At 60.4% G+C, this 461,373-nt stretch carries 403 protein-coding genes, 13 tRNA genes, 6 pseudogenes and 1 riboswitch (2 of these 423 cut by a window edge); of the genes and pseudogenes, 186 read left to right on the top strand and 236 right to left on the bottom strand.

What is annotated here, in order from left to right; translation table 11 throughout:
• The 4 genes in view from crcB to QF043_RS10460 are tightly spaced (at most 54 nt apart) and all read right to left on the bottom strand, a layout consistent with a single transcriptional unit that may run on beyond the window.
• Positions 1–292, bottom strand: partial view of a fluoride efflux transporter CrcB gene (crcB, locus tag QF043_RS10475; protein WP_003232122.1) — the 5' portion only. Its footprint begins 83 nt before the window's first position; 292 of the gene's 375 nt are visible here — the first part of the coding sequence; the start codon lies at positions 290–292; its stop codon lies off the left edge, out of view.
• Positions 292–1,614 (bottom strand): replication-associated recombination protein A, encoded by a 1,323-nt coding sequence (locus tag QF043_RS10470; protein ID WP_017137500.1) that lies wholly within the window; start codon positions 1,612–1,614, stop codon positions 292–294. The genes crcB and QF043_RS10470 overlap by 1 nt, the downstream gene beginning before the upstream one ends.
• 23 nt (positions 1,615–1,637) lie before the next feature.
• Complete coding sequence (lolA, locus tag QF043_RS10465) at positions 1,638–2,261, bottom strand: outer membrane lipoprotein chaperone LolA (protein WP_017137501.1); 624 nt, start codon at positions 2,259–2,261, stop codon at positions 1,638–1,640.
• 54 nt (positions 2,262–2,315) lie between these two features.
• The gene (locus tag QF043_RS10460) at positions 2,316–4,721 is read right to left on the bottom strand and encodes a DNA translocase FtsK (RefSeq protein ID WP_056861706.1); all 2,406 of its coding nucleotides are present in this window, start codon (positions 4,719–4,721) and stop codon (positions 2,316–2,318) included.
• 494 nt (positions 4,722–5,215) lie between these two features.
• On the opposite strand from QF043_RS10460, the gene aat reads away from it, so the two are divergent.
• The 3 genes from aat (at position 5,216) to infA (ending at position 6,979) form a co-directional block, all read left to right on the top strand.
• Entirely contained in the window at positions 5,216–5,896 is a 681-nt protein-coding gene (aat, locus tag QF043_RS10455) for a leucyl/phenylalanyl-tRNA--protein transferase (protein ID WP_307418413.1), read from the top strand.
• A 56-nt stretch (positions 5,897–5,952) separates the two neighbouring features.
• Positions 5,953–6,660 (top strand): arginyltransferase, encoded by a 708-nt coding sequence (locus QF043_RS10450; protein ID WP_056861704.1) that lies wholly within the window; start codon positions 5,953–5,955, stop codon positions 6,658–6,660.
• Between the two features lie 100 nt (positions 6,661–6,760).
• A complete protein-coding gene (gene infA, locus QF043_RS10445; protein ID WP_002553999.1) occupies positions 6,761–6,979 on the top strand; it encodes a translation initiation factor IF-1 in 219 nt (72 codons plus the stop codon).
• 219 nt (positions 6,980–7,198) lie between these two features.
• On the opposite strand, the gene clpA is transcribed toward infA, so the two are convergent.
• Positions 7,199–9,469, bottom strand: a complete 2,271-nt coding sequence (clpA, locus tag QF043_RS10440) for an ATP-dependent Clp protease ATP-binding subunit ClpA (protein ID WP_056861703.1) — start codon at positions 9,467–9,469, stop codon at positions 7,199–7,201.
• A gap of 29 nt (positions 9,470–9,498) precedes the next feature.
• Positions 9,499–9,867 carry an ATP-dependent Clp protease adapter ClpS gene (clpS, locus tag QF043_RS10435; RefSeq protein ID WP_005789091.1) on the bottom strand — a complete coding sequence of 123 codons (369 nt, stop codon included), beginning with the start codon at positions 9,865–9,867 and terminating at the stop codon, positions 9,499–9,501.
• Positions 9,868–10,092: 225 nt separating this feature from the next.
• Between clpS and QF043_RS10430 the strand changes: the two genes are divergently transcribed.
• Complete coding sequence (locus QF043_RS10430; protein WP_307418412.1) at positions 10,093–10,404, top strand: cold shock domain-containing protein; 312 nt, start codon at positions 10,093–10,095, stop codon at positions 10,402–10,404.
• Positions 10,405–10,480: 76 nt separating this feature from the next.
• Here the strand turns inward: QF043_RS10430 and icd are convergent, their stop codons facing one another.
• Positions 10,481–11,737: an NADP-dependent isocitrate dehydrogenase gene (gene icd, locus QF043_RS10425; protein ID WP_065931181.1), complete on the bottom strand. Its 1,257-nt coding sequence runs from the start codon at positions 11,735–11,737 to the stop codon at positions 10,481–10,483.
• Positions 11,738–12,245: 508 nt separating this feature from the next.
• Between icd and QF043_RS10420 the strand changes: the two genes are divergently transcribed.
• The 24 genes from QF043_RS10420 (at position 12,246) to QF043_RS10305 (ending at position 39,360) form a co-directional block, all read left to right on the top strand.
• Positions 12,246–14,471, top strand: a complete 2,226-nt coding sequence (locus tag QF043_RS10420) for an NADP-dependent isocitrate dehydrogenase (protein WP_307418411.1) — start codon at positions 12,246–12,248, stop codon at positions 14,469–14,471.
• Positions 14,472–14,681: 210 nt separating this feature from the next.
• Positions 14,682–15,128 carry an NUDIX hydrolase gene (locus QF043_RS10415; RefSeq protein WP_056861700.1) on the top strand — a complete coding sequence of 149 codons (447 nt, stop codon included), beginning with the start codon at positions 14,682–14,684 and terminating at the stop codon, positions 15,126–15,128.
• A 59-nt stretch (positions 15,129–15,187) separates the two neighbouring features.
• Positions 15,188–16,312 carry a tRNA 2-thiouridine(34) synthase MnmA gene (gene mnmA / locus QF043_RS10410; protein ID WP_056861699.1) on the top strand — a complete coding sequence of 375 codons (1,125 nt, stop codon included), beginning with the start codon at positions 15,188–15,190 and terminating at the stop codon, positions 16,310–16,312.
• Positions 16,309–16,932: a high frequency lysogenization protein HflD gene (gene hflD / locus QF043_RS10405; protein ID WP_017137510.1), complete on the top strand. Its 624-nt coding sequence runs from the start codon at positions 16,309–16,311 to the stop codon at positions 16,930–16,932. The genes mnmA and hflD overlap by 4 nt, the downstream gene beginning before the upstream one ends.
• Positions 16,933–17,056: 124 nt before the next feature.
• Positions 17,057–18,427 (top strand): adenylosuccinate lyase, encoded by a 1,371-nt coding sequence (purB, locus tag QF043_RS10400; protein WP_017737156.1) that lies wholly within the window; start codon positions 17,057–17,059, stop codon positions 18,425–18,427.
• 84 nt (positions 18,428–18,511) lie between these two features.
• Positions 18,512–19,678 carry a cupin domain-containing protein gene (locus QF043_RS10395; protein WP_305454046.1) on the top strand — a complete coding sequence of 389 codons (1,167 nt, stop codon included), beginning with the start codon at positions 18,512–18,514 and terminating at the stop codon, positions 19,676–19,678.
• The gene (locus QF043_RS10390; protein WP_056861697.1) at positions 19,671–20,093 is read left to right on the top strand and encodes a GNAT family N-acetyltransferase; all 423 of its coding nucleotides are present in this window, start codon (positions 19,671–19,673) and stop codon (positions 20,091–20,093) included. Before QF043_RS10395 ends, QF043_RS10390 begins: the two co-directional genes overlap by 8 nt.
• A 212-nt stretch (positions 20,094–20,305) precedes the next feature.
• A complete protein-coding gene (locus QF043_RS10385; RefSeq protein WP_307418410.1) occupies positions 20,306–21,043 on the top strand; it encodes a secretin N-terminal domain-containing protein in 738 nt (245 codons plus the stop codon).
• A gap of 494 nt (positions 21,044–21,537) precedes the next feature.
• Positions 21,538–22,863 carry an isocitrate lyase gene (aceA, locus tag QF043_RS10380; RefSeq protein WP_003219577.1) on the top strand — a complete coding sequence of 442 codons (1,326 nt, stop codon included), beginning with the start codon at positions 21,538–21,540 and terminating at the stop codon, positions 22,861–22,863.
• Between the two features lie 658 nt (positions 22,864–23,521).
• Positions 23,522–23,935, top strand: coding sequence for an NADH-quinone oxidoreductase subunit A (locus tag QF043_RS10375; RefSeq protein ID WP_003219575.1), 414 nt, complete (start codon positions 23,522–23,524; stop codon positions 23,933–23,935).
• Positions 23,936–23,945: 10 nt separating this feature from the next.
• Complete coding sequence (locus QF043_RS10370) at positions 23,946–24,620, top strand: NADH-quinone oxidoreductase subunit B family protein (protein WP_012724951.1); 675 nt, start codon at positions 23,946–23,948, stop codon at positions 24,618–24,620.
• Between the two features lie 72 nt (positions 24,621–24,692).
• Entirely contained in the window at positions 24,693–26,477 is a 1,785-nt protein-coding gene (gene nuoC, locus QF043_RS10365) for an NADH-quinone oxidoreductase subunit C/D (protein ID WP_017137515.1), read from the top strand.
• Between the two features lie 2 nt (positions 26,478–26,479).
• Entirely contained in the window at positions 26,480–26,977 is a 498-nt protein-coding gene (gene nuoE, locus QF043_RS10360; protein ID WP_056861694.1) for an NADH-quinone oxidoreductase subunit NuoE, read from the top strand.
• Positions 26,974–28,329 (top strand): NADH-quinone oxidoreductase subunit NuoF, encoded by a 1,356-nt coding sequence (nuoF, locus tag QF043_RS10355; protein ID WP_017137516.1) that lies wholly within the window; start codon positions 26,974–26,976, stop codon positions 28,327–28,329. The genes nuoE and nuoF overlap by 4 nt, the downstream gene beginning before the upstream one ends.
• A 135-nt stretch (positions 28,330–28,464) precedes the next feature.
• Entirely contained in the window at positions 28,465–31,179 is a 2,715-nt protein-coding gene (nuoG, locus tag QF043_RS10350) for an NADH-quinone oxidoreductase subunit NuoG (protein ID WP_307418409.1), read from the top strand.
• Entirely contained in the window at positions 31,176–32,183 is a 1,008-nt protein-coding gene (gene nuoH / locus QF043_RS10345) for an NADH-quinone oxidoreductase subunit NuoH (RefSeq protein ID WP_017137518.1), read from the top strand. The genes nuoG and nuoH overlap by 4 nt, the downstream gene beginning before the upstream one ends.
• A gap of 11 nt (positions 32,184–32,194) precedes the next feature.
• Positions 32,195–32,743 carry an NADH-quinone oxidoreductase subunit NuoI gene (nuoI, locus tag QF043_RS10340; RefSeq protein ID WP_003174725.1) on the top strand — a complete coding sequence of 183 codons (549 nt, stop codon included), beginning with the start codon at positions 32,195–32,197 and terminating at the stop codon, positions 32,741–32,743.
• Positions 32,744–32,752: 9 nt separating this feature from the next.
• Complete coding sequence (nuoJ, locus tag QF043_RS10335; protein ID WP_017137519.1) at positions 32,753–33,256, top strand: NADH-quinone oxidoreductase subunit J; 504 nt, start codon at positions 32,753–32,755, stop codon at positions 33,254–33,256.
• Positions 33,257–33,258: 2 nt separating this feature from the next.
• Positions 33,259–33,567: an NADH-quinone oxidoreductase subunit NuoK gene (gene nuoK, locus QF043_RS10330; protein WP_017137520.1), complete on the top strand. Its 309-nt coding sequence runs from the start codon at positions 33,259–33,261 to the stop codon at positions 33,565–33,567.
• A complete protein-coding gene (gene nuoL / locus QF043_RS10325) occupies positions 33,564–35,417 on the top strand; it encodes an NADH-quinone oxidoreductase subunit L (RefSeq protein ID WP_305454052.1) in 1,854 nt (617 codons plus the stop codon). Before nuoK ends, nuoL begins: the two co-directional genes overlap by 4 nt.
• A 46-nt stretch (positions 35,418–35,463) precedes the next feature.
• On the top strand, positions 35,464–36,996 hold the full coding sequence (gene nuoM, locus QF043_RS10320) for an NADH-quinone oxidoreductase subunit M (protein WP_017137522.1): 1,533 nt from the start codon (positions 35,464–35,466) through the stop codon (positions 36,994–36,996).
• A gap of 7 nt (positions 36,997–37,003) precedes the next feature.
• On the top strand, positions 37,004–38,467 hold the full coding sequence (gene nuoN, locus QF043_RS10315) for an NADH-quinone oxidoreductase subunit NuoN (protein ID WP_017137523.1): 1,464 nt from the start codon (positions 37,004–37,006) through the stop codon (positions 38,465–38,467).
• Between the two features lie 238 nt (positions 38,468–38,705).
• Positions 38,706–39,056, top strand: coding sequence for a toxin (locus QF043_RS10310; RefSeq protein ID WP_122527046.1), 351 nt, complete (start codon positions 38,706–38,708; stop codon positions 39,054–39,056).
• The gene (locus tag QF043_RS10305; RefSeq protein WP_017137525.1) at positions 39,046–39,360 is read left to right on the top strand and encodes a DNA-binding transcriptional regulator; all 315 of its coding nucleotides are present in this window, start codon (positions 39,046–39,048) and stop codon (positions 39,358–39,360) included. The genes QF043_RS10310 and QF043_RS10305 overlap by 11 nt, the downstream gene beginning before the upstream one ends.
• 317 nt (positions 39,361–39,677) lie before the next feature.
• On the opposite strand, the gene QF043_RS10300 is transcribed toward QF043_RS10305, so the two are convergent.
• Entirely contained in the window at positions 39,678–40,430 is a 753-nt protein-coding gene (locus QF043_RS10300) for an outer membrane beta-barrel protein (RefSeq protein WP_056861692.1), read from the bottom strand.
• 124 nt (positions 40,431–40,554) lie between these two features.
• Positions 40,555–41,388: an arylamine N-acetyltransferase gene (locus tag QF043_RS10295; protein WP_307418408.1), complete on the bottom strand. Its 834-nt coding sequence runs from the start codon at positions 41,386–41,388 to the stop codon at positions 40,555–40,557.
• A 120-nt stretch (positions 41,389–41,508) separates the two neighbouring features.
• Here QF043_RS10295 and QF043_RS10290 point away from each other — a divergent pair, with 120 nt between their 5' ends.
• From QF043_RS10290 to QF043_RS10280, 3 genes are all read left to right on the top strand, one after another.
• Entirely contained in the window at positions 41,509–41,745 is a 237-nt protein-coding gene (locus QF043_RS10290; RefSeq protein WP_017137532.1) for a DUF6555 family protein, read from the top strand.
• A gap of 1,107 nt (positions 41,746–42,852) precedes the next feature.
• Positions 42,853–43,146, top strand: coding sequence for a transposase (locus tag QF043_RS10285; RefSeq protein WP_307418407.1), 294 nt, complete (start codon positions 42,853–42,855; stop codon positions 43,144–43,146).
• The gene (locus QF043_RS10280) at positions 43,143–44,000 is read left to right on the top strand and encodes an IS3 family transposase (RefSeq protein WP_307421355.1); all 858 of its coding nucleotides are present in this window, start codon (positions 43,143–43,145) and stop codon (positions 43,998–44,000) included. The genes QF043_RS10285 and QF043_RS10280 overlap by 4 nt, the downstream gene beginning before the upstream one ends.
• Before the next feature lie 136 nt (positions 44,001–44,136).
• On the opposite strand, the gene QF043_RS10275 is transcribed toward QF043_RS10280, so the two are convergent.
• Positions 44,137–44,337 (bottom strand): DUF6021 family protein, encoded by a 201-nt coding sequence (locus QF043_RS10275; RefSeq protein WP_307418406.1) that lies wholly within the window; start codon positions 44,335–44,337, stop codon positions 44,137–44,139.
• Between the two features lie 15 nt (positions 44,338–44,352).
• The gene (locus tag QF043_RS10270) at positions 44,353–44,529 is read right to left on the bottom strand and encodes a hypothetical protein (protein WP_307418405.1); all 177 of its coding nucleotides are present in this window, start codon (positions 44,527–44,529) and stop codon (positions 44,353–44,355) included.
• 117 nt (positions 44,530–44,646) lie between these two features.
• Between QF043_RS10270 and QF043_RS10265 the strand changes: the two genes are divergently transcribed.
• Positions 44,647–45,168 carry a DUF3087 domain-containing protein gene (locus QF043_RS10265; protein WP_307418404.1) on the top strand — a complete coding sequence of 174 codons (522 nt, stop codon included), beginning with the start codon at positions 44,647–44,649 and terminating at the stop codon, positions 45,166–45,168.
• On the opposite strand, the gene QF043_RS10260 is transcribed toward QF043_RS10265, so the two are convergent.
• The 10 genes from QF043_RS10260 to QF043_RS10215 all read right to left on the bottom strand — a co-directional run bounded on the left by QF043_RS10260 (position 45,169) and on the right by QF043_RS10215 (position 53,359).
• Positions 45,169–46,296, bottom strand: a complete 1,128-nt coding sequence (locus QF043_RS10260; protein ID WP_056858533.1) for an MFS transporter — start codon at positions 46,294–46,296, stop codon at positions 45,169–45,171. It lies immediately after the preceding gene.
• Between the two features lie 66 nt (positions 46,297–46,362).
• Positions 46,363–47,727, bottom strand: a complete 1,365-nt coding sequence (locus QF043_RS10255) for an MFS transporter (RefSeq protein WP_307418403.1) — start codon at positions 47,725–47,727, stop codon at positions 46,363–46,365.
• Positions 47,728–47,910: 183 nt separating this feature from the next.
• Entirely contained in the window at positions 47,911–48,663 is a 753-nt protein-coding gene (locus QF043_RS10250) for a DNA-binding domain-containing protein (protein WP_307418402.1), read from the bottom strand.
• A complete protein-coding gene (locus QF043_RS10245) occupies positions 48,660–49,484 on the bottom strand; it encodes a DUF692 domain-containing protein (RefSeq protein ID WP_307421353.1) in 825 nt (274 codons plus the stop codon). The genes QF043_RS10250 and QF043_RS10245 overlap by 4 nt, the downstream gene beginning before the upstream one ends.
• Positions 49,485–49,598: 114 nt before the next feature.
• Positions 49,599–49,871: a hypothetical protein gene (locus QF043_RS10240; RefSeq protein ID WP_017137586.1), complete on the bottom strand. Its 273-nt coding sequence runs from the start codon at positions 49,869–49,871 to the stop codon at positions 49,599–49,601.
• A 39-nt stretch (positions 49,872–49,910) separates the two neighbouring features.
• On the bottom strand, positions 49,911–50,672 hold the full coding sequence (locus QF043_RS10235) for an alpha/beta fold hydrolase (RefSeq protein ID WP_307418401.1): 762 nt from the start codon (positions 50,670–50,672) through the stop codon (positions 49,911–49,913).
• Positions 50,673–50,693: 21 nt separating this feature from the next.
• Complete coding sequence (locus tag QF043_RS10230) at positions 50,694–51,098, bottom strand: DoxX family protein (RefSeq protein WP_056858528.1); 405 nt, start codon at positions 51,096–51,098, stop codon at positions 50,694–50,696.
• Positions 51,095–51,367: a DUF2282 domain-containing protein gene (locus tag QF043_RS10225; RefSeq protein ID WP_307418400.1), complete on the bottom strand. Its 273-nt coding sequence runs from the start codon at positions 51,365–51,367 to the stop codon at positions 51,095–51,097. The genes QF043_RS10230 and QF043_RS10225 overlap by 4 nt, the downstream gene beginning before the upstream one ends.
• Before the next feature lie 361 nt (positions 51,368–51,728).
• On the bottom strand, positions 51,729–52,604 hold the full coding sequence (locus QF043_RS10220; RefSeq protein WP_307418399.1) for a Dyp-type peroxidase: 876 nt from the start codon (positions 52,602–52,604) through the stop codon (positions 51,729–51,731).
• A complete protein-coding gene (locus QF043_RS10215) occupies positions 52,601–53,359 on the bottom strand; it encodes a helix-turn-helix transcriptional regulator (RefSeq protein ID WP_307418398.1) in 759 nt (252 codons plus the stop codon). The genes QF043_RS10220 and QF043_RS10215 overlap by 4 nt, the downstream gene beginning before the upstream one ends.
• 128 nt (positions 53,360–53,487) lie before the next feature.
• On the opposite strand from QF043_RS10215, the gene QF043_RS10210 reads away from it, so the two are divergent.
• The 3 genes from QF043_RS10210 (at position 53,488) to QF043_RS10200 (ending at position 57,463) form a co-directional block, all read left to right on the top strand.
• A complete protein-coding gene (locus tag QF043_RS10210) occupies positions 53,488–54,558 on the top strand; it encodes an MFS transporter (protein ID WP_307418397.1) in 1,071 nt (356 codons plus the stop codon).
• Positions 54,559–54,636: 78 nt separating this feature from the next.
• Positions 54,637–56,253 (top strand): NADP-dependent glyceraldehyde-3-phosphate dehydrogenase, encoded by a 1,617-nt coding sequence (locus QF043_RS10205; protein ID WP_305454072.1) that lies wholly within the window; start codon positions 54,637–54,639, stop codon positions 56,251–56,253.
• Positions 56,254–56,401: 148 nt separating this feature from the next.
• Positions 56,402–57,463, top strand: coding sequence for an FUSC family protein (locus QF043_RS10200; RefSeq protein ID WP_307418394.1), 1,062 nt, complete (start codon positions 56,402–56,404; stop codon positions 57,461–57,463).
• Positions 57,464–57,528: 65 nt separating this feature from the next.
• On the opposite strand, the gene QF043_RS10195 is transcribed toward QF043_RS10200, so the two are convergent.
• Together QF043_RS10195 and QF043_RS10190 are read right to left on the bottom strand one after the other, a co-directional pair.
• Positions 57,529–61,347 carry a hypothetical protein gene (locus QF043_RS10195; RefSeq protein WP_307418393.1) on the bottom strand — a complete coding sequence of 1,273 codons (3,819 nt, stop codon included), beginning with the start codon at positions 61,345–61,347 and terminating at the stop codon, positions 57,529–57,531.
• A gap of 174 nt (positions 61,348–61,521) precedes the next feature.
• Complete coding sequence (locus QF043_RS10190; RefSeq protein ID WP_056858521.1) at positions 61,522–62,274, bottom strand: TetR/AcrR family transcriptional regulator; 753 nt, start codon at positions 62,272–62,274, stop codon at positions 61,522–61,524.
• Positions 62,275–62,634: 360 nt separating this feature from the next.
• On the opposite strand from QF043_RS10190, the gene QF043_RS10185 reads away from it, so the two are divergent.
• The 4 genes from QF043_RS10185 to QF043_RS10170 are packed head-to-tail and all read left to right on the top strand — an operon-like array spanning position 62,635 to position 67,249.
• Positions 62,635–63,342 carry an ABC transporter ATP-binding protein gene (locus tag QF043_RS10185; RefSeq protein ID WP_065931033.1) on the top strand — a complete coding sequence of 236 codons (708 nt, stop codon included), beginning with the start codon at positions 62,635–62,637 and terminating at the stop codon, positions 63,340–63,342.
• Positions 63,339–64,538: an ABC transporter permease gene (locus tag QF043_RS10180; protein WP_307418391.1), complete on the top strand. Its 1,200-nt coding sequence runs from the start codon at positions 63,339–63,341 to the stop codon at positions 64,536–64,538. The genes QF043_RS10185 and QF043_RS10180 overlap by 4 nt, the downstream gene beginning before the upstream one ends.
• Positions 64,531–66,012: a TolC family protein gene (locus QF043_RS10175; RefSeq protein WP_307418390.1), complete on the top strand. Its 1,482-nt coding sequence runs from the start codon at positions 64,531–64,533 to the stop codon at positions 66,010–66,012. The genes QF043_RS10180 and QF043_RS10175 overlap by 8 nt, the downstream gene beginning before the upstream one ends.
• The gene (locus tag QF043_RS10170) at positions 66,002–67,249 is read left to right on the top strand and encodes an efflux RND transporter periplasmic adaptor subunit (RefSeq protein ID WP_307418389.1); all 1,248 of its coding nucleotides are present in this window, start codon (positions 66,002–66,004) and stop codon (positions 67,247–67,249) included. Before QF043_RS10175 ends, QF043_RS10170 begins: the two co-directional genes overlap by 11 nt.
• A gap of 15 nt (positions 67,250–67,264) precedes the next feature.
• Here QF043_RS10170 and QF043_RS10165 read toward each other — a convergent pair whose 3' ends face one another.
• From QF043_RS10165 to QF043_RS10115, 11 genes are all read right to left on the bottom strand, one after another.
• A complete protein-coding gene (locus QF043_RS10165; protein ID WP_307418388.1) occupies positions 67,265–68,659 on the bottom strand; it encodes an FAD/NAD(P)-binding protein in 1,395 nt (464 codons plus the stop codon).
• A 12-nt stretch (positions 68,660–68,671) separates the two neighbouring features.
• Entirely contained in the window at positions 68,672–69,439 is a 768-nt protein-coding gene (locus QF043_RS10160; protein ID WP_307418387.1) for an ABC transporter ATP-binding protein, read from the bottom strand.
• A gap of 3 nt (positions 69,440–69,442) precedes the next feature.
• Positions 69,443–70,783, bottom strand: a complete 1,341-nt coding sequence (locus QF043_RS10155) for an ABC transporter substrate-binding protein (RefSeq protein WP_058421777.1) — start codon at positions 70,781–70,783, stop codon at positions 69,443–69,445.
• 22 nt (positions 70,784–70,805) lie between these two features.
• A complete protein-coding gene (locus QF043_RS10150) occupies positions 70,806–71,855 on the bottom strand; it encodes a branched-chain amino acid ABC transporter permease (protein WP_058421776.1) in 1,050 nt (349 codons plus the stop codon).
• A gap of 4 nt (positions 71,856–71,859) precedes the next feature.
• Positions 71,860–72,741, bottom strand: coding sequence for a branched-chain amino acid ABC transporter permease (locus tag QF043_RS10145; RefSeq protein WP_058421775.1), 882 nt, complete (start codon positions 72,739–72,741; stop codon positions 71,860–71,862).
• Positions 72,741–73,511, bottom strand: coding sequence for an ABC transporter ATP-binding protein (locus tag QF043_RS10140; RefSeq protein ID WP_307418386.1), 771 nt, complete (start codon positions 73,509–73,511; stop codon positions 72,741–72,743). The genes QF043_RS10145 and QF043_RS10140 overlap by 1 nt, the downstream gene beginning before the upstream one ends.
• The gene (locus QF043_RS10135; protein WP_307418385.1) at positions 73,508–74,419 is read right to left on the bottom strand and encodes an AMP-binding protein; all 912 of its coding nucleotides are present in this window, start codon (positions 74,417–74,419) and stop codon (positions 73,508–73,510) included. Before QF043_RS10135 ends, QF043_RS10140 begins: the two co-directional genes overlap by 4 nt.
• Before the next feature lie 1,460 nt (positions 74,420–75,879).
• Positions 75,880–77,259, bottom strand: coding sequence for an LLM class flavin-dependent oxidoreductase (locus QF043_RS10130; protein WP_307418384.1), 1,380 nt, complete (start codon positions 77,257–77,259; stop codon positions 75,880–75,882).
• Complete coding sequence (locus QF043_RS10125; RefSeq protein ID WP_307418383.1) at positions 77,259–77,585, bottom strand: acyl-CoA dehydrogenase; 327 nt, start codon at positions 77,583–77,585, stop codon at positions 77,259–77,261. The genes QF043_RS10130 and QF043_RS10125 overlap by 1 nt, the downstream gene beginning before the upstream one ends.
• Positions 77,586–77,597: 12 nt before the next feature.
• A complete protein-coding gene (locus tag QF043_RS10120; protein ID WP_307418382.1) occupies positions 77,598–78,794 on the bottom strand; it encodes an SfnB family sulfur acquisition oxidoreductase in 1,197 nt (398 codons plus the stop codon).
• 154 nt (positions 78,795–78,948) lie between these two features.
• On the bottom strand, positions 78,949–79,512 hold the full coding sequence (locus tag QF043_RS10115) for a helix-turn-helix domain-containing protein (protein ID WP_017137542.1): 564 nt from the start codon (positions 79,510–79,512) through the stop codon (positions 78,949–78,951).
• A gap of 92 nt (positions 79,513–79,604) precedes the next feature.
• Here QF043_RS10115 and QF043_RS10110 point away from each other — a divergent pair, with 92 nt between their 5' ends.
• The 7 genes from QF043_RS10110 (at position 79,605) to QF043_RS10080 (ending at position 86,843) form a co-directional block, all read left to right on the top strand.
• Positions 79,605–80,534, top strand: a complete 930-nt coding sequence (locus QF043_RS10110; RefSeq protein WP_307418381.1) for a DMT family transporter — start codon at positions 79,605–79,607, stop codon at positions 80,532–80,534.
• A gap of 245 nt (positions 80,535–80,779) precedes the next feature.
• Entirely contained in the window at positions 80,780–83,701 is a 2,922-nt protein-coding gene (locus QF043_RS10105; RefSeq protein ID WP_056858505.1) for a monovalent cation/H+ antiporter subunit A, read from the top strand.
• Positions 83,701–84,045 carry a Na+/H+ antiporter subunit C gene (locus QF043_RS10100; RefSeq protein ID WP_003192163.1) on the top strand — a complete coding sequence of 115 codons (345 nt, stop codon included), beginning with the start codon at positions 83,701–83,703 and terminating at the stop codon, positions 84,043–84,045. The genes QF043_RS10105 and QF043_RS10100 overlap by 1 nt, the downstream gene beginning before the upstream one ends.
• Positions 84,042–85,724 carry a monovalent cation/H+ antiporter subunit D gene (locus QF043_RS10095; protein ID WP_236373071.1) on the top strand — a complete coding sequence of 561 codons (1,683 nt, stop codon included), beginning with the start codon at positions 84,042–84,044 and terminating at the stop codon, positions 85,722–85,724. The genes QF043_RS10100 and QF043_RS10095 overlap by 4 nt, the downstream gene beginning before the upstream one ends.
• Complete coding sequence (locus QF043_RS10090; RefSeq protein ID WP_307418380.1) at positions 85,721–86,209, top strand: Na+/H+ antiporter subunit E; 489 nt, start codon at positions 85,721–85,723, stop codon at positions 86,207–86,209. Before QF043_RS10095 ends, QF043_RS10090 begins: the two co-directional genes overlap by 4 nt.
• On the top strand, positions 86,206–86,484 hold the full coding sequence (locus tag QF043_RS10085; protein ID WP_056858502.1) for a K+/H+ antiporter subunit F: 279 nt from the start codon (positions 86,206–86,208) through the stop codon (positions 86,482–86,484). The genes QF043_RS10090 and QF043_RS10085 overlap by 4 nt, the downstream gene beginning before the upstream one ends.
• On the top strand, positions 86,481–86,843 hold the full coding sequence (locus QF043_RS10080) for a Na+/H+ antiporter subunit G (RefSeq protein ID WP_307418379.1): 363 nt from the start codon (positions 86,481–86,483) through the stop codon (positions 86,841–86,843). The genes QF043_RS10085 and QF043_RS10080 overlap by 4 nt, the downstream gene beginning before the upstream one ends.
• Before the next feature lie 22 nt (positions 86,844–86,865).
• Here QF043_RS10080 and QF043_RS10075 read toward each other — a convergent pair whose 3' ends face one another.
• Positions 86,866–90,441, bottom strand: coding sequence for a hypothetical protein (locus QF043_RS10075; protein WP_307418377.1), 3,576 nt, complete (start codon positions 90,439–90,441; stop codon positions 86,866–86,868).
• 723 nt (positions 90,442–91,164) lie between these two features.
• Positions 91,165–91,833, bottom strand: coding sequence for a signal peptidase I (gene lepB / locus QF043_RS10070; RefSeq protein ID WP_307418376.1), 669 nt, complete (start codon positions 91,831–91,833; stop codon positions 91,165–91,167).
• A 146-nt stretch (positions 91,834–91,979) separates the two neighbouring features.
• Between lepB and QF043_RS10065 the strand changes: the two genes are divergently transcribed.
• The 3 genes and pseudogenes from QF043_RS10065 to QF043_RS10055 all read left to right on the top strand — a co-directional run.
• Complete coding sequence (locus tag QF043_RS10065; protein WP_307418375.1) at positions 91,980–92,531, top strand: dihydrofolate reductase family protein; 552 nt, start codon at positions 91,980–91,982, stop codon at positions 92,529–92,531.
• A gap of 18 nt (positions 92,532–92,549) precedes the next feature.
• Complete coding sequence (locus QF043_RS10060) at positions 92,550–93,236, top strand: peptidase E (protein WP_307418374.1); 687 nt, start codon at positions 92,550–92,552, stop codon at positions 93,234–93,236.
• Positions 93,236–93,415, top strand: a pseudogene (locus QF043_RS10055) (DUF6124 family protein); the annotation flags it as partial. The gene QF043_RS10060 and the pseudogene QF043_RS10055, both read left to right, overlap by 1 nt.
• Before the next feature lie 215 nt (positions 93,416–93,630).
• Here QF043_RS10055 and cysS read toward each other — a convergent pair.
• Positions 93,631–95,019 carry a cysteine--tRNA ligase gene (gene cysS, locus QF043_RS10050; RefSeq protein ID WP_307418373.1) on the bottom strand — a complete coding sequence of 463 codons (1,389 nt, stop codon included), beginning with the start codon at positions 95,017–95,019 and terminating at the stop codon, positions 93,631–93,633.
• Positions 95,020–95,040: 21 nt separating this feature from the next.
• The gene (locus QF043_RS10045; RefSeq protein WP_058421795.1) at positions 95,041–96,741 is read right to left on the bottom strand and encodes a glutamine--tRNA ligase/YqeY domain fusion protein; all 1,701 of its coding nucleotides are present in this window, start codon (positions 96,739–96,741) and stop codon (positions 95,041–95,043) included.
• A gap of 249 nt (positions 96,742–96,990) precedes the next feature.
• On the opposite strand from QF043_RS10045, the gene QF043_RS10040 reads away from it, so the two are divergent.
• Together QF043_RS10040 and lpxH are read left to right on the top strand one after the other, a co-directional pair.
• Complete coding sequence (locus QF043_RS10040; RefSeq protein ID WP_307418372.1) at positions 96,991–97,494, top strand: peptidylprolyl isomerase; 504 nt, start codon at positions 96,991–96,993, stop codon at positions 97,492–97,494.
• Positions 97,491–98,240, top strand: a complete 750-nt coding sequence (gene lpxH / locus QF043_RS10035; protein ID WP_307418371.1) for a UDP-2,3-diacylglucosamine diphosphatase — start codon at positions 97,491–97,493, stop codon at positions 98,238–98,240. Before QF043_RS10040 ends, lpxH begins: the two co-directional genes overlap by 4 nt.
• 154 nt (positions 98,241–98,394) lie before the next feature.
• Here the strand turns inward: lpxH and QF043_RS10030 are convergent, their stop codons facing one another.
• The 7 genes from QF043_RS10030 to QF043_RS10000 all read right to left on the bottom strand — a co-directional run bounded on the left by QF043_RS10030 (position 98,395) and on the right by QF043_RS10000 (position 110,344).
• Complete coding sequence (locus QF043_RS10030; protein ID WP_307418370.1) at positions 98,395–99,930, bottom strand: DHA2 family efflux MFS transporter permease subunit; 1,536 nt, start codon at positions 99,928–99,930, stop codon at positions 98,395–98,397.
• Entirely contained in the window at positions 99,930–101,126 is a 1,197-nt protein-coding gene (locus tag QF043_RS10025; protein ID WP_305454112.1) for an efflux RND transporter periplasmic adaptor subunit, read from the bottom strand. Before QF043_RS10025 ends, QF043_RS10030 begins: the two co-directional genes overlap by 1 nt.
• Positions 101,127–101,141: 15 nt before the next feature.
• Complete coding sequence (locus QF043_RS10020; protein ID WP_307418369.1) at positions 101,142–102,599, bottom strand: efflux transporter outer membrane subunit; 1,458 nt, start codon at positions 102,597–102,599, stop codon at positions 101,142–101,144.
• Positions 102,596–103,069 carry a MarR family winged helix-turn-helix transcriptional regulator gene (locus QF043_RS10015; protein ID WP_236374396.1) on the bottom strand — a complete coding sequence of 158 codons (474 nt, stop codon included), beginning with the start codon at positions 103,067–103,069 and terminating at the stop codon, positions 102,596–102,598. Before QF043_RS10015 ends, QF043_RS10020 begins: the two co-directional genes overlap by 4 nt.
• A 1,149-nt stretch (positions 103,070–104,218) precedes the next feature.
• Complete coding sequence (locus QF043_RS10010; RefSeq protein WP_307418368.1) at positions 104,219–107,902, bottom strand: translocation/assembly module TamB domain-containing protein; 3,684 nt, start codon at positions 107,900–107,902, stop codon at positions 104,219–104,221.
• Entirely contained in the window at positions 107,902–109,629 is a 1,728-nt protein-coding gene (locus QF043_RS10005; protein WP_307418367.1) for an autotransporter assembly complex family protein, read from the bottom strand. The genes QF043_RS10010 and QF043_RS10005 overlap by 1 nt, the downstream gene beginning before the upstream one ends.
• Before the next feature lie 64 nt (positions 109,630–109,693).
• The gene (locus QF043_RS10000; protein WP_138814865.1) at positions 109,694–110,344 is read right to left on the bottom strand and encodes an N-acetyltransferase; all 651 of its coding nucleotides are present in this window, start codon (positions 110,342–110,344) and stop codon (positions 109,694–109,696) included.
• A gap of 168 nt (positions 110,345–110,512) precedes the next feature.
• On the opposite strand from QF043_RS10000, the gene xthA reads away from it, so the two are divergent.
• Together xthA and QF043_RS09990 are read left to right on the top strand one after the other, a co-directional pair.
• Entirely contained in the window at positions 110,513–111,325 is an 813-nt protein-coding gene (gene xthA / locus QF043_RS09995; RefSeq protein ID WP_307418366.1) for an exodeoxyribonuclease III, read from the top strand.
• A 198-nt stretch (positions 111,326–111,523) separates the two neighbouring features.
• Positions 111,524–112,852 (top strand): phosphate ABC transporter substrate-binding/OmpA family protein, encoded by a 1,329-nt coding sequence (locus tag QF043_RS09990; protein ID WP_307418365.1) that lies wholly within the window; start codon positions 111,524–111,526, stop codon positions 112,850–112,852.
• Positions 112,853–112,984: 132 nt separating this feature from the next.
• Here the strand turns inward: QF043_RS09990 and QF043_RS09985 are convergent, their stop codons facing one another.
• Positions 112,985–114,214 (bottom strand): acyl-CoA dehydrogenase, encoded by a 1,230-nt coding sequence (locus QF043_RS09985; protein WP_307418364.1) that lies wholly within the window; start codon positions 114,212–114,214, stop codon positions 112,985–112,987.
• A 166-nt stretch (positions 114,215–114,380) separates the two neighbouring features.
• Between QF043_RS09985 and QF043_RS09980 the strand changes: the two genes are divergently transcribed.
• The 3 genes from QF043_RS09980 to QF043_RS09970 all read left to right on the top strand — a co-directional run bounded on the left by QF043_RS09980 (position 114,381) and on the right by QF043_RS09970 (position 116,810).
• Positions 114,381–115,316, top strand: coding sequence for a LysR family transcriptional regulator (locus tag QF043_RS09980; RefSeq protein ID WP_017136514.1), 936 nt, complete (start codon positions 114,381–114,383; stop codon positions 115,314–115,316).
• A 184-nt stretch (positions 115,317–115,500) separates the two neighbouring features.
• Positions 115,501–115,893, top strand: a complete 393-nt coding sequence (locus QF043_RS09975) for a MerR family DNA-binding transcriptional regulator (RefSeq protein ID WP_058420934.1) — start codon at positions 115,501–115,503, stop codon at positions 115,891–115,893.
• Between the two features lie 17 nt (positions 115,894–115,910).
• A complete protein-coding gene (locus QF043_RS09970) occupies positions 115,911–116,810 on the top strand; it encodes a hydroxymethylglutaryl-CoA lyase (RefSeq protein WP_307418362.1) in 900 nt (299 codons plus the stop codon).
• A 674-nt stretch (positions 116,811–117,484) separates the two neighbouring features.
• Here QF043_RS09970 and QF043_RS09965 read toward each other — a convergent pair.
• Positions 117,485–119,123 (bottom strand): annotated as a pseudogene (locus tag QF043_RS09965) (AMP-binding protein).
• Between the two features lie 149 nt (positions 119,124–119,272).
• On the opposite strand from QF043_RS09965, the gene QF043_RS09960 reads away from it, so the two are divergent.
• The 4 genes from QF043_RS09960 to QF043_RS09945 are packed head-to-tail and all read left to right on the top strand — an operon-like array spanning position 119,273 to position 124,798.
• On the top strand, positions 119,273–120,436 hold the full coding sequence (locus tag QF043_RS09960) for an isovaleryl-CoA dehydrogenase (RefSeq protein WP_099486962.1): 1,164 nt from the start codon (positions 119,273–119,275) through the stop codon (positions 120,434–120,436).
• Positions 120,437–120,447: 11 nt separating this feature from the next.
• Entirely contained in the window at positions 120,448–122,055 is a 1,608-nt protein-coding gene (locus tag QF043_RS09955; RefSeq protein WP_307418361.1) for a carboxyl transferase domain-containing protein, read from the top strand.
• A 14-nt stretch (positions 122,056–122,069) separates the two neighbouring features.
• A complete protein-coding gene (locus tag QF043_RS09950) occupies positions 122,070–122,876 on the top strand; it encodes a gamma-carboxygeranoyl-CoA hydratase (protein WP_307418360.1) in 807 nt (268 codons plus the stop codon).
• Entirely contained in the window at positions 122,873–124,798 is a 1,926-nt protein-coding gene (locus QF043_RS09945) for an acetyl/propionyl/methylcrotonyl-CoA carboxylase subunit alpha (RefSeq protein ID WP_307418359.1), read from the top strand. The genes QF043_RS09950 and QF043_RS09945 overlap by 4 nt, the downstream gene beginning before the upstream one ends.
• Here QF043_RS09945 and QF043_RS09940 read toward each other — a convergent pair.
• Positions 124,795–125,430, bottom strand: coding sequence for a LexA family transcriptional regulator (locus QF043_RS09940; protein ID WP_307418358.1), 636 nt, complete (start codon positions 125,428–125,430; stop codon positions 124,795–124,797). The genes QF043_RS09945 and QF043_RS09940 overlap by 4 nt on opposite strands.
• A gap of 130 nt (positions 125,431–125,560) precedes the next feature.
• Between QF043_RS09940 and QF043_RS09935 the strand changes: the two genes are divergently transcribed.
• Together QF043_RS09935 and QF043_RS09930 are read left to right on the top strand one after the other, a co-directional pair.
• On the top strand, positions 125,561–125,911 hold the full coding sequence (locus QF043_RS09935) for a DUF6124 family protein (protein WP_307418357.1): 351 nt from the start codon (positions 125,561–125,563) through the stop codon (positions 125,909–125,911).
• 467 nt (positions 125,912–126,378) lie between these two features.
• The gene (locus tag QF043_RS09930) at positions 126,379–127,530 is read left to right on the top strand and encodes a M14-type cytosolic carboxypeptidase (RefSeq protein ID WP_056858475.1); all 1,152 of its coding nucleotides are present in this window, start codon (positions 126,379–126,381) and stop codon (positions 127,528–127,530) included.
• Positions 127,531–127,548: 18 nt separating this feature from the next.
• Here the strand turns inward: QF043_RS09930 and QF043_RS09925 are convergent, their stop codons facing one another.
• Both QF043_RS09925 and QF043_RS09920 read right to left on the bottom strand, forming a co-directional pair.
• Positions 127,549–128,088, bottom strand: coding sequence for a cytochrome b (locus tag QF043_RS09925; protein ID WP_065931077.1), 540 nt, complete (start codon positions 128,086–128,088; stop codon positions 127,549–127,551).
• Positions 128,085–129,167, bottom strand: coding sequence for a catalase family peroxidase (locus tag QF043_RS09920; RefSeq protein WP_307418355.1), 1,083 nt, complete (start codon positions 129,165–129,167; stop codon positions 128,085–128,087). The genes QF043_RS09925 and QF043_RS09920 overlap by 4 nt, the downstream gene beginning before the upstream one ends.
• Before the next feature lie 167 nt (positions 129,168–129,334).
• Between QF043_RS09920 and QF043_RS09915 the strand changes: the two genes are divergently transcribed.
• Complete coding sequence (locus tag QF043_RS09915) at positions 129,335–129,841, top strand: RNA polymerase sigma factor (protein WP_307418354.1); 507 nt, start codon at positions 129,335–129,337, stop codon at positions 129,839–129,841.
• A complete protein-coding gene (locus tag QF043_RS09910) occupies positions 129,838–130,575 on the top strand; it encodes an anti-sigma factor (RefSeq protein WP_307418353.1) in 738 nt (245 codons plus the stop codon). The genes QF043_RS09915 and QF043_RS09910 overlap by 4 nt, the downstream gene beginning before the upstream one ends.
• 138 nt (positions 130,576–130,713) lie before the next feature.
• Here QF043_RS09910 and QF043_RS09905 read toward each other — a convergent pair whose 3' ends face one another.
• From QF043_RS09905 to QF043_RS09875, 7 genes are read right to left on the bottom strand one after another with little or no spacing between them, the layout of a single operon-like run.
• Positions 130,714–131,703 (bottom strand): spore coat protein U domain-containing protein, encoded by a 990-nt coding sequence (locus QF043_RS09905; RefSeq protein WP_373460673.1) that lies wholly within the window; start codon positions 131,701–131,703, stop codon positions 130,714–130,716.
• Between the two features lie 16 nt (positions 131,704–131,719).
• Entirely contained in the window at positions 131,720–134,125 is a 2,406-nt protein-coding gene (locus tag QF043_RS09900; RefSeq protein ID WP_307418352.1) for a fimbria/pilus outer membrane usher protein, read from the bottom strand.
• A gap of 43 nt (positions 134,126–134,168) precedes the next feature.
• Positions 134,169–134,954, bottom strand: a complete 786-nt coding sequence (locus QF043_RS09895) for a molecular chaperone (protein WP_307418350.1) — start codon at positions 134,952–134,954, stop codon at positions 134,169–134,171.
• 26 nt (positions 134,955–134,980) lie between these two features.
• The gene (locus tag QF043_RS09890) at positions 134,981–135,481 is read right to left on the bottom strand and encodes a spore coat U domain-containing protein (protein WP_307418349.1); all 501 of its coding nucleotides are present in this window, start codon (positions 135,479–135,481) and stop codon (positions 134,981–134,983) included.
• A gap of 5 nt (positions 135,482–135,486) precedes the next feature.
• On the bottom strand, positions 135,487–136,020 hold the full coding sequence (locus QF043_RS09885; protein ID WP_056858544.1) for a spore coat U domain-containing protein: 534 nt from the start codon (positions 136,018–136,020) through the stop codon (positions 135,487–135,489).
• 18 nt (positions 136,021–136,038) lie between these two features.
• Positions 136,039–136,581: a spore coat U domain-containing protein gene (locus QF043_RS09880; RefSeq protein ID WP_305454136.1), complete on the bottom strand. Its 543-nt coding sequence runs from the start codon at positions 136,579–136,581 to the stop codon at positions 136,039–136,041.
• Complete coding sequence (locus QF043_RS09875) at positions 136,575–137,066, bottom strand: spore coat U domain-containing protein (RefSeq protein WP_170875857.1); 492 nt, start codon at positions 137,064–137,066, stop codon at positions 136,575–136,577. The genes QF043_RS09880 and QF043_RS09875 overlap by 7 nt, the downstream gene beginning before the upstream one ends.
• 224 nt (positions 137,067–137,290) lie before the next feature.
• Here QF043_RS09875 and zapE point away from each other — a divergent pair, with 224 nt between their 5' ends.
• A complete protein-coding gene (gene zapE, locus QF043_RS09870; protein WP_307418348.1) occupies positions 137,291–138,385 on the top strand; it encodes a cell division protein ZapE in 1,095 nt (364 codons plus the stop codon).
• 40 nt (positions 138,386–138,425) lie between these two features.
• Positions 138,426–139,730: a protein kinase gene (locus QF043_RS09865; protein ID WP_307418347.1), complete on the top strand. Its 1,305-nt coding sequence runs from the start codon at positions 138,426–138,428 to the stop codon at positions 139,728–139,730.
• Positions 139,731–140,441: 711 nt separating this feature from the next.
• Here QF043_RS09865 and QF043_RS09860 read toward each other — a convergent pair.
• Together QF043_RS09860 and QF043_RS09855 are read right to left on the bottom strand one after the other, a co-directional pair.
• A complete protein-coding gene (locus QF043_RS09860) occupies positions 140,442–141,149 on the bottom strand; it encodes a YebC/PmpR family DNA-binding transcriptional regulator (protein ID WP_056858461.1) in 708 nt (235 codons plus the stop codon).
• Positions 141,150–141,347: 198 nt separating this feature from the next.
• Complete coding sequence (locus QF043_RS09855; protein ID WP_307418346.1) at positions 141,348–142,205, bottom strand: LysR substrate-binding domain-containing protein; 858 nt, start codon at positions 142,203–142,205, stop codon at positions 141,348–141,350.
• Positions 142,206–142,319: 114 nt separating this feature from the next.
• Here QF043_RS09855 and QF043_RS09850 point away from each other — a divergent pair, with 114 nt between their 5' ends.
• The 3 genes from QF043_RS09850 to QF043_RS09840 all read left to right on the top strand — a co-directional run bounded on the left by QF043_RS09850 (position 142,320) and on the right by QF043_RS09840 (position 144,994).
• Entirely contained in the window at positions 142,320–143,429 is a 1,110-nt protein-coding gene (locus QF043_RS09850; protein ID WP_307418344.1) for a 2-aminoethylphosphonate--pyruvate transaminase, read from the top strand.
• A gap of 29 nt (positions 143,430–143,458) precedes the next feature.
• On the top strand, positions 143,459–144,286 hold the full coding sequence (gene phnX, locus QF043_RS09845) for a phosphonoacetaldehyde hydrolase (protein ID WP_056858455.1): 828 nt from the start codon (positions 143,459–143,461) through the stop codon (positions 144,284–144,286).
• 114 nt (positions 144,287–144,400) lie between these two features.
• Positions 144,401–144,994, top strand: a complete 594-nt coding sequence (locus QF043_RS09840; protein WP_307418343.1) for a cytochrome b — start codon at positions 144,401–144,403, stop codon at positions 144,992–144,994.
• 61 nt (positions 144,995–145,055) lie between these two features.
• Here the strand turns inward: QF043_RS09840 and QF043_RS09835 are convergent, their stop codons facing one another.
• Complete coding sequence (locus QF043_RS09835) at positions 145,056–145,946, bottom strand: 1-aminocyclopropane-1-carboxylate deaminase/D-cysteine desulfhydrase (RefSeq protein WP_307418342.1); 891 nt, start codon at positions 145,944–145,946, stop codon at positions 145,056–145,058.
• 56 nt (positions 145,947–146,002) lie between these two features.
• On the bottom strand, positions 146,003–148,042 hold the full coding sequence (locus QF043_RS09830; protein ID WP_307418341.1) for an NADPH-dependent 2,4-dienoyl-CoA reductase: 2,040 nt from the start codon (positions 148,040–148,042) through the stop codon (positions 146,003–146,005).
• A 211-nt stretch (positions 148,043–148,253) separates the two neighbouring features.
• Here QF043_RS09830 and QF043_RS09825 point away from each other — a divergent pair, with 211 nt between their 5' ends.
• From QF043_RS09825 to QF043_RS09815, 3 genes are all read left to right on the top strand, one after another.
• On the top strand, positions 148,254–149,384 hold the full coding sequence (locus QF043_RS09825) for a carbon-nitrogen hydrolase family protein (RefSeq protein ID WP_307418340.1): 1,131 nt from the start codon (positions 148,254–148,256) through the stop codon (positions 149,382–149,384).
• 4 nt (positions 149,385–149,388) lie between these two features.
• The gene (locus QF043_RS09820) at positions 149,389–150,423 is read left to right on the top strand and encodes an AraC family transcriptional regulator (protein ID WP_058420907.1); all 1,035 of its coding nucleotides are present in this window, start codon (positions 149,389–149,391) and stop codon (positions 150,421–150,423) included.
• Positions 150,424–150,754: 331 nt separating this feature from the next.
• Positions 150,755–151,756 (top strand): pyruvate dehydrogenase, encoded by a 1,002-nt coding sequence (locus tag QF043_RS09815; protein WP_307418339.1) that lies wholly within the window; start codon positions 150,755–150,757, stop codon positions 151,754–151,756.
• Between the two features lie 126 nt (positions 151,757–151,882).
• On the opposite strand, the gene QF043_RS09810 is transcribed toward QF043_RS09815, so the two are convergent.
• The gene (locus QF043_RS09810) at positions 151,883–152,356 is read right to left on the bottom strand and encodes a MarR family winged helix-turn-helix transcriptional regulator (protein WP_307418338.1); all 474 of its coding nucleotides are present in this window, start codon (positions 152,354–152,356) and stop codon (positions 151,883–151,885) included.
• A 145-nt stretch (positions 152,357–152,501) separates the two neighbouring features.
• Between QF043_RS09810 and aceE the strand changes: the two genes are divergently transcribed.
• Positions 152,502–155,162 carry a pyruvate dehydrogenase (acetyl-transferring), homodimeric type gene (aceE, locus tag QF043_RS09805; RefSeq protein ID WP_307418337.1) on the top strand — a complete coding sequence of 887 codons (2,661 nt, stop codon included), beginning with the start codon at positions 152,502–152,504 and terminating at the stop codon, positions 155,160–155,162.
• Position 155,163: 1 nt separating this feature from the next.
• Here the strand turns inward: aceE and QF043_RS09800 are convergent, their stop codons facing one another.
• Together QF043_RS09800 and QF043_RS09795 are read right to left on the bottom strand one after the other, a co-directional pair.
• Positions 155,164–156,006 (bottom strand): DUF2242 domain-containing protein, encoded by an 843-nt coding sequence (locus QF043_RS09800; protein WP_307418336.1) that lies wholly within the window; start codon positions 156,004–156,006, stop codon positions 155,164–155,166.
• Between the two features lie 92 nt (positions 156,007–156,098).
• Entirely contained in the window at positions 156,099–156,995 is an 897-nt protein-coding gene (locus tag QF043_RS09795; RefSeq protein WP_307418335.1) for a LysR family transcriptional regulator, read from the bottom strand.
• A 116-nt stretch (positions 156,996–157,111) separates the two neighbouring features.
• Here QF043_RS09795 and QF043_RS09790 point away from each other — a divergent pair, with 116 nt between their 5' ends.
• From QF043_RS09790 to nhaA, 3 genes are all read left to right on the top strand, one after another.
• A complete protein-coding gene (locus QF043_RS09790; protein ID WP_307418334.1) occupies positions 157,112–158,326 on the top strand; it encodes an MFS transporter in 1,215 nt (404 codons plus the stop codon).
• Between the two features lie 22 nt (positions 158,327–158,348).
• A complete protein-coding gene (locus QF043_RS09785) occupies positions 158,349–159,650 on the top strand; it encodes a chloride channel protein (protein ID WP_307421347.1) in 1,302 nt (433 codons plus the stop codon).
• Between the two features lie 122 nt (positions 159,651–159,772).
• On the top strand, positions 159,773–161,101 hold the full coding sequence (nhaA, locus tag QF043_RS09780) for a Na+/H+ antiporter NhaA (RefSeq protein ID WP_307418333.1): 1,329 nt from the start codon (positions 159,773–159,775) through the stop codon (positions 161,099–161,101).
• Between the two features lie 66 nt (positions 161,102–161,167).
• Here the strand turns inward: nhaA and QF043_RS09775 are convergent, their stop codons facing one another.
• The 6 genes from QF043_RS09775 to tig form a co-directional block, all read right to left on the bottom strand.
• Complete coding sequence (locus tag QF043_RS09775) at positions 161,168–163,042, bottom strand: SurA N-terminal domain-containing protein (protein ID WP_058420899.1); 1,875 nt, start codon at positions 163,040–163,042, stop codon at positions 161,168–161,170.
• Positions 163,043–163,273: 231 nt separating this feature from the next.
• A complete protein-coding gene (locus QF043_RS09770; RefSeq protein ID WP_003174819.1) occupies positions 163,274–163,546 on the bottom strand; it encodes an HU family DNA-binding protein in 273 nt (90 codons plus the stop codon).
• Between the two features lie 148 nt (positions 163,547–163,694).
• On the bottom strand, positions 163,695–166,091 hold the full coding sequence (gene lon / locus QF043_RS09765) for an endopeptidase La (protein ID WP_017136465.1): 2,397 nt from the start codon (positions 166,089–166,091) through the stop codon (positions 163,695–163,697).
• Between the two features lie 199 nt (positions 166,092–166,290).
• Positions 166,291–167,574, bottom strand: a complete 1,284-nt coding sequence (gene clpX / locus QF043_RS09760; protein ID WP_017136464.1) for an ATP-dependent Clp protease ATP-binding subunit ClpX — start codon at positions 167,572–167,574, stop codon at positions 166,291–166,293.
• Positions 167,575–167,686: 112 nt separating this feature from the next.
• A complete protein-coding gene (gene clpP, locus QF043_RS09755) occupies positions 167,687–168,322 on the bottom strand; it encodes an ATP-dependent Clp endopeptidase proteolytic subunit ClpP (RefSeq protein ID WP_003174822.1) in 636 nt (211 codons plus the stop codon).
• Positions 168,323–168,413: 91 nt separating this feature from the next.
• A complete protein-coding gene (gene tig, locus QF043_RS09750) occupies positions 168,414–169,724 on the bottom strand; it encodes a trigger factor (protein ID WP_056861394.1) in 1,311 nt (436 codons plus the stop codon).
• 222 nt (positions 169,725–169,946) lie between these two features.
• On the opposite strand from tig, the gene QF043_RS09745 reads away from it, so the two are divergent.
• Entirely contained in the window at positions 169,947–170,207 is a 261-nt protein-coding gene (locus tag QF043_RS09745; protein ID WP_307418331.1) for a hypothetical protein, read from the top strand.
• Between the two features lie 224 nt (positions 170,208–170,431).
• Here QF043_RS09745 and QF043_RS09740 read toward each other — a convergent pair.
• The 4 genes from QF043_RS09740 to QF043_RS09725 form a co-directional block, all read right to left on the bottom strand.
• A tRNA-His gene (locus tag QF043_RS09740) sits at positions 170,432–170,507 on the bottom strand.
• A gap of 76 nt (positions 170,508–170,583) precedes the next feature.
• A tRNA-Leu gene (locus QF043_RS09735) sits at positions 170,584–170,668 on the bottom strand.
• Between the two features lie 55 nt (positions 170,669–170,723).
• A tRNA-His gene (locus tag QF043_RS09730) sits at positions 170,724–170,799 on the bottom strand.
• A 32-nt stretch (positions 170,800–170,831) separates the two neighbouring features.
• Positions 170,832–170,908: transfer RNA gene (locus tag QF043_RS09725), tRNA-Arg, on the bottom strand.
• 276 nt (positions 170,909–171,184) lie between these two features.
• On the opposite strand from QF043_RS09725, the gene folD reads away from it, so the two are divergent.
• Together folD and pbpG are read left to right on the top strand one after the other, a co-directional pair.
• Positions 171,185–172,039 (top strand): bifunctional methylenetetrahydrofolate dehydrogenase/methenyltetrahydrofolate cyclohydrolase FolD, encoded by an 855-nt coding sequence (gene folD / locus QF043_RS09720; RefSeq protein ID WP_056861391.1) that lies wholly within the window; start codon positions 171,185–171,187, stop codon positions 172,037–172,039.
• 209 nt (positions 172,040–172,248) lie between these two features.
• Positions 172,249–173,172 carry a D-alanyl-D-alanine endopeptidase gene (gene pbpG / locus QF043_RS09715; protein ID WP_065931109.1) on the top strand — a complete coding sequence of 308 codons (924 nt, stop codon included), beginning with the start codon at positions 172,249–172,251 and terminating at the stop codon, positions 173,170–173,172.
• Between the two features lie 131 nt (positions 173,173–173,303).
• Here the strand turns inward: pbpG and QF043_RS09710 are convergent, their stop codons facing one another.
• Complete coding sequence (locus QF043_RS09710) at positions 173,304–173,966, bottom strand: peptidase C39 family protein (protein WP_069788300.1); 663 nt, start codon at positions 173,964–173,966, stop codon at positions 173,304–173,306.
• Positions 173,967–174,163: 197 nt separating this feature from the next.
• Here QF043_RS09710 and QF043_RS09705 point away from each other — a divergent pair, with 197 nt between their 5' ends.
• Positions 174,164–174,325 (top strand): hypothetical protein, encoded by a 162-nt coding sequence (locus QF043_RS09705; RefSeq protein ID WP_164488410.1) that lies wholly within the window; start codon positions 174,164–174,166, stop codon positions 174,323–174,325.
• On the opposite strand, the gene QF043_RS09700 is transcribed toward QF043_RS09705, so the two are convergent.
• On the bottom strand, positions 174,322–174,732 hold the full coding sequence (locus QF043_RS09700; RefSeq protein ID WP_058420894.1) for a hypothetical protein: 411 nt from the start codon (positions 174,730–174,732) through the stop codon (positions 174,322–174,324). The genes QF043_RS09705 and QF043_RS09700 overlap by 4 nt on opposite strands.
• A gap of 225 nt (positions 174,733–174,957) precedes the next feature.
• On the opposite strand from QF043_RS09700, the gene QF043_RS09695 reads away from it, so the two are divergent.
• From QF043_RS09695 to QF043_RS09685, 3 genes are read left to right on the top strand one after another with little or no spacing between them, the layout of a single operon-like run.
• Positions 174,958–178,179: an efflux RND transporter permease subunit gene (locus QF043_RS09695; protein WP_307418328.1), complete on the top strand. Its 3,222-nt coding sequence runs from the start codon at positions 174,958–174,960 to the stop codon at positions 178,177–178,179.
• The gene (locus tag QF043_RS09690; protein WP_307418327.1) at positions 178,169–179,335 is read left to right on the top strand and encodes an efflux RND transporter periplasmic adaptor subunit; all 1,167 of its coding nucleotides are present in this window, start codon (positions 178,169–178,171) and stop codon (positions 179,333–179,335) included. The genes QF043_RS09695 and QF043_RS09690 overlap by 11 nt, the downstream gene beginning before the upstream one ends.
• Positions 179,319–180,737 (top strand): efflux transporter outer membrane subunit, encoded by a 1,419-nt coding sequence (locus tag QF043_RS09685; protein WP_307418326.1) that lies wholly within the window; start codon positions 179,319–179,321, stop codon positions 180,735–180,737. The genes QF043_RS09690 and QF043_RS09685 overlap by 17 nt, the downstream gene beginning before the upstream one ends.
• Positions 180,738–180,889: 152 nt before the next feature.
• Here the strand turns inward: QF043_RS09685 and QF043_RS09680 are convergent, their stop codons facing one another.
• Both QF043_RS09680 and QF043_RS09675 read right to left on the bottom strand, forming a co-directional pair.
• Complete coding sequence (locus QF043_RS09680) at positions 180,890–181,303, bottom strand: hypothetical protein (RefSeq protein WP_307418325.1); 414 nt, start codon at positions 181,301–181,303, stop codon at positions 180,890–180,892.
• 16 nt (positions 181,304–181,319) lie between these two features.
• On the bottom strand, positions 181,320–181,703 hold the full coding sequence (locus QF043_RS09675) for a polymorphic toxin type 44 domain-containing protein (RefSeq protein ID WP_244657823.1): 384 nt from the start codon (positions 181,701–181,703) through the stop codon (positions 181,320–181,322).
• Between the two features lie 293 nt (positions 181,704–181,996).
• Here QF043_RS09675 and QF043_RS09670 point away from each other — a divergent pair, with 293 nt between their 5' ends.
• Positions 181,997–182,245 carry a DUF6124 family protein gene (locus QF043_RS09670; RefSeq protein WP_307418324.1) on the top strand — a complete coding sequence of 83 codons (249 nt, stop codon included), beginning with the start codon at positions 181,997–181,999 and terminating at the stop codon, positions 182,243–182,245.
• 119 nt (positions 182,246–182,364) lie between these two features.
• Here the strand turns inward: QF043_RS09670 and QF043_RS09665 are convergent, their stop codons facing one another.
• Both QF043_RS09665 and QF043_RS09660 read right to left on the bottom strand, forming a co-directional pair.
• Positions 182,365–183,648, bottom strand: a complete 1,284-nt coding sequence (locus QF043_RS09665) for a Zn-dependent hydrolase (RefSeq protein ID WP_307418323.1) — start codon at positions 183,646–183,648, stop codon at positions 182,365–182,367.
• A gap of 157 nt (positions 183,649–183,805) precedes the next feature.
• Positions 183,806–185,293 carry an NCS1 family nucleobase:cation symporter-1 gene (locus tag QF043_RS09660; RefSeq protein WP_307418322.1) on the bottom strand — a complete coding sequence of 496 codons (1,488 nt, stop codon included), beginning with the start codon at positions 185,291–185,293 and terminating at the stop codon, positions 183,806–183,808.
• A gap of 592 nt (positions 185,294–185,885) precedes the next feature.
• Between QF043_RS09660 and hydA the strand changes: the two genes are divergently transcribed.
• The 3 genes from hydA (at position 185,886) to preA (ending at position 190,129) form a co-directional block, all read left to right on the top strand.
• Entirely contained in the window at positions 185,886–187,325 is a 1,440-nt protein-coding gene (gene hydA, locus QF043_RS09655; RefSeq protein WP_307418321.1) for a dihydropyrimidinase, read from the top strand.
• A gap of 162 nt (positions 187,326–187,487) precedes the next feature.
• The gene (locus QF043_RS09650) at positions 187,488–188,855 is read left to right on the top strand and encodes an NAD(P)-dependent oxidoreductase (RefSeq protein ID WP_307418319.1); all 1,368 of its coding nucleotides are present in this window, start codon (positions 187,488–187,490) and stop codon (positions 188,853–188,855) included.
• On the top strand, positions 188,855–190,129 hold the full coding sequence (gene preA, locus QF043_RS09645) for an NAD-dependent dihydropyrimidine dehydrogenase subunit PreA (protein ID WP_307418317.1): 1,275 nt from the start codon (positions 188,855–188,857) through the stop codon (positions 190,127–190,129). Before QF043_RS09650 ends, preA begins: the two co-directional genes overlap by 1 nt.
• Positions 190,130–190,286: 157 nt before the next feature.
• Here preA and QF043_RS09640 read toward each other — a convergent pair whose 3' ends face one another.
• Entirely contained in the window at positions 190,287–190,907 is a 621-nt protein-coding gene (locus tag QF043_RS09640) for a TetR/AcrR family transcriptional regulator (RefSeq protein ID WP_065931121.1), read from the bottom strand.
• Positions 190,908–191,095: 188 nt separating this feature from the next.
• Between QF043_RS09640 and QF043_RS09635 the strand changes: the two genes are divergently transcribed.
• The 11 genes from QF043_RS09635 (at position 191,096) to QF043_RS09585 (ending at position 200,951) form a co-directional block, all read left to right on the top strand.
• Positions 191,096–191,959, top strand: coding sequence for a GGDEF domain-containing protein (locus tag QF043_RS09635; RefSeq protein ID WP_307418315.1), 864 nt, complete (start codon positions 191,096–191,098; stop codon positions 191,957–191,959).
• A 75-nt stretch (positions 191,960–192,034) separates the two neighbouring features.
• Positions 192,035–192,478 (top strand): GNAT family N-acetyltransferase, encoded by a 444-nt coding sequence (locus QF043_RS09630; protein ID WP_305454178.1) that lies wholly within the window; start codon positions 192,035–192,037, stop codon positions 192,476–192,478.
• A 17-nt stretch (positions 192,479–192,495) separates the two neighbouring features.
• Positions 192,496–192,861 (top strand): copper homeostasis periplasmic binding protein CopC, encoded by a 366-nt coding sequence (copC, locus tag QF043_RS09625; RefSeq protein WP_307418314.1) that lies wholly within the window; start codon positions 192,496–192,498, stop codon positions 192,859–192,861.
• A gap of 3 nt (positions 192,862–192,864) precedes the next feature.
• Positions 192,865–193,716: a copper homeostasis membrane protein CopD gene (gene copD, locus QF043_RS09620; RefSeq protein ID WP_307418313.1), complete on the top strand. Its 852-nt coding sequence runs from the start codon at positions 192,865–192,867 to the stop codon at positions 193,714–193,716.
• Positions 193,717–193,989: 273 nt separating this feature from the next.
• On the top strand, positions 193,990–195,252 hold the full coding sequence (locus QF043_RS09615) for an OprD family porin (protein ID WP_305454181.1): 1,263 nt from the start codon (positions 193,990–193,992) through the stop codon (positions 195,250–195,252).
• Positions 195,253–195,483: 231 nt separating this feature from the next.
• Positions 195,484–196,302, top strand: a complete 819-nt coding sequence (locus tag QF043_RS09610; RefSeq protein WP_307418312.1) for an NAD(P)-dependent oxidoreductase — start codon at positions 195,484–195,486, stop codon at positions 196,300–196,302.
• A gap of 30 nt (positions 196,303–196,332) precedes the next feature.
• Positions 196,333–197,208, top strand: coding sequence for an SMP-30/gluconolactonase/LRE family protein (locus tag QF043_RS09605; RefSeq protein WP_307418311.1), 876 nt, complete (start codon positions 196,333–196,335; stop codon positions 197,206–197,208).
• 51 nt (positions 197,209–197,259) lie between these two features.
• On the top strand, positions 197,260–198,222 hold the full coding sequence (locus QF043_RS09600) for a TRAP transporter substrate-binding protein (protein WP_307418310.1): 963 nt from the start codon (positions 197,260–197,262) through the stop codon (positions 198,220–198,222).
• 64 nt (positions 198,223–198,286) lie between these two features.
• The gene (locus tag QF043_RS09595) at positions 198,287–198,814 is read left to right on the top strand and encodes a TRAP transporter small permease (protein ID WP_307418309.1); all 528 of its coding nucleotides are present in this window, start codon (positions 198,287–198,289) and stop codon (positions 198,812–198,814) included.
• A complete protein-coding gene (locus QF043_RS09590; RefSeq protein WP_307418308.1) occupies positions 198,814–200,094 on the top strand; it encodes a TRAP transporter large permease in 1,281 nt (426 codons plus the stop codon). The genes QF043_RS09595 and QF043_RS09590 overlap by 1 nt, the downstream gene beginning before the upstream one ends.
• On the top strand, positions 200,094–200,951 hold the full coding sequence (locus tag QF043_RS09585) for an aldose 1-epimerase (RefSeq protein ID WP_307418307.1): 858 nt from the start codon (positions 200,094–200,096) through the stop codon (positions 200,949–200,951). Before QF043_RS09590 ends, QF043_RS09585 begins: the two co-directional genes overlap by 1 nt.
• A gap of 120 nt (positions 200,952–201,071) precedes the next feature.
• Here QF043_RS09585 and QF043_RS09580 read toward each other — a convergent pair whose 3' ends face one another.
• The 5 genes from QF043_RS09580 to QF043_RS09560 form a co-directional block, all read right to left on the bottom strand.
• Positions 201,072–202,217, bottom strand: a complete 1,146-nt coding sequence (locus QF043_RS09580) for an HlyD family secretion protein (RefSeq protein ID WP_307418306.1) — start codon at positions 202,215–202,217, stop codon at positions 201,072–201,074.
• Positions 202,214–203,860: an MFS transporter gene (locus tag QF043_RS09575; RefSeq protein ID WP_307418305.1), complete on the bottom strand. Its 1,647-nt coding sequence runs from the start codon at positions 203,858–203,860 to the stop codon at positions 202,214–202,216. Before QF043_RS09575 ends, QF043_RS09580 begins: the two co-directional genes overlap by 4 nt.
• A gap of 1,196 nt (positions 203,861–205,056) precedes the next feature.
• Positions 205,057–205,863: a sulfite exporter TauE/SafE family protein gene (locus QF043_RS09570; RefSeq protein WP_307418304.1), complete on the bottom strand. Its 807-nt coding sequence runs from the start codon at positions 205,861–205,863 to the stop codon at positions 205,057–205,059.
• Complete coding sequence (locus tag QF043_RS09565) at positions 205,864–207,108, bottom strand: FAD/NAD(P)-binding oxidoreductase (protein WP_307418303.1); 1,245 nt, start codon at positions 207,106–207,108, stop codon at positions 205,864–205,866. It abuts the gene before it with no gap.
• A 51-nt stretch (positions 207,109–207,159) separates the two neighbouring features.
• The gene (locus tag QF043_RS09560; RefSeq protein ID WP_017136253.1) at positions 207,160–207,495 is read right to left on the bottom strand and encodes a helix-turn-helix transcriptional regulator; all 336 of its coding nucleotides are present in this window, start codon (positions 207,493–207,495) and stop codon (positions 207,160–207,162) included.
• Positions 207,496–207,589: 94 nt separating this feature from the next.
• Between QF043_RS09560 and QF043_RS09555 the strand changes: the two genes are divergently transcribed.
• The gene (locus tag QF043_RS09555; protein WP_307418302.1) at positions 207,590–208,453 is read left to right on the top strand and encodes an MBL fold metallo-hydrolase; all 864 of its coding nucleotides are present in this window, start codon (positions 207,590–207,592) and stop codon (positions 208,451–208,453) included.
• 119 nt (positions 208,454–208,572) lie between these two features.
• On the opposite strand, the gene bkdR is transcribed toward QF043_RS09555, so the two are convergent.
• On the bottom strand, positions 208,573–209,061 hold the full coding sequence (gene bkdR / locus QF043_RS09550; RefSeq protein ID WP_056861361.1) for a Bkd operon transcriptional regulator BkdR: 489 nt from the start codon (positions 209,059–209,061) through the stop codon (positions 208,573–208,575).
• A gap of 195 nt (positions 209,062–209,256) precedes the next feature.
• Here bkdR and QF043_RS09545 point away from each other — a divergent pair, with 195 nt between their 5' ends.
• From QF043_RS09545 to QF043_RS09525, 5 genes and pseudogenes are all read left to right on the top strand, one after another.
• Positions 209,257–210,492, top strand: a complete 1,236-nt coding sequence (locus tag QF043_RS09545; protein ID WP_307418301.1) for a 3-methyl-2-oxobutanoate dehydrogenase (2-methylpropanoyl-transferring) subunit alpha — start codon at positions 209,257–209,259, stop codon at positions 210,490–210,492.
• A 1-nt stretch (position 210,493) separates the two neighbouring features.
• Positions 210,494–211,552, top strand: coding sequence for an alpha-ketoacid dehydrogenase subunit beta (locus tag QF043_RS09540; RefSeq protein ID WP_017136257.1), 1,059 nt, complete (start codon positions 210,494–210,496; stop codon positions 211,550–211,552).
• Positions 211,553–212,819, top strand: a pseudogene (locus QF043_RS09535) (dihydrolipoamide acetyltransferase family protein).
• A 3-nt stretch (positions 212,820–212,822) separates the two neighbouring features.
• Positions 212,823–214,202, top strand: a complete 1,380-nt coding sequence (gene lpdA, locus QF043_RS09530; RefSeq protein ID WP_099487534.1) for a dihydrolipoyl dehydrogenase — start codon at positions 212,823–212,825, stop codon at positions 214,200–214,202.
• Positions 214,203–214,427: 225 nt separating this feature from the next.
• Positions 214,428–215,447, top strand: coding sequence for a branched-chain amino acid aminotransferase (locus QF043_RS09525; protein WP_200432463.1), 1,020 nt, complete (start codon positions 214,428–214,430; stop codon positions 215,445–215,447).
• Between the two features lie 140 nt (positions 215,448–215,587).
• On the opposite strand, the gene QF043_RS09520 is transcribed toward QF043_RS09525, so the two are convergent.
• Positions 215,588–216,481 (bottom strand): GNAT family acetyltransferase, encoded by an 894-nt coding sequence (locus tag QF043_RS09520; protein ID WP_307418300.1) that lies wholly within the window; start codon positions 216,479–216,481, stop codon positions 215,588–215,590.
• A 283-nt stretch (positions 216,482–216,764) separates the two neighbouring features.
• Between QF043_RS09520 and ctlX the strand changes: the two genes are divergently transcribed.
• From ctlX to QF043_RS09485, 7 genes are all read left to right on the top strand, one after another.
• Positions 216,765–217,691, top strand: a complete 927-nt coding sequence (gene ctlX / locus QF043_RS09515) for a citrulline utilization hydrolase CtlX (protein ID WP_307418299.1) — start codon at positions 216,765–216,767, stop codon at positions 217,689–217,691.
• A gap of 11 nt (positions 217,692–217,702) precedes the next feature.
• Positions 217,703–218,749, top strand: a complete 1,047-nt coding sequence (locus QF043_RS09510; RefSeq protein WP_307418298.1) for an ornithine cyclodeaminase — start codon at positions 217,703–217,705, stop codon at positions 218,747–218,749.
• A 226-nt stretch (positions 218,750–218,975) separates the two neighbouring features.
• Positions 218,976–219,755, top strand: coding sequence for an ABC transporter substrate-binding protein (locus tag QF043_RS09505; RefSeq protein ID WP_305454196.1), 780 nt, complete (start codon positions 218,976–218,978; stop codon positions 219,753–219,755).
• A gap of 189 nt (positions 219,756–219,944) precedes the next feature.
• Entirely contained in the window at positions 219,945–220,646 is a 702-nt protein-coding gene (locus tag QF043_RS09500) for an ABC transporter permease (RefSeq protein WP_307418297.1), read from the top strand.
• Positions 220,643–221,356, top strand: a complete 714-nt coding sequence (locus QF043_RS09495) for an ABC transporter permease (protein ID WP_307418296.1) — start codon at positions 220,643–220,645, stop codon at positions 221,354–221,356. The genes QF043_RS09500 and QF043_RS09495 overlap by 4 nt, the downstream gene beginning before the upstream one ends.
• Before the next feature lie 3 nt (positions 221,357–221,359).
• Complete coding sequence (locus tag QF043_RS09490) at positions 221,360–222,190, top strand: ABC transporter ATP-binding protein (RefSeq protein WP_307418295.1); 831 nt, start codon at positions 221,360–221,362, stop codon at positions 222,188–222,190.
• A gap of 4 nt (positions 222,191–222,194) precedes the next feature.
• On the top strand, positions 222,195–222,692 hold the full coding sequence (locus QF043_RS09485) for an Lrp/AsnC family transcriptional regulator (RefSeq protein WP_056861351.1): 498 nt from the start codon (positions 222,195–222,197) through the stop codon (positions 222,690–222,692).
• A 122-nt stretch (positions 222,693–222,814) separates the two neighbouring features.
• Here the strand turns inward: QF043_RS09485 and QF043_RS09480 are convergent, their stop codons facing one another.
• The 4 genes from QF043_RS09480 to QF043_RS09465 form a co-directional block, all read right to left on the bottom strand.
• Positions 222,815–223,648, bottom strand: a complete 834-nt coding sequence (locus QF043_RS09480; protein WP_099487526.1) for a TIGR03915 family putative DNA repair protein — start codon at positions 223,646–223,648, stop codon at positions 222,815–222,817.
• Positions 223,645–224,865: a putative DNA modification/repair radical SAM protein gene (locus QF043_RS09475; RefSeq protein WP_056861349.1), complete on the bottom strand. Its 1,221-nt coding sequence runs from the start codon at positions 224,863–224,865 to the stop codon at positions 223,645–223,647. Before QF043_RS09475 ends, QF043_RS09480 begins: the two co-directional genes overlap by 4 nt.
• 66 nt (positions 224,866–224,931) lie before the next feature.
• Entirely contained in the window at positions 224,932–226,269 is a 1,338-nt protein-coding gene (locus QF043_RS09470; RefSeq protein ID WP_307418294.1) for a lysine N(6)-hydroxylase/L-ornithine N(5)-oxygenase family protein, read from the bottom strand.
• A 119-nt stretch (positions 226,270–226,388) separates the two neighbouring features.
• A complete protein-coding gene (locus tag QF043_RS09465; RefSeq protein ID WP_056861347.1) occupies positions 226,389–226,871 on the bottom strand; it encodes a sigma-70 family RNA polymerase sigma factor in 483 nt (160 codons plus the stop codon).
• Positions 226,872–227,127: 256 nt separating this feature from the next.
• Between QF043_RS09465 and QF043_RS09460 the strand changes: the two genes are divergently transcribed.
• The 15 genes from QF043_RS09460 (at position 227,128) to QF043_RS09390 (ending at position 244,314) form a co-directional block, all read left to right on the top strand.
• Positions 227,128–228,300, top strand: coding sequence for an efflux RND transporter periplasmic adaptor subunit (locus QF043_RS09460; RefSeq protein ID WP_307418293.1), 1,173 nt, complete (start codon positions 227,128–227,130; stop codon positions 228,298–228,300).
• 1 nt (position 228,301) lies between these two features.
• Complete coding sequence (locus QF043_RS09455; RefSeq protein ID WP_307418292.1) at positions 228,302–230,275, top strand: MacB family efflux pump subunit; 1,974 nt, start codon at positions 228,302–228,304, stop codon at positions 230,273–230,275.
• Complete coding sequence (locus tag QF043_RS09450) at positions 230,268–231,671, top strand: efflux transporter outer membrane subunit (protein ID WP_307418291.1); 1,404 nt, start codon at positions 230,268–230,270, stop codon at positions 231,669–231,671. The genes QF043_RS09455 and QF043_RS09450 overlap by 8 nt, the downstream gene beginning before the upstream one ends.
• Before the next feature lie 100 nt (positions 231,672–231,771).
• A complete protein-coding gene (locus QF043_RS09445) occupies positions 231,772–232,530 on the top strand; it encodes an alpha/beta fold hydrolase (protein ID WP_307418290.1) in 759 nt (252 codons plus the stop codon).
• A gap of 109 nt (positions 232,531–232,639) precedes the next feature.
• Complete coding sequence (locus QF043_RS09440) at positions 232,640–233,407, top strand: FadR/GntR family transcriptional regulator (protein WP_307418289.1); 768 nt, start codon at positions 232,640–232,642, stop codon at positions 233,405–233,407.
• A 244-nt stretch (positions 233,408–233,651) separates the two neighbouring features.
• Positions 233,652–234,854 (top strand): ABC transporter substrate-binding protein, encoded by a 1,203-nt coding sequence (locus tag QF043_RS09435; protein WP_058422319.1) that lies wholly within the window; start codon positions 233,652–233,654, stop codon positions 234,852–234,854.
• Between the two features lie 57 nt (positions 234,855–234,911).
• A complete protein-coding gene (locus QF043_RS09430) occupies positions 234,912–235,772 on the top strand; it encodes a branched-chain amino acid ABC transporter permease (RefSeq protein ID WP_056861341.1) in 861 nt (286 codons plus the stop codon).
• 1 nt (position 235,773) lies between these two features.
• Positions 235,774–236,784 (top strand): branched-chain amino acid ABC transporter permease, encoded by a 1,011-nt coding sequence (locus tag QF043_RS09425; RefSeq protein WP_307418288.1) that lies wholly within the window; start codon positions 235,774–235,776, stop codon positions 236,782–236,784.
• Entirely contained in the window at positions 236,781–237,530 is a 750-nt protein-coding gene (locus tag QF043_RS09420) for an ABC transporter ATP-binding protein (RefSeq protein ID WP_307418287.1), read from the top strand. Before QF043_RS09425 ends, QF043_RS09420 begins: the two co-directional genes overlap by 4 nt.
• On the top strand, positions 237,530–238,225 hold the full coding sequence (locus QF043_RS09415; protein ID WP_307418286.1) for an ABC transporter ATP-binding protein: 696 nt from the start codon (positions 237,530–237,532) through the stop codon (positions 238,223–238,225). Before QF043_RS09420 ends, QF043_RS09415 begins: the two co-directional genes overlap by 1 nt.
• 14 nt (positions 238,226–238,239) lie before the next feature.
• Entirely contained in the window at positions 238,240–239,508 is a 1,269-nt protein-coding gene (locus tag QF043_RS09410; RefSeq protein ID WP_307418285.1) for a Zn-dependent hydrolase, read from the top strand.
• Positions 239,505–240,905: an amidase gene (locus QF043_RS09405; RefSeq protein ID WP_307418284.1), complete on the top strand. Its 1,401-nt coding sequence runs from the start codon at positions 239,505–239,507 to the stop codon at positions 240,903–240,905. The genes QF043_RS09410 and QF043_RS09405 overlap by 4 nt, the downstream gene beginning before the upstream one ends.
• Positions 240,906–240,973: 68 nt before the next feature.
• On the top strand, positions 240,974–241,249 hold the full coding sequence (locus tag QF043_RS09400; protein ID WP_307418283.1) for a hypothetical protein: 276 nt from the start codon (positions 240,974–240,976) through the stop codon (positions 241,247–241,249).
• A gap of 1,138 nt (positions 241,250–242,387) precedes the next feature.
• Positions 242,388–243,251, top strand: coding sequence for a LysR family transcriptional regulator (locus QF043_RS09395; RefSeq protein ID WP_307418282.1), 864 nt, complete (start codon positions 242,388–242,390; stop codon positions 243,249–243,251).
• Positions 243,252–243,309: 58 nt separating this feature from the next.
• Positions 243,310–244,314, top strand: coding sequence for a LacI family DNA-binding transcriptional regulator (locus tag QF043_RS09390; protein ID WP_307418281.1), 1,005 nt, complete (start codon positions 243,310–243,312; stop codon positions 244,312–244,314).
• Here the strand turns inward: QF043_RS09390 and QF043_RS09385 are convergent.
• The 6 genes from QF043_RS09385 to QF043_RS09360 form a co-directional block, all read right to left on the bottom strand.
• Positions 244,311–245,036: an SDR family oxidoreductase gene (locus QF043_RS09385; RefSeq protein WP_307418280.1), complete on the bottom strand. Its 726-nt coding sequence runs from the start codon at positions 245,034–245,036 to the stop codon at positions 244,311–244,313. The genes QF043_RS09390 and QF043_RS09385 overlap by 4 nt on opposite strands.
• A 137-nt stretch (positions 245,037–245,173) precedes the next feature.
• Positions 245,174–246,706, bottom strand: coding sequence for an FGGY-family carbohydrate kinase (locus QF043_RS09380; protein WP_307418279.1), 1,533 nt, complete (start codon positions 246,704–246,706; stop codon positions 245,174–245,176).
• Between the two features lie 3 nt (positions 246,707–246,709).
• Positions 246,710–247,789 (bottom strand): alcohol dehydrogenase catalytic domain-containing protein, encoded by a 1,080-nt coding sequence (locus QF043_RS09375; protein WP_056861332.1) that lies wholly within the window; start codon positions 247,787–247,789, stop codon positions 246,710–246,712.
• 26 nt (positions 247,790–247,815) lie between these two features.
• On the bottom strand, positions 247,816–248,808 hold the full coding sequence (locus tag QF043_RS09370) for an ABC transporter permease (RefSeq protein WP_056861430.1): 993 nt from the start codon (positions 248,806–248,808) through the stop codon (positions 247,816–247,818).
• Positions 248,774–250,282 carry a sugar ABC transporter ATP-binding protein gene (locus QF043_RS09365; protein ID WP_307418278.1) on the bottom strand — a complete coding sequence of 503 codons (1,509 nt, stop codon included), beginning with the start codon at positions 250,280–250,282 and terminating at the stop codon, positions 248,774–248,776. The genes QF043_RS09370 and QF043_RS09365 overlap by 35 nt, the downstream gene beginning before the upstream one ends.
• 63 nt (positions 250,283–250,345) lie before the next feature.
• Complete coding sequence (locus QF043_RS09360; protein WP_099549975.1) at positions 250,346–251,269, bottom strand: substrate-binding domain-containing protein; 924 nt, start codon at positions 251,267–251,269, stop codon at positions 250,346–250,348.
• A gap of 837 nt (positions 251,270–252,106) precedes the next feature.
• On the opposite strand from QF043_RS09360, the gene QF043_RS09355 reads away from it, so the two are divergent.
• A complete protein-coding gene (locus tag QF043_RS09355; RefSeq protein ID WP_307418277.1) occupies positions 252,107–252,778 on the top strand; it encodes a sterol desaturase family protein in 672 nt (223 codons plus the stop codon).
• Between the two features lie 2 nt (positions 252,779–252,780).
• Positions 252,781–253,881, top strand: coding sequence for an SMP-30/gluconolactonase/LRE family protein (locus tag QF043_RS09350; protein WP_307418276.1), 1,101 nt, complete (start codon positions 252,781–252,783; stop codon positions 253,879–253,881).
• 50 nt (positions 253,882–253,931) lie between these two features.
• Here the strand turns inward: QF043_RS09350 and QF043_RS09345 are convergent, their stop codons facing one another.
• The 7 genes from QF043_RS09345 to QF043_RS09315 all read right to left on the bottom strand — a co-directional run bounded on the left by QF043_RS09345 (position 253,932) and on the right by QF043_RS09315 (position 261,456).
• Positions 253,932–255,374 (bottom strand): hypothetical protein, encoded by a 1,443-nt coding sequence (locus QF043_RS09345; protein WP_307418275.1) that lies wholly within the window; start codon positions 255,372–255,374, stop codon positions 253,932–253,934.
• Between the two features lie 124 nt (positions 255,375–255,498).
• On the bottom strand, positions 255,499–255,693 hold the full coding sequence (locus QF043_RS09340) for a hypothetical protein (protein WP_307418274.1): 195 nt from the start codon (positions 255,691–255,693) through the stop codon (positions 255,499–255,501).
• A gap of 100 nt (positions 255,694–255,793) precedes the next feature.
• Complete coding sequence (locus tag QF043_RS09335; RefSeq protein WP_307418273.1) at positions 255,794–256,150, bottom strand: hypothetical protein; 357 nt, start codon at positions 256,148–256,150, stop codon at positions 255,794–255,796.
• Between the two features lie 2 nt (positions 256,151–256,152).
• The gene (locus QF043_RS09330; protein ID WP_307418272.1) at positions 256,153–257,142 is read right to left on the bottom strand and encodes a hypothetical protein; all 990 of its coding nucleotides are present in this window, start codon (positions 257,140–257,142) and stop codon (positions 256,153–256,155) included.
• A 139-nt stretch (positions 257,143–257,281) separates the two neighbouring features.
• Positions 257,282–258,346, bottom strand: a complete 1,065-nt coding sequence (locus tag QF043_RS09325; protein ID WP_307418271.1) for a lipocalin-like domain-containing protein — start codon at positions 258,344–258,346, stop codon at positions 257,282–257,284.
• A complete protein-coding gene (locus QF043_RS09320; protein ID WP_307421345.1) occupies positions 258,336–260,798 on the bottom strand; it encodes an FtsX-like permease family protein in 2,463 nt (820 codons plus the stop codon). The genes QF043_RS09325 and QF043_RS09320 overlap by 11 nt, the downstream gene beginning before the upstream one ends.
• Before the next feature lies 1 nt (position 260,799).
• On the bottom strand, positions 260,800–261,456 hold the full coding sequence (locus tag QF043_RS09315; RefSeq protein ID WP_065931168.1) for an ABC transporter ATP-binding protein: 657 nt from the start codon (positions 261,454–261,456) through the stop codon (positions 260,800–260,802).
• A 274-nt stretch (positions 261,457–261,730) separates the two neighbouring features.
• On the opposite strand from QF043_RS09315, the gene QF043_RS09310 reads away from it, so the two are divergent.
• From QF043_RS09310 to QF043_RS09300, 3 genes and pseudogenes are all read left to right on the top strand, one after another.
• A complete protein-coding gene (locus QF043_RS09310; RefSeq protein WP_307418268.1) occupies positions 261,731–262,405 on the top strand; it encodes a histidine phosphatase family protein in 675 nt (224 codons plus the stop codon).
• A 187-nt stretch (positions 262,406–262,592) separates the two neighbouring features.
• Positions 262,593–264,253 (top strand): annotated as a pseudogene (arnT, locus tag QF043_RS09305) (lipid IV(A) 4-amino-4-deoxy-L-arabinosyltransferase).
• A 26-nt stretch (positions 264,254–264,279) separates the two neighbouring features.
• Positions 264,280–265,797 (top strand): glycosyltransferase family 39 protein, encoded by a 1,518-nt coding sequence (locus QF043_RS09300; RefSeq protein WP_307418267.1) that lies wholly within the window; start codon positions 264,280–264,282, stop codon positions 265,795–265,797.
• 21 nt (positions 265,798–265,818) lie between these two features.
• Here QF043_RS09300 and QF043_RS09295 read toward each other — a convergent pair whose 3' ends face one another.
• The 6 genes from QF043_RS09295 to QF043_RS09270 form a co-directional block, all read right to left on the bottom strand.
• Entirely contained in the window at positions 265,819–266,532 is a 714-nt protein-coding gene (locus QF043_RS09295; RefSeq protein WP_307418266.1) for an AAA family ATPase, read from the bottom strand.
• The gene (locus QF043_RS09290) at positions 266,532–267,275 is read right to left on the bottom strand and encodes an ABC transporter permease (protein ID WP_307418265.1); all 744 of its coding nucleotides are present in this window, start codon (positions 267,273–267,275) and stop codon (positions 266,532–266,534) included. The genes QF043_RS09295 and QF043_RS09290 overlap by 1 nt, the downstream gene beginning before the upstream one ends.
• A 146-nt stretch (positions 267,276–267,421) precedes the next feature.
• Positions 267,422–268,483: a YcaO-like family protein gene (locus QF043_RS09285; protein ID WP_307418264.1), complete on the bottom strand. Its 1,062-nt coding sequence runs from the start codon at positions 268,481–268,483 to the stop codon at positions 267,422–267,424.
• Complete coding sequence (locus QF043_RS09280) at positions 268,470–269,276, bottom strand: SagB/ThcOx family dehydrogenase (RefSeq protein WP_307418263.1); 807 nt, start codon at positions 269,274–269,276, stop codon at positions 268,470–268,472. The genes QF043_RS09285 and QF043_RS09280 overlap by 14 nt, the downstream gene beginning before the upstream one ends.
• Positions 269,273–270,130 carry an McbB family protein gene (locus QF043_RS09275; RefSeq protein ID WP_307418262.1) on the bottom strand — a complete coding sequence of 286 codons (858 nt, stop codon included), beginning with the start codon at positions 270,128–270,130 and terminating at the stop codon, positions 269,273–269,275. Before QF043_RS09275 ends, QF043_RS09280 begins: the two co-directional genes overlap by 4 nt.
• Before the next feature lie 791 nt (positions 270,131–270,921).
• Entirely contained in the window at positions 270,922–271,764 is an 843-nt protein-coding gene (locus QF043_RS09270) for a hypothetical protein (protein WP_307418261.1), read from the bottom strand.
• 493 nt (positions 271,765–272,257) lie between these two features.
• Between QF043_RS09270 and QF043_RS09265 the strand changes: the two genes are divergently transcribed.
• Together QF043_RS09265 and QF043_RS09260 are read left to right on the top strand one after the other, a co-directional pair.
• Complete coding sequence (locus QF043_RS09265; RefSeq protein ID WP_307418260.1) at positions 272,258–272,560, top strand: DUF6124 family protein; 303 nt, start codon at positions 272,258–272,260, stop codon at positions 272,558–272,560.
• 703 nt (positions 272,561–273,263) lie between these two features.
• On the top strand, positions 273,264–273,566 hold the full coding sequence (locus tag QF043_RS09260) for a DUF6124 family protein (protein WP_307418259.1): 303 nt from the start codon (positions 273,264–273,266) through the stop codon (positions 273,564–273,566).
• Between the two features lie 203 nt (positions 273,567–273,769).
• Here the strand turns inward: QF043_RS09260 and QF043_RS09255 are convergent, their stop codons facing one another.
• Positions 273,770–280,027 (bottom strand): non-ribosomal peptide synthetase, encoded by a 6,258-nt coding sequence (locus QF043_RS09255; RefSeq protein WP_307418258.1) that lies wholly within the window; start codon positions 280,025–280,027, stop codon positions 273,770–273,772.
• 504 nt (positions 280,028–280,531) lie between these two features.
• Here QF043_RS09255 and QF043_RS09250 point away from each other — a divergent pair.
• Positions 280,532–281,326 (top strand): helix-turn-helix transcriptional regulator, encoded by a 795-nt coding sequence (locus tag QF043_RS09250; protein WP_307418257.1) that lies wholly within the window; start codon positions 280,532–280,534, stop codon positions 281,324–281,326.
• A complete protein-coding gene (adeC, locus tag QF043_RS09245) occupies positions 281,326–282,795 on the top strand; it encodes an AdeC/AdeK/OprM family multidrug efflux complex outer membrane factor (RefSeq protein ID WP_307418256.1) in 1,470 nt (489 codons plus the stop codon). Before QF043_RS09250 ends, adeC begins: the two co-directional genes overlap by 1 nt.
• A gap of 26 nt (positions 282,796–282,821) precedes the next feature.
• On the opposite strand, the gene QF043_RS09240 is transcribed toward adeC, so the two are convergent.
• From QF043_RS09240 to QF043_RS09215, 6 genes are all read right to left on the bottom strand, one after another.
• On the bottom strand, positions 282,822–283,217 hold the full coding sequence (locus QF043_RS09240) for a RidA family protein (RefSeq protein WP_236373994.1): 396 nt from the start codon (positions 283,215–283,217) through the stop codon (positions 282,822–282,824).
• A gap of 117 nt (positions 283,218–283,334) precedes the next feature.
• A complete protein-coding gene (locus QF043_RS09235) occupies positions 283,335–284,228 on the bottom strand; it encodes a pyridoxamine 5'-phosphate oxidase family protein (RefSeq protein WP_307418255.1) in 894 nt (297 codons plus the stop codon).
• 76 nt (positions 284,229–284,304) lie between these two features.
• Positions 284,305–285,192 (bottom strand): LysR family transcriptional regulator, encoded by an 888-nt coding sequence (locus QF043_RS09230; RefSeq protein ID WP_307418254.1) that lies wholly within the window; start codon positions 285,190–285,192, stop codon positions 284,305–284,307.
• Positions 285,192–286,112, bottom strand: a complete 921-nt coding sequence (locus tag QF043_RS09225) for a LysR family transcriptional regulator (protein WP_307418253.1) — start codon at positions 286,110–286,112, stop codon at positions 285,192–285,194. The genes QF043_RS09230 and QF043_RS09225 overlap by 1 nt, the downstream gene beginning before the upstream one ends.
• A gap of 178 nt (positions 286,113–286,290) precedes the next feature.
• Complete coding sequence (locus QF043_RS09220) at positions 286,291–286,923, bottom strand: glutathione S-transferase family protein (protein WP_307418252.1); 633 nt, start codon at positions 286,921–286,923, stop codon at positions 286,291–286,293.
• Between the two features lie 104 nt (positions 286,924–287,027).
• The gene (locus tag QF043_RS09215) at positions 287,028–287,900 is read right to left on the bottom strand and encodes a LysR family transcriptional regulator (protein ID WP_307418251.1); all 873 of its coding nucleotides are present in this window, start codon (positions 287,898–287,900) and stop codon (positions 287,028–287,030) included.
• Positions 287,901–288,193: 293 nt separating this feature from the next.
• Here QF043_RS09215 and QF043_RS09210 point away from each other — a divergent pair, with 293 nt between their 5' ends.
• Together QF043_RS09210 and QF043_RS09205 are read left to right on the top strand one after the other, a co-directional pair.
• Positions 288,194–288,967, top strand: coding sequence for a glucose 1-dehydrogenase (locus tag QF043_RS09210; protein ID WP_307418250.1), 774 nt, complete (start codon positions 288,194–288,196; stop codon positions 288,965–288,967).
• 13 nt (positions 288,968–288,980) lie between these two features.
• On the top strand, positions 288,981–290,027 hold the full coding sequence (locus QF043_RS09205) for an L-idonate 5-dehydrogenase (RefSeq protein WP_307418249.1): 1,047 nt from the start codon (positions 288,981–288,983) through the stop codon (positions 290,025–290,027).
• A 261-nt stretch (positions 290,028–290,288) separates the two neighbouring features.
• On the opposite strand, the gene fetB is transcribed toward QF043_RS09205, so the two are convergent.
• Positions 290,289–291,083 carry an iron export ABC transporter permease subunit FetB gene (gene fetB, locus QF043_RS09200; RefSeq protein WP_307418247.1) on the bottom strand — a complete coding sequence of 265 codons (795 nt, stop codon included), beginning with the start codon at positions 291,081–291,083 and terminating at the stop codon, positions 290,289–290,291.
• Positions 291,080–291,763, bottom strand: a complete 684-nt coding sequence (locus QF043_RS09195) for an ATP-binding cassette domain-containing protein (protein ID WP_307421344.1) — start codon at positions 291,761–291,763, stop codon at positions 291,080–291,082. The genes fetB and QF043_RS09195 overlap by 4 nt, the downstream gene beginning before the upstream one ends.
• A gap of 174 nt (positions 291,764–291,937) precedes the next feature.
• Here QF043_RS09195 and QF043_RS09190 point away from each other — a divergent pair, with 174 nt between their 5' ends.
• Positions 291,938–293,143 carry a DUF1835 domain-containing protein gene (locus QF043_RS09190; RefSeq protein WP_307418246.1) on the top strand — a complete coding sequence of 402 codons (1,206 nt, stop codon included), beginning with the start codon at positions 291,938–291,940 and terminating at the stop codon, positions 293,141–293,143.
• 7 nt (positions 293,144–293,150) lie between these two features.
• On the opposite strand, the gene QF043_RS09185 is transcribed toward QF043_RS09190, so the two are convergent.
• Positions 293,151–293,672 (bottom strand): chemotaxis protein CheY, encoded by a 522-nt coding sequence (locus tag QF043_RS09185; RefSeq protein ID WP_307418245.1) that lies wholly within the window; start codon positions 293,670–293,672, stop codon positions 293,151–293,153.
• 194 nt (positions 293,673–293,866) lie between these two features.
• Here QF043_RS09185 and QF043_RS09180 point away from each other — a divergent pair, with 194 nt between their 5' ends.
• The 10 genes and pseudogenes from QF043_RS09180 to QF043_RS09135 all read left to right on the top strand — a co-directional run bounded on the left by QF043_RS09180 (position 293,867) and on the right by QF043_RS09135 (position 309,191).
• Positions 293,867–294,550: a molecular chaperone gene (locus QF043_RS09180; RefSeq protein ID WP_307418244.1), complete on the top strand. Its 684-nt coding sequence runs from the start codon at positions 293,867–293,869 to the stop codon at positions 294,548–294,550.
• Positions 294,551–294,573: 23 nt separating this feature from the next.
• Positions 294,574–295,557 carry a fimbrial protein gene (locus QF043_RS09175; protein ID WP_307418243.1) on the top strand — a complete coding sequence of 328 codons (984 nt, stop codon included), beginning with the start codon at positions 294,574–294,576 and terminating at the stop codon, positions 295,555–295,557.
• 59 nt (positions 295,558–295,616) lie between these two features.
• A pseudogene (locus QF043_RS09170) lies at positions 295,617–298,416 on the top strand (ATP-binding protein).
• The gene (locus tag QF043_RS09165; RefSeq protein WP_305454248.1) at positions 298,403–299,596 is read left to right on the top strand and encodes an EAL domain-containing protein; all 1,194 of its coding nucleotides are present in this window, start codon (positions 298,403–298,405) and stop codon (positions 299,594–299,596) included. Before QF043_RS09170 ends, QF043_RS09165 begins: the two are co-directional and overlap by 14 nt.
• Before the next feature lie 83 nt (positions 299,597–299,679).
• Positions 299,680–302,853 carry a response regulator gene (locus QF043_RS09160; protein WP_307418242.1) on the top strand — a complete coding sequence of 1,058 codons (3,174 nt, stop codon included), beginning with the start codon at positions 299,680–299,682 and terminating at the stop codon, positions 302,851–302,853.
• Between the two features lie 23 nt (positions 302,854–302,876).
• Complete coding sequence (locus tag QF043_RS09155) at positions 302,877–303,524, top strand: response regulator (protein ID WP_056861299.1); 648 nt, start codon at positions 302,877–302,879, stop codon at positions 303,522–303,524.
• A 194-nt stretch (positions 303,525–303,718) separates the two neighbouring features.
• Positions 303,719–304,321 (top strand): fimbrial protein, encoded by a 603-nt coding sequence (locus tag QF043_RS09150; RefSeq protein ID WP_138814730.1) that lies wholly within the window; start codon positions 303,719–303,721, stop codon positions 304,319–304,321.
• A gap of 75 nt (positions 304,322–304,396) precedes the next feature.
• A complete protein-coding gene (locus QF043_RS09145; protein ID WP_307418241.1) occupies positions 304,397–305,137 on the top strand; it encodes a molecular chaperone in 741 nt (246 codons plus the stop codon).
• A gap of 85 nt (positions 305,138–305,222) precedes the next feature.
• Positions 305,223–307,733, top strand: coding sequence for a fimbria/pilus outer membrane usher protein (locus QF043_RS09140; protein ID WP_307418240.1), 2,511 nt, complete (start codon positions 305,223–305,225; stop codon positions 307,731–307,733).
• A 621-nt stretch (positions 307,734–308,354) separates the two neighbouring features.
• Positions 308,355–309,191, top strand: coding sequence for a 5'-nucleotidase, lipoprotein e(P4) family (locus QF043_RS09135; RefSeq protein WP_307418239.1), 837 nt, complete (start codon positions 308,355–308,357; stop codon positions 309,189–309,191).
• Between the two features lie 15 nt (positions 309,192–309,206).
• Here QF043_RS09135 and QF043_RS09130 read toward each other — a convergent pair whose 3' ends face one another.
• Positions 309,207–309,695 carry a type VI secretion system tube protein Hcp gene (locus QF043_RS09130; protein ID WP_307418238.1) on the bottom strand — a complete coding sequence of 163 codons (489 nt, stop codon included), beginning with the start codon at positions 309,693–309,695 and terminating at the stop codon, positions 309,207–309,209.
• A 185-nt stretch (positions 309,696–309,880) separates the two neighbouring features.
• Between QF043_RS09130 and QF043_RS09125 the strand changes: the two genes are divergently transcribed.
• Both QF043_RS09125 and QF043_RS09120 read left to right on the top strand, forming a co-directional pair.
• Positions 309,881–310,795, top strand: coding sequence for an NAD synthetase (locus QF043_RS09125; protein WP_307418237.1), 915 nt, complete (start codon positions 309,881–309,883; stop codon positions 310,793–310,795).
• Positions 310,792–311,358 carry a hypothetical protein gene (locus QF043_RS09120; RefSeq protein WP_307418236.1) on the top strand — a complete coding sequence of 189 codons (567 nt, stop codon included), beginning with the start codon at positions 310,792–310,794 and terminating at the stop codon, positions 311,356–311,358. Before QF043_RS09125 ends, QF043_RS09120 begins: the two co-directional genes overlap by 4 nt.
• A gap of 32 nt (positions 311,359–311,390) precedes the next feature.
• Here QF043_RS09120 and QF043_RS09115 read toward each other — a convergent pair whose 3' ends face one another.
• The 12 genes from QF043_RS09115 to QF043_RS09060 all read right to left on the bottom strand — a co-directional run bounded on the left by QF043_RS09115 (position 311,391) and on the right by QF043_RS09060 (position 326,727).
• Positions 311,391–312,572 (bottom strand): EAL domain-containing protein, encoded by a 1,182-nt coding sequence (locus QF043_RS09115; protein WP_307418235.1) that lies wholly within the window; start codon positions 312,570–312,572, stop codon positions 311,391–311,393.
• A 323-nt stretch (positions 312,573–312,895) separates the two neighbouring features.
• Positions 312,896–313,318, bottom strand: coding sequence for a RidA family protein (locus tag QF043_RS09110; RefSeq protein WP_065911881.1), 423 nt, complete (start codon positions 313,316–313,318; stop codon positions 312,896–312,898).
• A gap of 11 nt (positions 313,319–313,329) precedes the next feature.
• Positions 313,330–314,916, bottom strand: coding sequence for an FAD-dependent oxidoreductase (locus QF043_RS09105; RefSeq protein ID WP_307418234.1), 1,587 nt, complete (start codon positions 314,914–314,916; stop codon positions 313,330–313,332).
• A 10-nt stretch (positions 314,917–314,926) separates the two neighbouring features.
• Positions 314,927–315,850: an ABC transporter substrate-binding protein gene (locus tag QF043_RS09100; protein ID WP_307418233.1), complete on the bottom strand. Its 924-nt coding sequence runs from the start codon at positions 315,848–315,850 to the stop codon at positions 314,927–314,929.
• Positions 315,851–315,868: 18 nt separating this feature from the next.
• A complete protein-coding gene (locus QF043_RS09095) occupies positions 315,869–316,642 on the bottom strand; it encodes an amino acid ABC transporter ATP-binding protein (RefSeq protein ID WP_307418232.1) in 774 nt (257 codons plus the stop codon).
• Entirely contained in the window at positions 316,635–317,600 is a 966-nt protein-coding gene (locus QF043_RS09090) for an amino acid ABC transporter permease (protein WP_307418231.1), read from the bottom strand. Before QF043_RS09090 ends, QF043_RS09095 begins: the two co-directional genes overlap by 8 nt.
• Positions 317,601–317,625: 25 nt before the next feature.
• Entirely contained in the window at positions 317,626–320,019 is a 2,394-nt protein-coding gene (locus QF043_RS09085; RefSeq protein WP_307418230.1) for a TonB-dependent siderophore receptor, read from the bottom strand.
• A gap of 351 nt (positions 320,020–320,370) precedes the next feature.
• Positions 320,371–321,162, bottom strand: a complete 792-nt coding sequence (gene fecE / locus QF043_RS09080) for a Fe(3+) dicitrate ABC transporter ATP-binding protein FecE (protein ID WP_307418229.1) — start codon at positions 321,160–321,162, stop codon at positions 320,371–320,373.
• Between the two features lie 4 nt (positions 321,163–321,166).
• Positions 321,167–322,135 carry an iron ABC transporter permease gene (locus QF043_RS09075; protein ID WP_307418228.1) on the bottom strand — a complete coding sequence of 323 codons (969 nt, stop codon included), beginning with the start codon at positions 322,133–322,135 and terminating at the stop codon, positions 321,167–321,169.
• On the bottom strand, positions 322,132–323,121 hold the full coding sequence (fecC, locus tag QF043_RS09070) for an iron-dicitrate ABC transporter permease FecC (protein WP_307418227.1): 990 nt from the start codon (positions 323,119–323,121) through the stop codon (positions 322,132–322,134). Before fecC ends, QF043_RS09075 begins: the two co-directional genes overlap by 4 nt.
• A 2-nt stretch (positions 323,122–323,123) precedes the next feature.
• Positions 323,124–324,038: a Fe(3+) dicitrate ABC transporter substrate-binding protein FecB gene (locus QF043_RS09065; protein ID WP_373460778.1), complete on the bottom strand. Its 915-nt coding sequence runs from the start codon at positions 324,036–324,038 to the stop codon at positions 323,124–323,126.
• Positions 324,039–324,321: 283 nt separating this feature from the next.
• Entirely contained in the window at positions 324,322–326,727 is a 2,406-nt protein-coding gene (locus QF043_RS09060; RefSeq protein ID WP_307418225.1) for a TonB-dependent receptor, read from the bottom strand.
• Positions 326,728–326,893: 166 nt separating this feature from the next.
• Here QF043_RS09060 and QF043_RS09055 point away from each other — a divergent pair, with 166 nt between their 5' ends.
• Entirely contained in the window at positions 326,894–327,523 is a 630-nt protein-coding gene (locus QF043_RS09055) for a CatB-related O-acetyltransferase (protein WP_307418224.1), read from the top strand.
• Between the two features lie 5 nt (positions 327,524–327,528).
• Here QF043_RS09055 and QF043_RS09050 read toward each other — a convergent pair whose 3' ends face one another.
• From QF043_RS09050 to thrS, 10 genes are all read right to left on the bottom strand, one after another.
• Positions 327,529–328,170, bottom strand: coding sequence for a glycoside hydrolase family 25 protein (locus QF043_RS09050; protein WP_307418222.1), 642 nt, complete (start codon positions 328,168–328,170; stop codon positions 327,529–327,531).
• Positions 328,171–328,381: 211 nt separating this feature from the next.
• Positions 328,382–328,458, bottom strand: a tRNA-Pro gene (locus tag QF043_RS09045).
• Between the two features lie 90 nt (positions 328,459–328,548).
• Complete coding sequence (locus QF043_RS09040; RefSeq protein WP_003174972.1) at positions 328,549–328,905, bottom strand: MerR family transcriptional regulator; 357 nt, start codon at positions 328,903–328,905, stop codon at positions 328,549–328,551.
• On the bottom strand, positions 328,886–329,188 hold the full coding sequence (gene ihfA / locus QF043_RS09035; protein ID WP_002553164.1) for an integration host factor subunit alpha: 303 nt from the start codon (positions 329,186–329,188) through the stop codon (positions 328,886–328,888). Before ihfA ends, QF043_RS09040 begins: the two co-directional genes overlap by 20 nt.
• Before the next feature lie 3 nt (positions 329,189–329,191).
• Positions 329,192–331,570, bottom strand: a complete 2,379-nt coding sequence (pheT, locus tag QF043_RS09030) for a phenylalanine--tRNA ligase subunit beta (RefSeq protein ID WP_307418221.1) — start codon at positions 331,568–331,570, stop codon at positions 329,192–329,194.
• A 26-nt stretch (positions 331,571–331,596) separates the two neighbouring features.
• Positions 331,597–332,613: a phenylalanine--tRNA ligase subunit alpha gene (gene pheS / locus QF043_RS09025; protein WP_034117607.1), complete on the bottom strand. Its 1,017-nt coding sequence runs from the start codon at positions 332,611–332,613 to the stop codon at positions 331,597–331,599.
• A gap of 109 nt (positions 332,614–332,722) precedes the next feature.
• Positions 332,723–333,079, bottom strand: a complete 357-nt coding sequence (rplT, locus tag QF043_RS09020) for a 50S ribosomal protein L20 (protein WP_003174975.1) — start codon at positions 333,077–333,079, stop codon at positions 332,723–332,725.
• Between the two features lie 27 nt (positions 333,080–333,106).
• A complete protein-coding gene (gene rpmI / locus QF043_RS09015) occupies positions 333,107–333,301 on the bottom strand; it encodes a 50S ribosomal protein L35 (RefSeq protein WP_002553160.1) in 195 nt (64 codons plus the stop codon).
• Positions 333,302–333,360: 59 nt separating this feature from the next.
• Positions 333,361–333,912, bottom strand: coding sequence for a translation initiation factor IF-3 (infC, locus tag QF043_RS09010; protein WP_015884933.1), 552 nt, complete (start codon positions 333,910–333,912; stop codon positions 333,361–333,363).
• Positions 333,912–335,834, bottom strand: coding sequence for a threonine--tRNA ligase (gene thrS / locus QF043_RS09005; RefSeq protein WP_056861278.1), 1,923 nt, complete (start codon positions 335,832–335,834; stop codon positions 333,912–333,914). The genes infC and thrS overlap by 1 nt, the downstream gene beginning before the upstream one ends.
• Before the next feature lie 365 nt (positions 335,835–336,199).
• Here thrS and QF043_RS09000 point away from each other — a divergent pair, with 365 nt between their 5' ends.
• Together QF043_RS09000 and QF043_RS08995 are read left to right on the top strand one after the other, a co-directional pair.
• Positions 336,200–336,523 (top strand): hypothetical protein, encoded by a 324-nt coding sequence (locus QF043_RS09000; RefSeq protein WP_307418220.1) that lies wholly within the window; start codon positions 336,200–336,202, stop codon positions 336,521–336,523.
• Between the two features lie 289 nt (positions 336,524–336,812).
• Entirely contained in the window at positions 336,813–337,025 is a 213-nt protein-coding gene (locus QF043_RS08995) for a cold-shock protein (RefSeq protein WP_003234260.1), read from the top strand.
• Positions 337,026–337,098: 73 nt separating this feature from the next.
• Here QF043_RS08995 and QF043_RS08990 read toward each other — a convergent pair whose 3' ends face one another.
• Positions 337,099–337,419 (bottom strand): I78 family peptidase inhibitor, encoded by a 321-nt coding sequence (locus QF043_RS08990; protein ID WP_017138776.1) that lies wholly within the window; start codon positions 337,417–337,419, stop codon positions 337,099–337,101.
• A gap of 143 nt (positions 337,420–337,562) precedes the next feature.
• Positions 337,563–337,871, bottom strand: coding sequence for a hypothetical protein (locus QF043_RS08985; RefSeq protein WP_307421342.1), 309 nt, complete (start codon positions 337,869–337,871; stop codon positions 337,563–337,565).
• Between the two features lie 172 nt (positions 337,872–338,043).
• Here QF043_RS08985 and QF043_RS08980 point away from each other — a divergent pair, with 172 nt between their 5' ends.
• The gene (locus QF043_RS08980) at positions 338,044–338,256 is read left to right on the top strand and encodes a hypothetical protein (RefSeq protein WP_056861277.1); all 213 of its coding nucleotides are present in this window, start codon (positions 338,044–338,046) and stop codon (positions 338,254–338,256) included.
• Positions 338,257–338,289: 33 nt separating this feature from the next.
• Here the strand turns inward: QF043_RS08980 and QF043_RS08975 are convergent, their stop codons facing one another.
• The 7 genes and pseudogenes from QF043_RS08975 to QF043_RS08945 form a co-directional block, all read right to left on the bottom strand.
• Positions 338,290–339,318, bottom strand: coding sequence for a nucleoside hydrolase (locus tag QF043_RS08975; RefSeq protein ID WP_017138773.1), 1,029 nt, complete (start codon positions 339,316–339,318; stop codon positions 338,290–338,292).
• 26 nt (positions 339,319–339,344) lie between these two features.
• The gene (gene rbsD / locus QF043_RS08970) at positions 339,345–339,749 is read right to left on the bottom strand and encodes a D-ribose pyranase (protein WP_056861276.1); all 405 of its coding nucleotides are present in this window, start codon (positions 339,747–339,749) and stop codon (positions 339,345–339,347) included.
• A complete protein-coding gene (rbsK, locus tag QF043_RS08965; RefSeq protein ID WP_307418218.1) occupies positions 339,746–340,663 on the bottom strand; it encodes a ribokinase in 918 nt (305 codons plus the stop codon). Before rbsK ends, rbsD begins: the two co-directional genes overlap by 4 nt.
• Before the next feature lie 23 nt (positions 340,664–340,686).
• On the bottom strand, positions 340,687–341,709 hold the full coding sequence (locus QF043_RS08960; protein WP_099487414.1) for a LacI family DNA-binding transcriptional regulator: 1,023 nt from the start codon (positions 341,707–341,709) through the stop codon (positions 340,687–340,689).
• Between the two features lie 3 nt (positions 341,710–341,712).
• Positions 341,713–342,692: pseudogene (locus tag QF043_RS08955) on the bottom strand (ABC transporter permease).
• Entirely contained in the window at positions 342,689–344,242 is a 1,554-nt protein-coding gene (locus tag QF043_RS08950) for a sugar ABC transporter ATP-binding protein (protein WP_065911833.1), read from the bottom strand. Before QF043_RS08950 ends, QF043_RS08955 begins: the two are co-directional and overlap by 4 nt.
• Before the next feature lie 57 nt (positions 344,243–344,299).
• Positions 344,300–345,259 carry a sugar ABC transporter substrate-binding protein gene (locus QF043_RS08945; protein WP_307418217.1) on the bottom strand — a complete coding sequence of 320 codons (960 nt, stop codon included), beginning with the start codon at positions 345,257–345,259 and terminating at the stop codon, positions 344,300–344,302.
• A 495-nt stretch (positions 345,260–345,754) separates the two neighbouring features.
• Here QF043_RS08945 and QF043_RS08940 point away from each other — a divergent pair, with 495 nt between their 5' ends.
• From QF043_RS08940 to QF043_RS08930, 3 genes are all read left to right on the top strand, one after another.
• Positions 345,755–346,843 (top strand): asparaginase, encoded by a 1,089-nt coding sequence (locus QF043_RS08940; protein WP_056861272.1) that lies wholly within the window; start codon positions 345,755–345,757, stop codon positions 346,841–346,843.
• 186 nt (positions 346,844–347,029) lie between these two features.
• Positions 347,030–347,278 carry a DUF1654 domain-containing protein gene (locus QF043_RS08935; RefSeq protein ID WP_017138765.1) on the top strand — a complete coding sequence of 83 codons (249 nt, stop codon included), beginning with the start codon at positions 347,030–347,032 and terminating at the stop codon, positions 347,276–347,278.
• Between the two features lie 4 nt (positions 347,279–347,282).
• A complete protein-coding gene (locus QF043_RS08930; RefSeq protein ID WP_307418216.1) occupies positions 347,283–347,972 on the top strand; it encodes an endonuclease I family protein in 690 nt (229 codons plus the stop codon).
• Positions 347,973–348,003: 31 nt separating this feature from the next.
• Here the strand turns inward: QF043_RS08930 and QF043_RS08925 are convergent, their stop codons facing one another.
• The gene (locus QF043_RS08925) at positions 348,004–348,369 is read right to left on the bottom strand and encodes an SPOR domain-containing protein (RefSeq protein ID WP_069786629.1); all 366 of its coding nucleotides are present in this window, start codon (positions 348,367–348,369) and stop codon (positions 348,004–348,006) included.
• 262 nt (positions 348,370–348,631) lie between these two features.
• Here QF043_RS08925 and csrA point away from each other — a divergent pair, with 262 nt between their 5' ends.
• The 3 genes from csrA to QF043_RS08910 all read left to right on the top strand — a co-directional run bounded on the left by csrA (position 348,632) and on the right by QF043_RS08910 (position 349,690).
• The gene (csrA, locus tag QF043_RS08920; protein WP_003192511.1) at positions 348,632–348,826 is read left to right on the top strand and encodes a carbon storage regulator CsrA; all 195 of its coding nucleotides are present in this window, start codon (positions 348,632–348,634) and stop codon (positions 348,824–348,826) included.
• Between the two features lie 209 nt (positions 348,827–349,035).
• Positions 349,036–349,299 (top strand): hypothetical protein, encoded by a 264-nt coding sequence (locus tag QF043_RS08915; RefSeq protein ID WP_307418215.1) that lies wholly within the window; start codon positions 349,036–349,038, stop codon positions 349,297–349,299.
• 94 nt (positions 349,300–349,393) lie between these two features.
• Positions 349,394–349,690: a hypothetical protein gene (locus QF043_RS08910; protein WP_307418214.1), complete on the top strand. Its 297-nt coding sequence runs from the start codon at positions 349,394–349,396 to the stop codon at positions 349,688–349,690.
• A gap of 19 nt (positions 349,691–349,709) precedes the next feature.
• Here the strand turns inward: QF043_RS08910 and QF043_RS08905 are convergent, their stop codons facing one another.
• Positions 349,710–350,387 carry an HAD family hydrolase gene (locus QF043_RS08905; RefSeq protein WP_307418213.1) on the bottom strand — a complete coding sequence of 226 codons (678 nt, stop codon included), beginning with the start codon at positions 350,385–350,387 and terminating at the stop codon, positions 349,710–349,712.
• A 230-nt stretch (positions 350,388–350,617) separates the two neighbouring features.
• Here QF043_RS08905 and QF043_RS08900 point away from each other — a divergent pair, with 230 nt between their 5' ends.
• The 4 genes from QF043_RS08900 (at position 350,618) to QF043_RS08885 (ending at position 353,870) form a co-directional block, all read left to right on the top strand.
• Positions 350,618–351,388: an alpha/beta fold hydrolase gene (locus tag QF043_RS08900; protein ID WP_219268818.1), complete on the top strand. Its 771-nt coding sequence runs from the start codon at positions 350,618–350,620 to the stop codon at positions 351,386–351,388.
• 110 nt (positions 351,389–351,498) lie between these two features.
• Positions 351,499–351,759, top strand: a complete 261-nt coding sequence (locus QF043_RS08895; protein WP_307418212.1) for a DUF2790 domain-containing protein — start codon at positions 351,499–351,501, stop codon at positions 351,757–351,759.
• Positions 351,760–351,801: 42 nt separating this feature from the next.
• Positions 351,802–352,473, top strand: coding sequence for a heavy metal response regulator transcription factor (locus tag QF043_RS08890; RefSeq protein WP_065911817.1), 672 nt, complete (start codon positions 351,802–351,804; stop codon positions 352,471–352,473).
• Positions 352,470–353,870: a heavy metal sensor histidine kinase gene (locus QF043_RS08885; protein ID WP_307418211.1), complete on the top strand. Its 1,401-nt coding sequence runs from the start codon at positions 352,470–352,472 to the stop codon at positions 353,868–353,870. The genes QF043_RS08890 and QF043_RS08885 overlap by 4 nt, the downstream gene beginning before the upstream one ends.
• Positions 353,871–353,885: 15 nt before the next feature.
• Here QF043_RS08885 and pcp read toward each other — a convergent pair whose 3' ends face one another.
• The 6 genes from pcp to QF043_RS08855 form a co-directional block, all read right to left on the bottom strand.
• Positions 353,886–354,527 carry a pyroglutamyl-peptidase I gene (pcp, locus tag QF043_RS08880; RefSeq protein ID WP_307418210.1) on the bottom strand — a complete coding sequence of 214 codons (642 nt, stop codon included), beginning with the start codon at positions 354,525–354,527 and terminating at the stop codon, positions 353,886–353,888.
• Positions 354,528–354,534: 7 nt separating this feature from the next.
• Positions 354,535–355,485, bottom strand: coding sequence for a DUF979 domain-containing protein (locus tag QF043_RS08875; protein WP_138451949.1), 951 nt, complete (start codon positions 355,483–355,485; stop codon positions 354,535–354,537).
• Positions 355,482–356,198: a DUF969 domain-containing protein gene (locus QF043_RS08870; protein ID WP_305454298.1), complete on the bottom strand. Its 717-nt coding sequence runs from the start codon at positions 356,196–356,198 to the stop codon at positions 355,482–355,484. Before QF043_RS08870 ends, QF043_RS08875 begins: the two co-directional genes overlap by 4 nt.
• Before the next feature lie 242 nt (positions 356,199–356,440).
• Positions 356,441–356,866, bottom strand: coding sequence for an N-acetyltransferase (locus QF043_RS08865; protein ID WP_307418209.1), 426 nt, complete (start codon positions 356,864–356,866; stop codon positions 356,441–356,443).
• Positions 356,867–356,925: 59 nt separating this feature from the next.
• Positions 356,926–357,555 carry a flagellar biosynthesis protein gene (locus QF043_RS08860; protein ID WP_307418208.1) on the bottom strand — a complete coding sequence of 210 codons (630 nt, stop codon included), beginning with the start codon at positions 357,553–357,555 and terminating at the stop codon, positions 356,926–356,928.
• A 596-nt stretch (positions 357,556–358,151) separates the two neighbouring features.
• On the bottom strand, positions 358,152–359,273 hold the full coding sequence (locus QF043_RS08855; protein ID WP_307421339.1) for an NADH:flavin oxidoreductase: 1,122 nt from the start codon (positions 359,271–359,273) through the stop codon (positions 358,152–358,154).
• A 100-nt stretch (positions 359,274–359,373) separates the two neighbouring features.
• Between QF043_RS08855 and QF043_RS08850 the strand changes: the two genes are divergently transcribed.
• On the top strand, positions 359,374–359,778 hold the full coding sequence (locus tag QF043_RS08850; protein ID WP_307418207.1) for a helix-turn-helix domain-containing protein: 405 nt from the start codon (positions 359,374–359,376) through the stop codon (positions 359,776–359,778).
• Positions 359,779–359,906: 128 nt separating this feature from the next.
• On the opposite strand, the gene QF043_RS08845 is transcribed toward QF043_RS08850, so the two are convergent.
• Positions 359,907–359,983, bottom strand: a tRNA-Val gene (locus tag QF043_RS08845).
• 184 nt (positions 359,984–360,167) lie between these two features.
• On the opposite strand from QF043_RS08845, the gene QF043_RS08840 reads away from it, so the two are divergent.
• Positions 360,168–361,451 (top strand): FAD-binding oxidoreductase, encoded by a 1,284-nt coding sequence (locus QF043_RS08840; RefSeq protein ID WP_307418206.1) that lies wholly within the window; start codon positions 360,168–360,170, stop codon positions 361,449–361,451.
• 220 nt (positions 361,452–361,671) lie between these two features.
• On the opposite strand, the gene QF043_RS08835 is transcribed toward QF043_RS08840, so the two are convergent.
• The 19 genes from QF043_RS08835 to leuC form a co-directional block, all read right to left on the bottom strand.
• Positions 361,672–361,748: transfer RNA gene (locus tag QF043_RS08835), tRNA-Asp, on the bottom strand.
• 105 nt (positions 361,749–361,853) lie between these two features.
• A tRNA-Asp gene (locus QF043_RS08830) sits at positions 361,854–361,930 on the bottom strand.
• A 55-nt stretch (positions 361,931–361,985) separates the two neighbouring features.
• Positions 361,986–362,061, bottom strand: a tRNA-Val gene (locus QF043_RS08825).
• A gap of 107 nt (positions 362,062–362,168) precedes the next feature.
• Positions 362,169–362,933, bottom strand: coding sequence for an SDR family oxidoreductase (locus QF043_RS08820; protein ID WP_058419757.1), 765 nt, complete (start codon positions 362,931–362,933; stop codon positions 362,169–362,171).
• An 11-nt stretch (positions 362,934–362,944) separates the two neighbouring features.
• A complete protein-coding gene (locus QF043_RS08815) occupies positions 362,945–364,156 on the bottom strand; it encodes an O-succinylhomoserine sulfhydrylase (protein ID WP_307418205.1) in 1,212 nt (403 codons plus the stop codon).
• A 65-nt stretch (positions 364,157–364,221) separates the two neighbouring features.
• Positions 364,222–365,727 carry an amidophosphoribosyltransferase gene (gene purF, locus QF043_RS08810; protein WP_017138746.1) on the bottom strand — a complete coding sequence of 502 codons (1,506 nt, stop codon included), beginning with the start codon at positions 365,725–365,727 and terminating at the stop codon, positions 364,222–364,224.
• 41 nt (positions 365,728–365,768) lie between these two features.
• Entirely contained in the window at positions 365,769–366,326 is a 558-nt protein-coding gene (locus QF043_RS08805; protein ID WP_003212681.1) for a CvpA family protein, read from the bottom strand.
• 292 nt (positions 366,327–366,618) lie between these two features.
• A complete protein-coding gene (locus QF043_RS08800; RefSeq protein ID WP_305454302.1) occupies positions 366,619–367,293 on the bottom strand; it encodes an SPOR domain-containing protein in 675 nt (224 codons plus the stop codon).
• The gene (gene folC / locus QF043_RS08795; RefSeq protein ID WP_307418204.1) at positions 367,277–368,584 is read right to left on the bottom strand and encodes a bifunctional tetrahydrofolate synthase/dihydrofolate synthase; all 1,308 of its coding nucleotides are present in this window, start codon (positions 368,582–368,584) and stop codon (positions 367,277–367,279) included. Before folC ends, QF043_RS08800 begins: the two co-directional genes overlap by 17 nt.
• Positions 368,581–369,501: an acetyl-CoA carboxylase, carboxyltransferase subunit beta gene (accD, locus tag QF043_RS08790; protein WP_307418203.1), complete on the bottom strand. Its 921-nt coding sequence runs from the start codon at positions 369,499–369,501 to the stop codon at positions 368,581–368,583. The genes folC and accD overlap by 4 nt, the downstream gene beginning before the upstream one ends.
• Positions 369,502–369,746: 245 nt before the next feature.
• Positions 369,747–370,379, bottom strand: coding sequence for a phosphoribosylanthranilate isomerase (locus QF043_RS08785; protein WP_307418202.1), 633 nt, complete (start codon positions 370,377–370,379; stop codon positions 369,747–369,749).
• A gap of 64 nt (positions 370,380–370,443) precedes the next feature.
• Positions 370,444–371,268: a tRNA pseudouridine(38-40) synthase TruA gene (truA, locus tag QF043_RS08780; RefSeq protein ID WP_307421336.1), complete on the bottom strand. Its 825-nt coding sequence runs from the start codon at positions 371,266–371,268 to the stop codon at positions 370,444–370,446.
• 226 nt (positions 371,269–371,494) lie between these two features.
• The gene (locus QF043_RS08775) at positions 371,495–374,068 is read right to left on the bottom strand and encodes a FimV/HubP family polar landmark protein (RefSeq protein ID WP_307418201.1); all 2,574 of its coding nucleotides are present in this window, start codon (positions 374,066–374,068) and stop codon (positions 371,495–371,497) included.
• 161 nt (positions 374,069–374,229) lie between these two features.
• The gene (locus tag QF043_RS08770; RefSeq protein WP_307418200.1) at positions 374,230–375,240 is read right to left on the bottom strand and encodes an aspartate-semialdehyde dehydrogenase; all 1,011 of its coding nucleotides are present in this window, start codon (positions 375,238–375,240) and stop codon (positions 374,230–374,232) included.
• Between the two features lie 239 nt (positions 375,241–375,479).
• Complete coding sequence (gene asd / locus QF043_RS08765; protein ID WP_005789767.1) at positions 375,480–376,592, bottom strand: aspartate-semialdehyde dehydrogenase; 1,113 nt, start codon at positions 376,590–376,592, stop codon at positions 375,480–375,482.
• 64 nt (positions 376,593–376,656) lie between these two features.
• Positions 376,657–377,739: a 3-isopropylmalate dehydrogenase gene (leuB, locus tag QF043_RS08760; protein WP_056861237.1), complete on the bottom strand. Its 1,083-nt coding sequence runs from the start codon at positions 377,737–377,739 to the stop codon at positions 376,657–376,659.
• A gap of 53 nt (positions 377,740–377,792) precedes the next feature.
• Positions 377,793–378,557, bottom strand: coding sequence for a class I SAM-dependent methyltransferase (locus tag QF043_RS08755; protein WP_307418199.1), 765 nt, complete (start codon positions 378,555–378,557; stop codon positions 377,793–377,795).
• A gap of 129 nt (positions 378,558–378,686) precedes the next feature.
• Positions 378,687–379,331, bottom strand: a complete 645-nt coding sequence (gene leuD / locus QF043_RS08750; RefSeq protein WP_003234333.1) for a 3-isopropylmalate dehydratase small subunit — start codon at positions 379,329–379,331, stop codon at positions 378,687–378,689.
• Between the two features lie 10 nt (positions 379,332–379,341).
• Complete coding sequence (gene leuC / locus QF043_RS08745; RefSeq protein WP_305454308.1) at positions 379,342–380,760, bottom strand: 3-isopropylmalate dehydratase large subunit; 1,419 nt, start codon at positions 380,758–380,760, stop codon at positions 379,342–379,344.
• A 140-nt stretch (positions 380,761–380,900) separates the two neighbouring features.
• Between leuC and QF043_RS08740 the strand changes: the two genes are divergently transcribed.
• Positions 380,901–381,791 (top strand): LysR family transcriptional regulator, encoded by an 891-nt coding sequence (locus tag QF043_RS08740; protein ID WP_307418198.1) that lies wholly within the window; start codon positions 380,901–380,903, stop codon positions 381,789–381,791.
• 67 nt (positions 381,792–381,858) lie between these two features.
• The gene (locus QF043_RS08735) at positions 381,859–385,167 is read left to right on the top strand and encodes an EAL domain-containing protein (RefSeq protein WP_307418197.1); all 3,309 of its coding nucleotides are present in this window, start codon (positions 381,859–381,861) and stop codon (positions 385,165–385,167) included.
• Here the strand turns inward: QF043_RS08735 and QF043_RS08730 are convergent.
• The 13 genes from QF043_RS08730 to uvrB form a co-directional block, all read right to left on the bottom strand.
• On the bottom strand, positions 385,153–387,162 hold the full coding sequence (locus tag QF043_RS08730) for a hypothetical protein (protein ID WP_307418196.1): 2,010 nt from the start codon (positions 387,160–387,162) through the stop codon (positions 385,153–385,155). The genes QF043_RS08735 and QF043_RS08730 overlap by 15 nt on opposite strands.
• Positions 387,163–387,258: 96 nt before the next feature.
• Positions 387,259–387,996 carry a hypothetical protein gene (locus tag QF043_RS08725; RefSeq protein ID WP_307418195.1) on the bottom strand — a complete coding sequence of 246 codons (738 nt, stop codon included), beginning with the start codon at positions 387,994–387,996 and terminating at the stop codon, positions 387,259–387,261.
• A gap of 362 nt (positions 387,997–388,358) precedes the next feature.
• Entirely contained in the window at positions 388,359–389,858 is a 1,500-nt protein-coding gene (locus QF043_RS08720) for a hypothetical protein (protein ID WP_307418193.1), read from the bottom strand.
• A gap of 575 nt (positions 389,859–390,433) precedes the next feature.
• Positions 390,434–391,393 carry a tRNA-dihydrouridine synthase gene (locus QF043_RS08715; RefSeq protein WP_307418192.1) on the bottom strand — a complete coding sequence of 320 codons (960 nt, stop codon included), beginning with the start codon at positions 391,391–391,393 and terminating at the stop codon, positions 390,434–390,436.
• Between the two features lie 55 nt (positions 391,394–391,448).
• Complete coding sequence (locus tag QF043_RS08710) at positions 391,449–391,883, bottom strand: thioesterase family protein (protein WP_305454314.1); 435 nt, start codon at positions 391,881–391,883, stop codon at positions 391,449–391,451.
• A 37-nt stretch (positions 391,884–391,920) separates the two neighbouring features.
• Entirely contained in the window at positions 391,921–392,754 is an 834-nt protein-coding gene (locus QF043_RS08705) for an alpha/beta hydrolase (RefSeq protein ID WP_307418191.1), read from the bottom strand.
• A 13-nt stretch (positions 392,755–392,767) separates the two neighbouring features.
• Positions 392,768–393,307 (bottom strand): TetR/AcrR family transcriptional regulator, encoded by a 540-nt coding sequence (locus QF043_RS08700; RefSeq protein ID WP_307418190.1) that lies wholly within the window; start codon positions 393,305–393,307, stop codon positions 392,768–392,770.
• A 184-nt stretch (positions 393,308–393,491) separates the two neighbouring features.
• A tRNA-Glu gene (locus QF043_RS08695) sits at positions 393,492–393,567 on the bottom strand.
• 80 nt (positions 393,568–393,647) lie between these two features.
• Positions 393,648–393,723, bottom strand: a tRNA-Ala gene (locus QF043_RS08690).
• A 50-nt stretch (positions 393,724–393,773) separates the two neighbouring features.
• A tRNA-Glu gene (locus tag QF043_RS08685) sits at positions 393,774–393,849 on the bottom strand.
• 78 nt (positions 393,850–393,927) lie between these two features.
• Positions 393,928–394,003, bottom strand: a tRNA-Ala gene (locus tag QF043_RS08680).
• 147 nt (positions 394,004–394,150) lie between these two features.
• Positions 394,151–395,632, bottom strand: a complete 1,482-nt coding sequence (gltX, locus tag QF043_RS08675) for a glutamate--tRNA ligase (protein ID WP_056861228.1) — start codon at positions 395,630–395,632, stop codon at positions 394,151–394,153.
• A gap of 190 nt (positions 395,633–395,822) precedes the next feature.
• Positions 395,823–397,838 (bottom strand): excinuclease ABC subunit UvrB, encoded by a 2,016-nt coding sequence (uvrB, locus tag QF043_RS08670; RefSeq protein ID WP_056861227.1) that lies wholly within the window; start codon positions 397,836–397,838, stop codon positions 395,823–395,825.
• Between the two features lie 343 nt (positions 397,839–398,181).
• Between uvrB and QF043_RS08665 the strand changes: the two genes are divergently transcribed.
• Both QF043_RS08665 and QF043_RS08660 read left to right on the top strand, forming a co-directional pair.
• A complete protein-coding gene (locus tag QF043_RS08665) occupies positions 398,182–399,378 on the top strand; it encodes an amino acid aminotransferase (RefSeq protein ID WP_058420170.1) in 1,197 nt (398 codons plus the stop codon).
• Between the two features lie 101 nt (positions 399,379–399,479).
• Positions 399,480–399,689, top strand: coding sequence for a hypothetical protein (locus QF043_RS08660; protein ID WP_005789784.1), 210 nt, complete (start codon positions 399,480–399,482; stop codon positions 399,687–399,689).
• 288 nt (positions 399,690–399,977) lie between these two features.
• Here the strand turns inward: QF043_RS08660 and QF043_RS08655 are convergent, their stop codons facing one another.
• Entirely contained in the window at positions 399,978–400,850 is an 873-nt protein-coding gene (locus tag QF043_RS08655) for a LysR family transcriptional regulator (RefSeq protein WP_307418189.1), read from the bottom strand.
• 102 nt (positions 400,851–400,952) lie between these two features.
• Between QF043_RS08655 and QF043_RS08650 the strand changes: the two genes are divergently transcribed.
• A complete protein-coding gene (locus QF043_RS08650) occupies positions 400,953–402,344 on the top strand; it encodes an aldehyde dehydrogenase family protein (RefSeq protein WP_307418187.1) in 1,392 nt (463 codons plus the stop codon).
• 719 nt (positions 402,345–403,063) lie between these two features.
• Here the strand turns inward: QF043_RS08650 and QF043_RS08645 are convergent.
• The gene (locus QF043_RS08645) at positions 403,064–403,693 is read right to left on the bottom strand and encodes a hypothetical protein (protein WP_307418186.1); all 630 of its coding nucleotides are present in this window, start codon (positions 403,691–403,693) and stop codon (positions 403,064–403,066) included.
• Positions 403,694–403,801: 108 nt separating this feature from the next.
• The gene (locus tag QF043_RS08640) at positions 403,802–404,665 is read right to left on the bottom strand and encodes a M24 family metallopeptidase (protein WP_307418185.1); all 864 of its coding nucleotides are present in this window, start codon (positions 404,663–404,665) and stop codon (positions 403,802–403,804) included.
• 60 nt (positions 404,666–404,725) lie between these two features.
• Positions 404,726–404,920, top strand: a riboswitch (cobalamin riboswitch).
• Positions 404,921–405,034: 114 nt separating this feature from the next.
• Here QF043_RS08640 and QF043_RS08635 point away from each other — a divergent pair.
• The 3 genes from QF043_RS08635 to QF043_RS08625 are packed head-to-tail and all read left to right on the top strand — an operon-like array spanning position 405,035 to position 407,807.
• The gene (locus tag QF043_RS08635; protein WP_307418184.1) at positions 405,035–406,045 is read left to right on the top strand and encodes an ABC transporter substrate-binding protein; all 1,011 of its coding nucleotides are present in this window, start codon (positions 405,035–405,037) and stop codon (positions 406,043–406,045) included.
• Positions 406,042–407,046: an iron ABC transporter permease gene (locus QF043_RS08630; protein WP_056861222.1), complete on the top strand. Its 1,005-nt coding sequence runs from the start codon at positions 406,042–406,044 to the stop codon at positions 407,044–407,046. Before QF043_RS08635 ends, QF043_RS08630 begins: the two co-directional genes overlap by 4 nt.
• Entirely contained in the window at positions 407,043–407,807 is a 765-nt protein-coding gene (locus tag QF043_RS08625; RefSeq protein WP_307418183.1) for an ABC transporter ATP-binding protein, read from the top strand. The genes QF043_RS08630 and QF043_RS08625 overlap by 4 nt, the downstream gene beginning before the upstream one ends.
• A gap of 221 nt (positions 407,808–408,028) precedes the next feature.
• On the opposite strand, the gene QF043_RS08620 is transcribed toward QF043_RS08625, so the two are convergent.
• From QF043_RS08620 to QF043_RS08595, 6 genes are all read right to left on the bottom strand, one after another.
• Entirely contained in the window at positions 408,029–408,526 is a 498-nt protein-coding gene (locus QF043_RS08620; protein ID WP_307418182.1) for a GNAT family N-acetyltransferase, read from the bottom strand.
• Positions 408,523–408,747 (bottom strand): hypothetical protein, encoded by a 225-nt coding sequence (locus QF043_RS08615; RefSeq protein ID WP_307418180.1) that lies wholly within the window; start codon positions 408,745–408,747, stop codon positions 408,523–408,525. The genes QF043_RS08620 and QF043_RS08615 overlap by 4 nt, the downstream gene beginning before the upstream one ends.
• A gap of 85 nt (positions 408,748–408,832) precedes the next feature.
• A complete protein-coding gene (locus tag QF043_RS08610; protein WP_307418179.1) occupies positions 408,833–409,372 on the bottom strand; it encodes a hypothetical protein in 540 nt (179 codons plus the stop codon).
• A gap of 65 nt (positions 409,373–409,437) precedes the next feature.
• Positions 409,438–410,382, bottom strand: coding sequence for an alpha/beta hydrolase (locus tag QF043_RS08605; protein WP_307418178.1), 945 nt, complete (start codon positions 410,380–410,382; stop codon positions 409,438–409,440).
• On the bottom strand, positions 410,382–410,822 hold the full coding sequence (locus QF043_RS08600; RefSeq protein WP_058422481.1) for a TspO/MBR family protein: 441 nt from the start codon (positions 410,820–410,822) through the stop codon (positions 410,382–410,384). Before QF043_RS08600 ends, QF043_RS08605 begins: the two co-directional genes overlap by 1 nt.
• 58 nt (positions 410,823–410,880) lie before the next feature.
• Entirely contained in the window at positions 410,881–411,450 is a 570-nt protein-coding gene (locus QF043_RS08595; RefSeq protein ID WP_307418177.1) for a nucleotidyltransferase family protein, read from the bottom strand.
• Between the two features lie 127 nt (positions 411,451–411,577).
• Between QF043_RS08595 and QF043_RS08590 the strand changes: the two genes are divergently transcribed.
• Positions 411,578–412,183 (top strand): hypothetical protein, encoded by a 606-nt coding sequence (locus QF043_RS08590; RefSeq protein ID WP_307418176.1) that lies wholly within the window; start codon positions 411,578–411,580, stop codon positions 412,181–412,183.
• Between the two features lie 524 nt (positions 412,184–412,707).
• Positions 412,708–412,947, top strand: coding sequence for a DUF6124 family protein (locus tag QF043_RS08585; protein WP_058422484.1), 240 nt, complete (start codon positions 412,708–412,710; stop codon positions 412,945–412,947).
• A 37-nt stretch (positions 412,948–412,984) separates the two neighbouring features.
• Here QF043_RS08585 and QF043_RS08580 read toward each other — a convergent pair whose 3' ends face one another.
• On the bottom strand, positions 412,985–413,284 hold the full coding sequence (locus QF043_RS08580) for a hypothetical protein (protein WP_307418175.1): 300 nt from the start codon (positions 413,282–413,284) through the stop codon (positions 412,985–412,987).
• 75 nt (positions 413,285–413,359) lie between these two features.
• Positions 413,360–413,593 carry a hypothetical protein gene (locus tag QF043_RS08575; protein ID WP_307418174.1) on the bottom strand — a complete coding sequence of 78 codons (234 nt, stop codon included), beginning with the start codon at positions 413,591–413,593 and terminating at the stop codon, positions 413,360–413,362.
• A 247-nt stretch (positions 413,594–413,840) separates the two neighbouring features.
• On the opposite strand from QF043_RS08575, the gene QF043_RS08570 reads away from it, so the two are divergent.
• Positions 413,841–414,794, top strand: a complete 954-nt coding sequence (locus QF043_RS08570) for a restriction endonuclease (protein ID WP_307418173.1) — start codon at positions 413,841–413,843, stop codon at positions 414,792–414,794.
• A 365-nt stretch (positions 414,795–415,159) separates the two neighbouring features.
• Here the strand turns inward: QF043_RS08570 and QF043_RS08565 are convergent, their stop codons facing one another.
• The 4 genes from QF043_RS08565 to QF043_RS08550 form a co-directional block, all read right to left on the bottom strand.
• Positions 415,160–416,086, bottom strand: coding sequence for an adenylate/guanylate cyclase domain-containing protein (locus QF043_RS08565; RefSeq protein ID WP_179609150.1), 927 nt, complete (start codon positions 416,084–416,086; stop codon positions 415,160–415,162).
• A gap of 2 nt (positions 416,087–416,088) precedes the next feature.
• Positions 416,089–417,441 carry an adenylate/guanylate cyclase domain-containing protein gene (locus QF043_RS08560; RefSeq protein WP_307418172.1) on the bottom strand — a complete coding sequence of 451 codons (1,353 nt, stop codon included), beginning with the start codon at positions 417,439–417,441 and terminating at the stop codon, positions 416,089–416,091.
• 13 nt (positions 417,442–417,454) lie between these two features.
• A complete protein-coding gene (locus QF043_RS08555) occupies positions 417,455–417,988 on the bottom strand; it encodes a Pycsar system effector family protein (protein WP_307418171.1) in 534 nt (177 codons plus the stop codon).
• Positions 417,989–418,330: 342 nt separating this feature from the next.
• Positions 418,331–419,071, bottom strand: a complete 741-nt coding sequence (locus QF043_RS08550; protein WP_307418169.1) for a BPL-N domain-containing protein — start codon at positions 419,069–419,071, stop codon at positions 418,331–418,333.
• A gap of 125 nt (positions 419,072–419,196) precedes the next feature.
• Here QF043_RS08550 and QF043_RS08545 point away from each other — a divergent pair, with 125 nt between their 5' ends.
• The 3 genes from QF043_RS08545 (at position 419,197) to QF043_RS08535 (ending at position 420,100) form a co-directional block, all read left to right on the top strand.
• Positions 419,197–419,652, top strand: coding sequence for a VOC family protein (locus QF043_RS08545; protein ID WP_307418167.1), 456 nt, complete (start codon positions 419,197–419,199; stop codon positions 419,650–419,652).
• Between the two features lie 67 nt (positions 419,653–419,719).
• Positions 419,720–419,848, top strand: a complete 129-nt coding sequence (locus QF043_RS08540; protein WP_307418165.1) for a hypothetical protein — start codon at positions 419,720–419,722, stop codon at positions 419,846–419,848.
• A 6-nt stretch (positions 419,849–419,854) separates the two neighbouring features.
• Positions 419,855–420,100, top strand: coding sequence for a LysE family translocator (locus tag QF043_RS08535; RefSeq protein WP_307418164.1), 246 nt, complete (start codon positions 419,855–419,857; stop codon positions 420,098–420,100).
• Positions 420,101–420,142: 42 nt separating this feature from the next.
• On the opposite strand, the gene QF043_RS08530 is transcribed toward QF043_RS08535, so the two are convergent.
• Both QF043_RS08530 and QF043_RS08525 read right to left on the bottom strand, forming a co-directional pair.
• On the bottom strand, positions 420,143–420,637 hold the full coding sequence (locus QF043_RS08530) for a hypothetical protein (RefSeq protein ID WP_307418163.1): 495 nt from the start codon (positions 420,635–420,637) through the stop codon (positions 420,143–420,145).
• A 15-nt stretch (positions 420,638–420,652) separates the two neighbouring features.
• The gene (locus tag QF043_RS08525; protein WP_307418162.1) at positions 420,653–421,405 is read right to left on the bottom strand and encodes a hypothetical protein; all 753 of its coding nucleotides are present in this window, start codon (positions 421,403–421,405) and stop codon (positions 420,653–420,655) included.
• 214 nt (positions 421,406–421,619) lie between these two features.
• Here QF043_RS08525 and QF043_RS08520 point away from each other — a divergent pair, with 214 nt between their 5' ends.
• On the top strand, positions 421,620–421,970 hold the full coding sequence (locus tag QF043_RS08520; RefSeq protein WP_307418161.1) for a hypothetical protein: 351 nt from the start codon (positions 421,620–421,622) through the stop codon (positions 421,968–421,970).
• Between the two features lie 183 nt (positions 421,971–422,153).
• On the opposite strand, the gene QF043_RS08515 is transcribed toward QF043_RS08520, so the two are convergent.
• The 9 genes from QF043_RS08515 to QF043_RS08475 all read right to left on the bottom strand — a co-directional run bounded on the left by QF043_RS08515 (position 422,154) and on the right by QF043_RS08475 (position 436,468).
• Positions 422,154–423,734, bottom strand: coding sequence for an ABC transporter ATP-binding protein (locus tag QF043_RS08515; protein ID WP_307418160.1), 1,581 nt, complete (start codon positions 423,732–423,734; stop codon positions 422,154–422,156).
• Positions 423,735–423,749: 15 nt separating this feature from the next.
• Complete coding sequence (locus QF043_RS08510) at positions 423,750–424,772, bottom strand: ABC transporter permease (RefSeq protein WP_305454353.1); 1,023 nt, start codon at positions 424,770–424,772, stop codon at positions 423,750–423,752.
• Entirely contained in the window at positions 424,772–425,836 is a 1,065-nt protein-coding gene (locus QF043_RS08505; RefSeq protein ID WP_058420990.1) for a microcin C ABC transporter permease YejB, read from the bottom strand. Before QF043_RS08505 ends, QF043_RS08510 begins: the two co-directional genes overlap by 1 nt.
• Positions 425,823–427,679, bottom strand: a complete 1,857-nt coding sequence (locus QF043_RS08500) for an extracellular solute-binding protein (protein ID WP_307418158.1) — start codon at positions 427,677–427,679, stop codon at positions 425,823–425,825. Before QF043_RS08500 ends, QF043_RS08505 begins: the two co-directional genes overlap by 14 nt.
• A gap of 162 nt (positions 427,680–427,841) precedes the next feature.
• A complete protein-coding gene (locus QF043_RS08495; RefSeq protein WP_307418157.1) occupies positions 427,842–430,739 on the bottom strand; it encodes a TonB-dependent receptor in 2,898 nt (965 codons plus the stop codon).
• Between the two features lie 105 nt (positions 430,740–430,844).
• Complete coding sequence (locus QF043_RS08490) at positions 430,845–433,784, bottom strand: TonB-dependent receptor (protein ID WP_307418156.1); 2,940 nt, start codon at positions 433,782–433,784, stop codon at positions 430,845–430,847.
• A gap of 192 nt (positions 433,785–433,976) precedes the next feature.
• Positions 433,977–434,930, bottom strand: coding sequence for a FecR domain-containing protein (locus tag QF043_RS08485; RefSeq protein ID WP_307418155.1), 954 nt, complete (start codon positions 434,928–434,930; stop codon positions 433,977–433,979).
• Positions 434,927–435,439, bottom strand: a complete 513-nt coding sequence (locus QF043_RS08480; RefSeq protein ID WP_307418154.1) for a sigma-70 family RNA polymerase sigma factor — start codon at positions 435,437–435,439, stop codon at positions 434,927–434,929. Before QF043_RS08480 ends, QF043_RS08485 begins: the two co-directional genes overlap by 4 nt.
• Positions 435,440–435,586: 147 nt before the next feature.
• Positions 435,587–436,468: a hypothetical protein gene (locus QF043_RS08475; protein WP_307418153.1), complete on the bottom strand. Its 882-nt coding sequence runs from the start codon at positions 436,466–436,468 to the stop codon at positions 435,587–435,589.
• A 359-nt stretch (positions 436,469–436,827) separates the two neighbouring features.
• Between QF043_RS08475 and solA the strand changes: the two genes are divergently transcribed.
• On the top strand, positions 436,828–437,997 hold the full coding sequence (gene solA / locus QF043_RS08470; RefSeq protein ID WP_307418152.1) for an N-methyl-L-tryptophan oxidase: 1,170 nt from the start codon (positions 436,828–436,830) through the stop codon (positions 437,995–437,997).
• Positions 437,998–438,065: 68 nt separating this feature from the next.
• Here the strand turns inward: solA and QF043_RS08465 are convergent, their stop codons facing one another.
• From QF043_RS08465 to QF043_RS08425, 10 genes are all read right to left on the bottom strand, one after another.
• Entirely contained in the window at positions 438,066–438,692 is a 627-nt protein-coding gene (locus QF043_RS08465; protein WP_307418151.1) for a glutathione S-transferase family protein, read from the bottom strand.
• Positions 438,693–438,810: 118 nt separating this feature from the next.
• Positions 438,811–441,372, bottom strand: coding sequence for a hypothetical protein (locus QF043_RS08460; RefSeq protein WP_307418150.1), 2,562 nt, complete (start codon positions 441,370–441,372; stop codon positions 438,811–438,813).
• Positions 441,344–444,766 (bottom strand): dermonecrotic toxin domain-containing protein, encoded by a 3,423-nt coding sequence (locus QF043_RS08455; RefSeq protein ID WP_307418149.1) that lies wholly within the window; start codon positions 444,764–444,766, stop codon positions 441,344–441,346. The genes QF043_RS08460 and QF043_RS08455 overlap by 29 nt, the downstream gene beginning before the upstream one ends.
• Before the next feature lie 90 nt (positions 444,767–444,856).
• Complete coding sequence (locus QF043_RS30745; RefSeq protein WP_371919064.1) at positions 444,857–445,549, bottom strand: methyl-accepting chemotaxis protein; 693 nt, start codon at positions 445,547–445,549, stop codon at positions 444,857–444,859.
• A 241-nt stretch (positions 445,550–445,790) separates the two neighbouring features.
• Positions 445,791–446,915, bottom strand: a complete 1,125-nt coding sequence (locus QF043_RS30740; protein WP_373460666.1) for a hypothetical protein — start codon at positions 446,913–446,915, stop codon at positions 445,791–445,793.
• A gap of 373 nt (positions 446,916–447,288) precedes the next feature.
• Positions 447,289–448,281, bottom strand: coding sequence for a hypothetical protein (locus QF043_RS08445; protein WP_307418148.1), 993 nt, complete (start codon positions 448,279–448,281; stop codon positions 447,289–447,291).
• Between the two features lie 173 nt (positions 448,282–448,454).
• Positions 448,455–448,754: a DUF3144 domain-containing protein gene (locus QF043_RS08440; protein ID WP_307418147.1), complete on the bottom strand. Its 300-nt coding sequence runs from the start codon at positions 448,752–448,754 to the stop codon at positions 448,455–448,457.
• Between the two features lie 93 nt (positions 448,755–448,847).
• Positions 448,848–449,387, bottom strand: a complete 540-nt coding sequence (locus tag QF043_RS08435) for an ATP phosphoribosyltransferase regulatory subunit (RefSeq protein WP_307421334.1) — start codon at positions 449,385–449,387, stop codon at positions 448,848–448,850.
• A 298-nt stretch (positions 449,388–449,685) separates the two neighbouring features.
• Positions 449,686–450,381: a tRNA (adenine(22)-N(1))-methyltransferase TrmK gene (locus QF043_RS08430; protein WP_307418146.1), complete on the bottom strand. Its 696-nt coding sequence runs from the start codon at positions 450,379–450,381 to the stop codon at positions 449,686–449,688.
• Positions 450,382–450,394: 13 nt separating this feature from the next.
• Positions 450,395–451,105 (bottom strand): FadR/GntR family transcriptional regulator, encoded by a 711-nt coding sequence (locus QF043_RS08425; protein ID WP_056861199.1) that lies wholly within the window; start codon positions 451,103–451,105, stop codon positions 450,395–450,397.
• Positions 451,106–451,455: 350 nt separating this feature from the next.
• On the opposite strand from QF043_RS08425, the gene QF043_RS08420 reads away from it, so the two are divergent.
• Both QF043_RS08420 and gudD read left to right on the top strand, forming a co-directional pair.
• Positions 451,456–452,817, top strand: a complete 1,362-nt coding sequence (locus tag QF043_RS08420; RefSeq protein ID WP_307418145.1) for an MFS transporter — start codon at positions 451,456–451,458, stop codon at positions 452,815–452,817.
• A gap of 18 nt (positions 452,818–452,835) precedes the next feature.
• Positions 452,836–454,161 carry a glucarate dehydratase gene (gene gudD / locus QF043_RS08415; protein WP_307418144.1) on the top strand — a complete coding sequence of 442 codons (1,326 nt, stop codon included), beginning with the start codon at positions 452,836–452,838 and terminating at the stop codon, positions 454,159–454,161.
• On the opposite strand, the gene QF043_RS08410 is transcribed toward gudD, so the two are convergent.
• The 4 genes from QF043_RS08410 to QF043_RS08395 all read right to left on the bottom strand — a co-directional run bounded on the left by QF043_RS08410 (position 454,130) and on the right by QF043_RS08395 (position 456,954).
• Positions 454,130–455,080, bottom strand: a complete 951-nt coding sequence (locus QF043_RS08410) for a DHH family phosphoesterase (RefSeq protein ID WP_307418143.1) — start codon at positions 455,078–455,080, stop codon at positions 454,130–454,132. The two genes, gudD and QF043_RS08410, sit on opposite strands and share 32 nt — an antisense overlap.
• Positions 455,081–455,213: 133 nt before the next feature.
• Complete coding sequence (locus QF043_RS08405; protein WP_307418141.1) at positions 455,214–455,588, bottom strand: addiction module antidote protein; 375 nt, start codon at positions 455,586–455,588, stop codon at positions 455,214–455,216.
• A gap of 1 nt (position 455,589) precedes the next feature.
• Positions 455,590–455,892, bottom strand: coding sequence for a type II toxin-antitoxin system RelE/ParE family toxin (locus tag QF043_RS08400; RefSeq protein WP_307418140.1), 303 nt, complete (start codon positions 455,890–455,892; stop codon positions 455,590–455,592).
• A gap of 138 nt (positions 455,893–456,030) precedes the next feature.
• Entirely contained in the window at positions 456,031–456,954 is a 924-nt protein-coding gene (locus QF043_RS08395) for an ABC transporter substrate-binding protein (RefSeq protein WP_307418139.1), read from the bottom strand.
• A 273-nt stretch (positions 456,955–457,227) separates the two neighbouring features.
• On the opposite strand from QF043_RS08395, the gene QF043_RS08390 reads away from it, so the two are divergent.
• Both QF043_RS08390 and QF043_RS08385 read left to right on the top strand, forming a co-directional pair.
• Positions 457,228–458,469 carry an acyl-CoA dehydrogenase family protein gene (locus tag QF043_RS08390; RefSeq protein WP_307418138.1) on the top strand — a complete coding sequence of 414 codons (1,242 nt, stop codon included), beginning with the start codon at positions 457,228–457,230 and terminating at the stop codon, positions 458,467–458,469.
• A 526-nt stretch (positions 458,470–458,995) separates the two neighbouring features.
• Complete coding sequence (locus QF043_RS08385; protein WP_307418137.1) at positions 458,996–459,319, top strand: DUF6124 family protein; 324 nt, start codon at positions 458,996–458,998, stop codon at positions 459,317–459,319.
• 174 nt (positions 459,320–459,493) lie between these two features.
• Here the strand turns inward: QF043_RS08385 and msrA are convergent, their stop codons facing one another.
• Together msrA and QF043_RS08375 are read right to left on the bottom strand one after the other, a co-directional pair.
• Entirely contained in the window at positions 459,494–460,000 is a 507-nt protein-coding gene (msrA, locus tag QF043_RS08380; protein ID WP_307418135.1) for a peptide-methionine (S)-S-oxide reductase MsrA, read from the bottom strand.
• 108 nt (positions 460,001–460,108) lie between these two features.
• Positions 460,109–461,373 carry the 3' portion of a hypothetical protein gene (locus QF043_RS08375; RefSeq protein ID WP_307418134.1) on the bottom strand. Its footprint extends 70 nt past the window's final position, so only the last 1,265 of its 1,335 coding nucleotides appear in the window; its start codon lies beyond the right edge, outside the window — the gene reads right to left on this strand; its stop codon occupies positions 460,109–460,111.

Genomic DNA, 461,373 nt, shown 5'->3' with positions numbered 1-461,373 from the left:
AAGCCTGCCCGCTTTCCAGCAGGCGCAGCGTATCCAGTGAAAAGGATGAAAAGGTCGTAAGACCGCCTACAAAGCCGACAATCAAGCCGGCGCGAATCTCAATCGGCACTTCGGGGCGCAACAGGAACCAGCCGTACAAAAGGCCGATAATCAGGCAACCCACCAGGTTGACCGCCAGGGTCGCCGCATAAAAATGCTTCGGCCAGTTGGCGCTGACCCAAGTGCCGGTGGCGAAACGCAATAATGTACCAGCGATACCCGCGGCGGACACGGCAAGAATGGTCTTGAGCACTACTTTCTCCGCTGTTTTGGGCTGAGACGGTCGAGTTGGGCCAGGTGATTGAGTTTTTCACCGATTTTCAGCTCCAGGCCACGGGGCACCGGCTGGTAAAGCGGCAAGGGCTCAAGCTCATCGGGGAAGTAGTCTTCGCCGGCTGCGTAGGCGTCCGGCTCATCGTGGGCATAGCGGTACTCGTCGCCATAACCCAATTGTTTCATCAGCTTGGTCGGCGCATTGCGCAGGTGCATCGGCACTTCGAGGGAGCCGTACTCGGCAGCGGCGCGCAGGGCGGATTTGAAGCCCATGTACACCGCGTTGCTTTTTGGCGCACAGGCCAGGTAGGTGATGGCCTGGGCCACGGCCAACTCGCCTTCCGGGCTGCCGAGGCGCTCCTGCACATCCCAGGCGGCCAGGCACAGGCTCAGGGCGCGCGGGTCGGCGTTGCCGATGTCTTCGCTGGCCATGCGCACCACGCGGCGCGCCAGGTACAGCGGGTCGCAGCCGCCGTCGATCATGCGCGCAAACCAGTACAACGCGCCGTCGGGGTTGGAGCCGCGCACCGATTTGTGCAGCGCCGAGATCTGGTCGTAGAAGGCTTCGCCGCCCTTGTCGAAACGGCGGCGCGTGTCGCCAAGCAGGCTTTGCAACAGGTCGACGCCAATCTCGTGGCCGTCTTCGGCCAGGTCCGAGGCGTTCTCCAGCAGGTTCAGAAAGCGCCGGCCATCGCCATCGGCGGCGGCCAGCAGAATCTTGAAGCCTTCTTCGCTGACACTCAGCTGGCGCTTGCCCAAGCCTTTGTCTTCGCTCAGGGCCCGGTGCAGCAGCTTTTGCATCGCCGCTTCGTCCAGGCTCTTGAGCACATAGACCCGCGCTCGCGAGAGCAAGGCGTTGTTGAGTTCAAACGACGGGTTTTCGGTGGTCGCACCAATGAAAATCAGCGTGCCATCTTCAACGTACGGTAAAAAAGCATCCTGCTGCGACTTGTTGAAGCGATGCACTTCGTCGACAAACAGGATGGTGCGTTTGCCGTATTGCCCGGCCTGCTGCTTGGCGACTTCTACCGCCTGGCGAATCTCTTTGACCCCGGCCAATACCGCCGAAACCGTTTCGAAGTGTGCATCCGAGACTTTCGCCAGCAGCCGCGCCAGGGTGGTTTTACCCACGCCCGGCGGCCCCCAGAAAATCATCGAGTGCAGCGCCCCCTGCTCCAGGGCTTCGCGCAGTGGTTTGCCGCGAGCGAGCAGGTGTTCTTGCCCGACGTACTCGTCCAGGTTGGTGGAACGCAAGCGCGCCGCCAGGGGTTGAGCAATCGGGTCACTTCGAAACAAGTCCATGGGCAGCGTTTGAAACCTCTAGTTTATTCCTGGATCACGTCAGCACCCTTGGGGATGACAAACTTGAACTTGGATGCGTCCACCGGCTGGTTAGCCTTGACGCCGGAGAACAGGATATCGGTGCGTTGGCCAACACTGTCGATCAGGCGCATGTTGTTGATCACGCCGTTGCCGAACGACAGGTTCAGGCTGTCAAACAGCGTGTCCTTGGATTTGGGCTTGAGGGTGAACTCGATCACGTTGCTGGTTTGCTTGGAGGTGATGTCGAAGCTGTCGTTGATCTTCGACACATCACCCGACAGCAGCAGCGCCGGCGTCTGGTTCAAACGCGGGTCGAGCTTCTTGATGGTCGCCTGTTCCAGGTCCGGGTCCCACAGGGTGACCTTCTGGCCATCGGAAACGATGGTCTGCTCGGCCTTGCCTTCGGTGTGCCAGTAGAACAGCCCAGGGCGCTGCACAGCCATTTCGCCTTCGGTTTGCTGCAATTGGGTACCACCGGCATCCAGGGTCAACTGGGAGAAGCGCGCGGTCAGGGTCTTGGATTTGTCCAACAGGTTGGTCAGGCTGGCCACGGAGGCCGGATCAGCGTGGGCCGAAACAGCAGTCAGGGCCAGTGCAGGCAACAACAGCATGCGGATAAAGCGCATGGGAATCCTCATTGAGTCGTCAGGACGCGCCGCGTGTTGCCACGCAGCACGGGGTCAGTCGCGCATCTGCCCGGGGGCGATGACTTCACGCGAACCGTTGGTGTTCATGGCGGTCACGACGCCGGCATTTTCCATGGATTCGATCATGCGGGCGGCGCGGTTGTAGCCGATTTTGAGCTTGCGCTGCACCGCAGAGATCGAGGCGCGACGGCTTTCGAGTACGAATGCCACGGCTTCGTCGTAAAGCGCGTCGGTTTCGGCATCGTCATCACCGCCGCTGCCGCCGTCGAAGCCGCTGCCGGCCTCTTCCACGCCCGCGAGGATGTCGTCGTTGTATTCCGGCGCGCCACGCAGTTTCCAGGCTTCAACCACGCGGTGTACTTCGTCATCGGAGACGAACGCACCGTGCACGCGAATCGGCAGGCTGGTGCCCGGCGGCATGTAGAGCATGTCACCGTGGCCGAGCAGTTGCTCGGCGCCACCCTGGTCGATGATGGTGCGCGAGTCGATCTTGCTGGAGACCTGAAACGCCATCCGCGTTGGAATGTTGGCCTTGATCAAGCCGGTGATCACATCCACCGACGGCCGCTGGGTCGCGAGGATCAAGTGAATACCGGCCGCACGCGCCTTTTGGGCGATACGCGCGATCAGTTCTTCAACCTTCTTGCCGACGATCATCATCATGTCGGCAAACTCGTCGACCACCACCACGATGGTCGGCAGCTTGGTCAGCAGCGGCGCTTCATCGTGGATGCTTTCGCGCTTGTACAGCGGGTCGGTCAGCGGTGTGCCGGCGTCCTGGGCTTCCTTGACCTTGGCATTGAAGCCCGACAGGTTACGCACGCCCATCTTCGCCATCAGCTTGTAGCGGCGCTCCATCTCGGCGACGCTCCAGCGCAGGGCGTTGGCGGCGTCCTTCATATCGGTCACCACTGGGCACAGCAAGTGCGGGATGCCTTCGTAGATCGACAATTCGAGCATCTTCGGGTCGATCATGATCAGCTTGGCGTCATCCGGGCCGGACTTGAACAGGATCGACAGGATCATCGCGTTCACGCCCACCGACTTACCGGAACCGGTGGTACCGGCCACCAGCAGGTGCGGCATTTTCGCAAGGTCGGTGATCACCGGCTTGCCGCCGATGTCGTGGCCGAGGGCCAGGGTGACCGGCGATTTGAAGTTGTCGTATTCCGGGGTCGACAGCACCTCGGAGAACCGCACGATCTGGCGGTCTTCGTTGGGAATCTCGATGCCGACGGTGGTCTTGCCGGGGATCACTTCCACCACACGCACACTGGTCACGGCCAGGGAGCGGGCCAGGTCTTTGGCCAGGTTGGAGATACGGCTGACCTTGACGCCGGCGGCCGGCTGGATTTCGTAACGGGTAATCACCGGGCCTGGGTGGATCGAATCCACCGAGACTTCGACGCCGAATTCCTTGAGCTTGATTTCCAGCAGATGGCCAACCGCCGCCAGGGATTCAGGGGAATAATTGAGTTGTTTCTTTTCGGCCGGGTCGAGAATCGAGATCGGCGGCAGCGTGCCTTCGACGGCGCTGTCGACAAACAACGGCGCCTGCTTCTCTTTCTGCACACGATGGCTCGGCTCGGGCGCTTTGGGCGGTGCCGGGGCAATCACCGGCGGCACTTGCTTCTCGCGGTCCGACATGTGCTTGCTCAGGGCCTGCTCGCGCTCGATCAAGCGCTCCTTGACCTTGGCCTGCTCGCGGCGGTCCGGCGTACTCGGGGCCACCACTTCGTTAACGCGGGTGTCCACCTCGCGCAGTTGCGCGACCATGCGTTTGCGATCGACTCGGGCCGACCACCAACGGTTGGCCGCGCCCTGGAACAACTCGAGCAGGTCCAGGGTGATCTTGCCGGTCACGTCCATCACCTTGAACCACGACAGGTCGGTGAACACGGTGAGGCCGAACAGGAACAGCGCGATAAACATCAAGGTGCTGCCCTGGATGTTCAGGGTCTTGCGCGCCAGGTCGCCGAGGCTTTCGCCCAAGGCCCCGCCCGCGCCCGCCGGCAGGCCGGTAGGTGCATGGAAGTGGATGTGCGCCAGCGCTGCGCCGGACAACACCAGGAACACCAGGCCGATCAGACGCCAGGAGAACAGCCAGCCGCTCCACTGCCACGGTTCGTGACGCTGGCGGAAGATCTGCCAGGTCTTGATCGCCAGCAGCAGCGGGAAGATATACGCGAAGTAGCCCAACACCATAAACAGGATATCGGCGCTGTAGGAACCGGCGGGGCCGCCGAAGTTCTGCACGTCTTCGATCTTGCTGTTGTGGCTCCAGCCCGGATCGTCCTTGCCATAGGTAAGCAAGGCCATCATCAGGAACAGGCACAGGGCGCCAATAGCGATCAGCGCGCCTTCCTTGAGTCGATAATGCAGGTGCTGGCGCCAGGCCGGCACGACTGCTGCTTTAGGTGTTGCGGCGGATTTCTTCAAAACGGGTCTATTCCTGCGCCTTTAGCGCGTCCATCTGTTGAATGACTGCACACTGCTCAATCCGAGCAGCTGAAAAATGAACGAATGTCGCTGAAACTACTTTTAACATTGGGTGATGAACAGGTGAAAGGGCGATAACGCCACAATGCCCGCATTGTACGGGTTTGCGTCGGCGATGCCACGTACTTGCCCTCACCCGACGGCCTGCACAGATAATGTGTCACAGCCTGTTCAATTTGAGCATGCATTGCCTTTGCTGACAAAGGCTTATGCGCTGTTTTTATCAAAGCAGGCAAGCTTGGCAATTGGCCTGCATGGCCCAGACCCGATTACGACCGCGCCTGTGGGGCAGAGTTGCAGAAACACCCGCTAACGCTATTGCGCGCCGATGCCCGATTCGGGCTGGCCCCACAGCGCCTTGTCGACAATAATCACCCCACATGCGGCAGGCGTCATACCTGCCACTCCCCTCCCCTACCGTAAGCCTGGATGCCATGCTGACCTGGTTGCAACGCGATTCCCTGACTTTCCCGCCGCTGGCCAAGGCCATGCGCGAACCCAATGGCTTGCTGGCTGCCGGCGGCGACCTGTCGGCCGAACGACTGATCCAAGCCTATCGCCATGGCTGCTTCCCGTGGTTCTCCGACGGCCAGCCGATCCTCTGGTGGTCTCCAGACCCACGTACGGTGATATTCCCCGACGAACTGCACGTATCACGCAGCCTGGGCAAACTGTTGCGCCAGCAGCGCTACAGCGTGACCTTCGACCAGGACTTCGCCGCCGTCATCCAGGCCTGCGCCGCGCCACGCGCTTATGCGGACGGCACCTGGATCACCGAAGGCATCCAAAGTGCCTATCTGGAGCTGCACCGGCGCGGTTACGCGCACTCCGTTGAAGTGTGGGATGACGGCACGCTGGTAGGCGGCCTGTATGGCCTGGCCATGGGCCAATTGTTTTTTGGCGAATCGATGTTCAGCCGCGCCGACAATGCCTCCAAGTTCGGCTTTGCCACGCTGACCCGCCAGTTGCAGGCCTGGGGTTTTGTACTGATCGACTGCCAGATGCCCAATGACCACCTGCACAGCCTCGGCGCCCGCGCCATACCACGCAGTGAATTTGCCGATTTCCTGCGCAACCATTTGGACCAACCCAGCTCTGGCCCGTGGGTTTCCTAGGCGACTTCCTCGTACCTGGCTTACACTTATTTCAAAGCTTAACCCGAGGGTTTGTCATGACCGAGCTGGCGCGCTTGAAGTTTTATGCCACTCAAGCCCACTCTTGCAGCTATCTGCCTGACGAGCAGGCCACCACACTGTTCCTCGACCCCAGCCAGCCGATGGACGTGCATGTGTATGCCGACCTTTCGGAGATGGGCTTTCGGCGCAGCGGCGATCACCTGTACCGACCCCATTGCCAGAATTGCAATGCGTGCGTGCCTGCGCGCATCCCGGTTGCGCAGTTTTTGCCGGACCGTAACCAGAAACGCATTCTCAAACGCAACGCCGACCTGACGGTCACGGCCACCAAGCCACAGTACAGCGAAGAATATTTCGATCTTTACCAGCGCTACATCGAACAACGCCATGCGGATGGCGATATGTTCCCGCCCAGCCGTGATCAGTTTTCGACCTTCCTGGTGCGCGACCTGCCCTTCTCACGCTTCTATGAGTTTCGCCTGGACGGCCGCCTGCTGGCGGTGGCGGTGACCGACCTGCTGCCCAACGGCCTGTCGGCGGTCTACACCTTCTATGAACCGGCCGAGGAACGCCGCAGCCTTGGGCGCTTTGCGATTTTGTGGCAAATCGGTGAAGCCCTGCGCCTGGAACTGGAGGCGGTGTACCTCGGATACTGGATCAAGAACTGCAAAAAGATGAACTACAAGACCCAATATCGGCCCATTGAGCTACTGATTAATCAAAGATGGGTAACGCTTAACTAGAACCCCTTGGCTTAAACACCCTTTTTCGGGCACAATGCACGCCGCTTTTGCCTGGCGCAGTTGCACCGGGCCATTCACTGGATACCGAGGGCTTTACTGCATGTCGAAAGAAGACAGCTTCGAAATGGAAGGCACTGTCGTCGACACCCTGCCCAACACCATGTTTCGTGTGGAGTTGGAAAATGGGCACGTCGTAACCGCGCATATCTCCGGCAAGATGCGCAAGAACTACATTCGTATTCTTACCGGTGACAAAGTGCGCGTCGAGCTGACGCCCTATGACTTGAGCAAAGGGCGCATCACTTACCGCGCTCGTTAAGCAAGTCAATACAAAACGCCCGGTTATGCCGGGCGTTTTTGTGTGTCCGTTATTTATGCAGCACCACAAATACCTGTGGGAGCTGGCTTGCCTGCGATAGCGGTGTTTCTGCTGGTGCATCTCTAGCTGACCCACCGCTATCGCAGGCAAGCCAGCTCCCACAGGGGGGACAGCAAAAAGGCGCCTTTCGGCGCCTTTTTGCTGTGTTGCGATCAGCTATCAGGCCATTTCGGCCGTGGTTTCGAACTCGAAGGTCAGCTCGCCATCCTTCAGGTCGATATGCACCACGCCGCCATGGTCGGAAAGCTCGCCAAACAGGATCTCTTCGGCCAGCGGCCGCTTGATCTTGTCCTGGATCAGACGCGCCATTGGGCGAGCGCCCATTGCCGAGTCGTAGCCGCCTTCGGCCAGCCAGTTGCGCGCCGCATCCGTCACTTCCAGCTGCACGCGCTTGTCTTCCAACTGCGCTTGAAGCTCGGTAAGGAACTTGTCCACCACGCTTTTGATAACCTCATGGCTGAGGCGACCAAACTGGATAATGGTGTCCAGACGGTTGCGGAACTCCGGCGTGAAGCTCTTCTTGATCACTTCCATCGCGTCGGATGAGTGATCCTGATGCGTAAAGCCAATAGAGGCCCGCGCAGCAGTCTCGGCACCGGCGTTGGTGGTCATGATCACGATGACGTTGCGGAAGTCCGCCTTGCGCCCGTTGTTGTCGGTCAGGGTGCCATGGTCCATGACCTGCAGCAGCAGGTTGAAGACTTCCGGGTGGGCCTTCTCGATTTCATCGAGCAGCAACACGCAGTGCGGCTGCTTGGTGATGGCTTCGGTCAGCAGGCCGCCCTGGTCGAACCCGACATAGCCCGGAGGCGCGCCGATCAGGCGCGACACGGTGTGGCGCTCCATGTATTCGGACATGTCGAAGCGTACCAGCTCGATACCCATGGCCTTGGCCAATTGGCGCGCAGCTTCGGTCTTGCCGACGCCGGTCGGGCCTGCGAACAGGAACGAACCGACCGGCTTGTCCGGCGACTTGAGGCCCGCACGCGACAATTTGATCGCAGTGGACAACGCGTCGATAGCCGCATCCTGACCGAACACCGTGAGCTTGAGGTCGCGCTCCAGGTTACGCAGCAGCTCCTTGTCGGAACTGTTGACGTGCTTAGGCGGAATACGCGCGATCTTGGCCACGATGTCCTCGACTTGAGGCACGTCGATGCGCTTCACACGCTTCTCGACCGGCTGCAGGCGCTGGTAGGCACCCGCCTCGTCGATCACGTCGATGGCCTTGTCCGGCATATGCCGGTCATTGATGTAGCGCGATGCCAGCTCAGCAGCGGCACGCAGGGCTTCATCGGTGTACTCGATGCCATGGTGGGCCTCGAAGCGCCCTTTGAGGCCGCGCAGAATGCCGATGGTGTCTTCCACCGAAGGCTCGGACACGTCGACTTTCTGGAAGCGACGCGCCAGGGCACGGTCTTTTTCGAAGATGCCGCGAAATTCCTGGAAGGTGGTCGAACCGATGCAACGGATATCACCCGACGACAGCAGCGGCTTGAGCAGGTTGGAGGCGTCCATCACCCCACCCGACGCCGCACCGGCACCAATGATGGTGTGGATTTCATCGATAAACAGGATCGCCTGCGGGCGTTTTTTCAGCTCGCCGAGCAGCGCCTTGAAGCGTTTCTCGAAATCGCCACGGTACTTGGTCCCGGCGAGTAACGCGCCCAGGTCAAGGGAGTAGACGACGCTGTTGGCCAGCAAATCCGGCACCTGGTTATCCACGATGCGCTTGGCCAGGCCTTCGGCAATCGCGGTTTTACCCACGCCCGCCTCGCCCACCAGCAATGGGTTGTTCTTGCGACGACGCGCGAGGATCTGCGCCACACGCTCAACCTCAAGCTCACGCCCGACCAGCGGATCGATCCGCCCCTGGCGCGCCAGCTCGTTAAGGTTGCTGGCATAGGCATCCAGTGGATTGCCCGAAGAAGAAGACTCACCGCCCTCGTCGTCCTGCATATCCTGCTCACCCTCGGAATGATCGCCGTGCCCTGGCACCTTGGAGATACCGTGGGCGATGTAGTTGACGACATCAATACGGGCAACGCTCTGCTGCTTGAGCAGGAACACTGCCTGGCTTTCCTGCTCGCTGAAAATCGCCACCAGCACATTGGCGCCCGTGACCTCACGCTTACCGGAGCTCTGTACGTGGAAGACAGCACGCTGCAACACTCGCTGAAAGCCCAGGGTTGGCTGGGTCTCACGGTCCTCGTCATGCACGGGGATCAGTGGCGTGGTGGAGTCGATAAACTCCTGCAGGTCATGCTTGAGTTTGTCGAGGTTGGCGCCGCACGCACGTAGAACGGTGGCGGCAGCTTCGTTATCCAAAAGTGCCAGCAGCAGGTGTTCGACGGTCATGAATTCATGACGCTTCGAACGAGCCTCCTTGAAGGCAAGATTGAGGGTGACTTCGAGCTCGCGGTTTAACATAGCTTCACCTCATACCCAAGTGGTCGGCGTTAACCGTCCTTCTCGATTTCACAGAGTAGCGGATGCTGGCTTTCCCTGGCGTACTGGTTGACCTGCATGGCCTTTGTCTCGGCGATGTCACGGGTAAACACTCCACATACTGCCCGTCCTTCTGTGTGAACGGCCAGCATTACCTTGGTCGCCAGCTCGCGGTTCAGGTTAAAAAACACCTCGAGCACTTCGACGACGAAATCCATCGGTGTGTAGTCATCATTAAACAAAACCACCTTGTACATCGGCGGCGCCTGTAGAGCAGGCTTCGCTTCCTGGACAGCAATGCCTGCAGAACCGTCGTCATCGTGTTCCTGATCCGGGCGATCCTGATTGAATGTTAGTCGAATCTGGCTGTTTGCATGCATGGAAAGAAAGGTTCGTCAGTGGTTCAAATACAGTGGTGGGGGCGACCTGTCAGATTTTCAACTACTGACCGACTGGTCGCCTTGACTATCGGCGAAACGGTGTTACAACCAATAGAACCCACAGTGGGTAAAAAAGGTCCGCGCAGTCAACCTTATTTATTCGGGTTAGGACGGATAAACTGGATGATACTCCAGTGATGGAGTCTGGTGCAGAGGGATATGGGTATGTCTGGCGTCAAGATCAGTGGCAAGGTCAAATGGTTTAACAATGCCAAGGGCTATGGGTTCATCAATGCGGATGGAAAATCCGGAGAAGACCTCTTCGCGCATTTTTCAGCGATTACCATGGATGGGTACAAGACCCTAAAAGCGGGCCAGCCTGTGGAGTTTTTAATCATCCAAGGGCCGAAAGGGCTGCACGCCGTCGAAATTTGTGCAGCCTGCGCAGCTACACCAGGAACAATCCACGACGAAACGCACGAAACAAAGCCCAGGACAAGTCAGGCCACCCCATCAAAAAAGAAACAAACGGCCTGATAACGCTTTAGCAAACAGCACAAAAAAGCCGGCCATTCTGATCAATCAGAATGGCCGTTTTTTTTACAGCAGCGCTTTACATATGCGAAATCAACGCATCACCAAACCCTGACGACGACACCAGCTTCGCGCCCTCCATCAAACGCTCGAAGTCATAGGTCACGGTCTTCGCCGAAATCGCACCATTGGTGCCCTTGATGATCAGATCCGCCGCTTCAGTCCAGCCCATATGCCGCAGCATCATTTCCGCCGACAGGATCAACGAACCCGGGTTGACCTGATCCTTGCCTGCATATTTAGGCGCGGTACCGTGAGTGGCTTCGAACATCGCCACGGTGTCGGAAAGGTTGGCCCCCGGCGCAATACCGATGCCACCTACTTCCGCCGCCAGCGCGTCAGACAGATAGTCACCGTTAAGGTTAAGCGTGGCAATCACATCATATTCCGCCGGCCGCAGTAGAATCTGCTGGAGCATGGCGTCGGCAATCGCGTCCTTGACCACCACATTCTTGCCGGTCTTCGGGTTTTTGAACTGCATCCACGGGCCGCCGTCGAGCAGGGTCGCGCCAAATTCTTTTTCGGCAATACCGTACGCCCACTCTTTGAAGGCACCTTCGGTGAACTTCATGATGTTGCCTTTGTGCACAATGGTCAGTGAATCGCGGTCATTATCCACTACATATTGCAGGGCTTTGCGCGCCAGGCGCTCGGTGCCTTCTTTGGAAACCGGCTTGATGCCAATCCCGCAGTCCTGGTCGAAACGGATCTTGGTAACACCCATTTCTTCCTTGAGGAACTTGATCACCTTGATCGCTTCCGGCGAACCGGCCTTCCACTCGATACCGGCATAAATGTCTTCGGAGTTTTCGCGGAAGATGGTCATGTCCACATCGCCAGGCTTCTTGACCGGGCTGGGCACACCTTCAAACCAGCGCACCGGGCGCAGACAGACATACAAATCGAGCTGCTGACGCAGGGCCACGTTCAGCGAACGGATGCCGCCGCCAACCGGCGTGGTCAGCGGGCCTTTGATGGAAACCACGTAATCCTTGACCGCATCCAGGGTTTCCTGGGGCAGCCAGGTGTCCTGGTCGTAGACTTGAGTCGCTTTCTCGCCGGCATACACCTCCATCCAGGAGATTTTGCGCTTACCGCCGTAGGCCTTTTCAACAGCTGCGTCGACCACCTTGATCATCACCGGGCTGATGTCGACGCCAATACCGTCGCCTTCTATATAAGGGATGATAGGTTGGTCAGGAACATTGAGAGAATGGTCTGCATTGACGGTGATTTTGTCGCCGACTGCCGGAACCTGAATCTTCTTGTATCCCATGCTGAACTCCATCTATGGATTGAACATCTGGCTGCGTTCGAGCCTACTCCAGATAAATGGCGACTGAAACCTCACGCCATGCTCATTTGCATCGAAAACAGCATAATTTGTCGCCTACAAGCCTGAAAGCAAAGACAAAATCGCCAATCTTGAGCACATCGTGCGACTTTGGTCGCACTCTGGGCCCTGCGACCTTTAGACCAATGGACGACACACCTTTTGTATGAAGGCTCGGCGTAAGCATAGCGACCTATGTATAATGCCGCCGCTGACCAAAGAGTCACGACGGTTGACCGCTCCTGCACTTGTAAACAGTGTGTGTAGCCCTCAACCAGAAAGCAGGACCATTACCATAGTCCAAACGCTTGACGCTCGACTGATGCAAACCAACATCACCGCGAAGAAACCTCGACATTTCGCTCATGGATGACTTTGAACGAACGCGCTCCACCCGGCGCATCTCGAGTTTCTGCGCACGCTTTCAGCAAAGAAGAGAGTTAATCCGAATATGCCCACCCGCTCGAAGATCATCTACACCTTCACCGACGAAGCCCCAGCCCTCGCCACCTATTCACTGCTGCCTATCGTAGAGGCCTTCACCGCTTCCGCTGATATTGCTGTGGAAACCCGCGACATTTCCCTGGCCGCGCGCATCCTCGCAAGCTTCCCCGAGCAACTGGGCAACAAGGCAATCGCGGACCACCTCGCCGAACTGGGCGACCTGGCCGTTACGCCTGAAGCCAACATCATCAAGCTGCCTAACATCAGCGCCTCGACCCCGCAGCTGCAAGCGGCGATCAAGGAACTGCAGGCCCAGGGCTACGCCCTGCCGGACTACCCGGAAACCGTAACCACCGACGCGGAAAAAGAAACCCGTGCACGTTACGACAAGGTCAAGGGCAGCGCCGTGAACCCGGTACTGCGCGAAGGCAACTCCGACCGCCGCGCACCACTGTCGGTCAAGAACTACGCGCGCAAGCACCCGCACAAAATGGGCGCCTGGGCTGCCGACTCCAAGTCGCACATCGCACACATGAGCAACGGCGACTTCTACGGCAGCGAAAAAGCCGTGCAGATCGAAGCCGCTGACGCCGTAAAAATCGAACTGATCGCCAAAGACGGCACTGCGACCGTCTTGAAAGAAAAGACCTCGGTACAAGCAGGCGAAATCATCGACACCGCCGTGCTGAGCAAAAAAGCTCTGCGCGCGTTCATTGCCGCTGAAATCGAAGACGCCAAGCAGCAAGGCGTGCTGCTGTCGGTTCACTTGAAAGCCACCATGATGAAGGTCTCCGACCCGATCATGTTCGGCCAGATCGTTGCCGAGTTCTATAAAGACGCCCTGGCCAAGCACGCTACCGTGCTGGAACAGATCGGCTTCAACCTGAACAACGGCATCGGCGACCTGTACGCTCGCATCAAGGCGTTGCCAGCCGAGCAACAAGCGCAGATCGAAGCTGACATTCAGGCGGTCTACGCCGCTCGCCCTTCCCTGGCGATGGTCAACTCCGACAAAGGCATCACCAACCTGCACGTGCCGAGCGACGTCATCGTCGACGCTTCGATGCCAGCCATGATCCGTGACTCCGGCAAAATGTGGGGCACCGACGGCCAGTTGCACGACACCAAGGCGGTGATCCCGGATCGCTGCTACGCCACCATCTACCAAGCCGTCATCGAAGACTGCAAGGCCCATGGCGCTTTCGACCCAACCACCATGGGCAGCGTGCCAAACGTTGGCTTGATGGCCAAGAAAGCCGAAGAGTACGGTTCCCACGACAAGACCTTCCAGATCAAGGCTGACGGCGTAGTCCGCGTCACCGACAGCAAGGGCGCCTTGCTGATGGAACAGGCTGTTGACGCCGGCGACATCTTCCGCATGTGCCAGACCAAAGACGCGCCGATCCAGGATTGGGTCAAGCTCGCCGTCAACCGCGCTCGCGCCAGCAACACCCCGGCCATTTTCTGGCTGGACCCACAGCGTGCGCACGATGGCGTGGTGGTCGAGAAAGTTCAGGCCTACCTGAAAGACCACAACACCGAAGGCCTGGACATCCGCATCATGTCGCCGGTCGACGCGATGAAGTTCACCCTGGAGCGCACCCGCAAGGGCCTGGACACCATCTCGGTGACCGGTAACGTACTGCGCGACTACCTGACCGACCTGTTCCCGATCATGGAGCTGGGCACCAGCGCCAAGATGCTGTCGATCGTGCCGCTGATGAACGGTGGCGGCCTGTTCGAAACCGGCGCCGGCGGCTCGGCGCCGAAGCACGTGCAGCAACTGGTTGAAGAGAACTTCCTGCGCTGGGATTCCCTGGGTGAGTTCCTGGCCCTGGCCGCATCCCTTGAGCATTTGGGTGTTACTTACAACAACCCGAAAGCCCTGGTGCTGTCCAAGACCCTCGACCAGGCCACTGGCCAGTTCCTGGACAACAACAAGTCGCCATCGCGCAAAGTCGGTAACATCGACAACCGCGGCAGCCACTTCTACCTGGCGCTGTACTGGGCGCAAGCCCTGGCCGCCCAGACTGAAGACGCTGCACTGCAAGCGCAGTTCGGCGAACTGGCCAAAACCCTGGCCGACAACGAGGCAACCATCGTTGCCGAGCTGAACGCCGTACAGGGCAAGCCAGTGGACATCGGCGGCTACTACGCGCCGAACCCGGAGCTGACCAGCAAAGCCATGCGCCCAAGCAACACCCTCAACGCGGCGATTGCCAAGTTGAAGTAAGGTTGTAAGGATGCAAAGAAGCCCCGGCCATGTGCCGGGGTTTCTGTTTGCACCCTGGTTTCACTGAACACCCCCGATCAAATGTGGGAGCTGGCTTGCCTGCGATAGCGGTGGTTCAGCTGCATCGGTGTCAACTGACAGACTGCTATCGCAGGCAAGCCAGCTCCCACACTGAACGAGTTTCTTCAGTCACTACACATCGAGGCACCCATGACCTGGCAACCCCACATCACCGTCGCCACTATCGTCGAAGACAACGGCCGCTTCCTGATGGTCGAGGAGCTCAAGGGCGGCCGCGCCGTACTCAACCAGCCGGCCGGCCATCTGGACCCGCATGAAACCCTCACCGAAGCGGCCGTGCGCGAAACCCTCGAAGAAACCGGCTGGGACGTCGAGGCCACCGGCATTGTCGGCATCTACCTGTACACCGCGCCCAGCAATGGCGTGACTTATCAGCGCGTGTGCTTTACCGCCAAAGCCTTGAAACATCACCCCGACTACACGCTCGATGAAGGCATCGTCCGCGCCCGCTGGCTGACCCGTGAGGAGCTGATGGCGCTGCGCGACGACTGGCGCAGTGAGCTGATCATCCGCTGTATCGATGATTATCTGGCCGGCCAGCGCCATAGCCTCGAATTGATCCGCCCTTCTCTTTAGCCTTGCGGGCGTGAGCCTGTTAGAATCGCGTCCTTTTTCAAGACACCCGTTGAAACCCTATGCGTGATCCAGCCCCTTCTGACACACAAAAGAAGCGCGTCATCGTCGGCATGTCCGGCGGCGTGGATTCTTCCGTTTCCGCCGTTCTGCTCATGGAGCAGGGTTATGAGGTGGAAGGCCTGTTCATGAAGAACTGGGAAGAAGACGATGGAACGGAATATTGCACCGCCATGGACGACCTGGCCGACGCCCAGGCCGTGTGTGACAAGATCGGCATCAAGCTGCACACCGCCAACTTCGCCGCCGAGTACTGGGACAACGTGTTCGAGCACTTCCTCGCCGAATACAAGGCCGGTCGTACGCCGAACCCGGACATCCTGTGTAACCGTGAAATCAAGTTCAAGGCGTTCCTCGACTACGCCATGATCCTCGGCGCCGACCTGATTGCCACTGGCCACTACGTGCGCCGTCGCGACGTCGACAACCGCACCGAACTGCTCAAAGGCCTGGACCCGAACAAGGACCAGAGTTACTTCCTGCACGCCGTCGGCGGCGAACAGATCGCCAAGACCCTGTTCCCGGTCGGCGAGCTGGAAAAACCCGAAGTGCGCAAGATCGCCGAAAAACACGGCCTGGCCACCGCCAAGAAAAAGGATTCCACCGGGATCTGCTTTATCGGCGAGCGCCGTTTCAGCGACTTCCTCAAGCAATACCTGCCGGCACAACCGGGCGAAATCAAAACCACCGACGGTGAAGTGATCGGCCGCCACCATGGTTTGATGTACCACACCATCGGCCAGCGTCAGGGCTTGGGCATCGGCGGACTGAAAGACGCCGGCGAAGAGCCGTGGTACGTACTGGTCAAGGACCTGGAAAACAATGTGCTGGTCGTCGGCCAGGGCAATGAGCACCCACTGCTGTTCTCGGGCGCGCTGCTGGCGTCGGAAATCTATTGGGTCAACCCTATCGACCTGAGCACGCCACGCCGCCTGACCGCCAAAGTGCGCTATCGCCAGAGCGACCAGCCCTGCACCCTGGAAAAAACCGCCAGCGGCTACCGCGCCACCTTCGATGACCCGCAACGCGCGGTCACGCCGGGCCAATCGGTGGTGTTCTATGACGGCGAAATTTGCCTGGGCGGTGGCGTGATTGAAGTCGCCGAAGCCTGGAGCAACCCGGCATGAGCCCGACCCAGGAGCAATTGACGGCACTCGGCGGGGTCTTCCTCGCCGCCGTGCTGGTCGACAAGATCGCCAAGACCGGCCAGGTGACCGAAGCAGGCCTGACCTGCATGCTCGGCAGCCTGCTGATTCGCGACCCCAAGGACACCCTGGAAGTGTATGGCGGTGACGACCTGGCGCTGCGTGAAGGTTACCGCGCGCTGATCGGCGCTCTGGAGCGCGACCCAAGCACCTTGCAACGTGAGCCGCTGCGCTATGCGCTGTCGATGCTCGGCCTTGAGCGGCAACTGGCCAAGCGCGACGACCTGCTCGAAACCATCGGCAAACGCCTGCCGCAGATTCAATCCCAGGTGGAACACTTCGGCCCGGCCCACGAAAACGTGATTGCCGCCTGTGGTGCGCTGTACCAGGACACGTTGAGCACCTTGCGCCAGCGCATCCAGGTGCACGGCGACATGCGCAACCTGCAGCAACCGAACAACGCTTCGAAAATCCGCGCCCTGCTCCTGGCCGGTATTCGTTCGGCGCGGTTGTGGCGTCAGTTGGGCGGTCATCGCTGGCAGTTGGTGATCAGCCGACGCAAATTGCTCAAAGAGCTTTACCCGTTGATGCGCAACGAATAAGTCGCAGCAACCCGCTTTTTTATAGCCTCACGCGTAATACGCCGGTCAGTTGGCGACGGACCGGCGAATTTTTTCATGTATGATACGCGCCCCATTTCGTTGCCCGACTGTCCGAGAACACCCCATGCAGCTCTCTTCGCTCACTGCGGTTTCCCCTGTTGACGGCCGCTACGCCGGCAAAACCCAGGCCCTGCGCCCTATTTTCAGCGAATACGGCCTGATCCGTGCTCGCGTTCTGGTTGAAGTGCGCTGGCTCCAGCGCCTGGCCGCTCACCCTGCCATCAGCGAAGTGCCGGCGTTTTCCGCCGAAGCCAACGCTGTATTGAACACCCTGGCGGAAAACTTCTCCCTGGAGCACGCCGAGCGCGTGAAAGAGATCGAGCGCACCACCAACCACGACGTCAAAGCCATCGAATACCTGCTCAAAGAGCAAGCGGCCAAGCTGCCGGAACTGGCCCAGGTCAGCGAGTTCATCCACTTTGCCTGCACCAGCGAGGACATCAACAACCTGTCCCACGCCCTGATGCTGCGCGAAGGCCGTGATGACGTGATGCTGCCACTGATGCGCCAGACCGCCAACGCTATCCGCGAGCTGGCCATCCGCTTCGCTGACGTGCCGATGCTGTCGCGCACCCACGGCCAACCGGCTTCGCCGACTACCTTGGGCAAAGAACTGGCCAACGTGGTGTATCGCCTGGAGCGCCAGATCGCTCAAGTCGCGGCCGTGCCGCTGCTGGGCAAAATCAACGGCGCCGTGGGCAACTACAACGCCCACCTGTCGGCCTACCCGGAAATCGACTGGGAAGAAAACGCCCGCGCCTTTATCGAAGACGAGCTGGGCCTGGGCTTCAACCCCTACACCACGCAGATCGAACCGCACGACTACATCGCCGAGCTGTTCGACGCGATTGCGCGCTTCAACACCATCCTGATCGATTTCGATCGCGATATCTGGGGTTACATCTCCCTGGGCTACTTCAAGCAGCGCACCATCGCCGGCGAGATCGGTTCGTCGACCATGCCGCACAAGGTCAACCCGATCGACTTCGAAAACTCCGAAGGCAACCTCGGTATCGCCAACGCCCTGTTCCAGCACCTGGCCAGCAAGTTGCCGATCTCGCGCTGGCAGCGCGACCTGACCGACTCCACCGTACTGCGTAACCTCGGCGTGGGCTTTGCCCACAGCGTGATCGCCTACGAAGCCAGCCTCAAAGGCATCAGCAAGCTTGAGCTCAACGCGCAGAAGATCGCCGCTGACCTGGATGCGTGCTGGGAAGTATTGGCCGAGCCGATCCAGACCGTAATGCGCCGCTACAACATCGAAAACCCGTACGAGAAGCTGAAAGAGTTGACGCGCGGCAAGGGCATCAGCCCTGAGGCGCTGCAAACTTTCATCGATGGCCTGGACATGCCAGCCGCTGCCAAGGCCGAGCTGAAACTGCTCACCCCGGCCAACTACATCGGCAACGCGGTAGAGCAAGCCAAGCGCATCTGATCAGCGCGCGACCCTTTGAGACGCCCGGCCGCGCCGGGCGTTTTTATTCCTGTCTTAAAAGTGCTTTCTTTCAATAGGTTACACATGAATCCTGACATTCCTCTTCAACTTCTGGGCGGCATCACGGCACGGGAATTCCTGCGCGACTACTGGCAGAAAAAACCGCTGCTGATCCGTCAGGCCATCCCTGATTTCGAAAGCCCGATCGACGCCGACGAACTGGCCGGCCTGGCCCTGGAAGAAGAAGTTGAATCGCGCCTGGTGATCGAACACGGCGAGCGTCCATGGGAACTGCGCCGCGGCCCGTTCGCCGAAGATGCGTTCAGCACGTTGCCAGAGCGCGAGTGGACCCTGCTGGTGCAGGCCGTCGACCAATTCGTACCTGAAGTTGCCGAGCTGCTGGGGCACTTCCGCTTTCTGCCCAGCTGGCGCATCGACGATGTGATGATCAGCTTCGCCGCCCCCGGTGGCAGCGTTGGTCCGCACTTCGACAACTACGACGTGTTCCTGCTGCAGGCCCAAGGCAAGCGCAACTGGAAAATCGGCCAGATGTGCAATTCCGAAAGCCCGCTGCTGCAACACGCCGACCTGCGCATCCTGGCGGAATTCGAACAGAGCGAAGAATGGGTGCTGGAACCGGGCGACATGCTTTACCTGCCGCCGCGCCTGGCGCACTTCGGCATCGCCGAAGATGACTGCATGACCTATTCGGTGGGCTTCCGCGCACCGAGCGCTGCCGAAGTGCTGACCCACTTCACTGACTTCCTCAGCCAGTACCTGACCGATGAAGAGCGCTACACCGACGCCGACGCCCAACCGGTCAGCGACCCACACCAGATTCAGGCGGACGCACTCGACCGCCTCAAAGGCCTGCTGGCCGAGCACATGAGCGATGAGCGCATGCTGCTGACCTGGTTCGGCCAGTTCATGACCGAGCCGCGCTACCCGGAACTGGTCGCCGGTGAAGAGCTGGGTGAAGAAGACTTTATCAGCAGCCTGGAAAACGGCGCGATTCTGATCCGCAACCCGAGCGCGCGTATGGCGTGGTCTGAAGTGGACGATGACGTACTGCTGTTTGCCAGCGGCCAGAGCCGTTACCTGCCAGGCAAACTGCGCGAGCTGTTGAAACTGGTCTGCTCGGCCGACGCCCTGCACAGCGAAAACCTCGGCACCTGGCTGGCCGACGAAGACGGTCGTGACCTGCTGTGCGAACTGGTCAAGCAAGGAAGCCTGGGATTTGCCGATGAATAAGATTCACGTAAGTGTCGCGGACTGGCAAAAGGATATCGCTGAGATTCGGCGCATTCGTGAGGCGGTGTTTATCGCTGAACAATCGGTTCCACCGGAGTTGGAGTGGGATGCGGACGACGCCGACGCGATGCATTTTCTTGCATTCGAAGGCGATTTTCCGATTGGCACCGCTCGCCTGCTGCCCAGCGGCGAGATTGGTCGCGTGTCGGTACTCAAGGACTGGCGCGGGCTCAAGGTCGGCGACAAACTGATGGAAGCCGTGATCGGCGCGGCCGAGAAACGTGGCCAGACCAGGCAGTTCCTGAGTGCGCAGGTGTACGCGGCGCCATTTTATGAGCGGCTGGGTTTCACGATCGTCAGTGACGAATTCCTTGAAGTCGGAATTCCGCACGTCGATATGGTGCGCGAGGGTTAATTCGAGACCGAGTCGCCCCTATCGCAGGCAAGCCAGCTCCCACATTTGGAATGCAATCCCCTGTGGGAGCTGGCTTGCCTGCGATAGCGATGTAAGCAACACCCCAAATGCCCTGCCTGCCAGGGCATTTTGCCGTCTACGATTCAACTTGCGACCTGCCAGGCCGACAAACTGGCACTATCACGCTTAATTGACTCGCAGAGATAACGGACATGTCCCTACGCACCCTGCTCACCGCCCTCCTCCTCAGCGCCAGCGCCTGCGCCATGGCCGACACCGAAGTCGTCAACCTGAGCAATCGCACCAGCGCCGACCTGCTGCCCGTCGCGCAAAACTTTATCGGCAAGGACGGCACCGTCAGCGCCTACGGTAACCAGCTTATTGTTAAAGCGGACCCCGGCAAGATCCAGGACCTGCGTGCTTTGCTTGCACAGCTGGATACACCCGCCAAGCGCCTGTTGATCACCGTCGACAGCAACGAGAGTAACCAGCAAAACAGCGGCGACAGCCAAACCCGCATCATCAGTTACGGCACCGCCAGCCGCGACGGCGGCATCCAGCAGATTCAGGCCAGTGAAGGCGTGCCCGCGCTGATCCAGGTCGGCCAGAGCGTGCCACTGACCACCACGCAGCCAGACGCCTACGGCCGCCCGCAAAACCAGACCCAGTATCGCAACGTCACCCAGGGTTTTTACGTGACTGCGAGCGTCACTGGCGAAACCGTACACCTGGCCATCAGTACCAACCGTGACCGAATGAGCCAGGAACGTCCCGATGTAGTGAATGTGCAAAGTACCGACACAACGGTCAGTGGCCGCCTGGGTGAATGGATACCACTGGCGGGCATCAACCGCGAGACCCAGGCCGATAAATCCTCTACAACCCGCAGCTACTCTACTCAGGGCCGCGATGACCTGACTTTGCGGGTCAAGGTCGATACGCTGAACTAAAGCACCAAAAACTGACTGGCGAGTCGCATTAGACTAAAGATGTAGTGCCTTGAAAAAAGCACTACAAAACATTTGACGAGCCAAAAAAGCCTGTGCATGATGGCCTCGCTCCCGCTAATCAGGGGCCCTGGCAAGGGCCTTCGGATCGCCGCTCTAAGCTACCCACCTGAGCCGATTCGTGTCTGTACCGCCCACAAGGTGTGTTTGACGTTGGTTGCGACTGGAACGAAGTTGTCCCGAGGGACGGAAGCTAACCAGGTAACCCGGCTACACACTGATGGATCGTACCAAGGCCCACGATGCCCGAAGACTGTTCGCAGTTTGCCCTTACCTGCTCAATTCCTCCTCTCGCAACGCGTTCATCCCGTCGCCTACCCCGTCGAACCTGACTTGGCCGCCCAAGCTTCTGGTCAGCGAGCAGCCACAACCACGCAGTTAATACGTGGCTGGCAAATGGAATTCTCCACTAGACCTATGCGACGAGGTTTTTCCCCATGGCACTGACACGCGAACAGCAAATTGCAGCCCTTGAAAAAGACTGGGCTGAAAACCCACGCTGGAAAGGCGTAACCCGCGCTTATTCCGCTGCTGACGTCGTCCGCCTGCGTGGCTCGGTTCAACCTGAGCACACCTTTGCAAAACTCGGCGCCGAGAAGCTGTGGAAGCTGGTCACCCAGGGTGCCAAGCCGTCCTTCCGTCCCGAAAAAGATTTCGTCAACTGCATGGGCGCCCTCACTGGCGGCCAGGCAGTTCAACAGGTAAAAGCCGGTATCCAGGCGATCTACCTGTCCGGCTGGCAAGTGGCTGCGGACAACAACTCCGCAGAATCCATGTACCCTGACCAATCGCTGTACCCGGTGGACTCCGTGCCGACCGTGGTCAAGCGCATCAACAACTCGTTCCGCCGCGCCGACCAGATCCAGTGGAAAGCCGGTAAAGGCCCGGGCGATGAAGGCTACATCGACTACTTCGCGCCAATCGTGGCTGACGCAGAAGCCGGTTTCGGCGGCGTACTCAACGCCTACGAACTGATGAAGAGCATGATCGAGGCAGGCGCTGCCGGCGTGCACTTCGAAGACCAATTGGCGTCGGTGAAAAAATGCGGCCACATGGGCGGCAAGGTACTGGTTCCAACCCAGGAAGCCGTACAAAAGCTGACCGCAGCACGCTTGGCGGCTGACGTTGCCGGCACCCCGACCATCATCCTGGCGCGTACCGACGCCAACGCGGCCGACTTGCTGACCTCCGACTGCGACCCGTACGACCAACCATTCGTGACCGGCGAACGCACCCAGGAAGGCTTCTATAAAGTACGCGCCGGTCTCGACCAGGCGATCGCCCGTGGCCTGGCCTACGCGCCGTACGCTGACCTGATCTGGTGCGAAACCGCCAAGCCGGATCTGGACGAAGCGCGTCGCTTTGCTGAGGCGATCAAGAAGGAATACCCGGACCAACTGCTGTCCTACAACTGCTCGCCTTCTTTCAACTGGAAGAAGAACCTGGACGACGCGACCATCGCCAAGTTCCAGCGCGAACTGTCGGCCATGGGCTACAAGCACCAGTTCATCACCCTGGCCGGCATTCACAACATGTGGCACAGCATGTTCAACCTGGCGCACGACTACGCCCGCAACGACATGACTGCCTACGTGAAACTGCAGGAGCAAGAGTTCGCTGACGCCGCCAAGGGTTACACCTTTGTGGCGCACCAGCAGGAAGTGGGCACCGGCTACTTCGACGACATGACCACCGTGATCCAGGGCGGCACCTCGTCCGTGACCGCGCTGACCGGCTCGACCGAAGAAGAGCAGTTCCACTAAGCAGCGAGTACACGGCCAGTGCGGCCCCACGGAAGACCTAACCGCACTGCCGCTTGATCTGACGCCCCGACTGGTTCGGGGCGTTTTTTTGCCCGAAAGAAAATCTCCCTGACACAAAGGAGATCAAAAATGTGGGAGCGGGCTTGCTCGCGAATGCGGTGTATCAGTCAAAGATATGCTAGCTGACCCACCGCATTCGCGAGCAAGCCCGCTCCCACAGGGGAATGCATATAGCCTCAGCAGGATTTTGCGCAAAACATTGACCCAGAGCGGTATTTGCCTGAATCAAATCGGTTAAAAGATCCCCTCCAGCAACTAGCAGCAATCAAGCAAGTAACAATAACTCCCGCGCCACACGAGAAACATTCGCTTAAACCCCACGCAAACAATATTCATTATCATTTAGCCGATAAAAACTTCTTTACCGCTTAAACAAAACACATTTGATTAAATGCCCGCTAATCCCCGGCCCACAAGGGCTACAGCCCCAAGAAGGTGCACTATGTGCTTATTCCATCGAATAATTTCGCTATAGGAATTTTACTTGCCCGGTGTTTAGCCATAAAATCACCGCGATTGATTGCGCTGCGACATATCGTCACTGCATCGTTACTTTTTCGAGCTCAGAGACCTTTGCTCTCTGTTAAGGATTTCCAGCATGACCGAAGCGACAGGACTCATGGCCCACAACTGGGGCTTTGCCATTTTCCTCCTCGGTGTTGTCGGCCTTTGCGCCTTCATGCTCGGCGTCTCCAGCCTCCTTGGGTCAAAAGCCTGGGGCCGCAGCAAAAATGAACCGTTCGAGTCCGGCATGCTGCCTACAGGTGGCGCCCGCTTGCGGCTCTCAGCCAAATTCTATCTGGTCGCGATGCTGTTCGTGATCTTCGATATCGAAGCCCTCTTTCTCTTTGCCTGGTCTGTGTCCGTCCGCGAAAGCGGCTGGACCGGATTCGTCGAAGCCCTCGTTTTCATAGCAATTCTGTTGGCAGGCCTTGTCTACCTATTCCGAGTGGGCGCCCTTGACTGGGCTCCGGAAGCTCGTCGTAAGCGGCAAGCGAAGCTGAAACAATGAGGCTTTGGCGATGCAATACAATCTCACCAGGATCGACCCGGATGCTCCTAACGATCAGTACCCTATCGGCGAACGGGAAACCGTCTCCGATCCGTTAGAAGATCAAGTCCACAAAAACATCTACATGGGCAAACTCGAAGACGTGCTGAGTGGCGCGGTCAACTGGGGGCGTAAAAACTCCCTGTGGCCGTACAACTTCGGCCTTTCGTGCTGCTACGTGGAAATGACCACCGCCTTCACGGCGCCCCACGACATCGCGCGCTTTGGCGCCGAAGTTATCCGGGCATCACCGCGCCAGGCGGATTTCATGGTTATCGCCGGCACCTGCTTTATCAAGATGGCGCCGATCATTCAGCGTCTCTACGAGCAAATGCTCGAACCAAAGTGGGTTATCTCCATGGGTTCGTGCGCCAACTCCGGTGGCATGTACGACATCTACTCCGTCGTTCAAGGGGTGGACAAGTTCCTGCCCGTGGACGTCTACGTGCCTGGCTGCCCGCCCCGCCCTGAAGCTTTTCTGCAAGGCTTGATGCTGTTGCAGGAGTCGATTGGCAAGGAGCGTCGTCCGCTTTCCTGGGTGGTCGGTGATCAAGGCGTTTATCGCGCCGAGATGCCGTCACAAAAGGAACAGCGCCGCGAACAGCGAATCGCAGTCACCAACCTGCGCAGCCCCGACGAAGTCTGATCCAGCACCGCTTCTTTTATAGAACGAAAACCTGGCTTCATTCTTTACGTTGACCGAAAGCGATAAAAAACCATGACTACAGGCAGTGCTCTGTACATCCCGCCTTATAAGGCAGACGACCAGGATGTGGTTGTCGAACTCAATAACCGTTTTGGCCCTGACGCCTTCACCGCCCAGGCCACACGCACCGGTATGCCGGTGCTGTGGGTGGCGCGGGCCAAGCTCGTCGAAGTCCTGAGCTTCCTGCGCAACCTGCCCAAGCCGTACGTCATGCTCTATGACTTGCATGGCGTGGACGAGCGTCTGCGTACCAAGCGTCAAGGCTTGCCGAGCGGCGCCGATTTCACCGTGTTCTACCACTTGATGTCGCTGGAACGTAACAGCGACGTGATGATCAAGGTCGCGCTGTCCGAAAGCGACTTGAGCATCCCGACCGTCACCGGTATCTGGCCGAACGCCAGCTGGTACGAGCGTGAAGTCTGGGACATGTTCGGCATCGACTTCCCGGGCCACCCGCACCTGACGCGCATCATGATGCCGCCGACCTGGGAAGGTCACCCGCTGCGCAAGGACTTCCCGGCGCGCGCCACCGAATTCGACCCGTTCAGCCTCAACCTCGCCAAGCAGCAGCTTGAAGAAGAGGCTGCACGCTTCCGTCCGGAAGACTGGGGCATGAAACGCTCCGGCACCAACGAGGACTACATGTTCCTCAACCTGGGCCCGAACCACCCTTCGGCTCACGGTGCCTTCCGGATCATCCTGCAACTGGACGGCGAAGAAATCGTCGACTGCGTGCCGGACATCGGCTATCACCACCGTGGTGCCGAGAAGATGGCCGAGCGCCAGTCCTGGCACAGCTTCATCCCGTACACCGACCGTATCGACTACCTCGGCGGCGTGATGAACAACCTGCCGTACGTGCTGTCGGTCGAGAAGCTCGCCGGTATCAAGGTGCCGGACCGCGTCGACACCATCCGCATCATGATGGCCGAGTTCTTCCGGATCACCAGCCACCTGCTGTTCCTGGGTACTTATATCCAGGACGTTGGCGCCATGACTCCGGTGTTCTTCACCTTCACCGACCGTCAACGCGCCTACAAGGTGATCGAAGCCATCACCGGTTTCCGCCTGCACCCGGCGTGGTACCGCATCGGCGGTGTGGCCCATGACCTGCCGAACGGCTGGGAGCGCCTGGTCAAGGAATTCATCGACTGGATGCCCAAGCGTCTGGACGAGTACCAAAAGGCTGCGCTGGACAACAGCATCCTCAAGGGCCGTACCATCGGCGTCGCGCAGTACAACACCAAAGAAGCCCTGGAATGGGGCGTCACCGGTGCTGGCCTGCGTTCCACCGGTTGCGACTTCGACCTGCGTAAAGCACGCCCTTACTCGGGCTACGAGAACTTCGAGTTCGAAGTGCCGCTGGCGGCCAATGGCGATGCCTACGACCGCTGCATCGTGCGTGTCGAAGAAATGCGCCAGAGCCTGAAGATCATCGAGCAGTGCATGCGCAACATGCCGGCAGGTCCCTACAAGGCGGATCACCCGCTGACCACGCCGCCGCCCAAAGAGCGCACGCTGCAGCACATCGAAACCCTGATCACGCACTTCCTGCAAGTTTCGTGGGGCCCGGTAATGCCGGCCAACGAATCCTTCCAGATGATCGAAGCGACCAAGGGTATCAACAGTTATTACCTGACGAGCGATGGCGGCACCATGAGCTACCGCACCCGGATTCGTACCCCAAGCTTTGCCCACTTGCAGCAGATCCCTTCGGTGATCAAAGGCGAGATGGTCGCGGACTTGATTGCGTACCTGGGTAGTATCGATTTCGTTATGGCCGACGTGGACCGCTAAGCATGAACAGCACGCTTATCCAAACAGATCGTTTCACCTTGAGTGAAACCGAGCGCTCGGCCATCGAGCACGAGCTGCATCACTACGAAGACCCGCGCGCGGCGTCGATCGAAGCCTTGAAGATCGTCCAGAAGGAACGTGGCTGGGTGCCGGACGGCGCCCTCTACGCCATCGGCGAGATCCTCGGCATTCCCGCCAGCGACGTTGAAGGGGTGGCCACGTTCTACAGCCAGATCTTCCGTCAGCCGGTCGGCCGTCACATCATTCGCGTGTGCGACAGCATGGTCTGCTACATCGGTGGCCACGAATCGGTGGTCAGCGAGATCCAGAACAAGCTGGGCATCGGCCTCGGGCAAACCACTGCGGACGGCCGCTTCACGCTGCTGCCGGTGTGCTGCCTGGGCAACTGCGACAAGGCGCCGGCGTTGATGATCGACGACGACACATTCGGTGACGTGCAGCCTGCTGGCGTCACCCAATTGCTTGAGGGCTACCCATGACCCTTACATCTTTCGGCCCGGCCAACCTGATCAAGCGTTCGCCTGAGACCCACCCGCTGACCTGGCGCCTGCGTGACGACGGCGAGCCGGTATGGCTCGACGAGTACCAGGCCAAGAACGGTTACGCGGCGGCGCGCAAAGCCTTCGCCGACATGGCTCAGGACGATATCGTCCAGACCGTCAAAGACGCCGGCCTCAAAGGCCGCGGCGGTGCAGGCTTCCCAACGGGTGTGAAGTGGGGCCTGATGCCCAAAGACGAATCCATCAATATCCGCTACCTGCTGTGCAACGCGGACGAGATGGAGCCCAACACCTGGAAAGACCGCATGCTGATGGAGCAACTGCCCCATCTGCTGATCGAAGGCATGCTGATCAGCGCCCGCGCGCTGAAAACCTACCGGGGCTATATCTTCCTGCGTGGCGAATACACCACCGCCGCCAAGCACCTCAACCGTGCTGTGGAAGAAGCCAAGGCCGCCGGCCTGTTGGGCAAGAACATCCTCGGTTCGGGTTTTGACTTCGAACTGTTCGTGCACACCGGCGCCGGACGTTACATCTGCGGTGAAGAAACCGCACTGATCAACTCCCTCGAAGGCCGCCGCGCCAACCCGCGCTCCAAGCCGCCCTTCCCTGCCGCCGTCGGCGTGTGGGGCAAGCCGACGTGCGTGAACAACGTTGAAACCCTGTGCAACGTGCCGGCGATCATCGCCGACGGCGTTGACTGGTACAAATCGTTGGCCCGTGAAGGCAGCGAAGACATGGGCACCAAGCTCATGGGCTTCTCCGGCAAGGTCAAGAACCCTGGCCTGTGGGAGCTGCCGTTTGGCGTGACCGCACGCGAGCTGTTCGAGGACTACGCCGGTGGCATGCGCGACGGCTACACCTTGAAAGCCTGGCAGCCAGGTGGCGCCGGTACCGGCTTCCTGCTCCCTGAGCACCTCGACGCACAAATGTATGCCGGCGGTATCGGCAAGGTCGGCACCCGTATGGGCACCGGCCTGGCGATGGCGGTGGACAACACCGTGAACATGGTTTCGTTGCTGCGCAACATGGAGCAGTTCTTTGCCCGTGAATCCTGCGGCTTCTGCACCCCGTGCCGTGACGGCTTGCCCTGGAGCGTCAAGCTGTTGATGGCGATCGAGAACGGTGAAGGCCAGCCAGGTGACATCGAGACCCTGCTGGGTCTGGTCGGTTTCCTCGGCCCGGGCAAGACCTTCTGTGCTCACGCACCGGGCGCCGTGGAGCCATTGGGCAGCGCAATCAAATACTTCCGCTCGGAGTTCGAAGCCGGCATCGCGCCTGTCAGCGCCGCCGTCCCGCCTCTGGCAAGGCCGATCGTAGTCGGCGCGTAACGCTTTAAAAGGCGAAGGGTCCGTGCCCTTCGCTTTCTCATGGGCTGACGCCGTAAAGGCTGTGTTGATGCCCATGAATAACAAGATTCCATTAGCCACGCCCGCTGACAACGGGCCAACGAAGAACTTTGAACCATGGCCACTATCCACGTAGACGGCAAAGCGCTCGAAGTCGATGGGGCAGACAACCTGTTACAGGCATGTCTCTCACTAGGCCTCGACATCCCGTATTTCTGCTGGCACCCCGCGCTTGGTAGCGTCGGTGCCTGTCGCCAGTGTGCGGTCAAGCAATACACCGACGAGAACGACACCCGTGGTCGTATCGTCATGTCCTGCATGACCCCAGCCACCGACAACACCTGGATCTCCATCGAAGATGAAGAATCCAAGGCGTTCCGCGCCAGTGTCGTCGAGTGGCTGATGACCAACCACCCACACGACTGCCCGGTCTGTGAGGAAGGCGGTCACTGCCACCTGCAAGACATGACGGTGATGACCGGCCACAACGAGCGCCGTTATCGCTTCACCAAACGCACGCACCAGAACCAGGACCTCGGCCCGTTCATTTCCCACGAGATGAACCGCTGCATCGCCTGCTACCGTTGCGTGCGTTTCTATAAAGACTACGCCGGCGGCACCGACCTGGGCGTATTCGGCGCCCACGACAACGTGTACTTCGGTCGCGTTGAAGACGGCGTGCTCGAAAGCGAGTTCTCCGGCAACCTCACCGAGGTCTGCCCGACCGGTGTGTTCACCGACAAGACTCACTCCGAGCGCTACAACCGTAAGTGGGACATGCAGTTCTCGCCGAGCATCTGCCACGGTTGCTCCAGCGGTTGCAACATCTCCCCGGGCGAGCGCTACGGTGAGCTGCGTCGGATCGAAAACCGCTTCAACGGTTCGGTCAACCAGTACTTCCTGTGCGACCGGGGCCGTTTCGGCTACGGCTATGTCAACCGCGAAGACCGCCCACGCCAGCCGCTGTTGGCCGGTGGCGCCAAGCTGAGCCTGGACGACGCGCTGGATAAAGCCGCCGACCTGCTGCGCGGCCGCAACATCGTCGGTATCGGTTCGCCGCGTGCCAGCCTCGAAAGCAACTACGCGTTGCGCGAGCTGGTCGGTGCCGAGCACTTCTACTCCGGTATCGAAGCCGGTGAGTTGGAGCGCATCCGTCTGGTCCTGCAAGTGCTGAACGACAGCCCGCTGCCAGTGCCGAACATGCGCGACATCGAAGACCACGATGCGATCTTCGTCCTCGGCGAAGACCTGACCCAGACCGCCGCGCGTATTGCGCTGTCGCTGCGTCAGTCGGTCAAAGGCAAGGCCGAAGACATGGCCGACGCCATGCGCGTTCAGCCTTGGCTCGACGCCGCCGTAAAAAACATCGGCCAGCACGCGCTGAACCCGCTGTTTATCGCGAGCCTGGCTGAAACCAAGCTCGACGACATCGCCGAAGAATGCGTTCACGCCGCACCGGATGACCTGGCCCGCATCGGTTTCGCCGTAGCCCACGCCCTCGACGCCAGCGCGCCTGCCGTCGAAGGCCTGGACACTGAAGCCGTTGAACTGGCCCAGCGCATCGCCGACGCCCTGCTCGCGGCCAAGCGCCCATTGATCATTGCCGGCACCTCGTTGGGTTCCAAGGCGCTGATTGAGGCTGCTGCGAATATCGCGAAGGCCTTGAAGCTGCGCGACAAGAACGGTTCCATCAGCCTGGTCGTGCCGGAAGCCAACAGCCTCGGCCTGGCGATGCTCGGTGGCGAGTCCCTGGACGCGGCCCTGCAAGCGGTGATCGACGGCAATGCCGACGCCATCGTGGTGCTGGAAAACGACCTGTACACCCGCACCGATTCGGCCAAGGTCGACGCTGCGCTGGACGCCGCCAAAGTACTGATCGTGGCCGACCACCAGAAGACCGCCACCAGCGAACGTGCCGACCTGGTACTGCCAGCCGCCACCTTCGCCGAAGGCGACGGTACGCTGGTCAGCCAGGAAGGCCGCGCCCAGCGTTTCTTCCAGGTGTTCGACCCGAAATACATGGACGCCAGCATCCTGGTGCACGAAGGCTGGCGCTGGCTGCATGCCCTGCGCGCCACCCTGCTGAACCAGCCGATCGACTGGACCCAGCTCGACCACGTAACGGCTGCCGTCGCCGCAAGCGCGCCGCAACTGGCACGTATCGTCGACGCTGCACCGTCGGCCGCGTTCCGCATCAAGGGCATGAAACTGGCCCGTGAACCGCTGCGTTACTCCGGTCGTACCGCCATGCGCGCCAACATCAGCGTGCACGAACCGCGTACCCCGCAAGACCCGGACACCGCGTTCGCCTTCTCCATGGAAGGTTACTCGGGTTCGGTCGAGCCACGTCAGCAGGTGCCATTTGCCTGGTCGCCGGGCTGGAACTCACCGCAAGCCTGGAACAAGTTCCAGGACGAAGTCGGTGGTCATATCCGCGCTGGCGACCCGGGCACCCGCCTGATCGAAAGCACCGGTGACGCGCTGAACTGGTTCGCTGCGGTACCGCGTCCGTTCAACCCGGCCCAGGGCACCTGGCAGGTTGTGCCGTTTTTCCACCTGTTCGGCAGCGAAGAGACCTCTTCCAAAGCCGCGCCGGTGCAAAGTCGCATTCCTGAAGCCTACGTGTCGGTGGCCAAGTCCGAAGCCGACCGCCTGGGCGTCAACGACGGTGCCCTGCTCAGCCTGAACGTGGCCGGCCAGACCCTGCGTCTGCCGCTGCGTATCAACGATGAGTTGGGTGCGGGCCTGGTTGCACTGCCAAAAGGCCTGGCGGGTATTCCGCCTGCGATTTTCGGCAAAACCGTTGACGGTCTGCAGGAGGCAGCGCAATGACTTGGTTCACGCCGGAAGTAATTGACGTGATCATTTCGGTGGTCAAGGCCATCGTGATCCTGTTGGCCGTGGTCGTTGCGGGCGCCCTGCTCAGCTTCGTCGAACGTCGCCTGCTGGGCTGGTGGCAGGACCGTTACGGTCCGAACCGCGTTGGCCCGTTCGGCATGTTCCAGATCGCCGCCGACATGCTGAAAATGTTCTTCAAGGAAGACTGGACCCCGCCGTTTGCCGACAAGGTGATCTTCACCCTGGCACCGGTCGTGGCCATGAGCGCCTTGCTGATCGCCTTCGCGATCATCCCGATCACCCCGACCTGGGGCGTGGCGGACCTGAACATCGGCTTGCTGTTCTTCTTCGCCATGGCCGGTTTGTCGGTCTACGCGGTGCTGTTCGCCGGTTGGTCGAGCAACAACAAGTTCGCCCTGTTGGGCAGCTTGCGGGCCTCGGCCCAGACCGTGTCCTACGAAGTGTTCATGGGCCTGGCGCTGATGGGCATCGTGGTGCAGGTCGGCTCGTTCAACATGCGCGACATCGTCGAGTACCAGGCGCAGAACCTGTGGTTCATCATTCCGCAGTTCTTCGGCTTCTGTACCTTCTTCATCGCTGGCGTCGCCGTGACTCACCGTCACCCGTTCGACCAGCCGGAAGCGGAACAGGAACTGGCCGACGGTTACCACATTGAATACGCCGGCATGAAATGGGGCATGTTCTTCGTGGGTGAGTACATCGGCATCATCTTGATCTCGGCCCTGCTGGTCACGCTGTTCTTCGGCGGCTGGCACGGTCCGTTCGGCATCCTGCCGCAGTTGGCGTTCTTCTGGTTCTTCCTGAAGACCGCGTTCTTCATCATGTTGTTTATCCTGCTGCGCGCTTCCATTCCGCGTCCACGATACGACCAGGTGATGGATTTCAGCTGGCGCTTCTGCCTGCCGCTGACCCTGATCAATTTGCTGGTGACGGCTGCCGTTGTGTTGTTGAACACGCCAGCCGGCGCGGTTCAGTGAGGATTTGACCCATGTTCAAATATATTGGCGACATCGTTAAGGGTACCGGTACCCAGTTGCGAAGCCTGGTGATGGTGTTCGGTCACGGCTTTCGCAAACGCGACACCCTGCAATACCCGGAAGAAGCGGTGTACCTGCCGCCGCGTTATCGCGGCCGCATCGTACTGACCCGCGACCCCGATGGCGAAGAGCGTTGTGTAGCCTGCAACCTGTGCGCCGTGGCGTGCCCGGTGGGTTGCATCTCCCTGCAGAAAGCTGAAACCGAAGACGGTCGCTGGTACCCGGACTTCTTCCGCATCAACTTCTCGCGCTGCATTTTCTGCGGCCTCTGCGAGGAAGCTTGCCCGACCACCGCGATCCAGCTGACACCGGATTTCGAGATGGCCGAGTTCAAACGTCAGGACCTGGTGTACGAGAAAGAAGATCTGCTGATCTCTGGTCCCGGTAAAAACCCTGATTACAACTTCTATCGTGTTGCAGGTATGGCCGTTGCCGGTAAGCCGAAGGGCGCCGCACAAAACGAAGCCGAGCCGATCAACGTGAAGAGCTTGCTGCCTTAAGGAAGAAAGATGGAATTCGCTTTCTATTTCGCGTCCGGTATTGCAGTGGTGTCCACGCTTCGCGTGATCACCAACACCAATCCTGTGCACGCCCTGCTCTACCTGATCATTTCGTTGATCGCCGTGGCCATGACGTTTTTCAGCCTCGGCGCACCGTTCGCCGGTGTGCTGGAAGTGATCGCCTACGCCGGCGCCATCATGGTGCTGTTCGTGTTTGTGGTGATGATGCTCAACCTGGGGCCGGCTTCGGTCGCCCAGGAACGCGTCTGGCTCAAGCCCGGCATCTGGCTCGGCCCGGTCATCCTGGCAGCCTTGCTGCTGGGTGAACTGCTGTATGTGCTGTTCGCTCACCAGAGCGGCCAGGCCATCGGCCACACCACCGTAGACGCCAAGGCCGTGGGCGTCAGCCTGTTCGGCCCGTACCTGCTGGTGGTCGAACTGGCTTCGATGCTGCTGCTCGCCGCAGCCATCACCGCCTTCCACTTGGGCCGCAACGAAGCCAAGGAGCAATGACGATGCCTGCTATCCCTTTGGAGCATGGTCTGGCGGTCGCCGGCATCCTGTTCTGCCTTGGCCTGGTCGGCCTGATGGTTCGCCGTAACATTCTGTTCGTGTTGATGAGCCTGGAAATCATGATGAACGCCGCGGCACTGGCGTTCGTTGTCGCAGGTAGCCGATGGGCGCAGCCGGATGGGCAAGTCATGTTCATCCTGGTTATCAGCCTGGCAGCCGCCGAGGCCAGTATCGGCCTGGCGATCCTGCTGCAACTGTATCGTCGCTTCCACACGCTTGATATCGACGCTGCCAGTGAGATGCGCGGATGAACATGATCTTTCTGACTTTCGTATTTCCCCTGATCGGTTTCCTGCTGCTGTCGTTCTCCCGTGGACGCTGGTCGGAAAACCTGTCTGCCCTGATCGGTGTGGGTTCCATTGGCCTGTCGGCCATCGTGGCCGCGTACGTCATCTGGCAATTCAACGTGGCGCCGCCGGAAGGCGGTCACTACACCCTGGTGCTGTGGCAGTGGATGTCGGTGGACGGCTTCAAGCCCAACTTCGCCCTCTACGTCGACGGCCTGTCGATCACCATGCTCGGCGTGGTGGTGGGTGTAGGCTTCCTGATCCATCTGTTCGCGTCCTGGTACATGCGCGGTGAAGCGGGCTACTCGCGCTTCTTCTCGTACACCAACCTGTTTATCGCCAGCATGCTGTTCCTGGTACTCGGCGATAACCTGTTGTTCCTGTACTTCGGCTGGGAAGGCGTGGGCCTGTGCTCGTACCTGTTGATCGGTTTCTACTACAGCAACCGCAACAACGGTAACGCGGCACTCAAGGCCTTTATCGTGACCCGCATCGGCGACGTGTTCATGGCTATCGGCCTGTTTATCCTGTTCCAACAGGTGGGCACGCTGAACATCCAGGAACTGCTGGTGCTGGCACCGCAGAAATTCCAGGTCGGCGACTTCTGGATCACCCTCGCAACCCTGATGCTGCTGGGCGGCGCCGTGGGTAAATCGGCGCAACTGCCGCTGCAAACCTGGCTGGCGGACGCGATGGCCGGCCCTACGCCGGTGTCGGCGCTGATCCACGCCGCAACCATGGTGACCGCCGGTGTCTACCTGATCGCCCGTACCCACGGCCTGTTCACCCTGGCGCCGGACATCCTGCACCTGGTGGGCATCGTCGGCGGCGTGACCCTGGTACTGGCCGGCTTCGCCGCGCTGGTGCAGACCGACATCAAGCGTATTCTCGCCTACTCGACCATGAGCCAGATCGGCTACATGTTCCTGGCCCTGGGCGTTGGCGCCTGGGACGCGGCGATCTTCCACCTGATGACCCACGCCTTCTTCAAGGCCCTGCTGTTCCTTGCCTCCGGTGCGGTGATCGTTGCCTGCCACCACGAGCAGAACATCTTCAAGATGGGCGGCCTGTGGAAGAAACTGCCGTTGGCCTACGCCAGCTTCATCGTCGGCGGTGCCGCCCTGGCAGCCCTGCCGTTGGTGACCGCAGGTTTCTACTCGAAAGATGAAATCCTCTGGGAAGCCTTCGCCAGCGGTAACCAGAACCTGCTGTATGCAGGCCTGGTGGGCGCGTTCATGACCTCGCTGTACACCTTCCGCCTGATCTTCATCACCTTCCACGGTGAAGCCAAGACCGAAGCGCACGCAGGCCATGGTATCTCCCACTGGTTGCCACTGTCGGTGCTGATCATCCTGTCGACCTTCATCGGCGCCATGATCACCCCGCCGCTGGCCGGTGTACTGCCGGAAAGCGCTGGCCATGCCGGTGGCGCTGCCAAGCACAGCCTGGAAATCGCCTCGGGCGCCATCGCCATCGCCGGTATCCTGCTGGCCGCGCTGCTGTTCCTGGGCAAGCGTCGCTTCGTGACGGCTGTGGCCAACAGTGGCATTGGTCGCTTCCTCTCGGCCTGGTGGTTCGCTGCGTGGGGCTTCGACTGGATCTACGACAAACTGTTCGTCAAGCCATACCTTGCGATCAGCCACCTTCTGCGCAAAGACCCGCTCGACCAGACCATCGGCTTGATCCCGCGCGCCGCCAAGGCCGGTCACACCGCCCTGAGCCGCAGCGAGACGGGCCAATTGCGTTGGTATGCAGCTTCCATGGCCGTCGGTGCCGTGCTGGTGATCGGCGCCATCGTGGTGGTAGCGGTCTGACTATGTCTATGTACTTTGCGAACTTGCGAAAGGAAACGAGCCCGTCATGATTCTGCCCTGGCTAATCCTGATCCCCTTTATCGGCGGCCTGCTCTGCTGGATGGGTGAACGCTTCGGCGCCACCCTCCCCCGCTGGATTGCGTTGCTGACCATGTCCCTGGAACTCGCGCTTGGCCTCTGGCTGTGGGCCCATGGTGACTATTCATTCGCTCCGGCACCGGGTGTCGATCCCACCTTCGCGCTTGAATTCAAGCACGTGTGGATCCAGCGCTTCGGCATCAACGTGCACCTGGCCCTCGACGGCCTGTCGTTGTTGATGATCCTGCTGACCGGCTTGCTGGGTATCCTCTCGGTACTCTGCTCCTGGAAAGAAATTCAGCGTCACGTGGGCTTCTTCCACCTGAACCTGATGTGGATTTTGGGCGGCGTTGTCGGCGTGTTCCTGGCGCTGGACCTGTTCATGTTCTTCTTCTTCTGGGAAATGATGCTGGTGCCGATGTACTTCCTCATCGCGCTCTGGGGTCACAGTTCTTCGGACGGCAAGAAAACCCGGATCTACGCGGCGACCAAGTTCTTCATCTTCACCCAGGCTTCCGGCCTGATCATGTTGGTGGCGATCCTGGGTCTGGTACTGGTCAACTTCAACAACACCGGCGTGATTACCTTCAACTACGCCGACCTGTTGAAAACCAAGATGTCCCTGACCACCGAGTACATCCTGATGCTGGGCTTCTTCATCGCCTTTGCGGTGAAGCTGCCGGTGGTGCCGTTTCACTCCTGGCTGCCTGACGCTCACGCCCAGGCGCCGACCGCAGGTTCCGTCGACCTCGCCGGTATCCTGCTGAAGACTGCTGCTTATGGTCTGCTGCGTTTCGCCCTGCCGCTGTTCCCGAATGCCTCGGCCGAGTTCGCGCCGATCGCCATGACCCTGGGTCTGATCGGGATCTTCTACGGTGCGTTCCTGGCTTTTGCGCAAACCGACATCAAGCGTCTGATTGCCTTCTCGTCCGTTTCCCACATGGGTTTCGTACTGATCGGCATCTACTCCGGTAGCCAACTGGCGCTGCAAGGCGCGGTGATCCAGATGTTGGCCCACGGTGTTTCGGCCGCCGCACTGTTTATCCTCAGTGGTCAGCTGTACGAGCGCCTGCACACCCGCGACATGCGTGAAATGGGTGGCGTGTGGTCGCGCATCGCGTACCTGCCGGCCATCAGCCTGTTCTTCGCCGCCGCATCCCTGGGCTTGCCGGGCACCGGTAACTTCATCGGCGAATTCCTGATCCTGATGGGGTCGTTCGTCCACACGCCGTGGATCAGCGCCATTGCTACCTCGGGCCTGGTGTTTGGTTCGGTCTACTCGCTGATCATGATCCACCGCGCCTACTTCGGCCCGGCCAAGTCCGACACCGTCCTGCAAGGGATGGATGCTCGCGAACTGATCATGGTGCTCGGCCTTGCGGTGCTGCTGATCTACATCGGTGTGTACCCGCAACCGTTCCTGGACACTTCTGCCGCGACGATGCATGGCGTGCAGCAGTGGATCGGCACCGCCTTCTCTCAACTCGCTTCGGCCCGGTAAGAGCGCTATGGAATTCACGATCCAACACTTTATCGCGCTTGCGCCGCTGCTGATTACCAGCCTCACCGTTGTGGCGGTGATGCTGGCAATCGCCTGGCGCCGCAATCATTCGCAAACGTTCCTGCTGTCTTGTGCCGGTCTTAACCTGGCCCTGCTGTCGATCATCCCGGCACTTAAGGTCGCGCCATTGGCCGTGACCCCGCTGATGATGGTCGATGACTTCGCGCTGCTGTACATCGCGTTGATCCTGGTTGCCACCCTGGCCTGCGTCACCCTCGCCCACGCCTACCTCGGCGAGGGCGGCACTGGCTACCCAGGCAACAAGGAAGAGCTGTACCTGCTGATTCTGCTGGCTGCGGCCGGTGGCATCGTGCTGGTCAGCGCTCAGCACCTGGCCGGCTTGTTCATCGGCCTGGAACTGCTGTCGATCCCGACTTACGGCCTGGTGGCCTACGCCTTCTTCAACAAGCGCTCGCTGGAAGCCGGCATCAAGTACATGGTGCTGTCGGCTGCCGGTTCCGCGTTCCTGTTGTTCGGTATGGCCCTGCTCTACGCCGAAGCTGGCAACCTGAGCTTCACCGGTATCGGTCACGCCCTGGCGGCCACCAACATGCCCGCGCCGATTGCCCAACTGGGCCTGGCGATGATGTTGATCGGGCTGGCGTTCAAGCTGTCCCTGGTGCCGTTCCACCTGTGGACCCCGGACGTGTACGAAGGCGCCCCGGCGCCAGTGGCTGCGTTCCTGGCCACCGCGTCGAAGGTTGCTGTGTTTGCGGTGATGGTGCGTTTGTTCCAGATCTCGCCTGCGGCCAACACCGGCGTACTGAGCACCGTGCTGACCGTGATCGCCATTGCGTCGATCCTGTTCGGTAACCTGCTGGCCCTGACCCAGAACAACCTCAAGCGTCTGCTGGGTTACTCGTCCATCGCGCACTTCGGCTACCTGCTGATCGCCCTGGTGGCGAGCAAAGGCCTGGCCGTGGAAGCCATGGGCGTGTACCTGGTCACCTACGTGATCACCAGCCTCGGTGCATTCGGCGTGATTACGCTGATGTCCTCGCCGTTCAAAGGCCGTGACGCCGACGCCCTGTACGAATACCGCGGCCTGTTCTGGCGCCGTCCGTACCTGACCGCCGTGCTGACCGTGATGATGCTGTCCCTGGCCGGTATCCCGCTCACCGCAGGCTTCATCGGCAAGTTCTACATCGTGGCTACCGGTGTTGAGGCCCACGAATGGTGGCTGGTAGCTTCGTTGGTACTGGGCAGCGCCATCGGCGTGTTCTACTACTTGCGCGTGATGGTCACCCTGTACCTGATCGAGCCAAACCTGCGCCGCGTAGACGCCGAGCTGCACTGGGAACAGAAGGCAGGTGGCGTGATGCTGCTGGCCATCGCCCTGCTCGCGTTCTTCCTGGGCGTATACCCCCAACCGTTGCTCACCCTGGTGCAGCACGCGGTGCTGGGCGTTTGATCGCTTAGCGTAACGCGGTAAACAAAACGGCGCCTTCGGGCGCCGTTTTGCGTTTCTGTGGATCAATTCTTTTGCCTGCTCATACTGTAGAAATTTCCTTCCTCCTCTACCTATTCGTCTGGCATCTACTCGCTGAAGGCGGCCTTATGGTGGTTGCGTTTTAGGAAAGTTCCCACAGCCCGGTCACTTGACCCAAGGCGCGTGGGCCACCACACTATACGCAGGCTACGTACAGAACATGGATGCTCTATTTATCGAATTGCCGGCCTTTGAACGGCATCGCAGGGACTATCTGAGTGACGAGCTATTCCAAGGCTTTCAACAGGAGTTAATGAAGAATCCGCAAGCGGGCGACGTCATCGAGGGAACCGGAGGGTTGCGCAAGGTCCGTTTCGTCGATGAGCGACGCAACAAAGGCAAACGCGGAGGCTTGCGCGTCATTTACTACTGGTGGTCGGGCGGCACGCAGTTCTGGTTATTCACCCTGTACGGCAAACACGAACAGGATGACCTTACCCCCAACCACAAGAAAGCCTTAAAACACCTGCTGGACAGGGAAATCAAAGCGAGAACACATCATGAAACGTGAAATCTTTTCCGAACTGGTCGAAGGCTTCGACGCCCTGGCCGAAGAACGCCAAGGCAAAGTCACCCTGCGGACCCACAAGGTCCATCTCAACAACCTGGCCCCGCTGAGCGCCGAAGAAGTGGTCGCCGTGCGCCAACAGCTCAACCTCTCGCGCTCGGTGTTCGCCATGTACCTGCGCACCAACGTGCGCACTCTGGAAAACTGGGAACAAGGCCGAGCCAAGCCCAACGCCCAGGCCACCACCTTGATCCGGCTGGTGGCACGCTTTCCGGAAACCGTGGCGCAGCTTGCTGCACTAGGCTAAAGAAGCACCTCGTGGTGATCCGGCTTGCAGTGCTGAACGGCTGGTTGTGGCGAGCGGGCTTGTTGCTGTGAGCAGACTCGTTGTGCCGAGTGGGCTTATAGTGGCGAGCGGGCTTGCCCCGCGTTGGAGCGCCCAGCGCTCCCAGCAAAACACAAAGTCACCCTGCTCGTGGGTAATGCCCAACCCGATCGGCACAACCCTAAGCCGGTTATCACGTGCGTACCAGGCAATCGGCGCGCTTTTTAATACGCCAAAAAGCAGGGCTTGGGCGGGCAATCGAATGCGGGGCGTTGGCCGCCCCGCATTCAGGCGTGCGCTTAGAACGCGATACCGACTTTAAAACCGTACTCGTCGCGCTTGAGCTTGGTGTTGTCGGCGACATAGGAGTCGTCGTCGAGCTTGTATTCGGTGCGGGTGTAATACAGGCCCGCCATCACCGGCAAGTCTCCTTTCTGGTTCATCAGCAGGCTGACTTCGGCATACGGGTTGGTGCGGTCCTTAAGGTCCACCGTGTCGCTGCCCAGGCCATCGACCTTGAGCTTGGCCCGGCCGTCGATGGTGCGGCGGGCACCCGCTTCGACGCGCAGGGTCATGTCATCGAACTGATGGTTGTAACCCAGCGCGGCCTTGGCGAACGGCGATTTGTTGGTGAGCTTGACGTCGTAATCGTTGGTGTCCGGCTCGTAACGGGTCCAGCTGTAGCCACCACCGACGATCACGTCGACGAAGTTGCGCGCGTCCAGCGCGGCACGCCAGCCAAGGTCGAGGTCAGCCTGGCCTTCCTTGAGTTTATTGCTACTTTTTTCGCCGTATTTGGCTTCGATACCGGCTTGGTAAATAAAGCCGGACTCGGCGGTGAGCTTGTTGCCAAAGTTGTAGAACAGGCCCGCTTCGGGCATGTGGTCCTTGTCGCTTTCGCTGCCACCTTCGAGTTTGAAGTCGTTATAGCTGCCCTGCAGGCCCAGGACGGAAATCGGGCCAGTGGGTGCTGCGGCGAACACCACAGCAGGCGCGGTGACCAGCGCCAGCAACGAGGAACCCTTGAGGAATTTTCCGAATAGCTTTGACATCGTTTTACATCTCCTTGTCTGGTGAGCAAATTATTCAGGAAACGGTTCGAACCTCGGCGTTTGCCAAAGGTTCGAATTAATTTGCATTGACATGAAGGTAAAACGGTTCAGCGAAGGCTCTAGCTCAAGGCTCCCTGGAGTTTGCCATTACTAAGCCATCAAGGGCTTGGCGAAGTTGCGGATGCTTCGGCAAACGAATACCGAAGGTGCCCTGCAGCAATTCCAGTAACTCATCGGCACTTTCGACTGCGCGTTTTTCGCTGGGCTGGTCAAGGCAATGAACCGCGTAATTGGCATTGGCCAAGGTATGCCGTTTACCCGGCGCCAACCGCGCCGCTTTCAGTTGCCCGACGAAGACAGAGGCCGGGTGCGTCGACACGTACCAATTGCCGATGGTGTAGTCGATGTCGGCCTGCACTTGCAGGTCGAACACATACAAGCCACGCCATTCCTCGCCCACCTGCGCCCACAGGGTGTAATCGGCACCGTTGAAGGTCAGGCGATAAGGTTCATGGGCGGTGGCCTGGGGCACCTCGGTGTCCAGCTGCAACGGACTGCTGGGCACCATGCCACCAAAGCCGACATCGGTGACATAACGCACGCCGTCCAGGGTCACCAGGCTCAGACGATGGGTGCGCCCGGTGCGCGCATCAGGCGGCCCGCCCATCACCACCCAGCCGGTAAGCCCGCGGGCGTCGAAGCCCAGCTCCTGCAACAGCGCCAGGAACAGATAGTTAAGCTCGAAACAGTAACCACCACGCCCGTCCAGCAGGACCTTTTGCTCGATGCTGGGCAGATCGATCGGCACCGGCGCCTGCAGCAATGTCGACAGGCTCTCAAAGGCGAAGGTGCAGACGTGCCGCAGCTGCAGGTCCTGCAGGGTTTTGAGCGTGGGCGGCGGGGGCGAGTCGTAGCCCAGACGCTGCAGGTAGAGCTGGCTGTGAGTCAATCGGGACATGGCGCGATCCTTGGTCGCGTGACGAGTGCGTCACTATGCCGCGCCAGCGTACGACTTGTCATTTTGAGTGAACCTTTTTGAAAGCCCACCTATCCATCTATAACAAGACAGGGAGGCAACATGAGTACCGCAAAAATCTACACCATTCACTATCAACTGCACGGTCAACCGAAGTCCTTTGTGGTGCGCGCCGAGGTGATGAATAACGCTGAAGCGTGGCATTGGGCGGCGGTCGACGCCGATATTGCCCATGTCAGCCGCATAGGGCGCGTGGGGCATGAGCAGGTCAAGAAAACTACCCGGCCTTGGGCGGAGAAGTTTGGGATCAGCGAGGTTACCTGGGTGCCGCCCAAGTAGGTTTCGTTTGGATGTGATCAGGCCCCGCTTTTGCGGGGTTTGGTTTTTGGGGGTGTTGGGGGTGTTGGTGCTGGTGGTGTACATATCCGTTATTTAGGTAACGGCGGCTTATGGTTCCGCTCTTACAGCGGCTCACTTTTTGAGGGACCAAAAAGTAAGCAAAAAGTCCTCGCCCCAACACTCGGTGCCTCGCTGTGGCTCGGCATGCCCGCAATCCGACACTGATTTGGGGGGCCGCCGCCACGCGCCATCCATGGCGCGGGGCGGCTAAACCGGCATCCCTGCCGGTTTACCCCCCAAATCACTGTCAGATTCCGGCCATCGTGTTTGACGGGGCGATTTCAGATCAAGATCAAGATCACAAGCGCAGATCAAAAGACCGCTGACTTCGTCATCGAAAAGGATGTAAGGGCCAGAGCAACAGCAACAGCAACAGCAACAGCAACAGCAACAGCAACAGCAACAGCAACAGCAGAGCCATACTCGGTCAAAGGTGGGAGCTGGCTTGTCGAGTCGTCGCACCGCTGCGATGGCATCAACTCTGTGTACCTGGCACACCGAGGTGTCTGCATCGCAGGCAAGCCAGCTCCCACAGAAAAGCAGCGCTTCAGTGCATGCAAATCCGCTTAAGGTTGGATGCGGTCAACTGTGGGAGCGGGCTTGCTCGCGAATCCGGTGGGTCAGTCAATTCATCTGTCTCTGACACACCGCCTTCGCGAGCAAGCCCGCTCCCACATTTAGACCGCGTTGCATCAGGCAGAGAGGCTTTTGCTTCGCACTTGATCTGGCTCTTGCTTCAACCACTCAGGTCGGCTTTCAGGCCGCCGTGCTCTGCTTTTGATCTTGATTTTGATTTTGATCTGAGGCGCCCCGTCAACCACGATGGCCGAACGCAGGCTTGAATCCGTGGGTAACCCGGCAGGACGCCGGGTTAGCCGCGCTGGGCCAAGGATGGCCCATCGCGGCGGCCCACGGATTCAAGCCGGAGTGAGGGCATGCCGAGCCTAGGCGAGGCACCGAGTGGTGGGGCACAGACCTTTTGGTGGACTTGTTCCCTCGCAGCGGACGCCAAGAAGCGATATTTTAATCGCAACCTTGGAGGCACCTATGTCACAACAACCCCGCCGCAGTTACACCGATGATTTCAAAGCTCAGGCAGTGACACTCGCTGAAAGCATTGGTCGAGGAGAAGCAGCCCGACAGTTGGATATCTCGGTCAAAACCCTAGGTAATTGGCTGGACGCCGCACGCAACGGGCGTCCTCTCAGTTCTCCCGCCCGGCATCCGGTTTCTGACCTGGAAAGCGAGCTGGCCCGGCTTCGAGCTGAAAATGCCACGCTTAAAATGGAACGGGAAATCCTAAAAAAAGCGACGGCGTTCTTTGCCAGAGAGTCCAACTGAGATACGCCTTTGTCGCCCGTGAACGGATTCGCTTTCCAGTCAGGTTGTTATGTCGAGTGATGGAAGTCTCGGTGTCGGGCTTTCACGGCTATTTGAAACGCCGGCAACGTCCTGATCCAGACGCTGAGATTCGCCTGGAAATTCGTGCGATTCATCATGCCAGTCGCGGCACTTATGGGCGCCCGCGGATGGTCAAGGCACTTCATAACCGGTCTTTTTCAGTTGGGCATAAGCGAGTGGCCCGGTTGATGCGAGAAGAAATGTTGCGAGGGAAAATCAAGGCTCGGTTCAAACACTCGATGGATAATCGGTATATCCAGCCAATTTCCGACAACGTGTTGAAACGACGTTTTTCTGTGACAAGCCCAACTCCCGCGTGGGTGGGCGATATCACCTATATTTCGACGCGTCAGGGGTGGCTATATTTGGCCGTAGTGCTGAGCATCCAAACACGCCAGGTACTCGGTTACAGCCTGTCGGAACGGATGCCTGAGGGTCTAGTGCAGCAGGCTTTTTTGAACGCCTGGACGAATACACCAGTTGATCAGGGTGTAATTTTTCACTCTGATAGAGGTCGGCAATACACGGGCAGCGGTTTTCGCAGCATGATCTTGGACAGGGGTTTTGTGCAAAGCATGAGCCGTAAGGGCAACTGCTGGGATAACGCTGTAGCAGAGAGCTTTTTTGCCACACTCAAGAAGGAAGAAGCTACCGGTGTGTATCCCAGCAAAGCACAGGCTCACGCATCTATCGCGAGCTACATCCATGGTTTTTACAACCCGACACGGCTGCACTCGGCGCTGGGATACAGCTCACCTAATGACTACGCAAAGCAACTGAAGCAAACTGCTTAACGCTCGCTTTATGGCGTACGTTTTGAGGGAGCAAGTCCATGGTTACTTTTGGGGCGTTTGCCAAAAGTGACCCGCTGTAAGAGCGGAACCATAAGCCGCCGTGACCGCAGCAACGGATATGCACACCAAACCAACATCACCCAGGCTTCTTAAGATCCCCCAACGGATCATAATCCACCTTTTTGCGCTGCGCCTTGTCCTTATCCAACGGCGCAATCGCCGGCCCAATGGGATCAACCTGCGGGTCCGACACATCAGGCGAATCCGGATCAAACCCCAGTTCATCCTCGCCGCTGGCATGCTCGCCCGAATCCGGGCCTTTTGGATGATTACTCACAGTCACCTCCTGAACCTATAGTGGGCGCGCCCTGTCATGCAGGTTTTCGAGATCTTCCTCAACCTGCTCCACATCATCGTCCTGACGCTCGGCCGGGTCATTGGGCCGCAACGCATCGTTGTCACGCTCCTCCTCTCCCGGCGTACGGTCAGGGTTGGGTGTACCCGGCGGCGGTTGCTTGTACTCAGACATGATGGCTTACCTCAAATGGGCTACACAGATTTAGAGAAACCACCCCAAGCCATGGTTCAACTTGTTTGCCCAAAGCATGCGAAGATGCCACCCCGCCTTTCTTGAGACCTGACCCGGATGTTCGAGCTCAAACCCTGCGACCCCACCCCCTTCCGCCAACAAACCCGCCGCAGCACGCTGATCATCGCCGTGCTGTTCATGGCCCTGGCCATGCTGCTGTCGACCCTCGCGGTGATGTTGTTCGGCGAACCCGGCGGCGATAATTTTCGTTTCAACGTCGGCGGCGTATTTGCCGGGGTATTGATCACCGTCGCCCTGGTGCGCGGCCCATTCTGGACCCAGCCATGGCTGGCGCCTGCAGTGTATGGCTGGCAGCTCAAGCGCAACCTGATGCGCGTGACCAATGTGATGCACACCCTCAAAGAACGCGTACAGGCCAACGACCCCACCGCCCTCAAGGTCCTGCGTTTTTACCACTTGGGGCTGACGCAGATGCATGAGCTGGACGCCAACTCCAGCGCCCAGGCGCAACTGGTCGGCGAGATGGAAGCCCACAGGGCGAAAATGCAGGCGCTGGGGATCGACACCGACCAAACCCGCTTCGACCCCAACTGGCTGGAAGGCCTTAAAAACCCATAATCAGCTGGAAACCTTCGCGCGCCAGCAGAATACGGCGCTGACGGCAATCGCGGCGCCCGCCAGGCCAAACACCCACGGCGCCGACGCAACCGGTAGCAGCAACCCCGCCATCAGCGGCCCAAGGCCGGCGCCGACGTCACGCCAGACCGCGTTGGAGGCCAGCGCCGAAACACGCATCGAGCCAGGGTTGCGCTCGGCCACCAAGGTGGTCACCAGTGGCAGTTGCAAGGCGCGCAGCACCAGCACCGCGGCCGCGCCGACGATCACCCAATAACTGCCAAATGCCGTGAGCGCCAAGGCACTCAAGAACGAAAACAACAGCAGCATCGAGGTGGCGCCAAACCGCTGCGCCGCACGCCCACCCAGCGGGCTCAGGAGCATCTCCGAGGCATAGCGCAGGGCCATCAGGCCGCCGGCGATCAATACCGCATCGCCGCCAAGAATCTTCTGCGCCTGGATCGACAAGCCGAAGATAAACAGCCCGTCCAACGCCACGCCTTCAATAAACGACCACACCGCCACGCTGTCCGGCCACTTGAAGCGCCGCCCGGTGCTGTGCAAATCATGCCCGGCGGTGGGCAAACCACGCGCCACCCACAGGCCTGCCAGGCAGCAGCCGGCCAGAATCAGGAAGATAGGTCGCGGCCCGGCCCACAGGGTCAGCCAGCCACCCAGCGGCAGCGCCAGCATCGGCCCCAGGGCGATCACCGCCCTGGAGCGCCCTGCCCTGCGCGCCGCGCCCGCAGGCTCAGAAGTGGCCAACACTTGGGTCGACAGGTTCAGCGCGGCAAAACACAGGCCCCAGATCAGCCGCAGCCCCAACAACGCGGCAAAACCTGACAGCATCGAGTTACCCAAGGCGCACACCGTGGCGGCACCGGCGGCAATCATGCAGGTCAGCCGGTCGCCATTACGGGCGTAGAAATTCAATACATGGCGGTAGCCGAAAATCCGCACCAGGCGGTTGGCTGCCAGCAACACCCCGGCCTGGGCCAGAGTGATGCCAAAGGCCTGGGATTCCATGGGCAGCAGCAAGTAGAGCAGCACGTCGCTGGGCAGGCATAACGCGAGGGTCAGTGCGGCACGTCGGGAGGTGGTATCAGCAGTGCGTAGGGCCAGGCTGGACATAAATCTGAAACATCCCGAAATATTCAGGCCGCCACGTTAGCGTTGCCGCCGCGTGTTTTACAAGGGCTAAACCTTGTGTTTATACGGCAACAGGCGCAGCCCACTGGCCACACTGCCCACCAGCGCAAACCCACAGCCCAGCCACAGCGCGTATTGCGGACCGCTGCCCTGGGAGAGGTGAAAGCAGAACGCCACCAACGACGCCCCTAGCGTTTGCCCCAGCAAACGTGAAATCGCGACAATGCCACTGGCTCCACCGCTGCGGGCCAACGGCGCGCTGGTCATGATCGCCTTGAGGTTCGGTGACTGGAAAAAACCGAAACCGGCGCCGCACAAAGCCATGCGCCAGCCGATATCAAAAGCGCTGGCGCCGCTGCCCAAGGTCGCTAACGCTGCCATGCCCGCGCTGAGCATCAGCAAACCGATGCCGCACAACAGGCCCAGCGACACACGATCCGCCAGACGCCCCGCCACCAAAGCCATCACCGCCACCACCGCAGGCCATGGTGTCATCAGAAAACCGGTTGCCACCTGGCTATGGCCGAGCACCGCCTGCAACAGAAACGGCAGTGATACAAAGGCCAGGCCCTGAGCGCTGAACGCACAGATGGCCGTGAGGGAAGACAGCGCAAACACCGGGCGCTTGAACAAGTCCACAGCCAGCATCGGCGCCGGGTGACCGACCTCACGGCGCAACAGCAATGCACCGCACACTATCGCCAACGCAATCAAACCGAGGGTCAGTGTGCCTTGGGCGTCATGCACCGCCGTGCCCAGGCCCAGTACCAACAGCGCGAACAGGCCGGCACACAACAGCGCCGACAACCGATCGAACGCGTGGCCGGTCAACGGCAGTGTCGGCAATGAACGCAGGCCCAACCCCAGGGCAAGCAGCCCCAGCGGCACATTGATCAGGTACAGCCAATGCCAGCTCGCCACCGACAGAATCGCCGACGCGGCGGTCGGCCCCAGCGTGAAGGCCAGCCCCACCACCAGCGAGTTATAGCCCAGGCCGCGCCCAAGCATTTTTGACGGATAGATATGCCGCAACAACGCCGTGTTGACACTCATCAGCGCCGCCGCCCCCAGCCCTTGGGCCACCCGCGCGGCGGTCAGGGTCAGCAAAGAACCGGCCAACCCGCAAAACAGCGACGAGACAATAAACAGCAGCAAACCGCCGAGGTACACGCGCCGGTGGCCGAGCACATCACTGAGCGACGCGAACGGCAGCACCGTGGCGATAATCGCCAGCTGGTAGGCGTTAACCACCCAGATCACCGAGGCCGAATCAGTGCCAATACCCTGTGCCAGCGTCGGCAGCGCCGTATTGACGATGGCGGTGTCCAGGGTTGCCATGCCAATGCCCAAAGACAAGGCGATCACCGCCGGCAAGCGTTTATCGGAAGGCAGCCCATCGGCAACAGAAGACATGAACAATCCGCACAGGTGACAAAGGCCATTAGATTACGGGCTGCGCGGATTTTTTTCAGTGGCCAATTGCCTGGCTGTCCGAATTTTCATGTTTGGATGGCTGGGGCAAGCCACATCTGCGCTGCGAACGGGGCTAATGCGGCGAGCGGGCTCGCCACAAACAACACGCCCAATCGCCACACATCACTCAATCGCCACAGGCTCAACGATCAACTCACTGCCCAACCACCCGGCCAGGTACTCACCGGCCTGGGCCACGCCCGCCTCTTCACCCAGGCGCGCCACCAGAAACTCGCACAGCCCGGCAAAGCTGCCGTCGGCCTGCAGGTGCAACACGGCCTCAAGTTCCAACGCACTGACCTGGCGTAAACGTGAGGTGTACTGACGCCGCCACACCAACACACCACCGGCCTCTGCCAGCATCCTCGCCTGCGGCGCAGCCGTGTCTTGCCACAATGCCGACCAGATAGCCTCGGCATTAGTGGTCAGTGCATGGCAGCGCAACGACGGCGTCAGGCGTAAAACGGCGCTGTCCCAATCCAGCTCGGCCAGGGCCTGCAACGGCAAGGGCGACGCATCGGCGGCGACAAACGCCTCATTGAGCGCCGACTCGATCCAGGCCAGTTCGTGCACATCCGGGTTATTCGGCAACACGGCCTTCAAGGTTGCGTAAAACCCTTCGGGATACGCATCCAGGGTCCAGGCATGCGGGGGTTGCTGGTCGATATGGGTAATGCAGGCCACCAGAAACGCCTCCTCTCCCAGCCAACGTCGCACAAGGGGAAACGCCTGTTCCAGGCAACCCACCAACTGCGCGCGATAGTTGTTCTGGTACACGGCCAGGCCTGCGTGCCGGTCGCCCAGCAGCCGGGCCGAATCATCCGACCCACTCACCAGCCAGGTGCGAAATGCCTGCTGCCACTGCGCCAGGTTCATCGTGCCCGCCCCAAAGCCCGTGCCCTCGACAGCTCCTCAAGCAACTCGGCCAGCGGCGGGATGGCATCATCGCGCTCGATCATCGTGGCCACCGGCCCCAACAGCGCAATGGCCTTGGCATACAAATCCCAGACCCCGGCACACACCGGGCTGTCGTGGCTGTCGATCAACAGCTCACGGCCCTGGCTATGGCCGGCCAGGTGAATCTGGCGCACGCGCTCGGCGGGAATACCGTCGAGAAACGCCTGGGCATCAAAGCCATGGTTGCTGGCACTGACAAACACATTGTTGACGTCCAATAGCAACTCGCAGCCCGTGCGCTCGGCCATGGCAGCGATAAACGCCCATTCGCTCATGCAGGCCCCGTCAAACGCCAGGTAACTGGATGGGTTTTCTACCAGCAGCGTGCGGCCCAGCACGTCCTGGGCCTGATGAATATTGGCGCACACGCGGTCCAGAGCCTCGTCCGTATAGGGCACCGGCAATAAGTCGTGCGCATTGAACCCCCCGCTGCGCGACCAACTCAAGTGATCGGAGACAAACAGCGGCTGCACCTCATCGACCAGCGACTTGAGGCGCCGCAGGTACGCCTGGTCCAGCCCTTCGGCGGTGCCGATCGACATCGACACCCCGTGCAGCGCTACCGGGTAACGCTCGCGGATCTGGCGCAGGATGTGCCGTGGTTGCCCACCTGCGACCATAAAATTCTCAGAGATCACTTCAACAAAATCCACCGGCACCGTGGTTTCCAGGAAATCGCCGTAGTGCTCCTTGCGCAGCCCCAGGCCATAGCCGCAAAAGCGCGGGTTAAATGTCGGCATCATCGGTACTCCAGCAAAAAACTGTGGCGAGGGAGCTTGCTCCCGCTCGGCTGCGCAGCAGTCGCCCGTTTCTGGAGGCGCTGCACAAGCAAGCTTGCTCGCCACAGGAAGGCGTTATTTCGGCTCAGTCAACGTGCCGCCAGCCTTAAGGCATTCAGACGGCGTCTTGACGATCACGCCCTCGCCCTTGCAACTGTTAAGGCCCTTGCAGTCGTGCTTGGCGGTGGCACACAGGCTTTCGCCCTTGCAGCTGTTGACGCCGTAGCAACGGCCGGGTTTTTCCTGCTGGTCGGCGGCGCTGGCGGCACTGGCGAATGACGCCGATGCCATGGCAATCAGGGCGGCGGCAGCGGCGAGGCTCAGACGGGATTTAAGTGCAGTGTTCATGGGTATTTCCTCTTTGAGTGCTGTGTGGGCTGAGAGCAATTATTTGATAACGGAAGCAGCGTCTTCGATGACCTTCGCCACCGCCTCAGGCTGGGAGATGTACACCGAGTGGCTCGCCTTGATTTCGGTGACCTTGGAACCGGCGCGCTGGTACATCCAGCGTTGCAGCGCGGGGCTCAGCGCGCGGTCTTCGGTAGAGACCACGGCATACGTCGGCTTTTTGTGCCACGCCGCCGCCCACACGGTGCCGCCGAACAAGGCGGTGGTGGCCGGCACTTGGGAGGCGACCATGAAGTCGGTGCGGTTGGGGGTCAGGTCAGCGGCAAAATCGGCGTTGTATTTGTTGCGATCGAAGAACAAATGGCCGTCGCGGCTCTGCTTGATGTCATCGCTGGGCGCCGGCATCGAGCCGATCAACTGGGCCATGTTCTCGCCCACCTCCGGCTGCAGCGCCGAGACGTAGACCATCGACTTGACCTTGTCGCGATCGCCGGCAATCGAGATCACCGCGCCACCGGAACTGTGGCCCACCAAGACCACCGGGCCGACTTGCTGCTCCAGCACTTCACGTGCCTCGGCCACATCCGCCGCGAGGTTTTCGTGGCCCTGGTGCACCACGGTGACCTTGTAGCCCTTGTGAATCAGGATGTCGTGCACCACACGCCAACCGGAACCGTCGACAAATGAACCGGGCACGATCACCACACTTTTACCGGTGCCGGGCTGCGGTGTATCGGCCGCCTGGGCCAGTACGGGGGCCGTCAGGGCCACGGCCATGGTCAAACAAGAAAGCATGCGCATCGGGTATCTCCATCAGGGTTGTTAAGGTTTGCCGAACAGCCGGCGATCCAGCGACCACGCTCCGCCGCCATAGGCCAGCAACGGCAGCAACAGGCCCGCCCAGGTCAGGTGCGTCGGCCAGGCCTCGGGGTACACGAACACCTCGATCACCAGGGTCATGCCCAGCAGCGCGGCGGCCGCCGGGCGCGTCAGCAGGCCCAGCACCAGCAACAGCGGAAACAGGTGTTCGGCGTAGGTCGCCAGGTGCGCGGCCCAGTCCGACGGGATCAGCGGCAAGGCGTACTCCGAACGGAACAGGGCGTAGGTCGACGGCTTGAGGCTCAGAAATCCGCTGACCTTGGTGCGTCCCGACAAAAAGAACACCGCCGCGATGCCCAGCCGGGCCACCAGCAACAGCAGCGCCGGGGGCAACAGGCGCTGGATCACGGCTGTTCCGTCAGGCTGCCGAAGCCTTTGGGCGTCTTGATCTGGGTGCAGGTGCCCTTGTCGACCAATACCCAGGCGTTGCCCTGGTAATCGGCGGTGGCGGTGCCGGCGCACGAGGTGCCTTTGCCGGCGGCGCAGTCGTTGGCACCGGCGAGGGCCACGCCGAAGCATTTTTCCTGGGGCTTGGCGTCGTCGGCATCGGCCATCGCCGCAAAGGCGCTGAGGGACAGGGCGAAAGTGGCCGCAAGGGCCGCGTAGGGTCGCTTCATCGGTGTATCTCCTGGCTTGACTGAGTGTGGCCAGGGCGCGTGTGGCGGTGAGTGACCGCCTGCGCCAGCTGGTGAGCAGAGTTAAAGCCAGGCGTGTATCCGGTCTGTGTCGCCGACACGCCAGAACGTCATGCCGATGTATCAGGGTGGCGCGGGGATACTTTGTAATACAAAGCCACTGAAGCACCGCCAAGCCATGCCGATGGCGACAACCATTCGGACCTGCCCAGGCTGTTGGGTAGTGGCGGTGAGCGCGGAGTGTGGGGTGTGCTGTGGGAGCTGGCTTGCCTGCGATGCAGGCACCTCGGTGTTTCATGCAGACCGAGTTGATGCTATCGCAGGCAAGCCAGCTCCCACCGTTTTAGAGAGTGGCCGCCTGGGAGAATGCGCTCAAATCCAAATGGCCATCCTTGACCGGCGGGCACCAGTAATACCCACCGGTCAACGGCATACTGATCCGATACAACCCATCCACAATCCCGTCTTCCAACCCGCTCATGCGCCGCAATTGCGCTTCAAACGCATCGAAGGAATGCCCAAACGCCAGGAACATCAACCCCGCCTGGCCGTTCTCGGCCCACGGCATCGAGCGGCGCACTACAAAGGCTTGCGGGGTAAAACTTTCCTGGGCGGTGCGCTTGGTGTGAGCGGATTCGGGGGCGTCGTCCAGCTCTTCGTTATCGCCATGGCGGCGGCCGATGATGTGGTCACGCGCCTGGGCGGGCAACGCGGCAAAACCGTCGAGGTCGTGTTGCCATTGCTGGATCGCGGCAAAGCTGGCGCCGCTGTCGGTCAGGGCGGCTTCGACGGCGGCGTCGTCGTGGGGGTTTTCGGTGCCGTCTTCGTAATCGGTCAGATCGAAGCCGGTTTTGTAGCGGAAGCCTTCGGTCATCTGCACCAGCCGGAATGCCGGGGCCAGGGCTTTTTCAAATGCGCGGCTGCGCAGCAGCAGTTCACCGCGATCCACACCGTGCAGCCACACCCACAACGCCTGCTGAGTAGACGGGTTATGCGCGCCGGGGCCCGTGACGGCGGGGAATGCGCGCAGCCCTTCAATGTGCGCGCCGAGCGAAGTCACCAGCGGCTCGCCAAAACCGACCACTGCGCCCGCGTCCGCCAACTGCACCAGCGCGTCCAACGCGGCGGGTACGGCTGCCAATACGTCAACGGCAAAAAACAGATGGCGTGCCTGCAACGGCACCGGTGCGGCAAGAATGCCCGGCTGGTAGTGACTCATGTGAACTCCTTCTGAAAAGCCGCGCAGTCTACCCCAACAGGCAGGGCACACGCGGGCTTGTGCTCAAGGTTTTCCAGATCACGCGGTTCCAGGCCCAATTGCGCCTTGAACTGCGCCCAGCCTTTGGGCGTAACCCGCACCGCACGCGAATCCTTGGCGCGGCGCAGCCAACCGGCATCGCACCAGGCACTGAGCAATTGCACGCCGAGCGGGCCGGCCACGTGATGGGTGCGCTCGGTCCAGTCCAGGCATTGGCGCGCGGGTTTCAAGGCGCTTGAGTCGATGCCCAGGGTCTGCAACCAGGCTGCGCCTGCGGGCAGCACTTCATAGTGTTTATCGCCGACGGCGCGCAGGTAATGGCGTTGTTCCAGCGCCTGGGTCACCGCGACGCCCAACTGCCCGGCCAGATGGTTGTAGCAGCAGCGCGCAAACCGTAGCCCTTGGGCCTCGCGGCTTTGGGGTTTGAGCACGATCGCCGACAACGGCGCAATCGCACTGAGAAACTCGATCGCCTGGGCCACCTGCTCCCCGGCCAGGCGGTAGTAGCGATGCCGGCCCTGGGTTTGGCAGGCGAGCAAACCACCGGCGACCAATTTGGCCAGGTGGCTGCTGGCGGTCTGCGCAGTGATGCCGGCAGCAAAGGCCAGTTCACCCGCAGGCAACGCGCGCCCGTCGAACAACGCCAACAGCATCGCGGCACGGGCGGGCTCGGCGAGCAGCGCGGCAACCTCGGTAAAGGTGGATGGGTTCGACATGGCGGCTCTCCAACGGGACCTGCGCAGTATAAGCGTGACGCAGGCGAGCATGCTTCGATCAACGTCGAAGCATCTGCGCCGTCCCGCGCGCTAGATTCGCCGCCTGTGTCTTTTCAAGGAAGATGTGCATGCCACAACGAAAGGTGCTGGCCGCGACCAGCCTCAGCTATGTACTGGTGATCCTCGATACGTCCATCGTCAATGTGGCGCTGGACCCCATCGCGATAGCTCTGCACAGCAACACCGGCGCGCTGCAATGGGTGGTCAGCGCCTACACCTTGACCTTTGGTTGCCTGCTGCTGGCCGGCGGTGCGATGGCGGATCGCTTTGGGGCGCGCAGGCTGTATATGACCGGCTTGCTGGTGTTTACCCTGGCCTCGCTGCTGTGTGGCGTGGCCAGCGACATGCACCTGCTGGTGGCCGCGCGGGTGCTGCAAGGTGTCGGCGCAGCATTGCTGGTGCCGGCGTCCCTGGCGCTGATCAATCAGGCGTACGCAGGCAACCCCGCAGGCCGCGCGACGGCCATCAGCCTGTGGGCCGGGTGCGGCGGCATTGCCATGGCCGCCGGGCCGTTGGTGGGTGGCGTGCTGATCCAGACACTGGGCTGGCGCAGTATCTTCCTGGTCAACCTGCCGTTGGGGCTGATCGCCTTCGGCCTCAGCGCGCGCCTTGCCGCCAGTGCCAGACAGCCCCGCACCGCAGGCTGGCTGCGCCTCGGCGTGCAGCTGTTTGGCAGCCGCGTGTTCAGCCTGTGTGTGGCCGTGTCACTGTTGTCGGCGCTGCTGCTGTATGGGCTGATGTTTGTACTCAGCCTGTATTTCCAGCGGACCCTGGGCCTCTCGCCGCTGCGCACCGGCGTGGCGTTCCTGCCGCTGACGGTGTTGGTGAGCATCGGCAGCCTGATGGCCGGCGAGTTCGTGCGCGCCTTTGGCAGCCGCAGGCTGATCGGAGGCGCCCTGATGCTCTACGTGACCGGTTTTGGCGTGTTGCTGATGGGCGGCATAACGCCTGACTACGCCTTGATCGTGGTGCCCATGCCGCTGATTGGCCTGGCTGCCGGGTTGATCACCCCCGCCGCCACAGCCGCGTTGATGAATGCGGTGCCGCCGGGACAGGCCGGAATCGCCGCCGGCATCCTCAATACGGCGCGACAGATCGGCGCAGCATTGGGCGTGGCACTGGCCGGCGCGCTGCTGTAACGCGTCTGGCGCTTGCCACACAGCCCTTGGATGGGTGACTCTCTAGTCATGTTTTGCAACTATTCCAGGGGTAGCGACATGACCACCAGTAACCTGCTCGCCCAGCTGTTTCCCACCGCCGCCAGCGACATTCCCGAACAATTCCGCCTGGCAGCGCCCATCGAACAGCGTGATTACCTGGTCGACGGCCAGTTGCAGGTGTGGAACGGCCCACTGGCCAAGGTGCAGAGCCCGGTGCAACTGGGCGATGAGCGCGTGCACATCGGCAGCACGCCGCTGCTGGACGCCGACACCGCCCTCACCGCCCTGGACGCCGCCGTGCGCGCCTACGACCGCGGCCAGGGTGAATGGCCGACGATGCGCGTGGCCGAACGTATCCAGCATGTCGAAGCCTTTTTGCGGCGCATGCGCGAACAACGCGACGCGGTGGTCAAGCTGCTGATGTGGGAAATCGGCAAGAACCTCAAGGACTCGCAGAAGGAATTCGACCGCACCTGCGACTACATCACTGACACCATCAACGCCCTCAAGGAACTCGACCGCCGCTCCAGCCGCTTCGAGCTGGAACAGGACACCCTCGGCCAGATCCGTCGCGTGCCACTGGGCGTGGCGCTGTGCATGGGCCCTTACAACTACCCGCTCAACGAGACCTTCACCACGTTGATCCCGGCACTGATCATGGGTAACACCGTGGTGTTCAAGCCGGCCAAGCTCGGCGTGCTGCTGATTCGCCCGTTGCTGGAAGCGTTCCGTGACAGCTTCCCGGCCGGCGTGATCAACGTGATCTATGGCAGCGGTCGCGAAACCGTCAGCGCGCTGATGGCCAGCGGCAAAATCGACATTTTTGCGTTCATCGGCACGAACAAGGCCGCCAGCGACCTGAAAAAACTGCACCCCAAGCCGCACCGCTTGCGCGCAGCCCTGGGCCTGGACGCAAAAAACCCCGGCATCGTGCTGCCCGAGGTCGACCTGGACAATGCCGTGAGCGAAGCGGTCACCGGCTCCTTGTCGTTCAACGGCCAACGCTGCACCGCGCTGAAAATCCTGTTTGTGCATGAAGATGTGGTCGACAGCTTCATCCAGAAATTCAACAGCAAACTGGCCACGCTCAAACCCGGCATGCCGTGGGAAGACGGCGTATCGCTGACGCCACTGCCGGAAGTCGGCAAGGTCGATTACCTCAATACACTGGTGGCCGATGCCGAGCAGCACGGCGCCAAAGTGGTGAACCCTAATGGCGGAGAAAGTCGCGGTTCGTTCTTCTACCCCGCCGTTTTGTACCCGGTGAACCCGCAGATGCGTGTTTATAACGAGGAACAGTTCGGCCCCGTTGTGCCGATCGTGCCGTACCGTGACCTGGAAACAGTGATCGAGTACGTGCTGGACTCGGACTTCGGCCAGCAGCTAAGCATTTTCGGCACCAATGCGGTGGAAGTCGGTCGGCTGGTGGATACGTTTGCCAACCAGGTCGGGCGTATCAACATCAACGCCCAGTGCCAGCGCGGGCCGGACACCTTCCCGTTCAACGGGCGCAAGAATTCGGCCGAGGGCACGTTGTCGGTGCATGACGCGCTGCGCGTGTTCTCGATCCGCACCTTGGTGGCGACCAAGTTCCAGGAGAGCAACAAGGCGTTGGTCAGCGATATCTTGCGCAACCGTGATTCGAGTTTCCTGACCACGGATTACATTTTCTAAAGACATAAACAGCTCTATGTGGGAGCTGGCTTGCCTGCGATAGCATCACTGCGGTCTGACTGAAAGACCGAGGTGCCTGCATCGCGGGCACGCCCGGCTCCCACATTCGCTCCGGTCTACCCCGACTACCGAGGCCACTTTAATACCGATGAACCTGCCCTTCTTCGCCCGGCGCCTGTTGCGCCCTTTGCTCGACCCGTACCGCCGTTACCGCCATGCCAAGCTGATCCACGCCGTGCGCGTGTCCATCGGCCTGCTGGCGACCATCCTGCTCACCACCGGCATCAACCTGCCCCACGGCGAGTGGGCGTCGGTGACCATGCTGATCGTGATCGGTGGCCTGCAGCACCACGGCAATATCGGCAAAAAAGCCGTGGAGCGTGCCTACGGCACCCTGATCGGTGCCAGCGTAGGCCTGCTGCTGGTGGTGCAACAGGCCTATTTCGGTATACCGCTGCTGACCTACCTGCTGATGTCCGTGGTGTGCGGGTTCTTTTCCTATCACGCCATCGGCAAGGGCGGTTACATCGCGCTGCTGTCGGCGATCACGGTGTTTATTGTTGCCGGCCACGGTGATAACCCGATCTCCGATGGCTTGTGGCGCACCGTCGATATCCTTATCGGCATTGTGCTGGCGCTGGCGTTTTCCTTCGCCCTGCCGCTGTACGCGGTGTATTCGTGGCGCTACAACCTGGCCAGCGCCTTGCGCGATTGTGCGGCGATTTACAGCCGCATCATCAGCGGCCAGTCGGTCACGGACGATGAACACCTCAAACTGCTCAACCGCCTGAATGCGGCGATGCTGCAACTGCGCTCGCTGATGCCGTCGGTGTCCAAGGAAGTGCGCATTTCCATGACCGAGCTGGACGCAATCCAGCGGCATTTGCGCATGTGCATCAGCACCCTGGAGATTCTTGGCAATACCCGGCCGGATCCGCGTGATGAGCAGGCAATGGCGCGGATGCAAGTGATGCTTAAGGCCGAGCATCGGCAAATCAGGGTGCAATTGGTGGGGATGGCGCGGGCGTTGAAGTCCGGGTTTACCGAGCGGCTGGAGCGGCCTGCGGTGCACGCGGCGGATGAGGCTGGGTTGGATGCACCGGTGCAGAGTGCGTTGGATGGGTATCGGTTGTTAACGATGCAGTTGGCGGGGAATGTGGACGCGATGCGGGGGCGGTTGGCGAAGACGGCGAGTCATTGGAAGATTTGAGCGGGGTGAAAAAAGGGACAGTCTACGGCTAGGTAGAGCTGTCCCGATGACTCAATGACGAACAATCATGTCAGGCGAGAAACGTTAGCCGTGAAGACGATATAGTCGCTACCCCAGCCACTATCTTGGTAATTATGAAGGACAACAGCCTTGGATCCGCTCGTCGAAACGGAAAAGTCAACAGTCAATACGTACCAAGTGTTTCTTGGCGGCGCAATCGAGCCGGACATTTGTACCCCGCCAACTATAATCGCGAGCACAGGGTCAAGCAGTCCAGACTCCGTTTTAGTATGATTAAATATATAGAATGAAACTCGATATCTATGGCCGACATAAAAACTTGTCGTCGTCGCAACGACTGTACCCGCATAACCTCCTCTGTCTGCATAAGTGGGTATGTTAAGACCCGACGCCGAGAAAAAGTACCGATTTGCGTTAACGCCTGCTGACCAAGGTCCCAACCCATAGACAAAATTAGTGGACACTGCTGCAAACGAATCAGACTTAACATACTGCACTAACGGAAACACAAACGCTCGGGACTTCTCTATGCCGCCATCGTAGGCATACCTTATCTCTATTTGAAAGGTCGTATTATTAGGCCACGCAGTCAACACACCACGCAATACCGGCTGATTTAACAAGCCGCTGGGAACTTCAGCCTCAGTGATTTCATGAGCGGGCACCACCTCCACCGACCGGCCACCGCCAATAAAGGTTACCCATATCCGATGCCCCGCCTTACACAAAGGTATCCTGGCCACGTCGAGTCGGCTATTACCGACGAATGTATTCAAATCGATTACGGTTCCAACAGCCTGATTATTAACCATTGCCTTCGGAAGACTGGCTGCTGGAATTGCATTGACCTCTACCGTTTGGACTTTCGAGTGCGTGACTTTATCACCGCGCGTGACCGAGTACATCAACTGCACCCGACTATTGACACTGTTGTGCAGCGCTTGCCTCTTGGTAAAATCAACTATGACTGAGCCACTTGCCTGGCCGGTAGCTTCTTCTTCGAATTCAAACCCATTCGGCAATATCCACTTGCACAGAATCGGGTCGTTGGCGAGCATGCCCTTATACGCAATTTTAACGCTGACATTCTTCTCTATTGACAACGGATCAACCATTGTCTCTTGTGCAATAGTAGAGGCGCCGATAAGTGTGGGAAAGGCCAACTCGGCGGGAAGTTGCTGGACCACATAGACTGTTTCGCCAAAAGATACCGCCGTTTGAATAAGAGGGATTTTTACAAAACTGACCAAGAAACAAATTTTTAGCGATGAGCCGTCCTTAAGTAGACGTATTTTATCCATCGACAAGGGAAAGGAAACGCCCTTGGTAAGGTGCTCTGTGGTGACCAGGTTCGCCGTAAAAATTTTATTTTCGTAAAGGCTGCCATCAGCGAATACGCCAGTGATCGTCATGAACATGCACTGACCTACGCTGGCGAATTTCCATATATCAATAATCCAGCGAGGCACATCCAGTTCGTAGACCGGCAGCACCGTGGTATGTGCGTAGTTACTGATATACGGCCTGGGCAGTGCATCGAGAGGCAGCAGCAATATCTGCAAAGGCTCGAACGCGTAGGTGAATGCGCCACGAAGCAACATGCAATTCAACACAATATTATTGCCATCAGGCCGCACTGCCAGGGTAATCACTTCAACCGGAATTTTAAAGGTGAAGACACCGAGCTTCGGATCAACCGTTATTTCCAGCTTATGTTGGCTGATGCCATACTGCCCAAGCCAGGAAATAAGAAGGCGGTCACCTTTTGCAGCCTTCGAGTACCTCACCTCGCCATTCGCCCCGTTGACGACAGCCACCGGGTTAATCGTCATAGCGGTGGCATCCGCCTCAAGCAGTTGAAAGCTTTCGAGGTTCACCGGTTCACCGATACTGAGCTTGAGTACTTCCGAGCGCAGGGTGACAGGCGGTGACCCTGGGCTCCTCACGCTATAATAGATATCGAGGCTCTTGCCTAAGTTAAGCTCGATGAACGCCTGATCAATGGGTGTCTCAAGTTCCAGCAAGGCCTCACCTGCAATATCCTCGAAGACATCAATTTCAATTTGAAGAAAGTTTCTCGGCGAATCCCCTGAAATAGTAAGGACTATCGTGTCCCCGGCTTTCGTATTGGCATAATTAAAGAAGACCCCAACCGAATAGCCATTCAAATCCTGCAGGTCCAGGTTCCAGTTACCGTAGTATTTTTTAGCCTCTTTAATAGACACTTCAGGCAGTACTGGAACCGCCTTGCCCACCTCGGCGACCACACTCTCTGATTGACGCGGGCTACTACCGTCCTGCATTCTCACTTCCAAAAGAATATCAAACGGCCCCAGGCCGTCGAACTGCTTCAAGAGGTTTGCTGGCAAGACCTGTGTTCCACCCTCTGGACCGGCTGTCTGCCGGCTCAAGGTGACGAATGTCGCACCATTTTGGCCGCCTTTTTTCTTAGCTTGTATAAGTTCGAGGTTCCTTGCGGAATAAGGTGAGTACCGAGGGACCTCAGCGACTCCGTTCAACCCCGATGAAATCAGCCCAGCGTTAAATGGGTGGAGAAGTTTCAGCGCTGGCATCCGTGTCGGCGTGCCGGTTATATGAACCAAATAACTGCCCGACTCTTTGTTAACTACACCTGTAGACGTCGTCCACTCCCACCATAGGCGTACCGTGCCGCGCCCTATATCGTGGAAAAATTTACTAGGGAGCGGGATTGTTTCTAATCCATAATTTCTGTCAGTGATGGGGGCGAAACGTGTAATGACGGGTGAACCGCCCTCCGGAGAAGCTTCCACAACCAATACGATTTTGTTGAGTGGTCTGGGTGCCAGTTTTGACTTGGGGGGCTCGATCAACACTGTAACTTCGGCATCAAATGGAACATCCAAATCAACAATGGTAATGTCATCACCGTCCTTAACCACGCGTGGGGCGTCGAGCAAGCTGGAATCTATTTCGCTGCGCAACATATAGGGTTTGGAAAGGGTGTACGCCCCCTGAGGTTCATTCCCCACTACATCCTTCACGCCCATGCGAACAGTGAACGTTCCGCGCTTTGGCAGTTTTTCCAAGTAGTCTTCGTAGGGGATGAACACGGCGTAGCCGCCCTTTTGGGACGCCTCTTGCGGACTGACCGTATGCGTATACGAAAACGTACCGAAATAAAATATATTGTTGTCATTTTGGCGGATGTCCGAATACAGATAAACCCAGATCGAAAGGCCACGCTTAGCCTGTGCTTCACTGATACTTTTGCCTTCCGGCAAGTCTACGATGGTTTTGTCTTCCAGAACCTCTCTAACCTTCATCAACAGACCGCTATGCCACGGCTCCCCGGGGTTGGGATCATTGCCGCCCGGTATACTCTGTTTGCAGAAAACCAAACCTTCGTCCGAACGAAGTTCATTCTGCGAACCCGCTCGAAAGACCTGCCCGAAAAATCTTAGGTTTCCGTTGGGAATTTTGTATCCATCGAACCCGACATGATATCGATCTTGTCTATCCACGGTGAGTGCGTCGGCCTTCACTGGGTTAGGCAGACCCAACTGAACAATACAGCGGTCAAGCGTAACCCATTCTTCCCAAGGCTCAAAAACCCAATAACAGATAGGCAGTATTTCATTACGCCCTAAGCCTATAGTGGCAAGTTCCTTATACTTCGCCTTGCTCAGGTCTACTCCGGGCTCTGCCGGGTAGGGTCCAACATCGAGCCTTTCAAAGCTATCTGGAGGGGTAGACATAATCATCACCTTGCTGGAATAAGGGCCGCGCGGGAACAGCGCGACAGGCAAGGTAAATAAGGCGCTTGAGGCAATCGCAGATTCTACTGTCAGAACTGACAGTGGCGACGAACGGCAGGCGTGCACGAAAAATCCGACAGAGGCCGAAGTTTTAGTAAAAACCTCAACCCCAGCCTTTTCTCACAATTTTTTCACGATTTATTCACATCCGCAGACGTAGGGTGAAGCCTCATCCGTTACAAACGCTGCACATCAAAACCCGCCGCCCCAGCGGGTTTTTTTTGTCTTGGATTTGGGCTTTTAACGCGCGGTTTTAGTGGCAGGCGTTGCGGCTTGTTCGCGAATGGCACGCTGGGTGTCGAGCACCTTGGCCAATGCGGTTTCGGCTTCGGGGCTTTGTTGCGGTACACGAATCGCCGCTGACACCAGGGTGATCAGCTTGGCCATCACCTCGGCATCGGTGGCCGGGCGGCCCAGGCTCATGGAGTTCATCAGCAAACGTAGCTCGGTGCCGGCCATGACCCCGGAAATCGCCTTGAGGGCGAATTGCAGGCGCACGCCCAGCTCATTGCGCGGCAGATCCGGCAAGGCCAGGGCGAAAGCTTCGAAGAAGCGCTGGAACACCGGCTGGTAATGCACCTTGAGGTATTCCTGGATAAACGGCGAGGTGTCGCTGTAGACCCGGCCCAGGAACCGAATAAATGAACGCCCTTCCCCGCTGGCCGGGTCACTGCGCTCCAGGCCCATGGCCGGGGCGAACAACACGCCGAGCAAGGTGTCGCAGTCGAGCGGGCCATCGGCCTCGGCTTCGCAGCGCGCGAGCAATTCCAGGCGCTGCTCGTTGAGCGGCTCCAGGCGTTGCATCAGCAGGGTTTTCATCAGGGAGTCCTTGTCCCCGAAGTGGTAGTTCACGGCGGCCAGGTTCACCTGGGCACGTTCGGTAATCTGCCGGAGCAACACGGCGTCATAGCCGTATTTGATGAAAAGAGCCTCTGTCGCATCCAGCAGTCGAGTCTTGGTAACGTTTGGAGCGCTGAGTTTCTTCGCGACCATGAAAGGTTCCACGTGGGAAATATTGTTTTAAAAAATAATTTGATTTTTTATACCGGGGCGGCCCTTCGAAAGCAAGTAGTGACACTGCGCCATGCTATGAAAAGCCTGTATAAACGGGCCTGTCGAGGCTAGCCGAAGGGATGTTCACGCGCCGTCGCCAAGCGACTGGCAAATCGTTACAAGGGGTGAAACCGCTCTACATCCATGGCTGGCGAAGCGCGTTGAACGCGGTTACTATTCAAACAATATTTTAAAAACAAGAAATAAAACCAGTCCGTGGCGCGTATCAGGCAGTTCCCGAACTTGTTACAAGGCTTTACCAGGGGGCGTGGCGATACCGTCGAGACTGCAGGCGTAGTCATGATGACAGAGACCCCCGCGCACCCAGGCTTGATCTCCCTGCAAGGCATCGGCAAGAGCTATCAGCTCGCCGGGCAACACCTGTCGATTCTCAATGATGTGTGCCTGTCCATCGCTCGCGGCGACAGTTGCGGCATTCTCGGTGCCTCCGGCTCCGGCAAAAGTACCCTGCTCAATATCCTTGGCCTGCTGGACTTGCCCGACGGCGGCCAGTACCACTTTGCCGGCCACGATATCTTCAGCGCCACGCCGGATGAGCTGGCGGCGATCCGCAACCAGCAGATCGGCTTTGTGTTCCAGAGTTTCAACCTGCTGCCACGCCTCAGTGCCCTGGACAACGTCGCCCTGCCCCTCAGTTACCGTGGCGTGTCACGCCATGAGTCGGTGGAACAGGCGCTGCGCATGCTTGAGCAAGTCGGCCTGGCCGAGCGCGCCCACCACCGCCCCGCCGACCTGTCCGGTGGCCAGCGCCAACGCGTGGCGATTGCCCGCGCGCTGGTCGGCAAGCCGTCGGTGATCCTCGCCGACGAACCCACCGGCAACCTCGACAGTACCACCGCCCAGGAGATCATGGACCTGCTCCTGGCCCTGAACCGCGAGCAGCAGGTGACGCTGATTATTGTCACCCACGATGCACACATCGCCGAGCGCCTGGAGCGCAAGATCCTGGTGCGCAATGGCGTGGTGCATGAGGCCGGGCGCCTATGAGCCAGCGGGTCGAACAGAGCCTGAGCCAACTGCTGCATGAAGCCTTTGTGAGCCTGCGCACCCTGGGCAAACGTTCGATCCTGGCGTTGCTGGGCATCGTGATCGGCAGCTCATCGGTGGTGGCCCTGATCAATATCGGCCATAACGCCGCGGTGGACGCGGCGATGATTTTCAAGGACATGGGCACCGACACCCTGATCGCCCAGTTCCCGCCCAAAGGCAACAGCAATGCACCGATGCGCGCCAGCCTCGACCTGGACGCGGTGCGCCAGGCCGTGCCGGGCATTGCCCATATCGGCGCGCTCAGCCTGTTCAGCGGGCCGCTGGTGTTCCAGGGCCGCACCGCCAACGCCAACTTTGTCGGCAGCACCGCAGATATCAAGGACGCCATGCGCCTTGCCCTGCGCGAGGGGCGATTTCTGTCCGCCTTCGACGCCAACGAAACCTACGGTGTGATTGGCGATCAAGTCGCCCAGGCCTTGGGCACGCCGGGCAACCCGCTGAAGTTGGGCGACCGCGTGCGTATCAACGATTACCTGTTCCTGGTGGTGGGCATATTGCACAACCAACCCCGGGCGATGCTGATGCCGGTGCAGGCCAACGAATCGCTGTTTATCCCCGCCGAAGGCATGCGGCGCATCTACCCGACGCCGCAGATCGGCAATGTGATCATCCGCGCCGCGCCCGGCCAGGACATGGAGCGCATCGCCGGTGAAGCCGCGATTGCCCTGAAACGCCAGCTCAGCGACCACGATGTCGACATTCAGGTGCCCCAGCAAATGATCGATGGCATGACCCGGCAAAGCCGCACGTTCGCCTACTTGCTGCTGGCGCTGGGCGCGATTTCCCTGGTCGGCGGCGGTGTCGGCGTGATGAACGTGATGCTGATGAATGTCTCGGAGCGCCGCCGCGAAATCGGCATCCGCATGGCCCTGGGCGCGCGCCAGCGTGACATCCGCAATCTGTTTTTGCTCGAAGCGGTCACGCTGACGGCAGTGGGTGCGCTGTGCGGTGCAGTGCTGGGCATGACCGCCGCGTGGCTCTACGCCTGGCTGTCGGGCTGGGAATTTGCCCTGGCCGCCGCCGCCCTGCCACTGGGGGTGGGCAGCACCTTGCTGGTGGGCTTGTTCTTCGGCATCTACCCGGCGGTCTCGGCCTCGCGGCTGCAGCCGGTGGAGGCCCTGCGCGATGAATAAATGGCTGTGGTTACTCGCCCTGGCAAGCCTGCCGGCCATGGCCACCGACGTGGTGATCAACCCGTCGGCGCCGAGCACTACCCGCAGTGGGTATGACCGCAGTGTGTCGCTCAATAACCAGGTCACTACCATGACCCTGGGTGACGCGGTGTACCTGGGCCTGCGCAAAAACCCGGCGATCCGCAGCGCGTACCTGCAACGCGTGGCGCAAAAGTTCGACTTGCGGGTGGCCGAAGACACCTTCAACCCCAAGCTCTCCCTCAACAGTTATTACCGTCAAAGTCGCGGCTCGGCCGACAACGCGCGCAATGCCAACCTGGCCCCGAGAGCGACCCTGCTCAGTGAGTACGGCACCCAGTTGAGCATGGCCTGGACCCAGCAGCTGAACAACGCCGACCGCGCCGGCCGTTACCGCAGCGACGGCCTCGACCTGGCGCTGATCCAACCGCTGATGCGCGGTGGCGGCTGGGACGCCACCACCGCGCCGCTGCGCCTGTCGCGCCTGTCGGAGCAGGCCAACCGCCTGAACCTCAAGGCCACCGTGGCACAGACCATCAGCCAGATCATCGCCACCTACCGTGAGCTGCTGCGTGCCCAGGAGCAGTTGAGCATTGTCCAGGACGCGCTCAAGCGCTCCAACACCTTGCTGGACGTGAACAAGGCGCTGATCAGCGCTGGGCGCATGGCCGAGTTCGAAATTGTGCAGACTGAAGCTGATATCGCCACCCAGCAACTGGGCGTGGAAGAGGCCCAGAACCAACTCGACACCAGCCGCCTGGCCCTGCTGCGCCTGCTGGCGCTGGACCTGTCGACGCCGATCCGCGCCAGCGAAGCCCTGGACGCCAAGCCAATGAGCATCGACAAACGCCAAGCCTTCAACCTGGCGCAGACCCAGCAGCCGGAGTACCTCGCGGCCCTGCTCGGCAGCCAACAGGCCGACCTCAACCTGGTGATCGCCAAGGACTCCGGGCGCTGGCAAGTCGACTTGGTGGCGGGCGCCAACCAGTTACGCGATGCCTACAGCAACAATGACAGCGGCGACAACAATAACCGCACGTGGAACAGCTACGCCGGGGTGCAGGTGCAGATTCCCATCGGCGACATCAGCACCCGCCAGGCCGAGGTGCGCGCGCGGGTCAATGTCGAAGATCAGGAGATCCGCATCACCGACGCGCGCCAGGAACTGGAACGCAGTGTCAACGACGTGGTGCGCGACCTGGGCACGCGTTGGCGCCAATATGAAATCTCTCAGCGTGCCGTCGAGCTGTCGCGGCGCAAGATCGAAATCGAGCGGGAAAAACTCAGCGCCGGGCGCTCCACCAACTTCCAGGTGCTGAGTTACGAGACTGACCTGCGCAATGCCGAAAACGCGCGGCTCAATGCACTGATCGCTTATCTGAACGCCCAGACCCAGCTCGATTTGACCCTGGGCATGACGCTGGAAAGTTGGGAAATCGCCCTCAATGACTACTAATAAAAAATACCTGCTGGGTGCCCTGATCATCGTGCTGTTGGCGGGCGCTGGCATTGCCCTGCGCAGCCCGGCCACCCGCCAGCCCGCCGCGACCGAGCAATGGCTGGCGGTCAAGCCCGACCCGTTGGTGCACCAGATCGGCCTGGTGGGCAAGATCGAACCCGACACCACCATCACCCTCACCGCGCCGTTCGACGGCAATGTGCTCGCCAACCTGGTCGAGCAAGGCCAACGCGTCGAAGCTGGCCAGGTGCTGCTGCGCATGGACCCGGCCACCCTCGAAGTGCAACTGCGCGACGCCCTCTCCGCCCAGCTCAAGGCCCGGCGCACCGTGCAAGAAATGCAGGACTGGGACAGCAGCCCCGCCGTCAGCCGCGCACGCCGCAGCCTGCGCACTGCAGAAATGACCGCCGGCAACACCCAACGCAAACTCACCGAGAGCGAAAACCTGTTCAAGCGCGGCATCATCCCGCGCAACGAGCTGGACGATCTCAAGCAGCAGACCCAGCAGCAACAACTGGACCTGGCCGCGGCCCGCAGCGAACTGCAGCAGGCGCAGGATCAGGGCAAAGGCGAATACCGCCAGATCGCCGAGATGGAGTTGACCAACGCCACGGTGAAATACGACGCCTTGCACAAGCTGCTGGAAGGCAAGGAGGTCAAGGCGCCCTTTTCCGGCATCGTCGTCCCGGCGCCGGGCAGCAATAATTCCTCGCCTGGCGGAGCCAATAACAACGTACCGGTGCAGGCCGGCAGCAAGGTCAGCCAGGGGCAGGTGCTGTTCGGGCTGGCCAATATCGAACGGCTGAAAATTGTCGCGAAGGTGTCGGAGCTGGACATCAACCAGTTGCATCAGGGCCAGGCCGTGGAAGTGATGGGCGATGGCTTTGACGGCGAGCGCCTGACCGGCTCCGTCAGCGTGGTCAGCGGCCTGGCGATTGCCAGCGACAGCCAGGGCAGCGCGCAGTTTCCCGTCACCTTGTCGATCCCCAAACTCACCGCGCAGCAATTGCAGCGGGTGCGGCTGGGGATGAGTGCGCGGTTGACCATTGTGACCTACAACAATGCGCAGGCGATTGTGGTACCGAGCCAGGCGATCCAGGCGGACATGACCGTGGAATATCGAGCCGCGATGGATAAGCCGGTGGAACGGGTTAAAGTCACCACAGGGCAGTCAACCGCCGAAGGTGTTGAGGTATTCGGCCTCAAGCCAGGCTTTGTAAAAACCTCAAAATAGAGGGAGCTCCCACATTCAGAGTGAGGTGAGTTTGGCGGCCAGGGACTTGGCCTGGAGCGCCACATCGGTGACGGCCGTACTCTCCCACCACATCCCACGCAACGGCGGGCCCATGGCAAACAGTCGCTGGCTGACCTGGCCCTGAGCATCCAACACAGCCCCCGACACCTGCGCCGCAATCCCCAACGCCAACGGCCCAGGCTTGATCAACCCACGCTTGAGCAACTGCTGCGGCAACGGCTTGGCCACTCGCCGCCAGTCGTACTCAATACCGCTGGAGTTGATCAACGCCGCGCCGGACACCTGAGTGACGGTTTGTTCGCCACGCCGCCGCAGCTTGATCGTCACGCCGCTGTCCGACGCCACCAGCCCCTTGAACGACGCCGCCTGAATCCGCAGCCGTCCTGCTTCATGCAAACGCGCCACTAACTGCGCGCTCAAGGGCGGCGAACGATGGTGATGGCTCTCCCACCACGGCCGTACATGGCGCACGAACTGGCGTTTCTCGCGCTCACTGGCGTGGCTCCACAAGCGGCCGATATGCGCGCGCACCGTGTCCAGCGGCGCCTGCCAGTCGATGCCCTGTTCCAACGCCAGTCGGCATTGGCGCCGCACCTCGCGCAGCAACTGCCGAGGGCTGCGCAGGTGGTGGTCGTCGGCGAGAAAGTCCACCCAGCTCGGCGGTTGCCGGCGTACGTGGGGCAGCAGGCCGTGGCGCGAAAATACCTCGATGGGCCCACGATGGCCGGCCTGTTCCAGGGACACCACGGCATCCACCATGGTCAACCCGGAACCGATGATCAGCACCGGCGACTGCGGCTCGATCTGGCGCATGGCCTTGACGTCCCACGGGTCGACTGCTGCTGCATTCAAACCACTGGACTCGGTCTGCGGCGTGCGCGCCGCCGGGAACATGCCGGTGGCCAATACGGCGTAAGCACCGCGCACGTGTTGGCCGTTATCCAGCGTCAACAACGTTGAGTCGGCATCCACTTGCAGGTCGACCACCTCGGCACGAATATGCTCGACCGTCGAAGCCGACAGCGCCTTGGCCTCTGCCAATCGTTGCTGCGCATACCCACCAAAAATCCCGCGTGGCGGGAACAATTCGCTGATGGGTACAGGCTGCTGATCCGATTCCGGCCACCCCCCGGCGCCGATGTAGTCGGTGAGCCATTGGGTCAAGTCATCGGGGTTGTCCGGGTCGACACTCATGCGCGCCGCATTGCCGTTCAGGGTATGCCCCAGTTCGACGGCACTGTAGGCCTCGCCCCGGCCAAGTTCCTTGCGCGGCTCAATCACCAGGATTTGCCGCTTGCCAGGCTGGCGCAGCAGTTGCACCGCCAGCATCGTGCCGCTCAAGCCGCCGCCGATGATCAGCACATCAGCGTTGCGGATGGATTCAGTCATGCACATTCGCCCTTACTGTTTACCCAGATAAATATCATGCAAATCGCCGCGCGCCAGCAGTTCAGCCGCACTGCCGCTCAAGACCACGCGCCCAGTATCGAGCACATAGCCGTGGGAGGCATAGTTGAGCGCGACATTGATGTTCTGCTCGGCGATCAGGAAGCTCACCTGCTGCTCGCGGTTAAGCTGGGCGATGATCGCGAAAATCTCTTGCACGATCATCGGCGCCAGGCCCATGGAGGGCTCGTCGATCAACACCAATGTCGGCCGGGTCATCAAGGCACGGCCGATGGCAACCATTTGCTGCTCGCCGCCCGAGGTCAGCCCGGCGCGGGTGTGGCGCTTGGTCTTGAGGCGCGGGAACCAGGCGTAGATGCGCTCCAGGTCGTGCTCCATGTCTTTGCGGCTCAGGCGCCGCACAAAGCCGCCGCTGCGCAGGTTGTCTTCCACGCTCAGTTGGCCGAACACATGGCGGCCTTCCAGCACATGGACCATGCCCTGGCGCACCCGTTGGCTGGGGTCGATACCGGCCAGGTCGCGGCCGGCATACTCGATCACGCCGCGGCTGACCTCGGCGCGTTCGGCGCGTACCAGCCCCGAAATGGCCTTGAGCGTAGTGCTTTTGCCGGCACCGTTGGCACCCAGCAACGCCACGATGGCGCCCTTGGGCACGTGGAGCGAGACCCCGGCCACCGCCAGTATGGCGCCGTCGTAGATCACTTCGATGTCATTGACGTTTAACAGTGACGGGCTCGCAGGTTCAGCGGTGGGCTGGCTCATGGTTTATTCATCCCCGGTGCAGGTACGCGGCGTCAGGCCTTTTTCCTTGGCGAACGCGGCGGACTTTTCATCGATCAGCGGGCGCAGCAGCGCACGGTCGGCGGCGATCCAGTCGCTGATCAGCGTCCAGTTGGCGCCGTCCCACTGTTGCACACGCGCCGAGCCGCCGCCTTCGTGGTCGCGGCACGAGAGTTTGAGGTTCTGCATCAGGCCCAGATAACCCATGTCTTTAAGGCGCGCATCATCGATATTCAAGTGCTCCAGGCCCCAACGGCCTTCCTCGCCATTGAGTGGGCGCTTGCCGAACTTGGCCTGGGCGGTACGGATCGCTTCCACCGCCACGGCGGCGTTCACCAGGCCCGAGTTGTAGTAGACGCTGCCGAAATTTTTCAGGTCCTTGAGGTCGCTGTGGCCTTTGTCGAGGATCGACTGTTTGAGGCGTTTATGAATCTCGAAATCAGCACCGGCCGGGTAAGGCGTGAGCGCCAGGTAACCTTTGGCGGCGGCGCCTGCGGGCAGTACGTCTTCGCTGGAACTGGCCCAGATATCGCCGATGATATGGTCAACCGGGAAGCCAAAGCGCGCAGCGGTCTTCACCGCCACCGGCGTGGACACACCCCAGGTGCGCAAAAACACCCAGTCCGGGTTGGCCTGACGCACCTGGCGCCATTGCGCCGACTGCTCGTTGCCCGGGTCGGCCACCGGAATCTGGATATTTTCAAAGCCGTATTTCTCGGCCAATAACTTCAACGGGCCCAGGGTTTCACGGCCGTAAGCCGAATCGTGATAGACCGTGGCGATCTTCTTGCCCTTGAGTTTGTCGAAGCCGCCTTCACGCTGGGCAATGTAATTGACCAGCGTGGACGCTTCGCTGTAGAAGGTCAGCATCACCGGGAAGTTATACGGAAACACGGTGCCATCGGTGGCTTCGGTGCGGCCGTAACCGAGGGTAATCAGCGGGATCTTGTCGACTTCCGCGCGCTCGCTCAGCGCATAGGCCGCCGGTGCGCCGTTAGGCTGGTAGACCGCGACCGGCGCGCCATCCAGGCCATTCTTGAAGCGCTCGTAGCACTCGATGCCCTTCTCCGCCGTCCATTCTGTTTCGCATTCCTGCCACACCAGCTTGACGCCGTTGATGCCGCCTTCGACCTCATTGATATAACGCAGGTAGTCGATCATCCCGGCCCACACCTGCACGCCGCTGGAGGCATAGGCGCCGACGCGGTAGGTGGCCAACGGGATAAATTGCTGGTCGGGCGCGGCGATTGCCTGGGGCACAGCACCGGACAAGGCTGCCAGCGCGAAGGCGGCGCCGAGCAGGGAACGTTTCAAGGTTGCACGCATGTTGGATTCTCTTGAGGGAATGTTAGAAACGCAGCGGCCATTGCCGCAGACGGTCACGCAGGTTGTGCAACAGGCGAATCAAGCCTTCGGGTTCCTTGATCAGGAACACGATGATCAACACGCCAAAAATGATTTTTTGCAGATTCTGCAACTGCCCCGCATCCACCGAGCCACCGAACAGCGCCTGCCCGGCGTGGCTGAGAAAAATCGGCAGCAAACTGATAAATGCCGCACCGACAAAGTTGCCGGCAATGCTGCCCATGCCACCGATAATGATGATGAACAGGATCTGGAACGAGCGGTTGATGTCGAAACTGCTGGCGCTGGCCGTGCCCAGGTAGGCAAAGGCCCACAACGCACCGGCAATCCCCAGGTAGAACGAGCTGACCGCGAAGGCCAGGCGCTTGTAGCGCACCACCGGGATGCCGACCACGGCGGCGGCGGTGTCCATGTCGCGGATCGCCATCCAGTTACGCCCCACCTGGCTGCGCACCAGGTTGATGGCGGTCCAGGTCAACAGCAGCACCGTGACCAACGTCAGCCAGTAACGGCCCAGCGGCGTATTGAGGTCATGGCCGAACAGCGCAAGCTTCGGCGCGGAAATGGTCCCGGAGGAGCCGTAGTTGTAGAACCAGGGGAATTTGACGAACAGCCACTCCAGGAAGAACTGCGCCGCCAGGGTGGTGACCATCAAGTAAAAACCCTTGATCCGCGAGCTGGGCAAACCAAATAACAGCCCAACCAGCGCGCTGATAACCCCACCGCCGAGCAGCGCCACCGGCAGGCCCAACTCGGGCAGACGCAGCAGAAAACCGTAGGTGGCAAACGCGCCAACGGCCATAAAACCCGCCGCGCCCACTGAGGTTTGGCCGGTATAGCCGGTGAGCAGGTTCAGGCCCAGACCGGCCAGCGACAGCACCAGAAACGGGATCAGGATCGCGTTGAGCCAATAGTCATTGCCCCACAGCGGCACCCCGATAAAGGCCACTGCCAATAAGCCGATCAGGCCCCAGGGCAAGCGCCGCTGAATCAGTAATAACGGCGCGGTTTCTTGAACAACGGGTATCGACATGGTTTCAGACTCGCTCGATGGCGCGCTCGCCGAACAGGCCGGCGGGACGGATATACAGGAAGGCCAGGGCCAATACATAAGCGAACCACGGCGTGATGCCGCCGCCGATCAGCGGGCCGATATACACCTCGGCGAGGTTCTCCGCCGCGCCGACAATCAGCCCGCCGACAATCGCCCCGCCAATCGAGGTAAAGCCGCCGATGATCAACACCGGCAAGGCCTTGAGCACCACCAGCGAAAGGGAAAACTGCACGCCCTGGCGCGCGCCCCACAGCAACCCGGCCACCAGCCCGACTATCCCGGCCACGGCCCAGACGATCTGCCAGATGCGGTTGAGGTTGATGCCGATGGACAGCGCCGCCGTGGTGTCATCCGCGACGGCGCGCAACGACACACCGATACGGGTCTTGTTGAACAGCAGCGCCAGCACGGTTACCAGCACCACCGCCGCCGCCGCGGCGATCAGATCAAACTGGCTGAGCATCAGCGGCCCGACAAACAGCGGCACGTCGTCGATGCCCAAGTCCAGCGCACGCACTTGCGAGCCCATCAGCCCTTGGGCCAGGCCCTCGATAATGAATGACAGGCCCAAGGTGGCCATGAACAGGGTGATCTGCGAGCGGTTCACCAACGGCCGCAGCACCAGCCGCTCGATGAGCAAGGCGCCGACGATCATCACCACCACCGTCAGCAGCAACGCCAAGGCAAACGGCACGCCCTGGTCATGCAGGCTGACAAAGGTCAGCGCGGCAAACAGCAGCATTGAGCCCTGGGCGAAATTGAACACGCCGCTGGCCTTGTAGATCAGCACGAAACCGATGGCGACCAGCGAGTACATGGTGCCGGCGAGCAGGCCGCCGAGCAGGGTTTCAAAGAAGAACGTCATCAGTGTGCGACTCCCAGGTACGCCGCGATCACCTCGGGGTCGGCCTGCACCTGCGCGGGTGTGCCGTCGCCGACTTTGCGGCCGTAGTCGAGCACTACCACGTGATGGGACAGGCCCATCACCACGCCGATGTCGTGTTCGATCAACACCACGGTGGTGCCAAGGTCGCGATTGACGTCGGCGACGAAGCGCGCCATTTCCTGTTTTTCCTCGGCGTTCATGCCGGCCATGGGCTCGTCCAGCAGTAGCAGGCTGGGGCTGGCGATCAGCGCGCGGCCCAGCTCTACGCGCTTTTGCAAGCCGTAGGAGAGGTTGCCCACCAGCACATCGCGGTGCGCTTGCAGTTCGAGAAACTCGAGGATGCCTTGGCCGCGCAGGCGAAACGCTTCGGCCTCACGGCGGGCGCGGGGCAAGCCCAGGGCTTGCTCGATAAAGTGGGTGCGCATATGCCGCGACAGGCCGGTGAGGATGTTGTCGAGCACGCTCATTTTCTTGAACAGTGCGTTGTTTTGAAAAGTTCGCCCAATACCTCGACGCGCCGCGCCCAAAGGGTCGATGCGGTGGAAGTGTTGTTGCTCGAACACAATCTCACCGGCATCGAAGCGGTACACACCGTTGAGCACATTGAGCAGCGAACTTTTACCGGCGCCGTTGGGGCCGATCAGCGCGCAGATTTCGCCGCGCTGCACCTCAAAGGACAAGGCATTGATGGCCTTGACGCCTTTGAATGACAGCGAGATATCGCGCACCTGAAGAATGGTCTGGCTCATGCGATGTCCCGTTTGAATTCAGCCAGCCAGACTGGATCGCTGCTGGTTTTTGGCGTGCTGGGTGGCTGCCAGATATAGGTCAGCCGTTGGAAGCCCAGCAGCCTGCGCACACGATTTTTCAGCAGGCGCCGCAGGCCGCTTTGTGGGTGGGCGATGGCCCAGTCACATAGGCGTCGGCGCCAGGTGCCGTGGGGCGCCAGGCGGCTTTCGATATCGTCCGCCAAGTGCTGTAAACGCTCGGGCGAAAGCAACAGGCCGGTGGGCGCGACCTCATTGCGATCGCGCCGGGCCGAGGCCAGGTTTTCCGGAAATGCCAGGCCGTGGCCGCTGTTCAGCCATTGCTCCAGCACCACCGCCAGGCCGCCTTGCCAGTGGGTGCCCTCCTCGCTCCACAACAGGGTTTCACCGTTCGGTTGCCACCAGCGCTGCAGGTGCTGCGCCGGGCCCACCGAGCCGAGCAACTGGGTGAAATCCAACGGGTTGGCGGACTGCCAATGCCGCACCTGCTGCCGCCCCTGGGCATACGAATGGCTGGGGTGAATGCGCCATAGCTGTTGGTACAGGGCTTCTGGCTCCAGGTCATCGGCCAGGGTCAACACCTGCCCGCCGACAGACTGCGCGGCCAGCGCCAGCAGCAACAGGTCAGGCTCGAACGTGCCGCTCAAGGCCAAGCGTGACTGCGCGCTGAAACCCTGCTGGCGCAAACCGTCGGCCAGACGCTCGACATCGCGCAACACGTCGATCCAGCGCCAGGCATACCAACGGCCCTGCCGCTTGTGGCGCAGGGCGATATGCAGCGGGGTGAGCTGCGCCCAGTGCTGCAATTGCTCCAGGGCTTTGGGCAGGTTGCCGAGCAGCTCGGCGGGCCACTCCACAGCCTGCGGACGTTTGAGTTCGTGCACGCTCATAGGGGTAATGCTCCTATTCAAGGGGTGTGCGTGCGGTGGTCCGCTGGCCGGGTTATGTGAATCAACACCGATAACTGTGGGAGCTGGCTTGCCTGCGATGGCGGCGTGTCAGTTGGCTCATTTCCAGCTGAACCACCGCTTTCGCAGGCAAGCCAGCTCCCACATTTTGACCGAGGTCTTTCAGTTAAAGGTGCGGTGGTCCGCTGGCCAGGTTATGTGGATCAATACCGATAACTGTGGGAGCTGGCTTGCCTGCGATGGCGGCGTGTCTGTTGGCTCATTTCCAGCTGAACCACCGCTTTCGCAGGCAAGCCAGCTCCCACATTTTGACCGAGGTGTTTCAGTTAAAGGGGCGGTGGTCCGCTGGCCGGGTTATGTGGATCAATACCAATCATCTGTGGGAGCTGGCTTGCCTGCGAAAGCGGCGTGTCAGTTGGCTCATTTCTGGCTGACCGACCGCTTTCGCAGGCAAGCCAGCTCCCACATTTTGACCGAGGTGTTTCAGTTAAAGGTGCGGTGGTCCGATGGCCGGGTTATGTGGATCAACACCGATAACTGTGGGAGCTGGCTTGCCTGCGATGGCGGCGTGTCAGTTGGCCCATTTCTGGCTGACCGACCGCTTTCGCAGGCAAGCCAGCTCCCCCATTGACCGAGGTGCTTCAGTTAAAGGTGCGGTGGTCCGCCGGCCGGGTTATGTGGATCAATACCAATCATCTGTGGGAGCTGGCTTGCCTGCGAAAGCGGCGTGTCAGTTGGCTCATTTCTGGCTGACCGACCGCTTTCGCAGGCAAGCCAGCTCCCACATTTTGACCGAGGTGTTTCAGTTAAAGGTGCGGTGGTCCGCTGGCCGGGTTATGTGGATCAACACCGATAACTGTGGGAGCTGGCTTGCCTGCGATGGCGGCGTGTCAGTTGGCCCATTTCTGGCTGACCGACCGCTTTCGCAGGCAAGCCAGCTCCCCCATTGACCGAGGTGCTTCAGTTAAAGGTGCGGTGGTCCGCCGGCCGGGTTATGTGGATCAACACCGATAACTGTGGGAGCTGGCTTGCCTGCGAAGGCGGCGTGTCAGTTGGCTCATTTCCAGCTGACCCACCGCTTTCGCAGGCAAGCCAGCTCCCCCATTTTGACCGAGGTCTTTCAGTTAAAGGTGCGGTGGTCCGCTGGCCAGGTTATGTGGATCAACACCGATAACTGTGGGAGCTGGCTTGCCTGCGATGGCGGCGGGTCACTCGGCTCATTTCCAGCTGAACCACCGCTTTCGCAGGCAAGCCAGCTCCCACATTTTGACCGAGGTCTTTCAGTTAAAGGTGCGGTGGTCCGCCGGCCGGGTTATGTGGATCAACACCGATAACTGTGGGAGCTGGCTTGCCTGCGAAGGCGGCGTGTCAGTTGGCCCATTTCTGGCTGAGCTACCGCTTTCGCAGGCAAGCCAGCTCCCACATTGACCGAGGTGTTTCAGTTAGATTGCGCTGGCTTTGAGGTCGCGGTAACCCGCACCCGGATGGTTTGGCGCCAGCCGCGCACCGTCGCCGAACAGCTTTTCGCGCAAGGTGCCCTGGGCGTACTCGGTCTTGTACACGCCGCGCTTTTGCAGCTCCGGAACCAGCAGGTCCACGGCGTCGATGAAGGTTTCGTGGGTCAGCGCGTAGGCCAGGTTGAAGCCGTCCACGTCGGTCTCTTCGACCCATTCCTGCAACAGGTCCGCCACGGTTTCAGGGCCGCCCACGAACAACGGGCCAAAGCCGCCGATGCCAACCCAGTCGGCCAGTTCATTCGGCGTCCAGACCTTGTTCGGGTCCGCCGTGGAGAAGGCTTCCACCGCTGATTGAATCGCGTTGGTGTGTACATGCTTGAGCGGCTCATCGGGCTTGAACTGGCTGAAGTCGATGCCGGTCCAGCCGGAGATCAGCGCCATTGCGCCCTCGTAGCTGACGTAGGACTTGTATTCGTCAAACTTGGCTTTGGCCTTGGCATCGGTCTCGCCGACGATCACCGTTTGCAGGTTGAAGATCAGGATTTTCTTCGGATCACGCCCGGCCTCGGCGGCGCGGCGGCGGATGTCGGCCACGGTTTTTTTCAGCAGCACCTTGGACGGTGCGGCCACGAACACGCACTCGGCCTGTTCGGCGGCGAACTGCTTGCCACGGCTGGAGGCACCGGCCTGGTACAGCACCGGCGTGCGCTGTGGCGATGGCTCGCACAGGTGAATACCGGGCACCTGGAAGTGTTTGCCGACGTGGCGAATCTCGTGGATTTTGCTCGGGTCGCTGAAAATGCGGCGCTCGCGATCACGCAACACGGCGCCCTCTTCCCAGCTGCCTTCCCAGAGTTTGTAGCAAACCTGCAGGTATTCCTCGGCGTAGTCGTAGCGCGCATCGTGTTCGGTCTGGGCTTTCTGGCCGAGGTTCTTGGCGCCGCTTTCCAGATAGGAAGTGACGATGTTCCAGCCGACCCGGCCCTTGGTCAGGTGGTCGAGGGTTGAGAGCCTGCGGGCGAACGGATACGGATGTTCAAACGACAACGAAGCCGTCAGGCCAAAGCCCAGGTGTTCGGTAACCAACGCCATCGGCGCAATCAGCGACAGCGGGTCGTTGACCGGCACCTGTGCAGCCTGGCGAATCGCCGCGTCGCCGTTGCCGTTGTACACGTCGTAAATGCCCAGCACGTCGGCGATAAACAGGCCGTCAAACTTGCCACGCTCAAGAATTTTCGCCAGGTCCGTCCAGTATTCCAGGTCTTTGTACTGCCACGAACGGTCCCGCGGGTGCGCCCACAGGCCGGGAGATTGGTGGCCGACACAGTTCATGTCGAAGGCATTCAAGCGGATTTCACGGGACATCAAAGCACTCCGTTGAGGTGGTAGTTGCCGACGACCTGGTATTTGTGGCGCAGTGGGTCTTCGAGGCTCGACGTCAGGGCAGTGCGTTGGCCGGTGAGTTCAAATTCGGCATTGCTGACGGCAATCAGCGCTTCGGCGGCGGCGATTTGCGCTTCGGTCAACGCCACCGGGCTTGGGTGGGTTTCGACGCGTTCAAACAAGGCAGCGGCCACGTCGACGCGGATCTGCAAATCGCCAAAGCGGCTGATCACGTAAGGGTCATCGCTGGCTTGTACAAAACGCCGGGTGCTTTCCAGCAGTTGGCGCGCTTGATTCAGGGCGGTCATGAATAAATATCCTCAGTTCCAGGCGTGGCGCGCAGGTTTTACGCCGTTGAGCACGAAGTTACCGATCAGGTGGTATTTCCAGCGGGCCGGGTCGTGCAGGGTGTGGGTGCGCGCGTTGCGCCAGAAGCGGTCGAGGTTGTGCTTGCCGGTGACCGAGCGGGTACCGGCCAGTTCGAACAGTTTGCTGCTGGCGAGCAAGGCGGTTTCGGCCGACAGCACCTTGGCCTGGGCGACCACCAGCGAGGCGTGGGTGACGGTGTCTTCGTTGGGCTCGGCCAGGGCCAGGTCGACGGCCTTGCCGGCCTTGGCGAGGATCGCTTCGGTGCCGTGCACGCGCCAGTGCAGGTCGCCGATGGCGGCGATGGTGAACGGGTCTTGCCAGCCGTGCTCCTGCTGGCTGTCGATCCAGGGCCGCGCCTGACGGGCGTAGATTTTTGCCTGTTCGAGGGCCCCCAGGGCGATGCCGGTGTCGACGGCGGCCTGGATAATCTGCGAGATCGGGCCGTTGGCGGTGGGCTGGTCGAAAGCCTGATGGGCCGGGATCACTGCGCTACGCGGCACGCTGACGCCGTCGAGAGTCACGCCGCCACTGGCGGTGGTACGTTGGCCGAAGCCATCCCAGCTATCAATCACGCTGAGACCCGGCGCATCGCGTTCGACAAAGGCAATAAACGCCTGGCCGTTTTCGTTGTTGCCGACCGTGGGCACAAGGTGGGCGAACAACGCGCCGGTGCAGTAGAACTTCTCGCCGTTGATAGAGGCGGTATCGCCATCAAAACGAATCTGAGTGTCGAAGGTGCCGGCGTTTTTGCTCTTGGCTTCAGAAAAGGCGTTACCGAAACGATAGCCGGCCAGGACCTTGCCGAAATAGTGACGCTTTTGTTCCTCGCTGGCCGTTTGCAGCAGGATGTCCACCACGCCCAAATGGTTTTGCGGGATTTGCCCCAGCGACGGGTCGGCGGCGGAGATCAACTTGATCACCTCGGCCACCGTTACATAAGACATCTCGGCGCCGCCGTAAGCTTTGGGAACAGTGATACCCCAGAGGCCACTGGCCGAGAATTCATCCAGTTCGGCTACCGGCAGGCGCCGCTCGCGGTCGCGCACGCTGGCGTCGACGGCAAACCGCGCGGCCAAGCGCGTGGCGATTTCAATGGCTTCGGCATCCGAACGGATGATATGGGCAGGTTGTTGAGGGTGGGCTGACATGGGCCGACTCCAGGCTCCGATGGGATAACGGAGCAATTGCAGGAGTCGTGCCTGAATTTAATCAGCAATAAAATCAGGCGGTTGCTGGTTTCAAGAAGCTGTTGCGCGGGTTTCAAACCAGCAAAGTGTGCATCCACTGTTGCCGGGCCAACAGTTAGATCACCACGTTGCGCACAAACCGCACGGCCACGTCGCCGTCATTGCGATAGCCGTGCACGTTGCGGCTGGCGAACATGTAGAACTCACCGGCAGCCACGTGTTTTTCTTCCTCGCCCACCAGCAAGGTCAGGCAGCCTTCGAACACGAACAGCTGCACGCTCCAGCCGTCCGGGTCCGGATCGGGGCTGTAGCGATCACCCGGTTCCAGGTGCATCTCCCACAACTCGACTTCACGCCGCGCCGTGGCCTTGGCCAGCAACACGGCTTTACTGCCGGGAATATCACCGGCCCAGGCCAACTCGTTGATGCGGCTGTGATCACCGGCATCCGGGGCCTGGATAAGGTCGCTGAAGGCAACGTCCAAGGCTTCGGCGACGCGGTCCAGCGTAGACAGGCTGACATTCTTCTCGCCCGCCTCGATGGCCACCAGCATGCGCCGGCTGACCCCGGACTTTTCCGAAAGTGCGGTCTGGCTCAGATCAGCAGCGTGCCGCAGGCGACGGACGTTCTGGCTGACGTGTTGGAGGACCGAGGCCCGTTGTGGATTTTCTTTGTGCACTATATTGCTCAATGGGTGGGTGTGCGCAGTATACTGCCCAGCGTGCGGCGCATTGTGCGGTCCGTGCCTTTCCCTTGCAAGACCGAGCCGCCATGACCGCCCCGAACGCCTCCCCACGTTTCAACCGTTTCAGCAAAGCCGAATGCATCCTGGTGGTGATCACCATGATCTGGGGCGGCACGTTTTTGCTGGTGCAACACGCCCTGACCGTCAGCGGGCCGATGTTTTTCGTGGGCCTGCGGTTTGCGGCGGCGGCAATTGTGGTGGGGTTCTTTTCGTTGCGCACCTTGCGTGGCCTGACCTTGTTTGAACTGAAGGCCGGCGCCTTCATCGGCGCTTCGATCATGCTCGGTTACGGCATGCAGACGATCGGTTTGCAGACCATCCCAAGCAGCCAGTCGGCGTTCATCACAGCGCTGTATGTGCCTTGCGTACCCCTATTGCAGTGGCTGGTGCTGGGGCGCCGCCCAGGCCTGATGCCGAGCATTGGCATCATGCTGGCGTTTACCGGGTTGATGCTGCTCACAGGTCCGACCGGTGCCGCCCTCAACTTCAGCCCCGGTGAGATTGCCACGCTGATCTGCGCAGTTGCGGTGGCGGCCGAAATTATCCTCATCGGTGCCTATGCCGGCCAGGTGGATGTACGGCGAGTGACCGTGGTGCAACTGGCCACGGCGTCGTTGTTGTCATTCCTGATGGTGGTGCCGATGGGTGAAGCCTTGCCGGGGTTCTCGTGGTTGCTGTTGTTCAGCGCGGTGGGCCTGGGCTTGACCAGCGCGGTGATCCAGGTGGCGATGAACTGGGCGCAGCAGAGTGTTTCGCCCACCCGGGCCACGTTGATCTATGCCGGAGAGCCGGTGTGGGCCGGGGTGATCGGGCGGATCGCCGGGGAACGTTTTCCGCCGATCGCGATGATCGGCGCGGCGTTGATTGTGGCGGCGGTGATTGTGAGTGAGTTGAAGACGAAGGGGCAGAAGGCCATCGAATTGACCGATGAGCGAGAACAGGAACAGCAGGGATAAAGCCGGGCTCGGTCAAAAAAGTGGGAGCGGGCTTGCTCGCGAAAGCGTCGGGTCAGCCACCATGAATGTTGAAGGTCAGTCCGTCTTCGCGAGCAAGCCCGCTCCCACATTGGACGCAGATGTCTGTAAACAATGCCAAATGGGAGGTTTCGGCCTACCTTGTAGGATCCTGCCACATCTTGCCGTTTGGTGATCGAGAAAGCGGCACGTATGATGCATCCCAAACTCCCGCAGATTAGAAGCCTATGTCCCTGATAGTTCTACTGCTTCTGCCTTTTATCGGCAGCTGTCTGGCGGCCTTGCTGCCGCATAATGCACGTAACACCGAATCCCTGTTGGCCGGCCTTGTGGCCCTGGTCGGCACCATTCAAGTCGCTTTGCTCTACCCTCAGATCGCCCACGGTGGCGTGATCCGCGAAGAATTCATGTGGTTGCCCAGCCTCGGGCTCAACTTCGTGCTGCGCATGGACGGGTTTGCCTGGCTGTTCTCGATGCTGGTGCTGGGCATCGGCACGCTGGTGGCGCTGTATGCGCGCTACTACATGTCGCCGGATGACCCGGTGCCGCGCTTCTTTGCGTTTTTCCTGGCCTTCATGGGCGCCATGCTCGGGCTGGTGATCTCCGGCAACCTGATCCAGATCGTGTTCTTCTGGGAACTGACCAGCCTGTTCTCGTTCCTGCTGATCGGCTATTGGCACCACCGCGCCGATGCCAGGCGCGGCGCCTATATGGCGCTGATGGTCACCGGCGCCGGCGGTTTGTGCCTGCTGGCGGGTGTGATGCTGCTGGGGCATATCGTCGGCAGCTATGACCTGGATCGGGTGCTGGCGGCGGGCGATCAGATTCGCGCGCATTCGCTGTACCCGGTGATGCTCGCGCTGGTGCTGATCGGCGCCTTGAGCAAGAGCGCGCAGTTCCCTTTCCACTTCTGGCTGCCCCACGCCATGGCGGCACCGACGCCGGTATCGGCTTACCTGCACTCGGCGACAATGGTGAAGGCCGGCGTGTTCCTGCTGGCCCGCCTGTGGCCGTCGCTGTCCGGCAGCGAAGAATGGTTCTGGATCGTCGGCGGTGCCGGCGCACTCACCCTCCTCCTCGGCGCTTATTGCGCCATGTTTCAGAATGACCTCAAGGGCCTGCTGGCCTATTCCACCATCAGCCACCTCGGGCTGATCACCCTGCTGCTGGGCCTCAACAGCCCGCTGGCCGCCGTCGCTGCGGTGTTCCATATCCTCAACCACGCCACGTTCAAGGCTTCGCTGTTCATGGCTGCCGGCATCATCGACCACGAAAGCGGCACGCGGGATATCCGCAAGCTCAGTGGCCTGGTGCGGCTGATCCCGTTTACCGCGACCCTGGCCATGGTGGCCAGTGCGTCCATGGCCGGCGTGCCGTTGCTCAATGGTTTTCTGTCCAAAGAGATGTTCTTCGCCGAAACGGTGTTTATCTCGGCGACAAAATGGGTGGAAATCGCCCTGCCGGTGATCGCGACCATTGCCGGTACCTTCAGCGTGGCCTATGCCCTGCGCTTTACCGTCGATGTGTTCTTCGGCCCGCCGGCAACCGACCTGCCCCACACGCCCCACGAGCCACCGCGCTGGATGCGCGCGCCGGTGGAGCTGCTGGTGTTTACCTGCCTGTTGGTGGGGATTTTCCCGGCCCAGGTGGTCGGTTCGATCCTCGCCGCCGCCGCACTGCCGGTGGTCGGCGGCGTACTGCCCGAATACAGCCTGGCCATCTGGCACGGCTGGAATGCGCCGATGATCATGAGCCTGGTGGCCATGTCCGGCGGCATCGTGCTGTACCTGCTGCTGCGCAAGCAGCTCAAGCGTGGCCGTTTCAAATACCCGCCGATCATCAGTTACTTCAACGGCAAGCGCATGTTCGAGCGCAGCCTGGTGGTGATGATGCGCGGCGTGCGCCGTATCGAAAAACGCATCAGCACCAAGCGCCTGCAAACCCAATTGTTCCTGCTGGTGCTGGCGGCGGTGGTTGCCGGGTTGATCCCGATGCTCAACAGCGGCCTCAGTTGGGGCGACCGGCCGAAGATCCCCGGTTCCATCGTGTTCGTGACCCTGTGGGTGCTGGCCATCGCCTGTGCACTGGGCGCCGCCTGGCAAGCCAAGTACCACCGGCTGGCAGCCTTGACCATGGTCAGTGTGTGCGGCATGGTCACCTGCGTGACCTTCGTATGGTTCTCGGCGCCGGACCTGGCCCTGACGCAACTGGTGGTCGAAGTGGTTACCACCGTGCTGATTTTGCTGGGCCTGCGCTGGTTGCCACGGCGGATCGAAGAAGTCTCGCCACTCCCAAGTTCGCTGCGCAAGGCGCGCATCCGCCGCCTGCGCGACTTCCTGCTCTCCACCGTGGTCGGTGGCGGCATGGCGCTGCTCTCCTACGCGATGCTGACCCGCCAGACACCCAACGATATCTCCTCGTTTTACCTGAGCCGCGCCTTGCCCGAAGGCGGCGGCAGCAATGTAGTGAACGTGATGCTGGTGGACTTCCGGGGCTTTGATACCTTGGGCGAAATCACCGTGCTCGGCGCCGTGGCGCTGACCGTCTACGCCCTGCTGCGCCGCTTCCGCCCGTCCAAAGAAAGCATGGAGTTGCCGCCACAACAGCGCCAATTGGCGCCGGACGTGGCCACCGACCTGGTCAACCCGCGCCAGGCCAGCGACACCGCCCTGGGCTTTATGATGGTGCCGGCGGTGCTGGTGCGCCTGCTGCTGCCGATTGCGCTGGTGGTGTCGTTCTACCTGTTCATGCGTGGCCACAACCAGCCGGGCGGCGGTTTCGTCGCGGGGTTGGTGATGTCGGTGGCGTTTATCCTGCAATACATGGTCGCCGGCACCCAGTGGGTCGAAGCGCAGATGAGCCTGCGGCCGATGCGCTGGATGGGCTTCGGCCTGCTCTCGGCCACCTTGACCGGGCTCGGCGCCCTGTTCGTCGGGTACCCGTTCCTCACCACCCACACCTGGCACTTCAGCCTGCCGCTGCTGGGCGATATCCACATTGCCAGCGCGTTGTTCTTCGACGTCGGCGTGTACGCCATGGTCGTCGGCTCCACGCTGTTGATGCTCACCGCCCTCGGTCACCAGTCGGTGCGAGCGCATAAACCGAGCAACCAGGCCAAGGCCGTTGCCGCAACCGAAGGAGCCGCCTGATGGAAGAAGTCATCGCAATTGCCATTGGAGTGCTGGCGGCCTCCGGCGTCTGGCTGATCCTGCGCCCACGGACGTTCCAGGTCGTCATGGGCCTGTGCCTGCTGTCGTATGGGGTCAACCTGTTCATCTTCAGCATGGGCAGCCTGTTTATCGGTAAAGAGCCGATCATCAAGGACGGCGTGCCACAAGACCTGCTCAATTACACCGATCCGCTGCCCCAGGCTTTGGTACTCACGGCCATCGTGATCAGCTTCGCCATGACCGCGTTGTTTCTGGTGGTGCTGCTGGCCTCCCGGGGCCTGACCGGCACTGACCATGTGGACGGCCGGGAGCCCAAGGAATGACGTGGATGAATCAAATGATCGTCGCGCCGATCCTGCTGCCGCTGCTGACCGCCGCGCTGATGCTGATGCTCGGCGAAAAACGCCGCCCGTTGAAAGCCAGGATCAACCTGTTCTCCAGCGTCATCGGCCTGGGCATCGCCATCCTGCTGCTGTACTGGACACAAAAAGGCGGACCCGGCTCGATTGGCGTGTACCTGCCGGGCAACTGGCAGGTGCCCTTCGGCATTGTGCTGGTGGTGGACCAACTGTCGGCGATGATGCTGGTGCTCACCGGCATTATCGGCGTGAGCGCGCTGCTGTTCGCCATGGCCCGCTGGGACCGTGCAGGTACCAGCTTCCATGCGTTGTTCCAGATCCAGCTGATGGGTTTGTATGGGGCATTCCTGACGGCGGACCTGTTCAACCTGTTCGTGTTCTTCGAGGTGCTGCTGGCGGCGTCCTACGGCTTGATGCTGCACGGCTCCGGCCGCGCGCGGGTGTCATCGGGGCTGCATTACATTGCGATCAACCTGCTGGCGTCGTCGCTATTTCTGATTGGCGCGGCGATGATCTACGGGGTCACCGGCACGCTGAACTTTGCTGACCTGGCGCTGAAAATCCCGCTGGTACCGCAAGCCGATCGCGGCCTGTTGCATGCTGGCGCGGCGATCCTCGCCACTGCATTCCTGGCCAAGGCCGGCATGTGGCCTTTGAATTTCTGGCTGGCCCCCGCCTACTCCTCGGCCAGCGCGCCAGTGGCCGCAATGTTTGCGATCATGACCAAGGTCGGCGTGTACACCGTGCTGCGGTTGTGGACCTTGCTGTTCTCGGGCCAAGCCGGTGCGTCGGCGCTGTTTGGCGGCGACTGGCTGGTATACGGCGGTATGGCGACCATCGTCTGCGCGGCGCTGGCGATGGTCGCGGCGCAACGCCTGGAGCGGATGGCCAGCCTGAGCATTCTGGTGTCGGCCGGGATCCTGCTGTCGTCGGTGGGCTTTGCCCAGCCAAGCCTGACCGCCGGGGCATTGTTCTATCTGGTCAGCTCGACCCTGGCGCTGAGCGCGCTGTTCCTGCTGGCCGAGTTGATCGAGCGTTCGCGCTCGGCCAATGATCTGCCGCTGGATGAAGAAATCGACGCGCTGCCCAAGGCCATGGAGTCGTTGCACCCACGCCCCGGCGTCAACCTGGATGACGAGCAGAAAGCCGTGGTCGGCCAGGTGATTCCCTGGACCATGGCCTTCCTGGGCTTGAGCTTTATCGCCTGCGCACTGCTGATTATTGGCATGCCGCCGTTGTCCGGGTTTATCGGCAAGCTCAGCCTGTTGAGCGCGCTGGTCAACCCAATGGGCCTGGGCAACGCGGTGGATGAGCCGATCCGCCCGGCGGCCTGGGGTTTGGTGGCGCTGTTGATCTTGTCGGGCCTGGCTTCGCTGATCGCCTTCGCCCGCCTGGGTATCCAGCGCTTCTGGACGCCGGAGGAGCGCCCATCGCCGCTGCTGCGTCGCTACGAATGTGTGCCGATCTTCTTCCTGCTGGGCCTGAGTATTCTCCTGACCTTCAAGGCCGAACCGTTGATGCGCTACACCCAGGCCACGGCCGAGAGCCTGAATAACCCGGAGCATTACGTGATGGCGGTGATGGCCACGCGCCCGGTGCTGAGCCCTGAATCCAAAGCCGCCGCGCTAGAGGTGCAGCCATGAAGCGTCTGTTCCCTGCCCCGTGGCTGTCGTTGGCATTGTGGGTGCTGTGGCTGGTGCTGAACCTGTCGGTCAGCCCTGGCAACCTGTTGCTGGGCGCGGTGCTGGGCTTCCTTGCGCCGCTGCTGATGGCGCCGCTGCGCCCGCTGCCGGTGCGCATTCGTCGCCCCGGCGTGATCCTCCGCCTGTTTTTCGTGGTGGGTCGCGACGTGATCCTGTCCAACCTGCACGTGGCCTGGGGCGTACTGACGTGCGGATCGCGCCCGCCGCGTTCACGGTTTATCAAAATCCCGCTCGACCTGCGTGACCCCAACGGCCTGGCCGTACTGTCGATGATCACCAGCGTGACGCCTGGTACAGTCTGGTCGGAACTGGCCCTGGACCGCAGCATCCTGTTGCTGCACGTGTTTGATCTGGACGAAGAAGCGCCGTTTATCGAGCACTTCAAACGCGTCTACGAGCGGCCCCTGATGGAGATCTTCGAATGAGCGCCCTGCTCTCCAATGCAATCCTGGTCAGCCTGTTCCTGTTCTCGCTGGCGATGGTGCTGACCCTGGTGCGCCTGTTCAAAGGCCCGTCCGCGCAAGACCGGGTTCTGGCGCTGGACTACCTGTACATCCTGGCGATGTTGATGATGTTGGTGCTCGGCATTCGTTATGCCAGTGACACCTACTTTGAAGCGGCGCTGCTGATTGCGCTGTTTGGCTTTGTCGGGTCGTTCGCCTTGGCGAAATTCCTGCTGCGTGGCGAGGTAATTGAATGATGCCGTTATGGGTTGAAGTGATCGTCGCCGTGTTGCTGGTGCTCAGCAGCCTGTTTGCGTTGATTGGCGCGATCGGGTTGTTGCGGATGAAGGATTTCTTCCAGCGCATGCACCCACCGGCACTGGCCTCCACACTGGGCGCGTGGTGCGTGGCGCTGGCGTCGATTGTCTACTTTTCGGTGCTCAAGTCCGGGCCAGTGCTGCACGGCTGGTTGATCCCGATTTTGTTGGCGATCACCGTGCCTGTTACCACGCTGTTGTTAGCGCGCACGGCGCTGTTTCGCAAGCGCATGGCCGGTGATGATATACCCGCCGAGGTGAGTAGTCGCCGGGCTGAAAACCTATCAAAATCAGCCTAGCGCCTCAAACAACCCGTTGGCATCAAGGGGTTTGCGGGACGAAGCCTTGAAGGGGCGAGCCGGTAGGCACACCTATAGCGGGATCGATCGCAAACCATTTTTCATGCACCTTGATAGCCTTCAGCGTTACCTGGTTAACCGTGCCCTGTACTGGCGTCACGGGAGTGGCGTTCGCCTTTTTGAGCATCTCGGATACGGTGGGAAAAGTGTCTCTGGCAAAGCGAGCCTTTGCGAACACATCAACAGGTACATACACCCCCATCCCGATCCTGACGGGAGCGCCTTTGTACGCAAGTCTTAGAAAATCTATGAGTCGACTCGGCTGGCTCGGAAGACTTAAGAAGCCCTCCCCTGGATTAAATATCCCACGCAGCAATGCAGTGCCTTCCTTTAAAACAGAAGCACGAAATGCCTGCTTGTTCAGGCGTGATGCGAATTTGATCGCCTTCCATGCCTTACGGGCGGCTTGTAACCCTCCCGCGCCAATAAGCAGCAACAGGTCAATTGCCAAGCCTTTAAAGCCGTCCTTGACATTCCCCTCGTAGATGTCAACGAGCGGGCCGATAAACGAAATCATCGACACCAGCGCGCGACGATTTTCTTTGTTCATTAGACGATTGACATAGCCCCGAACGTTATCTTCACTGGGCAGCACTGCATTGGCATTATCAATGAGTTGCTGACGATGCCCGCTATAGTTGCCGATGTAATTACCCGAAAGTATAACGTCAATAATCGCCTGGCTTTTGGCAGAGCCAAAGGTGTCAGGCACCCACTCATCGCGGTTGTTACCTGCCCCTTTCGAAGCAGAACCTGGCACCGAAGCCCCTACTTTGGAAATGATCACCTTCGACGTTGCATTGTCACGAGGGGCCTCACCCGTGAGGTATGCGTTGAAATCAAAGGGCTGTTGAGTGCCCCGCAGATACCGAAGTTTCTTCGTGCCACTTCGCCATCTGGGCACGGTTTCTTCTTCAATAATGCCCTCATTCAGGTCCAATTTTTTACCCGCCAGACTGGTCGTGCGATCAATAATCGTCCCGGACGTGGGGAAAAATTCGAGATAGCGAGTTTTGCCCTCATATTTAACGCGCAGCAGCACCCCGTGCCACCCCCGATTCAGGGCCACTTTATTGCCCTTGTTAGCATCTTGCTCCTGCGTCTCGCCGGTTTCCCGACGTAGCCTATAGACTTGCACATCCCCCCATTCGATAGCCTGGCGAACGTCAAGGGGCAAGTTTGCAAGACTCATCTTCATCAGCGCGGGCATCGCACCCTTGGCATCACTCAGGTATTTATCAACTGCCGCGGTGACCTTATCGGCAATAGGAGGAAGTGTTTTTATCCGGGCTTCAAATTCCTCTTGTGTCAGCCGAGGATGGCTGAAAACAAACCGACTCTCATGCAGATCCCCCGTGGCATACGCCTCAACCAATGTGAGCCGCTTCGCATTTATGCCGACACCGATGAGGTTGTGTTTAGTTGAGGGCTTGCTCACTGTGATGGTTTCTATCTCACTGTCGGTCAGCTCCGGAAACGCCTCTTTCAGCCCCTCGATTGACAGACTGCTGCGGGTGGGCGGTGCCGTCCCCAGGGTGACTACGGAGTGCTCGAGCGCCTCGGAACGACGCGCAATGCCGTCGGACGCCGCCTGGTAATCGTCGGGCGTATAGAGACCGTCACTGCTTCGTGGCACAGTACCCGTCATAACCCCTACATCGAGTACCCGCCTGGCGCCAAGCGCCATAGCCAGTACTTGCTGTTGCGGCTGGACGGCCTCCAGCGTGGTCAGTGCGCCAAGCTCATTCATGCTCATGCCGCGACTGGCGCCGGCTCCGCCCCATACTTCGGCCAATGCACTGCCCAGGCTAAGTGTCATCCACGCCGGGCTGCCTATACGTATTTTGTCAGGCGACTGGCAGAGCGGTTCAGGGAGCTTTGTCGACTCCTGTTGGTCCGGTTTCACCAGAAACTCCGGTGCGGCATGTGCCAGGAACAGATGAGCCACCAACGGTGCAGCCCGCACGCTCACGCCCTTTTTCTCGACCAAGTGTTTTTCAAAGTCTTTGCGTACAGCCCCCATCTCACGCCCCATATTGGCCGGGGTGTAAAACTGATAACCGGCGGCGCTTCCAGGGGCGGCGGGAACATCAGGATCGACACTGAGCATGATGGCGGCGGTCAGCAAACTTTTGCGTTGCGCAGCATCGATATCGTCATCACCCTCCCCCTTATACCAACCCAACGTCTGGGCAAGTTCCCGCCCCCACTGCTCGGCCTGTGGCGTGTTGAGTAGCTCGTCCCAAATCTGATCTGCCTTGGCGGCCGTTTCCTGCGGCAGGGCTTGCGTGACTACCTGACGACCCAACACGACCCCTATCGTGTTGGCGCCATACTTCTGATCCGTCGCCAACGAAACCAGCTGACTTTTCTCACTCGCCGACAAGGTTCCCGCAGTCCACTGCTGAGGGAGTAATTTCCCATAGTTGCCGACAGGGGTAGTCGGTGCGAAGCGGGTGCGCAACCATTTGGCAGCCGCGCGAGCCTGCCCTGCTGTGTCGATTGCATCCATGCCCACCGACCTCGCGACCTGACGCAGATCGTGGCGATCGTCTGAGTAGAGCGCGTGACCCGACTGTTCACTCAACACCACAACCGCCGCAACGGCGTCTTTCAGCGGCTGGCTCCAACCGCCACTGACAGGGACATCCAACCACTGGTTGAGGGTCGGTTGCAGCACTTGCAGGCGGCCCTCACTGATACGGTACGCCTGATCCGGCGCTGTTTGCCCAAGATCCGCCAGAACACCTTGCATCTCAGGAAGTGCAATCAGCTCGGCCAGGCGCCTGCGAGCCTCCTGATCGTTTCTTAACGGGTGGGTGACAGAGACCTTGAACTCAATACCTGACAACGACAAAGGCGCGCTGTCCGCAACGCCGTCGGCCGCACGCTCCAAAGCGTCGGCAAGGTTTTCACGGTCATCAAGCTCGTTGATACTGCGCTTTGACCATTCAAGCCGGAGCAGGTGATTGCGTGTCTCTGCTGCAGACAGCGCAGGCCAGCCCGCCTTCAGGCTTGTCACAAGCGCAGCCACTTGCTCCTCGGTATCGGGCGTCATGACGCCATAAAACAAGCTCGCCACATTCCGCGAAACTTGCCGGCTGTCCATAGAGACATAAGGCACACCTTGGTGCGTGGGGTCTAGCGCCTCAAGCGCGCGCATCACCTGCGCCGATACCTGCCACCAGCCAGACGTGTCTTGTAGCGTGTATGTCTGACGAGAGGTCACTCCATCGCGGGTAACCAATCCCGATACGCTATTTTTGCCAATAGTCACCGAGTCCAAGGAAAAACCTTTACTCCTCAGCCACGCTAAAACCTCGGGCTGATTCACCACACGCTTGTAGATTTCGAACGGCTGAGAAATCAGAGACCGTTCGGGCACGGTCACTAACGAATCCGACACACTGCCCATCTTCGTAATCAACTGCGCCTGAAGGGTTTGATCTGCATCAACGGAGTGAGAGTGGGGGCCAGCCAACGGGCCCAGCGTGTTGCGTGCAGGTTTGTCAGGCGTCTGCACAAGTTCGCGTTTCACGCGCCTCTTGGCGATAGGATTGGCGCCATCGGAAAGGTCCCCGAATCGACCGGGTGATACCAGGCTTCCACGTGTTTGGATGGGCGGGAGCACAGGCAATCGTTGTTGATCATCTACCACCGCACGCGGCGCGAGACTCTTCAGGTTTTGGCTTGCTGGTTGGTGCGACTTGGAAGATGGAGCGGATGTGGAAGATGAATTATCCGCAGGCGGTAAATATTCACTTTGAGGCTTGACGTACGTCGTCAGGGAAATTGTCATATTCAATTCTCAGCAACAGAGCCACTCAACAGTGTTCTCGTCCTAAGAACGGTTGCAGCCAAGCTAGGAGAAAAAAAAAGCATCCTCTATAAGAAAATTCTGATCCCTCCACTGAAAAATCCAGACCACCTGTCCTGGTTTGACAATGGGAACTTTAATTAAAGCGCGCCTCTGGCCTGGACGATGCGTCAACCAGAGTGTTGGGGAAGATCGACAGGAACGCCGTGGGCTGGGGACGTCTTGCGGACAGCTCACAGCCCACAGCGCCGAGCCTTTGCGCCGCGCATTTGAGCAAACCCTGAAGCACGCCCAGGACCGGGAGGAGTTGGCCGCTGACATCGACCTGTCGGGCTGATGGCCACCCTCAGCGGCATGAAAATCGCCGGCAAAGGCGGCGCAACGGTCGAGCAGTTGGCGAGCATCGCGGTGTTTGCCATTCGGGCACTCGGCGCGAAAGTCTAATTACAGGATCGGCGCGCCGAACCGGTTCAAGCGCGGCATCCAATGATCGAGTATCTCAGCTGACGCCAGCACATGATGCGCGTGCCCGATCAGCAACCGACGTGGCACAAAACCGATATAGCGTGAGTCATCGCTGTTATCGCGGTTGTCGCCCAGCATGAAGTAACTGTTGGCCGGCACGGTGACCGGGCCGAAATTTCGCAATGCCCGAACCGTGGGCATGAACTGAATCGTGCGTTTACTGTTGCTCGCCAGCTCGGTCAACTTGATACCCGGCACTGGCTGGCCCGGCACGATCGGTTCACTGATGTCCTGGCCATCACTGTAGGTGGCAGGCGTGCCGTTAACCCACAGCACTTCATCTTTCATTTCCAGGGTATCGCCGGGAATGCCAACGATGCGTTTGATCAAGCGCATGCCGTCCTTGGGTGACGAGAAGGTCACCACATCACCGCGTTTAGGGTCATCCAGCTTGGCCAGGGATATATCCGTAAGCGGCAACTTGAGGTCATAGGCCACACGGTTGACCAGCACCACATCGCCCTCAAGCAACGTCGGGCGCATCGACCCGGACGGGATGGGGTTCCAGTCGGCCAGGGAGGTGCGAAACACGCCGAAGCACAGCCAGAAAAGGATGACGTAACGGTAGCGGCTCAACCAACTTCGCATACAGCCTCGCACTAAAAAAGCGGCGCAGACAGCCGCCGGAAAACCCAGGGTAACATTTGGCAATACTCGCTTATTACACCCGTGGATTAAATTAACATTAGCGTTACTGCCCGCAATCGAAGGCCTAAAAAAAGGAGAGTCCCCCCATGGAAATCAAATGCTCGGTCTTTATCGCGGCCAGCGTCGACGGATTTATTGCCCGGGCAGACGGCGATATCGAATGGCTGCACCGGCCCGAATATGAAGCCGCCGAACTGAACGGCGTAACCTATGAAAGCTTCATTGCCACCGTTGATACGTTGGTGATGGGTCGCAAAACCCTGGAAAAAGTCTTGTCGTTTCCCGAGTGGCCGTATGAGGGTACGCTGGTCATCGCACTGTCTCACCAGCCGATGGAGGTGCCCGCGCATTTGCACGGCAAGCTTGAGGTGATGGCGGTAGACCCGACCACGTTGGTAGCCCAGCTAGCCGAGCGTGGCATACAGCATCTTTATATCGATGGCGGCCAAACGATCCAGGCGTTTCTTGAGGCCGGCTTGATTAACGAGTTCATCATCACGCGCATTCCGGTTTTGCTCGGACAAGGAATTTCGTTGTTCAGTCAGATCGGCAGCGAGCATGAACTGCAGCATATCGATACATGTGTATCGGAGAACGGCTTTGTGCAGAGTCGGTATCAAGTGACTCAGTCGTCTTAAGACGGGACAGAGGTCAGGATGAATAAAAATATCATTGTTATAGGCGGAGAATCGGCTGATGAGAGAGTGCGCATGACGCGTATCGACCAGCACATCGTCGCCTCGTCGGGCAAGACGTGCCCGAATGTTCTCTATATCTCCACAGCCAATGGCGATGACCGAATTAAAATCTCTGACTTCATCGCAAAATATGAAAGCGCCGGTTGCACCGTCACCACACTGACGTTTTTCATCGACCCCTTTCCCAGCACAGATCAGATCTCTGCGCTGATTGAGCAGGCCGACATCATTTATGTGCCCGGCGGAAATACGCGAGCCATGCTGGCTACGTGGCGCGAATTTGGCGTTATCGCACTTCTGAAAGAGGCGTGGGAAAACGGCACAGTGCTCTGTGGTGTGAGTGCCGGAGCCATTTGCTGGTTTGATTATGGCCACTCGGATTCAGGGGGTACCTTCGCACTGGTCGAAGGTCTCGGCTTACTTCCCGGAGCCCTGTGTCCGCATTTCAGCTCAGAGGCAGGAAGGGAAACATCGTTTGTCGAGCTGGTGCAGCTTCAGGGTATACAGCCTGCCTACGCGGTGGATGATGGCGTTGCTGTGCATTTCAAGAATGACCGATACCACAGGTTGATCCGCAGCGAAGCGCAGAGTTGCGCTTATGAGGTCAGTGCCTCAGCGCCGTATCTGACTTCCCTACCGGAGTAACACTGCTGGTCAACGCTTCGGAGGATCTTGCGTCAGTTCAAGCGCTGGCAAGCCATTTGGCGTTTGAGATCGACGGCAATCCCCGCAGCGTGGTGCTCGGAATTTGCCGGAGGCTGGAGGGGATCCAGTTGATGGTGGAAAAAACACTAATCCTCAATGCCAGCCCGACGCAGGGATAAATCCAACAACAGCGGGCATGCAGAGCGGGCACGGTAAAATGTGGGAGCGGGCTTGCTCGCGAAGACGGAGTGTCAGTTGATACATCTTTAACTGATCCACCGCATTCGCGAGCAAGCCCGCTCCCACATTTGGATCGAGTAGGCCGCTGAAATAACACCCCGCAAAAAAAAACGCCCCGAACCAGTCGGGGCGTTTTTTATTCAGGGTTTACCGATCAAGCCTGATCAGCCAACCGCCACGTCGTGCCGCCCTTGCCGTCTTCCAGCACCACACCCATCGCGGTCAGTTGGTCACGGATACGGTCGGACTCCGCCCAGTCTTTGCCTGCACGTGCCGCCAGGCGCGCTTGGATCAGCGCATCAACCTCAGCCGCATCCACTCGCCCTTCGGCGCCGGCTTGCAGGAAGTCATCGGCTTCCATCTGCAGCACACCGAGCACGCTGGCCAGCTCTTTCAGGCGTGCAGCAAGACCAGCGGCGGCATCAAGGTCACTCTCGCGCAGACGGTTGATCTCACGCACCATCTCGAACAGCACCGCGCAGGCTTCCGGGGTGCCGAAGTCGTCGTTCATGACTTCGGTAAAGCGTGCCACGAACGCTTCGCCGCCGGCCGGTGCCACGGCCGGCAGGCCTTTCAACGCGTGGTAGAAACGTTCCAGGGCGCCTTTGGCGTCCTTGAGGTTGTCTTCCGAGTAGTTGATGGCGCTGCGGTAGTGGCTCGACACCAGCAGGTAACGCACCACTTCCGGGTGGTACTTTTCCAGCACGTCGCGGATGGTGAAGAAGTTGTTCAAGGACTTGGACATCTTCTCGCCATTGATGCGGATCATGCCGCAATGCATCCAGGCGTTGGCGTAGGTCTTGCCGGTGGCGGCTTCGCTTTGGGCGATTTCGTTTTCGTGGTGCGGGAACTCAAGGTCGCTGCCGCCGCCATGAATGTCGAAGGTCTCGCCCAGGCAGCAGGTGGACATCACCGAGCATTCGATGTGCCAGCCCGGACGCCCGGCGCCCCATGGCGACTCCCAGCTCGGCTCGCCGGGTTTGGTGCCTTTCCACAGCACGAAGTCCAGTGGATCCTGTTTGGCTTCGTCGACTTCGATACGTGCGCCGATGCGCAGGTCTTCGATTTTCTTGCGCGACAGCTTGCCGTAGCCCATGAACTTGGCGACGCGGTAGTACACGTCGCCATTGCCCGGAGCGTAGGCATAACCCTTGTCGATCAGGGTCTGGATCATCGCGTGCATGCCCGGGATATGGTCCGTGGCGCGCGGCTCCATGTCCGGTTTGAGGATGTTGAGGCGGGCCTCGTCCTCGTGCATCGCAGCGATCATGCGCTCGGTCAGCTCATCGAACGGTTCGCCGTTCTCCCGCGCCCGGTTGATGATCTTGTCGTCGATGTCGGTGATGTTGCGCACATAGGTCAAGTCATAGCCGCTGAAACGCAACCAGCGGGTCACCAGGTCGAAGGCAACCATGCTGCGGCCGTGGCCGATGTGGCAGTAGTCGTACACGGTCATGCCGCACACGTACATGCGCACCTTGTTGCCATCCAGCGGCTTGAAGACTTCTTTGGTCTTGCTGAGTGTGTTGTAGATCGTTAGCACGACATTTCCCTTAAGACAGAATCACTGGCCCCACGAATCACGCAAGGTCACGGTACGGTTGAATACCGGCGCACCAGGTTTCGAGTCCTTGATATCCGCGCAGAAGTAACCTTCGCGCTCGAACTGGAAACGGTCTTCCGGCTGTGCGTCGCCCAGCGATGGCTCGGCACGACAACCCGTGAGAACTTGCAGGGAGTCAGGGTTGATGTTGTCCAGGAAGCTGGCGCTGTCTTCAGCCTTCTCAGGGTTCGGCGAACGGAACAGACGATCGTACAGGCGCACTTCGCACTCGATGCTGGCAGCAGCCGGCACCCAATGAACCACGCCTTTGACCTTACGGCCTTCAGGGTTCTTGCCCAGGGTTTCCGGGTCGTAGGAGCAACGCAGTTCGACGATGTTGCCATCGGCGTCCTTGATCGCTTCGTCGGCACGGATCACGTAGCTGCCGCGCAGGCGCACTTCGCCGTTAGGCTCCAGGCGCTTGTAGCCTTTTGGCGGCTCTTCCATGAAGTCATCACGGTCGATGTAGATTTCACGCGCGAACGGCAGCTTGCGCACGCCGAGTTCTTCTTTTTGCGGGTGACGCGGCAGTTCGAGGTTATCGACCTTGTCTTCCGGGTAGTTGGTGATCACGACTTTCAACGGGCGCAGCACGCACATGGCGCGCGGCGCGTTGGCGTCCAGGTCCTGACGGATACTGAACTCGAGCATGCCGTAATCGACCACGCCGTCGGAGCGGTTGGTGCCGACCATGTCGCAGAAGCTGCGGATCGACGCCGGGGTGTAGCCGCGACGGCGGAAGCCCGACAGGGTGGACATGCGCGGGTCATCCCAGCCATGCACGTGCTTTTCGTCCACCAGCTGCTTGAGCTTGCGCTTGCTGGTGATGGTGTAGTTCAGGTTCAGGCGGCTGAACTCGTACTGACGCGGATGCGCCGGTACCGGCAGGCTGTCGAGGAACCACTCATACAACGGGCGATGGCTTTCGAACTCCAGGGTGCAGATGGAGTGGGTGATGCCTTCGATAGCGTCCGACTGACCGTGGGTAAAGTCGTAGTTCGGGTAGATGCACCACTTGTCACCGGTCTGGTGGTGATGGGCGTGGCGGATGCGGTACATGATCGGGTCGCGCAGGTTCATGTTCGGCGAGGCCATGTCGATCTTGGCACGCAGTACACGGGCGCCGTCGGGGAATTCACCGGCGCGCATGCGGTTGAACCAGTCGAGGTTCTCTTCTACCGAACGGTCGCGGAACGGGCTGTTCTTGCCCGGCTCGGTCAGCGTGCCACGGTATTCCTTGGCCTGTTCCGGGGTCAGGTCGTCGACGTAGGCCTTGCCGGCCTTGATCAGTTCGACGGCCCAGTCGAACAACTGGTCGAAATACTTGGACGCATAGCGCACTTCACCGGACCATTCGAAGCCCAGCCACTTGATGTCGCTTTCGATGGCGTCGATGTATTCCTGGTCTTCCTTGGCCGGGTTGGTGTCGTCGAAACGCAGGTGCGTGACGCCACCGAACTCCTGGGCCAGGCCGAAGTTCACACAGATCGACTTGGCGTGACCGATGTGCAGGTAGCCGTTGGGCTCTGGCGGGAAGCGGGTGACGATCTGCGTGTGCTTGCCCGAATCAAGGTCCGCCTGGATGATCGGGCGCAGGAAGTTGACCGGGACGGCAGGTCCGGCCTTGGAATTCGAGGTAGGGTCGACAGTGGGCTTGCTCATAGGATCCTTGAACAGACAGGTTCGTGGCCGGTTGGGGCCAGATAAAACAAAGGCGATATCATAGCCGATGCTGTCAAGTACCTGACAGAGCAGCACCGAAAACTGCTGCATTTAATGCACCGGCGGTAAAAAACCACCTCGAAATTCCTGCAGGGCACGCTAAACTGCGCGCCTTGGCACACATTTGGCCAAACCGGTAGCGGCGCCTTGGCGTCCAAACCCACGAATTCCCTGAAAAGAGTAGTGAACATGACTAAAGTCAAACTGACCACCAACCACGGTGACATCGTCATCGAGCTGAACGCCGAGAAAGCGCCGATCACCGTCGCCAACTTCATCGAGTACGTGAACGCCGGCCACTACGAGAACACCGTTTTTCACCGTGTCATCGGCAACTTCATGATCCAGGGCGGCGGTTTCGAGCCGGGCATGAAAGAAAAGAAAGACAAGCGCCCAAGCATCCAGAACGAAGCGGACAACGGCCTTTCCAACGACAAGTACACCGTCGCCATGGCCCGTACCATGGAGCCGCATTCGGCCTCCGCGCAGTTCTTCATCAACGTGGCCGACAACGCCTTCCTCAACCACAGCGGCAAGAACGTGCAGGGCTGGGGCTACGCGGTATTCGGTAAAGTCACCGAAGGCCAGGACGTCGTTGACCAGATCAAAGGCGTGCAGACAACCGGTAAAGCCGGTCACCAGGACGTTCCGGTAGAAGACGTAATCGTCGAGAAAGCCGAGATCGTTGGGTGATATTACTGATTTCAGATTTGCATCTGGAAGAGGAGCGCCCGGACATCACCCGGGCGTTTCTGGATCTGCTCCACGGCCGCGCCCGTGGCGCCCAGGCGTTGTACATTCTGGGGGACTTCTTTGAAGCCTGGCTTGGCGACGATGGGATGACCGCCTTCCAGCGTTCCATCTGCGAGGCGTTGCGCGAGCTGAGCGACAGTGGCACCCCGATTTTTATCATGCATGGCAACCGCGATTTCCTGATCGGTAAGGCGTTCTGCAAAGCCGCAGGCGCTACCTTGCTCAAGGACCCGAGTGTCGTGCAGTTTTACGGCGAACCCGTGCTGTTGATGCACGGCGACAGCCTTTGCACCCGCGACGTCGGCTATATGAAGCTGCGGCGCATTCTGCGTAACCCGATTGCTTTGTTTATCCTGCGGCACTTGCCGTTGCGCACCCGCCACAAGCTGGCGCGCAAGCTACGCAGCGAGAGCCGTGCGCAAATACGCATGAAGGCCAACGATATTGTCGATGTGACGCCCGAGGAAGTGCCACGGGTGATGCAGCAGTTCGGCGTGCGCACCCTGGTCCACGGCCATACGCACCGCCCCGCCATTCATAAACTGCAGATTGGTGACCAGGCGGCCAAGCGTATTGTGCTGGGGGATTGGGACAAGCAGGGTTGGGCATTGCAGGTGGATGAACAAGGGTTTGCGCTGGCGGCGTTTGACTTCGTCAATCCACAGTTGGCGCTGCCCGGCGCCTGATCTTCAAACACCACCAATCCGATGTGAACAGAGATCCAAATGTGGGAGCGGGCTTGCTCGCGAAGGCGGCATGTCAGTCAACTCAGGTATCGACTGAACCACCGCTTTCGCGAGCAAGCCCGCTCCCACATTTTTGACCGCGTACAACTTCAGGTCAGTGCCCCGAAGCCTCCGGCCCGGCCTTCGCGCCAAACGGCGGTTTGGCCAGCCACACCAGCAACATCAAGCCCATGAACATCCACCCCAGCAACGTGAAGTAATCCACGGTGGACATCATGTACGCCTGGCTGGTGAGGATCTGGTCCAGCTGCGCATAGGCCTTGTGCCCTGCCCCGCCGAGCGCCTGCAAGGCATCGCGGGTGGCCGAGTCGTAGGTGGTCATGTTTTCGCTCATGTACGCATGATGCTGGTCCGCGCGGCGAATCCAGATCCAGGTGGTCAGCGACGCCGCGAAGCTGCCGCCCAGGGTCCGCAGGAACGTGGCCAGACCCGCGCCGTCGGCGATTTGCGCCGGCGGCAAGTCGGACATCAGGATGCTCAAGGTCGGCATAAAGAACAACGCCACGCCGATCCCCATGAACAACTGCACCAAAGCGATGTGGGTGAAATCCACCTCGTTGGTAAAGCCCGCGCGCATAAAGCAGCTCAAGCCAATCGCCAGGAACGCCAGGCCCGCCAGCAGGCGCAGGTCGAACTTGTGCGCATACTTGCCCACAAAGGGCGACATCAGCACCGGCAATATACCGATCGGCGCGACCGCCAGACCCGCCCAGGTGGCGGTGTAGCCCATTTGGGTTTGCAGCCATTGCGGCAGGATCAGGTTGATCCCGAAGAAGCCCGCGTAACCCAAAATCAACACGATGGTGCCGATGCGGAAGTTGCGGTAGGCAAACAGCCGCAGGTTGACCACCGGGTGTTTGTCGGTGAGTTCCCAGATGATGAACACCGCCAGGGCAACCACCGAAATCGCCGCGCCAATGATGATGAAGTTGGACTCGAACCAGTCCAGGTCATTGCCCTTGTCGAGGATGATCTGCAAGGCCCCGACACCGACGATCAAGCTCAGCAAGCCAACGTAATCCATCGGCTGGTAACTGGTGACCACCGGGCGTTCCTTCAATTGCGAACGCACCACCATCACCGCAAAAATGCCGATGGGCACGTTGATAAAGAAGATCCACGGCCAGCTGTAGCTGTCGGTGATCCAGCCGCCGAGGATGGGGCCGGCAATCGGCGCCACCACCGTGACCATCGCCAGTAACGCCAGGGCCATGCCGCGCCTGGCCGGTGGGTAAACCGCGATCAGTAACGTCTGGGTCATCGGGTACAACGGCCCGGCGACCAGGCCTTGCAGTACCCGAAAGCCAATCAGCTCGGGCATTGAGGTGGAGATACCGCAGAGGAACGACGCCAGCACAAACAGGATGGTCGCCCACAAAAACAGCTTCACCTCGCCAAAGCGGCGGCTCAGCCAGCCAGTGAGCGGCAAGGCAATGGCGTTGCTCACCGCAAACGAGGTGATCACCCAGGTGCCCTGCTCCGAACTCACGCCCAGGTTGCCGGAAATGGTCGGCAACGCCACGTTGGCGATGGTGGTGTCGAGCACCTGCATAAAGGTCGCCAGCGACAGGCCGATAGTGGCCATCAGCAAGCTTGGCGGCGTAAAGGACGCGGGGGCGTTAGCGCTCATCAGCGTTGCACAGCCTTGGGTGCGGCGAGGCTGTTGTCATGGATCAATTGGCTGATCATGGCATCGGCTTCGGCCAGTTGGCGGTCATACACGTTGGTGGTGAACGAGGCCTTTTGCGGTGCCTGTTGCGCCAGCACCGGGCCGCTTTGGTCGTGCAGGTTGACGTTGACCACGGTGCTCAAGCCCACCCGCAGCGGGTTCTTGGCCAACTCCTCGGCGTTGATATGGATGCGCACCGGCACCCGTTGCACGATCTTGATCCAGTTACCGGTGGCATTCTGCGCAGGCAGCAGGGCAAAGGCACTGCCGGTGCCGGCGCCGAGGCTGTCGACGGTGCCGGTATATTTCACGTCACTGCCGTAGATGTCCGCTTCGATGTCCACCGGCTGGCCGATGCGCATATCACGCAACTGGGTTTCCTTGAAGTTGGCGTCGATCCACAGCTGGTCCAGCGGGATCACCGCCATCAACGCGGTGCCAGGCTGTACGCGCTGGCCCAGTTGCACGGTGCGCTTGGCCACGTAGCCGGTGACCGGTGCGATCAAGGTGCTGCGCGCGTTGGTCAGGTAGGCCTGACGCAACTGGGCGGCGGCGGCTTGCACGTCCGGGTGGGACGAAATCACGGTGTCATCCACCAAGGCATTGGTGGTTTTCAGTTGCTGCTCAAGGTTGGTCAGGGCGTTCTTGGCGGCGGTCAGGCTGTCACGCGCATGAGACAACTCTTCCTGGGAGATCGCACCGCCCTGGGCCAACGTCTTGCGGCGGTTGAAGTTGTCCTGGGCGGTTTGCACGTCAGCTTTCTGTGCGTTGACTTGGGCTTTCATGCCGTCGACATTGCTGTACAAACCACGCACCTGGCGCACGGTGCGGGCCAGGTTGGCCTGGGCACTTTGCAGGCCGACAGCGGCGTCATTCGGGTCGAAGTTGATCAGCACCTGGCCTTCGTGCACCAGGTCGCCGTCGTCGGCGCCGATGCTGACCACAGTGCCAGTAACCAACGGGGTGATTTCCACCACGTTGCCGTTCACATAGGCGTCGTCGGTGCTTTCATTGAAGCGCCCGTAGAACTCATACCAGCCCCACACGCCGACCACGCCAAGAATGACGATCAAAGCCAGGCCGATCAGCATGACTTTGCGTTTGCGCGGGTTGTTATCGGGTTTTTCAGTTGCGTTGCTGTTTTCGGCAGTGGCCATGACAAATACCTCAAATTATTCCGTACGGGTGGCGGGGCTGGTCGTGGTCGCGGCCACGTTATTGGCGTTGAATCCGCCACCCAGGGCTTGCATCAATTGAATCGACAGGTCGATCTGCGCCGCATTCAGGGTCGCCAGCTGGCGCTGGGCCTGCAGCAATTGCTGCTCGATGCTGAGCACATCCAGGTAGTTACCGATGCCGGAGCTGTAACGCTGCACCCCGGTGTCGTAAGACTGCTGGGCAATGTCCGCGGCGTGTTGCTGCGCCTGGATCTGCCGGCCGGTTTCACGCAGTTGCATCAGGGTGTTGCCGATATCGCCCAAGGCTTGCACCAGGGTTTTGTTGTACTGGGCCACGGCCAGGTCGTAATCGGCGTCGCGGGCATCGAGGTCGGCACGTAAACGGCCGCCATCGAAGATCGGCAACGAAATCGTCGGCGCAATGCTGAAGAACCGGCTGGCGGAGCCAAACATCGCATCACCGAGCAACGACTCGGCCCCGGCGCTCGCACTGAGATTGAGGTTGGGGTAGAAGCGGGTTTTGCTCGCAGCCACGTTTTTGCTCGCGGCCTCGACGCGCCAGCGTGCGGCGATCAGGTCCGGGCGGCGGCCCAGCAGTTCGGCGGGCAGAACTGAAGGCAAGGCGACGGCGCTGGGTTTGAGCACATTCGGGCGACTCAGCTCGCCGCCACGGTCCGGGCCTTTGCCGAGCAATACCGCCAGGGCGATCTTGGCGCTTTGCAGTTGTTTTTCGGCATCGATCAATTGCGACTGGGAGCTGGCTTCCAGGCTTTCGGTCTGCTGGTACTGGTACTCGCTGTCGATGCCAGAACTGAGGCGACGTTTGCTCAGGTCGAGCATCTGGCGGGTGCGTTTGAGGTCGTCATTGGCCAGGTCACGCACGATATGCGCCTGGCCCAAGTCGCTGTAAGCCTTGGCCACGTTGGCCGCCAGGGTCAGGCGTGCGGCTTGTTGGTCGACTTCGGCGGCACGCGCCTGGCCCAACGCGGCTTCCCAGGCGGCGCGCTGGCCACCCCAGAGGTCGAAGTTGTAGTTGAAGCTGGCGCCGATGTTGCGCACGGTGGCATAGGCATCGCCCTGCCCGCGCGGGTCCTGGTCCTTGGCCAGGCGCGAACGGCTCACGCCGGCGCTGGCATCCAGGGTGGGCATGCGTTCGGCATCGGCAGCATAGGCAGCGGCTTCGGCCTGGTGGGCACGGGCGCTGGCGACTTGCATGTCGGGGCTGTTTTGCAGGGCTTCATGGATCAGGCCATCGAGCTGCGGATCGCCGAGGCTTTTCCACCAGTCGGCGGTCGGCCAGGCGGCCGTGGACAGGGTCACGCCGCTCAAGGATTTGCCGGTTTGCAACGTGTTGGCGTCGAGACGTTGGCCCTGGGTGTCGAGGCCGCTGAAGTTGGCACAACCGGCCATACTCATCGCCACCAGCACCAGGCTGAGTGCACGCGTTTTCATTGATTACCTACCCGCTGGATGACGATGGCGTCACCGGCAGCTACCAGAATTTTCTTGAGGATTCTTTCCAGGGTTTCCAACTCACCAGGCTCCAGGGCCCCGGCCAGTTCATTCATCGACTGCGCGCCGATATGCGGCAACATGTCGGCCAGGCGCTGGCCGTCTTCGGTGAGCACCAACTGCACCTGGCGCCGGTCCTGCTCGGAACGCTTGCGCGCCAGCAGGCCTTTTTGTTCCAGACGGTCGAGCATGCGGGTCATGGAGCCGCTGTCCAGGGACAGGTTGCGGCACAGCTCCGCCGGGGTGTCGACATCGAACTGGGCAATGATGATCAACACCTTGAACTGCGCGGCGGTGACGCCGTGGGGTTCCATATGGGTGTCGATAATGCGGTCCTTGAGCAGCGCCGCCCGGCCCAGCAATAGGCCGAGGTGGCAGTTGCGAAAGCTGTCAGGGGTGAAGTGGGTCATCGAAAGTCACCTTATTACTGCCTAGGCAGTGAATGTATGACAAGATGTTACTGCTTAGGCAGCGAATGTCAAATGGAATTATTAGCTTGCTTGGTAGTTTGGCGACAGGTGGGCTTGAAACACCAACAACTGTGGGAGCTGGGTTGCCTGCGGTGGCGGTTTGGCGGGGGTGGTTGGTCGGGGTACATATCCGTTATTTGGGTAACGGCTGAGTATGGTTTCGCTCTTACAGCGACTCACTTTTCGAAGGACCGAAAAGTAAGCAAAAGGTCCTCGCCCCAACACTCGGTGCCTCGCTGTGGCTCGGCATGCCCGCAATCCGACACTGATTTAGGGGGCCGCCGCCCCGCGCCATCCATGGCGCGGGGCGGCTAAACCGGCATCCCTGCCGGTTTACCCCCCAAATCACTGTCGAATTGCGGCCATCGTGTTTGACGGGGCGATTTCAGATCAAGATCAAGATCAAAAGCGCAGATCAAAAGACCGCTGACTTCGTCATCGAAAAGGATGTAAGAGCCACTGCAACAACAGCAACAGCAACAGCAACAGCAACAGCAACAGCAACAGCAACAGCAACAGCAACAGCAACAGCAACAGCAGAGCCATACTCGGTCAAAGGTGGGAGCGGGCTTGCTCGCGAAGGCGGTGTGCCAGTCAATTCATCTGTAACTGACCCACCGCCTTCGCGAGCAAGCCCGCTCCCACATTTAGACTGTGTTGCATCAGGTAGACAGGCTGTTGCTTTGCACTTGATCTGGCTTTTGATTCAACCACTCAGGTCGGCTTTCAGGCCGCCGTGCTCTGCTTTTGATCTTGCTTTTGATCTGAGGCGCCCCGTCAACCACGATGGCCGAACGCAGGCTTGAATCCGTGGGTAACCCGGCAGGACGCCGGGTTAGCCGCGCTGGGCCAAGGATGGCCCATCGCGGCGGCCCACGGATTCAAGCCGGAGTGAGGGCACACCGAGCCAGAGCGAGGTGCCGAGTGGTGGGGCACAGACCTTTTGGTTACTTTTGGGGCGTTTGCCAAAAGTGACCCGCTGTAAGAGCGGAACCATAATCAGCCGTTACCGCAGCAACGGATATGTACACCACCAAAAGACCGCCACAGCAGGCAACCCAGCTCCCACAGGGTTAACACGTCCGGGCTTTAGAAATCCCGCTTGTAGAAAATATCCAACGAACTCGCCACGCCACTGGCCACTTCCAGGTACACCTTCTTGCTCAGCAAGTAACGCAAAGCAATGGTATTAGCCGGCTCAAATACCCCAACCCCATACCGCAGACTGAGCTTCTCGGTAATTTTGCCGCTGGCCACCACTGCGGTCTTGTTCCCGGTGCCCTGGGTATCAAGGTCGAAATCCTGAATCCCCAGCTTGTTGGCAATATCCGAAGTCACCCCCGCACTGCCCATAAGCCCCAGGCCCAAGGCAGCCTCAGCGAGCATATTGTTGTCTTCACCCGTGTTGTTGCGCGAACGCCCCAGCACCAGGTACGACAACGCATCTTCCTGAGGCATCGACGGCTCGGAGAAGATCTGCGTCGTCGGCTGCTCGGCGCTGCCGCTCAAGCGAATACCGGCAGTCACAGTCCTTGAGTCCTCAACGACAACCCGTGTCGCTTCGATATCCAGGAACGGCTGATCCAGGGGGCCGGCAAACAACAGCCGCGCACGCCGCACATTGAGGCGCTGGCCGTAGGCACGGTAACGCCCGTCGTTGAGCCACAGCTCGCCACGGGTGTCCATGTTGTCGCCAATATGCACATGCCCCTGAACCTTGGCAGTCAGGCCAAAGCCGGCAAAGTTAAGCTGGTCTTCACCCACCTCGACGTCGATGTCCATGGCCATCGCCATCGGCGGCTTGCCCTCCTCGGTCTGGCTGCCGACGATCACCGTGTCATCGGAGACCTTGACCGTCGACGGCGGCAGTTCGCGCACGGTGATATCGCCGCGCGGGATGTGCACCTTGCCGGCAATCGCCAACTTGTCGTCCTTGAGGCTGATCTTAAGGTCCGGCGCCACTTCCAGCTTGGCATAGGGCTCAACCGTGACCGGCAATTTCGAGCCTTGCAGGCTCAGGTCCACCGCCAGGGCCTGGCCCCAGCCGACATGGCCCTTGAGGCTGCCCTGCCCGTCTTTGCCGCTGCGCCAGCCCCCGTTGAGCTGCACACTTTCACCGGCGATCAGCGCCTGCACGTTCAAGCCCTCAAGGCTCATCGGCAGCTCAGGCCCGGAAATTTCGCCGTCGACCAGGTTCACATTGCCGTTGACCTGCGGTGCCAACAACCCGCCCGAGATACGGCCGTTACCGTTGAGCTTGCCATTGAGGGTTTCCACCATTGGTACAAAGGGTCGTGCCACGGCGAGGTCCAGGCCGGTGAGGCTGAACGTGCCGGTGATCGGCTTGTCCTTGGGCAACGGGTTGATCTGCGCCTGCAACAGCAACTCGCCGAGCTTGCCACCGCGAAAATTCAGCTGCGTGTCGATGCGCTTGGGGTTGAGGGTGGTTTCCAGTTTCAAGGTGTCGTAGGGGAAATCCACCCATTGGTGCTTGTCCTTCACGCGCAAGGTGCCGCCGCTGGCATCCACCGCGACCACGCCTTTAGGGCCACTGCTGGGCAGGTCGAGTTGCACATCGGCGTTGAGCTTGCCCTGCCAGGCGAAATCCTTGGGCAAGAAGGCCGCCAGGCTGTCGATCGGGAATTGCTTGAGGTGGTAGCGCAGCTTGGGCTCGGGCATCAGACGCTGGTCTTCACCGCACAAACTGGAACCGCCAGACACCCAGCAATGCGCGGCAAAGGTCAGCTTGCCGTCGGCCAGGCGTTCGATTTTCGCCGGCGCTTGCAGCTTCCAATCCTGGCCGCCGGCCTGCACATCACCACTGGCCAGGCGCCCACGCCAATTGCCTTTGTCGAGGTTGCCATCCAGGGCCAGGGCAAGTTTGACCAGTGGCCCGGCCAGATCGAGTTGCACCTTCTGGCTCTTGATGTCGCCCTGGGCGCTGGCGGTCAGGGTGCCGACCTGGGTTTCACCGGCTTGAATGCCGCTGCCCTTGAGGTCGATCTTCGCGCGCTGGGCGTTGTCGAGGGCCGCATCGAGGGTGAGGCTTTGCAGTTTATTATCCGCAAACGCCAGTTGCTGGCCTTTGAGGTCGAGCTTGCCTTGCGGCGCCTTCAGCGTACCGGCCACGTCCACGCGGCCGTTGATCTGCCCGCGCAACTGCGGCCACAGTTGGGCCAGGCGCGCCAGTTTGATGTCGATTTGCCCGGCCAAGCGTTGCTGCAAACTACCACTGCCATTGATGCGGTTGTCGCCCAGGCGGATATCCAGGTTGGCCAGGGTCCACTGCTCGCCCGCGCCTTCGGCCTTGGCCGCCAGCACGGCGGTCTGGCCGCGCAAATGGCCCTTGAGGTCGAGGTCGGCATTCAGTTTAAGCTGCTCGTTTTTGAACTCGCCTTTGCTGCGCAACGGCCCGGCCAAGGTGCCCGGCAACTCAGCAACCCAGTACGCAGGGTTCAACGCCGACAAGTCCAGCGCAGTGTCCCAGGCAATGCCGTCGGCAAATTGCAGGTTCAGGTGGCCTTCGGCCTTGCCTTGCCCAGCGGTCAGTTTCAGCTCGGGCAGGAAGACTTGCTTGAGGTCGCCGCTGAATGGCGTGACCAGATTGAATTTACCTGCCGGCCCGTCCAGGTCGGCTTTAAGATTGCCGAGGTAGTTGCCGTCCTTATAGGAAACTTCACCGTTGAACGTACGCAAGGCAACCTGCGGCTCGTCGATTAACGGATAGAGACGATGCCAGGGGAAATCCAGCCAGTTGATTTTCGCGTCGGCACTGAAGCCTTGCTGCCAGTCCAGGTTGGCGCTGAGCTTGAGGCTTTGCTGGTCACCGGCAGTCAGGTCGAGGCCGGCGATCTGTGCGCCCTTGGCGTCGACCTTGCCCTGTAACAGCAAGGCCACCGGGCCCTTTTCTGCGGGCAGTACGGCCCGGCCGAGCAACTGGTAGCCACTGCTCAGGTCGCCCTGGGCGGTCAGGTCCAACTGATTGAGCTGCAAGGTGTCGGGCAAATCGGCGCTGGGTTTGAAGCCATCGGCCGTGATGTGCAACTGCGCGGGCAGGTTCTCGACCAAGGGTTGCAGTTCGCCGCTGAGCTTGGCGGGCAAATAGCCGCTGCTGTCGGCGTCGAGCTTGAGGGTCTTGAGCAGGTCGCCGTCCACCTTGAGCGCAACCTTCCACGGCGCGCCGCCGGGCGCATAGGGCAGGCTCAGGTTGCCGGTGGCGCTCAGCGGCCAGTCGCCGCTGGGTTGCAGCAGGCCGTTGAGGTCCAGCACCAGGTCATCGCGTTGCAGGTGCACCGAGTCGATCTGCATACCGGCGGCCGTCCAGTGCGCCGCCAATTGCAGGCCCTTGAGTTCTTCACTGCCGTTAAACAGCAGGCTGCCGACGCGAACGTCGCCCAACTGGATGGCAACCGGCAACTTGAGATCCGGCAACGTGATCGGGCCACTGCTCGGTTCGTTGCTCGGCGGGAATTGCAGGCTGACCTGCTCCACGTCCAGTTGGTTGATGCACAGGGTCATGCGCAACAGGCAGCCCGGTGACCAATCAAACTTCGGTGCATTGAGTTCGACCCGGCTGCCATCCTGTTGCCATAACAGATGGTCGGCGCTCCATTGGCCGCCCAGGTGGCCCTGGAAATTTTCCACGCTCAACCCCGGGACCTGGCTCAAGGCCCAACGGCTGCCTGCTTGAGTACCGAGCACCGTCCACAGCGCCAACAGCACCAGCATGAGGATCGCCACAATGGCCAGCCCCGCTATTTTCAAACCACGCATCACAGCTCAGGCCCCATGGAAAAGTGCAAACGAATGCCGCCCGGATCTTCGAGGGCATGGGCCAGGTCAAGGCGAATCGGCCCCACAGGCGACACCCAGCGCACACCCACACCCACGCCGGTTTTCAGGCTGGGCATTTCCAGGGTGTTGAAGGAGTTGCCTTGGTCGATAAAGGTCGCGATGCGCCATTTTTCGGCGATGGAATATTGATATTCGGCGCTCAAGGCCACCATGTAGCGCCCGCCGATGCGGTCACCGCGATCGTTCTCGGGTGACAGCGTCTGGTATTCGTAGCCACGCACGCTCTGGTCACCACCGGCAAAGAAGCGCAGCGACGGCGGCACCGACTTGTAGCCGTTGGTGGCACTGCCGCCGAACTGCGCACGGCCGAGGAAACGGTGGTTGTCCCACAAGGTGGTCAGGCCCTTGATGGTGGCGGTGCCGTACAGCAAGTTGGTGTCGGAGCCGAGCCCTTCCTTGGCGACCTTGGCGTCGAACATCAGGCGATAGCCATTGTGCGGGTCGATGCGGTTATCGCTGCGCAAGTAGGAATAGTTGATGCCCGGCATCACCAGGTTGCTCAAGCCCGAGTCATTGCCCAGGCGGTATTCTTCACGCTGGTACTTGAGCGAGATGACACGCGTCCAGCCGCTGGGCAGCTTGCTGTGCCATTCCGGGCCGAGGGTGAGCAATTTACTCAGGGTGTCGGTGTTGGCGATTTCTTCGTTCTGGTAACCGCCGGCGAAGCGCAGCTTGTCGGTGAGTGGCGGGTCGAGGGGAATGTCGTACCACAGGCCGACGTTCTGGCGTGGCGCCGACAGTTCGGCCTCCCAGCCATAGCTGTGGCCCTGCGGGTTGACCCAATGGCGGGTCCAGTTGGCTTTGCCGCGCGGGCCGACGTCGGTCGAGTAACCGAGGCCCAGGCCCATGGTACGTGGCTTGCGGGTATCGAGCTGCACCGCCACCGGGATCACATCGTTAGTGGAGGCGGTTGGGCTGGCGTCCACGCGCACGCCTTCGAAGAAGCCGCTCGATTGCAGGTTCTGATTGAGTTCGGCGATCAATTCGGAGTCATACGGCGTGCCACTTTTGAAAGGCACCATGCGTTGCAGCAGGTCTTCATCGAACGGCGTATCGCCGGTAAACCCGACTTTGCCCAAGGTGTAGCGCGGGCCGCTGTCGTAGATGAGTTCGATATCGGCGACGCCGGCTTGCGGGTCCACCAGCAGCTTCTGGCTGCTGAAACGCCCATTGAAAAAACCATAGCGTGACGCCTGGTTCTGGATCAGACGCTTGGCGTCTTCGTAGTTGCCATGGTTAAGCACGGCGCCGGATTTGAGGTCGTCGCTGGCGGGCACGCGAAATGCCTTGAGGCTCGCGGCCTGGCCGTCGACCCGAATGGTCACGTTGCGCAAATGCACCGGCTCGCCGGGGTCGATGGTGAGGGTCAGGCGCGGGTTCTTGCCGCCCTTCACCTCACTGGAGATCTGCGGCTGATAATAGCCCAGCGCCTGGGCCGCCTTGCGGGCCTGCTCCTCGGCGCCACGGCTGAACCGCAGCAAGGCTTCTTCGTCACGATCGCCAACCCCGCCGATATAGCCTTCGATGTTGGCTTTCAACGCGTCGTTTGATGGCTTGATGCGCACGTCCAATTCGCTTTGCGCAAATACGCCGCAGCTTGTGAACAGCAGAACCAAGCCGCTGGTAAATCTTCCTGGAAACTTCATAGGCGCGGATGCTACACGAGCTGGGGAGACTCTTTGAACCCGGAATTGTCTGAATAATTCTGTCTTAAGCCGTTGCAGCATGTAACGCCTGGGGATTCGGATGAAAAAACACGTGTTCCAGGACAGGCCCTACCGCCACTTCGCCGATTTCCTCATAGCCTTGGCGCTTGTAGAAATCCAGATAACGCGAGTTGCCGGTATCGAGCACCACACCCGATGAATGCGGGTCTTCGGCACACCAGTTGTGCACGGCCTGCAACAGTTGTTCGCCGTAATGTTTGCCCTGGAATTGCGGGTGAATACCCAGCAGCGGCAACACATGCACCGACTCGTTCGGCAGGCACGCCAGCACCGCGTAATGGTAATCCAGGTAACGCCGAGTGCCGCGTACGCCGGTGCTCAGCCACATACGCAACTGCCAGGCCCAGCTCTCGGTGATCCCCAGGCGCCGTTGCGGTGGCGCAATCAGGGCGATGCCGATCAGCCGGTCGTTGACGAACAGGCCGATGGCGGGCAGCTTCTGGAAAAAATGCTGCTTGACCAGCTCACGCACAGTGGCACGCACTCGCTGTTCGTACCCCGAGCGCTCAGCTTCGAAGATGTAGGCAAAGGTCGGCTCATGCCGATAAGCCTGATACAACAAGGAACGGGCCTCGCGGGAATAGCCGCTGTTGAGCAGGCGAATTTCGGCAATGGCAGTGGCAGTGTCCGGCATACAGTCAATCTCCCTGGGCGCCACTCAAACGATGGCGTTCTTATGGGTACGAACCTGTGCAGCACCAGTCGTTCCCAGACATTAGCAGCGCATACGTCCTACCGCCACGCTGGCCCCCGCCGGACTTGTCGGCTAGCATCGCCCTTTTGCCAGACTGGACTGCCGACCATGAAAATCGTCTCCTTCAATATCAACGGGCTGCGCGCCCGCCCCCATCAGCTGGCGGCGCTGATTGAAAAGCATCAACCCGACGTGATCGGCCTGCAGGAAACCAAGGTGCACGATGACCAGTTTCCGCTGGCCGAAGTGCAGGCCCTTGGCTATCACGTGTACTACCACGGGCAAAAAGGCCATTACGGCGTGGCCCTGCTGTCGCGCAAGCCGGCGTTGAGCCTGCACAAAGGGTTTGCCAGCGACGAAGAAGACGCCCAGCGGCGCTTTATCTGGGGCACTTTCGCCGACGAGCATGGCCAGTCGATCACCGTGATGAACGGCTATTTCCCCCAGGGCGAAAGCCGCGACCACCCGACCAAGTTCCCGGCCAAACAACGCTTCTACGAAGATTTGCAGCAACTGCTGGAAAGCCGGTTCAGCAATGACCAGCCGCTGGTGGTGATGGGCGACATCAATATTTCCCCGGAAGATATCGACATCGGCATCGGCGCCGACAATGCCAAGCGCTGGCTCAAAACCGGCAAGTGCAGCTTCCTGCCGGAAGAGCGTGAGTGGATGGCCCGCTTGAAGAACTGGGGCCTGGTCGACAGCTTCCGCCACTTGAACCCGGACGTGGCTGACCGCTTCAGCTGGTTCGACTACCGCAGCCGTGGGTTTGAAGATGAGCCCAAGCGTGGGCTGCGCATTGACGTGATCCTGGCGTCCAACGGCCTGGTGCCGCGGGTCAAGGATGCGGGTGTGGATTACGATTTGCGTGGGCTGGAAAAACCCTCGGACCATGCGCCGATCTGGCTTGAGTTGAGCTGACTTCAAGGTGTGTGTACTTCAAATGTGGGAGCTGGCTTGCCTGCGATAGCGGTGTGTCAGCCAGCCATTTGATGACTGACCCACGGCAATCGCAGGCAAGCCAGCGCCCACATTTTGATTTGCTGTGCGTCAGTCATATTTATGCAACCTGCCTGACTTAATCTGGCGGCACTCCCTTTGGCTTAAGAAGGTGCCGGCATGATGCTGCGCGTTCTGTTCCTGTTGATGCTGCCGCTCTACGCTGTTGCCGCTGCCCTCCCCGTTCCCGACCAAGGCCCCGCCCTGCGCATCCAGGGTTCCAATACCATTGGTGCGGCGCTGGGGCCTGCGCTGGTCAAGGGCATGCTGGAGCACCAGGGCTTGCAGGCAGTGCACAGCGAGCCCGGCGATGGCGCCAATGAACAACGGGTGATCGGCAAGACGCGTCAGGGCAAAACCGTCACCGTCGAAGTCGCGGCCCACGGCTCCAGCACCGGCTTCAGCGCATTGAAAAAATCCTATGCGGACCTGGCGGCCTCTTCACGTCCGATCAAGGACAGCGAGCTGGTGGACCTTGAACCCCTGGGCGACCTGAAAAGCCCGGAAGCCGAACAGGTAATCGCCATCGACGGCCTGGCCATTATCCTCAACCCGCACAACCCGCTGAATACCTTGAACACCGAGCAGCTGGCGCAGATTTTCAACGGTGAAATCAGCCACTGGGAGGATGTCGGCGGCGTCGGCGGCGCCATTCATCTGTACGCCCGGGATGATCAGTCCGGCACCTATGACACCTTTAAAGAACTGGTACTGAACCGGCGCGGTAAACCGCTGGCCGCGACGGCAACGCGTTTCGAGTCCAGCGAGGCGTTGTCCGATGCGGTAAGCCATGATCCGCAAGGCATTGGTTTTATCGGCCTGCCGTATGTGCGCCAGGCCAAGGCGCTGGCGATTGTCGACGGTGACTCACAGCCGATGTTGCCGGTGACCAGCCTGATTGCCACCGAGGATTACCCGCTGTCACGCCGCTTGTATTTCTACCTGCCACCCTCGAACCGCAACCCGTGGGCCAAAGCCCTGGTGGACTTTACCCAAAGTGGCAAAGGCCAGGCGATTGTGGCCGCCAATGGCTTTATCGCCCAGCAGGTGCAGGCGATTGCCGTGGAACCACGGGCGTCGATGCCCGAGGACTATCAAACCATCGTCCGTGACGCCCAGCGCTTGAGTGTGAATTTTCGCTTCGAGGAAGGCAGCGCCAGCCTGGACAACAAGGCGCGCCAGGATTTGCAGCGGGTGGTGGCGTATATAAAAAACCACGGCAAGCTCGACAAGCAGGTAACGCTGGTGGGGTTTGGCGATGCCAAGAATGACCCACAGCGGGCGGCGCTGTTGTCGAAGTTGCGGGCGATGGCGGTGCGCCGGGAGTTGGTCAAGAGCGGCGTGGTGCTGCGGGACATTCGCGGTTTTGGCGCGCAGATGCCGGTGGCGGCGAATACGGCGGATGAGGGGCGGATCAAGAATCGGCGGGTGGAGGTTTGGGTGTACTGACCTGTGAGTGTTGGGGTGCTCAGACTGGCCTCTTCGCGAGCAAGCCCGCTCCCACATTTTGACCGTATTCCAAAGGGGAAACGCGTTCCAAATGTGGGAGCGGGCTTGCTCGCGAATGCAGGCGCCTCGGTGTTACTGCCCGCCGCGCATCAGCTCTTTAGGCACATACTTGCCGATCTCAAATTTGCCAATCGCCGCACGGTGCACTTCATCCGGGCCGTCGGCCAGGCGCAGGGTGCGTTGCATGGCGTACATATAGGCCAGCGGGAAGTCGTTGGAAACCCCCGCGCCACCATGGATCTGGATCGCACGGTCAATCACCTTCAAGGCCACGTTCGGCGCCACGACCTTGATTTGCGCGATTTCGCTTTTCGCGACTTTGTTACCCACGGTGTCCATCATGTACGCCGCTTTCAGGGTCAGCAGGCGCGCCATGTCGATTTCCATGCGTGAGTCGGCGATCTTGTCGATATTGCCGCCCAGGCGCGCCAATGGCTTGCCGAACGCGGTGCGGCTGACGGAGCGTTTGCACATCAGTTCCAGCGCGCGCTCGGCCATGCCGACTGAGCGCATGCAGTGGTGGATGCGGCCTGGGCCAAGGCGGCCCTGGGCGATTTCGAAGCCACGGCCTTCACCCAAGAGTACGTTTTCATACGGTACACGCACGTTGTCGAACAGTACTTCGGCGTGGCCGTGGGGAGCGTCGTCGTAGCCGAACACCGGCAGTGGTCGTACGATTTTTAACCCTGGGGTGTCTACCGGCACCAGGATCATCGAGTGCTGCTGGTGGCGCGGTGCATCCGGGTTGCTCAGACCCATGAAGATCAGAATCTTGCAGCGCGGGTCGCAGGCGCCGGAGGTCCACCACTTTTTGCCATTGATCACCCATTCATCGCCTTGACGCTCGGCGCGGGCGGCCATGTTGGTGGCGTCGGATGAGGCCACGTCCGGTTCGGTCATGGCAAACGCCGAACGGATCTCGCCGCGCAGCAGCGGTTCGAGCCAGCGTTGCTTCTGTTCTTCGTTGGCGTAGCGCACCAGCACTTCCATGTTGCCGGTGTCAGGGGCGGAGCAGTTGAACGGCTCCGGGCCCAACAGCGAGCGGCCCATGATTTCGGCCAGTGGCGCATATTCGAGGTTGGTCAGGCCGGCACCCAGCTCGGATTCGGGCAGAAACAGGTTCCACAGGCCTTCGGCTTTGGCCCGGGCCTTGAGCTCTTCCATGATCGCGGTGGGCTGCCAGCGGTCGCCTTCGCTGACCTGGCGTTCGAACACCGGCTCGGCCGGGTAAACGTAAGCGTCCATGAACGCGGTGACGCGTTCACGCAGTTCCTGAACCTTGGGCGAATAAGCGAAATCCATGAGCAGCTCCCTTCTCTGAGAGGTTGTTTAGGTCATGCAATCGATGCTAGAACAGCGCTGATAATTTACCTAGCCTATTCTCGGCGTGTATTAACATTCATCACCGATATATGATCGGCGCATGAGCACCTGATAAATCGCCACTTGAAAATAAGAGCGCAACGACATGAATCTGAGCAAGGTCGACCTCAACCTGTTTATCGTCTTCGACGCGATCTACACCGAAGCCAACCTGACCCGCGCCGGGCAGATCGTCGGCATCACCCAGCCGGCGGTGTCCAACGCCCTGGCGCGCCTGCGGGAGACCTTCAACGACCCGCTGTTCGTGCGCACCGCCCAGGGCATGGTGCCCACGCCGATGGCGCAGAACATCATCGGCCCGGTGCGCAACGCGTTGTCGTTGCTGCGGGTGTCGGTGCAGGAAAGCCGGATTTTCAACCCTCAGCAGGCGGCCAAGACCTATCGCATCAGCATGACCGACCTCACCGAGGCGGTGATTCTGCCGCTGCTGTTCCAGCGCCTGCGCCGCCTGGCGCCGACCGTGGTGATCGAGAGTTTCTTGTCCAAGCGCCGCGAAACCACCAAGGAACTGGCCGCCGGGCGCTTGGACTTTGCCGTCGACGCACCGCTCAACACCGACCCGCAAGTGCGCCACGTCAAGCTGATGGAGGACCGCTACGTGTGCGCGATGCGCAAGGGCCATCCGATGGCGGGCAAGGACAAGTTCACACTGGATGACTACCTGTCGCTGACCCACATCCATATCTCCAGCCGTCGCAACGGCCTGGGCCACGTTGACCTGGCACTGGGCAAGATGGGCATCCAGCGCAAGATCGCCCTGCGTTCCCAGCATTACCTGATGGCCTCGCAAGTGTTGCAGCAGACCGACATGGTGATGACCGTGCCCGAACGCTTTGCCCGACGCCATGAGCTGCATTGGTTCAACCTGCCGGTCAACGATGTGCCGCCGGTGGAAACCCACCTGTACTGGCACGAAAGCACCGACCAGGACCCGGCGAACCGCTGGATGCGCGAGCAGATGATCGAGCTGTGCCAGCAAGTCACCGCGCACGAAAAGAAGCTGGATGGCAAGCAAGCCTGACCGCCTCTGTGGCGAGGGAGCTTGCTCCCGTTGGCCTGCGCGGCGGGCCCAGCTTTTGGGGCCGCTTCGCGACCTAGCGGGAGCAAACTCCCTCGCCACAGGGTGTGAGTCCATGCGGGCTATTTGCTTGACGTAAACGTCAACCTGCCTTTAGCTTAGCGCCAAGACCTTCTTGAGCGCCGCCATGAGCACGACCTACAGCATCTCCGACCTCGCCCGCGAGCTCGACATCACCACCCGCGCCATTCGTTTCTACGAAGAGCAAGGCCTGCTGGCCCCGGAGCGCCGGGGTCAGGAGCGCATTTACTCGGCGCGCGACAAGGTCAGTCTCAAGTTGATCCTGCGCGGCAAGCGGATCGGCTTCTCCCTGGCCGAATGCCGTGAGCTGATCGAACTCTACGACCCCAGCAGCGGCAACCACATCCAGCTCAACAGCATGCTGGCGAAAATCGCCGAGCGCCGTGAGCAGCTTGAGCAACAGATGCTCGATATCGAACAGATGAAGCTGGAACTGGACACCGCCGAAGAGCGCTGCACCCAGGCGCTGGCGCAGACCATGAACCCGGTTGGCCCATAAACACAAGGTAGCTGCCCATGTCTCTCCCCTCTTTTGTGCGCCTGGTGGAAGTCGGCCCGCGCGACGGTTTGCAGAACGAAGCCCAACCGATCAGCGTGGCCGACAAGGTTCAACTGGTGGACGCGCTCAGCGCAGCCGGCTTGAGCTATATCGAAGTGGGCAGTTTTGTCTCGCCCAAATGGGTGCCGCAGATGGCCGGTTCCGCCGAGGTGTTTGCGCAGATCCAGCGCAAGCCCGGGGTGACTTATGGCGCGCTGGCGCCAAACCTGCGTGGCTTTGAAGATGCGCTGGCGGCCGGCGTGAAGGAGGTCGCGGTGTTTGCGGCGGCGTCCGAGGCGTTTTCCCAGCGCAATATCAACTGCTCCATCAGCGACAGCCTGGAGCGCTTTGCGCCGATCATGGCCGCTGCCAGGCAGCACGGCATCAGCGTGCGCGGCTATGTGTCGTGTGTGTTGGGTTGCCCTTACGAAGGTCAGATTGCGCCGGAACAAGTGGCGGCAGTAGCACGCGAGTTGTATGCCATGGGCTGTTATGAAGTGTCGCTGGGCGACACCATCGGCACCGGTACGGCAGGCGCCACACGACGGTTGTTCGAAGTGGTCGGGGCGCAGGTGCCACGGGACAAGCTGGCCGGGCATTTTCATGACACCTATGGCCAGGCGATCGCGAATATCTACGCCAGCCTGCTCGAAGGCATCCATGTATTCGACAGCTCTATTGCGGGCCTGGGCGGCTGCCCTTACGCCAAGGGCGCCAGCGGTAACGTCGCCACCGAAGACGTGGTGTACCTGCTCAATGGCCTGGGTATCGACACCGGCATCGATCTGGAGGCATTGATTCGCGCAGGCCAGCAGATTAGTAACGTGCTGGGTCGAGCGACGGGCTCACGAGTCGCCAAGGCACGTAACGCCGGTTGAGTAGCTTAGCCGGGACAATGTGTTACCGCACGGCTACACATCGAGTAACACGGGAACATATTTCGCCGTATTTGCCGTAGGAAAAAACCCACACAAAAATCAAGCTATTGATTTTAAAGGACTTTTAAAAGTTGGCACGGCTCCTGCTATCTCTATGGCATAACAAGAATAAAAAGCGCCAAACCTAATAAAAATAAGACGAAACGACTCTGACATAACAAAAACAACACGGCAGAGACGCAGCTAACAGATTTTTTTGAAGAAGATGTGCTTCGCAGGGACGGCTTGCCGCAACCCGCAACCGGTTAGAGAAAAATAAAACTACCTCAGGTAGCTGCCACTGGTTGGATCAATACGAAGAAGCAGATCAGCGTTCAAAAAAATACGTTTGCTCTTGACCCCGGATGGGGGTCGCACAAAACAGCGGTAAAGGGTAACGGTTGCCAAAAACAACAACAGACCGCCCCTCAATAATAAAAAAAGAGCACGCAACGACAAATTAAAGGGGACCTTCGGGTCCCCTTTGTGCTTTCCGGGATTCGACAACTGGCTGATTCACCTCGGTCAACATGTGGGAGCGGGCTTGCTCGCGAATGCGCCGTATCAGTCACCGCACACGTTAGCTGACATACCGCATTCGCGAGCAAGCCCGCTCCTACACTGGTTCTGTGTCGTCAGGTAGAACGTGTTCGCAACTCCTCGATCGAAATTTCGCGCATGCGAAACTTCTGGATCTTACCCGTCACCGTCATCGGAAACTCATCCACAAACTTGAAGTGCTTGGGCGTCTTGAAGTGCGCAATACGGCCCTTGCACCAGGTTTGCAATTCCAGCTCGTTAGCGACATGGCCGGGGTGGAATTTGACCCAGGCGACAATCTCTTCGCCATAACGCGCATCCGGGATGCCAATGATCTGCACATCGGCCACCGCCGGGTGGGTGAAGAAAAACTCCTCCAGTTCACGCGGGTACACGTTCTCGCCGCCGCGAATGATCATGTCCTTGTTGCGTCCGGCGATACACACGTAGCCGTGCTCATCCATGGTCGCGAGGTCGCCGGTGTGCATCCAGCCGGCATCGTCGATGGCGTCGCGGGTGCCTTCGGGGTTGTTCCAATAGCCCAGCATCACGCTGTAGCCACGGGTGCAGAGTTCGCCGATCCGGCCACGGGGCACGGTGTTGCCGGCCTCATCGATGATTTTGTTTTCAAGCTGGGGCTGGGTGCGGCCGACGGTGGTGACGCGCAGCTCCAGGTCGTCATCGGCGCCGGTCTGCAACGACACCGGGCTGGTTTCGGTCATGCCGTAGGCAATCTGCACTTCGCCCATGTGCAACTCGCTGATGACCCGGCGCATCACTTCGATGGGGCACGTGGCGCCGGCCATGATGCCGGTGCGCAGGGTGGCCAGGTCGAACTCGCCTCGGCGCGGGTGATCCAGCAGCGCAATAAACATGGTCGGTACGCCGTACAGGCCGGTGGCGCGTTCTTGCGCGACCGCTGTGAGCGTCAGCAGCGGGTCGAAACCGTCATTGGGGTAAATCATGGTGGTGCCGTGGGTGATACAGCCGAGGTTGCCCATTGACCATGCCGAAGCAGTGATACAGCGGCACCGGGATTACCAGGCGGTCCTGTGCGGTAAGGCCCAGGCTTTCGCCGACCATGTAACCGTTATTGAGGATGTTGTGGTGACTGAGGGTCGCGCCCTTGGGGAAGCCGGTGGTGCCGGAGGTGTACTGGATGTTGACGGCTTGATCGAAGTGCAGGCTCGCCTGGCGACTATCAAGCTGCTCGGGCGGGATGCCGGCGCCGAGGGCCGCCAGCTGCGACCAAGGCATAAATCCCGTGGGCGGGTTGGGGTCCAGGCTGATGAGGCCGCGCACGTCGGGCTGCAGTTCCTGCAACATGGCGTGGTAATCGGAGCTTTTGAACGAACCGGCACACATCACCCATGCGCACCCGGACTGTTTGAGTACGTAGTCCAGTTCGCTGCTGCGGTAGGCCGGGTTGATATTGACCAGGATCACACCGAGCTTGGCGCTGGCGATCTGGGTGATGCACCACTCGGCACAATTCGGCGCCCAGATGCCCAGGCGATCGCCGGTTTGCATGCCCAAAGCCATGAATGCGCGGGCGTGCAAATCCACCGTCTCGGCCAACGCCCGCCAGGTGTAGCGGCGCTGCTGATGGCTCACCACCAAGGCTTCGCCATCGGGGTAGTGAGCGACGGTGTGATCGAAAGCCTGGCCGATGGTCATGGCCAGCAAGGTCTTGTCCTGGGAGCCACGGCTGTAGCTCGGATGCGGTTGATCCATAACGACCCCTGTTGTCTTTTTTGTAGGTTGACGTAAACGTAAACTACGATTGACAGCGCCGTAACGCAAGCTTACGTTAACGTAAAGGTGAGCGCCCTCCCCCGCGCCCCGCCCACACAACAACAAAGCTCACATTAAGGTGCCTGTCCATGAGTTACCCGTCCCTGAACTTCGCCCTCGGTGAAACCATCGACATGCTGCGCGACCAGGTGCAGTCGTTCGTGGCCAAGGAGATCGCGCCGCGCGCGGCCCAGATCGACATCGACAACCTGTTCCCCGCCGACCTGTGGCGCAAGTTCGGGGACATGGGCCTTTTGGGCATCACCGTGCCGGAAGAGTACGGCGGCGCCGGCCTGGGTTACCTGGCGCACGTGGTGAGCATGGAAGAAATCAGCCGTGGTTCGGCGTCAGTGGCACTGTCCTACGGCGCGCACTCCAACCTGTGCGTGAACCAGATCAACCGCAACGGTAATCACGAGCAAAAACTCAAGTACCTGCCCAAGCTGATCAGCGGCGAGCACATCGGCGCCCTGGCCATGAGCGAACCGAATGCCGGCTCCGACGTGGTCTCGATGAAACTGCGCGCCGACAAACGCGGCGACCACTACGTGCTCAACGGCAGCAAGACCTGGATCACCAACGGCCCCGACGCCAACACCTACGTGATCTACGCCAAGACCGACCTGGAAAAAGGCGCTCACGGCATTACCGCGTTTATTGTCGAACGCGACTCGAAAGGCTTCAGCCGCAGCAACAAGTTCGACAAGCTGGGCATGCGCGGCTCCAACACCTGCGAACTGTTTTTCGATGACGTCGAGGTGCCCGAAGAAAACATCCTCGGTGTGCTCAATGGCGGCGTCAAAGTGCTGATGAGCGGCCTGGACTACGAGCGCGTGGTGCTCTCGGGCGGCCCGACCGGGATCATGCAAGCGTGCATGGACCTGATCGTGCCCTACATCCACGACCGCAAGCAGTTCGGCCAGAGCATCGGCGAATTCCAGCTGATCCAGGGCAAGGTCGCCGACATGTACACCCAGCTCAACGCCAGCCGCGCCTACCTCTATGCCGTGGCCCAGGCTTGCGAACGCGGCGAAACCACGCGCAAGGACGCCGCCGGCGTGATCCTCTACAGTGCCGAGCGCGCCACGCAAATGGCCCTGGACGCGATCCAGATTCTCGGCGGCAATGGCTACATCAATGAATTCCCCGCCGGGCGCCTGCTGCGTGACGCCAAGCTGTACGAAATCGGTGCCGGCACCAGCGAGATTCGCCGGATGCTGATCGGTCGCGAACTCTTCAACGAAACCCGCTGAAGGAGCGCCCCATGGCCATCTTGCACACCCAGCTCAACCCGCGTTCAGCGGAGTTCGCCGACAATAACGCGGCGATGCGCCAACAGGTCGACGCCCTGCACACCTTGCTCGCCCATGTGCAGCAAGGCGGCGGCGCCAAGGCTCAGGAGCGGCACACCTCGCGCGGCAAACTGCTGCCGCGTGAGCGTATCAACCGCTTGCTCGACCCTGGCTCACCGTTCCTGGAGCTCAGCCAGTTGGCGGCACATCAGGTGTACGGCGAAGACGTGCCGGCGGCCGGCGTGATCGCCGGGATCGGCCGTGTGGAGGGCGTGGAATGCATGATCGTCGCCAACGACGCCACGGTCAAAGGCGGCTCGTACTACCCGCTCACGGTAAAAAAACACCTGCGTGCCCAGACCATCGCCGAGCAGAACCGCCTGCCGTGCATTTACCTGGTGGACTCCGGTGGCGCCAACCTGCCGCGTCAGGACGAAGTATTCCCTGACCGCGAGCATTTCGGGCGGATCTTCTTCAACCAGGCCAACATGAGCGCCCAGGGCATCCCGCAAATCGCCGTGGTGATGGGCTCCTGCACCGCCGGTGGCGCCTACGTACCCGCCATGGCCGACGAAGCGATCATGGTGCGCCAGCAAGCCACCATCTTCCTCGCCGGGCCGCCGCTGGTAAAAGCTGCGACCGGTGAAGTGGTCAGTGCCGAAGACCTGGGCGGTGCCGATGTGCATTGCAAGATCTCCGGCGTGGCCGACCACTATGCTGACAGCGACGAACATGCGCTGGCCCTGGCCCGACGCAGCGTGGCCAACCTCAATTGGCGCAAACAGGGTGAGTTAGTGCAACGCCCGCCAGTGGCGCCGTTGTACAGCAGCGAAGAGTTGTACGGCGTCATCCCGGCCGATGCCAAGCAGCCGTTTGATGTGCGCGAAGTGATCGCGCGGCTGGTGGATGGCTCGGTGTTCGATGAGTTCAAGGCGCTGTTCGGCACCACGCTGGTGTGTGGATTCGCACACTTGCACGGCTACCCGATCGCGATCCTGGCCAACAACGGCATTCTGTTCGCAGAAGCCGCGCAAAAAGGCGCGCACTTTATCGAACTGGCCTGCCAGCGCGGCATTCCGTTACTGTTTTTGCAGAACATCACCGGTTTCATGGTCGGCCAGAAGTACGAAGCCGGTGGCATCGCCAAGCACGGCGCCAAGCTGGTCACGGCGGTGGCCTGCGCCAAGGTGCCCAAGTTCACGGTGATCATCGGCGGCAGCTTTGGTGCCGGTAACTACGGCATGTGCGGCCGCGCCTATGACCCGCGCTTTTTGTGGATGTGGCCGAATGCACGCATCGGCGTGATGGGTGCCGAACAGGCCGCCGGCGTGCTGGTGCAGGTCAAGCGTGAACAGGCCGAGCGCGCGGGCAATGCGTTCAGCGCCGAAGAAGAAGCCGCGATCAAGCAGCCGATTCTCGACCAGTACGAAACCCAGGGCCACCCCTACTACTCCAGCGCACGCTTGTGGGACGACGGTGTGATTGACCCGCAGCAGACCCGTGACGTGCTGGCGCTGGCGCTGTCCGCCGCGCTGAATGCCCCCATCGAGCCGAGCCGCTTCGGCGTGTTCCGCATGTAAATGGAGCTGTACCCATGAGCGATTTCAACACCCTCGAACTGGTCACCGACAGCCGTGGTTTTGCCACGCTGTGGCTCAGTCGTGAAGCCAAGAACAACGCGTTCAATGCGCAGATGATCCGCGAACTGATCATCGCCCTCGACCAGGTGCAGGCCGATGCGTCCCTGCGTTTTTTAGTGCTACGCGCACGTGGCAAGCACTTCAGCGCCGGCGCGGACCTGGCCTGGATGCAGCAATCGGCCGAGCTGGATTACCACACCAACCTGGACGACGCCCGCGAACTCGCCGAGTTGATGTACAACCTGGCCAAGCTGAAAATCCCCACCCTGGCGGTGGTGCAAGGCGCGGCGTACGGCGGCGCGCTGGGCTTGATCAGCTGCTGCGACATGGCGATTGGCGCGGATGACGCGCAGTTCTGCCTGTCGGAAGTGCGCATCGGCGTGGCCCCGGCGGTGATCAGCCCATTCGTGGTGCAGGCCATCGGCGAGCGTGCCGCGCGGCGTTATGCGCTGACGGCCGAGCGTTTTGGCGGCCAGCGTGCGCGCGACATCGGCCTGCTGGCGGAAAGTTACCCGGCCACCGAATTGGATACGCAAGTGGAGCTGTGGATCGCCAACCTGTTGCAAAACAGCCCGGCAGCCATGCGCGCCAGCAAGGATTTGCTGCGCGAAGTCGGCAACGGTGCCCTCACCCCGGCGCTGCGTCGGTATTGCGAAAATGCCATCGCACGGATTCGCGTCAGCGCCGAAGGCCAGGAAGGCTTGCGCGCGTTCCTGCAAAAACGCCCGCCCAGCTGGCAAGTGCAGGAGCCACGTTCATGAGCACACTGACCACTGTGTTGGTGGCCAACCGCGGCGAAATCGCCTGCCGGGTGATGCGCACCGCCAAAGCCATGGGGTTGACCACCGTGGCAGTCCACAGCGCCACCGACCGCGATGCACGCCATAGCCGCGAGGCGGATATTCGGGTCGACCTGGGTGGCAGCAAGGCCACCGACAGTTACCTGCAAATCGACAAACTGATCGCCGCCGCCCACGCCAGTGGCGCCCAGGCGATTCATCCGGGTTACGGCTTTCTGTCGGAGAACGCCGGCTTCGCCCGTGCAATCGAAGCCGCCGGTTTGATCTTCCTCGGCCCGCCTGCCTCGGCCATCGATGCCATGGGCAGCAAATCAGCGGCCAAGGCGTTGATGGAAACGGCTGGGGTGCCGCTGGTGCCGGGTTATCACGGCGCGGCCCAGGACCTGGAAACCTTCCGCGATGCCTGCGAACGTATCGGTTACCCGGTGCTGCTCAAGGCTACGGCAGGCGGCGGCGGCAAGGGCATGAAAGTGGTCGAGGACGTCAGCCAGTTGGCCGATGCCCTGGCCTCGGCCCAGCGTGAGGCGCTGTCGTCCTTCGGCAATGGGCAGATGCTGGTGGAGAAATACCTGCTCAAGCCGCGCCACGTGGAGATCCAGGTGTTTGCCGACCAGCACGGCCATTGCCTGTACCTCAATGAGCGCGACTGCTCCATTCAACGTCGCCATCAAAAGGTGGTGGAAGAAGCCCCCGCACCGGGCTTGAGCGCCGAGCAGCGTAAGGCCATGGGTGAGGCGGCCGTGCGTGCGGCCCAGGCCATCGGCTATGTGGGCGCCGGCACTGTGGAGTTTTTGCTCGACGCGCGTGGCGAGTTCTTCTTCATGGAGATGAACACACGGCTGCAGGTGGAACATCCGGTGACCGAGGCGATTACCGGCCTTGATCTGGTGGCCTGGCAGATTCGTGTGGCTCAGGGTGAGCCGCTGCCGATCACTCAGGACCAGGTGCCGTTGGTGGGGCATGCGATTGAAGTGCGCTTGTATGCCGAAGACCCGGCCAATGATTTCCTGCCGGCCACCGGGCACCTGGCGCTGTACCGCGAGTCTACGCCGGGGCCGGGCCGTCGCGTCGACAGCGGGGTCGCACAAGGCGACGACGTTTCACCCTTCTATGACCCGATGCTCGGCAAGCTGATTGCCTGGGGCGAAGACCGCGAACAGGCGCGCCTGCGCTTAGTGAGCATGCTCGATGAGTTCGCAATCGGCGGGCTCAAGACCAACCTCGGTTTTTTGCGGCGCATCATCGGCCATCCGGCGTTTGCGGCGGCCGAACTCGATACCGGGTTTATTCCGCGCTATCAGGATGAGCTGCTGCCCGCACCGGGTGCTTTGAGCGATGAGTTCTGGCAGGCGGCCGGGGCAGCGTTTATGCAGAGCCTGCCCGCCGGTGATGGCCCGTGGGCGGATACCCGAGGTTTTCGTACCGGGTTGCCCGCGCAAATATCGTTGCATTTGAGCTGCGCCGGGCAGGACCGGCTGGTGACAGTGCAGGACGGCGTCGCGCAGTTGCGTGGCGAACAACTGCTGATCGAACACCATGGCGTGCGCCGCGCTCATCTGGCGGTACGCAACGAAGGCATCCTGTATCTACGCTGGGACGGCCAGATGCAGGCCGTCAGCCTGTATGACCCGATTGCAGCAGTCGAGGCCAACCAGGCTCATCAGGGTGGCCTCACAGCGCCGATGAACGGCAGCATCGTGCGGGTGCTGGTGGAAGTCGGTCAACACGTGGAGGCTGGCACGCAACTGGTAGTGCTGGAGGCCATGAAGATGGAGCACAGTATCCGCGCGCCCCACGCCGGGGTGGTCAAGGCACTGTTTTGTCAGGAAGGCGAAATGGCCGCCGAAGGCAGCGCCCTGGTGGAGCTTGAAACCACGGACTAAAACTTCGCCGTGGCTTGCACCACGACCCCGAGGATTCGGCAAGCGTCGGTGAACAGCTGCTTGGGATACGTGGGATTGAGCGGTACCAGGTAACGCTGGCCGCTCTCTTCCATCAACTGGCGAAAGGTTGCCTGGGGGCTGTCGGCCCACTGGGCGACTACCAACTTGCCAGGTTCGGGCTCGATGGCCGGGTCCACCAGGATCATCATGCCCGCACCGATGCTCAAGCCACTGGGGGCAGTCATGGCATCGCCCGTCACGGGCAGCCAGAAGGCGTCACCCTGGGCGTGGTAATCGGTCAGTTCAAACCGTGGCGCGCCGTAGGTGGCGCGCTCTTCGCGGGTTTCGCAGAGGCTTTTCCAGTCGTTGACCGGGTAGCGGAAGTAGGGGTTGTAGTGTTGTTCCAGGGCCGGTACTTCGCCAGCTTTTTCGCGAATCTCCAGGGCGACTTCCAGGTAGCCCAGCCCCAGCTCGGCCAGCACCCGGTTCATGTCCGCCAGGCTTGGCACGCGGCGCTTGTTGAGCCAATGACCGACGCCGCCCTGGGACATGCCCAAGCGTTCGGCCAGTTCATCCTGCGTGACCTTGCGGTCTTTCATGTTGGCTTTGACCAACGCTATCCAGTTATCCATGGGGCCTGACCATACGGTGCGCAGTGGCCACGACAATAAACAGTTTGTAGTAATCCATCAAATGACATAAATACGATTCGTATTACTATCGGGTGCAGGTTTTCAACGTCCAGCCAGAGTAATCGCCCTCATGATGACGCTCCCGAATCACCTGCCTTGCACACCCGAAACCGACGAACTGCTGACACTGCGCAGCAGCGGCGCCGCACAACGGGCACTCGACTATTACTTGAAAGAAGATGTGTCGGCGCCCACGCCTGACGTCGCTTTTTTCGACATCAGGCCCGGCATCAGCCAGGAAGACGCCCTGGTGCACGCATCGGACCTGCTGCGCAGTGCGGCGGCCGCCGCCTATGAATCGGCAAGCAGCCGGCAAGGCAACCAGCGGGACCTGGCATTTTCGGTGGTGTATTTGATTGATATGGCCAAGGCGATGGTGGAGCAGGCATTGCAGGTGCCCGCTGCGCAGGCGAACGCCTGACAGGCAGGAAAGAAAAATATTTCTATCCCGCGGATAAAAACATTTGACTTGCAAATGATAATGATTATTATTGGACCCAGCTGATCGCGAGATCAGTCGATAGACCAAGAGACCTTAGGTCGGACTCTTGGAATATCTCCTCATCAGGCTAATCACGGTTTTTGACCCGGCTCTTTGGCCGGGTCTTTTTTTTGCCAGTTTTTTTCTGGCGTGGCTTCAGGCTAATGAAGACTGTGTGTTGCTTGATGGCGCGCATGGTAGCAAAAGAGCATCGCCAAAAGAAAGCCGATAGAACGCTCTAGCCCGGATCTTTGCGAAATAGCGCTTGAGAATCAATCTCATAGATCCTAAGCTGCTGCTGCGTCAAGGATGACGCCCCCTCCCCCGTGCAACAATTTTGCAGCAAGATTTTGCCTCACTCCTGTGTAAGATATCCGCCACAACAATCATACGCAGGCAGCCAGACCATGACAGTGGCCTTGACCTCCATCAAGATCAGCACCGATTTCGACAGCGGCAACATCCAGGTCCTGGATGCCAGCGACGCTTACCAATTGTTGCTGGCGATCAAACCCGATACCCGCAGCGCACATTTCCAATGGTTTCATTTCAAGGCCGAAGGCATGCATGTGGGCCACACTCACACCTTCCGGCTAAGCAATGCCGGCCATTCGTCGTACAAAAACGCCTGGAGCGGCTACAACGCCGTGGCGTCCTACGACCACGTCAACTGGTTCCGTGTGCCCACGCGCTTTGATGGCGATACATTGCATATCAGCCTGGAGACCCGCGAGAAGCAAGCCTGGTTCGCCTACTTTGAACCCTACAGCCGTAAGCGTCACGACTGGCTGATCGAACAGGCCTTGAGCCGCGCCGGCACCCAGCTGCTCGCCACCGGCAAAAGCGCCGAGGGCCGTGATATCCAGCTGCTGCGCCGTGGCAAAGGGGGCGAAGGCCAGCGCAAGGTGTGGATCATCGCCCAGCAGCATCCCGGCGAACACATGGCTGAATGGTTTATGGAAGGCGTCATCGAGCGCCTGCAACAGGACGGTGATGCTGAGCTGAAAAAACTCCTGGCCGTCGCCGACCTGTACCTGATCCCCAACATGAACCCCGATGGCGCCTTTCACGGGCACCTGCGCACCAACGCCATGGGCCAGGACCTTAACCGTGCCTGGCAGAACGCCAGCGAGGCGCTCAGCCCGGAAGTGCTGTTCGCCCAGCAACAGATGGAAAAATACGGCGTCGACCTGTTTCTCGACATCCATGGCGACGAAGAAATCCCCTACGTCTTCACTGCCGGCTGCGAAGGTAACCCCGGTTACACTCCGCGTATCGAAGCGCTGGAAAAACACTTCCGCAGGCACCTGAGCGCCCTGACCCGCGACTTCCAGACCACCCACGGCTACACCCGCGACCTGCCGGGCGAAGCCAACATGACCCTGGCCTGCAATGCCGTTGGCCAGCAGTACGACTGCCTGTCGCTGACCCTGGAGATGCCCTTCAAGGACAACGACGACGCACCCAACCCAAAAACCGGTTGGTCCGGTGAGCGCTCCAAACAACTGGGCAAGGACGTGTTGAGCAGCGTGGCCGATATCGTCACCACCCTGCGCTGACCCGCCCTGCCCCCGGCATCAGCCTTTGGTGCCGGTCATGCTTTGCAGCACACCGTCGCGCCGAATCAGCCCGTGGAACAGCGCCGCCGCCAGGTGCAACAGCACCGTCAGGAACAACAGGTAGGCCAGGTAGCCATGGGCCTTGCGCAGCACTGCAAACAACGGTGCATTGGCCGCGACCAATGCCGGCAATTGCACCGAACTGCTGAGCATCACCGGGTCACCGGCCGCCGAAATCATGGCCCAGCCCAGCAGCGGCAGCACCAGCATCAACGCATATAACACGACATGGGACGCCTTGGCGGCGAGCACTTGCCACAGTGGCAGGTCAGCAGGCAACGGCGGTTGCCGGGTGCAAAAGCGCACCACCAGCCGCACGATCACCAACGCCAGAATCGCAATACCCAGTGGTTTGTGCAGATGAATCAGCCACTCGTGACGTTCCGACACCGACGCCGCCATGCCCGCGCCGATGAACAACATGGCGATGATCATCAGCGCCATCAGCCAATGCAGCAGGCGAGCCAGAGGCGCGAAAAACCGTGGTTGGGCATTCATGGTTTCGACTCCTGAGGGGCACTGTGCAGCGGGCTGACTTCGCCGGCGCGGCGTACGTAGGAACTGGCATAGGCTGCCGAACGTGCAGCCAGCAGCGGGTCGTTGGAGGCCTGGATACCGCTGGGCAAAATCAGCGGGTCATAGTTGATATCGCGGCAATCACCGTCAGCCTGCGCTTGGCTGCTTTGCAGCACCAACGTGCCAGCGTTGAGCACTTTGTGTTCGCCGGTCCAGGTTTTGCTGGCATCGTCCAGCGGATCACCCGGGTTGGCCAGGGTGATGTTCAGCTGCCAACGCAACGGCCCGGAAGCCAGGCGTTGCACCAGGTCTTTTTCGAGAAAATCAGCGCCGGATGGCGCGGTGTCACCCGCCGCATCCCGGCTCTGTGGCACCACGCCCCAACGTATCGCTCGGCGCTGGCCATCGGCGGTTACCAGGTAAAAGGCATTGATGCCGTTGTAGGTTTCAGTCGCGTAACTGGCCGATGGCTTGGCAGTCTTGACCCAGGCCAGGAACGGCGCTGTCTCCGGGTGCGCGGCAAAAAACGCCGGCATGCTGGCCGGGTTCGGTTTGCCGGTGGCCGGGTCGGGCGCACCGGCCTTGAGCATCTGGTAAAACGCCTCAGGCGTGCCCACCGGGAACACCGGCATGCTGTTCATCCCTGTGCGCCATTGCTGGCCGTTGGCCTGGCTGAACTGCAAGGCGAAACTGCGGATCGGCACACTGCTGTCCGGCGCGTAGGGGTTGCCGCTGGGCAAGGCGAACCGGCCGATCACCGGGGTCTTCGCTTCGCTGAACACTTGGGCATTCGAGTACGTGCGCGCCTCGGGGCTGCTCTCGAAGTAACCGGCCACGCACACGCCTTTGGCATGGTTACGCCGAAACCCTGGGTGCACGCCGTTATTGGTTTCCAGGGCATTGACCAGGGTTTTGGGGCGCAGGCGCTGTGGGTCCAGCGTGCCATTGACGTAGGCGAATGCCCCGGCAACGACCGCAACCACGGCACCGATACCCGCGAGCCTTGCGATCAGGCTCGCAGTACTCAACGCAGGACGAGGCGGTGATGAGTGATCTACCATGAAGTGACTCCAAGGCCAGAGGCCTAAGCTTGAAACATAAGGTCGGAGCATTAAGACGAACGCCGATCGGCTCTATTCCCCTGCTGTCGATTTATTTTCCAAGCGTGGGAATAACCTTCAACGGCATACGTCTCTCAAGTCCCAGCGTAGCGACCAGCCAGATTCCCATGCACGAACTCGACGAACCGTTACGTGAACTCATCCCCAGAATGCGACGTTTTGCGCTGTCGCTGACGCGTAACGCCAGCAGCGCCGACGACCTGGTGCAGTCCACGCTGGAACGGGCGATCATCAGTTGGGCCGACAAACGCCTGGAAGGCGACCTGCGCGCCTGGCTGTTCTCGATCCTCTACCGCCAGTTCCTCGACGCCCACCGACGCAGCCGGCGTTATGCACGCATGCTCGAATTCTTCACCGGTCGTGACGATGCGCAACCTTCAGTGGAGCGCACGGTGATGGCCCAATCGACCCTGCACGCCTTCGATCAACTCAACACCGAGCAACGTGCACTGCTGCTATGGGTGTCGGTCGAAGGGTTAAGTTACAAGGAAGTCGCCGAGATCCTGGCGGTGCCGGTGGGCACCGTGATGTCGCGCCTGTCCCGTGCGCGCCAGGCCTTGCGTCAACTCAGCGAAGGCGAAATTACCAGCCCTGCCCTGCGGATACTCAAATGATCAGCCTGCCCCCCAGCGAACGCGATTTGCATGCTTATGTCGATCACCAACTGCCGGAGAGCGACCGCCGCGTGCTTGAAACCTGGCTGGCCGCCCACCCTGAAATAGCCGCCCAGGTGCATGCCTGGCAACAGGATGCACACGCCCTGCGCGCGGCCTTGAGCGGGACCTTGCAGCAACCGGCCAACCCCGACCTCGACCCGGCGCTGATTCGCCAACGCATTCGGCATCAATCGCGCCGCCACCTGGCCAGCGCCGCCGTGCTGCTGATCGCGGTCGGCCTCGGCGGCCTTGGCGGTTGGCACGCCCGCGAAGCGACCCAACCGCCGATGTTGCCGATGGCCGATGCCATGCAGGCATTCCGCCTGTTTGCCCAGGACGGCATCATGCCCGCCGACTTCAACGCCGAAGACGGCGGCACCATGCAAGCCTGGCTGGATCGCTATTTCAACCAGGCCCATCGTCTGCCCGATTTGAGCCAGGCCGGTTTCAAGCCGGTGAGCGGGCGTCTGCTCACCACTGAGCAAGGTGCGGCGGCGATGGTGTTGTATGAGGATCAGCAAGGCCATCGCATCAGCTTCTACATCCGCCCGCCAGGACCGGAAAACGGCTTTCTGCCGCGTGGCAGCCGCAGCGCCGATGGGTTGCAGGCCGATTATTGGTCCGGTGGCGGGTACAACTATGCGATGGTCAGCCCGGTGGATCAGGCGGCGACGCACTTGCTCAAGTTCTAGAAGATCCAGACCGGTTTTTGTGGGAGCGGGCTTGCTCGCGAATGCGGTGGATCAGTCAATTCATCTGTCACTGATACACCGTATTCGCGAGCAAGCCCGCTCCCACATTTTGACCGTGTACGGCGTAAAACCTATGCACTAGAAGCCCACATCCAGCACCACATTATCAATGTAGGTGCCGCCCGGCGGCGTGGTTTGGTCGGTGTAGATCTTGGCGTTGTAGTTGAACACCTGGCTGCCGGTGCCCAAGCCGTTGCCGGGGTTGATCTCGGCCGAGGAACCGGCCCGCCGCGCGGCGCCCACACTGCCCCAGCGTGTAGTACCGGCACTCATGAAGATGTCGTAGGCGAGGAAGTTGCTGCCGGAAATCATCCGCCGCCGCCCGCCCACGCTCACCGGGTTCTGCCCATCGCTGAGGCCGACGGTGTAGGCGCTGCCCTTGGTGCAGGCCACGCTGGCCTGGCCGTTGACGGTGGCGAAGGCGCTGACCACCGGCGCACTGCCGAAGGCAATCGGCGGCGTGGTGATCTGGCAGTCGTTGACCACCGTCATGCTGACGTTCACGGTGGTGGTGCCGTTGTTGATCTCACGGCCCAGGCAGATTCCGCCAATGCCAATGCCCGAACAATAGTTCCAGTTCCAGAAAATACTCAGGGTTTCGCTGTACACCCCTGACGCCACGTTGCTGCCAAGGGTGGTGGCGAAGTACAGCGGCACGACTTTGGTGCCTGGCCCGAACACCAGGCCAAGGGAGGCGGCAATGCCGCCGCTGCCGCCAAAATCGAAGGCAGTGCCGCGTGTCATCGGGAACGCCGTGGTGTTGTTGGCATAGATCGTATAGTGGATGACATCACCGGTCGGCCCCACCAGGCCACCTTGGGGCGAACCACTGACGGTCGCGTAAAAATGGTCATTGGAGGTCAACACCGACAATACCGCCGGCGTGCAGCTGAAGCCGGCATTGGTGGTCGAACTGGGCTGGGAGGTGGTGCGCACAGTCATCGAACTCACCGTCGTGCCAAAGCTGGCCGGTACACTGGCCACCACCGAACACACGGCCTGTACCTGCGCCGACACGCCCAGGCTTGCCAGCAACACACCCCGCAACAGCCATTCCTTGACCCGCACACACACACTCCTTATGTCATTGGCACACCAGTGGCCCGATCAGTGGCACCTGGGCCTGGGTGGTATCGAGTTCGAACCTTGCCTGGCAGGTCTGGCCGTTGCCCAAGGTGACTTGCAAGGTGTTATGGGCCGCCAGGTTTTCCAGGTACACCAGGCCGTCCCACCCCACCACCGCCTGCGCGCCGCTTTGCTCGTGTCGCACCTGGCTGCCCAGGGGCAAATCCTGGTGCTGGGCGTCGACCAAGGTGATGCTCGCCGCGCTCACCTGGCGCACCGGGAACTCCAGCAAGTAGCCACTGCCACGGCGCACGGCCACCCGTTGCTCAACGTTGGGCACCTGCACGTTCGATGGCAGGTTCAGTGGGTCGATCTCGTATTTGGCGCGGTAGTAAGCACTGGTCCACGGCACCAGCAAGTGCCCATTGCGGTCGGTTTCGCCCACCACCTGGTTCTCGTAGCGCACCGGCACACCACTGACCCCATCGGTGCTCACCACCACAAACGCATCGTTGACGCGGTTGGCGGCGAACACTTGATTGTCCATCCACACCAGCGAGCCACTGGCGTCGGCCCAACGGGTTTCGGCGTCGCTGCTGCCGTACACGCCGGCCTGCAACTGCACCGACTGCAGGCGCCAGGTCAGGTCGGCCTGGCGATAAGCTGGCCCGTCACCACTGGCATAACCCAGGTTGAAGCCCACGCCGCCCTCGGCCGGCACGGCTCGGCTGTAGTTGACCCGCTGCAGGCTCTCGCCGGTTTTACTGCGCTCGGTGCCCACGCTGAGGCTGCCGTACACGTCGAACGGCACCACCACCTGCGCTTGCACCGCCCAGTTGCTATCACCCACTTCACGGTTGGCCGACAGGTAAAAACTGCTGTTGCGCCACAGCGGCTTGCTCCAGGTCAGGTTCACCAGGCGGGTGCGCGAATCATCCGCCGCCTGCACATCGAAATAGCCGACGCCCAGGCTGCCGAAATTATTCAGGTTCAGGCTCAAGGTCGCCTGCTGGCTGCGCTTGCTGAGGCTGGCGTAGGGCGTGTCGATCAGGCTCAAGTCGGCGTATTGCTCACGGCGCTCGACCCGTTGATACGACAGGCTGTAGCGCTGGTTGCTGTATTGGTAGCCCAGGCTCAGTTGCCGGCCGGTCCGGCCGTCGTACTGGCTTTGGCTGACGGCGGTATTGAGCACGCCGAAGTGACCCACCCGCAGGTTGCCGCCGACACCGCCCAGGGTCAGGTCATTGGCGGCTTCGGCATGGCTTTCGAGGGTAAACGCGTCGGAAATCCCATAACGAAAGGTGCCGCTGGCCACGCCAGGGCCATAGCCGAAATCGCGCAAGGTGTAGTCGCGACGCAAATTACCCGCCCCCACCGAGAAGTCCGATAAGCCCTTTTGCAGCAAAGTACTGGTGACATAGAACGGCACCGTGGTCGACACCTGCCGGCCCAGCGCATCGGTGGTGACCACCACCGCCTCGCCGGCGCCGTTGATAAACGGCACGTTGGTCAGGGTGTACGGCCCCGGCTGCAAGTCGGCACTGCTGGATTTATAGCCATTGATAAACAGGTCCACCGAAGACGGCACCGCCGCCTCGCCGGCGAACTGCGGCAGCGGGTAGGTGACCAGATCCGGGCGCACCCCAAAGTCGCGCGACACCTGCACACCGCCCAGGCGCACTGAAGTGCTCCAGGGCAAGGCGCCGCTGATCACGTCGCCCGCTTCATAGGTCAACAGGCGTTCATCGTCGGAGAATCGCCAGGTGGTGTCATACCGCCGATAGCCGTTGTACGGGTTACTGCCGGCGGTTTCCCGGCCAATGGTGGCGCGGTATTGGCCGGTGTTGGACAACGTGCCCCAGGTATCGAATAGCCGCACTTCGTTGAAGATACCGAGGTAGGTGCCCGCATCGTCGGTGTCGTTCAGGTAGGCGTCATAGTTAAGCAACGCGCCGAAACTGGTCAGCGCCTGGGTGCGTGGGTAGTTGTCGCGGCTGCCGATAAATTGCTCCGGCAGCCAGGCCGGCGGCACGCTCAGTACCAGGCGCTGGCCCTGGCTGTCGTAATCGGTGTGCAGGCCGGGAAAGCTTTCCAGCGCAACCTCGCCAGGCACGCTCCCAGGCACATCCCCAGGCAACTTCACGCCGACTTCCTGCAACACCGACGCCGGCAAAAACAACTGCCCGGCACGCTGATTGACGGCGACCACACGGCCGGTGTCCATCTGGTTGACCACCAGTTCCAGGAACAACTGCGCATCGGCAACAGCCTCCATACTGCTGGGCGGGGGCGGCAACGGCGCAGCGAAGCCCGGCGGCGCAGGCACCAAGCCAGACAAGCCGCCTACCACCCATACCGATCGCCATAGACATCGAGCCCGATCCTGGCTCACCAAGGCTTTGTGTCCATCAATGGACATCTCCATCCGTTGTTAACACAGGGCCTACTCCATGCCCTGCCACACTGAGTCAGCGTCTCGGTGCGAGGTTTTCCACGTGCGTTGCGCCATTGATGCGCACCTGCAACGGCTGATCGGCCGGCAAACCGTCCGGCACCGGCCAGCGCATGGTCGCGCCCGGCAGCACATAACCCATCAAACCCTCCACCAGGGGCCGCGGCTGGCCGCCCTGCTTGAACGTGGCATCGGTGAGGCGCGCATGCACGGCGCCCTGGTTACGCATCTCGACGTAGTTGCGCCCGCCCACGGTAACTTTTTTCCAGCTTAAATCCGGTTTACCGGCGGTTTTCGGGTCGCGGTCTCGGGTGCCGTCGACCTTGCTCCACAGGCCCGGGCCGTAGGCAAACAACGGCACCGAATAGCGCATCTGGAAGCGGATCGCGGCGGCCGTCTTGCCATCCGCCGGCGCCGGTGGCGGCGTGGCCGAAGGGATCTCATCGATGATGATGCGGTACGCCAGCTCCTGGCCGGGCGGCACGTCTTTGGTTCGGGTCAGGCGCACCAATTGCTTTTGCCCAGGCTCGATTTTCGCCACCGGCGGGCTGCCAATCACATCGCGCTGGTTCTGGTATTGCTCGTCAAAACCACTCTGGGTCCAGGCAAACACGCGGATCTGCAGGTTGGCGGTCTCGGTGCCACGGTTCTCCAGCCACAGCGCGCTGGCCTGTTGGTCGGCCTCCAGCACTGGGTCGATCGGCCAAATCAGCACCGAGCTGGCCGCCCGGACCTGCCCCGCCGCCAACAGCAACAACCCGCTCAAACCCGCTGCCCACCCGTACCGGGAAGCTGCAAACATAGATCTCACTCCTTATACCGATCGCCTTACCACGACAGCTGCACCTGCAACGTGTCGCTGTACGTGCCCCCAGGCTGGTTACCCGGTAATTGCACTCGCCCATAAATCGGCAAGCTGATGTTGTTGGCGTTGCTGTAGGCCACGCTCACGCTTTGGCTGATGCCCAGGCTCTGGCTGAACGCCGCATCCCGAAACAATTGATAAGCCACTTGGGCAGTGCCGCTATTGAGCTGCATCCGCCGCCCGCTGTTGTTATGCAACCCGCCATCGACACTCATGCTCAGCGCCACCCCCGGCGTGCATTGCAGGGTCACGCCGCCCGCCAGCACGACAGACGCCGTACTGGTGGCCAACGCCGAATAGGTGCCGAACGCCAGGCTGCCGTAATTGCTGCCGCCGCCGACCACCAGGCACCCTGGCGTGATCGTCGCGCTGACCTGGAACGACTGGCTGGTCACCGCCAACAGCGACAGCGGCATTCCCCAGCCGATGCACACCGCCAACGCCGCCCATCCTGAACGCCCCATGGCCCTTAGAACGTCAGGGTCACGTTAACCGTGTCGGTGTAAGTACCGGCCGGCAAGCCCGCCTTGCCATTGGCCTTGCCGTAGATATTCACGGCCTGGGCCACGCCGGTGCTCGGCGCCAGGTTGATCACCCCGCCGATGGCCAGCAGCGTCGAGTGGCCGCTGTCGGTGTACAGGTCGTACGGCACGTAATTGGCCACCCCGTCATACAGCGCGCGGCCACCGCCCACGGACTGGCCATCGTGGGCACCGGCAGACACCGTCAACGTCGGTGACGTCCCCGCCGAACACAGAATCGACAACGCCCCGCCACCGCCGCCCAACACCTGGCCGTCGGCTTCGGTGAACAGGCTGTTGGCGGTACCGAAGTTCAAGTTACCGAAGCTCATACCGCCGGTGGCTACGGCGCCGTTGACCTGGCAGCTGCTGGTGAGCACCAGGGTGGCGCTGACCGTACCGGCCACCGTCGCCGCCTGTGCGCCCGACACCCACGCCAACGCCATCAATGGAAAAACCGCCTTCGCTATACATGCATGCATGATGTCCATCCTCATGGTTTACCAATCCAGAGTCACCGTCAGGGTGTCTGTGTAGATGCCGGCCGGTAAGGCCCTGGTATTCGCCACCACCGAGCCGAATACCGGGATCGGTACTTGTGTGCCCTTGGTCACGACGAAATTACGTTGCTCGCCAATGCTGTAGCTGCGTCGGCCGAGCGGGTCAGCCGAGAGTTGATAGGGAATGGTCTGGCGCCCGTTACTCAGGCGCCTTGTAGTGCCGTCACCATGGGCGCCGCCGTCGATGGTCACGGTGAAGCTGCTGACCACCGAAGGGTTGCAGGACACCGACAGCGGCGCCTTGCTGCCATCGGTAACGCCCGCGCCCAAGGGGTTGCTCCACGTGGGGCCCTGGGTGCCGAAATCCAGCAGCGCGCTGCCGCCTGCAGGGCTCACCGGTGCGCTCTCGATGTCTTTGCTGACCTGGCAACTGGCGGTGATCACCAGCCGTGCGTGGATCTGCCCGGCGACGGCCGCCCGGGCGTCATCGGCCAGCAGCAACAGCCCGCCCATGGCCGCCAGGGCCAAGCTGCGGCTTACCATGTGACGGTGACCTTGAGCAGGTCGGTGTAGCGACCGACCGCCGGAATATCCTTGAGCGGCTCAATGCGCCCATACAGCGGCAGGTCGACACTGCCGGAGTCCGGCACACGCCCGCTCAGCGGCTCGTTGACCGGCAAGGCAATACGCCGCGCAGCGTCGGCATAAATACGGTAGGGAATCGGTTTGCTCGACGGGGTTGCGGCACTCAGGTAGCGCACTTCGCCGGTGCCGCCATGCAGGCCGCCGTCAACGCGCAGTTGATAAGGGGTGTCGGGGTTGCACTCCAGGCGCGGCTGGCGCTGGCTGATCAGCGCCGCACTCAGGGGCCCGGCCGGGTCATCCAGACGCGGGCCGCTGCCGAAATCCAGTACGCCAAGCTGCTCGATACCCGCACTGCGAGTAGTGCCCACCAACTGGCAGCCCCGCTGCACGTCGATGCGCACCTCCACCTGGAGTTGCGCAGCGTAAATCGTGCTGCAGAGCATCGTGCCCATGACTGCCAAAACGCCTCGTCCCTTCACTGCCCCAAATCCTTGTACAGGGGTGACTTCTCTGTAAGAGGTTAGCCACAAAGGGTAAAACTGCCAGTCTGGGCCGGGTGGCAGGCGTAACATGCCTTTTCGAGATAGCGGGGGGCGCCGTTCTGTATTGGTCAAATTGACGTGCGCGCCCTAAAGTGGGCAACCACCGACATACAGAGTGACGTGCATTGGCTGTGCTTTCCCTGATTCAGCGTCTGCTGGGCAAAAAAACCGCGCGGGCGGGCGCCTCGCCTATCCCGGCGTTCTTTGAAAACAAGGCCCGAGACCAGGGCTATACTCTCAGCGCCGGCCAAACCCGGGCGATTGCCGCGCTCGCCCGCGAAACCCGCCACCTGCTCGCCGGCCAGCCCACGCGCAGCCTGTACCTGCACGGCCCGGTGGGGCGTGGCAAAAGCTGGCTGCTCGATGGGTTTTTCCAGGCGCTGCCGATTGCGCAAAAGCAACGCGTGCACTTCCACACATTTTTCACCCGCCTGCACCAGGGCATGTTCCAGCACCGTGAACAGCACGACGCCCTGGGCGTGACGCTGGACGCGCTGCTGGCCGATTGCCGAGTGCTGTGTTTCGACGAATTTCACGTCCACGATATCGGCGATGCCATGCTCATCAGCCGCCTGTTCCAGGCCTTGTTCCAGCGTGGCGTGCTGGTGCTGGTGACCTCCAATTATGCCCCCGAGGGCCTGCTGCCCAACCCGCTGTACCACGAGCGCTTCAAGCCGGTGATCGACTTGATCGCCACACACATGCAGGTGCTGGAAGTCAGCTCCCCCGAGGATTTTCGCAGCTTGCCCCAGACTCATGCCGAGCAGCGCTTCACCGGCGGCCAGTATGTATGGCCGGGTAACGCCGCCCAGCGCGCAGCCCTCGGGCTGCCCGCCACGCCTGGCCCGGCGCAAACCCTGAAGGTCGGCAACCGCCAATTGCTCTGCCGCAGCCATCAGGCGCGCAGCATCCTGTTCACCTTCAACGACCTGTGTGAACAGCTCACCGCCGTGATGGATTACCTGTTGCTGTGCGAGGATTTCGACCACTGGATCGTCGACGGCCTGCCCCGCTTGGCCGACTGCCCGATCGCCGTGCAACAGCGCTTTATCAACCTGGTGGACGTGCTCTACGACCAAGACAAGCGCCTGACCCTGATCGGCCCGCAACCCTTGGCGCAGGCTCTGGAAGGCCAGGCCATCGACCTTGCCCGCACCGCCAGCCGGCTGAACCAATTACACACGGTGTGCCCGCAACCCGCGCCCGACCCGGTATCATGAGCGCCTTTTACGCCCATCTTGCCGAGTGACCGCGCCGTTCATGAATACCCTCGCCCAACTCAAGGCTGGCCAATTGGCCGGTATTACACGCCTGGACCTGTCTTGCGGGCTGACCGAATTCCCGCCGGAGATCTTCGCGCTGGCCGACAGCCTGGAAATCCTCAACCTCACCGGCAACGCCCTGAGCAGCCTGCCCGACGACCTGCATCGGCTGTCGCGCCTGCGCGTGCTGTTCTGCTCGGACAACGCCTTCACTGAGCTGCCCGCGTGTCTGGGCCAGTGCGCCAACCTGAGCATGATCGGCTTCAAGGCCAACCAGATCAGCCATGTCCCCGCCGCCGCGTTGCCGCCACAGTTACGCTGGCTGATCCTCACCGACAACTGCATCAGCCAGTTGCCCAGCGAGCTGGGCGAGCGGCCCCTGCTGCAAAAGCTGATGCTGGCCGGCAACCACCTGACGGACCTGCCGCCTAGCCTGGTCAACTGCAAAAACCTCGAGTTGCTGCGCATCGCCTCCAACCGCTTCACCCAACTGCCGCCATGGTTACTGACGCTGCCAAGCCTGACCTGGCTGGCCTATGCCGGTAACCCGGTGGAAATGGCCGTAGAAGCGGCGAACGACGATGCAACGCCGAATATCCCCTGGTCTGAACTGGAACTGGGCGAGGTGTTGGGCGAAGGCGCTTCGGGGATCATCCGCAAGGCGTTGTGGAAGCCGCATGCGTTGCCGGTCGCGGTCAAACTCTACAAAGGCACAATCACCAGCGACGGCTCGCCGCTGCATGAAATGCAGGCCTGCATCGCCGCCGGGCTGCACCCGAACCTGATCAAGGTGGAGGGGCGCGTGATCGGCCACCCGGAAGACCAGGCGGCCCTGGTGATGGACCTGATCGACCCGAGTTACCGCAACCTCGCAGCCTTGCCGAGCCTGGAGTCATGCACCCGCGACATCTACGCGCCGGGCACGCGCTTCAGCGCCGAAGTGGCCTTGCGCATGGCGCGCGGTATCGCCTCGGTGGCGGCGCATCTGCACCGGCACGGCATCACCCACGGCGACCTGTATGGCCACAATATCCTGTGGAATGCCGCGGGTGACTGTTTGCTCGGGGACTTTGGCGGGGCGTCGTTCCATGCGCCGGCGGACACCCTGGAAACCAGGGCGTTGCGGCGCATTGAAGTGCGTGCGTTCGGGGTGTTGCTGGGGGAGTTGCTGGAGCGGGTAGACGAAGGTTTCGACAGTGAAACGCTGGTGGCACTGCAACAAAGCTGCTGCCAGCCCGATGTATTGGCGCGCCCAAGCTTTGAAGAGATCGAAGCGTTGCTGCAACCTCTGGCACACCACTAAACAATGTGGGAGCTGGCTCGCCTGCGATAGCATCATCTCGGTGCACCTGATGTACCGAGGTGTCTGCATCGCGGCGGTGCGACGATTCGACAAGCCAGCCCCCACAGAAAAGCAGCTTTTCAGTGCATGCAAATCCGCAGTCGACCTCATATTCAAAAATGCATGCGGTCAACTGTGGGAGCGGGCTTGCTCGCGAATGCGGTGGGTCAGTCAATTCATCTATAACTGACATACCGCATTCGCGAGCAAGCCCGCTCCCACATTTAAACCGAGTTGCATCAGGTAGACAGGCTTTTGCTTCGCACTTGATCTCGCTCTTGCTTCAACCACTCAGGTCGGCTTTCAGGCCGCCGTGCTGTAGATTTTGATCTTGATTTTGATCTGAAATCGCCCCGTCAACCACGATGGCCGAACGCAGGCTTGAATCCGTGGGTAACCCGGCAGGACGCCGGGTTAGCCGCGCTGGGCCAAGGATGGCCCATCGCGGCGGCCCACGGATTCAAGCCGGAGTGCGGGCATGCCGAGCCACAGCGAGGCACCGAGTGGTGGGGCGAAGACTTTTTGGTTACTTTTGTGTCTTTACAAAAGTGACCCGCTGTAAGAGCGGAACCAATAGCCGCCGTGACCGCAGCAACGGATATGTACACCAACAAACCGCCATCGCAGGCAAGCCAGCTCCCACATTTTTGACTGCATTCATTCAGCTATAAATCAGCCAGCCAACCCGACAAACATATCCTGCACGTCATCATGGTTGTCCAACCCTTCCAGGAAGGCTTCGACTTCAGCCATCTGCTCATCGGTCAAACCGCTTACCGGGTTCTTCGAGATGTAGCCCAGCTTGGCCGACAACACGGTGAAACCCTGCTCCGGCAGGGCTTTTTGCACCGCATCGAGGTCGGTGGTTTCGGTGATGAACAAGGTGCTGCCTTCTTCTTCGCCGTCTTCAAAATCCTGCGCGCCGGCTTCAATAGCGGCCATTTCCGGATCGGCGTCCGGGCTGTCCGGCGAGGCTTCGATCAGGCCGACGTGGTTGAAGTCCCACGCCACGGAACCGGAAGCGCCAAGCTGGCCCTTACGGAACGCCACGCGGATTTCCGCCACGGTACGGTTGATGTTGTCGGTCACACACTCGACGATCAGCGGCACCTGGTGCGGGGCAAAACCTTCGTAGGTCACGCGGTGGTACTGCACGGTTTCACCGAGCAGACCGGCGCCTTTCTTGATCGCGCGTTCCAGGGTTTCCTTGGGCATCGAGGCTTTTTTAGCCTGCTCGACCACCAAACGCAGGTGGGCGTTGGTCGCGGTGTCAGCGCCGTTGCGGGCGGCGATGGTGATTTCTTTCACCAACTTGCCGAAGATCTTGCCCTTGGCATTGGATGCCGCTTCTTTATGTTTGACTTTCCACTGTGCGCCCATGACTCACTCTCTTTTCGTCCATCGCGCCGAAACGTCTACTGGCCGGCGCTTTGGGGGCAGAGTTTATAGCGCAAAAACACTCTAATCCACCAAAAAACCGGCCAGGTGCCTCAGGTGCGCACGGGTTTGAGCGTGACGTTTCTCGACAGTGTGCGGGAAAGTTGCGCTGAGCTCGCGGGCATCATCTCGGCCTTCAACTTAGGACGCCAACTCAAAAAACGCCTGAATCAAGCGCAACGAGCGGCGCCGCTCCATGCAGCCGAGCATATGCCGGTTCAACAACCCATCGCCCTGAATTGCCACCGCCTGCACGCGCGGGTCCTGGCTGATCTCCATCGACGACACCACGCCCACGCCCAACTCGGCCGCCACGGCCTCGGTCACCGCCTCGCGGCTGTCCAGTTCCAGCAGCACCTTGGGCTGCACACCCGCGACCTCACACGCCTCATCGAAGGTACGCCGCGTGATAGAGCTGGGCTCGCGCAGCACCATGATCACCTCGTTAAGCTGTTCCAGACGAATGCCCTTGGGCAAGGCCGCCCACGGGTGGCTGGCCGGGACCAGTGCGCAAATCCGCGACTCACTCAACGGCTGCAAGTGCAGGCCATTGCGCGGTTCCACCTCCGTCAGCACCGCCACATCCGCGTGCTCGGAGAGCAGTGCCGCCAGGGTTTCCTGGGCATTGCCCAAGCGTAGGTTCACGGTGATGCCGGGGTAACGGGCACGCAGGCTGGCGATCATCGGCATCACCAGGTGCGGGCCGTCTGCCGCTACTTCCAGGCGCCCAGTGAGCAACTGTCGATTGGCTTCAAGCAGCATCTGCGCCTCGTCCACCAGGCCGAAAATCGCCCGGGTGATCGCCGCCAGGCGCGTGCCCTCCTCGGTCAACTCCACCCGCCGGGCCGTGCGGCGCAACAGTGCGATCTGGTAGTGCTCTTCCAGGGCTTTGATATGCCCGGTCACCGCCGGTTGGCTGATGAACAACCGCGCGGCGGCACGGGTAAAGCTGCCCTCACGGGCCACGGCATCGAATGCACGCAGTTGAAACAAATTCATAGCTATCGGCCTCACTGATAGCTCGCATAACAACAAACAATTTGATTGATGACAACTCAAACTGCAATTTAGGCGCCGTAGCTTCACCCCCCAATGACCTTGCGAGGACCTGAGATGAGCACTGCCGCGCCGATCCTGCTGACCCCTGGCCCCTTGACCACTTCGAACCGCACCCGTCAGGCAATGATGGTGGATTGGGGGTCATGGGATGATCGTTTCAACCAACTGACCGCGAGTGTCTGCGAACACCTGTTGACGATCCTGCACGCCACCGACAGCCACCACTGCGTGCCCCTGCAAGGCAGCGGCACCTTCGCCGTCGAAGCGGCCATTGGCACCCTGGTGCCGCGCAACGGCAAGGTGCTGGTGCTGATCAACGGCGCCTACGGCAAGCGCCTGGCGAAGATCTGCGAAGTGCTCGGCCGCGATTTCAGTACCTTCCAAACCGCTGAAGACGAGCCCACCACCGCCGCCGACGTCGACCGCCTGCTGCACGCCGACCCGGCGATCACTCACGTTGCGTTGATCCACTGTGAAACCAGCACCGGTATTCTCAACCCGCTGCCGGACATCGCGCAGGTGGTTAAACAGCACGATAAACGCCTGATCATCGACGCCATGAGTTCCTTCGGCGCGCTGCCGATCGACGCCCGCGAAGTGCCGTTTGACGCGCTGATCGCCGCCTCGGGCAAATGCCTGGAAGGCGTGCCGGGCATGGGCTTTGTCTTCGCCGACAAACAGGCACTGGCGGGCGCCCAAGGCAACTGCCATTCCCTGGCGATGGACCTGTTCGACCAGCACGGCTACATGGCCAAGACCGGCCAATGGCGCTTCACCCCGCCGACCCACGTGGTCGCCGCGCTGCACGAAGCTTTGCTGCAATACCAGGAAGAAGGCGGCCTGCCCGCACGTCATCAACGCTACGCCGACAACTGCCAGACGCTGCTCGACGGCATGGCCGCACTCGGCCTGCGCAGCTTCCTGCCAGCCGCCATCCAGGCGCCGATCATCGTCACCTTCCATGCGCCCAAAGACCCGCGCTACCAGTTCAAGGACTTCTACGAGCAAGTCAAGGCCAAGGGTTTCATTCTCTACCCCGGCAAATTGACTCAAGTGGAAACCTTCCGCGTCGGCTGCATCGGCCACGTCGACGCGCAGGGCATGCAGGCGGCAGTCGAGGCGATCGGCCAGGTGCTGCAAGAAATGGAAGTGCTGGACATCTGATTGCCCCCATTACCCACAGGATTTGAACCATGAACTATCAAAACCCCAACACCCTCCAGGCAGTGATCCTCGACTGGGCCGGCACCGTGGTCGACTTCGGCTCTTTCGCGCCCACGCAGATCTTTGTCGAGGCGTTTGCCGAGTTCGACGTGCAAGTCTCCATCGAAGAAGCCCGTGGCCCGATGGGCATGGGCAAGTGGGACCATATCCGCACCCTCTGCGACCAACCGCAGGTCGCCGAACGTTACCGCAAGGCCTTTGGCCGCACGCCGACCGATGACGACGTGACTTCGATCTACCAGCGCTTCATGCCCTTGCAGATCGAGAAAATCGCCGAGCACTCGGCCCTGATCCCCGGCGCCCTCGACACCATCGCGCGCCTGCGTGTGCAAGGCATCAAGATCGGCTCCTGCTCCGGCTACCCCAAGCAGGTGATGGACAAGGTGGTCGCCCTGGCCGCCACCAACGGCTACGTCGCCGACCACGTGGTCGCCACCGACGAAGTGCCCAACGGCCGCCCTTGGCCAGCCCAGGCGCTGGCCAACGTGATCGCGCTGGGCATTGACGATGTGGCGGCATGCGTGAAGGTCGACGACACCGTGCCGGGCATCCTCGAAGGCCGCCGCGCGGGCATGTGGACCGTGGCACTGACCTGCTCCGGCAATGCACTGGGCCTGACCTACGCGCAATTTCGTGACCTGGACGCTGCCGCCCTGGCCAGCGAGCGCACACGCATCGAGAAGCTGTTCGAAGGCTCGCGCCCGCACTACCTGATCGACACCATCAACGACCTGCCGGCGGTGATCACCGATATCAACCAGCGCCTGGCCCGCGGTGAAATGCCGCAAAGCCACTGATCGAGGTCAAAACAACGGCATTTACGCCAGGCGAACCGCTCAAAACCGGCATACAGTTAAAGGACTCCGTCGCGAAAGAATGGAGGTATGCCCTGATGAGTGAGGAACACAGCGATGCCGTGGAAAAACGCCGATACCCGCTACAGCACCATGTCGATTGCGCTGCACTGGTTGATGGTGGTGCTGCTGGCGGTGGTTTACGCCTGCATAGAGTTACGCGGCCAGTTCCCTAAAGGCAGTGGTGCGCGAACCCTGATTGTCGAAATGCACTTTATGTTCGGCCTTACCGTGTTTGTGCTGGTGTGGCTGCGCCTGTTTGCGCGCAGCCTGGGGGTTGCGCCGAAGATCGTGCCCACACCGCCGCAATGGCAGACGGTGTTGGCCACACTGATGCACCTTGCGTTGTACGCGTTGATGATCGGCATGCCGATTGCCGGCTGGTTGATCGTCAGTGCCGAAGGGCATTCAGTGATGTTTTATGGGATTGAGTTGCCGCCGTTGATTGCGGAGAACAAAGCGCTGGCCAAGGAGATTGAGAGTTGGCATGTGCTGTTTGGCAAGGTCGGTTATTGGCTGATCGGGCTGCATGCGTTGGCGGGGATCTTCCATCATTACGTGCTGCGCGATAACACGGCTTTGCGCATGATGCCGGGTAGGAGCGGGCTTGCTCGCGAAGGCGGTGGGTCAGTTAATACATCAGCTGACTGACACACCGCTTTCGCGAGCAAGTCGAATCGTCGCACCGCCGCTCCCACAGGTGGGCATTACGCTAGGTGGTAAAACCTCGACGGCCTTGCAGGCCGCCGGTGTGCACGAAGATCAGGCGGGTGCCGGGGGTGAAGCGTCCGGCCTCGATCTGCTGCTTCAACGCCAGGAGTGCCTTGCCGGTATAGAGCGGTTCAAGCGGAACGCCACAGGCTTGTTCAGTGGTTTGGATAAAGTCGAGCAATAGCGGATCGACCTTGGCAAAACCCCTTCGGCTCGCCTCCAGCAACACATAGCCGCCCGGCACAATCGCCTGCACATTCTGTGCAACCCCATGATCATCCGGCACGGCCATTGCGCCATACACCGGATGCGCGCCCGCCTCGGCCAGCGCCAACCCGGCCAGTGTGGTGCCCGTACCTGCCGCCAGCCACCACCCGTGGTAATCATCCCAGCCCAGGCGGTTCAATTGTGCCCGCACGTGCTCGACCAACACCCCGCAACCCACGGCACCCGCCAACCCGCCGCCGCCTTCGGGCACGGGATACAGATCGGGGTACTGTTCGCGCCACTGCAACCAGAAACCCGGCTCATGCCGCGCGCGATAGCCGCCATAACCCAGCCAATGCAGCTGCATGCCGAAGGCTTTGAGGTCCAGCACAGTGGGCGTGTCTTGAGGATGGCCGCGCAACAGGCCGACGGTGGCGAAACCAAAGCGTTTGCCGGCGGCCGCCAGTGCGTGCAAGTGATTGGAGTGGGCGCCCCCGAGGCTGATGATGCCGCTGGCACCGGCGGTTTGCGCCTGGGCCAAGTGCTGGGTCAGCTTGAACCACTTGTTGCCGCTGATCAGTGGGTCGATGCGGTCCAGGCGCAGCACGGCCAACTCGACCCCGTTCAGCCAGTCGAGCTGCAACGGTTCAAGCGGTGCCTGGGGAAGCCAATCGAAGGGACCCATCGGGAGCTATCTGAATGAAAAAGGGGCGGTAGTCTAACACCGCCCCTTTCGTCGTTTTACAACTCGGCAGCCAGGCGCGAACCCTGGTTGATGGCGCGCTTGGCATCCAGTTCGGCTGCCACATCGGCGCCGCCGATCAGGTGTACGTTCTGGCCGGCGGCAACCAGGCCGTCCTGCAGTTCGCGCAGCGGGTCTTGCCCGGCGCAGATGACGATGTTGTCGACGGCCAGCACCTGCGGTTCGCCCTCGGCGCCGATGCGGATATGCAGGCCTTCGTCATCAATTTTCAGGTACTCAACACTGTTGAGCATCTGCACCCGCTTGTTCTTCAAGCCTGTGCGGTGGATCCAGCCGGTGGTCTTGCCCAGGCCATCGCCGACCTTGGAAGTCTTGCGTTGCAGCAGGAACACTTCACGCGCCGGTGCATGGGGTTGCGGCTGGATGCCGGCCACGCCACCACGGGCTTGCAGCTGGGTGTCGATGCCCCACTCTTTCCAGAATGCCTCGCGGTCCAGGCTGGTGGACACGCCCTCGTGTACAAGGAACTCGGAGACATCGAAACCAATGCCGCCGGCGCCGATCACCGCCACGCGCTTGCCCACCGGCTTGCGCTCCAGAATCACGTCCAGGTAGCTCAGCACCTTGGCATTGTCGACGCCCGGAATCGCCGGGGTGCGTGGCGCAATGCCGGTGGCCAGGATGATCTCGTCGTAACCGCCCGCCGCCAGTTGCGCCACATCCACGCGGGTGTTGAGGCACAGCTCGACATGCGTGGTCTGCAATTTGCGCTTGAAGTAGCGCAGGGTTTCGAAGAACTCTTCTTTGCCCGGCACACGCTTGGCGATATTGAACTGGCCGCCGATCTCGCTGGCCGAATCGAACAGGGTCACCTGGTGGCCGCGCTCTGCCGCCACGGTGGCCGCCGCCAGCCCCGCAGGCCCGGCGCCGACCACCGCGATTTTCTTGATCTGCTTGACCGGCAGGTAGTTCAGTTCGGTCTCGTAGCAGGCGCGCGGGTTGACCAGGCAGGTGGTCAGTTTGCCGCCAAAGGTGTGATCCAGGCAGGCCTGGTTGCAGCCGATGCAGGTGTTGATTTCATCCGCGCGGCCAGCCGCGGCCTTGTTGACGAATTCCGGGTCGGCCAGGAACGGCCGCGCCATCGAGACCATGTCCGCATCGCCTTCGGCCAGAATCTGCTCGGCAATTTCCGGGGTATTGATGCGGTTGGTGGTGATCAACGGAATCTGCACCGCGCCACGCAGCTTGGCGGTGACCTTGCTGAACGCACCACGCGGCACCTTGGTGGCGATGGTGGGGATACGCGCTTCGTGCCAGCCGATACCGGTGTTGATAATGCTCGCACCTGCGCCTTCGATGGCCTTGGCCAACTGCACGATCTCTTCCCAGGTGCTGCCGCCTTCCACCAGGTCGAGCATCGACAGGCGGAAAATAATGATGAAATTCGGGCCGACAGCCTCGCGCACCCGGCGTACGATTTCCACCGCCAAGCGCATGCGGTTTTCGTAGCTGCCACCCCAACGGTCGGTGCGGTGGTTGGTGTGGGCGGCGAGGAACTGGTTGATGAAGTAACCTTCGGAACCCATGATTTCCACGCCGTCGTACTCGGCCACCTGGGCCAGCAGCGAGCAGGTGACAAAATCCTGAATCTGCTTCTCGATACCCTCCTCGTCCAGCTCCTTGGGCTTGAACGGGTTGATCGGCGCCTGGATCGCGCTCGGTGCTACCTGTTTGGGGCTGTAGGCGTAACGACCGGCGTGGAGGATCTGCATGCAGATCTTGCCGCCCGCTGCGTGCACGGCCTGGGTTACGATCTTGTGCTTTTGCGCTTCTTCGTCGGTGGTCAGCTTGGCGGCACCGGCGTACACGCCGCCTTCATCGTTCGGGCCGATGCCACCGGTGACCATCAGGCCAACGCCGCCGCGGGCGCGCTCGGCAAAATAGGCGGCCATGCGTTCGAAACCGCCGGGCTTTTCTTCCAGGCCGGTGTGCATCGAACCCATCAGGGTGCGGTTGCGCAAGGTGGTAAAACCCAGGTCCAACGGGGCCAGCAGGTGCGGGTAGGCAGCAGCGGTCATGGTACAGCTCCACAACGGATCATCACGGGACGTGGCAGGCTCGAATGGCGCGCCATCGGTTTATGTCCCACAGACTAAGAGTCCATGGACTACCGCTCAATGACCGTAACTGACAAGTTATTGATCCAAATGCACAGTGCCCCTTGGCAAGGCGCTGCATGGGCCCTACCCTAGTCGCGAACCCTGCACACGGTCTGTTGTCTGTTGCCCCATGCGTAAACTTCTAGCGTTCACCGTCTCCATGGCCCTGGTTGCCGCCGTCGCCGCGTATCTGGTCTGGACCCAGGAGCGCCCTGTGGCGCATTACCTGTCGGACCTGCGTATCACTCTGGCCGTCAATGAAGGCGAGCCCGCCGACCGTGGCAACCTGCTGGGCATCCAACCCGAGCTGTTCCCGGCCGATTACCAGAGCCTGGAACGCCTGCACCTGAAACTCTCGGCCTACCTGCAAAAAGCCCGCGACCAAGGCTTGATCAACCCCAAAACCGTCGTCGTGCTGCCGGAACATATCGGCACCTGGCTGATGCTCAGCGGCGAAAAGAACGAGCTGTACCAGGCCACCCACCTCAAGGACGCGATGAATTGGCTGTCGGCCAGCAACCCGCTGCAGTTTGCCCGCGCCTGGATCAGTGCCAAAGGCGATAACCGCATGGACGACGCCTACCTGCGCATGAAGGCGCCAGCCATGGCCCGTGACTATCAAGTGCTGTTCGGCGGCCTGGCCAAAGAATTCGGCGTGACCTTGGTGGCGGGCTCCATTGCGTTGCCCAACCCCAGTGTCAGCCAGGGCCAACTGCACATCGGCCACGGAGCGCTGTACAACGCCAGCGTGGTGTTTGCGGCGGATGGCCTGCCCATCGGCGACCCACAGCGCCAGCTTTACCCGATTTACGATGAGCGCGGGTTTATTGCACCGGGTGACGAAAATATCGTCAGCGTGGTCGACACGCCGGCCGGGCGCCTGGGCATCCTGATCGGCAGCGACAGCTGGTACCCGGACAACTACCGCAAGCTTAACCAGCAAGGTGCGCAACTGGTGGCCGTGCCGGCCTTCGTCACCGGCCGCGATACCTGGGACCGCCCATGGCGCGGCTTTAAAAGCGTGTCCACGCCGCCGGAAATCAGCCTCAAGCCCGAAGAACTCAGCGAAGGCGAAGCCTGGCGCCGCCTCACCCTGATCAGCCAACAGCCGATCAGTCAGGCCAGTGCCGGCATGAGTGTGTTTCTGCGTGGGCAGTTCTGGGACTTGGGCACCGCCGGGCACAGCTTCCTCAGCAATGACGGGCACGTCACCGCAGGCAATGACGCTCGCGGCGCGCGCTTGCTGAATATCTGGCTATAGCGCCGTGAAGCCGGTGCGCCTTGGGGATTTGTCGGTGGGCTTTGTGCAGTCCCTGGCCGACGCCGTCCACAGCCATGGCCTGGACCCGCAACCGCTGCTGCTGCAATACGGCCTGGACCCGGCACGTCTTGCTGAAGCCGGGGCGCGGCTGTCGATCCCGCGCTATATGCGTCTGGGCCATGCCGCCATCCAACTGACCGGCAACCCCGGCCTGGGCTTGCGCATGGGTCAATTGAGCCGTCTGAGCCAGGCGGGATTGGCCGGCGTCACCGCCGCACAGGCGCCGAACGTGCGCGAAGCGGCGCGGGCACTGACGCGGTTTGAAGCGCTGTACGGCTCCAACTATCGCGGGCAGTCGAGCTTTCATGAGGACGCCGAAGGCGCTTGGCTACGTTTCTATTCCATCAGCCCGTACAACGCCTACAACCGTTTTGTGGTGGACTCGATCATCGCCGGCTGGCTGCAGCAATTGTCGAGCCTGGCCCAACAACCGGTGCAGGCGCAGCGCATCGACATCGAGTTTGAAGCCCCGGAGTACAGCGAGCAGTACAGCGTGCTGGGTGACAGCCCGGTGCATTTCGGTGCCGACGCCAACCAGTTGCGCCTCAACCAGCCAACCCTGGGCCTGCGTAACCCGCAGCATTGCCCCAGCACCTGGCAGTTGCTGTTGAAATTATGTGAACAGGAGTTGGAGCAGCTCACCCGCACCCGCAGCCTGCGCGAGCGCATTACGAGGTTGCTCGGGCCGATGCTCAATGGCGGCCGGGAACCCGACCTGGAAGAAGTGGCGGCACGCTTGAAGCTGCCAACCTGGACACTGCGGCGCAAACTGGCCGACGAAGGCACGCAGTTTCGCGCAATTCTCAACGATACCCGCCGCGATCTGGCCATGACCTACATTCGCGACACGGAATTGGCGTTCGGCGAGATCGCCTACTTGCTCGGTTTTGCCTCAGCCCAAGCCTTTCAACGAGCCTTCAGGCGGTGGAACAACCAGACCCCAGGGGAATTTCGCCGCAGTCAGCGGCATTCCGCCTGAAGTCGGTGTTACAGCTCGGTGGCGTCATCGGCCGGATCCAGCGGATCCAGTTCAAACGCGTGGTACTCCAGCAGTTCTTCCTGGTATTCGTCCATGGTGGACTCCTTGTGGGTTAAAAGCGGTTGCAAATAAATGACCTGCACACCCAGCCTAAAGTGCCGTGATGACGAAAAAATGTCGGCGCCATGACGTTCCTGCACTTCAAGATAAAACGTAGCAGGGTTGAGTCGATTTAGCATTTCGGGTTCGAGGTGCGATTGCAATCATTGCATTTGCAATCAATAACAGATTTCCATTAGGGTACGAGACTTCGTAGCAAGGAGCCTCGACCATGCCTGTCTCTACCGCCCAAGCCGCGCAGCGCTGTATCGATGCGCTGAGCAGTGCCGCGCCGCCGCCCGGCTCGCCGCTGTACACGGTCATGACCATGGCCAATACCCTGGAGTTCAGCCGACAGGCCTGGGTGATTCGTGGCCAGTCACGCAGCCGCCGTGTCGGCAACTGGCCCAGTTGGTTTGCGCGCAATACCGGCGAAAAACCCATGCTGTACCTACACCGTGCAGCATCGTCGGCGCAGTTATGTGGACTGTCGCAGGCCGTCACGCAGCGCGGCATCCTCTGTAACGACGTCGAGAACCAGCCCTCTGCCTGGCCCAGAGGCGCGCAACCGTCGCTGCCGTTGTGGCTGGCGACCAATCCGCACTGCACGCCCTATGACCCGGCGTCCGGCGAAGAAGCCCGGGCGATTGTGCTGGCCGGAATTCACGCGCTGTATGTCGACGGCAAGCCGGGGTTTTATTACCTGGCGCTGCATGATCAACAGCGCGCAGCGAGGCTGGATAAGCAGGATCGTGAAGACGCGCTCAAGGGCATGTACCCGCTCCAGCGTACTCGCACTGGGGAGGTGCGCTTGCTGGGTGCGGGCCGCGCGCTCGAGGACGTGACCCGCGCGGCGCAATTGCTCGAGCAGGATTGGGGAGTGACGACGCAGGTCTGGAGTTGCCCAAGCTACACGCGGCTGGCCCGTGAGGCAGCGGCGGCCGAGCGCTGGAATCGCCTGCACCCGATGGCTGCCAGGCAGAGCTGCCATCTGCATGAGTGCCTGGCCGGGAGCACCGCGCCGGTGATTGCCGTGACCGGTTATCCGCAGGTGATTGTCGATCAGTTGGCGGCCTATGTGCCCGCACGGTTTGTCGGGTTGGGTGCGGGGTCGGTGCAGGCGTCTGCGCCCAGTCGCTATTGGATTGTGGTGTGTGCGCTGCGGGCGTTGGCCGATGAAGGCCGTATTGGTGTTGAGCAGGTCGAAGCGGCGATGCGTCGGTATCCACTGTGATGGCTGGCAATACGATCAAAAATGTGGGAGCGGGCTTGCTCGCGAATGCGGTGGGTCAGCCAGCCTCTATGTGTCTGACAGATCGCATTCGCGAGCAAGCCCGCTCCCACATTGGATCTTCGTCGGCTATAAAATCTTGCGTCGACTGCGGGTTTGTACGCCCGCCTCCACCGCCAACCCCGCCGTGCGCTCCAAGGTATCGGCAAACAGCTGGCGCTGCTCAGGCTCGATTTGCGACAGGAACAGCTCATCCACCGTGCTTTCGTAGATTTTCCACATCTTTTTACGCAACACCCGGCCAGCCTCGGTGATTGAGGCAAACGCTGCGCGGCCGTCGCCGTCGGAGCGTGAACGCACTACCAGGCCGTCCTTTTCCAGGCGGTCTACAAGGCGTGTGAGGTTGTAGCGCTCAATCGCCAGCACATCGGCCAATTCGTGCATGCGCCGTGTGCCGTCGGGGCCGCTTTCCAGGCCCCACAACGCGTCATACCAGGCATAGGGCGGCAGGTCCGCTGCAGCCAGGCGGCGTTCGATTTCGCGGATGACCGTCCTGTGGGCCCTGACAAAACGGAACCATACATCGGGCTCTTTCGACGACATGCAACACCATCCGGGGAATTTCAAGAAGGTTGCAATAGTAGCTCATCCCGCGCTAGATTCAGTCATGTCGTTGCAATTGCAATTACATTCGCGCTACTCCCACAAGGAGCCCGCTGCTTGAAATCCGCCTACCCTGGAGCCTCACATGACCCCCAATAACGCAGTAAGACTGGACGACGATCCACAGGAAACCCGCGAGTGGCTGGAGTCCATCGAATCGGTGCTGTCCACCGAAGGCCGCCCGCGTGCCCACTACCTGATTGATCAGTTGCTGGATTTCGACGTTGCGCGCCATGGTGACTTCTACGGGCGGGTGACCACGCCTTACGTCAACACTATCCCGGTTGACCGCCAATTGCCCTACCCCGGCAACCTGGCCATCGAGCGGCGCACCAATGCGTTTATTCGCTGGAATGCCATGGCGATGGTGCTGCGTGCCGGTAAACACTCGGGTGTCGGTGGGCATATTGCGACCTACGCGTCGGCCGCCGTGCTGTACGACGTAGGCTTCGACCACTTCTTCCGTGGCCGAACCGATACCTTCGACGGCGACCTGGTGTACATCCAGGGCCACTCCTCCCCGGGCATTTACGGCCGCGCCTACCTCGAAGGCCGCATCAGCGAAGCGCAGCTGGACAACTTCCGCCGCGAGGCCGGTGGCGAGGGCTTGTCCTCTTACCCGCACCCACGGCTGATGCCGGACTTCTGGCAGTTCCCGACAGTATCGATGGGCCTGGGCCCGATTACCGCCGCCTACCAGGCGCGCTTTATGCGCTACCTGGAGTTCCGTGACCTCAAGCAACACCAAGGCCGCAAGGTCTGGGCGTTTCTGGGCGACGGCGAAATGGACCAGCCGGAATCCCTGGCGGCCATCTCCCTGGCCGGCCGCGAGAAGCTCGACAACCTGATCTTTGTGGTCAACTGCAACCTGCAGCGCCTGGACGGCCCGGTGCGTGGCAATGCCAAGGTGATCCAGGAGTTCGAAAGCCTGTACCGCGCCGCCGGCTGGAATGTGATCAAGGTCATCTGGGGCGGCGGCTGGGATGCGCTGCTGGAAAAGGACCAGAGCGGCCTGTTGCGCCAACGCATGATGGAATGCGTGGACGGCGATTATCAGAACTACAAATCCCAGAACGGCGCCTATGTGCGCGAACACTTCTTCGGTAAATACCCGCAATTACTGGCACTGGTTGCCGACATGTCCGACGACGATATCTGGAAACTCTCACGCGGTGGCCACGACCCGGACAAGGTCTACAACGCCTACGCCGCTGCCGTGCGCCACAAGGGCCAACCGACGGTGATCCTGGCCAAGACCGTCAAGGGCTTCGGCATGGGCGAAGCGGGCGAAGGCCAGAACATCAATCACCAGTTGAAGAAGATGGGCGCTGATGCCGTAAAAGCCTTTCGCGACCGCTTCGGCCTGGAAGTGGCCGATGACCAGCTCGACGAAATCCCTTACCTCAAGCCCGCCGCCGACAGCGAAGAAGCCCGCTACTTCGCGGCCCGTCGCCAGGCGTTGGGCGGCTATGTGCCAGCACGACACACTGCGGTCGAGGCCTTGCAGATTCCCGAACTGAGCGCATTTGCCACCCAACTCAAGGACACCGGCGAGCGTGCCATCTCCACCACCATGGCGTTTGTGCGCATCCTCGGCACCCTGCTCAAAGACCCGCACCTGGGCAAGCTGATCGTACCCATCGTGCCGGACGAGTCGCGCACCTTCGGCATGGAGAGCCTGTTCCGCCAGATCGGCATTCACTCCGCCGTCGGCCAGCTCTATACCCCACAAGACGCCGGGCAACTGAGCTACTACAAAGAGAGCAAAGACGGACAGATCATGCAGGAAGGCCTGAATGAATCCGGGGCCATTTCTTCGTGGATCGCGGCGAGTACTTCCTACAGCAATCACGGCTTGATGACCGTGCCGTTCTACATTTTCTATTCGATGTTCGGTTTCCAGCGCGTCGGCGACCTGGCCTGGGCCGCCGGCGATGCCCGCGCTCGCGGCTTTCTGCTGGGCGCCACGGCCGGCCGCACCACGCTGATGGGCGAAGGCTTGCAGCATGACGACGGCCACAGCCACATCCTGGCGTCGGTGATCCCCTGCTGCGTCGCCTATGACCCGACCTTTGCCTACGAGCTGGCGGTGATCATTCGCGAAGGCATGCGGCGCATGTATGTCGAACAAGAGGACATTTACTACTACATCACCCTGCTCAACGAAAACTACCCGCACCCGGCCATGCCCGAAGGCGTGGAAGACGGGATTCTCAAAGGCTTGTATCCATTGAGCACGCATCCGCAGGCGCAGGTGCAATTGATGGGCAGCGGCTCGATCCTGCGCGAGGTGATTGCCGCAGCGCAACTGCTCGACAAGGACTTTGGCGTGGCCAGTAATGTCTGGAGCGCCACCAGCCTGACCGAACTGCGCCGTGACGGGCACGCGGTGGAGCGCTGGAACCTGCTGCATCCACAGGATGAACCGCGCGCGAGCTACGTGGAAACCAGCCTGGCCGGACACAGCGGGCCGGTGGTGGTGGCGACGGACTATATGAAGTTATTCGCCGACCAGATCCGCCCGTTTGTACACGGCCGCCGTTTTGTGGCGCTGGGCACCGATGGCTTTGGGCAATCGGACACCCGCGAAACCCTGCGCGAATTCTTTGAGGTGGACCGCCACTTCATCGTGCTGGCGGCGCTGAAGGCGCTGGCCGATGACGGCGTGATCGGGCGTGACAAGGTGGGCGAGGCCATCAGCCGCTACGGGATCAACGTCGACAAGACGAACCCCGTAGCGGTCTGAGTTACTGGGTTGGCGTTGGCAGCGGTGGAATCGCCTCTGTCGGCGCCGGCAGGTTCGGGTTGGTCGGCGCTGGCGCTGGTTCCGCGGCCGGTGCAGGTGTTGGCGCAGTGGTCGGCGCCGGCTCGGTCTGTGGCGCAATCGGTGCCGCCTCTGGCGGCGGTGCCAGCGGTTCCGACACGGCGGGCGCTATCGGTGCGTCCTTGGGCGCGTCGACCTTATCGGCAGGCGCAGGCTTATCGGCAGGCGCGGCCGCTTTCGGCTCCGGCACGCCCAGCTCAGCCTTGGGCTTCTCTGGAATATGCTCGGCCGCCTTCACGTCCTGAGGCAGGAACACATCCACCAACGAGAAGTAGCGGTCGTAAAACTTCGGCGCCGTCACCGTCTCACTCGCCACCTTGACCATCGAATCATCGGTGGAGCCAATCGGCATCGACACCGAGCCCAACACACCCACGCCGAGGCTGGCGGAGTTGTTGACCTTCTTCAGCGCGTAGCGGTCCTGCAAGGCGTTGGCAAACATGGTCGAGTGCTTGGCGCCTTTGCCATCATCGGCACACACCACGTTGAAGCTGATTTGCAGGTGGGTTTCGCCAGTCTGCTGGAAACTCTTGTTACCCACCACCAGCTTGGGGTCGCTGCTGGTGATGATGTAACCCTGGCTCAACAGCGCACGTCGCGCCGCTTCACAGGCCGCCACATCGCTGACCGGGTAATCACGGGAGAACGTGCCGGAGTCGTCGAAATTTTCATGTTCATAAATAGCGGTCTTGGGTGACGAGCAGCCCGCAGCGCCCGCCAGCACCAGCGCCAACCCGAGGCTACGCAAGTGAAATGATGTCGACATCGAAAATCCTGAGGAAAACAGTCAGGTCGCTATTGTGCAACAGAACGCAGGGTTGGCGCGCACATTCCTGTCGGTAAAACGTCACAGCGTTATTACACCGCCTGCGCAGGGAAAAGCCCGGCGCACATATGGTCGATAAACACCCGCAGCTTCGCCGAGGCGAAGCGACTCGAGGGCCACAGCATCCAGAAACTGCCACGGTGGACCAGATGCTCATCCAGCACCCGTTGCAGACGCCCCTGGCGCACCGCCTCCTTGACCATGAAGTCCGGCAGGCAGGCGATGCCCAACCCTTCGTGCACCACATAGCTGAGGGACTCGATGGTGGTACTGACCAGCGGCGCACGCAGCACCGGCTCCGCCACGCCCGGCACCGGGCGCAGTGGCCAGGGCTCCAGCTTGCCGGTGGCGCAGAACTTGTGGCGCAGGCATGCATGGCCGCTCAAATCCTGCGGCTGTTGCGGCGTGCCATGCTGGGCCAGGTAACCCGGCGTGGCCACCAGGACCAGTTGGTAGTGGCCCAGATGACGCGCCATCAAGCGTGAATCTTCCGGCTTGCCGGTGCGAATCACCGCATCGAAACCTTCCTCGATCACATCCACCATGCGGTCGGAAAAATCCACATCCAGTTCGATGTCCGGGTAGGCGCGCATGAAGTCGCTGAGCACCGGCATCAACAGGCCACGCACTTGCGGCAGGCTGATGCGCAATGTGCCTCGGGGCGTGGCGCCGGCGTCGGTCAATTCCTGCTCGGCCGCTTCCACCTCGGCCAGGATCCGTCGCGAGCGCTCCAGGAACAGCGCGCCTTCGCCGGTCAGGGTGACGCTGCGCGTGCTGCGATGAAACAGCCGCACGCCCAGGCGTTCTTCCATGCGCGCGATGCTTTTGCCCACGGCCGAAGACGATACCCCCAGCACGCGGCCAGCAGCGGTAAAGCTGCGGGTTTCCGCAACCTGCACGAACACCGCAAGGCTACTCAGACTGTCCATCGCCCACCCTTATCGATTGCGGACTGTGATGTCCGATAAGTTCGGAACCTTAGCCTGTTTTTCCGCAACCCACAGCCCCCTACTCTGCCTCCCTGACTTTTGCATGGAGACGGAACATGAACGACTGCCCCTCGATTGCCAACCCGGCCGTCACGACCGTAAAGGATGCGCTGCCCCTCGGCGGCTTGCTGGCCTTGGCGTGTGCCGGGTTTATCACGATTCTGACCGAGGCCATGCCGGCCGGGCTGCTGCCGCAAATGAGCGAAGGGCTGCAGGTTTCACAGGCGTTGGTCGGCCAACTGGTGACCCTGTATGCCCTCGGTTCATTGCTCGCGGCCATTCCCCTGACTTTATTAACCCAAGGCTGGCGGCGGCGTCCTTTGCTGCTGATTGCCATCGGCGGCTTTGCCCTGGTCAACAGCGTCACGGCACTCTCTACCCATTATGGGTTGACCCTGGTAGCGCGGTTTTTTGCCGGCGTATTCGCCGGGTTGCTTTGGGCGTTACTGGCCGGGTACGCCAGCCGGATGGTGGCCCCGCGCCTGCAAGGCCGGGCGATTGCTGTGGCCATGCTCGGCGCACCGCTGGCGTTGTCGCTGGGTGTACCCGCCGGCACTTTCCTTGGCACTGCGGTGGGCTGGCGCCTGAGCTTTGCCATCATGACCGGGCTGACGCTGTTGCTGCTGGTGTGGGCACGCTGGCAACTGCCGGACTTCGCCGGGCAAGCGGCGCAAAAGCGCTTGGGTTTGCGCCAAGTGTTTAACCTGCCAGGCATTCGTCCGGTGCTGTGGGTGACGTTTACCTACGTACTGGCGCACAACATTCTGTACACCTATATCGCGCCACTGCTGGTGCCTGCCGGCATCGCCGCCGACATCGACCGGATCTTGCTGGTGTTTGGACTTGCGGCCTTGCTGAGCATCTGGCTGACGGGCGTGCTGATTGATCAACACTTGCAGCGCCTGCTGATCATCAGTTGCGCGATGTTCGCAGTATCGGCCCTGGCACTGGGCGTGTGGATGATCTCCACCCATGCGATGTATGCCAGCGTTGCGCTGTGGGGCCTGGCCTTTGGTGGCTTGCCGGCGCTGTTGCAAACGGCGCTGGCCAAGTCTGCCGGTGACTCGGCCGATGCCGCGCAATCGATGCTGGTGACGGTATGGAACCTGGGAATTGCCGGCGGCGGCTTGGCGGGCGGCCTGTTGCTGCAAACATCGGGGGTTGGGTCGTTCCCCTGGGCGGTGGTCGGACTGGTGCTGCTGGCATTGGCGGCGACACGGCGCATCGCGAGGACAAGCGCTGGTTATAGGGTTAACCTTGAAACACCCTGAAACTTATTCGGAATTCACCTGGGTGATCAAACCGTTCATTTCACTGCGCCGCCGTTTTACCTCACTGCGCTGGCGCACCCGGATCACCCTGTGGGCCGGCGCCACCATCGCCGGGCTGATGGTGGTGATGTTTGCGCGCCTGGCAGACATGGCGCTCACTCAGTTCGCCGAGCAATCCAGCGCCCATCCGTGGCTGCCCTTTGTCTATACACCGCTGGTGGGCATGCTGGTGGTGTGGCTGACCACGCGCTTTTTTGCCGGTGCCCAAGGCAGCGGCATTCCCCAGGTCATCGCTGCCACCCGCCTAACCAACAAGGGGCAGGACGTCAGCAAGCTGGTGTCCTTGCGCATCGCCTTCGCCAAGATAGGCCTCGGTACATTGGCGTTGACCGGCGGTTTTTCTGCCGGGCGCGAAGGGCCGTCCGTGCAGGTGGCGGCGTCGATCATGCATTTCTGCCATCGCTACCTGCCCAATGCCCGCATCATCCGCAGTGAAGACTTGATCCTGGCCGGCGGCGCCGCCGGTATCGCCGCTGCGTTCAATACGCCGTTGGCCGGCATCGCCTTCGCAGTTGAGGAGCTGGGACGCAAGCTCGAAACCCGCACCAGCGGTGTATTGCTCAGCACGATTATTTTATCGGGGATGGTCGCCATCGCCCTGCAGGGCAATTACAACTATTTCGGCCACCTGGACGTTGAGGAGATCAAACTCGACATCATTATTCCGGTGCTGGCGGCAGGCATCGGCTGCGGCCTGCTCGGCGGGCTGTTCAGCCGCATGCTGCTGTGGCCCCAGCGCCACCACAGGTTTGTGGTCTGGGAATGGCGGCGTGCCCACCCGGTGTGGTTCGCTGGGGCGTGTGGGCTGGTAGTGGCAATCCTGGGCTGGCTCAGCGGCGGAATGTCCTTCGGCAGCGGCTACGGCATTACTTCGCAGATCATTGCTGCCGATGTCGGCTTGCCGTGGCACGCGCCGGTCACGCGTTTTCTGGCCACGGTGGTCACCTATTTTTCCGGCATCCCCGGCGGCATTTTTGCCCCGTCGCTGGCCGTCGGCGCGGCCGTGGGCGCCAACGCCGCCGAGTTCTTCGCGCTGGCAGCGCAACCGATCATTGCGCTGTGCATGGTGGGCTTTCTGGCGGCCGTGACCCAATCGCCGATCACCTCGGCGATCATCGTGATGGAGATGATCGACAGCCACGGGATGGTGATCAGCCTGATGGCGGTGGCGCTGATTGCCAAGGCCGTCAGTTCGCGAATGGGGCCGGAGTTGTACCAGCAATTGGCGCGCGGTTTTCTGCACCCGCCGACAAAAAGCCCGTAACCCTGACAACATTGTTTACAACTTATTCATCAACTTCCTATCATCGCCCTGGGTGCGTGACTGCATAGGGCACAACGCAGGTTAAAGCAAAGCATTGGTCGGGCCGCCAATGGAGACTTGTCGTGCCCAAAAAACACCCTGCCATCCCTCGTCCCCAGGCATTGACCGAGGGCGCACTGTCGGCCCTTGAGCGGTTTTCACGCATCGAGGCGGTCAGCGGCATCGTCCTGCTGCTGGCAGCCATTGCTGCGCTGATCTGGGCCAATGGCCCGGCTGCCGAGTCCTACGAACACTTCTGGAACACCCCGATCACCCTCGGGCTGGGCGATTTCAGTGTGTCGCGCTCACTGCACTTTCTGGTCAATGACGGCCTGATGACCATCTTCTTCCTGGTGGTTGGTGCCGAGATACGCCAGGAAATAAAGGACGGCGCACTCGCCAACCTGAAACTGGCGACGCTGCCGCTGGGCGCCGCATTGGGGGGCGTATTGATGCCCGCCATCCTCTACACCGCGCTCAATCATGGCACCGCCGCCGCAAGTGGCTGGGCCGTGCCCACCGCCACCGACATTGCCTTTGCCGTCGGCGTGCTGGCGCTGTTGGGCAAATCGATCCCCAGCGGTGTGCGTGTGTTGCTGCTGGCACTGGCCATCATCGATGACATCGTGGCGATCCTGATCATTGCCGTGTTCTTCACTGCAAGCCTGGACTACATGGGCCTGGTGGTGGCCGCAGGTGGTTTGGCCTTAGTGCTGGTGTTCCAGCGGATGGGCATCAGCAAGGCGGCGATCTATCTGCTGCCGGGGGCGATTGTCTGGTTCGGCCTGCTCAAGACCGGCGTGCACCCGACCCTCGCCGGGGTGATCCTGGGCCTGATGACGCCGGTGAGTTCCAAACCGACCACCGAACGCCCCCTGGACACCATCGGGCGTACCTTCAACGAGCTGATGGATCGCCTTTCGCAACCGGCCGACGACGCGCACCAGGTCGCCACGCCGCTCAAGCAACTGCGCGAAGCCCAGCGCGAGCTGATGCCGCCGGTGCAGCGCGTGCAATCGGCGTTGCACCCGTGGGTCGCGTTCGGCGTGATGCCATTGTTCGCCCTGGCCAATGCCGGTGTGAGCCTACAGGGCTTGAACCTTGAGCACCCGCTGCCCCACGGCGTGTTCATGGGCGTGATCTTCGCCTTGGTGATCGGCAAGCCGTTGGGCGTGATGCTGGCGAGTGTCACGCTGGTCAAACTCAATATCTGCAAGCTGCCCGACGGTGTCACCTGGAGCGGCGTCGGCCTGGTCGGCCTGCTGGCGGGGATTGGTTTTACCATGTCGATCTTTATCTCGTCCCTGGCCTTCTCCGACCCCGAACTGTTGGCAGCGGCCAAACTGAGTGTGCTGACGGCGTCCACCGTGGCAGCGGTGATTGGGTTGAGCTGGGGCAAGCTGAAGTTCTGAGCCGCTCATTGCGCAAAAAAAAGCCCCCGGTCTTTCGGACCGGGGGCTTTTCTATTCAAACCAACATCAGAACTTCTTGATGTCAGCCTTGGTTTCCAACTGCTTGCGGTAGGCAGCAAAGTCCTGCTGGCCAATACGCGAGGCGAGGAAGCGGCGGTATTGCGCCTTTTCTTCGTCGGTAGGGGCTGCAGCTTCGTTGACGCCGTTCAACCGCACGATCACCAGGCTACCGTCAGCCAGGGTCACGGTGGTGAAGGTCGGCTTGTCCTTGGCCGCAGGCTTAGGCATGCGGAACAGGGCTTGCAGCACGGCCGGCTCGATCGCTTCAGCATTACGGGTCGCCGCTTCAGTCACCTTCCAGGCCTGGCCGTCGATCGGCTGGTTCAACGGGGTCTTGCCATCACGCAGGCTGGCGATCAACTCGTCGGCATGGGTTTTGGCAGCCGCGATGGCGCGCTCTTTGGTCATCTGGGTGCGGATCGCCGCCGACACGCTTTCCAGAGGCAGTTGCGTTGGCTTCAGATGCTCTTTGGCACGCAGCACGATGATGGTTTCCGGGTCCAGCTCGATAGCGCTGCTGTTGGCACCTTCATCCAGCACTTCCGGGCTGAACGCAGCAGTGACCACGGCACGGTTGGCCGCAACACCTTCGCCACCTTCACGGCCAAACGGCGCGGATGTATGCACGGTCAGCTTCAGGTCGGACGCCGGCTGAGCCAGGTCGGAGGCTTCGAATGCCGCATCTTCCAATTGCTTGGTCGCCTCGACATAACGCTGCTCGACCTGCTGGGTCTTGAGTTCACGGGTCAGCTTGTCTTTCAGGCTGGCAAACGAGGGCACTTCTGGTGCTTCAACGCCCAACAGTTTGATCAAGTGCCAACCGAAGGTGGTACGCACCGGCGCCGACACCTGGTCCTTGTTCAAGGCATACAGGGCGGTTTCGAAGTCCGGGTCGTAGACGCCAGGGCCGGCAAAGCCCAAGTCACCGCCATTGTTGGCCGAACCTGGATCCTGGGAGAACTCCTTGGCCAGGGCTTCGAACTTCTCACCTTTGGCCAGGCGTGCCTGGATGTCTTCGATCTTGGCCTTGGCTTGCGCGTCGGTGGTCTTGTCGTTGACTTCAATCAGAATGTGCGCGGCACGACGCTGTTCGGCGAGGTTGGCGGTTTCTTTCTGATAGGCCGCCTGCAGCTCTTCGTCCTTGACGGTGACCTGGTCGAAGAAGGACGACTTCTTCAGCTCCAGGTAATCGATGACCACTTGATCCGGGGTCATGAACTCTTTGGCGTGCTGGTCGTAGTAAGCCTTGACCTCATCGTCGGTAAGCTTCACCGCCGCAGGGTCGGTCTTGATCTTGACGGTGGCAAAATCGCGGGTCTGTTTTTCCAGACGGGCGAAAGCCAGCACTTCGGCGTCGGTGACGAAACCGCTGCCGGCGATGCCTGCGCGAACCTGGCCGATCAGCATTTCCTGGGTCAGCATCTGACGGAATTGCATACGGGTGTAGCCCAACTGACGGATCACCTGGTCAAAGCGTTCGGCACTGAACTTGCCGTCCACCTGGAATTCCGGCGTCTGCAGGATCACTTGGTCCAGCGCAGCTTCAGAGAAGCCGAACTTGGAATCCGCGGCGCCTTGCAGCAACAGCTTGCGATCGATCAGGCCCTTCAGAGCCGCTTCGCGCAGCAGTTTTTCGTCCAGCAGCGAAGCATCGAAATCCTTGCCCAGCTGTTGCATCAGCTGGCGACGTTGCATATCGACGGCTTGGCCCAGTTCGGTCTGGGTGATTTCTTCACCGTTGACCTTGGCCACGTCCTGCTTGTTGTTACCCGAAGCCTGGAAAATGGCCTCGATACCGGTGAACGCCATCAATGCGACGATGATCCCGATAATGGTCTTGGCAATCCAGCCTTGTGAATTGTCCCTGATATTTTGCAGCATGCGTCCCCCAGAAACGGTTGATCTTCAAAAATTAGGCAACCGTGGAGCGTGGGTAGAGTCCGGATAGAAGAAAGGCGCATCCGAGGATGCGCCTTCTCGTAACTGGCGGAGCGGACGGGGTTTTGAACCACACCCCAGGCCCTGGCGACCCGATGGATACGTGGGTCAGCTGCCGCTCCGCTGCCAGGTCAGACCTGCGTCTGACCCGGGTAGGCAAGGCTTGAACGAAGCTTAGTTAACCGCTTCTTTCAGGGCTTTACCGGCTTTGAAACCTGGTTTCTTGGCAGCAGCGATTTGCAGTGCTTTACCAGTCTGTGGGTTACGGCCAGTGCGAGCTGGGCGGTCAGTCACAGAGAAAGTACCGAAGCCTACCAGTACCACGGAGTCGCCGGCCTTCAGAGCGCCAGTGACGGATTCGATTACTGCGTCCAGCGCACGGCCAGCAGCAGCTTTCGGGATATCAGCGGATGCGGCGATAGCATCAATCAGTTCCGACTTGTTCACTCTAAGTCCCCTTATATATCTATTGAGTATGATTCTAAGTTTTTTGGTGAAAGCAAAAACCAGTGCTGAATGGCCTACAGACACTTAAGAGCCGCTTTATAACAAGGGCTCTAAAAAGCTGTCAAGGAAGCCCCCAGGCTTAATCGCATTAATGCGTGCTAATTCTTTCCTTGGAATCGGACTCGCGTTTTTCGTCCTTCGCGACAATCTCCGGAGCCACATCCGGCAAGGGCTCCGGCGCGTATTGCAGCGCAATTTGCAGGACCTCGTCAATCCATTTAACCGGTTTAATCTGAAGATCCTGCTTGATATTGTCAGGAATTTCCTTCAAGTCGCGAACATTCTCTTCCGGAATGATCACGGTCTTGATACCACCCCGGTGTGCAGCGAGCAATTTCTCTTTCAGACCACCGATGGCCAATACCTGACCACGCAGGGTAATTTCCCCGGTCATCGCCACATCGGCACGCACAGGAATGCCCGTCAGTGCCGACACCAATGCCGTGCACATGCCTACACCCGCGCTAGGGCCGTCTTTGGGGGTCGCCCCTTCCGGCATATGGATGTGGGTGTCGTGCTTCTCGTGGAAGTCCAGGGGGATCCCCAGGCTCTTGGCGCGGCTGCGCACCACGGTCTGCGCGGCGGTGATCGATTCGACCATCACATCACCCAGCGAACCCGTCTTGATAAGCTGGCCTTTGCCTGGAATCACCGCAGCTTCGATAGTCAGCAGTTCGCCGCCCACCTGGGTCCACGCCAGGCCAGTTACCTGCCCTACCTGATCCTGCTGCTCAGCCAGGCCGTAACGGAATTTCTTCACGCCCAGGAAGTGCTCCAGGGAATCGGCAACCACCTTCACCGAGAAGCGTTTTTCCAACGAATGCTCCTTGACCGCTTTGCGGCAGATCTTCGCAATCTGACGCTCAAGGCCACGCACGCCGGCTTCGCGGGTGTAGTAACGCACGATGTCGCGGATCGCTTCGACGTCAAATTCGATCTCGCCTTTTTTCAGGCCATTGGCCGAAATCTGCTTGGGCGCGAGGTATTTGACGGCGATGTTGATCTTCTCGTCTTCGGTGTAACCCGGCAGACGAATCACCTCCATCCGGTCCAGCAGGGCTGGCGGGATGTTCATGGAGTTGGAGGTGCACAGGAACATTACGTCGGACAAGTCGTAGTCGACTTCCAGGTAATGGTCGTTGAAATTGTGGTTCTGCTCGGGGTCGAGCACTTCGAGCAACGCCGAGGCCGGATCGCCACGCATGTCGCTGCCCATTTTGTCGATTTCATCGAGCAGGAACAGCGGGTTGCGCACACCCACCTTTGTCATTTTTTGAATCAATCTTCCTGGCATCGAACCGATGTAAGTACGGCGATGGCCACGAATTTCCGCTTCATCACGCACACCGCCAAGGGCCATGCGCACAAATTTACGGTTGGTGGCACTGGCAATCGACTCGGCCAGGGAGGTTTTACCTACACCCGGAGGCCCGACCAGGCACAACACCGGGCCACGAATTTTCTTCACGCGCTTTTGCACGGCGAGGTATTCGAGGATGCGTTCTTTGACTTCTTCGAGGCCGTAGTGGTCGGCGTCAAGAATCTCTTCGGCGCGGGCCAGGTCCAGGCGCACTTTGGTCTGAGCCTTCCACGGCACTTGCACCAGCCAGTCGATGTAGGAACGCACCACGGTGGCTTCGGCCGACATTGGCGACATTTGCTTGAGCTTGTTCAGCTCAGCCATGGCCTTGGTCAGGGCGTCTTTAGGCAGGCCGGCGGCGTCGATGCGCTTTTTCAGCTCTTCGACTTCGTTGTGGCCTTCTTCGCTGTCGCCGAGTTCTTTCTGAATGGCCTTCATCTGCTCATTCAGGTAGTACTCGCGCTGGCTGCGTTCCATTTGTTTCTTCACGCGACCACGGATGCGCTTCTCAACCTGCAGCAGGTCGATTTCGCCATCCAGCAGCGCCAACACGTGTTCGACACGGGCCGGCAGGTCGATGATTTCGAGGATGTCCTGCTTCTGCTCGATCTTGAGCGCCATGTGCGCGGCCATGGTGTCGACCAGGCGGCTTGGCTCATCGATGCTGTTGAGGGAAGACAGCACTTCAGCCGGGACTTTCTTGCCCAGTTGCACATACTGCTCGAACTGCGAGAGCAGGCTGCGCACAAACACTTCGGATTCGCGCTCAGGGGCTTCGACTTCGTCGATCAGCGCCACTTCGGCGCGCAGATGACCGTCCACCTCCATGAAGCGCTCGACCGCACCACGCTGCTCGCCTTCGACCAGCACCTTGACGGTGCCATCAGGCAACTTGAGCAATTGCAGAACAGTCGCAACGGTGCCGACACGATACAGGGCGTCTTCGCCCGGATCATCATCAGCAGGATTCTTCTGGGCCAACAGCAGGATTTGCTTGTCGCCCGTCATCGCAGCCTCGAGGGCTTCGATAGACTTCTCGCGCCCCACGAACAGCGGGATAACCATGTGCGGATAGACGACGACATCACGCAACGGCAGGAGAGGCAATTCAATGGTTGTCTTCATGATTTCGCCTCTATGACAGTTGAAAAATTAGCTTGAAACCAAGATGGGGGCTGTACGCAAAAAAAACAAGCTCAATGCCAGCAGTTAAACGCATGAATAAACGCGAATTTAACCGCAAAACACAAACCGCCCCGAAAAACCGCCACATAAAAAGAAAGGGCCTCGAAAGGCCCTTGCTGGTACTGCGACGGCTTGACGCTTACGCGTCAGGTGCAGCCTTGGCAGCCGGCTCACTGTTTTCGTAGATATACAGTGGCTTGGACTTGCCTTCGATAACGCTTTCGTCGATCACCACCTTGCTCACCTCGGATTGCGAGGGGATTTCGTACATGGTGTCGAGCAACACGCCTTCGAGGATCGAACGCAGGCCACGTGCACCGGTCTTGCGCTCCAGTGCCCGCTTGGCCACTGATTTGAGCGCGTCGGTACGGAACTCGAGGTCTACACCTTCCATCTCGAACAGCTTGGCGTATTGCTTGGTCAGGGCGTTTTTCGGCTCGGTGAGGATCTGAATCAGAGCAGCCTCATCCAGTTCGTCCAACGTGGCCAGGACCGGCAGACGGCCAACGAATTCAGGGATCAGACCGAACTTGACCAAATCGTCAGGTTCGACTTCACGCAGGGACTCGCCCACCTTCTTGCCTTCTTCCTTGCTGCGCACTTCTGCACCGAAACCAATGCCGCCACGGGTGGAACGCTGCTGAATAACCTTTTCCAGCCCCGAGAATGCACCGCCACAGATGAAAAGGATGTTGCGTGTATCAACCTGAAGGAATTCCTGCTGCGGGTGTTTGCGGCCGCCTTGTGGCGGTACGGAAGCAACCGTGCCTTCGATCAGTTTCAACAGGGCTTGCTGCACGCCTTCACCGGAAACGTCCCGGGTGATCGACGGGTTGTCGGACTTGCGCGAAATCTTGTCGATTTCGTCGATGTAGACAATACCCATCTGGGCCTTCTCTACGTCGTAGTCGCACTTCTGCAGCAGCTTCTGAATGATGTTCTCGACATCTTCACCCACGTAGCCAGCCTCGGTGAGGGTGGTGGCGTCGGCGATGGTGAACGGAACGTTCAGCAGGCGAGCGAGGGTTTCTGCAAGCAGGGTTTTACCCGAGCCTGTAGGACCAATCAGCAAGATGTTGCTCTTGCCGAGTTCGACTTCGTCGCCTTTCTTGTCACGCTGGTTCAAGCGCTTGTAGTGGTTGTACACCGCTACCGCCAAAACCTTTTTTGCACGCTCTTGACCAATCACATACTGATCAAGGATGCCGCTGATTTCTTTAGGCGAAGGCAATTTATGCGCGCTGCTCTCGGCCTGGGCTTCCTGCACCTCCTCGCGGATGATGTCATTGCACAGGTCGACGCACTCGTCGCAGATAAACACCGAGGGGCCGGCAATCAATTTGCGTACTTCATGCTGGCTTTTGCCACAGAAGGAGCAATAGAGCAGCTTGCCGTTGTCCTCGCCGTTGCGGGTGTCAGTCATTCGTTCGATCCAAATCCGATAGGCTTGCAACACAAGATGAAGGCTTATGCGGGCTTTTTCAAGCCCACCGGTGGTCGGACATGCCGACCAGCCTTATTTTGAGGTGCTTATATTAAGCGGGGCGCTTTTCGATCACTGCGTCGATCAACCCGTATTCACGAGCAGCTTCAGCGCTCATGAAATTGTCGCGGTTGGTATCACGCTCGATTTCTTCCAGGGTGTGCCCGCTGTGTTTGGCCATCAGCGTGTTCAGACGCTCACGAATAAACAGGATTTCCTTGGCGTGGATTTCGATGTCCGATGCCTGGCCCTGGAAACCGCCCAACGGCTGGTGAATCATCACACGCGAGTTCGGCAGGCAGTAACGCTTGCCCTCGGCACCTGCGGTCAGCAGGAACGCGCCCATGCTGCAGGCCTGGCCGATGCACGTGGTCGACACGTTTGGCTTGATGAACTGCATGGTGTCGTAGATCGACATGCCTGCAGTGACCGAGCCGCCCGGGGAGTTGATATAAAGATGGATGTCCTTGTCCGGGTTTTCCGCTTCAAGGAACAGCAGTTGCGCGCAGATCAGGTTGGCCATGTAGTCCTCTACCGGGCCGACCAGAAAAATCACTCGTTCCTTGAGCAGGCGCGAGTAGATGTCATAGGCGCGTTCGCCACGAGCAGATTGCTCGACAACCATCGGGACCAGGCCGCCAGCGGCCTGGATATCAGAGTTCTGCTGAATATAGGAATTACGGAACATGCTCTGCAGTTACTCCCAAATAGTCATGTCTTGAAAACGCATAAGCCAGCGCGAGGCTGGCTTATGGTTATATTTCGAACGAGTTGGACAATCAGTCGGCTTGTGCTGCTTCCGCCGGTTTGACTGCTTCTTCGTAAGAGACCGCTTTGTCGGTCACCTTAGCCTTCTGCAGAACAGTATCCACAACTTGTTCTTCCAGCACAACCGAACGTACTTCGTTCAGTTGCTGGTCGTTCTTGTAGTACCAAGCCACGACCTGCTCAGGCTCCTGGTAGGCCGAAGCCATTTCCTGGATCATTTCGCGAACGCGATCTTCGTCAGGCTTGAGGTCGAATTGCTTGACCACTTCAGCCACGACCAGACCCAGTACAACGCGGCGCTTGGCTTGCTCTTCGAACAGCTCGGCCGGCAGTTGGTCAGGCTTGATGTTGCCACCGAACTGTTGAACCGCTTGAACGCGCAGGCGATCCACTTCGTTGGACAGCAGAGCCTTGGGCACTTCGATCGGGTTGGCGGCCAGCAGACCATCCATTACCTGGTTCTTGACCTTGGACTTGATGGCCTGACGCAGTTCACGCTCCATGTTCTTGCGAACTTCGGTGCGAAAGCCGTCGATGCCGGTTTCTTTGATACCGAACTGGGCGAAGAACTCTTCGTTCAGCTCAGGCAGCTTAGGCTCGGAAACGCTGTTGACGGTCACGGTGAACTCGGCGGCTTTACCGGCCAGGTCCAGATTCTGGTAGTCAGCCGGGAAAGTCAGGCTCAGAACGCGCTCTTCACCGGCCTTGGCGCCAACCAGGCCGTCTTCGAAACCCGGGATCATGCGGTTGGAACCCAGCACCAGCTGGGTGCCCTTGGCGGAGCCGCCAGCGAATGCTTCGCCGTCAACCTTGCCAACGAAATCGATGTTCAGCTGGTCTTCGTTCTGGGCGGCACGCTCGGCCACTTCGAAACGAGTGTTCTGCTTGCGCAGGATTTCCAGCATGTTGTCCAGGTCGGCATCCGCCACGTCAGCGCTCAGGCGCTCAACGGCGATGTCTTCGAAACCGGCAACGGTGAATTCCGGGAACACTTCGAATACGGCAACGTATTCCAGGTCTTTACCGGCTTCCAGGGATTTAGGCTCGATCGAAGGCGAACCCGCCGGGTTCAGCTTGTGCTCGACAACGGCTTCGTAGAAGGAAGCCTGGATCACGTCACCCACAGCTTCCTGACGCGCATCGGCACCAAAACGACGCTTGATTTCGCTCATTGGCACTTTGCCTGGACGGAAACCAGCGATCTTGGCCTTTTGGGCAGTCTGCTGCAGACGCTTGTTGACCGCAGTCTCAATACGCTCTGCCGGAACGGTGATGCTCAGGCGGCGCTCGATGGCAGTAGTATTTTCAACAGAAACTTGCATGGATATTCCTCGTTGCACAGACGTTAGCCGGCCGTTTCCGACCCCAGAATCAAGGGCATGCATTCTAGTGGGTCAAACTCAAGAAGTCACCCTACTGAAAACGGGTGGAAAAACAGCAGGCCATTTATAGGTTCAAGTGCACGCATGCACCTCATCCCGTTAGCAAATACAGCGCATCACGCCAGGGCTCTAGGCCAGCCCTTCTATATATAGAAGAGCCGGATGCACACCCCGACGAGCGACCCTGCAAGCAAGGTCGAAGGGTGTGGCGGCAGCATCGAGAAACACAAATACGATGAAACGCCCTACCCCGGAAACTCAAAACACTCAAACAAAAACGGCACAGCCCTTTTTCAGGTACTGCGCCGTTATTCGCTATTAAATAGCTGTACTGACCCTTATATAGCTGTGGATCAGTTCTACACGCTCAAAACCGGCAACGATTCTAACGCCAAGGCATTGAGAATGCTTGTTTTTTCTTGACGTCAATCAATGCCGCAGGCCTGGCACCGATCGATGGCGGCAAAAACCCGGCTGCGCGCCCGATGCAGCAGCGCCCGCGCGTTGCACAGACTGACACCCCGCCACTCGGCAACCTCCTCAAGCTCGAGCCCTACAGCCAATGTGCCTTATCAACACATACGCGGCCGGGTATTTTTGGAGGCAAAAAAAAGCGCCAGATCATTGATCTGGCGCTTTTTAGAATATGGGGTGGACGAAGGGGATCGAACCCTCGACAACGGGAGTCACAATCCCGTGCTCTACCAACTGAGCTACGCCCACCATATTGCATCAACAAGGAACTCGAACACCTTCCTTGTCTGGCCTCACCCTGCCTGATGGCTGGATGACGCTTAATTGGTGCGGATGAAGAGACTCGAACTCTTACGCCTCGCGGCGCTGGAACCTAAATCCAGTGTGTCTACCAATTCCACCACATCCGCGCTTGAAGCTCTTAAAGCAAAGGCGCCAGACGATTAATCTGGCGCCTTTTAAATATGGGGTGGACGAAGGGGATCGAACCCTCGACAACGGGAGTCACAATCCCGTGCTCTACCAACTGAGCTACGCCCACCATCTAGCGCTACTTGTGCCAAAGCTGCCTAATGGCGCACCCGGCAGGACTCGAACCTGCGACCATCCGCTTAGAAGGCGGATGCTCTATCCAGCTGAGCTACGGGCGCCTTATTAATCTGTACTCGTTGAAGATTACAAACTAAGTGCTTCCAGCCTTGCAGAACAGCTCTATCTGCTCGACCTTCTTAACCAGTGCTAGGCTGTGCCCGACAAGTGCGACGAATAGTATAGACGGCCTTGATACCCGTCAAATCTTTTTTGAAAAAAACTGATTTTATTTAAGGGGTTAGGGCAATTTGCAGACCAAGCGCCTTTGCCCTCACGTCATGGCGTGCGAGAATGCGCGCACTTTTCTTCCCCCTCTCGATGGTTAATCACGCGTAATGACTGCACAACTTATCGACGGCAAATCAATCGCCGCCAGCCTGCGCCAGCAGATCGCCAAACGAGTCACCGAGCGCCGCCTGCAAGGCCTGCGCACGCCTGGCCTCGCGGTGATCCTGGTCGGCAGCGATCCTGCCTCTCAGGTTTATGTCTCGCACAAGCGTAAAGACTGTGAAGAGGTCGGCTTCATTTCCAAGGCCTACGACTTGCCTTCCGAGACCACCCAGCAGGCGCTTACCGACCTGATCGACGGCCTCAACGACGACCCGGCCATCGACGGCATCCTGCTGCAATTGCCGCTGCCCGAGCACCTGGACGCCTCCAAACTGCTGGAGCGCATCCGCCCGGACAAAGACGTCGACGGCTTCCACCCGTATAACGTCGGCCGCCTGGCCCAGCGTATTCCGCTGCTGCGCCCGTGCACCCCGAAGGGCATCATGACTTTGCTGGAAAGCACCGGCGTCGATCTGTACGGCCTCGATGCGGTAGTGGTCGGTGCCTCCAACATCGTCGGTCGCCCGATGGCCATGGAACTGCTGCTGGCCGGCTGCACCGTGACTGTTACCCACCGTTTCACCAAGGACCTCGCCGGCCACGTTGGCCGCGCCGACCTGGTGGTGGTTGCCGCCGGCAAGCCGGGCCTGGTCAAGGGCGAGTGGATCAAGGAAGGCGCCATTGTCATCGACGTAGGCATCAACCGTCAGGATGACGGCAAGCTGGTCGGCGACGTGGTGTACGAAACCGCCCTGCCCCGCGCCGGCTGGATCACCCCGGTACCCGGCGGTGTCGGCCCGATGACCCGTGCGTGCCTGCTGGAAAATACCCTGTACGCGGCAGAAACCCTGCACGACTAATAACCAGTGGTACTGAAAAAGCCCTGCCTTATCGCAGGGCTTTTTATTGCGCGGCTAAAAACCCTTTTTTTCTTAGTTTTTAAGTACTTTCGTCTGGTTCTAGAAGAACATTCGACAGTTCTTCGTCCATACTCCTAAAATGTAACGGCATTTATCAAAAAACCGTTTGCGAACGGCATTTTCCTTACTTTTTTAGCGAGTTCACCCGCGTGAAAATTCGTCTCTCTCTTGTCAGCCTATTGTTTGCATTTACAGGCACCTTCGCGCACGCCAGCGAAACCACTATCGCCCCGCGTGATACCTCCAAACTGCAGATCGCTTCCGGCAGCGCCATCCTGGTCGACCTGCAGACCAATAAAGTCATCTACGCCAGCAACCCCGACGTGGTGGTGCCGATTGCCTCCGTCAGCAAGCTGATGACCGGCCTGATCGTGCTCGAAGCCAAACAGAACATGGATGAGTACATCGACATCAACATCAAGGACACGCCGGAGATGAAAGGCGTGTTCTCCCGGGTGAAAATCGGCAGCGAAATGCCGCGCAAGGAAATGCTGCTGATCGCCCTGATGTCCTCTGAAAACCGCGCCGCCGCCAGCCTGGCCCACCACTACCCAGGCGGCTACCCGGCGTTTATTGCAGCGATGAACGCCAAGGCCAAGGCGCTGGGCATGACCAGCACGCACTACGTGGAACCTACCGGCCTGTCGATTCACAACGTGTCCACCGCCCGCGACCTGAGCAAGTTGCTGGCCGCTGCGCGTAAATACCCGATGCTGAGCCAACTGAGCACCACCAAGGAAAAGACCGTGGCGTTCCGCAAGCCCAACTACACCTTGGGTTTCTCCAACACCGACCACCTGATCAACCGCGCCAACTGGGATATCAAGCTGACCAAGACCGGCTTCACCAACCAGGCCGGCCATTGCCTGGTGCTGGTGACCAGCATGGGCAACCGCCCAGTCTCGCTGGTGATCCTTGATGCGTTCGGCAAGTTCACCCATTTTGCCGACGCCACGCGTATCCGCAACTGGGTCGAAACCGGCCGCAGCGGCTCGGTGCCGGACGTGGCCTTGCGCTATAAGGCTGACAAGAACCTGAAGAGTCGCCCGAACGCCGCTGAAGTACGCCGCTAAATAATAATGTGGGAGCTTGCTTGTGTGGGAGCTGGCTTGCCTGCGATAGCATCAACGCGGTGTAACAGATAAACCGAGTTGCCTGCATCGCAGGCAAGCCAGCTCCCACAGGCCTTAGCCCTCAGTGTTTTTTACTTTCTCTCCGCCAACACCTTGAGCGCCTGCGCGGCCGCCTGTTCCTGCCCGGCCTGCGCCGTGGCATTGGCAGAATCACGCCAGCGCTGCACATCCACATTCGCCGGCAACTGGCTCGGGCGCTGGGTCAAAATCGCCCAGTGCCCTGCGCTCTTCCACGCCGATTCAAAATCACTGAAGCTCATCAACAACCGCCGGTCCATGCCCGAACGCAGCAACACCGTGCTCTTCTGCTGGTTGAACCCCACCACAACCACGTAACGCGTACCCGACCACATGCTCGGATTAATTCGCGCCATCACCGGGTAACCCGCCGCCACTTGCGCCAGCACGGCCGTCAATTGGCTGTCCAGCGGGTACACCATCAGCCCGTATTCACGCGCCAGCACCTGCATGTTGCGCTCAAGGTTCGCCTCGCCGCCCGGCAAGTGCAGCGGTTTGTCGAGTAAACCGGGTGTCATGACAATGCCTTGTTGCGACAGCATGCTGGCTAATGCTGAAGGGCCGCTCTGATAGGCCTCGCTGCGATACGCCGGCACGCCCGTGAGTTCAACGCGCTCCGGCAACCCCGCCAGTTTCGACGGGTGCCCGGAACACGCCGCCAGCCCGAGGGCGCACGCCAGCAACAAGGAGGTTTTAACGTTCGAGCGTAAGCGCAATTTTTTACTCTCTTGATCAACGGCCGGTAAGGGTCCAGATCATAGCCCAATCGCATTCAGGGAGCAGTGACAGCGCGCTGATATAGCCAACAAGTTGGACCGATTCGACCATTGGTCAATAGCACGCAACCGTCAGCTGACTAGACTGTCCATTGAGAAGACTGTGTGTGCCCCCAGCGGGGCGAAAGGAGGCCGGAATGAGCCTTGCAACAACGATTTTCATGTTGGTCTGTGGTTGGCTGGCAGTAGCCGCCGCCATGTTGTGGGGCGTGATGCGCGTCACGCGTCGGCATCACCACCCCCATGTCACACCTGCTGCACCGGCCAAGCCGCACAAGGCCGAGGTGCATCACGCCTAGCCAGGCATGCAATCGAAGTCTTGAGTCGCGGCCACTTCCTTGCCGCGACCGTCCTTGAGCACGGCACGCACGGTAGTGCCCAGGCTGGATTCCACCAGCGTGTAGTGCTCACCCGCCTTGAAATTCTTGTACTCGACCCGGCCCTGGCAGTCTTGCTGGTTGTCGTCGCCCGGCTCTTCTTCAAACAGTGTCACATCCAAACGATGGTCCCCCGGGGTCACTTCAAAATAGCGGCCGTCGTCCACGCGGTGGCCGTCGACGCGCTCGGCCATCAGGTCATTTGGCGCTTCTTCCTTCAGGCCGATCCACGCTTCGCTCGGGTCGGCTTTAGGGAGGGGGCCGGCGCAGGCCGATAACAACAAAACAACACCCAGTGCGGGGATCAACAACAAAGGCTTGAGTGACATGGCAGGGCTCCAAAGGGCTTCAGTTAAAAGGTTGGAAGCGATTCAACTGTATCGCCGCCGATGGATTACAAGCTTGGAGAGCGGCCTTATGTAGAACAAATGAATACATATGAAACGATCTTCAGCCGTTAACTAAATGTTCCTTCACCTGGCTGAAAGGTGCGTGTTAGGTGGGTCGGGCAAGACTGCCGGGGTTTGCAATCCTGCTCCCTCGGAGGTTCACGCATGCTCGGGCTGGTAAAGACCGCACTGCAAAAGCCCTACACGTTTATTGTGTTGGCCATATTTATCTGCATCATCGGGCCGATGGCGGCCCTGCGAACCCCCACGGATGTTTTTCCCGATATCGGCATCCCCGTCGTCGCTGTGGTCTGGCAGTACAACGGCCTGTCGCCGGACGCCATGGCCGGTCGGGTGATCTACACCTACGAACGCTCCTTGAGCACCACCGTTAACGACATCGAACACATCGAATCGCAATCGCTGCCCGGCATGGGCATCGTCAAGATCTTCTTCCAGCCCGGCGTGGACATCCGCACCGCCAACGCCCAAGTGACGGCCGTGTCACAAACCGTGCTCAAGCAGATGCCACCGGGCATCACGCCGCCGCTGATCCTCAACTACAGCGCCTCCACGGTGCCGATCCTGCAACTGGCGTTTTCCAGCCCCAGCCTCTCGGAAGCCAAGATCCGCGATCTGGTGCAGAACAATATCCGCCTGCCCCTGAGCGCCCTGCCCGGCCTGGCCATGCCCACGCCAATGGGCGGCAAGCAACGCCAGATCACCCTCGACCTCGACCCACAGGCGCTGGCCGCCAAAGGCTTGTCGGCACAGGACGTGGGCAATGCCCTGGCACTGCAAAACCAGATCATCCCAGTGGGTACCGCCAAACTCGGCCCCAACGAATACACGATCCTGCTCAACAACAGCCCCAAGGCGATTGATGAGCTCAACGACCTGCCGATCAAGACGGTCGACGGCGCAATCATCACCATCGGCCAGGTGGCCCACGTGCGTGACGGCTCGCCGCCGCAGACCAACATCGTGCGCGTCGACGGCCACCGTGCGGTGCTGATGCCGGCGTTGAAAAACGGCAGCATCTCTACCCTGTCGATCATCGACGGCATCCGCCAGATGCTGCCGCGCATCAACGAAACCCTGCCGCCGTCGCTGAAGACCTCACTGCTGGGCGACGCCTCGGTGTTCGTTAAACAATCGGTGGGCAGCGTGGCCCAGGAAGGCATCATTGCCGCATTGCTGACCAGTGCGATGATCCTGCTGTTCCTCGGCAGCTGGCGCTCCACCTTGATCATCGCCGCCTCGATTCCGCTGGCGGTGTTGTCGGCCATTGCCTTGCTGGCGGCCACCGGGCAAACCCTCAACGTGATGACCCTCGGCGGGCTCGCGTTGGCGGTGGGGATTTTGGTGGACGATGCCACGGTGACCATCGAAAACATCAATTGGCACCTGGAACAAGGCAAGGCGGTGAAGACCGCGATCCTCGACGGCGCTGCGCAGATCGTCGGCCCGGCGTTTGTGTCGCTGCTGTGTATCTGCATCGTGTTTGTGCCGATGTTCCTGCTGCAGGGCATCGCCGGTTACCTGTTCCGGCCGATGGCGCTGGCGGTGATTTTCGCCATGGCCAGTTCGTTCATTCTCTCGCGCACCCTGGTGCCGACCCTGGCGATGTTTTTGCTCAAGCCGCACGTGCCGGAGCAAGGGCCTGGGCATCACCCGGAAGATGAGTTCATCAACCATCACGAAGGTGAACAGCACAAGAAGCCGCGCAATCGCGTGCTGCAATCGGTGCTGAATTTCCAGCAGGGTTTCGAGCGGCACTTCTCGAATATCCGCGACACCTACCACGGCCTGCTGACCCTGGCACTGGGCGCACGCAAGCGCTTTATCGTCGGGTTCCTGGCCTGCGTGCTGGCCTCGTTCCTGCTGTTGCCGAGCCTGGGCCAGGACTTCTTCCCGGCCACCGACGCCGGTGCGCTGGCCCTGCATGTGCGCCTGCCATTGGGCACGCGCATTGAAGAAAGCGCGGCGGCGTTCGACCGCATTGAAGCGCGGATTCGTGAAGTGATCCCCGCCGAAGAACTCGACACCATCGTCGACAACATTGGCATCCCGCTCAGCGGTATCGACATGGCCTACAGCAGCAGCGGCACCATCGGCCCGCAGGATGGGGATATCCAGGTCAGCTTGAAAAAAGACCACGCGCCGACCGCCGACTACGTGAAAAAACTGCGTGAAGCCTTGCCGCAAAGCTTCCCCGGCAGCCACTTTGCGTTCCTGCCTGCCGACATCAGCAGCCAGATTCTCAACTTCGGTGCCCCGGCGCCGCTGGACGTGAAAATCTCCGGGCGCAGCGATGCAGAAAACCGCGCCTACGCCATCGAACTGGAGCGCCGCCTGCAACATATTCCGGGCATTGCCGACCTGCGCATCCAGCAGTCCACCGGCTACCCGTCGTTGCAAGTCAACGTCGACCGTATGCGCGCCAATGGCCTGGGCATCACCGAGCGTGACGTCACCAACAGCATGGTCGCCTCGCTGGCCGGCAGCTCCCAGGTGGCGCCGACTTTCTGGCTTAACCCGGCCAACGGCGTGTCCTACTCCATCGTCGCCGCCACCCCGCAATACCGCCTCGACAGCTTGCCGTCACTGGAAGCCTTGCCGGTGACCGGTGCCGATGGGCAATCGCAAATCCTCGGCGGCGTGGCGAGCATCTCGCGCGTGCAAAGCCCGGCGGTGGTGACCCACTACAACATCGAACCGACCCTGGACCTGTACGCCAACGTGCAAGGCCGCGACCTCGGCGGCGTGGCCCGTGACGTGCAAAAAGTGCTGGATGACACCGCCGCCATGCGTCCCAAAGGCGCGGTGATCAGCCTGCACGGGCAGATCGACGCGCTGCATGAAGCCTTCAGCGGTTTGAGCTTCGGCCTGCTCGGCGCCGTGGTGCTGATCTACCTGCTGATCGTGGTCAACTTCCAGTCCTGGGCTGACCCGTTTGTGATCATCACTGCACTGCCGGCCGCACTGGCGGGAATTGTGTGGATGCTGTTCCTCAGCGGTACCTCGTTGTCGGTGCCGGCACTTACCGGCGCCATCCTCTGTATGGGCGTGGCCACCGCCAACTCGATCCTGGTGGTGAGCTTCTGCCGTGAACGCCTGGCCGAACATGGCGATGCGTTGAAGGCCGCCATGGAAGCCGGTTACACGCGCTTCCGCCCGGTGTGCATGACCGCCCTGGCGATGATCATCGGCATGTTGCCGCTGGCGATTTCCGAAGAGCAGAACGCCCCACTCGGCCGCGCCGTCATCGGTGGCTTGATCTTCGCCACCATCGCCACGTTGTTGTTTGTACCCGTGGTCTTCAGCCTGGTCCACGGTCGTCACCCTACTCGCGAAGTTGCTGGAGAAACCCCACATGTCGTCTGATCACAAACCCTCGCGCAAGCGTCTGATGCTCCTGGGTGTCGGCGGCCTGACATTGGCCGCCCTATTGGTCGCCAACGGCCTGCACGCCCGCACCACCCACGAAGAAGCGGTGACGGCCTGGACCGAAACCGCCGCCATCCCCCAGGTGATGGTGTTCCAGCCCAAGCTCAACGCCGCCGGCGATACCCTGCGCCTGCCCGCGCACCTCGACGCCTGGAGCAAGGCGCCGATTCATGCGCGGGTGAGCGGCTACTTGAAAGACTGGAAAGTCGACATCGGCAGCCAGGTAAAAGCCGGGCAAATCCTCGCCGAAATCGACAGCCCCGACCTCGACCAGCAGCTGGCGCAAACCCACGCCCGCCTGCTGCAGGAACAGGCCAATGCACGCCTGGCCGCAACCACCGCCACACGCTGGCAGAACCTGCTCGCCAGCCACTCGGTGTCGCGTCAGGAGGCGGATGAAAAAACCTCCAACGCCGCCGCGGCCAAAGCCAACGCCGAGGCCGCTGCTGCCGACTATGCGCGGCTGTCGGCACTGGAAAGCTACAAAACCATCCGCGCGCCGTTCGCCGGTACCATCACCGCGCGCAACACCGATATCGGCCAGTTGATCAAGGCCGACACCGACAGCGACCCGGAACTGTTCAACATCGCCGACACTCACCAACTGCGCCTGTACGTGCCGGTGCCGCAGAACTACGCGTCGGTGATCCACCCTGGGCTTGAGGCCGAGTTGACCGTGCCCGAGCACCCTGGCGAACACTTCAAGGCGCGCCTGATCGGCGACTCAACCGCCATCGACCGCCGTTCCGGCACCCTGCTCGCACAATTCGTCGCCGACAACCCCAACGGCGAACTGCTGCCCGGTGACTACGCCGAAGCCACCCTGCCAATCCCGGCCGACACCCACGGCGTGAGCATCCCGGCCAGCGCCTTGATCTTCCGCGCCCAAGGCACCCAGGTGGCGGTGCTGGACGCGCAGAACCACGTGCACCTGCAAGACATTCACATCGGCCTGGACCTGGGCGAACGCCTGGTGATCGACCAAGGCCTCAAACCCGCCGACCGCGTGGTTGACAACCCGCCCGACGCCCTGCGCGAAGGCGACCCGGTAGCGCTTGCCCAAGCCGGAGGTGCGCATGCGCATAAGGTTTAACCCTCTCGCGGCGCTGGTGCTGCTGGCCTTGCAGGGTTGCTCGATGGCGCCCACCTACAAGGTGCCCGCGGTTGACCTGCCGGCCGGCTACCGCGAACAGACCAGCGATGGCCCGTGGCACAGCGCGCAACCGTCCGACCAACTGGCACCCCAATGGTGGAAGCTCTACAACGACCCGCACCTCAATGCCCTGCAACAGCAATTGCTCAAGGCCAACCCGGACCTGGCGGCGGCGCTGGCGCACTTTGATGCGTCCCAGGCGTATGCCAGCCAATTGCATGCCGGGTTGTTCCCGCAAATCACCGCCAGCGCGCAGCCATTGCGCCAGCGGCAATCGGAGTCGCGGCCGCTGCGCGGCGATACGCAGCCGTCGGTGTACAACAGCAATACCGCTGCGTTTTCGCTGAGCTACGACCTGGACCTGTGGGGCAAGATCCGCAACCAGGTCGCGGCCGGTGATGCCCAGGCGCAAGCGTCCGGGGATGACCTGGCGGTGGCGCGCCTGAGCCTGCAGCATCAGCTGGCGACCTTGTACGTGCAGCTCAACGGCCTGGATGCGCAGAGTCGGATCCTCAATAGCTCGCTGGAGGATTTCAGCCAGGCGCTGCAACTGACCCGCAGCCGATACGAAGGCCAGATTGCTTCGGAGCTGGACCTCACTCGTGCGCAAAACCAGCTGGCCGAAGCCAAGGCTCAGCTGGATGAAGTACGCGGGCAACGCGACCTTACCGAGCACGCCATTGGTGAGCTGGTGGGCGTGGCAGCCAGTAACTTCACGCTGCCGCCGAGCCAGCAATTGATTGCCTTGCCGGGCATTCCATCGCAGCTGCCGAGCCACCTGCTGCAACGTCGCCCGGATATCGCGGCGGCGGAACGGCGAGTGTTCGCGGCCAATGCCAATATTGGCGTGGCCAAGGCGGCGTGGTATCCGGATTTCAGTCTCACCGGGTTGATCGGCGGGCAGACTCAAGGGGTTGGCAACCTGCTGTCTGCCGGTAACCGCTACTGGGCGCTGGGGCCGTTGGTGAATCTGCCGATCTTTGATGGTGGGCGGCTGAGCGCCAATGAACGGCAGGCCAAGGCCGAGTTTGAAGAAGCGTCGGCGCAGTACCGCAGCCATGTGCTCAAAGCGGTGCGTGAGGTGGAAGATAACCTCGCGCAATTGCGGGACTTGCAGCAAGAGGCCCAGGATGAGCAAGCGGCGGCGGACGCGGCGCAGCATACGCAGTCGTTGGCGATGAACAGCTATCAGGCCGGGGCTGTGAGTTATCTGGATGTGGTCACCGCGCAGACGGCGGCGTTGCAGGCACAAAGGACCTTGCAGGCGGTGCAGACGCGGCAGTTGCAGGCGAGTGTGGGGTTAGTCACGGCGCTCGGCGGCGGCTGGCAACCCGGCGCCTGACAGCGCTCGTCAGCACAGCCGGGATTGAAAGTGGGAGCTGGCTTGCCTGCGATGGCGGTGAACCAGGCGCCTGATGGGTTGGCCGATACACTGCCATCGCAGGCAAGCCAGCTCCCACGCTTAGAGCGTCCAGAGCGTGGGAACGATCAATTTCATCCCTCTGGCCGGCTATTCAGAAAAATGTTCACCTGTGTGTAATCACTGCCGTTGGCATGTCGGTACAAGGTGCTGCTGTGATAATCAGACACTTCGCCCGCCACCGAAACGGCAACCGCCCTGCCTTGAACATCAACCTTTGCGGCGGCATCGCGCGTAACCAGAAACGGATTGGCGTTTTCCAATTCAGACAATACTTCTGCGTCGGCGCCCAGGGTTCGATAAACATAGTATCGGTAGTTGAACGGAACCGTTGCACCACCACGGTCATCCTTGACCGCATAGATGGATGCTTCGCCGTTCAGCGCAACCTGGAGTACGACTTCTGTCAATTGCGGACGCCCTGGCGAAAATAACCCGTCAGCAGCGATATACAGCAAGCACAGCGCCAGCAGCGTCGTGGTAACCATCGAATAGAGTGACGTCCTAGTAGAACCTGAACCTGGCATACCTGATTCCTTCCTTGATCCAATGCTGGTCGACTGGGTCATCACCGAAGGGCGCATCGCCCCACCAACGACCAAACTCGGGTCTATCTGTACCGGCTCTGGTTTGAGCAAGCCCCGCTGCACGCAAAAGCACTTCTTCACTGAATCCGGCAGCAATGCCTACAGCACCATAATGGAAGTTTCCAAACGCTTCATACTCTTTGGAGATTTGCTTGTAGTCCCAAGGCCCGCGATTACGAACCTGAGTATAAAACCAAGAGTACATGAACGCTGAACCTGCTTTGAGCACCTCCTTCTTATGTGCGGCGATGAACATATTTTCGTTAACTGATACGCCAGGCGGCGGCTTAGGGTTGGCCATTGCATGCTTCCTTTGCATTAGGTTTTTTCGAGGCGAAACCTAGCACTGGAAACGGAGAGTTTTGAGCGCCGCAAGATGTAAAAGAAACTTCGTACGATAGATTAGGACACACCCTGCACCAGCCCCTCAAAACGGGCTTTTTCCTACAGGTTTTTAGGGTTGTTGCTCGGAACTGCCCTGACTAATCTTCACGGGTCGCTGCCAACTCAGCGACCGGTCGTGAGAAGCCGAATTCCTCCTAGAACCTATGCGCCCACATTCCGTGGCCGCTCGTTTACTAAAAGGGCTTCGCGATGAACAAAGACCACGCAACTGCAGACTCAAACCTGCTCTTCACCCTCCGCCCCAACCTCGACACCGAAACCCTGCTGGTCAATGCCTCTCAGGATCTGGAATCCATCACTGCCATCGCGGCGAACCTGGCTTTTGAAGTTGAAGGTCCGCAGCGCAGCGTGGTGCTGGGGATTTGTCGGATGGTGGAGGGTGTGCAGTTGCTGGTTGATCGGGTCGTGGAGGGAAGCGGCGAGGCAAGTGTGCAGTAACGGCGTCGCCTGTCAGGGCCTCTTCGCAGGCAAGCCAGCTCCCACATTTGGAATGTATTCACAGATCAAAATGTGGGAGCTGGCTTGTCGGGTCGCCGCATCGCTGCGATAGCGGCCTATCAGGCAGCGAGCTTCCCACTGGCAATCGCCGCCGACGCCGCTACCATCGCCCGCAACAACACCGCACACCCCGCCGCCAGATCATCCGGCGCGGCATTCTCGATTTCGTTGTGGCTGATGCCGCCTTCACACGGCACGAAGATCATCCCGGCCGGGCCCAGTTCAGCGACAAAGATCGCGTCGTGCCCTGCCCCGCTGACAATATCCATGTTCGACAAGCCCAACCCATTCGCCGCATCACGCACCGCGTCCACGCAACCTTTGTCGAAGTACAACGGCGGGAAGTCAGCAGTGGGTTCCAGCTCAAACGTCAGCCCGTGCTTGGCACAAGTCTCGTCGATCACCTTGCGCACCTGGGCAATCATCGAATCCAGCCGCGCCGGTTCCAGGTGACGGAAGTCCAAGGTCATGCGCACTTCACCGGGGATCACATTGCGTGAGCCTGGGTAGGCTTGCAGGCAACCGACAGTGCCGCACGCATGCGGCTGATGCCCCAACGCCGCGGCGTTCACCGCCGCCACCACAGCGGCCGCGCCCACCAAGGCATCCTTGCGCAGGTGCATCGGCGTCGGCCCCGCATGCGCTTCAACGCCACGCAGTTTCAGGTCAAACCACTTCTGCCCCAATGCTCCCAGCACGACGCCGATGGTTTTCTTCTCGTCCTCAAGAATCGGGCCTTGTTCGATATGTGCTTCGAAATATGCGCCCACCTTGTGACCACTGACCGGCCGCGTGCCCGCGTAGCCAATCGCATTCAACGCATCGCCCACGCTGACGCCATCCACATCGACCTTGGCCAGGGTATCGGCCAGGGTGAACTTCTCGGCAAACACACCCGAGCCCATCATGCACGGCGGGAAGCGCGAGCCTTCTTCGTTGGTCCACACCACCACTTCCAGCGGCGCTTCGGTTTCGATCTTGAGGTCGTTGAGGGTGCGCAGCACTTCCACGCCCGCCAGCACGCCGAAGCAGCCGTCGAACTTGCCGCCGGTGGGCTGGGTGTCGATATGGCTGCCGGTCATCACCGGTGGCAGCTTGGGGTTGCGGCCAGGGCGCCGGGCGAAAATATTGCCGATGCCGTCGATAGTCACGGTGCAACCCGCGTCTTCACACCACTGCACAAACAGGTCGCGGGCCTTGCGGTCGAGGTCGGTGAGGGCCAGGCGGCAGACACCGCCCTTGGGCGTGGCACCGAGTTTGGCCAGGTCCATCAGCGAACGCCACAGGCGGTCGCGGTTGATGTGCTGATGGGTCGATTGCAGAACGTCCAGGGCAGCGTTCATGGGGATCTCCTCAGGCTGTGGTTCTTATGGTTTAACTCGATCCAATGTGAACCGAGCTTGTGTGGGAGCTGGCTTGCCTGCGATACAGGCGACTCGGTATTCCCGCCGAACCGAGGTGATGCAATCGCAGGCAAGCCAGCTCCCACAGTGACCGCATTTACACAGGTGATTTGGCGGCGACCGGGCTGATACGGCGCTTGGCATTCAGGCCGTAATACAACAACCCACCCAACGCCGAGCCGGTGAACCAGCCGTAGCTGTAAAACCAGCTGAACGCATCACTGCCCAGCGACAACAAGGTCAACACCACCGGCACGCCAAAGGCCACAAAGCCGCTCCAATTCCACGCCGGGTACACGTCATCGCGGTACAAACCGGCCAGGTCCAGCTGCTGTTTGCGCGTGATGAAATAGTCCACCACCATGATCCCGGCAATCGGGCCGAGCAGGCTGGAGTAGCCCAGCAACCAGTTGGAATACACGGTTTCCAGGCTCACATCCGAGACAATCAACCCCAGCTTTTTCAGCAGTTCGTGGGCCATCAATGCCAGCCCGACCAGGCCGGTGAGGATCACCGCCGTGGTGCGGTTGATCAGCTTGGGCGCGATGTTCTGGAAGTCGTTGGTGGGCGAGACGATGTTCGCCGCGGTGTTGGTGGACAAGGTGGCGATGATGATCAGCGCCATGGCGATGGCGACCCACACCGGGCTCTGGATATGCCCGATCAAGCTGACCGGGTCGGAAACGCTGACACCCACCAGTTTCACCGAGGCGGCCGTCATGATCACGCCAAGGGCAGCGAACAGGAACATGGTCAGCGGCAGGCCGAAAATCTGCCCGAGAATCTGGTCCTTCTGGCTTTTGGCGTAGCGGCTGAAGTCGGGAATATTCAGCGACAAGGTGGCCCAGAAGCCGACCATGGCAGTGAGCCCGGCCATGAAGTAACCGGTGAGGCTCGCGCCTTCGGGGCGCTTGGGTGGAATTGCCATCAATTCGCTGAGGGAAACATTCGGCATCGCCCACACCAGCAAGCCAATCCCCACCGCCACCAGCAAAGGCGCCGACAAGGTTTCCAGGCGCTTGATCGACTCGGCGCCGCGCAGCACCACCCACAGGTTCAAGGTCCAGAAAATCATGAAGCCGATCACTTCACCGGTGCCGCCGAGGGACTTCCAACCTTCGAAAATCGAACCCAGGAACAGGTGAATCGCCAGCCCGCCGAACATCGTCTGGATGCCAAACCAGCCACAGGCCACCAGCGCCCGAATCAGGCACGGCACGTTGGAACCCAGGATGCCGAAGGACGAGCGCAACAGCACCGGAAACGGAATGCCGTACTTGGTACCCGGGAAGGCGTTAAGGGTCAGCGGGATCAGCACCACAATGTTGGCCAGCAAAATTGCCATCAGCGCCTCGCCCACCGACAGCCCGAAATAGGCGGTGAGCACGCCGCCCAGGGTGTAGGTCGGCACGCAGATCGACATACCGACCCACAGCGCAGTGATGTGCCACTTGTTCCAGGTGCGTTCGTGCACCTTGGTCGGTGCCATGTCGTGGTTGTAGCGCGGGCTGTCGAGGACGTCGGGGCCGGCGTCGAGTTCATACAGGCCGTTGCGCTCAATGACTTGCGATCTGTTCTGTTGCATGGCCGCTCCACGGTTTTTTTAAAATTATTGTTGCTCATCCAGCGCCTGGCGCCGGATGGCCGGAGTACCTCGTAAACAACATGACATCAAGGGCTCGGCCAGCCGCCACTGCACTCAAAATCCGTGCCGACAACCGCACCTTAACCCACACCGCTTATATAACTCACTGATGTTAATCAGCTTTCAGATTGTGCCTACGGTACGTGTCGCCTTACTCAGGCTAAATAACGCGAAAGTTGCCCGAACTATCAGGACTCAATCTGGTGCAACACAATTATTTTTATTTACCCATGCCGTCAAGTGGCATGTCTCAAGCGTCTGATTTGCAATAAGAAATGTTGCTCAATTTAAGAACCTGTCAAGTGCGTCAAAATGGTGAACGGGCGCTACATTTTGGTGATATTTCGTTTTTTCCCTTTAAAATCATAAAGATAAAATCGATATAAGCTTAGGAAAAATCTTCTTGCTCATTCGAAAAACTCGGGCTAGTTTCTATTCCTGTCACCGATGACAGGATTAAACCTTGCATCGGCAAGCAGCATTACAACACTTAGAACTGGCACAAGCCGGTCAAGCCTGTGAGGAACTCGACATGTCGCTGTTGATCCGTGGCGCCACCGTTATTACCCATGATGAAAGTTACCGCGCCGATGTGTTATGCGCAGACGGTCTAATTCGCGCTATTGGCACGAATCTGGACGTTCCCGCCGGCACTGAAACACTCGATGGCAGTGGCCAATACTTGATGCCCGGCGGCATCGACCCGCATACGCACATGCAACTGCCCTTCATGGGCACCGTGGCCAGTGAAGACTTTTTCAGTGGCACGGCGGCGGGTCTGGCAGGTGGCACCACCTCGATCATCGACTTTGTGATTCCCAACCCGCAGCAATCGCTGATGGAGGCCTTTCATCAGTGGCGCGGCTGGGCGGAAAAATCCGCCTCGGATTACGGTTTTCACGTGGCGATTACGTGGTGGAGCGAGCAGGTGCGCGAGGAGATGGCCGAGCTGGTCAGCCACCATGGCATCAACAGCTTCAAGCATTTCATGGCCTACAAAAACGCGATCATGGCGACGGATGACACCCTGGTCGCCAGCTTCGAACGCTGCCTGGAACTGGGCGCGGTGCCGACGGTGCACGCAGAAAACGGCGAGCTGGTGTATCACCTGCAACGCAAGCTGATGGCCCAGGGCATTACCGGGCCGGAAGCGCATCCGCTGTCGCGTCCGTCCCAGGTGGAAGGTGAGGCAGCCAGCCGCGCCATTCGCATCGCCGAGACCATCGGCACGCCGTTGTATCTGGTGCATGTGTCAACAAAGGAAGCACTGGATGAAATCACCTACGCCCGTGGCAAAGGCCAGCCGGTCTACGGCGAAGTGCTGGCCGGGCACCTGCTGCTCGACGACAGCGTGTACCAGCACCCCGACTGGCAAACCGCCGCCGGTTACGTGATGAGCCCGCCGTTCCGTCCGCGTGGGCATCAGGAAGCACTCTGGCACGGCTTGCAGTCCGGCAACCTGCACACCACCGCCACCGACCACTGCTGCTTCTGCGCCGAGCAAAAAGCCGCCGGCCGCGACGACTTCAGCAAGATCCCCAACGGCACCGCCGGTATCGAAGACCGCATGGCGCTGCTGTGGCACGAAGGCGTGAACACCGGGCGTTTGTCGATGCAGGAATTTGTTGCGCTGACGTCGACCAACACCGCGAAGATCTTCAATCTCTACCCGCGCAAAGGCGCGATCCGCGTGGGTGCCGACGCAGACCTGGTGCTGTGGGATCCCGAGGGTACGCGCACGATCTCGGCCAAGACCCACCATCAGAAAGTCGACTTCAACATCTTCGAAGGCAAGACCGTGCGCGGCGTGCCGAGCCACACCATCAGCCAGGGCAAGCTGGTGTGGGCCGATGGTGATTTACGCGCCGAGCGCGGTGCCGGGCGGTATGTGGAACGGCCGGCGTATCCGGCGGTGTTTGAGCAGTTGAGCAAGCGGGCTGCACATTCCAAACCAGTAGCTGTTAACCGCTAAAGCCGCCTTCGCGAGCAAGCCCGCTCCCACATTCGATCCCATTTCAACTGAATAAACGCAGTCGAATGTGGGAGCGGGCTTGCTCGCGAAGAGGCCAACACAGGCGACACAAAACCCAATGCCCATAAGAGGCAGTACCTCAACAACCGTGAGGCCAAAACCGTGATCCAGACCCTGACCCACCTCCCCCATCCCCATGAAGATGGGCCGACACTCGCCAGCCACTTCACCGACCTGGCGCCGCCTCTCAACGCCCGCCAGGCCCAACTGGAAGCCTCGCGCTGCCTGTATTGCTACGACGCGCCGTGCGTGAATGCGTGCCCCAGCGAAATCGATATCCCGTCGTTCATCCGCAATATCCACACCGAGAACGTGCAAGGCGCCGCGCAGAAAATCCTCTCGGCCAATATCCTCGGCGGCAGCTGCGCCCGCGTGTGCCCCACCGAGATTCTGTGCCAGCAAGCCTGCGTGCGTAACAACGCCGAAGAATGTGCGCCGGTGCTGATCGGCCTGTTGCAGCGCTACGCCATCGACAACGCGCACTTCAGCGAACACCCGTTCCAGCGCGCGGCCCCCACGGGTAAACGCATCGCCGTGGTCGGTGCCGGGCCTGCAGGCTTGGCCTGCGCCCACCGCGCCGCCCTGCATGGCCATGACGTGGTGATTTTCGAAGCACGGGAAAAAGCCGGCGGCCTGAATGAATACGGGATCGCCAAGTACAAGCTGGTGGATGATTTTGCCCAGAAGGAGCTGGATTTCCTCCTGCAGATCGGCGGCATCGAGATCCGCCATGGCCAGCGCCTGGGTGGCAACCTGACGTTGAGCGAACTGCACCAGCAATTCGACTCGGTATTTTTGGGCCTGGGCCTCGCCGCCAGCAAACAGCTGGGCTTGCCCCATGAAGACGCGCCCGGCCTGCTCGCCGCCACCGACTACATCCGCGAACTGCGCCAGGCCGATGACCTCAGTCAACTGCCCTTGGCCGACCGCTGCATCGTGCTCGGTGCCGGCAATACCGCCATCGACATGGCCGTGCAAATGGCCCGCCTGGGCGCCCGCGATGTCAACCTGGTGTACCGCCGTGGCCTGGCCGATATGGGCGCCACTCACCATGAACAAGAGATCGCCAAGGCCAATCAGGTGCGGCTGCTGACCTGGGCTCAACCGGATGAAGTGTTGCTGGATGACCAAGGCCGTGTGCGCGGCATGCGCTTTTTGCGCACGCGCATGGAAAACGGTCGCCTGCACCCCACTGGCGAGACCTTTGAACTGGCCTGCGACGCGATCTTCAAAGCCATCGGCCAGGGTTTTGACAACGAGGCGCTGCACGATCCGTTGGCCCAGCAACTGCACCGCGTGGGCGAGCGCATCTTCGTCGACGAGCAGCTGCAAACCAGCATCCCGGGCATCTATGCCGGCGGCGATTGCGTCAGCCTCGGCCAGGACCTCACCGTGCAGGCGGTGCAACACGGCAAGCTGGCCGCCGAGGCCATGCACGCCCAACTCATGCTGAACGTGGAGGCTGCGTAATGGCCGATCTCTCGATTGTATTCGCCGGTATCAAAGCCCCCAACCCGTTCTGGCTGGCCTCCGCGCCGCCCACCGACAAAGCCTACAACGTGGTCCGCGCCTTCGAAGCCGGCTGGGGCGGCGTAGTGTGGAAAACCCTCGGGGAAGACCCGGCGGCGGTCAACGTCTCCTCCCGTTACTCGGCGCACTATGGCGCCAACCGTGAGGTATTGGGCATCAACAATATCGAGCTAATCACCGACCGTTCCCTGGAGATTAATCTCAAGGAAATCACCCAGGTGAAAAAGGATTGGCCCGACCGCGCACTGATCGTGTCGCTGATGGTGCCGTGTGTTGAAGAATCCTGGAAAAACATCCTGCCGTTGGTGGAGGCCACCGGCTGCGATGGTATCGAGCTGAACTTCGGCTGCCCCCACGGCATGCCCGAGCGCGGCATGGGCGCAGCGGTCGGCCAGGTGCCGGAGTACGTGGAACAGGTGACGCGCTGGTGCAAGACGTACTGCTCGCTGCCGGTGATCGTCAAGCTCACGCCGAATATCACCGACATTCGCGTGGCGGCACGTGCGGCGTATCGCGGCGGCGCGGATGCGGTGTCGCTGATCAACACCATCAACTCCATCACCAGTGTGGACCTGGAACGCATGGTCGCCCTGCCGGTGGTCGGCACGCAAAGCACCCATGGCGGTTATTGCGGCTCGGCGGTCAAGCCCATTGCGTTGAACATGGTCGCCGAAATCGCCCGCGACCCGCAGACCCAAGGGTTGCCGATTTGCGGCATCGGCGGCATCGGCAATTGGCGTGATGCGGCGGAATTTGTCGCCCTGGGCTGCGGCGCGGTGCAGGTGTGCACGGCGGCGATGCTGCATGGGTTTCGGATTGTGGAAGAGATGAAGGACGGGCTGTCACGCTGGATGGACAGCCAGGGCTACACCAGCCTGCAGGAATTTTCCGGGCGAGCGGTGAGCAATACCACGGATTGGAAGTACCTGGACATCAACTATCAGGTGATTGCCAAGATCGATCAGCAGGCTTGTATCGGCTGTGGGCGTTGCCATATTGCCTGTGAGGATACGTCGCACCAGGCGATTGCCAGCTTGAAACAGGCGGACGGCACACATAAATATGAGGTGATCGATGATGAGTGCGTCGGCTGCAATTTGTGCCAGATCACCTGCCCGGTGGCCGATTGCATCGAGATGGTGCCAATAGAAACGGGCAAGCCGTTTTTGAACTGGACGCAGGATCCGCGCAATCCTTACCGCGAGGCTGTGTAAGTTACCTTTTGTGGCGAGGGAGCTTGCTCCCGCTGGAGTGCGAAGCACTCCCAAATCAGCAACTGAGCTGTATCTGAATAATCTCGGTTGACTGTATTGGGGCTGCTGCGCAGCCCAACGGGAGCAAGCTCCCTCGCCACAAAGCCCGATAAGACTTCTACGGCTCCAAGCCAATCCCCCGCAAAATCACACTGGTCACCGTCTGAATCGCCTTCTCGAACTGCCTGTCCGACAACGGCTGGTGATCATTCAAGATCTTCACCTGATGATCAAAATCCGCATAGTGCTGGGTCGAGGCCCAAATCATATACAGCAGGCTTGACGGCTCCACCGGCAGGATGCGTTTGTCCTCCACCCACTGACGAATTTTCGCCTCCTTCATCTTGGCCCAGTCGTACAGGCTTTCATCCAGTGCCTCACCGAGCGTCGGCGCGCCGTGGATGATTTCATTCGCCCAGACTTTCGAACCATAGGGCCGCGTGCGCGAGCGCTGCATCTTGGCGCGGATATAACTGCTGAGCACCACCCGTGGGTCGTCGAAGGTTTCAAAGCTCAACGCATCCTGCTTCCACAGGTCCAGCAGGTCGAACAGCACGGCGCTGTACAATTCGCTTTTGGTGCTGAAGTAGTAATGCAGGTTGGAGCGCGGCAGTTGCACTTCTTCGGCAATGTCGGCCATGGCGGTGCTGCCATAGCCCTTCTCGGCGAAGACTTTCTCCGCCGCCAACAGGATTTTCTCGACGTTGCTGCGCCGGATGCCGATCTTGTGATTGCCCATGGATGGTGGAGCCCCAGTCACTTTTAAATACAATTCATTTTCAAGCATCACATCATGAACCGCTTCATTAGGCTACACGCCGTTGATCGCGTGATCAGCGCCCGGGCCGCAAAGCCCGCAGTATTCCAAGGCGTCAGCCTGCGTGATCGGGCTATGATCGGCGCATCTGAACCGGACACCCCAGACCTATGGCCGTTGACCTGCACGCCCTCTACCCGAAATTGATCCACCTGATGCTGGACACGGTCTTCGTGGTCGACAGTGACAACCTGATCGTGTTTGTCAGCGATGCCTGCGAAGCCCTGCTCGGTTACCGCGCCGATGAACTGACCGGCACGCCCATTACCGACTACATGCACCCCGAAGACCTGGCGCGCACGCGGGCCTCGATTGTGCGGGTCATGAATGGCCGGCCCCATGTGGACTTTCGCAACCGTTATCTGCGCAAGGATGGCAGCGTGGTGCACATTCTGTGGGCAGCCTTCTGGTCCGAAGAAGTCGGCGCGCGCATCGGCGTGGCGCGGGACGTGACGGCCCTCACCCAGGCCGAGGAGGAACTGCGCTTCCTCGCCCACCATGACCCATTGACGGCCCTCACTAACCGCTCGTTGTTCAACGACGGCCTGGCGTCGGCCCTGCAAACCGCACGGCGTGATAACACCCGGCTGGCATTGCTGTTTCTGGACGTCAATGACTTCAAGGGCATCAACGATGTGCACGGCCACGCCGTGGGCGACCGCGTGCTCTGCGTGATTGCACGGCGGCTGGAAGGCTGCGTGCGTGAAAGCGACCTGGTGGCACGCATGGGCGGTGATGAATTCACGGTGTTGCTGACCGATGTGCAGTCACACGAAGCGGTCAGCAGCAAAGTGGCGCAGATACTCGCGGCCATGGCCGAGCCGTTGGGCGCTGAGTTTGGCCCGGTCAAGATGCCGTCGTGCAGTGTGGGCGTGGCGTTTTACCCGGCCGACGGCGCAGATGCCGATACCCTGCTCAGCCACGCAGACAGCGACATGTACCGGATCAAAAGGCTGCGGTTGGCCGCCAAGTGATGAAACTTCCTACGCGAACCTTTCCCGCCAAAAACGGATTGGTTAGGATCGCGGTCAACTTGAAGGATCATTGCAATGACTATTCGACCTCGCGTGGCCGCCGACGACCCGGTGCTGGGAGCACTGTGGGAGCGCTCGGTGCGGGCCACCCATGACTTCCTCCCCGAGGATGACATTCAGCGTTTGCTGCCGCTGGTGCGCGACACCTACCTGCCAATGCCGGCCCTCGACGTGTGGGTGTATGAAGACCACCACGGCATCGCCGGTTTTATCGGCACCGGCGGGCATAACGTCGAAATGCTGTTTATCGACCCCGAGCGCCGTGGCCAGGGCGTCGGCCGCCAATTGCTCGACCACGCCCGCGCCCGTCACGACACGCTGACCGTGGACGTCAACGAACAAAACCCGCAGGCCGTGGGTTTCTATCGGCATTATGGTTTTATCCAGGTCGCGCGCTCGCCGCTGGATGGCGAAGGCAAACCCTTTCCCTTGTTGCACATGGCGTTACCGACTCCCTGACTTGAAGGTACTGAACAATGTTGATCAAGAAAGCCCTGACCACCGTGACCCTGCTCGCCTCCCTGCTGGGTGCCTCGGCAGCATTCGCCCACGCCCACCTTAAAAGTTCGACACCGGCGGCCGACAGCACGGTTGCCGCGCCTGCCGACCTGCGCCTGAGCTTCAGCGAAGGCGTCGAAGCCACCTTCACCAAAGTGTCCCTGAGCAAAGACGGCACCGAAGTCGCCATCAAAGGCCTGGAAACCCCGGACGCCGACAAGAAAACCCTGGTCGTCACACCTGCCGCGCCGCTGGCGGCCGGCAACTACAAGGTGGTGTGGAACGCCGTCTCGGTCGACACCCACAAGAGCAACGGTGAATACAGCTTCAAGGTCGGCCAATAACCGATGGCAACCCTGCTGGTGCTGTGCCGCTTCGTGCATTTCATCGTCGTGCTGTTGATGTTCGGGGCCTGTGCCTTCAGGCCCTGGCTGCTCGGCGCGCACCCGGCACTGGACCGACAACTGTTGCGCATCACCCGCGCGCTGGCCTGGCTGGGGTTGCTCTCCGGCGTGGCCTGGTTACTGTTGATCACAGCCAGCATGGCGGGCAGTTGGGATGCGGCGCTGCAACCGGCCACCGTGCAGTTGGTGCTGGGCAAAACCTTTTTCGGCCAGGTATGGGTTTGGCATTTGTTGCTGAACCTGCTGCTGGTGGTGGTGTTGATCAAACCCTGGCCGGCCTTGCGCCTGCCGTTGACCGCACTGCTATTGGCGACCTTGGCCCCGGTCGGCCATGGCGCCATGCTCAATGGGCTGAGCGGGCAATTGCTGATCCTCAATCAGGTGGTGCACCTGGTGTGCGTCGGCGCCTGGCTGGGCGGGTTGTTGTTGCTGGTGCTGATCCTGCGGCTGTCGCCAAAGCCTGGGCTGGAGCCGATCCTCAAGCGCTTCAGCGGTGTGGGTTATGGCCTGGTTGCCGGTTTGCTGGTGACGGGCCTGATCAATGTTCGGGTGCTGACCGGGCAGCTGTGGCCCACGCCGCTGTTCAACGGGTTTGCACTGATTCTGTTGATCAAGGTGCTGCTGGTACTGGGCATGTTGGCGCTGGCGCTGTTGAACCGGTTGCGTATCGAGCGCTGTGAGGAGCGAGTGGGCAGTTTGAAGGCCAGTGTGATGCTCGAATGGGTGTTGGGTATTGCAGCAGTAGCCGCGGTGTCCCTGCTGGGTACCTTGCCGCCAATGGTGATGGCTGGCTGACCCCACGCAAAGCTCCAGTCGAACTCGGTCAAAATGTGGGAGCGGGCTTGCTCGCGAATGCGGTGGACCAGTCACTCTATTTTTCGACTGACATACCGCATTCGCAGGCAAGCCAGGTCCCACATGGACCGTGCCCACTTTTGACCGATGCAGACTTAGTCATCGTATAACTTCTACTTGACAGGCCCCGAAAACCCCGCAAATATCCCTCGCAATGTTGTACGACAACGTATAACAAATAATAAAAACAACAAAACGAAAGGGAGCTTCACTGTGCCTCAATTCGCCCGTAATTCCTCCTCGCGTCTCGGTCTTATCAGCTTCAGCAGCCTGGCACTCGCCCTGCCCCTCAGCGCCCAGGCCGAGGGTTTTCTCGACGATGCCAAAGCCACGCTCAACCTGCGCAACGCCTACTTCAATCGCAACTTCACCAACCCCACGTACCCACAGGCCAAGGCCGAGGAATGGACGCAGAACTTCATTCTCGACGCCAAATCCGGCTTTACCCAAGGCACCGTGGGCTTCGGGATTGACGTGCTGGGCCTGTATTCGCAGAAGCTCGACGGCGGCAAGGGCACCGGTGGCACGCAGCTATTGCCGATCCATAGCGACGGCCGCCCTGCCGACAATTTCGGACGCCTGGGCGTAGCGCTGAAAACCCGGCTGTCAAAAACCGAACTGAAGGTCGGCGAATGGATGCCGGTGCTGCCGATCCTGCGCTCGGACGACGGCCGCTCCTTGCCGCAAACCTTCCGTGGCGGCCAGGTCACCTCCAATGAAATCGCCGGGCTGACGCTCTACGGCGGCCAGTTTCGCGGCAACAGCCCGCGCAACGACGCGAGCATGGAAGACATGTTCATGAACGGCAAAGCGGCGTTCACCTCCGACCGTTTCAACTTCGGTGGCGGCGAATACACCTTCAACGACAAACGCACCCAGGTCGGCGTGTGGTACGCCGAACTCACCGACATCTACCAGCAGCAGTACCTGAACCTGACCCACAGCCAGCCGGTCGGCGACTGGACCTTTGGCGCCAACCTCGGGTTTTTCAATGGCAAGGAAGACGGCAGCGCGCTGGCCGGTAACCTCGACAACAAAACCTATTCCGCCCTGCTCTCGGCCAAATACAAAGGCAACGCCTTCTATGTAGGCCTGCAAAAACTCACCGGCGACAGCGTATGGATGCGGGTCAACGGCACCAGCGGCGGCACCCTGGCCAACGACAGCTACAACGCCAGCTACGACAATGCCAAGGAAAAATCCTGGCAGATACGCCATGACTTCAACTTCGTGGTGCTCGGCATTCCGGGGCTGACCATGATGAACCGGTACATCAGCGGCAATAACGTGCACACCGGCGCCATCACCGATGGCAAGGAATGGGGTCGCGAGTCGGAGCTGGCCTACACGGTGCAGAGCGGCACACTGAAGGATTTGAATGTGCGCTGGCGCAACTCGACCATGCGTCGGGATTTCAGCAACAACGAGTTTGATGAGAATCGGATCTTTGTCAGCTACCCGATCTCGTTGCTGTAACGCGCCCCCTGCAGGAACCGGCATTTGTGGCAGCCCGCTTGTGTGGGAGCTGGCTTGCCTGCGATAGCGGAGTATCAGCAAAAGAAATGTCAGTTAGCGGACCGCAATCGCAGGCAAGCCAGCTCCCACCTTTTGAGCGCCACTTGCCTGCAAGGGCGTTGACAATCCAGGGAATCCAAAACGATACTTCCACCAAGTCATACGACAACCTACAACAACAATGGAATTCCCATGACCACCACCACGCCTGCTCCCTTCAACCGCCTGCTGCTCACCGGTGCTGCCGGCGGCCTGGGCAAAGTCTTGCGCGAACGCATGCGCCCTTATGCCCAGGTATTGCGCCTGTCGGACATCGCCAACATGGCCCCGGCGGCCGGCGAGTTCGAAGAAGTGCGACCCTGTGACCTGGCCGACAAACAAGCCGTGCACCACTTGGTGGAAGGCGTCGATGCCATCCTGCATTTCGGTGGTGTGTCGGTGGAGCGCTCTTTCGAAGAGGTGCTGGGCGCTAACATCAGCGGCATTTTCCATATCTACGAAGCCGCCCGCCGCCATGGCGTGAAACGCGTGATCTTCGCCAGCTCCAACCATGTGATCGGCTTCTATAAGCAGGACGAACACATCGACGCCCACTCCCCACGTCGCCCGGACAGCTACTACGGCCTGTCCAAGTCCTATGGCGAAGACATGGCCAGCTTCTACTTCGACCGCTACGGCATCGAGACCGTGAGCATCCGTATCGGCTCCTCGTTCCCGGAACCCCAGAACCGCCGGATGATGCACACCTGGCTGAGTTTCGATGACCTGACCCAACTGCTCGAGCGCGCGCTGTACACGCCGAATGTGGGCCACACCGTGGTCTACGGCATGTCGAATAACCTCGATACCTGGTGGGACAACCGTTACGCCGCGCACCTGGGTTTTGCGCCCAAGGACAGCTCCGAAGTGTTCCGCGCCAAGGTCGAAACCCAGCCGCCAGTGGCCGCCGACGACCCGGCCGCGATCTACCAGGGCGGCGCGTTCTGCGCGGCGGGGCCGTTTGGTGACTGAACGCACATCAACCCAAGGGAATGAGTTGCCATGACCGCTGAACTGATCGTCGATGCCCGCAATGCCGTGGGCGAATGCCCGGTGTGGGTGCCGCAGGAAAACGCGCTGTACTGGGTGGACATCCCCAACGGCGGCCTGCAACGCTGGAACGCCGCCACCGGCCACGTGGCCGCCTGGAAAGCCCCGCAGATGCTTGCCTGTATTGCCCGCACCGACGCGGGCAATTGGCTTGCGGGCATGGAAAGCGGGTTTTTCCAACTCACCCCGCATCACGACGGCAGCCTCGACACCACGCCTCTGGCGAGTGTCGAACACCCGCGCCCGGACATGCGCCTCAACGATGGCCGCTGTGATCGCCAGGGCCGTTTCTGGGCCGGCAGCATGGTGCTGAACATGGGCTTGAATGCGGCCGAAGGCACCCTTTACCGCTATGCGTCAGGCGCCGCGCCCCATGCGCAACTGAACGGGTTCATCACCCTCAACGGCCTGGCCTTCAGCCCGGACGGCCGCACGATGTACGCCTCGGATTCACACCCGATGGTGCAGCAAATCTGGGCTTTCGATTACGACACCGACACCGGCACGCCGTCCAACCGCCGGGTATTTGTCGACATGCATCAATTCCTCGGGCGCCCCGATGGCGCGGCGGTCGACGCTGACGGCTGCTACTGGATCTGCGCCAACGACGCCGGGCTGATTCACCGCTTCACCCCGGATGGCCGCCTGGACCGCTCCCTCAACGTGCCCGTCAAAAAACCTACCATGTGCGCCTTCGGCGGCAGCCGGCTGGACACCTTGTTCGTCACCTCGATCCGTGATGACCACAGTGAGCAGTCGGTCGCCGGCGGCGTGTTTGCCCTCAACCCCGGCGTCAGCGGATTGCCGGAGCCCACGTTCACCCTCTAGCTGCATCGCTGTGCCTTGAATACAACAACAATAAGACAGGAGTGACACCCCATGGACTTCAAACGCACTTTGCTCGCCGCTGCATGCTTTACCCTCAGCACCGCCGCCCACGCGCTGGAAATCAAATTCGCCGACATCCACCCCGCCGGCTACCCCACTGTCGTTGCCGAAGAGAACATGGGCAAGGCCCTGACCAAAGCCAGCAACGGCGAACTGACCTTCAAATACTTCCCGGGCGGTGTCCTGGGCTCCGAAAAAGAAGTGGTCGAACAGGCCCAGGTCGGCGCGGTGCAGATGACCCGCGTCAGCCTCGGCATTGTCGGGCCGGTGGTGCCGGACGTGAACGTGTTCAACTTGCCGTTCGTGTTCCGCGACCAGGCGCATATGCGCAAAATCATCGACGGCGAGATCGGCGATGAAATCCTCGCCAAGATCACCGACTCCGAGTTCGGCCTGGTGGCCCTGGCCTGGATGGACGGGGGCACGCGCAACCTTTACACCAAGAAGCCGGTGCGCAAGATCGAAGACCTCAAGGGCATGAAAATTCGTGTTCAGGGCAACCCGATCTTCATCGAAGCCTTCAACGCGATGGGCGCCAACGGCATTGCCATGGACACCGGCGAAATCTTCAGCGCCTTGCAGACCGGCGTCATCGACGGCGCGGAAAACAACCCGCCGACGTTGCTGGAGCACAACCACTTCCAGAACGCCAAGTTCTACACCCTCACCGAACACTTGATCCTGCCCGAACCCATCGTGATGTCAAAAATCACCTGGAACAAACTCACGCCTGCCCAGCAAGACCTGGTGAAAAAAGCCGCCAAGGTCGCCCAGCAAGATGAGCGCGCGCTGTGGGACGCCAAGTCCGCCAGCAGCGAAACCAAACTTAAGGCTGCCGGCGTCGAGTTCATCACTGTCGACAAAAAACCCTTCTATGACGCCACCGCAGCGGTTCGCGCCAAGTACGGTGCGGCTTACGCCGACATCATCAAGCGCATCGACGCGGTCGAGTAATCACCCTTCCCTTTAGTCAGGCCCGGCGCGGTCGGCATCGACGCGCCCGGTTACGGTGAACGCCATGAAGAATTTTGTGCTGCGCATCAACGACCGCATTTACATGACCTGCATCTGGGTCGCCGGCCTCTCGGTGCTCGGGGTCGCGCTGATCATCCCCTGGGGCATCTTCGCCCGCTACATCCTCGGCACCGGTGCAAGCTGGCCGGAGCCCACCGCCATTCTGCTGATGCTGGTGTTCACGTTTGTCGGCGCGGCGGCCAGTTACCGTGCCGGCGCGCATATGTCGGTGGCCGTGGTCACCGACCGCCTGCCAGCGCGCCAACGGCAAATCGTCAGTGTTATCACGCAACTGCTGATGGCCACCATCTGCCTGTTCATGACCGTCTGGGGCAGCAAGCTGTGCCTGTCCACCTGGAACCAGTTCATGAGCGCGATCCCCACCCTGCGTGTGGGCATCACCTATATGCCGATCCCGATTGGCGGGCTGCTGACGCTGGTGTTCGTGCTGGAAAAACTCTTGTTCGGTGACCAGAGCCAGCGCCGTGTGGTGCGCTTCGACCTGGTTGAAGAAAACGAAGGGGCTGCCTGATGGACGCATTGATACTGCTGGGCAGTTTTATCGCCTTGATCCTGATCGGCATGCCGGTGGCCTACGCCCTCGGGCTGTCGGCGCTGATCGGCGCGTGGTGGATCGACATCCCGTTCCAGGCCTTGATGATTCAGGTCGCGGGTGGGGTGAACAAGTTTTCGCTGATGGCGATTCCGTTCTTTGTGCTGGCCGGGGCGATCATGGCCGAGGGCGGCATGTCGCGACGCCTGGTGGCATTTGCCGGGGTGCTGGTGGGGTTTGTGCGCGGTGGCCTGTCGTTGGTGAACATCGTGGCGTCAACGTTTTTTGGCGCGATTTCCGGATCGTCGGTGGCCGACACCGCCTCGGTCGGCTCGGTGTTGATCCCGGAAATGGAGCGCCAGGGTTATCCACGCGAGTTCTCCACCGCCGTTACGGTCAGCGGCTCGGTGCAGGCCTTGCTGACGCCGCCCAGCCACAACTCGGTGCTCTACTCCCTGGCAGCCGGCGGCACGGTCTCGATTGCCTCATTGTTCATGGCCGGCGTGGTGCCTGGGCTGCTGATGAGCGCGTGCCTGATGGTGCTGTGCCTGATCTTCGCGAAAAAGCGCAATTACCCCAAGGGCGAGGTCATCCCGCTGAAACAGGCGCTGAAAATCTGCGCCGATGCACTCTGGGGCTTGATGGCCATGGTGATCATTCTCGGCGGCATCCTCTCGGGCATTTTCACTGCCACCGAGTCGGCCGCGATTGCCGTGCTCTGGGCATTTTTCGTGACCATGTTCATCTACCGCGACTACAAATGGCGCGAGCTGCCCAAGCTGATGCACCGCACGGTGCGCACCATTTCCATTGTGATGATCCTGATCGCCTTCGCGGCCAGCTTCGGCTACATCATGACCCTGATGCAGATCCCGGCGAAGATCACCACGCTGTTCCTGACTCTGTCGGACAACCGCTACGTGATCCTGATGTGCATCAACGTCATGCTGCTGTTGCTCGGTACGGTGATGGACATGGCGCCGCTGATTTTGATCCTCACGCCGATCCTGCTGCCGGTGATCCTCGGTATCGGTGTCGACCCGGTGCACTTCGGCATGATCATGCTGGTGAACCTCGGCATCGGCCTGATCACTCCGCCAGTGGGCGCGGTGCTGTTCGTGGGCGCGGCGGTGGGCAAGGTCAGTATCGAGAAAACCGTGGCGGCGTTGCTGCCGTTTTATGCGGTACTGTTCCTGGTCTTGATGGCGGTCACCTACATTCCCGCGTTGTCCCTGTGGCTTCCTGGGCTGGTGCTCTGATGATAGAACTGGAAGACAACCTGACCCGTCTCACCCTCGCCCCGGCCGTGGGTGGCAGCATCGTCAACTGGACGGTGCGCGCCACCGGGCAGCCGCTGTTGCGCCCTAGCGACGAAGCGGCGTTGAACACCGGGCTGCCGGGCAAGCTGGCGTGTTACCCGCTGGCGCCGTGGTCCAATCGAGTGGCCCAAGGCGGTTTCGACAACCCCGGCGGCTGGCTGGCACTCACGCCCAACAGCCCGCTCGATCCGCTGCCGATTCACGGTTCGGCCTGGCAACAGGCGTGGCAGGTGGTAAGCCAGACGGCGGATGAGGTGGTGCTGACGGTGGCGTGCGAGACGCCGTTCGCCTATCGCGCCGACCAGCGGTTTCGCTTACGTGGCGGCGAACTGAGTCTCGAATTGCGCGTGACGCACCTGGCCGAAGACGCCGCGTGGCACGGCCTGGGGTTGCATCCGTACTTGCCACGCAGGCCGGGCACGCGGTTGCAGGCCAAGGCGTCCCAGGTGTGGATGAGTGATGCATCCAAGCTGCCAACCGGGTTGGCGGCGGTGCCTGCCGAATGGGATTTCACTCAGCTCAAGGGGCTGCCGCAAGGCCTGGTGGACAATGGGTTTTGCCAGTGGGACGGGCATTGCCGCATTGAACAGCCGGAGCTGGGCTATGCCCTGGAGTGCCAGGCCAGCGGCGCCGATTACTTCCTGCTGTTCTGCCCGCCGGGGTTGGGGTTCTTTTGCATCGAGCCGGTGAGTCATCCGGTGAATGCGCATCACCTGCCTGGGCGGCCGGGGCTGAAGCTGCTCGAGCAAGGCCAATCAACCCAACTCGATTTCACCCTGAAATACCAACCTTTATAACCCCAAAAAACCCTGTGGGAGCCGGGCTTGCCCGCGATGGCGGTGGATCAGCTTACACACCTGTGCCTGATAGACCGCTATCGCAGGCAAGCCAGCTCCCACATTTTGATCCTCGGCGTGTCAAGGCGGGCTGTTTTTCAGGCGGCCCGCCGTGTCGATACTCACCACCACCGACAACCCCGGCCGCAGGCGCTCGCTCTCGGCCTGATCCGGGTCCACCGTGATCCGCACCGGCACCCGCTGGGCGATCTTCACAAAGTTGCCGGTGGCATTATCCGCCTGCAGCAGGCTGAATTCCGAGCCGGTTGCCGGGGAAATATGCTGCACCGTGCCGTGAAACTTGCGGTGGTTGAGCGCATCCACGGTGAACGTCACCGGCTGGCCGACCTGCACATTGTCCATCTGGGTTTCTTTCATATTGGCGATCACCCACAACTGCGGCGGCACCAGCGCCATCAACTGCGCGCCGGAGTTGACGTAGGCGCCCAGGCGCACGCCGATCTGCCCCAGCTGGCCGTCACGCGGCGCAATGATGCGGGTGTTGGACAGGTCGATACGCGCCAGTTCCACGGCCGCATCGGCACTGGCCACCGCCGCTTCGAGGGAGCCGCGATTGACGATCACGGTTTGCAAATCCTGCCGGGCGATTTCCAGATTGGCCTGGGCCTGGGCCACCGCTGCGATGGTCTGCGCGTTCGCGGCGCGGGTCACGTCCAGCTCGCGCTTGGACACCGAGCCATCGCTGATCAACTCTTCATTACGACGCAGGTCCGCAGTGCTTTTGCGTGCCTGGGCCTGGCTATCCACCAGCGCCGCCTGGCGCAGTTTGATGGTGGCTTCGGCGCTGTTGCGCTGCTGCACCACATTGGCCAAGGAGGCTTTCTGCACCGCCAATTGCGCCAGCGCCTGATCAAGACGCTGCTTGTAGATGCGGTCATCCAGGCGCACCAGCAGGTCGCCGGCCTTGACGTACTGGAAGTCCTGCACCGGCACTTCATACACATAGCCGCTCAGTTGCGGGCCGATAATCGTCACCTGGCCACGCACCAGTGCGTTCTCGGTGGTTTCCACCGCACTGCTGAACGGCGGCAATTGCCAGGCGTACAGCACGATCAACACACCGACGATGGCAATCGCGGCAAAGCCCAGCGACGAGACGATGCGCACCCGCAGCGAGCGCGGCTCCGTGACGGTCGAGCCCGGTGGTGACGTGCCTTCCGGGGTGGAGGCGATGGCGTTGGTGGTAGTGGTGGTGGTTTCGGTCATGAAGTAACGCCGCTGGGTTGAACGGGTGGGGCTGCTGCTTTGGTGGTACTCATCAGCCACAGGCTGCGGGTGAAGATCCAGAGCATGGTGAGGATTGCGATGATCGCGATCAGCATGAATACATCGTTGTAGGCCATCACATTCGCCTCGCGCGTGGCCGCCGTGGCCAGGCTGCGAATGCCCATGAGGTTGCGCAGTTCCGGGTCGGCAACCACACTGCCGTAGGCCGAGCCGCCGCTCTGCACCCGCGCCGCCACACGTGGGTCGAGCAGGGTCAGGTGTTCGACGATCATGCTGGAGTGGTATTTCTCCCGCACGATCTGAAACGTGCCCAGCAACGCCGCACCAATCAGGCCGCCGAGGTTCTGGCAGATGCCGAACATCACCGAGAAGCTCACCAGGTTGCGCGGGTTGGTCAGAACGTTTTTAGTGCCCAGCACCATGGTCGGCCCCAGGAAGAAGGTGCCGCCAAAGCCTAGCAGGAACTGGCTGATATACAGGTTTTGCGGGCGGGTGAGGTTGCTGGAGAAACTGTCCATCACCGAGCCTGTGGCCATCAGCGCCAGGGAGATGATCAACGGCATCAGCAAGTGCGCCGGGTTGATCGTCAGCGCGCTGACCACCAGCCCGGCAATCGCCCCGGCCAGCATCACCACGTAAAGGGTGTGCATCTGCTGGTAGCTCATGTTCAGCATCTGCATAAAGCCCACCGCGCCGGTGGACTGCTCGGACAGCACCATGCGAATCAGCACCACCGCCAGCGCCAGGCGAATCATCGCCCCGCTGCCGAGCCAGCGCGTCATCAACATCGGGTTGGCGCGGTTATGCTCAATGGCCAGGCCGGCCATGATCAACACCAGCGAACAGGCCGAGGCCACGCCGATCCAGGGCGCTTCCAGCCACCAGTCGATGCGCCCCAACGACAGCACCGCACAGAGCAACGCCACGCCGCTGGCGAGAATGGCAAAGGTGAGGAAGTCGAGTTTTTCAAAGGTTTTGAAGCGGTCGCCGGGCGGCAGTTTGAGCATGAACACGCAGCCCAGGCAGATCAGCGCCATGCCCAGTTCGAACAGGTACAGCCCGCGCCATTCGGCAATTTGCAGCAAGTCTTCGGAGAACAAGCGCGCCAGCGGCAACGCCAACTGTGCGGTGCCCAAGCCCAGCACCAAGGCTTTGAGCCGCCACTTGGCCGGGAACGCCTGGATCATGTAGTACAAGCCCAACGAACTCAGCGCCGCGCCAACCATGCCATGCGCCGCCCGCACTGCAATCGCCGAACTCAAGTCATTGACGAACAAATGGCCGAAGGTCACCAGCGCATACAGCACCAGAAACACCTCGGTAAACGCCCGCAGGCCGAACTGTTGGCGAAACTTCACCAGCAGCAGGTTCATGCACACGTTGGTCATCACATAGGCGGCCGGCAGCCAGGCCATTTCTGCGGTGGTGGCGCCCAGTGCGCCTTGCAGGTATTGCAGGTTGGCGATCACCAGGGCGTTGCCGAGCCCGCCGGTAATTGCCACCAGGATCCCGACCAACGCGAACAGCCAGCGCTTGTGCGTAGGGTGCAGCGGCGTCGACGGAGAGCCAGGCAGGCTCGGCCGCTCGTGGGGTTGCCAGGTGTGGGGGGTGTATTTATCCATCGCATGACCTTGATGAGCCGACGTGCAAGGTCGGTGAATCCGTTACTCAGGGACCAGTAAACCTGAGAGGCGTTCATCTTGCCATGTCTCGTGCGGGCATGGTCAAAACTGTGGGGGCTGGGTTTTCTGCTGGGGCGGGTTGTTGGTGTACATATCCGTTATTTGGGTAACGGCGGCCTATGGTTCCGCTCTTACAGCGGGTCACTTTTGGCAAACGCCCCAAAAGTAACCAAAAGGTCTGTGCCCCACCACTCGGCACCTCGCTCTGGCTCGGTGTGCCCTCACTCCGGCTTGAATCCGTGGGCCGCCGCGATGGGCCATCCCTGGCCCAGCGCGGCTAACCCGGCGTCCTGCCGGGTTACCCACGGATTCAAGCCTGCGTTCGGCCATCGTGGTTGACGGGGCGCCTCAGATCAAAATCAAGATCAAAAGCAGAGCACGGCGGCCTGAAAGCCGACCTGAGTGGTTGAATCAAAAGCCAGATCAAGTGCAAAGCAACAGCCTATCTACCTGATGCAACACAGTCTAAATGTGGGAGCGGGCTTGCTCGCGAATGCGGTGTGCCAGTCAATTCATCTGTAACTGACCCACCGCATTCGCGAGCAAGCCCGCTCCCACAGTTGACCGCATCCAACCTTAAGCGGATTTGCATGCACTGAAGAGCTGCTTTTCTGTGGGAGCTGGCTTGCCTGCGATGCAGACACCTCGGTGTGTCAGGTACAACAAGTTGAGGCCATCGCAGGCAAGCCAGCTCCCACCTTTGACCGAGTATGGCTCTGCTGTTGCTGTTGCTGTTGCTGTGGCCCTTACATCCTTTTCGATGACGAAGTCAGCGGTCTTTTGATCTGCGCTTTTGATCTTGATCTGAAATCGCCCCGTCAAACACGATGGCCGGAATTCGACAGTGATTTGGGGGGTAAACCGGCAGGGATGCCGGTTTAGCCGCCCCGCGCCATGGATGGCGCGTGGCGGCGGCCCCCCAAATCACTGGCGGATTGCGGGCATGCCGAGCCACAGCGAGGCACCGAGTGTTGGGGCGAAGACCTTTTGGTTACTTTTGGGTCTTTCCAAAAGTGACCCGCTGTAAGAGCGGAACCCTAAGCAGCCGTTACCGCAGCAACGGATATGTACACCCCCAAAAGACCACCCTCTCAGGCAACCCACCTCCCACAGTTGAATTGTGTTGCACATCAGGATCAGAGCGCAGCCTTTATCAGCATCCCCGCAGCCACCACCACACACAGGCTGGCAAACCCCATCTGCAACGCCCGCGCCGGGATCACCGAACACAAACGCCGACCGGCCAACATACCGACAATACTCGCACCGATAAACACCCAGCCCATGGGCTCAATACTCACACCGGCCTGCATCGACCCAGCCACGCCGATCAGCGAAATCAGGCTGATCACCATCAACGAGGTGGCGACAATCCCGCGCATCTGCACATCGGTCAGTTGCTTGAACGCCGGCACGATCAGGAAGCCACCGCCCACGCCGAGCAAGCCCGACACCGCGCCAGTCACGGCCCCCAAAGCCGCCAACGTGGCGCTGCATTTGGCCGTCCAGGCCAGGCGCCCGGTCTGCTGGTTGAGCATGCAGTTTTTCTGGCCCCAGGACGCAGCGCCATGGTCGCTGGGCCCGGCCTCGACCTTCTCGCGTTGCAACATGCGCCAGGCCACCAGCACCATCAAGGCGCTGAACAGGCCCATCAGCAGGTGTTCGGGCAACTGGTGCGCAATAAACACGCCCAGCGGCGAGAACAACGCACCGAGCAACGCGATCAATAGCGCGGCGCGGTAGCGCACCAGGCCATGGCGCAACCCGTCAATGGCGCCGACCGCCGCCGCTGCGCCCACGGCGAGCAACGACACCGGCGCCGCCTGGGTCATGGTCAAGCCCAGGCCCAGCACCAACGCCGGCACGCCGAGAATGCCGCCGCCCGCACCGGTCAGGCCCATGACCAGGCCCATCAATAAACCCAACAGACTTGCCAGCAGCATTTAATCCACCTTGCTCAGGCGGGTCAGCCACTCGCGGCCTTTGAGCATGCCGTTCCAGTAGAACCACGGCAGCAGCGTGGCCTTGAGGAACCACATCGAGCGGCGTGCCTGGGTCGGGTCCAGCGGGAAGGTCGGCAGCAGCTTGCCGCCATAGCCGAACTCGGCCAGCACCACCTTGCCCTTCTCCACCGTCAACGGGCAGGAACCATAGCCGTCGTACTTGAGCGGCAGCGGCGCCTGTTTGCGCAGGGCCAGCAGGTTTTCGGCCACCACCACAATCTGCTTGCGCACCGCGGCAGCGGTCTTGGCGTTGGTGGTGCCGCACACATCGCCGAGGCCGAAGATGTGCGGGTAGCGCAGGTGTTGCAGGCTGTGCGGGTTCACCTCGCACCAACCGGCAGGGTCTGCCAACGGGCTCTGGCGGATAAAGTCCGGGGCCACTTGCGGCGGAACCACGTGCAACAGGTCGAAGGACTTTTCTTCGACGGTGGCCTTGCCTTCGGCGTCTTTGACTTCAAACCAGGCTTTGCGCGCCGGGCCATCGACCTTGACCAGGTTGGCATTGAACGCCAGGCGGGCGTTGTATTTCTCTACGTACTTCATCAACGGCGGCACAAAGGTCGCGACGCCAAACAGCGCGGCACCGGCCAGGTTGAATTCGACGTCGATATTTTTCAGGTTGCCCTGCTTGAGCCAGTGATCGCAGGACAGGTACATGGCCTTTTGCGGCGCGCCTGCGCATTTGATCGGCATGGCTGGCTGGGTAAAGATCGCCTTGCCGCTCTTCAACTGTTGAACAAGCTGCCAGGTGTAGGCCGCATGCTCGTAGCTGTAATTGGAGGTGACGCCGTTGTGCCCAAGAGTCTGTTCCAGGCCGTCGATTTTTTCCCAGGCCAGGCGCAGGCCAGGGCACACGATCAGGTTGTTCCAGGTCACGCGCTGGCCGTTGTCGAGCACCAGGGTGTGCTCGTCGGGCAGCAACTCGGCGACAGCGGCCTGCACCCAGGCGACGCCATTGGGCAGTACGTCGGCCAACGGCCGTCGGGTCTTTTTCAGGTCGTAGGCGCCGCCACCGACCAGCGTCCAGGCCGGCTGATAGCAGTGGTAGTCGTTAGGTTCGATCAGGGTGATGTTCAGCTGCGGGTCGCGTTTGAGCAGGCTGGCCAGCAGGCCGATGCCTGCCGAGCCGCCGCCGATGACTACGATGTCGCCACTGATGGTCGGTCCACAGTGTTGCTCGGTCATGGTCTTTTGCCTTTTAAGGTCAATGCACACAAGGGTCGCTGCCGTATGGCGTCACGCCCAGCTTTTTATGACCGCGCCGCAGTACAAGCCGGACAAGGTCTTCATCACTTGAATCACTTCGTGGCTGGCCAGCCCGTAGAAAATGTATTTACCTTCCCGACGGGTGGCGACCAACCCTTCGTCACGCAAAATGCCCAACTGTTGTGACAGGGTGGGCTGACGCACGCCGGTCATGGTTTCCAGCTCGCCGACGTTACGTTCGCCCTGGGTCAACTGGCACAGGATCAACAGGCGATCCTCATTGGCCAGTGCCTTGAGCAAGGAGCAGGCCTTGGACGCCGATGCACGCAACTGGGCGACTTCGCCCTCACTCAGAGTAGATTCCATTTGCCTCGGGTCCTTTATGTCACTTAAGCTCAAAACATTATGTGTAAACGTAAACTGATTGTAACCACTTTTTTCGCTTCCGGGGACCGCCGCCATGCCAGCGTTGATTCAAGCCTTTCTGGACGAGGCATCGTCGACCTTCACCTACGTCATCTATGAACACGATGGCGGCCCGTGCGCCATCGTCGATTCGGTACTCAATTACAATCCCGCGTCCGGACGCACTGAAACCACCCAAGCCGATAAAGTCATCGCGTTCGTGCGTGAACACGGCTTGCAGGTGCAGTGGCTGCTGGAAACCCATGCGCATGCCGATCACCTGTCCGCTGCGCCTTACCTGCGCCGCACGCTCGGCGGCAAAATCGCCATCGGCCAATCCATCAGCAAGGTGCAGGATGTGTTCAAGCGCCTGTTCAACCTGGAACCGGAATTTCGCGTCGATGGCTCGCAGTTCGATCACCTGTTTGCGCCGGATGAAATCTTTCACATCGGCAACTTGAAGGCCCAGGCGCTGCACGTGCCCGGCCACACTCCCGCCGACATGGCGTACCTGATCGACGGTCGCTTGATCCTGGTGGGCGACACGCTGTTCATGCCGGATGTGGGTACCGCGCGTTGCGATTTCCCTGGCGGCGATGCGCGGCAGCTGTATGCCTCGATGCGCAAGCTGCTGGCCTTTCCTTTGGAGACGGAATTGTACGTGTGCCATGACTACCCGCCTGAAGGTCGCGAAGCCAAGTGCCTGACCACGGTCGCCGAGCAGCGGGCGGGGAATATTCATGTGCATGACGGTGTGGATGAGGCAGCGTTTGTGCTGATGCGCACCCAGCGTGATGCCGGGTTGGGAATGCCGACGCTGTTGCTGCCGGCGATTCAGGTGAATGTGCGGGCGGGGAATATGCCGCCGGCGGAAGACAATGGTGTGGTTTACCTGAAGATCCCACTCAATAAACTGTAAAAAACGTCGATTCCCTTGTGGGAGCTGGCTTGCCTGCGATAGCTATATTTCAGTAACCCATGTATCAACTGGCCCACCGCTATCGCAGGCAAGCCAGCTCCCACATGGGTTGGTGTGATTCAGTTGCCCAGGCTGATGCCATTGGCCGGCAACGGCAGCGCGGTCTTGTAGCGCACCTGCTTGAGCGCAAAGCTTGAGCGGATATTGGCCACGCCCGGCACCTTGGTCAGAAAGTCCATCATGAAACGCTCCAGCGACTGGATCGTCGGCACCAGTACCCGAATCAGATAATCCGGGTCGCCCGCCATCAAGTAACACTCCATCACTTCCGGCCGGTCCGAGATCGCGCCCTCGAACTGCTGCAATGCCAGCTCGTTCTGCTTCTCCAGGCTCACATGGATGAACACATTCACGTGCAGCCCCAGCAAGTCGGCGTCCAGCAAAGTGACCTGATCGCGAATAAGCCCCAATTCCTCCATGGCCTTGACCCGGTTGAAGCACGGCGTGGGCGACAGGTTGACCGAGCGGGCCAGGTCGGCGTTGGTGATACGGGCGTTCTCCTGCAGGGCGTTGAGAATGCCAATATCGGTACGGTCCAGTTTGCGCATGAGACAAAATCACCTGTTTTTTATGTTTATGCAGTTTTTTTATCCGCAAATGGTCTTGAGCGCAATGAAACACAGATAAATATTCTTCTACGCCACGCCTATGATGTTTGTAGGACAAGATTTCTCCTATCCGGAGACTGACTGTCAGCTAGCGCGCCCACTACAAGAAATTCACAAGATCGAGCGTAGAAAGCCATGAACCAGCCGTATGCACCACTGCGCCTGCACGTTCCCGAACCCTCGGGCCGCCCAGGCTGCAAGACCGACTTTACCTACCTGCGCCTGACTGACGCAGGTACGGTGCGCAAACCCGCCATCGACGTAGAACCTGCCGACACCGCTGACCTGGCCAAGGGCCTGATCCGCGTGCTCGATGACCAGGGCCAGGCCCTCGGCCCGTGGGCTGAAGGCGTATCCGCCGAGATCAAGCGCAAAGGCATGCGCGCCATGCTCAAGACGCGCATCTTCGACAACCGCATGGTGGTCGCCCAGCGTCAGAAAAAAATGTCGTTCTACATGCAAAGCCTTGGCGAAGAAGCCATCGGCAGCGCCCAGGCCCTGGCCTTGAACATTGACGACATGTGCTTCCCCACCTACCGCCAGCAAAGCATCCTGATGGCCCGCGAAGTGCCGCTGGTGGACCTGATCTGCCAACTGCTGTCCAACGAGCGCGACCCGCTCAAGGGCCGTCAGTTGCCGATCATGTACTCGGTCAAGGACGCCGGTTTCTTCACTATTTCCGGCAACCTCGCCACCCAATTCGTGCAAGGCGTGGGCTGGGGCATGGCCTCGGCGATCAAGGGCGACACCAAGATTGCCTCAGCCTGGATCGGCGACGGCGCCACTGCCGAATCGGACTTCCACACCGCCCTCACCTTCGCCCACGTGTACCGCGCGCCGGTGATTCTCAACGTGGTCAACAACCAGTGGGCCATCTCCACCTTCCAGGCCATCGCCGGTGGTGAAGCCACCACCTTCGCCGGACGCGGCGTGGGTTGCGGCATCGCTTCCCTGCGTGTGGACGGCAACGACTTTATCGCCGTGTATGCAGCGTCTGCCTGGGCCGCCGAGCGTGCGCGCCGTAACCTTGGGCCAACCCTGATCGAGTGGGTCACCTACCGCGCCGGCCCGCACTCCACCTCGGACGATCCGTCCAAATACCGCCCGGCCGATGACTGGAGCCACTTCCCGCTCGGCGACCCTATCGCGCGCCTTAAACAGCACCTGATCAAAATTGGCCAGTGGTCCGAAGAGGAGCACACGGCGGTCAGTGCCGAGCTTGAGGCCGAAGTGGTCAAGGCGCAGAAAGAAGCCGAACAGTACGGCACCCTGGCCGGCGGCCAGATTCCAAGCGCCGCGACCATGTTCGAAGACGTTTACAAAGAGATGCCGGAGCACTTGAAGCGCCAGCGTCAAGAGTTGGGGGTCTGACATGAACGATCACAACAACAGCATCGAATTGGAAACCGCCATGACCACCACCACCATGACCATGATCCAGGCCCTGCGCTCGGCCATGGATGTGATGCTTGAGCGTGACGATAACGTGGTGGTGTTCGGCCAGGACGTCGGCTACTTCGGCGGCGTGTTCCGTTGCACCGAAGGGTTGCAGACCAAGTACGGCAGCTCGCGGGTGTTTGACGCGCCGATCTCCGAAAGCGGCATCGTCGGCGTTGCCGTGGGCATGGGCGCGTATGGCCTGCGCCCGGTCGCCGAGATTCAATTCGCCGACTACGTGTACCCGGCCACCGACCAGATCATCTCCGAAGCCGCCCGCCTGCGTTATCGCTCGGCCGGCCAGTTCACCGCACCCTTGACCATGCGCATGCCGTGCGGCGGCGGCATCTACGGCGGCCAGACCCACAGCCAGAGTATTGAAGCGGTGTTCACCCAGGTCTGCGGCCTGCGCACGGTGATGCCGTCCAACCCGTATGACGCCAAGGGTCTGTTGATCGCCTCGATCGAAAACGACGACCCGGTGATCTTCCTCGAGCCTAAACGCCTGTACAACGGCCCGTTCGATGGCCACCACGATCGCCCGGTTACACCCTGGTCCAAACACCCGCAAGCGCAAGTGCCGGACGGTTACTACACCGTGCCGCTGGACGTGGCCGCCATCGTGCGCCCGGGCTCGGCCGTGACGGTGCTGACCTACGGCACCACCGTGTACGTATCGCAAGTTGCCGCCGAAGAAACCGGCATCGACGCCGAGGTCATCGACCTGCGCAGCCTGTGGCCGCTGGACCTGGAAACCATCGTCAACTCCGTGAAAAAGACCGGCCGTTGCGTGGTGGTGCACGAAGCCACCCGCACCTGCGGCTTTGGTGCCGAGCTGGTGTCGCTGGTGCAAGAGCATTGCTTTCATCACCTGGAAGCGCCGATCGAACGCGTCACCGGTTGGGACACACCCTACCCGCACGCGCAAGAGTGGGCGTATTTCCCAGGGCCGTCCCGTGTGGGCGCGGCGTTGAAACGGGTCATGGAGGTCTGAATGGGCACGCACGTTATCAAGATGCCGGACATTGGCGAAGGCATCGCAGAAGTTGAACTGTCGGTATGGCATGTCAAGGTCGGCGATCTGGTGGTTGAAGACCAGGTGCTGGCGGACGTGATGACCGACAAGGCGATGGTGGACATTCCCTCGCCGGTGCACGGCAAAGTGATTTCCCTCGGCGGCGAGCCCGGCGAAGTCATGGCGGTGGGCAGTATCTTGATCAGCATTGAAGTCGAAGGCGCGGGGAATGCCAAGGATGCGCCGGTGGTGGCTGAGCCGGTGAAAGCTGCGCCAGCCCCGGTGGTTGAAGCCAAGCCAGCGCCTGCGCCTGTGGCTGAAGCAACGCCAGTTGCCAAACCTGCTGCGGCACCGGTTGCGCGTGACGCGAACGAACGCCCGTTGGCGTCGCCTGCCGTGCGCAAGCATGCGCTGGATGCCGGGATTCAGCTGCGCTTGGTACAAGGCAGCGGCCCGGCGGGTCGGGTGCTGCACGAAGATCTGGACGCTTACCTGCAACACGGTGCGAGCAAGTCTTCGGCCACCGCCAACCCTTACGCCGAACGCAACAGCGAAGAACAGATCCCGGTGATCGGCATGCGCCGCAAGATCGCCCAGCGCATGCAGGACGCCACCCGCCGCGCTGCGCATTTCAGCTACGTGGAAGAAATCGACGTCACGGCGCTGGACGAGTTGCGCGTGCACCTCAATGAAAAGCACGGCGCCACCCGCGGCAAGCTGACCTTGCTGCCGTTTATCGTGCGCGCCATGGTCGTGGCGTTGCGCGACTTCCCGCAGATCAACGCACGCTACGACGACGAAGCCCAAGTCATCACCCCGCCTGGGCGCGGTGCATGTGGGCGTCGCCACCCAAAGCGACGTGGGCCTGATGGTGCCGGTGGTACGTCACGCCGAAGCCCGCAGCCTGTGGGGCAACGCCGAGGAAATCGCACGTTTGGCCAGCGCCGCGCGCAATGGCAAGGCCAGTCGTGATGAGCTGTCGGGCTCGACCATCACCCTGACCAGCCTGGGTGCCTTGGGCGGCATCGTCAGCACGCCGGTGCTGAACCTGCCGGAAGTCGCGATTGTCGGCGTCAACCGTATCGTTGAACGGCCGATGGTGATCAAAGGCCAGATTGTGGTGCGCAAAATGATGAACCTCTCCAGCTCCTTCGATCACCGTGTGGTCGATGGCATGGACGCGGCGCAATTCATCCAGGCCATTCGTGGCTTGCTCGAACAACCCGCCAGCCTGTTTTTGGAGTAAGGCATGCCTCAGACATTGAACACCACGCTGCTGATTATCGGCGGCGGCCCTGGCGGTTATGTGGCGGCGATCCGTGCCGGCCAACTGGGCATCCCGACCATTCTGGTCGAGGGCCAGGCGCTGGGCGGCACCTGCCTGAACATCGGCTGCATTCCCTCCAAAGCCTTGATCCACGTGGCCGAGCAGTTCCAGCAAACCGTGCACCACAGCCAAGGGTCGCAACTGGGCATTGAAGTGGATGTGCCGACCCTGGACATCCGCAAGAGCGTGGAATGGAAAGACGGCATTGTTGACCGCCTGACCACCGGCGTGGCCGCCTTGCTCAAAAAGCACAAAGTGCAGGTGATCCATGGCTGGGCCAAGGTGGTCGACGGCAAGACCGTCGACGTCGGCGACCAGCGCATTCAGTGCGAGCACCTGCTGCTGGCCACCGGTTCGAAAAGCGTCAACCTGCCAATGCTGCCGATTGGCGGGCCGATCATCTCGTCAACCGAAGCGCTGGCGCCGACCCGCGTGCCCAAGCGCCTGATTGTGGTGGGTGGCGGTTACATCGGCCTGGAGCTGGGCATTGCCTACCGCAAGCTCGGCGCCGAGGTCAGTGTGGTCGAGGCGCAGGAGCGTATCCTGCCCGCCTACGATGGCGAACTGACGCTGCCGGTGGCCGAATCGCTCAAGCAGTTGGGGGTCAAGCTGTACCTCAGCCACAGCGTCACCGGTTTCGAAAACAACCGCCTGCAGGTACGTGACCCGAATGGTGAGACGCTGTCGCTGGAAACCGATCAGGTGCTGGTGGCCGTGGGCCGCAAACCCAACACCCAGGGCTGGAACCTCGAAGCGCTGAACCTGGCGATGAACGGTGCGGCGATCAAGATCGACAACCGTTGCCAGACCAGCATGCGCAATGTGTACGCCATCGGCGACCTGAGCGGCGAGCCAATGCTCGCGCACCGGGCCATGGCCCAGGGCGAGATGGTCGCCGAACTGATCAGCGGCAAACACCGCGAATTCAACCCGGCCGCCATCCCGGCGGTGTGCTTCACCGACCCGGAACTGGTGGTGGTCGGCAAGACCCCGGACGAAGCCAAGGCGGCCGGCCTGGACTGCATCGTCTCGAGCTTCCCGTTTGCGGCCAATGGCCGGGCGATGACGCTGGAGTCGAAAACCGGCTTTGTGCGCGTGGTAGCACGGCGTGACAACCACCTGATTGTCGGCTGGCAGGCGGTGGGCGCTGGTGTGTCTGAGTTGTCCACGGCCTTTGGCCTGAGCCTGGAAATGGGTTCGCGCCTGGAAGATGTGGCGGGCACCATTCACGCGCATCCGACCTTGGGTGAAGCGGTACAGGAAGCGGCTTTAAGAGCATTGGGCCACGCGCTGCACCTTTAAGATCGCGGTGAGGCCATCGCAGGCAAGCCAGCTCCCACAGGGGAAACGCATTGCAAATGTGGGAGCTGGCTTGCCTGCGATAGCGGTGTATCAGCCAATACACACGCTTAATGGTCCGCCCACCTGCTCCCACACCGGCCAAGAATGAAGTATTGTTGCGCCCATCCAGTAAAAAACCGACAAGCCTGCCTTCGACCAGGCGGTTGACCAGAGATAGAGGGTGTCATGGGTAACGAAAGCATCAATTGGGACAAGCTGGGTTTTGACTACATCAAGACCGACAAGCGGTTTCTCCAAACCTGGAAAAACGGCGAGTGGCAAGCGGGCACCCTGACCGACGACAACGTGCTGCACATCAGCGAGGGCTCGACCGCCCTGCACTATGGCCAGCAGTGCTTTGAAGGCCTCAAGGCCTACCGCTGCAAGGACGGCTCGATCAACCTGTTCCGTCCGGACCAGAACGCCGCCCGTATGCAACGCAGCTGCGCACGCTTGCTGATGCCGCATGTGACCACCGAAGACTTCATCGAAGCCTGCAAACAAGTGGTCAAGGCCAACGAGCGGTTCATCCCGCCGTACGGCAGTGGCGGCGCGCTGTACCTGCGCCCGTTCGTGATCGGCACCGGTGAGAACATCGGCGTGCGTAGCGCACCGGAGTTTATCTTCTCGGTATTCGCCATCCCGGTCGGCGCCTACTTCAAGGGCGGCCTGGTGCCCCACAATTTCCAGATCTCCACGTTCGACCGCGCGGCGCCACAAGGCACCGGCGCCGCCAAGGTCGGTGGCAACTATGCCGCCAGCCTGATGCCGGGCGCTGAAGCACGGAAATCCGGTTTCGCCGACGCGATCTACCTGGACCCGATGACCCACTCGAAAATCGAGGAAGTCGGTTCGGCCAACTTCTTTGGTATCACCCGCGACAACCAGTTCATCACGCCGAAGTCGCCTTCGGTGCTGCCAGGCATCACCCGCCTGTCGCTGATCGAACTGGCCGAGACCCGCCTGGGCCTGAAAGTGGTCGAAGGCGATGTGTTCATCGACAAACTGGACCAGTTCAAGGAAGCCGGCGCCTGCGGCACCGCTGCTGTGATCTCGCCAATCGGCGGCATCCAGTACGACGGCAAGCTGCACGTGTTCCACAGCGAAACCGAAGTGGGCCCGATCACCCAGGCGCTCTACAAAGAGCTGACCGGTGTGCAGACCGGCGACGTTGAAGCGCCAGCGGGTTGGATCGTCAAGGTTTAACTCAGAAAACGCAAAACCCAATGTGGGAGCGGGCTTGTGTGGGAGCTGGCTTGCCTGCGATAGCATCACTCAGGTGTGTCTGACACACCGAGGTGGCAGTATCGCAGGCAAGCCAGCTCCCACATTTGATTTCGGTGTGCTCACAAGTCCTTGGGAATATTCACCCCAATCTTCTTGCCCATGCTGATCCTCGGCTCCACCCCATACCCCAGCGCTTCGTAGAACCCCACCACCGCGTCATTGCCGCCCGTAATCTGCAGGTTGATCTTCATGCAACCCAACGCAGTCAACGCCTGCTCGGCATAGCGCACCAGCGAAGCACCCAGGCCCTGCCGGCGATAATCACTGTGCACCGCCACCGAATACAACCAGCCGCGATGCCCGTCGTAGCCGGCCAGAATGGTGCCGATCACGGCCTTTTTATCCGTCGCCACGAAGAACAGCCCATCGTTGACCGCGAGTTTTTTGTCGATTGCCAGGCTCGGCAGGTTATGCGCAGTGTCATAGCCAAACGCCTGCTGCCACAACGCTACCACCTGGGATCGGTGCGCACGATCGCGATACGGCCCAATGGGATGGCGCGATAACAAGGCCTTTTCCATCACCAGCGTGCGCTCATTGCCATGGTAAACGTCGCGCACCGTGTGAAAACCCAGCTTGGTATAAAACGGTTCGGCCGTCAGCGAGGACGGCACGCTCAGGACCGTCACCCCGGCTTCAACGGCACGCAGTTCAACCTCGATCATCAACAGCCGGCCAATGCCCTGCCCTTGTAACGCCGGGTTGACGAACACCGAGCGCACCACATTGCCATCGAGGGCGGCGGTGGCGACGATCACCTGATCCTGAATCGCCACCAGCACCACCCGGCGCTGCAGCAACGCCAGCACGGCGTCGGGCGTGAAGTTGCTGGCAACCCGAGCAATCACCTGCGCCGGGTAGTCCCGCGCATTGCTGCTGTGCAAGGCCGCCAGGATAACCTGGCTGATGCCCTCGGCATCGGTGGGTTGGGCAAGACGAACAGCGGTAGACATGATTGCTCCTGACTGACAGCGGTTTGGCAAATGCCACAATACCAATGTGGGAGCGGGCTTGCTCGCGAATGCGGTGTGTCAGTCAATTCATCTGTCACTGACACACCGCATTCGCGAGCAAGCCCGCTCCCACACTTGACCGCATTTCACTTCAACAGCCGATTCGGCTGCACTACCTCACTTTTCAGCTTTCCCGGCTGAGCCGCCCCGCCATATCAGCCGGGATTGACCCACCACAACGCACAAAATAGCCCCACAGCTCACCCCATGGATTCGTGCCCCCATGCAAACCACCAACACCGTCTTGATGATTCGCCCGGCGCGCTTTGCCTTCAACCCGGACACCGCGATCAACAACCGCTTCCAACGCCCGCCACTTGATCCACTGAGCGCGCAGCAAAAAGCGCTGCAAGAGTTCGACGGCTATGTCGACACCCTGCGCCAACATGGCGTGGAAGTGCTGGTGGTACAGGACACTCCGGCCCCGCACACGCCCGACTCCATCTTCCCCAACAACTGGTGGAGCAGCCACGCCGATGGCAGCCTGGTGCTGTACCCGATGGAAGGCCAGAACCGACGACTGGAGCGCAACAAAGGCGTGCTGCAAGTGCTGGAGCAGCGTTTTGCGATCCATAGCACCATCGACCTCAGCCACCTCGAACAACAGAACATCTTCCTCGAAGGCACCGGCAGCATGGTGCTCGACCGCCAGCACCGTATCAGCTATGCCTGCCACTCCGGGCGTACCCACCAAGACGCCTTGCGTCAGTTTGCCGAACGCCTCGACTACCAACTCTGCGTGTTCCACGCCGTCGACCGCCACCACGCGCCGATCTACCACAGCAACGTGATGATGAGTGTCGGCCGCGACCTCTCGGTGGTGTGCCTGCAAGCCCTGCCCGATGCCAGCGAACGCCAGGCCCTGGAACGCTCGCTGCGCGACACCGGCAAAGACATCCTCGCCCTCGACTTCGATCAACTCGAAGCCTTCGCCGGCAACATGCTCGAAGTCCACGACCGTGACGGCCAACCGCTGCTGGTGATGTCGGCCAGCGCCTGGAACGCCCTGCACCCGGCCCAGCGCACACATGTAGAACGCCACACCCGCCCAGTGGTGGTGAACATCGACAACATCGAACGCATCGGCGGCGGCAGTGCCCGCTGCATGCTGGCGGAAGTGCACCTGCCCGCCCGCGCCTCATTTCAATAAGGAGTCTTGCCATGACCCGTTATATCGACGTCAACGACCTCAGCTACCTGGTTTCACAGAAGGGCCTGCAAACCTGCATCAGCGAGATGGCCGAATACATCCGCGCCGACTACCTGCGCTGGCAGGACTTCGAAAAATGCGCGCGCCTGGCCAACCATTCGCCCGACGGCGTGATCGAGTTGATGCCGGTGTCGGATGCCTCGCTGTACGCCTTCAAGTACGTTAACGGCCACCCGAAAAACACCCTGGCCGGCATGCTCACGGTGATGGCCTTTGGTGCGCTGGGCGATGTCGACACCGGCAAGCCGGTGCTGCTGGCAGAAATGACCCTGACCACCGCGATCCGCACCGCCGCCACCTCCGCCCTGGTGGCCCGCTACCTGGCGCGCGATAACAGCCGCAGCATGGCGTTGATCGGCAACGGCTCGCAAAGCGAGTTCCAGGCCCTGGCCTTCCACGCCATGCTCGGTATCACCGAAATTCGCCTGTTCGATATCGACGCCAAGGCCACCGCCAAGCTGGCGGCCAACCTCAAGGCGTTCCCGGCGCTCAAGGTGATCCTGGCCGCCAGCGTGGCTGAAGCGGTCAAAGGCGCGGACATTGTCACCACCGTGACGGCCGACAAGGCTTACGCCACCATCCTCACCGACGACATGATCGAACCGGGCATGCACCTGAATGCCGTGGGTGGCGACTGCCCCGGTAAAACCGAGCTGGACCGCCGCATCGTCGAGCGCGCCCGAGTGATCGTCGAGTACGAACCGCAAAGCCGCATCGAAGGTGAAATTCAGCACATGCCGCACGATTCGCCGGTGACCGAGCTGTGGCAAGTCATCAATGGCCAGCAGCCCGGCCGCGAGAACGCGCGCCAAGTCACGCTGTTCGACTCGGTGGGCTTTGCCATCGAAGACTACTCGGCCCTGCGCTACGTGCTGGACGTGGCCAAGGCGCTGGATGTGGGCAGCACACTTGAACTGGTGCCGGACCTCGCCGACCCGAAAGACCTGTTTGCGCGCCTGGCCCAACAGCCCCGCGCGCAGCACAAAAAGCGCGCTTGAAACCGCTCTGGCCTGCCGCTTTGCGCTGAGGGCGGGCCAGACTTTCATCACTGAAAAGCCGATTTCGCGGGTCAGGCAGCCGAATCCGCTGCATTGCGCTTTTTAACAGCGCAATTTGCGCTTTATGCACGGGGTAAACGACACAAAAAACGCACTACCATGAAGCATTCTCTGCTCCCAGCGATTCACCGCCCTGACATCAATTACAAAATATAGGGACTGTCACATGACTCCATTGCGATCACTCTTCGCCGCGTTGCTGTTGCCACTGTGTGCCAGCGCTGCCCACGCCCAGGACTGGAAAGAAATCCGCTTCGGCGTATTCCCCGAATACCCACCCTTTGAGTCCGTCGCCGCCGACGGCAGCCTGCAAGGCTTTGATATTGAACTGGGCAACGCCATCTGCGCCAAGCTCGACGTCAAATGCACCTGGGTGCACAACGAATTCGACGGCATGATCCCGGCCCTGCGCGCGCGCAAGTTTGACGCGATCATGTCGTCCATGGCCGTAACCCCGGCGCGTGAAAAAGTCATCGACTTCAGCGACCGCCTGTTCCTCAGCCCCACCTCGGTGATCACCCGTAAAAACGCCGACTTCGGCGACACGCCGGAGTCGCTCAAAGGCAAGCAGGTGGGCGTGCTGCAAGGTTCACTGCAGGAAGCCTACGCACGTGCGCACCTGGCCAGGCTTGGCGCGCAGATCAAGGCGTACCAGTCCCAGGAACAGAACTACGCCGACCTGCAAAACGGCCGCCTCGACGCCACCCTGACCGACAAGCTCGAAGCCCAGCTCAACTTTCTGTCCAAGCCTGAAGGCGCCGACTACAAGAGCGGCCCGGCCTTCAAGGACCCGACCTTGCCGCTGGATATCGCCATGGGGTTGCGCAAGAACGACGCCGAACTGCGTGCGCTGATCAATAAAGGCATCGCCGCCGTGCAGGCCGATGGCACCTACGCGCAGATCCAGAAGAAGTACTTCGGCGATCAGGATATCTACAACGAGTAAACCAACGCCGATCCTGTGGGAGTGGGCTTTTGTGGCGAGGGAGCTTGCTCCCGCTGGGGTGCGAAGCGCCCCCAAAAAGCCGGCTCCAGCTGCGCTGTCGAACGGGACGGTGCGACGACTCGCCAAGCTCCCTCGCCACAACAAGCCCGCTCCCACTGGGTAAGTCTGCGCCCTTTAGAGAACCCCTCAATGAACGAACTCCTCAACCTGCAAGGCTACGGTCCGATGCTGGCCCAGGGTGCCTGGATGACGCTCAAGCTGGCGTTGCTGGCGCTGGCCCTGAGCCTTGCCCTGGGCCTGATCGCCGCCGGTGCCAAGCTTTCGAGCGTCAAATGGCTGCGCGTGCCCGCCACCCTCTACACCACACTGATCCGCAGCGTGCCGGACCTGGTGCTGATTCTGTTGATCTTCTACAGCCTGCAACTGTGGCTCAACGACCTGAGCGAAGTGTTCGGCTGGAATTACTTTGAAATCGACCCGTTTACCGCCGGGGTGATCACCCTGGGGTTTATCTACGGCGCGTATTTCACCGAGAACTTTCGCGGCGCCATTCTCAGTGTGCCGGCCGGGCAACTGGAAGCCGCCACCGCCTACGGCCTGAACCGCTGGCAGCGCTTTCACCTGGTGCTGTTCCCGCAACTGATGCGCTTTGCCCTGCCGGGCCTGGGCAACAACTGGCTGGTGCTGCTCAAGTCCACGGCGCTGGTGTCGATCATCGGCCTGTCGGACCTGGTCAAGGCTGCGCAAAACGCCGGCAAGACCACCAATGAGCCCCTGTACTTCCTGATCCTCGCGGGCCTGGTGTACCTGCTGATCACCACCCTCTCCAACCGCATCTTCAAGCGTCTCGAACGGCGCTACAACCTCGGCATCAAGGGGATGGCGCGATGATCGAACTGTTCCAGCAATACGGCCTGGCCTACCTGTTCAGCGATGGTACAGGGTTGTCCGGGGTCGCCATGACCTTGTGGCTGTTTATCATCTCGGTGGTCACAGGATTTGTGCTGTCGATTCCACTGGCGCTGGCGCGCGTCTCGCAGCACGTCTGGCTGCGCTGGCCGGTGGAGGTCTACACCTACCTGTTTCGTGGCACGCCGCTGTATATCCAGTTGCTGATTTGCTACACCGGGCTGTACAGCCTGGAGGTGGTGCAGGACAACGCGCTGCTCAACCAGTTTTTCCGTAATGCGCTCAACTGCACGCTGCTGGCGTTTGTGCTCAACACCTGCGCCTACACCGTGGAAATCTTCGCCGGGGCGATCCGTAATATCCCCCATGGCGAAATCGAAGCGGCGCGCGCCTACGGCCTGCACGGCTGGCGCCTCAACCTGTTTGTGGTGGTGCCTGCCGCGCTGCGCCGTGCGCTGCCGGCCTACAGCAATGAAATGATCCTGATGTTGCATGCCACCTCGCTGGCGTTTACCGCCACCGTCGCCGATATCCTCAAGGTCGCCCGTGACGCCAACGCCGAAACGTTCCTCACGTTCCAGGCTTTTGGCATCGCCGCCCTGCTCTACATGCTGCTGTCCTTTGCACTGGTGGGCCTGTTCCGACTGGCCGAACGTCGCTGGATGCGCTTTCTTGTTCCTACCCGAGGCTAACCCATGAATCAGTCCGCGCAGGCCCTGGCCGCTTACCCTGTTGACGCACCCGTTGCCCAACCGGCAACCGCTGCGATCAAGCTTCAAGTCGAAGGCATCCACAAACGTTACGGCGACCACGAAGTGCTCAAGGGCGTGTCCCTCAACGCACGCAACGGCGACGTCATCAGCCTGATCGGCGCCAGCGGCTCGGGCAAAAGCACGATGCTGCGCTGTATCAACTTTCTCGAACAGCCGGATGCCGGGGTGATCACCCTGGACGGCATCAGCATCGAAATGCGCCAGGGCCGCGCCGGCACTCGCGCGCCGCACCAGGAACAACTGCAGAATTTGCGCACGCGCCTGGCCATGGTGTTCCAGCACTTCAACCTGTGGAGCCACATGACCGTGTTGGAAAACATCACCATGGCGCCGCGCCGGGTGCTGGACGTCAGCGCGGCCGAGGCGGAAAAACGCGCACGCCTGTACCTGGACAAAGTTGGCCTGCCTGGCCGCGTGGCCGATCAATACCCGGCGTTTCTGTCCGGCGGCCAGCAACAGCGTGTGGCCATCGCACGGGCATTGGCGATGGAGCCGGAAATTATTCTGTTCGATGAACCGACCTCAGCGCTGGACCCGGAACTTGTAGGAGAAGTCCTCAAAGTCATACAGACGTTGGCCGAGGAAGGTCGTACCATGCTGATGGTCACCCACGAAATGGGCTTTGCCCGCCAGGTGTCCAGCCAAGTGCTGTTTTTGCACCAGGGCCGGGTCGAGGAACAAGGCGGCGCCGAGATTCTCGACCACCCCAACAGCGAACGCTTGCAGCAATTTCTTTCCAACCGTTTGAAGTGAACTCATGGATACCAAGGCCCACGGACCCCATTCTTCCCCCTCGCTGGACCGCATCGATGAGGCCATCATCGACGTGTTGCGTCACCAGGGGCGTATCACCTACGAAAAGCTTTCATCGCTGGTGCACCTGACACCCAGGCCGTGCCTGGAGCGGGTGCGCAAGCTGGAGCGACGCGGAGTGATCCGTGGTTATGGGGCGATCATCGATGTGCAGATGGTCTCGCCGGGGCTGTCGCTGCTGGTGCTGGTGGCCTTGTCCAATCAGAGCGGGCGCTCGGCGCAGAAGGCCTTTGAGGCCTGCGTCAAAGCCTGCCCCCAGGTGTTCGAGTGCCAACTGATCAGCGGGCCGTTCGATTACAGCCTGCGCATGCGCTGCCGGGATATGGAGCATTACCGGGTGTTGACGGAAACCTGGCTGAATAATGATGAGTTGCACATTGATAAGTTGGTGGCGCACCCGGAATTGGCGGTGGTCAAAAACACTGCGACCGAACTGGCCTGACACCCACCCTCCCAAACATCGAAGATCCACTGTGGGAGCTGGCTTGCCTGCGATAGCGGTGGGCCAGGCCACTCAAGGCTAACTGATACACCGCTATCGCAGGCAAGCCAGCGCCCACATTTTTAAGCGTGCCCGCTTGAGATCTTCTTGCCGGGCCTGGCGCCGATCAGCTTCGCCTGCCCATCCTTCTGCTTGCCCGTGCGCGCCTCGCTGATCAACCCCGGTATCAACTTGCCCTCCGGCAAATTCTTCCAGAATCGACTGGGCAAATGCCCTTCCATCACCTTGGGGTTCAACCGCGCCGGGTTGAAGATATGGCTGTAGTAGGTCAGCCACATCGCGCTGTGGGGGTCTTCGACATTCTGCGCCAATTGTTGCCAGGCCTCAGGGCACTGGCGTTGATGAATCAACTGTTCACCGTCGTAATACACGCCGTCCAGGGGTGTTGCGATCATCCAGCGATGGCGGCCCATGCGTCCGACAAAATGCTGGCTGGCGGACTTCAAGATGTCATGGGCCGGCTCATGCCACGCCACATACTCCGGCAGCTGTGGCCCAGCCTGCGCAGGTAGAGCAATAAACCGCACAAACGCATGCAGGTGATGGGCCTCGCGGCTGACCTGCTTGATGCGCCGTTGCAACTCACTGCCCAGCTTGTCCCCGGCCAGCATCGCGGTGCGGTCGCCGTGGCTGACACGCCACAACACCTCGTACAACAGGCTCCAGCGCTGATCACCGTGGTAACAGGCGGCCGATTCCAACAACTCCAGCAACGCCTTGGGGATTCGCGCCTGAAACGGCCCAAGCTGTTCAGGCACAGGCTCGTCCGTGGCAAACAGGTCCGCCACTTCGGCCTCGCCCCAGCTCACCTGGCTGGGGTCGACCTGATGGCTGAGCAGCCAGCGCGCCTGCTCGCGCCAGGTGCTGAACAGGTTGTCGCATTCCAGGCTGATCATCCCCACAGCCCCATCTGTTGCGGCTGCGGGCGGTCGCGCAGTTGCTCGCGCAGCAGCACGCTGGTGCTGTCCGCCTGTTGCGGGTGGTAGTCGCTGGTGATGAAAAACGGCTTGGCCTTGGCCAGCACGCAGCGCATGCGGGCCAGGTCTTCGAAACGGATCTTGCGTTCGCGGCGCAGGTCGACCAGGCGCTGGGTAGTGCGCAGGCCAATGCCGGGGATACGCGCAATCAGCGTGGGTTCGGCGCGGTTCAGGTCCAATGGGAACACCTCGCGGTGCTCCAGCGCCCAGGCCAGCTTGGGGTCGATATCCAGGGCCAGATGGCCGGGGCCTTCGAACAGTTCATTGGCGCTGAAACCGTAACTGCGCAGCAGAAAGTCGGCCTGGTACAGGCGGTGTTCACGCATCAGCGGCGGCGCGGCCAGCGGCACACTTTTGGGGCTGTTGGGAATGGGGCTGAACGCCGAGTAATACACGCGCCGCAGCTTGTAGTTGCCATACAGCGCCTCGGCACCGTGCAGGATGGTGCTGTCGTCGGTGTCATCGGCGCCGACGATCATCTGCGTGCTCTGCCCCGCCGGTGCAAAACGCGGTGCGCGCGGCTCGTTGAACACCGTCTGCTCGCCGGTGTAGATGGTCTGCATGGCTTGCTTGATCGAGCCGATCTGCTTCTCCGGCGCCAGGGTTTGCAGGCTGGCGTCGGTGGGCAGCTCGATGTTCACGCTGAGGCGGTCGGCATAACGCCCGGCTTCGGCGATCAGCGCAGGGTCGGCTTCGGGAATGGTCTTGAGGTGGATGTAACCGCGAAAGTCATGCTCTTCGCGCAACAATTTGGCGACCCGAACCAACTGCTCCATGGTGTAGTCGGCCGAACGAATGATGCCGGAGCTCAGAAACAGCCCGCTGACGCAATTGCGCTTGTAAAAGTCCAGGGTCAGGGTGACCACCTCCTCCGGGCTGAAACGCGCACGGGGCACGTCGCTGGAGCGGCGGTTGACGCAGTATTGGCAGTCGTACAGGCAGAAGTTGGTGAGCAATACCTTGAGCAACGACACACAACGCCCGTCCGGCGTGTAGCTGTGGCAAATGCCCATGCCATCGGTAGAACCCAGCCCGGCCTTGCCCTCGGAGCTGCGCTTGGGCGCACCACTGCTGGCGCAGGAGGCGTCGTACTTGGCGGCGTCGGCGAGGATGCTGAGTTTTTCGATCAACTGCATGAAGGGCTACCGATACTGGTTTTTTGTACAGTATCAGGCAGCCCCACATGTCACAAGTACAGCTTGTCAGCTGGCCGTGGCCAGCAGCAAATCCTGCACCGAGCGCGCCTTGCCACGGTGACGATCGTTTTCATACAGCGAGGCGGCAATCTCATCGGCCCGAATCGGCAGTACCGACAGCAAGGTGTCGCTCAACCCATGGCTGGCCTGGCTGAAGCCCTGGATATAGATACCGGCCTTGCAACGCTCGTCGGTGACGATCCGATAGTCGCGGGCCACTTCGAAGTCGCCCATATAGGCTTGCAGGGGCGCCAGCAGCTCGCGGTGCATCTGGCGCTCGTAGCCGGTGGCCAGGATCACCGCGTCGTAATGGCTCACGCGGGTGTCGCCGTTGGCGTTGTTGCGCAGTACCAGTTCGATGCCCAGCGGCCCGGCTGTGGCTTTCTCGACCACGGTCATGGTGCGGAAGGCCTGGCGGTTGATGCCAGAGACTTTCTGGCGGTAGAAAATCCCGTAGATGCGCTCGATCAGGTCCAGGTCGACCACCGAATAGTTGGTGTTCTGGTATTCGGCCACCAGGCGCTCACGCTCGGCGCCGACTTGCTGGAACACAAGGTCAGTAAACGCCGGCGAGAACACTTCGTTGACGAACGGGCTGTCATCCGCCGGTTTGAGCGCCGAACCGCGCAGGATCATGTCCACCTGCACCGACGGGAAGCTGTCGTTGAGGTCGATAAAGGCTTCGGCCGCGCTCTGCCCGCCGCCGATGATGGCAATGCGCATAGGTTTGCCCTCCACGCACGGCTGCTGGGCCATGCGCTCGAGGTATTGGGAATGGTGGAACACTCGGCCATCATCCTTGAGCGCCTTGAACGCCTCCGGCACACGTGGCGTGCCGCCGGCGCTGACCACCACCGAGCGGGTGGTGCGCACATGCTGTTCGCCCTGGGCATCACGGGAGATCACGCGCAGCGCTTCAACCTGCTGCTGGTTCAGGATCGGCTCAATGGCCAGCACTTCCTCGCCATACCGCGCCTGGGCCTGGAACTGCCCGGCGACCCAGCGCAGGTAGTCGTTGTACTCCATGCGGCACGGGTAAAAGGTGCCCAGGTTGATAAAATCCACCAGGCGGTCGTGGGCCTTCAGGTAATTGACGAACGAGTACGGGCTGGTGGGGTTGCGCAGCGTCACCAGATCCTTGAGGAACGAAATCTGCAGTTCGCTCTGGGTCACCAGGGTATTGCCGTGCCAGCGGTAGTCGGCCTGCTTGTCGAGAAACACCACGTCCAGTTTGCCCTGGGCTTTTTCACGCTCCTGCAGGGCGATGGCCAGCGCCAGGTTCGAAGGGCCGAAACCGATCCCGATCAGGTCGTGAACCGCGGGCGAAGCAATTGCCTGTGTCATTCCAGTGTCCTCTGGATAAGCCCCTTGGCGGTGGGGCGGGAATACCTGCAAAGCCTGAACAACAGGCCATGTGTTGATAGGAAACGAGGACAATGAAATAAAATTTAACTAATCTGCGATCAGTGCGCGTCCCACTCGCGCATGCGCACCCGGCAGTGCTTCATGGCATTAACGATATGTTTTTCCACCAGGCTGCGGGAAATGCTCAGGCGCTCGGCGATTTGCAGGTGAGAAAGGCCGTCGAGCTTGCGCAGCAGGAAGCTGTCGCGGCAGGCACTGGGCAGCTCGGCCAGGGCTCGTTCGAGCAGGGCCAGGCGCTGGGCCTGATCGTGACTGGCGTGGGGCGAACAGGTGGCGAAGCGCTCTTCACTGTCCAGCACCTCCAGGGGCTCGGATTGGCGCAGGGCATTGCGCCGATGGCCGTCGATCACCAGGTTCAGCGCGGTACGGTACAAAAATGCGCGCGGCTGTTCGATCGGCGTATCGCTGGCGCGCTCCAGCACCCGCACATAGGCGTCATGCACCACATCTTCGGCCACCTGACGGTTGCCCAGCTTGGCGTTGAGGAAACACACCAGCTCGCGATAGTAGTTTTCCAACATGACTCCCGACCGTCCTGGGAGGACGGCATCAGTTCCTTGAGTGCTAACGACGACAGGCCATGGATGATGGCAGTTTGAGTGTGTGCAATTTATAGTAATTCTCATCTACTTTTAAACAAGTCTTGCATCAGCCGTCGATTTTTTTATTCGACAGAGCTGTTACTACCTATGTAAGCGCCTAAATCGTCGGGCAATTTTCTCGTATAACTGTCAGCCCTCCGCAACTGCGGCCCACATTCCCGGCTGGAAACAACGCATGAAACGCCCTCGCCCCGCCCGACGCGCCCTGCTGGTTGTCGCGTGCCTGATTCTCATCGCTGCGCTGGCGGCCTGGCAGATACTGCCGCCGGGCCGCGACAGCCTCGCCACCGTCACCGTCACCCGTGGCAATATCGAAAACAGCGTCACGGCGCTGGGCACCCTGCAACCACGCCGCTATGTCGACGTGGGCGCACAGGCATCCGGGCAAATCCGCAAGATCCATGTCGAGGCCGGTGACCAGGTCGAAGAAGGCCAGTTGCTGGTAGAAATCGACCCCGCCACGCAGCAGGCCAAGCTCGACGCCAGCCGCTATGCCATCGACAACCTCAAGGCCCAGTTGCAGGAGCAGAAAGCCCAGCACGAACTGGCGCGCCAGAAATACCAGCGCCAGCAGCGCCTGGTGGCCGGTAACGCCACCCGCGAAGAAGACGTGCAAACCGCCAAGGCCGAGCTGAGCGCCACCCAGGCACGGGTCGACATGTTCCAGGCGCAGATCCGCCAGGCCCAGGCCAGCCTGCGCAGCGACGAGGCCGAATTGGGCTATACCCGCATTTTCGCGCCGATGAGCGGCACGGTAGTGGCGGTAGACGCGCGCGTCGGCCAGACCCTCAACGCCCAGCAGCAAACCCCGCTGATCCTGCGCATCGCCAAGTTGTCGCCGATGACTGTATGGGCCGAGGTTTCCGAAGCCGACATCGGCCACGTCAAACCCGGCATGACGGCCTATTTCACCACGCTCAGCGGCGGCGGCCGGCGCTGGACCAGCACCGTGCGCCAGATCCTGCCGATCCCGCCCAAACCCCTGAATGAAACCAGCCAGGGCAACGGCAGCCCCAGCAGCACCAGCAAAAGCGGCAGCGGCCGTGTGGTGCTGTACACGGTGTTGCTGGATGTGGACAACGCCGACAATGCCCTGATGGCCGAAATGACCACCCAGGTGTTTTTTGTCGCAAGCCAGGTCAAGGATGTGCTCACCGTGCCGGTCGCGGCCTTGCTCGGCAGCCACGGCACCGACAAGCAAACCGCCCGCGTGGTGGCAAAAAACGGCTCGATCGAAGAGCGCGACGTGCGCCTGGGCATCAGTGACCGTTTGCGCGTCGAAGTGCTGGACGGCCTCAGCGAGGGCGATCACGTGTTGATCGGCCCAGCCGACGGCAACGGGGGTTGAGTTGACCACGCCGCTGATCGAACTCAAAAACATCCGCAAATCCTACGGCGGCGGCGACAGCCCGCAGGTCGATGTGCTGCGCGGGATCGACCTGTCGATCCATGCCGGGGAATTCGTCGCCATCGTCGGCGCCTCCGGCTCCGGCAAATCCACGCTGATGAACATCCTCGGCTGCCTCGACCGCCCTTCCGAGGGCGACTACCTGTTCGCCGGCGAAAACGTCGCGCACCTGGGCAGCGACGAACTGGCCTGGCTGCGCCGCGAAGCCTTTGGTTTTGTGTTCCAGGGCTACCACTTGATTCCGTCTGGTTCGGCCCAGGAAAACGTCGAGATGCCGGCGATCTATGCCGGAATTAGCGCCACCGAGCGGCATGCCCGCGCCAAAGCCCTGCTCACGCGCCTGGGCCTGGCCGACCGCACCGCCAACCGCCCGCACCAACTCTCCGGCGGCCAGCAGCAACGGGTGTCGATCGCGCGCGCCCTGATGAACGGCGGCCATATCATCCTCGCCGACGAACCCACCGGTGCCCTCGACAGCCACAGCGGCGCCGAGGTGATGACCCTGCTGGACGAACTGGCGAACCAGGGCCATGTGGTGATCCTGATTACCCACGACCGCGAAGTGGCGGCGCGGGCCAACCGTATCATCGAGATCCGCGACGGGCTGATCATCAGTGACTCGGCGCACAGTGACACCCATGTGCCGGTCACCGCCAACAGCGACGCGCTGCAAGCCGTCGACCTGCGCCAGCGCCTGGCCGACGGGGCCGAGCACAATGGTGCCTGGAAAGCCGAACTGCTCGATGCCATACGCGCAGCCTGGCGGGTGATGTGGATCAATCGCTTTCGCACCGCACTGACGCTGCTGGGGATCGTGATTGGCGTGGCGTCCGTGGTGGTGATGCTGGCCGTCGGCGAAGGCAGCAAGCGCCAGGTGATGGCGCAGATGGGCGCGTTCGGCTCCAATATCATTTACCTCAGCGGCTCATCGCCCAACCCGCGCACGCCGCCGGGTATCGTGACCCTCAACGATGTCGCGGCACTGGCGATGCTGCCCCAGGTCAAGCGCATCATGCCGGTCAACGGCAACGACGCCGGGGTTCGTTTCGGCAACCTGGACTACTTGGCCTATGTGGGTGGCAACGACGTCAACTTCCCCGAAATTTTCAATTGGCCGGTGGTCGAAGGCAGCTATTTCACTCAGGAAGACGAGCGCGCCGGCGCGACAGTCGCGGTGATCGGCCACCGTATCCGCGAAAAGCTGTTCAAAAACGTCGCCAGCCCGATCGGCCAATACATCCTGATCGAAAACGTGCCCTTCCAGGTCATCGGCGTGCTCGCCGAAAAAGGCTCCGCCTCCGGCAATAAAGACAGCGACGACCGGGTCGCCATCCCCTACACCGCCGCCAGCGTGCGCCTGTTCGGCACGTACAACCCCGAATACGTGGCGATCGCCGCCGCCGATGCACGCAAGGTCCGTGAGGCTGAAATGGCCATTGATCAGCTGATGCTCAAGCTGCACAACGGTAAGCGTGACTACCAGTTGACCAACAACGCCGCGATGATCCAGGCCGAAGCCCGCACGGCCAACACGCTGTCGCTGATGCTCGGCTCGATTGCGGCGATTTCCCTGCTGGTAGGCGGGATCGGTGTGATGAACATCATGCTGATGACGGTGCGTGAACGCACCCGCGAAATCGGTATTCGCATGGCCACCGGCGCGCGCCAGCGCGACATCCTGCGCCAGTTCCTCACCGAGGCGGTGATGCTCTCGGTGGTCGGCGGCCTGTTCGGCATCGCCCTCGCGCTGCTGGTGGGCGGCGTGCTGATACTGGCCGAGGTGGCGGTGCAATTTTCCCTGGTGGCGGTGTTTGGCGCGTTTGGCTGTGCGCTGGTCACCGGTGTCGTATTCGGCTTTATGCCGGCCCGTAAAGCTGCCCGGCTCGATCCGGTTAAGGCGTTGACCAGTGAATAAACGATCTTCCCTGCTGGGCCTGTGCCTGTTGCTCAACGCCTGTACTGGCAACCCGCCGAGTGTCGACAGCGGCCTCGCGCCGCCGCCCGCCTGGCAGTACGCCGAACGCGATGCCACCCAGGCGACCAACCAACGCTGGTGGACACACTTCGCCAGCCCGCCGCTCAACCGCCTGATCGACCAGGCGCGACGCGACAGTTATGACGTGGCCGCCGCCATGGCACGGGTGCGCCAGGCCCAGGCGAGTGCGGTGATTGCCGGTGCGCCGTTGCTGCCCGAGGTCAAGTTCAACCTCACCGCCAGCCGTGAAAAGCTGCTGCGCGGCAGTGGCAACGCCTCGTTGGACGCCACCGACAGCAACAAGACCGTCGACAGTTTCGGTGCCAACCTCACCGCCAGCTATGAACTGGACTTCTGGGGCGGCCGCGTTGCCGCCCGCGACAGCGCCCTGCAAAGCCTGCGCGCCAGTGAGTTTGACCAGGCCACCGTGGAACTGACCCTGCTCAGCAACGTCGCCGACCGCTACGCGCAAACCCTCGCCGCGCAGCAACGCCAGCAGATCGCCGAGCTGAACCTGGCGAATGCGCGCAGTGTGCTGAACCTGGTGCAAACCCGCTACGACGCAGGCGCAGCCACCGCCCTGGAGCTGGCCCAACAGAAAAGCCTGGTGGCCGGCCAGCAACGGCAATTGCCGCTGATTGCGCAGGTGGCCGAAGAATCGCGGATCACCCTCGCCGCCCTGCTCGGTCAGCCGGTACAAGCCCTGGACCTGGGCACCGAGCCGTTCCAGGCGCTGACCTGGCCAACCATTGGCCCGGGCGTGCCGAGCCAATTGCTCAGCCGCCGCCCCGACCTGGCCCGCGCCGAGGCGCAACTGGCGGCGGCCAATGCCGACGTCACCGTGGCACGCGCGGCGATGCTGCCCAGCGTGACTCTGGGCGCGACAGTCGGCTCCGGCGCCTATAAAGCTGAAGATATCCTGCGCAGCCCGTTCTACAACCTGACCTCGGGGCTGGTGGCACCGATCTTCAACAATGGCCGATTAAGCGCCGAGCGCGACAAGGCCCGCGCCCGCCAGGACGAGCTGCTGCAAACCTATCGCGGCGCCATCATCAACGGCTTTGCCGATGTGGAGAAAGCCCTCAGCAGCATCACGCGCCTGGACCAGCAGCGCCAATGGCAGGCCGAAGAACTGCAACAGGCCCAGGCCGCCTTCCAGATCTCCGAGAGCCGCTACCAGGCAGGCGCCGAGGACTTGCTGACGGTGCTGGAAACCCAACGCACCTTGTACGCCGCCCAGGACTTGAACGTGCAGCTGCGGCTGTCACGGCTGCAAGCCAGCATTGCCTTGTATAAAGCGCTGGGCGGCGGCTGGAATACGGATATCCGACAATAAAACTGTAAACTCCTACACAAAGCGTTTATTCGCCCTACATTCTTTGACCCTGGGTCCTTGGTAAAAAAGCCGCCCTCACACGGCAGCCCGGACCCTCTTGATGAAACCCAGCGTTCTGGTAAAAAACCTGGCGTGTATCGGCCTCTGGCTGATCGCGGGCCAGGCGTTGGCCGAGCCGCTGATCGCGCCCACCGCGATCGACTGGCTGCTGGATTGCCCCTTCCCCGCCCAGGAGCGGCCGGACCCCGAGGTGCTGGAACGCACCCAATGCGCCAGTGTGAGCGTGCCACGCGACCATGCCGCGCCCAAACGCGGCAGCGTGCGCCTGGCCCTGACCCGCGTGGGCGCGCGCCAGCCGCTCAGCCGTGAAGGTGTGGTGTTTATCCAGGGTGGCGAGCCGCCAAAGGGCCAGGGCGCGACCTTCGCCCTGCACCTGACCAGCCGTTGGGAGTCCTATGCCACCCAGGCCTATCGCACCTTGACCAACCGCTATGACGTGATCGAACTGAGCCCCCGTGACCTGAGCCAAGCCAATGGCGTTGAGCAAGCGGCGCGCGACATGGAGTATGTGCGTGCCCAGCTCGGCGAGGCCCAACTCAATTACCTGGGCAACGCCCAGGCCACCCGCCTTGGCAGTCGTTATGCCGCGCTGTTTCCCGAGCGCGTCGCACGCATGGTACTGGTCAATGCCGAGCAGGCCGAGCCGGTCGCCGCGGGCATCGAGCAATTGCTGCTCAAGGAGCCGGCCCGCCCTGGCACCGGCGCCGGGTGCATCAACCGCTGGGTCGGCGATTTTCTCGTATTCGGGAAACAGCCGCCCGCGTCCACACGCTGCCTCGACCTCGGCAGCTGGGAATAACCCGCGCATTTGCGACCACTTCAGGCCGAAAACGACACCTTGCGTTGACGCTCCGGTTCAATCGTTATTAAGTGCTATTAATCCGCATTAATAGGATCAATAGAACAGCATGCTCAGCCGCCCGCTACGACGCAAACGCCAGAAGCTTTCCGATGTGATTGTCGAGTCGGTCAAACGCTCGATCGTCACCGACGCGCTCAAGCCCGGCGACCGCCTGCCTACCGAGCGCGAGTTGATGGAAAGTTTCCAATGCTCCAAAGGCTCGGCCCGTGAAGCACTCAAGGCCCTGGAAGTGGAAGGCTTGGTGAGCACACGCACCGGCCCCAGTGGTGGCGCGTACCTGAACCAGGCCGGCACTGAACCGGCCAGCCGCGCGTTGCGTAACTACCTGCACTTCCAGCACCTGGATGGCGAGCAGGTGTACCAACTGCGCAAGGTCATCGAGGTAGAACTGGCAGTGTCGGTGCTGGGGCGCTTGAGTGAAGACGACTATCAAGCCCTGCAAGACAACGTGGATTTTTGCAGCGCCCCCGAAGACAGCGAAGCCGGCCAACGCGAACAGCGCCTGGCCGAGTTGGAATTTCACAACCTGCTGGCCAAGGCCTGCCCCAACCCGCTGCTGAGTTTTATGGCGCAGTTTCTCAACGACCTGCTGCGCGACCTGGTGGTGCTGAAAAAAGCCTACAAACCCAAGCGCAAACAGTTCGACGCGGCCAACCTCGATTACCACAAGCAGCTGCTGCAGGCCTTTCGGGCCGGGGATGAAACCGCCGTGCGCAACTTGATGCATGAACATATGTGCGACGCCGAACACCACATGACGGCACTGGAAGGCCAGGTCAGCCCGCACTTTCTGTTGGAGTTTGATCACTCTTAAGCACACCCAGGATCCCAAACTGCACACCTATTCAATGTGGGAGCTGGCTTGCCTGCGATGCAGACACCTCGGTGTTTCTGTCAAACCGGGTCGATGCCATCGCAGGCAAGCCGGCTCCCACACTCGACCCGGTTCCAACCGTTAGACCGCTTCACTCAATTCAATAACAGGCCTGACCACAGGCCCTTGCTCCACCGTATCGCCCTTGCCGCTCCTGCCAATAACTAAACCAGGGAGTCACCCCATGCAGCGTCGTACGTTGTTGAAAGCCAGTCTCACCGCCGCCGCCGCGCTCAGCCTCCCGCTGAGTGTGCGCTCTGCATTCGCCGCCGAGCCTTTTACCTTTTACGGCCTCAAGTCCATGTCCGGCGCGTTTGCCAGCTATGGCAAATTTGCCGACATGGGTTCGCGCCTCGCGGTGGAACAGCACCCCGAAATTCTCGGCCGCCCGCTCAACTACAAGGTCATCGACACCGAAGGCAATGCCGGCAAAGCCGTGCGCAAGGTCCAGGAGGCTATCCAGCAGGACGGCGCACGGTTCTTCCAGGGCTGCACGCTGTCGTCCTCGGCGCTGGCGGTGGCCAAGGAAGTCGACAAGGTCGGCGGCGTGTTCATGACCCCGGTGGGCGCCGATGAAGTCACCGGCAAAGACTGCAACAAGGCGACCTTCCGCTGGTCGGTACCCACCTACGGCGCGATCCGCGAAACCATGCTGCCGCTGATCAAGCTGCTGCCCGACGCCAAGCGCTGGTACACCATCACCCCGCAATACGTGTTTGGCGAAGCCTTGCTCGAAGGCGCGAAAACCGTGCTCAAGGACAATGGCCTGGAGCACGTCGGCAATAGCTACCACTCGTTGCAGGAACAGGAATTCTCCGGCTACCTGACCAACGCCATCGCCGCCAGGCCCGATGTACTGGTGCTGCTCAACTTCGGCAGCCAGTCGTCCAACACCCTGCGCCAGGCGGTGAACTTCGGGATCAAGGAGCGCATGAAAGTGCTGCTGGTATGGTCCGCCGGGCTCGACCAGTTCCAGGAACTGGGCAGCGACGTGCTCGAAGGCGTGTACCTCGGCGCCCAGTATTGGCACCAGGTCGACACCCCGCTCAACCGTGAACTGGTCAAGCTCACCCAGGCCAAATACGGCATCAACCCCACCTACCCGCTGGCGGCTGATTACATCAGCACCAAAGTCATGCTGGAAACCATCATCAGCACCGGCAGCTTCGACGGCCCGACCGTGGCCAAAGCCCTGCAAGGCTTGAGCTACGAAGGCCCGACCGGCAAGGAGTCGATCCGCGCCGGCGACCATCAGGTGATCAAGGATTACTACCTGCTGATCGGCAAAGCCGCCGGCGACATGGCCGACAAGGACGACCTGGCCAAGGTGCTCAGCGCCGGGCAATCGTTCCCGCCGGTCGAGGCGACGGGCTGCACGCTCGCCTGATCCTCTGAATTGCTTAGCGCAGGGCCGCGTGAGCGGCTGCCTGCCGAGGGTTTCTGCATGCTTAATCTTTACCTGTTCCAGATCCTCAACGGCCTAGGGTTGGGAATGATCTACTTCCTGATCGCGGTCGGGCTGACGATCATTTTCGGCCTGCTCAACTTCGTCAACTTCGCCCACGGCGCGTTCTTTCTGCTGGGAGCGTACATCTGCTACACCGCCGTAAGCCTCACCGGCAACTTCTGGCTGGCGCTGCTCATTGCACCGCTGGTGGTGGCCGCGCTGGCGTGGGTGATCGAGCGATTATTGATCCAGCGGATTTACCACTTGCCACACATGTTCCAGATCCTGGTGACCCTGGGGATCGCGCTAATCATCCAGGAAGCCAGCGTGATGATCTGGGGCCCGGTGGGCAAAAGCGTCGCCGTGCCGGAACTGCTGCGCGGGGTGCTGGTGGTGGGTGATTTCGTCTACCCCTACTACCGCCTGTTCCTCATCGTGTTTTCCGCGCTGATCGGCCTGGCCTTGTGGCTGCTGCTGGAGCGCACGCGCTTCGGCGCCCTGGTGCGCGCCGGCAGTGAAAGCACCGAAACCGTGTCGCTGCTGGGCACCAATATCTTCCGTCTGTTTTCCATGACCTTTGCCCTCGGCGTGGCCCTGGCCGGTGTTGCGGGTGTGCTGTTTGCGCCCTTGCGCGGCGCGCAACCCTTTGTCGGCCCGGAGATCCTTGGCGTGGCCTTCGTGGTGGTGGTGATCGGCGGCATGGGCTCGTTCAGCGGTGCGCTGGTCGGCGGTTTACTGGTGGGCGTGGTGCAAAGCCTGATGACCACACTCTGGCCCCAAGGCGCGAGCCTGATGATCTACGGCGCGATGGCTGTGGTGATTCTGGTACGCCCTTACGGCCTGTTCGGGAGAGCCTGACATGAGCGAGAAAAACCCCCTGCCGTTTGCCAAGACCCAATCCAAGGCCATGTTGCTGTGGGTGCTGGCGGTGCTGATCGGCTTGCCGTTGATCCTGCCCTCGGCGACCCTGGCCACCGAGATCCTGATCTTTGCCCTCGCCGCGCTGGCCTGCAACCTGTTGCTGGGCTACACCGGGCTGTTGTCGTTCGGCCAAGGCATCTTCTTTGGGGCCGGTGCGTATTGCGCGGCGCTGCTGATGATCCACTTGCAACTGGGTTTGTTCAGCGCATTGCTCGGCGCCGCCCTTGCCGGCGGTTTCCTGGCGTTTCTGGTCGGTGCGCTGGCGATCCGGCGCACCGGCATTTACTTCGTGATGCTCACGTTGGCGTTCAGTCAGATGGCCTACTTTGTCGCCTACACCTTGAGCGACTGGACCGGCGGCGACAACGGCCTGCTCAGCGTGCCGCGTCCGGAGATCCGCATCGGTGACACCGTGCTGCTGTCGCTGGCCGACGCCCGAGTGTTCTATGGCTTTGTCGCGGTGCTGTTCCTGCTGATCTTTATCGGCGCGCGCCGCGTGATCGCCTCGCCGTTCGGCAGCACCTTGATGGCGATCCGCGAAAACGAAACCCGCGCCTCGGCCATCGGCTATGACACGCGGCATTTCAAGATCCTGGTGTTCGTGCTGTCCGGCGCGGTCACCGGAATCGCCGGCGCGCTGTACGCCATGCTGCTGCACTTTGTGCCGCTGTCGAACATCGACCTGGCGATGTCCGAGAACATCCTGATCATGACCATCGTCGGCGGCACCGGCTCGCTGTTCGGCTCATTGCTGGGCGCAGGCTCCATCGTGCTCTTGGGGGATTTCCTCTCCGACCTGTGGCCGCGCTGGCTGATGCTGCTGGGCGTGATCCTGATCTTCGTGGTGATCTTTATGCGCGGCGGTTTGTGGGGCGGCCTCGCGTCGTTGTTCGAACGGGTACGCGGCAGCCGCAAGAGCGCCGCCGTCGCCAAGGAGGAAGGGCTATGAGCATCCTGTTGGAAACCAAAGACCTGGAACTGGCCTATGGCGCGTTCCATGCGGTCAACGGCGTCAACCTCAAGGTCGAAGCCGGCACCATTCACACCATTATCGGCCCCAACGGCGCGGGCAAGACCAGCCTGTTTCACTGCCTCACCGGCGAGCGCCAGGCCACCGCCGGGGCGATTCATTTTGACGGCAAGAACCTGATGCGCAAACCGGCCCACGGCCGCGTCGGCCTGGGCATGGCGCGCTCGTTCCAGCTCACCAGCCTGTTCCAGAACCTCAGCGTACGCGAAAACCTGCGCCTGGCCGCCCAAGGCCGCGACGGCGCGCGGGCGCTGAACTTCTGGCGCCGCGTCGACAGCAAGCGCGAGCATCTGGAGATGGCCGATCAAGTGTTGGAACGCCTGCAACTCACCCGTCGCGCCGACACCCTGGCGGGCGAGTTGTCCCACGGCCAGCAACGCGTGCTGGAAGTCGGCATGTCGATCTGTTCCAAACCCAAACTGCTGATGCTCGACGAACCCACGTCGGGCATGGGCATCGATGACATTCCGATCATGACCCAATTGATCAGCGACCTAGGCCGCGACCACACGGTGCTGTTGATCGAACACAACATGAGCATTGTCATGTCCATCAGCCAACGCATCACCGTGATGAGTCACGGTCAGATCCTGGTGGAGGGCACGCCGGCGTTTGTGCGTGCCGATGAGCGTGTGCGTACGGCGTATCTTGGGGAGGCTGCCTGATGCTGATTGTCGAGAATATCCATTCCTACTATGACAAGAGCCATGTGCTCGAAGGCGTGTCGCTCACGGTCAATCCCGGCGAACTGGTGACGCTGCTCGGCCGCAATGGGGCGGGCAAGACCACCACGCTGCGCAGCATCCTCGGGATTATCTGCCCGCGCCAGGGCCAGATTCACTTCAACGGCCAGGCGCTGGTGGGCCAGAAGATCTTTGAAATCGCCCGTCAGGGTTTGGCGCTGGTGCCGGAGAACCGCGGGATTTTCCGCCTGCTGAGCGTCGAGGAAAACCTGCGTATCGCCGTGCGCAAGACCAGCCGCTGGCAGCTTGAAGACGTGTACGGCATGTTCCCACGCCTCAAGGAGCGGCGTAAAAACGCCGGCCACGCGCTGTCCGGCGGCGAGCAACAAATGCTCGCCATTGCCCGTGCGCTGCTCAACGACCCCAAGCTGCTGATCCTTGACGAGCCCACCGAAGGCCTGGCGCCGGTGATCGTCGACGAGTTGGTGAAGATCCTGCGCAAGGTCAAGGACGACGGCCTGCCGGTGTTGCTGGTGGAACAGAACCTGATGGTCTGCGACAAGCTTGCCGACCGTCATTACGTGCTCGAACAGGGCCGCGTGGTGTACGAGGGCAGCGCCGCTGACTTCCGCGCCGACCCGACCATCAAGAACCGCTACCTGGCCCTGAGTGCCTGACCGGAGATTTGCACATGAATAGTTTTGCGCAACCGCTCAAGAGCAATGCCCCGCTGATCAACCGCGACCGCTTGTGGCAATCGTTGATGGACCTGGCCCAGCTTGGCGCGACAGTCAAAGGCGGCGTGTGCCGCCTGGCCCTTACCGACCTCGACCGCCAGGCCCGCGACCTGTTTGTGCAATGGTGCGAGGCCGCCGGGTGCAGCGTCAGCGTCGATGCCATCGGCAATATTTTTGCGCGCCGCCCAGGGCTTGATCCGACGCTGGCGCCGGTGATGACCGGCAGCCATATCGACACGCAGCCCACCGGCGGCAAGTTCGATGGCTGCTACGGCGTGATGGCCGGGCTGGAAGTGATCCGCACCTTGAATGACCTGAATATCCAGACCCAAGCCCCCATCGAGGTGGTGGTGTGGACCAACGAAGAAGGCTCGCGCTTCCCGCCGTGCATGATGGGTTCCGGGGTGTTTGCCGGCAAGTTCGACTTGCAGGACACCCTCGACAAACTCGATGACCAGGGCGTGTCGGTGGGCGCCGAATTGCAGCGCATCGGCTACGCCGGTTCGCGCGCGGTACTCGGCCACCCGGTCGGTGCGTATTTCGAGGCGCATATCGAGCAAGGCCCGGTGCTGGAAGACCGCGCCACCACCATCGGCGTGGTCATGGGCTGCCTCGGCCAGAAATGGTTCGACCTGACCCTTACCGGCGTCGAAGCCCACGCCGGCCCGACGCCCATGCACCTGCGCAAGGATGCCCTGGTGGGCGCCGCCGAAGTGATCAGCGCGGTCAACCGCATCGCCCATCAACAGCAACCGCACGCCTGCGGCACGGTTGGTTGCCTGAACCTGCACCCCGGCTCGCGCAATGTGATTCCCGGCCAGGTGAACATGACCATCGACCTGCGTCACCTGCATGCCGACAAGTTGCAAGCGATGGTCGATGAAGTGCGCGGCGTGATCGAAGCCACCAGTGCCCGGCATGGCCTGACCTTTGAACTGACACCCACCGCCGACTTCCCGCCGCTGGACTTCAACCCGGCCTGCGTCAACGCGGTGCGTGATGGCGCCCAAGCGCTGGGCTTGAGCCATATGGACATCGTCAGCGGCGCCGGGCATGACGCGATTTTTGTCGCCGAACTCGGCCCGGCCGGGATGATCTTTGTGCCGTGCGAGGGTGGCATCAGCCATAACGAAATCGAAAACGCCGCGCCGGATGACCTGGCGGCGGGCTGCGCGGTGTTGCTGCGCGCCATGGTCAACGCGGCTCAGGGAGACGTGGCATGAGTGAGATTGGCCAACTGACGGCGGTGCAACTGCTGCAGCATTTTCGCAACAAGACCTTGTCACCGGTAGACGTCACTGAAGACGCTCTGCTGCGGATTGAACGCTATAACCCGGTGGTGAACGCCTATTGTCACGTAGACCCCGAAGGCGCACTGAACGCTGCGCGGGCCTCGGAACAACGCTGGTTGAACGGTGAACCCTGCGGCGCACTGGACGGCGTGCCAGCGTCGATCAAAGACCTGACGCTGACCATTGGTATGCCGACGCGCAAGGGTTCGCGCACCACCTCTGCCGAAGGCCCGTGGGAGGTGGATGCGCCCTTCTCGGCCTTGATGCGCAAGGCCGGCGCGGTGTTGCTGGGTAAAACCACCACGCCAGAATTCGGCTGGAAAGGCGTCACCGATAACCCGCTGTACGGCATCACGCGCAACCCGTGGGACATACGCACCACCGCGGGCGGTTCGTCGGGTGGCGCCGGTGCGGCGGCGGCGCTGAACCTGGGCGTATTGCACCAGGGCAGCGATGCCGGGGGTTCAATCCGCATTCCCTGTGCGTTCACCGGCACCTTCGGCATCAAGCCAACCTTCGGCTATGTGCCGCAGTGGCCGGCCAGTTCCATGACAATTTTGTCGCACCTGGGGCCGATGACGCGCACCGTGGAAGACACCGTGCTGATGCTGCAAACCGTGGCCCAACCGGATGCGCGCGATGGCCTGATCGGGGCGCCGCGCAATACACCGTGGTTATCGGGCGCTATGGATTTGAAGGGGCTGCGTGTGGCCTACAGCCCCACGTTCGGCTATGTGGAAGTGGACCCGCAAGTGGCTAAAGTGGTTGCCCAGGCGGTTGAAGGCCTTGTGCAACTGGGGGCGCATGTCGAGCAGATTGATCCCGGCTTCAGCGACCCGCTGGAATTGTTCAGCACCTTGTGGGCAGCCGGCGCGGCGCGCCTGACGGGCTCCATGAGTGATGCGCAAAAACACTTGCTCGACCCCGGTTTGCTGCGTATCGCCCAGCACGGCCAGCAGTTGAGCCTCGGCGCTTTTAACGACGCCCTTGAAGCACGCGCGGCGTTGGTGGCGAGGATGGCGGCGTTTCATGAGCATTACGACATATTGGTCTCGCCGATGATGCCGATTACCGCCTTCGAAGCTGGGCATAATGTGCCGCCGGGTTCGTCGATGAAAGAATGGATGGAGTGGACGCCGTTTACTTATCCGTTCAATTTGACCCAACAACCGGCGGCGTCGGTGCCCTGCGGGTTAGCCGCAAATGGCTTGCCGGTGGGCTTGCATGTGGTGGGTGCGCGGTTTGCGGATGAGCAGGTGTTGAGGGTGTGTCAGGCCTATGCCAACGCCTTCCCTACCGAACACCTTGAGGCGCCGCGCGGGCTCTGAACCGTGCATGTGCGGTGGCATCCGGCTTATAATCCGCGCTTCTTTTTTTGTTGCGCGGATTGTTTCAGATGCGATTTACAAGAGCTTTTCTGGCGAGTGCAGTGCTCGCCGTCTTGCCGGTTATGGTCCATGCCACAGCGTTGGACTTGAGCTACGAAGCGCCTGTGCTTGAGGCGGTGCCACACGATGCACCGGCGACGGCCAAATCGCTGTTTCCGGTTCAGACCCAGGCGCCGGTGACGTTCGAGTACAAGTGCAAGGGGCCGCGTTGTCAGTATGAGGATGACCTGGAGCAGCGGCACGAAGATCAGACCACGCAAAGTTGGTCCATCGGGGTTCACTAGGGTTCGGCCTGCCTTGAGCTGAAATGCAATCAACTGTGGGATGTGGTTAGTTTGCGATGGCGGTCTTTGGGTGGTGTACATATCCGTTGCTGCGGTAACGGCTGCTATTGGTTCCGCTCTTACAGCGGGTCACTTTTGGAAAGACCCAAAAGTAACCAAAAAGTCTTCGCCCCAACACTCGGTGCCTCGCTGTGGCTCGGCATGCCCGCAATCCGACAGTGATTTGGGGGCTAAACCGGCATCCCTGCCGGTTTACCCCCCAAATCACTGTCGAATTCCGGCCATCGTGTTTGACGGGGCGATTTCAGATCAAGATCAAAAGCGCAGATCAAAAGACCGCTGACTTCGTCATCGAAAAGGATGTAAGGGCCACAGCAACAGCAACAGCAACAGCAACAGCAACAGCAGAGCCATACTCGGTCAAAGGTGGGAGCTGGCTTGCCTGCGATAGCATCAACTCTGTGTACCTGATGTACCGAAGTGTCTGCATCGCAGGCAAGCCAGCTCCCACAGAAAAGCAGCTCTTCAGTGTATGCAAATCCGCAGCCGACCTCATATTCAAAACTGCATGCGATCAACTGTGGGAGCGGGCTTGCTCGCGAATGCGGTGGGTCAGTTACAGATGAATTGACTGGCACACCGCATTCGCGAGCAAGCCCGCTCCCACATTTAGACCCCGTTGCATCAGTTAGATAGGCTTTTGCCTTGCACTTGATCTGGCTCTTGCTTCAACCACTCAGGTCGGCTTTCAGGCCGCCGTGCTCTGCTTTTGATCTTGATTTTGATCTTAGGCGCCCCGTCAACCACGATGGCCGAACGCAGGCTTGAATCCGTGGGTAACCCGGCAGGACGCCGGGTTAGCCGCGCTGGGCCAAGGATGGCCCATCGCGGCGGCCCACGGATTCAAGCCGGAGTGAGGGCACACCGAGCCTAGGCGAGGTGCCGAGTGGTGGGGCACAGACCTTTTGGTTACTTTTGGGGCGTTTGCCAAAAGTGACCCGCTGTAAGAGCGGAACCATAAGCCGCCGTGACCTAAATAACGGATATACACCCAGCCCCCCAGCCCCCCAACACCCCCCCACACCCCAGTCCCAAGCACATTCCATTACACTGTCCCCCATTCATCCCCGGGGGCTTCATGGACATCGAACTGGCACGCACCTTCCTCGAAATCACCCGCTGCGGCAGCCTGGCCGCGGCCGCCGAGAAACTGCACGTCACCCAGACCGCCATCACCGCACGGGTCAAGAGCCTGGAGAGCCAGTTGGGCAGCACGCTGTTCGTGCGCAACCGCGCAGGCGCCAGGCTCACCGCCGATGGCGAGGCGTTTGTGGTGTACGCCAACCAACTGCTGCAAACCTGGGAAGCCGCCAAGCGCGACCTGCCGCTGCCCGATGGCTACCGCAATGTGCTGCACATCGGCGGCGAGGTCAGCCTGTGCAACCCGTTGATGCTCGGCTGGGCCAAGGCCTTGCGCGAACAGATCCCCGGCCATGCGCTGCGCACCGAAGTGCGTGAAGGTGAATACCTGTTACGCCAACTGGAACTGGGCGTGCTGGATGCCGCGCTGGTATTCCAGCCGCAATACTGGCCAGGCCTGCAGGTCGAACAAGTGCTGGAAGAAAAACTGATCCTGGTGCAGTTAACCAGCAAACCCGCCCCTTACGTGTATATCGACTGGGGCCAGGGCTTTCGCCAGCAACACGACGCCGCGCTGCCCGAAAAGGCCCGCGCCGCGCTGAGTTTCAACCTCGGGCCGCTGGCCTTGCAGTACATCCTGGAAAACGGCGGCGCCGGGTACTTCCGCACGCGGGTGGTGCAAAGCTACCTGGACAGCGGCGTCATGCAGCGCGTGCCGAAAGCGCCGGAATTCAGCTTCCCGACCTATCTGGTCTACTCACGGGCGCGGGATTCGGCGATCTTGCAGCAGGCGCTGGGGCTGCTGCGCGAAGTGGTCAAGGCCGAAAGCGACTGGTCACAACGCTGGGACCCGCTGATTTGAATCACCCTACGCCCGCGCGCATGCTAGCCTGCGGATGTTTCCCAGCGCAGCCTTACCGATGAACAAGAAAAAGTCCGTCACCATCAGCGACATCGCCAAGCGGGTGGGCATGACCACCATCACGGTGTCCCGCGCACTGAGCAAGCCCGACCTGGTCAAGCCCGCCACCCTGGCGCGCATTCTCGAAGTGGCGCGTGAGCTGGACTACGTGCCCAATGCCTTCGCTCGCGGGCTCAAGCGCAGTGAGAGCCTGATCATCGGTGTGATCACCGCCTCGGTCGACAACCCGTTCTACAGTGAGATGATCAAGGCGATTTCCCGCGAGGCGAAGCAGCACGGCTACACCATCATGCTGGTGGACACCGATGAGCTGGAAGAACTCGAAAGCAAGGCCGTCGATACCCTGCTGGGCTATCGCGTGGCGGGCATCATCTTGTCGCCGGTCTCCGACGAGCCCAGCTACCAGCCCGACTACCTGGAGCGCCTGGGCAACGGCAAAACCCCGGTGGTGTTGCTCGACCGTACGCTCCACGACAGCCCGTTCAGCCGCGTGGTGCTCGACAACTACCACAGCGGCATCCAGGCCGCGCACTACCTGTTGCGCAACACGCCGGACCTCAAGCGCCTGCTGGTACTCACCGGCCCGGAGCATTCACGTATCACTGTGGAGCGCCTCAAGGGGCTGCGCGAAGTGCTGGCTGAGCACCCCCATATTCAGGTCGAAGTGCAGGCCGGTGACTACACGCTGATGCCGTCTTACCTGCACACCCTCGACTACCTGGCCGAACACTCCGCGCCCGATGCGATCATGGGCTTTAACCAGTTGATCACCCTCGGCGCCCTGCGTGCATTGCGCATGCACAACATCGCCCACGACAGCCTGACCATCTGCGGCATCGACCGCCTGCCCTTCGCCGATATCTTCGGCGTGCCGATCGCCTGCGTGGCCCACGACGCCTCACTGGCCGGCAGCAGCGCGGTACGCCTGCTGCTTGACCGCTTGCAAGACCCGCACAAGCCACGGGACAAAGTGGTGATCGCCGGCGTGCTGGAAAACGGCTAGCGGCTGGTGTAGCCCCCATCGATCGGCAGGCTCACGCCGCTGATCATGCTGGCGGCATCGCTGAGCAGGAACAGCACCGGCAGCGCGACTTCCACGGTTTGCGCGAAACGCCCCAGCGGAATGGCCGCCAGCGCCGGGTCGCGTTTGGCCGGGTCAGACCAGGCCTTGGTCGCCATGGGCGTGAGTGTGACCGTGGGGTTGACGCTGTTCACACGAATGCCAAAGCGCCCCCACTCGGCGCACTGCACGCGGGTAATCGCGTCCAGTGCGGCCTTGGAGGCGCAGTAGCCGAGGTGATCGTCCAGCGCCACCAGCGAGGCTTGGCTTGAGACATTGACGATGCTGCCGGGGATGTTGGCTTCGATCATTTTTGCCGCCACTCGGCTGGCGACCTGGGCGGCGGCGCGAGCGTTGACCTGCATGACCTGATCGAACGCCTCCGCGCTGATGGCGGCGGCGGGTTCCAGGCGTGAGATACCGGCGCAGTTGACCAGGCCATGCAGTGGCGGCAAGTCGGCCAGGGCTTTATCCAGGGCGATGCTGTCGGCGATATCCACGCATAAGCTGTTGCAGCCCAACTGTGACAAGGCTTGCGCGTCGCGGCCGAGGGCGAACACTTCGGCACCGGCAGCAATCAGCTGTTGGGCGATTTCGCGACCGATGCCGCTGCTGGCGCCGGTGACGAGGATGCGCTGGCGGGTGAAGTTGAAGGTGGTGGTCATGGTCACTTCTCGATAGACAATGAAGATCCCTGTGGGAGCTGGCTTGCCTGCGATAACAGCGTGTCAGCCAGCACATCTGGCACTGATACACCGCTATCGCAGGCAAGCCAGCTCCCACATTTTTGATCTGTGTTGGGTCAGTTGGTTTGCAGGTTGTGCATGATCGGCTTGAGGGCGGGATACAGCTTCAGGTACTCGGCAAACGCCCGGTCATATGTCATGACATTTTCGCGTTTGGGCTGCGCCCGCAGTTCCAGCTGCACCCAGCCTTTGTCCATCTCTTCATCACTCACCAACCCCACCGTGTGCGCCGCCAGCAACGCCGCGCCCAAGGCCGCTTCCACCTCCTGCACAATGGTGTAGACCGGGTAACGCGTAACATCGGCAATAATCTGCATCCACAAATCCGAATGGCTCGCGCCGCCCACCACAATCAAGCGTGGGTCCAGCGAATGTGCGCCCTGGGTACCGGCTTCAATGTTGTGGCGCAGGGCAAAACTCACGCCTTCAAGCACTGCGCGGTACAGGTGAATACGGCTGTGATACAGGTTCAGCCCGACGAAACTGCCACTGGCGCGGTCATCCCACACCGGGCTGCGTTCGCCCATCAGGTACGGCAAAAACAACAAACCTTCGCTGCCCGCCGGAACCTGGGTGGCGCTCTGCTCCAGCAACACCAGGCTGTCCTGGCCGCTGGCCTGGGCCTGTTGTTCTTCGGCCTGGCAGAACTGCTCGCGAAACCAGCTGACCGACGCCCCGGCGGTGATCGCGCCGCCAAAGATGTACAGGTCCCGATGGCCGTTGTAGACATGCGGCATGCTCACCAGGCCATGGTGTGCGTCGACGTGCTGGTTCAGATAGCCCCAGCACATGCTGGTGCCGATCATCGCCACATGGTTGCCCGGCTGCGTAACACCCGCCGCCAGCGTGGCCATGGCTGCATCCACACCGCCGGCCAGGATCGGCGTACCGGCCTGCAAGCCCAAGCGCGTGGCCCAGCTTTCAAGCAAGCCGCCCACCACCTCACCGGAATACACCAGCCGCTCGGGCATCATGGCCTGTGGAATGCCCAGTGCATCAAGCATCTCGGCGGACCAGCCGCGCGCCTTCACGTCGTAAACCCCGCCAATATTGCCGGCGCTGCTATGGTCCACCGCCAATTCGCCGGTAAGGCACCCGTTGATATAGCTGTTGGGTGGCAGCAGGTAACGCGTCTCGGCCCACACCTGCGGCTGATGCTGCTTGAGCCAGAGCATCTTGGTGAAACCGTAGTAGCTGTCCACCGAGTTGCCGGTAATTTCGAACAAGCGCTCCAGGTCCAGGTGCTCACGCACCCATGCCACCTGTTCGCCAGCGCGGCGGTCCATCCAGATCAGGCACGGGTGCAGCGGCGTCATCTGCGCGTCAACGGCAATCCCAGAGCCGCCGTACAGGCTGCTGATGCACAGCGCCTTGACCTGCCCGGCCGCCACGCCGGATGTGGCCATGCACTGCGCCACACACGCCTCGACCGCCGCCAGCCACACCTGCGGCCATTGCTCGGCCCAGCGCACTTTCGGGGTATCGACGCGATACCCCTGGCTGTGCTGGGCGATGATCGTACCTTGACCATCCACCAGCAGCGCCTTGGTGCTCTGGGTTCCTATATCGACACCCATTACATAGTTCATAGATCAAATCACCGGCTTCAACAGCACCTTGATCGATTTGGTCGAGTTGGCCAACGCAAAGGCCTCGGCAAAATCATCCAGCGGGAAGTCATGGGTAACGATGCCCTTGGACGTCACCAGGCCACGCTCGAACAGGTCGATAGCGATCGGGTAGCAATACGGGCCCAGGTGCGCGCCGCGTACGTCCAGCTCCTTGCGGTCGCCGATGATCGACCAGTCGACGCTGGTTTCGGCGCCAAACACACTGAACTCGACAAAACGCCCGAGCTTGCGGATCAGGTCCAGACCCTGGGTCACGCCCGCCGGCACGCCCGTGGTTTCGATGTACACGTCGCAACCATAGTTATCGGTGAGGCCGTTGATGATCTCGCGGGCATTGTCGCGGGACGGGTTGATCACCACATCGGCGCCGAACTGCTTGGCCAGTTCCAAACGCTCGTCGACCATGTCGATCACCACCAGTTTTTTCGGGGTTTTCAGCGCGGCGACCTGGACCATGCACAGCCCCAGCGTCCCGGCCCCGGCGATCACTACCACGTCGTCGAGCTGGATTTCGCCACGGTTGACGGTGTGGATCGAACACGCCATCGGCTCCACCAGCGCCGAGTCTTCCAGCGACACCGACTCGGGAATCTTGTGCACGATGGCGGTCTTGGGAATGCGCATGTACTGGGCCATGCCGCCTTCGGCGACTTCACGCTGGAAGCCGAAGATATTGTGCACTTCGCACATCCAGTACTTGCCCGACTTGCAGAAGCGGCACTTGCCGCACGGCACGATCTGCTCGGCAATCACCTTATCGCCCACCGCCACTTCAAAGTGCTCGCCGGCGCCCTCGCCCACTTCTTCCACGTAGCCGAAAAACTCGTGGCCCGGCACCACCGGCGCCTTGACCCACGGGTTATCGCCGCCCCAGAACATCGCCGCGCCGGAATGGCATTTGCAGTCACTGGCGCAGATGCCGCAGGCGGCAATGCGGATCACCAGTTCATTGGGGCGCGCCTTGGGTTTGCCGATGCGTTCCAGGCGGTAGTCTTTGGGGCCGTGGCAGACGACGGCTTGCATCTCGGTGTGCTTGTCCATGTGTTCGGTCCTTTCTTGTCAGGTGTTTATTTATGGCGCTGACGGCTGATGAAAATCGCCAGCAAAATGATCCCGCCCTTGATCACGCTCTGGACGTAGGGCGAGACCCCGAGCATGTTCAAACCGTTATTGAGTACGCCCAGCAGCATGGCGCCGAGCAAGGTGCCAACAATGACCCCGCGCCCGCCGGCAATCGACGCACCGCCGAGTACCACCGCCGCAATCGCATCCAGCTCGAACGACACGCCGGCATTCGGCTGGCCGCTCATCAAGCGTGAGGTGAGCACCAGCCCGGCAATCGCTGCGGTCAGGCCGCTGATGCCGTACACCAGCAACTTGAAGCGCGCCGCCCGCACGCCCGATAAACGCACCGCTTCTTCATTGCCGCCGATGGCATAGATGTAGCGGCCGATGCGCGTGTGTTGCAGCAACACATAGGCGGCAAAGTAGGTGACCAGCATGATCAGGATCGGCACGTCGACGCCGAACAGGCTCTGGCGGCCGAAGAAACCGAACCACTCCGGCAACCCCGAAATCGGGTAGCCGTCGGTGTACATCAGGCCCAGGCCTCGGGCGATGCCCATGGTCGCCAGGGTGACGATGATCGGCGGCATGTGCAGGTAGGCGACGAACACGCCATTGCCGATGCCGAAGGCCACGCCGATCAGCATGCCGGCGCCAATCGCCAGGCCCGGCGGCAGGCCCGCGACCATCAGCCCGGCGGTCAAGGTGCCCGACAGCGCCATCACCGGCCCCACCGACAGGTCGATGCCACCGGTGAGAATCACGCAGGTCATGCCCACCGCGATAATCGCGTTGATCGACACCTGGCGCGCAATGTTCGACAGGTTGCTGGTGGTGAGGAAGTTATCGCTGGCGAAGATCATCACCAGGGTCACCACCACCAACCCTACGAAGGGATAAAACGCCGGCGAGCGCACCAGCCGCGCCAGGTTCAGGCGCAGTCGGCTGGTGTCGCCAGTATTAATGGACCTGTTCACTTGAGCCCCCTGTTGCATGGCGCATGACCTCTTGTGGGTTGACGGCGGCCGCTTCCAGCAGCTTGACGATGGCGCCCTTGTGGAACACGGCGACGCGGTCGCACATGCCGATGACTTCGGGCAGTTCGGAAGAAATCATGATGATCGCGTAGCCTTGTTCAGTGAGGCTGCGCATCAGGGCGTAGATCTGCGCCTTGGCGCCAACGTCGATGCCACGTGTGGGTTCATCGAACACCAGCACGTCGCAGTGGTGGTTGATCCAGCGTGCAATCACAACCTTTTGCTGGTTGCCGCCGCTGAGGTTGAACACCCGGCTTTCGCCGCTGGGCGCCTTGATCGACAGCTGGCGCATCAACGCGTCGACGCTGGCGCATTCCTTGGCCTTGTCGAGCAGGCCCGAGGCGTTCTGGTACTTGGGCAGGTTGTTCAGGGAGATGTTTTCGCGAATGCTGAAATCAGTGATCAGCCCTTCGCTCTTGCGGCTTTCCGGCAGCAGGCCAATGCCGTGGGCCAGAGCCTGCGCCGGGTCATCGAGGGTGACTTTCTCGCCGCGCAACCACACGTCTTTGCTCACCGACGGCAGCGCACCCATCATGCCCAGCGCCAGCTCGGTACGACCGGAGCCGACCAGCCCGGCAAAGCCGAGGATCTCGCCCTTGTGCAGCTGAAAGCTGTTGCGCGGGCCGTTGCGCACCAACTGGATGTCCTTGACCTCCAGCAACAGCGGGCCACGGTCTTTCGTGGGTTTGGGGGGAAAGCTGTTTTCCAGGCGCCGGCCGACCATCATCTCGACCAGCCGATCGATATCACTGTCGGCCACGTCGGTCACGCCCACGTTACCGCCATCGCGCAGCACGCTGATGCGGTCGCACACCTGGAAAATCTCCTCCAGGTGGTGAGAGATAAAGATCACCGCCACGCCCTGGCGCTTGAGTTCGCGCATGATCTCGAACAGCAGCTCGGCTTCGCTGGGCGTGAGGGTGGCGGTCGGTTCATCAAGTACCAACAGGCGCGCATCCAGGGCCAGCGCCTTGGCGATCTCGACGAATTGCTGCTCGGCCACGCTCAGGTGCTTGACCGCACATTGCAGGTTGATACTCACACCCAGGCGCTTGAATAACGCCTGGCTGGCCTCGACCATTTCGCGTTTGCGCAGCAGGCCGAAGCGGTTGCTGAGCTCATGGCCGAGGAAGATGTTTTCCACCGCCGTAAGGTAGGGAATCAGGCTGAATTCCTGGAACACGATGCCAATACCGGCGGCGATCGCATCGCGGTAAGTGGCAAATTTTTGCGCCTGGCCATCGATCAAAATCTGCCCTTCGTCCTGATGCTCGACGCCGCCGAGGATCTTCATCAAGGTCGATTTGCCCGCGCCATTTTCACCCAGCAACGCATGGATTTCGCCGCGCTCGACCTGCAGGTTGATGGACTTGAGGGCCTGTACGCCCGGGTAGCGCTTACAGATATTTTCCAGCTTCAGAAGACTGCTCATACCGCCGACCTCGTATTCAGAAGGAGACCTCAAGCCCCACGGTTCACGTGGGGCCGGGGCGATTTACCAGCTGAAGTCCTTGGCCTTGGCCTGGTCGATCAAAGTGATATCGACGGGAATGGTGGCCGGCACTTGCGAGCCCCACTTTTTGGCCAGGGCGATGCCCAGGGCCAGGCGGATCTGATCGCGCGGGTATTGCGCCGAGGTGGCGATGAACTTGCTGCCGGGCTTCTGGATCGCCTTGATGGCTTCCGGCGCGCCGTCGACGCTGACCAGTTTCACGTCCAGGCCGCTGGCCTCGATGGCCGACAGGGCGCCGAGGGAGCCGTTGTCATTCACGCTGAAAATACCCTTGAGGCCCGGCTGGGCCTGCAGCATGTTTTCGGTGACGGTCAGCGCCTGGTCACGTTCCTGCTTGCCGTTCTGGATGCTGACAATCTTGATGTCCGGGTGCTTGGCCACCGCCTCTTTGCAGCCGCGCACACGCTCAAGGATCGGCACCACGGCGATGCCGTCGAGGATCGCAATGTTGCCTTTGTCGCCGATGTTCTTGGCCAGGTATTCACAGGCCTGGAAGCCGGCGTCGAAGTTTTTAGAACCGACGAAGGAGTCCAACGGACCGTCGGCCTGGGCGTCCACCGCGACCACGACCACACCCGCGGCATGGGCAGATTTGACCGCCGATTGCACGCCGACCGAATCGGTGGGGTTGATCAGCAGGATATCGATGCCTTTTTGCAGCATGTCTTCGACATCGCTGACCTGCTTGGACACGTCATGGCGGGCGTCGGTGATGATCAGCTTCGCACCGATGGTCGCGCCGGCTTCTTCCAGGGCGTTTTTCATGGTGACGAAATAGGGGTTGTTGATTTCCTGGAAGGAGGCGCCGATGCGGATCGGTTTGGCGGCGTCGGCAAACGCTGCGCTGGTGGCGCCGAGGGTGATGCTGACAGCCAGTAAACACAGGGTTTTCGGGAGCATTTTCATGGCGTGGTTCTCTGTTTTGTTTTTATTTTTAGAGCAAATGTTATCGTTAACATTTTGCGAGAAGCTAGCAAGTAAATGGGGGCTGTGCAAGAGGCCATTGGTCGGTCGCGGTGGAAAGGTGGGAGTGGGCTTGTCTGCTGCGGCGGTTGGGCGGTGTACATATCCGTTGCTGCAGTAATGGCCACTTAGGGTTCCGCTCTTACAAGGGGTCACTTTTGGCGGTGGGTCAGTCTATTCATCTGTCACTGGCCCACCGCATTCGCGAGCAAGCCCGCTCCCACAGTTGACCGCATGCAGTTTTGGCGGATTTGCATACACTGAAGAGCTCCCACCTTTGACCGAGTATGGCTCTGCTGTTGCTGTTGCTGTTGCTCTGGCCCTTACATCCTTTTCGATGACGAAGTCAGCGGTCTTTTGATCTGCGCTTTTGATCTTGATCTTGATCTGAAATCGCCCCGTCAAACACGATGGCCGCAATTCGACAGTGATTTGGGGGGTAAACCGGCAGGGATGCCGGTTTAGCCGCCCCGCGCCATGGATGGCGCGTGGCGGCGGCCCCCCAAATCACTGGCGGATTGCGGGCATGCCGAGCCACAGCGAGGCACCGAGTGTTGGGGCGAGGACTTTTTGCTTACTTTTTGGTCCCTCAAAAAGTGAGCCGCTGTAAGAGCGGAACCATAAGCCGCCGTTACCGCAGCAACGGATATGTACACCACCAAAAGACCACCCTCTCAGGCAACCCAACTCCCACACTCAAACCGCAGACTGCGCAAAAACTCGCACTATTTCGCGTACCAACTAAGCTCAGGCTCCAACAAAAAACCTGAGCGTGCCGCCATGGCCCATCCCACCGAGACCTTCCGCGCCCGCTACCGCGCCGCCGTGAGCGCCCGTTACAACCCCTGGCTGCACGCCGGTTTCGTGCTCGGCTACGGCATCGTCTGCATCGCCCTGGCCTGGTCCTCCACCGCGCACATCACCGCGCTCCAGTGGCTCACCGTGCCGCTGACGCTGGTGTTCTTCAACCTGTGCATCTACCTCGTGCACCGCCACCTGGGCCATCACAAACACAGCCTGGCACGGCTGTTCTATGCGCGGCACACGGGTGACCACCACAGCTTTTTTACCCCCGGCCACATGACCTACGACAGCCCGCGAGACTGGCGTGTGATTCTGTTCCCGGCCTGGCTGATCGTGCTGCACAGCCTGGCGATCACCCTGCCCGCCTGGTGGCTGCTCAAACACTTGAGCCCCAACGTCGCCGGGTTGTTTGCCGGGTGCATGATCCTTGGGTATTTACTTTACGAAGTGTTTCACGCCTGCGAGCACTTGCCCGCCGGGCACCCGGTGGCACGCCTGCCATGGATTCGCCAGATGCACCAGTTGCATGCCCTGCACCACCGCCGTGAGCTGATGCAGGGGCGCAATTTCAATATCGTCCTCCCCCTGATGGATTACCTGTTCGGCACCCTGCACTGGGAGCCGAACGCCCACGACAACCAGGAATAGTCATGAGTACCCGCCCCAAAAAACTGCGCCATTTGCTCTTCGTACTGCTGCTTGCAGTCATCGCTTTTCTGCTGCTGATGCCCACCAAAGTGCAACCGGTGAACTGGTCGCCGCCCAAAGCGCCCTCGGTAAAAGACGGCGCCTACGCCGAGAACCAGCGGCTCAAGGGCATTGAAAAAATCGGCGCCCAGGACATCGCCGGCCCCGAAGCCTTGCTGCTCGACCCCCAGGGTTTTCTGATCAGCGGCCTGCAGGACGGGCGCATTATCCGCACCTCGCCAAACAGCCACACCCTGGAAGTGCTCGCCAACACCGGCGGCCGCCCGCTCGGCCTGGCGTTACACCCGGATGGGCGCTTGATCATTGCCGACGGGGTAAAGGGGTTGCTTGCCTTGGATGCCAACCGTCAACTCAAACTGTTGAGCAGCAGCGCTGACGGCGTACCCTTTGGTCTCACCGACGATGTGACCGTCGATGCCAGCGGACGCTATGCCTACTTCAGTGATGCATCGAGCCGCTGGGGCTACGGCCAGGACGGCACAGCGGTGATCGAGCATGGCGGCGACGGCCGGTTGCTGCGCTATGACTTCAGCACCGGCAGCACCGAGGTGTTACTGGACCGGCTGCAATTTGCCAATGGCGTGACCCTGGGCCCGGATGAAAACTACGTATTGGTGAACGAAACCGGCGCCTACCGCATCAGTCGTTACTGGCTCAAGGGCGAGCGCAGCGGCACCCACGACCTGTTTATCGACAACCTGCCGGGCCTGCCGGACAACCTCAGTTTCAACGGGCGCGATCGCTTCTGGGTGGCCCTGTATTCGCCACGCAACCCGTTGCTGGACGGTTTCGCCGGCTACCCACTGTTGCGCAAGGTGATGGTGCGCGCACTGATGGTGGTCCCCAAGCCCATCGAGCGTAAAGCCTTTGTGCTGGGGCTGGACACCGATGGCAAGGTCATCGCCAACTTGCAGGATGGCAGTGCGGGCAACTACTCGCCGGTCACTACCGCACGCGAATACGGCGACTGGTTGTACCTGGGCTCGCTCACGAGCACCAGCATGGCGCGCCTGCCGTTGAAGCTGGCGTTGGCCGGCGAATAACAAAAAGGGGCAGCCTGTTCAGGCTGCCCCTTCTGATTTACATCACGGTATCAATGGATGATGTCTTGGGTGCAGATGTGCCCAAAGGTCACATATTGCACATTGTCACCGCCGACACCCACGCCCGGAAACTCGTCCAGCTCGATACGCCAGCCGCCGAAGTTGAAGGTGGTGTCCCAGGTGTACTGCACGCCGGTGCTGCTGTCCGGGTACTGCACGCGGTTACCGCCAAAGCAGGTACCGAGCGCGGCACTGGCCTGGGATGTGCCGGCACTGTTGGTGGTGGCCTTGAAGTCGGTCCAGTGGAACTCGGTGCCCTCAAAGCGCTTGTCGACACGCAGCACAGGTGTGACGCCCAGCAGCGGCGCACCCGTGGAATCGGACCAGTTGGTGGTCCAGTTCAATGTGCGCCCCGCCTGGGTCGCCATCCAGAATATCGACGCCGGCACCCGCACGATGTTGTCGCCTGTCACTTGCGAGCTGTTCAGCTGTGGCGCAGAGCCGAGGCTCAACTTGTAATATTTGCTTGGATCCTGCGTCACGGCCGGGTTGGCCCGCACACGCACTTTGACGGTCGTACCCGGCGTGACATTCGGGTAGGTGGACGTAGAACCGGCTGGCACGACGATCCAGTTGACGCCATCAAAGCGCTCGAAGATCCACTGGTTACGGCTGCCACTGTCATCGCCTGCCAGGTACATGCTCACGGCCTGGCCACGCACGGCCTTGAAGTCGAAGTAATCGACGTCGTTGGCGTTGTCGAGGTTGCCGCTCACCTTGTTCATGGTGTCCGGCATCGCAAACGCGTCTTGCGGCGTGTCGTTGGGCTCGAAGGCATCGATGTTGGTATCTGCCGCTACGCCAAAACTGAACTGCGCATTGGTGGCGGTCTTGGCCACCATGTACCAGTAGTAGTCACCGGCCGGCAGTACACCGTCGATGTATTCATCGGCATTGCCGGCGTTGTCGGAGGTCGCCAGCAGTTGCAGGTTACCTTGGCCGTCATCGCGGAACAGGCTCAGCGACATGTCGGCGCCGGCACTCTGGTTGATCAACTGCACCAGCACCCGCGCGCTTTTTGGCAGGTTGAAGTGGTAAGGGAAATCCTGGCCCGTTTGCACTTCGCTGATGGTGTAGAGGGTGTTGATATCCAGGGTCGGAAACAGCGGAACAAAGTCGGCGACCGCTGCACTTTTCAACTCGCTCTGACTCGGCTTTTTCAACGTGCCGATAACGGTGTTGAACGGTGCGGACCTGGCCGCTTTAGCGACCGCCTTGGTCTTGCCGTCCCGCGCATCCAGCAGCTTTTGCCGCAGCGCCTCCGAAATCGGCACCGCAGTGAGCGTGCCGCCAGGTTTGAGCGCGTCAATCTCGCTTTGGCTCACTGTGCCGGGGGTGAGTTTGGGAAGGGTCAGGTCGGCCAGGGCAGAGGCCGAGATAAAGCAGGAGGCCATCATGGCCGCGCCCAGCATAAGGGCTTTGGTTGGTTTCATTTTTTATCCATCCATAGTTAAAAAATTGATGCTCAGGTGAGCGGTGACATCCGGTCACCTGGGATGGAATGTAAAACAATACTGTATGCATGAACAGTATTTTTTTAGAAAAAATTAACCTCCTTCAAATAGGTAGGTCACCCCACCTGCGCCAAACGGACCAGACCACGGTTGTGATCAGCCAGATAAACCCCAGGTAATAAGGCCATACCACCCAACGTTTGAGCGCCAAAGGCACAGACGCCAGTTCGTCCTCGGTCACAACACCGGCTTTCACGTGGCGCTTTGAATCGGACAGGAACTCAAAAATCAGCAACATGCGGTACTGCCTGTCTATCCACTCCTTTCGTCTCCAAAAACGTTTATTGCCGCCAACCCTCCCGTTTCCACACGCCTCTTTGATCTCAAATCCTTTGCGTCTACAGCCAAGTGCCCCAATAGCCCCAACTGATCGACCAAAACATCACAAGGCGATAGGGCCAAACGGCCCAACGCTTGAGTGTTAATGGAATGGCGGCTAATTCAGCCTCGGTCACAAGACCTTCTTTCACGGAGCGTTTAGGCCTGCGAAGAATGTCAATCATCAGACCCATGCGATTGAACCTGACGAACCGCTGGTTAGGTCGCCAGCGTTGCTGATATTTGCGCACCTCTGCGTTTTCACTGAAGTAGCTTTCGAGTGCTTCGAGCTTTGTACAGCCAGCAAATAGCATCAGCCCCAAAACGATGAACGTTCCAACAACCATCACAGCGGTATAGACGAGAAAATAATCCATGGTTAAGTGCCCTCTGGCTGGAATATCAAATCACCCTCGTTCTCTATGATCGTGCCACCCAACCAAGCCCCGCCATCACCGACTTTACGGCCGCCTGAATATCCTCCCGCCGCACCGCCAATTACTCCGCAACTCAGGGCGCCGCTCCCTCTAGTCGCAATACCCAAAAAAAAGGTGCATGCGCGACGCGTTAATTCAGCGCCTAAAATCCCGCCTCCAGCCGCGCCCACTACCCCGCCTACCAACCGCCCACTCTCCACATACTTCGCCCTTCTGCACTGCGCCTCCCTGCCCGTCATACACGCCTCCTTGACCTCCAATCCTGTCCCCCCCACATCCATGGCCAACCCCACATAAGTCCCCTTCCCCAACCACTTCGACACCTGCGCCACGTCCCCGACCCGCTGCGCATACCCTGCAATCTCACCCTTATGCAGAAAGCTTTTGGTCGATATCCCCAGCACCTTCTTCAACGATTGATTGCCCCGCAGCCCCGTGCCAAACCGCGCCGCGCCTTGCAGTTGCGCGTCCAACTGCCGAAACAGCCCCTGGCGCTGACGAGCAAACTCATCTCGGTCCAACCCACCGCCCTTCAACCGCTGATGCACGCGCTCAATCGCCTCCAGGGTCTGCGCCACTTCATCCAGATGCCGCGCCCACGCCGACGTGGCGCTGCCGATACCCATCGAGCCATTCGCCAGCAAGCTCTGCAGCAAGTCGTAGTTATTGATCACCGCCGAGCCGGCCGATGGCTCCAGCCGCCAGCGGATCTGCTCGCCATAACGCATCAACCAGGCTTCTTCACTGCGGCAGCTGAAGCTGAAGTCGTCAGGGATAATCACCAGTTGCCCCGGTGTTACCAGGCCAGTTCGCAAGTGCCGGTTCAACACGTCAAAGTGATCAGAGCGCTGACGATTTGGCGCCCCGCCCATCGCCCTGGATTTCAAGCTGTTGTAGTCCGTTGTGCGGTCATTGATGAATCCCTGCGCCATGCCTTCCATCCCGGATGCAATAAAGATGGCGTCGGAATATAGGCAAGCGCAGGCGGCCCGCACACAAGGCCAGGCGCGGGAAATCACATTTGGGAAGTTGCCTACTCGGCAGAGAAAAATCGCCTACAAAAAACCGCGATCAATACCCGGTCATCTCCAGATACCCCACACCACCGTCAAACTGCACCGGCCCTTCCCAGTACGGAATACTGAGGTTCATCCATGCCTTTGGATTGACGGCCTGGGGTGTAATGTCCAGTTGTTTGCCGGGTATTTTCAAGGACCAGCGCGTAGGCACAGTGCGCCCGTCAATGTCGGTGGTGGCCAGCGGTGTGAGCTGAATATCGGCGTTATGCAGGGTCTGGGTGTGCCCTTGCTGGTCGATCCAGGTGCCGGTCAGATAACCCGCGCCGTCCTTTTGCCGCACGCGAAACAGCATCAACTGCTCACCACGGTCCAGGTGCAGGGAGAACCAGTCCCAGCCGGTCTGGCTGGCGGCCAGCGGTTGGCTGCTCCATTCGCGGTCGAGCCAGGCCGGGCCGCTGACCTGATAGGTGGTGCCGTCGAGGGTGACATTGCCTGCTGCGGTAAAAAACGGCTGGCTGTAGTAGTAGGACGCCTGGCCTTGGTCGGATTTGCGGCTGTAGCCGTTATCACCCTGCAACACCAATGGGCGGCTGGAGGTCAGGTGCAAATCGTAGGCAAACTGCGGGCCGGTGGCCTTGAGTTGCATATCGGCCAAGGCGCTGGCGGCACCGGGCCGGGTGGCGAAACTCCAGTCGTCGAGCCAGGCCGTGAACGGCGCTGCCTGGGCGCCGGCCTGGCCAACGCCGCCACGGGCGTAGCGCTCAGCAGCGTAATGGCGGGTGGCAGACGTGACGGCGGCATGGCCCAGCCAGATCGTCGAGTCGCGCCAGCCCGCCTGCACCGGCCCGGCCTTCAGCGCGTTGCGAAACAGCGTCCATTGCACGCCGAACACACGGCCTTGGGCATCCTTGAGGTTGGCGGTGACGTACCACCATTCGATGCGAAAACCTGGGTGCGGGCCGTGGTCCTGGGGAAAGCTGAAGACCTTGCCAGGCACCACCTGGGCAAAATCCGCCGCTTCGCTGCCAAGGCCGGCGAAGCTTTCCGGCGGCGCGGGGGCTTTGTCGCAGGCCGTCAACAGCCATACGGCGGCCCAGCACCAGGGTTTAATCTTCATGGGCAAAGGTCCTCAGCAAATCCGCCGGACGACTGCGGTACAACTGCCACAGTGGCCAGGCCGAGGCGAGCAGCGTGGCAAGCATGGCCAGCCCCAACAATTGCGCCAGCTGCCACGGAAACACTTGCAAGGGCAGGCGCCAGCCGAACGCCTGCACATTGATCACCGCGTCCAGGCACCACGCCAGCAGCAGGCCCAAGGGCAAGGCGAGTACCAGCGTCAACACCGCCAGCAGCCAGGTTTGGCCGAGGTTGAGCAGCATCAGTTGCCGGCGCGTCACGCCCAGCGCCCACAGCGGTGCGAGTTGGCCAAGGCGACTTTGGCTCTGGGTCAGCAGGCTGATAAACAGCGCCACACCGGCGACACCCAACGTCAGGCTGTTGAGTGCGGCGGTAGCGGCGAAGGTGCGTTCGAACACCTGGCTCGACCAGCCTTTGAGCTGCTGCTGATCGACGATGCGGCTGTCCTCCAGGGCAAAGGCGCGCCGCACTTCCTGCACCAGCGCCGGTACATCGCCGGGCAGTACCCGCAGGTTGAAGCGTGCCGGTGCCAGGCCCGGCCAGTGCGCCAGCAGGTGTTGCGAATTGACCAGCAGATGGCCCTTGGGGTTGCCGTAGTCGGCGTAAACCCCCACCACTTTTGGCGACCAGACGCCTTGCGGCGTGGGAAGCTGGATGGCATCGCCCAGCCCCACATTCAGGCGGCGTGCCAATTGCTCGCTGAGCATCACGCTATCGCCCTGCAACAGTTGGTCCCAAGGCGCACTGACCGCTTGCAGCAACGGCCAGTGCTGGCGATAGGTCGGGTCATCGACCACCCCGAACACATCCGCCGGCCAGCCCTGCAATTGCACCGCCACCTGCCAGGTCGGCAGCACCGCCTGCACCCGCGGTTGCTGCGCCAACCAGCTGGAAAGCTGCTCGGCCTGGGCCGGACTTTGCGGGTTGAGGTACAGCTCGGCGGTAAGGCGTTGTTCCAGCCAGTTATTGAACGTCTGGCGAAACCCCGAAGTCATGGAGCCCGCGCCGATGTTCGCCGCCAGGGCCAACAGCAGCGCCATCAACGCCAGGCTCAAGGCCGGCAACTGTTGGCGGCAGTCGGCAAGGAACCACTGGCCCAATACCGAACGGCTGCGTCCAAGCACCGCCGTCAACAGGCCATTGAGCACCACCGGCAAGCCAAGCGCCGCGCCCAGCAGCAAGGCGGCCATCAGCACAAACCCGGCGGCGAGGCTGTTGCCCCACCACAACGCCAGCACTGCAATCGCCAGCGCGGTGGTCGCCACCCAACCCTGACGGCGCAGCCAGCGTCCATGCGCCTCGTGCCAGGCCTGGGCATTGGCGAGGGCCAGCAAGGGCAAACGTGCCGCACGCCACAGGCTGCTGGCACCGGCAAGCAGGGCGCCGAGCAGGCTCAAGCCCAAGCCGGCCAGCCACCACCACGGGCTGAGGTTCAACTGGCCCGCCACCTCGGCGCCATACAGGCCGCGCAGGCTGGCGGCCACATCCGGCAGCAACAGACTGGCCAGCAGGTAACCACTGATCACCCCCAGCACGCCGCCCAGCAACGACAACACGCCCAGCTCAACCGCCAGGCTGACGATCAACAGGCGCGCGCTGACCCCGCAGGCACGCAAGGTGCGCAGCAAACCACGGCGTTGCTCCAGGGCCAGGCCGATGGCGGCGTGGACAATAAACAGGCCGACCACAAACGACAAAAAGCCCAAGGCATCGAGGTTCAGGTGAAAACTTTCGGTGAGGCGCGAGAGGTTGTTGTCCTCGCCTTGCTTAAGTTGCAGCGCGCCAGGCGGCGTCGGATGGGTGGCGGCGAAGGCCTTGTCCACCAGCAGGCGCGACAGGCGCCCCGGCATGTCCAACAACGGTTGGGCGAAGCCGATATCGGTCAGCAACAGGCCGGGAGCCATGTCGGGCTGAACCTGTAAAGGTGGCAAGCGTTGCCCGCTTACCGTCAATGGCTGCTCACCGGCCTGCAACCCCAACGCCTGCAAGGTTTGCGCAGCGATCCAGGTTTGCCCGGGCGGGTTGAAAAACCCGAGCATCTGCGCCTGGCTCAAGCGCTGCCCCGCCACCGCACCGCCACCGGGTAACGACAACGGCTCGATGCCCATCAATTGCAGGCGAGAATCTTCATGCCCCTTGAGCAGCAGCCGCCCCTGCACCACCGGCGACACCGGCCAGCCGGCACGGCGCAGTTCGGCAAACAGCGCTTGCGGGAAACTCGCACCGTCCGGCGCACTCAGGCTGGCTTGGGGCTCACCGCCGATCAATTGGCTGGCACGTGCATAGCTGTCGCGCGCCTGGCTGTTAAGGGCTTGCACGCCGGTCAACAGTGCGGTGGCCAGCCACAAGCCGGTGAGCACGCTGAAAAACTGCACCGGGTGCCGCCGCCAATGGCTCAACAGTGCGCGCAGTGCCCAATAAAATACCCTCATCTCACGCGACCACACGGCCATGTCGCAACACCACCTGGCGGTCCAGGCGCGCGGCGATGCGCGGGCTGTGGGTCACCATCAACAGGCTGGTGGGGCTGTCTCGCAGCAGGTCCAGCAGCAATTGCAGCACGTCATCGCTGGTGGCCTCGTCGAGGTTGCCGGTGGGTTCATCCGCCAGCAACAAGCCGGGGCGCGAGGCCAACGCACGGCCCACCGCAACCCGTTGCTGTTGGCCGCCGGAGAGTTGTTCGGGATAACGCTTGAGCAAGTCGCCCAGGCCCAGGCGCTCCACCAGTTGCGCCTGCCATTGCGGGTCGAAGCGCCCGGCCAGACGGGCCTGGAACGCCAGGTTGTCGTCGACACGCAAGCTGCCGATCAGGTTGAACTGCTGGAACACCAGGCCGATTTGGGTACGCCGCCAATGGGCCAGTTGCGCCTCGCTCAGTTGGTCCAGGCGCTGCTCGCCCACCTGGACAGTGCCACTGTCCACGCGGTCGAGCCCGGCGACCAGATGCAACAACGTGCTTTTGCCACTGCCCGACTCGCCCATCAGCGCCAGGCTGCTACGTTCCCCCAGGTACAGGTCGACACCCGCCAGCACCGGCAGCGGACCTTGCGGGGTGGCGTAGCTTTTAACAACACCTTGCACCTGCAACATAAACACGCTCGTTTAAAGGACTGCAAACGAGCATAACGGCTGGTTGACGACCCCATGCAAATTTTTCACATTGATTTCACTGCTTGCCCACCCTCGCCCCTCTAAATTGCCCCCCAATATCGATAGTCGGCAACTTGTTAGTTGCCGCCAACGGCAACTTCTAACTGCTGGATGTTCAGCCAAAAGACAGCAGCGCTATGACACGCTCCGCTTCAACTACGGGCATCCGTCAGTGCGTTGCGCCTATTTGAATAAAACACTGAAGACAGTGCCCATGGTGAATGATGTGGTTGACCTTACCCTGACCAAACCGCGCTCACGCCGGCGCTATCTCAAGCGCCTGCGAAAGTGGTGGGCGGGCCTTGCCGTTATCGGCTTGCTGCTCGCCGGTTTCCTGTTATGGCCGTTCTCGCCGCGCGACCTGAGCGTCGGTAATCGCCTGCTGACCTCGCAAGTGTTGCCGGCCTGGCGCGATGGCGACCTGATCGTGCTGGTGCGTCACGAAGAGCGCTGCGACCGCTCGGCCAACGCCTGCTTCGGCGCACCTGAAGGCCTGACGACCGTCGGCACCCAACGCGCCGAAGAAGCGGGCAAGGCCTTCAAACTACTGGGCCTGGAAAACACCGACATCGTTTCCAGCCCGGCCTTGCGCACGGTACAGACCTCGCACTTCATGTTCGGCAAAGCCGAGCTGACCCCAGGGGAAAAGACCATCTGCGGCGAGGACATCGATGAAGAACTGCTCAGCCGCAAACGACCGGGTCGCAACCTCGTTTTTGTCACCCACAGTGGCTGTATTGCCGACTTCGAAAGCGCCCTGGGCTACCCCCGCGCAACGTTTGCCGAGTACGGCAGTGCCCTGTTCGTGCGCGTACTGGGCAATGGCAAATTCGAGACGCTTGGCATCATGAAAGGCCCCGCCTGGTCCGCCGTACTTAAAAAGCTATAGACACTTTTTTACCTATAACTTTCTTCATGTTCAGCAAAACGACAGCCCTCTTCTGGCATGTTCAACTGCGCCCGCAACTATTGGACGTCATGATTTTTTTCATCGACTTAGTGAACTTTGTGATTCTTCCTACAAACTTTTACATATCTGCTTACTTCGCCATTAAACGTCAAGGAGTGACGTTTTCATGACACGTCTGCTTAAACCTTTGCCTTTATTGCTACTGGCCTTCGCGGTGTTTTATCTACTGCCCATGGGCCTGCACGGTTTATGGATCCCGGATGAAACCCGCTATGCCCAGATCAGCCAGGAAATGCTGCAGAGCGGCAATTGGGTCGCACCGCATTTCATGGGTGTGCGCTATTTCGAAAAACCCGCCGCCGGCTATTGGCTGATCGCCCTAGGCCAAGCGGTGTTCGGCGAAAACCTGTTCGGCGTGCGTGTGGCTTCGGCCTTGACCACCGGCCTGAGCGTGGTGCTGGCGCCTACCTCATCGCCCGCCGCTTGTGGAACGACCCACGCAAAAGTTTCGCCTGCGCCCTGCTCTACATGAGCTTCGGGCTGGTGGCGGGGCAAGCAGGGTATTCCAACCTCGATCCGCAGTTCACCTTCTGGGTCAACCTCAGCCTGGTGGCGCTGTGGTTTGCCCTCGACAGCCGCACGTCGCGTGCTCGTCTGGGTGCCTGGGCAGTGCTGGGCGTGGCCTGCGGCATGGGCTTTATGACCAAGGGCTTTCTGGCCTGGCTGTTGCCCGTGCTGATTGCCGTGCCCTACATCCTCTGGCAGCGCCGCCTGGGTGAACTGCTGCGCTACGGCCCGTTGGCGATTGTGGTCGCCGCCATGGTGTGTGTGCCGTGGGCCTTGGCCATTCACGTGCAGGAGCCCGATTACTGGCGCTTCTTCTTCTGGCACGAGCATATCCGTCGCTTCTCTTCCGCCAATGCCCAGCATGCGCGGGCCTGGTGGTTCTTCCTGCCGATCATGGTGGTTGCCTGCCTGCCCTGGGCGGCGTTGCTGCCGACCACACTGATCAAGACCTGGAAAGACAAAGCCCAGCCGGCCATCGTGTTCCTGGCCCTGTGGCTGCTGTTGCCCCTGGCCTTCTTCAGCATGAGCCGCGGCAAATTACCCACCTACATCATGCCGTGCCTGCTGCCGCTGGCCTTGTTAATGGGCCATGCGCTGATCGACCTGATCGAGCAAGGCAAGGCCCGCGCGATCCTGATCAACGGGCTGGTTAACGCCGTGATCGGCCTGGCCGCGATGGTGGCGTTGATCTACCTGCAAATCAGCAACCCGATGTACGGCAACAGCCACGCGGAGATGTTCAGCCTGTCCCTGGCGTTTATCGTATTGCTGGCCTGGATCCTCGCCAACCTGCTGCAAGCGCTGCGCCCGCTGACCCTGTGGGCAATGCCGGTGCTGGGCATCGGTTTGCTGGTGGCGTTACTGCCGGCGGGCATGCCGGCGATGATCACCGATACCGAAATGCCCGACCAGTTCGTGCTTGAGCATCTGGATGAATTGCAACAAACCCATGCTTTGATCAGCAACGAGTTGGGCTCGGCGTCGGCCTTGTCCTGGCGCCTGGGCCGCCCGGAAGTGGCGTTTTACGACACCGAAGGCGAGCTGCGTTATGGCCTCCAGTACGCCGACTCGGTGCACCGCAAGGTCGACCTGGACAGCGTGCAGAGCTGGCTTGCGCAGGCGCGTCAGCAAGGTTCGGTCGGCGTGCTGATGCGCGTGCGCAGCACCAGCGAACACCGCGAAGAAGGGCAACTGCCACCGGGTGGCAAACGCTATCGCAAAGGCGCCCTGCTCTTGATTATTTATCCGCAGCTTCCCTAACGTTACGTCTGCCCTGAGAGCCGCCCATGAGTGTCTTCAAAACCGAACGCGGCGCCCTGGTGCTGCTGCTGGGCGTCTCGGCGCTGCTCCTGCTGCTGGGCCTGGGCAGTCGTGACTTGTGGGGGCCGGAAACCCGCTGGGCCAACATCGCGTTGCAGATGCTGCAGAGCGGTGATTACTTCGACCCCTACCTCAAGGGCGCGCCCTACTACGACAAACCCCTGCCCTCCTACTGGCTGATCACCGGCTTTGCCAACCTGATGGGCGGGCTTGGCCCCTGGTCACTGCGCTTGTCGTCGGTGATTGCGGCGTGGTTGAGCATCTGGCTGGTGTACCTGATCGGCGAACGCCTGTTTCGCAAAGGCACTGGGCTGATTGCCGGCTGGATGCTCGCCACCACCTTCTACTTTCTGTTCTGGGCGCGCGTGGCCACGGCCGACATCCTCACCGTGTGCGGCGTACTGGCGGCGGTGTGGTGGTATTGGCGCGGGCCGGACGACACGCGGCTGGGGCGCTACACGGTGTTTTTCCTGCTGCTGGCGGCCACCTCGCTGTTCAAAGGCTTGATCGGTTTTGTGCTGCCGGGCCTGGTGCTGCTGCCGCACCTGCTCAGCGAGCAGCGCTACAAGCGCCACCTCAATGTGCGCCTGCTGCTGGCCATGCTGATTGCAGCGGCGTTTTATGCGATTCCCTTCGTACTGTCCCACCTCTACGGCGCGCCGACTTACGGCGAGAGTGGCCTTGAACTGGTGTTCAAGGAAAACGTGGTGCGCTTCTTCAACCCGTTCGACCACATGGGGCCGATCTATACCTACCTGATCTACCTGCCCTCCTACACCTTGCCCTGGGCACCGTGCTGGTTGCTGGGCCTGTGGCTGGCACTGCGCAACTGGCGCCAAACGCCGCCGAACGTGCGCTGGCTGGTGTGGGGCCTGGGCCTGCTGTTCGTGTTCTTCACCGCCAGCGGCAGCCGGCGCAGCTACTACGTACTGCCGCTGGTGCCCTTTGCCCAACTGTTGGCCGCCTGGTGGTTGAGTGAACGCCTGGAGCAAAAAACCGCCAGTTGGCGACGTTGGCAAAAAGGCTTTGGCTTCACCGCAGGCCTGCTGTTGCTGGTGCTCGGGGGCATCTATCCCTGGGTCAGCGGCAACGGCGGCGTAACCCGCTTCGCCGACGACGTACAGGCCGAGGCGACCAAAAGCGCACCGTGGAATCAATGGCAGATGGTGATGGTAGAAGTCGACAACAAGGTGCCCATGTACCTGCAAAATGGCGGCAAACCGTTCTACTACGTCAGCGAGACCCAGGACTTCCCGCGCCAGGGCGACAGCGCCGCCTTGATGGCCTGGCTGGAAAAAACCAGCGGCCAGGGCTTCGACCCGCAGCACACCATTATCGTCGCGCAGTATTCCAAGGAAGACCCGACGCCGCTGGCCTACCTGGGCGCGGATCACACGGTGATTACCACGCAGCCGGATAATGGCGAGCGGTTGTTCCAGAAGCGCTCGGGGGGCAGTGTGGCGTTTGTTCCCGTAGCTAAATAACGTCGCGCGGCAAAGTCTGACTTAATTTTTTGGCAAGCTTGCAGCGTGAATAAAGGCCTCATCCAAGCTTTTGGCGTCATACGTACTCATGAACCCTCCTGCGTCAGTAAAGCGGTTAAAGCGTTGCTGACTCAGCATGTAAAAGTCATCGCAATGATTGACGACTTCGTCCACGTTATGTGACGAGACAAGAACGGCAACACCCTGCTGCGCAGCGCCTTCCAAGCACCTCCAGATATGATAACGAAACTCCGGATCCACGCCCGCCGTGGGCTCATCCAGAATGACCAGATCGGCCCCTACAGAGAGCAGAGACAGCGTAAAAAACCAACGCTTCTCTCCATAACTGCAAAGCGAGGATTTTTTGTTCCAGATTTCGCAATAGCGCTCGGCAACCCCAGGGCTCCACATTTCGATTTTCTCTAACGCATGCTTTTGAGTGACCGGTAGATCTGCACAAAAAATCATCATCATTTTAAACACATCAAACATTCGAAGCACCGGAGGCGTAGTGATGACCTGAGATAAGTAAAGAAACGTTGAAAAAGAATTTACTACCTCGCCAGCCTCCATTTTCTTCAAACGACAAATCACATCAAAAAAAGTAGTTTTTCCAGATCCGTTAGGCCCCAGCAAGCCTGAGATGGAGCCCGCTTCAACCACCAATGACGCCTTACTAAACACCGTATGGCGCTCATAACGGACGTCTAGCGAATTCACAATCAAGCGTTTCATCAGTAACGACTCCAAACCGGATTGACGAGCAAAAACTTATAGACCACAGCCAGCGACAAAACAAACAGCACTACAATGGTCATCACTACATATGAAGATTCAAAGATACCCACCTGCATGATATGGTTAGCCCACCACATCGGATTGAAAAATTTTACCACTTCGATCACCGGATGGGACGAGCTTATACTGACAATCCCAAGCGCCAACATAAGGAAAGACAACACTGAAAACACAGTATTCGCATTTTGAAACCCCAGCGGAACCAGCGTCAATAAGAGTGATGGTATCGAAAACAGCAAAAAGCAAATGTAGAATCTTCCAGCGACAACAATAAATTCAACAAACCTCACCTCACCAAAATACACCCGCGTCAGAACATAAAACACCAAACAATAAACCATAGACATAATTGAATAGGCCAAAAACTGACCAACAAGAAAGACCCTCTTCGTACGGCTAGTATAAACAAACGACCGAAGAAAACCGCTCTCTCTTCTCCCCACTATATAAAATGCCAACCCAAACATAGCGACACTCGATGATACGAAGGCATAGAACCATGAGGTCACCGAAATGTAATCAGGCGATATTTCCGCATTGGTCATGCGGGCATACATAATCAAGTAGAAGGTGACAACGGGGGACAGGACAATCCAAAACAATGCAAGTGGCTCCTTCAATTGCTCTTTAATAAAAAGAGCCGCTAACGCACCCGACTTGAATAATAGACTAGTACTCATTAACCACCTCATGGGAAAGGCACCATTCTCTCCAAACGAGAGGGCAGCACAGAAGCCAGAAAACTCCTGGAGTACTTGTTTATCAAATTTATACTTCCAGAATTATCCATATGCAAAAACAGATCAGGCGAAAGATAGCGACAGAATCAACAGCCGACACCATTGACTGTCGAGTATTTTGAATAGAAGTAACCCGCCACACCCAAACCTTTCAGTACCGACAACAAACCCTGCAATGTAAACCCGGCAGAGCGAGACACTAAAGATTCCTCAGCGACCAACACATCGGTAATTTCGCGATAAGTTTCAAACGAATTACAACTTAAAAAGTAACGCAAATACGGATCTTCAACCTTACCTATATCAGAGTCAATGGCACCAAACAGATCCATAAATCGATAAGTCTGCCACAACTCAAGTAACGCCTTCTCAAGTGCCTCAGCCTCTGTAGACGCATAAGACATACCTGCACAATAGTTTACGTTGTGATGGAGCCTGTTCTGGCCGTAGACGACCAGTATACAAACACCCGGAAATCTGAAATCTGAAATATCGAAGACTGAAAGCTTTCCTGCTGCAAGCAAAGCGTGATAAAGGTGTATAACACGCCGACCAACTAATGAGTTATCCACACGTAGAGGAGAAACCAAAGAACGACATTTTTTTGTTAGCCAAAACCTCAGAAGAAATTGCCGTTCAAGATACTCTTTTATCGCGCCTAAAAAAGCGACCTCTGAACGCCAATGAAAGCTGCACCCACAGGTATCTCTCTGGGGGCAAATAAACGTGTCAGTTTCAAGGCCCCGCGAGGAAAGGGAGAGACAAACAGTTGGAATAAAACAACTGGAAAAATCCGATACCCTTACCACCTCACTCACAAAAAATTGATAGCTTTCAAGCGCTGCAATAGAAATACCATTAGAAGCCGTTTGTACAAATGCACCTGTAAAGCTATCGACCTCCGCATTGGTGAGCGACTCATTAAGAACTCCCCGTTTTGTCGAAAGTATCTCTCTATAAAAATGACGACGTTCAAAATATTCTCCCACCGCGGTTTTGATCGAATTCGAACCGATCCCTACACCCGAACCTGTAGCTGACAGCGCATCGAAAACTTCTACAGAGCTTGGGAAATCGATTAATCCTGAAGGCTGAAATAGCATCGTCCCCGGTAGATCAGGTTTGTGCATTGGGTTAATTAACTTCATGTTTTCTACCTATAAAGTGAACACACATAGGAAAAAACAACGCTGGATTAAGCCCCAGCACCTTACAGACCATTGAATCCGTATAGGCAGACCATAAACGACACGCCAACCCTAGCGATTTCGCCTGGAGCTCCACCAGCATATAAATTGACCCTACCTCCATGAGCGCCATCCGATACCCGCGATACCTATATTTAAACAAGTTTTTCGGCATATAGACTACGTAAATAATGGCTAAACTCGGGCTGCCGATATTATTGGGCGACGCCAAAACAGCGGACTTTATTTTTTCTACATCATGCTCAACTTGCAACAATTCAAATCGCTTTGTTTTCGGAAGCAGATGCAAAATTTTTCCAGCCCCAGGCCACTGAGAATTATCGTCAGTAAGTGAGCAAATAAAAACCTCAACAGGATAAAGTGCTCCACCACTTGGATACCCTCTCTTGTATGACTCGCCATTTCTTGACAACAGCGGAAAAATCAAACTCCCAACTTCTGAAAACTTCAACCCCGAAGATAGGAAAAACTCACACGATTCATTTCTACACAACTTACTTTTTGGCGCCTCGTCCAGAAAATCAATCCCAGTTGTTAAATTCATATCCGGATAAAGAACCAGTTCATTGCCCGTTAATTGTGCGAGATGTTTCTCATCAAGAAAATGGAGAACTGTGCGATTCTCCAACGACTTATGGAAAGTAAAATTACCCTTGTTATGAAAATCAAGAACTTCATCATGCACAGAACCGTCTAAAAACCTGAGATAATAATCATGCGGGATGTTTTTCATGCCCCTTCACCCAAACAGTCACACATGTACCAGTGCGAAGCGGGCTCTTCATAAAGCTGACCATCACTCAGCTGGAGATATGAAACATACAGCACGTCATCCTGATATTTACGTGTGGTTCCAGGCTCAGTGAAAAATTTAATTTTTCTGATAATAGCCCCGACGACTATCAGCTCTTGATAGAAACTCAGCTCTTTAGAAGGAACACTAGCGTGCTTACCCTTGCAAAAGTTCAAGACACGCGCCCATTCATTTTTCACCGACACAATCGACGCACTATGAACCAGTCTATCGACATTGCAAAAATGGCAAGGGTTTCCGATCTCTGCAATATAGGGTTGGCCAATGCAAAAAAAACCACCCATGGGCCAACATACGGTAATCGCACTTTGCGGTGATGCTTTCGACATATCAAAATGAAGCTTTTTAACACTGGAATAGTCGTAGGCATAGCATATCAACACTATAAAATATTTGCCCCCACTGAGCGATGAAACTGTATCACTTGAAAAATTCCTTATTTCCAGCGCTGCGGACAACTCCTGCCTGAAAAGGTCTTCAAAATTTGTCCGACCTTTCCAATCATGTACTATAATTGTCTTTTCGAAGTACATTTCCTCGTTTGCTATCAGAGGTATGATCTTCTCCAAGAACTTAAATGCATCACAGGCATTCAAACCATTCTCACAAAAAACCTCGTCCAACTCTTCCCTTGTCATTACACTCGATAACTGTATCTGTCTAAGTGCTTGCAGCAGCGACTGCGAATGCACCTTGGAAATGCCTGCTTCAGAGATAACCAAGCTTTCCGTTTCAAAATTCAATATTTCATAATTAGGTATCGTTATATTCATCGCTCGGTCCCCATAGAGGTTTCCCATCGATGGCTGGAAAACCTCTTTTAGTTGGGCATAGATGACTTGGCCTACTCAATAGCAGGCGATTGCTCCGTTAAGGAATTGTGCCCACCACTTCCACCACTGCATCCCCCGCCGCCCCCACATCCACCGCTACCACCGCACCCCCCTTGGCTGCCTGACCCTCCAGCGTTGCCGCTATGTGATGTAAAACCAAACTCGTTATCAAAATCAAAAACAAACTCGCCAAACTCATCAACACTGTTCATTTTCTTTCTCCAGAGCATTAATATATAAGCTGTGTTTAAGTCGCCTATCAAAAGCAACAAAACTAATTTAGTCCTACTAAAAAAATATGCAAATCTCTCGTGGCGCAAACGTAGGAAAAGTCGCGCCAGGCAATAGGAAATATCCCTCAACAAAATCAGAAAACTAGCGATTGCGTACAACCGACAACAAGAAACCGACTTTCAATGCCTACTTATTATCCGTATAGAATTAATACGTTAGAAACTACCACTCTACAAACACCCTCCACCCCACATTAAAAAACCCATGCACAACAGAAGATGTTTTTTTCACAAAACAGGCAATCCATCCGATAAACGGTATTACTTTTCGCTCTAACCTGATTAACTTCAAACATCCGAGCTGTGCCAATTGCAACGCAACACATCGGACATGACCGAATGAGTCCGCAACAATCACTGCACACTCGGTGGTGTTGATTTGCGCAGTGATGCAACAGGATATTGAACGCCAGCAGTACGTGCCCGTAGGCAATACGGCTAGCGCTTTTCAAACACGGCATAACCGACATAAGCAAAATCCGACAACCGCCGTGCTTCGGAACCGGGGTAAGTGAAATGCTCACGCGTCAGGTAAGGCGCAGGAAGATCAGGAACGTCTTCCACCTTTCCGTCTATTTCGCCGTTACTGGCTGTGGAATGGGCGCCGCCTTGCTGGTCAATGAATTCAAGGACGTGTTCAGCATTCGCGGCACTGGCTGCGCGAACATCGGCGGGTAACCGGGGGTCGTTCCAGTCACCGCCTACGAGCACTTTGAAGGCGAGCCGTTCGTTCGCGTCGAGCACGTTATCAAGTGCCTTGAACAGGGGATTCACCGTGATTGCCTGCACCGAGCGTAGGTCACCTGTTGCGCGACCGTGGGGGGCAGGCTTTGGCCAGATGCCCCCGCGACCGCCCTCCCAGAGCACGCGGTAGCCTTGCTCGGCGAATTGAGTCAGGCGGTCCACCTCGGACGCAAAACCCTTTACACCCTGCACGTCCAGGCGCCCATCACCTGGGTAACTGCCTTTGACCCGGCGCAGGCAGGGGTCGTTGTCAATGTGGTGGATCACCCGCGCCAGGCGATACATGGCGTTGGCACGTGACACCGGGTCCGGGTTGGCGGCGGTAAAGTCGCCCACCTGTCGCTTTAAGTGGGTGATCAATCGGGTTTGGCGCTCACGCCTTTGCGGGTTCCAGCCAAAGGCGCGTGACATGATGCCCGTGCCCAGCATGGGGTTGTCCTTGTAGATCTGCGTTGCGCAGCGTTGATCATCCACCGGCCGTGTTTGCGCGCGCGTCGGCAGGCTGCAGGTGTCTGCCTCAGTGCGAGGGGCTGGCAACGTTGGTGCGCGCGTCTGTATGAAAGGCTGAAAGTGTCCAAGCGTTGGGGTCATGAGCTACGTTGTCCATCAAAATCCAACGGCGTCGAAACGCTGACACCGACGTTTCAGGCGAAACTGCACAGTGTGTTGGTGGTGACGGCACAAAAGGTTCCATCGGAACCTGCGGTTGATGGCGTTTGGTCATGGTTTGTAAAGGGCCAGCAAGGCGTGTCCCTTTTAATTGCAGGACGTTTCCTAGACAATCCCTGCCGCCTTGTGCCTGTTGGAATCGATGGCTAGTCTGCGACCCGTCACTGCTCATCAGTGATCGGGTTTAGTCGCCCGCTAACATCACGCGCACGGTCTTCCACCGATTTTCATGGTGGCTGTGCGTGGGGCGCCTTCGGGTGCGCCGGGTTTCGTGATGACCGGTCGACTAACCTGCGCACAGCCGCCACCCATTCGTTTAGTCGCGACGGGTGTCGACTCCTAATCATCACGGAGTTACACCATGAAAAAAGTCGTCCCCGACCCACCCCGCAACGCCAACAAAGACCGCGCCGCCTTCAATCGCGCCATCGACCATTACCTGCCTTCCAAAGGTGTTCAAATCGAAGATTTGAGCTTCGAAGATGCCCTGCTCTACACCGCCAGCTTGCTCGACAGCGCTTCAGCGACCGCGCTCAATTGCGGTGATCTGCTGGCCAGTCCCCAGCGGGCGAAGATTCTGGCGGTGTGGCACTTGCTGGAGGTGGCCAAGACCACGGTGGACCGCTCTATCGAATGCCTGAATCCTTCAAAACCGACTGCCTGACTGTGATCTAAAAGTATGCGAGCTGGCTTGCCTGCGATAGCCATAGGTATCACAACCGGTTAGGGCTGTTGTGGCGAGCAGGCTTGCCCTGCGTTGGGCTGCGAAGCGGCCCCAGTAAAGGCACTGCAGTTTTCCTGAAAGAACTCAGCGTCTGGGTTAGGGGCTGCTTCGCAGCCCAACGCAGGACAAGCCTGCTCGCCACAGGAGAAAGTGGCTGCCTTCAAAGGTTGTGTAGATACCCATGCTGCGATAGCGGTGTATCAGCAACAGAGGCGTTGCCTGAAATACCGCTATCGCGGCGATGCGGCGACCCGAAAAGCCCGGCTCCCACATAGTGATCGTTCCCACGCGTATGGGAACGATAAGACTTGCGGTTGATGGCGTTTGGTCATGGTTTGTAAAGGGCCAGCAAGGCGTGTCCCTTTTAATTGCAGGACGTTTCCTAGACAATCCCTGCCGCCTTGTGCCTGTTGGAATCGATGGCTAGTCTGCGATCCGTCACTGCTCATCAGTGATCGGGTTTAGTCGCCCGACCTTCCAACGCGTGCATGGTCCTCCATGAGGTTTTATGGTGGCTGTGCGCAGGGCACCTTCGGGTGCGCCGGAATTTTCGCGTTGGAGCCGGTCGACTAACCTGCGTACAGCCGCCACCCTCGTTTAGTCGCGAAGGGTGTTCGTCCCTTATCTAACGCGAAGGTACACCATGAAAAAAGTCGTCCCCGACCCACCCCGCAACGCCAACAAAGACCGCGCCGCCTTCAATCGCGCCATCGACCATTACCTGCCCTCCAAGGGTGTTCAAATCGAAGACCTGAGCTTCGAAGATGCCCTGCTCTACACCGCCAGCTTGCTCGACAGCGCTTCAGCGACCGCGCTCAATTGCGGTGATCTGCTGGCCAGCCCCCAGCGGGCGAAGATTCTGGCGGTGTGGCACTTGCTGGAGGTGGCCAAGACCACGGTGGACCGCTCTATCGAGTGCCTGACCCCCACCAAAACATCACTCTGAATAAACACGATTAACCCTGTGGGAGCGGCGGTGCGACGATTCGACTTGCTCGCGAATGCGGTGGGTCAGTCAACTTATCCGTAACTGATGCACCGCATTCGCGAGCAAGCCCGCTCCCACAGTTTTGACCGAGTAAGGTCTCAACAGCCTCCCACATTTGTCCGCATTTGGCCTTTTGAGATCGGTCCCACGGGTGGGCACGATCAGATTCGGCGGCGGCGGTTGAGTTGGGGGATGGCGGTTTGCGGCACTTCCACGCGCTGTACCTGGGCGGAGGTGCAGGCGGCCAATTGCGCCAACGTCGGCTGGTTGAACAGGGTGCGCGCATCCACTTCCAACCCAGCCTTGCGCATCCGCGCCACCAGGGTCACCGCCAGCAATGAATGCCCGCCCAGCTCGAAGAAGTGGTCGTGACGCCCTACCCGCTCAAGCTTCAACACGTCGGCCCAGATGCCCGCCATCAGGGTTTCCACCTCACCCAGCGGCGCCTCATACGCGCGACTCACCACCGCCTCCAACCCAGGCGCCGGCAGGGCCTTGCGGTCGAGCTTGCCTGCCGGGCTAAGCGGCCATTCATCTAGCTGCACAAACGCCGCCGGCACCATGTATTCAGGCAACTGTTCCAGCACATACGCACGCAAGGCTTCCAGGCCGGGCGCTTGCCCACGCAAGGTAAAGTACGCCACCAAACGCTCATCACGCATCAGCACCGCCACGTCCCGCAGCGCCGGGTGCGCGGCCAGGCGCGATTCGATTTCGCCCAGCTCCAGGCGCACGCCCCGCAGCTTGACCTGAAAGTCATTACGCCCCAGGTACTCAAGGTTGCCGTCGGGCAAGTAACGCACCAGATCACCGGTACGGTACAGCCGATCACCCGCCACAAACGGGCTGTCGATAAAGCGCTCGGCGGTCATCTGCTCCAGCCCCAGGTAACCCCGCGCAACGCCGACGCCGCCGATGTGCAGTTGGCCGCTGACGCCCATGGGCACCGGCGTGTCATGTTGATCCAGCACATACAGGCGGGTGTTGTTGATCGCCCGACCAATCGGCAGTTGCACGGCCGGCACGGCGGCGCCGGGTTCCAGGGTCCAGGCGCTGCTGTCCACCGTGGCTTCGGTGGGGCCGTAGACGTTATGCAAGCGCACGTTGGGCAGCCGCGCCTGCACGCCCCGGGCCAGGGCTTCCGTGAGTTCTCCGCCGCCGCACAGCACGTCGGTGAGGCTGGTGCACAGCACCGATTCTTCCAGCTCCAGAAACAGCTGCAACATCGCCGGCACAAACTGGATCACGCTGATCTGTTGCTCACGGATCACCTGGGCCAGGTACGCCGGTTCACGGTGCCCATCGGGCCGTGCGAGCACCAGGCGCATGCCATTGGTCAGCGGCCAGAACAGCTCCCACACCGAGCCATCGAAGCTGAACGGCGCACGTTGCAACAAGGCGCCGCCCTGGGCATGCGGGCACAGCCGGGAGCCCCAGTGCATGAGGTTGCTTAAGCCGCGATGCTCGATCATCACGCCTTTGGGCGTGCCGGTGGAGCCGGAGGTGTACATCACGTAGGCCAGGTTGGCGACGCTCAAACCGGGCACCAACGGGTTGCCGCCAGGCGCCTGGCCCCAGGCGCAGCGGTCGAAGTCGATCACGGGTATCGACACCTCGCCGGGCAAGTCACGGGTGGCCGCGTGCACCAGTAACGCCACGGGCTGGCTGTCGCTGAGCATGTAGGCCAGGCGTTCGCGCGGATAGCCCGGGTCCAGCGGCACATAGGCGCCACCCGCCTTGAGGATCGCCAGCAACCCCACCACCAGCTCCAGCCCGCGCTCGACGCACAGCGCCACACGGGAATCCGGCTGGACGCCGCGCTCGCGCAGGTAAAAGGCCAACTGGTTGGCACGCTCGTTGAGTTCGCGGTAGGTCAACTGCCGTTCGCCAGCCTGCACCGCAATGGCATTGGGGATCTGCCGCGCATGGGCTTCGAACAGGGCTTGGACGGTGAGGTTTTCGGGGTAGTCGGTGTGGGTCGCATTAAAGTCCAGCAACAGCGTTTTCAGTTCACTGGCCGGCAGCACCTGTACCTCGCGCAGCGGTGTGGTCGGCGCCTGTTCAAGGGCCTCGGCCAGGCCATGCAACACCGTCTCGAGATAATCCAGCAACCGCTCGGCACCGACCTTGCGCGGCGCCTTGGCCGTGAGGCGAAAGCCGCTGGCGACATCGTCGACCGTGAGCATCAGCGGGTAGCTGAGGATGTCTTCGCTGCTGAGCAGGGCAATGCCCGGCACCAGGTTCAAATCGCGATCGGCCGCCGTGTGCCGATAGTTGAGCAGGCTGTTGAACAGCGGCGATGCCCCGCTGCAACGCTGGGCCAGGGCCAGGGAGGCCTGTTCATGGGCGACCAGGGCGCTCAGTTGCGCATGGGTGTCTGCCAGCGCAGCGACCACGCTTTGCCCGGCCAGGCACACGCGCAGCGGCAAGGTGTTGATGAACATGCCCAGGGCTCGGTCAGCGCCCTCGCCGGCTTGTAAACGGCCGAGCAACACGGTGCCGAACACCACATCATCGCGGCCCGCCACCCGGCTGAGTACCTGGGCCCAGGCCAGGTGAAACAGGCTGGCGGCACTGACCCCCCGCGCTCGCGCTTGAGCGCGCAGGCGCAGGTTGAGGGCGTCGGTCAGGGGCCGTTCGGCCGCGTCGATGTCGGCGCGATTGGCTTGGCGCTCCTGCAAACCGTACGCCAGGGTCGGCTCGTCAACGTCTGCCAGGCGCTCGCGAAAGAACGCCTCATGGGCCGCCTGGCGCGCTGCCGAACGGGTCTGCGCGACCACGTTGCGGTAAGGCACCGGCGCCGGCAATTGCGCCTGCTGGCCCAGCAGGTGGGCGCGAATCTCATCCACCAGTACGGTGGTCGAGGTGGCGTCATTGACCAGGTGATGGAAGCGCAACTTGGCGACCCAGCGCTGGTTGTGCGGCTCCTCGGCGTAATCCAGCGCCATCAACGGCGCCTGGCGCAAATCCAGCGGTGCGTGCTGATCGTGCAGCGGCCCAACGCGCAACTGCGCCTGGCGCCACACCACTTGCATCGGCTGTTCCAGCGCATCCCACACCAGGCTGGTGCGCAGGATATCGTGACGGTTGATCATTTGCTGCAACGCCTGGGCAAACGCCTCCACCTGTTCGCGACGGGCAAAACTGAACAGCGCATGCTGCTGGTAGGGGTCGCGCTCATCCGTGAGGTGGTGGTACAGCAAGCCCTCCTGCAACGGCGCCAGCGGGTAGATTTCCTGCACATTGGCCGCGCCTCCGGGGATGCCGGCGACGATACGATCCAGGCTCGGCTGGTCGAGTTCGGCGAGTGCGAGCATGTCCGGCGTGATGTGGCTGCAACCTGGCGCAATACGATTGCCCGGCACCTGGACGTCGCTGCCGCCACTGACCGCCGCCAGCGCGGCGAGCGTCGGCTGGCCGAACAACACCTGCACATCGGCATGCAAGCCAACCTGGCGCATGCGCTGCACCAACTGCACCGCCAACAGCGAATGGCCGCCCAGTTCGAAGAAATGGTCATGGCGCCCCACTTGCTGCACCTGCAATAACTCAGCCCAGATCCGCGCCAGAAGGGTTTCCGCGCCTTCGTACGGTGCCTCGAACTGACGCGTGACAAAGGCTTGCTGCGTGGGCGCGGGAAGTGCCTTGCGGTCGAGCTTGCCGTTGGCGGTCAGTGGCATCGCGTGCAACTGCACATAGGCCGCCGGCAGCATGTAATCGGGTAGCGAAGCGTGCAGATGAGCGCGCAACGCTTCGATTTCGACGCTGTGCCGGGCGACAAACCAGGCCAGCAGTTGGCCTTCGCGACACTGCGCCACGGCCTCCTGGACCGCCGGATGGCTGGCCAGCGCGGATTCGATTTCCCCCAACTCGATACGCACGCCACGGATTTTTACCTGGTCGTCATTACGGCCCAGGTACTCAAGGTTGCCCTCGGGCAGCCAGCGCGCCAAATCGCCGGTGCGGTACATCCGGCCCGCGTTGAACGGGTCATTCACAAAGCGCTCGGCGCTCAGTTCAGGCTGGTTCAGGTAACCCCGCGCCACACCTTTGCCGCCGATATACAGCTCCCCCGCCACGCCAATCGGCACCGGGCGCTGCTGTTCATCGAGCAAGTACACCGTGGCATTGTCGATCGGCGCGCCGATGTGCAGCGCCTGGCCCGCCTCGACACGCCCGGAAGTCGCGACCACCGTGGCTTCGGTGGGGCCGTAGTTGTTGATCACGTCATAGGTTTGCGCGCGGCTGAAGCTGCGCAGGCGGTCGCCGCCGATCAGCAGGGTGTGCAAGGTCGGGTGTTGCAGGCGCTGGCTGAAGGCATACTCGGCCACCGGGGTCGGCAAAAAGCACACGTCCAACGGCTGCGCCCGCCACCAGTTGAGCAACGCGTCAATGTCCTGGGCGTCATCCTGGGTCGGCGCCAGGTGCAAGGTCGCGCCCACGCACAACGCCGGCCAGACTTCCCAGGCCATCGCGTCAAAACCGAAGCCGGCCACGCTGGCCGTATGGCTGCCCGCGTGCAGGTTGAAGGCGCGGCAGTGCCAGTCCACCAGGTTCGACACGGTGTGGTGCTCGACCATCACGCCTTTGGGCAAACCAGTGGAGCCTGAGGTGTAGATCACATACGCCAGGTTCGACGGCGTGACCGCCACCGGTGGGCTGTCGTTGCGGCCATGGGTCGGCAGGTCCAGGCGGATTATCGGCACGTCGAGCATCGGCAGGCGCGCCAGCAAGTCGTGCTGGGTCAGTACCACCACCGGGGCACTGTCGTGCAGCAGGTAGTTCAGGCGCTCGGCCGGATGGGCCGGGTCCACCGGCACGTAACAGGCGCCGGACTTGAGGATCGCCAGCAACCCGGCCACGGTGTCCAGCCCGCGCCGCGCCACAATCGCCACGCGGTCATCCGGCTGCACGCCATGTTCGAGCAGTTGGTGGGCCAGGGCATTGGCCTGTTGATCGAGCTGGGCGTAGGTCAATTGCCGGCCCAGATGCGCCACCGCGATGGCGTCGGGCGTGCGCACCGCTTGCGCCTCGATGCGCCGATGCAGGGTTTGTGGGCTGGCAGGCGCGTGTGCGGTGGCATTCCATTGCTGCAACCGGGCCTGCTCGGCCGGCGTCACCAACGTGAATTCAGCCAGCGTCAACGCGGTATTGGCCAACCCCTGCTCCAGCAGCCAGGTAAAGCGCTGCGCCAGCGCCTGCACCTCGTCGTGACGGAACCAGGCCTCGTTGTACACGCAGTGCAGGCAAGCGGTGTCCTGGTAACGGTTGCTGCGCAGGTGAAAGGCAATCGGCAGTGGCTCGTGGTGGTTGGAGACCTTGATCGCGCGGGCCTGGACCTGGCCGAAGCGCAGGTCGTGATCGTCCTGCTCAAAGGACACCGACAAATCAAACAACTGGCCGCGATCGGTACGGCGCAGGCCCAGCTCACGGTTCATCTCGCTCAGGGGAAAACGCTGGTGGCGAAAATCCTGCTTGAGCTGGTCACGCACACCGCGCACCAGCGCGCTGAACGGCAAGTGCGCGGCGAACTGAAAGCGCACCGCACTGACCTGAGTGAACAAGCCCACGGTGGAACGAAAATGTGCGTTGGAACGGTTGAGGATCGGCAGCCCCACCACCCATTCATCACGCTGGCTGGTGCGGGTGAAATACACGTAAAGCGCCGCCAGCAGCACATGGAAAGCCGAGGCCTGGTAACGGTTGGCGACTTGTTCCATGCGATTGAGCAACGTCACAGGAAACGCTTCCACCCAGGTGTTGCTCGGCGCTGGGGCGTTGTGGCGCGGCGTCAGTAACGGCTCGGGCAACACCTGGTATTTGTCCAGCCAGTAAGCGCGATCCCGGGCGTAACGGGCCGACTCCTGGTAACGCTGGTCGGTGTCGATAAAGTCGATATACGACGGTGCGTACGACTCCGGTTGCCGCCCCTGCTCAAGGTCGGTGTACAGGCGGGCCAGGGATTGCAGCATCTGGCCAAAACCCCAGCCGTCGAGAATCAGGTGATGGGCCTGGGTGCCGAGGCGGTAGTGATCGTCATCGAGCTTGACCAGGAAAAACCGGAACAGCGGTTCGCCACTCATTGCATAGGGCCGGGCCATTTGCGCCTGCATCAGCGCGTGGCTTGCCGCCTGTGGGTCTTGCAGCGCACAGAAGTCGTGCCGTGGTACCTGCACCGTCAGCGCAGCGTCGAAGGTCTGTCGCGGCAAGCCGTCGGCATCACTGTGCAGTTGGGTGCGCAAGGCATCGTGCTTGGCCACCAGCAACTCGACGGCGCGCTGGACCAGTTCCGGCACCAAGGGGCCGGCAAAATCGACATAGCCGCCGATGTTGTACAACGGTGAGTCGCCCGTTCGCAGTTGGTCGAGCCAGATGTCCTGCTGGGCGGCAGTCAGGGGGAAGCTTGGGGAATGCTTCATAAGATCCTTCTCAATAGGAGTCAGGCACGGCCGCGAACGGGCCCATTTCGCCAAAATTGCCGGATTTGAGCATGCAGGTCCGAGGGTGTCTGTCACCCGAAACCCGGACATTCAAATGAGTGGAAACGGGCTTGGCTGATGGTTGACGGCTGAAACGATTAAAGCGCTGTAGGAAATTGGCTACATCTGGTCGTAGTCAGTTTTTTCGGAAAGGTGCGGATAATTTATTTTTACTTTAAATATCAGCTAGTTAAATAAATCTAATGTTTAGCATCGGCTTTTCGTAGGCGGAAAACCCTGTGTGAAACGTCGAATTAGTGACGCGGTTTTTATGGCAGCTTGTGTCCCTCGTTTCCGCTACATACGTAGGATAAATCGCTATGGCTAAATGAAATCTCGAACGCCGAATGACGTTAAAGAAACGTCACGTTCAAGGATTACGGGCCGCCCCACACAGACCCAGGTCGCCCGTTGACGGTTTTCGACATCAAGGATGAGATGGCTATGAGTCTGACTTCGAGTATTGACGGCACCCACAGCCCGCAGTTCTACGCCGAAATGGGCGAATTGATTTCAAACAGCGGCCAGGAAACTTTCGCCGCCAACATGCTGCATCTGGTGGATAAATGGGTACCGATCCATTTGGTCGACCTGAGTGAATGGACCCTCGACGAACTGCGTGACAGCGCGGTCGATATCCAGCTGCTGGGCAGCGCCGGGTTGAAAAAACACCTGCCGGCGCCCCAGCCCGTGCATGCGCTGAATGACCACCCGCTGCTGCGGGAAATGCTGCGCATGCAAGACCCGTTGCTGATCCAGATGAGGGCCAAGGCCAACAGCGCTCACCCGCGCGGTACCTCGCACCAGTGCAACCTGGTGTCGCGCCAGGGCAATCGACGCTGCGTGATTTCGTTCTACCGCCCGCCGACCCAACAAGGCTTTTCCCTGGCAGAACTGTCGTTTCTCAAGTGCTTGTCGGACACCCTGTTGCCGTTGATGGAACGGCATGCGCAGATTTTGCGCCAGGCGCCCCACAGCCAGGCCGAGCCGGCCCACAGCCAGCTGGAACAGTCACACTTGCAGCGCGAGTTCTACAAACGTCTGTCCCTCAGCGATATCACCCTTTCGGCGCGTGAGCAGGAGGTGTGCCTGGGCCTGTTGACCGGCGGCACCGTGCCGCAAATGGCGGAAAAACTCAGTGTAAAAAACAGCTCGATCGAAACCTACCTCAAGCGCGCCGCCGCCAAGCTCGGCGTGAGTGGGCGCCATGGCCTGGCCAAGTGGATGGTTGGCGCCTGATGAAAAAAGTCACTCTCACCACCGTTGGCATGGCCTGGATGCTCGGCGGTTGCTCGCTGATCCCCGAGTACCAGCGGCCCGCCGCGCCCGTGCCGGTGCAGTACCCACAGGGCGGGGCCTACAGCCTGGCGCAGGCCGGCGCTGTGGCGGTTAAACCGGACTGGCAGCAGCTGTTTCACGACCCGGCGCTGCAACAGCTGATTGGCGCAGCGCTGGCCAATAACCGCGACTTGCGGGTCGCGGCGCTGAATGTGCAGGCGTTTCAGGCGCAGTACCGCATCCAGCGGGCGGACCTGTTCCCGGCGATATCGGCCAGCGGCGCCGGCAAGCGCCAGAAAGTACCGGGCGCTCTGACCGGCACCGGCAAGTCGGCAATCACCTCCAACTATTCGGCCACCTTGGGCCTGAGCGCCTATGAGCTGGACCTGTTCGGGCGCGTGCGCAGCCTCAGCGAGCAGGCGATGCTCACGTATCTGGGCACCGAAGAGGCACGGCGCAGCGCGCAACTGAGCCTGGTGGCCAACGTCGCCAATGCCTACCTGACCTGGCGCGCCGATCAGGAGCTGCTGACCCTGGCGCAGCAGACCCTGGCCGCCAACGACCACAGCTGGCAGCTCACCCGCCGCAGCAAAACCGCAGGCAAGGCCTCGGCACTGGACGTGGTGCAAGCCCGCACGGCGGTAGAAAGCACTCGCGCCAGCGTGGCGCGCTATGAGCGCCAGGTCGCCCAGGACGTAAACAACCTCGCCCTGCTGGTGGGCGGCCCGGTGGATGAGAATCTGCCGTCGCGCCCTCTGGCCGATGACCTGGTGGCCCGCGTGCCTGCGGGCTTGCCCTCCGACCTGCTGCAACGGCGCCCGGATATCCTCCAGGCCGAATACCAGCTGCAAGCCGCCAACGCCAATATCGGCGCGGCGCGGGCGGCGTTTTTCCCGTCGGTGACGCTCACCGCCAACGCCGGCAGCACCAGCAAGGAGTTGTCGGGCTTGTTCAAAGGCGGCGCGGGCACCTGGACCTTCCAGCCGCAAATCAACCTGCCGATTTTCAACGCCGGCAGCCTGCGCGCCAGCCTCGACTACGCCAAACTGCAGAAAGACATTACGGTGGCGCAGTACGAAAAATCGATCCAGACGGCGTTTCAGGAAGTCGCCGACGGCCTCGCCGCCCGGCAAACCTTTAACGACCAGCTGGACGCGCAACGGGATTTCGTCGCCGCCAACCAGGCCTATTACGACTTGGCCCAGCACCGTTACCGCAGCGGCGTGGACAGCAACCTGACGTTCCTGGATGCACAGCGTTCGTTATTCAGTTCGCAGCAGGCGCTGATCGTCGATCGGTTGGCGCAACTGGTCGCGGAGGTCAACCTGTACACGGCACTGGGCGGCGCCTGGAGCGTCAACCCAAGCCCGACCGCCGCAGCCGCTATTCCCCCGGTGGCACCTGCGCATAACGAAGGAAAGCCTGGCTGAAATACGCTGCCGTTGTTCGGGTTTGGTCAAATCACCGCTTCCGCCTCAATCTCGATCAACCACTCAGGCAACGACAGCCCGCTGACGATAATCCACGAAGACGGCGGCGGGTTGTGCGGGAAGCGCTCACGCAGCGCCTGGGCTATGGGCTCCTGCTGCTCACGGGCGGACTCGACGATGTACAGACGCAGCATGATCACATCGGCCAGATTGCCGCCGACCTCAGCCAGCACCTTTTCGATATTGTCCAAGGCGGTGGTGGTCTGCTCGGCGATGCCTGGGCCGACGGTACGCTCCTCGGCGTCCACCCCCACTTGCCCGGAGAGCATGATGCGCCGGCCTGGCGGCACTTCGAGGGCCTGGCTGAAGCCGTATTGCAGGGAGTTGAACACGGAGGTGGGATTGATGACTTTGCGTTGCATGACATGTCCTTGTTGTCGGTAGGCAAACAAAGCTAACCCAAGGATGCTGCTCAATCTGGTAGTTCAACATCCAGCAACATTTTGGCGGACTGCTCATTCCCACGTGCGTGGGAACGATCAGTTCTGCCAGCGCAACGCCAATGCTGCCGGACGGCGTATGACCTGCTCCACCGTCACCGTCCACAAGCGCTGCGCCCCCTCGAAACGGGCGACCTCGGGCCCCTCAAGCATCAGCGAAGTACGCCCGGCAACCTGCAACACATCGCCCGACTCGAAATCGATAAACAGCAAACCCGCCACCGGGTTGAGCTGCAAATTGCCCAAGGTATTGAAGAACAGGTTGCCGGCAAAATCCGGGATGGTCAGCACGTTGCCTTCAACCCGCACAAACCCGGTATTGCCGCCTCTGTGTGAAACGTCCACCGAGCGTGCGCCGTCCACGTCGGCGTAACTGGCGACGAAGAAGGTGTCGGCCCTGCGGATCAGTGTTCGGGCCGCAGCGTCAAGGCCGTTGAGGCGCTCGACCGTGGTGCCGGGCTTGCGAGCAATGCCGTCGACAGGGCGCAGCTGGATGTATTTGGGGCAGTTGCCATAGGTGTGCACCACGTCGACCGAAAAACCTTCGTGGTCCAAACCACCGATGCGGCCGTTCATGCGGTTACGGCGCCGGGTATTCAGGTCAATGCCGAGCAAGCCTACGCTGGCGCCGGTGTGCAAGGCGGCAAGCGCCGGGTCGCTTTTGGACGGCAAGCTGTCGACCTGCAAGGTGTGTGGGTCGGGTGAATGTGCAAAGCCCGGCGCGCCTTCAAGCATGGTCGCCCAGGGAATGCCCTGGGCATCCACCCCGCCGAGTATCAGGTAGGGCAATAGCGGGTAAAAGTCCCGATGCTGCTCCGGCAAGTGATCGCGGATCACCTTCAGCCCGACCACGGCCATACGCTCAGCCGCGCCGGCGCTTGCTTGCAGGTGCCGTTCGCCGGCGTGCCAGGGAGATTGTTCGACTGGGTTCATGGTGAGCACCTCAGGTTGGATGTGCCCATGCTGCGCCCTGCCTGCCAAGGTGAGAATGCCCACACTGGGCAATCCACTATTTCACCGACTGAAATGCCGGATGCTCACGCAGCGCCGCCACACAGTGGTCGACAAAACTGCGCACACGCATCGGCGCGTTGCGGCCCTCGCGGTACACCACATGCACCGGCAACGGCGGCGGTTCAAAGTCACGCAACACACGGCGCAACTCGCCGCCCAGCAGGTGCTGGTGAACCGGGTAACTCAGGCAACGAATCACCCCCGCTCCCTGCACCGCCGCGTTGATTTCACCTTGCGCGGTGGTGCAGCTCAAGCGCGCACGGGCCTTGAGCTGCAAGCCTTGAAAATCCCAGGCCACCGGGTCGGCACCGGCAATCAGCCGGTGCTGTTTAAGCTCACCCGGATGCCGGGGTTCGCCATGGGCGGCGAGGTAATCGGGGCTGGCACACAGGATATGCCGCACCTGCCCCACCGGCCGGGCGATCAGCGATGAGTTGGGCAATTCGCCGACCAGAATCGCCACATCCAGACCTTCTTCGTGCAGGTTCGGGTAGTGGTCGTGGTAGCGCGCCACCAGGCGCACGTCGGGGTAACTGTCCATGTAGCTGGCCAATATCGGCGCCATCACATAACGGCTGAACAGAAACGGCAAGAACACCTGCAAGTTGCCCTGGGCCTGCACGTGCAAGCCTTTGGCCGAAGCCTCGGCGGTATCGACGGCTGCCAGCAACCGCACACAGTCAGCCAGATAGGCACTGCCCGCTGCGGTCAGGCTCACGCCGCGTGTGCTGCGTTGCAGTAACGGCACCCGCAGGCGGGCTTCCAGGCGCGCGACCGCGCGGATCAGGGTCGGCCCGGAGACTTGGGCCTGGCGCGCCGCCGAAGCCAGGCTGGGCTGATCGGCCAGCGCGGCAAACAGCTGCATGTCGCGATAGCGTTGCATCAGCCGCGCCGCTTCATCGCCGGGTTCAGGGCAGCGTCCTGCCCGAGGCGATGGGTGAGGAAGTCCACAAAGGTGTGGACCTTGGCCGGCACACGGGCGCTTTTCTGGAACACCACCTGGATCGGCAGCGGAGGCGGTTCAAAAGCCTCCAGCACAACCTCCAACTCCGCCGCCGCCACTGCGGCCGCCACCTGATAAGACAACACCCGCGTCATGCCCCAGCCGAGGCGCGCCAGGTTGATCGCCGCATTATTCGCCGTAACCACCAGACGCGGCTCGATAGCCACCGTCAATGGCCGCCCGGCGTCGATGAAGGCCCATTCACTCACCAGTTGGCTGGATGAAGACGTGACGATCCTGGCCTCACGCAATTGCTCGGGCCGCTGCGGCCGACCGTGCTGGTCGAGGTAACCGGGCGATGCACACACCACTCGGCGCACTTCCCCGACCTTTATCGCCTGCTGCCCCGGCGCCTGCAGATGGCCGATACGCACGGCCACATCGACGCCTTCGTCGGTCATGTTGACCACGCGGTCGACCAGCAAGGCGTTGATGTTCACCAAGGGAAAGCGGTCCAGGTAATCCCCCAGCACCGGCGCCACATACAACTCGCCGAACAGCACCGGCGCGGTCACTGTGAGGTGGCCACCGGGGATGGCGTAGCTGCCCGCCGCCGCTTCCTCGGCCTCATCGAGCTCGGCGAGGATACGGCGGCAATCTTCCAGGTAACGCTGGCCGGCCTCGGTCAGGTGCAGGCTGCGGGTGGTGCGTGCCAGTAACTGCGTGCCGATACGTTTCTCCATGGCGGCAATCGCTCGGGTCACGCTGGGCGGCGAGGTGTTCAGGCGCCGCGCAGCTGCGGCGAACCCCTCCTCCTCGGCCACCGCCAGAAACACTTGCATCTCATGAAATCGATCCATCGGCATGCCTTCTCATTCGCTGAAAACCACTCACCTGTGGCGAGGGCGCTTGCTCCCGCTGGGGCGCGCAGCGGCCCTCAAAAAACCGACCGCGTATTGCCTGAATCAATGCGCTGCCCTTGATGGGGCTGCTGCGCAGCCCAGCGGGAGCAAGCGCCCTCGCCACAGGGGGTTGACGTTACTTTGTTTGCAGGCCTACGGCACTGCGCGGCATGCCGACAAACCCCGGCAGTGCCTCGATGCTGGCAAGCCAGGCACGTACATGAGGGTAGTCGGCCAGCGACACATTGCCTTCCGGGGCATGGGCCACGTAGGTGTAGAACGCCACATCGGCAATGCTCGGCCGCTCGCCGACCAAAAAGCGGCTTTGGCTCAGTTGTTCCTCCACCCGCTTGAGCAGCGCATGGGAACGGCTGATGGCCGTGACGGTATCGACTTCGGCACCAAACACCAGCGCCAGCCGCGCAGCAGCGGGCCCGGCGTGCAATGGGCCGGCAGCCGCCGACAGCCAGCGCTGCACGCGAGCCTGGCCGACGGGGTCGCTCGGCAGCCATTGGCCGCGGCCATATTGGTTGGCGAGGTACAGCAGAATCGCGTTGGAGTCGGCCAACACCGTGCCGTTATCGTCTATCACCGGCACCTGGCCGAAGCAGTTGAGGTTGGCAATAAAGTCCGGCGCTTTCTGCGCGCCCTGCTTGAGGTCGACCAGGATAAATTCACTGGGCAACCCCAGCAGCGACAACATCAGCTCGACCCGGTGGGAATGGCCGGACAAGGGGAAACCATAAAGCTTGATCGCAGGCTGGGACATGAGAGGCTCCAAAGTGGGGGGGTTGACGCCACGCATACTCCAACGCTGCCCGGAACGATGGAATCACCAGACTTTACAATCGAGCATTTCACTCAATGAAACAATCACTCGCCAAACAATTCCACGATCAGGTTGAACAAGGTGGTCTTCACTGCACTGTCCAAGTCGGTCCAGGCCAACCCGGTGCTCGCCTCAAACCCGCCCAATTGCAAAGGCCGCGACACGCAATTGACCGGTAACGCCCGCGCCGCCTGCTGCGGCAATACGCCAATGCCCAACCCGGCGGAGACCAGCGCAAGCATGGTGGTGAACTCGCCCAGTTCGCTGGCGATGTCCAGGGGCATGCCGACTGCCTGGATAAACTCATCGTAGAACCCCGGCGCGTAACGCCTGGCGAGGATATACACCGGCAACGCGAGCAGGTCGGCAGGCTGGATGGATTCCAGGGCCGCCAAAGGGTGATCCATCGGCAGCGCCACGCAAAAACTTTCACGCAATACCGCCCGGGTCTGCACGCCGGGGTGGGCGGCCGGCAGGCGCATCAGGCCGAAATCCAGTTGGCCATTTTTTAACGCCGCAGCTTGATCGGGGCCGGGCATGTCCTTGAGTTCCAGTTCGATACGCGGGTAACGCTGGTGCACGGCACGGATCAGTTGCGGCAGCAATTGCGGGAGCACCGATGACACAAACCCCAGGCGCACCCGGCCGATTTCACCACGGTTGGACGCCCGCGCCGCCTCTGCCGCCCGAGCGGCCTGGTGCAAGGTGGCCTGGGCTTCAGGCAGGAACGCACGGCCCGCGTCGGTCAGTGTGACCGAGTGGCGGTTACGGTCCAGCAGGCGCACGCCCAGGCCGCTTTCCAGCACCTTGATTTGCATGCTCAACGCCGGCTGTACGATCGACAACTGCGCAGCCGCCCGGCCGAAATGCAACTCTTGGGCGAGCACCACGAAGGCGCGCAAGTGCTTTAACTCCATTAAATCATCTCAGTCATCAACAACGGTTATCACAAACAGTGATCACCCGATCACAAATGAAAATTGGACGCTGCCCCACGCCTGCGGTGAAGTAAGCCCAATTCATACACGATATGACGGGCCGTGGCCTATAACAATCCGAACAAGGCCCCCACGTATCTGCTGCTGGTCGCGCGGTTCACGATTATCGGATAGATATTGTTGATCACCCACTCTTAGGTCCATCCCTTTGTCGCCCTGGAGTTCATCATGCTGCTGTCGTTGGTAGTGTGAAGCGTTAGGAGAGGTAGCTCATGCAAAGCGTTCTAGACAACTTCCGCCTTGATGGCCGGCTGGCGCTGGTCACCGGCTCCAGTGCCGGTATCGGCCTGGCGATTGCCCGCGGCCTGGCCCAGGCCGGGGCCCAGGTGGTGCTCAACGGGCGCAACCACAGCACCTTGCGCGATGCGGCGGCGCTGCTGGCAGCCGAAGGGTTGACGGTGCACACCCAGGCGTTTGATGTAACCGACAGCGCGGCGATCCAGGCCGCCGTGGCGGATATCGAAGCGCACCTCGGCCCGCTGGAGATCCTGGTGAACAACGCCGGCATGCAACGGCGTGGGCCGCTGGAGGACTACAGCGAACTACACTGGCGCGAGTTGATCAGCACGAACCTGGACAGTGCCTTTCTGGTTGGCCAGGCCGTGGCGCGAGCGATGATCCCGCGCAAGCGCGGGCGCATTATCAATATCTGTTCGGTACAAAGTGAACTGGGCCGCCCCGGCATCGCGCCGTATGCGGCCAGCAAAGGCGCGTTGAAGATGCTCACCAAGGGCATGGCCATCGATTGGGGCCCCCATGGGTTGACGGTCAATGGCATCGGCCCCGGCTATTTCAAGACGGAGCTGAACGCCAACCTGGTGGCCAACCCCGAGTTCAGCGACTGGCTGGTGCAACGCACGCCGAGTCGCCGTTGGGGCGACGTGGCCGAACTGGCCGGTGCCGCCGTGTTCCTTGCCAGTGACGCTGCCAGCTTCGTCAACGGCCATATTCTGTACGTCGACGGTGGTATCACCGCGTCGCTGTAAACCGGAGAACTGTATGCACGCTATCGTTTGTCACGCCTCCAAAGACCTGCGGGTCGACCCCCAGGACGAACCGCAAACCCTCGCCCCCGATCAACTGCGTGTGCGCATCGCCCGTGGCGGCATCTGCGGCTCGGACCTGCATTACTACCAGCACGGCGGCTTCGGCACCGTGCGCCTGCGCGAGCCGATGGTGCTCGGCCATGAAGTGTCAGCGGTGATCGATGCCGTGGGTGCGGACGCCGGGTTGTTCAAGGTGGGCCAGCGCATCAGCGTATCGCCGTCGCGCCCGTGCGGCGGTTGCCGCTACTGCCATCAGGGCCTGCCGAATCATTGCCTGAACATGCGTTTCTACGGCAGTGCGATGCCGTTTCCGCATATTCAGGGCGCGTTTCGCCAGAGCCTGGTGATCGAGACACATCAGGCACATCGGCTGGCCGACCACGTGAGCCTGGCCGAAGGTGCGCTGGCCGAGCCGCTGTCGGTGGGTTTGCACGCGATTCAACGCGCCGGCGCGGTGTTCGGCAAACGCGTGTTGGTGACCGGTTGCGGCCCCATCGGCAACCTGTTGATCGGCAGCCTGCGCGCCGCCGGTGCCGGTGAAATCGTCGCCGTGGACCTGTCTGCCAGCGCCCTCGCCTGCGCCGAAAAAATGGGCGCCACGCGCACCCACAACATTGCCGACGGCGCGGATGCGCTCAAGCGCTACACCGCCGAAAAAGGCTATTTCGAGGTGATGTTCGAAGTCTCCGGCAGTGCCCAGGCCTTGCGCAATGGCCTGGAATGCATCGCGCCACGGGGTGTGCTGGTCACCGTCGGGCTGGGTGGCGATGTGTCGCTGCCGTTGAACCTGCTGGTAAGCCGCGAGATTGATTTGCGCGGTACTTTCCGTTTCCACAGCGAGTTTGCCCAGGCGGTGGATTTGCTCAATCGCGGGATCATCGATGTGAAGCCGGTGATCTCCCACACCGTGCCGTTTGAACAGGCGGTGCAGGCGTTTGAACTGGCGGCGGACAAGACCCAGGCGATGAAGGTGGTGCTGGATTTTGGTGTGACTGACTGAGCTTGATTCACCGTTGTCGCGGCCTTCGGGCAGGACGGGGTCCTGGAGCAATCCCCATCGCCCTGGTCTTACTCGGTCAACTGTGGGAGCTGGCTTGCCTGCGATGCAGGCACCTCGGTGTGTCAGGCACACCGAGTTGATGCCATCGCAGGCAAGCCAGCTCCCACAGTTGACCGAGTATGGCTCTGCTGTTGCTGTTGCTGTTGCTGTTGCTCCGGCCCTTACATCCTTATTGCCAAGGGTTGCAACAACACCTGAGGTTCAAGCGCGTTCCTCTAGCCGATCGCGCAAGAACCGATGGCTGTTGGAAAACAACCGACGGTAGGTAAGCAGCACCGCACCTACCGTGCCCAAGGCCGAGGAGGCGGCGATCAGAAACATGATCACGATCTGGTAACGCACCGCGTCCACCGGGCTCTCGCCGGCCAGCACCTGGCCGGTCATCATGCCGGGCAGGCTGACAATGCCGACCACGGTCATCTGGTTCAGCGTCGGGATCATCCCGGCGCGCACGGCCTGGCGGATCGCCTCCTGGGCGGCTTCCCAGCGTGAACCGCCGAGCGCCAGGATCATCTCGATGGCAGTGCGCCCCGAGGTCAGTTCCTGGGTCATGCGCTCAATGCCCAAGGACACACCGGTGAGGGTATTGCCGAGGATCATGCCGAGGATCGGAATCGCATACTGCGGCTCGTACCACGGATGGATACGGATCACCGCAAACAACCCCACCGCCGTGACCAGCCACGAACTGCCCCACACCGACAGAATGCTGTCGACCCGTTGCCCACGGTAAGTGCGGCGCCCGCGCCCCGCTGCGGAGAGCCCGGCGATCAGGGTCATCGCACACATCAGCGGCAGCACCACATACCAGTAGGCGAACTCGAACACCCAGCCCAACAGATAACCGATGGCCAGCAACTGCACCACGGTACGCACGGCCGCCCACAGCAATTGTCGGCCCAGGCCCAGACGCAGCAACAGCGAGAGCGCACCGTTGATGAGGATCAGCGAGGCGGCGATGCCCATGTCGAGCGCGGTGAGGTTTTGATAATTCATGGCTGGGCCGCTCCGCTCAAAACGCCGGCGCTCATGTGCAAGTGGATATCGCTCATGCGCCGGGCCTGGTCGAGGTCGTGGGACACCCAGATATAGGCGCGGGCGTTGTCGGCGGCATACCAGGCGCCGATCAGTGCCTCGACATCGCGCGAGGACGTGGGGTCGAGGGCGGCCGTCGGTTCATCCAGCAACAGCACTTCGGTGTTCAGTTGCAAGGTGCGGATCAATGACACCACCTGGGACTCGCCGCCGGACAGGTCGCCAGCGTTTTTGCCCAGGAAGTCCGGGCTTTTACCGGCATGCTCCAGCAGCTTGGTCACCGCTTGCAGGTCGAAGCGGCGCGTGCGCAGGGTCTTGAGACTGAATGGGAAGCGCAGGTTGTCTTCCACCGTGCCCTCCAGCAGTGCCGGGCGTTGCGACAGATAGCTGATGTGGCTGCGATAGTGGGGAATCTGCGCATTCGCAATCGGCTGATTGTTCCACAGAATCTGCCCCGACGTGGGCGCATCCAGCAACGCCAGCGCGCGCAGGAACACGCTTTTACCGGAGCCGGAGGCGCCGGTGATGGACACGCGGTCGGCGCGCTTCAGGCTGAAATCCGTGGGTTGCAGCAACGCCACTTGGCGCCGCTCGTCCCTGCGCGTGAGGGCGCGGGTTTCAATCAATACGGTGTCTGTCATCAACTCGGTACTCGGCTTTACGGCTTGCAATCCACAACTCCACTGCCTATATTTCGTGCCTGGCGCACTCCACGCCACCTTCCGCGGAAAGGGCTGCGCCCAGGATCCTGACTGAATATCACATTTCTACGACTCCCAACCTGAAAGCGGAAAAGGTTTGTGCAAGGAGATCGTATGTCGCCACGCCTCTCATCCTCGACTACCGACGGCCGCCTCAACCTTGAGCAGCAGCGCAAGCGCGCCAAGGAACTGTTGTCGCAGCTGAAAACCCTCGACCCGCTCGCCACCTTGTCCCAGGCTCAATGGCAGGTCGCCAAACAGCTGGGCTTCAGCAGTTGGCCCAAGCTCAAGGCGCATGTCGACGCCATCGACTTCGCCGCCCGCCACCCTGACTTTGCGGCCAGCGATGAAGCCCGCACCACCCACTGGCGCTGCGGCAGTGACATTGCCCACAGCCTGCAACTGGCCGGGTTCAAGGGGCAGTTCCGCATGCTCACCGATCCGTTGTGCATGGGCCCGGTGCGCGATGTGCCCAGTGAAGATTTCCGCGCGATGCGCAGTGCCTTTATCAGCCAGGCCTTTGCGCTGGACGCTGCTGAAGTCGCGCACCGCGTCAACACCGAGTACGACCACCTGCACGCCCTGGCGAGCGCCGATCACAGCGTGTTGTGGTGCGAAGCGGATGCCTATGATCAGCTGTTTCTGGTCCGCGCGCTGGCCGGTCTTGAGCGCGCGCCGAAAAAGCTCGACCTGATTGAGGTTGACCGTATTCCGGGAGTCGAACGCTTTATCGGCATCGGCCAACTGGCGCCCGATGTCTTGGCGTGGTTGTGGCCGCAGCGTCGCTTGATCGACGACGCCGCGGTGCAACTGGCCCGACAGGCCTGGTCGGCTTACTGCGACAGCTCGCCGGTCAAACTGGCGCAATTGGCTCACGGCAACCACCCGGCCCTGCCCCTTCTCGCCCCGGCGCTATTGCGTCAGCTACAGGAATTGCCAGGCATTGAAGATGGCTTGTCACTGACTGAACGCTTGTCGCTGCGCTACATCGCCGAGGCCGGGCCGGTACCGTTCGGCCGGGTGTTCGCCGAATTGATGGCCAAGCGTGAGCCGCTGCCGTTCCTGGGCGACATGATGTTCCATGCACTGTTGCGGCCATTGATCGACGGCCCCGGCCCATTGCTGGTCGAAACCGCAACCGAGCGCGACTGGCCGCGCCGCGAGTTGGCGCTGACACCATTGGGGCATCGAGTGCTGGGCGGCGAGGCTTATTGGTTGGACCACGCCGGGCATGAGCGCTGGGTCGGCGGCGTATGCCTCAAGCCTGGCCAACCGCATTGGGCACTGGCCCACGACAACCTGCCGGTGTGGCGCACCTGAGGCCGGCTCAGCGCTTGGGCGATAACCCGACGGCGCACGCCATCACGGCCGGGTCGCCCTGATAAACGCTGCGCGCAGCCGTCGTGGGTGCAGCGACCCGACTGTCGACGGCGCGCAACATCGGTCGCTCAACCGTCGGCAGGCTATGCTGGGGGTCGACAATCTCCATGCAGCGGCGCAGGGAGTTGAAGTCCGGTGATTGCGACAGCGACAGGTGCAAGGTCTGGCTCACCGACACCGACACCACCGAGCTCTGCGCGCATTGCCCGTCGTAGATCAGCGTATGGCGAATCAATGGGTTGTCATGGCAGTACTTCAACAGGTTGACCTGCCGCGAACGCACCAGCGCCGTATTGATGATCAACAGGTCGAACGCCACGCAACCGGAGCGCGTCAACGCCTGCAATTCGTCGAACGAACTCAAGGGGGCGATGCGGTGGTAGCCCAGCTGGTTGAGCATTTTCTCCAGCTTGATCCGCTGCAGCAGGTCTGCATCGGCAATCAAAAGGCGTAAGGCTTTATTGGACATAGGGTAAACCTGACAGTTGGGCATCAGCGTCGATCATTCAACGTCGAACACGGTAACTGTCGGGGCTCGAACATGACTTTAAGGCGATTCTGAAACGGCCACTGTGCACTTTTAAGAATCGCCTCAAAGCCCTCGCACTCACCCGCCCCTACCATGCCTGCGTTCCCACACGTTGCCATGGAATTTTTGTGTTCATGTTTTTACTCAGAATGATGCTGCTGGCCGGCGGGCTGCTGGTGCTCGCGCCACCGCCGGCCAGCGCGGCGCTGAAGATCGAAGGCACACGCCTGATTTATTACGGCCAGGACAAGGCCGCCGGCATCAGCGTGGTCAACCCAGCCTCACAGCAAGTGGTGGTGCAAACCTGGATCACCGCTGAAGACGAATCGCCTGGCAACCCTGTGCCGTTTGTTGCCACCGAGCCGTTGGTGCAACTGGGCGCCGGCGAGCATCACAGGCTGCGCATCCTGTATGCCGGTGAAGGCTTGCCCGCCGATCGCGAATCGCTGTTCTGGCTCAATATCATGGAGATTCCGCTCAAATCCGCCGACCCCAACAGCGTGCAGTTTGCGATACGCCAACGGCTCAAGCTGTTCTATCGGCCACCCGCGCTCAAGGGTGGCTCGGCCGAGGCGCTGCAGCAGCTGGTGTGGAGCCGCGATGATCACAGCGTCATCGCCCACAACCCAAGCGCATTCCACCTGTCGTTGATCAATGTGCAAACAGACACCCAGCCGCTCAGCGACTACTTGCTGCTCAAACCCCATGAGAGCAAGCGCCTGAGTACAGCGACCGCCTTGCCTACCGGGTCCACCCTTCACTTCACCGACATCAACGATATCGGTTTACAGGCCCGCCATAGCGCGGTGCTCAAGTGATCAATCGCGGGAAACTTGCATTTATGTCTCTCACCAAACGTTTACTGCCCTTGCTGCTGTGCGGCTGCGCCGCCCTCCCCGCCACAAGCTATGCACTGTCGTGCGTGGAAGATGGCAGCGGCGCCTATGTCGATATCAACCCGCTTGGCACCTCACTGGCGGTTGCGGCTGATGCACCGGACGGCACGATCATCTGGGAGTCGGGCCCACGCTCCACGAATGTGTTGTGCAAGGACGACCGCAATCACGGCCGCGAAGAAGTGTATTTCTACGTCAACCCGGCCAACGTCAGCATCGGCCAAGGCATCCGCGTAGGCATCCGCTACAACAACGCGCCCATCACCCAAAGCACCGGCAAGGTCGGCACCGGTTTTTACTCGGACCGCGGTTGCACCTGGTCCAATTGCACAGGCTGGGACAAGGCACGCTTTACCCTGAACTTCAGTGTATTCATCGAAAAATACGGCAAGACACCGCCCAGCGGTCAAGCCAGCACCCTGGCTCAATATCGCGTATTCCAGCTCGACGGCGTACGCGGGCTCAACACCAACCCCAACAGCAACCTCAACTACATCGTCACCGGCATGAACGACATCCGCTTCGTGCCCTGCGCCCCCGAACTGACCATTACCCCCAGTGTGGTCAACTTCCCCACGCCATCACGCAAAGCGCAGGTCGGCGCCGTGGCCAGCACCGCGAACTTCAACCTCAGCCTGCGCAAAGCCTGTGATACGCCCTACACCGTCAATGCACGCTTCGCCACTACCCCGGGGGGCGGCAGTGTCATCAACGGCTTGCTGGTGCCGGCCAACAACAGCTCGGTGGGCATCTCATTGTCTCGCGCCGACAGCGATCAGCGCCTGCCCTTCAATGACTGGTTTACGTTGCAGACACTGATGGGCTCCGGCCAGGCACGCAATGATTTTCGCGCCGACCTGAGCTGGCGCACCCTGCCGATTCCGGGGGCCTTCGACGCCGCAGTGGTGGTGGACATGTTTTACAAGTAGCCGACGACTTTAAGGATCGTCTTATGCCGTTGGCATCGATATGCCACTACTCTGCGCCGATGCGATTGAAAAGTTACCTGCTCCAGATCAACCCCGTCCTCTCCCGACCCGAAGCAGCCAGAAGGCTGCTTCGTATTTTTGCGAGCGTGCTACTGGTGGGCATCTTGAGCGGGGTCTATACCTTTCTGCTGTCGACCTTCAATAACGACATCTCCCAGCGCCGCGGCTACATGAGCAGCGCCATCGCCGAAGCCCACACCTTTTTCACCAACCGCGAGGCCCTGCTGCAAAGCCTGAGCCTGTCGGCGGTGCGCAAGCAGTCCCGGCTCTACCCCCTCCTCCGCGGAAGAACAACACCTGGAGCTGGGCAGCACACCCGGCAACCAGTGGAGCATCTGGCTGACCGCACGCATGCGCGACTACCTCAAGGCCAAGCAGCTCAACCTGCTGTATGTGAACGCCGGCCCCAGCCCACAGGTGGCGCGGCTGTATGACGCCACCCCACAGGTACTGCCGATATCCAAATGCATGCTCAACCGCCTCAAAGCCTTGCAGCACAACGACACAGCCACGCTCAACGAGTTGTGGCTGAGCGACAACACCGAAGGCCATTCGCACCTGTACCTCTTCAGCCGCCTCGACCCACACGATCCCGACTCCGGCTGGCTGGGCCTGGAGATGGAGAGCCGTGAAGTGTCCACCACCCTCAGCGACCAGAGTGCCGGTGAGTTCATGATGCTCAACTCCCAAGGCATGCTGGTGTTCACCAACAGCACCGACACCCAGCTCAAACAGCAACATTTGCGGCCCGGCGAAGAAAGCTTTTTCGGCTTTGTCGGCAACGGCTTGCTGCCCGACCACCTGGTGATCCGCAAACACTTGAAGTCCTCGGAATGGCAACTGATGTATTCCATCGACTTGCGCGCGGTGGTCACCGGCCTGTGGAAACAGCTGCTCGGCTCATTGTTGTTCTGCCTGTTCAGCCTCACGCTGATCTGGCTGGTGATGCGCCGCGTCGACCAGCGTTTCATTATTCCGTCGATTCATCGCATCCAGGCGTTGATCGAAAGCGAAGCCTTTGGCCGCGACGTGATCCAGATCGCGCCCGTGGCCCTTTGCGTGCTGCGCCGCACCGACGGCCAGGTGGTGCTGGAAAACACCCTGGCCCAGCAATGGCTCGGCAACGGCCCCGAGCGCGAGGCGCTGCGGGCGGGCTGGATCGAGCAAGCATTCGCCCAAGGCCCGTGCGAACGTAGTGATTACTTTGAAACCATTGATGGTCGCCACCTGTACCTGAGCAGTGCGCCCACCCGCTATAAGGGCGAAGACGTGCTGTTTTGCGCGTTCAGCGATATCAGTGCGCGCAAACAGGTCGAAGCGGCGCTGGAAGAAGCACGCCAGTCGGCGGACGCCGCCAACGCCGCCAAAACCCTGTTCCTGGCGACCATGAGCCATGAAATCCGCACGCCGCTGTATGGCGTGCTCGGCACCCTCGAACTGCTGGCGCGCACACAGCTGGATGCGCAGCAAAGGGACTACCTGCACGCCATCGAAGGCTCGTCGTCGACCTTGTTGCAGCTGATCTGCGACGTGCTCGATGTGTCGAAGATCGAAGCCGGGCAGCTGGCGTTGGAAATGAGCGAGTTTTCACCGCTGGATCTGGTTCATGAAATCATTCAGGGCTATGCCGCAGCCGCCCAAGGCAAAGGCTTGCAGCTGTATGCCTGCTTCGACCCGAAGCTGCCCGAACGGCTGATCGGCGACGTGACGCGCATTCGCCAGATTCTGAATAACCTGCTCAATAATGCGGTGAAGTTCACCGACTACGGGCGCGTGGTATTGCGGGTCAAGGTGCTGGGCCGTGACGGTGAACGCTCCAGCCTGTTGTGGCAGGTCTCGGACACTGGCAAAGGCATCGCCCAAGAAGACCAGGCGATGATTTTCGAGCCGTTCTACCAGAGTGAAGGCAACACTAATGTGGTCGCCGGCACCGGCCTGGGCCTGCCGATCTGTCAGCGCCTGACCGAATTGATGAACGGCAACATCCGCATGGTCAGCGAACTGGGCCTGGGCAGCAGTTTCAGCCTGATCCTGCCGCTGGAAGAAGCGCCGACCACGCCGATGACCACGCTGTTGCCCGAGACCATCTACGTGACGTCGCCGATCCCGGAACTGGCCAACTCGGTCAGCGGCTGGCTGCGCCGCTGGGGCGCCAGGGCCCAGGCCGGCCTGCCGACATTGCCGGACACCCATCTGCTGCTGCAAGTGCACCCCGGCAGTGTCGACCCGCTGCTGGCGCCCGAATGGCCGGGGCCGGTGATTCACGTGAGCAGCAATGCCTGCACCACCGTGGAAGCCGAAGGCGGTGCCTGGCACGTCAATCTCAACCACCTGGGTGCGATTCATCAGGCCGTGAGCCAGGCGCAAGGGCTGTGGGTGGCCCGCGCCGATGAGCAAACGCGCCAGCGTGACCTGAACAAACTCAACCTGCACCTGCTGGTGGCCGAAGACAACATCATCAACCAGCTGATTTTGCGTGACCAACTCGAAGAACTCGGCTGCACCGTGGAGCTGGCGGCCGATGGTCAGGAAGCGTTGCAGCTGTACACCGCCGGTAACTTCGACGTGGTGTTAACGGACGTGAACATGCCCCACATCAACGGCTATGAACTGGCGCGCGAACTGCGCCGCCAAGGCTGCCCGTTGCCGATTATCGGGGCCACCGCCAACGCCATGCGCGGCGAGGCCGACCTGTGCCTGGCCGCCGGCATGAACCATTGCCTGGTCAAACCCTTTGCGTTGCGGGCTCTATTCAACTCCCTGGCGCCTTATGCACGGATCACCCATGAAGCCCCTTAGTATTTTGATTGTTGAGGACCATCCCCTGCAGCACATCTACCTGCAGCACTTGCTCAGTGAGTTGGGGGATTTCAGGCTGGAAACTGCCGAGGACGGCAAGCAAGCGCTGGAGCGTTTGCGCCAGCGCGATTTCGACCTGGTCCTGACCGACCTGCTGATGCCCGGCATGGACGGCGTGCAATTTATCCAGTGCCTGGCCAACCTGCGCTGCAAGCCGGCCCTGGCGATCATGAGCGCCGCCTCGCGGCGCATGCTGATGGCCGCCAGCCTGGTGGCGAAAAACCTCGATGTGCAAGTGATCGGGCTGATCTCCAAACCGGTCAACGCCGACGCGTTACGCAACCTGGTCGATCAGCTCAGGAACACCGTGCGCAAGCCCTCCCCCGAACTGCCCGAACACATGGACATCGACCGCCAGACGCTGGTGCAGGCCATGAGCAGTGGCCAGTTGCAAGCCTGGTTCCAACCGAAAAAATCCCTCGCCAACGGGCGTATCGTCGCCGCCGAAGCCCTGGTGCGCTGGTTGCACCCCGAGCAAGGCGTGATGCTGCCGGCCGCGTTCCTGCCGGCGATCAAGGCCTTCGAGCTGGAAGAACGGCTGTTGTGGCTGGTGCTCAAACAGGCGATTCACGCCCAGGAGCAGTGGCGCCAGCGCGGCTATGAAATCCCGGTGGCGATCAACTTGCCCACCCACCTGCTCAACAGCCATGACCTGGCGGACCGCTTGCTGGAGTTCGTGCTGCACCACGACGGCATCCCGGGGATGATCTGCTTCGAGCTGATGGAATGCTCGGTGCCCCAAGACATCAGCAACTTCTACGCCGGCGCCTGCCGCTTGCGCATCAAAGGCTTCGGCTTGTCCCAAGATGATTTTGGCAAGGGCTACAGCTCGTACCTCAACCTGGTCTCCACACCGTTTACCGAACTGAAGATCGACCAGGCGCTGGTGCAGGGCAGCCACGACAACGAAGGCATCGCCCAGGCGTTGGCGAGCATCATCGCACTGGGCCGCAAGCTCGGCCTCACGGTGGTCGCCGAAGGCGTGGAAACGCCTCAACAATTGGCGTTACTGCGCAAAATCGACTGCAATCAGGTGCAAGGCTTCCTGATTTCCCACGCGGTCTCTTCGGACCAATTTCAGCAGCTACTGAACAATGATGGCCCCGCGACATCTCACTAGCTGGAGGCCCCGGATTATTTGCTCTTTTATGAAGCGCAAGCTGCATCCAGTGCCGATTTGTCCTGCGCCTGCGGAAACCCCTGATGAAGCACAACAACGCGATACTCGAAGCCTTTACCCGCAGTTCCGTACGCCTGAACAAGGGCCTGATGGTGCTGATTGGAATCGCGTTGCTGCTGCTCCTCACCAACTACTGGTCACTGCAACGCGGGATCGAAACCCGTTATGGCGCCACGCGCTTTCATTTTGCGCGGCTGATGGAAAACCTCAGCGAGCAGCAAACCTATCTCAAGAGCCTGACACACCCAGGCATCCAGGCCGAATTGCTGCGGGCCACCCACGTGCAGGTCAGCCTCAAGAGCCGCATGGTCGAGAAACGCCGCACGTTATACGAAGGTCAGAAGTACTCGTTTTCGGTACCGTTTGACGTCAAGTTCGATGAGCAGCAGGTCGGCGTTGCTGCCCGGCCACCGATTTTTGCCCTGGGCGCACACCTGACCAGTTACTACAGCGCCTTTTGGTCCTCGTCACCGTACGAGGCACCGCAAACGTATCTGTTCAATCGTCAGACGAACTACACCATCACCATTCCCTCCGTGGGCTATCAGCGTCGCGAAAACACTGAAGAGACCGGCAACCAGGTGGCGCTGGTCAACGCTGTGCAGCAAACCCTCGCACAGACGCCGCAGCCGCTGGAGCAGGATTGGGTGTACTGGAAAGCAGGGCCGGAGCCCGAACATTTGCTGGCCTACATGGGCCTCGCACTCGACGGCCAGGGCCCGTCGGTGATCGGCACCTTGCTCGACCTGTCGCAGGTGGACGATGTGCAGCGCGCGCTGGATCACTCGGCCTTCGATCGCTTTACCTTGTTTGCGCCCGACGGCACCCGTTTGGTCGGGCCAGCCACCGAGGCGTCGCTCAGCGATGGCGTGCACTTCACGGCCAATGGCTTTGAATTCAAGATTACCCAGGCCGGCGACCAGCCCTGGAGCGCGGTCTATGGCCTGAACTACTCGCACTTCTTCCACTCGGCTTTGTGGCCGCTGAGCACTCTGGCGCTGCTGCTGGTCAGCCTGGTCACCCTGGGCTGGGCCGGCAGCCGCTGGTATCGGCGCCAAGTGATCACCCCGGCGCGCCTGGCCCACGAGCGCATCGCCGAAAGCGTGGCGTTCAGCCGCGTGATCATCGACACCGCGCCCACCGGCTTGTGCGTGGTGCGCCGCAGCGACGGCAAGGTACTGATCGAAAACCAGCGCGCCCAGCAATGGCCGGGCACCGCACGCCTGGTGGCGGCCATGGCCGGTCAACATGACAGCGCCGAGAGCGGCGAAAGCCACTTGGAGATCGAAGGCCGGCACCTGCAAATCGGTTTTGTGTCGACCCGCTATCAGGCCGAAAACGTGCGCCTGTATGCCTTCAACGATATTACCCGGCACATCGAAGACGCCCAGGCGCTGGAAGAGGCACGTCACGCCGCCGATACCGCCAACGAGGCCAAGACGTTGTTCCTGGCGACCATGAGCCACGAGATCCGCACGCCGCTGTATGGCGTGCTCGGCACCCTGGAGCTGCTTGGCCTGACCGACCTGGACGCGCCTCAGAAAACCTACCTGCACACCATCCAGCGCTCGTCCGCCACGCTGTTCCAGCTGATCAGTGATGTGCTGGATGTGTCGAAGATCGAGTCCGGGCAAATGGCGATAGAAGCCGTGGACTTCTGCCCGCTGGACATGCTCGAAGACACCCTGCACACCTACGCCGCTTTCGCCCAGCGCAAGGGTTTGCAGCTCTACAGCTGCATCGATCCGCGCTTACCGGACTGCCTGATGGGCGACCCGATGCGCATTCGCCAGATCCTCAATAACCTGGTGAGCAACGCGATCAAGTTCACCGACATCGGGCGCGTGGTAATCCGTGCCCGGGTCATGGCGCTGGACGCCGAGCATGTCGACCTGGAATGGCAAGTCACCGACTCCGGCGTCGGCATTCCCGAAGCGCAGCAGGCCAAGCTGTTCGACCTGTTCTACCAGGCGCCGGACACCGCCAGCGAAGGCGGCGCCGGGCTGGGGTTGCCGATTTGCCGCTGGCTGGCGCAGATGATGGACGGCGAAATCCGCGTGGTCAGCGAGCCGGGGCTGGGCAGCAGCTTTACCCTGAAAATGCGCCTGCCGCTGTGCTGCGGCGCACTGACCAACGTGCCGCTGATCGAGCCCAGCCCGACGCCGGTGTATGTGCAGGCGCCGGTGCGCGAACTGGCGCAGTCGATGAGTGACTGGCTCAATCGCCTGGGCATCGAGGCGGCGCTGGCAGCTTCCACTCAGGAACCGGACAGCCGCCACGCGGTACTGGTGGACCTGCTGCCCAACGAGCCCGCCAAGCCATGGGCCGGCCAACGCGTGCTGTGCCTGCCGGGCGCGCACAGCCCGCCGCTGCACACGGCGCAAGGCTGGGTGGTCGACCTGCACGATGTGCGCAGCATCGCCAGCACCGTGTCCCTGGCGCAGCACGGCAAGCATGAGCAACCCGCAGCGGCCCGGCCACAAAGCGCCGGGCAGCTGGGGTTGCGCATCCTGGTGGCCGAGGACAACCCGGTCAACCAGGCGATTATCAAGGAACAGCTCGAAGCCCTTGGCTGTTCGGTGAGCCTGGCCGCCAACGGCGAGCAGGCGCTGCAACTGTGGCAACCACAGGCCTTTGACCTGGTGCTGACCGACGTGAATATGCCGTTGATGAATGGCTATGAACTGGCCAGGACGCTGCGCGAGCATGACCCGCACCTGCCGATTATCGGCGTGACCGCCAATGCCATGCGCGAGGAAGGCGTGCGCTGCCTGGCGGTGGGCATGAATGCCTGGATCGTCAAGCCGTTAAGCCTGCAAACCCTGCGTGGCCAGCTGATCAAGCTGTGTAAGGTCAAGCCGGCGCCGGAGCCTGCCACGGCGGCCTGCGACGACAGCGTGCAGCTGTCGGACAAGATGCGCCCGTTGTTCATCAGCAGCGTGCAGCAGGACTTGCAGCGTATCGATGCCGCGCTGCTGCAACGTGATGCCCACGGCCTGGGCCAATTGCTGCATTCGGTCGCCGGCGCCCTGGGCGCAGTCCAGGCGCTCAGCCTGGCCCAGGCATGCATCGAACTGGAAAGCGCACTTAACCGCGGCAGCCTCGACACAACGCTTGAGCTCAAGGTGAAGGCTGTGATGCAGCGTCTGTCGGCCGTTCTGGAGACTCTCCAGCCCGGGCACTCTTCACTCACTTGAACTGGCACTACGGACGGCCCTCTATGAAAAAATTCAACGTGGTAATCGCGGACGATCACCCGATCGTATTGCTGGGTGTTCGCGAGTTGGTGGAGCGCGACACACGCTTCCAGGTGGTCGGCGAGGCCGTGTGTTCGGCCGGCCTGATCGCGCTGTTGCAGCACCAGGGTGCCGACATCGTGATCACCGACTACAACATGCCGGGCGACTCGCCCTACGGCGATGGCCTCAAACTGGTGGAGTACCTGAAGCGGCATTTTCCGCAGGTGCAGATCCTGATCCTGACGATGATTTCCAATCACCTGATCCTCACCCGTCTGCAAGAGCTGGGTGTGGTCGGCATCATCCAGAAAAGCCAGTTGCACACCGAGATTCAACTGGCGCTCAAGGCGATCGCCCAGCAGAGCGCCTATCGCAGCCTGGAACCGCCAAAAACCTCGGTGGTCGAGACCCTTACGGCTATTGACGAGCGCTTTACCAGTTTGTCGCCCAAAGAGTTCGAGATCCTGCGTTTATTTATTTCCGGCATGAGCGTCAGTGATATAGCTCGCCGTCAGAACCGCAGTTCAAAGACCATCAGCGCGCAAAAAATATCGGCCATGCGCAAACTTGAAGTGAGCAGCGATCAGGACCTGCTCGCTTATTGCCTGGCGCGTAATATCTTCAACTAACCCACCACTAGCAAGCCATTTAAAACAATGGCTTCGCCCTTTATTTTCAGGGCCTTCACGCGCCTTCCCGCCGCTCTAAACCGACTGTTTCCTGGCTTATAAGAATCGTCTTATTCGCTCGCTCGCCCTCGCCGCTTATTCTCCTCTCGCAGTTCAACAACAGCACTTTCCAACTAACACTAACGGACATCATCATGAAGAAGTTTTCCCTGGCTGTTATCGCCTCGGCCATTATCGCCGCTTCCGGCAGTGCGTTTGCCGTCGACCCGGCACCGACGCCGACCCTGGGCGGCAGCGGTAAAATCACCTTCACCGGCGTGATCAACAACGACGCCTGCTCCGTCGACGGCGCCAACTCCGACCGCACCATTTCGGTGGACATGGGCAACGTGTCGATCAAGGACATGGGCACCGCCGAAAACCCAACCGCAGGCCGTGTCACCGCCAAAGACTTCAACCTGAACGTCAACTGCAACCAGGGCACCAAAGTCGCGATGATCTTTGACGCCAACAACGGCGGTTCGGGCCTGGTCACCGGCAAAAAAGTCCTGGCCCTGAACCCGGGTTCGGCCACTGCACAAAACGTCGGTATCGCCCTGCTCGACAGCAAAGGCAGCCTGATCGACCTCAGCTCGTCCAGCACCGCGCGCATCGAAAGCACCATGCACGGCGCCGGCACCGCTGGCGGCGACGCCACCCTGAGCTTCGCGGCCGCCTACGTCACCACCGCAGCCGCCGGTTCGTCCACCGCCGGTCGCGGTGATGCCACCCTGCCGTTCATCCTGCAATACGAATAACTCGGCGCCCCAGGCACCGAACGCGCGAGGCCCTGCGGCCTCGCCATTGTCTTTTGATTACACCGGATAACCCTCATGCCGCCTCGTTCTATCGCCGCATGCTTGGGGCTGCTGGGCTTGCTTATGGCTGCCCAGGCCGCCGCCAGCATTTCATTGAATGCCACCCGCATCGTGTTTGATGGCGACCACAAGGAAGCCAATATCACCGTGCGCAACGGCAACCAGGATGTGCTGATTCAATCCTGGGTCGACATGAACGACGCCAGCGCCAGCCGCGCGCCGTTTGCCGTCACACCGCCCTTGGCGCGGGTATTTGCCAAGGAACAGCAATTGCTGCGCATTCTGTACGAAGGCAAAGGCATGCCCACGGACCGCGAGTCGGTGGTGTGGCTTAACGTGCAGGAAATCCCCAAGGCCAGCGCCGCCGAGAACACTTTGCAGTTGGCTATCCGCCAGCGCATCAAGATTTTTTACCGCCCTGCCGGCCTCACCGGCAGCGCGCTGCAAGCCCCTGCACAACTTGAGTGGACACTGGCCAAGCACGGCGGCCAGACCCTGTTGCAGGTGAAAAACCCGACGCTGTACCACGTGTCCATGGCCGACATAAAAGTGCAGTCGGTGCTTGCCAGCGATTCCACCATGATCGCGCCTGGCGAGCAAAAACAGTTCCCGCTGAGCGCGGCAATTACCAACGGCCCGGTGCAACTGTCGTTTTCCAGCATCAATGACTATGGCGCGCAAAACCACTACAGCGCGCCCCTGTCGAGCGGCGCTGGGGTACCTGCGCACGCGACTGAATCGCGCCTGAAACCCTAAGCACTTTCGCCTACTTACAGGCTCACTTCGCGTGCGTGTTTGCGTGCCCGGCTGTCCGTCAATCAGGGATGTCATAGGTCCTCGCATGTCTTTTCTTTCCAGCAACAGGCCCGCACGTGGCGTACTGAAGTTGAAGACGCTGTCGCTCGCGATGGCTGCCAGCCTGCCGACCTGGGCCGTGGCCGATGACGCAGCGCAAGGCTTCAACACCACGTTCCTGCAGGGCTCGCAGTCGCCCGTCGATTTGCAGCAACTGCTCTCGGCCAACAGCGTGCTGCCGGGCAATTACCGGGTCGACCTGTACAGCAACGAAGTGCTGGTGGGCCGACGTGATATCGACTTCAAGCGCAACCCAAAAAACGGCCGGATCGAAGCCTGCCTGACCCTCGACCTGCTCAAGCAACTGGGCGTCGACATGAGCCGTTTGCAGGCCGAAGGCAAACTCGACCCACAACAACCGCAAGAATGTTATGCCCTCGCGGACATGATCGAAGACGCCAGCGTGCGTTACGACAGCAGCCGCCTGCGCCTGTTGGCGAGCATTCCGCAAGTGGCCATGCAGCGCGGCCTGCGCGGGTATGTCGACCCGCAGTTGTGGGACGACGGCGTGCCGGCAGCGTTCATCAACTACCAGCTCAACAGCAGCCGCACCGCCGGCGACTATAAAACCCGCATCGCCAATAACCTCGGGCTGCGCAACGGCATCAACTTGGGCGCCTGGCGCCTGCGCAACGAATCGAACATGAGCAGCGGCACCAACCGCTCGAACACCTTCACCAGTAACCGCACCTACGTGCAGCACGACATGACGGCGATCAAGGGCCAATTCAGCGCCGGTGAGATTTTCTCCGACACCGACCTGTTCGACAGTGTGCGCTATCGCGGCCTCAAACTGGCCTCCGACGACGGCATGCGCGCCGACAGCGAGCGCGGCTACGCGCCGGTGATTCGTGGCGTGGCGCAGACCAACGCGACCGTGGAGATCCGCCAGAACGACTACATCCTTTACACCGCCAACGTCGCGCCCGGCCCGTTCGAGATCAACGACATCTACCCCAGCGGCTCCAACGGCGATCTGCAAATCACCGTGATCGAAGCCGACGGCAGCCGGCGGGTGACGATGCAGGCATTCTCCAGTTTGCCGATCATGGTGCGTGAAGGTCAGGTCAAGTACAGCCTCTCGGCGGGCACGTTCAAAAGCAATGCCGACGGCCTGGGAAGCCCGCGTTTTCTCAGCGGCACGCTGGCGTATGGTTTGACCAGCAACCTCAGCGGCATCGTCGGTGTGCAAGCCAGCGAGGACTACAGTGCGCTGTCGATCGGCGCCGGCAGGAACACCGCGTTCGGCGCCTTCTCCCTGGACACCACGCACTCGTCCAGCAAGGCCCGCGGGCAAACCCACCAGGGCAGCAGCGTGCGGGCGTTGTACGCGAAGACCTTTGCCGGCACTGACACCAACTTCACCCTGGCCGCCTACCGTTATTCCACCGAGGGCTACCGCACCCTCACCGACCACGTGGAAGACAACAGTGAAGACGTGCGCGTGCGCACCGGCCACTCGAAAACCCGTACCGACCTGACCATCAACCAGAGCCTGGGGCGTAACAGCCAGTTCGGCAGCCTGTACGTCAATGCCAGTGACCAGCGCTACTGGAACCGTGGCGGCTCGCGCAGTTTGTCTGCCGGTTACACCGGCAACTGGGGCGACCTGAGCTACGACCTTGGCGTGACGCGCACCCAGCAAATCGTCACCTATGGCGAGCCCAGCAGCGACACCCAGGTGAACCTGTCCGTCTCCTTCCCACTCGGCAGCCAGGCCCGTGCGCCGCGAGCCTTTGTCACCACCAGCCATCAGCGTGGCGACACCACCACGCAAGCCGGTATCAACGGTTACGTCGCCGATACCAGCGACACCTTCTATTCGGTGCAGGCGGGCCATAGCGATGCGAGTGGCGACTCCGGCTCGGTGAATATCAACAGCCGCACCTCCATGGCGGATGTGAGCCTGGGCTACAGCCAGGGCCAGGGCTACAACTCGCAGAACCTTAACCTCGCAGGTTCGGTGGTTGCCCACGCAGGCGGCATCAACCTGGGGCAGACCGTCAGCGAAACCTTCGCGCTGGCCGAAGTGCCGGGTATCTCGGGGGCTAAAATCGGCAGCTACAGCGGCGTCGAGACCGGCTACAACGGCTATGCGGTGATCCCCACGGCGCAACCTTACCGCGTGAACTGGATCAGCCTGGACACCCGCGACCTGGGCGGCGATGTGGAAATCACCAACGCCACCCAGCAACTGGTGCCGCGCCGTGGCGCTATCGTGGTGGCGCGTTACAGCGGCACCACCGGGCGACGGGTGTTGTTCGAGTTGTTTGATGCGCAGCACAAGCCGTTGTCGTTCGGGGCTTCGCTGCAAGACTCGGCGGGTAAGCAACTGGCGATTGCGGACCCGAACGGGAATGCGCTGGCGTTGGTGGAGCAGGATCAGGGCACGCTGATCATCAAGTGGGGCGAGCAGCGTTGCAGTGCAAGCTATGCGTTGGCGCCGCAGAACAAGGCGCTGAACTATGAGCGGCAGGCGTTGGTGTGTGAGCCTTGAGGAGGTGCCGGCTTGTCTGCGTTTCTGTGGGAGCTGGCTTGTCGAATCGTCGCACCGCTGCGATGCAGACACCTCGGTGTGTCAGGTAAACCGAGTTGATGCCATCGCAGGCAAGCCAGCTCCCACAGTTGACCGAGTATGGCTCTGGCTTTGCTGTTGCTGTTGCTGTTGCTCTGGCCCTTACATCCTTTTCGCTGACGAAGTCAGCGGTCTTTTGATCTGCGCTTGTGATCTTGATCTTGATCTTGATCTGAAATCGCCCCGTCAAACACGATGGCCGGAATCTGACAGTGATTTGGGGGGTAAACCGGCAGGGATGCCGGTTTAGCCGCCCCGCGCCATGGATGGCGCGTGGCGGCGGCCCCCCAAATCACTGGCGGATTACGGGCATGCCGAGCCTAAGCGAGGCACCGAGTGTTGGGGCGAAGACTTTTTGGTTACTTTTGTCTGGGCCGGCATTCCGGTCTTTACAAAAGTGACCCGCCGTAAGGGCGGAACCCTAAGCCGCCGTTACCGCAGCAACGGATATGTCCACCAACAACCCACCCCCACATTCGGGATTGATGTATAGCCTGATTAGGCTAAGGTGCTGCCCACACGCTTCCACCGCCGAGACATCCCATGCGCCACCTGATTTTCGCCAGTGTCTGCCTGCTGACCACCGCCTTGACCGGCTGCCAGCAGACCCCGCCGGCCAACGACCAACTCGACGCCGTGCTCTGGACCCAGACCTCCATCGAACACGAGTTGATCTACCGCCAGCTGTTCGCCAACGCCACCCGCCAACTCGACGTGGCCCTGGCCGATCCGACCTGGGATGCCCTGCCCTTTCCACCCCGCAACCTGAACGGCTTGCCTCCAGCGGTGGTGGTGGATATCGACGAAACCCTGCTCGATAACGTGCCGCTGAACGCGCGCGACATCATCAATAATCAAGTCTATTCCTATGACCGCTGGAACACCTGGGTCGAACAGGCCAAGGCCCAGGCATTGCCGGGCGCAGTGGCTTTCCTGCACGCCGCCGAGCAAAAAGGCATCAAGGTTTACTACCTCACCAACCGCGAACACAGCCAGGTCGCGGCCACCGTCGCCAACCTGCGCCTGCGCGGTTTTCCGGTGGCCAGCGACACCCAGGTCCTGGCCGCCAGCACGCCTATCGGCCATTGCGAAAGCGCCGGCTACGGCAAGACGTGTCGCCGTCAGTGGGTCGCCAGCCATGCCCGCGTGTTGCTGATGGCCGGTGACTCGCTGGGTGATTTCGTGCAGGCCGAACCCAACACCCTCGCCGCCCAACGCAAAGCGGTGGAACCCTACGTGAGCTGGCTGGGCCAGCGCTGGTTTTTGCTGCCGAACCCGAGTTACGGCAACTGGTACAGCGCGCCGTATGGGGATGATGAAAAGCTGCCGTTTGCGCAGAAACGCAAGCTTAAGCAGCAGGCGTTGCAGCTGGAACAATGAAGGGTTGGCTGGGGTTCAGGCTTTGATGTTCTGCCGAATGTTCCAGCCAAACTTCACCGGCCCGCCGTCCTTGGCGCCGTCGGCTTTCTGCGGCTGGTAGCTGACGTCGACGCTGGCGAAATTGAGGGCGAAGCGGTCATGCACGACGTCGGTGGTGTTTTCAGCATTCGTGCTGTAGGACACCACCATGACTTCCTTCAGGGTAATCACCAGATACTCCACCGGGCTGGCACCGCCGGCCTTGCGTACCACCAACCTGGCCTCGGGGTAATGCTTGCCGCTGGCGCAGGCCATCATCAGGTTGGGGCTGGATTTATCCAGCGGTTTGGTCAGGTTCAGGTTGGCAATATTGACCTTGCCCGCACCGCCGCCCGTACCGCTGTGCATCGACCCCGACTGCGACATGCCCCATGCCCATTGGGTGATGTCGATCTCGTCACGATGGGCCTGGTCCCTTGATTCGCCCTTGATATCACCCAGCTTCAAAAACATATCGACTGCCATGTTTGCTCCCTGCCTTGGTATACGTCGGTAGTAACGTGGGGCGCACTTTTCCTCAGCCGCCGCGGTGCGCGCAAGACGCAGAAGACAGTTAGAGAAGCACCCGACGTGAAATGGCGAACCTTCCGACATTCAGCGCTACCTCCTCATCTTTACGCTCTCGACTCCCGCAAAAACAGGAGTTAAGGATGACGGCTTCCCTGCTTAAAGATGGATTCCCTTCGGCCCACCGCACCGCGCGTCAGCGGATTGAAAGCAGTATCGATCTGCGTAAGTTGTTCTTTGCCATTGATAGCAACCCGGCGCTGATTGGCGCGGCGGTGGTGTATATCGATGACATGTTTAACGTGGTGGTACTGCGCGAGTTTCAGGCGATTTGCAGTGTGCGACCGATCAAGGTCGTGCTGCGTGAGGCGCCGAAGTATGTGGGGCCGGTGGAGTTCAAGCGGATGTTGGAGCATGAGCCTCGCGAGTCGGAATGGGTGGCTGAAGCGCTTGGCACGGCGGTGACCTGCACGGGGGCGATACTGAGTTGGATAGTCGTTACCAGTGGCGTGATGGCGATGCCCTTTACGGCGGGGACGAGTGCGATAATTACGTTTATCGGCAAGGCTGCTCTGGCTGCCAGCATGACCCAATGCGCCATCGGGTTAGGACGAACCAGTGTAGAAGCGTTCGCGCCCCAATACCTTGATCGTCTGGATAATGAAACCTGGTATCAGGCCGTTGTTACGACGCTGGATGCCATTGCATTACTTGGCGTCGCCACTTCTGCCTTGACCACAATCAAAACAGTGAACACAGCACAGAGAGTCACTGGCAAACCTCTCAAACAAATACTCAAAGGTCTGAACCGGCAAGAACGAGCGAGACTGAATGATGAATTGCTCAGGCTTCGTGACCCTCGATTAACCCTAAAAATCCTCAAGGTGGAACAAGCCGCCGGCGTATTACCAAAACGAATCAGTGCCACAGAAATGCAACTTGCTACCGCCAATCACATCAGAGACGCCTTGGCTGCAACCCCGGGGTTCGCGAGCAGCTCGATGCCAGGAAATATCAAGACGTGGGCTATTGGTATCTACGAGGAAGTCAGCCAGTGAGCAAGCGCGTACCCAAAAAAGGCCTTAGCGAATCCGGAATGGATGAAATATATGAAGATCGCAAAGCCCTGACCTCTGAGGATCGCGCTTACGCATATTTCTATTTTGAGAACCCGCGAACGTTCAGGAGACGCTACGCGCTAGTGATTGGCGCCGATCTACTTGCCGGCTGTTTCACGATTGCGATGACTGCCGTCTTACTGTTGGTGACCTTTCTCTCAAGACTTCCGGAAGACCTTGCAATCAAGATCTTTTTTTTCGGCAGCGTTACAACAGGCTTCGTCCTCTTTTTTTCAAAAGCTCAGGTCACCTATGGTCGAGTCCGCTTGGTATGGATCAGTGTTAGCATTTACGTAATTTGCTTACTGATATCCCTACCCGCAATTGCGTACCGCCCGCCGCTTTTTCTCTATGCTATGTCACTGCTTAGCCCGCTGACCGGCCTGCTGATCCTCAACAGCAACCGCTGCCGCGAACTGCGCCACAAGATGGTAGAAATCCGCCGCAAGCGCGAAGTCATCATCGCCACCCTGAAAAAACAAGGCCGCTGGAAAGGGTGGTGAGCGCCCTGCCAGCTACATTCGCTCAACCTCCATCAAGCCACGTTCTGCAACCGCCACAACAACTGCTCGCCACTCATTGCCTGTGCATACACATAACCCTGGCCCACCCTGCAGCCCATCGCCAGCAATTGCCGCTGCTGCTCCCGGGTTTCGATGCCTTCCACCACCACGGTCATGCCCAGGCTGTCGCCCAGCGCCAGGGTGCTGTGGATCACTGCGCGGCAACGTGGGTCGGCGGTCATGCCGCGCACAAACTCGGCATCCAGCTTGATCTCGTTGAACGGCAGCTGACACAGGCGTTGCAAGGATGAATACCCGGCGCCGAAGTCATCCAGAGACAGGTTGCAACCGAGCAAGCGCAAACGCATCAGGCACGCCAGGCTGCTCGCCGAGGCTTCCAGCAGGCCGCTTTCGGTCAGCTCGAACGTTACGCTGGAACGCGGTGCCTGGAACGGGGCCATGACGTCTTCGATCTTGCGGCTCAACCCGCCCTGAGCCAGTTGCTGAGCGTGCAGGTTGAACGCCAGGTTCAAGGCCATGCCGCTTGCCCTGACGTGTTGTTGCAGGGTCAAGGCCTGGTGCATCTGCGCAAACAACAAGTCGTCGAGCAGCCCGCCACGCTCCAGCACCGGCATGAAGGCCATTGCAGGTAACAGACCATAGAGCGGGTGCTGCCAGCGGCTCAACACTTCCACGCCGGTCATCGCGTTGGTCCACAGACTGAATTTGGGTTGGTAGTACGCGTGCAGCTGGCCGGCCGCTAATGCGTCGCACACTTGCGTTTGAGTAAACAATGGCAGCTCAGGCGAAATCGCAGGCGCTACGTCCCCAACAGGCTGATGACGATGCACGACCTCTTCGAGCTGAGTGAGGGTCGCCAGCTTGTCGACATGGCCCAGCAAACGCACGCCGAGCAAGCGGGTGAACTGTTGCAGGGCCTGGTTGATTCCGGGCGGCGGGTGGCCGCTGACAATCACGCCATGCAGCCACCCTCGTTGCGCAGCATGTTGCAAAAACTCCAGTCCATCCATGCCGGACATGGACAAGTCGCACAGCACGACATCAACCCCACCCACGCTTTCCAGGAGGGCCAAGGCTTCAATGGCATGCGTCGCCTCAATCACCGCATGCCCCAACCGTTCGAACTGGCTCACGACGACGGCGCGCGCAGAGGCGTGTTCCTCAAGGATCAGGACGCGTAAAGGCTGGCTCATCATTGCCGTGGGCTCGTTGACGGTGGAGTCAACGATTGTCTAAAAACGCCTTGCAAAAACGAGAATGACTAATCCTCTATGGATGTAGGATATTTCTCAAAATATCAGCAACAGGCCAAAGGCAGCCGATCTGTTGAACGACATCCGCCGCTCGGCTGGCGGGAGAACGTGCGTTGCTACGAGCTGTGGCCAGCGATCTCAAGCAGCCATGGCCGTTGATGGGGGTAAGGGCAGCGGCCAATCGTCACCGAGGCTGGATGTGTCAAGATACTCGGTTCACAAGCCTACTGGCCACCACGCGCTCAGTCATCCTGGATAACGGATCAGGCTGTTCTGGCCGCAATCGCCTCCACTTCCACCAGCGCCCCCGGCAACGGCAATGCCACCACCTGCAACGCCGTGCGCGTGGGCTTGTTCGGTTGCTCGGGCGTGGCGAAGAACTGCGTGTAACCACGTTGCAACCCGGCAAAGTCGAGCTTGCCATCGGTCTCTTCGGCCCCTACCAGAAACACGCGCAATTGCACGATATCGCCCAGGTCCAGGTCTTGCTGCTGGAGGATCTTGCGCAGTTTGTTGAACACCGACACCGTCTGCACTTCGGTGTTGCCGTAAACCCCAGGCACATTCGGGTCGACCAGATCGGGCAAGGTGCCGCTGACGAAAATCAGGCTGGCCGAGGCCGGTACGGTGACGGTTTGCGAGATGGGAAAATCGCCGACGCTGGTGCGTTGAATGCTGTCGCTCATGGTGATGCTCCTCAGGAGGCGGCGAGTGCCGCACGCTGTTGTTGTTGTTGGGTAATGCGCTCAGCCAGTTGCGCAATCACATGGCGCGCAGAGTTGGCCGCCGATTCCTGCCAGATGCCTACGCCGCTTTGCACCAGGCCGTCGCCGGCGAAGTACACGCGGCCGTGGGCCTGCTCGAGCAAGGCACTGGCATCGGCCGGGAAGTGTTCGCGTTGCAGCCATGGGCCTTCGCTGTAGGGGATCTGTTCCCAGGACACCGCCAGCGGGTGGCGCAAGTGTTTTGAATAACCCGGATGCAGCAGCTCCACGGCTTCTTTGGACGTGGCGTACTGCTGGTCGAACGGCTTGGCGCCAAACACGTCGGCGCCCTCCCCGGTCACGTAGCCGGCTACCAGCAAGCCGTCGCGGGTGTTGAGGTCGTTGCTGGGGTACCACAGCAGGCGCGCCGGGTGTTCGATCCACGACAGGCCACCATAGGTGCGGTAGTCGGTTTCCCAGAAGCGCGGCGATTGCCACGCCACTTTGGTCGCCTGATCGCTGCGGGTGCTGAGCAAGGCAGCTTTGACCGGGTCGCTGAAGTCGGTGTCGAGTTTGGCCAGCAGCGGCAACGGCAAGGTCGAGACCAGGTAATCGGCACGCACCACCTGTTCGCGGCCGCTGAGCTGGTCGTGGTAGGTCACCGCCACGCCGTCTTCAAGCTGGCGGATCTGCCGCACCTGGGCACCCAGTTGCACGTGCTCGCGCACGCGTTGGTAGAAGGCGTCGGTGATGCGGTCCATGCCGCCGACGGGTTGGAACATGGGGGCGGAAAATTCCGGGAATTCGGTGTGCAATAACGCGCCCCACAACTCCGGATGCAGCAGCCGGTCCAGCGCCAGCGGGCTACGGCTGGCGGGCAGCGCGCCGGGGTGGGCAGGCGACTCCAGGTGGCCGGAGCGCAGGCTGCCTTCAAACGCCAATTCCTGGGACAGGTCGCCATACACCTGCAAGAACGCCAGCAAACGCGTGCGCTCTTCACCGCTCAACACATCATCGAGGGCATCGCGCTGCACGGCTTTGGCCAGCAAGCCGGACAGATGCCCGCGCGTGTCATTGATCGCCTGGCCAACGGTAAACGCCGACTGTCGCAGATCGGGCCGCACCTGGGCGCCGTGGCTGCTGTTGACCAGCACTTCCAGCGGCACACCCAGTTCGCTGCAATAGTCGAGAAGCGTGCGGTGCTGGCTCGGAATCCTGGCGGGGCCGGCGTTGAAATACAGGCCTTTATCAAACGCTACGGTTTGCGTGCGGCCGTCCTTGTAGTCCACGCGATCGCCATTACGCAGGGTCCAGGTGCGCCCGCCCACGCGGTTGCGGGCCTCCAGTACTTGCACGCTGAAGCCGGCGCGACTCAATTCCAGAGCCGTCACCAACCCGGCAATCCCGGCGCCCAGCACCAGTATACGAGTGCCCTGCCCCAAACCAGGCTTGAGTTTCAGCGGCTGCGGGCGTCGATGTGACGACGGCCCCAACCCCAATACCGCCAGTGCATCCTTGACGGCCTTTTCACCGCCTACAGCGGCGATGCTCGACAGCGCTTCACGGCGTGTCAGTCCCATGTCGATTCTCCTAATCCGGCAGGCCCGGTGGGTTGATCAGCGATGTGTCGACGCGCTCGATGTCCAGGCCCCAGCGTTGCAGCACCTGTTCGTATTGGCCGCCGGCAATCGCACCTTGCAGGGCGGTGTGAATCGGCTGGATCAGGCCGTTGTCCTTGCGGGTGGTCACGGCAATATCCGCCTTCAACGGCCAGCCGCCGTTCACCGTGCCCACCAGTTTGATGCCACCGGTGACCGCCGCCGAGTAGGCATACACCGAGTTGGGCCCGAACAGCGCATCGCTGCGACCGGACTGCACCGCCAGTTGCGCGGCGGCCTGGTCGTCGATGTATTGCAAAAGCGCGGGCTTGATACCGGCCTTTTCATTGGCCTCGTTCCAGGCCAGCAGGACCTTCTCCTGGTTGGTGCCGGAGCCGACGATGATCTTCAGCCCGGCAATGTCGGCGGCCTGTTTGATCTCGGTGATTTTGTTGGTGCTCTTGACGTAAAAGCCGAGCACATCCTGGCGATAGGTGGCGAAGTCAAAACGCTTCTTGCGCGCCTCGGTCACGGTGACGTTGCTGATCACCGCGTCGTACTTGCCGGAGCTGACGCCCAGCGGCCAATCTTCCCAACTGGTCTGCACCACATTGAGTTGCAGACCGAGGCTGTCGGCCACCAGCTGCGCGGTATCGGCTTCGCTGCCGATGGTGGTCTTGTCGTCGTTGGCCAACAGCGCCAGCGGCGGCCCGGCCACGCCGGACACGGCGACGGTGAATTTGCCAGGCTGGGCGAACTTGAAGCCCGGCGGGATCTGCGCGATCGCCGCTTCATTGCGCGGCACATGGATGCGTACGCGGTCGGGGCTGAAATCCACCGGTTGCACGGCAAAAGCCTGTTGCGCAGTACTCACGGCAAGCGTCAGCAACGCCACGCGGGCAGTATTGATGAACATGGGCAGTCACTCCTTGAACTAAAGCACCTTGCCCAGAAAGGCCACGGTGCGAGGATGTCGGGGTTGGCGAAAAATCTGTTCGGGCGGGCCTTCTTCGATCAATTGGCCGTCACACAGGAACACCACGTGGTCGGCCACCTCACGGGCAAACCCGATTTCGTGGGTGACGATCACCAGGGTCACGCCCAACTGGGTCAGGCCCTTGATCACGTCGAGCACTTCGCCCACCAGTTCCGGGTCGAGGGCTGAGGTGGGTTCATCGAACAGCAGCACTTTGGGGTCCAGCGCCAGGGCGCGGGCGATAGCCACACGCTGTTGCTGGCCGCCGGAGAGCTGGCGTGGGTAGGCATCGACTTTGTCGGCCAGGCCGACCTTGGCCAGCAGCTCGGAGGCCTTGGCCTGCGCCTCGGCCTTGCTCCAGCGCTTGTGGGCCAGTGGCGCCTCGGCGACGTTTTCCCAGGCGGTGAGGTGCGGGAACAGGTTGAAGTTCTGGAACACAAAACCCACGTCGATGCGACGCTTGAGAATCTCGCGCTCTTTCAATTCGTAGAGCAGGTCACCCTTGCGCCGATAGCCGACGTATTCACCGTCGATGGTGATGTGCCCGCTGTCGATTTTTTCCAGGTGGTTGATGGTGCGCAGCAAGGTGGATTTGCCCGAGCCGGACGGCCCGAGAATCACCGTGACCTTGCCTGGGTCGATGGTCAGGTCGATGTCTTTCAACACCTGCTGGTTGCCAAAGCGTTTGCCCACGCCCTGGATCTGAATGCGCCCGGCGCGTGCTTCAGCCATGGGTTTTCTCCTTGAGCCAGCCGCGCAGGCGCTGCAGCGGTGTGGGCGGCAGCACCCGCGCCGTACCGCGCGCAAAGTGGCGCTCGACGTAGTATTGGGCGCTGGTCAGCACCGTGGTGATGATCAGGTACCACACGGTCGCCACCACCAGCAGCGGGATCACCGCCTGCGTGCGGTTGTAGATGACCTGCACGGTGTAGAACAGCTCCGGCAAGGCCAACACATAGACGATGGACGTGCCCTTGACCAAGCCGATGATTTCGTTGAAACCCGACGGCAAAATCGAGCGCAGCGCCTGGGGCAGGATGATGCGAAAAATCCGTCGCGAAGCCGGCAAACCAAGGGCCGCCGCCGCTTCGTGCTGGCCGGCGTCCACGCCGATTAAACCGCCGCGAATGATCTCCGCCGCGTAGGCGGCCTGCATCAGGCTCAGGCCCAACACCGCCACGGTGAATTGGCTGAGCACATCCACGGTCGACCACTCGGCGAACACCACGTTGGTGAACGGAACGCCGAGCACTATGTGGTCATACAGGTAGGCAAAGTTGTAGAGGATGATCAGCACCAGCAGCGCCGGCATCGAGCGGAAAAACCAGATATAGCCCCAGGCCAACGCCGCCAGCAATGGCGAGCCCGACAGCCGTGCCAGCGCCAATGCAGTGCCGAAGAGGATGCTGAACACGGTGCTGAGCAGCGTCAGCAGCAGCGTCTGGCCGAGGCCGCGCAGCACCGAGGCAGAAAAGAACCACTGGCCGAACACGCCCCACTCCCAACGCGGGTTGGTGGCCAGCGAGTGCACGATGGCGAGCAGCACCAGCGCGGCAAAGATCGACCCGGCCCAGCGCCACGGGTGGCGGGCGGGAACCACTTGCAGGGCCTTGATCGGCGTTGCGACGCGGCGCTGGCGAACCGGGCTGACCTCGTCGATCAGGTCATAGGATTTGGCGACAATGGGCATGTTCTATTCCTCGCGGGTTGCGGCCTTAGAAGGCGTAAGTCAGCCGGGTGTAGTAGTACCCGCCGGTAAAACCGTAGGGCGAATAAGTGCCGTAGCTGGCGAGCATGGTGCTGCTCGGCACGCCTTGTTTCTTGGGGTAAAGGTCGAACAGGTTCTTGGCGCCGACGGCGATGTTGAGGGCTTTGGTGAGGTTGTAGCCAAGGTCGAGGTCGGTGATCCATTTGGCGCTGTAGACGCGGTCGAGGCTGCGGTCGGCAGAGACGTTGACCTCTTTGTAAGAGCCGTAGCGGGTCAGGGCCAGGTTGAGGTTGAAGCGGTCGATGCTCCAATCGCCGCCGAGGATGAGTTTGGTCTTGGGCTGCACATCGGTGATCAGGCCACGGGCCTGGCGGTCCATCAGGTCATAGGGCGTGCCGAGGATGTCGGTGGAGGCCTTGTAGTTGAGGATCTTGGTCTGGTTCCAGTTGAACGCGGCGGTCCACTTCAATGCGCCGAACTGGCCGAGGTCCTGGTTGTAGTTGCTGACCAGATCCACGCCCTTGGTGCGGGTGTCGGCGCCGTTGATAAAGTACTGGCCGCCGGAGGTGGAGTTGATGCCGTTGCTTTGCAGTACCTGGGTGACTTCGGGGCCGAGCAAGGTGCCGGTCAGGGTGATGCGGTCGCGCAGGTTGATCACGTAGGCATCGGCGGTGAAGTTCAGGCGGTCGGTGGGCGTGAGGGTGAAGCCCAGGCTGAAGTTGGTCGAGCGCTCGGGTTTCAACTCCTGGGCGCCGAGGGCCTTGGCCGCCGCCGAACCCACCGGCAATACGCCGTAGTTGATCGACTGATACACGCCGTCGACCACGCCATAAGTAGTGGAGCGCGCGCTGAACAGGCTGTTGGCCAGGGACGGCGCGCGGAAGCCATTGCTGACGGTGGCGCGCACGGCAAATTGCGGGGTGAAATCGTAGCGCGTGGTCAGCTTGCCGCTGCGGGTGGCGCCGACGCCTTCGTTGTAATGCTCGTAGCGAAAGGCCGTGCCGATGTACCAGTCCGGCAGCGGGTTGAAGCCCACATCGACGTAACTGGCGAGGCTGTTGCGCGAGGCGCTGCTTTCTTCATCCGGCGAAATGCCGTTGGTGACTTGCGCCCCGGATGACGCGCAGTTGCCCGGCGCCACGCAGTAGCCGCCATTGGCATAGGACGCGTAGTCACCGGCCTGCACCTCATAGGTGTCGCGCCGATGCTCGAAACCGTAGGACAGGTCCAACGGTTTTTGCAGACCCACATCAAAGCCACGTTTGAAGTCGAGGTTGGTGGTCAGCTCGGTGGAAATCCAGGTGCCGGAGGTGAAGCTGTTGGGCGTGTACTCGCCCAGCGACGGGTTCTGGTTGTGGGTGGTGCCCTGCTCCGCCTCGTTGCGCCCGTAGGTGGTGGACAAGTCCCAGTCCCACGCACCGACGGTGCCTTTGCCGCCGAACGCGGCCTGGAAATCGTCCTCGTCGATGTACCAGGTCGGCGTGTACCCCGCCGGGTAGCCATTCGGCCCGGTGGTGATGGTGTTGGTGATGGTCGGCAGGCGGTAGTTCTGCCCCTGCTCGGCCTTGCGTCGCGAGTAGGTGGTGAAGGAATACAGGCTGAGGCTGTCATCAATCGGCAGCTCGGCGTTGTAGCCCAGGGTCAGCAGGTTGGTCTTGGGCGTGCCGTAACCGCCGTAGGTCGATCTGCCGGCCTGGTTGTAGGCTTGCTCATAGGTGTAGCCGTTGGCGCTGGCTTTGTTGTCGTCATTCTGGCTGCGGGCATCCAGGGCCAATTGCACGACGCCGCCGTTGCCGATTTCAAACCCCTTGTTGAGGCTTTGTTGCACGGTTTGCTTCTTGCCGTCATAGCCCTGGCCGACGTTGGTGACGGCGGTGCCGCTGGTATCGGCCTTGAGGATCACATTGATGACCCCGGCGATGGCATCCGAGCCGTACTGGGCGGCAGCGCCATCGCGCAGCACTTCCACATGGTCGATGGCGCTGATGGGGATCAGATCCAGGTCAGCCGGTGCCGCGCCGGTGTTGATGCCATTGATGTTCAGCGTGGCGCTGGTGTGGCGACGTTTGCCGTTGACCAGCACCAGCACTTCGGCGGCGCTCAAGCCGCGCAGGTTGGGGGCACGGGCAATGCCGCTGGCGTCCCAGCCGGTTTTTTCCGGCAGGGTCAGCGACGGGATCACCGCGCTCAAGGCTTCCATCAAGCCCGGCTTGCCGGTGCTTTGCAGTTGCTTGGCGCTGACCACGTCGATCGGCACCGGGCTGCTGGTGACGGTGCGCTGCTCGGCGCCACGGTTGCCGGTGACCACCACGGTGGACAGGGTGCTGTCGTCCTGGGCGGATGCAGTGCCGGCCAACAGGGCCAGCGTGAGTGCGGCGGTGGGGGGTAAAACTTGCTTCATGACCACTCCAGGCTTTCCGAATCGCGAAGTCGGGCAGTCGCGCGGGCGGGCGCGGTGCTCGTTTTTCAGGGTGCAGCTGCGAGGGGGAACTAGGTGTGGAGTGAGCGAGGGTTTTGAATTGGCAACATACGTTGAACTCCCTTCCAACGATTCTGCCGCGGGGTCTTTACCCGGTTATGGCGCGCAGAATCTGAATCACGCTGGGTACCATCCGAGGTCAGGGGTAGGCTGTTGCGATCAAACATAACGGAATGGATTTCAAAAATATAATGCTATTTGGGAATAAGCTAATATTCTATACTTTCATTATTAGCGAATAACTTTATTCATATAAATAATGTTTTGACCGCATCAGATGTGGCTGCGGGTGCTTTTTTCCACCAGGCACATTGGCGTGCCGGAAACCGGCTCCTGCAGGATCTGCACTTGCACGTCGAACACCTGGCGCATCAGCTCGGCACTGATCACCTGGGCGGGCGCGCCATCGGCGACCAACTTGCCGGCGTGCATCACCGCCAGATGGTCGGCGTAGCGGCAGGCCTGGTTGATATCGTGCAGTACGGTGATCACGGTTTTGCCCTCGGCGGCCAGTTCGCCCATCAGGTCGAGCAGTTCGACCTGATGGCTGATGTCGAGGTAAGTGGTGGGCTCGTCGAGCAGCAACACTGGCGCGTTTTGCGCCAGCACCATGGCCAGCCAGGCACGCTGGCGCTGGCCGCCGGACAAATCCGCCAACGCGCGGTCGGCGAGGTTGTCCAGCTCCAGGCGCTGCATGGCTTGTGTCACCTGGGCTTGATCATTGCCACTCAGGCGCCCCCACAACGCGTTATGCGGGCTGCGGCCGTAGGCGACCAACTGGCGCACGCTGACACCTTCCGGCACCGGCAACACCTGCGGTAAAAATGCGACCTGCCGCGCCAGTTGGCGCGCGGACAAGCTGGCGTAGGCGTGGCCATCCAGGGTCAACTCGCCCTGGGTCGGCTTGAGGATGCGCGCAAACGCCTTGAGCAACGTCGACTTGCCACAGCCGTTAGGGCCGATCAGCGCGGTGACGCGACCTGTCGGCGGTGCGAACGAAAGGCCCTGCACAATGCGCGTGGCGCCGTAGCCGATATCGAGTTGGTGTGCCTGCAAAATACTCATGTCATCAACCCTTGAACCGTGCCAGCAACCAAAGAAAATACGGCGCACCAATCACCGCCGTAAGCACGCCCGCCGGGATCTCGCTGGGCGCGATCAACGTGCGTCCAAGCGTGTCGGCCAGCACCAGCAATAACGCGCCAATCAACATCGCAGCCGGCAGCAGGTACTGGTGATGCCCACCCACCAGGCGCCGCGCCATGTGCGGTGCGACCAGGCCGATAAAACCAATCGGCCCGATCACGCCGACACCCAGGCTGGTGAGCAGCACCGCACAGGCCATCGCCCACCAGCGGGTGCGGCCAAGCGCAGTGCCCAGGCTGTGGGCGGCCTCATCGCCCAGCGCGATCAGGTTCAGGGGTTTGGCCAGGCACAGGCCCAGCGGGATCAACAGCAGAAACGGCAGCACCAGCGCCACATGGTGCCAATTACGGCTCCACAAACTGCCCGTCAGCGCGAGCAACGCGGTGTTGATGTCCAACGGATGGGACAGGATCAAAAACTCGGTGACGCTGGACAAGGTCACCGCAATCGCCACCCCCGACAGCGCAAAACGCACCCCGGAAAAACTCACGCCGGTGTTGTACAGCGCCAGCAGCAAGGCCCCACCGGCGCCGCCCAGGCAGGCCACCAGTGGCAGCCAGGCAATCGGCAGGTGTGGCCAGCTGATGATCGCCACGGTCAGCGCCAGCCCGGCGCCCTGGGTCACGCCGAGAATCTCCGGCGAGGCCAGCGGGTTGCGGATCACGCCCTGCACAATCGCACCGGCCAGGCCGAAGGCGCAGCCGGCCAGAATGGCGATCAGGCTGCGCGGCAGGCGGTGGTTCCACACTTCAAAATCGAGGGCGTCGTGGGCCAGCAGGCGCTCCAGCACGGTGGCGGGTTTGAGCCACACCGTACCGGCGCTGAGGCTCGCCAGCAGTGCCACAAGCAGCAAGCCCAGCAGCAGCCATAAGCGCAATCGTGGCCGCATCATAGGGTGCGCCTGGCAAGAAACAGGAAGAACGGTGCGCCGATCAATGCAGTGACCACGCCCGCCGGGGTTTCCACTGGAAAGGCCACCGCGCGACTGAGCAAGTCGGCGCCCAACACGATCACCGCGCCCAACGCCGCACTGAGCGGGATCAGCCAGCGGTAGTCGTTACCGAGAAACTGGCGAATGATATTCGGCGCGATCAGCCCGACAAAGCCAATGGGGCCGACCGCGCACACGCTGGCGCCCACCAGCAGCAAGCTGGCGACAAACACCTGCAAGCGCAGGCTGGCAATACCGACGCCCAACGAGCGTGCGGCGTCTTCGCCGAGGTTGATCAGGTTCAGCCGCGGCGCACACCACAGCGCCCACACGCCGCCGATCAGCGTGCACGGCCAGAGCAGTTGCACCTGGGCCGCACCGACATTGGCCAGCGACCCGGCCAGCCAGTTCAGCACGCTTTGGGCCTGGGCCTCGACCAGAATCACCGTGAGCCGGGTCAAGGCCGCGCACAACGCCGCAACCGCCACACCGGCCAACACCAGCCGACCTTGCGCGGTGGTCGGCGACCACGCGCCGCCCAGGCTGAACACCGTGACCCAGGCCAGCGCACCGCCCAGGCAGGTCATCAACAGGGCGCCACCGGCAAAGGGCGGCGCGACCAACCCGGTGGAAAACAAGGCCAATCCCAATGCCGCGCCGGCCGTTACGCCAAACAATGAAGGCGATGCCAAGCGGTTGCGGGTGATGCCTTGCATCAGTGCACCGGCCAGCCCCAGGCAGGCACCGACCAATGCCGCGCACAACGCACGCGGCACACGCAGCTGCGCCACGATATAGGCCATATTGCCGCCCACGCTGCCCTGGTGAACCAGGCCGTTCCAGGCATCCATCGCGGTGATAGTGAACGGCGACCAGCTGTACAGCGAGTACCAGAACAACACGGCACCCAGCAGCACAATGCCTGCCGCCGCGAAACTGCGCTGCACGGTTATTGGCTCAATACGGCTTTGCCGCCCTTGAGAATCGCCAGGGTGTCTTCAGCGATTTGCTCCGATGCCAATACACCTCGGTTACGCGCCCAACTGTCGCCATCGACCTCGGCCACTTGATGATTGCGCACCGCACCGAGCACTTGCCACAACGGCTGCTTGCTCCAGGTGTCGACGATGCTTGGGCGGCGATAGTGACCGACCAGCAACCAGCCAGGGTCAAGCGCGAGCAATTGTTCCAGGCTGACAAATTCAGTCGGCGCGGCCTTTGCGCGTACCAAAGGCACTTTCAGGCCGATGGCTTGCAGCACGCTGCCAGCGTAGGAGTCGGGCCCGTGCACGGAAAAACTGTCTTCACGGGCAACCCCGAACAACACGCTGGCACCTGCCGGAATCTGCTTGGCAATCGCCTGCAAGTGCTCCCGGTTCTGGGCGATGCGCGCGTGCATCTGCGGGCTTTTGCCCAAGGCCGTGCCGATCAGTTCGGCGGATTTAAGGCTGCCTTCGTAATCTTCCCCACGTGATGGCAGCAATAAGGTCGGCGCGATGCTCGCCAAGTCGCTGTACAACGCTTGATGACGATTGAGGTCGGCGATGATCAAGTCCGGCTTGAGCCGGGCGATTTCTTCGATGCTCGGTTGCGAACGCAGGCCCACCGACGTCCATTGGCCGATGGCCTGGCGCACACGTGGCAGTACGCGGTTGGCATCGCCATCGTCCGCAGCACCGACCGGCGTGACGTCGACGGCGGCGAGGCTGTCGAGAAAGGAGAACTCCAGCACCACCACGCGCTTGGGCGCATCCGGCAGGTGCACCGCGTGCTGTCCGTCATTAAGGTCGATGGGCGCGGCGTTCAACACGCTGGAAGACAACGCCAGGAGGCAGGCGGCAAGAGTCGGGATGGAGCGCAGCATTCGCATGACAAGGACCTCGGCGTTAAAACACCCCGGCTGGACGGGCTGGGGAAAACGGCGGGTACTATTCCATATTGAGGCGATGCAATCAAAAAACATTCTTATTAACGCGGCGAGTCCCGTGGTGTGTGCTGGCCCATGTGGTCAGGGCTGTGTGGGAGCTGGCTTGTGTGGGAGCTGGCTTGCCTGCGATAGCATCGACCGGGTCTTACTGACAGACCGAGGTGCCTGTATCGCAGGCAAGCCAGCTCCCACATTGGTCTTCCCCGGATGATCGTTGCGTTTAGAAATCCACCGTGGCCGACAGCAAATAGGTACGCGGCGTTGACAGGGTAAGCCCCGGTTCACTGTCATCCGAAGCACCGGCCGAGCTCCAATAGCGTTTATCAGCGACGTTCTCGACATTCGCCCGCAAGGTGATGTGCTTATCGTCGACCTTGAACGCATAGCGCGCACCGACGTCAAGGTGGGTCCAGGCATCGATCTCCTTGACGTTGGACTGGTCCAGGTACTGCGAGCTGGAATAGATACCACGGCTGGTCAGGGTCAGGCCTTCCACCGTCGGCACATCCCATTCGGCGCCCAGGTTGACGTTGTACTTGGGCGTGGCCGGCGCGCGGTTGCCGTCGAAAGTACCGTTGGTGGTGTGGGTCAGTTCGCTGTCGATCACCATCACGCCACCCAGCAGGCGTACGCCCTTGAGCGGCTCGCCGAACACGCTCAGTTCCACACCGTCGTTCTGGCGTTTGCCATTGGGGCCGAACACCCGCGTAGTGGCGTTAGTTTCGTAGGCCGGCTGCTTGATACGGAACACCGCTGCCGTCACGGCAAACGCGCCGGCGTCGTATTTGGCGCCTACTTCAACCTGGCGGCTGACAAACGGCGGGAATATTTCATCTTCGTTGATCGAGGTCGACGGCGCGATTTTGCCTTGGCTCAGGCCTTCCATGTAGTTGGCGTACAGCGACAGTTTGTCGGTGGCTTTAAACAGGATGCCGCCGGAGGGCGAGACTTTTTCCTCATCGTAGGCCGTAGCGCCTTTGACGTTGTCGGTCCAGTCATCGACCTTGACCCGCTGCCAGCGCGCGCCAAGGGTCAGCAATAAACGCTCGTCGAAAAAACCCAGGGTATCGGACAGCGCCACGCCACTGAAGCGGTTCTCGGTGTAGACCTTGGAATCCAGGCGTGTTGGCCGTGAAGGGGTTGGGGTTTCTGCCGGGTTGTACAAGTTGCTCGGCGCCGCCGCGTAACGGGCGCCGCCGTTTTCAAAGTCCATGTAGAAGTAGCTGGCCGCCAGGTTGATCTCATGGCTGACCGGCCCGGTATGCAACCAACTGCGCACCCCAGCGGTGGCGGTGCGCACGTTTTCATCGCGGGTGAAATCCCGTGGCAATACGCTGAAATCCCCGGCGTTGTTGGTGACGGACACCGCGTGACGCAAGAAGTCGTGGTTGCTTTTACGCGCGCCGACGCCGCCATACAGCATGACGCTATCGCTGAGGTCGAACTCGCCGTTAACGGTGCCGAAGGTGTCATCGGTACGGGCTTTGCTCCAGGGCTGTGCGTAGTTATGCCGTACGTCGTTGGCGCTCGGCACCTTGGCATTGGCGCCGACTTGTACACGCTCTTGTGGCGCGTCGGTGTCGCGCTCGGTGTGGCCGATATCAGTGGAAAGGCGCAGGCGCTCGCCGCGAAAATCCAGGCCCAGCACGGCCATTTCACGGTCGACGCTCTGGTGATCCCATTCGGTATCGCCGGACTGCTTCACGCCGTTGAAACGGATGCCGAATTTGTTGTCCTCACCAAAGCGCCGCCCCACATCCACGGCGCCACCGGCCTGGCTGCCGGAGGCCCAGGTGCCGGTCAGCGAGGTGATGTCTTTGTCGGTGGCGCGCTTGGGCACCACGTTGATCCCGCCGCCCACACTGCCGCGCGGCGAGATGCCGTTGATCAACTGGCTCGGGCCTTTGAGGATGTCGACGCGCTCGGCCATTTCCATGTCGATGGTGTACGTCGGCAGTACGCCATAGAGGCCGTTGTAGGCCACATCACTGTTGAACAGGCTGAACCCGCGAATGGTGAACTGCTCGTAGCGCCCGCCCGCCGGGTTGGTGGCGCGCACCGACGGGTCGCTGGCGACCAAATCGCCGAGGGTACGCGCCTGTTGGTTCTTGACCGCCTCGGCGGTGTAGGTGGTCATGCTGAACGGGGTTTCCATAAAGTCCCGCGAGCCGAGCAGGCCTTGCGAGCCACGTCGCGCCACCTGGCCACCGGCGTAGGTATCGCCCTCGGCCAACCCAGTAGTGCCGACGATGGACGTGGGTGCCAATTGCAGGCTGCCGCTTTCCGGCACCGGCATCAGCCTGTAGGCCTGCGCGCCCATCGGTTGCAATTGCAGGCCCGAGCCCGTCAGCAACTGGGCAAAGCCCTCCTCCACGCCGTATTCACCCGACAAACCAGCGCTGCTGCGACCGCTGACCAGCGCCGGATCCACCGACAGGTTGACCCCGGCGAGGCCGGCGAAGCGCGTCAATGCGGCGCTCAGGCTACCGGCCGGCACCTGGTAACTGCGTCGGGCGGTGCTGTCTTCGGCATAGCTGAGCGGGACAAATAACGGGCTGGCACTGAGGCTCAGCATCAGGCTCAGGTTCAGCAACGGGCGCAAGCGCATGGGTCGGACTGCGGGCATGGGGAGAAGCTCTCGATTTTGTTCACTTGCCTGGAATGACAGGCGAGGCGCAAAAAAGGGACAGGGGTTAGCGATTTTTTCAGAAGATAAAGCCTTCGTCTTGCATAGAGGGCAACCATTGCTCACGATGTCGCCTGTTTTCAATCTCTGCATAAAGGCTTACCGCATGAAGCTATTGCGTAAATGGCGCGAAAAAAAAGCGCGCAAGGCAATACGCGCGCTCTCCCCACTGGAACGCTCTACGCAAAAACTGCGCAACCGCTATCCAAACTACAGCTTTGGCATAGGCACCTACGGCGATTTGAAGGTGCACGACTGGCATGAAGGCACCACCCTGCGTGTCGGCGCCTACACCTCGATTGCCGGCAATGTGGAAGTGTATTTGGGCGGCCATCATCGCACCGACTGGCTCAGTTGCTACCCCTTCCCGGCCAAGATGAAAAGCCTCGCGCACATTACCGACTTTGGTGGCAGCAAAGGCGACGTGATCATTGGCAATGATTGCTGGATCAGCTCCCACGCGAAGATTCTGTCGGGCGTGACGATCGGCAATGGCGCAGTCGTGGCGGCAGGCGCGATTGTGACCAAGGATGTGGCGCCTTACGCCATCGTCGGCGGCAACCCGGCCAAACATATCCGCTGGCGTTTTGATGAGCCGACTCGGCTGATCCTCGAGCAATCCGGCTGGTGGGACTGGCCGGAGGCGGAAGTGCGTGAGGTCGCGCATTTGCTGTGCAGTACCGATATTGGGCCGTTTGTGGAGTACCTCAGCCAGCGAGCGGGTTCGGCTGGCTGAAGCCTTCAGCGCTTGATCCAATCCAGATCCACCGCCCCTTGAATGCCATCAACCTGACCTTTGCTGCTGTGCTGCCACCAATGCCAGCTCTTGCCGTGGCTACGCCAGGTTTCGGGCACTGTCGGCTGCTTGGCATCCCAGTGGGCGATCCACAATGGGCACAGGCTGAAATCGTACTTGCGCCACGCCACGCGGTCAGCCCAGATGCTGGGTGACGTGTAGATGTAGGGATGCGCACCATCGAGCACCTGCGTGCTGAGCAGCGTTACCAGTTCGTGCAAAGCATCGGCCATCTGATCCGGGCTCGCCTCTTCGTTGCGCGAAGTTTCTACGTCAATGGCCAGGATGTGCTTCCCGACCTCGAAGTTGGCCTCGCAAAGCCGCTGCCGAATATTGGCCAGTTGTTCGCCAGGGGTACTGCTCAGTGCACGAAAGTAGTGGTAAACCCCCGCAGTCAAACCATTGGCCAGCATCCCGGCAAAGTTCGTCACAAACCGAGGGTCAGTGTAGGTGCCCCCTTCGGTCATCTTCACGATGGCATGGCTGACACCGGCTGACGCGACGCGACGCCAGTCGATCTCTCCCTGCCAGCGCGATACATCAATGCCACGTGCATGGGAGGTAGGGGTTTGCTGTTCACAACTCATGAGTTTCTCCAAGACGCTGGGTGCGTTATGCAACCTTTCATCTCGGATACTTTCATCCTCAAGCGCCGAAAAACCGTATATGTGTACTGCCTGCGCAGGGATATCTTGGGTATGGCAGAGGGGATAACGGTGAAGGATTGGGGCGCGGCCCAAAAAACGCGCACATGAAAAAGCCCAACCTTTTCAGATTGGGCTAAGTCATTGAATAATATGGTCGGGACGGAGTGATTCGAACACTCGACCCCTAGCACCCCATGCTAGTGCGCTACCGGACTGCGCTACGCCCCGACTAGGCGTGTTACTGGGTTTGCTTCGTAACGAAGCGATCCGGAATATACCGCAAGCTTTTGAAATGTGGAAGTATTTTAAAAGCTTGTATCACTTCTTCAACACCACCAGCACATCTTCGAGTTCGGAGATCATCTGGCGGATCAGTTGTTTGTATTGGGTGGTGTCGTCTTTGGCTTCATCACCGGACATACGCTGGCGCGCGCCACTGATGGTGAACCCCTGGTCGTACAGCAATGCACGGATCTGTCGGATCATCAGCACATCCTGGCGCTGATAATACCGACGGTTCCCGGTGCGTTTGACGGGGTTGAGTTGAGGAAACTCCTGCTCCCAATAGCGCAGCACGTGCGGTTTGACCGCACAGAGCTCGCTGACTTCACCAATGGTGAAGTAGCGTTTGCCTGGGATGACGGGTAGTTCGTCGTTATGACTTGGTTCCAGCATAAGCCTCAACTCGGGCCTTCAACTTCTGCCCTGGACGAAAGGTGACCACACGGCGAGCCGTGATCGGGATTTCTTCTCCCGTTTTTGGATTGCGGCCAGGCCGCTGGCGTTTGTCCCGCAGGTCAAAATTGCCGAAACCGGACAATTTGACCTGTTCGTTGTCTTCCAGAGCGTGCCGAATTTCTTCAAAGAACAGCTCGACCAATTCCTTGGCTTCGCGTTTGTTCAGACCCAACTCTTCGTACAGACGTTCCGCCATCTCAGCTTTCGTCAAAGCCCCCATACGTCACTTCCTTAACGTGGCGTTCAACCTTTGTTCGAGCGAGGTGAGGATATTTTGTGTCGTGGTATTCACCTCATCGTCATTAAGAGTGCGCGATGGATGCTGCCAGGTCAAGCCAACTGCAAGGCTTTTTCTATGCGGATCAATGCCTTTACCCTGATAGACGTCAAATAGCCTGAGGTCTGTCAGCCATTCCCCTGCATTTTCACGGATTACATCCAGAACGGCAGTGGCGGCCACTTCACGGTCGGCGATCAGCGCGAGGTCACGACGCACTTCAGGGAAGCGCGACAACTCGCTGAATTTAGGCATCTTGCCCGACGCCACTTCAGCCAGAACCAGCTCAAAAACGAATACCGGACGGTCCAGACCCAGGGTTTTCGACAGCTCCGGGTGGATGGCACCGACAAAACCCACCAAACGCCCTTCGCGCTCGATACGTGCAGTCTGGCCCGGGTGCAATGCCGGGTGGCTACCAGGCACAAACGTGAAGTCAGCCAGTGCACCGGCAAAGCCCAATACCGCTTCCACATCGGCTTTAACGTCGAAGAAGTCCACGCCATCGCGGCCCTGTGCCCAGCCTTCAGGCAGGCGGCTCCCGCAGACAACACCGGCCAGCATCGGCTCTTGCTTGAGGCCGTCGAGTTGGCCGACAAAACGCAGGCCGCTTTCGAACATGCGCACGCGGTCTTGCTGACGGTTCAGGTTATGGGACAGTGCCTTAACCAGACCCGGCCACAGCGACGAACGCATGGCAGCCATGTCATTGGAGATCGGGTTGGCCAGCAGCAACGGCTCAACACCTGGATTGAACAGCTCAAACTGCTTTGGATCGATGAAGCTGTAAGTCACCGCTTCCTGGTAGCCACGGGCAACCAGCAGGCGACGCAATTCTGGCAGGTGCGCACGCGCTTCGGCCTTGGGTTGCGGTGCCAGGCGCGCTTGCGGGTAACGAACCGGCAGGCGGTTGTAGCCGTACAGGCGGGCCAGCTCTTCGATCAGGTCGACTTCCAGGCTGATGTCGAAACGATGGCTTGGCACTTCTACGTGCCACTGCCCTTCCCCACCGGCGGAAATACCCAGGCCGAGTGCGGACAACAGCTGTTCGATCTGCGCAGGTTCAATCACCAGGCCAAGCATTTGCTCGACGCTTTTGGCGCGCAGGGTAATCGGTGCGATCGACGGCAGGAACTGCTCGTTGACGGTCTCGGTGATCGGGCCGGCTTCGCCGCCGGTGATTTCCAGCAGCAGGCCAGTGGCGCGCTCCATGGCTTCACGGGCCAGCTTCCAGTCCACACCACGCTCGTAGCGGTGCGAGGCATCGGTGTGCAGGCCGTAGGAACGGGCCTTGCCAGCGATGGCGATCTGGTCGAAGAATGCGCTCTCAAGGAAAATATCGCGGGTGGTTTCGGACACGCCGCTGTGCTCGCCACCCATCACGCCGGCAATCGCCAGGGCGCGGGAATGGTCGGCAATTACCAGGGTGTCGGCGCGCAGGCTGACTTCCTGGCCGTCGAGCAATACCAGCTTCTCGCCTTCTTCGGCCATGCGCACGCGAATGCCGCCATTGATTTCGGCGAGATCGAAGGCGTGCAGCGGTTGGCCCAGTTCGAGCATCACATAGTTGGTGATGTCCACGGCAGCATCGATGCTGCGCACGTCGGCGCGACGCAGGCGCTCAACCATCCACAGCGGGGTTGGCTTGGACAGGTCGACGTTACGGATCACACGACCCAGGTAACGTGGGCAGGCGTTTGGCGCCAGTACGTCGATAGGGCGCACTTCATCATGCACTGCAGCGACTGCGGCAACCACTGGGCGGGTAACCGGGGCGTTGTACAGCGCGCCCACTTCACGGGCCAGACCGGCGAGGGACAGGCAGTCACCCCGGTTCGGGGTCAGGTCGACCTCGATGCTGGCATCTTCCAGTTCCAGGTAAACGCGAATGTCCTGGCCCACTGGCGCATCGGCCGGCAGTTCCATCAGGCCATCGTTGCCCTCGCCGACTTGCAGCTCGGCCTGGGAGCACAGCATGCCGTTGGACTCAACGCCACGCAGCTTGGCTTTCTTGATCTTGAAGTCGCCCGGCAGTTCGGCGCCGATCATGGCAAACGGAATCTTCAGGCCCGGGCGCACGTTGGGCGCTCCGCACACGACCTGGAAGGTTTCCACGCCATTGCTGACCTGGCACACGCGCAGCTTGTCGGCATCGGGGTGCTGTTCGGTGCTCAGCACTTCACCCACTACCACACCGCTGAAAACACCGGCGGCCGGCGTGACGCTATCGACCTCAAGGCCGGCCATCGACAGACGAGCAACCAGCTCGTCGCGATCTACCTGCGGGCTTACCCAGCCACGCAGCCATTGTTCACTGAATTTCATCCTGCTCTCCTAAAGATTCGTTACGACTAGCGAAATTGCGCGAGGAACCGCAAGTCGTTGTCGAAGAACAGACGCAAGTCGTTCACGCCGTAACGCAGCATGGCCAGGCGCTCAACGCCCATGCCGAAGGCAAAGCCCGAGAACTCTTCCGGGTCGATCCCGGACATGCGCAGCACGTTAGGGTGAACCATGCCGCAGCCCATCACTTCCAGCCAGCCGGTCTGCTTGCAGACGCGGCAGCCTTTGCCGCTGCACATCACGCATTCCATGTCGACTTCAGCGGATGGCTCGGTGAACGGGAAGAACGATGGACGGAAACGCACCGCCAGCTCTTTCTCGAAGAACACCCGCAGGAACTCTTCGATGGTGCCTTTGAGGTCGGCGAAATTGATGTCGCGATCGACCAGCAGGCCTTCGACCTGGTGGAACATCGGCGAGTGGGTGATATCCGAGTCGCTGCGGTACACGCGGCCTGGGCAGACGATGCGGATCGGCGGCTTGTTCGCTTCCATGGTGCGCACCTGTACCGGCGAGGTATGGGTGCGCAACAGCATGTTCGCGTTGAAATAGAAGGTGTCGTGCATCGACCGGGCCGGGTGATGGCCTGGGATGTTGAGCGCCTCGAAATTGTGATAATCGTCTTCAACCTCGGGGCCTTCGGCAATGCCGTAGCCGATGTGGGTGAAGAACTGCTCGATACGTTCCAGAGTCCGGGTGATCGGATGCAGACCGCCCGAGGCCTGGCCACGACCAGGCAGGGTGACGTCAATGGACTCGGCGGCGAGCTTGGCCGCAAGATCGGCCTCCTCGAGCGACGCCTTGCGCGCATTGAGCACCTCGGTGACACGCTCCTTGGCAACGTTGATCAGCGCGCCGACTTGCGGGCGCTCTTCAGCCGGCAAATTCCCCAGGGTCTTCATCACCTGAGTCAATTCACCTTTTTTGCCAAGGTAGTGAACCCGGATTTGCTCCAGGGCATTTACATCTTCAGCGCTATGCACAGCCTCAAGAGCTTGGGCAACGAGCGCATCCAGGTTTTCCATGTACAGACTCCAGATACAAAATAGGGGAAGAGCTTGAAGGCTCTTCCCCTATTTATGACGTTTACCACCTTGGGCTACAGGAGCAGCTCAAGGTGACTGTCGGGGGTACTTAAGCCAAAGTGGCTTTAGCTTTCTCGACAATCGCAGCAAACACCGCTTTTTCGTTCACGGCCAGTTCAGCCAGAACCTTACGGTCGATTTCGATGGACGCTTTTTTCAGGCCAGCGATGAAACGGCTGTAGGACAGACCGTTAACACGTGCACCAGCATTGATACGAGCGATCCACAGAGCGCGGAACTGACGTTTTTTCTGACGACGGTCGCGGTAGGCGTATTGGCCTGCCTTGATTACCGCTTGCTTGGCAACACGGAATACGCGTGAACGCGCGCCGTAGTAGCCTTTAGCAAGTTTCAGAATTTTTTTGTGACGCTTACGGGCAATGACGCCACGCTTTACACGAGCCATGAGTTATTCCTCTATTCTTGACTAAAATTAACGAAGGCGCAGCATGCGCTCGACTTTTGCCACGTCAGACGGATGCAGCAAGCTGCTACCGCGCAGTTGACGTTTACGCTTGGTCGACATTTTGGTCAGAATGTGGCTCTTGAAAGCGTGCTTGTGCTTGATACCGTTAGCAGTTTTCAGAAACCGCTTAGCAGCACCACTTTTAGTTTTCATCTTTGGCATGTTCGGTACTCCGCATTCAGTTGATAAACATAATCAGAAGGCCTGCCGTGCCCTGTTGATTACTTCTTCTTTTTCGGGGCGATGACCATAATAAGCTGGCGTCCTTCCATCTTAGGATGCTGTTCGACCGAACCGTACTCGAGCAGGTCAGCTTCAACCCGCTTGAGGAGTTCCATCCCCAGCTCCTGGTGGGCCATCTCACGGCCGCGGAATCGCAAGGATACCTTGGCCCTGTCCCCATCACTCAGGAAACGTACCAGGTTGCGCAGTTTTACCTGGTAATCCCCTTCCTCCGTCCCTGGACGAAACTTGATTTCTTTTACTTGAATCTGCTTCTGGTTCTTCTTCGCTGCGGCAACCTGTTTCTTCTTCTCGAAGATCGATTTGCCGTAGTCCATCACCCGACAAACAGGTGGGATTGCATCGGCGGAGATTTCCACCAGGTCCAATTTGGACTCTTCAGCAATACGAAGCGCTTCATCAATCGAGACGATGCCAATCTGCTCGCCGTCAGCGCCAATTAACCGAACCTCGCGTGCCGAGATATTCTCGTTGATCGGGGCTTTCGGTGCAGCTCGTTTATCTTGTCTCATTTCACGCTTAATAATAATTACTCCGAATCTGGGCGACCACGCCGGGAAACCGCTTGCGCGAGGAACTCAGCGAACTGGGCGACGGGCATCGAGCCCAGGTCAGCACCTTCACGAGTACGCACAGCGACAGTCTGCATCTCGACTTCCCGATCTCCGATAACCAAAAGATAGGGAACCTTGAGCAAAGTATGCTCACGGATTTTAAAGCCGATCTTTTCATTTCTCAAGTCGGACTTGGCACGAAATCCGCTTTCGTTGAGAGTTTTTTCAACTTCAGCGGCAAAATCGGCCTGTTTATCAGTGATATTCATGATCACTGCCTGGGTCGGAGCCAGCCACGCAGGGAATGCACCCTCGTAGTGCTCGATCAGGATACCGACGAACCGTTCGAACGAGCCGAGGATCGCCCGGTGCAGCATAACCGGGTGCTTACGGCTGTTATCTTCGGAGACGTATTCGGCTCCCAAACGGATCGGCAGGTTAAAATCGAGCTGCAGGGTACCACACTGCCAGACGCGACCAAGGCAATCTTTCAGCGAGAACTCGATCTTCGGACCGTAGAAGGCGCCCTCACCCGGCTGCAGATCGTACGCAAGGCCCGCGCTGTCTAGCGCAGCGGCCAGTGCAGATTCAGCGCGATCCCAGAGTTCGTCGGAGCCAACACGTTTTTCCGGACGAGTGGACAGCTTCATTTCGACTTCGGTGAAGCCGAAATCGCGGTAAACGTCCATGGTCAGCTTGATGAACGCGGCGGATTCGGCCTGCATCTGCTCTTCGGTGCAGAAGATGTGGGCGTCGTCCTGGGTGAAGCCACGCACACGCATGATGCCGTGCAGCGCACCCGACGGCTCGTTACGGTGGCAGGCACCGAACTCGGCCAGGCGCATCGGCAACTCACGGTAGCTCTTCAGGCCCTGATTGAACACCTGTACGTGGCACGGGCAGTTCATCGGCTTGATGGCGTAGTCGCGGTTTTCCGACTGAGTGGTGAACATGTTGTCGGCGTAGTTGGCCCAGTGCCCGGATTTCTCCCACAGGCTACGGTCAACAACCTGAGGCGTCTTGATCTCCAGGTAGCCGTTGTCACGCTGAACCTTGCGCATGTACTGCTCGAGCACCTGGTACAGAGTCCAGCCGTTCGGGTGCCAGAACACCATGCCCGGCGCTTCTTCCTGGAGGTGAAACAGGTTCAGGCGCTTGCCGATCTTGCGGTGGTCGCGCTTTTCAGCTTCTTCGATGCGCTGGATGTAGGCCGCCAGCTGCTTCTTGTCAGCCCAGGCCGTGCCGTAGATGCGCTGCAATTGTTCGTTCTTCGCGTCACCGCGCCAGTAGGCACCCGACAGCTTGGTCAGCTTGAACGACTTAAGAAAGCGTGTGTTCGGCACGTGCGGGCCACGGCACATGTCGACATATTCTTCGTGGTAATACAGGCCCATGGCCTGCTCGTCCGGCATGTCTTCCACCAGACGCAGCTTGTAGTCTTCGCCACGGGCGGTAAACACGTCGATGACTTCGGCGCGCGGCGTGACTTTCTTGATCACGTCGTAATCTTTTTCGATCAGCGCGTGCATGCGCGCTTCGATAGCGGCCAGGTCGTCCGGAGTGAAAGGACGCTCATAGGCGATATCGTAATAGAAGCCTTCGTCAATGACGGGGCCGATCACCATTTTTGCCGTCGGGTACAACTGCTTGACCGCATGACCGATCAGGTGCGCACAAGAGTGGCGAATGATCTCCAGCCCCTCTTGATCCTTGGGCGTGATGATTTGCAGGCTGGCATCAGCGGTGATCAGGTCGCTGGCGTCCACCAGCTTGCCGTCGACCTTGCCGGCCACGGTGGCCTTGGCAAGACCTGCACCAATGGATGCGGCGACCTCGGCTACGGAAACCGAATGATCGAATGAACGTTGACTGCCGTCGGGAAGAGTAATAGTTGGCATGGCGCCTCCTCTCCTAGTGGTGACCCCTACCAAAGGTCACGTGGGTTGGGATGAGCCAGTACAAGATCCAACACCAGGCCGTTCAGTGATGAACGCCTGCCTTACAGCGGCAGGAGCCTTTCGGCCAACCGATAATCGAACCAGAGTGACTGGAGTGAACTCAAAAAACATGGCAAGGCGGCAATGGGCGCGCCTGGAAATAGCCAAGCGGAGGATGCTAGCACAGATGAACGGTCATCGCGCCTGCCGCGCCTGATGAAACATAAAATCCTGTGTTTGATGCCTGCAAAAGTGAACTTGGGCTGTACGAAAGCCCTCAAACCCGCTGAGAATCGCTGTTTGCCCACGAATCAAAGGAGCACTTCATGATGCGCTTTACCTCGACCCTCGCTCTCGCCGCTTCCCTGACCCTCCTTTCCTTTGGCGCGCACGCCGCGGCCCAATCGAACTGGCCTTCGGCTGGTGATCGGGACAGCTTTATCGAAAGCTGCAGCGGCGCCGCCAGGCAAAACCCGCAAGTGGACGCCAAAACCGCAAAAGAACATTGCGAATGTGGCGCGGACAAGCTCAATGCCGAATTGACCACCGCAGAAATCAAAGAACTCCTGACCAACCAGGAAGCTAGCCAGGCACTGAAAAACAAAGCTGTCGCGGCGATTTCGTCCTGCAAAGTCGTGAAGAAACAGTAAGAACGACCACTGATCAGACGGCCATTTGACTGAAAAAACAGCCTGAAAACTGCCATTTCGCACAAATTACGCAGCTTTTACGGCTTTTTTTAACAGCTGATATTTCGCAGCAAAGCCCCGTAGATCGGGGCTTTCAGCCGACCAAGGCACTAAACGCAACGCTATTGATTAGCAAACAATGCCTTGGGGGGGCTTACAAGCCGAACATTTCGACTATGATACCCCGGTGTGCCCAGTTGGCCTGAGCAGCACAGCACTACTGAAAATATATGTTTCTTGGAGATACACCATGTCTAATCGCCAAACCGGCACCGTTAAATGGTTCAACGATGAAAAAGGCTTCGGCTTCATCACTCCTCAAGGTGGCGGTGACGACCTGTTCGTACACTTCAAAGCTATCGAAAGCGACGGTTTCAAAAGCCTGAAAGAAGGCCAAACCGTTTCCTTCGTGGCTGAGAAAGGCCAAAAGGGTATGCAAGCTGCACAGGTTCGCGGCGAGTAATTCTCCGCTGAGCTAAAAAAACCCCGTCCATGTGACGGGGTTTTTTATGGGCGCTGCAAAAGCCGCAAGGCGATCAGCCGCAGTTGACCCGCGTGATCACCAGGTTGTCGTCGGTGTTCAGGTTCAGACGGTCGGAGCGGTATTCCAGAGTGATCATGTCGTTGGGCTTGAGGATCCGTGCGTTCTGCGCGCCGGCACGGGTACGCGCCTGCTCCAGCAATTGAGGCGAGGCTTTCTGGCCGATGGCGAATTCGGCGGCCTTCGATTCGCAGCGGGTGTGACCTGCATCGGCAACGGCGGCATCTTTGCCTGGCTCAGGGGCACCCGGGGTGCTGCAACCCGCCAACGCGAGTGCTGCCAACAAAGTACCGAATGATGCGAGCTTCCAAGGCATGAAGCCTCCTATGAAAAAAATGGACAGAGATCGTGCGACAGCGATCTGGCGGTTTGGTTTCAAGACGTAAATCGTCGAAGGGTAAGTCTGCCTGACTCACGGCGAGCATTCGCTCGATCAATCGTCACCAGATATGAACGAATTCAGTAGATGTCGATGTAGTCAAACGGCGGGGTCGGCCAGTTCTGCTTGAGCGCATTTAAAATCTGCCGGACCCAGACTTCATCACTGGCGGCGACATTACCGACATAACCCGAACCTTTGGCCCAGGTCTCGAGGCGAAACAGCAGGCCATCGATGTCGACTCCGCCTACGGCCTTCCCGGACGAGATATAGGCGATTCCGCCCTTGGTCACCCGCAGCTGGGTATGTTCGTCGTCACTGGCGCTGGCGAGCAATTGGCGCACGGCTTCCCGCGTGAGGTTCTCGGGGTTGTTCAAATCGATCTGCACCTGGTGTCCCCGGTAGTTGAATAGGCCAACAGTGTCGCACAGCATCGGCCTCATCCCGAAACGTCTCATGCCTAAGTAGCACTGCCAAACGCCGCGCAAAAATGGTTAACTGCCCCGGTTAGAAGCGCGTTCCAGCGCACTGCCCAGCATTCCAGCCCCGCGAGCCCCGACCATGAGCACCGTAACCCTCCAAGCCGACATCAAAGCCAAGTGGCCTCAAGGACAAAGCTCCTACAGCCCCGGAAGCACGGAGGAGTTGGCCATCATCGGAATCGACCTGCTGGTCAAGGAACTCGGCACGCAGGCCGCACAGGCCTTCATCGGCCAGGTATTCGAAAAATACCCGGCCGACCACATGGGCGCCCACAACCCCGAGCGCGAATAAGACCCGGCCGGCGAGCGCCGACCGGCAAACAGCTTACTTCAGACGTGCCAGGCGCTCGGTCAGCAGATCGAAGAAGCCTTGGGCGTCGCCGTTCTCAACCCAAAATGCGTTCTTCGGCTGCTTGAGGCCGTCATACCAGTCGACGACGGTCTGGCCGAAGGTCGGGCCTTCGCGGCTGTCGATCACCACATTGACTTCACGGCCGCTGAACAGGGAAGGCTTGAGCAGGTAGGCAATCACGGTAGCGTCATGCACCGGGCCACCCGGGATGCCGTAGTGTTCCATGTCGCCCTTGACGTATTCATTGAGAATATCGCCCACCACCTTGCTCGCATTGTTCTTGATGTCGGCAATCTGTTTCAGCCGCGCATCACTGGTCAGCACCTTGTGGGTCACGTCCAGCGGCAGGTAAGTCAGCTTGACGCCGCTCTTGAGCACGATTTCAGCCGCAACAGGGTCTGCGAACAGGTTGAACTCAGCCACCGGGGTGATATTGCCGCCATTAAAATGCGCCCCGCCCATCACCACCACTTCCTTGATGCCTTGGGTGATCTCCGGCGCCTGGGTCAACGCCAGTGCCAGGTTGGTCTGTGGGCCGAGCATGGCGATAGTGATGCTGTGCGGCTTGGCGGTGCTCAGGGTCTTGATCAGGTAGTCAACGGCATTGCCTTCGGCCAGGCCTTTTTTCGGCTCATGCACGGCGACCCCGGAAATGCCTTCCTTGCCGTGGATATTCTCCGCATAGATCGGCGTGCGCAGCATGGGTTTTGGCGCGCCGGCGTATACCGGAATGTCCTCGCGCCCTGCCCACTCGCGGGCCAGGCGCGCGTTGCGGGAGGTCTTGTCGAGGCGCACGTTACCGGCGACGGTGGTCAGCGCACGAATGCTCAGCTCCTGCGGGGACGCCATGGCAAACAGCAACGCCACGACGTCATCGGCGCCTGGGTCAGTGTCGATGATCAGGTCGATTTTTTCCGCCGCGTGGGCGCTGGCTGCGGTGAGTGCGGACAAAAGCAGGACACTCCGAAATAGATTCTTCAGGGTTGGGAGACCACGTTGCATGAAACACTCCTTGTCGTAGGGAAACTCTAGAAGGTGACGCCGGACACCAGCGCGATATTGCAATACGGCTGGCACTCGCCCGTGCGCACCACCGCGCGGGCCTTGCGGCTGAGCTGCTTGAAGTCTTCATGGCTGACCAAACGGCGCTCGCCCAGAGCGGCCTGTTCGGTCAACACATTGAGTGGCGTCAGCGCAGGTGGCTGCTTGAGCAGGATTTCCTCGGCCAGCACGTGGCTTTCTACCTGCATCTCGCTGAGCACAATGCGCAAGGTGCTGATGAAATCCGGAATACCTTGCGTGAGCGCCAGGTCGATCAACTCGACGCCTGGCGGCACTGGCAAGCCGGCATCACCGATCACCAGGATGTCACCATGGCCGAGGGATGCGATCACGCGCGACAGCGCAATATTGAGCAATGGTGTCTTTTTCATGAGGGCATAAAACCTTGTACGTCCTGCAGCGTAGGAATAGAGGGTTGCGCACCGGCCCGCGTGACCGACAGCGCGGCAGCCACCTGGCCAAACCGGATGGCCTCGGCTTCGCTTTTGCCATTGGCCAGCGCCGCGGCAAAGCCACCGACAAAGGTGTCACCGGCAGCCGTGGTGTCCACCGCCTTGACCTTGGGCGCCTGCAAATGCTCGAAGCCGTGGCCATCGGCAAACAACGCGCCCTGGGCACCAAGGGTGATGATGACTTTGCCGGCACCCGCCTTGAGCAGCTGCGTCGCAGCCACCTTGGCGCTGTCGAGGGAATCGACCGTCACACCACTCAGGGCGCTGGCTTCGCTTTCGTTGGGGATCAGGTAATCGATCGAGGCGTACCATTCCCCTGGCAGCGGGCCGCTGGCCGGTGCCGGGTTGAGGATCACGGTCTTGCCCAAGTCACGACCGCGCTTGAGCGCATGGCCAACCGTGTCCATCGGCACTTCCAGTTGACAGACGATGACGTCTGCCGCCTGCACCACCGCATCAGCTGCCTGCAAAGACGCAGGCGTGAGCTCACCGTTGCTGCCGGCCACGATCACAATCGCGTTCTGGCTGCTGTCATCCACCACGATCAACGCCACGCCGCTGGAGCCATCCACCGTGCTGACGGCCTGGCAATCGATACCCTCCACCAGCAGCGCGTCACGCAATTGCGCGCCGTAGGCATCCGTGCCCACACAGCCGATCATCGCCACCTCAGCGCCTAGGCGCGCGGAGGCCACCGCCTGGTTGGCGCCCTTGCCGCCCGGAACGGTAGAGAACGTCTGGCCGATCAGGGTTTCACCGGCGCGCGGCAAACGACTGGCGCGGGTCACCAGGTCCATGTTCAAGCTGCCTATTACCACTACTTTTGCTGGCATACATCAGTACTCATCAATTCGGTTCAGCGGTATTGGGCGAACACACCGGCAAACGGCGCCGTCGACTCACGCAAAACAATGCTCGGCGTCACGATGCGCTGATCGATCGGCAGTTGGGGGGTTGCAATTCGTCGCAGTAAAAGCTCGGCCGCCGTCTCGCCCAGTTGCACGATCGACTGCCCGACCGTCGTCAGCGCCGGGTACACGTAACGGCCCATTTGAATGTCGTCAAAACCAATCACCGACAGCTCGCCTGGCACGCGAATATTGCGTTCGGCTGCTGCACGCAACACGCCGAAACCAATCATATCGTTACTGGCGAAAATCGCACTGGGCGGGTTTTCCGACAGCAGCTGTACCGCTGCGGCATAACCACCGGTGCTGGTGAAGTCACTTTCCTGGGTGCGATTGGCTGCCACTTCCACCCCCGCCTCACGCAGCGCGCGGTGATAGCCGGCCAGGCGCATCTGCGCCACGCGGGTATGACTGGGGCCACCAATGCAGGCGATATCGCGGTGACCGAGCTCCAGCAAATGCCGAGTCGCCAGGTAGGCGCCTTGTTCGTGGTCGATGCGCACCAGGTCGACATCAATGCCATCCAGTGCGCGGTCGACAATCACCATGGGCGTGCGCACCGCGCTCAAGCCTGCGGCAAGGCCACTGTCGTCGCCGCCCACCGAGGTTACGATCAGGCCGTCGATGCGCTTTTCCAGCAACACGCGCAAATAGCTGCGCTGCTTTTCGGCGTTGTCGTCGGAGTTGCAGAGGATCACGCAATAGCCATTACGCTCGCAGTAATCCTCGATACCCCGCGCCAGCTCGGCAAAATACGGGTTAAGGCTGTTGGGTACCAGCAGGCCGATGGTCGCAGTGGTCTTGGCCTTGAGCGAGCGCGCGACGGCACTCGGCACGTAGTCCAGTTGCTTGATCGCCGCTTCCACCTTGATGCGCACAGGCTCGCTGACCGGGCGCGTCTTGTTCACCACATGGGACACGGTGGTGTAGGAAATACCTGCAAGCGCGGCCACATCCTTGATCGTTGCCATGGTTCAGCCCCGCCGACTGGCGCGCTGGCTGCGGTAGGTGTCAAGGACCACGGCAATCACGATTACAGCGCCGGTAATGATGCGTTTAGTGGGCTCCGTGGCACCGATCTGCGCAAGGCCGGCGGCCAGCACCGAAATAATCAGCACACCGAAGAAGGTGCTGATAACCGAACCACGTCCACCCATCAGGCTGGTGCCGCCGATCACCACGGCGGCGATCACTTGCAGCTCCAGGCCGGAGCCGGCATTCGGGTCCGCCGCTTCCAGGCGGGAAATCTGGAACAGCGCCGCCACCCCGGCCAACAGGCCCATTAGGCTGAACACCAGGATCTTGTAGGGTTTGGGGTTGATACCGGCCAGGCGCACGGCTTCTTCGTTGGTGCCGATGCCGATCAGGTAGCGGCCGAACACGGTTCGGGTCAACACCAACTGAGCCGCGATGATCACCAACAGGGCAATGATGAACGACGGCGAAATCCCGAAAGCCACCGGGTTTGACAGCCAGGCATAGGAGTCACCGATATAGGCGGTGCGCGAGCCGGTCATCTGGTAGGCCACGCCACGCGCCATTTCCAGCACGCCAAGGGACACGATAAACGACGGAATGCGCCAGGCCACGGTAATCGAACCGGTGATGGTGCCTGCCAGTGCGGCGCAGCCCATCCCCAACAACGCGGCGCCGGCAACACACTCCAGCCCCAGCCGAGAATCGCCACGCTGACCGCCGAGGCAGCCAATGCCAGCACCGAGCCCACCGACAGGTCGATGCCGCCGATGATCAGGATGAACGTCATGCCCACGGCCAGCACCATCAGGTCCGGGATCTGGTTGGCCAGGGTGCTGAAGGTGTCATAGGACAGGAAGTGGTCGCTGAGCACCGAGAACAGCGCAATCATCGCGAGCAAGGCGCCGGCCAGTCCCAGGTAGGTGCCCAGGCCGTAGAAGTTGCCGCCGGTTTTGCCCGGGGAAGAGGTGGTTTTCATGGGGTTTCCCTAAGCACTGCGTCGTTGAGCAGCGCGTCACGTTTCTGATAGCCGGCAAAGGCGGCGGCGAGCAATTCGTCCTGGGTCCAGCTGTCGCGCTCGAAGGTCTCGATCAGACGCCCGGCGGACAGCACACCGATGCGATCACAGATCAGCATCAATTCGCGCAGGTCACTCGATACCACCACCAGCGCTTTGCCCTGGCGCGTCAATTCGCCGAGCAAGGCATAAATGTCGAACTTGGCGCCGACGTCGATGCCACGGGTTGGCTCATCGAACAGCATGACCGCGCAGTCGCGCTCCAGCCAGCGGCCAATCACGACCTTCTGCTGGTTGCCGCCCGACAACTCGGACACCAACTGCGCCGGGCTGGAACTGCGGATGCGCATGGCGTCGATCTGGCGCTTGGCCAGGGCGGTTTCGTCGCGGCTGTTGACCACGCCGCCACCGGAAATTTCCGGCATGTTACCCAAGGCAATGTTGGCGCTGATGGATTGGGTCAGCAGCAGGCCTTCGCCCTTGCGGTCTTCGGTGATCAGCGCGATGCCATGGCCCACTGCGTCCACCGGCGAGCGAATGCTCACCACCTGGGCTGGCGAACCCAGGGCCACGGTGCCGCTGTCGGCCAGGTCGGCACCGAAGATAAGACGCAGCAATTCAGTGCGGCCGGCGCCGATCAGGCCGGAAATGCCATAGATCTCACCGGCACGCACTTCAAAGGACACATCGCGAACCTTGTCCGAACGGGTCAAGCCTTTGACCGTCAGCGCCGGGCCGCCGATGGTGCGCGGCCCCAGGTCGATGTGCTCACCCAGCTCGCGGCCGACCATCAAGGTCACCAGCTGCTCGCTGTTGTAGTTGGCCATCGGCTCGACGCACACCAGCTTGCCATCGCGCAGTACTGCGATGCGCTGGGCAACACGGGCGAGTTCTTCAAGCCGGTGGGAAATATAAATGATCGCCACGCCCCGAGCCTGCAGACGGGTGATTTGTTCAAAGAGCATCTCGACTTCACGGGCGGTGAGCATAGCCGTGGGCTCGTCGAGGATCAGTACATGGCAGTCGCCGATCAGGTTGCGGGCGATCTCGACCATCTGTTGATGGCCAATGCCCAGCGTCCCCACCAGGGTGTCCGGGTCGATCGCGTCCAGACCCACCTGGGCCATGGCTTCGATCGCGGCCTTGCGCAGCTGCTTGCGATTGATCCAGCCACAGTTGCGGGGCAGATTGTCCAGGAACAGGTTTTCGGCCACGGTCAGGGTCGGCAACAGGTTGAGTTCCTGCATGACCATGCGCACACCCAGCTCTTCAGCCTGGGTGCGGCTGCCGGGCCGGTAATCCTGGCCATTGAACTGCATGTGCCCGGTGGTCGGCGTGACCAGCCCGCCGATGATTTTCGACAAGGTGCTTTTACCTGCGCCGTTCTCACCGGTCAGCGCCAGCACTTCCCCGCGATTGAGCGTCAGGGTGATGTCGGACAGCACCGGTTGGGCATAGGTCTTGCCGATACCGCTGACCGAGAGGACAGCGTTCGGGGCGGAAGATGACATAGGAAAATCTCCAGGCGCCCGCTCAGGACGAGCGGGCGCTGTTGGGTGCTGCCAGGATTACTTCTTGAGGACGAGTTCGACCGGGGTTTCGATCACGCCGTCTTTGGATTCGACTTTTTCACCCTTGACCAGCTTGAGCGCGTTCTGGATACCGAACACCGCTTGCTGCGCGGCGGCTTGGTCCGCGGTCGCCAGCACACGACCGTCTTGCAGCATAGGCTTGATGGCTTCGATATTGTCGTAGCCAACAACCAGTACCTTGCCGGCCTTGCCTGCCGCACGTACGGCGGAGACAGCGCCCAGGGCCATGTTGTCGTTACCCGCCAGCAACGCCTTGAGGTCCGGGTATTCGCTCAGCATGGCGGACGCCACTTTCTGGCCCTGGTCGATTTCCCAGTTACCCGATTGGGTGGAAACAATCTTCATGCCTGCCGCGTCCATCGCATCTTTGTAGCCTGCGGTGCGCTGCTGGGCATTGGTGGTGGTCGGCACGCCTTCGATGATGCCGACTTTGTCGCCCGAGGCCAGTTGCTTGGCCAGGTAGTCCCCCACCAGCTTGGAGCCTTTACGGTTGTCCGGACCTACGAACGGAATATCGAGGTTTTTGCTTTTGAGCACGTCCGGGTCAAGGCGGTTGTCGATGTTGACGACCTTGATGCCGGCATCGGAAGCTTTCTTCAACACGGTGACCAGCGCCTTGGAATCAGCCGGCGCGATCACGATGGCGTTTACCTTGGCGAGGATCATCTGGTTGACGATATCGATCTGTGCGCTGGTGTCGGTTTCGTTCTTGATCCCGTTGGTGATCATGTCGAAATCGGCAGCGTGTTCTTTCTGATAAGTCTTGGCGCCGTCCTGCATGGTCACGAAAAATTCGTTGGCCAGGGACTTCATCACCAGGCCGACCTTGGGTTTGGCGGCGGCGTCATCGGCAAAGGCAGAGGAAAGGGGCAGAGCAGCGGATGCGGCGGCAAGCACAGCGACAGCAAGAAGACGTCCAGCAAATGGCAGCTTCATGGGTTCACTCCGATCTTATGATTATTGTGAGCAACGCTTGCACTGTGAAACATCTCGCAAACGTTTGCGTTGCTCAAACTATGAGAACCTTGTCGAGATTTGTCAACGGGTGAAAAGCGTCTTTCATCCAGGCGCTCCGTTACCTTCCCTTACACCCTGGGGGGGCGCAGGATTAAACCTCAGCTTCTCCCCATCGTTGTCTAAAACGACAGGCTATGGCGCCCAAGTCACACACCCACCGTTGATATTCCCTCATGGTTTTCGGACAACCGAACGCAATACCACCTTGCTGTTCGGAATGCCGGACGAGCACGCTGCCCATTCATCTTAAAATTCAATATAAGTTGTTTTAAATCAACACGTTAATTTATGACTGCGAACATCATGGGCTTGGTACAAATCCTGCTCTTTCCAAGCACCTCGCGGCATTCAGAACGGCCCGGGTGTTCTCGATGAACCTGCTACAGCACTCATCAAAAACCAGAGAGAAAAATAATGAAATCTGCACTGAAGACTTTTGTTCCGGGCGCCCTCGCCCTTCTGCTGTTGTTCCCCGTTGCCGCCCAGGCAAAGGAAGTTGAAACCAAGACCAAACTGTCCAACGTGGTGATCCTCGCCACCGGCGGCACCATTGCTGGCGCCGGCGCCAGTGCGGCCAACAGTGCCACATACCAGGCGGCCAAAGTCGGCATCGAACAACTGATCGCCGGCGTGCCTGAGCTTAGTCAGATCGCCAACGTACGCGGCGAACAAGTGATGCAAATTGCGTCCGAAAGCATCAACAACGAAAACCTGCTGCAACTGGGCCGCCGTGTTGCCGAGCTGGCCGACAGCAAGGACGTGGACGGTATCGTGATCACCCACGGCACCGACACCCTGGAAGAAACCGCTTACTTCCTCAACCTGGTGGAAAAAACCGACAAGCCAATCGTAGTGGTCGGCTCCATGCGCCCAGGCACCGCCATGTCGGCGGACGGCATGCTCAACCTGTACAACGCCGTAGCCGTTGCCGGCAGCAAAGACGCACGCGGCAAAGGCGTGCTGGTGACCATGAACGACGAGATCCAATCGGGTCGCGACGTAAGCAAAATGATCAACATCAAGACTGAAGCGTTCAAGAGCCCATGGGGCCCGCTGGGCATGGTGGTTGAAGGCAAATCCTACTGGTTCCGCTTGCCTGCCAAGCGTCACACCATGGATTCCGAATTCGACATCAAGACCATCAAGAGCCTGCCGGACGTTGAAATCGCCTACGGTTACGGCAACGTGAGCGACACTGCGGTCAAAGCCCTGGCCCAGGCCGGCGCCAAAGCCATCATCCACGCCGGTACCGGCAATGGTTCGGTGTCTTCCAAGGTAGTGCCGGCCCTGCAGGAACTGCGCAAGCAAGGCGTGCAGATCATTCGTTCTTCCCACGTGAATGCCGGCGGTTTCGTTCTGCGCAATGCCGAGCAGCCTGACGACAAGTACGACTGGGTCGCCGCACATGACCTGAACCCACAAAAAGCCCGGATTCTGGCGATGGTTGCCCTGACCAAGACCCAGGACAGCAAAGAGCTGCAACGGATGTTCTGGGAATACTGATCCCCGGTAACACGGGTAGAGGCGGGTTCACCCGCTTCTACCTCTCCTCTTACACCTCGATACAAATCCCCGCGCTGCAAGACTTCGCTGAAAACGCTGCCAGACAAACCTCCTGAATTTTAAGCAGTTGCGAAAATCGTAACAGTTAAATACTGTATGCCCGTACAGCACACTAAGGAATACTCCGTGGCAACGTCCTCTTCTGCAGCGCCAACCCCTGACGCGTACGCACGCCTTGCCGTTCGCGTGCAAAAAATCATCAATTCGACCAACGCCCAAAAAGCCAAGGCTGCCTTGATCTTCCGCTTGCCGGATGAGCCTGAGGAGGAATGGGCGCGCTTGCTGGAGGAGATTGCGGAGAACGACAACGTCACCCTCGCCTACCGGGATGACGGCGGCGTGCAGATTTTCTGGGTTGTGCCGAAGGAAGATTGATTCAATGAGTGGCCGTTTTATTGCTGTTTTTTGCCTGTTTTTTGCCGTTACAGCCAACGCCCAGGCGCCTCGAACCTTCAGCGAGGCCAAGAAAGTCGCCTGGAAGCTCTACGCCCCGCAATCCACGGAGTTCTACTGTGGCTGCAAATACACCGGCAACCGCGTGGATTTGAAAGCCTGCGGTTACGTACCGCGTAAAAATGCCAACCGTGCCGCACGCATCGAATGGGAACATATCGTCCCGGCCTGGCAGATCGGGCATCAACGCCGGTGCTGGCAAACCGGCGGGCGCAAAAACTGCACACGCCATGATGATGTGTTCAAACGCGCCGAGGCCGACCTGCACAACCTGGTGCCGAGCATTGGCGAGGTTAATGGCGACCGTAACAACTTCAGTTTCGGCTGGCTGCCGGCGCAACGTGGGCAGTACGGCTCATGCCTGACCCAGGTAGATTTCAAGGCCAAAAAAGTCATGCCACGCCCGTCTATTCGCGGAATGATCGCCCGAACGTATTTTTACATGAGCAAACAATACGGCTTGCGCCTGTCAAAACAGGACCGCCAGTTGTATGAAGCCTGGAACAAGACCTACCCGGTGCAACCCTGGGAGCGCCAGCGCAACCAGACTGTGGCGTGCGTGATGGGGCGCGGTAACGAATTTGTCGGCCCAGTGAACCTTAAGACCTGCGGTTAAGCGTGGGCGGGGTTGCCGCCCACTCTGCCGGTTATTGCGCAGCCTTGTGCTCGATAACCTCGGATTCGGTATCGTTTTTCTTGGCACGTGCGAGCTTTTCGGTCAGCAGCGCCTGCTTGGCTTCAGCCTCGGCCTTGCTCGCGAACGGGCCTAGATACACCTCGTCCTTGCCGTCTGTTTTGACGATATAAAAATTGAAACCATGTTCGAGCAGCCAGGCAGTCAGGTCGGTGATTGCTTGCAGCTTATGGCCCGGCGGCCCTACCCACACGTCCCATTCCTGAGCGGCAATCGCCCCGGTTTGTGGCTGGCTTTCGGTCACGGCAGGCTTGGCCTTTGGGGCGTCAACCGGTTTACCTTCACCGCAACCGGCCAACGCCAACACCGCAATTGCCATCGCTACTTTACGCACTGCCCTGCTCCTTTAAGGATAAAGAGGCAACTTTATCATTCACTGTCTATTCTGGCCGTCATAAACGTTGGCTTAAACAATGCGAATGATGTATCGCAGACCTGTATGATGCCGCCATGGGAATTAATGTCGCCTCTATGCGTCCTAAAAGAGGCAGTCACAGGGAAGCGCTTAGCAGTAAGCTACACACATCCGACACCTGCCCTGTCTGAAACATGTGTCCTTAAAAGTAATCAAGGAGAAGTCCATGCTGATACTCACCCGCAAAGTTGGTGAAAGCATAAACATCGGTGATGACATCACGATCACCATCCTGGGCGTCAGCGGCCAGCAAGTACGAATCGGCATCAACGCCCCCAAGGACGTTGCCGTGCATCGCGAGGAGATCTACCAGCGCATTCAGGCTGGCCTGACCGCTCCGGACAAAAACCAGACTCCTTGACGCTTCACTCAGTAGCCAGCCTTTTCGTTCACTGTGATGGCTGGCGAAAACCCTTCCTCCCGCTCGCGGTTCCTGTATGACCGGCGTGCTCTGTGCTTTCAGCTACGCTGCAAGATGAAACTGTCTTGGCGACTGGAACTTGTTGCGTAATTCGCAGCCGAATTCCCTGACTATTACCCTGCCATCAGTGTGCGTTCAGGAGCACGTCGATGAGGCCGATTGCAAAACAGCCGCTTGTATCCAAGTCCTGGGGGATTGCCCTGCTGATAGGGCTGGCCTTCGTGGTGCTGGGATATGGCGTGAAGTTCGAGATCGAAACGGTCAGCGATCCCGGCAAACGTTCGTCGCTGGACCTGACACTGTTCTTGTGCGGCTATCTGTTCGTGTTCTGCCTGCAGCCTATTCAGAAAGCCATTTTGCGCAAATTATGCCAGCGTGCCGCGCAACGCGAGCATCCGAAAACCGCACGTTGATGGCCGCTAATCTGCTATCAGACTGCCGGTATTTACAGGTCGACGGTAGAATCTATGCTTGGGCTTGCACGATTTCTGAAAGGCGTTGACGCAGATGGATACCCTCAGCAAATCTGACATCGAAGCGGCCCTGGCGGCGCGTTTGCCCAGCTATGTGATCACCTGTACGTTACACACTGACGGCACCCTTTCCGCCATCCTTAGTGGCCCGGAAACCGACCATTTCGCGATTACCGGCATCGTGCGCGCGCACTACCGTGGCCCAGAGGCGATTGCCCGGCTTGCCAATGAAATCCTCAGGGAAATGGTGCTATCGCGCCAAGGCATCAAGAACAGCCGACTGCAGGCGCCACCCGATTCCCCTTCCTGCGCACAAGGCCGAGACCGATAACGGGCTCGGCTTTTTCGTTTCAGCCTTCCAGGCGCTGCAAGCGCAACGTGCCCTCTGCGTCGCGCAGAACCTGCAGCCGCTGATAGTCGTTAATGCAGGCATGCGCCGTGGCGATCGGCGTCAGGTGTGTAGCGGTGACGACCAGCACATCCGCACCGGCCGCCTCCCCGGCACGAATCCCTACCGAAGCGTCTTCGAACACCAGGCAATCCTGCACCGGCACACCCAGACGCTGGGCGCCCAACAGGTAACAGGCGGGATCCGGCTTGCCGCTGGCAACGTCCTCGGCCGTCACCAGCACGGCTGGGGGCGCGATACCTGCCGCTGCCAGGCGACGTAATGCCAGTTCCTTGGGCGCAGACGTGACCAGTGCCCATTGATCACCGGGCACGCTATTCAGAAACTCGACAGCACCGGGAATCGCCACCACGCCCTCGACATCGTTGATTTCCGCCTCGGTAATCCACTGCGCTTCAACGTCGGGATCCACACCTGGCAGCGCCTGACGGGTAATGGTGTCAATGGCGCGTGCGCCATGAATGGTGGCCAGGAAAGCCGCCACCTCAAGACCGTGGCGTTCAGCCCAGATGCTCCACACACGCTCGGCGGCGGCAATGGAGTTGAGCAAGGTACCGTCCATATCGAACAGGAAGGCGCGGTAACGCTGGTTAAACACAACTGAACCTCGGATGGACACTGCGTGGCTTCCTCATAGGCGGTAACAAATAATCGGCCCGATGCAATCTACGGGTCACCTTCTCGCTTGTAAACGCCAGTAGCACCTGGCGGACCTGGCGGACCTGGCATTTGGATTACAGGTTTGTAATGAACCTGTAAGCCTTGTCAGCACCCTCGCTTCATACAGTGGCGTCGTCAGTCACTCACATCGGGTGACGCAACTTCCCACTGATGATAAAGGGCCCCACGATGAAACCTGCTAGCAAACTCTGCCTGATCGCCGCCAGCCTGTTGATGCTGGGCACCGGCACCGCCATGGCCGCCACTGTCGCGCCGGTCAAGGCCAACAACGTGGTGCTGGTGCACGGCTCCTGGGCTGACGGCTCAAGCTGGTCCGAGGTGATTACGCGCCTGCAGGCCGCCGGGCTGCATGTGACCGCCGTCCAGAACCCGCTGACTTCGGTGGCCGATGACGTCGCTGCCACCAACCGCGTGCTGGACCAACAGGACGGCCCGACCGTGCTGGTCGGTCACTCCTACGCCGGCACCGTGGTCAGCGATGCCGGGGCGAACCCCAAGGTCAGCTCACTGGTGTATGTGGCCGCCCGCGCACCGGACGCCAACGAAGACTTCGTCGCCCTGTCTGCCAAGTACCCCAGCACGCCGGTGCGTGCCGGTGTCGTCGAGCACGACGGTTACCTGACGCTGAACCAGGACGCCTTCCTCAAGTACTTCGCCGCCGACGTGCCGCGCGCCAAAGCCCTGGAGCTGTTCGCCGTACAACAGCCGATCGCCAAGACCCTGTTCAGCGGCCGCACGGTGAATGCCGCCTGGCACACCAAGCCGTCGTGGTACGCGGTGTCGAGCAACGACCAGACCATCAACCCGGACCTGGAGCGTTTTCTGGCCAAGCGCATGAACGCCACCACCATCGAACTGCCGTCGAGCCACTTGTCGCTGGTGTCCCACGCCAAGGAAATCACCGACCTGATCCTTGAAGCGTCCGGCCGCCAGCCTTAAGCCACGCATTACAAACTTGTCATCATCCTGTTGGTTGGCTGTTTGGGGTGCCTGGTTACTGTGAACTCACTGCCAGCCCCGGCAGCCAACCCTTAAAGAGAGCTACTGCCATGAAACTGTTTATTTTCGGCTTTGCCGCTTTGCTTGCCACCGGTTCCGCGTTCGCTGCCGACACCGCCCCCGACGCTAACGTGATCCACGACAAAACCGGCTTCTTCGTGCACCTTGACGTAGCCAAAGTGCTGTCGAGCACCGACACCTACGGCCAGTGCGGGATCGTCCCGGCGCAACTCAAATACCTCGACTCCCAGGACCGCGAACACGTGCTGGACTACCAGGTACAAGGCATCGGTTGCGCCAGTGACAATTGATCCGGCTACACTTGCGCAACGCAACGAACCAGGGCATTTCCCATGAACATCCTCGTAGTCGAAGACGAACCCAAGGCCGGCAATTACTTGCTCAATGGCCTGCAGGAACTGGGGTACTCGGTGAGCCTCGCCCGCGACGGCGTAGACGGCTTGCACCAGGCGCTGGAAACACCCTTCGACGTGATCGTGCTGGATGTGATGATGCCGAAAATGGACGGCTGGGAAGTGCTGCGCCGCCTGCGCAAAGAGGCCGACACGCCGGTGCTGTTCCTCACCGCTCGCGATGACATCGCCGACCGCATCAAAGGCCTGGAACTGGGCGCCGACGATTACCTGATCAAGCCTTTCTCCTTCGCCGAGCTGGTCGCGCGCTTGCGTACCCTGACGCGTCGCGGCCCGAGTCGCGAAGAAGAACAACTGCACATCGCCGACCTGCAGATCGACGTGCTCAAGCGCCGCGTCACCCGCAGCGGCACGCGCATAACGCTGACCAACAAGGAGTTCGCCCTGTTGCACCTGTTCGCCACGCACCAGGACCAGGTGTTATCACGCTCGATGATTGCTTCGCGGGTCTGGGACATGAACTTTGACAGCGACACCAATGTGGTCGACGTCGCCGTGCGGCGCCTGCGCCTGAAAATCGACGACCCGTTCCAGCTCAAGTTGATCCACAGCGTGCGGGGCATCGGCTACCGCTTCGACACCCAGCCATGAACCGCCGCCGCCATTATTCGCTGACCCTGCGCCTGGCGTTGATCTTCGCCCTGCTCGCCTTCGCCCTGCTCGCCACCTTGGGCGTTGCGTTGTACCGCGAGCTTGAGCGTGAGCTGATCAAGCGTGACGACGCCGCGCTGATCTATCGCGCCGACCAGTTGCGCAACCTGCTCAACGACAGCAACACCCTGGACCTGATCAAGACCAAGCCGGAGCTGTTCCAGAACATGCTGGGCAACAGCGAGTCGGTGCTGAGCATCGCGGCGCCGGGGCAAAAGCCGTTGCTGCTGGTAAACCCGGGCAATATTGCAATGCCGGATGTGCCGCCTGTGCCCACCAACCGTGAACTGGGCTTTGCCGACGTGCACCATTTACCCGGTATCAATGGCGTGCCCTTCGCCACCGTGGCCGCGTCCATCGCCTCAGGCGACCTGGGCAGCCTGCAAGTCACCACCGGGCGCCTGATGACCGAACGCACGGCGATGCTCGCCAGCTATCGCTTGAGCGTGTTTATCCTCGCCAGCATCGCTGCCGTCATCCTCGCCATCGTCAGCTACCTGCTGGTGCACCGCGGGCTGGTGCCGCTGCGGCGCCTGGCCGTGCACACCCAGGGCATAGGCGTGGGCAACCTGGCCGAACGCCTCGACAGCCACGGCGCGCCCAAAGAGCTGCTGCCGATGATCGACGCCTTCAACACCATGCTTGAACGGTTGGCCAAGGGCTTTGTACAACTGGGCCAAGTGTCCACCGACATGGCCCACGAGCTGCGCACGCCGATCAACAACTTGCTGGGGGAAACCCAGGTCGCCCTGCAACAGAGCCGTAACGTCGAGAGCTACCAGCAACTGCTGGCGTCCAATGTCGAAGAACTCGAACGCCTGGCGCGAATGCTCGACAATATGCTGTTCCTCGCCCGCACCGACCCGGCCAGCGCACTGCGCCAACGCCAGGAACTGAATGCGGCGGATGAAGTGGAGCGTATAGCGGACTACTTCGAAGGGTTGGCGAGCGATGTGGGTATTCACATTCAGGCTGAAGGCGAAGGCCTGATCTGGGCCGAACCGATGCTGTTGCGACGCGCACTGGCAAATTTATGTGCAAACGCCATCAAGTACGGCGCACCCCGTTCGCAGTTGCTGATTCAGGCCATTCCAGAGGCCGAGGGTATCCACCTGCGCGTCAGCAACCAGGGGCAGACCATTCCCGCCGAGCATTTGCCGCGCCTGTTCGAGCGTTTTTACCGGGTGGATGAGTCGCGGGAACGTTCTGCCCAATCGAACGGGCTGGGGCTGTCGATCGTGGCGACCATCATGCAGTTGCACAACGGTCGCTACAGTGTCACCAGTGAGGCCGGAGTGACCTGTTTTGAGTTGTTTTTCCCCAGGCGCGAAGCCTGAACACCTCGAGCCGGGTCAACTGACCTGGCCACCGGCCTGCACCACATCCACCTGTGTGCTCCATGCCACCTGCACCGCCAGGCGCAGGCCTTCAACGGTGGTCACCAATGGCATCGATGCCAGCCCGGTTCCCACCACCTGCTCCGGCAGGTTCGGCACATGGATGAAGCCACTGCGCACGCCCGTACCGGCCAGCGCATGCTGCAACAGGTAAAACACCTGATTGCACACAAAAGTGCCCGCCGTCTGCGAAACCGCCGCAGGCACCCCGGCCTCGCGCAGCGCCTTGACCATGGCCTTGATCGGCAGTGTGCTGAAGTACGCGGCCGGCCCATCGACCACCACCGGCGTATCGACGGGTTGCGCACCCAGGTTGTCGGGGATACGCGCGTCGTTAACGTTGATCGCCACCCGCTCCATGGAAATACTGCTACGCCCCGGCCCAAGCCCCGTAGCGATCACCATCGCCGGGCGCAATTGGGTGATCCACTCAGCCAGGCACTCCCCCACCAGGGCAAATGCACAGGGCAGTCGGCGCGCAACAATCTGCACATCCTCACCCAATAGCATCCCATCCAACTGGCGCACGGCCTCCCAGGACGGGTTGACCGGGTCTTGATCAAAGGGCTCGAAGCCCATCAACAGTAACGTTTGCATCCTCGCCTCACATCAACAGGTAGAGCAGCACAATATTGACCACCAGCATCATCAGTGCCGTCGGCAGCTGCGCTTTGATGACCGCGTTCTTGTCGGGCAACTCCAGCAAGGCTGCCGGGACAATATTGAAGTTGGCCGCCATCGGCGTCATCAACGTGCCGCAATAGCCGGAGAACATGCCAATCGCCGCCATCACCGCCGGGTTGCCGCCATAGATGCCCACCAGCACCGGCACGCCGACACCACCGGTCATCACCGGGAACGCGGCAAAACCATTGCCCATGATCACCGTAAACAACGCCATGCCCAATACATACACCATCACCGCCACCAGCTTGAAATCCAGGTTGATATAGGTGGTAGTGACATGGGCAACCGCGGTGCCGACCCCGGCTTCATTGAACAGCAAGCCGAGCATGGCGAGCATTTGCGGGAGCACCATGGCCCAGCCCAAGGCTTCGGTCAGGCGCCGGGACTCGCGCAAGGCTTGCACCGGTGTGTCGCGGGTCAGCCAGCAGGCCAGGCCGAGGGCGATCAGGCAACCGATGCCCAGGGAGACAAAGGTAGTGTTTTTCGGATCCAGCAGCGGCACACCGCCGATTTCGGTGTGCTTGAGCAATACCGAGCCAATCACGGTGGTCAGCGGAATGGCCAACGCCGGGATAAACAGCTTGTGGCCAAGCCGACCGGCACTGGCGCGGGCAGACTTGTCATGCAACTGGGCATGCGCGCCACGCCCCACGCCGCCCAAACCTGCGATCAAGGCCATGATCACCACGCCCACGCCGATAACCACCGGCGGTAAGCGCTCCCCGACCAGGAACGGAATGGCGAATAACAGCCAGAACACCGCGCTGGACCAGCGTTTGGGATGAGTTCGATCCAGCAGGATCATGCCGGCGGTAATCAACAGCAGAATGCCGGCCAGCCAGTACAGGTACTCGATGGAGATGATCATTGCGCAGACTCCACCGGGGTGGCGACGGGCGTCATCTCGCGGGTAAGCCTGCGGTCGAACCGATGCAGGCGAATCGCGTGGATGATAAACGCACAAATCGCCGTCGGGATGCCCCACACCGCGATGTGTAAAGGCTCTACATCAATTCCCGAACCGAGCAGGAAGGTGTGCATCAGCGCAATCGCACCAAAGGCGACAAAAATATCTTCGCCAAAAAACAGCCCGACGTTGTCGGTCGCCGCACACATCGCCAATACCTTGTGGCGCACCTTGTCCGGCAGCTTGCCGTAGCGTTTTTCCGCTGCGCCCTCGGCCATCGGTGCCAACAACGGGCGCACCATCTGCGGATGCCCGCCCAGGCTAGTGAGGCCCATGGCCGCCGTGGACTCGCGCACGAACAGGTAGATGATCAACAAGCGCCCGACAGTGGCGCGCTCGAAGCGGGCGATCCAGTTCTGCGCATGCAGGCGCAGGCCATGGCGCTCCAACAGGCCAATGACGGCCAGGGGCAGCAACAGGATCAATTGCAGGGCGCGGGTCTGAAGGAAGCCTTCACCCATGCTGGCGAGGATTTTTTCCAACGGGAAGTGGGCGGCAAGCCCGGTGGCGATGGCTGCGGCGGTCACCACCAGCAACGGATTGAAGCGCAGGACGAAGCCAACCACGATGACAAGTACGCCGATCAACGGCCATAGGTTCACAACAGTTTGCATGACGATGAAGTCCTAGAATGCGCGCTGCGGCGCCATGACGGCAGGATGTGAACAAAGGGTTCACAGCATGAAAGTGGCGTGCAGCCCGACGTGGTTTTTTATTGTTGACCTGGAAGGTCGAGCGTCAGTGGCGGCAACTGTGCTGCTTGGGGGCGGGAGGTGTCCAACAAGAAAAATTGTTGCTGCAAACCAATAAATTTTGTCGGTGATTAGCGCCGGATGGCCCGGCGCTTTGCGGGCGCTCAGCTCAAGCGTTTGTGGAAAAAATGGCGTTTATGGCCCGGCGGGAAATCAGCAATATGGCCAAATTCAGTGAAGCCCTGCTTGCGATAAAACCCGGGCGCCTGGAAGCTGAACGTGTCCAGCCAGATGCCCTCGCATCCGCGCTCACGGGCCAAGTCTTCAGCCGCACGCATCAATCGTGTGCCCGTGCCTTGGGTGCGCATCTGGTCAGGGATGCTCAAGAGCTCAATGAACAACCATCCAAAGGAAATCTCGCCGTAAAGACCGCCGACCACCTCTTGAGAAGCAGGATCACGCAGCAGAATGCCGACCGTTTCGGACGGCATCTTGCCGGTGTGGCTGCGGTTGTAAGCCCTCAGCGGCGTGAGGATGGCCTCACGTTCCTGTGCCGTCACGTCGAACGATACTTCCATTGCCAATACCATCACAGACTCCCTGGGTTGAATTCAGTCGCCGCTTAGTATGCCTTGGGCGCGGCAGACAGTCAGAGCTGCTTGAGCGTTTCCCGCTGCACTTCCTGCAAGCCAGCCTCAGTGATTTTTTTCCAATCGCTTTCAGTCACAGCCTGCATGCTTTCGCTTTTTCGCGTCACCACGTTCAACGTGGTCTGGCCGGGAGTTTCAATACGCAGATGGGATTTGTTGGTGACGTCTACTGAGAAGAACCCTGGGCTAAACCAAGACCAGAACTCAACGATATGCACCTTTACAGGTGCCGCATCCGCAGTGCCCGGTTCGGTGACTACTTGGTAACCCGCCTGCTTGTAGGCGGCGGCAACCGACTCATTCACCAACTGGGAGACGGTACGACCGGACGGTAGCAATACATCACCCAGCCCTTTGCCAAAGCCATTTCTCTTGCGCGCAATGGCACGTTCAGTGATCGACTTATCGGCCACTTCGTCATTTTTCAACGAAGGGATATCGGCGCTACGGGGGGAAATTTCAAAGACGCGTTCGTCAACAGTGCTGATCAGCACCTTCTTGCCATTACTGGTTGCGACGGGCTGGGTAGCAGCCAATGAAGCAACATTGATATCTAATTCCGAGCGGCTTGTGGCGCATCCTGCCAAAACCATTAATGCTGCAACCCCCAACACTGTGCGAACGCTCATAGCTTCTACTCCATATCGCCGTCATTGGCACGACCGGGACCGGTCGATGGCGAGTGTACCTAGAAGATGGCACTTCAGCATTACTCGCAAAACGCTAAAAGCAGGCGATTTGCGCGTATGCCCGCAGCATTTAGTTGGGGCGTTCAACATCATGATTTTCAAGGTACCGGGGCGGCTTCGCAGCCCAACGCAGGGCAAGCCTGCTCGCCACAGTGACAGCCCGCAAGGGTAGGGATAACTGCGCTCGGTCGCATAGGAGCGGCTTGACCGTGGGGAATCCGATTCCGGGCCTATACTCATTGAAGTGCTGCGCGGTCCTGCGCAGCGCTCAGCGCAGTATTGCCGACGGAGGCAAACGCTATGTACGCCGGACAAAAGAGTATGGCGACAACAAATGGTGAGATACGCTGCCAAATGTTTGCACAGATTATCTGCCTGTTATCGGTGGCGACGCTTTTCTGCTAATCCACTTTTCAACGCAGTAACCCGCCAAGCGGTCTGGGCAGGTATTGCCAAAATTCCAGCCAAAAAAAAGAGCCCACCGTTCGGTGAGCCCTTCAACACTCAAGGTTTTGCACGTGCCGCAGGTGCGAAACTCAGGCCAACTCGGCCAAGTCTTTTACATCAAAAGGCTTCAAGTCGGCCGAATTACCCGATCGGATTTTCCTTACCCACTGCGCGTCACTCAACAGTGCCCGCCCAACAGCGATCAAGTCGAACTCTTCGTTCTCCAGTCGCTTTACCAAATTGTCGATCGCAGCCGGTTGGGAGCTTTCGCCGCTGAAGGCGCCGAGGAAGTCGCCGGACAAGCCCACAGAGCCGACACTGATAGTCGCAGCGCCCGTCAGCTTTTTGGCCCAACCGGCAAAATTCAGACCCTGTTCGCCGTCCAGCTCCGGAAACTCGGCTTCCCAAAAGCGCCGTTGAGAGCAATGCAAAATGTCCACGCCGGCTTCCACCAGAGGCACCAGCCAATCGGACATGCTTTCAGGGGTTGTCGCCAAACGGGCGCTGTAATCCTGCTGCTTCCACTGACTCAGACGCAGAATCACCGGGAAATCCGGGCCTACGGCGGCGCGTATGGCCTTGACCACTTCCGCTGCGAACCGTGAGCGCTCCTTGATCGTTGCACCATTGAAACGGTCGGCGCGCTCATTCGTACCCGGCCAGAAAAACTGGTCCAACAGGTATCCGTGGGCCCCGTGTATTTCGACCGTATCAAAACCCAGTCGCTGGGAATCAGCGGCGGCCCTGGCGAATGCCGCGATGGTGTCGGCAATCGCCTCATCATTCATGGCCTGCCCCAGTGGTTTCTGCGGGCCGGCAAGCCCGGACGGGCTCTCAAACCCACCGGCGGGTGCCCAGTCTTCCTGGAAGCTGGGCGCGGCCCCTACGTGCCAAATCTGCGGCCCCATTTTGCCACCGGCACTGTGAACACCGTCGATGACTGCCTTCCAGCCTGCGAGTGATTCATCGCCATGGAAAAACGGAATCCCCGACATGTTACGCGCGCCAGGACGATCCACCACAGTCCCCTCAGACAGAATCAACCCGACCTGGTTTTCCGCGCGCTTGCGGTAATAGGCGGCAATTTGCTCGTCAGGCACACCGCCCTTGGCGAAAGCGCGCGTCATAGGGGCCATTACAATTCGATTCTTCAGGCTCAAAGACTTGATCGTGAATGGCTGAAACAGAGAGTCGAGCTGGGTAGAACTCATGGAAAGATGCTCCGAGCAAAAAGGAGATCTCATGGTATAAGATGTATACCTAATATCAATAAGGCACTTATAAGTGCTCAGGTTTACGCGAGGAAACCACATGCAGGAACACGGTATTCAGGCGCTGGAACAAAACCAGAGCCCTCCAGTCGTCTATGCCGCTGATTGCTCAAGCCGGGTATTGCTCGATCAGATCGCGGACAAGTGGTCCGTATTGATACTGGCAACGCTGTGTAAAAGCCCGCTGCGCTTCAACGAAATCAAACGTCGACTCGATGGCATAACGCAAAAAGCGCTCACGCAAAGCCTGCGTCGCCTGGAGCGTAACGGCATTTTGTCGCGCCGCGTCATTCCGTCTTCTCAAGTCGCCGTCGAATACAGCGTTACCGACCTGGGGCATACGCTGGAAGAGCCATTTCGTGCGTTGTACAGGTGGACACTCCAATATTCTGACGCGGTCAAGAACGCCCAGGAGGCCTTCGATAAGCGTGCAGAAGAGCAGTAACACGACGGGTAAAAGCTTAACGATAGCGGCGGGAGTGTTGAGAAGGGAGTTTTACAAATCGCAGGCAACAAAAAAGGGCCCACCTTTCGGTGAGCCCTTCTAGACCGCCCAGCAGAGCGGATTTTGTTTGGTAGGCGCGATTGGACTCGAACCAACGACCCCCACCATGTCAAGGTGGTGCTCTAACCAACTGAGCTACGTGCCTGCTGTGAGGCGGCATTCTACGGAATTCCGAAGGTGTGTCAACATCTTTTTTGCAGCTAACCCTATGAATATGCGAATTTTTTATTTGTGAAAGGCATGCCCAGGATTTTTGGGTGGCTGGCAGGCATTTTTCAACTCAGGTAGGATCGGCGCAATCGTAAAAAATATAAAACAGAGGTTCCAGGATGGCGAACACCCCCTACCCCCAGTCGTATTACGCCGCGTCCGCGAATGCGGTTGCGCCACGCCCGGTGCTGCAAGGTGAAGTCGAAACCGATGTGTGCGTGATTGGCGCCGGTTACACCGGCCTGTCCAGCGCGCTGTTTCTGCTGGAGAACGGTTTTCGCGTGACGGTACTGGAAGCCGCCAAGGTCGGGTTTGGCGCCTCGGGCCGTAATGGCGGGCAGATCGTCAACAGCTATAGCCGCGACATCGACGTGATCGAACGCAGCGTCGGCCCCAAGCAGGCGCAACTGTTGGGGCAGATGGCGTTTGAAGGCGGCAGGATCATTCGCGAGCGCGTGGCCAAGTACCAGATCCAGTGTGACTTGAAGGACGGCGGCGTGTTCGCTGCGCTCAACAGCAAGCACATGGGCCACCTGGAGTCCCAGCAGCGCCTGTGGGAGCGCTATGGTCATACGCAACTTGAGTTGCTGGATGAGCGCCGTATCCGCGAAGTAGTGGCCTGTGACAACTATGTCGGCGGCCTGCTGGACATGAGCGGCGGGCATATTCACCCGCTCAACCTGGCACTGGGCGAAGCCGCGGCGGTGGAATCCCTGGGCGGCACGATTTACGAGCAATCGGCGGCGGTGCGCATCGAGCGCGGCGCCAACCCGGTGGTGCACACCGCCGAGGGCAAGGTCAGGGCCAAGTTCATCATCGTGGCCGGCAATGCCTACCTGGGCAATCTGGTGCCGGAGCTGGCGGCCAAGTCGATGCCGTGCGGCACCCAGGTCATCACCACCGCGCCGCTGGGCGATGAACTGGCCAAGACCTTGCTGCCCCAGGATTACTGCGTCGAGGACTGCAACTACTTGCTGGACTACTACCGCCTCACCAGTGACAAGCGCCTGATCTTCGGCGGCGGCGTGGTGTATGGCGCACGCGACCCGGCCAACATCGAAGCGATCATCCGCCCGAAGATGCTCAAGGCCTTCCCGCAGCTCAAGGATGTGAAGATTGATTACGCCTGGACCGGCAATTTCCTGCTGACTCTGTCGCGCCTGCCACAGGTGGGTCGCCTGGGCGACAACATTTATTACTCACAAGGCTGCAGTGGCCACGGCGTGACGTACACGCACCTGGCTGGCAAGGTGCTGGCAGAGGCGTTGAGAGGCCAGGCAGAGCGTTTTGACGCGTTTGCCGACTTGCCGCACTACCCGTTCCCGGGCGGGCAACTGTTGCGCACACCGTTTGCGGCACTGGGCGCTTGGTATTACGGGCTGCGGGATAAGTTGGGGTTCTGAGGCAATACAACTGTGGGAGCGGGCTTGCTCGCGAATGCGGTGTGTCAGCGAGAGCACTTTTCACTGAACCACCGCATTCGCGAGCAAGCCCGCTCCCACATAAAGCCAAATCGCAGACACAAAAAACCCCGGTCTTTCGACCAGGGTGTTTGCTATCGGGTCAAAGCAGCTTAACGCTTGCTTTGTGTTCCAAGGCGTTCAGTGGGCCTTGAAACAGATATGGCGCAGCGGACGGGACTCGAACCCGCGACCCCCGGCGTGACAGGCCGGTATTCTAACCGACTGAACTACCGCTGCGTATCGCTTGACCAGCTGAGCCTAAACGCTCAACCGCCTTTAAACATCTGACTGAGCAGCCCAAGCTGTTCAATCTCAAACCCGATAAATCGGACCTGGAAAATATGGCGCAGCGGACGGGACTCGAACCCGCGACCCCCGGCGTGACAGGCCGGTATTCTAACCGACTGAACTACCGCTGCGCGTCGGTGCAACCTTTAACGTTGCGTCTTGCCCGAAGGCAAAACTCTCAAGAAGTGGTGGGTGATGACGGGATCGAACCGCCGACCCTCTGCTTGTAAGGCAGATGCTCTCCCAGCTGAGCTAATCACCCTTTGCTTCGTTGAGGCCGCGAAATTTACGCAGGTAGCGGACCTAAGTCAATAGCCTGCTTGAAGTTTTTCTGAAAAAGACAAAATTGCTTCAAGACGGCTACCTGCCCTACTCGCTGTAAATCATCTTCTTGCTCATACCGCCGTCAACCACAAACTCTTGCCCGGTGACAAACCCCGCCTGACGCGACAGCAGCCACGCCACCATCGCCGCCACGTCCTCAACCGTGCCCACCCTGCCCGCCGGATGCTGGGCATGATCGGCATCGGTCAAAGGTTCGGCACGCCGCGCCGCAGGGTCACGCGCATCGATCCAGCCAGGGCTGACGGCATTGACCCGCACCTCCGGCCCAAGACTCATGGCCAAGGCGTGCGTCAGGGCCAGCAGCCCGCCCTTGCTCGCCGCATAGGCCTCGGTGTCGGGCTCCGATTGACGCGCACGGGTCGAGGCCAGGTTGACGATCGCGCCGCCATGGGCACGCAGGTAAGGCGCACAGTGCTTGGCCAGCAACATCGGCCCGCTGAGGTTCACCGCCAGCACGCGATTCCAGTACGCCAGGTCGAGGCTTTCGAGGGTGATATTGCGCGGGTCGGCCACCGCTGCGTTGCACACCAACGCATCCAGGCGCCCGAACTGGCCGAGCACTTCGGCAACGCCCTGGGCGACCTGCTTCTCGTCGGCCACGTCCATGGTGATAAACCAGGCGTTGTCACCCAGCACCCTGGACACCTTGGAACCGCGCTCGCGGTCCAGGTCGGTCAACACCACCTGCCAGCCTTCGCTGATCAGCCACGCCGCGATCCCGAGACCAATGCCCCGGGCGGCGCCCGTCACCAGCGCAACACGGCCGTTACCGGCCGCTGCCGTTTCCATGGACCACTCGATCACAAGGCCGCCAGCCCGCGAGCCAGGTCAGCTTGCAGGTCAGCTACGTCTTCCAGGCCCACTGCAATGCGGATCAGGCTGTCACGGATGCCGGCAGCTTCACGTTCCTGCGGCGCCAGGCGCCCGTGGGAGGTGGTGCCCGGGTGGGTGATGGTAGTTTTGCTGTCACCCAGGTTGGCCGTGATGGAGATCAGGCGCGTCGCATCGATAAAGCGCCAGGCACCGTCTTTGCCGCCTTTTACTTCAAAGCTCACCACGGCGCCGAAACCACGCTGCTGGCGCTGGGCCAACGCGTGTTGCGGGTGGCTCTTGAGACCGGCGTAGTGGACTTTCTCAATCCCGTCCTGCTGCTCCAGCCACTCGGCCAGGGCCTGGGCGTTGGCACAGTGGGCCTTCATACGCAGGCTGAGAGTCTCCAGGCCTTTGAGGAAGATCCAGGCGTTAAACGGGCTCAGGGTCGGCCCGGCGGTGCGCAAGAAGCCCACCACTTCCTTCATCTGCTCGCTGCGGCCGGCGACTACGCCGCCCATGCAACGACCCTGGCCGTCGATGAACTTGGTGGCCGAGTGCACAACAATGTCCGCGCCCAGCTTCAACGGCTGTTGCAGCGCCGGCGTGCAGAAGCAGTTATCGACCACCAGCATCGCGCCCTTGGCGTGGGCCACTTCGGACAACGCGGCGATATCCACCAACTCGGCCAGCGGGTTGGAAGGCGACTCGACGAACAACAACTTGGTGTTGGCCTTGATCGCCGCATCCCAGCCGGACAGATCCGCCAGGGGCACGTAGTCCACTTCGATGCCGAAGCGCTTGAAGTACTTCTCGAACAGGCTGATGGTGGAGCCGAACACACTGCGCGACACCAGCACATGGTCGCCAGCACTGCACAGGCTCATCACCACAGCCAGGATCGCGGCCATGCCGGTCGCCGTGGCCACTGCTTGCTCGGCACCTTCCAGGGCGGCGATACGCTCTTCGAACGCACGCACGGTCGGGTTGGTGTAACGCGAATAGACGTTGCCCGGCACTTCGCCGGCAAAGCGCGCAGCCGCGTCGGCAGCGGTGCGGAACACATAGCTGGAAGTGAAGAACATCGGGTCACCGTGCTCACCTTCCGGGGTGCGGTGCTGACCGGCGCGCACAGCCAGGGTATCGAAAGCTACGCCATCGAGGTCGCTGTCCAACCGACCGGCATCCCATTCCTGACTCATGCTGCGACTCCTTACTCAATACTCTGTTTAAGATACAAAACCGGCCCCTCAGGGCCGGTGTTTACTCAGTTGTTGTACAGATCGATGATCGCGCTGACCGCCTGGGTCTTGATCTTCGATGAATCGTTACGCGCCTGCTCGATCTTGTTCAGGTAGGCCTCATCGACATCGCCCGTCACATACTTGCCGTCGAACACGGCGCAGTCGAACTCGGCGATCTTGATCTTGCCACCACCGACCGCCTCGATCAGGTCCGGCAGGTCCTGATAGATCAACCAGTCAGCGCCGATCAGGTCGGCCACATCCTGGGTCGAACGGTTGTGAGCGATCAACTCGTGGGCGCTCGGCATGTCGATACCGTAAACGTTCGGATAACGCACGGCAGGTGCGGCGGAGCAGAAGTACACGTTCTTCGCACCGGCTTCGCGGGCCATCTGGATGATCTGCTTGCAGGTGGTGCCGCGCACGATGGAATCGTCGACCAGCATCACGTTCTTGCCGCGGAACTCCAGCTCGATGGCGTTGAGCTTCTGGCGCACCGACTTCTTGCGGGCTGCCTGGCCAGGCATGATGAAGGTACGGCCGATGTAACGGTTCTTGACGAAGCCTTCGCGGAACTTGACGCCCAAGTGGTTGGCCAGCTCCAGCGCAGCGGTACGGCTGGTGTCCGGGATCGGGATCACCACGTCGATATCGTGCTCGGGACGCTCGCGCAGGATCTTCTCGGCCAGCTTCTCGCCCATGCGCAGGCGCGCCTTGTACACCGAAACACCGTCGATGATCGAGTCCGGACGCGCCAGGTAGACGTGTTCGAAGATGCACGGGGTGAGTTTCGGCGCAATCGCGCACTGACGGGTGTGCAGCTTGCCGTCTTCGGTGATGTACACCGCTTCGCCCGGCGCGAGGTCGCGGATCAGGGTGAAGCCCAGCACATCCAGGGACACGCTTTCGGAGGCGATCATGTACTCGACGCCTTCGTCGGTGTGACGCTGGCCGAACACGATTGGGCGAATGCCGTGCGGGTCACGGAAACCGACGATGCCATAACCGGTGATCATTGCGACGACAGCATAACCACCGACACAACGGTTGTGCACGTCAGTCACGGCGGCGAACACATCTTCTTCGGTCGGCTGCAGCTTGCCGCGCTGGGCCAGCTCGTGGGCGAACACGTTGAGCAGCACTTCCGAGTCGGAGTTGGTGTTGACGTGGCGCAGGTCAGATTCGTAAATCTCCTTGGCCAGCTGTTCAACGTTGGTCAGGTTACCGTTGTGCGCCAGGGTGATGCCGTAAGGCGAGTTGACGTAAAACGGTTGAGCTTCGGCCGAGGTCGAGCTACCGGCAGTCGGGTAACGCACATGGCCAATGCCCATGTGCCCGACGAGGCGCTGCATGTGACGCTGATGGAACACGTCACGCACCAGGCCATTGTCCTTGCGCAGGAATAACCGGCCGTCGTGGCTGGTCACAATACCGGCAGCGTCCTGGCCGCGGTGCTGGAGGACGGTTAGCGCGTCATACAGCGCCTGATTGACGTTCGACTTACCGACGATACCGACGATGCCACACATGCGACGCAACCCCTACTTAATGAATCTTGACTGAACACTACTTACTGAGGCGTTTTGGCCGGCAAGAGGTGTTCCTTGAACGGAAGATCAGCGGGTACGCTGATTCCGCTGGCCAGCCACTGACTGCTCCACCCCAATATGAGGTTCTTGGACCAATCTGCAACCAATAGAAATTTTGGCACGAGTACCGACTCCTGCCACCACGAATCCTGCTGTACCGGCCCCAGGCTCAACAGCCCGACCGCCACAACCACCAGCAAGCCGCCACGTGCGGCGCCGAAGGCCATGCCGAGAAATCGATCGGTCCCGGAAAGGCCGGTGACACGTATCAACTCGCCAATAAGATAATTGACCATTGCCCCCACCAACAGCGTGGCGATGAACATGATGGCGCAGCCCGCAATGACGCGAGCCGAAGGTGTTTCGATATACCCGGCCAGGTAAACCGACAGTGAACCACCGAACATCCAGGCTACAACTCCTGCGATGATCCAGGTCAGCAACGACAGTGCTTCTTTTACGAAGCCGCGGCTTAGACTGATCAAAGCGGAGATGGCGACGATTGCTACGATCGCCCAATCAACCCAGGTAAATGGCACAGTGCAGCCTACGTACGGATAAGGCGGCGCATTTTAGCAGAGCGCTGGGCTATCGGTAAGCTGTGATTGTGGGTGCTTTGCAAATCAATGGGTTGAGCAATCTAAAGACCACCCAAACACTGTGGGAGCTGGGCTTGTGTGGGAGTCAGGCTTGTGTGGGAGCTGGCTTGCCTGCGATGGCATCACCGCGGTCTAACTTAAAGTCCGAGGCGCCTGCATCGCAGGCAAGCCAGCTCCCACACAAGCCAGCTCCCCCATTTGGCCTGCATTCCAACTAGAAGTCGTCTGTTACTCAGCCGCGCTCAGGCTGGAACCGCACCACAAACCCATTCAGGTTCTGCTGACGCCCCAGCAGGTCACGCAGGCGATCCGCCTCGGCGCGCTCGATCAGCGGCCCGATGAATACGCGATTTTTGCCGTCGGCACTGCGGATATAGGCGTTATAGCCCTGGGCACGCAGTTTTTTCTGCAAGGCATCGGCGCTTTCACGGTTGGCCAGGCTGGCGAGCTGGATCGACCAACTGATCGGCAGGCCATTCGGGTCGATACGGCTTTGACCGACATCCGGCTTACCCGGTGCGGCAGGTTGCGGCGCTACCGGCTTGGGTGCAGGGGCTGGCGCTGCAGGCTTGGCAGCCACCACAGGAGCCGCTGGAGCGGGCGCCGGCTTGACCACCGGCACGCTCTGTTGCACCGGCGCTGCTGGCGCCGCTGGAGCCGTTTGCGCAGCCACCTCGTCATCGCTCGGCACCGGTTCTTCAGGCAGCGCCTGCGGCTCGGGCACCACCACCGGCTCTACCTGAACCTGCGGCATCGCTGGCGCCTGTGGCGCTGCCGGTGCCTCGACCACGACCTGACGCTGTTCGTCCTGGCGCGAAAACAGCATCGGCAGGAAAATCACCGCCAATGCCACCAATACCAGCGCTCCGACCATTCGCTGCTTGTATGCGCTATCCAGTAATGCCATGTGCAGCTTCCTCCGTGGAGCGCCGGGCCAACCACTCAAGCGCCTCGGCAACACAATAAAATGATCCGAACAACAGAATCTCGTCCTCGGCCGTCGCCACCGCACATTGCGCTTCAAGCGCTGCAGTGACGCTTGCATACGACGCCACCGGCGCGCCAAGGTTCTGCAAGGCCACTTGCAGTTCCGCAGCCGGGCGACTGCGCGACGTGTCCAGCGGCGCTACCGCCCAAGCCTGGACATTGCCGAGTAACGGCGCAACCACACCCTCCAGATCCTTGTCGGCCAACAAGCCGAATACCGCCAGGCGCCGACCCACCGGCGGCGTGCGCGCCAGGCGTTGCGCCAGGTACTCGGCGGCGTGCGGGTTGTGCCCCACATCCAGCAACACGTTCAGGCGCTTGCCTTCCCACTCGAATGTGCGGCGATCCAGGCGCCCCACTACACGGGTAGCCAGCAACGTGGCGGCGATCTGCTCGGGATTCCACGGCAGGTCCATCAACAGATAGGCCTGCAGCGCGAGGGCGGCGTTTTCCATCGGCAGGTTCAGCAGCGGCAAATCCCGCAGCGCTACCACCTGACCGCGCGCGTCACGCCCGCGCCACTGCCAATGCTGGTCGCCAACTTCGAGATTGAATTCGCGGCCGCGCAGGTAAAACGGACAATCCAGCTCGCGCACCTTGTCCAGCAAAGGCTGCGGCGGGTCCAGGTCACCACACAGCGCCGGCTTGCCCTGGCGGAAGATCCCGGCCTTTTCATAAGACACCGACTCGCGGGTATTGCCCAGATAGTCCGCATGGTCGACACCAATGCTGGTTACCAGCGCAATATCGGCGTCCACCACGTTGACGGTATCCAGGCGCCCGCCAAGCCCGACTTCCAGCACGACCACATCCAACTGCGCACGCTCGAACAGCCAGAACGCCGCCAAGGTGCCCATTTCGAAGTAGGTCAGGGAAATTTCGCCACGCCCGGCATCCAGTGCGGCGAAGGCTTCGCAGAGCTGTGCGTCAGTGGCTTCGACACCATTGAGCTGCACCCGCTCGTTATAACGCAGCAGGTGCGGAGAATTGTAGACGCCTACTTTAAGCCCTTGGGCTTGCAGCAGCGCCGCGACAAAGGCACAGGTAGAGCCTTTGCCGTTGGTGCCGGTCACCGTGATCACACGCGGCGCCGGCCGGCCCAACCCGAGGCGGGCCGCTACCTGTTGCGAGCGCTCCAGGCCCATGTCGATGGCTGACGGATGCAACTGCTCAAGGTAGGCGAGCCATTCGCCCAGGGTACGTTGGGTCATAGGTTTGCTGGCACCGGCGGAACAACGATAGGTTCGATTTTTGGTGCGACATACACAGGCGTCGGCAAGCCCATCATTTGCGCCAGCAGGTTACCCAGGCGCGGACGCAGTTCACCGCGCGGGATGATCAGGTCGATCGCACCGTGCTCCAGCAGGAACTCGCTGCGCTGGAAGCCTTCCGGCAGTTTTTCACGCACGGTTTGCTCGATCACGCGCGGGCCGGCAAAGCCGATCAGCGCTTTCGGCTCGCCGACGATCACGTCGCCCAGCATCGCCAGGCTGGCGGAAACGCCGCCGTAAACCGGGTCGGTCAGTACCGAGATGAACGGGATGCCTTCTTCACGCAGACGCGCCAGCACCGCAGAGGTCTTGGCCATTTGCATCAGGGAGATCAGCGCTTCCTGCATGCGCGCACCACCGGAGGCGGCAAAGCAGATCATCGGGCAACGGTTTTCCAGCGCGTAGTTGGCGGCACGTACAAAACGCTCACCAACGATGGCACCCATGGAGCCGCCCATGAAGGAGAACTCGAACGCGGACACTACCACCGGCATGCCCAGCAGCTTGCCGCTGACCGAAATCAGCGCGTCTTTTTCGCCGGTCTGCTTCTGCGCAGCGGTCAGGCGGTCCTTGTACTTCTTGCCGTCGCGGAACTTGAGACGGTCTACCGGCTCCAGGTCTGCGCCCAGCTCGTTACGGCCGTCGGCATCAAGGAAGATGTCGATGCGCGCGCGGGCGCCGATACGCATGTGGTGGTTGCACTTGGGGCAAACGTCCAGGGTCTTTTCCAGCTCCGGGCGGTACAGCACCGCTTCGCAGGATGGGCACTTGTGCCACAGACCTTCAGGAACCGAGCTTTTCTTCACCTCGGAACGCATGATCGAAGGGATCAGTTTGTCTACTAACCAGTTGCTCATGCTTTCTTTCTCCAGTACCGGTGGCTTGAACACAGCCCCGCGTATGCCCTTGAGCTAAATTCATATGTGGCGATGACACAGGCTGGACGGGGTCAGACGTTCGACCGGCCATTTCCCGCCTGTATCCTCAGCCTTCCAGACAACCTGCCAACGCACGGTTGCCACTTCATTTCCGGGCCTCCCGCAGGCGGCGCCGGTGCTGTTCTACACAGTGGTAGTTATGGACGGCGGCAGACTGCCAGCCGTCACATCGCGCCACTGCTGTTGCGCACGGCCTGCATGAATGCGCGAATCTTGTGGTGATCCTTGATGCCCTTGCCCTGCTCCACTCCGCCGCTGACGTCCACCGCATAAGGCCGAACCTGCTCGATGGCCGCCGCGACATTCGCGGGGTTGAGCCCACCAGCGAGGATGATCGGCGTGCTCAAGCCTGCGGGAATCAGCGTCCAGTCGAACGCCTCTCCCGTGCCGCCGGGCACGCCTTCGACATAGGTATCCAGCAAAATGCCGCGAGCGCCAGTATAGGCGGCGCACGCAGCAGCAATGTCATCCCCGGCCTTGACGCGCAGCGCCTTGATATACGGGCGTTGATAGCTTTCGCATTCATCGGGGCTTTCGTCACCGTGAAATTGCAGCATATCCAGCGGCACGGCATCCAGGGTTTCGTTGAGTTCGCAACGGCTGGCGTTGACGAACAGCCCCACGGTGGTCACGAATGGCGGCAGCGCAGCGATGATCGCCCGCGCCTGCAACACGTTCACCGCCCGCGGGCTCTTGGCATAGAACACAAAACCGATGGCATCCGCCCCCGCTTCGACTGCCGCCAGCGCGTCTTCTATGCGGGTAATCCCGCAAATCTTGCTGCGAACGGCTGGCATGGCGTGGAAACCTCAGGGGTTGGGCCGAGAAAGTCCCGGATGGTAACAAAAGCGCTTGCAGGCGTCAGCCGTCAAGTTCGCTGAAACCTGTGAGGAAATGTGGACCGATAAAGCGCTGCGGCAATTCAAACTCGTCGCGGTACTCCACATCCACCAGGTACAGGCCGAACGGATGCGCCGTGACACCGCCGGTGCGGCGAACGCGGCTTTCCAGCACTTCGCGCGCCCACTCCACCGGGCGCTCGCCAGTGCCGATGGTCATCAGCACACCGGCAATATTGCGCACCATATGGTGCAGGAAGGCGCCGGCACGGATATCCAGCACGATCATCTTGCCGTGACGGGTCACGCGCAGGTGGTGGACTTCCTTGATCGGCGACTTGGCCTGGCACTGGCCTGCACGGAAGGCGCTGAAATCATGCACGCCGACCAGATGCCGGGCGGCCTCGGCCATGCGCTCGGCATCCAGCGGGCGGTGGTTCCAGGTAATTTCCTGATTCAGGTGCGCCGGGCGGATCTGATCGTTGTAGATCACGTAGCGGTAGCGCCGGGCGATGGCCTTGAAGCGCGCATGAAAATGCGCAGGCATGACCTTGGCCCAGGTCACGCTGACGTCATGGGGCAAATTGATATTGGCGCCCATCACCCAGGCTTTTAGCGTGCGTTCGGCCTGGGTGTCAAAGTGCACCACCTGGCCACAGGCGTGCACACCGGCATCGGTACGCCCGGCACACATCAGCGAGATCGGCGAATCCGCCACCTTCGACAACGCGTTTTCGAGGGTTTCCTGCACGGTCAGCACACCGGAAGCCTGGCGCTGCCAGCCGCGATAGCGCGAACCTTTGTATTCCACGCCCAAGGCGATGCGATTAAAGCCTGCGGCCGCCATTTCGGCGGCCGCGTTATCTATATTTGCCAAGAACTGAGAGCCCGATGAGTTGCGCGAAGAGAGCCATTATAAAGGCGGTAGAACCTATGCGGGGCGCTTTTGTTGTGTGGGAGCTGGCTTGCCTGCGATACAGGCACCTCGGTCTACAGTTGAGACCCGGTCGACGCCATCGCAGGCAAGCCAGCTCCCACACAAGCCCGCTCCCACAGGGGTTTTGCAGCGCACTTTAGATCTTGCCGAGCATTTCCTTGGCTTCATCGCGCTGTTCTAAAGTGCCAGCGATCAGCACTTCCTCCAGGATCTCCTTTGCACCATCGGTATCGCCCATGTCGATGTAGGCCTGGGCCAAGTCCAGCTTGGTGGCGACCTCATCGGTACCGGAAAGGAAGTCGAATTCCGGCTCATCAGCACCCAACGCCGCATCTTCAGCGGTGAAGGAAGGCTCGATCGGCGGATGCTCGAGGCTCTGGGACAAGCGATCGAGTTCTGCGTTGACGTCATCAAGTTCCGAGGCGAAGGCATCCGGCTTGGCTGGGGCCGGGGCTTGCGGCTCATCGGCCAGGGACAGATCGAAGTCCTCCGGCAGGTCAAAATCGTCCAGCGCAGTGGGCGCCAGGGTCGGCGGCTCGACGGCCGGCACGTCCTTCATTTGATCTTCCAGGCCCGACAGAAAGTCATCATCTGCCAGCGAAGACGGGGCCTCGAGCTGCAAATCCAGGTCGAAATCCGACAGGTCATCCGGGCTGGCCTTGGCTTCGGTCTGCTGTTGCAGCACCGACTCAAAGCTCGGCGCGTCTTTCGGGCTGACGACGGTGGGTGACGCCGCTTCCAGGTCATCCAGACTCAGGTCGAAATCCGTGTCGAACGCCTCAGGCTCCGGGGCCGGCGCGGCGGGTTTGTCTTCGAGCAAGTCCTTGACGTATTGAGCATCCAGGGCCGCCGCTGCCACCGCAGCACTGACACCCGCCGCCAATACGGCCATGGCCGGAAAGCGGTTTTTCAGTTGCTCGACCTGGGCATGGTTTTCACCATTGGCCACCAGTTGACGCTCCTGGGTGACGAAACCGTCCTTGTCGCCTTGCAGGCCATAGACTTCCATCAACTTCAGGCGCAGGTCGCTGCGCTTGGGTTCGCGCTTGATCGCCTGCTCCAGCACATCGGCAGCCTGGTTCAGGTGGCCACGGTCGATATGGGATTGTGCTTGCGCCAGTGCGTCACTGGAGTTTTCCGGGGCGACGGCAACGGCCAACGGCGCGAGTACGGAGGCAACCGATGGCACCACCACGGGCTCAGCAACAGCCGCCGGCGCGGGAGTGGCGGCCAATTTAACGTTCGGTGCTGCCACTTCAAGGCCTTCGAAGCTGTCCGCAGGCAGATCGTGATCCACATTTGGCGTAAATGCCGGTTCTTCGGCCAGCGCGCGCGCCATGCGCAGGTGCTTTTCCTCTTCGAGTCGCGCATTGCGATGGCGCGCCCACAGTAGCAGGAGCAACAACACCAGCAAGCCGGCCGCGCCGCCGATCACACCGAGGACGATCGGGTTGGTCAGCAGCTCGTTGAACTTGCCTTCGCTGGTGGCTGGCGTGTCCTGCGCCTTGATTGGCTCGGGCGCGGGTGCTGCGGCAACGGGCGCAGCCTCAGCGGGTGCTGGCGCAGGCGCAGGCGCAGGTTCAGTTGCCAATTGAGCCGGCATCGCCGCTGTCGCCTGCGGTGCCGGCTCAGGGTTGCCGGCCTGCAACCTGGCGAGTTGATCGTTTTTCAGTTGAATGAGTTTTTGCAGCTTGTCCAGTTGGCTTTGCAGGTCCGCTGCGCGGCTTTTGAGCTCTTCATTGTCGCGCCGGGTGGTGTCCAACTGCTCCTGGGTCATCGCCAGTTTGTCGCTCACCGCTCGGCTATCACCGGCCTTGCCCTTCGCGCCTTTTTTGGCCGACTCCGCCGACACCAGGCTCAAGTTGTCCTTGGCCGTGGTGCTCGACGGCGCATTGCCGGCCTGGGTGCGCTTGGTCGCGTCCAGCTGTTGCTTGCCCGCTACCGGGTTACCGGCTGTGCGACGGCCTTCGCGCCAGGCAGCATTTTGCGCAGCCACTTCGGCAATCGCGTCGGGCTGCGGCAAGCTGGTGGCTTGCTGGCGATCCGGCAGGCGCAGGACCTGGCCGGTTTTCAGGCGGTTGATGTTGCCGTCGACAAAGGCATCAGGATTAAGCGCCTGAATGGCCAGCATGGTTTGCTGCACCGACGCACCGTTGCGGTTCTTTTCGGCAATTTCCCACAAGGTGTCGTGAGAAGTCGTGGTGTGTTGAGCGGATTTGCTGGCGGTCGTCGCTGTGGTGGCGGGCGCAGTGGTGGTCGGTGCGCTCAAACGCGGCGTAGGCGCGCCGGTGGCGGGCGCCGATTGATCAAATTTGGCCGGGTCGAGCAAAACGCTGTAATCGCGCATGAGGCGGCCATTGGGCCACTGCACCTGCAGCAGGAAACGTACGTAGGAATCGGGCAGTGGCTTGCTGGAGGTAACACGCACCACACTGCGGCCGCTGGGGTTGATCACCGGGGTAAACGTCAGGTCATTGAGGAACGCCTGGCGGTCTACGCCTGCATCGACAAACGCCTGGTCGGAGGCCAGGCTCGGGGTGATCTCGGCAGCCGTGAGGCCGCCCACGTCGAGCAATTCGATTTCCACCGACAACGGCTGGTTCAGCTTCGACTTGAGGGTCATCTCCCCAAGCTGCAGCGCCTGCGCCATACCGGAGGACAGCGCCGAGGCGGCCGCTATTGCTAACACCAGTTTGCGAACTTGAACCATAGCCTCATCCTTTGTCTGAACACTCCCCGGCCTGCGAGAAGGTTGGTAACCGCTGCCATAAGGCATGGCGAGCCGATAGGTTACCGACGCGCTTCTTTACCGCTTGGGACCAAGCATAGCGCTTGGCTAGAATCAATCTACAAATTGCCGCCAAGTATCTTTTACACAAGGCCTTTTATCAACAACTGCGCCAGCTGTACGGCGTTGAGTGCCGCGCCCTTGCGTACGTTATCTGACGTCAGCCACAGATTTAGTTCCGCCGGGTCATCCACACCCGCCCGCACACGGCCGACGTAGACCACATCCTGGCCGACCGCATCGCCCACAGCCGTGGGGTAATCGCCCTCTTCAACCAGTTCAATGCCAGGCGCCGCTTCCAATACACGGTTCACCGCTGCCAGGTCGACCGGCGCACCCAATTGCAGCGACACCGTCAGGCTATCGCCAAAAAACACCGGGGCTTGAACGCAGGTTGCAGAAATCTTCAGCAATGGAGTTTCCAGCACCGCGCGCAGTTCGTATACGAGACGTTTCTCTAGAGCTGTATGACCTTTCGCATCTGGCGTACCGACTTGTGCCAACAGGTTGAAGGCCATCTGCCGATCAAAGAACTGGGGTTCCAGCGGGCGCACGTTCAGCAGTTCGGCGGTCTGTCGCGCCAGCTCGCTGACGGCTTCACGGCCCTGGGCCGATACCGCCAGGTTGGCGGTGACGCTGACACGCTGGATCTCCAACAATTCACGCAACGGCGCCAGCACCACGGCCAGGTTGGTCGCCGATGGGCTTGGGCTGCTCAGTTGGAAGGGCTTTTTCAAGCTGTCCAGGACATGGGCATTGGCCTCCGGTACCACGTGAGGCGCTTGTTCAGCGGGCAACGCGCCAGACAGGTCGATGACCGCACAGCCAGCAGCGATGGCGCGCGGGGCGAAGCTCAAGGTAACGGCCGGGCCGGCCGCAAAGAAGGCAAGCTGCGCTTTTTTGAAATCGAACTCATCGACTTCCTTGACCCGCACGTTCTTGCCGCGAAACGGCACGGAGGCGCCGGCCGAATTGCTGCCGGCCAGCAGGTAGAGGGTGCCCACCGGAAAATCCAGCTCTTCGAGAATCTGCACCAGGGTTTCACCGACGGTACCGGTGGCGCCGATCACGGCGATTTCAAAGGTCTGGGTCATGGGGGCTGCCTCGGGCATTGCGGGGGGAGCGGCACTTTACCGGGTGGCTCGGGGTGAGGCAATTAAGCTGGCCTTTGTGGTGAGGCTGATGGCCTCATCGCAGGCAAGCCAGCTCCCACCCTTGAATGTGTTCACAAAACACAATGTGGGAGCTGGCTTGCCTGCGATGGCGGCCTCAAGGGCAATAAAAAACCCGCGCCTGTCACCAGAGCGCGGGTTTCTCTTACGGTTTCAAGCGATCAACGCTCGAGCAAAATCCGCAGCATGCGACGCAGCGGCTCGGCCGCGCCCCACAGCAACTGGTCGCCCACCGTGAACGCGCCCAGGAACTGGCTGCCCATGTTCAGCTTGCGCAGACGGCCCACCGGTACATTCAGGGTGCCGGTGACCTTGGTCGGGCTCAGCTCCTGCATGCTGATGTCGCGGTTGTTCGGCACCAGCTTGACCCATGGGTTGTGCTGGCTGATCAGCCCTTCGATATCGGCGATCGGCACGTCTTTGTTCAGCTTGATGGTCAGCGCCTGGCTGTGGCAGCGCATGGCACCGATGCGCACGCAGATGCCGTCCACCGGAATCGGGTTCTTGAAACGACCCAGAATCTTGTTGGTCTCGGCCTGGGCCTTCCACTCTTCGCGGCTCTGGCCGTTTGGCAGTTCCTTGTCGATCCACGGGATCAGGCTGCCGGCCAATGGCACACCGAAGTTCTCGGTCGGGTAAGCGTCGCTGCGCATGGCTTCGGCCACACGCCGGTCGATGTCGAGGATCGCGCTGGCAGGGTCGGCCAGTTGATCGGCAACAGCGGCATGGGTTGCGCCCATCTGCTTGATCAGTTCGCGCATGTTCTGCGCGCCGGCGCCGGACGCCGCCTGATACGTCATGGCGCTCATCCACTCAACCAGGCCGGCTTCGAACAAGCCGCCCAGGCCCATCAGCATCAGGCTGACGGTGCAGTTGCCGCCGACGTAGTTCTTGGTGCCGGCATCCAGCTGCTGGTCGATGACCTTGCGGTTCACCGGGTCGAGGATGATCACCGCGTCATCCTGCATGCGCAGGCTCGAGGCGGCGTCGATCCAGTAACCCTGCCAGCCGGCTTCACGCAGCTTGGGGAAGACTTCGCTGGTGTAGTCGCCACCCTGGCAGGTCAGAATCACGTCGAGGGTTTTCAGCTCTTCAATGCTGTAGGCGTCCTTGAGCGGGGCGATATCCTTGCCCACGGACGGCCCTTGGCCACCTACGTTCGAAGTGGTGAAAAACACCGGCTCAATAAGATCGAAATCCTGCTCTTCCAGCATCCGCTGCATGAGCACGGAACCGACCATACCGCGCCAACCGATCAGACCTACACGTTTCATCGCAACTACACCTTGTTAAAAAGTGGGCCGCCTTGCAGCAACAACTGCAAGCGGGCCGGAGAGATTACAGATTCCGCAGCGCGGCGACTACTGCATCGCCCATTTCTTGCGTGCCGATTTTGCTGCAACCCTGTGACCAAATGTCACCGGTGCGCAAACCTTGATCCAGCACCAGGCTGACCGCCTTCTCGATGGCATCCGCCGCTTCGCTCAAGTTGAAGCTGTAACGCAGCATCATCGACACCGACAAAATGGTCGCCAGCGGGTTGGCAATGCCCTGGCCTGCGATGTCCGGCGCCGAACCGTGGCACGGCTCGTACATGCCCTTGTTGTTGGTGTCCAGGGACGCCGACGGCAGCATGCCGATGGAGCCGGTGAGCATCGAGGCCTGGTCGGACAGGATGTCGCCGAACAGGTTGTCGGTAACGATCACGTCAAACTGCTTGGGCGCACGCACCAGTTGCATGGCAGCGTTGTCGACGTACATGTGGCTGAGCTCTACGTCCGGGTAGTCCTTGGCGACTTCCTCGACGATTTCGCGCCACAGTTGGCTGGAGGCCAGTACGTTGGCTTTATCCACCGAGCAGACCTTTTTGCCGCGCACACGGGCCATGTCGAAACCGACACGGGCAATACGGCGGATTTCGCTTTCGCTGTACGGCAGGGTGTCGTAGGCCTGACGCTCGCCATTTTCCAACTCGCGCACGCCGCGTGGCGAGCCGAAATAGATACCGCCGGTCAGTTCACGCACGATCAGGATGTCCAGGCCCGCCACCACTTCCGGCTTGAGGCTCGACGCGTCGGCCAGCTGCGGGTAGAGGATGGCCGGGCGCAGGTTGCCGAACAGGCCCAGTTGCGCGCGGATTTTCAGCAGGCCGCGTTCCGGGCGGATATCACGCTCGATCTTGTCCCACTTCGGGCCACCCACGGCGCCGAGCAGCACAGCATCGGCCGCACGGGCGCGGTCCAGGGTTTCGTCGGCCAGCGGCACGCCGTGCTTGTCGATGGCCGCGCCGCCGATCACGTCGTGGCTCAGCTCAAAGCCCAGGTTGTACTTGCTGTTGGCGAGTTCCAGGACCTTGACCGCTTCGGCCATGATTTCCGGACCAATACCGTCGCCAGGGAGAATCAGAATCTGCTTGCTCATGCGTTCCTCATTTCATCAAGCGACCCGCCCGTGGGCAGGTCGGGAAAAATCAATCAGCGTTCAGCGAAAACCACCAGCACGTCGGTGCTGAAGGTGCCGTCGGCTTGAATCTCGTAGTAATCGCGCACTTCCTGGCCCATTGCCTGTTGCAGCGCAAGGATCGCGGCGCGCAAGACCTCTGGTGTGCGCATACGCTCGACCCACGAGGTGTATTCCAGGCGCAGGCGCTGACGGCTGCTGGTGCGCACATGCAAGCCGGCTTCGCTGAGCTGTTGCATCCATTCGGCGGCGCAGTAATCGCGCACGTGGCTGGTGTCGCGCAGCACTTCGACGGTTTGCAGGTAAGTGTCCAACAGCGGGCTGCCCGGTGACAAGACGTCGACGAAAGCCGCCACGCCACCCGGCTTGAGCACTCGGCGCACTTCGCGCAACGCCAGGCCCAGGTCGCTCCAGTGGTGGGCCGAGTAGCGGCTGAACACGAAATCGAACTCGCCATCGGCGAATGGCAGGCGCTCGGCGGCGCCGTGTACGGTGCGGATGTTGGTCAGGTTGCGGTCTATAGCCGCTGCGGCAACCACGTCGAGCATCTGTTGGGACAGGTCGTAGGCCACTACCTCGTTGACCAGTGGCGCCACCTGGAAACTCACATGCCCCGCACCGCACCCCAAATCCAGCAGGCGTGCAGCGCCCTGCCCGGCCAGTTCGGCCTGGAGCAGCGCGAATTCGGTGCCCTGGGCGTGCACGGCACTGCTCAGGTAGGCCGAGGCTTGCTCGCCGAATTGTTTTTGCACGACTTGGGTGTGGGCGGTGGTGGTCATGGTGGCTTTCCTTGGGTGTTGGGGTGGTTGTACTGGCGCTATCGCAGGCAAGCCAGCTCCCACAGTTGGAATGCATTCCAAGGTGGGAGTCGGGCTTGCCCGCGATGGGGCCCGCACAGTTACCGCCAATCAGGCATCGCGAAACAGCCAGGGCTGGCTCGCCCGGTGTTTGGCTTCAAACGCGGCAATCGCATCGCCGTCCTGCAAGGTCAGGCCGATGTCGTCCAGGCCATTGATCAGGCAATGCTTGCGGAACGCATCCACCTCAAAGTGATACACCTTGCCGTCCGGGCGGGTCACGGTCTGCGCGGCCAGGTCAACGGTCAGTTGGTAGCCCACATCCGCTTCCACCTGCTTGAACAACTCATCCACTTCGGCATCGCTCAAGATGATCGGCAGCAAGCCGTTCTTGAAGCTGTTGTTGAAGAAGATGTCGGCGTAGCTCGGCGCGATGATGCTGCGAAAGCCATATTCTTCCAGGGCCCACGGCGCGTGTTCACGGCTGGAGCCGCAGCCGAAGTTTTCCCGCGCCAGCAATACACTGGCGCCTTGGTAGCGCTCGGCGTTGAGCACGAAATCCTTGTTCAGCGGGCGCTTGGAGTTGTCCTGATAGGCGTAGCCCACGTCCAGGTAGCGCCACTCGTCGAACAGGTTAGGGCCAAAACCGGTGCGCTTGATCGACTTCAAGAACTGCTTGGGGATGATCTGGTCGGTGTCGACGTTGGCGCGATCCAATGGGGCGACAAGGCCGGTGTGTTGGGTAAAAGCTCTCATCGGGTATTCCTCAGATCAATTCGCGAACGTCGATGAAACGACCGTTGACGGCCGCCGCAGCGGCCATGGCCGGGCTCACCAGGTGGGTACGGCCACCAGCGCCCTGACGCCCTTCGAAGTTACGGTTGGACGTGGACGCGCAATGCTCGCCCGACTCCAAACGGTCCGGGTTCATCGCCAGGCACATCGAGCAGCCCGGCTCACGCCATTCAAAACCGGCCTCGAGGAAGATCTTGTCCAGGCCTTCGGCTTCAGCTTGAGCCTTCACCAGGCCCGAACCCGGCACCACGATGGCTTGCTTGATGGTCGAAGCCACTTTACGGCCTTTGGCGATCACCGCCGCAGCGCGCAGGTCTTCGATCCGCGAGTTGGTGCAGGAACCGATAAACACGCGGTCCAACTGGATGTCGGTGATCGCCTGATTGGCCTTCAAGCCCATGTACTTCAGGGCGCGTTCGATGGAGCCACGCTTGACCAAGTCGGTTTCTTTAGCCGGGTCGGGCACGTTCTGGTCAACCGCCAAGACCATTTCCGGCGAGGTGCCCCAGCTGACTTGCGGTTTGATCTGGGCCGCGTCGAGCTCGACCACGGTGTCGAACACCGCGTCGGCGTCGGAGACCAGGTCTTTCCAGGCCTCGACCGCAGCGTCCCAATCGGCGCCCGCCGGTGCAAATGGGCGACCTTTGACGTATTCAACGGTTTTTTCGTCCGCCGCCACCATGCCCACGCGGGCACCGGCTTCGATGGACATGTTGCAGATGGTCATGCGGCCCTCGATGGACAGGTCGCGAATCGCGCTGCCGGCAAACTCGATGGCGTGGCCGTTACCGCCGGCGGTGCCGATCTTGCCGATCACGGCCAGCACGATGTCTTTGGCGGTCACGCCGAAGGGCAAGGTGCCTTCGACTTTGACCAACATATTCTTCATCTTTTTGGCGACCAGGCACTGGGTGGCGAACACATGTTCGACCTCGGAGGTGCCGATGCCATGGGCCAGGGCGCCAAATGCACCGTGGGTGGAGGTGTGGGAGTCGCCGCAGACCACGGTCATGCCTGGCAAGGTGGCGCCCTGCTCCGGGCCGATCACGTGAACGATGCCTTGGCGCACGTCATTCATCTTGAATTCGGTGATGCCATATTCGTCGCAGTAGTCGTCGAGGGTCTGCACCTGAAGGCGCGACACCTGGTCGGCAATGGCTTCGATGCCGCCCTTGCGTTCCGGGGTGGTGGGCACGTTGTGGTCCGGGGTGGCGATGATCGAGTCGACGCGCCAAGGCTTGCGCCCGGCCAGTCGCAGGCCTTCGAACGCTTGGGGCGAGGTCACTTCATGGATGATGTGACGGTCGATATAGATCAGCGACGAGCCATCGTCGCGCCGTTTCACTTCATGGGAATCCCAAAGCTTGTCGTAAAGCGTTTTGCCGGCCATCAGTCGGTCCTCATCACAGGTGCATCTAAACGCCGGGCTTTTCAATAACCCTTTGGCTTGTGAGGCTGATGGTATGGCGCTACATTAAATAACTCAAATTCATATTTTTTATGCTTTGGATTACCAACTGGAATACCACCATGGACCTGGCCAACCTCAACGCCTTTATTGCCATCGCCGAGACCGGCAGCTTCTCCGGCGCCGGTGAACGCCTGCACCTGACCCAGCCGGCCATCAGTAAACGCATCGCCGGGCTGGAGCAGCAATTAAAGGTGCGCCTGTTCGATCGCCTGGGCCGTGAAGTCGGCCTGACCGAGGCCGGACGCGCCCTGCTGCCGCGCGCTTATCAGATTCTGAATGTGCTGGACGATACGCGCCGCGCGCTGACCAACCTGACCGGCGAAGTCAGCGGACGGCTGACATTGGCCACCAGCCATCACATCGGCCTGCACCGCCTGCCGCCGATCCTGCGCACCTTTACCCGGCAATATCCCAATGTGGCACTGGATATTCAGTTCCTTGATTCGGAAGTGGCCTACGAAGAAATCCTCCACGGCCGCGCCGAAGTGGCGGTCATCACCCTGGCGCCTGAACCGCACAACCTGGTGCGCGCCACGTCGGTGTGGGACGACCCGCTGGATTTTGTGGTGGCGCCGGAACACAGCTTGACCGGCAACGGCACCGTCAGCCTGGCCGACATTGCCAAACACCCGGCGGTTTTCCCCGGCGGCAATACCTTCACCCACCATATCGTCAGCCGGCTGTTCGAAGCGCAAGGCCTTACGCCCAACATTGCGATGAGCACCAACTACCTGGAAACCATCAAGATGATGGTCTCCATCGGCTTGGCCTGGAGCGTGTTGCCGCGCACCATGCTCGATGATCAGGTGGCAAGCATCGCTTTGCCGGGCATACAGCTCAGTCGCCAGCTAGGCTATATCGTGCACACCGAAAGGACGCTGTCGAACGCTGCGCGGGCTTTCATGAGCCTATTGGATGCACAGGTCGATCTGCCAGGGACACCGGTATGAAGCTGTGCGGCCCATAAAGCCTGAATAGAACCGCGCCGAACGCCCATTGAGCCAAGGCCCTTTGATAATGCGCAACCCCCTCGATTCCGTGCCGCCCCTGCCGCGCATTTACGCCTTGGACCCTCAAGAGGCGGAACAAAGCTGGGAAAGTGCTCCGCAATTGCTGGCGGCCCTCAATGCTGCCCGCCTTGGCGCGTGGTGCTGGGAAATCGACACCGGCAGGATCAGTTGGTCACGCGGCACCCAGGCGCTGTTCGGCTACGACCCTCGGCAACCACTGCCCAAAGACCTGGGCTACCTGGACCTGCTGGCGCCCCAGGACCGCGCCCGAGTGGTGCGCGCGTTTCATGCGGTGCTGGCCGGCGAGCCGTTCGAGCAGGCCATGCACCACCATATCCAATGGCCGGATGGCAGCCATCACTGGCTGGAAATCAACGGCAGCCTGGCGCCGGACAAAGCCGGCCGACGCCGCATGATCGGGGTGATCCGCGAAACCACCCGCCAGCGCGAGCGCGAACACGCCCTCATGCAATCGGAAAAACGCTTCGCCACGCTGTTTCACCTGTGCCCCAACATGGTGTTGCTCACCCGCCAGTCTGACGGCCGCATCAGTGAAGCCAACCAATATTTCGAGATTCACTTTGGCTGGCCCGTGGCCGAGGCCATCGGCCGCACCACCCTGGAACTGGGCCTATGGCGCCACCCCGAGGAGCGCGCGCTGCTGGTCCAGGCCACCCAGCGCAAGGGCGAGCCGATCACCATGGACGTGCAGTTCTGCGCCAGCAACGGTCAGATCCACGATGGCACCCTGAGTGCACAAAAGGTCGAGCTTGAAGGCGAGGCTTACCTGATCAGCACCTTCCTCGACACCACCGACCGCAAGAACGCCGAACAGGCGCTCAAGGACAGCCAGGAGCGCCTCGACCTGGCCCTGGATTCGGCGCAACTGGGCACCTGGGACTGGCACATCCCCACCGGCATGCTCTACGGCTCGGCCCGCGCCGCCCAGTTGCACGGCCTGCCGCCCGAACCTTTCCACGAAGCCTTCGACGCGTTTTTTGAAGGCATGTCCGATGCCGACCGCGAGGGCATGCGCAACGCCTACCGCAGCCTGCGCGAAGGCCCGGACGGCAACTACCAGTTGACCTACCGGGTGGAAATGGAAGATGGCAGCCCGCGCTACCTGGAAAGCCGCGCACGCCTGTATCGCGATGATGCCGGCAAGCCGCTGCGCATGGCCGGCACCTTGCTCGATATCACCGACCAGGTTGAACGCGAACAACGCCTGACCGCCTCCGAAGAGAAATTCGCCAGCCTGTTCCAGGCCAGCCCTGACCCGATCTGCGTAACCTGCCTGGACAGCGGCGTGTTTATCGAGATCAACCCGGCCTTTACCCAGACCTTCGGCTGGACCGCCGCCGACGTCATCGGCAACAGCGCCGAGCAGATCGGCCTGTGGGATGATTCGAGCCAGCGCCTGCAACGCATTGAGCAGGTGATTCGCGAACAGTTGTTGAGCAATGTGGCTCTGGTGGTGCATCACCAGAACGGCCAAAGCCTGACCTGCGTGATTTCCAGCCGGTTGATCAAGGTCGGCGATCAGCCGTGCATCGTCACCACACTGCGCGATATCACCCAGCAACAGCGCTCGGAGGCTGCGCTCAAAGCCAGTGAGGAGAAATTCGCCAAGGCTTTTCACTCCAGCCCCGATGCGATTTCCATCACCGAACGCGACACCGGCCGTTATGTCGAGGTCAACGACGGCTTTTGCCGCCTGACCGGCTACCGCGCCGAAGAGGCCATCGGCCTCACGCTCTACCAGATCGGCATCTGGGCCGATGAAAACCAGCGGGCGGCGTTGTTGGCCGAGCTGCAGATCAAGGGCCGCATTCATCACCTGGAAATGCTCTGGCACAACAAGCACGGCGACGTGTTGGCGGTGGAAGTCTCGGTGGAACCCATCACCCTCAATGAAACCCCGTGCCTGCTGTTGACTGCACGGGATGTGAGCCTGCTGAAAAACGCCCAGGCGCAGATTCGTCACTTGGCCTATCACGACCCACTGACCAACCTGCCTAATCGTGCGCTGCTGATGGACCGTTTGAGCCAGCAGATCGCCTTGCTCAAACGCCATAACCTGCGTGGCGCGTTGCTGTTCCTCGACCTTGACCACTTCAAACACATCAACGACTCCCTCGGCCACCCGGTGGGCGACACCGTGCTGAAAATAGTCACTGCGCGACTGGAAGCCAGCGTGCGCCTGGAAGACACCGTGGCGCGCCTGGGCGGTGATGAGTTCGTGGTGTTGCTCAGTGGACTGGAGGGCACACGTGCAGAGGTCGGCAGCCAAGTGCACCTATTGGCCGACACGCTGCGCGAACTGCTGTCGGAGCCGATGTTCCTCGATGGCCACCGCCTGCAAGTCACGCCGAGCATTGGGGTGGCGCTGATTCCCGATCATGGTTCCACGCCCGCCGACCTGCTCAAGCGCGCCGACATTGCGCTGTATCGCGCCAAAGACTCGGGGCGCAACACCACGCAAATGTTCCACAACAGCATGCAGAAAACCGCCAGCGAGCGCCTGCGCATGGAGACCGACTTGCGCCTGGCGCTGTCTCGCGGTGAGTTCAGCGTGCACTACCAGCCTCAAGTGGATGCACGCGGCAACAAAATTGTCGGCGCCGAGGCGCTGGTGCGCTGGGAGCACCCACAATTGGGCGCGCAGTCACCCACCGAATTTATCAAGGTCCTGGAAGACAGCGGCCTGATCCTGGAGGTTGGCACCTGGATCCTCGATGAAGCTTGCGGCGCCTTTGCGCAGCTGATCGCCGAGGGCCTGGTAGACCCGCTTAATTTCAGCCTGTGCGTGAATATCAGCCCCCGGCAGTTTCGCCAGAACGACTTTGTGGAGCGGGTAGAACACAGCCTCAAACAGCATCATCTGCCCTGCAGCCTGTTAAAGCTGGAGATCACCGAAGGCATCGTCATCCAGAACCTGGATGACACCGTGGCGAAGATGCGCCGCCTGAAAAAACTCGGCGTGAGCTTTGCCATGGATGACTTCGGCACCGGCTATTCGTCGTTGACCTACCTCAAGCGCTTGCCGGTGGACGCGCTGAAGATCGACCAGTCCTTTGTGCGCGATGCCACCCATGACCCCAATGATGCGGAAATCATCCGCGCCATTGTGGCCATGGCGCGCAGCCTCAATCTGGACGTAATCGCCGAGGGCGTTGAGACCCCGGAACAACTGGCGTTCCTGCAAAAGCTGGGGTGCCATTTGTTCCAGGGGTATTTGCACAGTCGGCCGCTGCCGATCGAGGCGTTCAGGCTGTTACTGGTTCAACCGCCTTCACGCGGTTTACACCAGTTTTAACGCACGAGCGCCTTTTATCCATTCCGAACCGGCCAATTTCATTTTTGACCCATATAAATCGATCACCCCATCAAAAACGCCTACGGAGTGGCCATGATTGGCAAGGGTACCCGGAACGCCACTGGCCAGTTCCTCGGCAGTGCTGCCACGGGTGAAGGCGTACAAGCCCAGACGCCGCAGTGCTTCGCCGGGGGTTTCTTTATCATTGAGCGTCCCCATAGCGGCCTCAAAACTGGCTTGGGCCCGAAACTCGTGATTTTCCATTTGTGCCCGCTTGGCACTCACGGCAAACAGGAAAATCGCGTCTTGTAAAAGGCCTCTATCTTCACCGAAGAAGTGCGAACCTTTTTGCGCCTGTTTCAACTCATCGTAGGTCAGCTGCACGGTGCATGAATCACGCATGGTCACGGTGTAACCTTCAGGTGTCTCAATGACGCGCTTGTAAATGCCCTGGGGATTTTGACCGTACTTCATCATCGCGGCCTTGATCGCCGAGACCGTGACGCAATTGAGTGCGGAACCTTGGTAGAACCCACTCCAGATATTGTCGGGCTTGACGCCCACCGGGCGATTGGAGAGGTGGGAAATGGTGCTGTTCCGTTCTGCCGAGGCGGTGTGGGGCGCCGGCATGGCAAGCATATAGCCGTAGTCTTTGACAACAGGCTGTCGCTTGCCGAATGGGTGCTTGATGCCATCCAGTACGAGCTCACCGGCGAAATTGTCCACGACCGCAACGGTGCCTTTTTTCTGCATCTTTTCGGGCTCGACAATGCGCAAGAAACCGGTCATCCCCATACCTTTTAATATCCGGTAGACCATGTCATGAAGCATGACCCCGGATAGCGCGGCCTCAAAGTGCCCAGGGGTATCAGCGTCCGTATTGATCAGTTGCATACGTTTCACATAGGCCGCCAACATGAAATTGGCGTCCATCACCGCACCGCTGTCACTTCCGGAAAACCGCGAGACCGCGGCCGTGCGACGCAATTCTTCTTTGGAAAGATGTACAGAAAAACCGTCCTTCATCGTGATGTCATAGCCATCTGCGGCTGCCACGACCTTGTCGAACACATCCATAGGACGCTGGCCAAACCTCATCATCATCATTTTGATCACGGACGCATGCCGACGGGTGTCGCCCTCACCGAACCGTCGTTCTGCGACGTCAAAACTTCTTACTATATCGACAGCTGCCTGATCCATTGCCCAAGCATCAGTGTCGGAAGTCGAATCGATCACTGGCTGCACGCCAGGGCCGGATGGGCTCTGGGGCTGGATGCCGACATTCAAAGCGGGCGCATTACTCTGCACATCAACGGATGCCTTGTCGTTAACCAGTACGTAAACATAGGGACGATCAACAGGTCGCTTGCGCCCATGTTCATGGCTAACGCCCTCATACACCAAGCCTGCGCCAAATGTATGGGTTTCCATGACGCCGACGCCGCCGCTGCTTACTAACTGCGCCGAGGGTACCTGGCGTAAAAACCCGGCCATACCCAAGCCTTTAAGTAGATTGTAGGTCGTCTCACCACGCAAAGAGTTCGACAACACACGCTCAAACCCCTGGCTGTTACCCGCCTGCGCATCCAAAAGTTGTTTACGTTTAATAAAAACAGCCAATGCAAAGTTTGCATCACTGATCACGGCCGTGTCATTGCCAACAAACTGTGAGTGGGCGGCTGTTTGTTGTAACTCGAGCTCAGAGAGTTGCACTGTATTGCCATCTCTAAGCGTGACCTCATACCCCTGCCCGGCACGCTTGACCTGCACAAACAAGTCCGCAGGGCGTTGACCAAACGTGACCATCATCATTTTGATAACCGCCGCGTGAGCACTGGCATCATAATCCTCACCAAAGCGTCTTGGCGGGGCATTGAATGCGTTGACAACATCCAGCAATTTTACGTCTGCCGAGTTGGCTATCGGCCCTGTAAAAGGCAGGTCAGGTACGCGTGTTGTAAGAGTAGAGAGATTGCGTTTGGCGATGTCCATACAAAAGACTCCTGCAGCCAGTCAATCAATACACTTTAAAAAGAGCATTGAGTGATGAGTTGATATATATAGAAAGTTGCCGACAACACTGATCTTTTATTGCCCGACCATTTGGCGCCGAGCATTAGCCAGCCGTTGACAGCAAGGAGTGCGCTTGAGTGCCACAGCCTCCCCTCGCCGAGGCGCAGCCCCTGGCCGCCCCCAGATCTCTTCACGGCCATTGATGACCGCCACCGAGTGCCCCCCTCGATTACTCACGCCCAAGCGACCTTCTGCAAGTTCACGCACGCTGACGTTTTCCATATAGTGGCTAAGCCCTAACCGCAGAAAACCCTCGCCAGGCTTTTCCTCGTCCTCACCATCATTCAAACTCTCCACACCCGCTTCAAAGCTCTCACCCGCGGTTGAGTCATTGTTTTCCTCGTGTGCACGCTTGGCACTGACGGCAAACAAAAAGTGCGCATCCTTGAGCATGCCCTTATCGGGGCCGATAAACTGCGAAGCGCGCGAGGCGACTGCCAACTCCCGGTCGGTTAATGTGAGCGTGTAATTGTCGCGCATCGTTACTCGATAACCGCCGTCCAGCCGCCTGACTTCGCGGTAAATGTCTGTCGGGCTTTGACCGAACTTGTGCATGGCCGCCTTGATAGTCGCTACCGTGGCACAGTTACCGCCTGGCCCCTGACGGAAGCCACGCCAAATATTCAAAGGCTTTGCGCCATTACGCATATTGGACAGGCCCGGGATATACCCTTTGCGCGACCCTGCAAGCTCGGAAGCCGCCACGGGTGCCGAGACAGCTGTCGCGGCCCGCGTCACCTGCGGGGCGTTCACTTGGGGTTGCGGGGGCACATCGGCAGAGGCCCTGGCCTTTTGCTGCGAGGGAACACTGGCCAACCGCGCCAAGAATGCGGCAACCCTGCCCCCCAGGCTGTCAGCGCTTGGGTGCCCAGGCCTGGCACTGAGCACCAGCACCGGGCTCGACTGCGAACCGGCATGCCTTGGCGCGTCAAAGGGCGCACGCTCTTGGGGCGCGTCTTGCAAATCCATGCCTGGCAGCTGACGCACACCTGGGTAAGCGATGTTATCAATTCGGTAATACATCATGACTTGCTCCACGTTTTCTAACGTTTCCCCGAACCTTGGGGCCGGGGAAACGTGACGTTATCGGCGAAGTTAAAACACCCTTCCGGGTGTCAACTCCTCAGCCGGGAGCTGTTGGAGAAACCTTGGTTCCAACGATCACTGTCGTTTTCAGCAGGACCTGGACTGGTCACGCCAAGCTTGGGCCGGGGGGTTACCTGCGAGGTCGTCTCGCGCGAGCCAGAGGTGTCAGACTCCGCGACTTCATCACCGCTGCGGCGCGTACCGGTAAGGTGATCGGAATCGTGCTCACCGTCCTTGTCATCAGTCTTGGTCGACTCGACATGACTGTCCTTAGCCTCAGTAACGAGCTTGGCGTCCTCGCCGTCAGTATTGGTCGTCTCGACATGACTGTCCTTGGCCTCAGTAATGAGCTTAGCGTCCTCGCCGTCAGTATTGGTCGACTCGACATGACTGTCCTTAGCCTCAGTAACGAGCTTGGCGTCCTCGCCGTCAGTCTTGGTCGTCTCGACATGACTGTCCTTAGTCTCAGTAATGAGCTTACTGTCCTTGCCCTCAGTGATGACTGACTTTACGTGCCCTTCCACACCATCAGTCGGTACTCGCTTTTCAGGCGGCAAAGGCGCGTTAGTCCTGGACGCCACACCGGCGATGGCACGCGATTTCTTGCCGGCTTCACCCGAGGTTTCAGGGCAGTGGCAGTGGTTGACATTAATCTCCACTTTGATCTGTGGGTTTGCTTCAGTTGTCACATAAATGCCGGATTCACGTGCCTGAGGTAAAACACGGAGCCCAGGGGTACGCGTTTCTGATTGATGCGAATCCTCACTCGACTTCTTTTTCAGTTGATTCGCAACATCCGATATAACCTTGGACAACACACCGACTGGAAGCCGCTCTTTGGTATGAACGCCTGCAACGTGTACGTCCTTGTGCTGCGAACTTTTATCCAGCGTGCTTTTCGTTTGAGTTTCTACAGCCGTGGTGCTCTTTAGCGGCTGGCCTGTCTGCAATGTCGCTTTGGATTGGGCGCCTGCAACGGCTGCTTCCTTGTGATGCGAACGTTCTTCCAGCGTGCTATTCGTTTGAGTTTCTACAGCCGTGGTGTTCTTAAGCGGCTGGCCTGTCTGCAATGTCGCTTTGGATGGGGTGCCTGCAACAGCTGCTTCCTTTTGCTGCGAGCCTTCTTCCAGCTTGCTTTTCGATTGAGCCTCGGAGGAGGAAGAGTGCTTCACCTGCAATTTAATGTGCGCAGGCGCGCCGATCGGAACGCCTGCATCCGGCTTGGAGAGGACCGAGCTATCGGCGGGAGACCTTTGATTAGCGATTTCAGCCTTGCCCGAAAACATCTCACGCATGGCACTGATAAGTTGATCAAACATATCAAACAGTTTCGTGAGCACGCCGGCATTATTAAACCCGTCACGCTGCAGCGTTGCGGAAAATTCAGTTTTGGGGGCGGATGGAGTGTGCCCGAAACCAGCGCCGGACATGCTAAGCGTCGTGCCGACATCGGGACTTTTTGACGGTGTCGAGTCAAGGGGCAACGCATCATTTTTGATAAAGGGCGAGTTATTGATCGAAAAAGGCATTAACAATTTCCTAATTAAGCGCTGCTTTGGCAATTAAACGCCCAGAACAGCGATAGTGATTTTAAGTGCTGCAAGCAACCGAGTCGCTTCACAGACCCCACTTTGGTGGAGCGCGAGATTATTGAGTTCCAGAAATCGCGCTTCATATAAGGAAACCAAATCAACCTTTAAGACTTTTCCCCGTTGCTATTCACGAACAGTCCAGACGTCGCACGGTCCTACCGGCGTGAGCACGGACACACGCACTTATAAACTGCCAAGACTGCAATTAAGCGACATAATTAACCGACCAGCCAAACGACAACCTATGATATTCCGCACTTAGTGAAACATCTTTCGTAACACCCATTGAGTGCTTTTAAAAATGCAACTAACTGTTCAGAACAACCCCGTAGTAACTACTGAACGCTGGTCGACGTTTCCTGTTACGTTCCAATGCTAAAAAGTCTCAGCCGGCAAAAAAACGCCACCTCTCAAGCTTGGTAAGCCTCCCCGGTAATACCTCCAAATGCAAAAATGCTCCGTATCTTTCAATACGGAGCATTTTTGCAACAAAGGCCGCTGTGATCATTCCACTACGCTGGGTCGGGATGCTTCATACCCAATAAGCGACTGACCTGCTCCAGCCCGGTTTCACGGCGTAGCGCGGTAAACAGCTCGACTGCTTCAGGATAGTTGCGCGTCAGCATCGCCAGCCATTGCTTCAAACGGCCCGGCGCCTGCTTTTCGGTGAGCTGCTCCATCGATTGGCGCCAGAACTCGTGGAGCATCGGCTGCATCTGCGCCCAGGTCATTTCCACCACTTCTTCACCTGCCTTCGCCGCTACGATCTGCCGCGCCAGATCCGGACGGGCCACCAGGCCACGGCCAAGCATGATGTCTTCGGCGCCGCTGACTTCGCGACAGCGCTTCCAGTCTTCGACGCTCCAGATATCGCCATTGGCAAACACCGGCACCTTGACCACGTCCTGCACCCGCGGGATCCACTCCCAGTGGGCTGGCGGTTTGTAGCCATCGGTCTTGGTGCGCGCATGCACCACGATGTGCGCCGCACCGCCTTCGGCCAGGGCCGTGGCGCACACCAGCGCGCCGTCGGGGCTGTCGAAGCCCAGGCGCATCTTCGCGGTGACCGGGATATGCGCCGGCACGGCGCGGCGCACGTGTTCGACGATCTGGTTGAGCAGCTCGGGCTCCTTGAGCAATACCGCACCGCCACGGGATTTGTTGACAGTCTTGGCCGGGCAGCCAAAGTTCAAGTCGATGACCTGCGAACCCAGCTCACACGCCAGCGCAGCGTTCTCCGCCAGGCACACCGGGTCCGAACCCAGCAACTGCACACGCAATGGCACGCCCGCAGCGGTGTGGGCACCGTGCAGCAGTTCGGGGGCGAGCTTGTGGAAATAGGCCGGGGTGAGCAGGCGGTCGTTGACGCGAATGAACTCGGTCACGCACCAGTCAATACCGCCCACGCGGGTCAACACGTCCCGCAGGATGTTGTCGACCAACCCCTCCATGGGCGCCAAAGCAATTTGCATGGGAAACACTCAACAAAAATCGTGGCGCAGTTTACTGGGTTTCCCGCAGTAACCGTTAACCCCCTGTCAGGGCCGGGCCATAGCCGTCGAGAAACTCGGCGGGCATGCGCTTGGGTTTGCCGCTGGACAGCTCGATGCACACAAAAGTGGTTTGCGCACGCAACAAGGTCGCGCCATCGCTGGGGCGCACCAGCTGGAAACGCCGGGTCATCTTCAGGCGCTGGTCCCAGTCAACGATCCAGGTGGCCAATTGCAGCTCGTCACCTTCGTAGCCGGCCGCCAAGTAGTCGATCTCATGGCGCACCACGGCCATGGCGCGGTCCAGCCGGCGATACGCGGTGAGGTCCAGCCCCAGACGCTGGGAGTGGCGCCACGCACAACGCTCCAGCCAGGACACGTACACCGCATTATTGGCGTGCCCAAGACCATCGATGTCTTGCGCGGCGACCTGCAGGTCGATGATAAACGGCGCTGCCAGATCCCAGCCCATGCCTTGCTCCAGTCGATGAATGTCGCCGGGCAGTGTATCAGGCGGTTTGCCGCTCCTGTAAACGACGGCCGGCCAGCAGCGTCAGCACGGCCTCGATCACCCGTGCGTCGGCCAGCACGCGCTGGTGGCCGCCCTGCTCCAGGCGCAGCAGGCGGCTGTCGAACCACGCCTCATGGATGGCTTGCGAGGCTTTGACCGGAACAAAGGTGTCGTCTTCAGCGTGCACGATCAACCCCGGCAGGTTCATCTGGTAGTGGGCCACATCCAGGTGCGTGAGCGGCATGCCGAAAGTCTGTTCGACCTCCTGGATAAACGCCGAGCGCGCACGCGGCGGCAAGCCCATCATCCGGGTAAAACCACGCAACACATCCAGGAAGCGCGAGGGCGCGGCAATGCTCACCAGGGCTTCCGTGCGCAACCCCAATTGCACCGCCAGCATCGCACTGGCGCCGCCCATGGAATGCCCGACCACCGCATGCAGCGGCGGCAATTGAGCGGCAGCATCGAGCATGGCGCGGGCAAACAGCAACACATGCGCTTCACGCCCAGGCGAGCGACCATGGGCCGGGCCGTCCAGGGCAATCACTGAATAACCGTCAGCCACCAGAGCGGTGATCAGGCTGGCAAACTGCGTAGGGCGCCCTTCCCAGCCGTGCATCAACAACACTGCAGGCCCTTGGCCCCAGCGCAACGCCGACAAGCCGAAACGCAAGGTGATGCGCTCCGATTGCGCCAGCAGCGGCAGCTCCCAATCTCGCGGTGGCAGGTTGCGCGGTGTCATGAAGGTGCGGCGCAACTTGCAGGCCACCGTGTGCGGCGCGAGGCGGCCGACGGTGCCATGGAAACCACGAATCCAGGTTAATGCGCCCATCACACGACTCCTTTTAACGCACCGCCGACTTGGCAGCGCGCAACACGCGGTCGGACAACTCACCCGGGCCAAGCGCACGGGCCAGGGCCAGGCCGCCGATCATCAAGGCCATGGCGGCCAAGGCCTTGTCGGTGTCTTCGGGGCTGGCAGCCAACTGGGCAGCCATCAACTCGGTGTGCTCGTTGAGCGCCAGGCGAAACTCGTCCGGCAGGCGGCTCATCTCGCCCACGGTGGCCGGGATCGGGCAGGCGTGGTCGGTGGAGTCGCGGTGCTTGCGCGACAGGTAGAACGCCGCCACCAGGCTTCTGCGCTCCTCACCGGTCAGTTGCGCATCCATATCGTCGATCGACGCACGCCGCCGAGCCAGCAACTGGGTGAAGGCCTCCAGCATCAGTGCGTCTTTGCTTTCAAAGTGCGCATAGAAACCGCCGACCGTCAGCCCGGCGGCGCCCATGACTTCGCCGACACTCGGTTCGGCCGGGCCACGCTGGATCAACGCCGCGCTGGCAGCCTGCAAAATGCGTTCGCGGGTTTGCGCTTTTTTATCGCTCATCGAAGCCTCCGTCTCTCATGGGTTGAATATTATTACCATAATAATATTTAGCAAGCGACAGGCATGACCGCTGGTCAGGACAGAATAAAGGGTGTTGAGGGAGAGGATTGGCCAAACGCCAGACAAACAAAAGGGCCATTCAATAATTGAATGACCCTTAAAAATCCCGCAGAGCGGGTAATCGTGGCGTCCCCTAGGGGACTCGAACCCCTGTTACCGCCGTGAAAGGGCGGTGTCCTAGGCCACTAGACGAAGGGGACACAAACCTTCTATACACTGATCAGCGCTGAAAACTGATCGATTCAAGGACGGTGTGGCCGGAACCTTGAACCTGTAAAATTGGTGGAGCTAAACGGGATCGAACCGTTGACCTCTTGCATGCCATGCAAGCGCTCTCCCAGCTGAGCTATAGCCCCGGATTTTTCGTCTCGCGACGCAGCAGACCTTTCGAACTGCTTGTTGAAACTGGCGTCCCCTAGGGGACTCGAACCCCTGTTACCGCCGTGAAAGGGCGGTGTCCTAGGCCACTAGACGAAGGGGACAAAACCTTCTGTACAACCGATCAGAGCTGAGTTCTGATCAATTCAAGGACGGTGTGGCCAGACCTTGAACCTGTAAATTGGTGGAGCTAAACGGGATCGAACCGTTGACCTCTTGCATGCCATGCAAGCGCTCTCCCAGCTGAGCTATAGCCCCTCATCGGTGAGGACGGGGCGAATCTTAATGGCGGTTTGGAAGTGTGTCAAATTTATTTTCAACAATTTCCAAACTTTTTTGCCGGGATAACAATCACTTACCAGCGAAACCCCGGAAAACCGGGGTTTCGTCGTAACAACAGCCTGCTTAAGCGATAGCGCCCAGCAGCTTTTCCCACTCTTTGTTTTCTTTCTTCGACACACCCCCAAGCAAATCAAGGGCTTGGCGCAGACGGAAACGCGTGAGGTCCGGGCCGAGAATTTCCATCGCATCGAGCACCGACACCGAACTGGCCTGCCCGGTGATCGCAGCAAACATCAGCGGCATGGCATCGCGCAATTTCAGCTCCAGCGATTCCACCACTGCCTGAATCGTCGCGGTGATCGCCTCTTTCTCCCACTGACGCAGGCTTTCGAGCTTCCACAGGATCAACTGCATCAACTGGCGAACCTGGTCGCCGGAGAGCTTCTTGGACTCAAACAGCTTGGCATCCGGGTTTACGCCACCGGCGAAGAAGAAGCTGGCCAATGGTGCGACCTGGCTGAACGTCTCTACCCTGCCCTGCACCAGCGGCGCGATCTTCATCATGTACTCGGGGTTGAGCGCCCACTGCTGCACGCGGCTGGCGAACTCGTCCACCGGCAAGTCACGCAGCCACTGGCCGTTGAGCCACGACAACTTCTCGATGTCGAAGATCGGCCCGCCAAGGGACACGCGCGACAAATCAAAGTTATCGACCATTTCCTGCAGCGAGAACTTCTCGCGCTCGTCCGGCATCGACCAGCCCATGCGGCCCAGGTAGTTGAGCATCGCCTCAGGCATAAAGCCCATGCGCTCGTAGAACGTCACCGACGTCGGGTTCTTGCGCTTGGACAGCTTGCTCTTGTCCGGGTTACGCAGCAGCGGCATGTAGCACAGCTGTGGCTGCTCCCAGCCGAAGTATTCGTACAGCAGGATCAGTTTTGGCGCCGAGGGCAGCCATTCTTCGCCGCGCAGCACGTGGGTGATGCCCATCAGGTGGTCGTCGACCACGTTGGCCAGGAAGTACGTCGGCAGGCCGTCGGTCTTCATCAGCACTTGCATGTCCATGCGGTCCCACGGGATTTCGACGTCACCGCGCAGCATGTCCGGCACCACGCACACGCCTTCGCTCGGCACTTTCATGCGGATCACGTGTGGCTCGCCGGCGGCCAGGCGCTGGGCCACTTCTTCCTTGGACAGCAGCAGTGCGCGGCCGTCGTAGCGCGGAGTTTCACCACGGGCCTGTTGCTCGGCGCGCATCTGGTCGAGTTCTTCGGCGGTGCAGAAGCACGGGAAGGCGTGGCCCATGTCGACCAGTTGCTGGGTGTACTGCTTGTAAATGTCGCTGCGCTCGCTCTGGCGATACGGGCCGTGCGGGCCGCCAACGTCCGGGCCTTCGGCCCAGGTAATGCCCAACCAGCGCAAGGCATCGAAAATCTGCTGCTCCGACTCACGGGTGGAGCGCACCTGGTCGGTGTCTTCGATCCGCAGGATGAATTCACCGCCGTGCTGCTTGGCAAAGCAGTAGTTGAACAAGGCGATGTAGGCAGTACCGACGTGGGGATCCCCAGTAGGCGATGGCGCAATGCGCGTGCGGACGGTGGTCATGGCAGGTCTCGAATGGGCGATAAAACTGAAAATTGAAACAAGGGGCGAATGGTAACACCAGCGTGGGGGGTTCTGGCAGACCGCGGTGCCGCTATCGCAGGCAAGCCAGCGCCCACATTTTGGCTGTGTTCACACATCAACTGTGGGAGCCGGGCTTGCCCGCGATGAGGCCAGCCCGGCTAGCGAACAATCAAACAGCCAGCAGGCGCTCACGCAACTTGCCAATCTCATCGCGCGTCTGCGCCGCCGCCTCAAACTCAAGATCGCGCGCCAACTGGTACATCTTCTCTTCCAACTGCCGAATACGTTTGGTGATCTCACTCGGCGAGCGCAGTTCGTTCTCGTACTTGGCGCTCTCCTCGGCCGCCTTGGCCATGCCCTTGCGCTTCTTGCTGCGCGAGCCCGGCACGGTGGCGCCCTCCATGATGTCGGCGACGTCCTTGAACACGCCCTTCGGGGTAATGCCATGCTCCAGGTTGAAGGCGATCTGCTTGTCCCGACGGCGTTCGGTCTCGCCAATCGCCCGCTCCATGGAACCGGTGATGCGGTCGGCATACAGAATCGCGCGACCATTGAGGTTACGCGCGGCACGGCCAATGGTCTGGATCAACGAGCGCTCGGAACGCAGGAAGCCTTCCTTGTCCGCATCCAGAATCGCCACCAGCGAAACCTCCGGCATGTCCAGGCCTTCGCGCAGCAAGTTGATGCCCACCAGCACATCAAACACACCCAGGCGCAGGTCGCGGATGATCTCTACGCGCTCCACGGTGTCGATGTCCGAGTGCAAATAACGCACGCGCACGCCGTGGTCGGCCAGGTAATCGGTCAAGTCTTCGGACATGCGCTTGGTCAGCGTGGTGACCAGCACCCGTTCTTCCAGGGCCACGCGCTTGGTGATTTCCGAGAGCAAGTCATCCACCTGGGTCAGCGCCGGGCGGATCTCGATTTGCGGGTCCACCAGGCCGGTCGGGCGCACGAGCTGCTCAATCACACGGCCGGCATGCTCGGCTTCGTAGTTGCCTGGCGTGGCAGACACGAAAATGGTCTGCGGGCTGATGGCTTCCCACTCGTCAAAACGCATCGGCCGGTTATCCAGCGCCGATGGCAAGCGGAAACCATATTCCACCAGGGTTTCTTTACGCGAACGGTCGCCCTTATACATGGCGCCGACCTGCGGCACGCTGACGTGGGATTCGTCGATCACCAGCAGCGCGTCGTCCGGCAAGTAGTCGTAAAGGGTCGGCGGCGGCGCCCCGGATTCGCGGCCCGAGAGGTAGCGCGAGTAGTTTTCGATGCCGTTGCAGTAGCCCAGCTCCAGGATCATCTCCAAGTCAAACCGGGTGCGCTGCTCCAGGCGTTGGGCTTCCACCAGTTTGTTGTTGGCGCGCAGGTACTCCAGGCGCTCGACCAGTTCGGCCTTGATGCCCTCGATCGCCCCCATCAGGGTTTCACGCGGCGTCACGTAGTGGCTTTTCGGATAGAAGGTGAAGCGCGGCAGTTTGCGGATCACCTCGCCGGTCAACGGGTCGAAGGCCGACAGGCTCTCGACCTCATCGTCGAACAGCTCGATGCGGATGGCTTCGAGGTCCGATTCGGCCGGGTAAATGTCGATCACATCGCCACGCACACGGAAGGTGGCACGGGCAAAATCCATGTCGTTGCGGGTGTACTGCAGGCTCGTCAGGCGGCGCAGCAGCTCGCGCTGGTCGAGTTTGTCGCCGCGGTCGACGTGCAGCACCATCTTCAAATAGGTTTCCGGGCTGCCCAGGCCGTAGATGCACGACACCGTGGTGACGATGATCGCGTCCTTGCGCTCCAGCAACGCCTTGGTCGCCGACAACCGCATCTGCTCGATATGGTCGTTGATCGACGCATCCTTCTCGATAAAGGTGTCGGACGACGGCACATAGGCTTCGGGCTGGTAGTAGTCGTAGTAGGAAACGAAGTACTCCACCGCGTTGTTCGGGAAGAACGCCTTGAACTCACCGTACAACTGCGCGGCCAGGGTTTTGTTCGGCGCCAGCACCAGGGTCGGGCGGTTGATCTGCGCGATCACGTTGGCGATGCTGAAGGTCTTGCCTGAACCGGTCACCCCGAGCAGCGTCTGGTGCGCCAGGCCGGCTTCGATGCCTTCGACCATCTGGCGAATGGCTTCGGGTTGATCGCCGGCGGGTTCAAAACGGGTGACGAGCTGGAAATCCGACATAACGTACCTCGTGAAGTCACCCCAGACTCAACATCGCCAGGGACGAAATAGCTCAGCAACCCGCGAAAAGTCTTCGCAGGTTGCAGGAAAAAACCATGATAGCTGTAGAAGTGGTGGCGAATGTGACGGGTTTCAAGGCAATCGTCCTACCAGCCGTCGATGATCAATTGTGCAATAAGACTAACGGTGGGCAAATAAACCGAAAAACTTGGCCGAAAAGCCGTTTCGGCTGTCGCCCTGAGCCTGGATGGCCTCTATACTAGCTCCCCGTTTGTGCACCGCTCTAGTGCATTCGGCTGGAGCGCGACACGTCCCTCCTATCCCCCATAGAGCTGCCGCAAAAATGAGCCTGTTCTCCGCTGTCGAAATGGCACCACGCGATCCAATCCTGGGCCTCAACGAAGCATTCAACGCCGACACACGAACCACCAAGGTCAACCTTGGCGTAGGCGTTTACTGCAACGAGGAGGGGAAGATTCCACTCTTGCGTGCCGTTGCCGAAGCGGAAGCCATTCGTGTGGCGCAACACGCCGCCCGTGGCTACCTGCCGATCGACGGTATCGTGGCGTACGACCAGGCCGTGCAAAAGCTGCTGTTCGGCGCTGAGTCGCCACTGCTGAGCGCCGGCCGCGTGATCACTGCCCAAGCGGTCGGCGGCACCGGCGCGCTTAAAATCGGCGCGGACTTCCTCAAGCAACTGCTGCCCAACGCCGTCGTCGCGATCAGCGACCCGAGCTGGGAAAACCACCAGGCGCTGTTCGAAAAAGCCGGCTTCCCGGTGCAGACCTACCGCTACTACGACGCCGCCACCCACGACGTCAACCGTGCCGGCCTGCTCGAAGACCTCAACGCCCTGCCGCCACAGTCCATCGTGGTGCTGCACGCCTGCTGCCACAACCCGACCGGCGTAGACCTGAGCCCGGCCGACTGGCAGAACGTGCTGGAAGTCATCAAGGCCAAGAACCTGGTACCGTTCCTCGACATGGCCTACCAGGGCTTTGGCGACGGCATCCACGAAGACGCCGCGGCCGTGCGCCTGTTTGCTGAATCGGGCCTGACCTTCTTTGTCTCCAGCTCGTTCTCCAAGTCGTTCTCGCTGTACGGCGAACGCGTGGGCGCGCTGTCGATCGTCAGCGAATCCAAGGAAGAAAGCGCGCGCATCCTGTCCCAGGTCAAGCGCGTTATCCGCACCAACTACTCCAACCCGCCGACCCACGGCGCGGCGATCGTGGCGGCCGTGCTGAACAACCCTGAGCTGCGCGCCCAATGGGAAGCGGAACTGGCCGAAATGCGCCTGCGCATCCGCGGCATGCGTGAGCAGATGGTCGCCGAACTGGCCAAGGCTGCACCGGGCCACGACTTCAGCTTCGTCGGCCGCCAGCGTGGGATGTTCTCCTACTCCGGCCTGACCGTTGAGCAAGTCACCCGCCTGCGCACCGAGTTTGGCATCTACGCGCTCGACACCGGCCGTATCTGCGTGGCCGCGTTGAACCAGTCGAACATTGGTGCGGTAACAAAAGCGATTGTTCAGGTTCTATAACCCGGCCAGCGCCATACAAAGGGGGAATCCAATGGCTTCCCCCTTTTTGTTGGCCAAGCCACTAGACTGAACACCGAACGCCCCTTTGCTGTGAGAGCCTTATGAGAAACGACGACCTGGACCTGCGCGCCGACCGCGACGAACTGCATGACTACGCACCCCGCGCCCCGCAAGCCAAGCGCCAGAAAAGCCTGGTGCTGCAAGTGGCGCTGGGCGTGTTCCTGGGTGGGTTGGCCTTGTGGCTGGTGCAGTTGGGCGCCACGGCGATAATGGCCAAGCTGGCCATGGGCACCCTGCAATTTGGCGGCTAAAAACACGATCACAATGTGGGAGCTGGCTTGCCTGCGATGGCGTCAGACCAGCCGATACATCCTTAACTGATACGCCGCTATCGCAGGCAAGCCATAATGCCAGTCAGTTAAGCGAACGAAATGCTCAAAGCAGCGAAGATCAAATGTGGGAGCGGGCTTGCCCGCGAAGACGTCGGCCCAGCAAACATTGATGTTGACTGACCCACCGCTTTCGCGAGCAAGCCCGCTCCCACAGGGGATCTGCGCTTAACTGACTGGCATTAAGGCAAGCCAGCTCCCACACTGGTTCTACTTCGCCTGCAAACCACGTTCCTCCAACAACTTCACAAAGCTGTTCAAACTCTGCGACACCGTGCCTCGGCGCCAGATCAGCCAGGTATTGAGCAGGCGGAACGCGTCGGTCAACGGCCACACACTCACCGTCGTAAACCCCGGCATGCTCTCCAGCATGCTGCGCGGCATCAGCGCCAGGCCGGCCCCGGCGCTGACGCAGGCGAGCATGCCGTGATAGGACTCCATCTCGAAGATCTTGCCCGGCACCGCGCCATCCTGTGAAAACCAGCGTTCGAAGTGATGGCGATAGGAGCAATTGGAGCGAAAGGTGTAGATGCTCTCCCCCGCCACATCCTGGCCCCGCGTGATCGGCGCATGGTGCAGCGGCGCGATCACCACCATCTCCTCCTCAAACACCGCCACGCCCTCCAGCGTGGCATGCAGCACCGGCCCATCGACAAACGCCGCCGCCAAGCGCCCCGACAACACACCCTCGATCATCGTGCCCGACGGCCCGGTGCTCAGGTCCAGTTCGACCTTGGTGTGTTTCTGGTTGTACGCGGCCAATAGCGCCGGAATGCGCACGGCGGCCGTACTCTCCAGCGAGCCAAGCGCGAACGCGCCCTGGGGTTCCTCCCCCGCCACGGTTGCGCGAGCTTCCTGGACCAAATCAAGAATGCGCCGCGCATAACTGAGGAAATTCCAGCCGGCTGGCGACAGGCGCAGGCGGCTTTTCTCACGGATAAACAGTTCCACGCCCAAATCCTGCTCCAGCTGCTTGATGCGCGTGGTCAGGTTCGACGGCACGCGATGGATCAACTGCGCGGCGGCGCTGATGCTGCCTTGCTCGGCAACGGCCTTGAAGATTTCCAGCTGCACCAGGTCCAAGTCATTCTCCAATCGTGAACGTATTGCTTAATATTATTCAGTTTCCATAAAACATGCATCCCCGTAGGCTGACCCCATCCACTCATTCAGCCGGACGGTGCCATGAACGCTATTACTCACCAGACCCACGCCTTGTCGATCAATCCCACCAACGGTGAAACGGTCGCCAGTTACCCCTACGAAACCGCGGCGCAACTGGACGCTGCCCTCAACCGCGCCACCGCAGCTTTCCGCACCTGGCGCCGCCAGCCGGTGAGCCAACGCGCCGAACTATTGCTGGCCCTGGCGAGTGCATTGCGCGAGCAAGCCGAAGACATGGCCCAGATGATCACCCTGGAAATGGGCAAACCCATCGCCCAGGCCCGCGCCGAAATCGAAAAATGTGCGCAGCTCAGCGAGTGGTACGCCGCCCAAGGCCCGGCCATGCTCGCCCCCGAACCGACCCTGGTGGACAACGGCAGCGCGCAGATCGAATATCGCCCGCTGGGCCCGATCTTCGCCGTGATGCCGTGGAACTTCCCGGTGTGGCAAGTACTGCGTGGCGCCGTGCCGACCTTGTTGGCCGGTAATACCTACGTGCTCAAACACGCGCCGAATGTGATGGGCAGCGCCTACCTGATCCAGCAGGCGTTCCACAAAGCCGGTTTTGCCGAAGGTATTTTTGAAGTGGTCAACGTGACCAACGACGGCGTGTCCAAGGCCATCGCCGACCCACGCATCGCCGCCGTCACCCTCACCGGCAGCGTGCGCGCCGGTATCGCCATCGGCTCCCAGGCCGGTGCTGCGCTGAAAAAATGTGTGCTGGAATTGGGCGGCTCCGACCCGTTTATCGTGCTCAACGACGCCGACCTCGACGCCGCCGTTCAAGCTGCCGTGATCGGGCGTTTCCAGAACAGCGGCCAGGTTTGCGCTGCTGCCAAGCGCCTGATTATCGAAGCGGGTGTGGTGGAAGCCTTCACCGCCAAATTCCTCGAAGCCAGCCGCAAACTGGTGATGGGCGACCCGACGTCGACCGACACCTACGTCGGCCCGATGGCGCGTTTCGACCTGCGCGACGAGCTGCATGACCAAGTCCAGGCCACCCTGAAAGAAGGCGCGACCCTGCTGTTGGGCGGCAATAAAGTGCCCGGCGCCGGCAACTACTATGAGCCGACCGTGCTGGCCAACGTCACCGACCAGATGACCTCGTTCAAACAGGAACTGTTCGGCCCCGTGGCCTCGATCATCACCGCCCGCGATGCCGACCACGCGGTAGCGCTGGCCAATGACAGCGAATTTGGCCTGACGGCGAGCATCTTCACCACCGACTCGGCAAAAGCACGGGAGATCGCCAACCAACTGGAAACCGGCGGTATCTTCGTCAACGCCTTCAGCGTATCCGACCCGCGCGTAGCGTTTGGTGGGGTGAAAAAGAGTGGGTTCGGGCGGGAGTTGTCGCACTTCGGCGTGCGTGAATTCTGCAACGCGCAGACGGTGTGGCTAAACCGCAAATAAAACCGGCAACACTATTCAACTGTGGGAGCTGGCTTGCCTGCGATAGCGGTGGGTCAGGGACAACTCCTTGGCTGACCCACTGCCATCGCAGGCAAGCCAGCTCCCACCTTTGATCTGCGGTGTTTGGCGGGTGCGCGTGAATTCTGCAACATGCAGACGGTGTGGCTAAACCGCAAATAGAACAGGCAACACCCTTCAACTGTGGGAGCTGGCTTGCCTGCGATGGCGGTGGGTCAGCGACAACTCCTTGGCTGCCCCACTGCCATCGCAGGCAAGCCAGCTCCCACCTTTGATTTGCGGTGTTTATGGGTGCGCGTGAATTCTGCAACATGCAGACGGTGTGGCTAAACCGCAAATAGAACAGGCAACACCCTTCAACTGTGGGAGCTGGCTTGCCTGCGATTGCAGTGGGTCAGCGACAACTTCTTGGCTGACCCACTGCAATCGCAGGCAAGCCAGCTCCCACCTTTGATCTGCGGTGTTTGTGGGGGCGCGTGAATTCTGCAACATGCAGACGGTGTGGCTAAACCGCAAATAGAACAGGCAACACCCTTCAACTGTGGGAGCTGGCTTGCCTGCGATAGCGGTGCATCAGTGACAACTCCTTGGCTGACCCACTGCCATCGCAGGCAAGCCAGCTCCCACCTTTGATTTGCGGTGCTTATCGATTAGTCGACCGGCACGTTTCCCACTTGCTCCCTGTGTATGACCTATCGAGGCTAGTGCTTGACCGGCGCATCCCAGCAATCCGGCTGGCGTGCGCAGACATCGTATTGGCGATCCATCAAGGCCATGCGGTTGATGTGGGCGTCCGTGGCCGCCCGGAACGACTGATTGCTGGTGGTGATATAAGCCGCGGTGCGATCACTCAGGCGTGCGCTTAACTGGCGGCGGGTGTGGGCATCCAGCGCCTGGGGCGCGGTGGCCATGGTTTGAAGTGTCACGTCGCTGAGGCGGCTCAACTCATCGCGGTAGGTGTCTACGTAGTCGGCACGGGCCGCGTCATGCTGGTGGTTCAAGTCGTACTGCATCGCTTCCAGGTTTTGCTTGTAGAGCGCCCAATAGCCCTCGGGCAGCACACCAGCGTCTTGTTTACGCAATTTGGCAATGCGCGCGTCGTTATCCGGCGTCGGTTGGAGGACGGGCTTGTGCGACGAAATCACGACGGGGTCTTGCGCGATGATCTGGTCGATCCAGCCCACCCGTGAAGGGTTCGAGGGCAAAACCTGGCCTAACGGTTCAAGCGGCGCAGGCGCAGCTGGTGGGGGTGACGACACCGACTGGGCGCAACCACCGAGCAGTAACACGGTGCACAACTGGGTCAAGGCGAGGACGTTGCGAAATAGCATAAGTTCTCCATGAACAAAGGCGAATCGAATGGGTGCGGCGAATAATATCATTGAGCCATCAATGCGTGTCAGCCCATCGCCCGAGCATTCACACGGCGGTACAGCGCATCAATCCAGCATCCGGCTAAGCAGCCGGTGCCCATCTGCCGTCACCTCGACCATCGCCGACAGCATCACGCCGTCGGCACCGTCTGAGGAAAGCAGGCTCCAGAAATCTGGCGGCTGGTACCTCACACCCACTGTGCCCGCCTTGGCGATCACATACACATTGAGCACCTGCCCGGGTTGCATCAACGGGCTGTCACCCTCGACCTTGTAACCGAGCACCTGCGGCTTTTGTATGCGCGCCTGGCCCATGGCGTAGCCCGCAAACTCGCGCACCGCAACGGCCTGGCCCGCGTCCAGTTCCTGTTGTATCGCCGCCCCCACATTGGCCAGGCGCTGGCCACCCTGAACCTGGGCGACCCCGTTAGCCAGCGCACGGCGCGCCGTCGCCAGCAATTGGCGCTGCGCCGGGGTGGCATTGGGCGTGGCGAACGTCCAGACCTGAGCAACATGGGCCTGGGCCGATGCCGCAATCAACTCCACTTTTACCAGCGCTGCGTCCGGAAACGGCACGTCGCTGGGCGGCGCGGCGCTCACCTGATTATTCACCGACACCGCCACCGCTGCCGGGTAACCGCGAAAGCCGAACATCATCGGCAACCAGCCGTGCTGCGCGTACTGGTCGAGTAAAAACCCCTGCACCGCAGTGCCGGTGCCGCCCTTGCGGATCAGCGGCGCGACCTTGAGCAACAGGTCACTGGCGATGGGCGCCAGTTTGGCTTCCTCGGCAAGAATGGTGGCGTCATCCAACTGGGCGATGGCGCGGGCCCTGTCGCCGATCGCGTCGGTGTAGCGGGCGAGCGCAGGGTCAGCGGCGTGGGCGCTCATGCAAAACAGCAGTGGCACTATTCCCAGACGTATCAACATGGCCTTCCTTGGGGTGGTTATGGACAGGTCCGGATTGTACCTCCACCCAGCGCCCAAGATGGACTACCATACCGCGCCGGTTCCCAAACGGGACTAATAGGGAATTCGAAGCGCGGCCCATCGCGCCAATCGAAACTGCCCCCGCAACTGTAGGTGCCGAGCCTGCTCCCCACTGCCACTGAGCCATGCTCGGGAAGGCCGGAGCAAGGCGACGACGCATCAGTCAGGAGACCTGCCGGCCAAGCGTTTTCACTAACCGGCGGGGTGTCCGGGAAGGACATCCGCGCCCTGCAAACCTGCAGCGTTCAAAGGTGTGTTTCCGAGCCGTACCTGCCCTGTTTCCCGTACGGTTCACTCGGAGATTGCCCCATGCTGCTACGCGTTTGCGCCCTGATCACCGGCCTGGGCTCTTGTGCCCTGGCCCACGCCACGCCGACTCACTACCCGCTCACGCTGGAAAACTGCGGCAGCAGCGTCACCTTTCAACAGGCCCCGGCACGCAGCGTGAGCATCGGCCAGGCCGCCACCGAGATGCTTTACGCCCTGGGCGTAGGGGATAAAGTGGTCGGCACTTCGCTGTGGTTCAACAGCGTATTGCCGCAGTTCAAGGTGCAGAACGACAAGATCGAGCGCCTGGCCGATAACGAGCCGAGCTTCGAAGCCGTGATCGCCAAGCGCCCGCAACTGGTGGCCGCCGAGCTGGAATGGGTGGTCGGCCCGCAAGGCGTGGTCGGCACTCGCGAACAATTCCATGAACTGAAGATTCCAACCTACGTGCTGCCCTCCGACTGCGACGGCAAGGACAACCTCGTGGGTGCCGACGGCACGCGGCTGGAGCCGTTCCACATCGACACGATCTATAAAAGCATCAGCCAGTTGGCCGAGATCTTCGACGTGCAAACCCGTGGCCAACAGTTGAACGACGCACTCAAGGCACGCCTGGCCAAGTCGGTCGCCACCGCGCAAGGCAAAGGCCTCAAGCATGCCAGTGCGCTGGTGTGGTTCTCCAGCAGCGAGATGGCTGCCGACCCGTATGTGGCCGGCCACAAGGGCATTCCCGAATTCATGCTGCAAACCCTCGGCCTGCGCAACGTGGTGCAGTCCGACGAAGAATGGCCTGCCGTCGGTTGGGAAACCATCTCCAAGGCCAACCCGACCTTCCTGGTGATTGCGCGCATGGACCGCCGTCGCTACCCCGCCGACGACCATGAAAAGAAACTCGCCTTCCTGCGCAGCGACCCGGTGACCCGCAACATGGACGCGGTGAAAAACAACCGCATCATTATTATTGACGCCCTGGCGTTGCAGGCCAGCCTGCGCATGTTCGACGGCCTGGAACAACTGGCCGGCGCCATCGACGGCTACGACCTGCCGAAATGATGCGCACCCTACTCGCCCTCGCCGTGTTGCTGATGGCCGTGCTCGCCGGCACCGCCATCGGCGAAACCGCCATCGAACCGCAGGTGGTGTTGCAGGTGCTGGCCAACAAACTGTGGGCCGCCGGTTACGTGCTCGACCCGATCGACGAAGGCGTGGTGTGGAACTACCGCCTGACCCGCGCCCTGGTCGCTGCAGCGTGCGGGGCCGGCCTGGCGACCTGCGGGGTGATCTTGCAGTCGCTGCTGCGCAACCCGTTGGCCGATCCGTACCTGCTGGGTATCAGCGCGGGCGCCTCGACCGGCGCAGTGTTAGTGGCATTGATGGGCGTGGGCGGCGGGCTGATTTCGCTGTCGGCGGGCGCGTTCGTCGGTGCCATGGCAGCATTTGCGTTGGTGATTCTATTGGCGCGGGCCAGCGGCTCAGCCAGCGGCACCGGCCAGATCATCCTCGCCGGCATCGCCGGTTCGCAGCTGTTCAATGCCCTCACCGCGTTCCTGATCACCAAGTCCGCCAGTTCCGAACAGGCACGCGGCATCATGTTCTGGCTGTTGGGCAACCTCAGCGGCGTGCGCTGGCCGTCGGTGTGGCTGGCGGTGCCGGTAGCGGTCGCAGGCCTGGCGGTGTGCTTGTGGCATCGACGTGCGCTGGATGCGTTCACCTTCGGCACCGACTCGGCGGCTTCGCTGGGTATTCCGGTGCGCCGTGTGCAGTTTGTGCTGGTGGGTTGCGCGGCGTTGGTGACGGCGGTGATGGTGTCGATTGTCGGCTCCATCGGTTTTGTCGGGCTGGTAATTCCCCACGCCGTGCGCCTGCTGCTGGGCACCGGGCATTCACGCTTGCTGCCCGCCAGTGCGCTGGGCGGCGCGTTGTTTCTGATCGCCGCGGATGTACTGTCGCGCACCTTGATCAAGGGCCAGGTGATTCCGGTGGGCGTGGTCACGGCGCTGGTCGGCGCGCCGGTGTTTGCGCTGATTCTGATTGGTCGGAGAAATGCGCGATGACCGTACTCAGTTGCACCGGCCTGGGCTTCAAGGTACGCGAGGCCGAGTTGCTGCGCGATATCCACCTGGAGGTTCAGCAAGGGGAAACCCTGGGGATTGTCGGGCCGAATGGCTCGGGCAAATCCACCCTGCTCAAATTGCTCGCCGGTTTGCGGGTGCCTGCGTCCGGCGAAGTGTTGCTGGGCGGCCAGCGCCTGAACAAGCTGTCGCGCCGCCTTGTTGCGCAACACCTGGCGGTGGTGGAGCAGCAGGCTGATACCGACGATGCCATCCGCGTGTTCGATGCCGTGGCGCTGGGCCGCACGCCCTGGCTGTCGGCGCTGAGCCCCTGGTCTGACGCAGACGATGCCATCGTGCGCCAGGCGCTGCACGATGTAGACGCCACCCACCTGAGCCAACGCGTCTGGCGCAGCCTCTCCGGCGGCGAACGCCAACGCGTGCACATCGCCCGCGCATTGGCACAAAGGCCGCAGATCTTGTTGCTGGATGAGCCGACCAACCACTTGGATATCCAGCATCAATTGGCGATTTTGAAAGGCGTGCAGGCACTGCCGGTGACCACCTTGATTGCGCTGCATGACTTGAACCAGGCGCTGACCTGTGATCGTTTGGCGGTACTGGATCACGGCAGCCTGGTGGCATTGGGCAAACCGCTGGAAGTGCTGACGCCGCAGCGGCTACGGCAAACATTCGGGGTACAGGCGCATTACCTGACGGACCCATTCGACGGCGCGCAAATCCTGCGATTACGCCCCATTTAATGGACTGCACACCGTGCAAAGGTGGGAGCTGGCTTGCCTGCGACGGCGGCGAATCAGTGCCATCGCTGGGGCTGACACACCGCTATCGCAGCATAGTTATCTGCACAACTTTAGAGGCATCCCATTTCTCCTGCTCGCCACAACAGCCCACTTGCGACAGACTTCTAACCGGTTGTGTAGACACCTATGGCTATCGCAGCCAAGCCAGCTCCCACCTTGATCTATAGCGCCCGCTGCATATGCGTGGTCTGCCACACCGGGTCGGCTTCGACGTCGACCACCTCAAACCCCTGCCGCCGCCAAAAACCAATCGCACCTGGCAAGAACGGATGGGTATGCAGGTAAACCACCTCCACCCCATCCGCCTGTGCCTTTGCCTCCAATGCGCGATACAACTCCCCTGCCAAACCAAAACGGCGAAACGCCGGCAGCACAAACAGGCGCACCACCTCGACGACTTTGCGGCCCTGGTAATTCAATTGCGGGAAGCGCCCGTCATACGGCAGATAGCCGACGGCAGCCACGATTTGATCTTCAACACAGGCCAGCAGAAACTGGCCGTCACCCTCAAGGTAAACGGCCTCAAATCGCGCCAGGTCATCCGGCAGGCCCGTGGCGCTGAGCTTGGGGAAAAGCTCGGCGCGGGCCTGCAGCACGAAGGCCAGCACTTGCGGGACGTCAGCGGCCGTGACCGCGCGGATGGTCGGACTTGGTGTCATACCACCTCAATCCGAGTAATACCCATCACCTGCGCCTGTTCCAGAATCGCCTCTGGCGTCGCATCCGCAGCAGGCAGGATCAAGCCATTCTCCGCATCACCAAAATGCAGCTGCAACAGGTGCATCGCCGCCTCGTGCACGGGCAACTCCGGCTGTTTGAGGTCGAACACGTGGGTGCGGGGCTCGGCGTTGAACAGGTAATTCAGGGTGTATTCGCGCATGGTGAAGTCCTGATGAGGGGAGAGGAGCAACTGATTAACCTGACTTATCGATCAGCTTTTAAGTTCCCAACCCACCCGTTCAATATCATTTGCTATGCACGTAGCACAAAGCAGAGCCCTTCACGCCCGACGCATGGACGCTGACATGGCGCGTGGAAAAGCCTGGCTTCTCGACGAACTGCTTCTCTTGCCAACTCGCGTAGATGCCGTACTGATAACCGATGGCGCCCTTGGCATACCACGACACGGCCATCTTATACACGCCCTTCTCATCGGCAGCCTCCCACAGCGTCTTGTCGATGACCGGCTTCGCCTGGTTGAACGTGCGCAGGTGGAACGTGCGAGGCCCGCCGTTTGGCTGGGTAGAACTGGACAGAAACAGCGTGTCGTCCTCGGCATCGTCTTCGGCAGCCGCCAGAATCACTGCCGGCACCCACTTCTCGCCCCGGTACTCTTTTTCGATGAACACCGTGCAGCTCAACGTGCCGTCACCTGGGGTCTTCATTTTGAATTGCCGCTCGTACTGCCCATAGGGCACATCAAACGAAAAGTTGTATTCGGCGGCTTGAACACCTGCCACCAGCAAAAATGCCGATAGCCCTACGACTGCTTGGGAAAGGGTCACGTGTGCGTCCTTGCGGGAATCTGGAAATCAGGGTGTCAGAGGTTACGCGGGGTGTAGGTGAATGGCTAATCACTACAAGCGAGTACCGCCTGGATTTTCCCCGATATCCACCTCCGACTGTAAGCAAGTACGCCATCCGCCATCGCCACCGGAAAATGAATAAACCCATGGGCCGACTCCGGCAACAGGTGCGTCTCAACCTGCGCGGCCGCACCCCAGCGTTCGGCCATCTGTAGCGTGTCATCCAGCAACGGGTCCAACTCCCCCACAAACATCAACGCGGGCGGCAGCCCTGTGAAGTCGCCATACAACGGCGACAACGGCGGCTGCCGACGTTCTTCATCACTCAAGCCCGGCGTGAGCAGGCGCAGCGCCTCGACCATGCCCGGTCCGTCCAACAACAAGGTCTCGGGCCCCGCCGTGCGCACGCTCGGTGTGCCGCTCAAGTCGTATACGCCGTAGTACAACACTGCGCCGCGCACACGCTTGAGTAACTCAGGCCATTGCTTAAGCGCCAGCAGGGTTGCGGCCGCCAGATGCCCACCGGCCGACTCACCCACGACAAACACCGGCAAGTCGGCAAACTCATCACTGCCGAGCAGCCAGCGCGCGGCATTCAGGCAGTCCTCCATCAGCCCCTCAACCGGCGTGTGCACCGCCAGCCGATAGTCCACCGACACCACTGCCACGCCGCACGCCTGCACCATGCCCAGGTTCAAGTCGTCATCCATCTGCGCATTGCCGATCACCCAGCCGCCGCCGTGGATATCCAGCACCACGCCTTGGGTTTTCCCCTCGGGCCGCAGGATGCGCACGGGCACGCCTGCCACTCGGCAGGTTTGAGCCGCAGGCGCTTTCTTGACCTTTTGACTGACTCGCAACAGCGCCTGGATCAAACGCGGCGTGACGCGGTTGCGGATTTTAAAACGCGGCAGCCACGCGAGCCTTTTATTGAACTGGCGCATCTGCGCCAACTCAGCCTCGCTCGCGGGCCAGAGTTTGTGAGCCATCAGCGGTTATTACGCAAGATCGAGAAATTCAACGCCGCCGCCACACTCAGCCACGCCAGGTACGGGAACAGGATCAAGCCGGTGATCAAGTCCAGCCGCAACGCCATCACCACCAATGCCGCCACCACCAGCCACAGCAGCACGATCACCACCATCCCGGCGAAGAGGTTGTGAGCCCCAAAAAATACCGGCGTCCACAGCGTATTCAGCGCAATCTGCGCCGCCCACAGGCCCAAGGCCAATTGGCTGCCGGGAATCATCGTGAGGCGATAGCCCGCCCAGGCAAGCAGCAGGTAGATGACCGTCCAGGCTACCGGAAACAACCAATTGGGTGGGGTGAAGCTGGGTTTGACCAGGGTTTCGTACCACTGGCCAGGCTTGAAAATGATGCCGGTGCTGGCGGCCGCGCCGCAGGCGATGAGGAAAATCAGAAAGATCATGGGCTATCCACTCTCAGGGTTCATTTCAACATAGGACGCGTCAGCAACCGGTAAAAGTTCACAAATCATCCGGCGAAACGATCGTGAGCCAAGGCCAGCGCGCCTGATAACTGCGGGCCTTGGCGGCAAACAACTCAGGCTCGCGGTGCAGCGGGTTAATCCGCAACACGCCCTGCTCCACATCCGCCAACCCATAGGGCGCATACACCTCGCCCGTGTCGATCTCCAGCCCGATGCAGGTGCCGGCCACCAGGTAACGGTCCACGCCTTGTTTAGCCGAGTGCAACTGTGGATAAGGCCGACCAAAGCGCTCGCCGTACCAAAGATGCACCCGCGCCTGGTTCCTGACCTCGACATTGACCCCCAAATCCTCAAACAACCGTTCGGCGGCGCGGATCACTTTGTCCTCCGCTTCGTAGGACAGATCCGTGTCGAAGTAAAAGACGTCGTAGTCCTTTACGTTATGAGCCGCAGGCAAGTTTGACTGATGGTTCCAGACGGCCTGGAACAGGCAACCTGCCGTGAGCATGCACTGCGCCACACCAAGGTCGGGCAGGCGCGCGGTGATTTCGGCGTTGATGGGGTTGGCCATGGCCAGGTCGAGCAGGGTTTTGACGGTCAATGTCATGGTGGGCATTCCTTATGTATTCAGCGCGGTTCAAGCCACCGACCCTACACGACGGCGGGGAGGGTTTCGTGACAGCCATGTTTCTATACACTTTGCCCGCCCGCTATCAATCGTCAAGGATAAAACGATGCGAATCAGAGAAATGGCCCTCATCACCGCCGCCGCTTTGCTGCTCACCGCCTGCAGCGACAGCCCGTCGGACGTCGACATTCAAGCCGCGCTGCAACCCAAGCTCGAAGGCGCGTCCTGCGTCAGGGCGGCGATGTTCAACCGCTTCCCGGTGACCCTGAGTGACAGCGTCATGACCGGCACCTCCAGCGCCAACCAGCCGGCCTTCGATGCGCTGACCGACGCCGGCCTGCTGGCCAAAAGCGACAACACCTACAGCCTCACCGACAACGGCCGCGCCGCCTACGTGCAGCAAGAGTCCGGGTTCTGCTACGCCCAGGGCTATGAAATCGCCAAGATCCAGAACATCGCCGCCAACTCCAACCCGATGGGCGCCGCCGTGGATAAATCCTGGGTGGTGACCGTGGACATTCGGCAGAAAACCATCGCCGACTGGGCCAACACCCCGGCGATTGAAAAACTGGCGCGCAACCCGGAAAACCTCTCCGAAGTGCCCAAGACCTATACCGTGGTGGTGGGCCGCTTGAAGGGTGAGCAAACGCTGAAGCTGATCGACCCACGGTTTTCGATCATGCGTGGGGTTGGGGTGAACCAGGCGTTCTAAGTGGTGAGCCGTATTGTCGTGGAAAGCGGGTTCGTTGTGGCGAGCTGGCTTGTTGTGGCGAGCAGGCTTGCCCTGCGCTGGAGTGCGCAGCACTCCCAACCCAGCCACCGCAGTCCAAAAGTGAAACCCAGTCGCCGCTTTTGGGGCCGCTTCGCAGCCCAACGCAGGGCAAGCCTGCTCGCCACAAGGGAGTTTCCTAACCACAGGGAATTGTGAACAGGCCCGCAGCACCTTGCTCCATTGCCTACGCGTGCGTCAGAATCCGCCGGCTTGTGCGCTGAGGTGGCCGTCTCTAAGGTGGCTCGGTCGCTGAATGTTCAGTGATCGGGTTTAGTAGCCTGAGTTGGGTATTGAAAAGTGCATAAGCTTCATCAATCAGACATTGCGTCTGTGCTTGATGGTGGCTGTGCGTAGGGCGTCCTCGGGCGCGCCGGCTTTGATATCCACCGGTCTACTAACCTGCGCACAGCTGCCACCTTTTCGTTTAGTAGCGAAAAGATGGCGGCCAAAACCAGGATATCGTTATGACTCAAGCAAAAACTGACTCAACCACCCTCTTCACCGTCGTCCCCGACGCCAACACCGAAACCCTCATCACCAACAGCTACGAAACCTTCACCAGCGTCAGCACACTGCTGCTCGACCTGTCCGAAGACCTGTGCGGCAAACATCGCGACATCGCCCTGGCCATCCACCAATTGAGCGAACTGGGCGTGCTGCTCACGGCCAAATTGCTCGACCGTGAAGCACCCTGCCCTGGCTGATAAACGGCCCACGGCAGCGCCGCTGATGGCGCTGCCTTCAATTAACCCCAGGGAACGAATCAACGTACTGAATGGTGAAGTCAGGAAAGGCGTCAACAATCTGGATCTTGTAGTCGGGGAAGCTCTCGACTGTTTTCCACTTGCCGGCCGAATCGGGAAAACTGCTCACCTGTTTTACCTTAAGGTCAGGGAAACTGTTGACTACCTTGACCTTATAGTCCGGGAAGCTACTGACGAACTTGATATTGCCGTAAATCTTCGACACATCAACAGTCGTATCCGCTTGAGCGCCGAAGGCACACGCCAGCAGCAGTGACGCGAGAGCAACTTTGAACATGACAGCCTCATCCTGAGTAGTAAAAGGCGCCCAGTCTAACGCCCTGTGCGCACAACGTCCTGCATTGCCGGGTGCTTAACCCTTCAACTCACCCGCGCGGTTACTCGCCGCATCGTCGTAAGCCACATACAAGGATTCGGCGATCTGGCTTTTGATGGCTTTGGCGGATTCCAGTCCCAAGACAAAACCTTCAGCTTTGCCGCCAGCGCGGTTGAGTTCCTCGTGGGTGGAGGCGCCGGTGATGGCGTCAAGAAGCTTGATGGCGTGAGGGCCGACGCCTTTGGGGAGGGAGATTTGGTCGATGGACATGGCGATACCTTGAGAAAAAATGATCGGGAGCGCATGGACCACTGCCGGGGGCTGCCATGGTAGACCGGTTAGCGGGGAAAGGGGCTGCTTTCGGCCAATAGCTGCCTGTCACAAAATACCGCTGCTGGCTAGGTGTTATCAATCGATGGAATCAGTCCCGAACGAGACCTTGAGATCTATAGTAAGTAGCATACAGCCCACAAATGGCGCCTCCCCAACCCCAAACACACGGCAGCGGCGAATTGACATGGTAAGAGCAAAAAAAGAAAAACCAGTTCTTGACACAACCAGGATTAGCCTCGAAGAGTGGCTTTCCATGGTTTTTACTTACAAAGAAAAGAGAAAATATAGATTCATAGATTTTCGCTTTCCAACAGACTCCCATGCAGCCGAATATCTTGCCTCCGCTGAGTTAAGATCGGAGCTTGAAACTAAGCACCTAATACGCTCATTCTTGATCCCCCCTGGGGTGCAGGGACATGATCATCAATTTTTTCACTATTGGGTAGATAATGGTGATCTTCTCCAGATGATTGATAAAAACGAGTATGCTCGTCGTCTTTTCAGAAATGAAGGTTGGGAAGGTTTGACTTGGATATTAGATCTTCTTCCCGATTGGCCTCAACACGCTATTGACGCATTGGACGCTTTCATACGGGCGCATACACTCTACCTCTCCGATGACCGTATATGGGGCCTGAGTGATGCAATTTCGATAATTCGCCACAAATATCTACTTTCATCTAATCCTCGCGACATACTAAATGATGTTTCTTCAAGGGATTTTGAATTTCTCATCGCCGCCTTGTTTAGAAAGCAGAAATATCACGCAAAAGTTACAAAACAGTCACGGGATGGAGGGGCTGACATAATATGCAGTTCGCTCGATGCTCCCATAAAACAAAGGTTATTGATTGAGTGCAAGCACCACACTGGCACAATCGGCGTTGAGGTAATTCGTAAGCTGGCAGGAGTTGTGAGCGAAACCGGAGCCACGAGCGGCTGGGTTGTAACCTCTAGCAAATTTAGCTCACCAGCGGTGGAGTTTGCTAGTACTACAGGGAGGATTCAGCTCCTAGATTACAAGGCATTGAACCTTAAATTTAACGAGTATTTTGGTGCAAGATGGAGTGAGCGCTTACCATCTCTAATTAGCGCGGAGCAGCGAAATCAAGCCAAGCATGCCGCTAAAGTAAGTTGAAAGCGGTTGGCACGTGATCGGGTAGCTTGCGGCCAGAAGCAGACAGTCAGCCCTACGCTTGCTGTAGGCCATTAGCGAATGGTAGAAATCAGTGCAGATAGCTATTGCTCTGAATGCACGCAGAATCGCATTCACACGGAGCTACACTTTGGGTCCGTATAAATTATCGAGTTGATCGACCGCTCCCGCTCCGACGCTGTATCGATTGAGAATACCAAGAAATTTCGAAAGTGGTGCGTTAAAAAGGCAAGGCAGGTAAGTGCCTTTTTTTAAAATTTGTATATGGCTGAAAGTTTAAGAATTTTAATGAGGAAAATGGCAGTCGGGGTTGTCATGCCATTCTCAATGTTTCAGCAGGGCAACGGTTAGTGAAGACTATAAACCCTATAATTATCCTGCCCAGTATCACTGCTATCATAATTGACTTGACTTAGTTTTTTGAGATGGCTTTCATGCAATAAATCCCTCAAGCTCTGCCCTACGCGAACCTCATTCACCTCACAAGACTCTTGAATTTTAACCGCGAAATTCAGCGCATCACTGATAAAGTCGGTTTGTGACTTCCCTGTCGCTTGTACACTGAAAGTTTTCGCTCTAGCGAGCCCGAATTCAATTCCAACCCTCATTGATAATTCGGTGAGGCCATTAGCGTTTATGGCTGGATTTATGCAATTCACCAAGTGATAAATTAGAGCCTTGCCCAAAGCAATAGCAGTATCAGCCTGAGCAGTAAAGGCGGGATAATCTATATAGGCAATAAAGCCATCTCCGGTGAATTTCAAAACCGTTCCATTGTATAGTCCAACCAAGGTGGCTAGCTCTTGAATAAATACTTCATGGCTTTTGTCAAAACTCTCAGGATTTAGCTTTCGAAGTAGTGTGGATTTGCAAATATCCACAGACAGAAACGCTACGTATTTTTCTTTGGTGAACTCTTGAAGATCCACGTGAGTTTTGGCTTCTTCAGGTGGAGCCTCGTAAATTCCGTTAGTAAGCTGTTTCGTAACAGAGGCCAAGCGAGTCCTGCTATAGGGCGGTAGGCTTTTGATCGCAGGGCTCAGCGAGTGCATTGACATCTCACCAAATCTGGAGCTCATTTGCTCTAGAGCACTACACATCATCGATTCAGGAATAAATGTTGATGTGTATAAATCCAGATATCCTGACTCTCCGTTTATTTTGATAACCTTATACCTGTCAGCGTTCGGTTCTATTCTAATTTGAATCCGTCGATTATCCTCATCAACTAAAAGCGGCGTGATCGAGAAGTCAATTCTGCCCAAAATATCCATGTTCACTCTATAAATACGCCAATTGTTTGCCGATAGATCACAACTCCTTTTCCGTCTTTAACTTCGCACTCCATCGTGTGCAATCCGCGATATTCCGTTCCTTCGTCAAACTCGAATTTATCGGCAGGCTGAAAAGCTGAGACACCTGCTTCCCGCATCAACACAATCTGGTGCTCGCCCCGAGAAAAAACTCCAGCGCTCTGCTTGACCTTTGCCTCTTGACCATAGTTTTTCTTGGTAAATTTAGCCGTCAAAGGAAGGACTTGGTTGTCGGCCAACCCTTTCGATGCGGTTAAGCTGAAAACCAGTTTTTTGAATTTTGGAAGAACCCTTGAAACCGACTGATACTCAACGCGCCCACTTTCTTCAACTGTGAAACATTTGAACCATATATACGGATTTCCAATGCATCTTGAGCCATTGAAAGTTTGCTTTTCCGCAGGTGGAAACGGTAAAAGATCACGATAAACTGCGTGATTTAGCTCGCGAACCTTATACTTGATTTGATTGCCCGCCCCATCTATATATATTCGATCTAAATGCCCTACGGTTATAGGATTACCATCTCGCATACGTACTTTTACGCATAGAAAATCGTCATGCAAGTCGATTTTTGAGATAATGCTATCACCAAGCATTGCCTGGTTCTTTTTTGCCATTGCTTGAAGTTTTGCTGCAACATCCACATAAAATGATGTGGCCGTAACTTCATTGACTTCGTTAAAGCCATAGGAGGCCCACAATACTTTTTCCTTTGGGCCATAATCCAGACCAATACGAAAGCCCAAGTCACTGCCTTTTATACCGTCATCTTCAAGTACCGGCAGAATTGTACCCACCATAAGGCTTTCGAGTAATGCAGCACAATTTAAAGCATTGACCACGCTATCATCTTCAGAGTCATGCCGATTGCCGAAGTATGCCAAGACAGCATCACCCATGAAGCGATGTACGTAACCATCCAAACAGCGAATGACCTCTGAGGCCGCCTTCAGTATTGAATTTTTAATGTCCGCAACAGTTTCTAGCGGATAGAGAAAAGATAGTCTTGTGGAGTTTTTAATGTCAATAAATAACGAGCATATATGATGGTACTCTTTTGTGTTAGTGCCCCGCAGATACAAAAAATCAGGATGACATCCAATAGGCGCTGCATTTATGTTACTTTTTCCAAATAGCGGTCGATATTGCCGCTGCAGATCATGCTCTTCATCAAGCTCCGCTGTTAGCGCTTCGGCAGAGTAGTAACCTTTTAAAAGATCATTAGAGTCTTCAGCTATGGTGCGATAGCTTTTAGGCTTGGTCCGAACATTATCAAGAATAGAGCGAAAAGCTTTTTTTGAATCCGTACTCATTCCCTGCTCCTTGTCAAAATTTAGCAAAAATTTTCACAAGCATGAAAATTCCGATTGGCAAAACACTTCCAAAACAGACCATAAAGATTAAAGTCTGAAGATCATTGAACTTTCGATCAGCAATACCGGAAAGCGTGTGAATTTGCGTGGAGAGATCCTTTAAAGTTTCCTCGGCTTCTAACCCAGTGAAGCGGACGACATATTGATCTAGCTTCTGTGATGCGACGTCTCCGAAGAAAATCATCGATTTACCACGATGCTCTTTATCCGAACTATGTGTTGCGGGAAATGTGATTTTCAAGGCTAGTATGAGACATGCCACCGTGAGTGCGATGCCTATCGTCATAAAGATGCCTGCTATCGCATTGACGGTAGGATTAGTGATTTCTTCTAGCAGCTTACTGGAATTGACTGCCAGCCAACCTAGTACAGCAGCACAGTACGACATAACAATCGCACATTTAGCGTTTGTAGACGCGATATGCGAGTCAATCCTTTTCATGATCTCAAGCTGAGTCTTTATCTTATCTTGAGTGGTAAAAGTCATTATCGTCCCTGTCTGTCATCAACCCATTTGATAGCCTTATGCTATCCCAGTGGAGTGTTTTCAGATACCCAAGTTTCAACAACGATTGACGCGCAGCATGCTTTCCCATGGAAAGGGCTAGGAACGCCACCCGCCTTTGGTAAATGCGGCTCGATCAGCGCGAAACGGTTTCGACGGGTTTACTTAGGCTTGCTGGCGCTCAATATCGGAAAGCTAATCTGGCTAATAGGCTGAGCTTTGATGAGGGGCAGAGCGGGGGCTATATCAGTATGTGAACGACTGCTTCTGGCCGAAAACTGCCCTTCCCAACAACCATCTACCGAACAAACGCAGACACACACATCATTCCCCAACCCGCCCCACCAACACCCCAAACAACTCCCCCCGCGGCATCTCACTCAGCGCAATCCCCGCATTCTCAAACCACGCCTTCCCCGCCTCCGGATGCGGCCCGCTCAGCACCACCACACCTTTCTCATACCGATACCGCGCCGCCGCCACATCGCCATTGCGATAAGTCGCAATCACCGTATACGGCGCGTGCCCATCAACTTTGGGGAAATACGGCCCGTCCTGATAGAACACGCTGTCTGGCTTGCCATCCCACACCACTCGCACCGCCGCGTCTTCAATCCCGCGTACTTCAAACCCTGGTCGCCCGGCTTCGGAATCGAGGTCTTGGGGTATCAACCCGAAGTTGCTGTTATCGGCAAGATAAGCGCCCATGCACAGCCCCAGGTAGCGCCCGCCCTTGGCCACGTAGTCGCGAATGGCGTCCACGCGTGCATCACCGAAGCTGTCGAGCGCAGCGGGAATATCCTGCCCGCCGCCCGGCTGAACATAGAGGTCGTAGCGCGCAAGGTTTTGCGGGGTGATGTCGATGGCTTCATCCGCGCCCACAAAGTCGATCTGGTAGTTGGGGCTGAGCCGCAGCAAGGCGTTTTTGACGTTCTCGGAACAGTCATCACAGCCCGCCGGGCCGCGGTAGATGGCGACGTGGGTGATGGCCGTTGTGGCCTGTGCCCAGGGTGATTGCAGGGTGGCGAGTGCAAAAAATGCGGCAGCGATGGCGGGCAATTTCATGGTTGAGGGCTCGGCGAACAGGGGTTAGGACTGTTCAAAGCCTATATCGAACGCGTCTTTGAATTCGTTAACAGTTGTAAATCAGCTACTGTCGCCTGAAACCACATTCGCCAAGAGGGCCTGTAATGGAGCTGAAATTCAGCCACGTCGACGTACTGGTCGAGAACCTTGAAGAAACCTGCGCTTATTACGCCAAAATCCTCAAGGCCAAAATCTCCAGCACTCAAGTCTGGAATCGCGGCGGCTTTCATGTGCGGTATGCGGTGGTGCTGATGGGCCAGGAGCGTTTTATGCTGGTGCAGCCGTTGGCGGGCAACTTGCGCGAGCTGTTGGACGCGCACGGTGAGGGCATGATTTATCGGCATTGCTACACCACACCGGATATCGAGGTGGCCTATGCCGAGTTGATGGCCGAGGGTGTGCAACCACAGGATGAAAACGGCCGGCCGTTAAGCCTGGCGGATCTGCAGTCGCCGTCTGGCACGCGCATCATTTGGTTGCCCAAGCGTTTTGGGCATTTCTCTATCGAGATTCTGGAGGAGAAAGGCTTGGAGGCGTTTATGGTCGCCGCGTTTGCTTGATCGGCGTTGCATTGGCTGCCTACATAAGAATTACTGTAGGCCGCGCTCGACTCCGAGATAAACCGCCATGTTCGAATTCACCGCCCTCATCACCTACATCGCCGTGGTGCTCGGCCTTTTCCTGATCCCCGGCCTTTCCCTATTGCTGGTGCTCACCCGCACAATTCAAGGCGGGCGCGAGGTGCCGGCGATTTGATTCACAGTGAAATGGGCCGGCGCGGCGTATCTAATCTACCTGGGCGTGCGGGCGTTCATGGCGAAGGCCGACACGCATGCGCGACTGGTGTTGCCTGCGGTGACGCCGCGCCAGGCGTTTTTCCAGGCGGTTGGGGCTGAGGTGTTGAACCCGAAAACCGCGATCTTTTTCCTGGCGTTCCTGCCGGAAGGCAAGATCATCGGCACGCTGTTTATGGGGTTGGGGCTGAAAGTGGCGTCTCAGCAACGGTAAGCACGCTGGAACTGCAGACCCGCCTAATTAACACTCGGCCTATTAAGCTGGAATCAAGTCATCCGACAAATACTCCTCGACGCAGAAGGAGCCCGCCCCCACACTGCCTACAAAAGCGAGCGCGTCGCGCGCCACGTCATAATAGTAGATATCGATATTAATAAGAAAAGGTGCATTGTCGAATCGTTTGAAAAGCCAATCTGCAAGAGGCTTATCTGTCAGCACATGAACTCGCGACTCTTGCCCTGGCCACAGTGAGAGCCATAACAGCTCCGCGCACGCTCGGTCACGCGAGCCTGTATTGGGACTACCGCGGGACGTTTTATAAGTACTCGTGCTCACCCCGCCAATCACGACCCCTTCGAAAAATATATCAAACTCATGCACGGGGCCTTTAGTACCGACGACAAGTTTTTTGGATTCAGCGCGACATGAGAACGCCCTTGAGCATGCCAGCCGTGCTTGATTTTCTACATTGAGCCTTTCGCGCTTAGTCATCGCAACCTGTTCATTTTTATTGTTGGTATTGGAAATCATCATACTCCTTACTGTTCACTGACCAGCGGTCTGTTGCAACAGATAAATATAATCAAGTAACAAAAACACGACGACTACGCTTGCCAACGTATAAACCAGCATTTTAAGTCGGTCTGACCATCTCAACGCAGACCAATGTTGCTTGCGATATGCTTGTAGGGCCGGACGTGTCAGTACATCGTACGCAAAAGTCTCTGCGTCCTCTCCGAAACAGCGATCAAATTTGGCAATATTTGAAATTTCGTATGGTTCAAGAATACTCTTATCAGCCTTGCGTATTAAGAGATATTCCTTTGCCTCCCTCGGAGAAAAGTACAAGAACTTTTCATTAGTGTCCTTCAGATACTTGTAAACTATTTGTGACATCAACACTTGCTCAGCATCCAAACTCCGAGAAAAAACACCAAATGCTTTTTTCCGCCCAATCATGACAAATGAAACAATCATCACCGCATCCTTGATCAGCGGTGGAATTTTAAACGGCAACCAATAAGTGAAAAAATCAAATATCGGATATAACAGTTCACGCCAATACTCCGACACAGCATGCAATAAGGACAACGAGCCTGATATGACGTTCTCAAAGCCTATGAGTTGAGCTTTCTCAACTAGATATCGCCCAAACTTCGCCCATAACGCCAAATTATCCAGAATCCCTATTATTCCTATCACTCCTGATAGGGTTAAAATCGCACTTCCCCAGACCAGCAGCCTTGCCAAAAAAAACCTGAACGTAGAAATTTTTTTCTGCTCAATCTTGACTTTCATACTCTATTATTAATTCCTTTTTCCAACGTCTCTTATACCACTGTGATCACGGTAGTGGCCGCTCTCGCAAACCTATCCTTTGCTCACCTGGCTCAACAGCAATCTCATAATGCTATCACTGTATCATCCAGTTTCGACTTGCGAATTCAGGCGGCGTATAAAAACCTCTGAAACCCTGAATATTTTCGCATCCGACGCCACCAAGAGTTGCCTTATGCCCCCAACCAAACGCGACACCGCCCGCCTCGAACGCCGCCTGGTCGCCACCCTCACCGACGCCTGCGAAACCGCCAAAACCGAAATCCCGGGCTTCGAGTGGCTGACTCACACGGTTGATTACGCCGCGTTCCCGCAAAGCCTGCGGGTGATTTGGGTGTTCGATACGCGGGCCAATAAGGAGCTGGCCCTGGCAAACGGGGCGGACCACCGTATGCGCGAATTGACGGCTGCGGCGTTGCACGACGCCGAGGTGGCCTCGGTGAAAATCGAGCGCTGTGTGCGCTTTGATTGCGAAGAAGCGTGCAACCTCCAGCATGGCGGCGACTGGCGGGCGCGACTGGCCTGAGACTGCGGCGATGCAGGTGTTTCGGTTCGGCAGGTCGCCCGTGTTGATGCCTTCGCAGGCAAGCCAGCTCCCACAGTTGATCTTCGTCGCCCCACAGTCCCCTGTGGGAGCTGGCTTGCCTGCGAAGGCATCGACTGGTTGTACCTGAAGCACCGCGGGGCTTGCATCCCGGCGGTAGGCTGATCACTCCAGTGGCCGCAATGACGACGCCACCAGCAAATCCCGCGTATACGCATGCTGCGGCGCTTCAAACAGTTGCTGCGTACTCCCCGCCTCCACCACCACGCCGTCCTTGACCACCATCAAGTCGTGCGCCAACGCGCGTACCACAGCCAGGTCATGGCTGATAAACAGGTAGGTCAGGCCGTGCTCCTCCTGCAAGCGGCGCAGCAGGCTCACCACTTGTTTTTGCACGGTGCGGTCCAGCGCCGAGGTGGGTTCGTCGAGCAGGATCAGGTCCGGCTTGATCACCAGTGCGCGGGCGATGGCGATGCGTTGGCGCTGGCCGCCGGAAAACTCGTGGGGGAAGCGGTGGCGGGTGTCGGGGTCGAGGCCGACGTCGCGCAGTGCGCTGATCACTTCGGCCTCACGCTGGGCGGCAGTGAGGTCGGTGTGCACACGCAGGCCTTCTTCGATAATTTGCTGCACGCTCATGCGTGGGCTGAGGCTGCCGAACGGGTCCTGGAACACCACTTGCAGCTTGCGCCGCCACGGGCGCAGTGCCTTGCCTTTGAGCGCGTCCAGGGCCTGGCCTTGAAAGCGGATGCTGCCCTGGGCGTCGATCAACCGCAGGATCGCCTGGCCGAGTGTGGACTTGCCCGAGCCGGACTCGCCGACAATCCCCAGGGTCTTGCCGCGCTGTAAGCGCAGGTCGATGCCGTCCACCGCCTTGATCGGCGGTTTGCGCCGCAACAGGCCGCCTTGGGCGAACCAGACCCTGAGGCCGTCGACCTCCAGCAGGTTACCCGCCGGTTCACGCTCAAGCGCACGCCCTTCGGGCTCGGCTTCCAGCAACTGGCGGCTGTAGGCATGTTGCGGCGCGGCGAACAGCGCCTGGCAGTCCGCCTGTTCGACGATCTGCCCCGCCCGCATCACCGCCACGCGCTGGGCGACGCTGCGCACCACGTTGAGGTCGTGGCTGATCAACAGCAGCGCCATACCCAGGCGTTGTTGCAGGTCTTTGAGCAGTGCGAGGATGCGCCGCTGCACGGTCACATCCAGCGCGGTGGTGGGCTCGTCGGCGATCAATAGCAGCGGCTCACAGGCCAGCGCCATGGCGATCATCACCCGCTGGCGCTGGCCGCCGGAGAGTTGATGCGGGTAGGCATTCAGGCGTTGGCGCGGCTGCTGGATGCCCACCAGTTCGAGCAACTCCAGCACCCGTTCGCGTGCGGCGGCGCCGCCCAGGCCTTTGTGCAGCAGCAGGGTTTCGGACAGCTGCCGCTCGATGCTGTACAGCGGGTTGAGCGAGGTCATCGGCTCCTGAAAGATCATGGCGATGCGGTCGCCGCGAATCTGGCGCAGGCGCGCAGGCGGGGCGCCGAGCAATTCTTCGCCCAGGTAGCGAATGCTGCCTCGGGTGCGGGTGGTGTGCACCGGCAGCAATTGCAGGATCGAATGCGCGGTCACCGACTTGCCGGAGCCCGACTCGCCCACCAGCGCCAGGCATTCGCCGGCGCGAATATCCAGGTCGATGCCCCGCACCGCCTTGTGCCCTTCGAACGCCACCTGCAGGTTACGGATTTCAATCAACGCATCAGTCACGGCACGGCTCGCTTATCAGGATCGAGGGTCAAAGGCGTCGCGGCAGGCTTCGCCGATAAACACCAACAGGGACAGGATCAGCGCCAGCGCAAAAAACGCCGTCAGCGCCAGCCACGGGGCTTGCAGGTTGTTTTTGCCCTGCCCGATCAACTCACCCAGCGAGGCGCTGCCGGTGGGCATGCCGAAGCCGAGAAAATCCAGGGCCGTGAGCGTTGAGATCGCCCCGGTCAGAATGAACGGCAGGTAGGTCAAGGTGGCGGTCACCGCATTCGGCAAAATGTGCCGCAGCATCACCGCGAAATCGCCCACACCGAGGGCGCGAGCGGCTTTGACGTATTCCAGGTTGCGCCCGCGCAGGAACTCGGCGCGCACCACGTCCACCAAGGTCAGCCAGGAGAACAGCGCCATGATCCCCAGCAGCCACCAGAAGCTCGGCTCGACAAACCCGGAAAGGATGATCAGCAGGTACAGCACCGGCAGCCCGGACCAAATTTCGATCAGGCGCTGGCCCAGCAGGTCGATCCAGCCGGCGTAATAACCTTGCAGCGCGCCGGCGGCGATACCGATCAAGGCGCTCACCAGGGTCAAGGCCAAGGCAAACAACAGCGATACACGGGTGCCGAAAATCACCCGCGCCAGCACGTCCCGCGCCTGGTCGTCGGTGCCCAGCCAGTTCTGCGTGCTGGGCGGCGTGGGCGAAGGCGCGGTGAGGTCGTAGTTGACCGTGTCATAACTGAACGGGATGGGCGCAAACAGCATCCAGCCGCCCTGCCCTTCGATCAGCTCGCGCACGTAAGGGTCGCGGTAGTCCGGTTGAAACGGCAGCGTGCCGCCGAAGTCCTGTTCGGTGTAGCGCTCGAATGCCGGCAAATACAGCGCGCCTTGGTAGGACACCAGCAAGGGTTTGTCATTGGCCAGCAGCTCACCGCCCAGGCAAGCGACAAACAGCGCCAGAAACAGCCACAACGACCACCAGCCCCGGCGATTGCGTTTGAAGTGCAGCCAACGGCGGCGTGTGGTCGGGGAAAAAGCCTGCATCAGTGCGCCCTCGCAGAAAAATCCAGACGCGGGTCCAGCAGCCGGTAACACAGGTCACCGAGCAATTTGATCACCAGCCCCACCAACGTGAAGATAAACAGCGTGCCGAACACCACCGGGTAATCCCGCGCCACCGCCGCTTCGTAGCTCAGGCGGCCGAGGCCGTCGAGGGAGAAGATCACTTCAATCAGCAGCGAGCCGCCGAACAGCATGGCGGTAAGCGCCTGGGGCAGCCCTACCACGATCAGCAGCATGGCGTTGCGAAACACATGCTTGTACAGCACCTGTTTTTCGCTGAAGCCCTTGGCCCGTGCGGTCACCACGTACTGGCGGCTGATTTCATCGAGAAAGCTGTTTTTAGTCAGGATGGTCAGGGTGGCAAACCCACCGATCACCAGCGCCGACACCGGCAGCACCAGGTGCCAGAAATAATCCACGACCTTGCCCGCCCACGACAGGCTGGCGAAGTTTTCCGAGACCAGGCCGCGCACCGGGAACCAGTTCAACAGGCTGCCACCGCCGAACACCACGATCAGCAACAACGCAAACAGAAACGCCGGCATGGCATGGCCGATGATCACCGCCGCACTGCTCCACACGTCAAAGCGGCTGCCATGGCGCACGGCTTTGCGGATGCCCAGCGGGATCGACACCAGGTAGCTGATCAGCGTGGCCCAAAAACCCAGGGACAAGGTGACCGGCAGTTTTTGCAGGATCAGGTCGGTGACCTTGGCGCCGCGAAAGAAGCTGTCGCCAAAATCCAGGCGCGCGTAGCTGCTGAGCATCAGCCACAGACGTGCGCCCAAGGGTTTGTCAAAGCCGTACTGGCGTTCGATATCGGCCACCAGCGCCGGGTCCAGGCCACGGGTGGTGCGCGCTTCATTGCTGCCCGCTTCCACGCGGGTACCGGCGACGGAGGCCTGGGTGCCGATGCCTTGCAGGCGCGCGATGGCTTGCTCCACCGGGCCACCGGGTGCGGCCTGCACAATGAAAAAATTGACCAGCAAAATGCACAGCAGGGTCGGCACGATCAGCAATAAACGGCGTGCGCTATAGGCCAGCATGTTGGCTCACCTCGGTCAGTTCGCGCATTTGCGCGGTGGTCAACGGCGTAGGGCTCAGTTCCCACCAGGTGTCGATGCCCACTTCATTGAGCGGCGCGGTGCGCGGGCGGCCGAAACGGTTCCACCACAGCGACGACGAGCCTGGCGGGTAGTAGTTGGGAATCCAGTAAAAGCCCCACTGCAAAACACGATCGAGGGCGTGGGCGTAGCGCACCATGGTCGGACGGTCGTTGGCGCGCACCAGGCCATCGATCAACGCGTCCACCGCCGGGTTGCGCAGCGCCATGTAGTTGTTGGAGCCCGGGTCGTCGGCGCTTTCGGAGCCAAAGTAGTTGATCAACTCGCGGCCCGGCGATGGGCTGACCGGGTAGCCCACAACGATCATATCGTAGTCCCGAGCGCGCACGCGGTTGGTGTACTGGGCCGAGTCGATCATGCGGATGTTGAAACCGATGCCGATCTGCGCCAGGTTGCGCTTGTATGGCAGCAGCAAACGTTCGAACCCCTTCTGGCTGTTGAGGAAGGTGAACTGCAACGGCGTGCCCTCGGCATTCACCAATTGGTCGCCCTTGGGTGTCCAGCCCGCCGCTTCGAGCAACCTCAAGGCCTGCGCCTGCTGGGGCCGAATGCGCCCGCTGCCGTCGGTGTGCGGCGGTTGATAGACCTCATCGAACACCGCCTCCGGCACCTGGCCGCGCCAGGGTTCAAGTATCGCCCGCTCCTGGGCATCGGGCAGCTCACTGGCCGCCAACGGGCTGCGGGAAAAGAAGCTGCGCTGGCGCAGGTACATGCCGTGCATCATCTGCCGATTGCTCCAGTCGAAATCCCACAACAGGCTCAATGCCTCACGCACGCGGCGGTCCTGGAACTGCGGCTTTTGCAGATTGAATACAAACCCCTGGGTGCCCTGCACCGCGCTCGGTGCCAGCTGCTCACGTTGCAGGCGGCCGTCGCGCAGGGCTTCGCCGTCGTAGCCCACCGAGTAGCTGGTGGCAGAGAACTCACGATTGAAGTCATAGCCCTGGGCTTGCAGGATCTGGCGCGACACATCGGTGTCGGCAAAAAACTCCAGGCGCAGGGTGTCGAAGTTGTACTGCCCTTTGCTCACCGGCAGGTCTTGCCCCCACCAGTCCTTGACCCGCTCGAAGGTGACGCTGCGGCCGTTGTCCACTGCGCTGATGCGATAAGGGCCGCTGCCCAGCGGCGGTTCAAAGCCACCGCCGTTGGCAAAGTTGCGCCCGCGCCACCAATGCTCCGGCAACACCGGCAACGAGGCGATGTCCAGCGGTAAGGTGCGGTTGTCGGCGCTCTTGAAGGTAAAGCGTACCTGGGTCGGTGACTCCACCAGCACCTCGTCCACATCGGCAAAGCTTTGGCGGTAGGCCAGGCTGCCCTGGGTGGTGAACAGCTTGAAGGTGTAGGCCACGTCTTGGGCGGTGATGGGCGTGCCATCGGCAAAGCGTGCCTTGGGGTTGAGGTAGAAACGTATCCAGGTGTGGTCTTCCGCCAGTTCCAGGCGCTGGGCCACCAGGCCATACACCGTGTAGGGTTCATCCTGCGCGCGGTACGCCAGCGGGCTGTACAGCCAGCCCTGGATCTGGGTGATGCCGGTGCCTTTGTCCACATAGGGGATCAGGTGGTCAAACGCGCCGCCTTCCATGGACGAGCGGCGAAAACTGCCGCCCTTGGGGGCGTTCGGGTTGACGTAATCCAGGTGCTGGAAGCCGGCCGGGTACTTGGGGGCTTCACCGTAGACGGTCAGCGCGTGCGTGGGTTGAGCGAGTAGCGACGAGGCCCAGAACCCGGTCAGCAGTACCCAGAACACGCTACGAAACAAGATCACAAACTCAGCTCCTTTCTTGAAAACACTGAAGATCAAGGGTGGGAGCTGGCTTGCCTGCGATGAGGCCCTGTCAGTCAGTATTTCATCGACTGATACACCGCTATCGCAGGCAAGCCAGCTCCCACAGTTGAATGGCTTTGTTCTTGAGCCAGTACTTCAGGCTCAGAAGTTGTAGGAAACCCGGCTATACAACGTGCGCCCAAACGGGTCGGAGTAACGCGGGTCGTAGCCACTTTGGAACGTCGAGGTCTGGTTGCTGAACGGTGGCTCGCGGTCGAACAGGTTCTGCACGCCCACGGTGATCTGCGCGGTATCACGCCAGGTATAAGTGCCGGCCACGTCCCACACGCTCCAGGCCCCGACTTTGTCGTGGTAGGCGCGGTTGTAGTCGTTGTAGCCGCTGGTGTAGCGGTTGGTCAGCGAGGCGCCGAGCGGGCCCTGGTTCCAGGTGCCGGTCAGGCTGTGACGCCAGCGCGCGACGGCGCCGGCCGAGGAAAAATCACCGCCGCGAAAGTCACCGGCCTTGTCGATGTAGTCACCCTTGAGCTGCTGCTGGTACACATAACGATCAACGTAAGTGCCTTGCAGGTTGGCGCCGAACTGGCCGAATCTGGACTCGGCAAAGCGGTAGTCGAGGCTCACGTCGACACCATTGGTCTTGACCTTGCCCAGGTTGGCGAGCCCGGTGACGATATGGTCGATGGAGCCATCAGCCTTGCGCACGATGCGGTCCGAATACAGGTCCGGTTGTTCAAACACCGCCGACTCCGGGAATTCAGCAATCTGGTTGGCGATCTTGATCCACCAGAAGTCCAGGCCCACCGACAGATTGGTGACCGGCTGGTACACAAAGCCCAAGGTCACGTTGCGTGCGGTCTCGGGGCTCAGGCTCTGGTTGCCGCCATTGCGGCTGAAGAACTGCTGCGCACAGTCGCGGTTGGCCAGGCCGCCATTGCTCGGCCGGCCACCGGCACACAGGCGCGGGTCGTTGTAGTTGGCCACGGTGAAGGTGGTGAAGTTGGGGTTGTAGAGCTCATACAGCGACGGCGCCCGGAAGCCTTCGCTGTAGGCGCCACGCACCACCAGCTCGCGGAACGGCTGAAAGCGGAACGAGTATTTGGGGTTGGTGGTGTTGCCAAAGTCACTGTATTTGTCGTGACGCAGCGCCGCCGACAGTTCCAGGCTGTCGAGCACCGGCACATTCACTTCGGCGTATTGCGCCGACACGCTGCGGTCACCCGCCACCGTGGCGGCCGGGTCGACGCCCAGGCTTTGCACATTGGCGGCAAAGGCGGCGAAGTCCTGGTGGAAGTCTTCCTTGCGGTACTCACCGCCCAGCGCCAGCGCCGACGGCCCTGCGCCAAACCAGTCGCCAATGTCGCGGCTGATGCGCCCATCGATGCTTTTGACCCGGCCCACGGCCGTGCCGTAATCGCCATCCACGCCACTGGCATCCAGCAAGGCACGGCCAGCGGCTGACTGCGGGCCGAACGGGTTGATCACACCGGTGTTGATGCCGTTGGCCACCGCGCGATCATCCACATAGCCGCTCTGGATCGCGTTGGTGACTTTGTTCTGGTTGTAGGCCGCGCCGACGTTGTAATCCCAGCCCGCCAGGGTGCCTTCGAAGGTCAGCAGCAGGCGCTGGCCGACGTTGTCGTCTTCATGCTTGCGCGGCCCCACTTCGCTTTCGCGCCAGTTCACGTCGACCGGTTGCGTGGGGTCCAGCGCAAATTGGCTCGGGCCTGGGGTGATGCCGTTGCCAGGGTAGTACGGCGTGCCGGGTTGCACTTGCAGGCCTTGCAGCAAGCCGGGCCCGATTTGAGTACGGTTAAGGTTGCGCGCCCAGAAGTATTCGAGGCTCACGGTGTGGTCATCGGCCAACTTGCCGCTGGTCTTGCCGAAAAACGAGGTCTTTTCGGTTTCCGGCACCAGGTCCAGGTAGCTCCACAGCGATTGCCGGCAGATGCCGCTGCGTGAAATCAACCCAGGCGCATTACAGCCGGACGCCGCCAACGGGTTACTCGCGTTCGCGCCCTGGCTGTAGTTGGCCGGCGAGGCGATGCCCGAGGAATAATCCAGGCCACGGCCCGGCTGGTAGTTATAGGTGTAGTCGCGGTCCTTGGCCTTGAGGCTTTGCTGTTTGTCGTGGCTGACCACGCCGAACACGTTGAAGCGGTCTTCGTCCAGGTCGCCAAAACCCCAGCTGCCGCTGAAGTTATTGGTTTCACCGCCGCCTGCGCGGGTTGGCGTGCTGCCGCCCAGGGTCAGTTGGCCGTCGGTCACGCTTTTTTTGGTGATGAAGTTGATTACACCGCCGATGGCATCCGTGCCATACAGCGCCGAGGCGCCGTCGCGCAGCACTTCCACGCGGTCGATGGCGGCGAACGGGATGGTGTTGAGGTCGACCCCCGAGCCATTGATCGCATTGGTGGCGTTGTTGGCCAGGCGGCGGCCGTTAAGCAGCACCAGGGTTTTGTTCGGGCCGATACCGCGCAAATCGGCAAAGGCCGCCCCACCGCTACTGGAGCCGATCGAGCGACCGGAGCCGACCGAGGACTGGTTGGCGGAAATGCGGCTGATCAGTTGCTCGGTGCTGGTGACGCCCTGTTTTTTCAGTTCTTCGGTGCGCAGGATGGTCACCGGCACAGCAGTTTCCGCATCGACCCGGCGGATGGCGCTGCCGGTGACTTCGATGCGTTGCAATTGTGGAATGACCGAGGGGCTTTCCACACCGGTCGCAGCTGAAGCAGTGGCGGCGGGCGGCGGTGCGGCGCTCAAGACGATGCCGCTGGCGCTTTCGCTGTCTTGCAAATCGGTGCCCTGCAAGGCGATTTGCAAGGCCTCGCCGGCGCTCAAATCGCCTTTGATCGCCGGCGCATTCAGCCCGCTGACCAAGTGTTGCTCAAACGAAATCGGCTTGCCGCTTTGCTGGGAAATGCTCAGCAGGGTTTTGTCCAGCGAACCGGCCGGAATATCCAGCGGCGTGGCGGCCACGGTGCCGGTGGCGACCGTGGCGGCGAGGCTGAGTAAAAAGCGTGTGTGTCGTGGCGTAGGCATGCGTCGGGGGCTCCCTGTCCTTTGGTCTGGTTATGCAGGGTTGTGCGGCGGCGCCGAGGTTTTTATAGGGCGCCGGTTAGACCGTTAACGCATGTCCTTATGCACTCATTTGCCGAAGTGGTAACTCACGTCCAACCAGACTTGCCGGCCGTAAGGGTCGTAGTTGCCGACCGGGTAGTACGGCCACGCGGAGTCATCATGCTTGTAGGTGTTGAACAGGTTGTTGACGGTCAGGCCGACGCTGGCTTCATCCGTCACCTGGTAACGCGCACTGGCGTTGAAGGTGGCCCACGGCGACAGGCGCCCGGTGCCCGCGGCGTTGGTGACGCTGCCGTAACGCAAGCCGGTCAGGGTGGTGGTGAAACGCTGGTAATCCCAGGTGAGGCTGGCGTTGACCTTGCTGCGCCAGTCATAGAAGTTGGTGCTGCTGCGCACGTTCTGGGTTTGCGCCTGGTCCGAATCCTTGAGGTAGTGGGACAGCACCAGGCTGTAGCCGATCACCGAGCTGAACGCGCCGTACTCGCCCGCGCCCCAGCGGATATTGCTCTTGAGGTCCAGGCCGCTGGCCCGCTCGCTGGCAGCGTTGATGGCATTGATGTGCACCTGTTGCAGCTGGTTCGGGTCGACGGCGGCGTTGCCGGCGTTACGTTGCACACGTGCCAGCACGTCGGCGCAGGTGGTGGCGTCGAGCAGGCCGTTGCGGCATTGGTCTTCCTGTTGCAGCAGGCGGTTGATGTCGACGGTGGTCAGCAAATCCTTGATCTGCACGCGCCAGAAATCGGCCGACACATCGAACTGGCGCGACGGCGACCAGACCACGCCATAGGTCCAGGATTTACCACGCTCAGGCGCAAGGTCCGGCGTGCCGCTTTGGGTGTAGTCGACGCGCCCGCGATTACACGCGCTGTCGATGCCCTTGCTGCAACCGTAGTAGTCGATCTGGTCGGGCTTGTAGCCCCGGGTATCGGCCTGGTAGATGTAGTTGAGGTCCGGCGCTCGGAAGCTGGTGCCATAGCTGCCACGCAACAGCAGGCTGGTGATCGGCCGCCACTCAAGGCCCAGGTTGTAGGTTTTCTGTTGCTCGGAGCGGCCACTGAATTTGTACTGGTCCCAACGCCCGGCAGCCGAGGCCAGCAGCGTGTCGGTGACGGGAATGCTGAACTCGCCGCCCGCCGCATAACGGTCGCGCGAACCGCCGGAATTGGAGGCCGGTGTGGTGTTGTAGAAGGTGCCGTCGTTAAGTTGGTCATCCACATGCACGCTGTAGGACTGGCGCCCCACTTCGGTCACACCGGCAAACCCCACCGGCCCGGCCGGCAGCTCGAACAGGTCGCCGTTGATGTTGGCGCTGAAGGTCTGGGACACCGACTTGCTCTTTTGCACCAGGTTGCCGCGAAACTGCCGCCACTGCTCTTCGGTCAGCGGCTGGTCGAGCCGCGAAGGGTCCGGGGCAAACACCGGGTGGCCATCCTGCGTGCCCAGTTGCGGCCCCAGGAAGTAGTCGCGGATGCCGCTCAGCGGCGTGTACCGGGTGGTGCGGTCGCTGGTGTATTCAGAGCGGTTGGCCGCGAGCTGATAACCCCAGTCGCTGTTGGCAAACTTGTCTTCAAGGCCCAGGGTGCTGGTCCAGGACAGTTCGCGCCATTTGCTGTTGTTGCTGGTCTTGCCGCCGATTTCTTCCGCGGCAAAATTGCGCGACCAGCGCTCCAGGTTGCCGGTGGTCTGGTTGATAAAGTCCGGCGAGGTGAAGCTGGGTCCACGCGTGTTGTTCTGGGTGTGATCGAAGCCGAACATCAAGTCGGCAAACACCTTGCCGCTGTCGCTGAAGTGCCAGGTGCCCCGGGTGTAGCCGTCGTAGTTTTCCTTTTCGGCTTGCAGGGTCGAATAGTCGTTGTAGTACTGGTTGGTGGTGCAGCGGTTGCCGGTATTGCCCAGCTTGCCGTTGTAGATACCACCGTAGGCACCGCAACCGGGGCCCAGGTACGCGCCGCTGTCGAGGTTGCGCCGGTAGCCGACGTTGACCGCCGGGCCGTCGGTCATAAACCCGCGCTGGTTGCTCCAGATAGGTTGGCGGTTGGTCAGCTCCAGGCCGAACACGCCGTCAAAATCGCCCCAGCTGTCGCCCCCGCTGATTTGCAGCCGCTGGTTGTCACCGCCGCCACGCTCGGCATAACCACCGCGCACATTGACGTCCACGCCGCTGATCTTGTCCTTGAGGATGATGTTGACCACGCCTGCAATCGCATCCGAGCCATACACCGCCGAGGCGCCGCTGCTGAGGATTTCGATGCGCTCGATCATCACCGCCGGGATGTTCGCAAGGTTGGTGAAGTTGACCATGCCATCGTAGGCCGTGGGGTAGTCGGCCACGCGTCGGCCGTTGATCAGCACCAGCGTGTGGTTGGGCCCCAGCCCACGTAGGTTGAGGGCGCTGGCGGCTGGCTGGAAGGTGTTGCCGTAGTCTTCGCCCTGGGTCATGCCGGTGTTCTGGGTTTGCGAGGCGATGGCGTCGTAGACGTTTTTGTAGCCCCGGCTGGTGATCTCTTCGCTGCTGATCACCGTGACCGGCGACGGCCCTTCGACTTGCGCGCGGGCGATACGCGAGCCGGTGACCACGACTTTTTCCAGGGCCACATCGCCGGGTACTTTCGCCGCTACGGGGGCCGGCTTGACGCTGGCGGCGGGCGCCTTGGCAGCCCGGCGCAGTACCCAACCACCGTCGCCGCTTGGCACGGCATCCAGGGCCGAGCCGCGCAGCGCCTGCTGCAACGCCTGCTCGGTGGTAAAACTGCCGCGCACCGGCGCACTGGTGAGGCCCTGCACCAAGTCTTGCTGAAAGGAGATGGGCTGGCCGCTGCGGCGCGACAGGTCGAGCAGCGCCTGGTCAAGCGGGCCGCTGGCGATATCAAAATCGAAAGCCTGGGTGTGCGTGGCCACGGCCGACGACGGCTGCCCGAAGGCCACCGCGCCATGGCCCGTCAAGGCCACGCCGATGGCCAGTGACAGCGCCACCAGTGATGAGCGGCTGAGGTGTGTGAATTGCATGGTTGAGCGTCCCCATCAGTGTTATGCAGTTGATGGGTTGAACAACCAACCAGCGGTTTTTATAGGCGGCCGTTAGGCTAAAAAAGCATGGGCTTATAACGCTGCGCCGACGCGCTTGCAGGTGGATAAAGCTCTGCCTGCATTGGGGTGTGCAACAGCCTTCAAGTTTTTATAGAGCACCGGCAAATTATTTTATCGACGCTCGATGCTGACCCAATAAGGGCTGTGGTAATCGATCTGCACCGGCAAGGATTTGGCCAGTAGTTGCAGGGCGCTTTGGCTGTCGTCCAGCGGGAAGATCCCACTCAAACGCAGGCTCGCCGCCTCAGGGCTGACGCGGATGATGCCGCGCCGGTAGTCACGCAGCGCCTCCACCACGTCACCCAATGAACGGTCGCGCACCTCCAGCAGGCCTCGCGTCCAGGCCGCCTCGCCGCCACTGGCGGCTTCGAGCTTGAGGATGCCTTGCGTGTCGAACGTGGCCTTCTGGCCGGCGTTGATAACCTGCACGGCGCCGCTGCGTGTGGTGATCTGCACCTGAGAGTGCAGCATCGTGATCTGCGTTTGGCCTTCGCCCTGCTGCACCAAAAACCGCGTACCCAACGCCCGCATGCGGCCTTGTTCGGTTTCGACAATAAACGGGCGCAGGCGGTCCTTGGCCACGTCCACCAGCAGCTTGCCATCGAGCAGTTGCAACAGCCGTTGCTGCGGGTCGAACTGCTTCACCACCTTGCTGCGCGCATCCAGGCTCAACGCGCTGCCATCTTCCAGGGTGAGGTTCAAACGCTCGCCCGTACCGGTGCGCAAAGTGTCCGCCGGCAACCATGTGTCGGACAAACGCATGACGATGCTTGCAAAGGAGGCAACCCCCGCCAACGCCAACGTATTGCGCAAAAAACTGCGGCGGCCAGAGGGTGCATTCAAGGTGTGCAACAAGCTGTCGCGGGGCATGCGCCGCAGGTCTTCGTTGCCCAATACCGACACGCCGCTGCCCATCCTATTGAAGATCTCGGCACGGCGTGGGTCGCCCTCGCGCCAGCGGCGGAAGGCACTGTGCTCCTGGGCACTGGCATGCCCGGATTGCAGTAACGCCATCCACTGCGCGGCCTCGTCGATCATGGCCTCATCGGATGCGGTGGTGCTCATGGCTGCGCCATCGCCAGGTAGCAGCGCTTGAACGCATCCGCCATGTACTGCTGCACCCGGCTGACCGAAACATCCAGCCGCTCGCCGATTTGCGCATAGGTCAAACCATCCAGCTGGTGATACAAAAACGCCGCCTTGGCCTTGGCCGATAACCCGTCGAGCAAACGGTCGACCTCAAGCAGCGTCTCGATCAACACCAAGCGCTCCTCCGGCGACGGATGCATCAACTGCGGCGCCAGTGCCAACGCTTCCAGGTAGGCGCGCTCCAGATCCTGGCGGCGCCAGCCTTCGTACATCAAGCGCCGCGCAATGGTGGTCAACAACGCCCGCGGCTCGCGAATGGCCGCAGGGTCCGGCAACGCCAGCACCCGTAAAAAGGTTTCCGACGCGATGTCCTGCGCCCCATGCGGGCACCCCATCGCCCGGCCAACGCGCGCGCATAGCCAGCTGTAGTCACTCTTGAACATCTGGCCAATCAGACCGAAGTGCAGGTTCTGATTCACACCCATTGCATGCTCCATGCGGATAGCGGCCATCGGGCCTTGCTGTGAAGAGCGATGGAAAGTCATCGCAGGAAGGGCGGACTTTGCATGAAGGGGGTATAGGTTAGGAAAGAATAAAAAATTGCAAAGGGCTTCAAAAAAAGCATATGAAAATTAGCAAAAATCGAAGCCCATTTGAGCATGAGGTGTTTCATCCTTGACCGCGCTGCGCTTTTTCCCAAGGGTCGCACTCGACTTCTTCTTTGTACGCGGCGGGGCTTTTAATACCTCTTCAACGTGATCATCAAACGTATGGCCAAACAGTGCTCGCAGGAATGCCTCCTGGTACACCTGAACATCCTCAGGCGAAAGCTGATCCCAAAAGGATTGCCCAACATACTTCAGGTAAGCCGGGGGCACAGGGTACTCTTCAACTAAATCTTCGAGTACTGAACTGTAGGTCAAGATCTTTCCTTTCGATTCCCACCCACGTTCAAAGTGGTCCGCCTGATGAGGAATTGAGAAAGACGCTTTTTTGTACATTGACGAACTGTGGGTTGTGACACAAAAATTGGCACCCGCCCAAACATCATCGTTATCCGCACTTAATTGTGAAACCTGAAACAATTCGTCAAGTACTTCTGCAGCAGTGCCCGCTTCTAAAAACACTTCGTAATTATGACTGAAGTCATTGGGTTCAAGCCTGGCAACCCCGATCAGGTTGGGCAACATCAGCTTCATAGCGTTTCTAAAGCTTCTTACGTTTTGCGTATTTTCACACAGCACCTCAATTTGCGCCTGACGCCCCTCTAAAAACGTCTGAAACCTGGCTTGTTTTAACATTGTTTTTGGCGTGAGCGATTTAAACAACCCAGGGTTAATCGGCGCAATACTGTACCCCTCGCCCATTCTGTCTTTGGCAAAAGCCTCCAGGGAATTGCACATCGTTTCGTAACAGGCCTCTGCGAACCACTCTGTTTCCCCGTCGGTGTAGTACGCCTCGGGCAGAGGCGTATTGTAGGCTAAGTAAGAAATCTTTAACGCGGTCTCCAACATACACGCTTCAGGTCTGCTATCGGTGCGCAGTACCAATGAGCGTTTGAGACAAAAGGGACCAAATTGCCTGTTTAAATCGTTTACCCTGCGGCGAATATCGCTGCTCACCCCCATTTTATGGCATATACCGTTCTCTCTGACGAGGATATATAAAAAGTGTCTTCCAAACATTGGAGCTCTCGCAAGTGCTGATTAACTTCCATCATCCGATAAAATAACGAAGTCGCCAACAGGACGATGAAGACCGAGCGGGATCAGCAGTGACCACTTGCACCGTTGTGCCAGAGGGCACTGCGCAGTTGTTTTTTCTCGCGCCTTGCCCTCAACTACAGCCTCACCCTCACACACGAGTATCAACCTTGGAACGCTATGAATCGCTGGTCATCGGCCTGGGTGCCATGGGGGCCGCCACGGTGTATCAACTGGCGAAAGCCGGTGTGAACGTCGCCGGTATCGACCGTCATCACCCGCCCCACACGCTGGGCTCCAGCCATGGCGACACGCGTATCACGCGGCTGTCGGTGGGCGAAGGCGCGCAATACGTGCCCATTGTGCGTCGTTCCCACGCTATCTGGCGCGAGCTGGAGGCGTTGTCGGGGGAGGCGCTGTTTGAGCAGTCGGGGTTGCTGGTGCTCACCTCTCGTGATGACTTTGATCCCAGCGATGCAACCGATTTTACCCTTCGTACGATCGGCCTGGCGCAAACCTACGGCATTGAACATGAGCTGCTGGACGCTGCGCAGATTCGCCAGCGTTTCCCGCAATTTGCCCAGGTGGCGGATAGCGCCATCGGCTATTACGAGCCTGGCGGCGGCTTCGTGCGCCCGGAGCGGTGCATTGATGTGCAGCTCACTTTGGCCGAACAACACGGCGCCACGCTGTACAAGGGCGAGACGGTGACTCACATCCGTTCGGATGCTCATGGCGTGACGGTGACCACCGACCAGCGCACGTTGCAAGCCGACAAGTTGGTGGTGAGTGCGGGCAACTGGGCCGGCGAATTACTCGGCGCGCCGTTTGACCGGTTGCTGAGTGTTTACCGGCAACAGCTGTTCTGGTTCGCGCTGGAGCCTGGGGCCGACCTGGTGGGCAAATCCCCCACCTATATCCTCACGCACGATCAAGGCCAGACCCACTATGGTTTCCCGGCGTTGCCCGGCGAAGGCAGCCTGAAGCTGGCTACGGCGCAATATCACACCACTTCCACGCCGCAAACGCTGGACCGCACGGTCTCGGCAGCGCAAGCGCAGCAGATGTACGAACAGCAGGTTCAGGGCCGTATCACCGGCGTGTCGGCCAAGGTGGTCAAGTCGGCGGTGTGTGCCTACACCGTGACGCCGGACCACGATTTCATCATCGACAAACACCCCACGCTGCAGCACACCCTGGTGGTGTCGCCATGCTCGGGGCATGGCTTCAAGCATTCGGCGGCGCTGGGTGAGGCGTTTGCGCAGTGGTGCATGGGTGGGTCGAGTGAGCTGGACCTGTCGGCGTTTTCGTTGAAGCGCTTCGACGGCAAAAGCGTTTAAGAAAATGCAGACACGAACCCGTGGCGAGCGGGCTCGCCACGAGGGGCAATTGTGCCTTCTGGCCCGACCTATTTGGCGAACGCATATTCCCCGCCCTGCTCCACCGCCTTGCGGTACGCAGGTCGCGCCTGGAAGCGTTGCACCCATGCCGCCAGGTTTGGATATGCCTGCAACTTGCCCTGGGCCTTGGCGACTTCGCCGATAAAGCTCATCTGGATGTCCGCGCCGCTCAGTTCGTCACCGAGCAGATACGGCGTATCCGCCAGCACGTCATTCAGATAGCCCAGGTAGTTGGCCACTTCCGACTCGATACGCGGGTGCAGCGGCGCGCCGGCTTCACCCAGACGACCGACGTAGAGGTTGAGCATCAGCGGCAGCATGGCCGAGCCTTCGGCAAAATGCAGCCATTGCACATATTTGTCGTAGGTCGCAGAGGCAGGATCAGGTTGCAGTCGGCCTTGACCATGGCGGCGGATCAGGTAGTCGATGATGGCGGCGGATTCGATCAACACCAGGCTGCCATCTTCGATGACCGGGGATTTGCCCAGTGGGTTGATGGCCTTGAGTTCCGGTGGTGCCAGGTTGGTTTTCGGGTCGCGCTGGTAGCGCTTGATTTCGTAAGGCAGGCCGAGTTCCTCAAGTAGCCAGAGGATGCGCTGTGAGCGCGAGTTGTTAAGGTGGTGAACGGTGATCATGGGCAACTCCGCGGGGCAAGGGTGAGTATCAGGGTATGAGACTATGCCAGCACTGAGGAGTGCCCATGATTTATTGTGGCAGCCCCTTCACGAGAGGCTGCCCCTCAAGAGGCCGTGATCAGGCGACGGCGGTCAAAAGCACTTCTTTTTTGAGCGCATCCACCAAGTCCTCCATCGTTGCATACCGCTTGCCTTGCAACTGCGGCCAGCGCTCGATAGACAACTGCCCCAACTCGTCACTTTTTATCGGGGTGGTAATAATCTCTCCCGTCCTGGAACGGTGAAGCAGACGGGCTTGTGTGGATGAAGCGTACTCGATCAGGAAGTCACCGATGTTTTTCAGGCGCGCGCTCGGCAGGGTCGAAGCGGAAACGGCCGTCAACTGCACATCCGTCTTGAGTGCATGAATCAAAAAATCCAGATTCGGGTAACGCTTTTCTTGCAACTGTGGCCACCGCTCAATAAAGAACTGCCCCTTATCGTCAATTTGAACAGGCGTGGAAATGATATCTCCACTGTTGGAACGATGGAGCACATTGGCTTGGGTCATTGAAGGCCGCTCGATCAGGAAATCGCCGACACTTCGAATCCATGTACGATCCGCTGCAACCATCGGGCGCGGCGCCGGCGTACCGGCTATACCGACATGCACCTTGAAGTCACTGCGGATAGCTGTGCCCGCCGGCGTCTTGATCCCTCCTTCCAGGATTTCCCAGGCCCCACGGTGCAGAGGCAGTGCATGGTCGGGCGCAACATCGCGTACGGTCAAGCTGACAGCATCCTGCAATTGCGCAATGCCTGGCACACCCTGATAGAAGTCGGCGTGGGCGCTGCCCATAAGCGCTACCCACTTATGCGGCCCCAGAGCCGCCTGATCAGCCTTGATCACCTCATTGGCAAAGTAACTGAACAGGCTCTCGCGGGCGTTCAAGTCGCGCATGCCTTTGACGTGGTAGCTGGCGGTGCAGTCGAGAGCCCGGACGCGGATGCCCGCCTTGTTCGCCGCTTTGACGACGTTGGTGTAGGTGTTTTCCCCCGTGTAACCTCTTCCCATATGACCGAGGTCCTGCGCCCTCAGATAGCGCTTGAGATTTTCCGGCATTTTCAGCGTGTTATAAAAAACGTCCAGTTCTAGCTGGTGCAGATCGGTGAGCAGATGTTCCAGATACAAGGTCTTTACACCCTGCTTTTTCAATAGCTTCATATATTTGATCAGGAACTGTTTGCTCGACTTATCCGCATGCGCTTCAGCAATAATCAGTGCGCGTTTGAGTTTGTACAGTTGCTTGACGAACGCCTCTTCAGTGGCCGCCGTACCTAGCTCGACGAAAGTGGACCGTGCCGGGGGCATGTAAGTGGCAAAGGCGGCTTTGGCGGACTTTTCCAAACGATTACGGGTGTTCTTGAACCCATTGAATGCTGCCTCATACGGGTGCCCACTCCCAAAGCCGTAGCGAGCATCCAAGTCACGATACGAGTGCACCATCTCATCCAGCTGCGTTTTAAACGACGCGGGCAGATCGAACTCACTGTAATGGGACGGTGCAGCGGGCGCCGGCACCGCCCTTGAAGGACCCGCCGTCGGCAGCGCTTGTGATGACGGCGCCATGGTCATCCGGTAATCACCCCGGGACAGCGCGGTGGAGGCAGTATCAGGCGAGATGCCCACCGCCTGGCCTTGGGTAACATCCTCCACACGCAGGGCGATGACATTCTGCAAATCGGCCAGCCCCGGCACTTCGTCCGTGCTCCCTATGCGGGTGTGATCAACCAGGGCGATCCAACCCTCATCGGGGTCGTTTTGTGAAAGGGCTTTGTGGGAATAGAAGTTCCTGAGTCTGCTGTTGCGAGGGATAAACCGCTGTTGTTCAGACAGCGCCAGCACATGCTCCATATGATAGGAACTCGAGGCGTCCACGCCGTCGATCGCGACTTTGTGCTTGTGGGCTTCAAGCATCAGTTTACGGTAGGTAAAAGGCGCGTCCGCGTCCCAGCCCAAGCCTGCGTCTACCCGCGCCAGATGGTCCTCGACCTGTTTCAAGGCATACGCCACGTCACCCTGGATTTCGTCGTTGATAATTTTGAGTTTGGTCCGGAAAACATCGGCTGGCAGGTTTTCAACGTACACGCGGTTGAGCCCTTGCGCTTTCAAGGCTGGCAGGCTTTCGATCAGTAATTGCTTACTGGCAACGCTGGTATTGGATGCGCCAATGATCAGCCGCTTCTTGAGTGCAAACAGGGTGGCAAGCGCAGTAGATGGGCTGGAGTCCGCTGCCAGCACCGGCAAGCCGGTACGGTCCGGGCGCGCTGGAGGCGCGGCATAAAACGCGTCCGCGTCTTGAGTCAGGTGTTTCATCTGATCGGGATAGCTGTCGCGTAGAGGCTTCAACTGAAGATAGGCCCCCTCCTTTATGGCCGGTGCAATGGCGTCGTCCTGAGGGCTGATAACGGCGCGCACATAGTCAAGGTCGAGCGCACGCCTGAAGTACTTCCCTTGCTCGGGTGCAATCTCGTAGGGCACCAGTGACTCGTCGACCTCTTCGCGCAGTAGCGTATGGCGCCCGCCTCCCCTCGTCGTGAAGCGCACCCAATGGCCATCGCTGTTCTGGCTGACCACACGTGTGGTTGACTGCATTTGCCCGGTGACTGGGTCACGGCGAAACAGCAGATGCCGCCCCAAGGGAGTCCGGTGTGCTTTTGATCCAGAACTGCTCGGTATTGAACATCACAGGTTTCATTCCGGCAGCAATGCCGGGGTCTATATCGTTGACCAGCGTGGCCTGCTGCAGCGCCTTGGTCACCGGCCGGACGCGCAGTGCTTTGAGGGCCGGGCGAAAGTCAAACAGCACAGCACCGCCCACATTGGCCAAGTAGCCAATATAGTGTTTCAAGGCTGCGCCCGCGTCACCCTGTTGGTAGGCACTGATAGCGAGCATCGCGTCCTTGAACGCCAGCAAGCCACCCAGGCCCAGGCTCAATACGGGAAAAGGGATGGTGGCGATGGCAGTGACCAGTTCGACGCATGTCCACAAAATCCCCGTGATCATCTCCGTGCGATTGACCGTGGTGGCAACTACATCGTCTATTTTGCGCTGCAACACCATGTTGTAAAAATCATTGCGCGGGTCGGTCACGGTGGTGTCCGGGCTTATCCGGTCATAGCGCGCCGGGCTTGGGGTCGTACGGTCAATCGTTTCGGGTAAGCCATTGCGGGCTGTCTTCAGAAACGTTCCGATCCGGACCTGAGATTGCACCGGCACCCGACCCTGCAGGTAATCCGACACACCATCGACCTTTTTCAGCCAGTAGTTGAATAGCTTCGCTTCACGAAAACCGATGCCATCGGGTGCGTTGGGGGTGTAGAGCAAAACCGGGTTGCTGGCATGGCTGAACAGGTAGTTGCCTATCACCCAATCGCCGTCAATGCTCAGACGATGTACCTGGTAAGTCGAGCGGGTCGCAGACGCTGTGTCGCCAAGGCTGTCGATCGCACGCTCCAACCAGGTCAAGTCGACTCGGGCGATATGACCGCGCAGGCAACAATCGAGTGCCGCGTATTTCATCTGCAGTTGTGTAATGGCCAAGGTGGCGTCGCGGCGTTTGGCGTAACCGGCGCTGCTCGCGCTTTGCAATTTGGCGCGCACTTCGTCGGTGTAGCGTTGACCTATCCATACACCGGTCACCGACCTTGATACGTTCTGCGGGGTCAGGCGACTCAGGTCGATGCCCGCCGGCCCGCTGAACGTGGCCGAGGTGGAGAATTTTGCGTCAATGAACCCGACGTTATCCGTGTAACCGTCTCTGTACAGCCGGGTATAGGTGATGGGCTTGGGCAGTCCACCCAACAGCGGCCACGGCGCCGAAACGTATACGGTGTCCGGGTCAACATCATTCTGAGGGCGGCCCAGCAGCGTATTCAGGCTGAGTTTGGCCTGGTCGTGCAGATAGGTATCGAAGGTAATGAAATTGGCTTCAGAGTCGGGCTGGGCGTTATAGGTGCGCAAGGCACCTGCGGCATCTTCGGCAAGGCTGGTCAACCGGGTTCGGTCCGCCGCCGGGGCTGAGCGATACCATGGCGGCGTGCTGTATTCGTAGTCGTCCTGCGCTGCGCTTTGCCCATGCACGACCATGGCGTCCAGGCATACCGTGTGGGAGCACACAGGGCCAAATGTCACCTCCTCATGTTCCTTTGCGTCGGGCCTGAAGCCCAAGCCTTTGAGGAACGTGCGCATCTTCGGCCGAAAGCGCAGCGGGCATTGCTCCAACAGGTAGTCGCTCATGGTGCGACCCTTTAACCGGGTGTTGTCATCGGCCCAACCGATGATATGCGCCTGGCATTCGCGCTCGGTGGCGAACGCCAGGAACTGTCGCTCACGTGGCGAATCGGGGGTGCACAACAGCAAGCGTCGGATTTGGCCGTTGGCATCTTCCTCGCGCAATAACCACAGGTCTTTGAGTTGCGCGCCATGCAGCAGCACGGTGCGTGCGCACAGGAGCGGGTTCGTACCGGCCCGCAAGGTTTCGAACAACCTGTGGTCTGCCGGGCTCAAGTCGCCTCGCAACCGGGCGACAAAGGCAAGCAACACCAGGCGATGATCAAACAGGTCGCGAGTGGCCTGCTTGTAGCCAGTCTCGGCCTGCATTTTTTTTTGCAGCGCGGCATAGTCCAGGCGCGGTTGCAGGCCAGGTTCGCGGAGTATGTGGAGCAGGCTTTGCGCACTCAGAAGGGCATGGTCACCTTGCAGTGGCGCGTTCGCATAAGTGAGGGTGGTATTGGCCAAAAAATCAGAACCGGGCAACTCGTCGCCGGTGTGCAGCCCGTCATAGCTTAACTGCACCAGATCGCGGGTCTGCTCATAGGTGCCGACATTGGCGACGTTGCGTCGGGTAGTGATGTTCAGGTGACGCGGGTCCAGGTCGTAGATTTCCAGCGCTTCGTCCAGATACTCGGTCAACTGGAAATTTGCCAGGGCTTGAGGCGAAGCAACAGGCCCCAACAGCTCGATATAGGTGGCCCGGGCCTGATTGTAATCCTGCATGCAACGACTCAGGGTTTGCTGGTCCGTCGCCGCCGCGTTGCGATACCAATCCGGCAGGCTGTTATAGACGCTGCGCTCGAGCAGCTGTTGGCGCCTGAACGCCAAGCGTGATGACAAGTCTGGCAGCGCTGCTGTCACCGCGTTGTCCAATGCTGACTTGAGCTGCGTTGCCTCGTGCAATGGGTTGCCTACCAGGCTCAATGCCAGTTCGATGTCCTGGCTGCGCTTGTTGATAATCGCGTTGTAGGTGTGTTCGAACAGTGGCTCGCCGTCAATGGGCAGCAATTGCAAGGGCCACATATCGACGACATCCAGCGTTTGATAACGTACAGGCAAGTGTCGGCAGAACTCCGCTCGACCCGCCGGTAGCGCCAAAGTCGCCTTGAGGCTCTGGTCGAGCTGCACCAGAGAGTCGAAGGCCTCCAGCCCCCGGTTTGGCGTGAACAACAAGACCTGGCCGAGGTTTTCTACCGACGTCAGGCTGTCCACGACTGGGCTGGACTTTCTCGTCAGAACGAAGGCCCCGGCAAACTCCACAGTGTTGTCCTGATAGCTGAAATTGAGCGAGTACATGCCGGGACGAAAGGTCGGGCCTCGGGAGCAGTCTTCAACCATGCGCTGTTCGGCAGGGCTTAGCAGGTAATCGCGCACATCCAGCTTGGCTTGCTGCTCCAACGCGCCAAGACCGGCCGCCTGGATGAGGTAGCTCTTGCGGCCTTGAATGCCCACCGTGCTGACTTCGTCAAGGCCCAGCAGGTGCTTGTCCAAGTCGGTTTTGAGTTGGGCAAGCAACGTCTTGCCGGCCTCTTGGGTGAGATCTGCCCCGGTCAATGCCTCGAACAAGCTGCGTGACCTCGCCAACAGGACGTTGTTGGCACTGATGAGGGTGGTGTTTAGTTGTTCCAGCGCATGCAGTTCGGCAGGTAATACCACAGGCTCCTGGGTTTGCGTGCGCAGGCCCGGGTCGATCTCAAGCAGGTGTGTACGAATTTCCTGAAACGTCGGTGACGCGGATGTAGGGCTCGGCGTGCTCATGGGCACGGTCCTCATGCTGATGGAATGAACCCTCAGCATGAGAGCGAGCCTGGGTGTATCGGCGGTACATATTGTTCAGCGGCCGGCGCCTCAGACCAGCCGGAACCGTGCAGTGTTATCACTCAATGCGCGACTGCCCTTACTCAAGGTGTCCGCCGCCGAATTGACCGCCCGTGCGCCGTCCAGCAAGCGCCCTGCCGCCTGGTCGACCTGCTGGATATTGCCGCTGACTTCATCGGCGGTGGCGGCCTGTTCTTCCACCGCTGCCGCGATCTGCGCCAGGGTGTCGGTGACGTGCTGCACCGCACCGGCAATTTCGCCCAGGCGGGTGCCCAGGCCCGTCACGGATTCGGCGTCGGTCAGTGCCTGGTCGCACGCCGCGCCCATCAGGCTGACGGCTTGGCTGACGGTCGCGCGCAGGCTGTCCACGGTGCCGGCGATTTGTGCGGTGGACGCCTGGGTGCGTTGCGACAGGCTGCGCACTTCATCGGCCACCACCGCAAACCCACGGCCCTGCTCGCCCGCACGCGCGGCCTCGATGGCCGCGTTGAGCGCCAGCAGGTTGGTCTGTTCGGCGATGCCACGAATGGTGTCGACCACCGACTGAATCTGCTGGCCCTGCTGGCTGACCTGCTCCAGGGCGTTGGCCGTGTCGGTCAGGCGCTGGTTGAGTTGCTGGATACTTGCCGTGGTGCGCTGGCTGTCGCGGCTGCTGTCTTCGGCGATGCGCCTGGTGTGCTGCGCGCTGCCCGAGGCCTGTTCGCAACTCTTGGCCACGCCCATGGAAGTGGCGGCCAATTGGGTCGCAGCGGCCGCAATCTGGCTGATTTGATGTTGCTGGTCTTCAACCTCGGTAAGGGTGCTGCCCGACTGCGCATTCAGGGTGAGCACGGCTGAACCGAGTTGCTGGGTTTCGTGATTGACGCCCAGCAGGCTGGTGCGCAGTTGCATCACGGCAACGTTGAGTGCCCGGCTGATCGCGGCCAATTCATCACGCCCTTCTACCGCCACTTCGACGCACAGGTTACCGTCGCGCAACGACTCGGCCAGTGTGGTGATGCCACTGGCGCTGCGGCGGATCGAGGCTTGCAGACAGATAAACAAGTACAACGCGGCCAGGGCCCAGCAGGCTGAACGTCGCCGCCACCGGAATAAAGTGCTGGAGCGAACGCTCGCGGTAGTCACTCAGGCGCGCATCCAGTGAGTTAAGCGACTGGCTGCGCAACGCCCCCAACGCGCCCAACATGCTGTCGACGCTGCGGTCGAAGGCGACGCTGTCCACTTTGATGGTGCCGCCGAATACGCCGTCGTCCAGGGTTTTAAGCTCGTTATCCAGCAGTTGCAGGCTGCTGTCATATTGCGCTGTCCACGGCTCGATCCCGGGAAATGGCTTGGCTTTGAGCGAAGCGGCGGCCTTGACCAACTGGTCGCGTGCATCGCCGATACGGCCGCGCAGGTCGCGCATCTGCAAGCGGCTTTGCAAAGTGAACTGCCCCGAGGCGATGGACGACTGGCCAACGCTGGCGGTGCGACCGATGCGCTCGATCAGGTCCGGGGTGTGCTGGGTGGAGATCTGCATCAGCAGGTAGGTCTCCAGCCACGGGTCGAGGATCAGGCCGGTGTCCAGGGTGATTTGCTCGCGCAGGGTTTGCAGCGCCGTCAACGCGGCAGTGAAACGGTCGTAGCCGTCCGGCCACCAGCCCACGGTGCGCAGGGACTGAGTGTCCATGCCCTTGACCGCCGCCTGCAACGCCTCGAAACGCGCAAGGGTGTCGGCGCTGGCATTGCGGGCTTTGAGCACCTCACCCAGGGCTTGCAGGCTTTGCACAATCATCGGGTTGCCGGCATCCACTTTGTCCATGGCAGCCTGGGCGGCCGGGGTTGGCGCGTGGAGGATATCCAGCGCTTTCCAGCGCGCGGCCAGGTTGCGTTGCGCGCTCAATTGGCCATCGAGTGTGTCCAGGGCTAAGAGTTGGTGCACACCGGACTGCTCGCTGCTGATCACGTTCAATTTGCCGCGATAGTCCGAGCCAATCATCCAGAGGCTCCCCGCCAGGGGCAGCATGAACAGGAAAAACAGCACCTGGAACTTGCGCGCAAAACCGAAACGGCCGAGCAAGTGGATACCGGGTGATAGAAGAGTGTGCATGGCCGACCGCTCCCGAAAACACGCTGGAAATGACTAGAAGCAAAATGCCATGTCATTGATTAGCTTGGCTCTAGCAAGATACGGGCCGAGGATGAAGGGGCCGGAGATAGGCGGGCTGATGATGAAAAGAAGCACAAGTGTGCGCGAAAATGGGGCGAAAGCACTCAGTAGTGAGAGTGGAACGGTAACTCGGCCTCAGATGCGAGCTTCAGCGGCCAAGAACCGTCATGAAACACTGACGGTTCTTTATTCTTTTATCCGAGCGACAGCGCAAACGAAGTAATGACCTGAGTGACCTTCTTCACTCGCAACTCCATCGCCCCGGACGCTCTACCCGATAGGGTTAATGGCATAAAATAATGACGAATGCTCGTCATAGAAAAAACAAAACGATGCAAAGCGCCACTAACGCACCCGCGACCACCCAGTAATGTCGACGAATCATGGTCTCCAAACGCGTGAACCTTGCGTCCAACGCATCTGCGTTAAAGGCGCCTTTAAACTCACCCACCGCCGTATTGATCTTGTCGGCAGAAACACCCAGTTCACCTGCTGAGTGCTGAAGCGCGCTAGCCGATTCCTTCAGCTCGCGTGAAGCCTGATTCAAATCCACCGCATCACCTTCAATCTTTTTCTTGACGGAATCTCTCTTCAATTTTATCTCGGCGGTTACCTTAGCCAGCCTCAGAGCAATCGCAAACCCCAACAGCACTAAAGAACCGTACCTCAGAAACGTAAAAACCTCTTTATAAACCCTTGCCTCAGTATAGGCGGCCTGCACCACGTCAACCTGTTCCTTATAATTTAACCAAGATCGTTTCAAGCCCTCGATACGTTCGCCCACTATCGGGTTTTTATACGCCACATCAGCAACACGGTTATTGACCATGTAATGAACGACTTTATTATCTAATACGATACTCGTTGGATTACCTGGCCTGATGACCCGGAACTCATTGCAGGCTTTTTTCAGCTCTTCTGCCAAAGCAACAGTCACGCTCGCATTGACGTAGCCCGCAGAGGGCAGGCAAATGGCTGTGTCGCTAAGCCTGGCTGCTGCCATATTCAAGCTTTGACGCGTATTGGCCTCTATACTTTCCTGCAGTTGCAGTTCTGCCACCTTCAGATCAACCGGTACTTCAACCAGTTGAACGATCAACCCTAGTGACCCAATTGCAATCCAAGCGTAGTCAACTTTTTTCCAATAAATATCATCATAGCGCTCGGGCGATGACTGTTTTTTCCAAACCGTTAACCAGCAGATCATGAAGTAGAAAGCCAGCACCGCAGCGCTTGTCAGTCCTACGACATAGAGTACGTCAAAGATTGCGTCCAATTTAATACACCACTCCCTATCCAGCTGCATACTTGGCTCCATTTGCCGATCACATTGAGGTGAACTCTGTATCGGCCTGAGTGCCCATATCTGCAGGCCAAATAGCGTGAGGGAACCAGCACTGCTTTGTCAGAGCGCATGCTGTGTCTCCAGGCAAAGTTGGGGGCAAAGGCAAATCCGAACAAAGTGTACTTCGCAAGCACTCACTTGGCCGTTTTCACCAACATGTACTGTGCGAAATTATTGATGTGATCATCCAGGTTATCCTCAAGCATCATCCGGTACTGGTCACAGAAATACTTCAGCATCGCCTCACGGGCCTCGGCCATCTCGGCGCCGGACTTGAAGTTGCGGGCGCTGGCCCAGGCATTGAAGCGCGTGGTGCCGAACATCATCGAGGCACTGACCTCACCGAGGTTTTCGCAGGTTTTGAGCTGCTCGTTGGACAGTTCGATATGCGCGTCTGCGCGGTCGTAGAAGGCTTGGTCGGTGGTCTCGGCCATGGCAGGGTTCCTGGGTAAACAAAAGAAGGCGGCTATTGGAGCATATTCGAGGGCAGCAGAGCAGGCGCCTCCCACTGGGAGGCGCCTGATGCTTCACGCCAACGCCAGCACCAACCGCTCAAGCCCGATACCGAAGCCCGCGCCTTCACGGTACGCCCCGCCGCCCACCACTTGCTGTTGCGCCCCCAATGTCGGGCAGCGCACCTCGAAACCGTTGCCCTCAAGGTAGTAACTCAGCCCACGTTTCACGGCCAGGTTCAGCGCATAGTCGAGCCCCAATGTGTCGAGAAACCCGGTACACAGGGCTTGGCTGCGCTGCAACGCCAACCCGGGATCAGGGCTGAGAATCTCCAGCCCCAACTGGGTAAACTCACGATAACGACCGGCTTGCGGTCGCTCATACCGGTAACACCGCGCCAGGTAGAAAAACATCGCCGCCTCGCGGCCGTCGAGCAACGCAGCGTTGCGCTCCTGGAACAGCGCGGTGGCTTCCGGGATCAGGCAACACTGGCGGCCAGCCTTGTCATCAAAGGCCCACATCTGCCCAATGATTTCGCTGCCGCCGGCTTTTTCGATAAACGTGTCCTGGCCCCACAGGGCCGGCACGATGACTTCTTCAGCGCCCGCTTCGATGAAGGTAGCTCCGGAAACGGCCTTCTACTTCACGCATCATTGCAGCTTCTTTGCCGGTGACCATTCGGGTTCCACGTAGCATTGTCATGGGTTGGATCTCCAGTGTTTACAGGCAATAAAAAAGGCGCCATAGGCGCCTTGGGTGGGGTTCATTGAGTGATCAGCCGGGCTGGTCAATCAGTGAGCGCAAGCAACCACGGCACCTGAAGGAAGGTCCGTGGGGATGATGGCGGTTGCTGTGCGAAAATTCAGTCATGGGCAGATCCTTGCACACCCGTAGGAAAAGTTACAAGTCACTTCACGCCAGCAACGCAGTAATCCAGCGCGCCTGCTGGGCAATCTCTTGCAGTTTTTGCTCCGGCACTGCTTGGCGTGCCTGCTCAAAACTGGCCAGGGTCTTGTGCTTCTGGCGCAGCATCCGCTGCCACTTGGCCAGGAACTCCGGGCTGCGGGCTTGCATTTGCAGCGGGCCAAAGTACAACTGCTCATCGGTGTAGGCCACTGGCCCTGCGCGCTCGGCCACGATGATTTCATAGTAAAAGCGGTTTTCCCGCAGCAACTCTTCGCCAAGGATGCGGTAGCCGTTGTCCATCAGCCATTGGCGCAAGGGTTGCTCGCCACCGTTGGGTTGCAGAATCAGCCGTTCCTCGCCGCTCAAGTAGGCTTTACCGCTGTCGAGGATATCGCGGATGGTCTCGCCGCCCATGCCACAGATGCTGATCGCGGTGATGGCGTCACTCGGTTCTATAGCGGCCAAACCATCGGCCAGGCGCACGCTGATGTGCTGCTCCAGGCCATTATCGCGCACGGTGCGTTGAGCTGCGTGAAAGGGCGTGGTCGCCACTTCCCCCGCCACTGCGGCCGTGATCACGCCACGGCGCATCAAGGCCACCGGCAGGTAGCCGTGGTCCGAGCCGATGTCGGCCAGGTGCGCGCCGACGGGCACGTTGGCGGCCACGCGCTCCAGGCGCATGGACAATGTGTGTTCGTTCAACGGTGATTCCTTGTCATTCCCCGGAAAACCGGTCCCGGCTGTTGGTCAGGTGCAGCACCATGGCGGCACGCGCCGCGTCCGGGTCCTGGCGTTTGATGGCATTGAAGATCGCCTCATGCTCCAGGTTCGCCAACTGCCCCAGCTTGGCGAAGTCGGCGCCGCCGCGTTCGACGCCCTTGACCTGGGTGCGCGGGATCATCGCATTGCCCAGGTGCAGCATGATTTCGGTAAAAAAGGTATTGCCGGTGGCCTCGGCGATCAGTTGATGAAAGCGTTTGTCCTCTTCCACACAGCTGTCGTTGCTGGCCAGCGAGGCCTGGTAATCGTCCAGCGCCTGGCGCATGTGGGCGAGCTGTTCGTCGCTCCTGCGCAGCGCGGCCAACGCCACGGCTTGCACCTCCAGGCCCAGGCGCAGCTCGAGCATGTTACGCACGCTTGCTACCGTGTCCACATGCAAGCGCAAACCTTGCTGGGCATGTTGCGCCAGCACAAAGGTGCCGATGCCGTGACGCGTCTCCACCAGCCCCGACGCCTGCAGCTTGGAGATCGCCTCACGCACCACTGTGCGGCTCACGCCATGTTCCAGCACGATGCTGGACTCGGACGGCAACTTCTCACCGGGTTTGAGCTGGCCCAGCAGGATGCGCTGGGTCAGCGCCTCGACCACGCCTTGGGCGAGGTTATTGGAACGTTTACGCACAGGGTTTGCGCTTTCAATGGGCATCACTATGGGTCCACGGGGTTGGCTGCGGGGAGCTTAACACCCTGCCCCGAGTAGGCGCAGGCTTGATTCATAAAGCCCCTAGCTTGTATGACAACCAATCTGAAAGGCGCTTGAATCGCCAGCCTTCACGAGCCGTACGTCGAGGTGAAATGTACGTTAACCCCGTCGCCGCATGATCAAAACACCTAATAAACGCTAGTCAAATAACCAAAATACACATCCAGTCAGCCGCCTTATAAGAACAAAAACAGTAGCAGCCACATTGCGAACCCAAGAAAACCACTTGTATGATGTCTGGCAACAAAACACGCAAACCCGCATAAAAATAAATCAGGGGGAGTTTTTCAATTGTGAACAATTCAAGCCACGCATCTGCCGCTCCAGACAGTGATTCGGTCCTCACGCGCGCCGTGAGCAAAGTGAAGGGCCACGTGCTCCCACTGTTCGTGATCATGTTCATCCTCAACTACATCGACCGGGTCAATATCGGCTTTGTGCGCACGCACATGGAGCATGACCTGGGCATCGGCGCGGCCGCCTACGGCCTGGGCGCCGGGCTGTTTTTCATTGGCTACGCGCTCTTTGAAGTGCCCTCCAACATGCTGCTGCAAAAGGTCGGTGCGCGTATCTGGCTGACCCGCATCATGTTCACCTGGGGCATCGTCGCCACGCTGATGGCGTTTATCCAGAACGAAACCCAGTTCTACATCCTGCGCTTTCTGCTGGGCGTGGCCGAGGCGGGTTTTTTCCCAGGGGTGATCTACTACTTCACCCGCTGGCTGCCCGGCGTGGAGCGCGGTAAAGCCATCGCCATCTTCCTCAGTGGCTCGGCGGTTGCGTCGCTGATCTCCGGCCCGCTGTCGGGGGCGTTGTTGCAAATAGAAGGGTTCGGGTTTCACGGCTGGCAATGGATGTTTGCCATCGAAGGCCTGGCCTCCGTGGCACTGGGCTTCTTCGTGTGGTTCTGGCTCGACTCCAAACCCCACGACGCCCAATGGCTGACCCGTGAAGAACAGGACGCGCTGGTGGGCGCCATCGACCAGGAACAGCGCGAGCGTGAGGCGCTGACCACGGTCAAACCGACCATTGCCAAGCTGCTCAAAGACCGCCAGATCCTGCTGTTCTGCGCCTTGTACTTCTGCATCCAGCTGACGATCTACGCCGCGACCTTCTGGCTGCCGAGCATCATCAAGAAGATGGGAGATTTAAGCGACGTGCAGGTCGGCTTCTTCAACTCGATCCCGTGGCTGATCTCGATCATCGCCATGTATGCCTTCGCCGCGCTGTCGGGCAAGTTCAAGTTCCAGCAAGCCTGGGTCGCCGCCGCGCTGCTGATTGCCGCCGCCGGCATGTTCATGTCCACCACCGGCGGGCCAGTCTTCGCCTTTGTCGCAATCTGCTTTGCGGCCATCGGGTTCAAGTCCGCGTCCTCGCTGTTCTGGCCGATCCCACAGGGTTACCTGGATGTGCGCATCGCTGCTGCCGTGATCGCGCTGATCAATTCCATCGGCAACCTGGGCGGCTTCGTGGCCCCCACCACCTTCGGCTTTCTGGAGCAGACCACCGGTTCGATCCAGGGCGGCCTGTATGGCCTGGCCGGCACTTCGGTGCTGGCGGCCATTCTGGTGTTTTTTGCCAAGACTTCGCCCTCTGCCGCGCTGGCGCCGCCGAGTGTCGCGCCATCGGCTACCGCTATCAGCAAACCTCTTTGAGCTTATAAGGACCTTGCCATGACCACGCCCGTCGTCACCCATTTCCACGTCATTCCCGTCGCCGGCCACGACAGCATGCTGCTGAACCTGAGCGGCGCCCACGGGCCATTTTTTACCCGCAATATCGTCATCCTCAAAGACAGCTCGGGCAACACCGGTGTGGGTGAAGTGCCCGGCGGCGAACGTATCCGCGAGACTCTGGAAGACGCCCGCAGCCTGGTGATCGGCCAACCCATCGGCCAGTACCAGCGCATCCTCAACCAGATGCGCACCACCTTTGCCTCAAGGGACGCCGCCGGCCGTGGCCTGCAAACCTTTGACCTGCGCATCACCATCCACGCCGTCACCGCCATGGAAGCCGCCCTGCTCGACCTGCTCGGTCAATTCCTCGAAGTGCCCATCGCCGCCCTGCTGGGCGAAGGCCAACAACGTGACGCGGTAAAAATGCTCGGCTACCTGTTCTACGTCGGTGATCGCACGGCCACTGACCTGGCCTACCGCAACGAGGCGGACGCCGATGACGAGTGGTTCCGCCTGCGCCATGAAAAAGCCCTGACCAGCGAGGCCGTGGTGCGCCTGGCCGAAGCCGCCAAAGCCAAATACGGTTTCAACGACTTCAAGCTCAAAGGCGGCGTATTGAGCGGCGATGCAGAAATCGAAGCGGTGACGGCCTTGGCCGAGCGCTTCCCGGATGCACGCATCACCCTCGACCCGAACGGCGCATGGTCATTGAAAGAAGCCGTCCGCCTGTGCCGCGACCAGCACCACGTGCTGGCCTACGCCGAAGACCCCTGTGGCGCAGAAAACGGCTACTCGGGCCGCGAAGTCATGGCTGAATTCCGCCGTGCCACCGGGCTTAAAACCGCGACCAACATGATCGCCACCGACTGGCGTGAAATGGGCCACGCGATCCAGCTGCAATCGGTGGATATTCCCCTGGCCGACCCGCACTTCTGGACGATGCAAGGCTCGGTGCGCGTGGCACAGCTGTGCAATGAGTGGGGCCTGACCTGGGGTTCGCACTCCAATAACCACTTTGATATTTCCCTGGCGATGTTCACCCAGGTGGCCGCCGCCGCACCGGGCGACATCACCGCGATCGACACCCACTGGATCTGGCAGGACGGCCAACGCTTGACCAGGGAACCGCTGAAAATCGAGGGTGGCTACGTGAAGGTGCCCAGCAAACCGGGCCTGGGCGTGGAGATCGACATGGACGCCGTGGCCAAGGCCCACGAACTGTACAAAGGCATGGGCCTCGGGGCGCGGGACGACAGCGTGGCGATGCAGTTTTTGATTCCAGGCTGGGCCTTCAACAATAAACGGCCTTGCCTCGTACGTTGAGATCCGGGCTTGCGGCAGCCAGGGCCAGCTTCAGCAGCTCCTTGCGCTGCATCGCACGCCCCAGCACTGCGTGTGCACCTTGCCAGTGGACCGCCAGCAAAAGGCTCAGCTTTTGCTGGCTGGGCAAAGGCCCCGCCAGCCAATAGCTCTTGCGCTCGCGGATGCTGATGGCGTTCAACAGCCAGTCCTCACCTTGCGCCGCCAGCCATAGCTCAATGGCTGCGTGATGCCGCTGGAGCAACCCCTGCGCATCCCACACCGTCATTTGCGCGATCAGTTGCGGCAAGTTGCGCGTGGCCGTCATGTGTTTCATATCAGCCGCCAGGGCGACCTCAAGGTCGGCTTCGATCGCAGCCTGGCATTCGCTGAAATAACGCTGCGGCCAATCAGCCGTCAGCCCCGCCCGCCGCGCCAGCACCTCATAGGCCCAGATATCAACGGATGCGGTCATTTTTCCGGTGAAGTTCAGGGTATTGTCCAGAATCGCCGTGGCCAATAACGCCGCGCTGTGCCGGCTCATCTTTGGCAGCAGGCTGGACCTTTCCCAGCGCTGGAAGACCAGCGTTGCCGCGGCACCAATTGGGCGGATTTCGGCATCCGCACCCAGCTTTTGCGCCCAGTGGATTTCAAAGCCTGGATGGTGGTCAATCACTTCGCGTACCTGATCGAGTACTACGATCGGGTCGAAATGATGGGGGTCGGAAACATCCACCAACACAAACTCATCGTCGGCCCCGGGCCGGTAATCGTCCAGCGAAGCCTTCCAGCCGAGCACACTGGCGCAGATGCTGAAATTGAGCGGCGCACTGCTCACCGCCCGCGCTTGTATACCTTGGTGATTGAGCAGCTCGGCGTAGGCAATGCAGCAGGCGTACGCGTCAATATCCAGGTAAGCAGAGCCTGAGGTCACTACCCTCATGATTCAATCTCCTTGAAGTAAAACCCAGGCTAGTCAGGTGCCAATTGATGATTGGCGGATGCGAATTCGCATCAGCGTATGACAAGACCATGACCTCAAGGAGAAAGATACTGTGAAAACTGACAGTTGATGATTATTGCCCGTTGTGCGGTGGCATTTTTTTGCTCGCGCTCACAGCAATGGGCTGCACCGTCAGCTCAACGCCTAACGCCAGCATCAGCTTCTTGATCGTTTCAAAACGTGTTTTGGAGCCGCCCTTCAGGGTTTTATACAGGCTCTCGCGATTGACCCCCGCCGCCTCGGCCACTTTATTCACGCCCTGGGCCTTGGCAACCTCGGCCAGCGCCTTCATGAGGATCTGCGGGTCCTGGGACTTCATGCTTTGCGCCAGATAAGCACTGATGATTTCCGGGTTGTCGAGGAAGCGCGACGCTTCGTAGACGCTGGTGCCGGATGTATCCAGATCGAGGATCGGCATGTCCTCGGGTTTGAATGTCGAGTTGCTCATTTCATCTACCTCTCAGGGCATCGAGAATCTCTTTTGCCCGCTTTATGCCTCTTTTTTGGTCGGTTTTATCACTGCCCCATAGCATCAGGTAGGCCGTGATGCCTGTGCGTACAAAGTAAATTCTGTAGCCAGGCCCGACGAATACACGCATTTCACTCAGGCCGTCACCGGCCGGCTCGCAATCGCCAAAATTGTTTTCTTCGGCGCGGTCCAGGCGAGTCAGCACCGCCGTTTTGCCCCATAGATCCTTCATACCGTCGAGCCATGTATCAAACTCCGGCGTCCTGCCGATTAAATGGGTCAAAGTCTCACCTGTAGCCTACTGGCTACTCCCTACTGATGCTAGTGAATTTTTTATTCCGGCCCCAACCGGAATAAAAAACCCTAGCTCAGCCCCGTATCAACAGGCGTTCGAGACTATTAGCGCGTGTTTCGTCCGCGTTTAAAGGGCCTGATCAAACAACGGCGTCACGTCGTAATGCTGTTTGAGCATCTGCGCATCCACCAGGAAATCCGCCGTGGCCTGGGCTTCGCCGACAATGGTCGGGGAGATCGGCAGCACCTTGATCGCATCACGCTTGAACCACACCTTGGCAATCTCCGGTGCGGATTGGTTGGCCTTCGACCACGCCTGGGCATACTCATCAACGTGGCTGCTGCTCCACACCCGCGCACGGGTGAGACGCGCCACAAAATCTTTGATGATCGCGCGTTTCTGCGCCAGCGCCGGCTCATACGCAACAATGTAGGTCGGCGCGCTCATCAGGCCCTTGGCATTGCGGATCAGGGTGCTGCCCTCTTTCTCCTGCAACGACACGTAGGGTTCCCAGGTGCCAAAGGCATCAATGTCGCCCTGGCTCAACGCCAGGCTGGCTTCGGCCGGCAGCAGGTATTTGAAAGTCACGCTGCTGCGCGGCACACCGGCCTCGTCCAAGGCTTTGTAGGCCAGTTGCTGGCTCCACGAACCGTTCCAGATCGCCACCGTTTTGCCTTTTAGCTCGGCCACCGAATGGATGCCTTTGCGCGCCACAATGCCCACGCCATCGAGGCTGGTCTGGGTGCTGGCAACCACTTTGACCGGCGCGCCATTGGCGGCGAGGCTGATCACCGGGGTGTCGCCGACAATGCCCACGTCCAGCGCGCCGCTGGCGACCGCCGAGGCCACCGGGGAGCCGGTGTTGAAGCGCTTGAAGTCGATTTTATACGGCAAGTCTTTCAGCTCGCCGGACAGCTCCAGAACGATGCGATTGGAGAAGAACTGGTCGCCCACCGTCAGGGTCTGCGGTTCTGCCGCCCACACCGATGGGCCGTGCAGTGTCAGCGAGGCCAGGCCCAGCACGGCAAGCAAGTTACGACGATTGATCATAGGAGGAATCCACACAGTTAAAGGCTGACTCAACCATCTGTGGGCGTGCAGTCTGGCAATGAGAGAAGGGTTTTGGCGGTCGCCGAGCGTGGCGCCCGTAGAAGCTAACGCAATAAAAGCGCCGGGTTTAATACTGTTGTGCACTATCGATAGAACCGCAGCACAGTGGGTTAGCTATTTTTCGTATTAAAAATTTGCTGCCCACTGAGTTAGGGTGACGCCACCAGACCACTGGACCCCGCGCCTGAAACCCCTTTCTGCAAGGTCCATTGCATGTCGACACCCCTTTTGAATACCTGGGGCACTGCGCCCTCCGCCCGTTACGAACAACTGGCCGCGCCCTTTCGCCCGTTGTTTGCGCAGATCCTTGCACACGCAGCCGAGGCGGATCAGACACACGCCAGCCTGGCGACGGTGATCCAACAGCTCAACGCACTGGGTTTGCCGCGCTGGCGATTGCCAGTCAGTTGCGGCGGGCAAGACGCGAGCTTCGCTGAACTGCTTGCGCTGCTGACAGAGCTTTCCGCTGCCGACTCCAACATCACCCAGGCCCTGCGCGGGCATTTTGGATTTTGCGAAGACGTGTTGTGCGCCAAAGACCGCGACTGGCGCGCCCAATGGCTCGACCGCCTCGGCCAGGGCGCCCTGCTTTCCCCAGGCAGCACCGAAGTGGGCAACCAGGCCCGTGGCGATTTCGGCACGCGCCTGCACCGCCACAGCGATGGCACACTGCGCATCAGCGGCAAAAAGTTCTACACCACCGGCGCGCTCTACAGTGACCTGATCAACACCGTGGCCACCGGCGAGGACGGCGTGGTGTACAGCCTGGTGGTCGACCTCAAGGCGCCCGGCGTGCAGATCATCGACGACTGGAACGGCTTCGGCCAGCGCCTCACCGCCAGCGGCACCTGCCTCTTCGACAACGCGCCGGTGGTGGATGACGATGTGCGCCCCACCACCCAACGCTTCGCCTATGGCCAATCGTTCTACCAGATCTACCACCTTGCCACCCTGGCCGGCATCGCCCGCCGCGCCGCGCTCAGTGGCGCCGCAGAACTCAGCCAGCGCGCCCGCACCTTCACCACCGGCAACGCCGACACCGCCGCCCAGGATGTGCAGTTGCTGCAAGTGATTGGCGAAGTCGCCAGCCAAGCCTACGCCGCGCAGGCCATCACCCAACACGCGGCGCAGCGCCTGGACCAGACGGCGCAGTATGTGATTGCGCGAGACCAGCCGCTGCAGGATGACGACTCGCAGGTTGCGTTGGCGGAGCTGGAGGTGTGCCTGGCGGTCAATCCGGTGGTGGATGCAACACTGGCGGCGACCACCGGGTTGTTTGACGCACTGGGCGCCAGTGCCACGGCCAGCAACAAGGCGCTGGACCGGCTGTGGCGCAATGCACGCACGTTGGCGAACCATAACCCGCGGGTGTACAAGTCGCGGATCGTCGGTAATTACCTGGTAAATGGGTTGCTGCCGCCCGCGCAGTGGCGTGTGGGCGTAGCCAAAGCCTGATCAACCCACCCACCAACCCACACAGAACCCTGTGGGAGCGGGCTTGCTGTGGCGAGGGAGCTTGCTCCCGCTCGACAGCGAAGCTGGAGCCGGCTTTTTGGGGGCGCTTCGCACCCCAGCGCAAGCAAGCTCCCTCGCCACAGCAAGCCCGCTCCCACAGTTAGGTCAGTGTAGGGTTCACGTCCTACAGCGCACACTGAAACAGGAAAGTCCGAAGCCACAGCGCCTTGCTCCCTTGCCTACGCTTGCGTCAGAATCCGCCGGCTTGTGCGCTGTGGTGGGCGTCTCTAAGGTTGCTCGGTCGCTGACAATTCAGTGATCGGGTTTAGTAGCCTGGGGTTATTCCAGTCAGTGCATGAGCTTCATCTGTCGGACGGCTTCGTCCGTGCTTGATGGTGGCTGTGTGCAGGGCGTCTTCGGGCGCGCCGGCTTTCTTGGAATTCCCCGGTCTACTAACCTGTGCACAGCTGCCACCCCTTTGTTTAGTAGCTCAGAGGTGGCGGCCCTAAAGTGGGAAATTCCAAGTATGTTCAAAATAACGCCGAACCCTCCAAGCGAACCGGACCTGCAACTCAATCAGGCCGCGCATCGCGCAATTGATCACTACCTCAATCCAAAAGCCGACCCAGCCTTGTCACCGCCTGCGCTGTTCAACGTCGCCGCCGATGCCAGCAGCGAAACCCTGATCACCAACAGCTACGAAACCTTTTCCTCGGTCACCGCCTTGCTGCTCGACCTGTCAGAAGACTTGACCGGAAAACAGCGCGACGTGGCGCTGGCGATTCACCAGTTGAGTGAGTTGGGGGTGCTGTTGATGGACAGGCTGCTGGAGCGCGAGGCCGCCGGGTAACGCTGATGATCGTGATGATCGCTGAGCACGAGGCAACACAAGGCTAATGTGGGAGCGGGCTTGCCCGCGATGGCGGAGGATCAGTTAACTCATTTATTGACTGACACACCGTAATCGCAGGCAAGCCAGCTCCCACATTTTTGGATTGGCGCAGGGTTCACGTCATGCGAACTCTCAAGCCCGCTTCGGCAACTTCCAGTTCGGCCGAATAAAGTGGCAGGTATACCCATTCGGTATCCGCTCCAGATAATCCTGGTGCTCAGGCTCTGCCTCCCAGAACGGCCCTGCCGGCTCAATCTCAGTGACCACACGGCCCGGCCACAGCTTCGACGCGTCCACGTCGGCCGCCGTATCTTCGGCAATGTCGCGCTGCTGCTCACTCAAATAGTAAATCGCCGACCGATAGCTTGGCCCCGTGTCATTGCCCTGGCGGTTAGGCGTGCTCGGGTCATGGATCTGGAAAAAGAATTCCAGTATCTGCCGATAACTGATCACCGCCGGGTCAAACACGATCTCGATAGCTTCGGCATGGTTGCCGTGGTTGCGGTACGTGGCATTCGGCACATCGCCGCCGGTGTAGCCGACGCGTGTGCTGAGCACGCCAGGGCAGCGCCGCAACAAGTCTTGCATGCCCCAGAAGCAGCCGCCGGCAAGGATGGCGGTTTCGGTTGGGTTGGTCATGGTCTGCGCCCTCAGTGGATACGAGGATAGTTATGGGGCTGGGTTAGCCAATACCAAGGTTAGGCGTCGATTAGTTGCCGCAAAGACTGCGAAATCCCCGCAGCCCAGTCAAGGACGGTAATTTTGAATCAACTTGAATAGGCTGTTCAGCCAGATCGGGCGGGCATCAGGCTGATCACGATTGCCGGAGAGGGCGTCCAGAATGAAGCTGTTCGGCCTTTGACCGGCAGGTGTATCTGCGATGGAGCCGCTCGGTTGCTGGACAACCGCAGTGGGATCGGTCCAGCGGGCTCTACCCGTCTGCGGGTCCAACGAATAGCCGGCTGCTCTGCCTTTTTCGGTAACGCTCCAGACACCATTGTCATTGATAACCAGAGGCTCGAAAGGTGGAAGCTTTTTGTCCTTGTGCACGGTGATCACAATATTGTCGTTGATATCAATCGATGTGTATTGAGCGAATTCATTGCCAAGCGAAGGTTGTGTCCCCGCTTCATTGGAGAACTTGATCACCATCTGTTCAAGGAAGGCCATGCCACCATGATGAATAAGTGCGCCCTGCCCGGGATCAAGGAAATGGCGTAGAAAACCTTGATCGAGACGCGTGCTGTTGATTGCAGTGCTGTTCAAGATACGTGACGCAATGGCAGCATCCTTTTCCTTGAAGTTGACCGTGATCATATAGCCTTCTGAGTTGTACCCCTTTCCGTTATTGGCATTATTGATAGTGCGACCATTGTCGTGCCCACGATAGTGGGCGAGCCAACCGGCGACATTATCAACATAGTCCAGATCCGCACCCTCCGAATCCGCATAAGCGTACATCTGGGACAGTATGTCGCGATCCTCGCGAGTGAGATATTCGTTGCGGGGCCGGTCGTTACGGCTAGTCTTAGGGTCGGCTACCTCGGGCTCTGAACCGTTGAACAGACGGGAGATCATAAGGTCGCGCCTACTGTCGGGTGCAGGGGCGGAAGACGATGCCCGCGCATTCAGAACATTCAAGCTATTGGCTTCTTCCCAAGCCGCGCGCCGCTCGTTGAGAGTGAAAGGACCGCCCTCGTCGAGAGCAATAAGCCTCAATTGATCGAGAGAAAGGCCTTTGAATGGGTTGCTGTCAGATCCGTTGAGGAAGTCGGTTGCCTGCTTGGCACGACTGATTAATTCCAGTGAGTCTGTCTTTGGAACTTCGGCGTCGTGCTGAGCCTTGCCCATGAAATAGCCGTCACCCGAAATCGAATCGAGATGCCCGGCCCCTCGGGTTTCAGCGCGTGCTGCCGCTTCACTTAATTGACGGGAAAGGATCGAGACATTGCTCTCACTCGCGGCGCCTGTAAAAGCGCCGGCGGCGTCGTTAGGCAAGACGGGTAATTGGC

The sequence above is a fragment of the Pseudomonas sp. W3I7 genome (genome assembly GCF_030816095.1).
GTDB lineage: Bacteria > Pseudomonadota > Gammaproteobacteria > Pseudomonadales > Pseudomonadaceae > Aquipseudomonas > Aquipseudomonas salomonii.
This window is presented reverse-complemented; position numbering and strand designations above follow the sequence as displayed.

What these genes read in the sequence shown, in the direction of transcription:
- QF043_RS10470 (WP_017137500.1), bottom strand. Translation starts at nt 1,614, where the DNA reads ATGGACTTGTTTCGAAGTGACCCGATTGCTCAACCCCTGGCGGCGCGC.
- lolA (WP_017137501.1), bottom strand. Translation starts at nt 2,261, where the DNA reads ATGCGCTTTATCCGCATGCTGTTGTTGCCTGCACTGGCCCTGACTGCT.
- aat (WP_307418413.1), top strand. Translation starts at nt 5,216, where the DNA reads ATGCTGACCTGGTTGCAACGCGATTCCCTGACTTTCCCGCCGCTGGCC.
- QF043_RS10450 (WP_056861704.1), top strand. Translation starts at nt 5,953, where the DNA reads ATGACCGAGCTGGCGCGCTTGAAGTTTTATGCCACTCAAGCCCACTCT.
- infA (WP_002553999.1), top strand. Translation starts at nt 6,761, where the DNA reads ATGTCGAAAGAAGACAGCTTCGAAATGGAAGGCACTGTCGTCGACACC.
- clpA (WP_056861703.1), bottom strand. Translation starts at nt 9,469, where the DNA reads ATGTTAAACCGCGAGCTCGAAGTCACCCTCAATCTTGCCTTCAAGGAG.
- clpS (WP_005789091.1), bottom strand. Translation starts at nt 9,867, where the DNA reads ATGCATGCAAACAGCCAGATTCGACTAACATTCAATCAGGATCGCCCG.
- QF043_RS10430 (WP_307418412.1), top strand. Translation starts at nt 10,093, where the DNA reads ATGTCTGGCGTCAAGATCAGTGGCAAGGTCAAATGGTTTAACAATGCC.
- icd (WP_065931181.1), bottom strand. Translation starts at nt 11,737, where the DNA reads ATGGGATACAAGAAGATTCAGGTTCCGGCAGTCGGCGACAAAATCACC.
- QF043_RS10420 (WP_307418411.1), top strand. Translation starts at nt 12,246, where the DNA reads ATGCCCACCCGCTCGAAGATCATCTACACCTTCACCGACGAAGCCCCA.
- QF043_RS10415 (WP_056861700.1), top strand. Translation starts at nt 14,682, where the DNA reads ATGACCTGGCAACCCCACATCACCGTCGCCACTATCGTCGAAGACAAC.
- mnmA (WP_056861699.1), top strand. Translation starts at nt 15,188, where the DNA reads ATGCGTGATCCAGCCCCTTCTGACACACAAAAGAAGCGCGTCATCGTC.
- hflD (WP_017137510.1), top strand. Translation starts at nt 16,309, where the DNA reads ATGAGCCCGACCCAGGAGCAATTGACGGCACTCGGCGGGGTCTTCCTC.
- purB (WP_017737156.1), top strand. Translation starts at nt 17,057, where the DNA reads ATGCAGCTCTCTTCGCTCACTGCGGTTTCCCCTGTTGACGGCCGCTAC.
- QF043_RS10395 (WP_305454046.1), top strand. Translation starts at nt 18,512, where the DNA reads ATGAATCCTGACATTCCTCTTCAACTTCTGGGCGGCATCACGGCACGG.
- QF043_RS10390 (WP_056861697.1), top strand. Translation starts at nt 19,671, where the DNA reads ATGAATAAGATTCACGTAAGTGTCGCGGACTGGCAAAAGGATATCGCT.
- QF043_RS10385 (WP_307418410.1), top strand. Translation starts at nt 20,306, where the DNA reads ATGTCCCTACGCACCCTGCTCACCGCCCTCCTCCTCAGCGCCAGCGCC.
- aceA (WP_003219577.1), top strand. Translation starts at nt 21,538, where the DNA reads ATGGCACTGACACGCGAACAGCAAATTGCAGCCCTTGAAAAAGACTGG.
- QF043_RS10375 (WP_003219575.1), top strand. Translation starts at nt 23,522, where the DNA reads ATGACCGAAGCGACAGGACTCATGGCCCACAACTGGGGCTTTGCCATT.
- QF043_RS10370 (WP_012724951.1), top strand. Translation starts at nt 23,946, where the DNA reads ATGCAATACAATCTCACCAGGATCGACCCGGATGCTCCTAACGATCAG.
- nuoC (WP_017137515.1), top strand. Translation starts at nt 24,693, where the DNA reads ATGACTACAGGCAGTGCTCTGTACATCCCGCCTTATAAGGCAGACGAC.
- nuoE (WP_056861694.1), top strand. Translation starts at nt 26,480, where the DNA reads ATGAACAGCACGCTTATCCAAACAGATCGTTTCACCTTGAGTGAAACC.
- nuoF (WP_017137516.1), top strand. Translation starts at nt 26,974, where the DNA reads ATGACCCTTACATCTTTCGGCCCGGCCAACCTGATCAAGCGTTCGCCT.
- nuoG (WP_307418409.1), top strand. Translation starts at nt 28,465, where the DNA reads ATGGCCACTATCCACGTAGACGGCAAAGCGCTCGAAGTCGATGGGGCA.
- nuoH (WP_017137518.1), top strand. Translation starts at nt 31,176, where the DNA reads ATGACTTGGTTCACGCCGGAAGTAATTGACGTGATCATTTCGGTGGTC.
- nuoI (WP_003174725.1), top strand. Translation starts at nt 32,195, where the DNA reads ATGTTCAAATATATTGGCGACATCGTTAAGGGTACCGGTACCCAGTTG.
- nuoJ (WP_017137519.1), top strand. Translation starts at nt 32,753, where the DNA reads ATGGAATTCGCTTTCTATTTCGCGTCCGGTATTGCAGTGGTGTCCACG.
- nuoK (WP_017137520.1), top strand. Translation starts at nt 33,259, where the DNA reads ATGCCTGCTATCCCTTTGGAGCATGGTCTGGCGGTCGCCGGCATCCTG.
- nuoL (WP_305454052.1), top strand. Translation starts at nt 33,564, where the DNA reads ATGAACATGATCTTTCTGACTTTCGTATTTCCCCTGATCGGTTTCCTG.
- nuoM (WP_017137522.1), top strand. Translation starts at nt 35,464, where the DNA reads ATGATTCTGCCCTGGCTAATCCTGATCCCCTTTATCGGCGGCCTGCTC.
- nuoN (WP_017137523.1), top strand. Translation starts at nt 37,004, where the DNA reads ATGGAATTCACGATCCAACACTTTATCGCGCTTGCGCCGCTGCTGATT.
- QF043_RS10310 (WP_122527046.1), top strand. Translation starts at nt 38,706, where the DNA reads ATGGATGCTCTATTTATCGAATTGCCGGCCTTTGAACGGCATCGCAGG.
- QF043_RS10305 (WP_017137525.1), top strand. Translation starts at nt 39,046, where the DNA reads ATGAAACGTGAAATCTTTTCCGAACTGGTCGAAGGCTTCGACGCCCTG.
- QF043_RS10300 (WP_056861692.1), bottom strand. Translation starts at nt 40,430, where the DNA reads ATGTCAAAGCTATTCGGAAAATTCCTCAAGGGTTCCTCGTTGCTGGCG.
- QF043_RS10295 (WP_307418408.1), bottom strand. Translation starts at nt 41,388, where the DNA reads ATGTCCCGATTGACTCACAGCCAGCTCTACCTGCAGCGTCTGGGCTAC.
- QF043_RS10290 (WP_017137532.1), top strand. Translation starts at nt 41,509, where the DNA reads ATGAGTACCGCAAAAATCTACACCATTCACTATCAACTGCACGGTCAA.
- QF043_RS10285 (WP_307418407.1), top strand. Translation starts at nt 42,853, where the DNA reads ATGTCACAACAACCCCGCCGCAGTTACACCGATGATTTCAAAGCTCAG.
- QF043_RS10270 (WP_307418405.1), bottom strand. Translation starts at nt 44,529, where the DNA reads ATGTCTGAGTACAAGCAACCGCCGCCGGGTACACCCAACCCTGACCGT.
- QF043_RS10265 (WP_307418404.1), top strand. Translation starts at nt 44,647, where the DNA reads ATGTTCGAGCTCAAACCCTGCGACCCCACCCCCTTCCGCCAACAAACC.
- QF043_RS10260 (WP_056858533.1), bottom strand. Translation starts at nt 46,296, where the DNA reads ATGTCCAGCCTGGCCCTACGCACTGCTGATACCACCTCCCGACGTGCC.
- QF043_RS10255 (WP_307418403.1), bottom strand. Translation starts at nt 47,727, where the DNA reads ATGTCTTCTGTTGCCGATGGGCTGCCTTCCGATAAACGCTTGCCGGCG.
- QF043_RS10250 (WP_307418402.1), bottom strand. Translation starts at nt 48,663, where the DNA reads ATGAACCTGGCGCAGTGGCAGCAGGCATTTCGCACCTGGCTGGTGAGT.
- QF043_RS10245 (WP_307421353.1), bottom strand. Translation starts at nt 49,484, where the DNA reads ATGCCGACATTTAACCCGCGCTTTTGCGGCTATGGCCTGGGGCTGCGC.
- QF043_RS10240 (WP_017137586.1), bottom strand. Translation starts at nt 49,871, where the DNA reads ATGAACACTGCACTTAAATCCCGTCTGAGCCTCGCCGCTGCCGCCGCC.
- QF043_RS10235 (WP_307418401.1), bottom strand. Translation starts at nt 50,672, where the DNA reads ATGCGCATGCTTTCTTGTTTGACCATGGCCGTGGCCCTGACGGCCCCC.
- QF043_RS10225 (WP_307418400.1), bottom strand. Translation starts at nt 51,367, where the DNA reads ATGAAGCGACCCTACGCGGCCCTTGCGGCCACTTTCGCCCTGTCCCTC.
- QF043_RS10220 (WP_307418399.1), bottom strand. Translation starts at nt 52,604, where the DNA reads ATGAGTCACTACCAGCCGGGCATTCTTGCCGCACCGGTGCCGTTGCAG.
- QF043_RS10215 (WP_307418398.1), bottom strand. Translation starts at nt 53,359, where the DNA reads ATGTCGAACCCATCCACCTTTACCGAGGTTGCCGCGCTGCTCGCCGAG.
- QF043_RS10210 (WP_307418397.1), top strand. Translation starts at nt 53,488, where the DNA reads ATGCCACAACGAAAGGTGCTGGCCGCGACCAGCCTCAGCTATGTACTG.
- QF043_RS10205 (WP_305454072.1), top strand. Translation starts at nt 54,637, where the DNA reads ATGACCACCAGTAACCTGCTCGCCCAGCTGTTTCCCACCGCCGCCAGC.
- QF043_RS10200 (WP_307418394.1), top strand. Translation starts at nt 56,402, where the DNA reads ATGAACCTGCCCTTCTTCGCCCGGCGCCTGTTGCGCCCTTTGCTCGAC.
- QF043_RS10190 (WP_056858521.1), bottom strand. Translation starts at nt 62,274, where the DNA reads ATGGTCGCGAAGAAACTCAGCGCTCCAAACGTTACCAAGACTCGACTG.
- QF043_RS10185 (WP_065931033.1), top strand. Translation starts at nt 62,635, where the DNA reads ATGATGACAGAGACCCCCGCGCACCCAGGCTTGATCTCCCTGCAAGGC.
- QF043_RS10180 (WP_307418391.1), top strand. Translation starts at nt 63,339, where the DNA reads ATGAGCCAGCGGGTCGAACAGAGCCTGAGCCAACTGCTGCATGAAGCC.
- QF043_RS10175 (WP_307418390.1), top strand. Translation starts at nt 64,531, where the DNA reads ATGAATAAATGGCTGTGGTTACTCGCCCTGGCAAGCCTGCCGGCCATG.
- QF043_RS10170 (WP_307418389.1), top strand. Translation starts at nt 66,002, where the DNA reads ATGACTACTAATAAAAAATACCTGCTGGGTGCCCTGATCATCGTGCTG.
- QF043_RS10165 (WP_307418388.1), bottom strand. Translation starts at nt 68,659, where the DNA reads ATGACTGAATCCATCCGCAACGCTGATGTGCTGATCATCGGCGGCGGC.
- QF043_RS10160 (WP_307418387.1), bottom strand. Translation starts at nt 69,439, where the DNA reads ATGAGCCAGCCCACCGCTGAACCTGCGAGCCCGTCACTGTTAAACGTC.
- QF043_RS10155 (WP_058421777.1), bottom strand. Translation starts at nt 70,783, where the DNA reads ATGCGTGCAACCTTGAAACGTTCCCTGCTCGGCGCCGCCTTCGCGCTG.
- QF043_RS10150 (WP_058421776.1), bottom strand. Translation starts at nt 71,855, where the DNA reads ATGTCGATACCCGTTGTTCAAGAAACCGCGCCGTTATTACTGATTCAG.
- QF043_RS10145 (WP_058421775.1), bottom strand. Translation starts at nt 72,741, where the DNA reads ATGACGTTCTTCTTTGAAACCCTGCTCGGCGGCCTGCTCGCCGGCACC.
- QF043_RS10140 (WP_307418386.1), bottom strand. Translation starts at nt 73,511, where the DNA reads ATGAGCCAGACCATTCTTCAGGTGCGCGATATCTCGCTGTCATTCAAA.
- QF043_RS10135 (WP_307418385.1), bottom strand. Translation starts at nt 74,419, where the DNA reads ATGAGCGTGCACGAACTCAAACGTCCGCAGGCTGTGGAGTGGCCCGCC.
- QF043_RS10130 (WP_307418384.1), bottom strand. Translation starts at nt 77,259, where the DNA reads ATGTCCCGTGAAATCCGCTTGAATGCCTTCGACATGAACTGTGTCGGC.
- QF043_RS10125 (WP_307418383.1), bottom strand. Translation starts at nt 77,585, where the DNA reads ATGACCGCCCTGAATCAAGCGCGCCAACTGCTGGAAAGCACCCGGCGT.
- QF043_RS10120 (WP_307418382.1), bottom strand. Translation starts at nt 78,794, where the DNA reads ATGTCAGCCCACCCTCAACAACCTGCCCATATCATCCGTTCGGATGCC.
- QF043_RS10110 (WP_307418381.1), top strand. Translation starts at nt 79,605, where the DNA reads ATGACCGCCCCGAACGCCTCCCCACGTTTCAACCGTTTCAGCAAAGCC.
- QF043_RS10105 (WP_056858505.1), top strand. Translation starts at nt 80,780, where the DNA reads ATGTCCCTGATAGTTCTACTGCTTCTGCCTTTTATCGGCAGCTGTCTG.
- QF043_RS10100 (WP_003192163.1), top strand. Translation starts at nt 83,701, where the DNA reads ATGGAAGAAGTCATCGCAATTGCCATTGGAGTGCTGGCGGCCTCCGGC.
- QF043_RS10095 (WP_236373071.1), top strand. Translation starts at nt 84,042, where the DNA reads ATGACGTGGATGAATCAAATGATCGTCGCGCCGATCCTGCTGCCGCTG.
- QF043_RS10090 (WP_307418380.1), top strand. Translation starts at nt 85,721, where the DNA reads ATGAAGCGTCTGTTCCCTGCCCCGTGGCTGTCGTTGGCATTGTGGGTG.
- QF043_RS10085 (WP_056858502.1), top strand. Translation starts at nt 86,206, where the DNA reads ATGAGCGCCCTGCTCTCCAATGCAATCCTGGTCAGCCTGTTCCTGTTC.
- QF043_RS10080 (WP_307418379.1), top strand. Translation starts at nt 86,481, where the DNA reads ATGATGCCGTTATGGGTTGAAGTGATCGTCGCCGTGTTGCTGGTGCTC.
- lepB (WP_307418376.1), bottom strand. Translation starts at nt 91,833, where the DNA reads ATGCGAAGTTGGTTGAGCCGCTACCGTTACGTCATCCTTTTCTGGCTG.
- QF043_RS10065 (WP_307418375.1), top strand. Translation starts at nt 91,980, where the DNA reads ATGGAAATCAAATGCTCGGTCTTTATCGCGGCCAGCGTCGACGGATTT.
- QF043_RS10060 (WP_307418374.1), top strand. Translation starts at nt 92,550, where the DNA reads ATGAATAAAAATATCATTGTTATAGGCGGAGAATCGGCTGATGAGAGA.
- QF043_RS10045 (WP_058421795.1), bottom strand. Translation starts at nt 96,741, where the DNA reads ATGAGCAAGCCCACTGTCGACCCTACCTCGAATTCCAAGGCCGGACCT.
- QF043_RS10040 (WP_307418372.1), top strand. Translation starts at nt 96,991, where the DNA reads ATGACTAAAGTCAAACTGACCACCAACCACGGTGACATCGTCATCGAG.
- QF043_RS10030 (WP_307418370.1), bottom strand. Translation starts at nt 99,930, where the DNA reads ATGAGCGCTAACGCCCCCGCGTCCTTTACGCCGCCAAGCTTGCTGATG.
- QF043_RS10025 (WP_305454112.1), bottom strand. Translation starts at nt 101,126, where the DNA reads ATGGCCACTGCCGAAAACAGCAACGCAACTGAAAAACCCGATAACAAC.
- QF043_RS10020 (WP_307418369.1), bottom strand. Translation starts at nt 102,599, where the DNA reads ATGAAAACGCGTGCACTCAGCCTGGTGCTGGTGGCGATGAGTATGGCC.
- QF043_RS10015 (WP_236374396.1), bottom strand. Translation starts at nt 103,069, where the DNA reads ATGACCCACTTCACCCCTGACAGCTTTCGCAACTGCCACCTCGGCCTA.
- QF043_RS10010 (WP_307418368.1), bottom strand. Translation starts at nt 107,902, where the DNA reads ATGCGTGGTTTGAAAATAGCGGGGCTGGCCATTGTGGCGATCCTCATG.
- QF043_RS10005 (WP_307418367.1), bottom strand. Translation starts at nt 109,629, where the DNA reads ATGAAGTTTCCAGGAAGATTTACCAGCGGCTTGGTTCTGCTGTTCACA.
- QF043_RS10000 (WP_138814865.1), bottom strand. Translation starts at nt 110,344, where the DNA reads ATGCCGGACACTGCCACTGCCATTGCCGAAATTCGCCTGCTCAACAGC.
- xthA (WP_307418366.1), top strand. Translation starts at nt 110,513, where the DNA reads ATGAAAATCGTCTCCTTCAATATCAACGGGCTGCGCGCCCGCCCCCAT.
- QF043_RS09990 (WP_307418365.1), top strand. Translation starts at nt 111,524, where the DNA reads ATGATGCTGCGCGTTCTGTTCCTGTTGATGCTGCCGCTCTACGCTGTT.
- QF043_RS09985 (WP_307418364.1), bottom strand. Translation starts at nt 114,214, where the DNA reads ATGGATTTCGCTTATTCGCCCAAGGTTCAGGAACTGCGTGAACGCGTC.
- QF043_RS09980 (WP_017136514.1), top strand. Translation starts at nt 114,381, where the DNA reads ATGAATCTGAGCAAGGTCGACCTCAACCTGTTTATCGTCTTCGACGCG.
- QF043_RS09975 (WP_058420934.1), top strand. Translation starts at nt 115,501, where the DNA reads ATGAGCACGACCTACAGCATCTCCGACCTCGCCCGCGAGCTCGACATC.
- QF043_RS09970 (WP_307418362.1), top strand. Translation starts at nt 115,911, where the DNA reads ATGTCTCTCCCCTCTTTTGTGCGCCTGGTGGAAGTCGGCCCGCGCGAC.
- QF043_RS09960 (WP_099486962.1), top strand. Translation starts at nt 119,273, where the DNA reads ATGAGTTACCCGTCCCTGAACTTCGCCCTCGGTGAAACCATCGACATG.
- QF043_RS09955 (WP_307418361.1), top strand. Translation starts at nt 120,448, where the DNA reads ATGGCCATCTTGCACACCCAGCTCAACCCGCGTTCAGCGGAGTTCGCC.
- QF043_RS09950 (WP_307418360.1), top strand. Translation starts at nt 122,070, where the DNA reads ATGAGCGATTTCAACACCCTCGAACTGGTCACCGACAGCCGTGGTTTT.
- QF043_RS09945 (WP_307418359.1), top strand. Translation starts at nt 122,873, where the DNA reads ATGAGCACACTGACCACTGTGTTGGTGGCCAACCGCGGCGAAATCGCC.
- QF043_RS09940 (WP_307418358.1), bottom strand. Translation starts at nt 125,430, where the DNA reads ATGGATAACTGGATAGCGTTGGTCAAAGCCAACATGAAAGACCGCAAG.
- QF043_RS09935 (WP_307418357.1), top strand. Translation starts at nt 125,561, where the DNA reads ATGATGACGCTCCCGAATCACCTGCCTTGCACACCCGAAACCGACGAA.
- QF043_RS09930 (WP_056858475.1), top strand. Translation starts at nt 126,379, where the DNA reads ATGACAGTGGCCTTGACCTCCATCAAGATCAGCACCGATTTCGACAGC.
- QF043_RS09925 (WP_065931077.1), bottom strand. Translation starts at nt 128,088, where the DNA reads ATGAATGCCCAACCACGGTTTTTCGCGCCTCTGGCTCGCCTGCTGCAT.
- QF043_RS09920 (WP_307418355.1), bottom strand. Translation starts at nt 129,167, where the DNA reads ATGGTAGATCACTCATCACCGCCTCGTCCTGCGTTGAGTACTGCGAGC.
- QF043_RS09915 (WP_307418354.1), top strand. Translation starts at nt 129,335, where the DNA reads ATGCACGAACTCGACGAACCGTTACGTGAACTCATCCCCAGAATGCGA.
- QF043_RS09910 (WP_307418353.1), top strand. Translation starts at nt 129,838, where the DNA reads ATGATCAGCCTGCCCCCCAGCGAACGCGATTTGCATGCTTATGTCGAT.
- QF043_RS09900 (WP_307418352.1), bottom strand. Translation starts at nt 134,125, where the DNA reads ATGGAGATGTCCATTGATGGACACAAAGCCTTGGTGAGCCAGGATCGG.
- QF043_RS09895 (WP_307418350.1), bottom strand. Translation starts at nt 134,954, where the DNA reads ATGTTTGCAGCTTCCCGGTACGGGTGGGCAGCGGGTTTGAGCGGGTTG.
- QF043_RS09890 (WP_307418349.1), bottom strand. Translation starts at nt 135,481, where the DNA reads ATGGGGCGTTCAGGATGGGCGGCGTTGGCGGTGTGCATCGGCTGGGGA.
- QF043_RS09885 (WP_056858544.1), bottom strand. Translation starts at nt 136,020, where the DNA reads ATGCATGCATGTATAGCGAAGGCGGTTTTTCCATTGATGGCGTTGGCG.
- QF043_RS09880 (WP_305454136.1), bottom strand. Translation starts at nt 136,581, where the DNA reads ATGGTAAGCCGCAGCTTGGCCCTGGCGGCCATGGGCGGGCTGTTGCTG.
- QF043_RS09875 (WP_170875857.1), bottom strand. Translation starts at nt 137,066, where the DNA reads ATGCTCTGCAGCACGATTTACGCTGCGCAACTCCAGGTGGAGGTGCGC.
- QF043_RS09865 (WP_307418347.1), top strand. Translation starts at nt 138,426, where the DNA reads ATGAATACCCTCGCCCAACTCAAGGCTGGCCAATTGGCCGGTATTACA.
- QF043_RS09860 (WP_056858461.1), bottom strand. Translation starts at nt 141,149, where the DNA reads ATGGGCGCACAGTGGAAAGTCAAACATAAAGAAGCGGCATCCAATGCC.
- QF043_RS09855 (WP_307418346.1), bottom strand. Translation starts at nt 142,205, where the DNA reads ATGAATTTGTTTCAACTGCGTGCATTCGATGCCGTGGCCCGTGAGGGC.
- QF043_RS09850 (WP_307418344.1), top strand. Translation starts at nt 142,320, where the DNA reads ATGAGCACTGCCGCGCCGATCCTGCTGACCCCTGGCCCCTTGACCACT.
- phnX (WP_056858455.1), top strand. Translation starts at nt 143,459, where the DNA reads ATGAACTATCAAAACCCCAACACCCTCCAGGCAGTGATCCTCGACTGG.
- QF043_RS09840 (WP_307418343.1), top strand. Translation starts at nt 144,401, where the DNA reads ATGCCGTGGAAAAACGCCGATACCCGCTACAGCACCATGTCGATTGCG.
- QF043_RS09835 (WP_307418342.1), bottom strand. Translation starts at nt 145,946, where the DNA reads ATGGGTCCCTTCGATTGGCTTCCCCAGGCACCGCTTGAACCGTTGCAG.
- QF043_RS09830 (WP_307418341.1), bottom strand. Translation starts at nt 148,042, where the DNA reads ATGACCGCTGCTGCCTACCCGCACCTGCTGGCCCCGTTGGACCTGGGT.
- QF043_RS09825 (WP_307418340.1), top strand. Translation starts at nt 148,254, where the DNA reads ATGCGTAAACTTCTAGCGTTCACCGTCTCCATGGCCCTGGTTGCCGCC.
- QF043_RS09815 (WP_307418339.1), top strand. Translation starts at nt 150,755, where the DNA reads ATGCCTGTCTCTACCGCCCAAGCCGCGCAGCGCTGTATCGATGCGCTG.
- QF043_RS09810 (WP_307418338.1), bottom strand. Translation starts at nt 152,356, where the DNA reads ATGTCGTCGAAAGAGCCCGATGTATGGTTCCGTTTTGTCAGGGCCCAC.
- aceE (WP_307418337.1), top strand. Translation starts at nt 152,502, where the DNA reads ATGACCCCCAATAACGCAGTAAGACTGGACGACGATCCACAGGAAACC.
- QF043_RS09800 (WP_307418336.1), bottom strand. Translation starts at nt 156,006, where the DNA reads ATGTCGACATCATTTCACTTGCGTAGCCTCGGGTTGGCGCTGGTGCTG.
- QF043_RS09795 (WP_307418335.1), bottom strand. Translation starts at nt 156,995, where the DNA reads ATGGACAGTCTGAGTAGCCTTGCGGTGTTCGTGCAGGTTGCGGAAACC.
- QF043_RS09790 (WP_307418334.1), top strand. Translation starts at nt 157,112, where the DNA reads ATGAACGACTGCCCCTCGATTGCCAACCCGGCCGTCACGACCGTAAAG.
- QF043_RS09775 (WP_058420899.1), bottom strand. Translation starts at nt 163,042, where the DNA reads ATGCTGCAAAATATCAGGGACAATTCACAAGGCTGGATTGCCAAGACC.
- lon (WP_017136465.1), bottom strand. Translation starts at nt 166,091, where the DNA reads ATGAAGACAACCATTGAATTGCCTCTCCTGCCGTTGCGTGATGTCGTC.
- clpX (WP_017136464.1), bottom strand. Translation starts at nt 167,574, where the DNA reads ATGACTGACACCCGCAACGGCGAGGACAACGGCAAGCTGCTCTATTGC.
- clpP (WP_003174822.1), bottom strand. Translation starts at nt 168,322, where the DNA reads ATGTTCCGTAATTCCTATATTCAGCAGAACTCTGATATCCAGGCCGCT.
- tig (WP_056861394.1), bottom strand. Translation starts at nt 169,724, where the DNA reads ATGCAAGTTTCTGTTGAAAATACTACTGCCATCGAGCGCCGCCTGAGC.
- QF043_RS09745 (WP_307418331.1), top strand. Translation starts at nt 169,947, where the DNA reads ATGCACACCCCGACGAGCGACCCTGCAAGCAAGGTCGAAGGGTGTGGC.
- folD (WP_056861391.1), top strand. Translation starts at nt 171,185, where the DNA reads ATGACTGCACAACTTATCGACGGCAAATCAATCGCCGCCAGCCTGCGC.
- QF043_RS09705 (WP_164488410.1), top strand. Translation starts at nt 174,164, where the DNA reads ATGAGCCTTGCAACAACGATTTTCATGTTGGTCTGTGGTTGGCTGGCA.
- QF043_RS09700 (WP_058420894.1), bottom strand. Translation starts at nt 174,732, where the DNA reads ATGTCACTCAAGCCTTTGTTGTTGATCCCCGCACTGGGTGTTGTTTTG.
- QF043_RS09695 (WP_307418328.1), top strand. Translation starts at nt 174,958, where the DNA reads ATGCTCGGGCTGGTAAAGACCGCACTGCAAAAGCCCTACACGTTTATT.
- QF043_RS09690 (WP_307418327.1), top strand. Translation starts at nt 178,169, where the DNA reads ATGTCGTCTGATCACAAACCCTCGCGCAAGCGTCTGATGCTCCTGGGT.
- QF043_RS09685 (WP_307418326.1), top strand. Translation starts at nt 179,319, where the DNA reads ATGCGCATAAGGTTTAACCCTCTCGCGGCGCTGGTGCTGCTGGCCTTG.
- QF043_RS09680 (WP_307418325.1), bottom strand. Translation starts at nt 181,303, where the DNA reads ATGGTTACCACGACGCTGCTGGCGCTGTGCTTGCTGTATATCGCTGCT.
- QF043_RS09675 (WP_244657823.1), bottom strand. Translation starts at nt 181,703, where the DNA reads ATGGCCAACCCTAAGCCGCCGCCTGGCGTATCAGTTAACGAAAATATG.
- QF043_RS09670 (WP_307418324.1), top strand. Translation starts at nt 181,997, where the DNA reads ATGAACAAAGACCACGCAACTGCAGACTCAAACCTGCTCTTCACCCTC.
- QF043_RS09665 (WP_307418323.1), bottom strand. Translation starts at nt 183,648, where the DNA reads ATGAACGCTGCCCTGGACGTTCTGCAATCGACCCATCAGCACATCAAC.
- QF043_RS09660 (WP_307418322.1), bottom strand. Translation starts at nt 185,293, where the DNA reads ATGCAACAGAACAGATCGCAAGTCATTGAGCGCAACGGCCTGTATGAA.
- hydA (WP_307418321.1), top strand. Translation starts at nt 185,886, where the DNA reads ATGTCGCTGTTGATCCGTGGCGCCACCGTTATTACCCATGATGAAAGT.
- preA (WP_307418317.1), top strand. Translation starts at nt 188,855, where the DNA reads ATGGCCGATCTCTCGATTGTATTCGCCGGTATCAAAGCCCCCAACCCG.
- QF043_RS09640 (WP_065931121.1), bottom strand. Translation starts at nt 190,907, where the DNA reads ATGGGCAATCACAAGATCGGCATCCGGCGCAGCAACGTCGAGAAAATC.
- QF043_RS09635 (WP_307418315.1), top strand. Translation starts at nt 191,096, where the DNA reads ATGGCCGTTGACCTGCACGCCCTCTACCCGAAATTGATCCACCTGATG.
- QF043_RS09630 (WP_305454178.1), top strand. Translation starts at nt 192,035, where the DNA reads ATGACTATTCGACCTCGCGTGGCCGCCGACGACCCGGTGCTGGGAGCA.
- copC (WP_307418314.1), top strand. Translation starts at nt 192,496, where the DNA reads ATGTTGATCAAGAAAGCCCTGACCACCGTGACCCTGCTCGCCTCCCTG.
- copD (WP_307418313.1), top strand. Translation starts at nt 192,865, where the DNA reads ATGGCAACCCTGCTGGTGCTGTGCCGCTTCGTGCATTTCATCGTCGTG.
- QF043_RS09610 (WP_307418312.1), top strand. Translation starts at nt 195,484, where the DNA reads ATGACCACCACCACGCCTGCTCCCTTCAACCGCCTGCTGCTCACCGGT.
- QF043_RS09605 (WP_307418311.1), top strand. Translation starts at nt 196,333, where the DNA reads ATGACCGCTGAACTGATCGTCGATGCCCGCAATGCCGTGGGCGAATGC.
- QF043_RS09600 (WP_307418310.1), top strand. Translation starts at nt 197,260, where the DNA reads ATGGACTTCAAACGCACTTTGCTCGCCGCTGCATGCTTTACCCTCAGC.
- QF043_RS09595 (WP_307418309.1), top strand. Translation starts at nt 198,287, where the DNA reads ATGAAGAATTTTGTGCTGCGCATCAACGACCGCATTTACATGACCTGC.
- QF043_RS09590 (WP_307418308.1), top strand. Translation starts at nt 198,814, where the DNA reads ATGGACGCATTGATACTGCTGGGCAGTTTTATCGCCTTGATCCTGATC.
- QF043_RS09585 (WP_307418307.1), top strand. Translation starts at nt 200,094, where the DNA reads ATGATAGAACTGGAAGACAACCTGACCCGTCTCACCCTCGCCCCGGCC.
- QF043_RS09580 (WP_307418306.1), bottom strand. Translation starts at nt 202,217, where the DNA reads ATGACCGAAACCACCACCACTACCACCAACGCCATCGCCTCCACCCCG.
- QF043_RS09575 (WP_307418305.1), bottom strand. Translation starts at nt 203,860, where the DNA reads ATGGATAAATACACCCCCCACACCTGGCAACCCCACGAGCGGCCGAGC.
- QF043_RS09570 (WP_307418304.1), bottom strand. Translation starts at nt 205,863, where the DNA reads ATGCTGCTGGCAAGTCTGTTGGGTTTATTGATGGGCCTGGTCATGGGC.
- QF043_RS09565 (WP_307418303.1), bottom strand. Translation starts at nt 207,108, where the DNA reads ATGACCGAGCAACACTGTGGACCGACCATCAGTGGCGACATCGTAGTC.
- QF043_RS09560 (WP_017136253.1), bottom strand. Translation starts at nt 207,495, where the DNA reads ATGGAATCTACTCTGAGTGAGGGCGAAGTCGCCCAGTTGCGTGCATCG.
- QF043_RS09555 (WP_307418302.1), top strand. Translation starts at nt 207,590, where the DNA reads ATGCCAGCGTTGATTCAAGCCTTTCTGGACGAGGCATCGTCGACCTTC.
- bkdR (WP_056861361.1), bottom strand. Translation starts at nt 209,061, where the DNA reads ATGCGCAAACTGGACCGTACCGATATTGGCATTCTCAACGCCCTGCAG.
- QF043_RS09545 (WP_307418301.1), top strand. Translation starts at nt 209,257, where the DNA reads ATGAACCAGCCGTATGCACCACTGCGCCTGCACGTTCCCGAACCCTCG.
- QF043_RS09540 (WP_017136257.1), top strand. Translation starts at nt 210,494, where the DNA reads ATGAACGATCACAACAACAGCATCGAATTGGAAACCGCCATGACCACC.
- lpdA (WP_099487534.1), top strand. Translation starts at nt 212,823, where the DNA reads ATGCCTCAGACATTGAACACCACGCTGCTGATTATCGGCGGCGGCCCT.
- QF043_RS09525 (WP_200432463.1), top strand. Translation starts at nt 214,428, where the DNA reads ATGGGTAACGAAAGCATCAATTGGGACAAGCTGGGTTTTGACTACATC.
- QF043_RS09520 (WP_307418300.1), bottom strand. Translation starts at nt 216,481, where the DNA reads ATGTCTACCGCTGTTCGTCTTGCCCAACCCACCGATGCCGAGGGCATC.
- ctlX (WP_307418299.1), top strand. Translation starts at nt 216,765, where the DNA reads ATGCAAACCACCAACACCGTCTTGATGATTCGCCCGGCGCGCTTTGCC.
- QF043_RS09510 (WP_307418298.1), top strand. Translation starts at nt 217,703, where the DNA reads ATGACCCGTTATATCGACGTCAACGACCTCAGCTACCTGGTTTCACAG.
- QF043_RS09505 (WP_305454196.1), top strand. Translation starts at nt 218,976, where the DNA reads ATGACTCCATTGCGATCACTCTTCGCCGCGTTGCTGTTGCCACTGTGT.
- QF043_RS09500 (WP_307418297.1), top strand. Translation starts at nt 219,945, where the DNA reads ATGAACGAACTCCTCAACCTGCAAGGCTACGGTCCGATGCTGGCCCAG.
- QF043_RS09495 (WP_307418296.1), top strand. Translation starts at nt 220,643, where the DNA reads ATGATCGAACTGTTCCAGCAATACGGCCTGGCCTACCTGTTCAGCGAT.
- QF043_RS09490 (WP_307418295.1), top strand. Translation starts at nt 221,360, where the DNA reads ATGAATCAGTCCGCGCAGGCCCTGGCCGCTTACCCTGTTGACGCACCC.
- QF043_RS09485 (WP_056861351.1), top strand. Translation starts at nt 222,195, where the DNA reads ATGGATACCAAGGCCCACGGACCCCATTCTTCCCCCTCGCTGGACCGC.
- QF043_RS09480 (WP_099487526.1), bottom strand. Translation starts at nt 223,648, where the DNA reads ATGATCAGCCTGGAATGCGACAACCTGTTCAGCACCTGGCGCGAGCAG.
- QF043_RS09475 (WP_056861349.1), bottom strand. Translation starts at nt 224,865, where the DNA reads ATGCAGTTGATCGAAAAACTCAGCATCCTCGCCGACGCCGCCAAGTAC.
- QF043_RS09470 (WP_307418294.1), bottom strand. Translation starts at nt 226,269, where the DNA reads ATGACACAGGCAATTGCTTCGCCCGCGGTTCACGACCTGATCGGGATC.
- QF043_RS09465 (WP_056861347.1), bottom strand. Translation starts at nt 226,871, where the DNA reads ATGTTGGAAAACTACTATCGCGAGCTGGTGTGTTTCCTCAACGCCAAG.
- QF043_RS09460 (WP_307418293.1), top strand. Translation starts at nt 227,128, where the DNA reads ATGAAACGCCCTCGCCCCGCCCGACGCGCCCTGCTGGTTGTCGCGTGC.
- QF043_RS09445 (WP_307418290.1), top strand. Translation starts at nt 231,772, where the DNA reads ATGAAACCCAGCGTTCTGGTAAAAAACCTGGCGTGTATCGGCCTCTGG.
- QF043_RS09440 (WP_307418289.1), top strand. Translation starts at nt 232,640, where the DNA reads ATGCTCAGCCGCCCGCTACGACGCAAACGCCAGAAGCTTTCCGATGTG.
- QF043_RS09435 (WP_058422319.1), top strand. Translation starts at nt 233,652, where the DNA reads ATGCAGCGTCGTACGTTGTTGAAAGCCAGTCTCACCGCCGCCGCCGCG.
- QF043_RS09430 (WP_056861341.1), top strand. Translation starts at nt 234,912, where the DNA reads ATGCTTAATCTTTACCTGTTCCAGATCCTCAACGGCCTAGGGTTGGGA.
- QF043_RS09425 (WP_307418288.1), top strand. Translation starts at nt 235,774, where the DNA reads ATGAGCGAGAAAAACCCCCTGCCGTTTGCCAAGACCCAATCCAAGGCC.
- QF043_RS09420 (WP_307418287.1), top strand. Translation starts at nt 236,781, where the DNA reads ATGAGCATCCTGTTGGAAACCAAAGACCTGGAACTGGCCTATGGCGCG.
- QF043_RS09415 (WP_307418286.1), top strand. Translation starts at nt 237,530, where the DNA reads ATGCTGATTGTCGAGAATATCCATTCCTACTATGACAAGAGCCATGTG.
- QF043_RS09410 (WP_307418285.1), top strand. Translation starts at nt 238,240, where the DNA reads ATGAATAGTTTTGCGCAACCGCTCAAGAGCAATGCCCCGCTGATCAAC.
- QF043_RS09405 (WP_307418284.1), top strand. Translation starts at nt 239,505, where the DNA reads ATGAGTGAGATTGGCCAACTGACGGCGGTGCAACTGCTGCAGCATTTT.
- QF043_RS09400 (WP_307418283.1), top strand. Translation starts at nt 240,974, where the DNA reads ATGCGATTTACAAGAGCTTTTCTGGCGAGTGCAGTGCTCGCCGTCTTG.
- QF043_RS09395 (WP_307418282.1), top strand. Translation starts at nt 242,388, where the DNA reads ATGGACATCGAACTGGCACGCACCTTCCTCGAAATCACCCGCTGCGGC.
- QF043_RS09390 (WP_307418281.1), top strand. Translation starts at nt 243,310, where the DNA reads ATGAACAAGAAAAAGTCCGTCACCATCAGCGACATCGCCAAGCGGGTG.
- QF043_RS09385 (WP_307418280.1), bottom strand. Translation starts at nt 245,036, where the DNA reads ATGACCACCACCTTCAACTTCACCCGCCAGCGCATCCTCGTCACCGGC.
- QF043_RS09380 (WP_307418279.1), bottom strand. Translation starts at nt 246,706, where the DNA reads ATGAACTATGTAATGGGTGTCGATATAGGAACCCAGAGCACCAAGGCG.
- QF043_RS09375 (WP_056861332.1), bottom strand. Translation starts at nt 247,789, where the DNA reads ATGGACAAGCACACCGAGATGCAAGCCGTCGTCTGCCACGGCCCCAAA.
- QF043_RS09370 (WP_056861430.1), bottom strand. Translation starts at nt 248,808, where the DNA reads ATGCAACAGGGGGCTCAAGTGAACAGGTCCATTAATACTGGCGACACC.
- QF043_RS09365 (WP_307418278.1), bottom strand. Translation starts at nt 250,282, where the DNA reads ATGAGCAGTCTTCTGAAGCTGGAAAATATCTGTAAGCGCTACCCGGGC.
- QF043_RS09360 (WP_099549975.1), bottom strand. Translation starts at nt 251,269, where the DNA reads ATGAAAATGCTCCCGAAAACCCTGTGTTTACTGGCTGTCAGCATCACC.
- QF043_RS09355 (WP_307418277.1), top strand. Translation starts at nt 252,107, where the DNA reads ATGGCCCATCCCACCGAGACCTTCCGCGCCCGCTACCGCGCCGCCGTG.
- QF043_RS09350 (WP_307418276.1), top strand. Translation starts at nt 252,781, where the DNA reads ATGAGTACCCGCCCCAAAAAACTGCGCCATTTGCTCTTCGTACTGCTG.
- QF043_RS09345 (WP_307418275.1), bottom strand. Translation starts at nt 255,374, where the DNA reads ATGAAACCAACCAAAGCCCTTATGCTGGGCGCGGCCATGATGGCCTCC.
- QF043_RS09340 (WP_307418274.1), bottom strand. Translation starts at nt 255,693, where the DNA reads ATGTTGCTGATTTTTGAGTTCCTGTCCGATTCAAAGCGCCACGTGAAA.
- QF043_RS09335 (WP_307418273.1), bottom strand. Translation starts at nt 256,150, where the DNA reads ATGGATTATTTTCTCGTCTATACCGCTGTGATGGTTGTTGGAACGTTC.
- QF043_RS09330 (WP_307418272.1), bottom strand. Translation starts at nt 257,142, where the DNA reads ATGGCGCAGGGATTCATCAATGACCGCACAACGGACTACAACAGCTTG.
- QF043_RS09325 (WP_307418271.1), bottom strand. Translation starts at nt 258,346, where the DNA reads ATGAAGATTAAACCCTGGTGCTGGGCCGCCGTATGGCTGTTGACGGCC.
- QF043_RS09320 (WP_307421345.1), bottom strand. Translation starts at nt 260,798, where the DNA reads ATGAGGGTATTTTATTGGGCACTGCGCGCACTGTTGAGCCATTGGCGG.
- QF043_RS09315 (WP_065931168.1), bottom strand. Translation starts at nt 261,456, where the DNA reads ATGTTGCAGGTGCAAGGTGTTGTTAAAAGCTACGCCACCCCGCAAGGT.
- QF043_RS09310 (WP_307418268.1), top strand. Translation starts at nt 261,731, where the DNA reads ATGGTGAATGATGTGGTTGACCTTACCCTGACCAAACCGCGCTCACGC.
- QF043_RS09300 (WP_307418267.1), top strand. Translation starts at nt 264,280, where the DNA reads ATGAGTGTCTTCAAAACCGAACGCGGCGCCCTGGTGCTGCTGCTGGGC.
- QF043_RS09295 (WP_307418266.1), bottom strand. Translation starts at nt 266,532, where the DNA reads ATGAAACGCTTGATTGTGAATTCGCTAGACGTCCGTTATGAGCGCCAT.
- QF043_RS09290 (WP_307418265.1), bottom strand. Translation starts at nt 267,275, where the DNA reads ATGAGTACTAGTCTATTATTCAAGTCGGGTGCGTTAGCGGCTCTTTTT.
- QF043_RS09285 (WP_307418264.1), bottom strand. Translation starts at nt 268,483, where the DNA reads ATGAAGTTAATTAACCCAATGCACAAACCTGATCTACCGGGGACGATG.
- QF043_RS09280 (WP_307418263.1), bottom strand. Translation starts at nt 269,276, where the DNA reads ATGAAAAACATCCCGCATGATTATTATCTCAGGTTTTTAGACGGTTCT.
- QF043_RS09275 (WP_307418262.1), bottom strand. Translation starts at nt 270,130, where the DNA reads ATGAATATAACGATACCTAATTATGAAATATTGAATTTTGAAACGGAA.
- QF043_RS09265 (WP_307418260.1), top strand. Translation starts at nt 272,258, where the DNA reads ATGAAAAAAGTCGTCCCCGACCCACCCCGCAACGCCAACAAAGACCGC.
- QF043_RS09260 (WP_307418259.1), top strand. Translation starts at nt 273,264, where the DNA reads ATGAAAAAAGTCGTCCCCGACCCACCCCGCAACGCCAACAAAGACCGC.
- QF043_RS09255 (WP_307418258.1), bottom strand. Translation starts at nt 280,027, where the DNA reads ATGAAGCATTCCCCAAGCTTCCCCCTGACTGCCGCCCAGCAGGACATC.
- QF043_RS09250 (WP_307418257.1), top strand. Translation starts at nt 280,532, where the DNA reads ATGAGTCTGACTTCGAGTATTGACGGCACCCACAGCCCGCAGTTCTAC.
- adeC (WP_307418256.1), top strand. Translation starts at nt 281,326, where the DNA reads ATGAAAAAAGTCACTCTCACCACCGTTGGCATGGCCTGGATGCTCGGC.
- QF043_RS09240 (WP_236373994.1), bottom strand. Translation starts at nt 283,217, where the DNA reads ATGCAACGCAAAGTCATCAATCCCACCTCCGTGTTCAACTCCCTGCAA.
- QF043_RS09235 (WP_307418255.1), bottom strand. Translation starts at nt 284,228, where the DNA reads ATGAACCCAGTCGAACAATCTCCCTGGCACGCCGGCGAACGGCACCTG.
- QF043_RS09230 (WP_307418254.1), bottom strand. Translation starts at nt 285,192, where the DNA reads ATGCAACGCTATCGCGACATGCAGCTGTTTGCCGCGCTGGCCGATCAG.
- QF043_RS09225 (WP_307418253.1), bottom strand. Translation starts at nt 286,112, where the DNA reads ATGGATCGATTTCATGAGATGCAAGTGTTTCTGGCGGTGGCCGAGGAG.
- QF043_RS09220 (WP_307418252.1), bottom strand. Translation starts at nt 286,923, where the DNA reads ATGTCCCAGCCTGCGATCAAGCTTTATGGTTTCCCCTTGTCCGGCCAT.
- QF043_RS09215 (WP_307418251.1), bottom strand. Translation starts at nt 287,900, where the DNA reads ATGGAGTTAAAGCACTTGCGCGCCTTCGTGGTGCTCGCCCAAGAGTTG.
- QF043_RS09210 (WP_307418250.1), top strand. Translation starts at nt 288,194, where the DNA reads ATGCAAAGCGTTCTAGACAACTTCCGCCTTGATGGCCGGCTGGCGCTG.
- QF043_RS09205 (WP_307418249.1), top strand. Translation starts at nt 288,981, where the DNA reads ATGCACGCTATCGTTTGTCACGCCTCCAAAGACCTGCGGGTCGACCCC.
- fetB (WP_307418247.1), bottom strand. Translation starts at nt 291,083, where the DNA reads ATGAATTATCAAAACCTCACCGCGCTCGACATGGGCATCGCCGCCTCG.
- QF043_RS09195 (WP_307421344.1), bottom strand. Translation starts at nt 291,763, where the DNA reads ATGACAGACACCGTATTGATTGAAACCCGCGCCCTCACGCGCAGGGAC.
- QF043_RS09190 (WP_307418246.1), top strand. Translation starts at nt 291,938, where the DNA reads ATGTCGCCACGCCTCTCATCCTCGACTACCGACGGCCGCCTCAACCTT.
- QF043_RS09185 (WP_307418245.1), bottom strand. Translation starts at nt 293,672, where the DNA reads ATGTCCAATAAAGCCTTACGCCTTTTGATTGCCGATGCAGACCTGCTG.
- QF043_RS09180 (WP_307418244.1), top strand. Translation starts at nt 293,867, where the DNA reads ATGTTTTTACTCAGAATGATGCTGCTGGCCGGCGGGCTGCTGGTGCTC.
- QF043_RS09175 (WP_307418243.1), top strand. Translation starts at nt 294,574, where the DNA reads ATGTCTCTCACCAAACGTTTACTGCCCTTGCTGCTGTGCGGCTGCGCC.
- QF043_RS09165 (WP_305454248.1), top strand. Translation starts at nt 298,403, where the DNA reads ATGAAGCCCCTTAGTATTTTGATTGTTGAGGACCATCCCCTGCAGCAC.
- QF043_RS09160 (WP_307418242.1), top strand. Translation starts at nt 299,680, where the DNA reads ATGAAGCACAACAACGCGATACTCGAAGCCTTTACCCGCAGTTCCGTA.
- QF043_RS09155 (WP_056861299.1), top strand. Translation starts at nt 302,877, where the DNA reads ATGAAAAAATTCAACGTGGTAATCGCGGACGATCACCCGATCGTATTG.
- QF043_RS09150 (WP_138814730.1), top strand. Translation starts at nt 303,719, where the DNA reads ATGAAGAAGTTTTCCCTGGCTGTTATCGCCTCGGCCATTATCGCCGCT.
- QF043_RS09145 (WP_307418241.1), top strand. Translation starts at nt 304,397, where the DNA reads ATGCCGCCTCGTTCTATCGCCGCATGCTTGGGGCTGCTGGGCTTGCTT.
- QF043_RS09140 (WP_307418240.1), top strand. Translation starts at nt 305,223, where the DNA reads ATGTCTTTTCTTTCCAGCAACAGGCCCGCACGTGGCGTACTGAAGTTG.
- QF043_RS09135 (WP_307418239.1), top strand. Translation starts at nt 308,355, where the DNA reads ATGCGCCACCTGATTTTCGCCAGTGTCTGCCTGCTGACCACCGCCTTG.
- QF043_RS09130 (WP_307418238.1), bottom strand. Translation starts at nt 309,695, where the DNA reads ATGGCAGTCGATATGTTTTTGAAGCTGGGTGATATCAAGGGCGAATCA.
- QF043_RS09125 (WP_307418237.1), top strand. Translation starts at nt 309,881, where the DNA reads ATGACGGCTTCCCTGCTTAAAGATGGATTCCCTTCGGCCCACCGCACC.
- QF043_RS09115 (WP_307418235.1), bottom strand. Translation starts at nt 312,572, where the DNA reads ATGAGCCAGCCTTTACGCGTCCTGATCCTTGAGGAACACGCCTCTGCG.
- QF043_RS09110 (WP_065911881.1), bottom strand. Translation starts at nt 313,318, where the DNA reads ATGAGCGACAGCATTCAACGCACCAGCGTCGGCGATTTTCCCATCTCG.
- QF043_RS09105 (WP_307418234.1), bottom strand. Translation starts at nt 314,916, where the DNA reads ATGGGACTGACACGCCGTGAAGCGCTGTCGAGCATCGCCGCTGTAGGC.
- QF043_RS09100 (WP_307418233.1), bottom strand. Translation starts at nt 315,850, where the DNA reads ATGTTCATCAATACTGCCCGCGTGGCGTTGCTGACGCTTGCCGTGAGT.
- QF043_RS09095 (WP_307418232.1), bottom strand. Translation starts at nt 316,642, where the DNA reads ATGGCTGAAGCACGCGCCGGGCGCATTCAGATCCAGGGCGTGGGCAAA.
- QF043_RS09090 (WP_307418231.1), bottom strand. Translation starts at nt 317,600, where the DNA reads ATGCCCATTGTCGCCAAATCCTATGACCTGATCGACGAGGTCAGCCCG.
- QF043_RS09085 (WP_307418230.1), bottom strand. Translation starts at nt 320,019, where the DNA reads ATGAAGCAAGTTTTACCCCCCACCGCCGCACTCACGCTGGCCCTGTTG.
- fecE (WP_307418229.1), bottom strand. Translation starts at nt 321,162, where the DNA reads ATGAGTATTTTGCAGGCACACCAACTCGATATCGGCTACGGCGCCACG.
- QF043_RS09075 (WP_307418228.1), bottom strand. Translation starts at nt 322,135, where the DNA reads ATGATGCGGCCACGATTGCGCTTATGGCTGCTGCTGGGCTTGCTGCTT.
- QF043_RS09065 (WP_373460778.1), bottom strand. Translation starts at nt 324,038, where the DNA reads ATGCTGCGCTCCATCCCGACTCTTGCCGCCTGCCTCCTGGCGTTGTCT.
- QF043_RS09060 (WP_307418225.1), bottom strand. Translation starts at nt 326,727, where the DNA reads ATGCCCGCAGTCCGACCCATGCGCTTGCGCCCGTTGCTGAACCTGAGC.
- QF043_RS09055 (WP_307418224.1), top strand. Translation starts at nt 326,894, where the DNA reads ATGAAGCTATTGCGTAAATGGCGCGAAAAAAAAGCGCGCAAGGCAATA.
- QF043_RS09050 (WP_307418222.1), bottom strand. Translation starts at nt 328,170, where the DNA reads ATGAGTTGTGAACAGCAAACCCCTACCTCCCATGCACGTGGCATTGAT.
- QF043_RS09040 (WP_003174972.1), bottom strand. Translation starts at nt 328,905, where the DNA reads ATGCTGGAACCAAGTCATAACGACGAACTACCCGTCATCCCAGGCAAA.
- ihfA (WP_002553164.1), bottom strand. Translation starts at nt 329,188, where the DNA reads ATGGGGGCTTTGACGAAAGCTGAGATGGCGGAACGTCTGTACGAAGAG.
- pheT (WP_307418221.1), bottom strand. Translation starts at nt 331,570, where the DNA reads ATGAAATTCAGTGAACAATGGCTGCGTGGCTGGGTAAGCCCGCAGGTA.
- pheS (WP_034117607.1), bottom strand. Translation starts at nt 332,613, where the DNA reads ATGGAAAACCTGGATGCGCTCGTTGCCCAAGCTCTTGAGGCTGTGCAT.
- rplT (WP_003174975.1), bottom strand. Translation starts at nt 333,079, where the DNA reads ATGGCTCGTGTAAAGCGTGGCGTCATTGCCCGTAAGCGTCACAAAAAA.
- rpmI (WP_002553160.1), bottom strand. Translation starts at nt 333,301, where the DNA reads ATGCCAAAGATGAAAACTAAAAGTGGTGCTGCTAAGCGGTTTCTGAAA.
- thrS (WP_056861278.1), bottom strand. Translation starts at nt 335,834, where the DNA reads ATGCCAACTATTACTCTTCCCGACGGCAGTCAACGTTCATTCGATCAT.
- QF043_RS09000 (WP_307418220.1), top strand. Translation starts at nt 336,200, where the DNA reads ATGATGCGCTTTACCTCGACCCTCGCTCTCGCCGCTTCCCTGACCCTC.
- QF043_RS08995 (WP_003234260.1), top strand. Translation starts at nt 336,813, where the DNA reads ATGTCTAATCGCCAAACCGGCACCGTTAAATGGTTCAACGATGAAAAA.
- QF043_RS08990 (WP_017138776.1), bottom strand. Translation starts at nt 337,419, where the DNA reads ATGCCTTGGAAGCTCGCATCATTCGGTACTTTGTTGGCAGCACTCGCG.
- QF043_RS08980 (WP_056861277.1), top strand. Translation starts at nt 338,044, where the DNA reads ATGAGCACCGTAACCCTCCAAGCCGACATCAAAGCCAAGTGGCCTCAA.
- QF043_RS08975 (WP_017138773.1), bottom strand. Translation starts at nt 339,318, where the DNA reads ATGCAACGTGGTCTCCCAACCCTGAAGAATCTATTTCGGAGTGTCCTG.
- rbsD (WP_056861276.1), bottom strand. Translation starts at nt 339,749, where the DNA reads ATGAAAAAGACACCATTGCTCAATATTGCGCTGTCGCGCGTGATCGCA.
- rbsK (WP_307418218.1), bottom strand. Translation starts at nt 340,663, where the DNA reads ATGCCAGCAAAAGTAGTGGTAATAGGCAGCTTGAACATGGACCTGGTG.
- QF043_RS08960 (WP_099487414.1), bottom strand. Translation starts at nt 341,709, where the DNA reads ATGGCAACGATCAAGGATGTGGCCGCGCTTGCAGGTATTTCCTACACC.
- QF043_RS08950 (WP_065911833.1), bottom strand. Translation starts at nt 344,242, where the DNA reads ATGTCATCTTCCGCCCCGAACGCTGTCCTCTCGGTCAGCGGTATCGGC.
- QF043_RS08945 (WP_307418217.1), bottom strand. Translation starts at nt 345,259, where the DNA reads ATGAAGCTGCCATTTGCTGGACGTCTTCTTGCTGTCGCTGTGCTTGCC.
- QF043_RS08940 (WP_056861272.1), top strand. Translation starts at nt 345,755, where the DNA reads ATGAAATCTGCACTGAAGACTTTTGTTCCGGGCGCCCTCGCCCTTCTG.
- QF043_RS08930 (WP_307418216.1), top strand. Translation starts at nt 347,283, where the DNA reads ATGAGTGGCCGTTTTATTGCTGTTTTTTGCCTGTTTTTTGCCGTTACA.
- QF043_RS08925 (WP_069786629.1), bottom strand. Translation starts at nt 348,369, where the DNA reads ATGGCAATTGCGGTGTTGGCGTTGGCCGGTTGCGGTGAAGGTAAACCG.
- csrA (WP_003192511.1), top strand. Translation starts at nt 348,632, where the DNA reads ATGCTGATACTCACCCGCAAAGTTGGTGAAAGCATAAACATCGGTGAT.
- QF043_RS08915 (WP_307418215.1), top strand. Translation starts at nt 349,036, where the DNA reads ATGAGGCCGATTGCAAAACAGCCGCTTGTATCCAAGTCCTGGGGGATT.
- QF043_RS08910 (WP_307418214.1), top strand. Translation starts at nt 349,394, where the DNA reads ATGGATACCCTCAGCAAATCTGACATCGAAGCGGCCCTGGCGGCGCGT.
- QF043_RS08900 (WP_219268818.1), top strand. Translation starts at nt 350,618, where the DNA reads ATGAAACCTGCTAGCAAACTCTGCCTGATCGCCGCCAGCCTGTTGATG.
- QF043_RS08895 (WP_307418212.1), top strand. Translation starts at nt 351,499, where the DNA reads ATGAAACTGTTTATTTTCGGCTTTGCCGCTTTGCTTGCCACCGGTTCC.
- QF043_RS08890 (WP_065911817.1), top strand. Translation starts at nt 351,802, where the DNA reads ATGAACATCCTCGTAGTCGAAGACGAACCCAAGGCCGGCAATTACTTG.
- QF043_RS08885 (WP_307418211.1), top strand. Translation starts at nt 352,470, where the DNA reads ATGAACCGCCGCCGCCATTATTCGCTGACCCTGCGCCTGGCGTTGATC.
- pcp (WP_307418210.1), bottom strand. Translation starts at nt 354,527, where the DNA reads ATGCAAACGTTACTGTTGATGGGCTTCGAGCCCTTTGATCAAGACCCG.
- QF043_RS08875 (WP_138451949.1), bottom strand. Translation starts at nt 355,485, where the DNA reads ATGATCATCTCCATCGAGTACCTGTACTGGCTGGCCGGCATTCTGCTG.
- QF043_RS08870 (WP_305454298.1), bottom strand. Translation starts at nt 356,198, where the DNA reads ATGCAAACTGTTGTGAACCTATGGCCGTTGATCGGCGTACTTGTCATC.
- QF043_RS08865 (WP_307418209.1), bottom strand. Translation starts at nt 356,866, where the DNA reads ATGGTATTGGCAATGGAAGTATCGTTCGACGTGACGGCACAGGAACGT.
- QF043_RS08860 (WP_307418208.1), bottom strand. Translation starts at nt 357,555, where the DNA reads ATGAGCGTTCGCACAGTGTTGGGGGTTGCAGCATTAATGGTTTTGGCA.
- QF043_RS08855 (WP_307421339.1), bottom strand. Translation starts at nt 359,273, where the DNA reads ATGAGTTCTACCCAGCTCGACTCTCTGTTTCAGCCATTCACGATCAAG.
- QF043_RS08850 (WP_307418207.1), top strand. Translation starts at nt 359,374, where the DNA reads ATGCAGGAACACGGTATTCAGGCGCTGGAACAAAACCAGAGCCCTCCA.
- QF043_RS08840 (WP_307418206.1), top strand. Translation starts at nt 360,168, where the DNA reads ATGGCGAACACCCCCTACCCCCAGTCGTATTACGCCGCGTCCGCGAAT.
- QF043_RS08820 (WP_058419757.1), bottom strand. Translation starts at nt 362,933, where the DNA reads ATGGAAACGGCAGCGGCCGGTAACGGCCGTGTTGCGCTGGTGACGGGC.
- QF043_RS08815 (WP_307418205.1), bottom strand. Translation starts at nt 364,156, where the DNA reads ATGAGTCAGGAATGGGATGCCGGTCGGTTGGACAGCGACCTCGATGGC.
- purF (WP_017138746.1), bottom strand. Translation starts at nt 365,727, where the DNA reads ATGTGTGGCATCGTCGGTATCGTCGGTAAGTCGAACGTCAATCAGGCG.
- QF043_RS08800 (WP_305454302.1), bottom strand. Translation starts at nt 367,293, where the DNA reads ATGGCATTACTGGATAGCGCATACAAGCAGCGAATGGTCGGAGCGCTG.
- folC (WP_307418204.1), bottom strand. Translation starts at nt 368,584, where the DNA reads ATGACCCAACGTACCCTGGGCGAATGGCTCGCCTACCTTGAGCAGTTG.
- accD (WP_307418203.1), bottom strand. Translation starts at nt 369,501, where the DNA reads ATGAGCAACTGGTTAGTAGACAAACTGATCCCTTCGATCATGCGTTCC.
- QF043_RS08785 (WP_307418202.1), bottom strand. Translation starts at nt 370,379, where the DNA reads ATGCCAGCCGTTCGCAGCAAGATTTGCGGGATTACCCGCATAGAAGAC.
- truA (WP_307421336.1), bottom strand. Translation starts at nt 371,268, where the DNA reads ATGGCGGCCGCAGGCTTTAATCGCATCGCCTTGGGCGTGGAATACAAA.
- QF043_RS08775 (WP_307418201.1), bottom strand. Translation starts at nt 374,068, where the DNA reads ATGGTTCAAGTTCGCAAACTGGTGTTAGCAATAGCGGCCGCCTCGGCG.
- QF043_RS08770 (WP_307418200.1), bottom strand. Translation starts at nt 375,240, where the DNA reads ATGACCCAGACCTTTGAAATCGCCGTGATCGGCGCCACCGGTACCGTC.
- asd (WP_005789767.1), bottom strand. Translation starts at nt 376,592, where the DNA reads ATGAAACGTGTAGGTCTGATCGGTTGGCGCGGTATGGTCGGTTCCGTG.
- leuB (WP_056861237.1), bottom strand. Translation starts at nt 377,739, where the DNA reads ATGAGCAAGCAGATTCTGATTCTCCCTGGCGACGGTATTGGTCCGGAA.
- QF043_RS08755 (WP_307418199.1), bottom strand. Translation starts at nt 378,557, where the DNA reads ATGACCACCACCGCCCACACCCAAGTCGTGCAAAAACAATTCGGCGAG.
- leuD (WP_003234333.1), bottom strand. Translation starts at nt 379,331, where the DNA reads ATGAGAGCTTTTACCCAACACACCGGCCTTGTCGCCCCATTGGATCGC.
- leuC (WP_305454308.1), bottom strand. Translation starts at nt 380,760, where the DNA reads ATGGCCGGCAAAACGCTTTACGACAAGCTTTGGGATTCCCATGAAGTG.
- QF043_RS08740 (WP_307418198.1), top strand. Translation starts at nt 380,901, where the DNA reads ATGGACCTGGCCAACCTCAACGCCTTTATTGCCATCGCCGAGACCGGC.
- QF043_RS08735 (WP_307418197.1), top strand. Translation starts at nt 381,859, where the DNA reads ATGCGCAACCCCCTCGATTCCGTGCCGCCCCTGCCGCGCATTTACGCC.
- QF043_RS08730 (WP_307418196.1), bottom strand. Translation starts at nt 387,162, where the DNA reads ATGGACATCGCCAAACGCAATCTCTCTACTCTTACAACACGCGTACCT.
- QF043_RS08720 (WP_307418193.1), bottom strand. Translation starts at nt 389,858, where the DNA reads ATGCCTTTTTCGATCAATAACTCGCCCTTTATCAAAAATGATGCGTTG.
- QF043_RS08715 (WP_307418192.1), bottom strand. Translation starts at nt 391,393, where the DNA reads ATGCAAATTGCTTTGGCGCCCATGGAGGGGTTGGTCGACAACATCCTG.
- QF043_RS08710 (WP_305454314.1), bottom strand. Translation starts at nt 391,883, where the DNA reads ATGGGCTGGGATCTGGCAGCGCCGTTTATCATCGACCTGCAGGTCGCC.
- QF043_RS08705 (WP_307418191.1), bottom strand. Translation starts at nt 392,754, where the DNA reads ATGGGCGCATTAACCTGGATTCGTGGTTTCCATGGCACCGTCGGCCGC.
- QF043_RS08700 (WP_307418190.1), bottom strand. Translation starts at nt 393,307, where the DNA reads ATGAGCGATAAAAAAGCGCAAACCCGCGAACGCATTTTGCAGGCTGCC.
- gltX (WP_056861228.1), bottom strand. Translation starts at nt 395,632, where the DNA reads ATGACCACCGTCCGCACGCGCATTGCGCCATCGCCTACTGGGGATCCC.
- uvrB (WP_056861227.1), bottom strand. Translation starts at nt 397,838, where the DNA reads ATGTCGGATTTCCAGCTCGTCACCCGTTTTGAACCCGCCGGCGATCAA.
- QF043_RS08665 (WP_058420170.1), top strand. Translation starts at nt 398,182, where the DNA reads ATGAGCCTGTTCTCCGCTGTCGAAATGGCACCACGCGATCCAATCCTG.
- QF043_RS08660 (WP_005789784.1), top strand. Translation starts at nt 399,480, where the DNA reads ATGAGAAACGACGACCTGGACCTGCGCGCCGACCGCGACGAACTGCAT.
- QF043_RS08650 (WP_307418187.1), top strand. Translation starts at nt 400,953, where the DNA reads ATGAACGCTATTACTCACCAGACCCACGCCTTGTCGATCAATCCCACC.
- QF043_RS08645 (WP_307418186.1), bottom strand. Translation starts at nt 403,693, where the DNA reads ATGCTATTTCGCAACGTCCTCGCCTTGACCCAGTTGTGCACCGTGTTA.
- QF043_RS08640 (WP_307418185.1), bottom strand. Translation starts at nt 404,665, where the DNA reads ATGTTGATACGTCTGGGAATAGTGCCACTGCTGTTTTGCATGAGCGCC.
- QF043_RS08635 (WP_307418184.1), top strand. Translation starts at nt 405,035, where the DNA reads ATGCTGCTACGCGTTTGCGCCCTGATCACCGGCCTGGGCTCTTGTGCC.
- QF043_RS08630 (WP_056861222.1), top strand. Translation starts at nt 406,042, where the DNA reads ATGATGCGCACCCTACTCGCCCTCGCCGTGTTGCTGATGGCCGTGCTC.
- QF043_RS08625 (WP_307418183.1), top strand. Translation starts at nt 407,043, where the DNA reads ATGACCGTACTCAGTTGCACCGGCCTGGGCTTCAAGGTACGCGAGGCC.
- QF043_RS08620 (WP_307418182.1), bottom strand. Translation starts at nt 408,526, where the DNA reads ATGACACCAAGTCCGACCATCCGCGCGGTCACGGCCGCTGACGTCCCG.
- QF043_RS08615 (WP_307418180.1), bottom strand. Translation starts at nt 408,747, where the DNA reads ATGCGCGAATACACCCTGAATTACCTGTTCAACGCCGAGCCCCGCACC.
- QF043_RS08605 (WP_307418178.1), bottom strand. Translation starts at nt 410,382, where the DNA reads ATGGCTCACAAACTCTGGCCCGCGAGCGAGGCTGAGTTGGCGCAGATG.
- QF043_RS08600 (WP_058422481.1), bottom strand. Translation starts at nt 410,822, where the DNA reads ATGATCTTTCTGATTTTCCTCATCGCCTGCGGCGCGGCCGCCAGCACC.
- QF043_RS08595 (WP_307418177.1), bottom strand. Translation starts at nt 411,450, where the DNA reads ATGACATTGACCGTCAAAACCCTGCTCGACCTGGCCATGGCCAACCCC.
- QF043_RS08590 (WP_307418176.1), top strand. Translation starts at nt 411,578, where the DNA reads ATGCGAATCAGAGAAATGGCCCTCATCACCGCCGCCGCTTTGCTGCTC.
- QF043_RS08585 (WP_058422484.1), top strand. Translation starts at nt 412,708, where the DNA reads ATGACTCAAGCAAAAACTGACTCAACCACCCTCTTCACCGTCGTCCCC.
- QF043_RS08580 (WP_307418175.1), bottom strand. Translation starts at nt 413,284, where the DNA reads ATGTTCAAAGTTGCTCTCGCGTCACTGCTGCTGGCGTGTGCCTTCGGC.
- QF043_RS08575 (WP_307418174.1), bottom strand. Translation starts at nt 413,593, where the DNA reads ATGTCCATCGACCAAATCTCCCTCCCCAAAGGCGTCGGCCCTCACGCC.
- QF043_RS08570 (WP_307418173.1), top strand. Translation starts at nt 413,841, where the DNA reads ATGGTAAGAGCAAAAAAAGAAAAACCAGTTCTTGACACAACCAGGATT.
- QF043_RS08565 (WP_179609150.1), bottom strand. Translation starts at nt 416,086, where the DNA reads ATGGATATTTTGGGCAGAATTGACTTCTCGATCACGCCGCTTTTAGTT.
- QF043_RS08560 (WP_307418172.1), bottom strand. Translation starts at nt 417,441, where the DNA reads ATGAGTACGGATTCAAAAAAAGCTTTTCGCTCTATTCTTGATAATGTT.
- QF043_RS08555 (WP_307418171.1), bottom strand. Translation starts at nt 417,988, where the DNA reads ATGACTTTTACCACTCAAGATAAGATAAAGACTCAGCTTGAGATCATG.
- QF043_RS08550 (WP_307418169.1), bottom strand. Translation starts at nt 419,071, where the DNA reads ATGAAATTGCCCGCCATCGCTGCCGCATTTTTTGCACTCGCCACCCTG.
- QF043_RS08545 (WP_307418167.1), top strand. Translation starts at nt 419,197, where the DNA reads ATGGAGCTGAAATTCAGCCACGTCGACGTACTGGTCGAGAACCTTGAA.
- QF043_RS08540 (WP_307418165.1), top strand. Translation starts at nt 419,720, where the DNA reads ATGTTCGAATTCACCGCCCTCATCACCTACATCGCCGTGGTGCTCGGC.
- QF043_RS08530 (WP_307418163.1), bottom strand. Translation starts at nt 420,637, where the DNA reads ATGATTTCCAATACCAACAATAAAAATGAACAGGTTGCGATGACTAAG.
- QF043_RS08525 (WP_307418162.1), bottom strand. Translation starts at nt 421,405, where the DNA reads ATGAAAGTCAAGATTGAGCAGAAAAAAATTTCTACGTTCAGGTTTTTT.
- QF043_RS08520 (WP_307418161.1), top strand. Translation starts at nt 421,620, where the DNA reads ATGCCCCCAACCAAACGCGACACCGCCCGCCTCGAACGCCGCCTGGTC.
- QF043_RS08510 (WP_305454353.1), bottom strand. Translation starts at nt 424,772, where the DNA reads ATGCAGGCTTTTTCCCCGACCACACGCCGCCGTTGGCTGCACTTCAAA.
- QF043_RS08505 (WP_058420990.1), bottom strand. Translation starts at nt 425,836, where the DNA reads ATGCTGGCCTATAGCGCACGCCGTTTATTGCTGATCGTGCCGACCCTG.
- QF043_RS08495 (WP_307418157.1), bottom strand. Translation starts at nt 430,739, where the DNA reads ATGCCTACGCCACGACACACACGCTTTTTACTCAGCCTCGCCGCCACG.
- QF043_RS08490 (WP_307418156.1), bottom strand. Translation starts at nt 433,784, where the DNA reads ATGCAATTCACACACCTCAGCCGCTCATCACTGGTGGCGCTGTCACTG.
- QF043_RS08485 (WP_307418155.1), bottom strand. Translation starts at nt 434,930, where the DNA reads ATGAGCACCACCGCATCCGATGAGGCCATGATCGACGAGGCCGCGCAG.
- QF043_RS08480 (WP_307418154.1), bottom strand. Translation starts at nt 435,439, where the DNA reads ATGGGTGTGAATCAGAACCTGCACTTCGGTCTGATTGGCCAGATGTTC.
- QF043_RS08475 (WP_307418153.1), bottom strand. Translation starts at nt 436,468, where the DNA reads ATGTTGGAGACCGCGTTAAAGATTTCTTACTTAGCCTACAATACGCCT.
- QF043_RS08465 (WP_307418151.1), bottom strand. Translation starts at nt 438,692, where the DNA reads ATGATCACCGTTCACCACCTTAACAACTCGCGCTCACAGCGCATCCTC.
- QF043_RS08455 (WP_307418149.1), bottom strand. Translation starts at nt 444,766, where the DNA reads ATGAGCACGCCGAGCCCTACATCCGCGTCACCGACGTTTCAGGAAATT.
- QF043_RS30745 (WP_371919064.1), bottom strand. Translation starts at nt 445,549, where the DNA reads ATGGGCGTGGCCAAGAGTTGCGAACAGGCCTCGGGCAGCGCGCAGCAC.
- QF043_RS30740 (WP_373460666.1), bottom strand. Translation starts at nt 446,915, where the DNA reads ATGCACACTCTTCTATCACCCGGTATCCACTTGCTCGGCCGTTTCGGT.
- QF043_RS08445 (WP_307418148.1), bottom strand. Translation starts at nt 448,281, where the DNA reads ATGCAGCTGGATAGGGAGTGGTGTATTAAATTGGACGCAATCTTTGAC.
- QF043_RS08440 (WP_307418147.1), bottom strand. Translation starts at nt 448,754, where the DNA reads ATGGCCGAGACCACCGACCAAGCCTTCTACGACCGCGCAGACGCGCAT.
- QF043_RS08425 (WP_056861199.1), bottom strand. Translation starts at nt 451,105, where the DNA reads ATGCCCATTGAAAGCGCAAACCCTGTGCGTAAACGTTCCAATAACCTC.
- gudD (WP_307418144.1), top strand. Translation starts at nt 452,836, where the DNA reads ATGACCACGCCCGTCGTCACCCATTTCCACGTCATTCCCGTCGCCGGC.
- QF043_RS08410 (WP_307418143.1), bottom strand. Translation starts at nt 455,080, where the DNA reads ATGAGGGTAGTGACCTCAGGCTCTGCTTACCTGGATATTGACGCGTAC.
- QF043_RS08405 (WP_307418141.1), bottom strand. Translation starts at nt 455,588, where the DNA reads ATGAGCAACTCGACATTCAAACCCGAGGACATGCCGATCCTCGATCTG.
- QF043_RS08395 (WP_307418139.1), bottom strand. Translation starts at nt 456,954, where the DNA reads ATGATCAATCGTCGTAACTTGCTTGCCGTGCTGGGCCTGGCCTCGCTG.
- QF043_RS08390 (WP_307418138.1), top strand. Translation starts at nt 457,228, where the DNA reads ATGTCGACACCCCTTTTGAATACCTGGGGCACTGCGCCCTCCGCCCGT.
- QF043_RS08385 (WP_307418137.1), top strand. Translation starts at nt 458,996, where the DNA reads ATGTTCAAAATAACGCCGAACCCTCCAAGCGAACCGGACCTGCAACTC.
- msrA (WP_307418135.1), bottom strand. Translation starts at nt 460,000, where the DNA reads ATGACCAACCCAACCGAAACCGCCATCCTTGCCGGCGGCTGCTTCTGG.